The sequence below is a fragment of the Streptomyces yangpuensis genome, assembly GCF_024666385.1.
Taxonomy (GTDB): domain Bacteria; phylum Actinomycetota; class Actinomycetes; order Streptomycetales; family Streptomycetaceae; genus Streptomyces; species Streptomyces yangpuensis.
This window is the reverse complement of the sequence record NZ_CP102514.1, coordinates 4280135-4734033: the sequence shown is the minus strand read 5'-3', so window position 1 is coordinate 4734033 and position 453899 is coordinate 4280135. Positions and strand designations below refer to the sequence as shown.

Sequence of the window (453899 nt, the reverse complement as noted above, 5' to 3'; positions counted from 1 at the left end):
CGAGGTCAGGACCGGGCGAAGAGGGTGGGCCTGCAAAAGGGTGCTGATCTGGGCTTCCAGTGCCCGGCGCTGGTCGTGGACCGCGGCGAGCGAGGCGGCCAGTGACGGGATCACGATGTCGAGGGTGCCTGTGCCGGGAACGATGACGGTCTGCTCGTCGAGGGCGTCGAAGACGTCGTCGATCAGCCGGGCCGCCATGCGCGGGGCCTTGGGTCGGATCAGCTCGACGAGCCTGCGTCGGCCGGCCTTGCGCAGTGCAGCCGGGGATCCGTAGCGCTCGAGGAGCCAGGTGACGGCCGGGTGGTCCAGCCGGGGCCCCAGCACACGCTCCAGCGACGGGTGGAACTGGGTCAGCAGGCCGCGTATCCGGTTGCTGGTGCGGGTCGCCTCGGCCGCGAGGTCCTGGTCGAAGCCGGTCAGCACCGTGAGCTCGGCAGTGATCTCGTCGGTCAGCTCCAGCGAACGCAGTGTGTGGGGCATCATCCGGGCCGCGTCCGCGATCACCGCTGCGTCCTTCGCGTCGGTTTTCGCCTCTCCCGGGTAGAGGTCGGCGATCCGCCGCATCGCGAGTCCGGGCAGGTAGGCGACCTCGCAGCCCGCGTCGCGGGCGACGGTCAGGGGCAGGGCGCCGATCGAGGCGGGTTGGTCCACGATCACCAGGACGGTGCCGAACTTGGCCTTGAGCTTGTCGAACACGGCCCGCAGCTTCGGCTCGCTGTTGGGCATCGGCTTGTCGAAGACCTTCTTCCCGGCCGGAGTCAGCCCGTGGCCGTGGTGAGCGGTCTTGCCGACGTCCATCCCGAGGAAGACGCCTATACCTTCGGTGTCTAACATCGCACCCTTCCACAGGTCTTGACCGTGCCGGCCTCGGCGGTGGCACCGTGCTCGCGCATCCACGTTATGCAGACCTGCCGCCCGCGAACTGTCCGGCATTGCACCGGACCGGGCGGTGGCCGGGTCTCTCATCAGCGTCTCCGACGGCACCTGCGGACCCGGCGACACCACCCCCCAGGTCATCCGTTCGACAGAGGGGACACAGTCATACCGGGCCCGGAGGCCAGCGGCCCCATTGCAGGACCGCGAAAAACATAACGGGGGGCACGCCAGGGCGGGCCCCGGGGGCACGCCAAGGCCGGCGGGAGCGCGGAGTGCAGCGGGGGCAGGCCAGGGCCGCGAGGGCAGGCCGGAGCCGCGGGGGGGCACGCCGGGGCCGCGGAGGCGCCAAGGCAAGCGGGAGCGCGAGGTGCAGGGGCGCCCGAGGCCAGGGCCACGAGGGCAGGCCAGGGCCCCGGGGGCACGCCGGCGCCGCGGAGGCGCCAAGGCAAGCGGGAGCGCGAGGTGCAGGGGCGCCCGAGGCCAGGGCCACGAGGGCAGGCCAGGGCCGCGGAGGCACGCCAGGGCCGGGGGGCACGCCAGGGCCCCGGGGGCACGCCAGGGCCCCGGGGGCACGCCAGGGCCCCGGGGGCACGCCAGGGCCCCGGGGGCACGCCAGGGCCCCGGGGGCACGCCAGGGCCCTGGGGGCACGCCAGGGCGGCGAGGGCAGGCCAGGCCGCAGGGGCAGGCCGGGGCACCGGGGCAGGCCGGGGTCCGGGAGGCGCCTGGGCATGCGGGAGCCCGGGGCTTGGGGGGCGGGAGGGGTGCGGGTTGGGGTGCGACACTGCGTGGGAGCCTGACGGGGTGTCGGTGGGGCCGGATAGCCTGCGCACATGGGTCTGAATACGTCGGCCGAGGCGCCGTTGCCGGTGGGCCAGGTGTCCCGGCTCATCGGGGGCTGGATCGAGCGGCTCGGCCAGGTGTGGGTGGAGGGTCAGATCACGCAGCTCTCGCGGCGGCCGGGGGCGGGGGTGGTCTTCCTGACGCTGCGCGACCCGTCGCACGACATCTCGGTGAGCGTGACCTGCTTCCGCCAGGTCTACGACGAGGTCGCGGACGTCGTCTCCGAGGGCGCGCGGGTCGTCCTGCTGGCCAAGCCCGAGTGGTACGCCCCGCGCGGGCAGCTGTCCCTGAGGGCGACGGAGATACGGCCGGTCGGCATCGGCGAGCTGCTGGCCCGGCTGGAGCGGCTCAAGCGGTCCCTGGCGGCCGAGGGGCTCTTCGCCCTGGAGCGCAAGAAGCCGCTGCCCTTCCTGCCGCAGCTGGTCGGGGTGGTGGTCGGGCGGGCGTCGGCGGCCGAGCGCGACGTCCTGGAGAACGCCCGGCGCCGCTGGCCGGCGGTCCGCTTCGAGGTGCGCAACGTCGCCGTGCAGGGCGTGCACGCCGTGCCGCAGGTGGTCCGGGCGGTCAAGGAGCTCGACGCCATGGACGAGGTCGACGTGATCATCGTGGCGCGCGGCGGCGGCAGCGTCGAGGACCTGCTGCCCTTCTCCGACGAGGAGGTCGTACGGGCCGTCGCCGCGGCCCGCACCCCGGTGGTGTCGGCGATCGGCCACGAGCCGGACTCGCCGCTGCTGGACCTCGTCGCGGACCTGCGGGCGTCCACGCCCACGGACGCGGCGAAGAAGGTGGTCCCGGACGTCGGTGAGGAGCTGGAGCGGGTACGCCAGCTGCAGGGCCGGGGACTGCGCGCGGTGAGCTCCTTGCTCGACCGGGAGGAGCGGGGGCTCGCGCACGCCCTGGCCCGGCCGGTCTTCGTCCATCCGCAGCGCATGGTGGAGCTGCGGGAGGACGAGGTGGAGGCGCTGCTGGCGCGCAGCAGGCGCACGCTGGGGCACCTGCTGGACCGGGCCGACTCGGAACTCGCCCACACGCTGGCCCGGGTGGTGGCGCTGTCACCGGCGGCGACGCTGGAGCGCGGGTACGCCGTACTGCAGCGGGCCGACGGCCACGTGGTGCGCTCGCCGCGGGAGGTGGCGGCGGGTGAGGTGCTGCGCGCGCGGGTGGCGGAGGGCACGTTCTCCGTCGAGGTCTCTCCGACCGACGCGCCGGAGGTGCCGTACCCCGCAGAGGCGGCGGACGCGGCCGGGACTTCGCAGTAGCGCCATACGGCCGCAATCACGTGGTCGCACAACACACACAGGATGGACGAGGCAATGGCAGAGGCGGATACGGCGCTGGGGTACGAGCAGGCCCGCGACGAGCTCATCGAGGTGGTCCGCAAGCTGGAGGCCGGGGGGACCTCACTGGAGGAGTCCCTCGCGCTCTGGGAGCGCGGCGAGGAGCTGGCGAAGGTGTGCCGGCACTGGCTGGAGGGGGCCCGGGCCCGGCTGGACTCGGCGCTGGCGGCGCGCGAGGCCGCCGAGGGGGAGTGATCCCGGGCGTTCCCGGGCGTTCCGGCGCGTTCCCGGGTGATCCCAGGTGATCCCGGGTGATCCCGGTCACGACCGCGCCGGTTTAGTTGAAAATTCATCTACCTCGGTCGTAGAGTCATGGACATCGCTTCACCTCTGTTCGGAAGAAGGCTTTCCTGATGTCTCTCGTACTTGACTCCGCCGCGCAGGACCTGCTGTTCCGCGAGGCCCGCACCGCCAACTCGTTCTCCGACGAGCCGGTGACCGAGGAGCAGGTCCAGGCGATCTACGACCTGGTGAAGTTCGGCCCGACCGCCTTCAACCAGACCCCCCTGCGCATCACCCTGGTCCGCTCCCCCGAGGCCCGTGAGCGCCTCGTGAAGCACATGGCCCCGGGCAACGACGCCAAGACCGCGACCGCCCCGCTGGTCGCGATCCTCTCGGCGGACAACGAGTTCCACGAGGAGCTCCCGCAGCTGCTGCCGCACTTCCCGCAGGCCAAGGACGCGTTCTTCTCCGAGCGCCCGGTCCGCGAGCAGTCCGCGCTGCTGAACTCCGCGCTGCAGGCCGCGTACTTCATCATCGGCATCCGCGCCGCCGGTCTGGCCGCGGGCCCGATGACCGGCGCCGACTTCGGCGGCATCCAGAAGGAGTTCCTGGACGCCGACCACACGCCGATCATGGTCATCAACATCGGCAAGCCGGCCGCCGAGGGTGCCTGGTTCGACCGCTCCCCGCGCCTGGCCTTCGACGAGGTCATCACCACCGTCTGAGCGCCGCCGCAGGTACGCCAGGTACGCCAGAAGGGCCGTGGCCCCCGGATCACCGGGGCCGCGGCCCTTCTGGCGTAGGCGGCCCGCCGGGTGCCCGTGGGCCGTACCGGCGGATCCTGGGCGGCGACGGGCGTGGGACGGCCCCGGCCGGCGGGATTGCTGCCACCCTCGTGGTCCATGGACGTCAGCACCTTCTACGCCCTGTTCTCCGCCACCTGCTTCACCCTGGTCGGCCTGTGGTGGAACGTCGTCCAGAGCCACCACGACTGGATGCGCGAACCGGCCCTGCGGCGCGTCGTGGGCGGGATCTACCTGTCGTTCCTGCTGCCCGCCCTGATGGGCCTCTTCGCCCAGATCGGCGGCACCCAGCAGCCGAAGGTCTGGCGGGCGGCCTTCATCGTCCTCTCGGCGGTCGGCTGCGTCTGCACGCTGCGGCTGCTGGCCCGGGCGCGCGGCGACCGCTTCCTGATCTGGCAGCAGGCCGCGGCCGGGCTCCTCTACGCCCTGATCGCGGTGGTCGGCGCCTTCCCGGAGCTCGCCGAGCCCCTGGGGCTGCGGCCCATCCAGGCCGAGGCGCTGATGCTGATCGGCCTGATCGTGCTGGGACACGCCCTGGTCTGGCGGTTCATGGCCGGCGAGGGCCGGGCCGCCGAGGACACCCCCTAGCGGCCCTGCTTGAACTCCAGTGCCGCCGCGAGCCTGCCGAGCTGCTCGAAGGAGGCCGTGCCGGTCACCACCGTGACGTAGCCCTGCTCCTTCCGCACGAGGGCGTCGTACTTCTCGCCCTCCCAGCGCTCCCAGGACGTCTCGCCGACCTGCTGCGTCCGGCCGGAGGCCGTGGCGCTCCGGGTGACCCGCTCCAGGTACTTGACGGAGGTGTCGGTGGACTGCTCCACCGCCGCGTACTGCTGCTCCGGGTCGAGGAAGCCCAGGTGCCAGGCGTCGTCCTTCTTGCGCTCGTACGTCACCGAGGTCGCCCGCCACTGCTCCGGGAGGCCCACGGGGGCGGCCACCGGGTACGGGGCCGCGCGCCGGGCCGTGATGGTCTCCACCCGGTAGTCGACCGTACGGGTGGGATCGGCCTTGTCGTCATGCGGGACGAAGAGGTAGATCCCGGCGACGACGACACCGATCACCGCCAGCGACCGGACCATGTCCCAGATCGTCTGCTTGCCTTTCATACCTGCCACGGCACCATCGTCCCGTATCACCGGGGGGCGATCACCGCCGGGGTCGCGCGGGCGCGCCGGGCGGCGCACCCTTGAGTCGCCCGCCCCACGCCCCGCCGGGCTCCCCGCCCGGTCGGGGCACGCCACGCAAGGCGTCCGCTCAGGACAATCGAATGACCGATATTCCGCTCATACGTGACCCGCCCTGCTCAATATGTCGACGTACCGATAGAGTTCCAGCACCCTCACTTCCCGGCCGTCGCCGTACAGAAAGGTGCGCTCCGATGACCGAGCACAACCTGCCGCCCCAGCTCGAAGTCTCCCCGGAGGCCCCCGACCGCAACCTCGCGCTCGAACTCGTACGGGTCACCGAGGCGGCCGCCATGGCCGCCGGCCGGTGGGTCGGCCGAGGCGACAAGATCGGCGCGGACGGCGCCGCGGTCAACGCGATGAGGACCCTGATCTCCACCGTCTCGATGAACGGCGTCGTCGTCATCGGCGAGGGCGAGAAGGACGAAGCCCCGATGCTCTTCAACGGGGAGCAGGTCGGCGACGGCACCGGTGCCGAGGTCGACATCGCCGTCGACCCGATCGACGGCACCACCCTGAACGCCAAGGGCATGCCGAACGCCATCGCCGTCCTGGCGGCCGCCGACCGCGGCACGATGTTCGACCCGTCCGCCGTGTTCTACATGGACAAGCTGGTCACCGGCCCGGAGGCCGCCGACTTCGTCGACATCAACGCCCCGGTCTCGGTCAACATCCGCCGGGTCGCCAAGGCCAAGGGCATGCACGCCGAGGACGTCACGGTCGTCATCCTGGACCGCCCCCGCCACGAGGGCATCGTCCGGGAGATCCGCGAGACCGGCGCGCGCATCAAGTTCATCTCCGACGGCGACGTCGCCGGCTCCATCATGGCCGCCCGCGAGGGCACCGGCGTGGACCTGCTCCTGGGCATCGGCGGCACCCCCGAGGGCATCATCTCGGCCTGCGCCATCAAGTGCCTGGGCGGCGTGATCCAGGGCAAGCTGTGGCCCAAGGACGACGCCGAGCGCCAGAAGGCCATCGACGCCGGCCACGACCTGGACCGCGTGCTCACCACCACCGACCTGGTCTCGGGCGACAACGTCTTCTTCGTCGCCACCGGCATCACCGACGGCGAGCTGCTGCGCGGCGTCCACTACCGCTCCCAGACCGCGACGACGTCCTCGCTGGTCATGCGCTCCAAGTCCGGCACCATCCGGAAGATCGACTCCACGCACCGCCTGTCGAAGCTGCGCGCCTACAGCGCGATCGACTTCGACCGCGCCCAGTAGGAGGCGGGGGCACCACACGAGAGGGGCGGTCACCCTGTGCGGGGGTGGCCGCCCCTCTCGCGTGTCCGCGTACGAGGTGTGGGGGACGCACGGGGCGCCCGCGCGGTACGTACGTACATCCGCACGTACATCAGCACGTACGACATCCGCACGCGCCCGGGACGCGGACCACGGCCGGCGGCGGCAACGGCGCCGACGCCCCGGCCGGCCCGCCCGGCACCAGCGCCGACGGCGGTGGCGGGGGCGGGGGCGGGGGCGGGCTCAGCCCGCCGCGGCTATCGACCCCGCCCCGGGGGCCTGCCGCAGCTCGGCGGACCTGCGCCGCATCCGCGCCAGCACCACCCGGCGCTCGGCCGCGGTGAGCCCGCCCCAGACCCCGTACGGCTCGGGCTGGAGCAGCGCGTGCTCACGGCAGGCGACCATCACCGGGCAGCGGGCACAGACGCGCTTGGCGGCCTCCTCGCGGGAGAGCCGGGCGGCCGTCGGCTCCTTGGACGGCGCGAAGAACAGCCCCGCCTCGTCCCGGCGGCACACCGCCTCCGCGTGCCATGGGCCGTCCTCCGCCGCCCTGGCCGGCACCCGCGGCTCCGGCACGGCCGACGGGCGCGCCCCAGGACCCTGAAAGCTCTTCACGGCGGCTACCTGCAGGGACTGATGCGGCGGATGCGGCACGGTCTACTCCTGACGACGTATACGTGAGCGAGAGACGACGCACCTGTCCCTACCCGCTGTACGCCCCCCTATGCACTGTGTGCCACGGGGCGCCCGGGGTTCGTCCGAAACGAGACCCTCCGCATCCGGATCCGGATACGGCCACCACCGCCCGGACCGGCCGCCGGGCCGGCCCTCGCATCAGCCGTCGAGGTTTTTGCGCAGCTTGCGCGCCAGGTCGACCAGGCGGGCACCCATCTTGGGCCGCGCCTCGATGTTGCCGAGGAGGGAGAAGCCCCGGACGATCACCACCGGCGCCTGCGGGTCGGTCTCCCCGCGGCTCTCCCCGCGCACGTCGAAGTTGCCGAGGACCCCGCTGCCGTAGCCGCGCAGGGTGACGTTCTCCGGGACCAGGATCTCCACGTTTCCGAGGACGGAGGTCACGTTGATCTCGGTGACCTGCTGCTCGAAGACCGCCTGGGTGAGGTCGATGGTGATGTCGCCCATGACCGAGACCGCGCGGGTGTGCGCGCCCGGCCGCCAGCGGCCCTTGCGGCTGGAGCTGCTGCACACGGCGACGATGCTCTCGGCGGCCGGACCGGCCACGGCTCCGGCGTACGAGGGTGCGGACACCGACGGTGACGCGGCATGGGCACCACCGGGCGCGGGCAGATCCCGTACGAGTACTTCCAGCTCGCCGACCGTCTTGACGGCGTACAGCGTGTCGAGGCGCTCGGAGTGCTCCTCGGCGGTCAGCCTGCCCTCGGCGAGGGCATCGCCGAGGATCTGGGCGATCCGGTCCCGGTCGGCGTCGGAGGCGCGCAGCCCGACAGGGGCGGGGGCCGGAGCGGGCGCGGGGGCGGCGGGGTGCTTTTCCAGGTCCACGACGCCAGCATAGCGAGACACGATAGATCGCGATACTACCGAGCGACCCCGACCGGACCCGGACCCGACCCCGAGCGGACCCGGACCGACCCCGACCGGACCCCGACCCGACCCCGAGCGGTCTCCGACCGCTCCCCCGCAGGCCCCGAGTGAGCCTTACCTCACAAACACACGCCGGGCGGGAGGTTCTACGCTGGTGGACTGCGCTGCCAATTTGGTCGTCAGTGCTGTCTGCCGAGTGAGGAATGGCCCCAATGCCGGAGTTCGCGTACACCGACCTGCTGCCCCTGGGCGAGGACACCACCCCCTACCGGCTGGTGACCGCCGAGGGCGTGTCCACCTTCGAGGCGGACGGCCGTACGTTCCTCAAGGTCGAGCCGGAGGCGCTGCGCAAGCTCGCCGAAGAGGCCATCCACGACATCCAGCACTTCCTGCGCCCCGCGCACCTCGCGCAGCTGCGCCGCATCATCGACGACCCCGAGGCCTCCTCGAACGACAAGTTCGTCGCCCTGGACCTCCTGAAGAACGCCAACATCGCGGCGGCCGGCGTGCTGCCGATGTGCCAGGACACGGGCACGGCGATCGTCATGGGCAAGCGCGGCCAGAACGTCCTCACCGAGGGCGGCGACGAGGCGGCCCTCTCGCGCGGCATCTACGACGCCTACACCCGCCTGAACCTGCGCTACTCGCAGATGGCGCCCCTCACCATGTGGGAGGAGAAGAACACCGGCTCGAACCTGCCCGCGCAGATCGAGCTGTACGCGACCGACGGCGGCGCGTACAAGTTCCTCTTCATGGCCAAGGGCGGCGGCTCCGCCAACAAGTCCTTCCTCTACCAGGAGACCAAGGCGGTCCTCAACGAGGCCTCCATGATGAAGTTCCTGGAGGAGAAGATCCGCTCGCTCGGCACCGCGGCCTGCCCGCCGTACCACCTGGCGATCGTGGTCGGCGGCACCTCCGCCGAGCACGCGCTGAAGACCGCGAAGTACGCCTCCGCGCACTACCTGGACGAGCTGCCGCGCGAGGGTTCCCCGCTGGGCCACGGCTTCCGCGACGAGGCCCTGGAGCAGCAGGTCTTCGAGCTCACCCAGAAGATCGGCATCGGCGCGCAGTTCGGCGGCAAGTACTTCTGCCACGACGTCCGCGTCGTGCGCCTGCCCCGCCACGGCGCCTCGCTGCCCGTCGCGATCGCCGTCTCCTGCTCGGCGGACCGCCAGGCCACCGCGAAGATCACCGCCGAGGGCGTCTTCCTGGAGCAGCTGGAGCGCGACCCGGCCCGCTTCCTGCCCGACACCACGGACGAGCACCTCTCCGAGGCCTCGGACGTCGTCTCCATCGACCTGAACCAGCCGATGGACGACATCCTCGCGACCCTGACCAAGCACCCGGTCAAGACCCGCCTGTCGCTGACCGGCCCGCTGGTCGTGGCGCGCGACATCGCGCACGCCAAGATCAAGGAGCTGCTGGACTCGGGCGCCGACATGCCGCAGTACCTGAAGGACCACCCGGTCTACTACGCCGGCCCCGCGAAGACCCCCGAGGGCTACGCCTCGGGCTCCTTCGGCCCGACCACGGCCGGCCGTATGGACTCCTACGTCGAGCAGTTCCAGGCGGCGGGCGGCTCCAAGGTCATGCTGGCCAAGGGCAACCGCTCCCAGCAGGTGACGGACGCGTGCGCCGCGCACGGCGGCTTCTACCTGGGCTCGATCGGCGGCCCCGCGGCGCGCCTGGCCCAGGACTGCATCAAGAAGGTCGAGGTCCTGGAGTACGAGGAGCTCGGCATGGAGGCCGTCTGGAAGATCGAGGTCGAGGACTTCCCGGCCTTCATCGTGGTCGACGACAAGGGCAACGACTTCTTCCAGAACCCGGCTCCCGAGCCGACGTTCACGCACATCCCGGTGCGCGGTCCCGGCCTGTAGTACGCGCTGGTCGTGAGGGGCCCTCTGCCGATCGGCAGAGGGCCCCTCGGCTGTTTCCGCCGATCGGCAGATGGAGTCGCAGGGCGTGGGCGGCGAGGCTTTTCCCGTAACCGGCATGCTTGTGGAACACGGGAGTTGACGATGAAGAACCGTATGCGCGCCCTGGCCGTCGCCGGAGCCGCCGCTCTGCTGGGCACCCTGGTGGCGGCCGCGCCCGCCCCGGCGGCGCCGGCCGCGCCGAAGGTCGCCTCGGTGCACGGGGGCGGCACCGTGCACTACCCGTACGCGCCCGCCTCGCACGACATCCGCTTCACGGTCGACGCCGAGTCGGTGCCCTGGAGCAAGCCCCGGAAGGCCGAGAACATGGAGCAGGGCCTGCCGACGGACGCACGGGGCCGGGTGACCATCTACCACGCGATACCGGACCAGGGCTTCACGGCCGTCGCCGAGGCCGAGGTGGACTGCATGGTGACGGGCGGCAGGACCGCCACGGTCACCGCGGTGGTCACGAGCTCGAACGTCGGCGGGGAGGGCAAGCGGATCGGCCTGAGCGTCCAGGACGGCGAGCGCGGGGCGCCCGACCGCGTCGGCTTCTCGTGGGGGATCGTGAACGTCGACGTGAAGCCCGACGGGTCGGTCGCCGAGGCGACGGTCGGCACCTGCATGGCCCCGGCGCCCTTCACCGAGGTCACCAAGGGCGGCTTCAAGGTCACCCCGGCCCCGCTGGCCCCGCGGCCGGAGCCCCTGCCGCAGCCGTAGCCGTAGCCGCAGCCGTGGTCACGGCGTCGGCGCCATCAGGTACCGGGCCTCGACGGGGGTGGCCCGGTACCCCTGCTCCCGCGCGGCCACGACCTCGGCGATGCTCAGCCCGTACACCCGGCGCAGCAGCGCGATCGGCACCCCGCCGGGCCCACCGACCGGCAGGTGGACGGCGCCCTCCCGGGCGAGGATGCGCTCCCGGACCCACGGCGGGGGTACGCCCCGGCCCCGGTCGCACGCCTGGACCAGGCAGCGCGGGCAGTACTCGTACGCCTCCCAGCGCAGCGTGCCGTCCCGGATGGACTGCCATTCCTCCCGGACGCACTCCTCGCAGGGCTCGCAGTGCGTGACCCCGTACATCTGCTGTTCCGCCATCCGCGCAGCATGCGGTACCGGGGCGTCCCGCGCATGCGGATAACGTCGGGGCATGACGCACACGCAGCTCCGTACCGACCGCGCCGTCCGGGTCGTCGCCCATCGCGGGGCCTCCCACGAGCACCCCGAGCACACCCTCGCCGCCTACCGGCAGGCCATCGCGGACGGTGCCGACGCTCTCGAATGCGACGTACGGCTCACCGCCGACCACAAGCTGGTCTGTGTGCACGACCGGCGTGTGGAGCGGACCTCGGACGGGCGCGGGGTGGTGTCGGAGATGACGTACGAGGAGTTGTGCGCCCTCGACTTCGGCCGTTGGAAGGGTGCGGAGCACCGGGGGGCGCAGGTGCTGCTCTTCGAGGACCTGCTGAAGGAGGCGCTGGCCGCCGGCCGGCCCGTCGGGCTGGCCGTGGAGACCAAGCACCCCACCCGTGCGGGCGGCCGGCTGGAGGCCGAGCTGGTGCGGGTCCTGAAGGAGCACGGGCTGGCCGACGGCCGGGCGGGGCTGGTCGAGGTGATGAGCTTCTCGCGCAACGCTCTGATCAGGCTCAACCGGCTCGCACCGGGCCTGCCGGCGGTCTACCTGATCGAGCGGCGGCTGCGGCCGGTCCGGCCGCCGTTCGCGGGGCATGCCGGCCCGGGCATCGATCTGGTGCGCCGGGACCCGGGGCTGGTGGGGCGTCTGAAGGCGAAGGGGCTGGCGGTACGGGTGTGGACGGTGGACGAGCCGGCGGACGTGGAGCTGTGCCTGCGGCTCGGCGTGGACACCCTGATCACCAACCGGCCGCGCGAGGTGCGGGAGCAGCTGGAGGCGGCCCGCTGAGTCGGGCCCGGGCCCGGCCCGGATCCGCCGGTACGGAGCCGGGGCTCTCGCGCGCCTGGCCCCTCCCCCGCTCAGATCGCGTGGGGGCGGGTGGTGCGACGGCCGCCGAATCGCAGGTACGGGTACGGGTACGGGAACACCCGGCCGGGGTGCGCCGGCCGGGCGTGGGGGGATCGGGTGGGGGCGGGGGATCGGGTGGGAACGAGGGGATCGGGTGGGTGGAGCCGGCGGTCAGTGCGGAGCGCCGGTCATGCGAAGCGCTGGTTCGCGGTTCCGTTGCAGGGCTGGAGGCGCAGCGGTTCGTGGGCGGCGGCCACGGTCAGGCACATGGCCGGGGCGGCGGCGGGCCGGAGGGTGGCTCCGTCGCGGAGGAACTGCTGGTTGGCTCCGCCATGGCAGTTCCAGATGATCAGGCCGGTGCCGGAGCCGTAGTTCGCGCCGGGGGCGTCGAGGCAGCGGTCCTGGGTCAGCTCGATGTGGACGGACCTGCGGGCGGTGTCGTACCACCAGCCCTGGTTGCGGCCGCCGTGGCAGTCCCAGCCCACGGCCTTCGTCCCGTTGGCGCTGGAGCCGCCGAAGGAGTCGAGGCAGTTGCCGGTGGCCTCGTTCCGCAGGGGTGCGAACTTGTCGTCCCAGGCCCCGGCCTGGAGGACGGGCCTGCCGGTGCTCGCGGGGTCGGCGCAGGAGGCCTCGCGCAGGCCCGAGTCGTAGAGCTGGGTCAGGCAGGACGCGAAGGCGCCGTGTCCGCGGTAGTTGGGGTGGAAGGACTGGCGGGTGGTGTTCTCGTCCCAGGGGAAGTGGTCCGCGAGGTCCAGGTAGAGGCCGCGGGCCCAGGTGTCCTCCATGCACACCTCGTGGCCGTGGAAGAGGCGGGAGTTGTCGAGGTAGATCGCGCCGGAGGCCAGGGCCGCCGCGCGCATGCCCTTCTCGAAGGTGGGCACCGCGTAGTTGCGGCCCCAGGTGGCGTCCGAGTCGTAGCCGGCGCAGCCGCCGGGCAGTTTCCCGGGGAAGTTCGGGTTGTCGTGGAAGTCGGGGCCGATGGGGCTGGGGTAGCCCATCACGACGAGTTTGTAGTCGGCGTCCGCGTAGCCGGCGTCGCGCATGACCGTCCTGAGGTCGGCGACCGTGGCTTCCACCTTGGGCCGGAGGCCGTCGACGCGGGCCTGCCAGCCGGGTGCGTACGTGGGCTCGCAGGTGCCCCGGCTGAGCACCCAGCGGGTCACGCAGTCGGTCATGACCGGGCCGAACTGCAGGTCGTCGTTGGCGCCTGCAACCAGCAGGACCATCTTGATCCTGGTGTTGCGGGCCTTGATGGCGAGACTGTCGCTCTGCACCAGCTCGTCGGCGTACTGCTTGCTGCCGCCGATCCTGATGTTGCCGGTGTAGCCGCCGGAGCAGGCGACGTTGAAGGTCAGGTCGGCCGGGATGCCGGTGCGGTGGATCGCCGCGTCGGGCGAGCGGTGGCACTGGTTGGTGGGGGTGTTGGTCGCCGGGTCGTAGGTGCCGACGCCCTCGCCGGATATCTCGCTGTCGCCCAGCGAGATCAGGCCGGTCCTGCGGTCGGCCGGTGGGCGCACGGCCGGGTCGCCGTAGATCGTGACGGCTTCGGCCGCGCGGATCGCCTCCAGCTCGGGCGGGAGGGGTTTGACGACCCCGGTGGTGGTGGCCGCCTGGGCCATGGGGGTGACGGCGGTGACGCCCCCCAGGGCGGCCGCGAACGCCGCGACGGCGGCGAAGGTAGATCTGAGCGTGGATCTCGTGCGGGAACGTGCCATGGACGCCTCCCCGGATATCGGTGTCACCCCCGGTATTTACTGGTCAGTAGGGGAGTTGGGAACACTTCCAACAAGAGAATTGCTCACCTTTTTCGAGGAGGCAGCAGACATGACAGACGATCAGCAGGCCGGGGAGTTCCGGACGGAGCACGACTCCATGGGCGACGTACGGGTGCCCCTGCACGCCAAGTGGCGGGCGCAGACCCAGCGCGCCGTGGAGAACTTCCCCGTCTCCGGGCAGCGGCTGGAGCGGGCCCACATCGAGGCCCTCGCCCGGATCAAGGCCGCGGCGGCGCTGGTGAACGCCCGCCTCGGCGTGGTGGACCAGGACGTGGCCGACGCGATCCGGTCCGCGGCCGCCGAGGTCGCGGAGGGCCGCTGGGACGAGCACTTCCCCGTGGACGTCTTCCAGACCGGCTCCGGGACCTCGTCCAACATGAACACCAACGAGGTGATCGCCACCCTGGCCACCGAGCGCCTCGGCCGGGACGTGCACCCCAACGACCACGTCAACGCCTCGCAGAGCTCGAACGACGTCTTCCCGTCGTCCATCCACATCGCCGCCACCGCCGCCGTCGCGAACGACCTGGTACCGGCCCTGGAGCGGCTCGCCGCCGCGCTGGAGCGCAAGGCGGCCGAGTTCGAGCACGTGGTCAAGGCCGGCCGGACCCACCTGATGGACGCCACCCCGGTCACCCTCGGCCAGGAGTTCGGCGGCTACGCGGCCCAGATCCGCTACGGCGTCGAGCGGCTGCGCTCGTCCCTGCCCCGGCTCGCCGAACTCCCCCTGGGCGGAACCGCGGTGGGCACCGGCATCAACACCCCGCCCGGCTTCTCCGCCGCCGTGATCGCCGAGGTCGCGGTCGCGACCGGACTGCCGCTGACCGAGGCCCGCGACCACTTCGAGGCCCAGGGAGCGCGGGACGCGCTGGTGGAGACCTCGGGCATGCTCCGTACGGTCGCCGTCTCGCTCACCAAGATCTGCAACGATCTGCGCTGGATGGCCTCGGGCCCGCGGACCGGATTGGCCGAAATCAGTCTCCCGGACCTCCAGCCCGGCTCCTCGATCATGCCCGGGAAGGTCAATCCGGTGGTCCCGGAGGCCGTCCTGATGGTCGCCGCACAGGTCATGGGGAACGACGCCACCGTCGCGGTGGCGGGGGCCTCCGGCAACTTCGAGCTCAATGTGATGCTCCCGGTGATGGCCAGGAACCTCCTCGAATCGATCCGGCTGCTGGCCGCCGCGAGCCGCCTGCTGGCGGACCGCACGGTCGACGGGATCACCGCCGACGAGGCCCGGGCCAGGGAGTACGCCGAGTCCTCGCCCTCCGTGGTCACCCCGCTCAACCGCTACATCGGCTACGAGGAGGCCGCGAAGGTGGCCAAGCGGTCCCTCGCCGAGCGCCGGACGATCAGGGAGATCGTGCTGGAGTCCGGCTACGTGGAGCGCGGTGCCCTCACCCTGGAACAGCTCGACGAGGCCCTGGACGTCCTGCGCATGACACGTCCCTGACCGGCCGTCCGCACCCCCCGGGCGGGGGCCGGATCCGGTCGTTCACCGTCCCCGAACCGCTCGGTGACCTGCACCGCAGCGGGCGCACGGGCCCCCGCCCTAAGATCTGCGCATGACAGGTACCTTCGAGTCCGGGGGCGGCCGGACGCCGGGCACGCCGACCGGCCCCGCACGTGGCACGCGCTGGGCACCCGGGGACCGGATCCTCTGGCGCTACCGCGACCACGTCCCGGGACCGCCGGGCGCGGTGCACATCTGCCGCCCGGTGACCGTGGTGCAGGACACCGACGAGCTGCTCGCCGTCTGGATGGCCCCCGGCACCGAATGCGTCAAACCGGTCCTCGCCGACGGCACGTCCGTCCACGAGGAACCGCTCGCCACCCGCTACACCGCGCCGCGCACCACCGTGCGCTCGCGCTGGTTCGGCGGCGGTGTCCTGAAACTGGCCCGCCCCGGGGACCCCTGGTCGGTCTGGCTGTTCTGGGGACCGGGCTGGCAGTTCAAGAACTGGTACGTGAACCTGGAGGAGCCGCGCTCCAGATGGGCCGCAGGAGTGGATTCCGTGGACCACTTCCTGGACATCGCCGTCTACCCCGACCGCAGCTGGAAGTGGCTGGACGAGGACGAGTTCGCCCAGGCCCAGCGCTCCGGTCTGATGGGCCGTGAGCAGGCGCTGCGGGTACGGGAAGCCGGTCGCGCGGCGGTCGCGGCGATCGAGGAATGGGCCGCTCCGTTCTCGGCCGGCTGGGAGGACTGGCGGCCGGATCCGGCCTGGCGGATTCCGGCCCTGCCCGACGACTGGGACCGCACCCCGGCGCATATGACCTCATGAGACCCTTGATGCGCCCCCGGGGTTCAAACGTAGGATCGTCCTCCGCGAGGTCACGCGCTCGAGGCGGTGCGGTCGGGCCGCACATCGGCAAGTGGTCTTCCGCACACGGGATCTGACCGGAGGTCGACACACGAGGAGAGGCGACGAGGGGGCGGGTTCCGCCCGGGGCGCTCCCGGCCGTGGGGCCGGGGGGAGAAGTTCGAGCGAGGTACCTCTGGGCGATGGTGCCCGGGCCGCTGAGCGGGTATACCGCGACTGACCGAGTTGAGTGCAGCGCACATCGAGCGCAAACGGACGGAATTCCACGCGTGACGGAGTACCCCACCTCCCAGGAGGGCCCGCAGCCCGTCGCCTCCGGCGGAGGTACGGACGAGGCCGGCCACGGCAAGGCGCCCATCGCCGCCACCGAGGCCGTACGCACGCATGCCCCGGGCGCCGGCACCGGCCCCGCGGCCGAGCCGGGCGCGGCGGCCGCCGCGGCGGCTTCCGACGTGCGGGCCGCGCGCTCGGCGGCGGGCCCGGCCGCGGGGCTGCCCCGGCCGCGCGGAGCGGCGTCGGCGGAGGTCCCCGCCGGTGCGGGCGCCGGCCCGGGCCAGAATCACGACAACGCCCGTCCCCGGGACACCGCGGACACCCCCGAGGCCCACGAGGCCGCCGCGCGCGCCACGGGGGCCGGTCCGCCCCCGGCGGCCGCCGGGGGCGGCGCTGCGGGCCTCCAGGGGGCCGGCGGGCCCGGCACACCGGCAGGGGGCGCCCCGGACGCGACCGCGGCGCGCCGCGAGGGGGACCGGCTGCGCTTCGTCGGCGCCGCCACCCGGCGGATCGCCCGCGGCATCGACCTCGACGAGATCGTCCTCGGCCTGTGCCGGGCCACCGTCCCGACCTTCTCCGACGCCATCCTCGTCTACCTGCGCGATCCGCTCCCGGTCGGCGACGAACGGCCCGTCGGCCCGGTCGTTTTAAGGCTGCGCCGCACCGACCGGCTGCGGCCGATCGACGACCTCACCGACATCAGCAGCACCATCGGCGCGGGGATGGACCTCGCCGGGGCCGCGGGGGCCACCGGCGAGCTCGACTTCAGCCAGCTGCCGCTGGTCGGCCCGCAGGGTGACCTGCCCGCGGCGGAGCTGTGCGAGATCCGGCCCGGCGGCGCGCTCGCCGAGGTGCTGCGCGGCGTACGGCCCGTCTTCGGGTGCTCCGCCGCCGCAGGTACGGCCCTGCCCGAGCTGCTCGGGCTGGACCATCCGCTGCCGCGCGGCAACCGGGCGGTCCTGGCGCCCCTGCGGGGCCGCCGCCGGGTGATCGGCGCCGCGGTCTTCCTGCGCAGCCCCGAACGTCCGGCCTTCGAGCAGAACGACCTGCTGGTCGCCGCCCAGCTGGCCACCCACACCGCGCTCGGCATCGACAAGGCGGTCCTCTACGGCCGCGAGGCGTACATCGCCGACGAACTGCAGCGCACCATGCTGCCTGACAGCCTGCCGCAGCCCACCGGGGTGCGGCTGGCCTCCCGCTACCTGCCCGCGGCCGAGACGGCCCGGGTCGGCGGCGACTGGTACGACGCCATACCGCTGCCCGGCAGCCGGGTGGCGCTCGTCGTCGGCGACGTCATGGGCCACTCCATGACCTCCGCCGCGATCATGGGCCAGCTCCGCACCACCGCCCAGACCCTCGCGCAGCTGGACCTGCCGCCCGCCGAGGTGCTGCACCACCTGGACGAGCAGGCGCAGCGCCTGGGCACGGACCGCATGGCCACCTGCATGTACGCCGTCTACGACCCGGTCGCGCACCGGATCACCATCGCCAACGCGGGCCATCCGCCGCCGGTGCTGCTGCACCTGGGCGGCCGGGCCGAGGTGCTGCGTGTACCGCCCGGCGCCCCCATCGGCGTCGGCGGCGTGGACTTCGAGGCGGTGGAGCTGGACGCGCCCGCCGGAGCCACGCTGCTGCTCTACACGGACGGCCTGGTCGAGTCGCGGCTGCGGGACGTGTGGACCGGCATCGAGCAGTTGCGCGAGCGCCTGGCCACCACCGCCCAGCTGACCGGCCTGGACCACCCGCCGCCGCTGGAGGCCCTCTGCGACGACGTCCTGGACATGCTGGGCCCGGGCGACCGGGACGACGACATCGCGCTGCTCGCGGCCCGGTTCGACGGCATCGCGCCCAGTGACGTCGCGTACTGGTTCCTGGACCCGGAGGAGACCGCTCCGGGACGGGCCCGGCGGTTCGCCCGCCGCGCCCTGACCCGGTGGGGCCTGGAGGAGCTGAGCGACTCGCTGGAGCTGCTGGTGAGCGAGGTGGTCACCAATGCCGTCCGGTACGCGGAGCGGCCCGTGACGCTGCGTCTGCTGCGGACGGACGTACTGCGCTGCGAGGTCGGCGACGACTCCCCGCAGCTGCCGCGCCAGCGCCGGGCGCGGGACACCGACGAGGGCGGCCGCGGCCTGTTCCTGGTCAACCGGCTGGCCCGCCGCTGGGGCGCGACCCGGCTCAGCAGCGGAAAGGTCGTCTGGTTCGAGCTGCCGCTGCCGCTGTCGGCCGCGGGCGAACGCCGCTGACCGTAGGCGGGTGAACGAAAGAGCGCCGCCCCGCAGCCTGCTGGCTGCGGGGCGGCGCTGTGTCAGTTGCCGCCGCCCTGGTGTTCACCCAGGACCGGCGGGTCCGGCGGCTTGGGGCCGTTGGTCTTGGTGGGCGTGGCCGTCGGGGACGTCGTCCCGCTGGGCGTCGGTCCCGTCTTGGTCGCGGTGGGAGTCGGCGACGTCTGTGTCGGGGACTGCGTCGGGCTGGTGGTGACCGTCGTCGGGGTGGGGGACGGACTCGTCGAGGCGGTCGGCGAGGTGCTGCGGGACGGCGTCTGCACGGCGCCCATGTCGGCCTCGGTCAGCTGGAACTTGCCGGTGCTGCCGCCCTTGAGGGCGGCGAGGGTGTACGCCTTCCAGATCGAGGCGGGGAAGCTGGAACCGCCCGCGCGGCCCAGGCCGGCGGTGCCGGTCAGGGTCACCTGGCTGTGGCTGTTGGGGTCCTCGCCGAACATGGCGACGACCGTGACCAGTTCCGGCGTGTAGCCGGTGAACCAGGCCGCGACGTTGGACTCGGTGGTGCCGGTCTTGCCGCCCGCCTCGTAGGCGCTGCTGCGGACCTTGTTGCCGGAACCGCCCTCGTCCTCCACGACGCCCTGGAGCACCTTGGTGACGGTGTCGGCGGTCTTGCGGCTGATGGCCTGGCTGCCCACCGCCTCCTGGGGGGTGAACTCGCGGTCCTTGTGCTCGGCCTTCTTGATGATGGTCGGCGTGACCTTCTTGCCGTGGTTGTCGAAGGTGGCGTAGACGCCGGCCATTTCGACGGTGTTCGCGCTCATGGTGCCCAGGGCCATGGCCGGCTTGTCCTCGGGCCAGCCCTCGCGGTCCTGCATGCCCAGTTCCAGGGCCGTCTTCTTCGCGTTGGGCGGCTTGACGTCCACGATCATCTGCGCGTAGACGGAGTTCACCGAGAAGTTGGTCGCTTCCTGGACCGTCATCATCGGGGTGCCGTAGTTGGTGTTGTCCTGGTTCTGCGGGTTGAACGGGATCTTGCTGCCGACGACCGGGCGCTTGCTCGTGCCGTCGTAGAGCGCGTTCGGGGTGATCGGCTTGCCGTCCTGGGTGTTGGAACCGTTCTCCAGGGCGGAGGCGAGCACGATCGGCTTGAAGGTCGAGCCCGGCTGGTAGTCCGTGCGCAGCGCGTTGCTCGCGGACTTCTCCTCCAGGCCCACGCCGCCGTACATGGCGACGATGGCGCCGGTCTTGGGGTCCACGGAGGTGGCGCCGGCCTGGACGCTCTGGTCCTGCGGGCGGTTCTTGGTGTCCTTGCGGTCGAGCTTGGACTCCAGCTCGTCGTGGACCGCCTTCTCCAGTGCGCTCTGCTTGTTCTTGTCGACGTTGAGCGTGATGTTCCAGCCGCCCGCCGTGATCATGGCGTCGGTGATGTTCTGCTTGTTCAGCTCGTCGTTGGCGGCCTGGACCAGGTAGCCCTTCTGCCCGTCCATGCCCGGGCGGGGCTTGGGCTTGATGGGCTCGGGAAGCGTCATGGTCTTGCGCTTGGCCTCGTCCAGCTTGCCCATCTCGACCATGTTGTCGAGAACGGCGTTGAAGCGGATGTTGACCAGCCGCTTGCCGTTCGGGCCGGCGGTCGCGAGGTCGTACTGGCTGGGCGCCTGGATGACGGAGGCGAGGTAGGCGCCCTGTTCCAGCGTCAGCTTGTCCGCGTCGACACCGTAGAAGGCCTGGGCCGCCGCCTGGATGCCGTAGGCGTTGCGGCCGTAGAAGTTGGTGTTCAGGTACCCGGCGAGGATGTCGTCCTTCTCCATGCGCTCGTCGACCTTGAGAGCGATCACCAGCTCCCTGAGCTTGCGGACGGCCGACTGGTCCTGCGTCAGGTAGTAGTTCTTGACGTACTGCTGGGTGATCGTGGAGCCGCCGGCCGTGCCCTTGCCGCGGACCGTGTTGAACAGGCCTCGGGCCACGCCCATCACGTCGATGCCGCGGTCCTGGTAGAAGGACTTGTTCTCGATGGCGATGAAGGCGGTGCGGACATCGACCGGGATCTTGTCGAGGGTGACGTTCTCGCGGTTCATCTTGCCGGTGTTGGCCATGATCGAGCCGTCGGACCACCGGTAGGTGTTGCTCTGAAGCGTCGCCTGCTTGTTCGGGTCGGTGGGCTCGTCCACCGAGTAGTAGAGGACGACCGCCGCAGCCATGAGCAGCAGGCTGACTCCCAGGAACGTGCCCAGGATCGTCTTCCAGTTGAAGAAGCGGCGTATGCCCGTGCGCTTCCCGGCGCCCCCGCCTTCCTTGGCGCCCTTCGCGCGTCCGCTCGGCGCCCGCCGCGCACCGCGCTGCTGCTGCGCCTTACGCGCTTCTGCTCGGCCCATCGCTCCCGCTCCGCTCGATTACCCCCCGACGTCAACTCAGAAAGCTAACACCGCAGGCTGTGACAAAGTTTGGCCAATCCGGACTAATTCCGGTCATTTCGGACGTGAGAATCAGCACCCACATCACAGGAACCGACGCTCAGATAAGCGGATGGGTTGCCATTGCGCAAAAAAGTGATATCACTTTGCTAAGCGGCCCGACCGGCCGTGCGCAGAGAAACGGGGCGAACCATGACGAATCACATAGCCAACCCTGACGGAGTACGGGAGTTCACCGCGCGCAGCGTCGGCGGCGGGCTGGCGCTGCTGCTCGGACTGGCCGGTCTGCTCGCGGGCGCGGGTCTGGTCGTGGCCGGCGCGGTGGCGTCGGTGACCGGGGCCAAGGTGGCCCTGATCGCGACCGGCGTGCTCCTGGGTCTCGCCTCCGTGATCGCGATGAGCGGCCTCAACACGGTGGCGCCCGGCGAGGCCCGGGTCGTCCAGCTCTTCGGCCGCTACCGCGGCACCATCCGCACCGACGGGCTGCGCTGGGTCAATCCGCTGACCTCGCGCGAGAAGATCTCCACCCGGGTGCGCAACCACGAGACGGCCGTGCTGAAGGTCAACGACGCCTACGGCAACCCGATCGAGCTGGCGGCGGTCGTGGTGTGGCGGGTCGAGGACACCGCGCGGGCCGTCTTCGAGGTGGAGGACTTCACCGAGTTCGTGGAGACGCAGACGGAGGCCGCGGTCCGGCACATCGCGATCGAGTACCCGTACGACGCCCACGAGGAGGGCGGCCTGTCGCTGCGCGGGAACGCCGAGGAGATCACCGAGAAGCTCGCGGCCGAACTGCACGCCCGGGTGGAGGCCGCCGGTGTGCAGATCATCGAGTCGCGGTTCACGCATCTCGCGTACGCTCCTGAGATCGCCTCCGCGATGCTCCAGCGCCAGCAGGCCGGCGCCGTCGTGGCGGCCCGCAAGCAGATCGTGGAGGGCGCGGTGGGCATGGTCGAGCTCGCCCTGACCCGGCTGGCGGAGGAGGAGATCGTGGACCTCGACTCGGAACGCAAGGCGGCCATGGTCTCGAACCTGATGGTCGTCCTGTGCGGCGACCGCGCCGCACAGCCGGTGCTCAACACGGGCACCCTCTACCAGTGACCCCCTCCGGCGAGGAGAAGCCCGCGGGCCGGCAGGCACGCAAGCAGGTGCTCCTGCGACTCGACCCGCAGGTGTACGACGCGCTGGCCCGCTGGGCGGGCGAGGAGCTGCGCAGCGCCAACGCGCAGATCGAGTTCCTGCTCCGCCGGGCCCTCGCCGACGCCGGCCGGCTCCCCTCCGCCCCGGGCCCCATCCCCCGCCGGGGCCGGCCACCGAAGCCCACGAACTGACCCGTCCGACCGCCGCTCCCGTGCCGTGCACGGGGGCGGCTTTCGCATTTCCGCAGGCCGGACCTCTATACACTCAACGTATACACACGATGTATAGTCGGCGCCATGTCCATCGGTCACACCCTCCTGGGCCTCCTCGAGGCCGGCCCGCGCCACGGCTACGACCTGAAGCGGGCCTTCGACGAGAAGTTCGGCCACGACCGCCCCCTCGCCTACGGGCAGGTCTACTCGACCATGTCCCGGCTGCTGAAGAACGGCCTCGTCGAGGTCGACGGCATCGAGAGCGGCGGCGGCCCCGACCGCAAGCGGTACGCCATCACCGACGCCGGCATCACCGACGTCGAGACCTGGCTCTCCCAGCCCGAGAAGCCCGATCCGTACCTCCATTCGACCCTCTACACGAAGGTTGTCCTCGCGCTGCTCACCGGCCGCCGCGCCGACGAACTGCTGGACACCCAGCGGGCCGAGCACCTGCGCCTCATGCGCGTGCTGACCACCCGCAAGCGCAAGGGCGACCTCGCCGACCAGCTGGTCTGCGACCACGCCCTGTTCCACCTCGAAGCGGACCTGCGGTGGCTGGAGCTCACCGCCGCCCGCCTCGGCCGGCTCGCCGAGGAGGTACGCCGATGACCGCCGCCCCGGCCGGCTCCCTCCTCGCCGCCACCGGCCTGCGCAAGGCGTACGGGAGCACCGACGCCCTCGACGGCGCCGATTTCTCCATCCACCCCGGCGAGGTCGTCGCCGTCATGGGCCCCTCCGGCTCCGGCAAGTCCACCCTGCTGCACTGCCTCGCCGGGATCGTCCCGCCCGACTCCGGCTCCATCGTCTACGCGGGCCGCGAGCTCACCTCCATGAACGACGCCGAACGCAGCGCCCTGCGCCGCACCGAGTTCGGCTTCGTCTTCCAGTTCGGTCACCTGGTGCCGGAACTGACCTGCGTGGAGAACGTCGCCCTCCCGCTGCGCCTGACCGGCGTGAAGCGCAAGGAGGCCGAGCGCACCGCGCTGCACTGGATGGAGCAGCTCCAGGTGGAGGACCTCGGCGCCCAGCGGCCGGGCGAGATATCCGGCGGCCAGGGGCAGCGCGTGGCCGTCGCCCGCGCCCTCGTCACCGGCCCCCGGGTGATCTTCGCCGACGAGCCCACCGGAGCCCTCGACTCCCTCAACGGCGAACTCGTCATGCAACTGCTCACCGAGGCCGCCCGGTCCGCGAACGCCGCCGTCGTGCTGGTCACGCACGAGACACGCGTGGCCGCGTACTCCGACCGCGAGATCGTCGTGCGCGACGGCAGGTCCCGCGACATGGAGCGGATCGTATGAGCCGGCCGCGGGTATGGAGCCGCGACCTCGGCATGGGCGCCCGCTTCGCCCTCGGCAGCGGCCGCGAGGGGTGGATCCGCACCCTGCTCACCGGGGTCGGCGTCGGTCTCGGCGTCGCCCTGCTGCTGATCAGCACGGCCATCCCCGGAGCCCTCACCGCTCGGTACGAGCGGGGTGACGCACGGTCGACGATGCACTCCGACACGGCCGACGCCCCCGGGCCCGACACCCTCCTGTACGCCCGGATCGGGCAGACGTACCAGCACAAGGACATCGAGGGACACGTCCTGCGGGCGGAGGGCCCGGACGCCCCGCTGCCGCCGGGCCTGAAGAAGATCCCGGGCCCGGGCGAGCTGGCCCTCTCCCCCGCCCTGGACCGGCTGCTGAAGTCCTCCGAGGGCGCCCTGCTGCGCGAACGGCTCGACGGGCCGGTCAGCGAGATCGTGGGGGACCAGGGCCTGGTCGGCCCCGGCGAACTGCTCTTCTACCTGGGCAGCGACACCCTCACCAAGAACGGCCCCGACGACCACCGCGTCGAGCGCATCACCAGCTTCGGCTACGAGGCGGACCGCGACACCCTCGACCCCGTCCTCATGCTGATGGTCGTCCTGACGTTCGTCGCCCTGCTGATGCCCGTCGCCGTGTTCATCGCGACCGCCGTCCGCTTCGGCGGGGAGCGGCGCGACCGCAGGCTCGCCGCGCTGCGGCTGGTCGGCGCGGACAGCATGATGGTGCGCCGCATCGCGGCCGGTGAGGCACTGGCCGGCTCCCTGGCCGGACTGGTCCTGGGCACCGGCTTCTTCGCCGTCGGCCGCTCCCTGGTCGGCAGCGTCAGCCTCCAGCAGCGCAGCGTCTTCCCCGCCGACCTCGACCCGGCGCCCTGGCTGGCGGCCCTGGTCGCCGTCGCGGTGCCCGCGGCAGCCGTGGCCGTGACCCTGTTCGCGCTGCGCGGTGTGGTCATCGAGCCGCTGGGCGTCGTCCGCACGGCCAGGCCCTCCCGTCGCCGCATCTGGTGGCGGCTGCTGCTGCCGCTGGTCGGGCTCGGTCTGCTCGTGCCCATGGACGGCCGCGGCAACGACCACGGCCGGTTCAACCAGTGGCAGGTCAGCGGCGGCGTGGTGCTGCTGCTCGTCGGGATCACGGTGCTGCTGCCCTGGCTGCTGGAGCGCTTCGTCGGCAGGATGTCCGCAGGGCCGGTCTCCTGGCAGCTGGCCGTACGCCGGCTCCAGGTCGGCAGTGGCAGCGCCGCCCGCCCGGTCAACGGCATCGCCGTGGCCGTCGCCGGCGCCATCGCCCTCCAGATGCTCTTCGCGGGCGTCGAGGGCGACTACACCAGGGCGACCGGCCAGGACCCCTCCCGGGCCGCCGTCGCCGTCCTGGTCAACCGCACGTCGTCGGACCGGCCGATCGGCGAGCTCGCGCAGCGGATCGCCTCCGTACCGGGCGTCACCCGCGCGGTCCCGCTGACCTCCGCGCAGGCCGCCCACCGGATGCCCGCGGAGCAGGACACCGTCCAGGTGACCGTCGGCACCTGCGCCGCGCTCGCGGAGGTCGCCACGCTCGACTCCTGCAAGGAGGGCGACGCCTTCGCCCTGACCGGCCCCTCCTCCGAGGGGGCCTACGGGGGCACGGCCGAGCCCGGTGACGAGCTGTTCGTCGGCAACGTCCATCGCTACGAGTCCGCGCCGGACGACCGGCCCGCTCCGGTGAAGTGGCAGGTCCCGGCGGGCGCCCGTACGGTCCCCGCCCGGCAGGACCCCTCGGGGCTGCTGCGCACCGGCCTGCTGGTGACCCCGTCGGTCGCGCCGCAGGAGCTGGGCGACTTCCCGGACGCGCGGATCTTCGTAGAGGTCGACGAGTCCGGCCCGGACGCCCTGGACCGGGCGCGCAACGCCGTCTTCAAGGCGGACCCGTTCGTCACGGCGATGACGCTCCGCCACACCGAGCAGGCGGCCGGCTTCTCCTCGATCCGCACGGGGCTGTTCTTCGGCGCCGCCGCCGTGCTGGTCCTGATCGGCGCCAGTCTGTTCGTCTCCCAGCTGGAGCAGCTGCGCGAGCGGCGTCGGCTGCTGTCCTCGCTGGTCGCCTTCGGCACCAGGCGCTCCACCCTGAGCCTGTCGGTGCTGTGGCAGACGGCCGTACCGATCGTGCTGGGCCTGGTGCTGGCGGCCGCGGTGGGCACCGCCCTGGGCGCCGTCCTGATGGGCATGGCCGCCCAGCCGGTCCGGATCGACTGGCCGTCGGTGCTCGGGATGACTGGGGTCGGCGCGGGCGTGGTGGCCGCGGTGACCCTGCTCAGCCTGCCGCCGCTGCTGCGGATGATGCGCCCGGACGGCCTGCGTACGGAGTGACGCCCGTACGCCCCTGAACCCGTACGCCCCTGAACCCGTAAGCCCTTGAACCCGTACGCCCGCTCCCCGCGGTCCGGCGACACGACACCTCTAGTCGGTGGGCCAGACCGGGAGCGGGCGTACGGCTTCGCGCAGGGCGGCGGCGATCGCGGCGAACTCCTCCTGGCGGGCGGTCCCCGTGCGCATGGCCAGGGCGATCCGCCGGGAGGGCGCGGGCTCGGCGAAGCAGCCGGTGGACAGGTACTCGTTGCGGGCGGTCTCCAGCCGCAGCGCGGTCCGCGGCAACAGCGTCACCCCCAGTCCCCCGGCGACCAGTTGTACGAGCGTGGACAGTCCGGCAGCGGTCGTGGTGACATCGGCCCCGGTGGTCCGCCCGGCCTCCCGGCAGATGTCCAGGGCCTGGTCCCGCAGGCAGTGCCCCTCGTCCAGCAACAGCAGCTGCAGGTCGCGCAGTTCGTCGAGCGGGATGTCCCGGCGTCCGGCCAGCGGGTGGTCGCGCGGGGCGAGCAGGACGAAGTCCTCGTCGAAGAGGGGCAGTTCGCTCACGCCGGGTACGCCGAGCGGCACCGCCAGCAGGAGCAGGTCCAGGCGGCCGGCGGCCAGCCCCTCCAGCAGCGAGCCGGTCTGCTCCTCGTGCACCTGCAGGTCCACCCGCGGGTAGCGCCGGTGGAACAGCCCGAGCACCGTCGGCAGCAGGTAGGGCGCCACGGTGGGGATCACCCCGAGCCGCAGGACCCCGGTGAAGGGGGCCCGTACCGCCTCCGCCTCCTCCAGCAGCCCACCGACGGCGTCGAGCACCACCTGCGCCCGGACGGCGATCCGCTCGCCCGCCGGGGAGAGCAGCACCTTGCGGGTGGTGCGCTCCAGCAGCTGCACACCGAGGGCCTCCTCCAGCGCGGAGACGGCGCCGGAGAGCGCCGGCTGGCTCATCCCGATGGCCGCGGCCGCGTCACGGAAGTGCAGGTGCTCGGCGACCGCCGCGAAGGCGCGCAACTGAGCGAGGGTGGGTTGCTTCGCTCCCCTATTACCGACAGCCACTGATAGGTACCTCCGATCACCCACAGCAAGACTAGCTATTTCCATAATCAATGCAGGCTGTGCCAGCATGTGAGACACGTCCAACCCCCTCGGAAAGCCCCCAAAAGGGGTCCTTTTCCATTGATCAAGGAGAGCGCGTGCTCACTGTTGGTGACAAGTTCCCCGCCTTCGACCTGACCGCCTGTGTCTCGCTCGAGGCCGGTTCCGAGTTCGCGCAGATCGACCACAAGACCTATGAGGGCAAGTGGAAGGTCGTCTTCGCGTGGCCGCTCGACTTCACCTTCGTGTGCCCGACCGAGATCGCCGCCTTCGGCAAGCTGAACGACGAGTTCGCCGACCGTGACGCGCAGGTCCTCGGCTTCTCCCTCGACTCCGAGTACGTGCACCACGCCTGGCGCAAGGACCACGCCGACCTGCGTGACCTGCCCTTCCCGATGATGTCGGACATCAAGCGTGAGCTCTCCGCCGAGCTGGGCATCCTCGGCGAGGACGGCCTGCCGATGCGCGCCGTCTTCATCGTCGACCCGAACAACGAGATCCAGTTCTCGATGGTGACCGCCGGTTCCGTGGGCCGTAACCCCAAGGAGGTCCTGCGGGTCCTCGACGCCCTGCAGACCGACGAGCTGTGCCCCTGCAACTGGAACAAGGGCGACGCCACGATCGACGCCGGCGCGCTGCTGGCCGGTGAGTGACGGATGTCCCTCGACTCCCTGAAGGCGTCCGTCCCGGACTTCGCCAAGGACCTGAAGCTGAACCTCGGTTCGGTCATAGGCAACAGCGACCTCCCGCAGCAGCAGCTGTGGGGCACGGTCCTGTCCTGCGCGATCGCCGCCCGCTCCCCGCGCGTCCTGCGTGAGCTGGAGCCGGAGGCGAAGGCGAACCTCTCGCCGGAGGCGTACACCGCCGCCAAGTCCGCCGCCGCGGTCATGGCGATGAACAACGTCTTCTACCGCACGCGGCACCTGCTCTCCGACCCGGAGTACAACACGCTGCGCGCGGGCCTGCGGATGAACGTCATCGGCAACCCGGGCGTGGAGAAGGTCGACTTCGAGCTGTGGTCCCTCGCGGTCTCCGCGATCAACGGCTGCGGCCAGTGCCTGGACTCGCACGAGCAGGTCCTGCGCAAGGCCGGCGTCGACCGCGAGACGATCCAGGAGGCCTTCAAGATCGCCTCGGTGATCCAGGCCGTCGCGGTCACCCTCGACGCCGAGGCCGCCATCGCCGGCGAGTAACGGCATCCCGTACGACGCAGGGGCCCGCGACCGTTTCCGGTCGCGGGCCCCTGCTGCACTGTCAGTCCTTGCGCAGTACGGCCATCAGCGCCCGCACGTCCTCGACGGCCGCCGCCGTCAGAGCATCCTGGTCGGGCCGGGCCGGCGGGGTCGCCCCCGCGTCGGTCTCCTCGTCGCGCGAACCGAAGAACCCCAGCTCGACGGTGAACACCGCGCCGCCGTCGCGGACGCGCAGCTGGAGGCCGTCACCGGCCCCGGAGGCGCGGACCAGCGCCTGTTCCCCCAGGCCGGGCACCTCCTCCCAGGGGACGTCGGCCTCGAAGAGCCGCTCGTAGAACGAACCCAGTGCGAACTCGGGCGCCGGATCGCTCTTCTTGTGCAGCTCGACCAGGAACAGGGCGGAGAACCCGTCCGAACCGCCCGAGCCGCCACCGTCGTAGCTGCACGACGCCCAGTCCATGGCCGGATGCCGGCCGGTCCTGTTCGGGCTGGAGGCCGCGAAGCCGCCCATGGCCCGCCCGAGAGCCGGTGCCTCGAACTGCTTGCACAGGTTGTCCGTGACCGCGTACCGGACCTCCGGTTCCGCCGGCCGCAGCCGGTCGGCGAAGGCGTACAACCCGCCCGCCCACAGCGCGGACGTGACCACGACGGCCGTCGCGACCCACCGCCACGGCCGCCCCGCCCGCCGCGCGGGCACGGCGTCGTCCTGGACATCGTCCTGGGCGGCCTCCGGCGGGCGCGCCGGCTCCCACGCCCCGTCGAGCTCGGGCTCACTGATCATCCCGCCCCCTGCTCCTTCAATGCCGTCATCAGCTCGCGGGCGTCCTCGACCATCGCCGCCCGGAGCGCGGCGGTGTCGGCCGGGGTCTTCGGCTCGCTGCCGGTGCCGATGACCACGACGGTGAACACCGCACCGCCGCGCAGCACTCTGAGCTCGACCGTCCCGTCCCTGAGGCCCGAGGAGAGCAGGGCTCGCTCACCGAGTCCCCGGACCTCCTGCGTGCGCACCGCATCCGGTTCCGCGAAGAACAGGTCCGACGGCACGTCGAACTCCGGTCCGGGATCGGTCTTCCGGTGCAGGTCGACCTGCACCCGCACGGTGAGTGTGGACACGCTCTCACCGTTCTGCAAGCTGCAGATCGCCCGGTGCACGGCAGGGTGGTCGTCCTGCCGGTTCTGCGGCCGGTAGCGGTGCAGGCCTCCCGCGATCCTGCTCAGCGCCCGGGCCTCGAAGTCCTGGCACAGGTTCTCCGTCGCCCGGTACGAGACCTGCGGCGCGGCGAGCCGGTCCCCCCGGGCGTACAGTCCGCCCGCCCACACCGCCGAGGCGAGCGCGGCCCCGCCCAGTGCCCACAGCCATGGCCGTCGCGCCTCCGCCCCGTCGGCCTCCCGTCCGCGCGGTGGCGGCTCCTGCGTCCGCTCCGCCGGCTGCGCGGGGCGGGTCTCCCCCGTCCCGTCGAGCTCCGGATCGCTGATCATGCGTGTCCCCCCGGTCGTTGCCGCTTCCCGGGCACCGCAGGCGGCGCCCGCACGCCTTCGATCATGGCAGCCCGGACCGCCGAAACGTTCGGGTCCGGTGGCCCGCGATTCGGCCGCACACGGCCCGGCCGGGCCGGGCCTACGGCCGGGGGTACTCCTCGTCGTCACGTGCCACACCCAGCGCCGTCGAACCGTGCGGCGCCGGGCCGACCATCCCCGCCCCGAGGTGGTGCTGGTCGCGCGAGTACGCCTTCAGGTAACCCACCACCGTGTTGGTGACAGCCACCAGCGGTACGGCGACGACCGCCCCGCCGATGCCCGCGATCATTCCGCCGGCGGCCACCGCGAGCACCACCGCGAGCGGGTGGACCCGTACCGCCCGGCCGAGGATGAAGGGCTGGAGCACGTGGCCCTCGATCTGCTGCACCGCCAGGACCACCAGCAGCGCCATCAGAGCGGTGAACACCCCCTGGGTCACGAGCGCCACGACAACGGCGAGAGCGCCCGAGATGACCGCGCCGACCAGCGGGATGAAGGCGAACAGGAAGATGAAGACGGCCAGCGGCACCGCCATCGGCACGTCCAGGAAGTACAGCCCGAGGCCGATGAAGATGGCGTCGATGAGGGCGACGATGACCGTGCCGCGGACGTACGCGGTCAGCGTGCGCCAGGCGCGCGGACCGGCGCCGGCGACTCCGGCGCGGGCGGCGGCGGGGACCAGGCCGAGCGCCCAGTTCCAGATGCGCTTGCCGTCGTAGAGCAGGAAGAGCGTCGAGAACATCGCGAGCAGCATGCCGGTGAGGATCTCGACGAGCACCGTCACGCCCTGGAGACCGGCGGAGGTGATCTGCTCGGTGTTGGTGCCGATGGTCTCGCTGAGGTTCTTCGCGATGTCGTTGATCTGCTTCTCGGTCACGTGGAACGGACTGTCCAGCGCCCAGAGTTTGAGTTCGTTGATGCCGTCGCGGACCCGGTCGGAGAGGTCGTCGAGGTTCTCCATGACCTGCCAGACCACGAACCAGCCGACGAGCCCGATGACGACGAAGCCGAGGACCGCGGTGACGGCGGTGGCGAGACCGCGCGGCATGCCGAGCCGGCGCAGCCGGACGACGAAGGGCTGGAGCATCGCGGTGACGAGCATGGCGGCCGCGAACGCGAGGACGACCAGGCGGACTTCGCTGATCACCTTCATCAGCACCCAGAGCATCCCGGCGAGCAGCAGCAGCCGCCAGCTGGCCTCGGCGGCGACGCGCATCCCCCACGGGACCACGCTCGCCGGGTCGGGCCGCTCCGGGCGCCGGTAGCGCTCCGCCGCGACCGGGGCGGCCGTGGCGACCGTGTGCGTCTGCGCCGGGGCGCCGGCCCGCTCGGGAGCCTTCGCAGCCGCGTCCGGGCGCGGCCGCTCGGGCAGATCGCCGCCGCTCTCGGCCTCGACCTCGGCGCGCCGCTCGTTGAGCCGGGCCTCCATCGCGGTCAGCCTGCTGCCCAGCCGGCCGAGCCAGCCTTCCCTCTTCGCCATGTCGCTTCCTTCCCCCGCCCCCCGTCTACGGGCACCCCGATGACCGTACACGCGAGGAGCCCCGCACCGTACGACGGTGCGGGGCTACCCGGGTCGAGCTGTGCCGCCGCGGTGCGGCGGAGGCCGTCAGTACCAGCCGTTGGCCTGGTGGAAGGTCCACGCGGCGCACGGGCTGCCGTAGCGGTCCTCCATGTAGTTCAGGCCCCACTTGATCTGGGTGGCGGGGTTGGTGCGCCAGTCCGCGCCGGCCGAGGCCATCTTCGAACCGGGGAGCGCCTGGACCAGACCGTACGCCCCGGAGGACTTGTTCACGGCCAGGTAGTTCCAGGTGGATTCCTGGTTGATGATGTTCGAGAAGCACTGGAACTGGCCGGCCGGGACCATCTGCTGGGCGATGGCCTTGACCTGAGCGACCGTGTAGGAGCTCTGGACGGCGAAGTCACCGGCGTCGCGGGCGGCGGAGCGGCTGGCGACTTCCTTCGCCTCGCGTTCCCTCTTCGCCTTCTCGTCGGCGGCCTTCTGCGCCTCCGCCTTCTTGGACTTGGCGTCCTCGGCGGCCTGGAGGCGGGCGGCCTCCTCGGCGGAGCGCTTGGCGTCGGCATCGGCGGCGTGCGCGATGGTGTCGGCCTGCTGCGTCAGGGACGCGCTCTGGACCTCCGCCTGGTCGCCGACGGGGATGTCTGCGAGGAGGGTCGCCCCGGACGCGGTCGTCTCGAGATCGTTCGTGGGGTCGCCGGTGGCAACGCCCACGACTGCGCCGACGGTGGTGACCGCGGTGGCCGAAGCCACTGCGAACCCCCGGACCGAGATCCGGCTCACACGGTGTCCTTCCAGCAGCGTCCGCAGTGACCGCGCGGAGCAAGAGTGCCCTCGACTCTGGCCTCCGTGGTGCGACGGTCACTGGAGGCGCGGGCCCGTGGGCAACTCCCCTACGGGGGCTGCCGCGTGGAACTGCGGGCGGCATACGGCCATCGGCTGTGGAGTTGTGGTGCTGCGCGTACCTCACGGGAGATACAGGTGTGCCGTATGCGGGGCCTGACGGAAACCAGACTCTGCCGGACCTCGACACCGCAAGGCAATTCTCCGTTGCGTGGGAAAGGTCACACCTGGCATGTCGCCGTCTCTTTCGACAAAGGGCTGTGCAGCACGACGCCGCCCGGCTAGGCTCTGTGGCCTTTGCCGGACGGCGCCAACTCACCTTCCCGCTATGGGGTTTTTGACCGGTTCTGCTGCCGGCCGGGCAGGGTCACCGGACCCACCCGGATCAGAGGCTCTCCAGCATCTCGGTGACCAGGGCGGCGATCGGGGACCGCTCGGATCGCGTCAGCGTGACGTGCGCGAAGAGCGGATGCCCCTTCAGCTTCTCGACCACGGCGACCACTCCGTCGTACCGGCCGACCCGCAGGTTGTCCCGCTGGGCCACGTCGTGGGTCAGAACGACCCGCGAATTGGCCCCGATCCGGGACAGAACGGTCAGCAGGACGTTCCGCTCCAGCGACTGCGCCTCGTCCACGATCACGAAGGCGTCGTGGAGCGAGCGGCCCCGGATGTGCGTGAGCGGCAGGACCTCCAGCATCCCGCGGTTCAGCACCTCCTCGATGACCTCACGGCCGGCGACCGACGAGAGCGTGTCGAAGACCGCCTGCGCCCAGGGGCTCATCTTCTCGGAGGCGTCACCCGGCAGGTAGCCGAGGTCCTGGCCGCCGACGGCGTACAGCGGCCGGAAGACCATCACCTTCTGGTGCTGCCTGCGTTCCAGGACCGCCTCCAGGCCGGCGCAGAGCGCCAGCGCGGACTTGCCCGTGCCGGCCCGGCCGCCCATCGAGATGATCCCGATCTCGGGGTCGAGGAGGAGATCCAGCGCGATGCGCTGCTCGGCGCTGCGCCCGTGCAGCCCGAAAGCGTCGCGGTCGCCCCGTACGAGCCTGACGTTGCCGTCCGCGGTGACCCGGCCCAGGGCCTTGCCCCGCTCGGACTGCAGGACCAGCCCCGTGTGCACGGGCAGTTCCGCCGCCTCCGGTACGTAGAGCCGCTCCTCCGAGTAGAGGAGGTCGACCTGCTCCCCGGAGAGGCCGATCTCGCTCATGCCGGTCCAGCCGCCGTCGGTGATCGCGAGCTCGGCGCGGTACTCCTCCGCGATCAGCCCCACGGAGGAGGCCTTGATGCGCAGGGGGAGGTCCTTCGACACGACGGTGACGTCGTAGCCCTCGGCCTGGAGATTGCGTGCGACCGCGAGGATCCGGGAGTCGTTGTCCCCCAGCCGGAAGCCGGCGGGCAGGACGCCGGGGTCTGAGTGGTTGAGTTCGACGCGCAGGGTGCCGCCCAGATCGCCCAGCGGGATGGGTGCGTCCAGGCGACCGTTGCGAACCCGGAAGTCGTCGAGCAGGCGCAGGGCCTGCCGCGCGAAGTAGCCGAGTTCGGGATGGTGCCTCTTCGCCTCCAGCTCGGTGATCACCACGATCGGGAGCACGACCTCGTGCTCGTCGAAGCGGGAGATCGCGTTGGGGTCTGCCAGCAGGACGCTGGTGTCGAGGACGTAGGTCCGCCTGTCGGGCAGGCGGCGCTTTGTGCTGGTCACCACGGAAGGACGTACCCCCTCGGAAGAGGTCGGGCCATGAAGACCGGACCGGTCATCGGCACCCATGCCAGGGCCGATTTCCGGCCCTCCACTGCGTCCGTGCGAACCGCACGTGCGTCCTGGTGCAAAGGGCCTCCCGGGCGGACGACCCCATGCCGTCCGCTGAGACTCGACACCCGTGGATCGGGCATCGACCTGAAAGGGATATTCCCCGATCAGGCCAGGCCATGCCATGGCATATGACGGACGCTCGGTGAATCCCTGGTGAAGGCTTCGAGGGGAGGGAAGGACGGGACCGGGGGGCGCCGGATGGCCGGAACCCGAAGGGGGCGTCCCGCGAGCCGGGCGGACCTCGCGGGCCCGGCCGGCAGGAGACCCCCTACCCGCCGTCAGGTGCCGTAGCGCCGGTGGCGGGCTGCGTAGTCGCGCAGGGCCCGCAGGAAGTCGACCTTGCGGAAGGCCGGCCAGAAGACCTCGCAGAAGTAGTACTCGGAGTGCGCGCTCTGCCACAGCATGAACCCGGACAGCCGCTGCTCGCCGCTGGTGCGGATCACGAGGTCGGGGTCGGGCTGGCCGCGCGTGTAGAGGTGCTCGGCGATGTGGTCGATGTCGAGGATCTCGGCGAGCTCCTCGAAGGAGGTGCCCTTCCGCGCGTGTTCCAGCAGCAGCGAACGCACCGCGTCGGCGATCTCCTGGCGGCCGCCGTAGCCGACGGCCACGTTGACGAGTATCCCGTCGATGTCGTGGGTGGCCTGCTCGGCCTCCTTGAGGACCGTCTGCGTCCCGGCGGGCAGGATGTCCAGGTTTCCGACGTGGTGGACGCGCCAGCGGCCGTCCGCGGCCAGGCCCCGCACGGTGTTCTCGATGATGTTGAGCAGCGGGCGGAGTTCGACCTCGGGCCGGTCCAGGTTGTCCGTGGAGAGCATCCACAGGGTGACGACCTCGACGTCCGTCTCCGTGCACCAGCCGAGCATCTCGGAGATCTTGTCGGCTCCGGCCTGGTGGCCCTGCTCCGTCGTACCACCGGACGCCTTCGCCCAGCGACGGTTCCCGTCCAGGATGACGCCGATGTGCTTGGGCGCCGCGTCATGGTCGAGGCGGCCTTCCACCCGGCGTGCATAAAGCCTGTACACCAGGTCGCGCAGCTTCACGATCTTCCAGCCCCTCCGTGCGATGCCCCCGTGCGAATTGCGGTCCCCCCGAGTGCGCCACATTACTGCGCGGCGGGATGGGGTACCCAACTCGGTCTGTCACAACTCCGTGATAGGGAGGACAACGTGACTGATACCAATCCCTATCGGGCAGAGCCCTCGCGCTACGACTCCATGGAGTACCGGCGCACCGGCCACAGCGGCCTCAAGCTCCCCGCCATCTCGCTCGGCCTCTGGCACAACTTCGGTGACGACCGCTCCCTGGAATCCCAGCGGGCGATCCTGCGCCGCGCCTTCGACCTCGGCGTCACCCACTTCGACCTCGCGAACAACTACGGACCGCCGCCCGGATCGGCCGAGCTGAACTTCGGCAAGATCTTTGCGCAGGACTTCGCGTCCTACCGCGACGAGCTGATCCTGTCGACCAAGGCCGGCTATCTGATGCACCCCGGGCCGTACGGCGAGTGGGGCAGCCGCAAGTACCTGCTCAGCTCGCTCGACGCCTCGCTGAAGCGGATGGGTGTGGACTACGTCGACATCTTCTACTCGCACCGCTTCGACCCCCAGACCCCGCTGGAGGAGACCATGGGCGCCCTCGCGTCCGCGGTCCAGCAGGGCAAGGCGCTCTACGTCGGCGTCTCCTCGTACACGGCCGAGCAGACGGCGGAGGCCGTGCGGATCCTGCGCGGCATGGGCGTGCGTCCGCTCATCCACCAGCCCTCCTACTCCATGATCAACCGCTGGACGGAGGAGGACGGCCTGCTGGACGCCCTGGAGGACGCCGGCATGGGGTGCATCTCCTTCGCGCCGCTCGCGCAGGGCCTGCTGACCGACAAGTACCTCAAGGGCATCCCGGCCGACTCGCGCGCCGCCCAGGGCAAGTCGCTGAGCCCCGACCTGCTCTCGGACGACGTGCTGCGCCGGCTGACCGGGCTGAACGAGATCGCCTCCCGTCGCGGCCAGTCCCTCGCCCAGCTCGCGCTCACCTGGGTGCTGCGCGACGAGCGGATGACCTCGGCCCTGATCGGTGCGTCGAGCGTGCGGCAGCTGGAGCAGAACGTGGCCGCCCTGGCCGGTGCGCCGCTGTCCGAGGAGGAGCTGAAGGAGATCGACTCCTTCGCTGTGTCCACTCCCGGCACCAACATCTGGGCCCAGCACGGCTGACCTGCGTTTTCGCCCCAACGCCCGCGCGGCGGACGGGTGAACGAAAAACGGGCCGGTCCGTGGGGGGGATACGGACCGGCCCGAGGGGGGGGTTCCACCATAACCCTTCGTAAAGCATGCTGCGTGCATCGGCGCGACATGATTACGCTCCGAAACCACCCAGCAGCACTCCGGTGAGTGCTCCGGCCGCCATGAAGGGGCCGAAGGCGAAGCCCTGGTCACGGGTGACGGAGCCGCGCAGGAGCAGGGTCAGGCCGTAGAGCGAGCCGTAGAGGAGGCCCAGGAAGGCCCCCGAGGCCCATACCCCCCACCCGTACCACCCAAGAGCGACCCCCAGCGAGAGCGCCAGCTTGACGTCGCCGAGGCCCATGCCGGCGGGGTTGATCAGGTGGAGCACCAGGTACGCCGCCCCGAGCGCGCCGCCGCCGAGCAGGGCGAGCCGCCAGGACCCGGCCGCGCCGGGCAGCAGGGCGGCGATCCCGAGCAGGGCGGCCGCCCCGGCCGCGAGCGGCAGGGTCAGTACGTCGGGCAGCCGGTGCACGGCCCGGTCGACCAGGGCGAGCAGGACCAGGAGCGGGGCCAGTCCCGCGTACGCCGCCGCCTCGGGCCGCACCCCGACGGCCGCCGCGACCAGGGCGCAGACCGCCGCGGTCAGGACGGCCGGGAGCACGGCGCGCGGCCCGTACGCGTGCGCCGCCCCGGAGCCGTCCGGCACGGAGCCGTCGGGGAGGGAGCCGTCGGGGACGGAGCCGTCCGGCACGGAGCCCGCCGGCCCGGAGCCGTCCGACCCGGGCGGGCGGCAGCGGGCCGGGCCGAGCCAGCCGCGCAGCGGGTGCCCCTGCGGGCAGTGCTCCCGCCACGGCTCCCCCGGCTCCACGGACAGCCGGTAGGCCGCGCGCGGCAGCAGCAGCCCGGCGGCCACGCCGTACCCGGCGGCGACAACGATCACGAACACACCCATGGGGGCGAAGGTAGACACCCCTTAAGGTGACCGCCATGGCGCACTGGTACGACGGTCCCGCCGCGTTGCGGGTCGGCACGGACCCGAGGCGGATCCCGCTGGAGGTCGCCGCCTCCTACCGGGCGAGGACGCGGGGGCTGCTCGGCCGGGACGGGATCGACGGGGCGATGCTGCTGACCCCCGCGGCGAGCGTGCACACCTTCCGGATGCGGTTCGCGATCGACGTGGCGTACCTGGACCGGAACCTGCGGGTGCTCGACGTGGTCACCATGGCCCCGGGCCGGCTCGGGCTCCCCCGGCTGCGCGCCCGGCACGTCCTGGAGGCGGCGGCCGGCGCCATGGCCGGCTGGGGCCTGACGGCCGGGACCACGCTGGAGGTGGACACCCCCTAGGTGGAGCCCGGCGCCGGCAGTAGGTTGGGGCGGTTGAGCTGGGGCAGCAGGGGAGCGGCATGACGGAGAACGCGCGGATCAAGGCGCTGGAGCAGATCATGCCGGCGACGCACGGCGCCGACGAGGACATCGACTGGCGTGCGGCCGAGGCGGTGTGGGGGACCCGGTTCCCGGCGGACTTCGTCGCGTTCATGGGCCGGTTCGGCGCCGGCTCGATCAACGGCGAGGCCAGCATCCTGCTGCCTCTGCCCAAGCCCGGACTCCAGTGGGATCCGGCCGGGATGGCCGAGGAGACGGACAACGCCCGGCAGGTGTGGGAGGCGGAGGGCGGCCGTTCGGCCTTCGACGTGGACCCGGAGTCGATCATCGCCTGGGGTGTCACCGGCGGCTCGGACATCCTGTGCTGGCTGACGTCCGACCCCGATCCGGACCGCTGGCCGGTCCTGGTGTGCGGCCGGCACACCGCCGACTCCTTCGCCGTCTACCCGTACGGCATGGCCGAGTTCCTCTACCGGCTGTGCTCCGACGAGTTCGACGTGAGCCCGGTCGGCATCACGTTCTGGGACGGCGGCCGCCTGAGCTTCGTGCACTGGCGCAAGGCGCAGCGGCGCTGGCAGGAGGGCCGCAACCCGGAGACGGGTGAGCCGGACCCGTACGCGGGCGAATTCGCCGACTGACCCCGGCGGTCCCCCGCCACCCCACCGAAAAGCCCGTTTCCCGGCCGGAAACGGGCTTTTCGGCATGTCTACGCGCGTCCGCTTCGCCGACCGTATATCGGAAAACACCATCACGAAAAGCGCCGCTTGGAGCATTGACCACAAGTAAGGCCCCCATGGAAACAACCGTCCCTCCCTCGGGAGAGAATTCCGGCCAACGGGCCATCGAGGGATCACCCTGCCCGGAGCAACCCATAAGTAATAACGAGACACAAAAGAAATTCAGGGGAATACACCCGTGCGACGGAGAATTTTCGGCACGACCGCGACCGCGTCCGTGCTCGGCCTGTTGATACCACTGGCCGGATGCGGCGGTTCCGGAGACGGCGCAGGTGGCGAGGGCACGCTGCAGCTGGTGGCCGCCGAATACGGCGACAGCCCGGCCACCAGTTCCCAGCCGTTCTGGGACAAGGTGACGGCTGATTTCACCGAGGAGAACCCGGGAATCAAGGTCGAGGTAAAGCTCCTGCCGTGGGCCGACATCGACCGCGAAGTTTCCCGCATGGTCAAGGCCGGCAAGGCGCCCGACATCGCGCTCATGGGCTCTTACTCGGACTTCGCCGCCCGGGGCGAGCTCTACCCCGCGGACGAACTCCTCTCGGTCACCGCCGAGGCGAATTTCCTCCAGCCGCTGGCCGACGCCGGCTCGGTGGGCAGCACCCTCTACGGCCTGCCGTTCGTGGCGAGCAGCCGCCTGCTCTTCTACAACGAGGCGCTGTTCGCCAAGGCCGGCGTCAAGGAGGCCCCCAAGACCTGGTCCGACCTGAAGGCCGCCGCCAAGGCCCTCAAGGACAAGGGCGTGAAGTACCCCTACGCGCTGCCGCTCGGACCGGAGGAGGCGCACGCCGAGGCGCTGATCTGGGAGCTGAGCAACGGCGGCGGTTACGCCGACAGCAGCGGCAACTACAGCCTGGCCTCCGACCAGAACATCAAGACCTGGGAATGGGTCAAGGAGAACATGGTCGCGACCGGGTACACGGGCGCCACGGCCCCCTCCCAGCTGAACCGGGCCGACGCCTTCGCCGCCTTCACGCGCGGCGAGGTCGGCATGCTCAACGGCTACCCCGCGCTCGCCCACGAGGCGCGCGCCAAGGGCATCAACGTCGTCACCACCACCATGCCCGTGTCGGACGATCTCGGCCCCGGGGAGACCCCGCCGACCGTCGGCGTGGCCGACTGGATGATGGCCTTCAAGCAGAACGGCAAGGGCGCGGAGATCGGCAAGTTCCTGGACTTCGTCTACCAGGACAGGAACCTCGCGGACTTCGCGGGCCGCTACCACCTGCTGCCGTCCACCGTGACCGCCTCGCGCACCCCGGCGGGCGGCGGGCTCGACAAGAACGACCAGCAGTTCCTGAACGCGCTGCGCGGCGCCCAGCTCTACCCGGTCAACGACCCGTCCTGGGTGACGGTCAGCGACACCATCAAGCGCAACATCGGACGCGCCGTGGAGCCGACCGGTAACCCCAAGGGCGTCCTGGAGGACATCGCCGCGCAGGCCGCCGAGGCCTCCAAGAAGCACTGAAGTCCCCCACGACACGTGACCTTCCACCCGGGCCGCAGACCACCCAGTGCGGCACCATGGCCACTACGGCACTTGATCCAAGGCCGCGGCCCGGTCGCCCGCCGAGCACTCACGAGGTGCGCGGGGCGACAGGCCCCCGACGGGGAGCCTCAGCGCTGTTTCCCGTGGTCCTGGGAGAACGCCGTCCGGTACTGCTCGCAGCTGGAGTTCCAGCGCAGGGAGCCGTGGAGCGTCCCGTAGCCCGAGCGCGTCACCGACCACTCCACCGTGTACTCACCGGTGTCACAGGCGATCCGCTTGTTCCCCGCGACCTTCTCCCGCCCCGTCGCCGGCTTCCCGGTCAGTTCCTTGCGCACCTGCGCCACCTCGGACCGGTCCGCGCGGCGCAGCACGGCGTGCACGACGATCGGGTGCTCGCCCTCCTTGACCGTCAGCGCCTTCTTCACCACCGTCGAGTCCGACACCGACCAGGCGAACTCGTACGAGGGTTCCCATGCCAGCGTCCTCGGGTCGCCGACCCTCCGCTCGTGGTCCGGTGCGGCCGGGTGCCCGGGGCGGGCGACCGTCTTGTAGCGCACCCCGGGGTGGAAGCGGAACTGTCCCTCCACCTTGTGCATTTCGTCCTCGGTCCACATCGACTTCATGGTCTTCTCGCCGCCCGCCGGGTCCTGGAGGTACGCCCCCTCCGCGGCGGTGGCCTGTGGCAGGAGGGCGGGGGCGAGGGCCGCGGCGGCGGTGGCGAGGGCGAGAGCGGCGGTACGGGTGCGCTTCATGCCCGGCCCAACGGGGCCCCTGCCCGGGCCGGAACGACGTCGCCCGGCCTTTCACCCGTACGGGAGTCGGGCCGGCCGGGCCGGGTCAGGCCTGGCCGGTCTCGAAGCGGCTGATGCGGCCGCCGCCGGGGGCGATGGTGAAGCGCCAGGCGGTGCGCATCTCGCCCCAGGTGTCATTGCGGTAGTTGACGACGAGGGCGCGGCCCCCGTCGGACTCGGACTGGACGTCCATGTGGCCGCTGGAGTCAAAGATCTCCCGGTCGATCCACTCGTGGAGGTCGCGGTCCGAGCCGTCGTCGGACATGGTCGCGTCGGCGGTCAGCAGTTTCAGGAAGGCGTCCTTGTCGTGCGCGTTGACGGCGGCGACGAGGGCGCCGACCACGGGGTCGGACAGTTTGCCGGGGGCGATGGCCACAGGAGCCTCCTGGTCGGGCGTACGTTCGTCGGTGCCCGACCAGGTAACAACGCGGGCGGGGCCGCTCCGGCGACCCTCACCCGTTCGCGCGCCGGACGGCGTGTCAGGAGCGGCTCACGGGGCGTCGGGGCGGGCGGGCCGCGGGGCGCGGCTCACGGGGCGTCGGGGGCGGTGCGGACCGGGAAGCCGGTCGGCCGGCCCTGGTCCCGGAGCCAGGCCAGTACCTGGTCGAGGGCTTCGACGGTCTGCGCGCGGTTGCCGCCGCCGTCGTGGAAGAGGACCGTCGGGCCGTTGCCGATCTCGCGCTTGACGGCGTCGACTATGGCGGCCGTGCCCGGCTTCTGGAAGTCCTTGGTGTCGACGTTCCAGCCGAGCGGGCGCATCCCGTTCGCCGCGGCGATACGACGGCTGTCGGGGGTGAACGCGCCGCCGGGGGCCCGGTAGTACTCGACCTTCGCGCCGTTGCCCGCGGCCTCCTCTATGAGCTTCTTCGCGTCCAGGATCTGCCGTTCCTGGTAGTCGACCGGCTTCTTGTCCATGGTCGTGTCGTGGTCCATGGTGTGGTCGCAGAGCCGGTGGCCGGCCGCGACCACCTTCCTGACGAGGTCGGGGTGGGCCTTGGCGTGGGGTCCGACCATGCAGAAGGTCGCTTTGACGTCGTACTTGTGCAGTACGTCGAGCACTTGCGGGGTCCAGCGGGGGTCGGGGCCGTCGTCGATGGTGATGTTGACGGTGTTGCCGCCGCTCTCCGAGGAGTGGGCTATGCCCTCGGGTATGCCCTGGCCGGGGCCCGGCCGGCCGGCCCCGCCGCCGCCCGAGGTGTCGGCCCCGTTCGGCCCGGACACGCTCTGGCGGGAGGCCGCGCCGGCGCTTCCCGGTTCCACGAGGGTCGCGACTCCCCAGGCGGCCGCCGCCACGGCGACGGCGGACGCGACGACGGCCGCACCGGCCCGGACGCCTTTCCTGTTCGTGTACGAGGAACTCATGAACCGTCCCCTCCCCATCCGCTGTGCGAGCGTTCTGTGCATCAGGACGTTGGCCGCCACAGAGGAGTTCCAGTCAAATCGGCCATAAATTCCCCGTAATGGGACTGACAGGACCGATGGGGCTGATGGGACTTTGGCCTTTGATCGCCCACCGTTCCTTCCCGGACGGGCGTGGCGGAAAACGAGCGGCCCCGGCGGACACGTGGTCCACCGGGGCCGGGCTCGTACGCCGCGGGGTCAGTGCGCGAGGGATTCCTGCGCCGCGGGAGCGGACTTGGGGTCGGCGAGGGCGGACTTGGGGTCGGCCGGGGCGGACTCGGGGTCGGCCGGGACGGACTCGGCATCGGTGAGGGCCGGGCCGGCGCCCCGGAGCGGGACCTCCTTGACGAACCAGGCCGCCAGGAAGCCCAGTACGCCGACGGCCGCGCCGAGCAGGAACGCGGAGTGCGTGCCGGCGGCCACCGCGTGCTGGTAGGCCTCGCGCACGGCCTCCGGCAGCTTGGCCAGGCTCGCCGCGTCCAACTGCGCCGAGCCCGCGGCCCCGGCGGCCTCCGGGCCCAGGCGCTCGGACATGGTGTCCGTGACCCGGGAGGCGAAGAGGGAGCCCATCAGGGCCACGCCGAAGGAACCGCCGAGCGTACGGAAGAGGGTGGCCGAGGAGGACGCGACCCCCATGTCCTTCATCTCCACGCTGTTCTGCGCGACGAGCATGGTGATCTGCATCAGGAAGCCGAGCCCGGCGCCGAGGACGGCCATGTAGAGGCCGGACACGAGGCGGGTGGTGCCGGTGTCCATGGTGGCGAGCAGGAACATGCCGACGACCATGAGGCCGCCGCCGACGATCGGGAAGATCTTGTACTTGCCGCTGTTGGTGGTGACGCGTCCGGCGACGAGCGAGACGGCCATCATCGAGAGCAGCATGGGCAGGAGCAGCAGGCCCGAGTTGGTGGCGGAGGCGCCCTGGACCGACTGCTGGAACAGCGGGAGGTAGAGCACGCCGCCGAACATGGCGAAGCCGACCAGGAAGCCGATCACCGACATGAGGGTGAAGTTGCGGCTGCGGAAGATGTGCAGCGGCATGACCGGCTCGGCCGCCCTGGTCTCCACGTAGAGGAACGCGGCGGTCGTCAGCACGCCGACCGCGATCAGGCCGATGATCTCGGCGGAGCCCCAGGCGTACTCGGTACCGCCCCACGTGGTGACGAGCACGGTGGAGGTGATCGCGACGGTGAGCAGTGCCGCACCGAGGTAGTCGATCTTCGGGCGCTGCCGTTCGGCCGGCTTGGGCAGGTGCAGTACGGCGGTGACCATGGCCAGGGCCACGGCGCCGAGGGGGAGGTTGATGTAGAAGGACCAGCGCCAGCCCATGTGGTCGGTGATGGTGCCGCCGACGAGGGGGCCGCCGATCATGGCGAGGGCCATCACGCCGGCCATCATGCCCTGGTACTTGCCGCGCTCCCGGGGCGGGATCAGGTCACCGATGATCGCCATGACACCGACCATCAGACCGCCGGCGCCGAGGCCCTGGACCGCGCGGAAGCCGATGAGCTGGCCCATGTCCTGGGCCATGCCGCTGAGGGCGGAGCCGATCAGGAAGATGACGATCGAGGTGAGGAAGGAGCCCTTCCGGCCGTACATGTCGCCGATCTTGCCCCAGATGGGGGTGGAGGCGGCCGTGGCCAGGGTGTACGCGGTCACCACCCAGGACAGGTGCTCCAGGCCGCCGAGCTCGCCGACGATGGTGGGCATCGCCGTCCCGATGATCATGTTGTCGAGCATCGCCAGCAACATTGCGATCATGAGGGCCATGAGGACGACCCGCACGCTGCGTGGCTTCACCTCCTGCGAGGTCTCCGCCGCGGGCTTGCTTGTCTCCACCATTTCCTGTCCACTCCCCTGGGCACTACCTGCCGGAACGGCACTTACTTGCCGCCCGGCTAGTTCACTACACTGGGGACGGTAGACCCGTAACTTGCCGGGCGTCAAGTAAGTAGATCGAGGAGAGTCATGTCCAGCAGCAGTCCGCAGCGCCGTCGTGGCGACACGCGCCAGCGCATCCAGGACATCGCACTGGAGCTCTTCGTCGAGCAGGGGTACGAGAAGACGTCGCTGCGCGAGATCGCGGAGCGGCTGGAGGTCACGAAGGCGGCGCTGTACTACCACTTCAAGACCAAGGAAGACATCATCATCAGCCTCTTCGAGGACGTCACACGTCCCATCGACGAGCTGATCAAGTGGGCGGAGCAGCAGCCGCGCACCCTGGAGACCAAGCGCGAGGTGCTGCGCCGCTACAGCGAGGCGATGGCGGCGGGCGCCGCGCTGTACCGCTTCATGCAGGAGAACCAGGCGACGACGCGCGAGCTGAGCATCGGCGACACGGTGAAGAAGCGGCTCTACCGCCTGGTGGAGCTGCTGCGCACGGACGACGGCCCGCTGACGGACCAGGTGCGCTGCGTCAGCGCCCTGTTCACGCTGCACGCCGGGATGATGTTCCTCCAGCACGTCGAGGGCGACCCGGAGGAAACCCGGCTGGCCGCCCTGGAGGTCGCCACGGACCTCATCACGCAGGCCCACCACGAGGAGGAGTCGTGAGCCAGGGCCGGTCCCGCCCGTAGGGCGACGCCCGACCGGGGTCCGGGACCGGCCTGTGCAGGGCGGCGGCCGGCCCCGGAGAGGACACCTGTCAGGGCGGGGCCCGTCCCCGTCGTCCGCACGGACGGCCAACCCGCTCACAGGAACGGGCACGGGGGGTTCAGCCACCCGCCCATTCCTGCAGGGCGTCGAGCGAGGGCGCGTCACGGATCTCGGCATCGGCCCCCGACGGTCCGGACTCCGACCGTGCCGCCGCCGCGAGGGCGTCGAGTGCGGCCGACCCGGCTCGACGCGCCTCGGCGAAAGCCAGGAGCAGGGGTACACCGGCGGTGAAGGCGATCTCCCCGGCCGCGGGGCGCGGCTCGTATCCCGCGCTGCCGTCCTTGCCCGCCCAGAGCACGCCCACGGTGCCACCGCTCCGGCGAACCTCGATGTACTGGACCCGGCCCTCGGTGAACGCCTCGTAGGACTGTTCCTGGTATCCCTTCGGCAGGAGGCGCAGCATGCGCCGCCATCTGGCCGGTACGGCGAAAGTGTTCCAGGGGTCGGTGTAGTCGGCGCCCTCCTCCGAGAGGTCCTCGAAACCGGAGGCCGTGGGCCTGCCGTAGTAGGTGGGATCCCCGGGATCGACCTCGGCTCCCAGCAGCTCGGAAACGCCGCTCAACAGGGATGCCAGACGCGGCGCGTTCGCCGCGGCGACCTCGGGCTGCGGGCGCTCCCTCAGGTCCAGGGTCATCCAGGCGTCGGAGTACGCCGCCAGCGACACGACGGTGTGCCCGCCGGGCCAGAGCAGCAGCCGCAGTGCGAAGAGACGCTCGGAGCGGTGCGCCCCGCCGTCGGAGTCCAGCCATGTGCCGGGCAGCACGCTCCACAGGTGCAGCGTCGCGTCATGGTCGAACCACGCCCGGCTCTCCTCCACCGCGCCGTCGAGGCGGCCGTTGCCCTCCCACGCGTACCGCGTCTCCCGCGGCGCCTGCAGCGTGACGACCTTGACTCCCCCGTGTCCCCAGCCGTCGACGAGACCGAGGCCGGAACCGAGGGAATGGATCCGGTCGAAGAGACGGAGCGCCCGGTCCGCACCCTGCTGCCCGGAAACGGCGGTCGTCGTCTCCCAGAACCATTCGCCCACAGGATCGGTGGTGATCACAGCATGTCCTTCGGATCGGTCTTTGAGCCCGGGGGAACGACCAGCGTTCCGTCGTCGAGCCGGATGACGAAGGTCCCGCCCCTTGGCGCGAGGCGCCGGAACTGCCCTTCACCGTGTCACGGCCGCCTTCTTCCAGGTCACCCCCGCGCGGCCCGGGTCCCGGCTATCGGGACGCCCGGCCCACCGCGTCGCCGATGAGTTCGGCCGCAGCGATCTCGTCCAGCGGGACCAGGCCTGCGCCCTTGACGGCCTCTTCCCTCTCCGGGAGCCGCTCCGTCGGCTCCCAGCGCAGGTCCGGGCCGAACACCTCATCATGACGCTCGCCCCGCACGACGCGGCGGCGCATGACGGGAGCCCGGCCCCCGTCGGCGGCGTAGTACGAGACACGGCCCTTGGTGTCCAGAGCGTCGAGCACCGTCTCGCCGACCGCCAGGAAGGGCGGAGTGCGCAGGTTCCCCTGCGGGGTTCCCGGACGGAAGGACACCCCGGTCAGGTCGAGGCCGCCTGCGTTGTCCCGTACGAACTCCCCGCCCCGCTCGTAGAACAGGACCACCGGTTCGTAGAGGTCCGGCAGGTCGGGCAACGCGGCCGGGTGCCGCTCGCGCATGTCCGCCAGGCGCACGGCGCCCGCACAGGTCTCCCTGATCTCCGAACCCGGCACGCGGCTCAGGAACGCCTGGAGCTCAGCCGCCGTTCCGGGGGAAGGACGGAACTCCGGGTCGACGTACTGCGTGACGTCGAAGAAGGGCCAAGCGCTGTCGGCCGCATACTCCTGCGCCCACAGGGCGGCGCGCCTCAGATACTCGCGCATGAGAATGCGCCGGGACCTGACACGCGCGAGCACGTGGTCCCAGCCACCGACCCACTCCACCGCACGGAGCCGGTTCAGCATGACGTATGCGGCCGGTTCGGTCACTTGAGCCCGCTTCCCTTCGATCACAGCTCCTGGAAGAGGGCTGCCATCACCTCGTCGATGTCGGAGAGGCCCGGCGTCGGCGCCCGCTCGAACGCACTCGCAGGACTGCGGATTTCAGGTCGACAGAGCCACGCGGCGGAAGCGGCGGCGCCGGTGGTCAGGCGTCCACCTCGCCCACCCAGCCGAACTGCAGAAGTTCCTGCGGCAGGTACGCGGACTCGACCTCGATCGGCATGCCGGCATCACGGGCCATGCAGGCGATGGCGAGCGGCCCGAGGGCTACCAGGCCCTCGCCGCTCCGTGCCCGGCCCTCGTTCGCTGTCCAGTACTCCTTGTGCCAGTTCAATGCGTCGACCAGGGCTTCGTTGAACAGGTCGTTCTCGCGCGTGACGTAGCGGTGGAAGAGATTGATCGGCGGATAAAGGATCTTCAGCATGAGCTCCGCGCCGGCGATCCGCGCATTCGCAGGATCTGTGCCGTCGACGGCACGGACGAGGGTGTCCCAGGTCTCCTGCCGGCCGTGCCAGTGGTGCTGGATGGTCTCGATCCACGCATAGATGTATTCGTCAAAGTCCGCATCAGAAGCACGCAGAAGGGACTGCGGAACTTGCGCGAGCCGGTGCACGCGGCTGTTCTCGCGGCAGACCGCGGCCAGGTAGAACGAGGTGAGCCAGTTCCCGGCGTGCAGATACTCCCGCGGTCCGGTCGCCGGCAACTCTCGCTGCTCGCCGTTCACGCCGATCCGACAGGTCACGGTGCCCTCGGTGGCCTGCCCTGCGGCGAACAGCGCCGACCCGGTTTGCATGGCGAGGATCCACGCCTTCCACGTCGTGAACCGGTCCGCGACGGGATCCTCGAGGCAGTGCCACTTCGCTGCCGCGAGCGTCAGCGTGAGCGCGTCGTATCGGTCGAACTCTGACCTCGCGAGCCCCGCCAGGGCCTCCTCTGCTCCCTCGAGCACCGGCGCCATGGTCTCGCTCACGTTGACCGTGGCGAAGCCGTGTCGAGCAATGTGCGTGACCATACACCTCATCTCATCAGTCGATCTTCACACGTGTTACGTCGGGAACTCGCCCACCCAGTCGCCAGTGAGGAGATGGCGGGGAAGGTATCCCGACTCCACGTTGATGGGAATTCCGGCGTCGTGTGCGTGGCAGGCGAGGGCCAGAGGGGCCAGAGCGAGGTGTCCGTCGGGCTTCTCCGCTCGCTTTTCGTCGACGGTCCAGTAGGCCTGGTGGAGTTCGAGTGACTGTACGAGGAACTCGCTGAAGCCGTCGGGGTTGTTGGTAATCAGCAGGTAGAAGAGGTTGATGGGCGGTGCCAGCACGGTCTGGAGCAGGCCGTGCGGGGTGAGGGTGGCGGCTTCGGGCTGTGACATCTCGACGGCGAGGGTGAGTTTCTCCACCAAGTCGGGGCCCTGAAGCCAGTAGGTCTGGAGAGCGTCCACCCAATGCCAGACGAAGATGTCGTAGCCGCTGGATGCGATGCGGTTGAGTGGAACCTCCGCAAGTGCGTTCAGCCGTTCCCGATCGCGGCACACCATGGCGATCCAGAAGGTGGTCAGCCACGTGCCGAGGTCGGCGAAGCTTGCCGGGCCTTCGGCCGACAGTGTGCGCATCTCACGGTTGATCCGACACTCCACGGTGCCTTCGTCCGCGCACACGGTGGCGAATACGGCCGACCCGAGCTGCAGCGTGTTGACCAGGGCCTCCCATGTCTCCAGCCGCTCCGCGCTCGGATCCACGGTGCAGCGCGCCCCGAGGTGCAGGAGCGCGTCGTTGAACACCATGGGGAGTGAATTCGGGTACTCCTCCAGCTCGTCGATGTCCCGAGCCAGACTCGCCCAGAGACGCTCCGCCCACTCCTCTTCTATGGCACCTGGCGTGAAATGCCGACTCACGGTGACGGTCACGGGAGGCTCCTCTTACTGAGGTCGAATCGCTGGTAGCGCTGCCAGCGAGGCGTTCAGCTCCTTCGCGATCCCGTCCGCACACAGCTTGAACGAGTCGAACGCGACCTTGCCCTGCCCCTGGAACTCGCCCTCCAGCGGCTGCGCTATCAGCCGTCAGTATGACCACTGCAGTCAACATACATCGCATCAGCAACGCATGGAGGAACGGGCCTGGTGTGACCTACCCATGACAAACCGCCAGGTGCGTTCACGTGCCGGAACTCGTGGCACGCATCCGGTGGACGGCCGGTCAGGAGCGGTCTGCGGAGGCCGTCGAGGCGAGGAAGGCGAGGAGGTTGTCGGCGTAGCGCTGCGGGGCCGTGAGGTGGGGGACGTGGCCCTCGCCGTGCAGGGTCCGCGCCTGTGCGCCGGGCAGCACGTGTGCGATCCGGTCGACGATCGCGCCGAACCACGCCGGGCTGTCGGTGCCCTTGCTCAGCATGGCCGGGCCGGTGTAGCCGGCCAGCCGGGCGAGGTCCACGGTGTCCCAGTCCGGGTCTCCCTGTTCGTCGGCGGCGGTGGGGGCGTTGGTGACGAACGTCCGGCGGGCCGCGTCCGGCATCCCGTCCCACGCACCCGGCCCGAACACCACCTCCTCGACGAACCGGCGCGCGCCGCCCTCGGAGTCGCCCGCGCGCACGTCCGCCATGACGGCGTCGATGGGCGCCTGCGCGGCCCGCATCAGCCGGTCGAGCTCCGGATCGCCGGCGACGACGGCGGTCAGGGGCGGCTCGTGCACGGCGAGGCTGCGCAGCAGTTCGGGGCGGCGGGCGGCGAGGCCGAGCGCGACCGAGGCGCCGAAGGAGCTCGCGGCCACGTGGACGGGAGCGCCGAGCATCTCGATGAGCGCGGCGAGGTCGTCCTCGTCCTGGGTCCGCGTGCCCTGGCCCGGCGGGCGCTCGCTCCGGCTGTGGCCGCGGCGGTCGTAGACGAGCACGCGGTGGGCGCGGGTGAGGTGCGGCAGGACGGCGTGCCAGCTGTGGTGGTCGGTCCAGGAACCGTGGACCAGGACGAGCGGCTCCCCGTCGCCCTGGATCTCGTAGAAGAGCTCGACGCCGTTCACCTGAGCCCGTGCCATGCCTGGTCCCCCTTGCCCGAGATGCCCTGCCGGCCTCCCCCGCAGAGCCTTGATCATCCTCTCAGACGCGGGTCACTGCTGGGCGGGCGTAGTGGCCGACCAGAACTCGTCCCGCTCGTCGGGGCGCTGGGGGAACGGCCCCTTGCGCTGCGGGGTGTTCGGCTTGGTGGCGGGCTCCATGACGTCCGTGTCGCGTAGGCAGGGGGTGGCCGCCTGCAGAAAGACCTGGCCTTCGCCGCCCACCTCGACCGAGAGGCTGTAGCCGTCCGGGGTGCTCGCGTGGATGCGGGGGACCTTCCGGCTCTTGTTCGCATGGGTGAATGTGTAGCCGCGGTCTTTCCACGCCTGCTCGATCATCCCCAGGAGGGAGTCGCGACGCTGCTCGGAGACGATCGTCATGATCGTGATGATCCGGTCGGCGGCACCGGTGCCGGTGGCGGCGCCTGCCAGTCCCTTCGTGCAGCCGGCGCTGCCACCGGGGCCGTGGTTCCACTTCAGCTCCGGCCGTACGGCCCCCAGGGTCTCCTGAAGGATGGCATCGGCGCGCTCGGCGCCCTGCTGCAGATGCATGGCCTTGCCCCCCTTGGCCGATCCGCCGTCGGCGCCCGGGCCGCAGCCCGCGACGAGAGCTGCCAGGACGAACAGCGCGGCTACGGCGCGCGGTGGCTTCATCGGGTTCCTCGGTGCTGTGTCCTGGGCATGGGCCGCGAACGAGGCCTGCTCCAGGGGCGGGCGGCGCCTCCCCGGCGCCGCCTCCTCGCCCTACGCAACAGCAGGCCTCACGGCGAACACAAGTTCACGAGGCACTCCTGCGGAAATCGGACGGGCTCGCCGTATCAGCCGGTCGGGGCGGCCGCCAGGCGCGGGCGTACTCAGACACGGGTTCGCGGCTGAGTGCCCGCGCCCAGGGGGCCCTCAGAGGATCCGTCGGTCCGCCGCGGCGATCGGGACGTCGTTGATGCTGGCCTCGCGGCGGCGCATCAGGCCGTCGTCGTCGAACTCCCACTGCTCGTTGCCGTGGCTGCGCCACCACTGGCCGGAGGCGTCGTGCCACTCGTACTCGAAGCGGACGGAGATGCGGTTGCCGGTGTAGGCCCACAGCTCCTTGCGCAGCCGGTAGTCGAGCTCGCGCTCCCACTTGTCGGCGAGGAAGGCGCGGATCTCGTCGCGGCCGGTCAGGAAGCGGTCGCGGTTGCGCCAGACGGAGTCCTCGGTGTAGGCGAGGGCGACGCGCTCGGGGTCGCGGCTGTTCCAGGCGTCCTCGGCGGCCTGGACCTTGGCGCGGGCGGAGGCGTCGGTGAAGGGCGGGAGGGGCGGACGGGTCATGGTGCGTTGCGTCCTTCCGGAAGGGGAGGTCGGAGAACGGTCGTTCTCCGACCCTCCGCCCAGCTTAGGAGAACGGGCGTTCTCACCGCAAGCGATATCGGGTTACCCTGCCCTCATGGACGACGAAGAGGCACGGACCCGGCTGCTCGACGCGGCGGAGGAGCTGTTCTACTGCCACGGCATCCAGGCGGTGGGCATGGACCGCATCCGCACCGCGTCCGGCGTCCCCCTCAAGCGTCTGTACCGGCTCTACCCGGCGAAGGATGCCCTGGTCACGGCATATCTGGAGCGCCGCGACCGGCGCTGGACGGCGAGCCTGCGCGAGGCGGTGGCGGCGTCCGCGCAGCCCCCGGTCCTGGCCGTCTTCGACTGGCTGGCGCGGTGGTTCTCGGAGCCGGACTTCCGCGGCTGCGCGTTCCTCAACGCGTACGGGGAACTCGGCTCGGCCGCGCCGGAGGTCGTCCGCGTCCACAAGGCCGAGCTCCATGCCCTCCTGGCCGGACTCGTCCCGGACGCGGCCCCGCCCGCGCTCGCCGACCAGCTGCTGATCCTGGTCGAGGGCGCGACGACGGTGGCCGCTCTGAGCCCCGGCCCGGAACCGGCCCTCAGGGCGCGCGAGGTCGCGGAGGTCCTTCTGCGGCAGTGACGCAAGGCACTCGCGGGTGCCGCGTCCGGCGGTCACCTCCGTGCCACGGCTCCGTCAGTGCCGTGCCTGGTCTCGGCCTGGCGCGAGGCGAAGGTGTCCATGTCCACCGACGCCGAGCGGGCGGCCCCGGAGGTGACAGAGCGGGGCACGCGCATCGCCGACGCGGCGGGCGGGGTCACGGAGGAGGCGTGCGCGAGGCGTGGGCCGGGCGTGGGCGGGGTCACGGACGAGGCGTGGGCGAACGCCGGCATCCGCAACGCCCCCGTGCCCCACCTCAAGCCGTCACCCGTTCAGCGGCCGGTGGGGCAGCGTCGCCCACGCGCGGGTCCCGCCGCCAGGCTCCCGGGACGGCCCGAGGCCCCAGTCTCCGCCGTGGTCGCGCACCAGTGCCGAGAACACCCGGAGGGTGGAGCGGCGGCGGGCCTCGCAGAACGCGGCAAGCCGGGGGTGGGTGTGGGTGGGGTGCGCGTCGTAGACGATGACGCGCAGCTCGTCGTCGCGGTAGCGGACGGACAGGTACAGCTCGCCGTACGGGTCCATCCGCCAGGCTGAGCCGAGGAGTTCCGAGGCGGCCTGTACGGCTGTCGGTTCCAGGGGGTCGAGGGCGTAGGCGCGCAGGGCTGCCCGTACGGCCTGTCGGGCGATCCCGGCCGAGCGGGGCGAGGCGGGCAGGGTCATGCTGCACGACAGCCCCTCCGCGAGGACCGCCTGACCGGCGGTCCCGGGGTCCGGGGCGACGGGGCAGGCGGATGCGGCGGTGTACGAGTGGGTGTACGGGGTGAGCAACTTCGGCTCCCAAGTCGTCGATGGGCAAAGACGTTTGGCTTCGGAAGCTCGACGCGCACAGGGGCTCACGAGGACCGTTCACAGGCGGCATGGGCGGCGGGTGTGGCTCGTCCCCCGGGCAGGGCCGGGCGATGCACTTCAACTCGCCGTACGTAAGCGGTGCGTCACCCACAGTAGGGCATCAAAATGGTGCCTGCACCACAAAATTCATGAGGTCTGCTCCTGAAATGGACCGCATGCGGGCCGGAGTGCAGACTTCCCACATGCCACCGAGGACGCTGCCGTCATATCGCCGGGCCCGACTGGGAGCAGAGCTGCGCCGGATGCGCTTGAACGCGGGCGTGTCCGCCGAACTCGCGGCCTCACTCGTCGGCATGGACCGAGGAAAGATCCCCAGCATCGAGGCGGGCGCCCGGACCTTGAGCGCCGAGCGATTGCGCACCCTGGTCGCCAACTACGGCTGTACCGACGAGCCCTACATCGACGCGCTGCTCGGCATGGCCCAGCGTCGCCGACGAGGGTGGTGGGATCAGTACCGCGAGAGGCTCGCACCGGGCTTCCTGGACATCGCAGAGCTGGAGTGGCATGCCACGCGGATGCACACGGTGCAAGCCGTTCACGTACCCGGACTGCTTCAGACCGAGGAATACTCCAGAGCCATCTTCAACGCCGTGCTGCCGCAGCTGTCCCGCTTGGACGTGGAGCTGCGCGTGGCCCACCGCCAAGAGCGACAGATCGTCCTTGACCGCCGAGATCCGGTTCAGTACACCGGTTATGTGCACGAGGCAGCACTGCGTATGCAGTTCGGCGGCCGACAGGTGTCGAAGCGTCAGCTCGATCGGATCTGCGAGCGGAGCACGGCGGAACACATCACCATCAGGGTCATCCCCGTCACTCAAGGAGCCTTCCCGGGAGCGGGACACCCTCTGTTCTACGCCGAGGAATCGGTCCCACAGCTCGACACGGCGCAACTCGACTCGGCCCACGGCCCGGAGTTCCTGCACGGTGCGGAGCAACTGGCCAAGTATCGAAGCCATCTGGACTGGATGGCCGATCACACACTCAACCCCGAGGCTTCGCGTGATCTCATCCGAGCCATCAGCAAGGAACTGTGAGAGGGGCCGCCATGCCTGACATCCAGTGGGAAGCGCCGTACTGCGGAGAGGGAAACGCCTGCTACCGGATAGGGGTGGACGGGGACGGCAACAGTTACATAGCGGTGGCCGGCCAGGAGGACCGGCCGCTGACCGACAGCAGAGCGGCCCTCCAGGCCCTGATCCGGGACATCAAGGCGGGTCGGGCCGACCACCTGCTGGACTAACTCGCGCCGCGCGGGAAGGTGATCTCCACGCGGCGGTTCTTCTTGCGGCCCTCCTCCGTGCTGTTGTCGGCGATCGGGTAGTCCTCGCTGTACCCGCGGACGTCGAAGACGACGCCGGGGTTCGTCACGGTCTTGCTCAGCTCGGCGTGCACGGCGTCGGCCCGCTGCTTGGACAGCTCCTTGCCGTGCTCGTAGCTGCCCTGATCGTCGGTGAAACCGAAGACCCGGATGCGGGTCGCCTTGGACTGGTTGATCTCGTTGCCGATGGCCTGGATCCGGGCGGCCGCCTGCGCGTTGAAGACGGCGCTGTCCTCGGGGAACAGCACCTCGGACTGCAGCGCCATCATGACGGTCTCGTTGGTCTCCTGCCGCCGCTGCTCGCCACCGAGGTCTTCGACGACCTCGGCGATGTCCAGCACCTTGACCGGTGCCAGGGTCCCGCCCTGCGGGATCTTCAGCCCGGGGGCGTTGGAGTCGATCGCCACGGGCGCGGCGGCGGACGGCTCCGTGCCGGGGGGCACGGAGGGCTTCACGTCATCGGCGTGTGCGGAGCCGGCCCCGGCTGTGTGGATGCCGGCGAGAAGGAGCCCGATTACGCCTGTTGCAGCGGAGATGCGGTGGCGATTGGTCATGGGGTCACCCGGAGAGTTTGACGGTCGCCGTGGCGAAAGTAGGGAGGCTGAGGTCCACCTCTGCGGTACTGCTCGGCGGTGCCGGGAACTGCGCGAAGAACGGCATCGTCTGATTGGCTTCGATGATGTTCAAACCGGTTGTGCAGAGACACCGGCCATCAGTATCGCGGAGCACGTAGTACCTCTTCTTGCCGGCCTTGTCCACCAGGGTCACTCCTGCCACGGAAACGCCACTGGCGTTCAGCTCGTTTCCCCGCCAGGGCGCTGTGTTCACATACGGAGCGGTGCCGTTGTTCTTCAGCTGTCCTTCGATTGTCAGAAACCCCCCGGCATCCCGGGCAGCTTTGTTGATTGTCAACACCATCCCCGATTCGCCGTTCACCGTGGCGAGGACCTGAGTCGGGGCAGTCTCGCTCTTCCCTGCTCCAGACGGAGACGCCTCACCACCGGCCTGCGGCTTTGCCGAGGTCGATGCCCCAGGCTTGTCAGACTTCCCTTCGCCCCCGCACCCGGTGAGGGCGAGGGTGAGGATCGCCATCATCCCCACAGCCAGATTCCCACGACCCGCGTGCCGAACAATCATGTACTGGGCTTCCTTGTCTCTCGGTCATCAGTCGGTCAGGCGGACATCGAACAGGGCCCCTGCCAGCGAACGCCACGGGCGCGATTGCGCGGGGTTATAGGCGACAACGCTCCCTCCTGCGCACTCGAATTCGATCAGAACAGGCGGTGTGGGCTCCGGGACGGTACCGCCGCCGCTCCCGGGCCCCCCGGTCTTGAGGTGGCATCGAGGAATGATCTCAGCGGTGGCCTCGGCTTCACCATGACGTCCGCTCACCCCAGGAACGACCGAATCGCCCACGGTTCCATTCGTCACCGACCTGACGGTGAACCTGGGACCTACCCGACTGCACGTTGCCGTTGATTCATTCCTTGCAGCGAAGTCCCGCGCCGCGCCGCAGGCACCGGCACCGTCGAAGCGGTTGCCCTTCAGAATTTGCTCCCAGGCCTCCGGCGAGAGAGTGGCGAGGTCCACGCCGGGCGCCAGAGTGTCTCTGGCCTCTCGAGCCGCGGCAAGTGCGGCGGCGTCCGCAGCTCCCTGAGCATCGCTCCGGACGATCGCCGCCTTACCGACGGTGAAAAATGCCAAAGCAGCGAAGAGTAGCGCCGCTACCACGACGACATAGATGGGGAAGGCCTGACCGCAGTCCCCGTCGACGGATCTGCGCCAGGTCACTTGCCTGCAGTGATACTTGCCACGGCAGCCGTAATCTTTGTCGTGATGGCCTGCCCGATGCCAGTGCCGATGATCGCCCCGATGATCACTACGACCACCAGGATGATGCCCAGGTACTCGAAGGCCGTCTGGCCGCGGTCCTGTTGGGCGTGGCGGTTGCGGAGCCTTGTCACGGCCGTGTCCGCCCATCCGTTCACCCTGATCCGCGCCTCCACGGCGGCCTTCAGCAGCGTGTTCTGTGACATGGGGGTTCCCTCCCGGGCCGGTACCGGTGTCGATCTGCGGACGGTACGGCGAGTCACCAGTCGTGACCAAGGGTCCCGGGACCCAATTACGGACCCACTGCGCACTCTGTCTACCCATGACCGGTCACTCCTGGACGGGCGGTTCCCAGCCAGCGGGCTATCGCCTCGCTGCGCGTGGCGCTGCGGAGCTTCGCGAAGATGCGGTTGATGTGGTTCTTGACGGTCTTCTCGCTGATGAAGCAGGTGGCGGCGATCTGCTGATTGCTCATTCCGGACGCGATCAGATCCATGATCTCCACCTCCCGGGAACTCAGCCCGAAGACAACAGAGTTGTGCATCCGCTCCGACGACTGTGCCACATCTCGTTGCGGATGCGAAGAGGTCCTGAGTTCCGTCAGCAGGGCGCTCGCCGCCGTCGGGGTGAAGTGGGGGCGGCCCAGCGGTGCGTCGTGCACGGCCCTGAGCAGCTCGTCCGCCGTGAACTCGCCGTGCACCAGGTAGCCGCCGGCGCCCAACAGCAGTGCCTCCCGGACGATTTCGGCTTCCCTGCTGTACGTGACCATCAGTACGGGCGCCAGCATCACCAGGTGGGGCAGGGCCGAGATCCCGTCCACCCCCGGCATCCGGACGTCCAGCAGGACCACGTCCGGCGCGTGCCGGCGGGTCAGGCTCAGTGCCTCGCGGCCGTCCGCGGCCTGGGCCGTCACCTCGATGTCCGCGGCCGCGCCCAGGATGGCCGCGAGGCCCGCCCTGATGACCGGGTTCCCGTCGGCGATGAGCACGCTCAGCCGCGCCATCGCTCAGCCACCCCCGAACAGCGCACCGAAGTCGACGTTCGCGCCGTAGACGAAGCCGCACACCAGGAGGATGAGCGTGCCGGGCAGCATGAACATCGTCACCGCGAACGTCGCTTTCGGCACGGCCCGGGCCGCCCGCCGCCGGGCGTTCTGGGCGTCCGTACGGCGCATGTCCTCGGCGATCGCGATCAGCGTGTCGACGATCGGGGAGCCCAGCTCCTCGCCCTGCTGGAGGGCCGTCACGAACTGCGCGACCTGTTCGCTGTCGTTGCGCCGCCGCAGCTCGTCGAAGGCCTGCCGGCGGCTGACGCCCATGTCCATCTGCTGGAGCGTGATGCGGATCTCGTCCGCCCACGGCCCCTCGTACTTGCCCGCCACCCGGTCCAGCGCCTGCCGGAAGCCCAGCCCCGCGCTCACCACCACGGCGAGGACGTCCAGGAAGTCCGGCAGCGTCCGCTCGATGTGGTCGCGGCGGACCCGGATGGCCGACCACAGGCCGGCCTCGATCCAGAACAGGCCGAAGGCCACCATCAGCAGAGCCGCGACCAGCTGGCCGTTGACCAGCATCGAGAAGGCGCCGACGGTGCCCAGGGCGCCGTACACCGCACGCCGCGCCGCGTACCGGTCGATCGTCAGACCGGCCGGATTGCCCGCCATGTCGATCTGCCGGCGCTTGCGCGCCACCCGGTTCGCGCCCATCGCGCGCAGGACCAGCGGGGCCCAGCGGATGCCGATGCGGTCGACCAGCGAGCCGACGGCCGTCGTACGGGTCGCGCCGACCTCCAGGGCCAGGGCCAGGTCGGTGGGGAGCTTCACGTCCGCCCGGTAGAGGCGGATGCCGTGGAAGGCGCCGAACACCGAGAGGGCCACGGCGAGAGCGAGGAGAAGTGCCGTCATCGTCCCGTTCGCCCCCTCACACGTCGATCTTCGACAGGCGGCGGATGAGGACGAAGCCCAGCGCGAAGAGGCCGAGCGCCACGAGGACCGCCGTCTGCCCGAAGAACGCGCCCGTCATCCGGTCCAGCGCGCCCGGCATCATCATGTCGACGAGGAGCAGCGAGCCGAGCCCGATCGCCGGCACCAGGTAGGCCGTCACCGTGACCTGGGACAGCTGGGTGCGGATCTCGCGACGCGTCTCCTTGCGCTGCTCCAGCGTCACCGTCAGGTTGCGCAGGCTGTCCACGATCGCGCCGCCGGCCCGCGCCGACAGGACGAGGGTGGAGACGAGGACGACGAGTTCGCGCGACGGCAGGCGTTCGGTGAGCTCCCCCAGGGACTCCTCGATGGAGTGGCCCACGGCGAGCCGGTCGGCGACCCGCGCGAGCTCCTCACCCGCCGGTGCCTCCAGCTCCTCCGCCGCGATGCCGATGGCGGTACGCAGGGCCAGCCCGGCCTGGGTGGCGTTGGCGAGGATGCGGGCCAGGTCGGGGAGCTGGTTGATGAAGCGCTCCGTACGCCGTGCCCGCTGCCAGGCCAGGAACGCGTTCGCCGCCCAGACGCCGATCAGGCCGGCCACCGGCCCGAAGAACGGCGCGAGGAGGGACGACGCGACGAGCCAGACGCCCGCGATCGAACCGAGCATGTAGACGAAGAACTCGCCGGGCGTGAGGTCCAGGCCGGTGGTCGCGAGCTTCTGCTCGATCCGGCGGCCGAGCCGCGTCTTGCGCAGCCGGCGGTCGATCGTGCGGAAGCGGCGCACCCGGCCGAGCGGGGCGGGCGCGCCGCTCGCCGAGAGGCGTTCGACGAGGGCGGCGTGCTGGGCGCGCCCGGCCGCGTACGCCTGGAGGCCGACGACCGCGAGGACGCAGGCCAGCAGCGTGACGCCGAGGGTGAGGAGGATCAGTGGGTTCACAGGGCGGTCCGTGTGATGTGCGGGGTGGTGAGGGGGTCGTCCGGCAGTGCGACGCCGAAGGCCTGCGGGATGGGCTGGTTGTTCATGTAGAGGCGTTCGGCGATGCGGCGCGGCAGCGGGTAGTACTCGAAGAAGCCGTGGACGCGGCCGTCGGGCCCCATGGGCTGGGCGACGAACCGGCAGACCGTGGTGATCCGGAAGGGTTCACGGCCGTGGGATTCGAGGATGGAGATCTCCGTGATGCGGCGGGAGCCGTCACCGAAGCGCGTCAGCTGGACGATGACGTTGACGGCGCTGTTGATCTGGTCCTGGAGCGCCTCGAAGGGGATCTCGACCTCCGACATGGACGCCAGCGTCTGCAGGCGCGTGAGGGCGTCGGAGGAGCTGTTGGCGTGGACGGTGGCCAGCGAGCCGTCGTGGCCGGTGGACATGGCCTGCAGCATGTCGAGGGTCTCACCGCCGCGGACCTCGCCGACGATGATGCGGTCGGGGCGCATGCGCAGGGAGTTGCGTACGAGGTCGCGGATGGTGATCTGGCCCTTGCCCTCCACGTTCGCCGGGCGTGATTCCAGACGGATGACGTGGGCCTGCTGGAGCTGGAGTTCGGCGGAGTCCTCGATGGTGATGATGCGCTCGCCCTCCGGGATCAGGCCGGAGAGGGCGTTGAGGAGGGTGGTCTTGCCGGTGCCGGTGGCGCCGGAGACGATCACGTTCATCTTCGCCTGGACCAGCCCCGACAGCAGCAGGAGCATCTGCTCGTCGAGGGAGCCGAGGGCGATCATCTCGTGCAGGGTGAAGGCGCGCGGGAAGCGGCGGATGGTGAGGGTGGCGCCGGTCAGGGAGAGCGGCGGGATGATGACGTTGACGCGCTCGCCGCTCGGCAGGCGCGCGTCGACCATCGGATTCGCCTCGTCGACACGGCGGTTGACGGTCGAGACGATGCGCTCGATGGTCTGCATGAGCTGCTCGTGCGAGGCGAAGCGGAGGGGGAGCTGCTCCACCCGGCCGGCCCGCTCGACGAAGATCTGGTCGGGGCCGTTGACCATGATCTCGGAGATGGAGGCGTCTTCGAGGAGCGGTTCGAGCACGCCGAGCCCGAGGGCCTCGTCGACGACGCGGCGGATGAGCTGCGCCCGCTCGACGGTGGAGAGGACGGGTCCCTCGCGGCTGATGATGTGCCCGAGTACGCGTTCCAGGCGCGCCCGGCGCTCGGCGGGCGCGAGCGCGGACATCTCGGCGAGGTCGATCTCCTCCAGCAGCTTGGCGCGGTAGGAGGAGACCAGCCGGCCGTCCTCGCGCGGGCTGTGGCGGTCGTCAGGGGTGCCGACCCGGGAACGCAGGCTCATGGTCCGGTCACCTCGGGGTCGTCGTTGGGCATGACGGCTGTGGCTTTGGCATCGGCCGGGTTCAGCCCGGGGATGATCGAGTTGACGGGGATGGTGACGACGGCCGTGACGGCGTCGGCCGTCGTCCTCACGACGACGCGCGCGCCGAGACCCTCCCGGACGGCCGCCACCCCCGCCGCCTCTCCCCTGCCCCGGTGCTGCGCCTCCACACGCGCCGCCGTACGGGCGGCCGTGTCCGCCTGCTCGTGGACGTACGCGACCCAGCCCAGCTGGATCGCGCACAGGGCCACGAACAGCAGGATCGGGACGAAGCCGATGTACTCCAGGGCCACTTGGCCCCGGTCGGAGCGGATGCGTCGCCGCCTCATGTCAGTCCGCCTCCTTCTCCAGCGCCGCGCCGCCGGTGCCGTCGATCTCGCCGAAGTCGAGCCCGGGGAAGAAGACCGGGATGCCGAGGGTGACCTTCGCCCGCATGATGTCGCCGGACTGCTCACAGTGCGCCTTGGGGCCCCACGCCTCCCCGATGTGTTCCTTCGCCGCCGCCTCGCAGAACTCGGGCCCGTGCACCGCCCCCGCGCGGGCCGCCTCGTCCGCCGCGTTGCCCGCCAGGGAGAAGGCGTAGCCGATCAGGACGCACTCCCACACCGCCGCCACCAGGAGCAGGATCAGCGGTACCGTGCCGACGAACTCGATCGCCACCTGGCCCCGGTCGCCCCGGCTCCGGGTGTCGCCGGCCCCTCTCCGGGCGGGGGTGCGCATCCGTCAGCCCTCCCGGCCGCGGCGCAGGCGGGAGACCGTGCCCGCGGCGCGCAGGGTCAGGGCGCCGCCCGGGGGCGCGGGGGTCGCCGGGGTGTCCGGGGCGGCCAGCAGGCCGAGTTCGCCGGCCAGGGTCCACAGGGCCTGCTTCACCGTCGAACGGTTGTCGAGGTCCTGGACGCGGCCCGCGTCCACCACGGCCTGGAGTTCCTTGAAGGCGGCCGGGACCGGGGTGCGGGTGGCTCGGGTCTTGGTGATCTTCTCGATCAGGGCGGGCTGGATCTCGGTGTGCTTGCTCCAGCGGTTGACGACCACCGCGGTGTCCTCGGCCTTGCGGACCTGGAGCCGCTCCCACAGGCGGACCATGCGCTTGGCGGCCCGTACGGCGATCACGTCCGGGGTGGTGACCAGGACGGCGACGTCCGCCATCTCGACCACGGCGGCGTTGGCGCCGGTCACCTGGGTGCCGCAGTCGACGACGACGAGTTCGTAGCGGCTGCGCAGGGCGCCGACGATGTGGCGGGCGGCCCGGTCGTCGACCTCCTCGCCGCGTTCGCCGTCGGCCGGGGCCAGCAGCAGCGCGAGGCCGGTGCGGTCCTCGTAGACGGCGTCCTGGAGGACCCGCGGCGAGATGTCCTGGATCCCGGCGAGGTCGGCGATGGACCGTCGGAACTGCACGTCGAGGTACGAGCCCACGTCGCCGGCCTGGAGGTCCATGTCGACCAGTGCGGTGCGCCGCCCCGAGGCGGCCGCGGCCAGGGCGAACTGGACGGCGGTGAAGGTCGTGCCCACGCCGCCCTTGGCGCCGGTGACCGTGACCACGCGTCCGCCCGGCCCGGTGAAGGTGTCGGCCGCGCCCCTGCCCAGGTGGCGGCGGACGCCCACGGACCACTGGGCGGCGGCCTGGACGCGGGCGGCGAGTTCCTCGTAGGACAGCGGCAGGCCGACCAGTCCGCGGGCGCCGGAGTCCATCGCGGCGGAGAAGAGCGCCGGGCCGGCGTCCGAGGAGACCAGGACGACCCCCACCGCCGGGAAGCGGAGGGCCACTTCCCGGATGAGTTCCAGGGCGGGCACCGGGCCGATCCGCTCGTGGACGAGGACCACCTCGGGCAGCTCGTCGACGGAGTCGGCGGCGAGCCGGGCGAGGGTGTCCAGCAGGGTGGTCGAGTCCGGGACGGGCGTGGCGGGCTCCGCCGACGGGAGCTGGCTGAGCAGAGTGGAGAAGATGCGGGCGGCGTCCGGGTCGCCGACCGCGGGGAGGATTCGGGTGGTCATCCGGGCCTCACTTGTCCCCGTCGAGGGTGTACGTACGGTCGCCGGCGGCGGGCGCGGAGTCGGTGCCGGGGGCGACGAGGGCCAGGCGCACGTGCTCCGCGAAGGACTCGGCGTACGCGACGCGCTGGGTGTCCTTGGTGCTGAGGGCGAAGGTGATCGGGACGGCCTCGGCGGGGCCCTTGCGGTCGCTGTCCTTCTCCAGGGCGGTGAGCCTGCCGACGTTCAGGACCCGGGCGTTGGCGACGATGATCACCGAGCGGGAGGGTTCGGTGTCCTTGGCGCCCTTGAAGGTGGCGATGATGTTGACCTTGGCGCCTGAGGTGATCTTCCCGGCCACGCCGGTCGCCGCGTCGATCATGATGGCGATCTCCTGCTCGCCGGGCTGGAGCTGCGGCCGGTCGACGAACATGTCCGCCTGCAGCAGCGAGCCCTTCTTCAGGGTGGTGAGCGCGATCTTGTCCTTGAGTGCGCCGAGGTCGGTGACGGCGGTGGCGGACAGCCACCGCTCGGGGATCCTGACCTCCTCGAACTGGCCGGCCCCCAGGGGGCTGTACGGCGCTATGTCGGCCTTGGCGCGGTAGGCGACGACCTCGGAGCCGACCTTGGAGTTGACGTCGCCGATCACCACGAGGACTCCGGCGAAGGCCCCCAGGGCGCAGAGGACCGACAGGAGCAGCAGAATGACGCCGCGGCGCTGGCGTGAGTTCATAGGCCGTACTACCTCGCCGTTCTTTCTTCATCCGTACGTTCGGTCGTCGGTCAGGGTCTGGAGCGGCCGGTGCCCGCCGGCGCCGCCGCGGGCGGCGGTGGGGCGGCGAGCGGGGCGGCGCAGAAGCCGCAGCGGTCGCCGATGAGTTCGAGGCCGCACCAGCGGCACTGCTCGCGGCGGACCGAGGCGACCAGTTGGTAGAGCACGGACAGGTCGGGGATGCCGGCGGCGAACTCCACCAGCTTGGGGGTGCCCCACCAGGCGGGTGAGGCGGCCGGCAGCGGGTTCTCCATGACGCCCTGCACCTGCCAGGCGGGGGCGAGTTCGGCGGCGACCCAGTCGGAGGTGAGCTGGCCGCGCGCGAACGTGAGGTGCGTGGCGAAGTCGGGGCCGGCGGGCATGACCGCCGCCGACGCCGCGTCCTGCGCACCGCCCGGGGAGCCGCCCCGGCTGCCGTGGCCCCCGCCGTGCGCCCCGCCCCGCGTACCGCGCCCGCCGCGCCCGGCGCCGGTGGATCCCAGCCGGGCGAGGTGCGGTGCCGGGTGGGCGAGTACGGCGAACTGTGCGCCCGGCGACCAGGACCGGGCGTGCGCCCCGAGCCCGACGGGGACGCGGACCCGGTCGAGTTTGGCGACCGAGCCCAGCAGGGCGCCGGCGTAGATGTAGTGGGACAGCAGCCGGGCCGCGGAGGCGATGATTCCGGGGCTGAAGTCGCAGACGCTGAGCTGGCGCAGCTGACGGGCCAGCAGGGCCGTTCCCAGCGGGGGCAGATCGATGTCGAGCAGCGCGATCCGGTCGGTTTCCAGGATGGCCCGGACGGTGTGCAGCCGCTGGACGGTGGGGCGCGGGAGCCAGGGCGGTACGAGGGCCACGAGGTGACCGTGCCGTTCCAGCAGGGCGCCGGCGGCGGCGAGGGCGGCCTCCAGGTCGTGCTGTTCGGGCGGGTGCAGCAGGGCGGCCCCGGGTGTGTGCCGGTCAGGGGCCGGAAGCACCAGATCGGCGCTGGTGACAGCGATGGCGGTCGGCACGCGAATTCCCCCGTTCCCCCACGTTTCCCCGTACGCCCGGACTTTCGCGCGCTCGACGGGGACGCGTCGCAGCCGCGTCGCGTGCGCGCATCGGTGCGCGACCGCGGACGGCCGTCGTCCATCCCCCCTTGCCCCAGCACCATAACCGCGTCACCCCTGGCAGGTCAGGGGCTTGGTGATTCCCGTGTGTAAGGCAGCGGTCACAGGTGACGGGAAACCCGGACAACAGGGATCGCGCATTGAGCCATTTCAAGCCACTTTGCGAAGACTCTTGACACAGGGATTGGTCTGGACCAACTTGGCAGCGCACGCCGTGAGCCGGCCCCACCCCACACGGCCCGGCTCTCCCCTCACCACCCCACCTCCCCCCCACGGAGCCCACGTGAACCGCATACGCTCCCTCTCCCTGCCGCTCGCCGCCGCCGTCGCCGCCGGGGCGCTCACGGCCCTCGCCACCGGCACCGCACAGGCAGCGGACGTCAACGTCGCCCGCAACGGCGGCTTCGAGTCGGGTCTCGCCAACTGGTCCTGCTCCGGCGGCAGCGGCGCCGCCGTCTCCTCCCCCGTGTACGCCGGAGCCGGCGCCCTGAAGGCCACACCGGCCGGTTCCGACAACGCCCGCTGCAGCCAGACCGTCACGGTCAGGCCGAACTCGACATACACGCTGAGCACACAGGTGCAGGGCAGCTACGTCTACCTCGGCGCGACCGGGACCGGCACGCAGGACGTCTCCACCTGGACCCCCGGCTCGGGCGGCGGCTGGCAGAAGCTGTCCACCACCTTCACCACCGGCCCCTCCACCACCCAGGTCACCGTCTACACCCACGGCTGGTACGGCCAGCCGGGCTACGTCGTGGACGAGTTCAGCGTCTTCGGCCCGGACGGCGGCGGGGGCACCGACCCCGGTCCGGGCATCCCGGGCGCACCGGCCGGGACCGCCGTTTCCGGCCAGAGCGCGAACGGCCTCACCCTTTCGTGGAACGCCGTCGGCGGAGCGGCCGGATACCACGTCTACCAGGACGGCGCCCGTGTTCAGACCCTGACCGGGACCTCCACCTCCCTCACCGGGCTGACGCCCGCCACCTCGTACTCCTTCCAGGTGAGCGCGTACAACGCGACGGGCGAGGGCCCGAGGTCCGCACCGGTGACCGGGACCACGACCGGCGGCGGGAACCCGGGCAACCCGGCCGTCCCCAGGCACGCCCTGACCGGCTACTGGCAGAACTTCAACAACGGCGCGACCGTCCAGAAGATCTCCGACGTCTCCGCGCAGTACGACATCATCGCCGTCTCCTTCGCCGACGCCACCGCCACACCCGGCGCCATCACCTTCAACCTCGACTCGGCCGGCCTCGGCGGCTACACGGTGGCCCAGTTCAAGGCCGACATCGCCGCGAAGAAGGCGGCCGGGAAGTCGGTCATCCTCTCCATCGGCGGCGAGAAGGGGACCATCACGGTCAACGACTCGGCCTCGGCGACCAACCTGGCGAATTCCGCGTACGCCCTGATGCAGGAGTACGGCTTCACCGGCATCGACATCGACCTGGAGAACGGCCTCAACCCCACCTACATGACGCAGGCGCTGCGCGCCCTGTCCGCGAAGGCGGGCCCCTCGCTCGTCATCACCATGGCCCCGCAGACGATCGACATGCAGTCCACGCAGGGCGGCTACTTCAAGACGGCGCTCAACATCAAGGACATCCTCACCGTCGTCAACATGCAGTACTACAACAGCGGCTCGATGAACGGCTGCGACGGCAAGGTCTACTCCCAGGGCTCGGTGGACTTCCTCACCGCGCTGGCCTGCATCCAGCTGGAGGGCGGCCTCGACGCCTCCCAGGTGGGGATCGGCGTCCCGGCCTCCCCCAGCGGCGCGGGCAGCGGCTACGTCTCCCCGACCGTCGTGAACAACGCCCTGGACTGCCTGACCCGCGGCACGAACTGCGGATCCTTCAAGCCGTCGAAGACCTACCCGGGACTGCGCGGCGCGATGACCTGGTCCACCAACTGGGACGCCAAGGCGGGTAGTGCTTGGTCGAACTCGGTGGGTCCCAAGGTCCACGGGCTGCCGTAGGCGGTACACGTGTGGGGGTGGCCGGAACGGTTCGGCCGACGCCCGAGGTCCTTGACCGGGACATGCCACGAGAGGACGCTGAGCGCGTCCGCACGGCTACCCCCACACTCCCCACCCAGGAGAACGCATGCGGCTCCATACCCGCCGGAGGGCCGGCCTGACGGCGGCCCTGCTGGCGCTCGCGCTCGGCGCACCCGCCTACGGCATGAGCGCGACGGCATCGCCACCACCCAGCCCCTCCACCGCCACCCAGGACGAGGCCATCGTCCAGTACCGGATCCACGGCCCCTCCACCGTCGCCGACCGCACCGCCCTGCTCGGCACCGGTGTCTCGATCGACGAGGTGGACGACCACACCGTCGTGGTCAGCGCCGACACCATGCAGGCCAAGAAGCTGAGGGAGCTCGGCTACAAGCTGACCGCCCTCCCCGGTCCGCCGGAACGCTCGATGCCCGGCATCGCTGCCAGCCCGATGGACTTCCCCTCGGCGGACTCCAAGTACCACAACTACGCCGAGGCGACGGCCGAGATCAACCAGCTCGTCGCGCAGTATCCGGCGATCGCGTCCAAGCGGGTGATCGGGAAGTCGTACCAGGGCCGGGACCTCCTCGCCATCAAGATCAGCGACAACGTCGGCACGGACGAGTCCGAGCCCGAGGTGCTCTTCACCGCGCACCAGCACGCCCGCGAGCACCTGACCGTCGAGATGGCGCTGTACCTGCTCAAGGAGTTCACCTCCAAGTACGGCACCGACTCCCGGGTGGCCAACGCCGTCAACGGCCGCGAGATCTGGATCGTCCCGGACCTCAACCCGGACGGCGGCGAGTACGACATCGCCACCGGCTCCTACCGCTCCTGGCGCAAGAACCGGCAGCCGAACTCCGGATCCTCCTACGTCGGCACCGACGAGAACCGGAACTGGAACTACAAGTGGGGCTGCTGCGGCGGCTCCAGCGGCAGCAGGAGCTCCGAGACCTACCGGGGCCCGGCCGCCGAGTCGGCGCCCGAGGTGAAGGCCGTCTCGGACTTCGTGCGCAGCCGGGTGGTCGGCGGCAAGCAGCAGATCAAGGCCGCGATCGACTTCCACACCTACAGCGAGCTCGTGCTGTGGCCCTTCGGCTACACCTACAACGACACCGCCCCGGGCCTGACCGCCGACGACCTCGCCGTCTACAAGAAGATCGGCACGAGCATGGCGGCCAGCAACGGCTACACGCCGGAGCAGGCCAGCGACCTGTACATCACGGACGGGACGATCGACGACTGGCTGTGGGGCAACCAGAAGATCTTCTCCTACACCTTCGAGATGTACCCGGAGAGCGGCGGCGGCGGCTTCTACCCGCCGGACGAGGTGATCGACCGCGAGACCGCCCGCAACAAGGACGCGGTGCTCCAGCTGCTGGAGAACGCGGACTGCATGTACCGCTCGATCGGCAAGGAGGCCCAGTACTGCTCGTAGGGGCCGAGCCGGGCACCTGAAGCGGGGGCGCCCCGCCGCCAGGAAGGGGGGCGTCCCCTTCCCCTGCGGCGGGGCGTCCCGCACGTGGTGACGCGTCTGCCGGAGCGTCAGCCCAGGACGGCGAGGGCGTCGATCTCGACGAGCAGCCCGTCCGGCAGGCCCACGTACACGGTGGTGCGGGCGGCCGGGGCCTCCTTCAGGCCCTGCTCCTCGAAGTAGGCGTTGTAGATGCCGTTCATCTCGGCGAAGTGCGCCGTGTCCGTGAGGTAGACACGGATCATCATGACGTCGTCCCAGCCCGCGCCGCCGGCCTCCAGGACCGAGCGGACGTTCTCCAGCGTCTGCAGGGTCTGCTCGCGCAGCGTCGGCCCCGCCGGGGTCGGCGGCCGGCCGTCGACGTGCGGGAGGAAGCCGACCTGGCCGGCGACCTGCAGGATGTTCCCCTTGCGCACGCCGTGCGAGAACTTCGCGGGCGGAACGGTGTGGGTGGCAGGGGTGATGGCGGTCTTCTCGGTCACGCTGTCTCCTGTACTCCTGAACAGTCCTGGCTGATGGCACTGGCGGTGCGCAGTACCTGCGGCAGCAGTTCGAGCAGCCCCTCCGCCGTGACGACCACGCCGGGCGCGGAGACGGACAGCGCGGCGACGACCCGCCCGTCGGGACCGCGCACGGGCGCGCCCAGGCAGTTGATCGACTCCTCGTGACCGCCGAGGTCGGTGGCCCAGCCCTGCTCGCGCACGAGGTCCAGTTCGCGCAGGAAGGCCTCGGCGTCCGGGGTGGAGCGGGCGGTGTAGCGGGGGTAGTCGATGCGGTGGGCGAGCGCCCGGCGTTCGGCCTCGGGAAGGTCGGCGAGGAGCAGCTTGGCGACGGCGGCGACGGTGAGCGGCACGGGCCTGCCGATGCGGGAGTACATGCGCACCGGGTAGCGGCTGTCGACCTTGTCGACGTACACGACCTCGTCGTCCTGGTGCAGGGCGAGGTGGACGGTGTGCCCGGTGGCCTGGTTCAGCTCGGCCAGGTGGGGGCGGGCGACCTCGCGGACGTCGAGGTTCTCGATGGCCTCGGCGGCGAGCGCGAAGAGCCGTGCGCCCAGGCGGTAGCGGCCGTCGGGGCATCGGTAGACGAACCCGTGCTCGTTCAGGGTGCGCAGGAGGCGCAGCGCGGTGCTCTTGTGGACGCCGAGCTCGTCGGCGACCGCCCCGAGGCCGGCGGGCCCCTGCGCGAGCAGCGGCAGAATGCCGAGTGCCCTTTCGACCGACTGGCTCATCCGCCGTCCTTACGTTGACCCACCGTCACCGGGGATGTTAGACAGCATGCAGTGGTACACGCAACGACCGTTGCAGCCGACGCAACACACCCGGGAGGCATCCGCATGGCCACCGCCAGCGACCCCGTCAAGGACCTCGCCGACGAGCCGGTGGACCACCGGTTCAAGGGACTCCCCCCGGACGCCCAGGCCGACGGCCTCACCGTCGGGCAGCTCGCCGCCCAGCGCCGGGACCTGCACACCGGCGGGTTCACCACCCCCGTCCTGACCCTCGACGCGGACGCGCTGGAACACAACCTCACCGCCCTCGGCACCTACGCCGCCCGCCACGGCCTCGCCTTCGCCCCGCACGGCAAGACCTGCATGGCACCGCAGCTCTTCCGCCGCCAGCTGGACCACGGCGCGTGGGGCATCACCGTCGCCATGCCCCACCAGGCCCGCGTCTGCCGTGCCTTCGGCATCCGGACGATCTTCCTGGCCAACGAGCTGGTCGACGCACCCGCCCTGCGCTGGGTCGCCGACGAGCTCGCCGCCGACCCCGGCTTCCGGTTCGTCTGCTACGTCGACTCCGTCCGCGGGGTCGAGCTGATGGACGCCGCCCTGCGGGGCCACGACGCCACCCTCGACGTCGTCCTGGAGCTCGGCGCCGGCGCCGAGGGACGCACGGGGATCCGTACCGACGCCGAATGCCAGGCCGTCGCCGAGGCCGTCGCCGCGTCCCCCGCCCTGCGCCTGGCGGGTGTGGCCGGCTACGAGGCCACCATGCCCGGCGCCGACGCCGACACCGTCCGCGCCTGGCTGCGCCGCCTCACCGCGCTCGCCGCCGATCTCGACAAGCAGGGCCTGTTCACCGGCACCGGCCTGGACGAGGTCATCGTCAGCGCCGGCGGCAGCGAATGGTTCGACGCCGTCGCCGAGGTCTTCGCCGAGATCCCGCAGCTGTCGCTGCCCGTCCTGCCGCTGCTGCGCTCCGGCGCGTACGTCTCCCACGACCACGGGTGGTACTCGGGCCTGACCCCCTTCAACCGGGTCCCCGAGGAGGGCGGCCTGCTCCCCGCCTTCCGGCTGTGGACCCAGGTGGTCTCCCGCCCCACGCCCGGCCAGGCCTTCGTCAACGCCGGCAAGCGCGACATCGCCTACGACCTCGGCCTGCCCGAGGTGCTCGCCGTACGCAGCGCCCGCGACGGCGTCGAGCGCACCGCGGCCGGCATCCGGGTGACCAAGCTGTCCGACCAGCACGCCTGGATCGAGACGGACGCCGATGCCACCCCGCTGGAGGTCGGCGACCAGGTCTCCCTCGGCATGGCCCACCCCTGCACCATCTTCGAGAAGTGGCCGCTGATCCCGGTCGTGGAGGACGACGGCACCGTCACCGACTACGTCCGCACCTTCTTCTAGACCCGGCCGTGGACCTGGTCCTGCGGGGCGCCCGTGTCGTCGACGGCACGGGCGGCCCCTCGTACACCGCCGACGTCGGCGTCCACGAGGGCCGGATCGCCGCCGTCGGCAGGCTGTCCGGGGGCCGCGAGACCGTCGACGCGCACGGTCTCGCCCTGGCCCCCGGTTTCGTGGACATGCACGCCCACAGCGACCTTGCCCTGCTCCGGGACCCGGACCACAGCGCGAAGGCCGCGCAGGGCGTGACCCTCGAAGTCCTCGGCCAGGACGGCCTGTCGTACGCGCCCGTCGACGACCGCACCCTCGACGCGGTACGCGCCGCGATCACCGGCTGGAACGGCCCCGGCGACGACATCGATTTCGACTGGCGCACGGTCGGCGAGTACCTCGACCGGCTGGACCGCGGCTTCGGCGGCGAGGGCGTGGCCGTCAACGCCGCCTACCTCGTCCCGCAGGGCACCGTCCGCGCCCACGTCGTCGGCTGGGACGACCGCCCGGCGACCGCCGCCGAGCTGGACCGGATGCGGCGGCTCGTCGCCGACGGCCTCGCCCAGGGCGCCGTCGGCATGTCCTCCGGACTCACCTACACCCCCGGCATGTACGCCTCCGGGGCCGAACTGACCGAACTGTGCCGGGTGGTGGCCCACTACGGCGGCTACTACTGCCCCCACCACCGCAGTTACGGCCGCGGCGCGGCGGCCGCCTACGCCGAGATGGTGGACGTGGCCCGGCGGGCCGGCTGCGCCCTGCACCTCGCGCACGCCACCATGAACTTCGGGGAGAACGAAGGCCGGGCGGGCGAACTGCTCGCCCTCCTCGACGCGACCCTGGCCGCGGGCGCGGACATCACCCTGGACAGTTATCCGTACACCCCCGGCTGCACCACCCTCGTCGCGCTGCTGCCGAGCTGGGCGAACGAGGGCGGCCCGGAGGCGGTCCTCGCCCGGCTGCGCGACGACGACCAGGCCCGGCGGATCCGCCACGTCCTGGAGCAGGAGGGGGCCGACGGCTGCCACGGCGTCCCCGTCGACTGGTCGGCGATCGAGATCTCGGGCGTCGCCGATCCCGCGTACGCCGCCCACGTCGGCACCCGCCTGGACGGCTGGGACACCGCCCGCCGGCTCCTGATCGGCGACCGGCTCGCACCGACGGTCCTCCAGCACGTCGGTCACGAGGAGAACGTCCGGGCGATCATGCGCCACCGCGCCCACACCGGCGGCTCCGACGGCATCCTGCAGGGCGCGAAACCTCACCCTCGGGCCTACGGCACCTTCCCGCACTACCTCGGCCACTACGTCCGCGAACTCGGCCTGCTCTCCCTGGAGGAGTGCGTCGCCCACCTGTCCGGCCGGCCCGCGGCCCGGCTGCGGCTGCCCGACCGGGGCCTGGTCCGCGTGGGACACCGCGCCGACCTCGTCCTCTTCGACCCGGACACGGTCGCGGCCGGCTCCACGTACGAACGGCCCCGCACACCGCCCGCCGGGATCCCGCACGTCCTGATCGACGGACGGTTCGTGATGCGCGACGGCCGCCGGACCCAGGTGCTGGCCGGACGGTCGGTACGCCGAACCGAGCGCGGTCCACGGTGAATCCGGCACCTACGATGGCGCCATGGTCGCCTTCGCCCTCGCCGCCCTGCTCTTCCTCGCGTTCTGCATAAGCGTCCGGCAGGACCGGCGCCGCTTCAGCAATGCCGTGCTCCTGGGACTGACCTTCCTCACCGCCTTCTCGGCCCTCTTCCTCCAAGTGGCCAAGCTGCCCTTCTGGGCCGCGGTCACGGTCGCCGTACTCGCCTTCGCCTCACCCGCGTTCGCCATCCTGGCGCTGGGCGTCTTCCTCGTCCGCAACGGCATGACCATGATCCGCAAGGAGGGCTTCCGCCCGGCCAACCTGCTGTCGATGCTGGCGGGCCTCGCGATCTTCGCCCTGATCGCCCTGCTGATCCTGGTCGCCGTGGTCGGCTCCCCCGTCCTGGGCGGCATCGCCGGCACCCTCACCGTCGTCGCCGGCTACATCTCCTTCGTGTTCTTCTGCTTCCTCGGCTACGCCTTCCTCTACGGCCGGATCACGGTGCGCGGCGACGTCCACCACGTGGTCATGCTGGGCTCGGGCCTGATCGGCGGGGACCGCGTACCGCCGCTGCTGGCGTCGCGCCTGCGCAAGGGACAGCAGATCTACGAGGTCCAGCTGGCCCGCAGCGGCCGGCCGCCGGTGCTGCTCGTCTCGGGCGGCAAGGGCTCGGACGAGAAGGTCGCGGAGGCCCGCGCGATGGCGGACTGGCTGATCGCGGAGGGCGTCCCGGCGGAGCACATCGTGCTGGAGGACCGGTCCACGACGACCGAGGAGAACATGCGCTTCAGCCGGCAGATCATGGAGGCGCACGATCCGGCCTACCGGTGCGTGGTGGTCACCAACAACTTCCACGCCTTCCGGGCCGCGATGCTGGCGCGCAAGACCGGCGTCAACGGGCAGGTGGTGGGCTCCCCCACCGCGAAGTACTACTGGCCGAGCGCCACCATCCGGGAGTTCGTCGCGGTCTTCTGGGAGCACCGCACGGTGAACCTCGCGATCTGCGGCCTGCTGGCCGTCTTCGGTGCGCTCGGCACCCTGGCCGCGGTCCTCGTCTGACGCATCGCGGCGGACGCAGGGCGACGGACGCACGGCGACGGACGCGGAAGGTGCCGTGACTCCCCCCTTGGCAGTCACGGCACCGGTCAGCGCAGGAATCAGACCCGCTGCCAGAGCGCGGGGACGTTCGGCGGCTCCCAGCCCGCCTGCGCCTGGTGCCCCTGGAGGCAGCGGTAGGTCGAACCGCCGTACGTGACGGTGGCACCGGCCGCGTAGACGGTTCCCGCCTTCCAGGTGCCGCCCGGCTCGGGCTCACCGGGACCGGGGCCGGGGCCCGGGTCGGATCCCGTGACCTTCAGCGTCAGCCCGTACGCCGACAGGATCGGGTTCAGCGGCTGGAAGAAGGTGGTCCCGCCGCTGGAGCAGTTGCCGGAGCCGCCCGAGGTCACGCCCTGGGCCTGGCTCCCGGAGATGTAGGAGCCGCCGGAGTCGCCCGGTTCGGCGCAGACCGTCGTACGGGTCACGCCGGAGATGGTGCCCTCGGGGTAGGTGACGCTGGTGTTGTGCTGCTGGATCGTGCCGCAGTGCCATCCGGTGGTCGAGCCGGACCGGCACACCGAGGCCCCGACCGGCTGCAGCACCGAGCCGGCGACCTGCACGTTCGCGCCCCCGCCGCCCTTCACGTACGGGGTCGAGACCCAGCTGGTGTTCGCCGCGACCCAGGCCATGTCGTTCCCGGGGAAGACGGACGCCTGGAAGGAGCCCTGGGCGACCCGGTTGAACCCGGTGGTGGTGGTCCCGGCGCGCCCGCAGTGCCCGGCGGTGGCGAAGCCGTTCACGGTCCCCTTGGTCACGGGGAAACCGACCGAGCAGCGGCCGCTGCCGTTCATGTAATAGGCGTCGCCGCCGCGCAGGTCGTAGAGCGGACGCGGGGCCTCGGCCGTACGGATCACCGTGACCAGCGCCGCGTCGGTGCCGGTCGCGGAGAGCAGCCGGGCGGCCGCGCCCGCCTCGGTCTCCTCGACGACGAGGGTGTTGGAGCGCGGGTCGACGTAGCGGACGGGGGTCGCGGGGCCGGCGGCCCGGTCCAGCGCGGCCTTGGCGCCGTCGAGGTCGGCGAGGCTGCGGGTGACCAGCTTCGCGCGGGCGCCGGTGGCCCGTATCGCGGCGGTGTCGGCGGCCCGGGTGGTCGCCACGGTGAGCACGGCGGCGTCGGCCCCGTCCACCCAGGCCCCGGCGAAGGCGGCGCCGAGCCGGTCCCGGAGGCGGGCGGCGGTGGCACCGGCCTCGGCCTCGTGTGCGAGACGGGCCTTGGCCTGCGTGGGGGTCAGGCCGAGGTCGCGCTGCATGGCGGCGAGCAGCTCGGGGGACGCGTCGGAGGTACGGAGGGTGGCTGCCGCCGAGGGCACCGCGGGGGCGGGAACGGGGTCGGCGACGGCGCCTGCCGTCCCGGCCAGCAGCAGCCCGGCGGCGGCCAGGGCGGTACACGCCGCGCGGGCGTGTCGCTTGAGCATGGGGGATCTCCTCGGTTTCCGGTGGGGGGTCTGCGGAAACCGTAGAAATCCGAACCAGCGCGCGGGAGCTGCCGGTTGGCCCCTCCCCCGGTGTTATGCCCGCGGCCGTGCGGCGGCCGACATGCGTTCATGGGGCGGGGGCCGGAGTATGGGGCGAGGGGACGACGTAGGAGGTACGCGATGGTCAGTGAACCCGACGAGCAGCCCACGCGGTCGGACCGGCTCTTCACGGGCGGGGAACGACCGTACGACCCCGAGGACCTCGTGATGGCGACAGGCCACGACCCGACTCCGGAGCGGGTCGAGAAGGCCCGCAAGCTGATCGAGAAGGAGGGCCCGCAGGTCATCGAGCGCTACCTGCCGTAGCCGCGGCAGTCAGCCCGAAGGCTGCACCCCGCCCCCGGCCCCGCCGGGGGCACACCCACGCCCAGCCGCACCACTCCACCCCCGCCGCACCATCCCACCCCCGCCGCACCATCCCAGCCCCGCCGGCGTTTGAGGCGCGGGGTGCGGGGCGGAGCCCCGATCCTTCAGCCGCAGCGCAGCTGAGCCGCAGGCGCCCGCACCGCCGCCGCCCGCAGGGCCCCCGCTCCGGCAGCCGACGCCGACCTCCCCAGCGCCTCCTCATGCGCGGCCCGCGCATGGCTCAGCACCCCCGCCGCCCGCGCAGCGACCCGCGCGGCGGGATGCCACCCCAGCACGTGCCGCCACACCAGCGGGGTCCCGGCGAGCGGCCGGGTGACCAGCCCCGGGGTCGCCGGGAAGGTGGCCCGGCACAGCCCCACGGCCCGCCCCACCTGCACCAGGTGCACGCAGGACGCGGTGTCGGTCTCGTAGACACAGGCGGGCGCGAACCCCGCCCGCACGCACGCCGCGGCGAAGCAGTCGCCGAAACACCCGTCGCCGGGGACGTCCGTCCACGCCTCGGCGGCCAGCTCGGCCAGCTCGATCTCCTCGCGCGGGGTTCGGGCCAGCGCCAGCGGGTGGTCCTCGGCGAGCATCACGTGCACCGGGTCCCGGGCCACCTCCATCCAGGCGAGCCGCCCCGGTTCGGGCGGCGCGCTCTCCCCGCAGACCCCGACCAGCGCGAAGTCCAGGCGGCCGTCGGCGACACCCCCCGCGACCTCCTTCTCCGACCAGGACGTGTAGGTCGTCACCGGCACCCCCGGCTCCTCGCGGGCGAGCCGGTCCACGAGCCCGCCGAGCAGCGGACCGTGCGTCCCACCGAGCCGGTAGCCGTGCGCCCCCTGCCGGGCGAACCGCTGAGCCTCCTCCTGGAGCTCGCACACCGCGGGCAGCAGCACTCTCGCCCGTTCCAGCACCAGTTCCCCGAGCGCGGTGGCCCGTACGCCCTCCCGCCCGCGCACGAACAGCGTGCCGCCCAGCGCCCGCTCGACCCGCTTCAGCTGCGCACTGAGCGCGGGCTGCGCCAGTCCGAGCGCGGTGGCGGCCCGGGTCAGGCTCCCGGCGTCGGCGACGGCCTTGACGATCTTGAGATGCCTCAGCTCCAGATCCATACGAAGAGCTTGGTCCAGACCTACAGACGTGCGCTACGGGTCGTACGCATCCAGAATCGTTAATGCTCGTTAGCCGCCAGGGGGCCACAACCCTAAGGACAGGTAAATGCACACACTCGAAGTCGACTGGGACCACCCCACGGACCCGCGACCCGGCCCACGGCTCGACCACGTCCGCGCCTACGTGAGCACCGCCGGCGCCGACGGGCACCTCTGGCACGGAGTCCCCACGCTGCTGCTCACCACGCTCGACCGCACCACCGGCAACACGGTACGCACTCCGCTGATCTACGGCGAGGACGCCGGCAGGTTCCTCGTCGTGGCTTCCGCCGACGGCGCCCCGGACCACCCCCGCTGGTACCGCAACCTCACCGCCCACCCGGAGGTCCGCCTCCAGGTCGGCGCCGCCACCGTCGAGGCGACGGCGCACACGGCGACCGCGACGGAACGGGAGGTGTACTGGGAGATGATGACCGCCCTGTGGCCGTCCTTCGAGGACGACCAGGCGGCCGCCCGCCCCCGCGAAATCCCCCTGGTGATCCTGGAACGCCTCCCCGGTCACTGAGCCGGCCGGTCGGCCCGCCCCGCCCGCCCTGCCCGTCCGGCCCGCGCCGGGGCGGGCAGGCGGCGGCTCACCCCCGGTCGTAAACGGTCACGTCCACGCCGCGCTCGTCCCACCCGAAACTACGCCACCCCACCGACAGCGCCCGGACGCTCAAAGGCCATGGCCCGCCCTCCCCGGCCGTCCGGGTCAGTCCAGCGGGAGAGCCTGATGCGCCGCGACGATGGCATCGATGCGATGCGCCAGATCGAAGTCCGCAGCGGTGATCCGGTGCCCGGCGTCATGGGTGGTGATCGACGCACGCAGGTGGTCGATGCGGAGATCGAGATCCGCGTGGTGTTGGATCCGTCGTGAGCGGTCCGCAATGGTCACGATCGCAGCCACCGCGGCGTGATACCGGATCTCGTAGGTCCGTGTGATCGCATGGCCTGCGCGCTCCCAGCCGGGCAGGCCCGCGAGATGGTCCGTGATCTCCTCCTCGGACAACGCTTTCGGTACGCCCATGTCAGCTCCCCTCGGTCACAGGCGCCAGGATTTCAGCAAGGTCCCGGCCTACCGGGGCATCGTGCCACGGCCCCATGGCCCGCTCCAGAGCGCTGAGTTCACGAAGCATGCGGGCGGAACGGGTCTCCCCCGCGATCTCGACGACCGAGCGGGCGATCTCGACGGCGTGGTCCGGCTGCCGGGACTCGGCCGCCACGGTCGCCCGTCGGGCGAGGTACACACCCCGGTCCCGGCGAGCGGTCGACGGGACACCGTCGAGGACCTGTGCCCACAGAGCTTCGGCCTCCCGTCCGAGCCCGAGTCTGCCGTAGCAGGTCGCGCGCTGGACCTCCAGATATCCCGGTGTCCTACGACAGGCGTTGCCCCACGGCAGGTCGTCGTCGACACGGGAGAGGAGCCCGGCCGCAGTGTCGATGAGCTGATCGACCGACGTCCGGTCGCCCATGAGGCTGGCCCCGTGGGCCTGCTGCTGCATCGCCATGATCCGCACCTTGGGAAAGAGCCGGTCCGATCCGTCGAGAACGGCTTCACAGAGATCGATGACTCCATGCCCATCACCGAGATCCGTACGGACGTGTGCCTGGTTCACCAGGCTGTAGCCGATCAGGTGAGGATCACGCGATCGGACCGCGATCTCCTGCGTCACCCCTCGCCAGAACGTGGCAGCCGCCAGATCGCCCGCGTCCTGGTACAACCACCCGACCAGCGCGGCATAGGCGGCCCCGGCTCGGAGCAGACCGCGCCGTACCTCGCCCCTCGCGGAGCGGACCAGCTTGTCGATCAGCTGATACTGCGCGCTCACCGTGCCGATCAGATCGTGGGGCCCCAGGAACATGTCGGCCCGATAATGCCCTTCGAGTTGCTGCTCGAAGTAGTCGATGAGGGCGGGATCGACGTGCTGACTCGAGGTCGGCCCCGTGACGAGTGCCGCAGCGGTGGCGGATACGAACTGTCTACGGTTCACGTCGTCCTCGTGCAGCGCCTCGGTGCGGATCCAGCCTGCCGGCACGGTGAACCCGAGTTCCTCGGGCCAGCGCCCGAGCGCATGGTGGAGCACCATGGCGGTTTCTCCCGGCGGCCAACCGGGGCGCTCGCCCTCCCACCTCCGCCAAGTCCGCGGCGACACCTCGAAGTGCCGGTCGTCGAGAAGCCGTTTCCCACACTCGGAGAGGCTCCTGGCGGCTTGGTCCACCGTCCGCCAGCCGGCCCGGAGCCTCGCCGCTCGGAGTGCGTCGTTTCGGGCGCCCATGGCCCCAGCATGAGGCGTCATCACGCCTGTTCCCAGCCGTGGCCACACCCTGGCCACAGGTGGCCGCGCGATGGCCTATCCGTCCGTCTTCGCGGCAGCCCATCATCGCGGCATGACGATGAAGAGCGCAGGCGACCGCCCCCAGGAGGGCCCCAGCCCCGAACTGCTCGCCCGCGCAGACGCGGGGTGGGAGCGTTTCCTCCGCGCAGCACACGGGCAGGCGGCGCCCTCCGATGGCTGATCGCTACGAGTACGTACCGCACCCACTGCTGCGGCAGCGCGTGCGCGATGTGGCGAGTGGCGTCGAGGGCGAGCTGATGGCCGTGATCAACGAGGACGTCTCGAACTCGGCCCACCCCCACTGGATGGAGCTGGCCTACATCCGCGGCCCTTCCGGCCGTGAGTTCTCCACGTCGGTCGCCAACATCCAGTCGACCGAATTCCACCCGAGCCAATACACCTGACCAGCTCAGACGAGCCACAGACACCCCGACGGGCACGGAACGGAAGGCGCGGCGGTGGTGTCGCGGGGCGGGAGTGGGAAGCGCGGGGATGGTGTGGGGGAGCGGGAGCCGGCGGGGCCTTGGTCAGTGACGCGTATGGGGGTTTTCCGTCAGTCCCATCGTCTCTCCGTGTCGTGCCGGTCCGTCAAGGGCGCTCCTTCGTCGCGTCGCTTCGCGATGTCGCTGCGCTCCACCCTTGACCGACCGTCCCGCCCCGGAAATCCGAAAGACTGCCGGGAAACCCCCAAAGGAACGGGCCGGGAGCAGAAAGACACAGACGAGGCGGTGCGCCGCGCGGGCGAAGCCCGGAGCGCCCCCAATCGCTACGCGCTCCTCTCGAAAGGCGTCTGCGAGCCTCTTGGGCTGGGCATAAGCCGCCCACATTCGCTACGCGCTCCTGCCTGACGGCGTCTGCGAGTCCCTGTGGCTGGTCATAGGCCGCCATCGATCGCTACGCGCTTCTCGATCACGCGTCCGCAGACCGTCTGGGGCCGGTCATAGGCCGCAGAGGCCGGAATCGCCTCCCAGGGACGGCCCGTGGAGGCTGTCGCGGGGAGGAAAGGCGCCGGATGACGGCTGAGACGAACCCAATCCGGGCCTGGGAGGGCGGGCGCCTCAAGGAGGCGTCAATATGCCCTAATTGTACCCATCTGGGCGTGTGGATGGGATCTCACGGTGGCCCTGACGGGGATTGAGTTCGGCTGAGCCGATGGATCGGCGTTTCGGACCTCTCATTCGCCCCGATCAACCCCCGCCGGGGGCGGACGCCGTCTCGGAGGAGCGTGTGACGCTCGATGGCGGCCCATGACCGACCACAGAGACTCGCAGTCGCGCGATCGAGAAGCGCGTAGCGAATGTGGGCGGCTTATGACCAGCCCCAAGGGACCGCAGACGCCGTCTCCGTGAAGCGCGTAGCGAATGTGGGCGGCCTATGACCAGCCACAGGGACTCGCAGACGCCTCCCGGCAGGAGCCCGTAGCGATTTGTGGCGGCCTACGACCAGCCACAGGGACTCGCACTCGCCGTCTCCGAGGAGCGCGTAGCGAATTTGGGCGGCCTATGTCCAGCCCAAGGGGCTCGCAGACGCCGTCGGGCGGGAGCGCGTAGCGATTGGGGGCGTACCGGGCTTCGCCCGCGCAGGGCACCGCCCTTAGGTGTCTTGCTCCCCCGGCCCGTCCTTTTGGGGGTTTCCCGGCAGTCTTTCGGATTTCCGGGGCGGGACGGTCGGTCAAGGGGGGCCGAAGGCCCTCGCGAAGCGACGCGACGAAGGAGCGCCCTTGACGGACCGGCACGACACGGAGAGACGATGGGACTGACGGAAAACCCCCATACCGTCACTGACCAAGGCCCCACCGGCTCCCGCTCCCCCACACCGCCCCCGCGCTTCCCGCTCCTGCCCCGCGACACCACCGCCCCCACACCACCGCCGCCCCTTCCGCCCCCGCCCCGCCGCGCCTTTCGCCCCGCCCCACCGCCGCGCCTTCCGCCCCCGCCCCGCCGCGCCTGCCGCCCCCACACCACCGCCGCGCCTTCAGGCTCCGTCCCGCCGTCCCACCCCGCCCGCAGCCACCGCCCCGGAGGGCGGGGCCGCGGGGGTGGGGCGCCGCCCGAGGAGACCCCCGTACTCCTCAGAGGTATTCGCGGGCGAACTCCACCGCCCACTCGATCGCGGCCACCGGGACGCTGCCCGCCGCGGGGTCGATGGTCAGGCGGGCGTCCTCCCAGCCCTGGCCGTGCTCACGGAAGATCGCGAAGTGGCCCTCCTCCAGGGTCCCCTCCGGCCTGACCAGGAACTCGATCGCCCGGTCGTCGCCATCCGTGCCGACCGTGGTGATCGCCATGTCACCGACTACGAACTCCACTGCCCCGCGCTCCTTGGTTGCCGCCGTTCAGGCATCACTCGCCCTGGTTCAGGACTCCAGCCTCCCCCGCGGACCGGGCGGCCGCATGAGTGCGCGTACTCAGCCCGGGTACTCAGCCCGCGTACTCAGCCCGGGTACCCGGTCACCCCGCGTCCCCCGCGACCCTCCTCAAGGTGACGAGGGCAACACGCAGCAGTTCGGCGCCGTCGGGCTCACCCATTCCGCAGGCCGGAGCGCGGCCGCGGCCCAGGATTCCAAGGGAAGAGCGCACCCCCACCCACCCATCCCGCCAAACGGGACAAAACCACCTTCGAGTCTCCCTGCGAAAACGCCGGTCGACCCCGCACCCGGGCCCGTAAGCTCCCGTCATGCAGGTGATCCAGTCAACGAAACTCGCCAATGTCTGTTACGAGATCCGCGGCCCCGTGCTCGAAGAGGCCATGCGACTCGAAGCAGCAGGTCATCGCATCCTCAAGCTCAACACGGGCAACCCCGCGGCCTTCGGCTTCGAGTGCCCGCCGGAGATCCTCGAGGACATGCTCCGCAACCTGGGCTCCGCCCACGGATACGGCGACGCGAAGGGCCTGCTGTCCGCGCGCCGCGCGGTCATGCAGCACTACCAGACCAAGGGCATCGACCTGGACGTCGAGGACATCTACCTCGGCAACGGCGTCTCCGAGCTGATCACGATGTCGATGCAGGCGCTGCTCGACGACGGCGACGAGGTCCTGGTCCCGGCGCCGGACTACCCGCTGTGGACGGCCTCCGTCTCCCTGGCCGGCGGCACGGCCGTGCACTACCGCTGCGACGAGCAGTCCGACTGGATGCCGGATCTCGCCGACATCGAGCGCAAGATCACCGACCGCACCAAGGCGATCGTGATCATCAACCCGAACAACCCGACCGGCGCCGTCTACGACGAGGAGATGCTGCGCGGTCTGACGGACATCGCGCGCCGTCACAACCTGATGGTCTGCTCGGACGAGATCTACGACCGGATCCTCTACGACGGCACCAAGCACTACAACACCGCCGCCATCGCCCCGGACGTCCTGACGCTGACCTTCAACGGCCTGTCGAAGAACTACCGGGTCGCCGGCTACCGGGCCGGCTGGATGGCGGTGTGCGGCCCCAAGAGCCACGCCACCGACTACATCGAGGGCCTCACGATCCTCGCGAACATGCGCCTGTGCGCGAACATGCCCTCGCAGCACGCGGTGGCCACCGCGCTCGGCGGCCGGCAGTCCATCGAGGACCTGGTCCTGCCCGGCGGGCGGATCCTGGAACAGCGCAACGTCGCCCACGATCTGCTGACCCAGATCCCGGGCGTCACCTGCGTGAAGCCGAAGGGCGCGCTGTACGCCTTCCCGAGGCTGGATCCGGCCGTCTACAAGATCAAGGACGACCGTCAGATGGTCCTGGACCTGCTGCGGGCCGAGAAGATCATGGTCGTGCACGGTACGGGCTTCAACTGGCCCGAGCCCGACCACTTCCGGATCGTGACCCTGCCCAACGCCAAGGACCTGGCCGACGCCGTGACCCGGATCGGGAACTTCCTGGACGGCTACAGCCAGGCCTGAGGCGGTTCCGGACGAGGTCCGGGCCGTCGGCCGAGCGAACATACTCGGCCAACAACAGGATCGAACTCAAAATTAGAACCAATCCAATGTAGGATGGTCTCCTGACCATGCAGGAGGCCATCTCATGTACGAGCCGATCCGCACCAAGCCGGTCGTCCAGCGGATGGGCGGCACCACGGTCGACTACCCCCACAGCAGCCGGGGCGAAGCGCTGGACATCCAGCTCGCAGGCCACCTCGCGGCCCTGCTCGCCGTCACCGACGAACTCGGGCTCGACGAGGCCGCCGCCGGGATCGCCGCCCAGGTCGCCCGGCTGCGCGGGGCCCAGCCCGCCCGGGCGCCCCAGGGTCCCGCGGGGGACGCCGCCGCGCTGCACCGGCGCGCACACGACCTCGCGGCCCGCGCACTCCTCGTCGCCGCGTCCCGCGCCGACACCACCGTCGCGATCCTCGCCGCCGAGCGCATGGACGCGCACGCCGCCGCCCTGGAGTCCCTGGACCTGGCCGGCGCCCTCTAGACGGCCCCGGTCCGGGGCCGCGGAGGCTCCGGACCGGGCGCCATACCCCCCGACGACCCTGCGGACTACCCCGCGGACGACCTGCGGACGACCCCTCCGGGGCCCCTCCGGGGCCGCTCCGCCGCTCGCCGTGCGGCCAATGAATTGGACAGATCCCGGCGCTCCGAACACGATGTTGGCTGAAACATCGCGGCAGCACGGGGGAGGCCGCTCGAATGACCATCTCCTCCACTCCGCTTCGTCCCCGATCGAGCACCCTGGAGAGATGCGCCCATGAGCTTCGGCGATCCGAACAACCCCTACGGCCAGCAGCCCCCGCAGGGCCAGCCCGGCTACGGCCAGCAGGCCCCGCAGGGCGTCCCCCCGCAGTACGGCTACCCGCAGCAGCCGGCGCCGGGCGCGGCCCCGCAGTACGGCTACCCGCAGCAGACCCCGCCGCCGGCGCAGTACGGCGCGTACCCGCCCCCGGGCATGCCCGGGATGCCCGCCGGGATGCCGCCGCTGGCCCACTGGGGCCTGCGCGTCGGCGCGTACCTGCTCGACATGCTGATCATCGCCGGCCCGATGTACGCGCTGATCGGCCTCGGCGCGGCGTTCGCCGGCGACGAGACGGGCGACTCGATCGCCGGTGTCTTCGGCCTGATCGGCATGCTGTACGCCTTCGGCATGGCCATCTTCCAGCTGTACAAGGAAGGCACCACCGGCCAGACCATCGGCAAGAAGATCGTCGGCATCAGCCTGCACCGTGAGGCCGACGGCGCGACGCTCGGCTTCGGCATGGCCTTCGTCCGCAAGCTGGCGCACGCCCTGGACAGCCTCTCCTGCTACCTCGGCTGGCTGTGGCCGCTGTGGGACGCCAAGAAGCAGACCTTCGCCGACAAGGTGTGCAGCACCGTGGTCGTCAAGGTGAACAGCAACGGCTGACGGGCACCCGCCCCTTCGGCTACGGAAGCCCCGGTGCCGGGGTCGGCTGCGTGAACTCCGCGCCGGCGACCCCGCACCAGGGCACCGTGGCCACCGGCCACACCGGGCCGACCGCCTCCCCGTACTCGGTCGCGCCCGGGGCCACGCCCGGGATCCGCACCAGCGCCTGGGCGGCCCGCCGCCCGGGATCGGCCTCGGCCCGGTCGCGGAACTCCACCGTCACGACGTACGCGCCGATCCCCTCGGCCCGCCCGGTCGCCTCGACCGCGGCCACCACCCGCCGACTGGCCGGATCGACACGGCAACCGGTGACCCGTACGTCCTCCGCCGCCGCCCGCGGCGGCGCCTGCTGCGGTTCACCGCCGCTCGCCCACACGTAAAGGCCCAGCGGGGCGAACACCAGCAGTCCGGCGACCGTCACCAGACCGACCAGCCAGCCCTGCCACTTCAACGCGCTCACGCCCATGCCCCCGATCCTCCCGGGCGGCCGCCCCGCCCACCAGCACCCGCGAACTCACACAGCATTTCGAAGTGGGACCGCCTGGACACCTGACGTTCACTCAAGAGGGCGCGGAATGTGGGTTTCCGTGAGCACGCTGCACCCGTGAGACGCATCCTGGGAATCGCCCTGGGCCTCCTCCTGATCGGCGGCGTGCTCTACGTCGCACTGCAGGGGCAGAATCGCCCGGAATCCACGGCAACGAAGACCGTGCGCGGCGTCATCGGTTCGGAGAAGTCCGAATTCTTCCGCGACCCTGACGTCGTCAAGGCCCTTGCAGACAAGGGCTACATCGTGAAGACGGAGACCTCGGGCTCCTGGGCGATGGACCAACTCGCCCTCAAGGAATTCGACTTCGCCTTCCCCGGCAGCAGTGAACCCGCCAAGGAGGTCGCGGCGGCCGCCGGGCTCAAGGGAGCCCAGGAGACCAGGCCCTTCTACTCCCCGCTCGTCGTGATCGCCCGCCCGGGCGCCGCGCAGGTACTGGCCGCCGGCGGCCTGGCCACCATGACCGGCAAGAACTCCGGGACCCTGCTGATGGGCCCCTTCCTCAAGGCCGCCGCCGAGGACCGCACCTGGCAGCAGCTGGCCGGCTCCTCCGCGCACGCCGAGCTGACCGGCACCGTGTTCGTCAAGACCACCGACCCGGCCTCCTCCAACTCCGGCGCGCTCTTCCTCGCCGCCACCTCCAACGTCGTGAACGGCAACACCGTCGTCGCCGACGACGCCGGCATCGAGCGCACCGCGCCCCTGATGCGCAAGCTGATCTCGGTCCAGGGCGCCCTGGAGACCAGCACCGAAGACCCCTTCCGGGCCTTCATCAGCGGCAGCGGCGAACCGCTGATCCTGGTGTACGAGTCCCAGGTCGCCTCGCTGCTGCTGCAGAAGCAGGACCCGGGCGAGATGGTGGTGCTCTACCCGGACACCACCGTGAACACGGCGCACACCTTCGTGCCGCTCAGCGAGGACGCGCGGGAGCTGGGAACGCTCCTCGCCACCGATCCGAAGCTGCGTGAGCTGGCCGTGCTTCGCGGGTTCCGCCCGCAGGACGGCGTGGCCGAGTTCACCGCCGCGACCGCCCCGCACGCCGGCTACCTCAACCCGGGGCTGGCCGGTATCCGCCAGGTCGGCACACCCACCGTCAAGATCCTCACGGCGCTCGCCCAGCGCGCCAAGGGCTAGGGGACGACAGACATGACACTGACACCACCCGAGGACGCCCCGCTCGTCCTCAGCGCTCCCGAGCCCGTGCCCGCCGTCCGCAAGGAGCAGGCCGCCGGACTGGTACCGCTCCAGGACGGCGTCCGCGAGGAGATGGCCCGCCGGGCCGGGGAGTACGTCGGTTCGCTCGCCGGGATCGACGCCCGCTCCCCCGAGTTCGCGCAGCGCATCGGCGAGATCACCGCACTCGGCTCGGCCGACGTCCGCAGCGCCGCCCAGCAGTCCAACCGGATGCTGGAGCGGGCCGTGCGTTCCCTCGGCTCCGACGGCGGCGGCGACGCCCAGGCGCGGGTCGCCGGCTCCCTGGTCGAACTGCGGCGCACGGTCGAGGACCTCGACCCGCGGGACGCTCCCGCCAAGGGGGCCCGCAGGCTGCTCGCGAAGCTGCCGGGCGGCAACCGGTTCCGCGACCACGTGGCGAAGTACGCCTCCTCGCAGACGGCCCTCAACCGGATCGTGGGGGCGCTGCGCAGCGGCCAGGACGAGCTGCGCCGCGACAACGCCGCCCTGCACACCGAGCGTTCCCGGCTGTGGGAGACCATGGGCAGGCTCCAGGAGTACGCCGTCCTCACCGAGGCCCTGGACACCGCCGTCGGGCAGCGGGTCGCCGAGACCGGGCGGACGGACCCGCAGGAGGCCGACGCGCTGCGCGCGGACGTGCTCTTCCCGGTCCGGCAGAAGCACCAGGATCTGCTGACGCAGCTGGCCGTGTGCGCCCAGGGGTATCTGGCGATGGACGTGGTCCGGCGCAACAACGACGAGCTGATCAAGGGTGTCGACCGGGCGGCCACGACCACCGTGTCGGCGCTGCGGGTCGCGGTGATGCTGGCGTCGGCCCTGGACAGCCAGCGGAAGGTGACCGAGCAGGTCAACGCGTTGAAGGGGACCACCGAGGAGCTGATCCGGGGCAACGCGGACATGCTGGCCACGCAGAGCGGCGAGATCCAGCGGATCGCGGCCGATCCGGCGGTGGGCGCGGAGACCCTGCGGACGGCCTTCGGCCAGATCTACCGGACGCTGGACGCGATCGACACCTTCAAGGTGCAGGCGGCGCAGAACATGGCGGCGACGGTGGAGTCCCTCGCCGGTGAGCTGCAGAACGCGTCGGCGTACCTGGCGCGGACGCGGACCGCCGGTGCGTCCGAGGGTGGTGCCCTGTGAGCGCGGCCGGGCGGGCAGGGGCGGCGGCGCAGGCTCAGCGGCGCGTCGGGGCGGCGGCGCAGGCTGCGCCCCGGCCCCCGCGGCCGCGGCGCCGGCGGGTACGGGCGGCCCTGGTGCTCGGCCTCGCCGTGCTCACGGCAGCGACGGCCTGCACCTCCGGCGAGCCCGCCGGGCCCGCGGAGACGGCCTACAAGGAGGGCACGCTGCGGGTGCTGGCCTCCAGTGAGCTCACGGACATGGAGCCGGTCCTGGAGCAGGCCCGCAAGGCGACCGGCGTCACCGTGAAGCTGACGTGGTCGGGGACGCTGGACGCCGCCGAGCAGGTCGCCTCGGGGCAGGCCGACGGCCGGTACGACGCGATCTGGCTGTCCTCCAACGACTACCTGCGGCTGCGGCCCGAGGCCGCCGGGAAGCTCTCCAGCGAGACCCCGGTGATGTCCTCGCCGGTGGCCCTCGGTGTGAAGCCGGAGGCGCTGGCCCGGCTCGGCTGGAAGTCCGGTGAGGTGACCTGGCCGGCGGTGCACGAGGCGGTCTCGGCCGGGCGGCTGACGTACGGGATGACCGACCCGGTGCGCTCGAACTCCGGTTTCTCAGCGCTGGTCTCGGTGGCCTCGGGGCTGTCGGGGGCGCAGGCGGCGCTGAGCGACGCGGACGTGAAGGCCGCCACGCCGCGGCTGAAGGAGTTCTTCGCCGGGCAGAAGCTGACGTCGGGTTCCTCGGGCTGGCTGGCGACCGCGTACGGCAGGCGCGGGGACGTGGACGCGCTGGTGAACTACGAGTCGGTGCTGCTGTCCATGAACCGTGACGCGAAGGACGGCCGGGCGCCGCTGACGGTGGTCCGGCCGCGCGACGGCGTGGTGACGGCCCACTACCCGCTGACCCTGCTGGCCTCGGCGCCGGCCGGGGCGCGTGACGCGGGCCGGGCGCTGACGGACTGGCTGCGCGGCCCGGAGGCGCAGCGGGCGATCACCGGGCAGACGTTCCGCCGGCCGGTCGCGGCCGGGGTGGCGCCGGCCGCCGGGCTGGACCAGGAGAAGCGGCGCGAGCTGCCGTTCCCCGGTTCGCGTGTCGTCGCCGACGGGCTGCTGGCCAGTTACGAGAACGAGCTGCGCCGGCCCTCGAGGACGGTGTACGTGCTGGACACCTCGGGTTCGATGAGCGACGAGGACCGCATCGGGCGGCTGAGGTCGGCGCTCACCGATCTGACGGGTACCGGGACTTCGGGCACCGGGCGGCGTTTCCGGGACCGTGAGGAGGTGACGCTCCTGCCCTTCGGGTCGAAGGTGAAGGAGGTGAACACGCACGTGGTGGAGCCCGGCAATCCGGGGCCGGCGCTGGACGCCATCCGCCGGGACGTGAAGTCGCTGGAGCCGGACGGGGGTACGGCGATCTACGGCAGCCTGGAGGCGGCGTACGAGCAGCTCGGCAAGGGCGGCACGGATACCTTCACCTCGATCGTGCTGATGACGGACGGCGAGAACACCGAGGGCGTGGGGGCGAAGCACTTCGACTCCTTCTACGCGAAGCTGCCCGAGGCGCAGAAGCGGACGCCGGTCTTCGCCGTGCTGTTCGGCGATTCGGACCGCAAGGAACTCACCCACATCACCGAGCTGACCGGCGGGCGGCTCTTCGATGCCACCGGCGGGAACAGCTCGCTGGCCGGAGCCTTCGAGGAGATCCGTGGCTACCAGTAGGGCGACCGGGGTCCTGAGGTACCTGGAGTCGCGGAAGAACCTGGCCGGCTCCGCCTGCGGCATGGCCGGGCTGGCCCTCACCCTGGCCGGGGTGGCCGGTGCGTACTGGCCGGTGGTGGTCGCCGGGCTGTACGGGGCGGGTGCGCTGATCGCCCCGCCGGAGCGGACGGCGCCGCCGCCCTTCGATCCGCGGGAGGAGCTCGGCGTGCTGCGCGAGGACTTCGGGCGGCTGCGGGGGTATGCCGACGGGGTGGAGCTGCCGTCGGGGGCCGGGGAGGTGCTGGCGGAACTGCTGGAGCTGTACGGGGCGCTGCTGGAGCCGGGGTGGGTGGCCGAGGTGCTGGCCGCCGACCCGGAGGCGGTGCACGTGGTGTCGCGTGGGGTCCGCCGGGACGTGCCGGAGAGCGTGGACGCGTACAACCGGACGCGCTGGTGGAGCCGGATGGCGCCGGGCGGGGAGTCTCCGGAGCGGCATCTGGAGCGGCAGCTGGGGCTGCTGCGCGAGGAGGCGCGACGCGTAACGGCGGGCCTCCACGAGGTGGAGGCCCGCCGTCAGCAGACGCACACGACCTACCTGGAGGAGCGCGAACGCTCCTGACCGGGCAGGTCGGTGCTGCGGTGGGCGCCGCTTGGTCGGGGGCTCCCACAGCGGTGGGACGCCGCTTGGTCGGGGGCTCCCACGTTCATCGGCCCTTGTTCAGGGCGTGCCCTTCTTCAGGGCGTGTCCCGGCTCAGCCCAGGCGCTCCACGAGGGCGTGGTACTGGTCCCACAGCTCCTTGGGGGTGTGGTCGCCGTAGGTGCCCAGGTGCTCGGGGACCAGGGCAGCCTCCTCGCGCCAGACCTCCTTGTCGACGGTGAGGAGGAAGTCGAGGTCCTCGGCCGGGAGGTCGAGGCCGTCGAGGTCGAGGGAGTCCTTGGTCGGCAGGATGCCGATGGGGGTCTCGACGCCCTCGGCGGTGCCGTCGAGGCGGCCGACGATCCACTTCAGGACGCGGCTGTTCTCGCCGAAGCCGGGCCACACGAACTTGCCCGCGTCGTTCTTGCGGAACCAGTTCACGTAGTAGATCTTCGGGAGCTTGGCGGCGTCCGCGGAGGCGCCGACCTTGACCCAGTGGGCCATGTAGTCGCCCATGTTGTAGCCGCAGAACGGCAGCATGGCGAAGGGGTCGCGGCGCAGCTCGCCGACCTTGCCCTCGGCGGCGGCGGTCTTCTCGGAGGCGATGTTCGAGCCGATGAAGACGCCGTGGTTCCAGTCGAAGGACTCGGTGACCAGCGGCACGGCGGAGGCGCGGCGGCCGCCGAAGAGGATCGCGGAGATCGGGACGCCCTTGGGGTCCTCCCACTCGGGGGCGATCGTCGGGCACTGGGAGGCCGGGACGGCGAAGCGGGCGTTGGGGTGGGCGGCCGGGGTCTCGGACTCCGGGGTCCAGTCGTTGCCCTTCCAGTCGGTCAGGTGGGCGGGCGCCTCTTCGGTCATGCCCTCCCACCAGACGTCGCCGTCGTCGGTGAGCGCGACGTTGGTGAAGACGGTGTTGGCGTACATGGTCTTCATGGCGTTGGCGTTGGTGTGCTCGCCGGTGCCGGGGGCGACGCCGAAGAAGCCGGCCTCGGGGTTGATCGCGTAGAGGCGGCCGTCCTCGCCGAAGCGCATCCAGGCGATGTCGTCGCCGATGGTCTCGACCGTCCAGCCGGGGATCGTGGGCTCCAGCATGGCGAGGTTGGTCTTGCCACAGGCGGACGGGAACGCGGCGGCGACGTAGCGGGCCTCGCCCTGCGGCGGGGTGAGCTTGAGGATCAGCATGTGCTCGGCGAGCCAGCCCTCGTCCCGGGCCATGACGGACGCGATCCGCAGGGCGTAGCACTTCTTGCCGAGGAGGGCGTTGCCGCCGTAGCCGGATCCGTAGGACCAGATCTCACGGGTCTCGGGGAAGTGCGAGATGTACTTGGTGGTGTTGCAGGGCCACGGCACGTCGGCCTCGCCCTCGGCGAGCGGAGCGCCGAGGGTGTGGACGGCCTTGACGAAGAATCCGTCGGTGCCGAGCTCGTCGAGGACGGGCTTGCCCATGCGGGTCATGGTGCGCATGGCGACGGCGACGTAGGCGGAGTCGGTGATCTCGACGCCGATCGCGGAGAGCTCGGAGCCGAGGGGGCCCATGCAGAACGGGACGACGTACATCGTCCGGCCCTTCATGGAGCCGCGGAAGATGCCCTTCTCGCCGGCGAAGATGTCCTTCATCTCGGCCGGGGCCTTCCAGTGGTTGGTCGGGCCCGCGTCCTCCTCCTTCTCGGAGCAGATGTAGGTCCGGTCCTCGACGCGCGCGACGTCGGAGGGGTCGGAGGCGGCGTAGTAGGAGTTCGGGCGCTTCGTCTCGTCGAGCTTCTTGAACGTTCCCTTGGCGACGAGCTCCTCGCACAGGCGCTCGTACTCGCCCTCGGAGCCGTCGCACCAGACGACGCGGTCCGGCTGGGTGAGGGCTGCGATCTCGTCCACCCAGGAGATCAGCTCCTGGTGGGTCGTCGGGACGGTGGGAGCCGCGTTGTCGCGCGCCACGATTGCTCCTTGTTGAGGGGTGTGTTTGGTGTTGGCCCCGTGGGGGCTGCGACCCGGACGCTTCGCGCTCCGCTCATCCGGTGTCGACCGCACTCATCTGATCATCCGGTGGATGTGCGCATATGTCCAGAGGGCCTCTCACGTGAGCATTGCCACGTCCGTCAATCTTCCGTAAAGACGATGGCAAGACGATGCCCGGAAACCTACGGACCCGTAGGTAGCATGGCGCGCATGACTTCCGACGCCGCCGCCGTCCCCACCGCCGAGGCCGCAGCGGCCTCCGAGGCCTCCTTGGTCATCGAGGCCGCAGAGGCCGTCGAGTCCGCGATCGAGACCAAACCGCTGCTGCGCGGCTGGCTCCATCTCGGCATGTTCCCCGCCGTGATCGTCGCCGGCCTCGCGCTGATGGCCTTCACCGACTCGACCCGGGCACGCGTCGCCTGCGGGATCTACATCCTCACCGCCTGCCTGCTCTTCGGCGTCAGCGCGGTCTACCACCGCGGGACCTGGGGCCCGCGCGGCGAAGCCATCCTGCGACGGCTCGACCACGCCAACATCTTCCTGATCATCGCGGGCACCTACACCCCGCTGACCGTCCTGCTGCTCCCGCCCTCCACCGGCCGGACCCTGCTGTGGGCGGTGTGGATCGCGGCCGCGGCCGGCATCGCCTTCCGTGTCTTCTGGGTCGGCGCCCCGCGCTGGCTCTACACCCCCTGCTACATCGCCATGGGCTGGGCAGCCGTCTTCTTCCTCCCCGACTTCATGCGCACCGGCGGCATCGCCGTCCTGGTCCTCGTGATCGTCGGCGGCCTCCTCTACAGCGCCGGCGGCGTCATCTACGGCATGAAGCGGCCCAACCCCTCGCCCCGCTTCTTCGGCTTCCACGAGGTCTTCCACTCCCTGACCCTCGCCGCCTTCATCGCCCACTACGTCGGCATCTCGCTGGCCGCCTACCAGCACTGATCCGGGCAGCGCCGGCGCCGACGCCGCCGGAAGGGGCCCGGCCGCACGCTCGCGGCCGGGCCCCTTCTCCGTTCTCCGGTTCTCCGGTTCTCCGGCTCTCCGTTTGCCGGCGCGTTCAGCAGGCGTATCCGTCGCCGTCCGGGTCCAGCCGCAGCGGATCACTGCCGTTGACCTTCAGGCGCTTCGGATAGTGGTGGGAGGCCAGCCATTCGCAGCGGGCCTTCGTCGTGGCCTTCACCTCGGCCGGGAACCGGGTCGGCACGCACACGTTGGCCGTGCCGTAGTGCCGGTCGCAGCCCGCCACGCTGGGCGCGACCGGGACCGAGTCCCGCTTCGCCGGATTCTTCTTCGCCGGCCCCAGCGCGTCCGCGAAGGTGTGCTCGTGCGCGGACGGCTGCTCCTGGGCGGCCGCCAGGGCCGGCGCACCGCCCAGGTGCACCCACGTCGCGATCGACGGGACACCGTTCGCGTCGACCGCGAAGAGCATGTACCAGCCGGGCGGCGCCAGGTTGGGGTTGCTCGTGACGTTCAGGTCGATGGTGGTGCCGTCCACCGTCATCGGCAGGTCCACGAACCGCTGGTTCGGGTCCGAGGAGTGCGTCACCGCCGCCGGGCGGATCAGTTCCGCCTTGGCGACCGGCCGGTCGACGGTGATCCGCTGCGTGTCCCCATACACCCACTGCGTGTCGATCACCGAGGTGATCCGCGGGCGGGCGCCCTTGAACAGGTACGGCGGCGAGTAGATCGACACGTTGTGGTTGTAGGTGCCGTTGCCCGGGTTGTCGCCCACCGACATGACCCGGCCGTCGGGCATCAGGAACGATGCCGAGTGGTACGTCCTCGGGACCGGGTCGGTGGCCAGACCCGCCTGGTAGCTGTTGGTCGCCGGGTCGAAGAACGAGGCCTCGAAGACCGGGTCGGCCCGGTCGTGCAGCCCGCCGCCGGTCTCCAGCACCTTGCCGTCCGGCAGCAGCACCGCCGACACGTACATCTTGCCCTCGGCGCCGGTCTGCGGCCGCTTCCCGGTGCCGGTGTCCACCAGGCCCTGGGGCAGGTCCGGGCCGGCCGTGTAGGCGGGGCTCGGCTGCTTCAGGTCGATGATGTCGGTGATCCGGTTCGCCGCCGGGTTGCGCTCGTTGTTGCCACCGCCGATGGTCAGGACCCGCTGGTCCTGGGCCGGGGGCAGCAGCACGCTCGCCGACTCGTCCCGCTCGTCCTTGTTGCGCAGGCCCGGCACGTCGGTGATGGTGTTGGCGTCGTAGTCGTAGATCGAGGCGCCCGTGCCCGGGGTGCCGTTGCCGAAGGTGTGGCTGCCCGAGTAGAAGAGCCGCCCGTCCTGCATCAGGATCATCGACGGGTACAGGCCCCAGTACGACCAGGTCTGGTTGACCTCGTTCATCGGCAGCCACTTGTTCTGCGCCGCCGAGAACTTCTCCGCGGTCACATTGCCCGTCGAGTCCTCCTTCAGCCCGCCGAAGGAGATCACGTCACCGTTGCCGAGGATCGTCGCCGACGGGTACCAGTGCCCGCCGTTCATGTCGTTGGTCCTCGTGTACGTCTCGGTGACCGGGTCGAAGGTGTACGAGTCCTTCAGCCCCTGGTAGCCGATCTTCCCGTCGGCCGACGGATAGCCCTTGTTCCCGCTCATCACCAGCACCCGGCCGTCCGACAGCTGCACATGGCCCGCGCAGAACATGTCGACCGGCGTCGGGATCGTCCTGAACGACCCGTTCGCCGGATCGTAGACGGCGGAGGTGAAGGTGCCCGCGTTGAACTGCGCGATGTCGTTGCCCGAGCCCGCGATCAGCAGGACCTTGCCGTTCTTCAGGACGACCGCGTGCATCGAACGCACCGGGTTCTGCGCCGGGATCACCTGCCACCTGCCCTTGGCGCACTCCTCCGCCGTGCCCGAACAGGCCGGCTGCGGCGGGGCCGCACCCACCTCCTCCAGCGCGTAGTCGTCCGTGGTGAGCGTGCCCACCCCGTACACCGACAGACCCCAGGCGATCTTGTCCGTGTTGGGCGGAACCACCGGGGTACGGACCTCCGTACGCGCCCACCCGGCACTGACGGGCGGGTTCTGCAGGTCGGTCCAGTACTGCCAGCCCGACGTCGTGTCGCGGCGGAACACCGTCACCGACACGTCCGGGGTGTTGGACTTGTACCAGGCCGACAGGTCGTACTGCCGGCCCGGCGTGACCGTCGGCGCGCACGTGGTGTTCTCGGTGACCAGCGCCTTGCGGTCACCGTCCACCCGACGGGTCAGGGACACCCGCATCGCCTTCGTGCCGCTGTGCGCGTCGGACACGGTCGCGAAGGTGAAGTCGTTGTCGCCCCAGCCGGACTTCGACCAGCAGGACGGCATGTCGGAGCCGGCGGTGCCGGCGGTCTCGAAACCGGGATTGGACAGCAGATTGGGCGGACCGGCCGTCGCCTGCTGCGGTGCGGTGAGCAGCAGACCCGTGGTCATCGCCCCGACGGCGAGCAGTGCGGCACGCCGCCCCGCCCTCCGCCGGAAGGTCGGACGCATGGAAAGGTTCCTTTCTGTGCGGCTCGATCTGTGGTGCGGCTCAACTCCTGGTACGGCTCAACTCAGGGGCGGCTCAACTCCTGGTGTGGCGCCCCGGCTCGGCCGGGGACGTACGGCGCGGCAGATAGACCAGGGCCTCGGTGGCGGCGAACCGCAGCACGAAGGTGGTCACCAGCGCGAGTGCGGTGGCGGGCAGCACCCCCATGCCCAGCTGGGCGACGAACACCGCGATCAGCGGGATCCGCAGCAGCAGATCGGCGTTGGCGAGCAGCGCGAACCGGCCCACCCGGTCCGCCCAGTGCCGGTGTCTGCGCCGCTCACGGAAGAGCAGGACCTCGATGAGGACGAAGTTCCACAGCACCCCGGCCTGGTTCGCGACGATCTCCGCCGGCAGGTAGTGCATCCCCGCGCCGGTGAGCAGCCACAGCGCCAACAGGTTCGGCACGAAGCCGGTGAGACCGATCAGCCCGAAGCCGATCATGCGCGCGAGCGGGGCCGCGGACCGCAGCGAGGCGAGGTGCGCCAGGAACCGCAGGCCCTCACGGGCCGTGGACTTCGATTCCCCCGCGAAGCGCTCCTGGAAGACGAACGGCACCTCCGCCACCGGGGCCGGACGGCAGCGCACCGCCAGCTCCAGCAGGATCTTGTAGCCGAGCGGCCTCAGTGCCCCGTCGGTCACCGCCGAGCGGCGCATCGCGAAGAACCCGCTCATCGGATCGCTGATCCCGCGCAGCGCACGCGGGAAGAGCCCCTTGGCCAGCCACGTCGCGGCGCGCGACACCGCGACGCGGTAGCTCCCGGCGAGCCCGGCCCGGCTGCCGCCGCTGACGTAGCGGGAGGCGACCACGAGATCGGCGCCGGTGCGCTCGCCCTCGCCGACGAGCTCCGGAACCAGGTGCGGCGGATGCTGCAGGTCGGCGTCCATCACGACGATCCAGTCGCTGCCCGCCCGCCGGATCCCCTCGACGACCGCCCCGCCGAGGCCGCCCTCGGCCACTTCCCGGTGCAGCACCGACACCGGGAAGGGGTGGTCGGCGGCGGCCTTCTCGACGACGGCGGGGGTGTCGTCCGTGGAGTCGTCCACGAACAGCACCTCGCACGGCAGGTCACCGGGGATTGCCCGGCCGAGCCTGCGCAGCAACTCGGCCACGTTCCCGGCCTCGTTGAAAGTCGGGATGATCAGGGTGACGCTGCCGGCCGCACCGTGCGGAGCGCCTCGCTCCGCACCGACCGGGGCCACCGGGGCGCCGGGGGACCACACGTCCTCGCTCATGGCGGCTCAGCTCCCACTCTCGCGGTCGGTGCGGCGTATCTCTATGCGGTCCTCACCCGAACCGAAGACGGCCACCACGGTCGAATGCTCCAGCGCCGCCTTCACCGTGGGCAGGTCCACCGCGTCACGGCGCACCGTGGGCGAGGACACCACGTAGTCGATGTCCCGCCAGCCGCCCGGCAGGGTCCTGGTGACGGCAGGGTCCAGGTCGGCCTTGTAGAACCAGATGGCGCCCGGCCCCGGCTCGAAGCCGTGGTGCACGGCGTCCAGCCAGAGCGCGTCGTCGAGCAGCACCCGCGTGCCCGCCGGATCGGCGACCTCACGGCCGAGCCACGCCGCGGCCTGCCGGTACGGGGCGTTCGCGTCGACCGTGAGCGCGGTGCGGTTCCCCTCGTACCAGCGCGGCAGCACGTACACCGCGGCCGACACGGCCAGTACGCCGAGCACCGCCCGGCGCACCCACAGCCCCGGCCCGCGCCCGCCCGCGGCGCGGCGGCGGCGCAGCACGGCGTGCGTGACGCTGGCCGCGCCGCCCGCCAGGACCAGGGCGAGGAACGGCAGCGCCTGGATCACGTACATCGCCGGCAGGTAGCCGGAGGGCCGCAGCGCGACGACGGCGAGGAGGACGGCGGCGAGCGCCGGGCCGGCCAGCGCGCGGGCGGTGACCGACCGGCGGACGGTGACGATCAGCAGGACGGCGCCGGCCAGGCCGCCGAGCGGGAGGACGGTGTCGTAGTACAGCCAGGACCGGAACACGCCGTTCGAGCCGGAGCCCGGCGTGAGGATGAAGCCGGACCCCTCGCGGCCCATCTGGTAGGTGATGGCGTCGATGAGCGAGACATGGCCGGAGCCGGGCAGCAGCTCGCCGTTGAGCAGGGCGTAGAGCGGGTACGACAGGCCGATCAGCGCACAGGCGGTCACGGCACCGGTGACGGCGAACTTCCGGGTGTCGCGGTGGCTGTGTCGCCACATCGTCACCAGCAGCGCCGGGAGCACCACCAGCATCGTCTCCTTGGTGAGGACGGCGGTGGCGGCGGCCAGCCCGGAGGCGAAGTGGTGCCACAGGTGGCGCCTGGGCGACGCGGCGAGGCAGAACGCCAGCAGCATCCACATCACCGCGATGTTGTCGAGGAAGATCTCCCGCTGCAGGACCACGGACAGCGGCGAGAGCCCGAACAGCGCCATCGCGAGCCCGGCCGCCCAGCGCGGCAGCCACAGCCGGCGCGCCAGCACGTACAGCAGCACCGAGGAGGAGGCGGACACCACGAGCATCGAGAACCGCATCGGTGCGACGGTCATCCACTCCGGGACGAGCAGCGATGGCAGGTACGTCAGGGCCGCCACCTGGATCCAGCCGAGCGGCGGATGGTCGTACCAGTACGTGTAGTGGGCCAGGCCCTCGCCCTGCTGGACCGCCCACGCCTGGGCCAGATAGGTGCCCTCGTCGTCGCTCAGGGTCGGGAAGTTGGTGATGTTCCAGCCCTGGACGGCGACGATCACGAGCAGCAGGGCCCCGCACAGCAGCAGGTCGGGGCGGGAGGAGCGGAAGCGCACGAGCGGGCGGACGGGCGGGGCCGGGCGGCGGCCGAGCCCGCCGGCCGGGGTGAGCCGGGCGGGGCCGGCCGGGGTCTCGGTCCCGGGTCCGGGTCCGGGTCCGGGTCCGGGTCCGGTGCCGGTCTCGGTCCCGGGTCCGGTGCCGGTCTCGGTCCCGGGTCCGGTGCCGGTCTCGGTCCCGGGTCCGGTGCCGGTCTCGGTCCCGGGTCCGGTTTCGGTCCCGGTGCCGGGCCCGGGTCCGGTTCCGGGGGCAGTGGCCGTGGGCAGGGTGGCGGTCACGGGCGGCTGTCCTCTCGGATCGCGGCATCGGTGGAGGAGGCGGAAGAGGCAGATGCGGAGACGGCCGGGACGGTTGTCAGATGGGCGCCGGTGTGGCTGGTCAGCTCCCACTCGTTGCGGCCGCGCTGCTCGCGCCAGACGGCACGGATCGCGGCGCCCGCGAGCATCACTTGGTAGAACGGGCCGCCGAGGACGAGCTTGACGTAGTGCACGAAGCGCACGCGCAGGCCGTACTGCCGGCCGAAGTCGTGCAGGCCGACGATCTCGAAGACGAAGGTCACCATCGCCGTGATCATGGGCAGGAAGGTGATGATCGCGATGCCCACCGGTACGTCGAGGAAGACCGCGACGGCGAAGTTGACCGGGATGATCACACCCGAGGCGGCCTGCATGAACGGCGTCATCAGCGTGTAGCGGGCGAGCCAGCGCTGGCCCCGGCCGGGCAGCTGCCGCCAGTCCTTCTTCCGGTACACCTGGAGGAACCCCTGGTTCCAGCGGGTGCGCTGCTTGAGCAGGCTCACCAGCGAGCCGGGCGTCTCCTCACGGGTCACCATGTCGGAGTCGTAGGCGACGACGACCTTCTTGCCGACCGACGACAGCCGCACCCCGAGGTCGCAGTCCTCGGCCAGGCAGTTCTGGTCCCAGCCGCCCGCCTCGCGCAGCACCTCGGTGCGGACGAAGACGGTGTTTCCGCCCAGCGGGATGAAGCCCTTCTCGGCATGCAGGTGCAGCCGGGAGCGGAACCAGAAGAAGTACTCCAGGCAGTTGCGCAGGCTGTACCAGCTGGAGTGGAAGTTGATCAGCTGCACCCCGCCCTGGACCACGTCGGCTCCGGTGGCACGGAAGGCATGGTCGACATGGGCCAGCAGCTCGGGATGGACCTGGTCCTCGGCGTCGAAGACCCCGACGATGTCACCGCGGCAGGACGGCAGGGCCGTGTTGAGGGCCTTCGGCTTGTTCTTCGTCTCGTGGTGGTCGACGACCACCCGCACCCGGGCCGGCTCGCGGGCCGCTGCCCGCTCGGCGACGGCCGTGGTCTCGGGGTCGTCGTGCCCGACGATCACGATGATCTCGTAGTCGGTGTGACTCGATTCCAGCAGCCGGTCGATGGTGTGCTCCAGCACCGCCTGCTCGTGGCGGGCCGGCAACAGCAGCGAGAAGGCCAGGCGCCCCTCCCCGTCGGGACGGTCGAAGCGCGTGGAGGCCAGCGTCTCGGGGGTCCGCCACGCGTGCATCTGCCACCAGAGCGTGAACGCGGCCATCCAGAAGAGCGCCAGTGAAATCGCAGCAATGAACACAGACGTGTACAAAAGGCCCCCCACAGACCCGCCGCCCCCCAGGCGGCGATCAGAAAACCCCCCGGAGACTCGCGGCAGGCCCCCCGGCCCGCCGCCGCCCCGCTTCCCCACTTCCCCCCGGACGCACCCCCCAGCGCGCCGTCTCGGTGGATCCCGAAGACATGAGACTAGGCAGTGAACATGACTTCCAGCCTCAGTGTCGATGAAGTGCGTGTTTCAGAATCGACATATCCACAAACGGAATTGGCGGCACTCCAGGCACTTCAGGGACGAACCGCACCCAACTGCTCCCCCAGCTCGACCGGGTCCGTCGTAGGCCGCGCGCAGACGAAATGTCGACACACATACGCCGTCGGAAGGTCGCGCACGAGTGTGCGCTCGGCCAGAAGCGGGAACTCCCCCTCGCCCCCGCCCTCCGCCGGCTGCGGCAGACCGACCGCCACCACCGCACCGGGAGCCGTCCCCAGCAACGCCGCCCGGTGGAGCGCCGCCCGCGCCGGATCCTCCGGATGCCCGACCACCGCCACCTCACGCGGCCCGTCCAGCAGCGCCTCGGCGACCGACAGCCCGTGCCCGATGAAACGCGGCACGCGCGGACCCAGCGCCGCCACCACCCCCAGCGCCCGCTCCGCCGCCGTACGGTGCGCCTCGGACCCGGTGTGCGCCGCGTACGAGAGCAACGCGCCCGCGGCGGCCGTCCACCCGGAGGGCGCGGCCGTGTCGGTCGGATCCTGGGGCCGCCGGATCAGCTTCTCCGCATCGTGCGCCGTGTCGTACAGCGACCCGTCCTCGGCGGTGAACCGGTCCAGGACCAGGTCCACCAGGAACCCGGCGAACTCCAGCCAGACCCCCTCACCGGTCACCGACGCCAGCGCGAGGAAGCCCTCCGCGACATCGCCGTAGTCCTCCAGCACGCCGGCGTTGGCGCCGACATGGCCGTCCTTGCTGGTCCGCGCGAGCCGCGGGGCCCGGCCGGCGGCCGCGTCGAAGTGCACCCGTACCAGCAGATCGGCGGCCTCGGTCGCCCGCTCCACCAGGTCGGGCCGCTCGAAGTACGCCCCGCACTCGGCCAGCGCGGCGATCGCCAGACCGTTCCACGCGGCGACGACCTTGTCGTCCCTGCCGGGCGCCGGGCGCTCCGCCCGCGCGGCCAGCAGCCGCGCCCTGATCCCGGCGATCCGCTCCGCGTCCACCGCCGGCCCGTCCTGCGGCAGCTGGAGCACCGACGCGCCGTGCTCGAAGGTCCCCTCCTGCGTCACCCCGAAGTACCCGGCGGCGAGCTCCCCGTCGCCCTCCCCCAGCACCTCCCGCAGCTGCGCGGGCGTCCAGGCGTAGTACGCGCCCTCCGCGTGCTTCCCGGTCAGCGGATCCTCGCTGTCGGCGTCGAGGGCCGAGGCGAAGCCGCCCTCGGCGGTCCGCAGCTCCCGGACCATGAAGTCGGCGGTCTCCAGCGCGACCCGCCGCGCCAGCTCCGAACCGGTGGCCCGCCACAGGTGGGCGTAGACCCGGCAGAGCAGGGCGTTGTCGTAGAGCATCTTCTCGAAGTGCGGCACCACCCACTCCCGGTCCACGGAGTACCGCGCGAACCCGCCCCCGAGCTGGTCGTAGATCCCGCCGCGGGCCATCGCCTCACAGGTGTCGGCGGCCATCTGCAGCGCGCCCTCGGACCCGGTGCGCGCATGGTGGCGCAGCAGGAACTCCAGCACCATGGACGGCGGGAACTTCGGCGCCCCGCCGAACCCGCCGCGCGTGGCGTCGTACTCGCGGGTCAGCCCGAGCAGCGCCTGCGCGAGCTCCTCCGGCCCCGGGGTCCCGGCCTTCCCGTAGTCCAGCTGCCGCCCGGCGAGGTCCCGCACGATCTTCTGCGCGACCTCGGCCACCTCCTCGGGCCGCCCCACCCAGGCGGCCCGCACGCCTTCGAGCACCTGCATGAAGGAGGGCATCCCGTGCCGCGGCTCGGGCGGGAAGTAGGTCCCGAAGTAGAACGGCTCCGCGTCCGCGGTGAGGAAGACGGTCATGGGCCACCCACCCTGCCCGGTGGCGGCCTGCACGGCCTCCATATAGACGGCGTCGACATCGGGCCGCTCTTCCCGGTCCACCTTGATGTTGACGAAGTGTTCGTTCATGTAGCCGGCGGTCAGCTCGTCCTCGAACGACTCATGCGCCATCACATGGCACCAGTGGCACGCCGAGTAACCGACCGACAACAGAACGGGCACATTGCGCCGTCGGGCTTCCTCGAACGCCTCGGGCTCCCACGGCCACCAGTCGACCGGATTGTCCGCGTGCTGAAGCAGATAAGGCGAGGTCATACCAGCCAACCGGTTCATACGACCCAGCCTCTCACGCCGACACGGCCCTGCCGGTTCGGCCCGCAAGCCCTCGCCCTACTTGGCCGATTTGCACTCATGCGCCATCACGCGGTCAATGCGGATCACCCCTTTGCCCCCTGGTCGCCCTGCGGACGCTGAAGGTTCTGCCCCGACCCAAAGCCGGTGCCCGCCTGGAAGCGGGCAGTACGCTGAGTCCAGCAGCACCGCATCCTCGAAGGAGGTACCCCATGACCGCCGAGATGGTGGCGCCCGCGTGGATGCACTCGCAGATCAGCGCGGAGCAGTACGACTCCTGGTCCGAGGAGCAGTGCGCCGGCATCGAGATCGTGGACGGGATGGTCGTCGTGACCCCGAGCGCCTCCAAGCGGCACAACCGGCTGGCTCGGCTCCTGGCCAACGCCCTGGACGCCGCCGCGGGCCCGGACTGGAACGCTGACACAGACTTCGACGTCCGCTTGCAGGACGTGCCGCTCACCAACCGCCGACCGGACGTCACCGTCTACCGGGCGGAGACCATCGACCTCACGCCCACCCGTCCCGAGCACGTGCTCCTGGTCGTCGAGGTCGTGTCCCCGGGGTCAGAGACCACCGACCGGATCGTGAAGGTGGACCAATACGCCAAAGCCGGCATCCCCTTCTACTGGCGCATCGAGCAGTCCGCCACCGGCGTTCCGATCGTCTACACCTACGTCCTCGACCCAGCCAACAGGGCCTACCGGGACGGCGAGGTGTTCACCGGCACCGTGAAGGCCACCGCGCCCTTCCCTGTCACGGTCGACCTTGGGTCCCTGTGAGCAGCGAGGAATCGTCCGCGCCCTCGGCGCCTCCGGCGTCCTGTCGGCGAAGACATGTCCGCAACCGGGGGCCTCTGGGCATCGACCCGCAGCTCGGCCCGGACCCGTCGTAGGCGGTCCGGAGGGAAGTTTCCCCTTCGCCCACCGTTCATCGGTCCGTTCGGCGATGAGTGCCTTGATCTTGAACCATTCGCCCGGCGTCACAACCCCCTGCCGCGCATGACGACTTCACCTTTCTCGTTGCGCAGGAGCTCGCCGTACCCCTCCCACCCGCCCAAGGGATTGCCGTGCTCGTCCGTCTTACGCCGCCGGATGGGGACCATGCCCGCGAAGGGGACCGTGACGCTCAGGGCCGGTCGGCCCCAGGCGTACCGTGCCTGCGGAGCGCTCCGAGGTACACCCCCATCAGGATCAGGGGGGCGCCGAGCAGCAGGGAGGCCGTGAGGGGTTCGTCGTCGAGCCAGGCCGACAGCATGATCGTCACGATCGGGGTGATGACGAACATGTACGCGGCCCTGGACGCGCCCCAGCGGCCGACCACGAACAGATAGAGGACGAAGGTCAGTACGGAGCCTCCCACGACGAGATAGCCGAGGGCCCACCAGGTCGCCGGGCGGTCCGGCAGCCGCCAGGTGTCGCCGGCCGCGAGGGAGCCCGCGAAGAGCAGGACGGCGGCGGCGGTCATGCCCACCGCGTTCATCGTCACCGGATGCACCTTCGGCAGCCGCCGCACCAGTACGAGGGACTGGGCGAACGCCAGCACGCTCCCCAGGATCGCGAGAAAGGACAGCAGGGGCATGGAGCCCTGGAGCGGCGCCCTGGAGATGACGGCGACCCCGGCCGTGGCGAGGACGGTGCCGACCGCCGCCATCCATCGGAACGGCTCCACGCGCTGGGCCACTGCCAGCAGCAGGGTCGCCAGCGGGACCAGGGACAGAATGGTCTGGCCGAGTCCGGCGTGGATACGGACCAGCGCGTAGTAGGCGAGTGCGAAGGTGACGCCGAAGTTGAGTACGCCGAAAAGCACGGCCCCGGCCAGCGCCCTGCCGCGCGGAAACGCCAGCCTCCGTAGCACCATGATGGCCAGCAGCACCAGTGCGGCGGCGCCGAAGCGCACGGCCGCGCCCCACAGCGGATCGAGTTCGCGGTTGCTGAAACGGACGCCGACCGCGTTGCCACCCGCCAGAACCGCGGTAGCGGCGAAGGCGGCAGGGGTCAGGCGGTCCGGGGTGCGCTGCACCGGATCACCGTAGCCGCGGCGGACCCGGGCCTGCGGTGGTACACACCCTGCCCCGGCGCCAGACCACTCCGCCGGCGCGTCAGTTCTGTTGCCGTACGGCCGTGGCGAAGGCTGGGCCCGGCCGCCGTGCCCCCAGCTGCTCGCGACCATGCCCCCGCTGCGTACCTTGACGGGCCCGCGGCGGCGCCGCGGGCGCCGAGCCATCAGCCCGGCTGGACGGTGATGGTGCAGAGGCGCTTGGTCGCCCGGGTCAGGGCAACGTACAGGTCCCTTTCCCCACCTGGGCGGGTCGTGATGATTTCCTCGGGGTTCACGACGACGACTCCGTCGAATTCGAGGCCCCGTGCTTCGGACGCCGGCACGATGCGTGCGTGGTCGGCGATGCCCTGGGCGGTCAGCTCGCCGACCCTGGTGTCCGCGCAGACCACTCCCAGCAGCTCGCCCGGGTGTGCGGTGCTCTGGGCACGCAGTTCCCGCACGACGGCAGTGACCAACTCGTCCGGATGTGTGGTCACGGTGCGGGGGCTCTCACCGCTTCGCAGTGACCGTGTGGGCTTCTGGTCCGGGTCGATCCGCGTGAGCAGGTCCCGGACGCTCTCCAGGATCTCCTGCGTCGTGCGATAGCTGACGGTCAGGTTGTGCAGCTTGAACCGCGCTCCGACGTGGGGGCTCAGCGCTTCCTTCCAGTCGCGTGCCGTCGCGACCGGGCCCGCCTGGGCGAAGTCGCCCACCAGCGTCATCGCCCTCGACGGGCAGCGGCGGACGATCATCCGCCACTGCATGGCGGTCAGTTCCTGCGCCTCGTCGACGACGACGTGCCCGTACGTCCGCTCGGGCGGGCCGTCGACCAGGCTCGCCGCCTCGTCCAGCAACGGCACGTCGGCATCGGTCCACGGGTCGTCCGGACCGCGCAGCAGAAGCGGCCGCTCCTGCGCGGTCAGGCGGGGCAGGTGCTCGGCGAGAGCGTCGGCATTCGTCAGGAGCGCCTTCACGAGGTCACCGGGTAACAGCCGGGGCCACAACGTCTCGACCGCTGCGTCGACGCCGGCGTCGTCGAGCAGACCGGCTCGCAGGGCGTCCAGGTCCAGCTCGTGGGCCGGGCCCGGGTCGGCCGCCCCTTCGACACGGCGCTGGGCGGCTCCCGTGAACCGGTCGAGGTCGAGGCCCGTCATCCTTTCGGCATCAGCGTCGATCTGCTCCAGCAGGTCGCCCATGTCTCGTTGCATCGTGTCGGTGACGGCGTCGACCAGGAGGTCTTTGAACACCTGGCGCGCGGGGTTGTGCCCCGCAACGGCTGCCACGGCGGCGTCGCGCGCCATGGCGACTTCCTCGCCGGAGAGGTGAACCAGTTCCCGTCCGACCCGCACGGTGAAGTCACCGGCGGGGGCCTGGTGGACGCGCAGCAGGCCGGCCAGGGCGTCGGCGAGGCCGGAACTGCCCTTGAGGCGGGCCGTGTCGAACGGACCCACCGTGTCCACGGACACTCCGGTCAGTTCCCGGCAGGTGGTCAGAACGACGTCGTTCTCTCCGAGCGAAGGAAGGACCTGGGAGATGTAGTCGATGAACCGGGAGTTCGGGCCCACCACCAGGACGCCCTGCTCCGCGGCGCGCGGGAACGCGTACAGGACGTAGGCCGCCCGGTGCAGGGCGACCACCGTCTTGCCGGTGCCGGGTCCGCCCTGCACCACGGTCACCCCTCGGTGGGCGGAGCGGACGATCTCGTCCTGCTCGGCCTGCAGCGTCGCGACGGCCGCGTGCATCCTGCCCGTACGCCGTGCCGACAGAGCCTCGGTCAACGGGCCGTCCCCCACGACGTCTTCGTCGGTCGGGGCGGTCCCGTCCAGCAGTTCGTCGCTGACCGAGACGACGGTGCGGTCCTCCAGGCGCAGGTGTCGGCGCCGCCGCAGGTCCATCGGATGGACCGGTGTCGCCTCGTAGAAGGGCCGTGCCGCGTCGGCGCGCCAGTCCACGAGCAGGGGCAGGTCCGCCTCTTCCGTGTGCAGTCCGATCCGCCCGATGCGCAGGGCCGTGCCGTCCGTCCGGTCGATGCGCCCGAAGACCAGGCCCTGTTCGGCGCCCTCCAGCCGGCCGATCTCCTTGGCCAGACGTTCGGCGGCGAATTCCCTCTCGTATGCCTCACGGGCGCTGTCCGCCGGGGTCTTCAGCACGCTCGCTCGATGTGCTCGCGCCTCGGAAATTCGCTCGGCGAGCAGTGCGTACAAGGAGGAAACGTAGTCGCGCTCCAATTCGAGCGCAGACACTGCCTGGACTTTCGGTAACGCAGGAGGCATGGCCAAAACACCTTCGGATATCGCACAACCGGAACTCGACCGACTGGAATATAGGCAGGCCCCACAACACTGTCAAGCTCCCATTTTTCCCGCAAAAGCCATTGCGGACGAACACATTGCATGCCTCTACCGGATTTGCGGACCGCGAATTTTTATGTCCCTGACGAATGTGCGGACCGGGCGGTTTCATGCCTCCGCACTCGGCCTCCCGGAGCCGCGCGGCCCGGCGCTCTGCGGCGGCACCTCCCCTGCGCGCAGCGCCTGCACCGGAACCCTCGTAGCGTCATACCGCCTCGCACACAAGGGAGTTGTCGGTTTCGGCACACCTGCACGAAGGAGTGGCCGCTTCCCTCTGAACTAGCTCAGATTCCCTCGCGCGCGGTGGAGTCGCGCAGGACACTTGTGGCACGTTGCCGGAGCTCTCTGAGGGGATGCCGATGCGGGACAGCCATCGCGGTGAAGCCGAGCGCTTGTTGGAGCGGGCTGTGGACGAGGCGGTCCGGCGGGGGGCGGGCTCGGCGGATGCCGTGGGCGGGGCGGTGGACAGGGCTGCGCTGCTGGCGCGCGGTACGGAGGCCCTGGACGCGCTCGCCGCGAGTGCGGCTCCCGAGTACGAGGCGTACGTACGGGCGTTGGACGAGGCGGCGGCCGGGGAGCAGTCGCTGGGTGAGGCGTTCCGGCGGGGTGATACGTCGACGGCGGTGCTGGTGACCGCGGTCGCGGCAGCGGCGGCCGTCGGGGCGGATCTGTCGCTGGGTGTCGCGGCGGGTACGGCGCTGACGGCGGGCGCTGTCGTGGGGATCGCGGGGGCGGTGGCGACCGTGGCGAAGGTGACGGCGCTGCACGTGCCGGCTGCGAACCGGCGGGCCGGGGAGCGGGGGCGGCCCGGCGGGGCGGAGCAGTTGAGGCTGCAGTGGCTGTCGGCGCTGGAGGTGCGCGGGATACGTCCGTTCCTGGAGCAGCAGCGTGCGGTGGCCGCGGCGGCGCGGGCGCCGCGGGCGCCGCGGCCGGTCGCGTTGTCGTCGGCGCGGACCTCCGGGCCGGCGTTGCGCGGGGTGGATCGCAGTGCGGAGGCGCGGCGGCGCAGTGCGCTGGAGCATTCGTTCGGGCAGTTGCCGGATGTGGCGGACCGGTTCGCGGGGCGGCGGGCGGAGCTGACGCGGATCGCGCAGTGGGTGCAGGCGGCGCGGGCGAGTACGGAGACCCGCCCGGTAGTGGTGGTGCTGCACGGGGAACCGGGGGTGGGGCGGACGGCGCTGGCGCTGCGGGCGGCACACGCGTTGCGGGACCAGTTCCGCGGTGCGTGTGTGGTGGACATGCGGGGTGGCTCGACGGGTGGTGAGCCGGGTGAGGCGCCGCTGTCGATGCGGGAGGCGTTGCTGCATCTGATGAACCGGCTGGGTGCGCCGCGGGAGCAGTTGTTGTTCCGGGAGGGGGCGTCGGCGGAGCAGCAGGTGAGGCGGCTGGGCGAGTTGTACCACCAGCATCTGCGGGGGTTGCCGGTGACGGTGCTGCTCGACGACGCGGTGGATGCGGCGCAGGTGCGGATGCTGGTGCCGGAGCGTTCGGAGAGTCTGGTGCTGGTGACGGCGAGGGAGCCGCTGGAATTGCCGGGGGATCTGGCGGCGTGGGTGCATCAGCTGCCGGTGGAGAGGCTGGGCGGGGACGAGTCGGCGGAGTTGGTGCGGGCGGTGGCGCCGGAGGCGGCGGCCGCGGGGTCCGCTGCCGGGGTGGCCTCGGTGGTGGAGGTGAGCGGCGGGCTGCCGCTCGCGTTGCGGATGCTGGCTCCGCTGGTACGGGACGGGGTGGCCGTTGCGGGCGGAGCCGGGGCGGTGGCCTCCGGCGGCGGTGACCGGACCGGGGCGGATTCCTCCGGTGGCGATGACCGGGCCGGGGCGGATGCCTCGGGCGGCGATGGCGGCACCGGGGCGGATGCCTCCGGTCGCGGTGACGGCACCGGGGCGGATGCTTCGGGTCGCGATGACCGGACCGGGGCAGGGGCCAGGACCGGTGTGCACCCCGTGGAGGCGGCGTTGCGGGTGGCCGTTGCGCGGTTGGCCGAGCCGGCGCGGCTGCTGCTGCGGCGGTTGCCGCTGGCGGGGCGGGCCTCGCTCGGGGGTGCGGCGGCGGCCGCGCTGGCCGACGTACCGGAGCAGGCGGCGCTGCGGACGCTGGAGGAGCTGTGGGAGGCCGGCCTGATCGAGCGGGTGCGGGGTCAGCGGTTCCGGATGCATGACGCGGTGCGCGCGTACGCGGCGGCCCGGCTCGCGGCGGATGAGGACCGGGCGGAGGCCGTGGCGGCGCACGAGCGGCTGATCCGGAACTACGCGCAGCTCGCGGACTCGGTGATCCGGATGGTCGACGGGAAGATGTCGACGCGGGCGAACCAGTTCGGGGGCCACGGCTTCGTCTCGCTGGACGCGGCGCTGCGGTGGCTGGACGACGAGTCGAGTTTCATCACGGCGGCGTTGCGGCACTCGGAGGGGGTGGACCAGCAGGCGGTGCTGGACCTGCTGGGTGCGCTGTGCGACTTCTGTCTGTTGCGCGGGGACCTGTACCGGCTGGGTGAGATCGACGAGCTGACGCAGGCGGTGGCGGCGGGTCGGCAGGATCAGGCGGGGCCGCAGGGGCGGCTGGTGCGGTCGGTGCAGTGGCGTACGGGTATCGCGGCGCGGCAGCTGGGTGAGCTGGACAAGGCGCGGACCACGCTGACGTCGGTGGTGGACCAGTACATGGAGGCCCATCAGGAGGCGGGGGCGGCGATGGCGCTGGTTTCGCTCGGCATCACGCTGCACCACCAGGGGAATCTGCCGGAGGCGGCGGTACGCATCCGTGAGGCGCTGGCGTTGCAGGAGCCCGCGGAGCTGGCGGGTGACCGGGCGTGGGGGCTGCACGCGCTGGCGGCGGTGGAACGGGATCTGGCGCACCTGGCGGAGGCGACGCGGCTGCTGGAGACGTCGCTGGAGCTGCACCGGGAGAGCGAGAGCGTGCACGGGGAGGCGTGGGCGCACTTCCAGCTGGGGCAGGTGCACCTGCGGTTCGGTGAGGTGGAGCGGGCGGAGAAGGAGCTGGACCTGGCGTTGCAGTTGTACGGGCGGACCCGGGACGACCGTGGTGAGGCCTGGGCGTTGACGCAGTTGGGCCGGGCGCGGGTGGTGGACGGGGATCCGGGGCCGGCGGTGGAGCGGCTGCGGGAGGCGCTCGCGCGGCACCGGGAGGCGGAGGACGCGCGCGGGGAGGCGTGGACGCAGTACTACCTGGGGCAGGCGCTGGAGGTGAGCGGGGAGCGGGACCAGGCGGTGCGGGAGCTGGAGCGGGCGCGGACCATGTTCTCGCGGATGCGGGACGTGTACGGGCTGGCGCATGCGCGCCATCATTCGGGCCGGGTGACGCGGGACCAGCGGGCGGCGCAGACGGGGAACCTGAAGAACTCGGGTTTCGCCCGGCAGCTGCTGGTGGATGCGCGGGCGGATTTCCAGCGGATCGGGCTGGCGCACGGGGAGGCGTGGACGTGCCTGGAGCTGGCGGTGGTCGACGCGGGCAACGGGCGGCTGTCGCAGGCGCTCGGCCTGTGCGAGGAGGCGGTCCGGCTGTTCATCTCGTACGGGGACCGGCGCGGGGAGGACTGGGCGCGGTTCCTGCGGTGCACGCTGCTGCCGTACGTGGGGCTGGCGGGGCCGGGGGTGCCGGAGGAGGCGCGGGCGGAGCTGGCGCGGCTGGCTCAGGCGCCGCATCCGGCGCGTGACGGCCGGCTGGAGGAGTGCCTGGAGACGTACGGGGTGATCCTGGGCCGGGGCGTGGACCCGGCCGAGGGCTGGCAGGCGTGGCGTCTGGGCCTGGTACCGAACCTCCACTCACGGGAGGTCATGGGCGTACCCCGCTCCTGACCCCGCTCCCGCCCCCGGCCCTGACCGGCGCCCGCCCCAGTCCGCCGCCGGCCGCGAGGCGCCGCGGCCCCGGCGCCCGCCCACGGCGGCGGCCGGCGGGCAGGCCGGGATTGCCGACCCGCCGCCCTGCGACGGGTCGGCAACGGCCGGACGGGCTAGCTGGTCGGCTTCGCCGTGGGGGTGGCGGGGGCGACCGGGTCCGGGGCTTCTTCGAAGTCGACCCGGCCCATGTGCCGGTTCATGGACTTCATCAGGGCCCACACGCCGAGTGCGAGGGCCGCGAACACGAGGAAGCCCAGGATGCCGGGGGTCACCTTGTTCTTGTCGAAGGTGTCACCCGCCAGGGGGAGGAGCTGGGTCAGTGCTGCCTGCGTAGCGCTCATGGCTAGGCATTCTCCCGGATGCCCGCGAAGAGGTCGGACTCGGGGAGGGAGGTGTCGACGAGCGACTTGGCGAGCTCGTACTCCTCGGTGGGCCAGACCTCCTTCTGGACCTCCATGGGAACGCGGAACCAGCCGCCGTCCGGGTCGATCTGCGTGGCGTGCGCGATGAGCGCCTTGTCACGGATCTCGAAGAAGTCCGCGCAGGGGACGTGGGTGGTCAGGGTCCGCTCCTTGCGCTCGAACTCCTTCCACCGCTCCAGCCACTCTCCGTAGGGGGACTCCAGGCCGCGGGAGAGCATCGCCTCGTGCAGGGCGATGGTGCGCGGCTTGTTGAAGCCCTGGTTGTAGTAGAGCTTCTGCGGCTGGTGGGCGGGGCCGTACTCGGCCTCGGGGTACTTCTCGGTGTCCCCCGCGCCGTCGAAGGCCACCATGGAGATCTTGTGGGTCATGATGTGGTCGGGGTGCGGGTAGCCGCCGTTCTCGTCGTACGTGGTGACGACCTGCGGCTTGAACGCACGGATCTTCTTGACCAGCTCGCCCGCGGCCTCGTCGACGTCCGCGAGGGCGAAGCAGCCGTCGGGGAGCGGGGGCAGCGGGTCGCCCTCGGGCAGGCCGGAGTCGACGTAGCCGAGCCACTCCTGCTGGACGCCGAGGATCTGGCGGGCCTCCTCCATCTCCTTGGCGCGCACCTCGTGGATGTTCTCCTCGATGTACTTGTCGCCCTGGAGCTTGGGGTTCAGTACGGAGCCCCGCTCGCCGCCCGTGCAGGTCACGACCATCACGGGGACCCCCTCGGACACGTACTTGGCCATCGTGGCCGCGCCCTTGCTCGACTCGTCGTCGGGGTGGGCGTGGACGGCCATCAGTCGAAGCTGCTCGGTCAAAACAGGATCCTCTGCGATTCGGCGCGACACTCGGCTTCTATAGTGACCGAACTGGGGGACGGAAAATTCCAGGGGCGGCCCGGTGACCCACCCTCCCCAGCGAGAGGAAAAGATCATGAGCGCGGTGCGCGAGGGACTGCCCGAGGGCCGGTACGGCCGGTCGGCGGACGAGCGTACGGACCGGAAGCTCAAGATCATCGGCGCTGCGCTGGGTGCCGTGCTGCTGGGCGTGATCGGCTGGATCGGCTGGGACTACGTCGCGGGGCGGAGCGTGAGCGCCGAGGTGATCAAGTTCCAGGTGATTTCGGACACCGAGGTGAAGGTGCACCTGGAGGTCCGCAAGGACGCTTCGGTCACCGGCGTCTGCACCATGGTCTCGCAGGACGAGCAGCACGCCGAGGTGGGTCGTGCCGACTTCACCTTCGCCCAGCGGGAGTCGCGGGTGGACGAGGTCGTCTCCGTGAAGACCACCGGCCGGGCCACCATGATCGAGCTGGTGGGGTGCCAGCCGGCGGCGTCCGCCGACTGAGGCTGCTCCGAGGCTTGGGAGCACGGCCGACGGGGCAATGCCCCTCTGGGGTCCTCCCCCTTTTCTTCCCGAATTGTTAGGCTCGTGGTTTCGCCCGCCGCTGGCGGGCGTGTAGTCCCCTGTACCGACGAGGAGCACCCGTGACCCAGACGAGCGAGAGCGTCACCTGGCTGACCCAGGCGGCGTACGACCAGCTGAAGGCGGAGCTGGACTACCTCTCTGGTCCCGCCCGCACGGAGATCGCCGCGAAGATCGCCGCCGCCCGCGAGGAGGGTGACCTCCGCGAGAACGGCGGATACCACGCGGCCAAGGAGGAGCAGGGCAAGCAGGAGCTCCGGGTCCGCCAGCTCACGCAGCTCCTGGAGAACGCGAAGGTCGGCACGGCCCCCGCCTCCGACGGCGTGGTGGCGCCGGGCACCCTCGTGAAGATCGCCTTCGACGGCGACGAGGACGACACGATGGAGTTCCTGCTGGCGTCGCGCGAGTACGCGTCCGGGGACTTCGAGACGTACTCCCCGCAGTCCCCGCTGGGCACCGGCGTCATGGGCAAGTCGATCGGCGAGGACGCCGAGTACGAGCTGCCGAACGGCAAGAAGGCCTCGGTCAGGATCCTAGACGTCAAGCCCTTCACCGGCTGATCACCCCCGATCACTGTTGGTTCATGCGTGATGCCCGGCCGGTTCTCCGGCCGGGCATCACGCGTACGGGGCACGCGTACGGGGCGACGCGTACGGGGCCTCGCGTACGGCCGCCGGGGGCCCGCAGGAAGGGCCCGCCCCTAGGCCATCACCTTGTACCCGGCGCCGTGCAGGGTCCGCGCGACCTCCGCGCAGTGCTCCGGCCCCTTCGTCTCCAGCTGCAGCTCCACCTCCACCTCCGTGAGGCCCAGCCGCGGGTCGGTCCGTACGTGGCTGACGTCCAGCACGTTCGCGTCGACCACCGACAGCACCCCCAGGAGTCCGGCGAGCGCGCCGGGCCGGTCGGCCACGCGCAGCCGCAGCGACAGGTAGCGGCCGGCCGCCGCCATGCCGTGCCGCAGGATGCGCTGGAGCAGGAGCGGGTCGACGTTCCCACCGGACAGTACGGCCACCACCGGGCCGGCGCCGTACAGTTCGGGCTCGCTGAGCAGGGCGGCGACCGTGCTGCATCCGGCCGGCTCGACGACGAGCTTCGCCCGTTCCAGGCACAGCAGCAGGGCGCTGGAGAGGGCGTCCTCGGACACCGTGCGCACGTCGTCGAGGAGCTCGCCGATGATGCGGAAGGGGACGTCGCCGGGGCGGCCCACCTTGATGCCGTCGGCCATGGTGTTCGGGTGGTCGATCGAGACGGGGTGGCCGGCCTTGAGGGAGGGCGGGTACGCGGCCGCGCCGGCCGCCTGCACCCCGACGACCCGCACGTCGGGCCGCAGCGCCTTCACCGCGACGGCCACACCGGCGGCGAGCCCGCCGCCGCCGACCCCGACCAGGACGGTGCGTACTTCCGGGCACTGCTCCAGGATCTCCAGGCCGACCGTGCCCTGGCCGGCGATAATGTCGCGGTGGTCGAAGGGGTGGATGAACACCGCTCCGGTGCGGTCGGCGTACTCCTGGGCCGCGGCGAGGGTCTCGTCGACGACCTGGCCGTGCATGCGTACGTCGGCCCCGTACTCCTGGGTCGCCGCGACCTTCGGCAGCGGTGCCCCGACCGGCATGAACACGGTGGAGCGGACCCCGAGGAGGGAGGAGGCGAGCGCCACGCCCTGGGCGTGGTTGCCGGCGCTGGCGGCCACGACGCCGGCGGCGCGCTGCTCGGGGCGCAGGCCCGCGATGCGTACGTACGCGCCGCGGAGCTTGAAGGAGCCGGTGCGCTGGAGGTTCTCGCACTTGAAGTGGACCGGCGAGCCGGTGAGGGCGGAGAGGTGCCTGCTGCCTTCCATCGGCGTGACCCGGGAGACGCCGGACAGCATCTTCTGGGCCCCCCGGACGTCGTCGAGGATGACCTGGGGGACGGGCTGGGGCACGCGGTAGTTCATGCGGTCAGTCTCGCAGCCCGGGAGCGGCCGGGCCGGGAGCGTCCACGGGAGCCCCGGCAGGGGCCGGGGGGCTCTGCGGCGGGGGTCGGGGTGGGTTGGGGGCGCGGGGGCGAAATCTCGCCATCCGGAACGGCCGTGGGACGGGTGCCCCGGCGGGTCGTACCAGTTCTCGAACGAGGCGTACGAGCCGCCGCAGGGCCGCGTACGCTGTCCCCCATCCTTGTCGGACCCACGCGAAGAGAGCCCACGGCCATGCCTTCCTCCCCGGCCAATTCCGATCTGCCCGTGCAGGCCGAAGCGCCCGCCGGAGCCGGTCTCCTCGACGCGCTCCAGCACCAGGTGGCGGTTTTCGCCCGCCGCGCCGAGCAGACCCGTCTGGGCGGCGTGGGCCAGGCCCGCAACTCGATGGACCGCGCCGCCTACCTGCTGCTCAACCGGCTCGACCTGGAAGGCCCGATGGGCGTCAAGGCGCTCGCCGGTGGCATGGGGATCGACTCGTCCACGGTGACCCGGCAGGTCGCACCGCTGGTCGACGGGGGCCTGGTCAAGCGGACCTCGCACCCGGAGGACGGGCGGGCCGTGGTCCTCGCGCTGTCCCCGCGGGGGCTGGCGCGGCTGGAGGAGGTGCGGTCCTCGCGGCGCGAGCTCATGGCGCGGGTCACGGAGGGCTGGAGCGAGGACGAGCGCGAGTCCTTCACCGGGCTGCTGACGCGCTTCAACCTGTCGCTGTCGGAGCTGATGGCGGCCGTGACCGAAGCCGGTCCGGCCTCCTGAGCGGAGTATGTCCGTCCTCTTGACCTGACCGGTCCCACCGGCCGCACTATGTGAGCATGCGGGCGGTTGATCAACAGTCCGGCTCCTACGGGGAGTTCGAAGCCTTCGTCGCGGGTGCGGCAGGGCGGCTGCTGCATGTCGCGGTGCTGCTGACCGGTGAACCGGAGCCGGCCCGCCGGCTGCTCGCGGGCGCGCTGGCCCGTACGTACGCGCACTGGCGGCGGCTGCGCGCGGACGACCCGTACGACTTCACCCGCCACGAGCTGTGCACGGCCTTCGCCCGGACCGCCTGGCGCCACCACGGCGGGACGGGCGTGCTGGCGCGGCTGAGCCCGCAGGAGCGGCTCGTGCTGGTCCTGCGGCTCTACGAGGGGCTCGCGGAGGAGGTCACGGCGGCGCAGCTCGGGATGCCGGTGGAGCGGGTGCGCGTGCTGTGCAACCGGGCGGTGTCCCTGCTACGGGCCCGGGAGGCGGCGTGAGCGGGATTCCCGACCGGAAGGAGGCCCAGGTCAGGCGGCTCCTGGAGGGCCCGTACCCGGTGGTCCCGACGGGCCTGGCCGCGGGCGCGGCGGCCCGCGGGGACCGGCTGCTGCGGCGGCGTCGGACGTTGCGCCGGGTCGGGTGGGCGGTGCTGTTCGCTGCCGCCGTGGCTTTCGTGGTCTGGGCGTCCCTGACCCGTCCCTGGTCGGGCCCGCCGAGCGGCATCTCCCCACCCTTGGAGGGCTGGTAACCCCACCCCTCGGCTGCGCCGGGCCCACCCCCGCCCTGGCCGGGGCCATCCCAGCCGCGCCGCCACTTCGGCTTCGCCGGGGTCATCCCAGCCTCGCCGGGCAAAACTCAGCCCCGCCGGCCCACTTCGGCCTCGGCCGGGCCGCACCCGGCCTCGCCGAGCCAAACCCGGCCCCGCCGGCGTTCGAGGCGCGGGGTCTGGGGCAGCGCCCCGGGAAACCCGGCTCCCCCGGCCACCGCTGGGAGGTGCCCCCGCTCATACACCGGCGAGACCGAGATGGTGCCCCGCCGGGGCCGGGGGTGGGCCCGGCGCCCGCGGGGCAGGCGGTCAGCCCAGGGCCTGGGTGAGGTCCGCGATCAGGTCGTCGGCGTTCTCGATGCCCACCGAGACGCGGATCAGGTCCGCCGGAACCTCCAGCGCCGAGCCGGCGACCGACGCGTGCGTCATGCGGCCCGGGTGCTCGATGAGCGACTCGACGCCGCCCAGGGATTCGGCCAGCGTGAAGATCTTGGTGCGGCCGCAGACCGCGACGGCCTCCTCCTCGCCACCGGCGACCTGGAAGGAAACCATGCCGCCGAAGTTGCGCATCTGCTTGGCGGCGATCTCGTGGCCCGGGTGCTCGGGCAGGCCCGGGTAGAGGACCTTGGTGACCTTCGGGTGGCGCTGGAGCACCTCGACGATCCTGGCCGCGTTCTCCGCGTGCCGGTCCATGCGGACGGCCAGGGTCTTGATGCCCCGCAGCACGACCCACGAGTCGAACGGCCCGGCCACCGCACCCATCGCGTTCTGGTGGTAGGCCAGTTCCTCGCCGAGCGCCTCGTCCGCGGTGACCAGCGCGCCGCCGACGACGTCGGAGTGCCCGCCCATGTACTTGGTCAGCGAGTGCACGACCACGTCCGCGCCCAGCGCCAGCGGCTGCTGGAGGTAGGGCGAGGCGAAGGTGTTGTCCACGACCAGCTTGGCGCCGGCGGTCCGCGCGATGTCGGCGACGACGGCGATGTCGGTGATGCCGAGCAGCGGGTTGGAGGGGGTCTCGACCCAGATGACCTTCGTCTTCGGGGTGAGGGCGGCGCGGACGGAATCGGCGTCGGAGGTGTCGGCCACCGACCATTCCACTCCCCAGCGGGAGACGACCTTCGCGAAGAGGCGGAAGGTTCCGCCGTAGGCGTCGTTGGGGATGACCACGTGGTCGCCCGGGGAGAGCAGCGTGCGCAGCAGGCAGTCCTCGGCGGCCAGTCCGGACGCGAAGGCGAGGCCGCGGCGGCCGCCCTCCAGTGCCGCGAGGTTCTCCTCCAGCGCGGTGCGGGTCGGGTTGGCGCTGCGGCTGTACTCGTAGCCGCCGCGCAGTCCGCCGACGCCGTCCTGCTTGTAGGTGGACACCTGGTAGATCGGGGGCACGACCGCGCCGGTCTGCGGGTCGGCGGTGTTGCCCGCGTGGATCGCGCGGGTCTCGAAGCTCTGGTGCTCGTGGCTGTCGTCGCTCATGGTCCGATGCTATGCCCCGGCCCGGCGTACACCCCCCTGTTCGCCTCCCGCCCCCTCGGTCTGGTTCGCTGAAGGCATGGAGATTCTGTGGTTGCTGTTCGCGGTGCTCATGATCGTGTTCATCGTCGGACCGTACGTCCGGCGCCGGCGCGGCGGCGTCCGCCTGGTCGCGCCGGGCAGCCCTGACGCGGCCGACCCGGCGAACTACGGATTCGACCGGCAGGAGGACCTCGACATCCGCCTCCCCGGACCCGACCAGGACCTGATCGACGCGCTCGACAACGTGCGGCGCACCGGGCAGTGGCAGGCGGCCTCGCAGCTGCTCGCCGGGACCCCGCGGGAGGGTGAGGTGCGCTGGCAGCGCGTCCAGGCCTTCGGCGGCTCGGCGGCGCTGGAGCTGGTGGCGCAGCCCGGGGTGGGCGCGCAGTGGCTGAAGGCGTGGCGGCTGGAGGCGGACAAGGACGCCGGTGGCGCGCAGGTGCACGCGGAGCTGCTGGTGCAGCAGGCGTGGCGGCATTCGGGCGGTGTCGGGGCGGAGGACCACCGGATCATCCTGGAGGAGGCCCGGGAGGCGTGCCGCAAGGCCGCGCTGCTGGCTCCGGGGGACCCGGTCCCCTACATCACGGAGCTGTCGATCGCCCGGGGTCTGGCGTACCCGGAGGCGGAGTTCGACGAGCTGTGGGCGAAGGTCATCGACCGGGCGCCGGAGCACATGGGCGCGCACCTGGCGGCGCTGCACTACTGGTGCGCGAAGTGGCACGGCTCGCGGGAGAAGGCCGACGCCTTCTCGCACGCGGCGGCGGCGCGTGCCCCGCAGGGCTCGCTGCTGGCGGCGCTGCCGCTGTTCGCGCTGTACGAAAACCTGCCGGACGTGATCCTGAGCGGCGGCTTCTACCGGAGCGAGGCCGTGACGCGGGCGGTGGGCGGCGCGCTGTACGCGGTGCACACGGCCCGCCCGGACGACCCGATGCTGGCGCACGTACGGCACCTGCTGCTGCTGTTCCTGGTCAACATGGAGCGGTGGGCGGAGGCGATGGAGCAGGTCCGGCACGTGGACGGCTATGTCGGCGCCCTGCCGTGGTCGGCGGCCGAGGACCCGGCGGCGCAGTACGCGGTGTACCGGGCGCTGGCGGTGGCGGGCTACGAGGCCAACGGCGGCTCCCCGGCGACACTGCCGCAGTAACGGTCACCCTCCCGGCACCGTGCCGGTGGCCCCGGCGGGTGGCACTCCACCCCTGCCGGGACCACCGGCAATCCACCGGGAATCCGCCGGCCCGCCCGCCGCGCACGCGCGCCGGAAGAGCGGTGCGGCCACCAGGCCCTACCCGCGGGTACCCCCACGACCAGCGGCGACGAGCGGTGAATAAGGTTGCCGTAAACAATCTCTGAGCCGCATCATGCGGCGTGGCGGCCATCGACCCCCGCCACGCGTCTCAGCACCGAAACACCGCTCTTCTTCATCCCGTGGGGGGATCTGTCCAATATGGGCGCTTCTTTGCGCGCCGTGCGCGCGCTCGTCCTGCTCGCAGGCTTCTACCTGCTCGGCGTCATCCTGCTCGCCGCCCTCGTCGGCATCGACTTCGCCGTCGTCACCAAGCTGCACGGCCCGGTCGCCTTTAAGATCATCATCGTGTCGGTCGTCCTCGCCGTCCCGATCGTCCGTGGCCTGTTCATGCTTCGCACCCCCAAGGGCGAGCCGCCGGCCGGGGTCACCGTCACCGAGGCGCAGGAGCCCGTGCTGTGGCAGACCGTGCGCGAGGTCGCGCAGCAGGTCGGCACCCGCGCCCCCGACGAGATCGTGCTGATCGACGAGGTGAACGCGGCCGTCGCCGAGGACGCCCGGCTGCTGGGCCTGCGGCCCGGGACCCGCCGCCTCTACCTCGGCCTGCCCCTGATGACGGGCCTGGACGAGATGCAGCTGCGCGCCGTGCTCGCCCACGAGATGGGCCACTACGCCAACTTCGACACCCGGCTCACCCCGCTGATCGCCCGCGGCCGCGCCCAGCTGATCCGGACGATCGGCCACTTCCACGAGCGCGCCGACAACAAGGTCGCCAAGGAGCGGGCCCGCCAGGAGAAGCGGGACGAGAAGCGGCTCGCCAAGGGCAAGGACGCCAAGGGCGTCGACACCGCGGGCCAGGGCGCGACGTACCGCGCCATGGCCAAGATCTACATGGCGTACGGCAACTTCTACATGCGGGCCACGCACACCGCCGGCCGCCGTCAGGAACTCGCCGCCGACCTCGCCTCGGTACGCGTCGCCGGCCGCGACTCCGCCGCCTCGGCGCTGCGCGAGCTGAACGCCCTCGACTCCGCGCACGGCTTCTACATGAGCTCCTACGCCACCCTCGGCGTCGGCGCCGGTCTGCTGCCCCGCCCCGGCGAGGTCTTCGGCGGCCTGCGCAAGCTGCTCGACGCCCGTGCGGAGGAGCTGGACGGGCTGCGCCGGGACCTGTCGACCGAGCCCGTCTCCCCGTACGACTCGCACCCCCCGCTCGCCGAGCGAGTCGCCCGTATCGAGGCTCTGCCCGACGACGGCCGCGCCGGGCAGAGCGCCCGCCCCGCCCTGGAGCTGCTGACCGACGCGGGTGCCGCGCTGGCCGCGCTGGAGCAGGCCGTCCTCACCCCGGAGGCCCTGGGCCTGCGGCGGATGGACTGGGAGGACCTGGTCCACGAGTCGATGACGCGGTACGTCGGCCAGGGCGCGGAGGAGATCCGTGAGACCTTCGCCGCCGAGGGCGCCGGCCCCGGGTTGCCCGCCCTCCTCGACGCGGTCGACGCCGACCCGGCGGTGCGCTGGCGCATCGCCGACCGCTTCCCGAAGTCGGAGGAGGCCGCGGCCGCCACGGGCCGCACGGCCCGCGAGTTCGCCCGCCCGGTGGTCCGGCGCGCCCTGAACCAGCTGGTCACCGTGGAGCTGACCGGCCGGGGCCAGGCCCGCTGGCAGCTGTCGTGGTCCGACTCGGCCGCCCTGCACTACCCGTCCGAGGGCTTCGAGGAGCAGCTCCGTCTGGCCCTGGACGCGGTCGTCGCCGACGTGCCCGACACCGAACCCCTGCGAAAGCTGGTGCTGGCCCCGTGATCGGTCTGTACATCCTCGGCGCCATGCTGCTGTTCGGCGCGTTCAAGGTGCTGCGCGGCGTCTACTACATCCGCAAGGCGAAGCGGCTGGAGGCGGAGGTGGCCGCCCTGGAGGGCCGCACCGTGGCCTCCGACGGCCGCACCGCCGCCGCCAAGGCCGAGCAGAAGGCGCAGCAGGCCGCCGCGGTCGTCGCGCTGGGCTTCGTGGCCGAGGAGGACCTCGACACCGACAACGCCCTGCCCGTCCCGCCCGAGCGCAAGGCCGCGCTCGACGCGGTCCGCGCCGGCGACTGGGAGGCGGGAGCCGCGTACGTCGAGGCGTGCGGGACGGACTGGGAGGAGCGCTGGCAGCGCGTCCGCGCCCTGGCCGAGGTGGCGGCCGAGGACGACGCCTGGCTGCTGGCCTGGCGCGCGGCCCGGCCGGCCGACCCGTCCGCGGCCCTGGTGAACGCCGACACGGGCGTCCTGGTGGCCTGGAACGTACGGGGCTCCGCGCGGGCCAGCCACACCACCCAGGAGCAGTTCCGGATCTTCCACGAGCTGTTGGCCAAGGCGCAGGAGCAGGCGTGGGAGGCCCAGCGGCTGGCGGACCCCGCGGACCCGGTTCCGTACATGGTGGAGCAGTCCGTCAGCCTGGGCCTCGGGTACCCGCACGAGCAGTACCGGCGGCTGTGGTCACAGATCACGAAGCGTGACCCGAAGAACCTGTCGGCCCACACCAACGCCATGCAGTACTGGAGCCAGAAGTGGCGCGGCTCGCACGAGCGGGCGCTCGCCTTCGCCCGCGAGTGCGCCGCCGGGGCCGAGCCGGGTGAGCTGCTGTCCGCGCTGCCGCTCATCGCCTACGTCGAGCAGGAACTGCACGAGTCGGACCTCGAGCCGGAGACCTTCTTCAAGGAGCCGGAGGTCGCCGCGGCGGTCGATGCGGCCCTCGTGGACCTGGCGGCGGCCGATCCGGACGACTGGCGGACGGTCCGGCTGCGCCACCTGCTCGCCTGGTTCCTGTTCTGGCAGGACCGGGACGCGGAGGCGGTCGAGCAGTTCCGCCACATCGACGGACACATCGGGGCGATGCCCTGGTACTACTGGCCGAAGTCCCGCTACGTGCACGCACGGGACTGGGCGGTGCGCGTGGTCACGCCCGGTATGGAACCGTGACCACGCGCGGAGGGCGGGCCGGGGAATCCCCGCCCGCCCTCCGCGCGTTGTCCCTCCCACAAGGAGGGAATCCATGTTCTCGTACCGCCGTACGCCCGAGCTCCCCACCCGCGAGGAGGCCCTGACGGGCCGCGCGGAGCCGCTGTTCGCCCTTCCCGAGAAGCACACCGTGCTCGGCAACCCGCTGGCCGGCCCCTATCCGGCGCACCTGGAGGTCGCCGACTTCGGGCTGGGCTGTTTCTGGGGCGCGGAGCGCAAGTTCTGGCAGACCCCAGGGGTGTGGACCACGCTGGCCGGCTACCAGGGCGGCTTCACGGAGAATCCGACGTACGAGGAGGTGTGCTCGGGCCTGACCGGCCACACCGAGGTCGTCCGCGTGGTCTTCGACCCCGCACAGGTCTCCTACGCGGCCCTGCTCAAGCTGTTCTGGGAGTCCCACGACCCCACGCAGGGCTTCCGCCAGGGCAATGACGTCGGCACCCAGTACCGCTCGGCGGTCTACACGCACTCCCCCGCCCAGCAGGCGACGGCGGAGGCCTCCCGTACCGCCTACCAGCAGGTCCTGGGCTCCTCGGGCTACGGGCAGATCACCACGGCGGTGCTGCCGGCGGCCGAGCGCCCCTTCTGGCCTGCGGAAGCGGCCCACCAGCAGTACCTGGACAAGAACCCGGGCGGCTACTGCGGCATCGGCGGCACGGGCGTCTCCTGCCCGATCGGTGTGGCCGCGGCCCCCGGGGAATGAGACACCCGCTCCCGGACCCGGCGGGCCCACCGGCCTGCCGGGCCGGCCGGTGGGCGGACGCCCTCAGATCGTCGAGGTGTCGATCACGAAGCGGTAGCGGACGTCACTGGACAGGACGCGTGCGTAGGCCTCGTTGATCCGGTCGGCGTCGATGAGTTCGATCTCCGCGCCCAGGCCGTGCTCAGCGCAGAAGTCCAGCATCTCCTGGGTCTCGGCGATCCCGCCGATCATCGATCCGGCGAGGGTCTTGCGGCCGCCGATGACGGAGAAGAGGTTCAGGGAGACGGGCTCCTCCGGGGCGCCCACGTTCACCAGCGCGCCGTCGACCTTCAGCAGGCCCAGGTAGGCGTCCAGGCCGAGCGGGGCCGAGACGGTGGACAGGACCAGGTCGAAGCTCCCGGCGAGCTCCTCGAAGACGGCCTCGTCCGCGGTGGCGTGGAAGTGGGTGGCGCCCAGCCGCCGGCCGTCGGCCTCCTTGCGGAGGGTCTGCGACAGTACGGTGACCTCCGCGCCCAGCGCGTGCGCCAGCTTCACGCCCATGTGGCCGAGGCCCCCGAGGCCGACGACCGCGACCTTCTTGCCCGGGCCCGCCTGCCAGTGCTTCAGCGGCGAGTAGAGGGTGATGCCGGCGCACAGCAGCGGGGCGGCCTCGGCGAGGCCGAGGCCGTCGGGGATGCGGACGGCGTAGTTCTCGTCGACGACGAGCCGGGTCGAGTAGCCGCCGTAGGTGGGCTCGCCGTTCCGGTCGAGGGCGTTGTAGGTGCCGGTCGCGCCCTGCACGCAGTGCTGCTCGCGGCCGCTGCGGCAGTACTCGCACTCGCGGCAGGAGTCAACCAGGCAGCCGACGCCCACCCGGTCCCCGACGGTGAACCGGGTGACGTCCGCGCCGACTTCGGCGACGACCCCGGCGATCTCGTGGCCGGGGACCATGGGGTAGATGCCCTCGCCCCATCCGTCGCGCGCCTGGTGGATGTCGGAGTGGCAGATCCCGGCGTACTTGATGTCGATGAGGACGTCGTGGGGGCCGACGGGGCGGCGCGGGACGGTGGTGCGCTCCAGCGGGGCTCCCGGCGCGGGCGCGGCGTACGCAGCGACCCGGGCGTACGGGGTGGCGGTGGCCTCGGTGGCGGTGGCGGTGGCGGACATGGGGTGCGTACTCCTCGAAGCCGTGGTCTCTGCGGTACGCCCCACACTGCCGGTCTCCCGCGCCGGCACCCATCCCCCTGTGCTTCCTAGGACTGGCGAACCTACTACTGGCGGGGTCAGGCTGACGCCCCCCGGGCGGCGTCCGGCCCGGCGATACTGGGCGGCATGGACCAGCTTGATCAGCGAGCGTGCCTGGGCGAGTTCCTCCGCTCCCGCCGCGCACGGCTGCGCCCGGAGGACGTGGGGCTGACGGACTACGGGCGCCGCCGGCGCGTACCGGGGCTGCGCCGTGAGGAACTGGCACAGCTGGCGGGGGTGTCGGTCGCTTACTACACGCGGCTGGAGCAGCGCGACGGGCACAACGTGTCGGCGGAGGTGCTGGACGCCATCGCGCGGGCCCTGCGGCTGGACGGCACCGAGCGGGCGCACCTGATGGATCTGGCGCGGCCGAAGGCGCGCAGGCGCCGCCAGAGCCGGCGGCCCCAGCAGGTCCGGCCCGCACTGCGCACGCTGATGGACGCGATGGACGGCGTACCGGCGTACCTGGTGGGGCACCGGCAGGACGTCATCGGCTGGAACCGGCTGGCGGCTGCGCTCTTCGGGGACTTCGGAGCGCTCCCCGCGGCGGAACGCAACCTGGTCCGGCTGATGTTCCTGGACCCGGCCACCGCCGAGCTGTACGGGGAGTGGGAGTGCCAGGCCTGCTGGGTCGTCAGCAACCTGCGGCTGTACGCGGGCCAGCACCCGGACGACGAGCAGTTGTCGGCGCTGGTCGGGGAGCTGTCGGTGAAGAACGAGGAGTTCCGGCGGCTGTGGGCGGCGCACACCGTGGCGGACAAGACGCACGGGGTGAAGCTGCTGAGGCATCCGCTCGTCGGCGAGATGCGCCTGTCCTTCGAGACGCTGACGCTCCCCGACGACCCGACGCAGGCCCTGGTCACCTTCCACGCGGAGCCGGGCTCGGCCTCCGAGGACGCCCTGCGCCTGCTGGCGTCCTGGGACGCGCAGCGGGCCGCCGAGCAGGCCGCCGGGGCGGCTGCCGGGCCCGCGGCCGGGCAGGAGGCCGTCCCGGCAGTCGCGGAGGACGCCGAGCGGGACGCGGCTACAGCTTGATCTGGTAGATGCCCACACCGCGCTCCCGCCGGTATCCGAGCGCCTCGTTGACCGCCCGCATGGGGCCGTTCTCGTCGGCCACCGTGGTGGCGATGCGGCGCAGCCTCGGGTGGCGCGCGGCGGCCTGCGCGGCCATGTGCGCCTTCACGGCCTGTCCGAGGCCGTGGCCGCGGTGGGCGGGTACGACCACGGTGTCGTACTGGACGGCGCTCGTGCCCTCGGGATCCGGCAGGACGATCTCCGTGTACGCCGCCACCTCGCCCCCGGGGGTGACCGCCGCGACCGTGATCATCTCGCCGCCCCGGTCGAGGACCAGCTGCTGGAGGGTGTGCAGCCGCTCGGGAGTCCAGGTCTGGATCCGCTCGTCCATGTCGCCGGTCGGCGCGTCCTCCATGGCCGCGTGGGCGGCGGCCGCGGCCGGCGCCCACGCGTCCGGGACGAGGCCGTGCCAGGTGTGGAACGCGTAGCCGGGCGGGGCCTGGGCCGGTACGGGCACGGCGGCCGGGATCTCCTGTGCGTACCAGGCCATCGGCAGGACGTTCGCGAGGCCCATCGCCTCCGCGAAGGCCTGGCCGGGGCCGCCGAGGTCGAGCATGACCGCGACCGAGGTCCGGCCGTCCGCGAGGAGTTCCTCGCGGACCCGCTCCCACAGGGCGGTGCCGACGCCCCGGCGCCGGGCCTCGGGGCGCACGGTCAGCACGTCCAGGAACGCGGTGTGTGTGTTGCCCTCCTCCGTGAACAGGAGCAGGGCGGCCACGCCGTCGCTGCCGCCCTCGCCGGCCGTCCACAGCACGGGCCGGCCGCGCGCCGGCGTCACGCGCAGCCGTCCGGCGACCTCCACCCGGGAGGGCGGGGGCAGGTGGGGCAGGTCGGCGGCCGCGGCCTCGGTGAGGACCGCCAGCCAGGCGTCCACCTCGGTGTCGGACGGGGGCTGGGCGAGGGGGGTGATCATCATGGCCCCGACCTTAGGGATCGCTCCGGCGCGCCGCCCAGGGGTTTTCGGCCGTCGTGCGGCCGTCGTGCGGTGCTCGTGGAGCCGTCGTTCGGTCCTCGTGCGGTCCTCGTGCGGTCCTCGTGCGGTCCTCGTGCGGAGCGGCCGGGACGACGAACGGCGGGGAACCCGTGGAGTTCCCCGCCGTTCGTGGTGGTACAGGCCCGCGGCCCGGCGTGCCGGGTGTCAGGCGGCCGAGCCGGCCTTCCAGTCGGCCCAGTTCATGTTCCAGCCGTTGAGGCCGTTGTCCGGCTTGATGGTCTTGTCCGGGGAGTTGATCACCGTGACGACGTCGCCGATGAGCGAGTTGTCGTAGAACCACGCGGCCGGCTGGTTGGGGTCGCCCGCGCCCTTGACGTCGTTCAGGCCCACGCAGCCGTGGCTGGTGTTGGCGGTACCGAAGATCGAGTCCGCACCCCAGTAGTTGCCGTGGAGGAAGGTCCCGGAGTTCGACAGGCGCATGGCGTGCGGTACGTCCTTGATGTCGTACTCGCCCTTGCCGTCGGCGTCCGTGAAGCCCACGGTGGCGCCGTTCATGCGGGTCTCCTTGAACTTCTCGGAGATCACCATCTGACCGTTGTAGGTCGGGTTGGCCGGGGCGCCCGCGGAGATCGGGATGGTCTTGATGACCGCGCCGTCCCGGGTGACCGTCATCTTCTTCGTCTTCGCGTCGACCGTGGAGACCTGGCTGCGGCCGATCTTGAAGGTGACGGTCTTGCTCTGGACGCCCTGGACGCCGGGAGCGCCCTGGACGCCCTCCAGCGCCAGCTTCAGCGTGACGGTGGAGCCCGCCTGCCAGTACTGCTCGGGGCGGAAGTCCAGGCGCTGGGCGCTGAACCAGTGCCCGACGACCTCCTGGCCGCTGCTGGAGGAGACCGTGATGCCCGCCTGGACGGCCTTCTTGTCCTTGATCGCCTTGTTGAAGGTGATCGAGACCGGCATGCCGACGCCGACGGTCTGGCCCTCCTCCGGCACGAAGGAGGCCACGAAGCTGTTCTCCGGGGAGACGGTCGTGAAGGAGGCGTTCTCGTGCGCCTCCTTGCCGTCCGCGTCCTTGGCAGTCGCCGACAGGGCGTACTTGGTCGAGCGCTTCAGCGCACCCTTGGGCTTCCAGCTCTTGCCGTCGGCGGCTATGTCGCCGGCCACGGCCGCGCCCTCGCTCGTCTTCAGCTCGACCTTGGTCAGCGTGCCGTCGGTGACGGCGACGTTGGCCGCGTCGTTGAGGCCGACATTGGTCGCGCCGTCCTTCGGGGCTATGGTGATCTTGGCCTTCGAGGTGTCCTTGGCCGCTGCCGCGTCCACGTCCGCCTGGGACTTGCTGGCCTCCCCGTTGCCCTTCGGGTCCCCGCCGCCCTCGTCGCCGCTGCACGCCGAGAGCACCAGTACGCCGCCGAGCACGACGGATATGGCCGCCAGGGACCTTCTCCGCCGCTTGCTGTCCGTCCTCACACGCCACTCCATCGTTGCCGGAAACCCCGAGACCGCCGTCTCGGGGTTGGCCCGCCGGGGGACGCAGCCCCCGCCTGGTCCTGACAACGCGTTAACGGCGCCGGCCGGTTCCACATTCCGTTGGGATGTGGGCAACCACACGGTCAGGCGTTGTCGGGTTCTTCGTCGAAGTCCCCATCTTCCTCGTCGAGGTCCCACTCCATCGACTCGGGGTCGTATTCGACGGGCTCGCTGCTCCAGGATGCCTGTGCGAGTTCCACCCCGGGGATGTCCAGGACCAGGTCGGTGGGGTCGACGAGGTAGGCCAGCGCCTCCGATTCGTCCTCCCGGACGGCGGCTTCCGCATGGCTGCGTTCCTCGTCCGGCATGAACTCGTCGGCCTTGATGTGGTCGAGTGCCGCACCCGTGAGTGCCTGGGCGTCCGGCACTTCAAGCACCAGATCCACCCGAAGTCGTACATATCGTGATGTCTCAGAAGGGTTCATAGGACGGAGAGTAAGCCCGGAGAAGCCCTGACTTTCCCACGACCCGCCCCTTTCCGTAGCATCACCGCACACGGCCAATTCGCTGCTGCCACAAGGGGGATCGCACCGTGTCCGCACGCCGACCGCTGCTCACCGCTCTCGGAGCGACCACCCTCCTCGCCGCCCTGTGGTTCGTGCCCTCGGCGGGCGCGACCGCCCCGGAAGCGGCGGAGGGGACCTCCGCCGTACCCGCGGGCGCGAACGCCGCGGAGGCGGCCGACGGGGCGGCTCCCACCGGGACGATCACGGGCTCGGCGCCTTCCGCTTCGGGCGCGCGGGCGCAGTCCCTCTCGCTCGCGGACACCGGTTCCGTCGACACCGCCCCCTATCTCCTGGGCGGCACCTTCTGCCTGGGCGTCGGGGCCGCCTTCGTGGCCTTCTCGGTACGCCGCTCCCCCGGCGCGTAGAGCGCCCCGTACGACCGCGGAGGCAACGCGAAGGCACCCCTACAACGGCGAAGGGCCGCCCCGGGATCTCTCCCGGGGCGGCCCTTCGGCCGTGCGGCGCGGGCGCTCGTCGTCAGGCGAGCGGACCCGTCACCGGCTCCACCGCGGCGAGCAGCCCGCCCGTACGGACGAACGCGTCGGCGGCGGCCAGGTCGGGGGCGAGGAAACGGTCCGGCCCGGGGCCCTGCACGCCCGCCTCGCGGGCGGCGGCGATCGCGGCCAGGCTGGCCGGGGCGGCCGTCAGGCCGTGGCGCAGCTCGATGGCGCGGGTGGCCGCGTACAGCTCGATGGCGATGATCCGCGTCAGGTTGTCGACGGCGGTACGCAGCTTGCGCGCGGCCGACCAGCCCATCGAGACGTGGTCCTCCTGCATGGCGGAGGAGGGGATCGAGTCGGCCGAGGCCGGCACCGCGAGCCGCTTCATCTCGCTGACCAGGGCGGCCTGCGTGTACTGGGCGATCATCAGACCGGAGTCGACGCCGGCGTCGTCCGCGAGGAACGGCGGCAGGCCGTGGCTGCGGTTCTTGTCGAGCAGCCGGTCGGTGCGCCGCTCGGCGATGGAGCCGAGGTCGGCCGCGGCGATGGCGAGGAAGTCCAGGACGTAGGCGACCGGGGCGCCGTGGAAGTTGCCGTTGGACTCCACCCGGCCGTCGGGCAGCACCACCGGGTTGTCCACGGCGGAGGCCAGCTCGCGCGAGGCGACCAGGGCGGCGTGCGCCATGGTGTCGCGGCCGGCGCCGGCGACCTGCGGGGCGCAGCGCACGGAGTACGCGTCCTGCACGCGCGGCGCGGACTCCTCCTGGAAGTGTCCGGTCAGGCCGGAGCCCTTCAGCACGGCGGCCATGTTGGCGGCGGAGGCGCCCTGGCCGGGGTGCGGGCGGATGGCGTGCAGCTCGGGCTGGAGGACCTTGTCGGTGCCGAGCAGCGCCTCCAGGGTGAGGGCGGCGGTGATGTCGGCGGACTTGTAGAGCCGGTCGAGGTCGGCGAGGGCCATGACCAGCATGCCGAGCATGCCGTCGGTGCCGTTGAGGAGGGCGAGGCCCTCCTTCTCGCGGAGTTCGACGGGCTCGATGCCGTGCTCGGCGAGCAGCTCGCCGGCGGGGCGGACGGTGCCGTCGGGGCCCTCGGCGTCGCCCTCGCCCATCAGCGCGAGTGCGCAGTGGGACAGCGGCGCCAGGTCGCCGGAGCAGCCCAGGGAGCCGTACTCGTGGACGACCGGGGTGATCCCGGCGTTGAGCACGTCGGCCATGGTCTGCGCCACGGAGGGGCGCACCCCGGTGTGGCCGGAGGCGACGGTCTTCAGGCGGAGGAACATCAGCGCGCGGACCACCTCGCGCTCGACGCGCGGGCCCATGCCGGCGGCGTGCGAGCGGACGATGTTGCGCTGGAGCTGGGCGCGCAGCTCGGGACTGATGTGCCGGGAGGCGAGGGCGCCGAACCCGGTGGACACCCCGTAGACGGGTTCGGGCTTGGCGGCCAGCGCGTCGACGATCTCGCGGGCGCGGGCGAGTGCGTCGAGCGCCTCGCCGGACAGCTCGACCCGTGCGTTGCCGCGGGCAACGGCGATGACGTCCTCGGCGGTGGTACCGGACGTCCCCACCACGACAGTGTGCATATCCATATTCAGCACCCTACGGATTGAATCGCTGTATGTCACTAGCTGGAACTGTCACGATCGGGCAGCCGCTGTACCCCTTACGGATCGACGCGTCGGGCATCCGGGCGCACGGTCACTGGCGGCCGCGGAAGCGCCGCCGCTCCCCCGGAGCCTCCTGGGCGGCGGCGTCCGCCAGCCGGACCACTGCCGTGTCCCGGCCCGCCACCACCGGACCGGCCGAACGGGCGGCCTTGGCCTTGTACTGGGCGGCGTCCGCGAGCCGGAAGAGCCGCCTGGAGGACTTCACCGGCCCGATCGGGTCCCCGGTGGAGGCCACCCCGCAGGCCACGCCCTCGCCCAGTTCCAGCTCGGCGGCGCGCGCGCACAGCTCCTCGCCGACCCGGACGACGTCGTCCGCCGACGGCCCGACCCCGACCAGGCAGAACTCGTCACCGCCCAGGCGCGCCACCAGCGCGCCCGGCAGTATGGCCCCGCACAGGCTCAGCACCGACCCGAACCGCTCCAGCAGCCGGTCGCCCATGGCGTGCCCGAGGGTGTCGTTGACCTTCTTCAGGCCGTTCAGGTCACAGACGACGAGGCTGACGACGACGCCGGTCCGCCGGTGCTCCTCCAGGGCCTCGTCCAGGCGCATGTCGACCGCCCGGCGGTTGGCGAGCCCGGTCAGCGGATCGGTGAAGGCGAGCCTGCGCGCCTCCTCCAGTCGCTCGTTCTGCGCGAGGCCGGCCGCGACCACGGCGGCGAGCACGGTGGCGAACTCCGCGTCGTCGCCGTCGAAGTCGGGCAGCCCCTCGTCCCGGGCGACGTACAGCTCGCCCCAGGCCCGGCCGCTGAGCACGACGGGCGCGACCACGCACGTACCGCGGCCGCGGCGGCGCAGGGCCTCGCCGCGCCGCCCCGGCCGGTCCCCGACGGCACTCTCGACCCAGGCGTGCGGGCCGCCGCCGCCCACCCACCGCTCGTGCAGGAATTCGGTGATCTCGGGGAAGTCGTGCACCGGGTAGGACTCGTCCTCGGGGAACTCCTCCTCGCCCGCCCGCCGCTCGCCCTCGTTGACGAGCACCCGCAGGCACCCCCGCTCCCGCTCCCACGCGGAGATCGCGGCGAACGAGCCGTCCATCGCCAGGCGCGCACCCCGCGCGGCCGCACGCACACTGTCGCGCGGCGTGCTCGCCGCGGCCATCGCCTGGGCGAGGCCCACCACGGCTCGCAGCCGCCCGTCAGCTCCCATCACCCCAGGTTAGGGAGTTTTGTAGGATTTTGAGATAAATGGCGCGAGTTTCGACGCACTCAAGCTCGCCGCAGGCCGACCCGAGGCGCCGCCCCGGCCGGCCGGGCCGGGCGCGAAGCCCGGCCCGGCCCGGCGCCTACTCCCCCGGCCAGTTCGGCGTGCGCTTCTCGTTGAAGGCCGCCACGCCCTCCGCACGGTCACCGGAGAAGGCGACCGTCCGCCAGGCGGCGTCCTCGATCTCCAGCCCGGCCGCCAGGTCCATCCCGTGCCCCAGCCGCAGCGCGCGCTTGGCGGCCCGCAGGCCCACCGGCGAGTTCGCGGCCATCCGCGACGCCAGGGCCAGCGCCTCGGCCCTGTCCTCGCCCGCCGGCACCACGGAGTCCACCAGCCCCAGGGAGAGCGCCTCGGCGGCCTCCACCCGGCGCGCGGTGAAGATGAGCTCGGCGGCCCGCGCCGCGCCCACCCGGCGCGGCAGCAGCTGCGTACCGCCGCCGCCGGGGATCACACCCACCGAGACCTCGGGCAGGCCGACCACCGCGGTCTCGTCGGCGACGATCACGTCGCAGGCCAGGGCCAGCTCGAAGCCGCCGCCCAGCGCGAACCCGTGCACGGCCGCGACCGTCGGCATCGGCAGCTCCAGCACGCCGCCGTAGGCGCCGCGCGTGGTGGGCCGCTGCCGCACCAGCTCGGCGTCCGACAGCGAGTTTCGCTCCTTGAGGTCGGCCCCGACGCAGAAGGCCCGCTCCGCGGCGGAGGAGAGCACGACCACCCGCACCGACCGGTCCGCGGCCAGCGCGGCGCAGGCCGCGCCGATGGCGCGGGCCATGTCGGTCGACACCGCGTTCATGGCCTTGGGGCGGTCCAGGACCAGCTCCGCGACCCCGCCCTCGTGGCGGCGCACCACCACGAACTCCGACTCGAACTCGGACGCCATAGAACCCTCCCGGTTAACGAACGTTACGTCGGGATAGTAGGCGGGCCGCCCCGCCGTCCGCGACGCCCGGCGGCTCCCGAGCCGGACCTCGGGGGGCCCACGACTCCGACCGCACCCCGGCCGCACCTTTCGACCCCGCCGGGGCCGGGTGCGTGCCGGGGCGATCCCCGCAGGGCGCCGAACGCACCGCTGCCGCGCTGTCCGGCCCCGGGAACCGTTCGGCGCCCGAGGAGACGCCCCGGCGGGCGCCCGGTCCCACCGGAGCCGGGGCCCGCGTCCCCGTCCCGGACCGGCCGGCCACGCGTACGGGCGTCCCGACCGCACCGCAATGTGCGGGCGGTGTCAGCGGCGCTTGCGGCGCGTCAGCGACCAGGGCTCGACGACGCCCAGGCCGCGCACCGGCCGCTGCCACATCGGCTGGAGGGCGAACCGGTAGGCCGCGCCCTCGTCGGGCTCCGCCTCCGCCTCCTTCTCCGACACCGGCGCCGCGCCGGTCCGGGACAGCTCCTCCGCCATCGCCCCGTCCACCAGCACGGCGTCCTTGGGGGCTATGGACGTCAGCCGGCTCGCGAGGTTCACCGTGGTCCCGAAGACGTCGCCCATCCGGGTCGTCACCGTGCCGAAGGCGATCCCGACCCGCAGCTCGGGCATCTGCGCGTCGGCCTCCATCGTCTCGATGAGCCGCAGCGCGATCTCCGCCGCCGTCGCCGCGTCGTCGGCGACGTACAGCACCTCGTCGCCGAGCGTCTTGATCAGCCGGCCGCCGTACGCGGCCACCAGGTCCGCCGCGGTCGTCTCGAAGGACTCGACCAGCTCGCCGAGCTCCTCCTCCTCCAGGCGGCGGGTCAGGCGGGTGAAGCCCACCAGGTCGGCGAAGCCCACCGCGAGCCGCCGGTCGACCATCTCCTCGTCGTCCGCGACCTGCACCACGCGTCCGGTGGCCGCCGCCAGCTGGCGCCGCCACACGTAGACGAGGAACTCCTCCAGCTCCGGCAGCAGCAGCTCGACCAGGGGGTACGTGACCTCCGTACGGGTCATCCCCGGCTCCGGCGGCTCCGTGAGCCCCTCCAGGAACGAGTCGATCTGCCACTCCGCCAGCCGCGCCGTGGTCTGCCCCGTGGACCGCGCCACCTGCACCGCCATCGGCTCCGACAGCAGCCCTGCCTCCACCAGACCGGCGAGCCGGCGCAGGGCCAGTACGTCGGCCTCCGTCAGCGCCCTGGCCTGGCCGATGTCGGCGAAGCCCATGGCCCGCCAGAAGCGGGAGGCCAGCTCCATCGACACCCCGGCGCTGCGGGCGGCCTGGAAGGGCGTGTAGCGGCGCTCGGCGCCGAGGATCAGCTGCTCCAGGCGGATCGCGAGGGGATCCGCCGTCGGCTGCACGGTGTGGTCGACCTCGTGGTGGGGAGTGTGCTGGTCGCGCCCGATCGGGGTGCCCGGACCGCTGGGCCCGGGGGCGGACGCGCCGGAGGCAGAGTCGTCGACGGTCAAGGGCCGCCTCCTGTCCATTCCGTGCGCACTGCCCTGCCGAACCGGTTGATCACCACGAGCAGCGGGATCGCCTAAACCATACGGCAGGTGTGCCGTAGCTCACTCCCCCTCCCCGGGGCGGATCCGGGCCGGGCCCGGGCTCCGCGCGGCGGCGCATGAGGCCGTACGCACCCGAAACGCGGCATTCCACGCATTCCGCCGTACGTCCGGCCTCGCCCGCGTCAGTGCACGGATCGCAGGTGGACGACGTCACCCGCCCCCACGGCCTCGTGGGTCCCTTCGGCCGTACGGATCACCAGGCGGCCATCGGTGTCGACGGCTTCGGCCGTTCCGGTGAGGGTGCGCCCGCCGGGGAGCTCCGCGCGCACATGCCGGCCGAGGGTGGCGCAGCCCGCCGCGTAGGTCTCCTGGAGGCCGCTGGCGGCCGGGTCGCCACCGGCGGCGCGCCAGTTCCCGTACCACTCCTCCAGGGAGCGCAGTACGGCCTTCAGCAGCGGCTCGCGGTCGGTGACGGTGGCCTTGGCCAGCAGCAGCGACCCGGCGGCGGGCACCGGGAGCTCCTCCTCGGTGAGGGTGACGTTGAGGCCGATCCCGACGACGATGCCGTCCGCGGTGCGCTCGGCGAGGATGCCGCCGGCCTTGCGCTCCTCGCCCTCGACGGTGACCAGCAGGTCGTTGGGCCACTTGAGCGCGGTGTCCACGCCGGCGGCCCGGGAGAGCCCGGTCGCGGTGGCCACGCCCGCCAGGAGGGTCAGCCACCCCCACTGCTCCTGCGGCACCGCGTCGCCCGGCTTGAACAGCACGGAGAAGAACAGCCCGGAGCGGGCCGGAGCGACCCAGCTCCGGTCGAGCCGGCCCCGGCCGGCGTTCTGCTCCTCGGCGACGAGCACGGCCCCCTCGGGCAGCCCGGCCGCCCGCGTGGCAAGGTCGGTATTGGTGGACCCGGTGGAGGCGACCACCTCCACGGAGGTCCACAGCCCGTCCCCGGTGACGAGGGCCCGCCGCAGCGCTGCGGCATTGAGCGGCGGCCGGTCCAGGCTCGACCAACGACCTGCGGAGGCTCCGGCTGATGCATCTGATGACATGGTCGGATTCCTTACGTCGCCGTGTGTGATCCTCTGACCCGGGCTTGTATTCGGATCTTGACTGACCCTAGCTTCCCCGCTGTGGGGAATTCTGCGGTAAAGCGGGCATTCAAGTTCCGTTTCTACCCCGACGACGCGCAGGCAACAGAGCTGTCCAAGACTTTCGGCTGCGTGCGGAAGGTCTACAACCTGGCCCTCGCGGCCCGTGCCGAAGCCCGGGACAGCCGGCAGCGCGTGGAATACGCACAGACATCGGCCATGTTGACCGCGTGGAAACGGTCCCCCGAACTGGCCTACCTGAACGAAGTGTCCTGCGTCCCCCTCCAGCAGGCACTGCGGCACCTGCAGCGGGCGTTCGTCGCGTTCCGGGACGGAAGGTCGCGCCATCCCCGGTTCAAGTCGAAGCGGAAGTCCAGGACGAGTGCCGAGTACACCCGGTCCGCCTTCCGTTTCCGGGACGGCCGGCTGACTCTCGCTAAAATGGCGCGCGCTCTGCCGATCGTGTGGTCGCGCCCACTGCCGCCCGGCGCGGTGCCGACGACCGTGACCGTGTCCCGGGACCCGGCCGGCCGCTGGTTCGTCTCCCTGCTCTTCGAGGACGATCCCGACCCGTTCCCCCGGTCCGCACAAGCAGTCGGGATCGATGCAGGGCTGACTGCACTGGTCACCCTGTCGACCGGGGAAAAGATCACCAATCCGAAGTTCGAGCGCAGGGACCGAGCACGCCTCGCTCGGGTTCAGCGGGCCCTGGCGCGCAAGGAGAAGGGCAGCAGGAACCGGGCGAAGGCGCGTACCCGAGTGGCGAGGGTCCATGCTCGGATCGCCGACCGCCGCCGGGACCACCTCCACAAGCTGACGACTCGACTCGTGCGCGAAAACCAAACGCTCGTGATCGAAGACCTCGCCGTCCGCAACATGCAGCAGAACCCGAGGCTCGCCCGCGCCATCTCCGATGCGGCCTGGCGCGAGCTGCGGAGCATGCTGGAGTACAAGACAGCCTGGTACGGGCGCGAGCTGATCACCATTGACCGGTGGCATCCCAGCTCGATGTGCGGCGCCCTCACCCGGGACGTGCCCCTGAACATCCGCGTGTGGACGTGCGCGGACTGCGGGACGGAGCACGACCGTGACGAGAACGCGGCAATCAACCTTCTGGCCGCCGGGCTGGCGGTGTCGGCCTGTGGAGCGGGCGTAGGACCCCGGCGGGCGTCAGCCACGCCGGGGCGGCGCGCGATGAAGCAGGAAAGCCCGTCCGTGAGGGCGGGAAGACTTCCCCTTAGGGAAGGCGACGAGGCCAAGCAACCCAATGTAGGTGTGTCAAACGCCGCACTGCCGAGCGCCATGCCCGCCGATACGCTACGCACCAGTAGCCAGCAGTAGTCAATCAATTGACCAGGCAGTTGACACCATGCAGGGAGCCGCGACCCCGATGTCACATCCGTCAGAGCCGATCGACATGCACACCACCGCGGGCAAGATCGCGGATCTGCAGCGCCGCATCGACGAAGCCACCCACGCCGGTTCCGCCCGCGCCGTGGAGAAGCAGCACGCCAAGGGCAAGCTGACGGCGCGTGAGCGGGTTGCCCTACTGCTGGACGAGGGTTCCTTCGTCGAGCTGGACGAGTTCGCCCGGCACCGTTCCACGAACTTCGGGCTGGAGAAGACCCGCCCCTACGGCGACGGCGTCGTCACCGGCTACGGCACGGTCGACGGCCGCCCCGTCGCCGTGTTCTCGCAGGACTTCACCGTCTTCGGCGGAGCCCTCGGCGAGACCTTCGGCCAGAAGATCATGAAGGTCATGGACTTCGCGCTGAAGACCGGCTGCCCGCTGGTCGGGATCAACGACTCCGGCGGCGCCCGCATCCAGGAGGGCGTCAGCGCGCTCGGGATGTACGGCGAGATCTTCCGCCGCAACGTCCACGCATCCGGCGTGATCCCGCAGATCAGCCTGGTCGTCGGGCCCTGCGCGGGCGGCGCCGTGTACTCGCCCGCGATCACCGACTTCACGGTGATGGTCGACCAGACCTCGCACATGTTCATCACCGGCCCGGACGTCATCAAGACGGTCACCGGCGAGGACGTCGGCTTCGAGGAGCTGGGCGGGGCCCGTACGCACAACAGCACGTCCGGCGTCGCCCACCACATGGCGGGCGACGAGAAGGACGCCATCGAGTACGTGAAGTCGCTCCTGTCGTACCTCCCGTCGAACAACCTCTCCGAGCCGCCCGCCTTCCCGGAGGAGGCCGACACCGAGGTCAGCGACACGGACCGCGAGCTCGACGTGCTGATCCCGGACAGCGCGAACCAGCCGTACGACATGCACACCGTGATCGAGCACGTGCTCGACGACGCGGAGTTCCTGGAGACGCAGTCGCTCTTCGCGCCGAACATCCTGACCGGGTTCGGCCGGGTCGAGGGCCACCCCGTCGGCATCGTCGCCAACCAGCCGATGCAGTTCGCCGGCTGCCTGGACATCGACGCCTCCGAGAAGGCGGCCCGCTTCGTGCGGACCTGCGACGCCTTCAACATCCCGGTGCTGACGTTCGTGGACGTACCGGGCTTCCTCCCGGGCACGGACCAGGAGTACAACGGAATCATCCGGCGCGGCGCCAAGCTGATCTACGCGTACGCCGAGGCAACCGTCCCCCTGATCACCGTCATCACCCGCAAGGCCTTCGGCGGCGCCTACGACGTCATGGGCTCCAAGCACCTCGGCGCCGACCTGAACCTGGCCTGGCCGACCGCGCAGATCGCCGTCATGGGCGCGCAGGGCGCGGTGAACATCCTGCACCGCCGGACCCTCGCCGAGGCCGCTCCCGAGGAGGTGGAGGCGACCCGGACCCGGCTCATCGCCGAGTACGAGGACGCGCTGCTCAACCCGTACACGGCTGCCGAGCGCGGCTACATCGACGCGGTGACCATGCCGTCCGAGACCCGCGCGCACGTGGTGAAGGGGCTGCGGCAGCTGCGTACCAAGCGGGAGTCCCTGCCGCCGAAGAAGCACGGCAACATCCCCCTCTAGTCCCTCCAGGAGGTCACCGTGGTGATCAAGGTCGTCAAGGGCAATCCGACCCCTGAGGAGCTGGCCGCCGCACTGGCGGTGGTCCAGGCGCGCGCGGCGCTGCTGGCTTCGGCGGCACCGTCGGGCGCCCCGCACGTCGCGGACGAGTGGTCGACGCCGGCCCGGGTGGCCCGGCGCAGGCTGCCGCAGCCGGGGCCGCGGGCCTGGGGCCGGACGTACTGGCCCGGATAGAGCCGGCATGTGGTGAACGCGGGGCGGCGCTTGAGTACCCGTACTCAGGCGCCGCACCGGTCCGCGGGGTCAGGATCGGAACATGCTCTGGTCCGACCCGAAGAACGAGCCGCCCAAGGACATGCGCGACGCGCAGGCGATGATCCGGCGGCTCACCGTGGTGCTCGCTCTCGCCATGCTCGTGGTGGTCTACGTCCTCGGCGTGAGCCACTTCTGAGCCGCCCGCACCCGCATCTACGATGGCGGGCATGACTGCCACACCCCGGCCCGCGAGCGTGCGCAAGCTCGTCCTCGCCTCCGCCTCCCCCGCCCGGCTGAACCTGCTGCGGCAGGCCGGTCTCGCCCCGCACGTGATCGTCAGCGGCTTCGACGAGGACACCCTCGACCACGACGAGCCGGCCGAGCTGGCGCTGGCGCTGGCCGAGGCGAAGGCGGCCGTCGTCGCGGCCCTGGACGAGGCCTCGGGCGCCCTGGTGATCGGCTGCGACTCGGTGCTGGAGCTGGACGGCGAGGCGCTCGGCAAGCCCGCGGACGCCGAGGAGGCCACCGCGCGCTGGAAGGCGATGCGCGGCCGGGCCGGCGTGCTGCGCACCGGGCACTGCGTGATCGACACGGCGACGGGGCGGCAGGTCTCGGCCACGGCGTCGACGACGGTCCGCTTCGGCGAACCGACGGACGCGGAGGTCGCGGCGTACGTGGCGAGCGGCGAGCCGCTGCACGTGGCGGGGGCGTTCACCCTGGACGGGCTGTCGGCGCCGTTCATCGACGGCATCGACGGGGATCACGGCAACGTGATCGGCCTCTCGATGCCGCTGCTGCGCTCCCTGCTGGGCGAACTGGACGTGTCCATCACGGACTTGTGGGCTTGAGCTCCCCGAACGGCGGCGGTGGCGGGGCGTCCTCGGCCGGGCCCTCCCCGTCCGTCTCCCGGGCGGTTGCGGGGTAGAGCGTCAGGATCAGTACGAGCAGGCAGAGGATCAGCATCAGCGCCGCGAAGGCCGCCCAGCCGACCAGGCCGACGGCGAGCATGCCGAGCACGGCGTGGGTGACGGCGGCGGCGACGAGCACGACCCGGGCGAACCGGCCCGGCGGGCGGTCGCGCAGCGCGGCGAGGGCGCAGAGCACGGCACACAGCAGGAGGAAGGCGCCCATGCCCGCCCCCATCGCGTAGGTGGCCTTGGACATCACGTCCGGGTCGCTGCCCGCGATGGACATCGACTGGTTGGCCGTGGTCCGGCCCAGCACGATGTGGACGAGCACCAGCACGGCGGCTTCCGCGACCAGCACGATCGCGGCCAGTCCGGCCACGAGTCTTCGCACCATGTGCACCCACCCCCCAAGCGCCATACGCCCGTTCGACGCCTGGAGGCTACTAACGGGTAGCCCGGCGGGCAAGACATGTACCCGCATCGCCCGTCCGGAGTACACGCCCGGCGCGCTGCGGCCCGCAGGGACCCCGGTCGGGCACCTCGCTGTGGGTACGGTGTTGTCCCGGTTCGCCCTGCGGAGCGACGGAGCTACCAATCAGTAAACAAGGGGACAACTCCTCGGCCGACCGCAAAGAAAATGTGGGCCGTTCGTAGGGACTCGACAAAGAATCACCCGGGGCCGCTGACCCGGGGGACAGAGACCTTGGATACATGACGGGGTTACTGTGCAGTCGGGGATCCCCCTGACCTGGGGCGCCACAAGGGTTCCCCGGCGGAGCGGGCCTCGCATCACACTCTGTGTGGGCAAGGTCACCACCGGGGAAGGGTCGAAAGGCCGTGTGGGCTGTCCCTAAACTCAGCTTGTTTCAAGGAGGGAGCCATCGTGCGCAAGGTGCTCATCGCCAACCGTGGCGAAATCGCTGTCCGCGTTGCTCGGGCCTGCCGGGACGCCGGGATCGCGAGCGTAGCCGTCTACGCCGATCCGGACCGGGACGCTCTGCACGTCCGCGCGGCCGACGAAGCTTTCGCGTTGGGCGGTGACACCCCGGCCGCCAGCTACCTGGACATCTCCAAGGTCCTCCAGGCCGCCGCCGACTCGGGTGCGGATGCCATCCACCCCGGATACGGCTTCCTGTCCGAGAACGCCGACTTCGCCCAGGCCGTGCTCGACGCCGGCCTGACCTGGATCGGCCCGCCGCCGCAGGCCATCCGTGACCTCGGCGACAAGGTGGCCGCCCGTCACATCGCCCAGCGCGCCGGCGCGCCGCTGGTCGCCGGTACGCCGGACCCGGTCTCCGGGGCCGAGGAGGTCGTCGCCTTCGCCAAGGAGCACGGCCTGCCGATCGCCATCAAGGCGGCCTTCGGCGGTGGCGGCCGCGGCCTGAAGGTCGCCCGCACCCTCGAAGAGGTTCCGGAGCTCTACGAATCCGCCGTCCGCGAGGCCGTCGCCGCCTTCGGCCGCGGCGAGTGCTTCGTCGAGCGCTACCTCGACAAGCCGCGCCACGTCGAGACGCAGTGCCTGGCCGACTCGCACGGCAACGTCGTCGTCGTCTCGACCCGTGACTGCTCCCTCCAGCGCCGCCACCAGAAGCTGGTGGAGGAGGCCCCCGCACCGTTCCTGACGGAGGCCCAGAACGCGGAGCTGTACGCCGCTTCCAAGGCCATCCTGAAGGAGGCCGGCTACGTCGGCGCCGGCACCGTGGAGTTCCTGGTCTCCGCCGACGGCCTGATCTCCTTCCTGGAGGTCAACACCCGCCTTCAGGTCGAGCACCCGGTCACCGAAGAGGTCTCCGGCATCGACCTGGTCCGTGAGATGTTCCGCATCGCCGACGGCGAGGAGCTCGGCTACGGCGACCCGGTCCTGCGCGGTCACTCCATCGAGTTCCGCATCAACGGCGAGGACCCGGGCCGCGGCTTCCTCCCGGCGCCCGGCACGGTGACGAAGTTCGTCGCGCCGACCGGCCCGGGCGTGCGCCTCGACGCGGGCGTCGAGTCCGGTTCCGTCATCGGCCCGGCCTGGGACTCCCTGCTGGCCAAGCTGATCGTCACCGGCGCCACCCGCGAGCAGGCACTGCAGCGCGCCGCCCGCGCGCTCGCCGAGTTCGAGGTCGAAGGCATGGCCACCGCCATCCCCTTCCACCGTGCGGTCGTCGCCGACCCGGCGTTCGCGCCCACCGACGGCAGCCCCTTCACGGTCTACACGCGCTGGATCGAGACGGAGTTCGTCAACGAGATCCCCGCGTTCACGGCTCCGGCCGCGGAGGAGACCGAGGACGAGCCGGGCCGCGAGACGGTCGTCGTCGAGGTCGGCGGCAAGCGCCTGGAGGTCTCGCTCCCCTCGTCCCTGGGCATGACCCTGGCCCGTACGGCCGCCGCGGGCGGCGCGAAGCCGAAGCGCCGCGCGGCCAAGAAGTCCGGCCCGGCCGCCTCCGGCGACACCCTCGCCTCCCCGATGCAGGGCACGATCGTCAAGGTCGCGGTCGAAGAGGGCCAGCAGGTCACCGAGGGTGAGCTGATCGTCGTACTGGAAGCGATGAAGATGGAGCAGCCGCTCAACGCGCACCGCTCCGGCACCGTCGTGGGCCTCACCGCCGAGGTCGGCGCCTCGGTCACCTCGGGCGCCACCATCTGCGAGATCAAGGACTGATCCCGCCCCCGCGGAACGCCCGGCCCCCAGGACCCGAACGGGTCCTGGGGGCCGGTGTCATGTCAGCTGCGGTCAGCCGCCGGGCACGCCGCAACGGCTCCACCGGATCCCGTTCCGGTGGAGCCGTTCGGCCATGCCACGACCGGGGCGGAGCATCGGCAGGGCGGGGACTACCGGCGCCGCATGTCCGCCACGCGGGCCCGGTCGCGGTCGGCCGGGTCCGACAGGGGGGATGCGCTGCGGAGTTGGGCCGTCGGGCCGCCGCGACGCTGGACCGGGAGGGGGGAGTCGCGGCGGGGGCGGCGGCCGCCCAGCCCGTCCAGGCCGCCGGAGGCCGCGGCCTGGCCGCCCGCCACCGTGATCTGGACGCCCTGGTCCGCCAGGGCCTGGAGCTCGGTGGCGGCGCGGTCGTCGTGCGGCGGGGGCTCGTCCGTGACCAGGCGGGTCATCACGTCCGTCGGCACCGTCTGGAACATCGTGTCCGTGCCGAGCTTGGTGTGGTCCGCGAGGACCACCACCTCCGCGGCCGCCTGCACCAGCGCCCGGTCCACGCTCGCGCTGAGCATGTTGGACGTGGACAGGCCGCGCTCCGCCGTCAGACCGCTGCCCGACAGGAAGGCCCGGGAGACCCGCAGGCCCTGGAGGGACTGCTCGGCCCCGCTGCCCACGAGGGCGTAGTTGGACCCCCGCAGGGTGCCGCCCGTCATGACGACTTCGACCCGGTTGGCGTGGGCGAGCGCCTGGGCGACCAGGAGGGAGTTGGTCACGACGGTCAGGCCGGGCACCCGGGCGAGCCGGCGGGCCAGCTCCTGGGTCGTGGTGCCCGCGCCGACGACGACGGCCTCGCCCTCTTCGACGAGGCCGGCCGCGACATCGGCGATGGCGGTCTTCTCCGCCGTCGCGAGATGGGACTTTTGCGGAAAGCCGGACTCCCGCGTGAAACCGCCCGGCAAGACCGCACCGCCGTGTCGGCGGTCGAGGAGTCCTTCGGCCTCCAGCGCCCGCACGTCCCGCCGTACGGTCACTTCGGAGGTCTGGACGACACGGGCGAGCTCCCGGAGCGAAACCGCTCCGTTGGCCCGCACCATTTCGAGGATCAATTGGCGACGTTCTGCAGCGAACACGAAACTGACAGTAACCCCAACGACCGTCTGGTTTCAGCTCTTTGCGCCGGAATACCGAAGTTGTCCATATGGCAGGGCGACTAGTGGTATACGCGGCCCGAGGTCCGGGTGAACACCCGGCCACGCGGCCGCGCACCGCCCCAACGCCCTTGGGGCGTGGGGCGGTTGGGGAGGGTTACGCCTCCCCGCCGGCCTTGCGGGTGTGCAGCTGGCGGGCCACTTCGGCGATCGACCCGGACAGCGAGGGGTACACGGTGAACGCGTTTGCGATCTGCTCGACCGTCAGATTGTTGTCGACGGCGATCGAGATCGGGTGGATGAGCTCGCTCGCACGCGGGGAGACGACCACGCCGCCGACCACGATGCCGGTGCCCGGGCGGCAGAACATCTTCACGAAGCCGTCCCTGATGCCCTGCATCTTGGCGCGCGGGTTGCGCAGCAGCGGCAGCTTCACCACACGGGCGTCGATCTTGCCGGCGTCCACGTCCGCCTGGGTGTAACCGACGGTGGCGATCTCGGGGTCGGTGAAGACGTTGGAGGACACCGTCTTCAGGTTCAGCGGGGCCACCGCGTCGCCGAGGAAGTGGTACATCGCGATGCGCCCCTGCATGGCGGCGACGGAGGCGAGCGCGAAGACGCCCGTGACGTCACCGGCGGCATAGACGCCCGGCGCCGAGGTGCGCGAGACCTTGTCGGTCCAGATGTGCCCGGAGTCCTTGAGGCGGACGCCGGACTCCTCCAGGTTCATGTTCCGCGTGTTCGGGATCGCGCCGACCGCCATCAGGCAGTGGGTGCCGGTCAGCACCCGGCCGTCGGAGAGGGTGACCTCGACCCGGTCGCCGACCCGCTTGGCGGATTCGGCGCGCGAGCGCCCGACGACGTTCATGCCGCGGCGCCGGAAGACGTCCTCCAGGACGGCGGCCGCGTCGGGGTCCTCACCCGGCAGCACGCGGTCGCGGGAGGACACCAGGGTGACCCGGGAGCCGAGCGCCTGGTACGCGCCGGCGAACTCGGCACCGGTCACACCGGAACCGACCACGATGAGCTCCTCGGGGAGCTCGTCCAGGTCGTAGACCTGCGTCCAGTTCAGGATGCGCTCGCCGTCGGGCTGGGCGTCGGGGATCTCGCGCGGGGTGCCGCCGGTGGCGATGAGGACGGCGTCCGCCGTCAGGATCGTCTCGGTGCCGTCCGCGGCGGTGACGATGACGTCCCGGGTGCCGTCGATGCCCTGCGGGCCGCCGAGCTTGCCGCGGCCGCGCATGACCTTGGCGCCGGCCCGGGTGACGGAGGCGGTGATGTCGTGCGACTGGGCGAGCGCGAGGCGCTTGACACGCCGGTTCACCTTGCCGAGGTCCACGCCCACGACACGCGCGGCCTGCTCGATGTGCGGGGTGTCGTCCGCGACGATGATCCCCAGCTCCTCGTAGGAGGAGTCGAAGGTGGTCATCACCTCTGCGGTCGCGATCAGAGTCTTGGAAGGTACGCAGTCGGTCAGGACCGAGGCCCCGCCCAGACCGTCGCAGTCCACGACGGTCACCTCCGCGCCGAGCTGGGCGCCGACCAGCGCCGCCTCATACCCGCCGGGTCCGCCGCCGATGATCACGATCCGGGTCACGAAAAGTCCGCCTCACGTCTACCCGGCCGGCTGCCGCCCCGGCCGGTGTTCCGGGGGTTCTCCCCGGGGGATGCATTCCGTGCTCCATTGTCCCGCACGCTTCAAGGTGCTTCGCGCCCGGTCCCGCCCCGGGACTCCGTCCGGGGTACGCCCGGCCGGGCACACCTCCACGGCCACCCCTCCCGTACCCTCGACCTCATGTCGCTCTACGCCGCGTACGCCGGCAACCTCGACCCGCGGCTGATGACGCGCCGCGCTCCGCATTCGCCGCTGCGCGGCACGGGCTGGATCAACGACTGGCGGCTGACCTTCGGCGGCGAGCAGATGGGCTGGGAGGGTTCCCTCGCCACGATCGTCGAGGCCCCCCGCCACCAGGTCTTCGTCGCCCTGTACGACATCGCCCCGCTGGACGAGGACTCGATGGACCGCTGGGAGGGCGTCGGGCTCGACATCTACCGGCGCATGCGGATCCGGGTGCACACGCTGGACGGCGAGGAAGCCGCCTGGTGCTACGTGCTCAACGGCTACGAGGGCGGCCTGCCCTCGGCGCGCTACCTGGGCGAGATCGCGGACGCGGCGGAGTCCGCGGGCGCCCCGCACGACTACGTGATGGAGCTGCGCAAGCGCCCCTGCTGATTCCCCCACGGCCCCGCCCGGGCGCCGTTCCGGGCGGTCACCACCGGTCACGCCGGGTCACGGCGGACATTTGGTCGGAAACGACAAGACAACGATCCGAGCATGGTGAGCTGTGCCATCTACGCGCGTAGGCAATGAGCGGCTACGCTCGTCTGCGTGAACGCATCTGTTACCGATCCCACCGCCGCCGCCGACGCCGCAGCCGCCCGCCTGCGGGAGCTCACCGGCGCCGAGACCCACGATGTCGCCCTCGTCATGGGCTCCGGCTGGGCCCCCGCCGCCGAGGCCCTGGGCGCCCCCGAGGCCGAGTTCCTCGTCACCGAGCTGCCCGGGTTCCCCCCGGCCGCCGTCGAAGGACACGGCGGCAAGGTCCGCTCGTACAAGATCGGCGACAAGCGTGCGCTGGTCTTCCTCGGCCGCACCCACTACTACGAGGGCCGCGGCGTCGCCGCCGTTGCCCACGGTGTCCGCACCGCCGTCGCCGCGGGCTGCAAGACCGTCGTGCTGACCAACGGCTGCGGCGGCCTGCGCGAGGGCATGCAGCCCGGCCAGCCGGTCCTGATCAGCGACCACATCAACATGACGGCCACCTCGCCGATCATCGGCGCGAACTTCGTGGACCTGACGAACCTGTACTCGCCCGGGCTGCGCGCGCTGTGCAAGGAGATCGACCCCTCCCTGGAGGAGGGCGTCTACGTCCAGTTCCCCGGCCCGCACTACGAGACCCCGGCCGAGATCAACATGATCCGCGTGATGGGCGCCGACCTCGTCGGCATGTCCACCGTGCTGGAGGCCATCGCCGCCCGTGAGGCCGGCGCGGAGGTGCTCGGCATCTCCCTGGTCACGAACCTGGCGGCGGGCATCTCCGGCGAGCCGCTGAACCACGAAGAGGTCCTCCAGGCCGGCCGCGACTCGGCCGCGCGCATGGGCAAGCTGCTGACCCAGGTCCTCGCCCGCATCTGAGGCTCCGGGACCGTACGAGAGGTAAGGCGGAAGTAGTGCAGGAACAGGACGACCTGATCACCCGGGCCCGGGCCTGGCTGGCGGAGGACCCCGACCCGGAGACGGCGGCCGAGCTGGCCGCCCTCGTCGAGGCGGGCGACACGGCGGAGCTCGCCGACCGGTTCTCCGGCACCCTCCAGTTCGGCACCGCCGGACTGCGCGGTGAGATCGGCGCGGGACCGATGCGGATGAACCGCAGCGTGGTCATCCGGGCCGCGGCGGGCCTCGCGGCCTACCTGAAGGCCCAGGGCCACGCCGGCGGCCTGGTCGTCGTCGGCTACGACGCCCGCTACAAGTCGGCGGACTTCGCCCGCGACACCGCGGCCGTCATGACCGGCGCCGGGCTGCGCGCGGCCGTCCTGCCCCGCCCGCTGCCCACGCCCGTCCTCGCGTACGCCATAAGGCACCTGGGCGCCGTGGCCGGTGTCGAGGTGACCGCGAGCCACAACCCGCCCCGGGACAACGGCTACAAGGTCTACCTCGGCGACGGCTCGCAGATCGTGTCCCCGGCGGACACGGAGATCGCGGCGGAGATCGCCCGCGTCGGCACGCTCGCCTCGGTCCCCCGTCCGGAGTCCGGCTGGGAGGACCTCGGCGACGAGGTCCTGGAGGCCTACCTCGCCCGTACGGACGCCGTCCTGACCCCCGGCTCCCCCCGGGGCGTGCGGACGGTCTACACGGCGATGCACGGCGTCGGCAAGGACGTCGTCATGGCGGCCTTCGCCCGCCACGGTTTCCCGGAGCCGGTCCTGGTCGCCGAGCAGGCCGAACCGGACCCGGCCTTCCCGACGGTCGCGTTCCCCAACCCGGAGGAGCCGGGCGCGATGGACCTGGCCTTCGCCCGGGCCGCCGAGGTCCAGCCGGACATCGTGATCGCGAACGACCCCGACGCGGACCGTTGCGCGGTGGCCGTCCCCACCGCGGAGGGCTGGCGGATGCTGCGCGGCGACGAGGTCGGCGCGCTGCTCGCGGAGCACCTGGTCCACAAGGGCGCGACCGGCGTCTTCGCGGAGTCCATCGTCTCCTCCAGCCTGCTGGGCCGGATCGCGGAGGCCGCGGGCGTCGGCTACGAGGAGACCCTCACGGGCTTCAAGTGGATCGCCCGCGTCGAGGGCCTGCGCTACGGCTACGAGGAGGCGCTCGGCTACTGCGTGGACCCCGAGGGCGTCCGCGACAAGGACGGCGTGACCGCTGCCCTGCTGGTGGCCGAACTGGCCTCGGAGCTGAAGGAGCAGGGCCGCACCCTGACCGACCTGCTGGACGACCTGGCGATGGCCCACGGCCTGCACGCCACCGACCAGCTCTCGCTCCGCGTGTCGGACCTGTCGGTCATCGCGAACGCCATGGCGCGGCTGCGTGCGGAGCCGCCGGTCTCGCTGGCGGGCCTGCGGGTCGTCTCGGCGGAGGACCTGACGAAGGGCACGGAGTCGCTGCCGCCCACGGACGGCCTGCGGTACTACCTCGACGGCGCGTACAAGGCCCGGGTGATCTGCCGCCCGTCGGGCACCGAGCCCAAGCTGAAGTGCTACCTGGAGGTCGTCGTGCCGGTGGCCGAGGCCTCCGACCTGGCGTCGGCGCGCGTGACCGGCCAGGAAGTCCTGGACGCGATCAAGAAGGACCTCGCAGCGGCGATGGGCGTCTGATTCCTTCGGCGCCGCTTGCGGGGCTCCGGCCCCGCATCCGGCCAGGTTCCCGTCCCGTCCGGCGGGGGCCTGGCCACCCGCTTCCCCCCGGCCCCCCGGCCCTCGGCTCGGGGGGCCGTCGGCGTGTCCGGGGCCGCTTCAGCGGGGCCTTCTCCCCGCTGAAAGACAGCCCCGCCGGCGTTCGAGGCGCGGGGGTCCGGGGGCGGAGCCCCCGCAACGGCGGCGCCCCGGACCCGGATCCCGGCGCCGCCACGGGCAGGACCGGCTCGGGGCCTCAGCCTGTCGGGGACGCGGTCGCGGTCGCCGTCGCGGTCGCCGTCGGGCGGACGATTTCGCCGAGTGTCGGGACGGACTCCGGCCGGGAGCGGACCGCGTCCGTGCACTCCCACGCCCGCGGCGGATCGGCGTCCGGTCCGCCCAGGACCACCGGTCCCGGCCCGGCCGACACCGTCTCGCTGCCGGCCAGCGTGCACACGATCTGCGACAGCGCCACCGGCGGCAGATCCTCCGGCTTGCGGCTGAGCCGCACCGTGCCCGCCGGGTCGCCCGGCTTCGGCGCGCCCGCCGTCAGCCCGGCCGGGACCCCGGTCGTGAAACCGGCGTCGCGCTCCTCCGCGCTCGGCGTCCGCTCCAGCGCCTCCAGCAGTGCCTGCGCGGCCTGCACGACAGGGTCCCGTACGGTGCCCTTCTCGGGCCGCTCGGGCTTCTCGGGCATCGGAACGATCCGCTCCACGCCCACCAGCTGCGATCCGCAGACCAGCTCCACCGTGGCCGGGAAGCCCGGCACGCCGCTCTGACCGCCCGGCTGCGCCGGGGTGTCGCACGAGACGCGCGAGGGCGCCGGGCCCACGTCCACGGGCACGGTCGTCGCCCGGATCCCGCAGCCCGCCGTGGCGAGGAGCGCGATCCCGACGAGCGGGACCAGTACGGCCGGCAGCGCCGGCAGGGCCCTACGCATCCACGTCACCAGTGATCGCCTTTCCCACGTCCACCGGCAGCCGCAGGGTGAACAGCGCCCCCGCGCCCGGCACGTTGGCCGCGGTGATGTCGCCGCCGTGGATGTGTGCGTTCTCCACGGCGATCGACAGTCCCAGCCCGCTCCCGTCCGACTTCGGCCGCGAGGCGCTCGCCTTGTAGAAGCGGTCGAAGACGTGCGGCAGGACCTCCTCGGGGATGCCCGGCCCGTTGTCCTGGACCGCGATCACCAGCCAGTCGTCCTCCACGGTCACCGACACCCGCACCGGCGAGCCGCCGTGCTTGAGCGCGTTGCCGATCAGGTTGGCCAGGATGACGTCGAGGCGGCGCGGGTCGAGCCGCGCCATGATGTCCCGCGCGGCGTCGAGTTCGACGGCGTCGAGCCAGGCCCGGGCGTCGATGCAGGCCGTGACCTGGTCGGCGACGTTGACGTCGTCCAGGACCAGCTTGGCCGTACCGGCGTCGAAGCGGGTGACCTCCATCAGGTTCTCGACCAGGATGTTGAGCCGACGGGTCTCGCTGACGACCAGGCCGACCGCCGGTGCGATCATCGGATCGAGGTCCTCGACCTCCTCCTCCAGCACCTCGGCGACCGCCGTCAGCGCCGTCAGCGGGGTGCGCAGCTCGTGCGACATGTCCGCGACGAAGCGCCGGCTGGCCTCCTCCCGCGCGCTCATGTCGGCGACTTTCTTCTCCAGCGCCTCGGCCGTCTTGTTGAAGGTGTGCGACAGGTCGGCGAGTTCGTCGGTGCCGGACACCTCGAGCCGGTGGTCGAGTTCGCCCTCGCCGAGCCGTCGTGCCGCGTCGCCGAGCCGCTGCACGGGCTTGAGCACGGTGCGGGCGGCGGCCTGCGCGAGCAGCGCGGAGCCGAGCAGCGCGAGGATCGTCGCGATGGTCAGGGACCAGCCGAGCGCGTTGAGGTCGTCCCGTTCCTGGGCGAGCGACTTGTACATGTAGCCGGTGGGTCCGCCGCCCACGATCCGGGTGCCGCCGACGAGGTACGGATTGCCGCGCGGCTTCGTCCGCTGCCAGTACACGTGGTACTCGGCGTCGTTGGCCGCGGTCGTCTTCTGCCGGTCGTTCACCGCGTTCTGCAGCGACTTCGGCACGTCGGCGAGCCGGAAGTTGTCGGGCCCGGCCGCCCCGTACATCTGCCGGTTGTCCTTGCCCTCCTGCACGAGCAGCACGCTGTAGCCGGGGCTGCTGCCCGCCATCAGCTCGGCGGTGCGCTGCAGTTCCTCGGGCGTCGGGTCGGCGGGCAGGGCCGCGGCGCGGTTCTGCATCTCCTGCCGGAAGTCACCGAGGGCGGCCTCCTGGACACGGGTCAGCACGGCTTCGCGGTTGAGCCAGTAGGCGATCCCGGACGCGGACACGGCGGCCGTCAGGGCGACCAGGGCGAAGACGACGAGGAGCCGCAGCCGCAGGCTGGTCCAGCGCCGGCCGGCGAGCAACGAGCGGATCACTGCGGGGAGTCCAGGCGGTAGCCGACGCCCCGGACGGTACGGATCAGGGTGGGCGAGGAGGGCACGTCCTCGACCTTGGCGCGCAGCCGCTGGACGCAGGCGTCGACGAGCCGCGAGTCGCCGAGGTAGTCGTGCTCCCAGACCAGCCGCAGCAGTTGCTGGCGGGACAGGGCCTGCCCGGGCCGGCGGCTCAGTTCGAGGAGCAGCCGCAGCTCGGTCGGGGTGAGCTGGAGGTCCTCGCCGTTCTTGGTCACCGTCATGGCTGCCCGGTCGATGACGAGGGAGCCGAAGCTCGCCGAGTCGCTCGACTCGCGTTCGCCGCGGCGCAGTACGGCCCGGATGCGGGCGTCGAGGACCCGCCCCTGGACCGGCTTGACGACGTAGTCGTCGGCGCCGGACTCCAGGCCGACGACCACGTCGATGTCATCGCTGCGCGCGGTGAGCAGGATGATCGGCAGTTGGTCGGTGCGGCGGATGCGCCGGCACACCTCGAAACCGTCGATCCCGGGCAGCATCACGTCCAGCACGATCAGATCCGGCCGCTGCTCGCGCAGCAGTTTCAGGCCGTCCTCGCCCGTCGCCGCGGTGGCCACACGGTGGCCCTGGCGTGACAGGGAGAGTTCGAGGGCCGTGCGGATGGCGTCGTCGTCCTCGATCAGCAACAGGAAAGGCACGGGCTCATTCTGTCTCATGGGCCGTCGGGAGTTCGACCGTCAGGGGGGCCGGATCCTGCGGGAGTCCGCCGGGGTCCTCCCGGCGGTCGCTGTGACAGTGCTGTGACAGTCGACGGACACCCCGGTTAAGTCGGCCCGGCAGTCTTCTTGTCAACGCACAGCTCAACGCACAGCGATCCGAAGCAAAGACACTCCACGACGGGGGGCGCGAGATGAACACGCTGCACAGCACCAGCACCAGCGCGGTTGTCACGCGGCTGCACGATGTGAACCGCCGGACGGCTGTCCGTACGGTGGCGGTCGCCCGGCCCCGGCCGGCCCACGTCGTAGCCATTGACGCAAACCAGTACCAGGCGGTTCCCGCCCAGCAGCCGGCCCCGTCCTCGACCTCCGAGGCGGAGTTCACGGCGTACGTCCAGGAGCGGCGCGCCGCCCTGTACGCGACGGCCTTCCACCTCACCGGTGACCGTTACGAGGCCGAGGACCTGCTGCAGAGCGCGCTGTTCTCCACGTACCGCGCCTGGGACCGGATCAGCGACAAGGCTGCGGTCGGCGGCTACCTGCGCCGCACGATGACGAACCTGCACATCAGCGCGTGGCGTCGGCGGAAGCTGAACGAGTACCCGACGGAGGAGCTGCCGGAGACGGCCTCCGACACGGACGCGATGCGCGGTACGGAGCTGCGCGCGGTGCTGTGGCAGGCGCTGACGCGGATCCCGGAGCCGCAGCGCACGATGCTGGTGCTGCGCTACTACGAGGGCCGCACGGACCCGGAGATCGCCGAGATCCTGGGGATCAGCGTCGGCACGGTGAAGTCGAGCATCTGGCGCTCGCTGCGGCGCCTGCGCGAGGACGAGTCGCTGAGCTTCGGCCGCGACGAGGCGGAGTCCTTCGAGGAGCTGGTCGCGTAACGCGGCCCACGAAGACCATCGGGCCGGGGGCCCGTCCTACGGGGGTGGGACGGGGGCCGTTGGGGGGGAAGGAAAAGGCGGGATCGAGCGGCCGGGGGTCCGCTCGGTCCCGCCTTTTCGCATGCGCGGCGTCGGCGGTCGACGGGGTTGCCGGGTGCGGCTCAGGCCGGGGTCGTCGTGCGGTGGCGGCCCGCAGCGGCGGCGGCCAGGCGGCCGAGGGCTTCGTCGCGGGCGCAGGCGTGCGCGCCGAGGGCGACGTGGCGGGCCACGATGCCCCGCTCCGCACGCATCAGGCGCAGGCCCCGGCGGAGCAGGAACGGCACGGACTTGCGGCCCTCGCGCAGGTCGCGGGCGAGCCGGCGGCGGAAGGTCGTCGAGGGGCGGCCGCGCAGGCAGATGGCGTCGGCGAGGAGGCCGAGTTCCCGGCAGCGGGCGGCGACGTCCGCGGCGAAGATGCCCTCCGCGATGAACAGCGGGGTGCGGGCGATGTCGAGGGTGTCCCAGCCGGTGCGGGAGCTGGTGGAGATGTCGTACACCGGCACGTCCGTACGTCCCGAGGCGCACAGCTCGGCGATCGCGGCGACGGCGGTGTCGGCGTCCCAGGAGAGCGGGGAGTCCCAGTCGATGTCGGAGCTGCCGTCCACGAGCGGGAGGGTGGGGTCGTCGGCTTCCTTGTAGAAGTCGTCGAGGCGCAGCACGGGCAGCCCTGAGCGGGCGGCCAGCGAGGATTTTCCGGAGCCGGACGGACCGGTCAGGAGGACGACTCGGGTCGGCGAGGGGGAGGAAGAGCTCACGGGACACCAGTCTGAACCATTCCCCCGGGTAGGGGATCCTCCCGGTGACCGGTTGGTGTCCAGGAACACACCTCGACTACGCTGCGTGCGCACGCGACTACGACCACAGGCGGGATCCTCATGGCACGTCACGCAGCCCCTTCGGCACCGAACCGGCTCCGCAGCGCGGGTCTGACCCTCTCGATGGCCGGCGCCGCGCTGGCGATGGCGGCGGGGGGTGCGCAGGCCGGTGAACTGGACGTTCCGGCGGCCCTGGCGGGGGTCACGGACCCGATCGCGAACCTCAAGGTGAACCCGCTGGCCCACACCGGCGTGGATCCGCTGGACAACGGGGTCGCCACGAAGGTGGCGGACTTCCCGGCGGTGGGCACGACGGCGGTCACGGGGATCCTCACCCAGGGCCCGTCGGTCGGCGAACTCCCCACGGCGGCGGTCTCGTCCCTCCTGGGCCCCCTGGCCCCCCGCTGACCCCTCCGCCCCGCCGGCCTCCCTGCCCCCTGCCTCCCGGCGAGTGAGCCGAAGGCGGCGCGTCGGCGAAGGCGGGCGAGCGCCCGGAGGAACCGTGAGGAACGAGCGGTTTCGAGGACGTACGCCCGCCTGGAGCCGGCAAAAGCGCCGCCGGAGGCGAACCGAGCCCCCAAAACAAGCAGCCCCGGCAGCGCGGGGGACGCTGCCGGGGCCGGTCTTGTGGGGGCAGGGCTCAGTAGGACGAACCGCCCGCGCCCAGCGACCCGGTGGGGTGCCAGACGGTCTTGGTTTCCAGGAACGCCGTCATGCGCGTCGTGCCCGGGTCCGCGTTCCAGTCGTCCACAGGCTGTGGACGCAGGACGCGCTTGAGGTTGTCGGCGGCCGCGATCTCCAGCTCCTTGGCGAGTGCCGCATCGGCCCCGGCCAGGTCGATCGCGTTGACGTCCTGGTGGGACGCCAGGTGCGGGCCCATCTCGCCGGCCTTGCCGGACAGGATGTTGACGACGCCGCCGGGCAGGTCGGAGGTGGCGAGCACCTCGCCCAGGGAAAGGGCGGGGAGCGGCGCCTTCTCCGAGGCGATGACGACGACCGTGTTGCCGGTGGCGATCACCGGGGCGATCACGGAGACCAGGCCCAGGAAGGACGAGTCCTGCGGGGCGATCACGGTGACGACGCCGGTGGGCTCGGGGGTGGAGAGGTTGAAGAACGGGCCGGCGACGGGGTTGGCCCCGCCCACGATCTGGCCGATCTTGTCGGTCCAGCCCGCGTACCAGACCCAGCGGTCGATGGCCGCGTCGACGACGACGGCCGCCTTCGACTTGGACAGGCCTTCGGCCTCGCCGACCTCGCGGACGAACTGCTCGCGGCGGCCCTCGAGCATCTCGGCGATGCGGTAGAGGATCTGCCCGCGGTTGTAGGCGGTCGCGCCCGCCCAGCCGCCGAAGGCCTTGCGTGCGGCGACGACCGCGTCACGCGCGTCCTTGCGGGACGACAGCGGGGCGTTGGCCAGCCACTTGCCCTTGGAGTCCGTCACCTCGTACACCCGGCCGCTCTCGGAGCGGGGGAACTTGCCCCCGACGTACAGCTTGTAGGTCTTGAAGACGTTCAAGCGGGTCACAGAAGACTCAACGGTTCCCATTTAGCGCTCACCCTTCGGGTGCGACGGGGCGAGGTAGCCCTCCAGGCCGTGGCGACCGCCCTCGCGGCCGAAGCCCGACTCCTTGTAGCCGCCGAAGGGCGAGGTCGGGTCGAACTTGTTGAACGTGTTGGCCCACACCACTCCGGCGCGGAGCTGGTTCGCGACCGCGAGGATGCGCGAGCCCTTCTCCGTCCAGATGCCGGCGGACAGGCCGTACTGGCTGTTGTTGGCCTTGGCGACGGCCTCGTCGGGCGTGCGGAAGGTCAGCACGGACAGCACCGGGCCGAAGATCTCGTCGCGGGCGACGGTGTGCGCCTGGGTCACGTTGCTGAAGAGCGTCGGGGCGAACCAGTAGCCGGCGGAGGGCAGCTCGCAGGCCGGGGACCAGCGCTCGGCGCCCTCGGCCTCGCCGGTGTCCGCGAGCGCGGTGATCCGGGCGAGCTGCTCGGCGGAGTTGATCGCGCCGATGTCGGTGTTCTTGTCGAGCGGGTCGCCGAGGCGCAGGGTGGACAGGCGGCGCTTGAGGGAGTCCAGCAGCTCGTCGTGGATCGACTCCTGGACGAGGAGGCGGGAGCCCGCGCAGCAGACCTGGCCCTGGTTGAAGAAGATGCCGTTGACGATGCCTTCGACGGCCTGGTCGATGGGGGCGTCGTCGAAGACGATGTTGGCGCCCTTGCCGCCCAGTTCCAGGGTGACCTTCTTGTCGGTGCCGGCGATCGAGCGGGCGATGGCCTTGCCGACGGCGGTCGAGCCGGTGAAGGCGACCTTGTTGACGTCGGGGTGCTCGACGAGGGCCGCGCCCGCGTCGCCGTATCCGGTGAGGATGTTGACGACGCCCTTGGGCAGGCCCGCCTGGCGGCAGATGTCGGCGAAGAAGAGCGCGGAGAGCGGGGTGGTCTCGGCGGGCTTGAGGACGACCGTGTTGCCGGTGGCGAGCGCCGGGGCGATCTTCCACGCGAGCATCAGCAGCGGGAAGTTCCACGGGATGACCTGGCCGGCGACGCCGAGCGGGCGCGGGTTCGGTCCGTAGCCGGCGTGGTCGAGCTTGTCGGCCCAGCCGGCGTAGTAGAAGAAGTGCGCGGCGACGAGGGGGAGGTCCGCGTCGCGGGTCTCCTTGATCGGCTTGCCGTTGTCCAGGGTTTCCAGGACGGCGAGCTCGCGGCTGCGCTCCTGGATGATCCGGGCGATGCGGAAGAGGTACTTGGCGCGCTCGGAGCCGGGCAGCGCGGACCACTTCTCGAAGGCCTTGCGGGCGGCCTTGACGGCGCGGTCCACGTCGGCGGCGCCGGCCTGGGCGACCTCGGAGAGGACTTCCTCGCTGCTGGGCGAGACGGTCTTGAAGACCTTGCCGTCGGCGGCGTCGGTGAACTCGCCGTCGATGAAGAGCCCGTAGGAGGGGGCGATGTCGACGACCGAGCGGGACTCGGGAGCCGGTGCGTACTCGAAGAGGGATGCCATGGTGATCAGTCCACCGTCACGTAGTCGGGACCGGAGTAACGGCCGGTGCTCAGCTTCTGGCGCTGCATCAGCAGGTCGTTGAGCAGGCTGGAGGCGCCGAAGCGGAACCAGGTGTTGCTCAGCCAGTCCTCGCCCACGGTCTCGTTGACCAGGACCAGGAACTTGATCGCGTCCTTGGTGGTGCGGATGCCGCCGGCCGGCTTCACGCCGATCTGGATTCCAGTCTGCGCCTTGAAGTCGCGGACGGCTTCGAGCATGAGCAGGGTGTTGGCGGGGGTGGCGTTGACGCCCACCTTGCCGGTCGACGTCTTGATGAAGTCGGCGCCGGCGAGCATGCCGATCCAGGAGGCGCGGCGGATGTTGTCGTACGTGGACAGCTCACCGGTCTCGAAGATGACCTTCAGGCGGGCGGCGCTGCCGTCGGGGCGGACGCATGCCTCCTTGACGGCCTTGATCAGCTCGTACGTCTCCAGGTAGCGGCCCGCGAGGAAGGCGCCACGGTCGATGACCATGTCGATCTCGTCGGCGCCGGCGGCGACGGCGTCACGGGTGTCCGCGAGCTTGACGGGCAGTGCGGCGCGGCCGGCCGGGAAGGCGGTGGCGACGGAGGCGACCTTGACGTCGGCGCCGTTCAGCGCGGCCTTGGCGGTGGCCACCATGTCGGGGTAGACGCAGACGGCGGCCGTCATGGGGGTCGTACGGTCGGTCGGATCGGGGTTGACGGCCTTGGCGGAGAGCGCCCGGACCTTGCCCGGGGTGTCCGCGCCTTCCAGCGTCGTCAGGTCGATCATCGAGATGGCCAGGTCGATGGCGTACGCCTTGGCCGTCGTCTTGATCGAACGGGTGCCGAGGGAGGCCGCGCGGGCCTCCAGGCCGACAGCGTCGACGCCGGGCAGCCCGTGCAGGAAGCGGCGCAGCGCACTGTCGGACGTCGTCACGTCAGCGAATGCGGTGAGGGTGGTGGGCATGGTCACCAGATGAGCATATCTACGCGCGTAGCGACCTGTCACCCCCCTCACCCGATTCCGGCCGATCCGCTACGGAATTGACACCTCCGCTCTCCGTTACCGGCCCATGACAGGAGAGCGATCAACCGCACGCACAAGATCAATACATTGCTGCCCAGCAGCCCGTCAGAAGCTCACCGGACGAAAACCGGACAGAGAAAGCGCGGCATGCGGCTCTCCTCCACGTCCCGAACCCCGCTTCCAGGAGTCGTTGTGCGAACCGCCCTCCGTACCTGCCTCGCCACCGCAGTCCTCGCCGGTGCGCTCCTCGCCCCCGCCGCGGGCACCGCGTACGCCGCCACCACCGCCGGGCAGGCTGCGGCCGTCGCCCAGGGGTCCCCCGCCGACCGGTTCTCCGGCACCCCGGTGCACATCGGGGAGGGCCTGGTGGCGGTGGTGCGCCACGAGGCGGAGGGACCGGAGGCCTGGATCCGCGCCGTCGGGCCGGACTGGAAGCCGGGCGACAACTACATGTACCGCGTGCTGACCGTGCTGGACCGGATGAACCCCGTCGACTCCGCGAACGGCCTGCGGCTGGAGATCACCCGGCCGAACTCCGCCGCGCCCCTTCTCACGGTCACGAAGGCAGGCGTCGCCACGTCCTTCCCGATGCCGCTGTCCGAGGCGGGCCGGACCCACGGCGCCGAGTGCGTCTCCGCGACGAAGCGGCTCGCTCTGCACGGGACGCTGGTCGCCGACCTGGCGACGACGCCCGACGGGCCGCAGGTGCAGCTGGTGGACGGGGTCACCAAGCAGCCCTACAACAGGCTGACGCGCACCGGCCCGGCCCTGGCGAAGGGCGACCGGACCGTCGCCCGCATCGTGAACCCGGGCGCGGCCCGGCCGTCGTTCGAGTACGAGACGCCCGGGCAGGCGGACCCCTTCGGGACCGCGCTCTTCCCGGAGCTCCCCGCGGGCTGCGCGTTCACCTACGCGTTCCAGGGCGAAGCCCCCGCCGCGAAACCGGAGGCCACGCCGACCGCGAAGCCGTCCGCCACGGCCTCCTCCTCCGCCGCCGCCGCCGACGCCCCGACGGCCCGGACCGTCGGCCAGACGTCCGTCGTGCCCGCGGGCGGTGTCGGCGCCGGGGCCGAGATCGCCGCCGAGGACACCGACGACTCCACGACCGCCTACGCCGGCGCCGGCCTCGCCGCCATCGGCGCCGGCCTCGGCGCGGCCTTCGTCGCCCGCCGCCGCGCCCGCACCCGGCGCTGACGCACCCCTCGTACCGCTCCGTCCCTCCCTCCGGCGGGCCACCTTCACGGTGGCCCGCCGCGCACGCGTCCCGCCGTGCTGGGCTGATAGGCCCACGCGGGACCGTGGGGCAGAATCGACCCCATGAGCAGCCAGCAGCCGACCGATGAACCGGTCTACGAAGACCGGGTCTACCGCTCCACCATGGGCGTCGTCTCGGGGGTGCTGCTGCTCGCGCTGACCGCGTGGCTCTGCGGGGACGCCGTCCTGCGCGGCTCCGGGAACACCCCGTGGATCGCGCTGGCGGTGGCGCTGTGCGCGGTACCGCTGATCGTGGCGTTCACGATCCGCCCGGCCGTCTTCGCCAACGACGACCGGATGCGCGTGCGCAACCCGTTCCGGATCATCGAGTTGCCGTGGGCCGCCGTGGACGCCGTGCGCGCCGGGTACTCGGCGGAGGTGCTGGCCGAGGGATCCAAGTACCAGCTGTGGTCCGTGCCCGTGTCGCTGCGCGAGCGGAAGAAGGCCAACCGCCAGCGCCTGCGCCACGAGGGGCTCCGCGACCGGGAGCAGCGGTCCCCCGGCGAGAAGGTCCGGGTCCCGGCCGAGCCGATGCGGGCCAGTGCGGACCGGATCGTCGACGAGCTCCAGCGGCTGGCCGAGCGCGGGGCGGAGCGGGCCGGCGCCCAGGGCGGTGTGCGCGTGCAGTGGTCGTACGAGATCATCGCGCCCGCCGTGGCCGGCGCGCTGCTGCTGATCGTCCTGCTCGCCGTCCGCTGACCCGGCCGACGGCCGACGGCAGGCTGTTCGTGGCCGACGGCAGGCTGCCGGGGACCGACCACCGGGCCGGTCCGTGCCCGCCGCCACACCCGCCGGGCGGAACCGGGGCCACCACGTGGTGCGTCCTCGCAGGTGTGCAGCGTATTGAGGCCGACGGCAGTCCCGCCGGCGCCACCGCGATCCCCCTCCGTCTGCGACTCCTGGCCGGGGTCCTGCTCGCCGCCCATCTCCTGGCCGTCGGCTGGCTGACCCTGCGCCCCCTCGACGTCCCCTGGGCCGCCGCCGGCAATCTGTCCCCGCTGGAGGGGATCAGGGCCGACCTCGCCCTGGGGCCGCTGGAGGCCACCCGGCGGATCGGGGAGGGGCTCGCGCTGCTGGCCCCGCTCGGAGTGCTGGTACCGCTGGTCAGCGGGCGGCTCCGGCTGTCGCGGCTGGCCCAGTGGTCCTCGCTGGCGCGGACCACCGCCGCGGGCGCGCTGGTCTCGATGAGCATCGAGATGCTCCAGAGCGGGGTCCCGGGCCGGGTCGTCGACGTGGACTCGGTGCTGCTCAACACCCTCGGCGTGCTGCTGGCGCACGCTGCCGTCGTACCGGCTCTGCGGGCGCGGATGCGCCGCTCACAGGCCGTTTATCAGGGGGACACCCCGAGGATTTCCAGGGTCGGGCTCGGCCCGTGGACCGACGTTCTGTCCGCGGTCCAGCGGGAGTATTGAGGCATCGCAAGAAAGCGGTCCCGACGAAGGAGAACCTCATGAGCGCCCTGGTCCGCCCCCGTGACGGCCGTTGGATCGGCGGAGTCTGCGCCGGACTCGCACGGCGTTTCGGAATGTCCGCGAACACGATGCGCGCCATCTTCGCGGTGTCGTGCCTGCTGCCCGGCCCGCAGTTCCTGATCTACATCGCGCTGTGGGTGCTGCTGCCGAACGAGAAGTCCACCTCGGCCGCCTGGTAGTGGCGCCGCCGCTCAGCCGGCCTTTCCGACCTTCTCCAGCTGCTTGTCGGTCACTTCCTGCGGCACCTGGACCTTCTGCTGACCGCCCGCCACGTTGAGGGCCATCAGCCGTACGACGGTGTCGCCCTCGCGTACGACGACGAGGTGGACCTGCGCCGAGACGCCCTGGGCGGCCGCGGTCGTGGTCCAGCTGACGCTCTCGTCACCGGCCGTGCGGTAGTCGGTGGCGCGGACCTCGCGGTAGCTGCCGGTCTGCTTGTCGACCGTGGCGGAGAAGCCCGTACCGCACGCGGCGACGGCCGCCTTGAGCCGGGCCATCAGCGCCTTGGCGTCGCTCTCGGAGTAGGAGCTGACGGAGGCGGAGACCGCGAGACCCGCCTGCTTCTGGGATCCGATGCCCCGGTTGACGGTCTCGCGCGCGGCGGGGTCCGGCTTGTCTCCCATGATGTCGGCGAGCGGCTGGCAGGCCTTCTTGTCGGCCTGCGGCTGCCCGTCCGGGGCGTTGGGGTTCTTGCCCTGGGCGGAGATCTGGTAGCCGGGCAGGTCGCCCTGGGCGAGCGCGGACCGCTCCAGCTTGGTGCCGCCGGTCTTCGGCGGGGCCGATCCGCCCGGGGCCGGGGACGCGGCGGGGGCGCCGGGCGCGCCGCCGGTGCCTGCCTCGGACCCCTTGGGGTCGGGGGACCTGCCCGTCGCGGGGGCCTGCGTGCTGCTGCACCCCACTGCGGCGAACAGCAGGGCGGGGACCAGCGCGACCAACGTCGCCCGTGCCTTGACTCGTGCCTTCATGCGCATGACCGAGAACCTCATACCCCGTGCGTCGGCGGGCAGTTGGTGGTGATCGTGGCACACCGCACGGCGGCACACACACCTCGTCGAAGGAGCGTGCGACCGCCGTGCGCGCGTTCGCCGTTTCGGTTCGATGTCAGCCGTTGAGGGCGCCGGTGACCGGACCCAGCAGGCCGGTGACCGCGGCGGTGGGGTCGCTCGGCTGCCCCTCTTCGGCCTTCATCTGCTGCTGGCTGGTGACGCCCTCGAGCGCGCCGGTGGCGGTGCCCAGCGCGTCGGTGATGCCGATGGCGGGAACGGCGGCGGAGGCGGTACCGGCGGCGACGGCGGCGAGGGCGGCACCGACGGCGGCGGCACCGAGGAACTTGGCAGCTGACTGCTTCATGAAAGGTATTCCTTGCGACGGGGAATTGAGCGGCTCCGCAAACTAGTCACTTCAAACCCCCGCCCGCAAACATCCGCTGATATGAGAAAGCGCCCGGAAATTGCCTCTCCCGGGCGCTTTCAGTACGTCATGCCATGGCCTATGCCGAGACAGAACCGCTGATGGAGGCGGTCTGACGGAACAGCCACTCCGACTTCAGCTCCGCATAGCCGGGCTTGATGACCTCGTTGATCATGGCCAGTCGTTCATCGAAAGGAATGAACGCGGACTTCATCGCATTGACGGTGAACCACTGCATGTCGTCCAGCGTGTAGCCGAAGGTGTCCACGAGGTGCTCGAACTCGCGGCTCATGCTGGTGCCGCTCATCAGGCGGTTGTCGGTGTTGACCGTGAGCCTGAAGTGCAGCTTGCGCAGCAGACCGATGGGGTGCTCTGCGTACGAGGCGGCCGCGGCCGTCTGCAGGTTCGAGGTCGGGCACATCTCCAGGGGGATGCGCTTGTCCCGGACGTAGCTGGCCAGGCGGCCGAGCTTGACCGAGCCGTCCTCGGCGACCTCGATGTCGTCGATGATCTTCACACCGTGGCCGAGGCGGTCGGCGCCGCACCACTGCAGTGCCTGCCAGATCGACGGCAGGCCGAAGGCCTCGCCCGCGTGGATCGTGAAGTGGTTGTTCTCGCGCTTGAGGTACTCGAAGGCGTCGAGGTGGCGGGTGGGAGGGAACCCGGCCTCGGCGCCGGCGATGTCGAAGCCGACGACGCCGTTGTCGCGGTAGCGGTTGGCCAGCTCCGCGATCTCCAGCGCGCGGGCCGCGTGGCGCATCGCCGTCAGCAGGGCGCCGACGCGGATGCGGTGGCCGTTGGCCTTGGCGCGGCGCTCGCCCTCGCGGAAGCCGTCGTTCACGGCCTCGACCACCTCTTCGAGGGTCAGGCCGGCTTCCAGGTGCTGCTCGGGGGCGTAGCGGATCTCGGCGTAGACGACGCCGTCCTCGGCCAGGTCCTCGGCGCACTCGGCGGCGACGCGGTAGAGGGCCGCCTTCGTCTGCATGACCGCGCAGGTGTGCGCGAAGGTCTCCAGGTAACGCGGCAGGGAGCCGGAGTCGGCGGCCTCGCGGAACCAGATGCCGAGCTTGTCGGCGTCGGTCTCGGGGAGGTTCTCGTAGCCGACCTCGCGGGCCAGCTCGATGATGGTCCCGGGACGCAGTCCACCGTCGAGGTGATCGTGCAGGAGCACCTTGGGAGAACGACGGATCTGATCCGGGGTCGGCAGGTTGGGGGTCTCGCTCGTCATCTGCGCACTCTACTCCTACGCGCGTAGAGCGGAGTGTCCCCTGCGGGCGTCGATATGTAACAGAGACCGCGCGGACGGATGGCGTACACCCGAAGGTCTGAGACTGTTCCGCCATGGCACAGCATGCGCCGCCGGCGCGCGGGGCCCGCCTGGGGCGGGCGGCCGGCGCGAGAACCGGCTCGGATCCGACGCGAAGCCCGGTCAACGGGGTGGTGCTCCTGCTTCCCGGGGCGTCCAGATTCTCCCCCGGTCCCCTGCGCCCGCTCGCGCGGGCGCTGGCCCGTGCGGGCGGTACGGACGGCCTGGTCACGCACGCCGTCGTCCACGGCGGGGAGTCCCCGCGGGAGGAGCAGGCACGGTGGGCGGCGGACGAGGTGGTGCGGCGCTACGGGGACGTGCCGGTGTGCCTGGCCGGCTACGACGCGGGGGGCCTGGCCGCGCTGCGGGCGGCGGGCCACGAAGCCGTCAACTCGGTTCTGGCACTGGCCCCCTGCCTGGCGGAAGGGATGCCTGCCGGCTCCCCTGAACCGGTGAAACAGCTCTCGGGGCGGCAGGTGCTGATCGTGCACGGCACGAACGACGCGCGCAGCGACCCGGAGATCTCCTTCCGGCTCGCGGAGCGGGCGAAGAAGGCGAACCGGTCGACGTGCCGGTTCGAGGTGCACTCGGACGGCCACAACCTGCGCGAGCACCAGGCGGAAGTGGTCGCGCTGGGCGTGGACTTCGTCCTGGGCGCGGTCTTCTCGGGGCGGTACTCGCGCCCCGTCACGGACGCCCTGGCCGCGCCGCCGCCGCTGGGTCTGAGGATGCCGCTGGCCTCGGGGTTCGGGAGGTCGCTGCGGGGGTGAGGCGGGCGGAGGCGGGTGGTGAGGCGCGGGCCCGCCCGTACGCATGTCGCACCGCGGGCCCGCGGCGTACCGTGAGAAGTGGACTCGGGGTGTACGCACCACTCCCGGAGGCGATCCGCCATGGCTGCGATCGACCGCAGGACCTTCGACGAGCCGGACGAGACGAGGCCGTTCGCCGGCGGCATGGGCCGACTGGATCTCGTGGACACGGGGGACGGCGCCGTGGGACGGGCCGTCTTCGAGCCGGGCTGGAAGTGGTCGGAGCACATCAAGCCGCTGGCCGGTACGGACAGCTGCCGGGCCGACCACACCGGGTACGTCGTGAGCGGCCGTATGAAGGTCGTCATGGACGGCGGGGAGAGCGCCGAGTTCGGTCCCGGCGACTACATGCGGGTGCACCCCGGGCACGACGCCTGGGTGGTGGGCGACGAGCCGTGCGTGGCGCTGGACTGGACCGGTTTCGCCGACTACGCGAAGCCCACCGGCTGACGGGTCCGCCGCCGGCCGCGCCGCGCCCCGTACGCGCGCCGGTCCGTCCGTGCCCGCCGTTCCGCCCCCTCTCGGTCGGATGGCACGGATGGACCGGCGCGACCGCGTTCCCCCTTCACGCCGTGTGACCACTGTGCCTCGCCGGCCTGTGCCGAATGGGTCCTCTCAGGCGTCGTCTTGCCGCCTTGCGGGAACACGAGGGGTTTACGAACCGGTCCGGACCGGGACGAATACGCACATGCCAGCCGAGGAGACCGGATCCTCCGGGACGCCGTCCGGCGCGACGCCCCGGGCGGCCGGTGTGTCCGGGGAGCTGTCCCCCGCCGCCCGGCGCCTGTACGCGTACGCCGTCGAGCGGCACGCCTTTGACGCCGACGAGGCCACGCGGGCCCTCGGCGTGCGCGCGGCCGCCGCGATCACCGAGCTGGCCGCGGCGCACCTGCTCCAGCGGGCGCCGGGCGGCGGGCCGGACCGGTGGAGCGCGGTGGCGCCGCGGGCGGCGGCGGCCCGGGCCCTGGCCCCGCTGGCCCTGCTCGTACGGGAGACCCACGACGAGATGGACCGGCTACGGGGCCGACTGGAGGCGCTCGTGCCCGCGTACGAGGCGGGGACCGCGCACCGGGACCTCAGCGGGGCGGGACGCCTGGAGCTGGTCACGGACCTCGGCGCCGTACGGGGGCTGATCGCGGAGCTGGCCGCGGCGTGCGAGCGGGAGCTGCTGACCTCGCAGCCGGGGGGCGGCCGTCCGCCGGAGACCCTGGAGGAGTCGATCGGACGGGACGAGTCGCTGCTGACCCGCGGGGTCCGGATGCGGACCATCTACCAGCACACCGCCCGGTACTCGCGGCCCACGGCGGCGTACGTGGAGCGGGTGACGGCGCTGGGCGCGCAGGTGCGGACGCTCGGCGACGGGCTGATGCGGATGCTCGTGTTCGACGGACGTACGGGCCTGATGTCGGTGCCGGACCGCAGCGGGGCGGCGCTGGTGGTGCGCGAGCCGAGCGTCGTGCACTTCATGACCTCGGCCTTCGAGCGGTCGTGGCTGGGGGCGGAGCCCTTCCCCACGTCGGTGAGCCCGGAGGCGGCGCGGTCGATCTCGGACGAGCTGCGGCAGACGATCGTCCGGCTGCTGTCGGAGGGCCTGGAGGACAAGGTGATCGCGCGCCGCCTGGGCATGTCGGAGCGCACCTGCCAGCGCCACATCGCGGAGATCATGCGAGCGGTCGGCGCCAAGTCCCGCTTCCAGGCCGGCTACCTGCTGTCGCCGCACCCCGCCCCGGCTCCCGCCCCGCCGGGCTGGTACGGCCCCGGTCCGCCGTAGCGGTCGCAGGAGGCGCGCAGCTCCGGGCGGCGGAGGGCGGGGAGGCGGGGGCCGTCAGCTCCGTACCGCACCCGGCGCACACGAACACGTCCGAACAGATTCCCCCAGCCCCCGGGCAACCCCGTTGGTTCTGCTGGCCGGAGGCGGGGACGGCCCTCAGTCTTCGGGGTGGCGGCCCTCCTGCGCCGCGGGCTGTTCCAGTTCGGGGATGAGGCGGCCGCGGCGGGAGAGGAGGAAGCGCTTGAACTCGGCGACCGGCGGGGTGTCGGGGTGGCCGTCGAGCCAGGCGACGCCGATCTCGCGGACGGCGCGCGGGGCGGTGACGTTCAGCTCGACCACCCCGGGGCGGGCCACGGCCGGCGGTGGCAGCAGGGCCACGCCGAGGCCGGCAGCGACCAGGCCGCGCAGGGTCTCGGCCTCCTCGCCCTCGAAGGCGACGCGGGGCGTGAAGCCGGCTTCCGCGCACAGGTCGTCGGTGATGCGGCGCAGGCCGTAGCCGGCCTCCAGGGTGACGAAGGTTTCCTCCGCCGCCTCGGCGAGGCGGATGCGCTTGCGGCCGGCGAGGCGGTGGTCGTCGGGGACGACCAGCCGCAGCCGCTGTTCGTCGAGGCGGCGGGCGACGAGGTCGGGGGCGTCCGGCAGCGGCGAGGTGAGGCAGAGGTCGAGCTCGCCGGCGCGCAGCTTCTCCAGCATGGCCTCGCCGTAGTTCTGGACGAGGGAGAAGCGCACGCGCGGGTGGTCGGCGCGGAAGGCGCGGATGAGGCCGGGTACGGTCTCGGGGCCGAGGGTGTGCAGGAAGCCGAAGGCGACCTTGCCGTAGGCCGGGTCGGCGTCCTGCTGGACGGACTCGGCGGCGTGGGCGATGCCGTCCAGGGCCTGTTCGGCGGAGGCAAGGAAGGTGCGGCCCGCCGTGGTGAGGGCGACGGTGCGGCCCTTGCGGGCGAACAGGGAAACACCCAGGTCCTGTTCGAGGCGGACCATGGCCCGGGACAGGGTGGACTGCGGTACGCCCAGTTCCTGGGCGGCGCGGGTGACGTGCTCGTGCCGGGCGACCGCCACGAAATACGCCAGCCGGGGCGCCAGCGATGTTGTCACCGCCATGTCTTCTACGTAACGGTTCGTCGACATCCACACCCCTGACCTCTACTGATGCACCAGTGGATCGATTATGGCGATTCTGTGCATTGGACGCATGAAAAACCCGGGCCTACCGTCGAAGGCATGCCTCCCGTTCATACCGGGGCACCTGTCATCCCGGGTGCCTCCACCGCGTCGTCCCCCGCACCGGAACCCCACTCCCCCGGCCGCCCCGGCTACCGCCGGATGAGCCTCGCGCTCTTCGCCGCCGGACTGGCGACCTTCGCCCTCCTCTACTCCACCCAGGCGCTGCTGCCCGCGATCTCCGACGACCTCGGGGTGACGGCGGGTCAGGCCAGCTGGACGGTGTCCGCGGCCACCGGCGCCCTCGCGCTGTTCGTGCTCCCGCTCAGCGCGCTCTCCGAGCGGTTCGGCCGCACCCGGATGATGACCTGGTCGATGGCGGTCGCCGTCGGCGTGGCGCTCCTCGTCCCCTTCGCGCCGAACCTGGAGTGGCTGGTGGTGCTGCGCGCCGTGCAGGGTGCGGCGATCGCCGGCATTCCCGCCTCCGCCATGGCGTACCTGGCGGAGGAGGTCCGGCCCCGGGCGCTGGTGGCCGCGATCGGCCTGTTCGTGGCGGGCAACTCCATCGGCGGCATGAGCGGTCGCCTGGTCACCGGCTGGGCGGCGCAGCTGGGAGGCTGGCGGGCGGGTCTGGCGGCCGTCGCCGTGATGGCGCTGGTGTGCGCGGTGACCTTCCTGGTGATGCTGCCGCGGGCGCGGTTCTTCCGCCCGGCGTCGCTGAACCCGCGCGCGGTGGGCCGTACCGTCGCCGGTCATCTGCGCGATCCGCTGCTGCTGCGGCTGTACGGGATCGGCGCGCTGTTCATGACGGTCTTCGGCGCGGTCTACACGGTGATCGGCTACCGGCTGGTGGACGAGCCGTTCTCGCTCGGCCAGGGCGTGATCGGGTCGATCTTCCTCATCTACCTGGTCGGTACGGTCTCCTCCGCGGCCGCCGGCAAGCTGGTGGCGCGTACGGGGCGGCGCGGCGCGCTGTACCTGGCCGTGACCACCACGGCGCTGGGACTGCTGCTGTCGCTGTCGGACTCCCTGGTGACGGTGGTGCTGGGGCTGGTGCTGATCACGGCGGGCTTCTTCGCCGGGCACGCGGTGGCCTCGGCCGCGGTGAGCCGGACGGCGAAGACGGGGCGTGCGCAGGCCTCCGCGCTCTACCAGTCGGCGTACTACCTCGGATCGAGCGCGGGCGGCACCCTCGGCGCCCTCGCCTACCACGAGGCCGGCTGGGCGGCCACGGTCGGCATCGCGCTGCTCGCGGTGCTCGGCGTCGTGTCGATCACCCTGTACGGGACGCACGCGGCCCGTGCGCAGCGGCGCATACCGGCTTCCGCGGTGGGCGCGCGCTGACGGGAACTTCGCTTCCGCCGAAGGCAACCCCTGCTCGTTTTCCGGGCATTCAACACGGAGAACGAAGTGCGGTGAGCAGGGGAGGACCGGATGGGGACGCGGAGGGCGCGCGGACGAGCGGGACGGCGCGCGGCGGTATGGGGCGGGGCGGTGGCGCTGGCGCTGCCGTTGGCGGTGGCCGCGGGAGGCGGTACGGCAGAGGCCGCCTCCTGCAACCCGTCCGCCGGGCCGTACCAGCGCCAGGTGGAGAAGTTCCTGGGACGGCCCGTGGACGGGAGGCAGTCGGCGGCCGACTGCACGGCCGTCCGGGCGTTCCAGAGAAGCCATGGGATCAGCCCGGCCCAGGGCTACGCCGGGCCGCTGACCTGGCAGGTGATGAGCACGATGCTGGCCCAGCGGGCGGCGGGCACCACCCCGAACAGGGCGGGTGACTGCCCGGTGAACCGGGGGCGGATCGCCTGCGTGGACCTGACGCGGCAGCTCAGCTGGATCCAGGACGGCTCCGCCTTGAAGTACGGCCCCGTCCCCGTCCGCACCGGCAAGGACGGCACGGAGACGCGGACCGGCGCGCGGAAGATCTACCTCCGCAGCATCGACCACTGGTCGACGCTCTACAACGTGTCCATGCCGTACGCCCAGTTCTTCGACCGTGGCATCGCCTTCCACTCGACCACCAAGAGCATGTGGAACCCGCCCGGTTCGGGCGGCTGCGTGAACATGCGGCCCGCCGACGCGAAGGCGTACTGGAACCTGCTCGGGAAGGGCGAGGACGTCTACGTGTACGGCCGCAAGCCGGGTACGTAGCCTCAGGCGGCCGCGGGTGCGGGGTCGGCGGAGGGGGCTGACAGCGCTTCCAACCGGCGCAGGCCGGCGCGGCGTTGGACGAGCGACAGGCCCGCCACCGCCGTGCCGAGGGCCAGCCAGCCCGCCGGGCCCGCGGCCATCACCACGCCCGTCAGCAGCAGCGGTCCGGCGGTCTTCTGGACGGACTGGGCCATGCCGGCCACTCCGAGGTACGAGCCGCGCGCCTCCCGGGGCGCGAGGGAGACGGCGAGCTCCCAGGAGCTCACCGAGCGCATCAGCTCCGCCGCGGTGGCCAGCACCGCCGCGGCGAGCAGGGCGGCGGAGGCGGCCCAGGCCCCGCCGCCGGCCGCGGCGGCCAGCAGGCCGCAGCACAGGAACATGGTCAGGCCGTAGAGGGCGACCGCTCCCGTCGCCCCGCGGGCGTCGCGGACCTTGGCCGACACGCGCAGCTGGAGGACGACGACGAGCACGGTGTTGATGACCAGGAAGGCCGGGATCAGCTCGTGCGGCGCGGTGGTGCGGCTCACCAGCCAGAGCGGGATGCCGATGCCCAGGATCGAGTCGTCGAGGTTCATCGGGATGTCCAGCAGGACGAAGCGGAGGTAGCCGCGGTCCCGCCAGGGACTCCGTCCCGCGGCCGGGGCCGGGGCCTCGGCGGCGGCGGCGGTCTCAGCGGCGGCGGTCTCGGCGGCTGCGTCGGGTACGGGTACGGGTGCGGCTGACGGTGCGGCCACGAGCCCACGGCCGCGCGGTTCCCGGGTGCGCCACACCAGGGCGGCGGCCACGAGGAAGGACAGCGCGTCGGCCAGGATGAGCACGTGGTAGGCGCCGCGGGTGCCGACGGCGAGGCCGATGGCGGCGAGGCCCGCGCCGAGCGCGTAGCCGGCGTTCGCCGAACTGCGCGACAGTGCCTGGTAGGTGACGCGCCGCTCGCCGGCGACCCGGGTGGCGAACAGCATCTCCAGGGTCTTGGCCGCCCGGTCCCCCAGGTGGGTCACGGCCACGACGCACAGCAGGAGCGCGAAGTCGGTGACGATGAGCAGCAGGCAGAGGGTGACCAGGCGCAGCAGGTGGGCGCCGATCAGCAGGGAGCGTACGGGGAAGCGGTCGGCGAGGTGGCCCGCCAGGGGCGAGCCGGCGATGCCCGCCACCCCGGACGCGCCGAGCAGCAGCCCGACCTGTCCGGCGTCGAGGCCGATGACGAAGGTGAAGTAGAGCACGCAGGCCGCGGCCCAGACGCCGGTTCCGGCGCGGTCCAAAAGCTGGGCGAGGAGCATGATCCGCGCGTCGCGGCCGCCGGGCGGCCGCCGCAGCTGGGCCACCAGGCCGGGTTCCCGCTCTTCCCGCCGTACCTTCCGGATCTCCCCGCCGCGCCGCATCCCGGCCCCTCCCCGTCCGCCGTCCGGACATCCCGGTATCCCGGTATCTCGATATCGAGATACCGGGGGAAGCCTGCCCCACAATAATCTTGACGTCAAGATACTTGATGTCGATAGATCTCGGATCCGGGCGGCTCCGCGCTTCCGGCTGCCGTTGTCGGTGCCCTCGGGTAGGTTCCGAAGGAGCCACGTACGTCAGGGGGACGGACCGCCATGAGTGACCTCGCCACCACCACCAGCGACCTCGACGCGGCGATGGACCGCTACCGGGTCGAACTCACCGGCTACTGCTACCGGATGCTCGGTTCCGCCTTCGACGCCGAGGACGCGGTGCAGGACACCTACATCCGCGCCTGGCGCAGCCACGAGAAGTTCGAGGGCCGGTCCTCGCTGCGGTCGTGGCTCTACCGGATCGCCACCAACGTCTGCCTGGACCTGCTGAACGCGGGGAACAAGCGGGCCCGTCCCATGGACCTGACCGCCCCGCAGCACCAGTCCTCCGCCGTGCTCAACCAGCGGCCCGAGGTGACCTGGCTGGAGCCCGTCCCGGACGGCCGGGTGCTGCCGCAGACCGCGGACCCGGCGGAGATGGCGCTCGCGAAGGAATCCGTACGGCTCGCCTTCGTCGCGGCGCTCCAGCACCTGCCGGCCAAGCAGCGCGCGGTGCTCATCCTGCGCGAGGTGCTGGCCTGGAAGGCGGACGAGGTCGCGCAGTTGCTGGACACCACGGTGGCGTCCGTGAACAGCGCGCTCCAGCGGGCGCGGGCCACGCTCGCCGGACAGCGGGTGCGCCCGAGCGAGTCGGCCGACCCGCTGGACGCCGAGCAGGCGCAGCTGCTGGAGCAGTACCTCGCCGCCTTCGAGTCGTACGACATCTCGCGCCTGACGACGCTCCTGCACGAGGACGCGGTCCTGTCCATGCCGCCGTTCGACCTGTGGCTGCAGGGCAAGGCGGACATCGCGGCATGGCACCTGGGCCAGGGCATCGGCTGCAAGGGCTCCCGCCTGATCCCGACGACCGCGAACGGCATGCCGGCCTTCGGGCAGTACCGGCCGCGTGAGGACGGCCTGCCCGGGCACACCCCGTGGGCGCTGCAGGTCCTGGAGGTCTCAGACGGCCGGATCGTCGGCCTCAACGCCTTCCTCGACACGGCCCGGTGGTTCCCGCTCTTCGGCCTCCCCGAGCAGCTCGACGAGTCCTACGAGGTCCAGCAGCGCGCGTAGGGCGGGCGCGGCACCGGTCACCCGCAGCGGCCGCCCCCGCGCGGTCAGCCGCAGCCGGGCCAGCACCTCCACCGCGCCCAGGCCCGGCGCGGTGACGGCCCGCGCGTCGCACTCCACCGCGCGGGCCCCGTCCTCGTACAGGCGGGCCAGGCGCGCACACAGCGTTGCGGCGTCACGCGCGGTCGGGGCGGGTCCGGTCAGCACGAGTCGGGTGGTCTCCACGAGGGGATGACTCCTCCGCCCACCGGATTTCATCGGTACGACCGGACACTGGCCTGATGCCCCCGCCCGGCCGAGGCCCTGCCTCGGCTCGAAGGTCAGGGGCGCGGGAAGCGGGAGGTGTCGATCGCCACGCCGAAGGGCTCCGGCAGCTTGACGGTCTCGCCGAACTTGCCCGACCAGAGCAGGCGGTATGTGCCGTTCGCGGGCTCGCCGTACAGGTGGATCGCGGGCTCTCCCGTCGCGTGCGGGTCGATGAGCAGATACAGCGGGATACCCGCGGCGGCGTAACCGTGGAGCTTGGCGACGCGGTCGTTGACCGCGTTCGACTTCGAGGTGATCTCGACGACGAGTTCGGCGGCGGCCCCCGGGACGTACTTGGCGTCCTCCAGGACCACCTCGTCGGGTGCCACTACCAGGTCCGGGATGAACAGCCCGCTACGGGACGGAACTGCCACGTTGAGGGTGTGGTAGATCTCGCAGTCCGGCGGCAGCACGGGCGTCAGAGCCCGCTGCACCTTGACGGCGATGTAGTTGTGGTGGTTGCCGGGCGGTGGTGCCACGGTGATGATCCCCTCGATGATCTCCACCCTGCAGCCCTCGGGCCAGTCCGTCTCCTCCCAGAGGCGGACGAGGCCCTCCCAGCTGTCGCCGCCCCGCGGCTCCTGCTGGACGGTGAGTGCGCTCATGGTGTGCTCCTCAATCGGTTCGTCACCGATCCCAGCATGCCGAACGGGACCGGCGGGGGTCCACCGGTCCCGTTCACCCGAAAGGGAAGCCGCAGGTCAGGCGATGCGGTCCAGGACGATCGGCGTGGCGGAGAAGGACGTTCCCGCCGCGGCGATGTCGAAGGAGCCGTCCAGCGCCGCCAGGGCGTAGTCGAACTTCTCCGGGGTGTCCGTGTGCAGGGTCATCAGCGGCTGGCCGGCCGTGACGGTGTCGCCCGGCTTCGCGTGCAGCTCGATGCCGGCGCCCGCCTGCACCGGGTCCTCCTTGCGGGCGCGGCCCGCGCCGAGGCGCCATGCGCCGACGCCGACACCGTACGCGTCCAGGCGGGTCAGCACACCCGACTCCGGGGCGGTGACGACGTGCTGCTCGCGGGCGACCGGGAGGGCCGCGTCCGGGTCGCCGCCCTGGGCCGCGATCATCCGGCGCCAGTGGTCCATGGCGGAGCCGTCGGCCAGGGCCTTCGCCGGGTCGGCGTCCTTGATGCCCGCCGCGTCCAGCATCTCCTTGGCCAGCGCGATGGTCAGCTCGACGACGTCGGCGGGGCCGCCGCCCGCGAGGACCTCGACCGACTCGCGGACTTCGAGGGCGTTGCCGGCGGTCAGGCCGAGCGGGGTGGACATGTCGGTGAGGAGCGCGACGGTCTTGACGCCCGAGTCGGTGCCGAGGCCGACCATGGTGCGGGCCAGCTCGCGCGCGTCCTCGATGTTCTTCATGAAGGCGCCGGAGCCGACCTTCACGTCCAGGACGAGCGAGCCCGTGCCCTCGGCGATCTTCTTCGACATGATCGAGGAGGCGATCAGCGGGATGGCCTCGACGGTGCCGGTGACGTCGCGCAGCGCATAGAGCTTCTTGTCGGCCGGGGCGAGCCCGTCGCCGGCCGCGCAGATGACCGCGCCGGTGGTGTCGAGGACGTGCATCATCTCCTCGTTGGAGAGCAGCGCGCGCCAGCCGGGGATGGACTCCAGCTTGTCGAGGGTGCCACCGGTGTGGCCGAGGCCGCGGCCCGACAGCTGCGGAACGGCCGCGCCGCACGCGGCGACGAGCGGGGCCAGCGGGAGGGTGATCTTGTCACCGACGCCGCCGGTGGAGTGCTTGTCGGCGGTCGGACGGGAGAGGGCGTCGAAGTTCATGCGCTCGCCGGAGGCGATCATCGCCGCGGTCCAGCGGGCGATCTCGGTCCGGTTCATGCCGTTCAGCAGGATGGCCATGGCCAGTGCGGACATCTGCTCGTCGGCCACGACGCCGCGGGTGTAGGCGTCGATGACCCAGTCGATCTGCTCGGGGCTCAGCTCACCGCGGTCCCGCTTGGTCCGGATGACGGAGATGACGTCCATGAGGTGCTTCCTTCTACGCGCATAGAGAGAGGGAGAGAGGGGATCAGGGAACAGCAAGTGCGACGGCCCTCCGCCCGGCAGGGGCGAAGGGCCGTCGGCACGGCTATCTCAGGTGGTCGGGCCCGAAGGCCTGCGGCAGCATCGCCGCGAGCGGCAGGACCCCGTCCGGGGTCTCCACCAGCAGCTCGTCGCCGCCGAACTCGTACAGCAGCTGTCGGCAGCGCCCGCACGGGACGAGGATCTCGCCCTTGCCGTCCACGCACGTGAAGTGCGTGAGGCGGCCGCCGCCCGTCGCATGGAGGGAGGAGACCAGGCCGCATTCGGCACACAGCCCCAGCCCGTAGCTCGCGTTCTCGACGTTGCAGCCGGTCACGACGCGGCCGTCGTCCACGAGAGCGGCGACCCCGACCGGGAAGCCCGAGTAGGGGGCGTACGCCCGCGTCATCGCTTCCCGGGCGTGCGTCCGCAGGGCTTCCCAGTCCACCGCGTGCTCCTCGGCCGCGTGCTCCTCGGTCACTTGCCCTGACCCTTGCGGTACGGCATGCCGTCCGCCTTGGGCATCCGCAGGCGCTGCGCCGACAGGGCGAGCACGAGCAGCGTGGTCAGGTACGGCGCCGCGTCGACGAACTGGCTCGGCACCTGGTCGGTCGTCGCGTACCAGACGAACAGCAGGGCGGCGAAGGCCACCGAGATGCCGGCCTGGATGTACTTCTTCTTGTAGAGCTGCCAGACGCAGACGATGACCAGCAGGATCGCGATCAGCAGCAGCATCGCGTGGACGTTCTCGGCACCGCCGCGCAGCTTGAGGCTGTCGATGAAGCCGAACAGGCCCGCGCCCAGCGCCATGCCGCCCGGCATCCAGTTACCGAAGATCATCGCGGCGAGACCGATGTAGCCGCGGCCGCCGGTCTGGCCCTCCTGGTAGATGGGGCTGGCGACCTCGGACAGGTACACGCCGCCGAGGCCGGCGAGGGCGCCGGAGACGATCACGGCGATGTACTTGTACTTGTAGACGTTGACGCCGAGGGACTCGGCGGCGATCGGGTTCTCACCACAGGAACGCAGGCGCAGACCGAAGGAGGTCCGCCACAGCACCCACCAGGTGGCGGGGATCAGCAGCAGGGCCACGATGGTCAGCAGCGAGATCTCGGTGATCAGGCCGCCGATGACGCCGGCGAGGTCCGAGACGAAGAACCAGTGCTTGGCCTGGAGGTCGGCCATCCAGTCCGAGAGACCCGGAATGGTGATCTTGGCGATGGGCTCCACCTGCGGGGACTGCTTGGAGGACCCGCCCGGCGCCTCGGCGAACGTGAAGTTCGACAGGTACTGGGTGAAGCCGAGCGCCAGGATGTTGATGGCCACACCGGAGACGATGTGGTTGACGTTGAAGGTGACCGTGATGATCGCGTGCAGCAGGCCGCCGACGGCGCCGCCGGCGATGCCGACGAGGACACCGGTCCAGGGGCCCCACTGGTAGCCGGCCCAGGCACCGAACCAGGTGCCGAGGATCATCATGCCTTCGAGGCCGATGTTGACGACGCCCGCGCGCTCGGCCCACAGACCACCGAGACCGGCGAGGCCGATCGGCACGGCGAGGGAGAGGGCGCCGGAGACCTGGCCGATGGAGGTGAGGTCGTTGGCCCCGGAGATCAGGCGGACCATCGAGACCAGCGCGAGGCCGCCCGCGATGATCAGCAGGATCCAGGGAAGGGTGAGCTTCTTGCGGGCGCCCGGCGCGGGTGCCGCCTTCTTCGTGGAAACGGTGCTGGCGCTCACGCCGCGACCTCCTTCTCGGTCTTCATGGCGTGGCCCGCAGCCAGCTCCTCGCCGACCTTCTGCTGCTGACGGCGGATGCCGTAGCGGCGGATCAGCTCGTAGGAGACGACCACCGCGATCACGATCAGGCCCTTCATGATCGTGCCGATCTCCTTGGCATAGCCGGCCGTGTCAAGGCCGGCGGACGCCTTGTCGATGAAGGCCATCAGGAGGGCGGCGAAGAAGATGCCGATGGGGCTGTTGCGGCCGAGCAGGGCGATGGTGATGCCGGTGAAGCCGACGCCCACGGGGAAGACGAGGGTGTACGTGTGGCTCTCGCCGAGCAGCACGGGCATGCCGGACAGGCCGGCGACGGCGCCGGAGATGAGCATCGCGGTGATGATCATCTTCTTGGAGTCGACACCGGAGGCCGCGGCGGCGGACTCGCTGGCGCCGCTGGCGCGCAGGTCGAAGCCGAAGCGGGTGCGGTTGAGCACGAACCAGTAGACGACGCCGAGGGCGAAGGCGATGAAGGTGAAGCCGTAGATCTCGCCCGAGTCGCCCAGGGAGAGGGCCGGGAACCAGCCGGACTGGGCGATCTCACCGGTGGTGAGGTCGTTGGAGCCCTCCACCTGCACGCCGAGGTTCTTCGGCAGGATCAGCCAGGCGATGAGGCTGGTGGCGATGGCGTTCAGCATGATCGTCGAGACGACCTCGCTCACGCCGCGCTTGGCCTTGAGGACACCCGCGATACCGGCCCAGAAGGCACCGGTGAGCATCGCGACGAGGACGATCAGCAGGATGTGCAGCGGGCCGGGCAGCGCGATGGCGCCACCGACCACGGCGGAGATCATCGCGGCGAGGCGGTACTGGCCGTCGACGCCGATGTTGAAGAGGTTCATCCGGAAGCCGATGGCGACGGCCAGGGCTGCCAGGTAGTACGTACCGGCCTGGTTGACGATGAGGACCTGGATGTCCTCGTAGCCGCCGTTCTCCACCATGATGCTCAGCGGCTCGATCGGGTTGATACCCGTCGCCGCCAGCACGATCATGGTCAGTACGAAGGCGCTGACCAGCGCGAGCAGGGGCCCGGCGATGGCGAGCATCAGCCGGTCCTTGTCGAATGTCTTCATCGGGCCTCGTCCTCCGTCGTGTCACCGTCGGCAGCGGCGGAGTGGTTGTCGGTTGCTTCCAGGTGCCCCGAGGCGGCGCCCGTCATGGCGGTGCCGAGTTCCTCGGGGGTGACGGTGGCGGGGTCGGCGTCCGCGACCAGGCGACCGCGGTAGATCACGCGCAGGGTGTCGGACAGGCCGATGAGCTCGTCCAGGTCGGCGGAGATCAGCAGCACGGCCAGGCCCTCGCGACGGGCCTCGCGGATCGCGTCCCAGATCTGCGCCTGCGCGCCGACGTCCACACCGCGGGTGGGGTGGGCGGCGATGAGGAACTTCGGGTTGTGGCTCATCTCGCGGCCGACGATCAGCTTCTGCTGGTTGCCGCCGGAGAGCGAGGCCGCGGTGACGTCGATGCCGGGCGTGCGCACGTCGTACTCGCGCACGATCCGCTCGGTGTCCTTGCGGGCCGCCTTCGGGTCGAGGATGCCCTTCTTGGAGTTGGGCGCCTCGGTGACGTGACCGAGGATGCGGTTCTCCCAGAGCGGGGACTCCAGCAGCAGGCCGTGGCGGTGGCGGTCCTCGGGGATGTAGCCGATGCCGCCCTCGCGGCGCTTGCGCACCGACATCCTGGTGATGTCCGCGCCGTCGAGGGTGATGACGCCCGCGTCGGGGGCCATCATGCCCATGAGGGCCTCGATCAGCTCCGTCTGGCCGTTGCCCTCGACACCCGCGATGCCGAGGATCTCGCCCTTGTGGATGGTGAGGTTGACGTCGTCCAGGAGGAGACGGCCGGCCTCGGCCTTCTCCAGGGTCGCGGAGTCCGGGGCGCCCGCGGGGACCAGGACCTCCGGCTCGGCGACGACGGCGTCGGAGGCGGCGACGGTCAGGCCCGAAACCTGCAGCATCGGGGTCGTGGTGACCGTGGACTCACGGGTCTCGGGCGACGGCAGCTCCGCACCGACCATCAGCTCGGCGAGCTGCTTGGGGGTGGCGGTCCTCGGGTCGGCGGTGCCGACCGTGGTGCCGCGCCGGATGACGGTGATGTCGTCGGCGACCTTCAGGACCTCGCCCAGCTTGTGCGAGATGAAGATGACGGTCAGGCCCTCGGACTTGAGCTCGCGCAGGTTGTCGAAGAGCGCGTCCACCTCCTGCGGCACGAGCACGGCGGTCGGCTCGTCGAGGATGAGGATCTTCGCGCCGCGGTAGAGGACCTTGAGGATCTCCACACGCTGGCGGTCGGCGACGCCGAGGTCCTCGACGAGGGCGTCGGGGCGCACGCCGAGGCCGTACGCGTCCGAGATCTCCATGATCTTCTTGCGGGCCTTGGCGCCGATGCCGTACAGCTTCTCGCCGCCGAGAACGACGTTCTCCAGGACGGTGAGGTTGTCGGCGAGCATGAAGTGCTGGTGCACCATGCCGATGCCGCGGGCGATGGCATCGCCGGGTGTGCTGAAGGCGACCTGCTCCCCGTCGATGGCGATGGTGCCCTCGTCCGGCTTCTGCATGCCGTAGAGGATCTTCATCAGGGTCGACTTGCCGGCGCCGTTCTCACCGATCAGGGCATGGACCGTGCCCTTGCGGACGGTGATCGCGATGTCCTTGTTGGCGACGACGCCGGGGAAGCGCTTGGTGATGCCGTGCAGTTCTACGGCGGGGGGCGGGCTGGACGCGTTGATGACGCACTCTCCTTGGCGCGAAAGGAGCGGAAGGCAGGGAGGACAGGGCGGGGAGTGAAAGTATCGCGTCCACGATGCTTCTACGCGCGTAGCACTGTCGGAAGTGAAAACTCGCGGCCACAAAGGCTGCTTGGTCACAGACTAGTGATCACAGAATGAGGCTCGGGGCCCGGGAGCGACATCGGTCGCTTCCCGGACCCCGGAGACCCAGGACTACATGTCAGGAACTGCCTTACGGGGCGGTCTTGACGGTGATCTTCTTGGCGATGATGTCGGCCTTGGCCTTCTCCACCGCGGCGATGAGGTCGGTCATCTCCTTGTACTTCGGGTTGGAGTCGGCCAGGCCGACGCCGTCCTTGTCCAGACCGTAGCGGATCTCACCGGTGGTGGGCTTGCCGTCCTCGACCGACTTGATCAGGTTGAAGACGGAGTCCGAGACGTCCTTGGTGACCGAGGTCAGGATGGAGTCCTTGTACTTCGCCAGACCGGCCTGGTTGTACTGGTCGGAGTCGACGCCGATGGCCCACTTGCCCTTGGCGGACGCGGCCTCGATGGCACCGGAACCGGCCAGACCGGCGGCGGCGTAGATCACGTCGGCGCCCGCGTCGAGCTGGCCCTGCGCGGCGGCCTTGCCGAGGTCGGGCTTGGCGAAGCCGTCGAAGTTCGGCGGCTGGGTCAGGTACGCGGAGAGCACCTTGGCGTTCGGGTTGGTGTCCTTGACGCCCTGGGCGAAGCCCGCCTCGAACTTCTTGATCAGCGGAACCTCGACACCGCCGATGAAGCCGACCGTGCCGGTCTTGGACGCCTTGGCGGCGGCGACGCCGGCCAGGTAGGAGCCCTGCTCCTCGTTGAAGACCATGTTGGCGACGTTCGGGCCGGTCACCGAGGTGTCGTCGATGATGCCGAACGTGGTGTTCGGGAACTTCGGCGCGACCTTCTTGATGGCCGGGGCGTAGGCGAAGCCGACGCCGATGACCGGGTTGTTGCCCTTGCGGGCCAGCTCGGTGAGGCGCTGGACCTTGTCGGCCTCGCCCTCGCCGTCGGTGGGCTCCGCCTCGGCGCCCTTGATCTTGAGGTCCGTCTCGGCCTTCTTCAGACCGGCGTAGGCGGCGTCGTTGAACGACTGGTCGCCGCGGCCACCGATGTCGTACGCGATGGCTGCGGACTTCTGGCCACCCGACTCCGAGGGGGAGGCGGCAGCGTCAGAGGACTTCTTACCGCCACAGGCGGTGGCCGAGAGGGCCAGCGCCGCGGACGCGATGCCCACGGTGGCGATCCTGGTGATCCGGCGCAAGGGGAGGCTCCTTAAAAACCTGACCGAAGCGCCACGACCGGCGCTGGTTTCGCGGCGATCGTAACGCGCGTAGATGTCAGTTAAAGGCCCGTTCATGAGTCGTTATCGGATCGTCGCGAACCGGACAGTGACCGATCGGTAACTGCCAACGCGTCCAGCCCTTGTGTACCAAGGGCCGGACGCGTCCGACGGAAGGCTCGCCGATGCTGTAAGGAGCGGGACCCGATCGCTACCGGGAAGGCAGCGTACGGCGGCCGTCGATCAAGGCGGCGGCCGTGAAGAACTCGACGCCGACGGCGATCGCGTCCTCGTCCACGTCGAAGTCCCCGCGGTGCAGATCACGCTTGGCGGAGTCGCCCGGGGCCCGCACGCCCAGGCGGGCCATGGCCCCCGGGACGTGCTCCAGGTACCAGGAGAAGTCCTCCCCGCCCAGGCTCTGCTCGGTGTCCTCGACCGACTCGGCCCCGCATCGGGCCCCCATCGCCTCGCGCAGCAGCTCGGTGATCACCGGATCGTTGACCACCGGCGGCACGCCGCGCACGTGGTTGATCTCGAACTTGGCCCCGTGCATCGTCGCGATCTCGTCGATCGCCGCGTGGATCATGTCCGGCGCCTCGTGCCAGGCCGCCAGGTCCAGGCACCGAACGGTTCCGGACAGCTCGGCGTGCATCGGGATCACGTTGCAGGCGTGCCCGGCCTCGATCCGGCCCCAGGTGACGGACATGCCCGAGCGGGCGTCCATCCGGCGGGCGAGCAGGGCGGGGGCGTCGACGGCCACCCGGGCGGCGGCGGTCACCAGGTCGGTGGTGAGGTGCGGCCGCGCCGTGTGCCCGCCGGAGCCGGTGAGGGTGACCTCCAGCCGGTCGCAGGCGGAGGTGATGGGGCCGGGCCGCAGTCCGATCCGGCCGGCGTCGACCCGCGGGTCGCAGTGCACGGCGACGATCCGGCCCACGCCGTCCAGCACCCCGGACTCGATCGCGTCGGTGGCACCACCGGGGAGCACCTCCTCGGCGGGCTGGAAGAGCAGCCGCACGGGCCGCGGCAGGAGACCCTGCCGGTCGAGCTCGGCGAGGACGAGGCCGGCGCCGAGGACGACGGCGGTGTGCACGTCGTGGCCGCAGGCGTGGGCGCGGTCCGGGAAGGTCGAGCGGTACGCGACGTGCGTCTTGGTGTCGGGAATGGGCAGGGCGTCGATGTCCGCGCGCAGGGCCAGCATCGGCCGGCCCCCGTCCCAGGTACCCACGTCACAGATCAGGCCCGTACCGGACTTCAGGACCCGTGGTCGGAGGCCGGCTTTCTCGAGCCTGGCCTTGATCGCCGCGGTGGTGCGGAATTCCTGGTGCCCGAGCTCGGGGTGCATGTGCAAGTCCCGGCGGAAGGCGATCAGTTCGGTGCGCAGGTGGTCCGGAAGTTTGCCGGGCAGCTCGGGCCGGTCGGACGCGACGGGCTGGAGGGTCTGGGACTCGCGGGACATCAACTGGTTCACCCGTTGAAGGGTAGGCGCACGGATGGGTCAACTGGACGGGGATCACGAAAAGTTCATGCCGTTAGGGGAAAGAAACCCAGCCTCTGGACGCATGACCGGGTGAGCCCGGGGGTAAACTCGCGCGCTCATCCGGCCCCGGGCGCCGCCTGGGCAGGCAGTCTGTGCACATCACGGGCGGTGTCGGTGACCCCCGCGAGGAAGCTGCGGGCGCGCGGGGGCGCGGAGCCGGTGAGCCAGGCCGGGTCCACATCGCATACGGCGACCGTGACACCTGTACCGGTCAGGGCGTACGGCAGGGTGTGGACGACCGTGGACGGAAAGCTGAGGATCGTCCGGCCGACGGGACCCCGACGGGCGATCAGTTCCAGTGGCAGGTCCGGGCGTACGATCTCCAGCCCGGTCGCCCGGCTCAGCGCGCGCAGCTTCTCCGGGGACTCGCGGCGGTGGGCGAAGTAGCGGGTGGCGCCGTGCTCCAGGGCGAGGGAGCGGACCGCGTCCAGGTAGCGGTCGGGGTCCACCACGCCGGTCTCCACGAGCGAGGATCCGACGAGGTCGGTGCCCCTGGTCAGCCGGGGCGGGCCGAAGCGGGCGCGGGTCCAGGCGAACTCGTTGGCCCGCAGGGTCATCCCGCCGCACGGGGCGACCGGCATCGAGGTGAACAGCTCGACGCGGCGCTCCGCCCCGCGGCCGGCGGCGCGGTCCGGGACGAAGTGGCGCCGGGCGGCCGCCGAGACGGGCGCGTACGCCAGCTCGCGGACACGGCCGGGCAGTCCTCCGCCGCCGACCCGGTGCCAGCGGACGAGGCGTTCGCCGCGGGCGGTCTGCGCGACGAACTCCATCGTGGCGGTGCCGTCGTCGACCACGACGAGTTCCTCGGAGCGCACCAGGGTGAGCAGGAGCTGGACGTAGCGCGAGAAGGGGTCGCCGATGACGACGGTGCGCGCCGCGCGGACGTCGCCCGCCAGGGCGGCGAGCGCCCGCAGCGGTGCGAGGCGGCTGCCGCGCGCCTCCTGCCACTGCACGTCGCACCCCTCGTCCCGGGCCAGTGCCGCCATCCGGCGCAGCTGGCCGCGGGACATGGGGTCGGTGGGCGGCAGGACGACGATCCGCAACGGTGCGAGCGTGCCGGCCGGGCGGGGGCCGGGCTCCGCCGCCCGTCCGGCGGCGCGGCGCCCGCGCTGGCTCGGTACGCCGTCCAGCGGTCTGTCGGCGGTGGTGCCGCGCGCGTACGCCCATTCCAGCGTGTTGAGGAGTTGGACCGGACTCTCGACGAACGCCAGGGTGGAGGCGGAGGTGCTCACACGTACTCCTTCGCGTGGGGCGGTACCGGTGCGCCGGACGACGGCCGGGGGGTGTCCGGTGCCGTGGAATGCAAGGCGGAGGAGGGAGCCCACGCGGAGCGTCGGCGACCGACGACAACGCGGCAGGCCGCGGTGCCGGGCGGCCCGGGCCCGGCCCTGATCCGCCGGGCACCCCCTAGACCGAGGCCAGCTCGCCGCGGACGCGGCGGAGCTTCTTCATGGGGCCGAGCTCGGAGTCGTAGACCCGCTTGATGCCGTCGCCGAGGGCGGTCTCGATGGTGCGGATGTCGCGGACCAGGCGGGCCAGGCCGCCGGGCTCGACGGAGGCGGCCTGGTCGGAGCCCCACATCGCGCGGTCGAGGGTGATGTGACGCTCGACGAAGGTGGCGCCGAGGGCGACGGCGGCGAGGGTGGTCTGCAGGCCCGTCTCGTGGCCGGAGTAGCCGATCGGGACGTTGGGGTACTCCTCGCGCAGGGTGTCGATGACCCGCAGGTTGAGCTCCTCGGCCTTGGCCGGGTACGTCGAAGTGGCGTGGCAGAGGAGGATGTTGGCGCTGCCGAGGACCTCGACCGCGTGGCGGATCTGCTGCGGGGTGGACATGCCGGTGGACAGGACGACGGTCCGGCCGGTGGCGCGCACGGCGCGCAGCAGTTCGTCGTCGGTGAGGGAGGCGGAGGCCACCTTGTGGGCGGGGACGTCGAACTTCTCCAGGAAGGCGACGGCCTCGGTGTCCCACGGGGAGGCGAACCAGTCGATGCCGCGCTTGGCGCAGTGCTCGTCGATGGCGCGGTACTCGTCCTCGCCGAACTCGACCCGGTGGCGGTAGTCGATGTAGGTCATCCGGCCCCAGGGGGTGTCGCGCTCGATGTCCCACTGGTCGCGCGGGGTGCAGATCTCCGGGGTGCGCTTCTGGAACTTCACGGCGTCGCATCCGGCCTCGGCGGCGGCGTCGATGAGGGCGAAGGCGTTGCCGAGGTCGCCGTTGTGGTTGATGCCGATCTCGCCGACGACGTAGACGGGGTGGCCGGGGCCGGCGGTGCGCGCTCCGAAGGGACGCAGGCGCGGGTCGGGGAGGGAGGTCGTCATGGCAGGGGGCGTCCTTCGGTGCGGGGGTGTACGGGGGGCGTGGGGTGTGGGCCGGGGGTCGGCGGGGGCGCCGGGGCGCGGGTCGAGCAGCGGGGCGAGGAGCCGGGCGCGGGCCAGGTCGTGCGGGTCGTCGACCTCCAGGACCCGGGCGGGGTCGGTGGGGACGGGCACGGTGCGGCCGAAGAAGCGGTGGCGGGCGGTGCGGAAGCCGGCGGCGTCCATGGCGTAGGCGGCGCCGGTCTCCAGCAGGTCCTGCGGCCGGTCCTGGCGGCGGGGCCGGTACGCGGGGTCGTGGTTGACGCCGGTGCCGGAGCCGTCGGGGTCGTCCCGCCAGAGGAAGCCGTGGAAGGGGGCCACGGTCAGGGCCGAGTCGGCCGCCCCGGAGGCGACGGCCAAGGCGACCGACTCGACGTCGGAGGTCGTGAGGAAGGGGCTGGTGCACTGGACGAGGAGGACCACGTCCACGGTGAGCGAGTGCAGTTCCTCGAAGGCCGAGAGTGCGTGCAGGACGGCGGCCTCGCTGCTGGCGGTGTCGCCGGAGATCGCGGTGGGGCGGGTGATCACGTCGGCGCCCGCGGCGCGGGCGGCCCCGGCGATGGCCTCGGAGTCGGTGGAGACCACCACGTCGGTGACGGTGGGCGCGGCCCGGCAGGCCAGGACGGCGCGGGCGACGAGGGGGGTGCCGGCGACCTCGGCGAGGTTCTTGCCGGGGACCCCCTTGGAGCCGCCGCGGGCGGGGACGACGGCGAGGACCCTCACAGCTCCCCCAGCCTGCGGATCACCGGGGCGACGCGCTGCACCCCGTGGCGGTACACCCCGCGGGCGGCCTCGCGCAGGTGGGTGCGGAGCCGGCGGCGCAGCCGGGACTCCCCCGCCTCGGGCCGTGCGGCGCCGGGCCGGGGGGTGCCGTCGGGGGCGAGGCGGTGCCGGGCGAGGATGCCGGGCAGGTATCCGGGGGCGGTGGTGAGCGTGTAGTAGGGGGCGGGCGCGGGCAGCCGGGCGGCGGCCAGCAGCCCGGCGACCTTGGCGCGGGCGAGGGCGTAGGGGTCGTGGGTACGGGGGTCGTGGGCGTCGGAGCCGTGGGAGGCGGCGTCCTCGCCCGCGGCGGGCCCGGCGCTCGCTGCGGCCGCCGGGCGGACGCCCTGGGCGGCGAGCCAGACCGGGTCGCCCTCCGGGAGGAGTCCCGCGTCGAGCTGGTCCCACGAGGCCAGGCAGCCGGAGCCCAGGAAGTGGTGGTTGCCGAGGGCCTCGCGGATGCCGAGGTCGGTGAGGACGGCCGTCGGGATGGAACGGTGCAGGGCTTCCAGGGCTGCCGTGGAGGAGACGGTGACCAGCAGGTCGGCGCCGTCCAGTACCTCGCCCATGTTCCCGTAGACCAGGCGGCAGTTGGCGGGCAGTCCGCCGCGGACGCGCTCGGCGAGCCGCTGGTAGGGCTGCTCCTCCAGGTGCGTGGTGTGTTCCCCGGGCTTGCTGCGCAGCTTGATCAGCACCTCCCGGCCGGGGTGCTTGCGGGCGTGGCCGACGGCCCGTTCCAGCAGGTAGGCGCGGTCGACGCGGCTGTCGGGCACGGAGGGCTGCACGGCGAAGACCACCGTGTGGGCCCGGCTCCCGGCCGGCTCGTACGGCGCCCCGCCCAGGAAGGGCAGCGCGGTCTCGGTGACGGCGCCGGCGTCCGCGCCGACCCCCTCGTACACGGCGCGGAAGCGCTCCGCGTCGTGGCGGGAGTTGGCGAGGACGAGGTCGGCGCCGTGCCGCAGCAGCAGCCCGTCGGCGAGCTTCTCGTACACGACCCCGACGTATCCGGTGACGAGTACGGGGCGCCGGGCGGGGGCGGGCCACAGGGCGCGGGCCCCGTGCAGGACGGCCTGGACGGCCCCGCCGACGAGCGCGAGGACGACCACGTCGTAGCGCTCGCGTTCGATCTCGGCGAGGAACTCGGCGCAGGTCACCTCGGCCGGCCGGGCGGCCCCCACTCCCACCTCGCCGAGCTGGCGCGCGGTGGGCGTGGCCCGGCCGCGCAGCAGGTATCCGGTGAGCTGGTGGTCGGGCACGAGACGGCGGGCGGTGGTGGCGCCCCATTTCCATCTCGTGTCGGAATCGGCGAGTACGGCGACGCGTTTGCGTTCTGGCACGCGGCAGAAGCTATTCCGCGTTTTCGGTGATCGGCCCAACGAACGCACAACAGCGGGTTAACAAAGCGTCGACTGAATGCGAAAGCGTACGGGTTAACCCGCCCGCCCCGCGCCGTTCACATGAAATCCGTGTCCGGGCCACGGTGAATGCCGGGCGGCGTCCTAATGTCTCGCGGGTGCCCAAGCTCTCTGTTGTCGTGCCGTTCTACAACGTCCGGACCTACGCGCCGGACGCCCTGCGGAGTCTCGAACTGAACGCCCGGGAGGACTTCGAGTTCCTGCTCGTCGACGACTGCTCGACGGACGGGACGGCGGACCTGCTGGAACGGGCGGCGGGCGAGCTGCCCGGGGCGGTGCACCTCAGACACGCGAGCAACGGCGGCCTCGCCACCGCGCGCAACACCGGACTGGACGCGGCCCGCGGCGAGTACCTCGCCTTCCTGGACGGGGACGACTGGCTGGCCCCCGGCCACCTGGCCCGGATGCTGGCCGCCATGGAGGCGCTGGGCTGCGATTTCATCCGTACCGACCATGTGCGCTGCACGGGCCGGACGCGGAGCGTGCAGCGGGTCCCCTTCGGTCCGCAGTCGGTCGTCGCCGATCCGCGCGGCGCGATCCTGCCCGCCGACCGGGCGACCTCGGTGGACTATCCGTACGCCTGGGCGGGCATGTACCACCGGCGGCTGCTGGAGCGCGGCCTGCTGCACTTCACCGACGGGCTGCGCACGGCGGAGGACCGGCCGTGGATCTGGCGGCTGCACCGGGAGGCCGATTCCTTCGCGGCGGTCGGGCTGCCCGGTGTCTTCTACCGGCGCGGTGTTTCCACGTCATTGACGCAGATCAGGGACGAACGGCAGCTCGATTTCATCCGGGCATTCGATCAGGTTCTCGCCGAGGTCGCCGCCGATCCGGAATCCGAACTCCTCCTGCCGAAATCCGTACGAACGTACTGCGCAATTATCGCGCACCATTTCGGATCCATCGAAAGGTACGAACCGGCCGTGGCAAAAAAACTCCGCCTGATGAGCGCGGCCGCGCTCGGCCGCATGCCCCAGGACGTGCTCGACCGGGTCCTGGACTCGATGGACGCCGAGCGCTCCACGCTCCTGCGCCGCCTGCGCGGCGGCCGCCGCACCCCGTCGGGGGCGACCGCCTGATGCTCACCCAGATCTTCCTGGCCTCCACCCTCTACGGCGCGGCCACGCTCGCGGCGGGCGTCGACGCGGGCTGCTTCCCGGCCGCGGGCCGCCGGATCCTGCTGACCAGCAATCACGCCGTCACCGCCGAGGTGGCCCCGGGCCTCGTCGGCGCGCCGGGTTTCGCCGCCCTGCGCACCCGGTTCGACGAGGTGCTCGACTGGAACGCCGTGATCGAGCCGCAGCACCCGAGCACCTGGGCCCCGCGCGCCGAGGACGTACCGATCTGGGAGCGGCACCTGCGGGCGCTGTGGGGCCTGGGCGAGGACCGGGTCGAGCTGGTCGTGGAGTCCCTCCAGGTACCGCCGGCCCAGTCCCTGTGCCGGCTCTTCCCCGGCGCCGCGGTCGACGTCTACGCCGACGGGCTGATGAGCTACGGCCCCACCCGCTTCCGCCTCGACCCGCAGCTCGGGATGCGGGTGCGCCGGGTGCTCCACCTGGACCTGGTCCCCGGCCTGCAGCCGCTGCTGCTGACGGAGTTCGGGGCGCGGCCGGAGCTGGTGCCCGCGGAGGCCTTCCTGAAGGTCCTCGCGGAGCTGCCCCCGCACGGTCCGGACCTGGACGGCGCCGGGGAGTCCCCGGCCCTGCTGCTGGGCCAGTACCTGTCGGCGCTCGACCTGATGACCCCGGACGAGGAGGAGGAGCTGCACGCCTCGATGGTCCGGGGCGCCTTCGCGCTCGGCCACCGGGAGCTGGTCTTCAAGCCGCACCCCGGCGCGCCGGCCGATTACGCCCGCCGGGCCGTGGCGGAGGCCGAACGGCTCGGCGCCCGGCTCACCGTGACGAGCAGCCCGGTCCTGGCCGAGACCCTCTACCGGCTGCTGCGGCCGGCGCTGGTCGTCGGCTGCTTCTCCACGGGCCTGCTGACCGCCGCCACGCTGTACGGGCTGCCCGTCGCGCGCACCGGTACCGGGGCCGTACTGGCCCGCCTGGACCCGTACCCGAACAGCAACCGGGTACCGCTGGTGCTGGTGGACGCGCTGCTGCCGGACCTGGCGGACCCGGAGGCGGTCCACGCCTGGACGCCCGCGACGCTGGAGCGGGCCGGAGCGGAACGGGCCGGGCTGCTGACCGCCGTCGGGTTCACCATGCAGCCGCAGATCCTGGCGGCGCGGCGGGGCGCGGCCGAGGCGTACCTGGCCGCGCACCTGACCCCGGGCACCTGGCGGTACTTCACACGGCGCCGGCTGACGGCGCTGGGGCTGCCCGGCGGGATCCCCGCCCAGCTGTCGTTCCTGCCGCGCAGCCGGACCGTGCGGCGCGTGGCCCGGACCCTGCGCCGGGTCCTGAACTGACGGCCCAGGGCGCTCGGCCGGCTCAGCCGACCGCGAGCTTGGCCGCGAACCCCAGGAACAGCACGCCCGCCGCCGAGGTCGCCCCGGCCGACAGCCGCTTGCGGCGGCGGAAGGCCTCCGAGAGGCGGGTGCCGCCGAATATCAGCAGCGTCAGGTAGAGGAAGCTGCCGGTCTGCAGCAGCCCGCCCAGGACGAGGAACGACAGCGCCGGGTAGGCGTAGGACGGGTCCACGAACTGCACGAAGAAGGACATCAGGAAGAGGATGGCCTTCGGGTTGAGGAGGCTGATCAGCAGGGCCCGCCGGTAGGGCCGCTCGGTCTCCGCGGGGTCGGCGGGGGCATCGGCCCGCGTCTCGTCCTCGTCCCGGCGCATGCGCCACAGCGCCCAGGCACCCCGCATCATTCCCACGGCGAGCCAGGCCAGGTACCCGGCGCCGAGGAACTTCACCACGGTGAACACCAGCGGGCTCGCGCGGAGCAGGGCCCCGGCGCCCAGGGCGGTCAGCGCCATCAGTACGGCGTCGCCGGTGAACACCCCGGCGGCGGCCTTGTAGCCCGTGCGCACACCGCGGCGGGCGGCGACGGACAGCACGTAGAGCGAGTTCGGTCCCGGCAGGAGAATGATCAGGACAAGGCCGGCGAGGTACGTCGGCAGATCGATGACACCCAGCATGTGCAGGAGTGTCCCATGAGGACACACCTGACAGTCCACCGTGTTTCAGCATGTGGAACCGGTGGGCTCGTACGTCCCCCACACCTCCCGCAGCGCCCCGCACACCTCCCCCACCGTGGCCCGCGCGCGCAGCGCCTCCTTCATCGGGTACAGCACGTTCGCGGTGCCCGCCGCCGCCTCCCGCAGGGCCGCGAGCGCCGCCGTCACCGCCGCCCCGTCGCGCTCCGCCCGCAGCCGTGCCAGCGCCGCGCACTGCCGCTCCTCGATCGCCGGGTCCACGCGCAGCGGCTCGTACGGTTCCTCACGCTCCAGCGCGAAGCGGTTGACCCCGACCACCACCCGTTCGCCGCTGTCGGTCTCCCGCGCGATGCGATAGGCGTTCCGCTCGATCTCCGCCTTCTGGAAGCCGGCCTCGATGGCGGCCACCGCTCCGCCCCGCTCCTCGACACGCCGCATCAGCCCGAGGGCCGCGGCCTCCAGTTCGTCCGTCATCCGCTCCACCGCGTACGACCCGGCGAAGGGGTCCACGGTGTGGGTGACGTCCGTTTCGTGCGCGAGGACCTGCTGGGTGCGCAGGGCGAGGCGGGCCGACTTCTCCGTCGGGAGCGCGATCGCCTCGTCGAAGGAATTGGTGTGCAGCGACTGGGTGCCGCCCAGCACCGCGGCCAGCGCCTGCACGGCGACGCGTACGAGGTTCAGCTCGGGCTGCTGTGCGGTGAGCTGGACACCGGCGGTCTGGGTGTGGAAGCGCAGCATCATCGACTTGGGGTCCCGCGCCCCGAACTCCTCCCGCATGACGCGGGCCCAGATCCGCCGGGCGGCGCGGAACTTCGCGACCTCCTCCAGCAGGGTGGTGCGGGCGACGAAGAAGAAGGAGAGCCGCGGCGCGAACTCGTCGACCGCCATCCCGGCGGCGAGGGCGGTACGGACGTAGGCGATGCCGTCGGCGAGGGTGAAGGCCACCTCCTGCGCGGGTGAGGCGCCGGCTTCGGCCATGTGGTAGCCGGAGATGGAGATGGTGTTCCACCGGGGGATCTCGGCCCGGCAGTAGCGGAAGGTGTCGGCGGTCAGCCGCAGCGAGGGCCCGGGCGGGAAGATGTACGTCCCCCGGGCGATGTACTCCTTCAGGACGTCGTTCTGGATCGTCCCCGTCAGCTGCGCGCCCGTGATGCCCTGTTCCTCCGCGACCAGCTGGTAGAGCAGCAGGAGGAGCGCGGCGGGCGCGTTGATCGTCATCGAGGTGGAGACGCGGTCGAGGGGGATGCCGTCGAACAGGGTCCGCATGTCGTCGAGCGAGTCGACGGCCACCCCGACCTTGCCGACCTCGCCGTGGGCGAGGGGCGCGTCGGAGTCGTGGCCCATCTGGGTGGGCAGGTCGAAGGCGACGGACAGCCCGGTGCCGCCGCCCGCGATGAGCTGCCGGTAGCGGGCGTTGGACTCGGTGGCCGTGCCGAAGCCGGCGTACTGCCGCATGGTCCAGGGCCGACCGGTGTACATGTTCGGATAAATCCCTCGGGTGTAGGGGAAGTCCCCAGGTACACCCAATTGGACCTGTGGGTCCCATTCCGTCAGATCGCCCGGTCCGTAGACCGGTTCGACCGGGATTCCGCTCTCCGTGCTGGCCATGTGACGAAGTCCTCCGTAGAGCAACCGGGCCCGGGGCTGATACAACCTTGCCCGCGCGTCGCTTCGTAAGGCTGCGGACGGTTGCTGGTCACAATGGCGCAACATCCCGGGACCCTGTGCAACTCTCCACGCGCGCCAGGCATCACCTAGATACACGACGTAGAAACCGGGGGACTGCAATGCAGCGCCAGAGAGCCATAATCCGCACGATCGGGGTCGCCACCGCCGTCGCGCTCGCCGCGACCGCCTGCGGTCCGCAGAAGACGGAGTCCGCCGGCTCCTCCTCCGCGGCGCCGTCCTCGCCCACGGCGGGCGCCACCCCCGAAGCCTCCCCGACCGCCGACAACAAGCCCGGTGAGGCCTCGCCGTCGGCCTCGGCGTCCGCCTCCGCCTCCCCGTCGGCCTCGCCTTCGCCCTCGGTGAAGCAGATCATGGCCAACGGCGACGAGAGCGAGCAGGTCCGCGAGCTCCAGGCCCGCCTGAAGCAGCTCAAGCTGATGACGGTCGCGCCGACCGGTTTCTACGGCTCCAAGACCACGGCCGCGGTGAAGTCCTTCCAGTCGAAGAACGGCCTGGACGCGACCGGCGGGGTCGACGACAAGACCTGGAAGAAGATCCAGAGCTCCAGCAAGAAGCCCAGCGCCGACGAGCTGCGCCCGCCGACCACCAACGAGGTCGCCGCGCCGGACCCGCGCTGCATGACGGGCCGCGTCATGTGCATCAGCAAGGAGAGCCGCACCCTCGCCTGGATGATCGACGGCAAGGTCGTCTCGACGATGGACGTCCGCTTCGGCTCGGAGAACACCCCGACCCGCGAGGGCGTGTTCAACGTGGGCTGGAAGGCCAAGGACTGGACGTCGACGATCTACCACACGCCGATGCCCTACGCGATGTTCTTCAGCGGCGGCCAGGCCGTGCACTACTCCGCGGACTTCGCCGCCCGCGGCTACAACGGCGCCTCGCACGGCTGCGTGAACGTCCGCGACAAGGGCAAGCTGTCGAAGCTCTTCGACGACGTGCAGGTCGGCGACAAGGTCGTCGTCTACTGGTGACCCCGCGGAGGGTCACGCCGGGGGCCCGGATGCCGGGCCCCGACCACGGAGCCGGCCGCGAGCCGGTGGAACGCATCAGGCCGTCCCTTGCGCCGCCCGCCGATACCGGCGGACCGCGCAAGGGACGGCCTGTCGCGTTGAACGGGTCGAAGTAAAGGGCGCGGGCAGGGCCGGGGGAACGTGCCCCGCCCGCGCCGGTTGCGCAGAGCCCAGGGGTACGGGGGGAACCCCGGCTCATGCGCGGCCGATGACCAGTCGGCTCGATTAGTACTGCGTCACCGGTTCGAAAAGTGTTACAGGCAGGTCAGCACATGTGTCAGCGGCCCGCGCGCAGGGGCGTGGAGCCCTGCGGGACCGCGGGCGACAGGGTCGGCGCCCTGAGCGTCCCGCCCAGCGGGGCGTCGCGGGGCCCGGTGCCGCCGGAGTCCCCGTCCAGCACCGAGGCGCAGTAGGCGGGGATCCGCAGGAGCCCGTCGGCCAGCCGTGAAAGCCGCTCGCGCCGGTCGTCGTTGAGCCGGCCCTTGCGGTACTCCTGGCAGAGGTCGACCTTGAGCCTGTTCTCCTGCTCGCGCTGCCGGTCCTTGGCCAGCTCGCCGGTGCCCAGGGTGTCGGGGCTCGCCTCCCGGTCGCCCGGACCGCTCTGGTCGTCCTTGCCGCCCCGGCCCGAACCGCCGGACGCGGAACTGCCCGGGAAGGAGTCGGGGACCGTTCCGGCGCCGGGTGTCGCCCGCCCGCCCGCGGTGGGCGACGGCGAGACGGGGGCGAACCCCGGGTTCGAGCCTTCCGGGAGCGGGGTGGGCAGCAGCTTCGGGGTGACGGGCGGGGCGCTGCCGCCGACGTCCGGGACCGGGCTCTCCCCGGCGCTGACCGACATCGCCGGTCCGGGTCCCGCGGTGTCCTGGCGGGACCGGTCCAGCAGCCCCGCGCCCGCCGCGGCGGCCAGACCGCCCGCGGCGACGCTCGCGAGGGCGGCGGCCAGACCGAAGCTCACGGTCCGGGCGCGCCGGCGGGCCGGTACGGGGGCGGGATGGACGCGGCCGAGGGCGACCAGGGGCTCACGGGAGGCGTCGGCCGCGGACGGCACGGTGGCGCGGCCCGCGGTGGCGCGGCCCGCGGTGGCGGGACGCGCGGCGGCGCGCGCCGCGCGGAAGGCCTTCACCGCCGGCTCCTCGCCGGGCAGTTCCGTACCCCTGGGTGCGGCCGCCATCGCGGCCAGGGCGTCCAGGGCGGCCCGCAGCCGGGCGGCCTCCATCGCGGCACGCGGGTCGGCGGCGGGCCCCACAGGTTCCGTCGGTCCGCCGCGCAGGAATGCTTCCGCCGCGGCCTCGTCCAGCCACCTGTCGCGCTCGTCGGCCATCACATGTCCTTCTGCGTCCGCCAACGTGAATGCGTCACACCGGTTTGTTCCGCGTAACTTCCGCCCCGGCCACGCTGTGCGGGTACGGCGTCGAGATCCCTCCCGCCCCCGCCGTCCCACGCATGGCCACCGGCATTATGGCCGACCGCGGCGCCCGCCCTGGACCCGGTGCCCGGCCCTGCCTCGAAGCCGCTGTCCGCGCCCTGCGCGGCCAGCAGTTCCGCCAGCTTCTTCAGACCGCGGTGCGCGGCGGTGCGTACGGCGCCGGGCCGCTTGCCCAGGGTCTCGGCCGCGCTCTTGGCGTCCAGGCCGACCACGACCCGCAGGACGACGGCCTCGGCCTGGTCCTGGGGCAGCTGGGCTATGAGCGCCATGGTGCGCCCGGTGTCGAGGGACTCCATCGCCGCGCCGGCCGTGTCGCACTCGGCGGCCCAGCCGCTGAGCTCGGTGTCGTCGCCGCCGATCGCGGGGCGGCGGCCGCGCATGCGTATGTGGTCGAGTGCCCGGTTCCGGGCGATGCGGGCGGCCCAGCCGCGGAAGCGGTCGGCGTCGCCGGTGAAGGAGTCGAGGTCGCGGGCTATCTGCAACCAGGCCTCCGAGGTCACGTCCTCGGCATCGCCGTCTCCGACGAGCGTGCGTACGTAACCGAGCAGGCGTGGATGCACGGCACGGTACACAGCACGGAACGCGTTCTCGTCGCCGTCCTGTGCCGCGAGCACCGCGGCGGTCAGCTCCGCGTCGTCCCCCAGCAAAGTCCCCAACCTGTCCTGTACGTGTGGCGCAAATCAGCACGTTACGGCTTTCAAGCACCTCTCGTCCACGAGTGATACAACGTGCAACCAATCCTGCGCGGAGCGAGGTGTGACACAAAACGCACCCCCGGCGCTGACAGGGGTACGGGCTTGTCGCACGAGCCCGTGACGGATGGCGGCCGGGGCCTCTCCTGTGGGGGGTGGCGGCCTCGGTCGCCCTCCCCCTTTCGGGCATCCCACCATGCCTGCCCGGCGCGCCCACGTCATCCTTTCGGCTCACTTCCGGGTGAAATCCCCGCACGGGTACGACACACCATGCCCTGCGTCGATAGCGTTGCGGCACATCCCCGCCACGCCCCGAGGAGCCCCCGCTGTCCAGCCACCTTCCGGCACAGGCCCGCGGCTGCCCCGACCCCTCCCACGGCCCCGGACTGACGCGGTTCAACACCCTGTCCCCCGAGGCCGCCCGGGCGGTCCTCCTGCACTGCTGCGGCAGCCGCCGCTGGGCGCACCGGGTGGCGGCGCACCGCCCGTACCCGGACGCGGGCACCCTGCTCGCCGCCGCGGACGAGGCCTCGTACGACCTGTCGCAGGCCGACCTGACCGAGGCGCTGGCCGCGGAGCACTCGGCCGAACTGGACCACGGGGCGCCGTACGCCGCGCTGCTGGCCCTCGACGCGGCCCACGCGGAATACGAACGGAAGTTCGGCCACGCTTTCGTGATCTGCCTGGACGGCCACGCGCCGGAGGAGCAGGCCGACCAGCTCCTGGGGGCCATCCGGCGGCGGATGGGGCACGAGGTGGACGAGGAACGCTCGATCTCCGCGGACGAGCTGCGGCGTGTCGCGCAGTCCCGGCTGCTGGACCTGACGCGCCGGCTGACCCGCTCCGAGGGGGCATCTGTGGCCGAAACCGGGCTATTCGCCCCTGTGGGATAGCCCGTACGTGCCTGTTTGATCACACAGCCGGACCCCGGGCGAGGGAACCGACAACTCGTCGCTACGATGTCCGGGGCCGGTGGACCGTACCCGGCCGGGCCCGACCGACAAAGAAGCCGGCTGGCCCCCGCCCCGCTTCCGGAGGGTTTTCCGTGCCGGCTGGAACGTTGTACCGCGGCCGGGAAGGAATGTGGTCCTGGGTGGCTCATCGAGTCACCGGCGTCCTCATCTTCTTCTTCCTGTTCGTACACGTCCTCGACACCGCTCTCGTCCGCGTCTCCCCCGAGGCGTACGACGATGTCGTGGCCACCTATAAGACTCCGATCGTCGCGCTGCTGGAGTACGGCCTCGTCGCCGCCATCCTGTTCCACGCGCTCAACGGTCTCCGTGTCATCGCCGTGGACTTCTGGTCCAAGGGCCCGCGCCACCAGAAGACGATGCTCTGGTGGGTCGTGGGCATCTGGGTCGTGCTGATGGTCGGGGCCCTCTACCCCGTGCTCGGCCACGCCTACCTCGAACTGTTCGGGAAGTGACGCGCATGTCCTCTGACACTTCTTCCGCCAAGGTCATCGGCGACGTGGAGGGCGTTTCCCTCTACGACGTCGACAACCCCGCGCCGTACATCGAGGCCCCGCGCAAGCGCACGGCCAAGACGCCCCGCTCGACCCGCGGCAACTTCGAGATGGTCGCGTGGCTCTTCATGCGCCTCTCGGGCATCGTGCTCGTCGTCCTCGTCATCGGCCACCTGCTGATCCAGCTGGTGCTCGACGGCGGCGTCTCCAAGATCGGCTTCGCCTTCGTGGCCGGCCGCTGGGCGTCCCCGTTCTGGCAGGTCTGGGACCTGCTGATGCTGTGGCTGGCCATGCTGCACGGCGCCAACGGCCTGCGTACCGTCATCAACGACTACGCGGAGCGTGCCAACACGCGGCTGTGGCTGAAGGGCCTGCTCTACACCGCCACGGTGTTCACCATCCTTCTGGGCACGCTGGTGATCTTCACCTTCGACCCGAACATCCGCTAGGCAACGGGGCTGAGGCGAAACCAATGAAGATCCACAAGTACGACACCGTCATCGTCGGCGCCGGTGGCGCCGGCATGCGCGCCGCCATCGAGTCGACGAAGCGCAGCCGCACCGCGGTGCTGACGAAGCTCTACCCCACCCGTTCCCACACGGGCGCGGCGCAGGGCGGCATGGCCGCCGCGCTGGCGAACGTGGAGGAGGACAACTGGGAGTGGCACACCTTCGACACGGTCAAGGGCGGTGACTACCTGGTCGACCAGGACGCCGCCGAGATCCTGGCGAAGGAGGCCATCGACGCGGTCCTCGACCTGGAGAAGATGGGCCTGCCGTTCAACCGCACCCCGGACGGCACCATCGACCAGCGCCGCTTCGGCGGTCACTCCCGCAACCACGGCGAGGCGCCGGTCCGCCGGTCCTGCTACGCCGCGGACCGCACCGGTCACATGATCCTCCAGACGCTGTACCAGAACTGCGTCAAGGAGGGCGTGGAGTTCTTCAACGAGTTCTACGTCCTGGACCAGCTCCTGGTCGAGGAGGACGGCGTCAAGAAGTCGGCCGGTGTGGTCGCGTACGAGCTCGCCACCGGCGAGATCCACGTGTTCCAGGCCAAGGCCGTCATCTACGCCTCCGGCGGCACCGGCAAGTTCTTCAAGGTGACCTCCAACGCGCACACCCTCACGGGTGACGGCCAGGCGGCCTGCTACCGCCGCGGCCTGCCGCTGGAGGACATGGAGTTCTTCCAGTTCCACCCGACGGGCATCTGGCGCATGGGCATCCTGCTGACGGAGGGCGCCCGCGGTGAGGGCGGCATCCTCCGCAACAAGGACGGCGAGCGCTTCATGGAGAAGTACGCGCCGGTCATGAAGGACCTCGCGTCCCGTGACGTCGTCTCGCGCTCCATCTACACCGAGATCCGTGAGGGCCGCGGCTGCGGTCCGGCCGGTGACCACGTGTACCTGGACCTCACCCACCTGCCGCCGGAGCAGCTCGACGCGAAGCTCCCGGACATCACCGAGTTCGCGCGCACCTACCTGGGCATCGAGCCGTACACGGACCCGATCCCGATCCAGCCCACCGCGCACTACGCCATGGGCGGCATCCCGACCAACGTCGAGGGTGAGGTCCTGTCGGACAACACCACCGTCGTCCCGGGCCTGTACGCGGCCGGCGAGGTCGCCTGCGTGTCGGTGCACGGCGCGAACCGCCTGGGCACCAACTCGCTGCTGGACATCAACGTCTTCGGCAAGCGCTCCGGCATCGCCGCGGCCAAGTACTCGCAGGAGAACGACTTCGTCGAGCTCCCCGAGAACCCGGCGCAGCAGGTGTCGGACCTCGTCGAGCGCCTGCGCAACTCCACGGGCAAGGAGCGGGTCGCCGACCTGCGTCTGGAGCTCCAGGAGACGATGGACGCGAACGTGATGGTCTTCCGTACGGAGCAGACCATCAAGACCGCGGTCGAGAAGATCGCGGAGCTGCGCGAGCGCTACAAGAACGTGTCCGTCCAGGACAAGGGCAAGCGCTTCAACACGGACCTGCTGGAGGCCATCGAGCTGGGCAACCTGCTCGACCTGGCCGAGGTCATGGCCGTGTCCGCCCTGGCGCGCAAGGAGTCCCGCGGTGGTCACTACCGCGAGGACTACCCCAACCGCGACGACGTCAACTTCATGCGCCACACCATGGCGTACCGCGAGGTCGGAGCCGACGGCTCGGACTCGGTCCGGCTCGACTACAAGCCGGTCGTGACGACCCGCTACCAGCCGATGGAGCGTAAGTACTGATGGCTACCCCCACCCTGGACAAGATGGAAGAGGCGGCCGCGGCCTCCCCGTACATCACGGTCACCTTCCGGATCCGCCGCTTCAACCCCGAGATCTCGGACGAGGCGCAGTGGCAGGACTTCCAGATCGAGATCGACCCCAAGGAGCGCGTGCTCGACGGTCTCCACAAGATCAAGTGGGACCTGGACGGCACGCTCACCTTCCGCCGCTCGTGCGCGCACGGCATCTGCGGCTCGGACGCGATGCGGATCAACGGCAAGAACAGGCTCGCCTGCAAGACGCTGATCAAGGACATCAACCCCGAGAAGCCGATCACCGTCGAGGCCATCAAGGGCCTCACGGTGATGAAGGACCTCGTGGTCGACATGGAGCCCTTCTTCCAGGCGTACCGGGACGTCATGCCGTTCCTGGTCACCAAGGGCAACGAGCCGACGCGCGAGCGCCTGCAGTCCGCCGAGGACCGCGAGCGCTTCGACGACACCACCAAGTGCATCCTGTGCGCCGCGTGCACGTCCTCGTGCCCGGTGTTCTGGAACGACGGCCAGTACTTCGGCCCGGCGGCGATCGTCAACGCGCACCGCTTCATCTTCGACTCGCGTGACGAGGCCGGCGAGCAGCGGCTGGAGATCCTGAACGACAAGGACGGCGTGTGGCGCTGCCGCACGACCTTCAACTGCACCGACGCGTGCCCGCGTGGCATCGAGGTCACCAAGGCGATCCAGGAAGTCAAGCGTGCGCTGATCACGCGCCGCTTCTGACCTCCCGGTCCCTGCCTGTACGAGGGCCCCGTCCCCGGTTCACCCCGGGGGCGGGGCCCTCGTGCGTCACCGGCGGTTCAGCTGGCTGGTGATCGTCGGGTCGGTGATCTCCGTGTCCTTCGCGAGGAGCATCGCCTTGGAGAGGATGACGGCCAGGGTCCGGTCCCCCTCGAAGGGCAGGTAGCCGGGGTCGGCGGCGCCGGCCGCGCCCGCGCCGCCGGGCACGATGCACAGGTACTGGTCGTTCGGCGACATCAGGATGTTCCCCGAGGCGAGGTGGATCTTGTACGTGTGCAGCTCGCCGCGGACATGGAGGAAGCGGCCCTCCACCGTGCAGCGGTCCGCGACGGCCAGCCGCGGCACCAGCCGCTCCAGCAGGGCCCGCCGGGTCTCGGCGCTGGCGCCCAGCTCGCCGAAGCCGTAGGAGGTCCAGTAGTCCCGGAAGCGGCCCTCGGGCCCGCCGTCGGACCAGGTCGGGTCGTTGCCGACGCTGGCCACGCCCACGAAGAGGTCCACGTCGCGCATGACCTCGCTCAGCACCAGCTCGGGTATCTGCGTGAGCGGCAGCGGATCGACGGCTCCCTGTGCGTCGCTCGGCCACGTCGTGTATCCGCCGCCGTAGGTGCTCGCCCAGTTCTGCGGGGCGTCGATCGGATAGAAGCGCACCTGGTCGGTGCGCAGCCGCAGGTAGGTCCCCGACTCGGTGGTGTCGACCCCGTACTCGTGGCCCTCGCCCTCGATCCAGTACTCGGCCCGCAGCCCCCACCGGGGCAGCTCACGGGTGGCGGGCGGAAGGGAGTCGTCGACGCACAGACGGAGCCTGTTGTGCCATCCGCGCGCCGAGGTGAGCGAGTTGAACTGGTGCTGGCGCAGGACGTGCGCGGCGAACCGGTTGGAGTACGTACGGGTCCTGCGTTCGGCGTCGGTCAGCAGGTACACCTCGCGGTGGGCCTGCTTGAAGGGCTGGGTCACGGTGTGCCGCTCCAGCCACTCCCGCCAGGCCAGCACCTCGGCGGGCTCCCGGCCGACGGGGTGCCACAGCTCGACGGCGGCGCCCTCGGTGACGGTGGCGCCCGCCAGGGTGCGCAGTGCCCCGTCGGCGAAGCAGACGGGCGTCCCGTCCACGGTCCAGATCAGCCGCCGGGCCAGGGTGCCGACCAGCGGATGGTCGAGGTACCGGGCGCGCCACTGCCCGTACGCCCAGCGGCGGCGGGCGAGGAACTGCCGGTCCAGCCGCTCCGCCTGCGCCGACAGGGACTTCTCGATGTCCTTGACCAGGCCCTTGAGCTCCTTGAGCTCCTCGGGGTGGTCCCGCCGCACGGTGGCGGGCACGGTCTTGACCTGCTTCCCGGCGGCGTTGCGCCAGAGCAGGGCGGCCCGGTTCCCGGACACCGTGAGCTCCGCGGCTGCCTCCCCGAAGCCGAAGGCGGCCTTCCCGACCTCCGTGAGCCCGTACGCGGGGACGGCCAGCTCCTCGATCTCCTCGCGGCTCAGCCCGAGCGCGCCGGCCCGGTCCTCCAAGGCCGCGTCGATGAGCTTGAGGGTGCCCTTGTACGTGACCCGGGTGCCGAGCCGGGCCAGTTCGGCGAGGGCGGCCTCCCCGTCGGACCGGGCCAGGGCGCCCACCGCGGCGTTGGCGACCTTGGGGTTGCGCGGGCCCAGTCCGGCGGCCTTGCGCAGCGAGGTCTCCACGAGCGCACCCAGGGCGCGCGCCGTGTCGGGGTGCGCCGGGACCAGGGCCAGCAGCCAGACCAGGCCGCGCAGGGCGTTGGCGTTGTAAGGGTCGAAGGCGGCGTTGACGTCCGGCTCGTACGCGGCCCGCTCCAGCTCGAAGGTGCGGGGCCGTCCGACGAGGGCGAGCAGCGGCAGCAGGGCCTCGCGCACGGCCTCGGCGCCGAGGTCCTCGATGAGCGCCCGGCCGCGCTTCTCCCAGGCGGCGGAGGGCTTGGCGGCCTTGGCGGTCACCGCGTGGGCGAGCAGTTCCCGCAGCCGTCCGTGTTCCATGGCCCGCTCCGCCCACGCCTCGCCGACGTTGAGCACGGGTTCGGCGAAGCCCGCGGCGAACCGGACGAGTTCCTGGTCGCTGTACGTACTGACGGCGGTGCGGCGGACGGTGGCGATGACGGCGGGGGAGATCGCGCGGCCGGCCGCGGCCTCGGCCCTCACGAGGGACTCGCAGCGGTCGACGTACCAGAAGGAGTGGGCGCGGCCGAGGATGTCAAGCTGTGCGGCCCGCTCCTCGGCCAGCGGCAGGCCGTCCAGGCCGTGTCCGACGAGCGCGGTCAGGGTGAGCAGCCTGACGCGGACCGGGGGTGTGTCGCCGCCGTGCCGGTGGCGGTCGGCGAACGCCTCGACCACGCGGCGGCGGTCCTCGGGCGGCAGCTCCTGCATCTCGGCGAGCCGTGCCTTGACCGACGGGTGGTGGAGGGAGGAGGCGGCCACCTTGCGGACCAGCCGGTCCGCCATGACCTTGATCTTGATGTCGTCCATCGTCAGCCTCCCACCAGCGCGACGAGCTTGAGGAAGGTGACCTCGACGCCGAGCGGGAGGGAGATCTCCTCGTCCAGCTCGGTGATCTGGTGGTCCCCCACCAGGACCAGGAAGCCGTTGCGTTCGAAGGCCCGCAGCGCCAGCTCGGTCTGCTTCTCCGGGTCGATGCGGCGCGGCGTCCGCAGCGCGTATCCGTTGAGGGTGCGCTCGGCGCCCTCCGGCCGCACCAGCCCCTGGAACACCTCGGGCCGCTTCGCGTGGTACTCCGCGACCTCCTGGAACACCCTGCGCCGGATCAGCTCGCGCAACGCGAGCCGCTCCTCGGCGATCTCGAGTCCCCAGCCGTCGCCACGGCTTCCGGCGGTCGTCTCGTCGACGAAGGTCACCATTCCCATGCCCTGAACCGTAGGGGCGGGCACTGACAACGGCCCCGGGCCGCCCTCGGGGATGCGTCAGGGCCGGGTGAGGGGCTTCCCCCATGGCCGGTGGATCTTCCGCAGCACAGACTTACGGGCATGACGAACTCCGCGAACTCCTCTGCACGCAAGGCCCGTTGGACCACCGTGGCCGTCGCCGGCGCGGCTGTGGCGGCGCTCGCCGCCGGTGCCTTGCCGGCCTCGGCCCAGCCGGTGCGGCCGCCGGGGACGGCCGGCGCCGCGGATCAGCGGATCGACACCGGGAAGCTGGCCGCGCTGATGGCTCCCGGCGACAGCGCGAGCGGGACCATGGTCCGGGTGGGCGGCACGGGGATCCGGTGGACCGCGGCCACGGGACCCCTCTCCCGGGACCCCGCCGCGAACTTCCGCATCGGCAGCATCACCAAGCTGTTCACCTCCACGGTGGTGCTCCAGCTGGTCGGCGAGGGCCGTTTCGGCCTGGACACCCCGGTCCAGGACCTCCTCCCCGGGACCCTCCCGGCCCGGTGGGAGCCGATCACGGTGGGGCAGCTGCTGAGCCACACCAGCGGCCTCGGGCTGCCCTGCGTCGAGTTCGCGGAGGGCGGGGCCCCCACGCCGGAGCAGGTCGTCTCCCACTGGACCGACCCCGCGTGCGCCGCGCCGCAGTACCCGGTGCTCGCGCAGCAGTACAACGGCGTCAACTACTTCCTCCTCGGCATGGTGATCGAGAGGACCACCGACCGCTCCTACGCCGAGGAGGTCCAGCGGCGCATCGCCCGCCCGCTCGGCCTGCGCCACACGTACTCCCCGCGGCCCGGGGACCGGTCCGTCCCCGGGCCGGTGCTGGCGGACGCCCGGGAGATCGAGCCGTGGGCCTGGGCGGAGGGCGGCATGATCTCCAACGCCCCCGACCTGGAGCGGTACATGACGAGCCTGATGCGCGGCCACCTGCTGAGGCCCGCCCAGCAGCGGCAGCTGTTCACGATGCCCCCGCTCTCCGAGGGCGCCAGGGACCGTTTCAGCATGGGCGGGCTGATGCGCGCCGAGGTGGACGGCACCGTCGTGTGGGGCAAGACCGGCTCCATGGGCGCCTGCACGAGTGGGGTGTTCGCCACCGAGGGCGGCCGCCGGACCGTCGTCCACTCCCTTCTCCCGGCCGTCAAGGACCGGGAGTTGATGCGGACGCACATCGAACAGCTGCTGGCCGCCTCCCTCTGAGCGGGGATTCCCGGCTGCGGCACCCGTGATACAGGGCAGGGGTGCCTGTGGAAGGATCGGCCGCATGAGCGAGCAGCAGCCGAACCCGTACGCGAGCGACCCCGCCGGTCAGGGCGGCCAGGCCGGTGCCCCCGGCCAGGGTGATTACAAGTGGGGGCCGGGCGAGGCCAGTTACGGATACCCCCAGCCGTACCCGGCGGCTCCGGCCTACCAGCCGACCATCGGCGCGGGCATGCCGTCACCCGCCGGATACTCCGCGGCCCCGGCCGGCGGCGCCGGCTTCGCCCTGGGCGACATCACCGTCGTCGGCGACCAGATCATCACCCCGTCGGGCACGATGCCGCTGAGGGGCGCGATGTGGAACGCGACCGACTTCTCGCGCACCGAGGAGAAGATCCCGCCCCACGCGATCGTGCTGGCGATCGTCTTCTTCCTCTTCTGCCTGCTCGGCCTGCTCTTCCTCCTGATGAAGGAGAAGACCACCACCGGCTACATCCAGGTCACGGTGACCAGCGGCGGCCGTCACCACTCCACGATGATCCCGGCGGTGGACGCGAACACCTTCCACTGGGTGATGTCGCAGCTGGGCCACGCGCGGGCGCTCAGCATGTGAGCCCCCGGTACGACGTGTGCGGGCCCCGGCCGTTCGGCCGGGGCCCGCGTGCGTTTCCGGGTCGGCGAGCACACGCGTCCGTTCGCTTGAACTTGTTCAAAAAAGGTTCTAGAGTCATCGACGTCAGAGCATTTGAACACGTTCAAAGGGGCTGGGGCAATGGACCTCACCGTGGTCACGTACGTCATCTACCTGCTCATCAGCATCGCCCTCACGGTCTGGGTGGCCCGTACGCTCAGCCGCAACGGCCGCGTCTTCATCGGGGACGTCCTCCACGGCAACGAGAAGCTCGCCGACGCCGTCAACCAGCTCCTCGTGGTCGGCTTCTACCTGGTCAACATCGGCTTCGTGACCCTCTATCTCCGCTCGACCGATGAGATCGACAGCGCCCGCGCCCTCTTCGAGGCGCTCTCGGTCAAGCTCGGCGTCGTCCTGCTGGTCCTGGGCGTCATGCACCTCGGCAACGTGTGGGCGCTGAACAGGATGCGCCGCCGCGGGATCATGGAGCGCCAGCAGACCCCGCCCGTCCCCCCGCAGGGGTGGACCGCGCCGGTCGGAGCCTGAGCCATGGCGCCCACCGCGGCCGTACGGCACCTGACCGTCCTCTACGACGCCGACTGCCCGCTCTGCGTGCACATCCGGCACTGGCTGCTGGCGCAGCGGCTGCTCCTCCCGATCGCCCTGGTCCCCGCCGCGTCCTGGGAGGCGCGGCGGCGGTTCCCCCGGCTCGACCACGCCTCGACGCTCCGTGAGATCACCGTCGTCGGGGACTCCGGCCAGGTGTGGACCGGGACCGACGCCTTCATCGTCTGCCTGTGGGCCCTGGCCGAACACCGGCCGAGGGCGAACTGGCTGGCGACACCGGCCGGCCGCCCGTTCGCCCGGGCCGCCATGTTCACGGCCTCCGCGTGGCGGCAGGCCGTGCGCACCGAGGGGCCGCCCGAGGACGCCGAGGGACCGGCCTGTGACGACCAGTGCTCCGTCCCCCGATAGGCTCGTGCACCGTGACTGAACAGAAGGCTCCCAAGAGCGAGCAGACCCGCACGCTCATCCTCGAAACCGCGCTCCGCCTCTTCCAGGAGCGCGGCTTCGACAAGACGACCATGCGGGGCATCGCGAAGGAAGCCGGGGTCTCGGTCGGCAACGCCTACTACTACTTCGAGTCGAAGGAACACCTGGTCCAGGGCTTCTACGACCGGATCAGCGCCGCCCACCAGGCGGCGGTCCGGCCCATCCTGGACAACGAGACCGATCTGCAGAAGCGGCTCGCGGGTGTACTGACGAGCTGGCTGGACATCGGCGCCCCGTACCACGAGTTCGCCTCGCAGTTCTTCAAGAACGCGGCGGACCCCGAGAGCCCCCTCAGCCCCTTCTCACCGGAGTCGGAACCGGCGCGCAAGGCCGCGATCGACATCCACCGCGAGGTGCTGGCGGGCGCGAAGACCAAGGTGCCGGCCGAGCTGGCCGACGTACTGCCGGAGCTGATGTGGCTCTCGCAGATGGGCCTGGTCCTCTACTGGGTCTTCGACCGCTCCCCGGACAGCGAGAAGTCGCGCCGGCTCGCCGAGCGCGGCGCGCAGCTCACCACGCGGGGCATCGTGCTGGCCCGCTTCCGCGTGCTGCGGCCGCTGGTGCGCGAGGTCCACGAGCTGTTCGCGGACTTCCTGCCGGGCATGGCCCAGACGGCCGCGGGCCGGCGCAAGGCCTCCGACCCGTACCCGGAGCCGGACAAGGGCTAGAGGCCTGGAGGTCTAGAGCCAGTTGAGTTCCCACAGACGCCAGACACCGGTGCCGTCGGAGAGGTACTGACCACCGGTGACGGCCTCGCGGGACATCACGTAGTCCTTCTTCTGCCAGATCGGCACCATCGGGGCCTGCTGGGCGACCGCCTTCTGCAGGTCGCGGAAGGCGGCGGCGGCGTCGGAGCGTTCCGAGTGGGACTGGGTGCGGGTGATCAGCTCGTCGACGCGCTTGTCGGAGAAGCCGTTGTTCATGGAGGAGTCGGCGCCGACGAGCGGGGCGATGAAGTTGTCCGCGTCCGGGAAGTCCGCGATCCATCCGATCGTGTAGGCGTCGAACTCGCCCGCCGCGTAGGCCTTCTGGAAGTCGTTCCACTCCTCGACCGGCTTGAGGGTCACCTGGAAGAGCCCGGTGGCCTCCAGCTGCCGCTTGATCTCCTCGGCCTCGGGCATGTTCGCGCCGCGCACGTTCACGCCGAGCCTGAGCTGCACCGGGCCGTTGATCCCGGCCTCCTTGAAGAGCTTCTTGGCAGTGGCCCCGTTGGGCGCGGGATAGGTGTCGAAGAACGGCGTGCTGTGGCCGGCGATGCCCGCCGGGACCAGGGAGTACAGCGGGGTGACGGTGCCCCGGTAGACGTCGCCGGCGACCTTGGCGCGGTCCAGGACGGCGGCGACGGCCTGGCGGACGGCGAGCGGGGCGGCGGCGGAGCCGGGGCGGACGTTGAAGACGACGGAACGGATCTCACTGCCGCCGGAGGCCTGGTAGCGGGTGTCCTTCATGCCCGGGTTGAGGCCGGCGAGCACCTCCGGGGGCATCTCCCGGTGCGCGACCTCGACCTGGCGGCCGTTCCAGGCCCGGTCGAGCTGGACGGAGCCCTTGAAGTACTTGACGGTGACGGCCGCGCGGGCGGGCCTGGCCTGCCCCTTGTACGAGGTGTTGGGCTTGAGCTCGGCGCTCGTACCGGCCTTGTACGCGCTCAGCGTGTACGGGCCGGAGCCGTCGGCCTTGCCGTCCTCGCGCAGGGACGTGGCCGGATATCGGTCCTTGTCGACGATCGAGCCGGCACCCGTCGCGATCTTGAAGGGGAAGGTGGCGTCACCGGCGGACAGGTGGAAGGTGACCGTGCGGCCCTCGGCCTCGACCGACTCCAGGGTGTTGAGGAGCGGGGCCGGCCCCTGGTCGGAATTGATCGCCTTGATGCGGTCGAAGGAGTGCTTGACGTCCTCGGCGGTGATCGCGCGCCCCCCGGCGAACTTCACGTCGGGGCGCAGCTCGCACCGGTAGGTGGTGAGCTTCTGGCCGACGAACCCGCAGGAGGCGGCGGCGTCCGGCACGGGGGCGTCGGAGCCGGGCTTGACGGTCAGCAGCGACTGGTAGACGTTGCTGAACAGGGCCCAGGAGCCGGCGTCGTACGCCCCGGCGGGGTCGAGGGAGGACACCACGTCACTGGTCCCGACGCGGATGGCGCCGCGGCTCCCGCCGTCGTCGGGCAGCAGCTGCCAGGTCCCGACGCCGGCCACGCCGAGGACCAGCCCGGCCGCGATGATCTTCCAGCGGACAGACCGCATCCCGTGAACCCCACCCCTTGTCCCGGAGACAGCGACCCGCTGTCCGATTACCGGATATCCCATCACGGAATATCGGCCACCGGAAGATCGGTTCGCAGAGCGGGAGTTGACGGTCGGGGCGGGTCAGGCCCGGTATGAGGCGAGTTCGACGACCGTGATGTCGGACGGCGCGCCCACCCGGACCGGCGGGCCCCAGGCCCCCGCCCCGCGGGACACGTACAGCTGGGTGTCGCCGTAGCGCTCCAGGCCCGCGACGGTGGGGTTGGCGAGCTCGGCGAGGTACTCGCCCGGCCAGAGCTGGCCGCCGTGGGTGTGGCCGGAGAGCTGCAGGTCGACGCCGTGCTTGACGGCGTCGTGGATGACCACCGGCTGGTGGGCGAGGAGCACGGCGGCCCGCGTCCGGTCGCGGTCGCCGAGGGCGGCCCGGAAGTCGGGTCCGCTCCCCTCCCGCTCGCCCTGGATGTCGTTGACACCGGCCAGGTCGAAGTGCGGCAGGGCGCGCCGGGCGTTCTCCAGCGGGGTCAGACCGAGCTCGCGCACGTGCTCGACCCACTGCTCGGCGCCGGAGAAGTACTCGTGGTTGCCGGTGACGAAGAAGGAGCCGTGGCGGGCGGTCAGCCCGCGCAGCGGCTCCGCGGCCGGCCCGAGGTCGGGGACGCTGCCGTCGACGAGGTCGCCGACGATGGCGATGAGGTCGGGCTGGGTGCGGTTGACGGTGTCGACGATGCGCTGGGCGTGGGCGCGGCCGAGCACCGGTCCGAGGTGGACGTCGCTGACGACGGCGATCCGGAAGCCGTGCGCCGCGCGCGGCAGTTTGGCCAGGGGGACCTGGACGCGCCGCACGCTCGGGCCGCGCAGGACTCCGTACGTGCCGCCCGCGACGGTGCCGACGGCGACGGCGGCGGCCGCCCCGCCCACCGCGCGCGCGACGAAGGTGCGGCGGGTGAGACCGCCGCCCGGCGCCGGGGCGGCCGGTTCCGTGACGGCCGGTTCCACGGGTGCGCCGTCCGCGGCGAGCAGCGCGCCGGGCTCCGCCCCCGCCCCCGTCGCCGCCGCGGCGGCTGCGGCCCTGGCCGGGCCGGCCCCGGGGGCGGACTGCTCCGCGGGAGGCGCGGCTGTCGCCCCGGAGGGGGCGCGGTGGGCCAGACGGCGGAGCAACAGCGCGCGGATCGGCTCCGCGACCAGCATCGTCAGGGTCAGGTACAGGAGCACCGCGAGCCACAGGTACCCCGGCCAGGACACCGTCTGCTGCAGCCAGAAGGGGGCCCCGGCGCGGCCCGCGGTCAGGGCGGCCACGGACAGGAGGGGCAGGGCGATGGTCAACGCGGTGCCGATGCGGCGGGGCAGGCCGCCGGCGGCGGTGGTGTCACGGACCAGGCGGACCCACAGCCAGCGGTGCACCCCGACGAGCAGGGCGCAGACCACCAGTGCGACCAGCGCAGCGATCAGGACCGTCATGCCGCACCGTCCTCGGCGCCCGGGCGTGACGCACGTCGCAGGGCCAGGACCCCGCGCAACCCGATCACACCGACCGCCGTCCCCAGGAGAAAGGACGTCACGGCGAGCGTCAGGTGGACCCAGAAGTAGGCAGTGGGGTCGCCCGCCGTGTCGAAGGCCAGGCCACTGCCGTTCTTCCACAGGTTCCGGACGAAAGACACCCAGATGAACCAGGTCCACACGCCGAAGGCGAGCAGGAACCAGGAGGCGGCACGGCTGAGTTTCATGCCCTCAGTATCGGTTTCCTCCCCGGGACGGACGCGCCGGGGTGGGCTGTCCCGGGGTTGGTTGCCACGAAATGGCCGGTCCGCGACGCCATACAGCTCATCGGGATGTACTTTCACCTGCGTGTCTGCCAAGACGACCGCTCTGACGGTCCTTACCGCCGCGCTGCTGGCGCCCACCCTGCTGGTGGCGCCCGCACACGCCGCGCCGACCCCGCCGGCCGACGGGAAGGGCGGGCCCGCCAAGGCCCCGGCGGCCCCCGCGCCACCCGCGTCGATGTCCACGGTCGGCGGATCCCTGCTCGGCCAGCCGGGTACGCAGGTGAACCTGCTGCCGGGCGCGCCCGCCCTGCCGGCGAACCTCACCGGCCGGTCGTGGATCGTGGCGGACGCCGAGTCCGGCGAGGTCCTGGCGGCCTACAACGCGCACTGGCGGCTGCCGCCGGCCTCCACGATGAAGATGCTCTTCGCGGACACCCTGCTGCCGGCCCTGCCGAAGGAGCAGGTGCACAAGGTCACCGACGCGGACATGGACGGCGTGGGCCCGGGCAGCAGCCTGGTCGGGGTCAAGGAGGACCACGAGTACTCCGTGCACGACCTGTGGCTCGGGGTGTTCCTGCGGTCGGGGAACGACGCCGTACACGTGCTTTCGGCCATGAACGGCGGCGTCGAGAAGACCGTCAAGGACATGCAGGCGCACGCGGAGGAGCTCCAGGCGCTGGACACCCATGTGGTGTCGCCCGACGGGTACGACGCCCCGGAGCAGGTGTCGAGCGCGTACGACCTCACGCTGATCGCCCGCTCCGGACTGCAGAAGCAGGACTTCCGCGAGTACTGCGGCACGGCGAGCGCGAAGTTCCCCGGCCTGCAGGAGCCCGGGAAGCCGCGGGACTACTTCGAGATCCAGAACACCAACCGGCTGATGACGGGCGCGGGCGGGCTCTCCCCGTACAAGGGCATCGCCGGGGTGAAGAACGGCACCACGACCATGGCCGGCTCCACCTTCACGGGGGCGGCGCAGCAGGGATCCCGGAAGCTGCTGGTGACCGTGATGAACCCGGGCGCGGGCGGCGCGAACTCGGTCTACGAGGAGACCGCCGCGCTCTTCGACTGGGGCTTCGCCGCGGCCGGGAAGGTCAAGCCGGTGGGTGAGCTGGTGCCGCCGAAGAGCGCGGACACCTCACCGCACGGCTCGCCGGCCCAGTCGCACGAGAACAACCCTTCGGCGAACGGCATCGTCCCGGGCGGCGGTCTGGGCACCGCCCTGGGCGTCGCGGGCGGTGCGCTCGCCGTTCTGGCGGGCGGCGCGTACGTGGTCAACCGCCGCTGGCCGCGCGGCCGCCGGAGCCGGGGCCGCGACGAGGAACTCGTGTAGTCCGCGTCTTCCGACACGCGGACCCCGCGCCGGCGGGGTCCGCGATGCGGACGTCAGAAGGTGCGGTCCGTGCGCCAGGTCGCCTGGCTGGACGGGTTGGTCAGGTCGAACGTGGTTCCGGAAAGACGTCCGTCGGGGCCGCGGACGCCGGTGTAGCGTCCGACGGGCCCGTGGTTCCAGCCGACGATGAAGTAGATGTTGTTCCCGTCCACGGAGCCTTCCCGCAGGGTCCCCACGGTGTTGCCGGAGGACACCGTTCCGAAGAGGCGGCCCGCGCCGTCCTGGGTCAGGTCCACCCGGACGGTGGCGTTGGTCTGGAAGAGGTACCAGACTCCGCCGGCGTTGAAGGCGGGCGCCCGGATCTCCCGCACGGCGGCCGGGGCGGCGGTGGTGGCTCCGCCGGCGGCGGTGGCGAGGCCGGGCCCGGCCACGGACAGGAGCAGGGCGGCGGCGGTCGTGGTCAGGAGCGTGCGCGTACGGCGGGAGACGGACATGTGCCCTCCAGGGGCGGTCAGGCCGATCGGTCCCGTGCATCGTGCACGGAACCTCGCGGACGGCCTACCCACCCTTCATGCGGCCGAGCCATGAATTCACCCGAACGGATCCCACCCACTTCCACCTGGGGTTTCGCCGGCCTCACCGCCCGTCGGCCGGCTCCTGGCCCTGGCCCTGGCCCTGCGCCTGGACCTGGCCCTGCTCGGCCGCCGGGGGCTCCCCCTCGCCGTCGGCGCGGGTGGCCGTCCAGGCGGAGACGTACAGCAGCAGCTTGGCCATGAAGTTGATCCAGAGCAGCAGGGCGATCGGTACACCGAAGGCCCCGTACATGCTCTTGGAGGCGACCTCCCGCATGTAGCCGCTGAGCAGCAGCTTCAGCAGCTCGAATCCGGCCGCGCCGATCAGCGCGGCCTGGATCAGGCGGCCCCGCGGCGGCTCGACCCCCGGGAGCAGGGTCAGGAGGTAGAGCAGTACCAGGAAGGCGGCCACCACGCCGATCAGGAAGGCGAAGGCGCGCAGCAGCACGCCGCCGGCTCCCTCGCCGGGGATGCCGATCCAGTCGGCCGCCTTGCCGACCGCGCTCGACCCGAGGATCGAGGCCGCCGCGGAGAGCAGGCCCACCGCGCCGAGGCCGAGCAGGACCAGCCCGTCCTTGCCCTTGCGGACGACCGGGTTCCCGTCGTCCTCGTCGTCCTTGTCCCACACCGCGCGCAGGCAGTCCCGCATCGAGCCCACCCAGCCGATGCCGGTGAAGAGGAGGAGGGCGCCGGCGACGAGGCCGATCGTGGCCGCGTTCGCGACGAGTCCCCCGATGTTGAGCTGGTCGGAGATGCCGGGGACCTGTTCGGAGAGGGTCTTCTCCAGCTTGTCCAGCTGCTGCTCGCTGAGCAGTGCCGCGCCGACCGCCGCGGCCACGGCGATCAGAGGGAAGAGCGCGAGGAAACTGATGAAGGTGATCGCGGCGGCGAGCCGCGTCCAGTGCACGCGGTCGAGGCGTTCGTACGAGCGCCACGCATGGGTCCGCATCAGACGGCCCGCCAGCGGCCCGATCACCGGGAGTTTCGTCAGCCAGTCCATGGGGTCACCGTAAAGGAGGCGCCGGAAATAGCCGGGATTGCCGCTTTCAGGGACTACGGTCGTCGATTGTGACTTTTCGCCCAGCGCCCTCGACGGGGCGTCCGTTCCACACCCTGGTCCTGCGAAGGCTGAGATTCCGCGCCCGGCGCACTGCCCGGCTGACCCTGCGCCCGCTCCGTCAGGAAGGCCGTACGGTCGCCCCGGCCGCCTCGGCCGTCTGGTCGGCCGGCGAGCCCGGCTGCGCCGGAACGCCTATGGGCCCGCTCCCGAAAGGGTATTCACGCAGCTTGCGCCAGACCCCGTCGGAGCCCTGCTCGTAGAGCGCGAAGCCGTCGCAGACCCATTCGGCCACATAGTCGGCCAGCGTCGTGTACGCCAGGTCCATCGCCTCGTCGGAGATCCCGTGGGCGACGGTGACGTGGGGGTGGTACGGGAAGGCCAGCTCGCGGCTGAGCGGCCCGGACGGGTCGCGGACCTCGCCCTGCAGCCGGGTGCAGCCCGCGACGCCCTCGGCGATCCGGACGAAGACGACCGGCGAGACGGGCCGGAAGGTTCCCGTCCCGCTGAGCCGCATCGGGAAGGCGGTGAAGGCGGCGGCGACCTCGGTGAGGTGGGCCCGGATCGCGGGGAGCCGGTCCGCCTCCACCTCGGTCGGCGGCACGAGCGTGACATGCGTGGGGATGCCGTGCGCGGCGGCGTCCCCGAAGCCCGCGCGCAGCTCCTGGAGCTGGCTGCCGTACGGCTCCGGGACCGCGATCGAAACGCCGAGCGTTACGGTCCCCACGTATCTCTCCTCCGCTTGTCCTTGTGGACCCTGCCGCCCCAGTGTGGGGCCACGACCCCACTTCGTGCCAGAGCGGTCTTTCCGTAGTTGCGTTCGTCAGTGCTTGGCGGGCAGCAGACCCAGGCGGTCGTACGCCTGCGCCAGCGTCTCCGCGGCGACCGCACGGGCCTTCTCCGCGCCCTTGGCCAGCAGGGAGTCCAGGGTCTCCGGGTCGTCCAGGTACTCCTGGGTGCGCTGCTTGAACGGTGTGACGAAATCGACCATCACACCGGCCAGGTCCGTCTTCAGCGCGCCGTAGCCCTTGCCCACGTACCTCTCCTCCAGGGCGGGGATCGACTCGCCCGTGAGGGTGGAGTAGATCGTGAGCAGATTGCTGACGCCGGGCTTCTTCTCGGTGTCGAAGCGGATCTCGGCCTCGGTGTCGGTGACCGCGCTCTTGATCTTCTTCTCGGTGACCTTGGGCTCGTCGAGGAGGTTGATCAGGCCCTTGGGGGACGACGCCGACTTCGACATCTTGATCGCCGGGTCCTGGAGGTCGTAGATCTTCGCGACCTCCTTGACGATGTGCGCGGCGGGCAGCGTGAAGGTCTGGCCGAAGCGGCTGTTGAAGCGCTCGGCGAGGTCGCGGGTCAGCTCGATGTGCTGGCGCTGGTCCTCGCCGACCGGGACGGCGTTCGCCTGGTAGAGCAGGATGTCGGCGACCTGGAGGATCGGGTACGTGAAGAGGCCGACGCTGGCGCTGTTGACACCGCCCTTGGCGGACTTGTCCTTGAACTGCGTCATCCGGCTGGCCTCGCCGAAACCGGTGATGCAGTTCATCACCCAGCCGAGCTGCGCGTGCTCGGGGACGTGGCTCTGGACGAAGAGCGTGCAGCGCTCCGGGTCCAGGCCGGCGGCGAGCAGCTGCGCGGCGGAGAGGCGGGTGTTCGCGCGCAGGTCCTTCGGATCCTGGGGCATGGTGATCGCGTGCAGGTCGACGACCATGTAGAACGCGTCGTGCGTCTCCTGGAGGGCGACGTACTGGCGGATGGCTCCGAGGTAGTTCCCGAGGTGGAACGAGCCGGAGGTGGGCTGGATGCCGGAGAGCGCGCGAGGACGATCAGAAGCCATGGCCCCATTCTCTCAGGTGCGGGGCGGGGCTCGTGCCCGCGCCTCGATCGCCGGCGAGGCTGAAAACCAGTCTCGCCGGCGATCGAGGCGCCAGGGTGCGGGGGCGGAGCCCCCGGCGGCGCGGCCGCAGGACTACGACACCGGCAGGCCCGGGGCCGGGAAGGCAGCCATCAGGTCGGCGACCTCGGAACGGATCACCTTCAGCGCGGTCTCGTCGCCCTTCGCGGCGGCGTCGACCGCGCGCGCGATCCAGTCCGCCACCACCGGCATGTGCTCGGTCGACAGCCCGCGGGACGTCAGCGACGGCGTGCCGATCCGGATGCCCGACGGGTCGAACGGCTTGCGCGGGTCGAACGGGACCGTGTTGTAGTTCACGACGATCCCCGCCCGGTCCAGGGCCTTGGCCGCGACCTTGCCCGGCACCTCCTTGCCCGTGAGGTCGATCAGGATCAGGTGGTTGTCCGTACCGCCGGAGACCAGGTCGAAGCCCCGCTCCAGCAGCGCCGCCGCCAGTGCCTTGGCGTTGGCGACGACCGCGTGCGCGTACCGGACGAAGGACGGCTGCGCCGCCTCGTGCAGCGCCACCGCGATGCCGGCCGTGGTCTGGTTGTGCGGACCGCCCTGCAGGCCCGGGAAGACGGCCTTGTCGATCGCCTTCGCGTGCTCCTCGCGGCACATCAGCATCGCGCCGCGCGGGCCGCGCAGCGTCTTGTGGGTCGTGGTGGAGATGACGTCCACGTGCCCGGCCGGGGAGGGGTGCGCGCCGCCCGCGATCAGGCCGGCGATGTGGGCGACGTCCGCGACGAGGACCGAGCCCGCCTCGCGCGCGATCTCCGCGAAGGCGGCGAAGTCGATGGTCCGCGGCAGGGCGGTGCCCCCGCAGAAGATCAGCTTGGGCCGCTCGGCGAGGGCCAGCTCGCGCACCGCGTCGTAGTCGATCCGGCCATTCGTTTCAGGATCCGCGGTGGCGCGGACGCCGTACTGCACGCCGCGGAACCACGAGCCCGTCGCCGAGACGCCCCAGCCGTGCGTGAGGTGGCCGCCCATCGGCAGGGCCATGCCCATGACCGTGTCGCCGGGCTGTGCGAAGGCCAGGTAGACGGCCAGGTTGGCCGGGGAGCCGGAGTACGGCTGCACGTTGGCGTGGTCCACGCCGAACAGGCCCTTGGCGCGCTCGATCGCCAGGGCCTCGACCCGGTCGATGTTCTGCTGGCCCTCGTAGTAGCGGCGGCCGGGGTAGCCCTCGCTGTACTTGTTCTGCAGCACGGTGCCGGAGGCTTCGAGGACGGCCGAGGACACGTAGTTCTCACTGGGGATCAGGCGCAGGGTCTCCGCCTGGAGGACTTCCTCCGCGGCGATGTGGGACGCCAGTTCGGGGTCGGTCGCGGACAGGGCGGGATGGCGGCTCGCGGACACGGCGGGCTCCTCCGGGGTCGATGTGATCGGTACCCCGCGAGGCCCAGGCGAGCGGCCCTGTATGCGGTCGAGCGCGCACGACTCCCCCGGAGTTGGTTCCCCGTACGCCAGTCGCCGTGCGTACCGGACACCCTAGATGAGCGAGTCCGCGGTGTCGCCTGCGGGGAGGTTTCTGCGTCCGGGATACGAGCGACGATAAGAAGGTGACGCCACCCTCGTCACCGCTTCACCGGCCAGACGGACGATCGGAGATCCCGTGTCGACAACTGCTGATGCCATCCGCTCCGCCGACGCGCACAGCGCGCACAACTACCACCCGCTGCCCGTCGTCGTCGCGTCCGCGGACGGCGCGTGGATGACCGACGTGGAGGGCCGCAGATACCTCGACATGCTCGCCGGGTACTCCGCGCTCAACTTCGGTCACGGCAACCGCCGTCTGATCGACGCCGCGCGGGCCCAGCTGGAGCGGGTGACCCTCACCTCGCGCGCCTTCCACCACGACCGCTTCGCCGACTTCTGCACCGAACTCGCCGCGCTGTGCGGCAAGGAGATGGTGCTGCCCATGAACACCGGTGCGGAGGCCGTGGAGACGGCCGTGAAAACGGCCCGCAAGTGGGGTTACGAGGTCAAGGGCGTCCCCGACGGGCACGCCAAGATCGTGGTGGCCGCCGACAACTTCCACGGCCGGACCACGACCGTCGTCTCCTTCTCGACGGACCACGACGCCCGCGACCACTTCGGCCCGTACACGCCCGGTTTCGAGATCGTCCCGTACGGGGACCTCACCGCGCTGTCGCACGCCGTCACGGAAAACACCGTGGCCGTGCTGCTGGAGCCGATCCAGGGCGAGGCCGGGGTGCTGGTGCCGCCCGCCGGGTACCTCAGCGGTGTACGGGAGCTGACCCGCGAGCGGAACGTGCTCTTCATGGCCGACGAGATCCAGTCGGGGCTCGGCCGGACCGGCCGGACCTTCGCCTGCGAGCACGAGGGGGTCGTCCCGGACGTCTACATCCTCGGCAAGGCGCTCGGCGGCGGTGTCGTACCGGTGTCGGCGGTGGTCGCCGACCGGGACGTGCTGGGGGTGTTCGGGCCCGGCCAGCACGGGTCGACCTTCGGCGGGAACCCGCTCGCGTGCGCCGTCGCGCTGGAGGTGATCGCGATGCTGCGGACGGGCGAGTTCCAGCAGCGGGCCACCGAACTGGGCGAGCACCTCCACCGCGAGCTGGGCATGCTCGTCGGCGGGGGCGCGGTGACCGCCGTACGCGGCCGCGGGCTGTGGGCGGGCGTCGACATCGACCCCTCCCGCGGTACGGGCCGGGAGATCTCCGAGAAGATGATGGAGCGCCGCGTGCTCGTGAAGGACACCCACGGGTCGACCATCCGCATCGCCCCGCCGCTGGTGATCACCAAGGAGGACCTGGACTGGGGGCTGGAGCAGCTCCGGTCGGTGCTGTCGGTGTAGCAGCCCCCGGCGGATCCTCAGAGGATGACGTGGGGCAGGAAGCGGGCGTACTCGTCCGTGACCGGCCCCGCCGATTCGCGGATGCCGAGCCCTGCCGCCTCGTCCTCGACGACCCATGCGCCGAGCACCACCCGGTTGCCGTCGAAGTCGGGCAGCGGGGCCAGGCCCTGGAAGCAGTACCGCTCCCCCGGCTCCGGTACGAACGGCACGCCGTCCGGGCCGGGCTCGTGCAGGGTGACGCCCGCGCCCTCGCGGCCGAGGAGCGGCTTGGCCACGAAGCCGGCCGATCCGGGCTCCGCGAGCTCGCGCGGGCCGTCGAGGTAGGCCGGCAGCAGGTTCGGGTGCTCCGGGAAGAGCTCCCACAGGATCGCGAGCAGGGCCTTGTTGGAGAGCAGCATCTTCCACAGCGGCTCGATCCAGCAGGTGGTGCCGGAGCCGCCGCCGTGGTCGTAGGTGCCGAGGACCTGCGGGCCGAACTCGTCCGTGGCCAGCCACTCCCACGGGTAGAGCTTGAAGCAGCTGCGGATGAAGCGCAGCTTCTCGTCCACGAACCGGCCGGACAGGCTGTCCCAGCCGATCTGCTCCACGGACAGGGCGTGGGTCTCCAGGCCGGCCTGGTCGGCGGTCTCCTGCAAGTAGGCGACCGTCATCAGGTCCTCGCCGAGCTCGTCGGTCTCGGAGTGCGCGAAGTGCAGCGGACCGGGCGCCAGCAGTTCCGCCTGGCGGCGCCAGGCGTCGACGAGGCGCTCGTGGAGGGAGTTCCACTGGTCGGCGCCGGGGAACCGCTCCTCCATCCAGAACCACTGCGGGCTGGCCGCCTCCACCAGGGAGGTGGGCGTGTCGGCGTTGTACTCCAGCATCTTGGCCGGGCTGCCGCTGCCGTCGTAGCGCAGGTCGAAACGGCCGTACAGGGAGGGCTGTTCGGCACGGCGGCGCCAGGACTCGGCGATGAGCGCCGCGAGCTTGGGGTCGGTGATGCCGAGGTCGGCGAACCGGTCCTGCTCGACGATGTGCGCGGCCGCGGCCAGGCACATGGCGTGCAGTTCCTCGACGACGTTCTCCAGTGCCTCGACCTCGGGCAGGGAGAAGGAGTAGTACGCGCTCTCGTCCCAGTAGGGGCGCAGCGAGTCGTCGGGGTAACGGGTGAGGGGGTAGATCAGCCCCTGCTCCTCGACCGTCTTCTGCCAGCCCGGCCGGGGCTCGATGGTGTGCCGCTGCATCGTGCGGTCAGCCGCCGCTGGAGCTGGAGTGGCCGCCGATGCCGCCGCGGGTGACGGCCGACTTGTCGAAGCTGCCGCCGCTGACCTTGCCGTTGCTGACGTGACCGCCGTAGTAGTACGCGCCGGTTCCGCCGGTCTTGCACTCCTTGCTGTTCAGGTGGTCCAGCGTGGAGCGCGACGCGCAGCGCCGGTCCGGTTCGTCGCTGCTGCCGCAGGCCACGAGGGTGGCCGCGAGCAGGCCCATCCCTCCGAGAGCGACCGCGCCGGAGCGCATACGGCGCTGATTGATGCTGCTGCTGTCCATGTCTGCTGTCCCCCTGGGGCCTGGCGTGCTCCCGACAGACTAGAACGGTGCCCCCGGCCGATGGAATCCGGCCGTCGTGAGATCCGTGACCTAGAGTCATTTCGTGCTGATTGGGATGATTTGCTCGCTGGGTGCGGCGCTCTGCTTCGGTACGGCGTCCGTCCTGCAGGCCGTCGCGACGCGGGCGGTGGAGCCCGGCAGCGGGTCCGGGGTGGACGCGGCCCTGTTCCTGCGGGCCGCCCGGCAGTGGCGCTATCTGCTCGGCCTCGGCCTGGACGGGGCCGGATTCGTCCTGCAGATCATCGCGCTGCGTCATGTGCCGATCTACGTGGTCGGGGCCGCGCTGGCCGCCAGTCTCGCCGTGACGGCGGTGGTCGCGTCGCGGCTCATGGCGGTGCGGTTGTCCCCGGCGGAGTGGTGCGCGGTGGGCGTGGTGTGCCTGGGGCTGCTGATGCTGGGGCTCTCCGCGGGGGAGGAGGGCAGCGGGACGGGCTCCCTCGCGCTGAAGCTGGGGCTGCTGGCGGTGGCGGCGCTGGTGCTGCTGGTCGGCGCGGTCGCGGGCGGGCTGCCGGACGGGCCGCGGGCCCTGGTCCTCGGCCTGGGCTCGGGCACGGGCTTCGGCGTGGTGGAGGTCTCGGTGCGGCTCGTCGACTCGCCGTGGGACTTCGCGAACCCCGCCCTGTACGCGCTCCTGCTGGGCGGGGCGGCCGGGTTCCTGCTGCTCACCTCGGCGCTGGCGCGCGGCTCGGTGACGGTCGCGACGGCCGGGCTGGTGCTCGGCGAGACGATCGGCCCGGCGGTGGTGGGCGTGGTCTGGCTCGGCGACCGCACCCGGGAGGGCCTGACGTGGCTGGCGGTGACCGGCTTCGCCGTGGCGGTGGCCGGCTCGCTGGCCCTGTCCCGCTTCGGCGAACCGGAGCCGCCGTCGGCCCCGGCCGCACCACTCGGCTGAGCGGGCCGGGTTTCCCGCCTGAGGCGCCGTCTTGCCGTGATCCCGTGCATGGCCGGGTGCCGCGCCGTTGCGGGGGCGCTGCCCCCGAGCCCCGCGCCTCAAACGCCGGCGAGGCTGGATTTTCCAGCCGGCACCGCAGGGTCACGGCAGGGAGGCGGCGAGCGCCGCAAGGGTCGGGGACCAGGCGCTGTCCGACGGGGTCCCGTAGCCGACGACCAGCGCGTCCCGCGGGGCGAACCCGGCCTGCGGGTGCCGGAAGGCGGAGAGGCCGTGCAGGGCCAGGTCCTGCCAGGCCGCCGACTGCAGCACCGACCGCTCCGTGCCCGCCGGGAGGTCCAGCACCGCGTGGAGGCCCGCCGCGATCCCCGAGACCCCCGCCACCCGGCCGGCCACGGCCGCCACCAGCTCGTCCCGCCGCCGCCGGTAGCGCAGCCGCATGCCGCGCACGTGCCGGTCGTACGCCCCGGACGCGATGAACTCCGCGAGCGTCAGCTGGTCCAGCGTGCTGGAGGTCCAGTCCGTGTACCCCTTCGCCGCGGTCACCTCCTCCAGCAGCCCCGTCGGGAGCACCATCCAGCCGATCCGCAGCCCCGGGGCGAGGGACTTGCTGGCCGTGCCGAGGTACACCACCCGGTCCGGATCCAGGCCCTGGAGGGCGCCCACCGGCTGCCGGTCGTAACGGAACTCCCCGTCGTAGTCGTCCTCCAGGATCAGCCCGCCCGTGGTCCGGGCCCAGTCGACCGCGGCGGCCCGGCGGGCCGGGGTCAGGGCCGCGCCCGTCGGGAACTGGTGGGCCGGGGTCAGCAGCACCGCGCCGGACGCGGCCGTCAGCTCCCCCGTACGGGCGCCCTCGCCGTCCACCCCGAGCGGCCGGGTCCGCAGCCCCGCCCGCACCAGCTCGTCCCGGTGGAAGTCCAGGCCGTACCCCTCGACCGCGACCTCCCGCACCCGCCGTGCCCGCAGCACCGCCGCGAGCAGCTTCAGCCCGTGCAGGAACCCCGCGCACAGCACGATGCGGTCCGGGTCCGCGTACACGCCGCGCGCCCGCGCCAGGTAGCCCGCCAGAGCCCGGCGCAGCTCGACGCGTCCGCGCCCGTCGGTCGCGTAGCCGAAGGCCTCGTTCGGGGCGGCGGTGAGCGCCCGCCGGGCCGCCGACAGCCAGCCGGCGCGCGGGAAGCCGCCCAGGTCCGGGGTGCCGGGGACCAGGCTGTACGCGGGCCCCCGCCGGGCGGGGCGCCGTACGGGTGCCGCTGCCGCGGGCCGGCGCGGGCGCGCCCGTTCGGCGACCCGGGTGCCGGAGCCCTGCCGGGCCGTCAGCCAGCCCTCGGCGACGAGTTCGGCGTACGCCTCGGCGACCGTGTTGCGGGCGATGCCCAGGTCGGCGGCGAGGGTGCGGGAGGACGGCAGCCGGGTGCCGGGGGCCAGCCGCCCGCTGCGCGCGGCCTCGCGCAGCGCCTCGGTCAGGCCGGCCCGCAGACCGTGCCCGGCGGAGAGGTCCAGATGGAGGTCGGCGCCGAAAGTGGCCCAAGGTTCCGTCATGGATATGGACCATATCTCCGGGCCGCTCTGCTCCTAGGGTGAATCGCATGACGACCACCGCGGAGAACCGGCAGACCCCCTCACCCACCCCCACCCACACCCACACCCACGACCACGACCACGCGCCCGAGCACACCCCGCGCATGCACATGGCGAAGCTCGCCCCCGAGGTCTATAAGGCCGTCCTGGCCCTGGAGATCGCCTCCCGGAAGGGCCTGGAGCCGTCCCTCGTCGAGCTCGTCAAGATCCGGGCCTCCCAGATCAACCACTGCGCCTTCTGTCTGGACATGCACACCAAGGACGCGATCGCCGCGGGCGAGAGCGTCGAGCGGATCGTGCTGCTGGGCGCCTGGGAGGAGTCACGGCACTTCTACACCGAGAAGGAGCTCGCCGCGATCGAGTTCACCGAGGCCGTCACCGTCCTGACCGACGGCTTCGTGCCCGACGAGGTGTACGAGAAGGCCGCGGCGCACTTCGAGGAGCGGGAACTGGCCCAGCTGATCGCCGTCATCGCGACGATCAACGTGTGGAACCGCATCGGCGTGACCACCCGCATGGTGCCGGGTCACTACAAGCCGGGCATGTACAAGGCCTGACCGGCTCCGGGGCCGGGGCCGGGCCCTGGAACCCGGCCCCGGGCCCGCTCCGGCGTCAGCCGGCGGGCCGGAACGCCGCCAGCGCCGCCGCGTGGTGGTCCTGCGTGACCTGCCACTCGGCGGCCGGGCCGGCGGTGAGCACCGCCCATTTGCCGCCGTCCGCCGCGACGAAGACCCGTTCGACCCCGCGCCGCACCCCGCGCGACTCCTCGCTGTCGTACTGGTAGACCAGCTCCGCCGCGCCGGAGGAGCCGGAGACCGGGCCGACGCTGATCTCCTCGTACCCGCGGGTGCCGGCCCTGAGGTGGGTGGAGGCCTGCCTGACCGCGGCGAGCGGGCTCAGCTCCGGTTCCGACACCCGGAACACCTGGATCAGCGCGGTCCGGTCGGGCGAGCGGTAGAAGACCCCTTCCTTGAGCTCCTCCCGCACCCAGCCCGTCGGCACGGCGATGGTGAAGCCCGCCGTGTCCTGCCGGGTCTCATGGGCTCCGCCGCCGGCTCCGGTGCCGGTCGGTCCGGGGGTGGGCGTGCGGGTGGGCCCGGTGCCCCCGGTCGGGGATCCGGTGGACGCGGACGGGGACGGGGAGCCGCCGGACCCCGTCGGCGTGCCCGAGGTCACCGTCCCGTTCTTCTCACCCGCGCGGTCGGCGTCGCCCGTGTCCCGGGCCACGAACCACACGGCGGCCGCGCCGATCGCGACGGAGGCGACGGCGATGCCCGCCGTCGCCGGAGTCAGCCACCGGCCGCGCACCGGGCCGGAGGGCCCGGTCGGCGGTCCGGGCGGCCCGGACGGCCCGGACGGCCCGGACGGCCCGGACGGCCCGGGCGGTGCCTCGTACGGGGGTGGAGGCGGCGCCTGGGCGCCCGGTCCGAGCGGGTCGTACGCCGGCGGCGCGGTCGGCGGCTGCGGCGGGAGCGGCGGCAGGCCCGCGGCGGCGCCCGGTGCGGGCCCGGCCGGGGCCGGGTCCACCACCCAGCGCTGTGCCTGCGCGTCCCAGCGGCGCGGTCCGGACGGCGGCTGCGGCGGAGCCACGGATCAGCCCCCCAGCGCGCCGAGCAGGCTGCCCAGGGCGGCGGCCGCGCTCACCGTCTCGATCAGCGGGGCCCACCGCTCCAGCGCCGCGCGGAGCCGGCCGACGAGGCCGGGCCTGATCGTCTCCGAGCCTTCCAGCTGCTCGGCGACCCCGTCCAGTTCGGCGTCGAGCGCCGTCCTGTCGGCGCCCCGGGGCGCCTCCCGTACGAGGGCCTCGCGCAGGGCGAGCACCGCGTCCAGCAGCTCCGCCGCGCCGGGTGCGGCCGCTCCCGTACCGCCCTGGTGGACGGTGTTGGTGTTGTGGGAGCCGCCGATGCTGACCGCGCTGCCGTGGATGTCGCCGAACCGCACGGTGGGCTCCTGCGCTCCCCGTGCTCCCCCGTCACCCGTTGCCATGACTCCCCCTGTGTGTGCTGTTGTGGTTGCCGCGGCCGCCGAGGCTGATCGCGCTGTTGGTCACGTCCCCGAAGTGTGCGTTGATCTGGACGTCGGCCCGGCGCGCGAAGGCCTCGGTGTACCAGCCGTTCTCGTCCAGGACGACGGTAATGCCGGCGACGATCCGGTCCTGAACGGTTTTCAGATACCGGTCGAGGTCCATGAGGTGGAACAGCGAGCCGTTGTCCTGTGCGGCGAGTTCGCGCACCGAGGCGCGCGGCCCCTCCGGGCGGGCGCCGCCGTGGCCGCCGGAGGCGATCCGCCACCAGCTCGCGATGCCGCGGCCCAGGGTGACCAGGGACGCCGTGAAGGAGCCGGGTGTGTGCCGCAGGGCCCAGACCGCCTTCCCGAAGCGGCTGTTGTTCAGGTAGCGGTGTGCGTCCGCGTCCGCGTTGTGGAAGGTGACGTGGACGGGCAGCAGCACGTGCGGCGCCACCTCCACCATCATCATCCCGCCCTGGGTGTGGACCCGTACGAACACGGTGACGACCAGGTTCTCGTCCCAGCCGCCGACGCGGACGCGCAGGAAGTACCGTCGGCGTTCGCCGCCCTCCTCGACGGCGGCCGCCCGGTGCGCCTCGAAGTCGGCCCGCAGGAGCGGGCCTTCGTCGCGGTGGTCCAGGCCGCCGCCCGGCAGGAACACGCAGCTGTCGACGACCAGTTCGCGCAGGCGGTCCATCACGGCGGCCTCGGCCTGCGGGGACCCGTGCTGCGAGGGCACCCGCAGCCGCTCCAGCAGCGGCAGGATCCCCGCGATGATGCGGTCGTTGGTGAGCGGCTGCGGTGCGCGGCCGGGTTCGAGGTCCTCGCGGGGGCGCAGCTCGAAGGACACCTGCCAGGGGCGGTAGGGCTCGCCGGCCCCGACGAACGGGTCGTTGATGTCGTACAGGACCATCGGCGAGTGCTGCTCGTGCAGGATGCGCTGCCGTACGCGGGCGAACCGTACGCCCTGGTCCGCCTCCGCGGGGTCGGACGCGCGGTGGGCGTACCGGTCCCGGCTCAGGTCTCCGGCGATGGTCCGGGCGACGTGGCCGCGCTGGAGTCCGACCAGGGTGACGACGCCGGCGAAGACGGCGGGCACCCAGCCGAGGACGAACCCGGCCGCCGGGCCGCCGATGCCGCCGGAGAAGAGCAGCCCGCCCAGAGCGAACGGGCCGTCGTCCCCGTCGCCGAAGGCGCCGAGCAGGGCCAGCCAGATCCCGAGGACGAGGAGCACGATGACGGCCAGGTTCCACCAGGCGTAGATCCGCACGGCGAGGGCCAGCAGGCGCGGCAGCAGCCCGGACCTGGCCCGGAGCCAGCCCGCGAGGCTCAGCAGCAGGAACGGGACGAGCACCACGGCGAGGGCGCCCCCGGTGAGGAGGGACCCCGCGAACCAGGCGCCCAGGATGCCCAGGGCCCAGCCGAGTTCGCCGCGGCGGGCGCGGAGGGCGTGGGCGAGGACACGCGAGGCGTCGAAGCCGTAGGAGGGCGCGACGATGCGCTCCTCGTGGACGTACAGCTCCTCGATGACCCGGTCGCGGTACCCGGCGTCGAGGTAAGTGCCGGCGCACAGGAAGCGGCCGGCCTCGCTGACCGCCGGGTCGACGGGCGGACGGCCGCCCGGGGGGTCGTGCTGCGGATCGACTGCGGGCTGACGGGGAATCGGGCTCTCGGTCACCGCCCGACTTTAGATTTCCCCTACACCGTCCGACAGGCGGAATCACGCCAAAGCGCCCCGGCCCGTCGGGGCAGGGGCGCTTCGGTCCGTCCCGCTTGCCGAGGTCGCGGAGGTGTCCGCGGGTCCCGGCGAGCGGTGACGGATCAGATCAGGCCGAGCTCGCGGACCGCGTCGCGCTCCTCCGACAGCTCCTGGACGGAGGCGTCGATGCGGGTGCGGGAGAACTCGTTGATGTCCAGGCCCTGGACGATCTCGTACTTGCCGTCCTTGCAGGTGACGGGGAAGGAGGAGATCAGACCGGCCGGGACGCCGTAGGAGCCGTCCGACGGGATGCCCATGGAGGTCCAGTCGCCCTCGGCGGTGCCGTTGACCCAGGTGTGGACGTGGTCGATGGCGGCGTTGGCGGCCGAGGCGGCGGAGGAGGCGCCACGGGCGTCGATGATCGCGGCGCCGCGCTTGGCGACGGTCGGGATGAAGGTGTCGGCGAGCCACGCCTGGTCGCTGACGACCTCGGCGGCGTTCTTGCCGGCGATCTCCGCGTGGAAGATGTCCGGGTACTGGGTCGCCGAGTGGTTGCCCCAGATGGTCAGGCGCTTGATGTCGGTGACGTCGGCGCCGGTCTTCTTGGCGAGCTGCGAGATCGCGCGGTTGTGGTCCAGGCGGGTCATCGCGGTGAAGCGCTCGGCCGGTACGTCCGGGGCGGAGGCCTGCGCGATGAGCGCGTTGGTGTTGGCCGGGTTGCCCACGACGAGGACCTTGATGTCGTCCGCGGCGTGCGCGTTGATGGCCTGGCCCTGCGGCTTGAAGATGCCGCCGTTGGCGGCGAGCAGGTCGCCGCGCTCCATGCCCGCGGTGCGCGGACGGGCGCCCACGAGGAGCGCGACGTTGGCGCCCTCGAAGCCCTTGTTCGGGTCGTCGAAGATGTCGATGCCCTTGAGCAGCGGGAAGGCGCAGTCGTCGAGCTCCATGGCGGTGCCCTCGGCGGCCTTCATGCCCTGGGGGATCTCCAGGAGGCGGAGCTTGACCGGCACGTCGGCGCCGAGCAGGTGACCGGACGCGATACGGAAGAGCAGCGCGTAGCCGATCTGGCCGGCGGCGCCGGTGACGGTGACATTCACAGGAGTGCGGGTCATGGCCTTCTCCGTTAGACAGCTGGCGGTGGGGCGTCCCTGCCCCATGTGCTGGAGGACGCCGCTCCCCTGTAAATCTTGACGTGAAGAGACATCCGCGGTCAGGCTATCCGACCCGGGCGCGGCCCAACCCCCGGGTCCCTGTGGTGCGTGGCACACGGACCACAGGGTTCGAAGGCGCATCCGGCTCCCGGCCCCCTGTTCGGCACGCGTGATCCGCCCGGTCCTGCGGTCCGCGACCGACCTGCCGGCGCCCTCGCCGCACTCAGCGCACGGTGAAGCGGACCGCGCTCTCCAGGAACGGGACCTCCAGCCACGGCTGGGGTTCCATCACCAGCGCGAGCAGCGTGATCGCCACGCCCAGCACCCCGTAGGTGATCATGTCGGTGAAGCGGGAGCGCACGGCGAGCATCCCCACCGAGGGCAGCACGCGCCGCAGCACCGACGCCGCGATCAGGGCCACGCCGATCACCAGGCAGCCGACCCGGGCCTGCCCGAGCGCCGTGGTCAGCAGGCCCACCGCGGTCGCGGCGAGCACGCTGAGCATCGGCCACTGACGGGCGGGCGTGGACACGGCCCCGGGCACGGCGCGGCCGCTCCCCTCGGGGCGGGCCGTGTCCCGCGTGACCGACGGGAAGCGGCGGGACCTGGCCGTGCCGCTCCCGTTCACCCGCTCGGCGCCCGGCTCAGTTCGCACTGCCGGTCCGCTCCGCCGCCTCGACGACGTTGACGAGCAGCTGGGCGCGGGTCATCGGGCCGACACCGCCCGGGTTCGGCGAGATCCACCCGGCCACCTCGGCGACGCCGGGGTGCACATCGCCGACGATCTTGCCGGCCTCGTCGCGGCTGACGCCCACGTCGAGCACGGCCGCGCCGGGCTTCACGTCCTCGGGCTTGACCAGGTGCGGGACACCGGCCGCGGCGACGATGATGTCGGCCTGGCGCAGCAGCCCGGAGAGGTCGCGCGTACCGGTGTGGCACAGCGTCACGGTGGCGTTCTCGGACTTGCGGGTCAGCAGCAGGCCGATGGACCGGCCGACGGTGATCCCGCGGCCGAGGACCACGACGTGCGCGCCGTTGATCTCGACGTCGTGGTGGCGCAGCAGCTCCACGATCCCGTACGGGGTGCAGGGCAGCGGGCCCGGCTCGTTCAGCACGAGCCGGCCCAGGGAGGTGGGGTGCAGGCCGTCGGCGTCCTTCAGCGGGTCCATCAGCTCCAGGACCCGGTTGGTGTCGATGCCCTTGGGCAGCGGGAGTTGGACGATGTATCCCGTGCACTGCGGGTTGGCGTTGAGCTCCCGCACGACCTCCTCGATGTCCTCCTGGGAGGCCGTCCCGGGCAGTTCGCGCTGGATGGAGGCGATACCGACCTCGGCGCAGTCCTTGTGCTTGCCGTTGACGTACCAGCGGCTGCCCGGATCGTCGCCGACCAGCAGGGTGCCGAGGCCGGGGGTGATGCCCCGGGCCTTCAGGGCCGCCACACGGGCGGTCAGTTCGGACTTGATCGCGGCCGCGGTGGCCTTGCCATCGAGAATCTGGGCGGTCATGACCCCATCCTCCCGGATGAGGTGGCCATGGTTCCAGTCAAGGCGCTCGCAGGACCGCAGGACCATTGCACTTGCACAACAAGTGACCGGCTGTATGCCAACCGGCTGGACAAGGCATCACCGCTCGGACCACGATGAAACGACTGAAGTACCGCGGGCAGTGCCGGGGGGCGGACCGCACCGTGCAGGATTCCTCCGTGCTCATGGCCGTGCGTCCCCGCACTTCCACGGAGGAACACCCCAGATGAGTTTCGGCGACCCGCACAATCCGTACGGACAGCAGCCGCAGGGCCAGCCCGGCTACGGCTACCCGCAGCAGGCCCCCCAGGGCGTCCCGCCGCAGGGCGGCTACGCGTACCCGCAGCAGGCCCCGCAGGCCTACCCCGGCGGCCCCGCCGGCTACCCGGGCGGCCCGGGCGGCTACCCCGGCCCCCACATGGAGATGCCCGGCGGCGCGAAGGCGGCCCGCGTCATCCTCTGGATCCTGGGCATCCTGCAGCTGCTGGGCGGCCTCTTCGTCATCATCGGCGGCGCGCTGCTCGGCGCTGTGCTCTCCGACTCCGGCAGCTCCTCCGCGAACGAGGCCGGGGCCGCGGCCGGCACCGTGGGTGTGGTGGTCGGCGTCCTGGTCATCGGCCTGTCGCTGTGGCCGATCCTGACCGCGGCGAAGATGGCCAAGGGCGGCAGCGGCGTCCGTGTCTCGGGCATCATCTACGGCTCCGTCCAGAGCCTGTTCGCCGTCCTCGGCGTGCTCGTCAACCTGATGGCGCTCGGCGCGAGCGAGAACTCCGAGGCCGGCCTCACGGCCATCAGTGTCATCCCGTCGCTGATCTCGCTGGCCCTGGGCATCACGATCGTCGTCGGCCTGGCGAAGGCCGGCGCCTGGTTCAACCGTCCGCGCTACTGAGCGGGCCCGCCGGAGCCCCGGACACGGCGAAGGCCGCGACCCGCTGCTGCGGGTCGCGGCCTTCGCCGTGTCGGGCCGGACTCAGTGGAAGAAGTGCCGGGTCCCGGTGAAGTACATCGTCACGCCCGCCTTCTGCGCGGCCTCGACGACCTGCTCGTCACGGACCGAACCACCCGGCTGGACCACGGCCTTGATGCCCGCGGCCGTCAGGATCTCCAGCCCGTCCGGGAAGGGGAAGAAGGCGTCGGACGCGGCGTAGGCACCCTGCGCGCGCTCGGCGCCGGCCCGCTCGACGGCGAGCTTCGCCGAGTCGACACGGTTGACCTGGCCCATGCCGACGCCGACCGAGGCGCCGTCCTTGGCGAGGAGGATCGCGTTCGACTTGACGGCCCGGCAGGCCCGCCAGGCGAAGGCCAGCTCGGCGAGCTCCGCCGGGGGCAGGGCCTCGCCGGTGGCGAGGGTCCAGTTGGCCGGGTCGTCGCCCTCGGCCTGGAAGAGGTCGCTCTGCTGGAGCAGCGCGCCGCCGCTGACGGGCTTCAGGTCACCCGGCTGGTGCGGGGTGCCGTCGACCTTCAGGACGCGGATGTTCTTCTTCCTGGCCAGGATCTCGACCGCGCCGTCCTCGTAGCCGGGGGCGGCGATGACCTCGGTGAAGATCTCCGCGACCTGCTCGGCGAGCTCGACGGTCACCGGGCGGTTGACGGCGATGACACCGCCGAAGGCCGACAGCGGGTCGCAGGCGTGCGCCTTGCGGTGGGCGGCGGCCACGTCCGCGCCGACGGCGATGCCGCACGGGTTGGCGTGCTTGATGATCGCCACGCACGGCTCTTCGTGGTCGTAGGCGGCGCGGCGCGCGGCCTCGGTGTCCACGTAGTTGTTGAAGGACATCTCCTTGCCGTGCAGCTGCTCGGCGTTGGCGAGCCCGCCCGGCCGGCCGTCCGTGTAGAGGGCGGCGGCCTGGTGCGGGTTCTCGCCGTAGCGCAGGGTGGCCTTGCGCTCCCATGCGCCGGCGAGGAACTCGGGCAGCGCGCCCTCCTCGCCCTCCGGGGCGTACACGTTCGTGAACCAGGAGGCCACGGCCACGTCGTAGGCGGCGGTGTGCTGGAAGGCCTCGGCCGCCAGCCGCTTGCGCGCGGTGAGGTCGAAACCGCCGCCCTGGGCGGCGGCGATGACGTCGGCGTACCGCTCGGGGCTGGTGACCACGGCGACCGACGGGTGGTTCTTGGCGGCGGCGCGGACCATCGACGGGCCGCCGATGTCGATCTGCTCGACGCACTCGTCCTCGGTGGCACCCGACTGGACGGTGGCCAGGAACGGGTAGAGGTTGACGACGACGAGGTCGAAGGGCTCCACGCCCAGCTCGGCGAGCTGGTTGCGGTGGTCCTCCAGGCGCAGGTCGGCGAGGATGCCGGCGTGCACGCGCGGGTGCAGGGTCTTGACCCGGCCGTCCAGGCACTCGGGGAAGCCGGTCAGCTCCTCCACCTTGGTGACGGGCACCCCGGCGGCGGCGATCCTGGAGGCGGTGGAGCCGGTGGAGACGAGCGCGACGCCCGCCCCGTGCAGGCCGCGGGCCAGCTCTTCCAGTCCCGTCTTGTCGTAGACGCTGATGAGCGCACGCCGGATCGGCCGCCGGGTCGTGGTCGGGTCGTTGCTCGCTGCGGTGTCTGCGGCGGTCACTGGATTGTTACCTTTCGTCCCTCAATGCGGTAGCCGTGCCGGGCCAGGCGCCCCACGACATCGACGAGCAGCTGTCGCTCGACTTCCTTGATGCGCTCGTGCAGAGCGGCTTCGTCGTCCTCGTCCCGGACCTCGACCACACCCTGGGCGATGATCGGACCGGTGTCCACGCCGCTGTCCACGAAGTGGACCGTGCAGCCGGTGACCTTCGCGCCGTAGGCGAGCGCGTCCCGTACGCCGTGCGCGCCGGGGAAGGCGGGGAGGAGGGCGGGGTGGGTGTTGATGAACCGGCCGCCGAAGCGGTCGATGAACTCCTTGCCCACGATCTTCATGAAACCGGCCGACACGACGAGGTCGGGCGCGTGCGCGTCGGTCGCCGCGGTGAGGGCGGCGTCCCACTCGACACGGCTCCCGTAGTCCTTCACCGGGCAGACGAAGGTGGGGATCCCGGCCTTCTCCGCCCGCTCCAGGCCGGCGATGTTCGCGCGGTCGGCCCCCACGGCGACGACTTCGGCGCCGAAGCCCTCGGATCCGCCGGGATGGGCGTCGATGGCGTCGAGCAGGGCCTGGAGGTTGGTGCCGGAACCGGAGACCAGCACGACCAGGCGGGAGGCGGCCATGGGAGGCCCTTTCTCGCGGAATTGCGGTGTTCGTCTTTGTGTGGTCATACGAATCTTCGGGGTACCGATATACGGGGAACCATACGAAGCCGCCGACCGCCTGCAACGATACCGGCACACCGGACAGCCCCCGAGGGACGGGGGGACGGGCGGGCGGTAGCGTCTGGCGTACAAGCCGCAAACTGGCCTCACCTCGCCTCGACGTCCTCGTGACGTCCATGACACAGGGGAAGTAACACACCCGATGCCGGACCGCCGTCAGCCCGACTCCCCCACCGACGACAACCCCTTCGCGGCCCCGCCCGAGGGCCGGCCCGACCAGCCGTGGCAGCCGCGCAGCGGTGGCGACGGCGGGAACGGCGACGGGAACGGCCCGGGGGACTCGGGCGGGCAGCGGGGTCCGGCGCGCTGGGACCCGACGGACCCGGTCCAGCGTCGCGCCCGGTACGCGCTGCTGGCGGGCATGTGGGGCTTCTTCTTCGGGATCTTCGGGATCCCGTCGGTCGGCCTGCTGCTGGGCGCGCTCGCCCTGTACTGGGGGATCAGCGCGCTGCGCGGCAAGCCGGCGGCGACGACCGGTGAGCCGGGCGCCCCGAAGGGCCTGGACGCCCTCGGCCCGGCGGCCCGCCCCCAGCGCACGGCGGCGGTGAGCGGCCTGGTGACGGCCTCGCTGGCGATCCTGCTGGCCATGAGCTCGTACGCCCTGCAGCTCGCGTACAAGGACTTCTACGTGTGCCGCGACGACGCCCTCACCAAGTCGGCGGAACTCCGGTGCAACACCCTCCTCCCGGACAACGTCATCGGCAAAGTCCTGAAGGTCCCCCAGTAGCCGTCCCAGCCCCGCCCCACCATCCCAGCCCCGCCGCACCATCCAGCCCCGCCGGCGTTTGAGGCGCGGGGGCTCGGGGGCGGCGCCCCCGCAACGGCGCCGCACCCGGCAACGGACCGCACGGTCTAGGCAGGCGGCTTCCGCCGAGCAAGCACCCGCACCCCGATCGCCGGCGGAACCGGCGGAGCCAGAGGCGGAACCGGCGGAGCCAGAGGCGGAACCGGCGGAGCCACCGGCGGAGCCACCGGCGGAGCCACCGCCCCCAGGTCCAGCCCGGACACCACGGTCACCGCCCGCCGCGCCCGCCCCGCAGGTGCCGCAGCCGCAGCCGCAGCCGCAACCACCGGAGCCGCCACAACCGGCGGAGCCACTGGCTCGGCCACCATCTCCGGCACCAGCGCCCCCGACGCCCTCCGCATCGCCTCCCAGCGGAGCTCCCGCACCCCGCTGTCGTGCCATCCGTCGTCCACCGGGGTGTCCGCGTCCACCGCGACCGGCCCCTCGGCCGGGCGGTAGCGCCACGCGTGCACGCCCACCGCCAACGGCACGGCCAGTGCCAGCGTCCACGCGAAGGCCGCCGCACCCGTGGCCCACCACACCGGCCCGAACTCGGCCAGCCTCCGCGAGCCCAGCGGCCCCGCCGAGGCCGCGGCCAGCCCGGCCGTCACCAAGGCGCACACCAGCGCGCCGAGGGCCGCCGTGAGCGCGGTCTCCCCGTACGACACCTCGCGGGCCCGGCGTACCGCGAACCAGCCCACCGCCAGCCCCGCGACCACCGGCACTCCGGCGGCGGCCCAGGTCAGCGGAGTGCCCGGCCCCGCGGCCGGGAGCGCCTCCAGCAGCGGGAAGCGGGGCAGCGCGGGCGCGCCCGCGAAGCCGAGCGGAGTGGCCGTCACCTCGCCGCCGAGGGCGAAGCCGGGACCGAGGGCGTAGGCCGCCCCCCAGACCATGGCGTTCGGGATCAGCGCGATCGCGAGCAGCAGGACCGCGAACCGGCCCGACCACACCCCGGTCAGCGACAGGAACGACGCCTGGACCTGCGCACCGTGCCAGGCGAGCGAGGCACCGACGAGCAGCGCCCCACCGCCCAGGAGCACCAGGGCCCCACCCGCGCCCGCCCGCAGCGCCAGCGCGTACCGAGGGCGTACGAACCCTCGTCGCAAGCCCCCCGGCAGCCAGTTCGGCAGCGGTCCGAGCGGCCTGCCCTTGGCCCCCCACACGCCACCGGCCGCGGCCGGCACGGCGACCAGCGGTACATGCCAGGCGGCGCTGATCGGGTCGGCGGGCATCGGGCCCCCGGCGGCGTACACCGTGGCGAGGGCTCCGACGGCGAGGTATCCGCAGAGCACGGCCGAGAACACGGCCGTCGCGGGCAGCACCTCCTCGTCCTCCTCGTCGGAGGCGCCGCCCAGCCGGGCGGCCCGCCGCAGGAGCAGGACGGGCAGTGCGACGAGCAGCAGGGGTGTCACTCCGACGGGTGCCGGGACGCCCGAAAGGGTCTCGTACCGCAGCAGTTCGGTCCCGTGGGCGAGCAGCCACAGCCCGGCGGCGAGGTGCAGGGCCCCGCCGGGACCGCTGTCGGGATAGGGGGAACTGATCCACAGGACGATGACGAGCACGGCGAGGAAACCGAGCCCGAGCCCGGCGGCGACGGCGCCGCCCACCACACATGCGGCTGCGGCCGGCGAACGCCGTCGCACGCCGGCTCGCGGGGCCCCCGGCAACCGGGTCCCGCGTTCGGTCACTTGGGTCACCCCGCCATGGTGCCTTCGACACGCGCTATGGGCGGGTAACAGGCGAATGTCCGTGGTGTCGCCCAATATACGTTTATGTACTTTTTCGCTCAGGGCTGCCGGGTCGCGGGGAGTGCGGCATGACACGAAGCGTCGAGGGCCTGCCCGCCCCGAACGAGCGCCGAAGACTGCGCGAAGCTGCGGAACTGACACTCGATGAGGTCGCGGAGGCGATGGGCGTCGCCGCGGCGACGGTCCGTGCCTGGGAGTCCGGACGCACCACCCCGCGCGGGCGCAAGCGCGACGCGTACGCGCGCTTCCTCGCCGGGCTGCCCGAGTCGGCGGTGACCGCGGACGCGACCGGGCGGCCGGGCCGGGACGGCCGGACCGACGAGGCCGAACCGCCGGTCCTGGTGGCGGTCACGGCCGCGGTCACGCCGGGGACCGGAACCGAGACCGGGACCGCTGCCGGCACCTGGGCCGAGGGTGTGCCGGCGGCTCCGGACGGGCCCGCCGGCACCCCCGGCACCGGCATCTCCGACACCGGCGGCGGCGCCGGGACCGCGACCGCGACCGCGACCGCCGCCCGGCTTGCCGCACGTTCCGCCACCGGACCGGCCGAGGCCTTCGACACCCTCTACGACCGGGCCGCGCCCGCCCTCGCCCGGCAGACCTACCTGCTCACCGGCCGCCGCGCCCTCGCCCTGGAGGCGGTGGACCGTGCCTTCACGCGGGCCTGGGACCAGTGGCCCGAAGTGGCCACCGACCCGGACCCGGTGGGCTGGGTGCGGGCGATCGCGTACGAGTACGCGCTCTCCCCCTGGCACCGTCTCCGGCGCGCCCACCGCCGGCCCGACCGGCCCCCGGCCGATCCCGCGGACCGGATCCTGCTCGACGCCCTGCTCGCGCTGCCCAGGATCCACCGCCGGGTCGTCCTGCTCTACGACGGCGTGGGCCTCGACCTGCCCGACACCGCCGCCGAGACGGAGGCCACCACCCCGGCCGCGGGCAACCGCATCCTGCACGCGCACGCCGATCTCGCCGCCCGGATCCCCGAACTGGCCGACGTACCGGCCGAGAAGCAGTCCGCGGCGCTGCGGGAGCGGCTCGGCGCGCTGCGGCCGCCCTTCCCGCTCGACCCGCGCCCGGCGGCCGCGGTGCGCGGCGGCGGCGAGCGGCGCGTCCGGCAGTGGAACCGGGCGACCCTCGGGCTGACCGCGATGATCACGGCCGCCACCGCCTACACGGCGGCGACCGCGCCCACCCGGTACGACCCGCCGCTCGCGCCCGGCGCGAGCGTGTCCGGCGTGCCTCCGCTCAGCGGCCCGCAGCAGCTCACCGAACGGAGCAGGCAACTGCACGACAAGCTGCGCGCGGACCCGGAGGCGGGTCCGGCGCGCATCGCCCCGAGGATCGACTGAGGCCCCGTCGCGCAACAGGGCGTGGCCCGCACCCTTCGAGGGGTGCGGGCCACGCCCGTTCAGCCGTACGGCCGCTGCTTACTGAGCGGCGTTCAGGATCGCGCGAGCGAGCTCGGCGGTCTCGGTCGGCGTCTTGCCGACCTTGACGCCGGCGGCCTCGAGGGCCTCCTTCTTGGCCTGCGCGGTGCCGGAGGAGCCGGAGACGATGGCGCCGGCGTGGCCCATGGTCTTGCCCTCGGGGGCGGTGAAGCCCGCGACGTAACCGACGACCGGCTTGGTGACGTTCTTCGCGATGAAGTCCGCCGCGCGCTCCTCGGCGTCGCCGCCGATCTCACCGATCATGACGATCAGCTCGGTCTCCGGGTCGGCCTCGAAGGCCTCCAGGGCGTCGATGTGCGTGGTGCCGATGACCGGGTCGCCACCGATGCCGACGGCGGAGGTGAAGCCGATGTCGCGCAGCTCGTACATCATCTGGTAGGTCAGCGTGCCGGACTTGGACACGAGACCGATCTTGCCGGGCTTGGTGATGTCGCCCGGGATGATGCCGGCGTTGGACTGGCCGGGGGTGATCAGACCCGGGCAGTTCGGGCCGATGATGCGGGTCTTGTTGCCCTTGGCGGTCGCGTACGCCCAGAAGGCGGCGGAGTCGTGCACCGCGATGCCCTCGGTGATGACGACGGCCAGCGGGATCTCGGCGTCGATGGCCTCGACGACGGCGGCCTTGGCGAAGGCCGGCGGGACGAAGAGGACGGAGACGTTGGCGCCCGTCTTCTCCATCGCCTCGGCGACGGAACCGAAGACCGGGACCTCGGTGCCGTCGAAGTCGACGGTGGTGCCGGCCTTGCGCGGGTTCACGCCGCCGACGATGTTGGTGCCGTCAGCCAGCATCAGCTTGGTGTGCTTCATGCCCGTGGCACCGGTCATGCCCTGGACGATGACCTTGCTGTCCTTGTTGAGGAAGATAGCCATGTGAGTCTGTGACCTCTGCCCTTACTTCGCAGCCGCGAGCTCGGCGGCCTTGTCGGCCGCGCCGTCCATGGTGTCCACGCGCTGCACCAGCGGGTGGTTGGCGTCCGAGAGGATCTTGCGACCCAGCTCGGCGTTGTTGCCGTCGAGACGAACGACGAGCGGCTTGGTGACCGCCTCGCCCTTCTCCTCCAGCAGGGCCAGCGCCTGCACGATGCCGTTGGCGACCTCGTCGCACGCGGTGATGCCACCGAAGACGTTGACGAAGACGGACTTGACGTCCGGGTCCCCGAGGATGATCTCGAGACCGTTGGCCATGACGGCGGCGGAGGCGCCACCGCCGATGTCCAGGAAGTTGGCGGGCTTGACGCCACCGTGGTTCTCGCCGGCGTAGGCGACGACGTCCAGGGTGCTCATGACGAGACCCGCGCCGTTGCCGATGATGCCGACCTCACCGTCGAGCTTGACGTAGTTGAGGTTCTTCGCCTTGGCGGCGGCCTCGAGCGGGTTCGCGGCGGCGTGGTCCACGAACTCCTCGTGACCCGGCTGGCGGAACTCGGCGTTCTCGTCGAGGGAGACCTTGCCGTCGAGGGCGATGACCTCGCCGGAGGCGACCTTCGCGAGCGGGTTGACCTCGACGAGGAGCGCGTCCTCGGCGATGAAGGTGTCCCACAGGGTCACGAGGACGGCGGCGACCTTCTCGGCGACCTCGGCCGGGAACTGCGCCAGCTCGACGATCTCGCGGGCCTTCTCGATGGTCACGCCCTCGTTGGCGTTCACCGGGACCTTGGCGAGCTTCTCCGGGGTCTCCTCGGCGACCTGCTCGATGTCCATGCCGCCCGCGACCGAGGCCATGGCCAGGAAGGTGCGGTTGGTGCGGTCGAGGAGGTACGAGACGTAGTACTCCTCGAGGATCTCGGGCGCGGTCTCCGCGATCATCACCTTGTGGACCGTGTGGCCCTTGATGTCCATGCCCAGGATGTCCGTCGCGCGGGCGACGGCCTCGTCCGGGGTGCCGGCCAGCTTCACGCCGCCGGCCTTGCCGCGGCCGCCGACCTTCACCTGCGCCTTGACGACCGACTTGCCGCCCAGCCGCTCGGTGGCCTCGCGAGCCGCCTCAGGCGTGTCGATGACTTCACCGGCCAGCACCGGTACACCGTGCTTGGCGAAGAGGTCCCTCGCCTGGTACTCGAACAGGTCCACGCGCGTCCGTCCCTTGTCTTTTTAAAGATTCGCAGTGATTCGCGGTTGTCTGCTATCTGCGTGGGCGTGCCGCGGAGGGCAACGTGACGGCGCTGTCACTAGGAAGGCGCACACGGTGACCGTGGACGCGGCATGTCCGTCCGGCAGGTTATCCCCGTGGGGCGTGCGGCCCTAAATCGCAGATCACACCTGAGCGGTGATACCTGTCACAGAACGCCTTACGGTTGAACTGGAAATTCGTGTGATCCGCCGATTCACACCGGGTGCCGGGACGGGCGTGTCGGAGGAATCTCAGGGGGCCGGCAGGGGCCTCTTCTCCAGCGCCGCTGCCATGACCTCCGGGAACAGGTCGGGTGTGCAGGCGAAGGCCGGAGCGCCGAGCGCGGCGAGGGCCGCGGCGTGCTCGCGGTCGTAGGCCGGGGCTCCCTCGTCGGACAGGGCCAGCAGGGTCACGAACTCGACGCCCGCCCCCTTCATCGCGGCGACACGTCCCAGCATCTCGTTGCGTATGCCGCCCTCGTAGAGATCACTGATGAGGACGACGACGGTGTCGGCGGGCCTGGTGATCTTCGACTGGCAGTAGGCGAGGGCGCGGTTGATGTCGGTGCCGCCGCCCAGCTGGGTGCCGAAGAGGACGTCGACCGGGTCGTCGAGCTGGTCGGTCAGGTCGACGACGGCGGTGTCGAAGACGACCAGACGGGTGGCGATCGAGCGCATGGAGGCGAGGACCGCGCCGAAGACGGAGGCGTAGACGACGGAGGCCGCCATCGAACCCGACTGGTCGATGCAGAGGATCACCTCCTTCTTCACCGACTGCGCCGCCCGGCCGTACCCGATCAGCCGTTCGGGGACGACGGTGCCGTATTCGGGCAGGTAGTTCTTGAGGTTGGCCCGGATCGTGCGGTCCCAGTCGATGTCGCGGTGGCGGGGGCGGCTGATCCGGGCGGAGCGGTCGAGCGCGCCGGTGAGGGTGGCCCGGGTGCGGGTCGCGAGCCGCTTCTCCAGCTGCTCGACCACCTTGCGGACCACGGCCCGCGCGGTCTCCTTCGTCGTCTCGGGCATCGCCTTGTTCAGCGAGAGCAGGGTGCCCACCAGGTGGACGTCGGGTTCGACGGCCTCCAGCATCTCCGGCTCCAGGAGCAGGGCGGACAGGCCGAGCCGCTCGATCGCGTCGCGCTGCATCACCTGGACCACCGAGCTGGGGAAGTACGTCCGGATGTCCCCGAGCCAGCGGGCCACGTTCGGCGCGGAGCCGCCGAGTCCGGCCGACCGCGCCGTCCCTGTGGCCCGGCGCGCCCCCGCCTCGCCGCCTCCGCCGTACAGCGCGCCGAGCGCGGCGTCCATCGCCGCGTCCCGCCCGGTCAGCGCGTGCCCGGTCCCGTCGGCGTCTGCCCCGCCCAGCACCATCCGCCACCGCCGCAGCCGCTCGCCCCCGGCGCTGCCCGCGGTGTCCGCGGTGTCCTGGGCCGCCGCCACGCTCGTCTCCGTACCGCTCATCCGTCCGTCCCCCTGCACTCGTCGTAGTCGTCGCTCGATCAGCCCCGCCGGCATGTGAGGCGCGGGGGTCCGGGGGCGGCGCCCCCGCAACGGCGCCGCGCCCTCGGCACGGCAGCACCTCAGGGGGCCGCGACCCCGTCGGGAGCCGCCAGCAGCATCCGGACCAGCTCCGTCACCGCGTCCGCCCGCTCCCGGTCCAGCTCGGGGGCGAAGCCCTCGGGGGCCTCGCCCGCCGGATGCGCCGCCGCCGGGCCACCGGGGCCGCGCCGGACCAGCTCGCCCAGGGCCCGCCTGACCCCCGGCTCGTACGCCCCGAACGTCCGCCTCAGCAGCGGGAGCACATCGGTGAAGGCCCGCTCGGGCACTCCCACCAGCCAGGTGTCGATCAGCCCCAGCAGCCGGTCGTCGTGGACCAGCAGGGTGCCGCCGCCCGAACTCCCGCCCGCGAAACCCTCGATCCAGCCCGCCGCGTCGGCGGGCGGGGCGGCCGGGGACAGCGCGAGCCCCATCAGCCGGGCCGTCTCCTCGGCCTCCAGTCGCCCGTCGTCGAGGAGCAGCCGGGCCGCCCTGCCCCGGATGACGCCCGGCACGGTGTCCCGGTCCGCCAGCTTCCGCAGCACCGCGGACCAGCGCCTCCGCAGCCCGTCGTCGGCTTCGGCGTCGGCGTCGGCGTCGGCCAGCAGGCCCACCGCCGTGTGCACCCCGTCGATGTGGCCGCGCAGCTCCGCCGCGGCGTCGGCGTCCAGGCCGGCCGCGCAGGCCGGGGGCAGCGCGACGCATATCCGCTCGGCGAGCCCGGCCGCGACCGCACCGAGCGCGGTGGCGTCGGTGCCCCGTACGTCGCCGTACCGCAGTGAACGGGCCAGCGCCGGCAGGGCCTTCGCCAGCCGGGCGACGTCCGTGTCCAGCGCGGCGCGGTCCGCGAGGGCCCGCAGTACGGCCGGCAGTGCCTCGGACAGTCCGGCCAGGAGGCACTGCTCGGCGAGCGCCGTCACCTCGCCCAGTTCCCCGGCGGCCGCGGCGTCGGCCTCCGCCCGGGCGGTGGCGGCCGCGAGGACGGTGGTGCCCCAGATCCCGGCCTCGGCCACCCGCACGGACAGTTCCGGCTGCCAGCGCAGCCGCCAGGTCTCGCGGAAGGTGCCGGTGCTGCTGCGGGAGGCGGCCGGGCTGCCCCAGTCGATGCCGAGCAGCCGCAGCCGGTGCAGCAGCAGGGACTTGGCCGCGTCGGTGTCCTTGCGCAGGTCGAGTTCGAGCTCGCGTTCCTGTGCCTCCGCCTTGAGCCGCAGCGACCGCTGCTGCCGCGTCAGGTCCCGCTGGAGCGGTACGACAGGTGCCGCGTCCGGGACCTCGCCGAGCACATCGCCGACGACGAGGCGGTCCTCGATGAGCGCGAGCGGTATGTCGGAGCCGTCGCACATCACCGCCCGGACCGCTTCCAGGGTCTCCGTCAGGCCGGGCAAGGGCCTGCCCCGCATCGCGGCCAGGGTCTCGGCCAGCCGTACCGCTTCGATGACGTGGGCCGAGGAGACCTGCCGGTCCTCCTCGCGCAGCAGGCCGGCGACCTTGGTCAGCCACCGCTCGACGGGCCGGTCCCGGGCCGCGAAGAGGTGTGCGTACCAGCCGGGCGAGGTGATCCCCGCGCCGTACCCGCCGGCCCGGGCGAGCCTCCGGTGGGTCCACGGCACCCAGGTGGTCTCCACCTTGACCTTGGGCAGCCCGGTCAGCAGCGCCCTGTCCGCGGCGACGGTGGTCCTCGTCCGCAGCGCCGGGACGTGCCAGGCCCCGCACACCACGGCGTACCCGTCGCCGAACTCCCGGCGGGCGGCGCGCATCCGCTGACGCATGTACGCCTCGCGCACCAGGTCGCGGCGGTGACCGCCGTCGCCGTACGCCTCGCGCAGGGCCTCCATGGCCTCCCCGAGGGCTTCGAACGCGCCGAGGGCCTCCTCCCCCGCGCCGCCGGTGCCGCGGTGCTCGACCACGTCCTCCCACCAGCGCTCGGGGTCGTCGTACCCGGCGGTCCCGGCGAGCACCGCGAGGGGGTCCACCCGGACCGCGTCGGGCTCGGCTTCGTCGGCCTCCCCGGTGGCGGCCAGCGAGTGCGCGGCGGGCAGGTCCATGAACCGGACCGGTACGCCCGACTCCTGGGCCCAGCGGATCGCCACCCACTCCGGGGAGAAGTCGGCCAGCGGCCAGAACGCCGCCCGGCCGGGGTCGTCCGCGGCGTGCGCGAGCAGCGCCACGGGCGGCCGCATGCCGGGGTCGGCGGCCAGCGCGATCAGGGCGTCTCCCTCGGGCGGCCCCTCGATCAGCACGGCCGCCGGGCGGGCCGCCTCCAGGGCGGCCCGGACCGCGCGGGCCGATCCGGGCCCGTGGTGGCGCACGCCGAGGAGCAGCGGGCCCTGCCGGGCGGTGCTCATGCCGTCACCTCCCGGCAGGCCCGGTAGAAGTCCTTCCAGCCGTCGCGCTCGCGGACCACGGTCTCCAGGTACTCCTGCCAGACCACCTTGTCGGCGGCCGGGTCGCGGACGACGGCGCCGAGGATCCCCGCGGCCACGTCGGAGGGGCGCAGGACGCCGTCCCCGAAGTGGGCGGCCAGGGCGAGGCCGCCCGTGACGACGGAGATGGCCTCGGCGGTGGAGAGGGTGCCGCTGGGCGACTTCACCTTCGTCCGGCCGTCGTCGGTGACCCCGTCGCGCAGCTCCCGGAAGACGGTGACGACGCGGCGGATCTCCTCCAGTCCCTCGGGGACGGCCGGCAGGTCGAGGGCGCGGCCCATCTGGTCGACGCGGCGGGCCACGATGTCGACCTCGGCGTCCGCGGTGGCGGGCAGCGGGAGGACGACGGTGTTGAAGCGGCGGCGCAGTGCGCTGGAGAGTTCGTTGACCCCGCGGTCGCGGTCGTTGGCGGTGGCGATGAGGTTGAAACCGCGCACCGCCTGGACCTCCTCGCCGAGCTCCGGTATCGGCAGGGTCTTCTCGGACAGGACGGTGATGAGGGTGTCCTGGACGTCGGCGGGGATGCGGGTGAGCTCCTCGACGCGGGCAGTCATTCCCTCGGCCATGGCCCGCATGACGGGGCTGGGGACGAGGGCCTCGCGGCTGGGGCCGTGGGCGAGGAGCCGCGCGTAGTTCCAGCCGTAGCGGATGGCTTCCTCCGGGGTGCCGGCGGTGCCCTGGACGAGGAGGGTGGAGTCGCCGCTGACGGCGGCCGCGAGGTGCTCGGACACCCAGGTCTTGGCGGTGCCGGGAACGCCGAGCAGGAGCAGGGCGCGGTCGGTGGCCAGGGTGGTGACCGCGACCTCGACGATGCGGCGCGGTCCCACGTACTTGGGCGTGATCACCGTGCCGTCGTCGAGCGTGCCGCCGAGCAGGTAGGTGGCGACGGCCCACGGGGAGAGCTTCCAGCGGGTCGGGCGGGGCCGGTCGTCGGCGGCCGCCAGGGCTTTCAGTTCGTGCGCGAAGGCGTCTTCGGCGTGCGGTCGCAGCGCCTCGGCGCCGATGCCGTTCTCGGGCTTGCTCATGGTCCCCCTCCAATGCTCGGCAGCCGCTCCCGACTGCTGTTCCAACGGTGCACCACGCCACTGACAACGCCCCCTGTTCTGCACGTCGTTGCAGGTCAGGGCGATTGTCAGAGGGGGTCTCTACGGTGGTTGTCATGACTGAGCAGGGGGTCCGCTGGACGGCGGAACAGGTACTGGCTCTGGCTCCTGACGATGCTTCACGCAAGGCAGGTGGCAGACTCGGCGGGGCGGGGCCGTGGTCACAGATCGGAGGTTCCGCTTCCGGTTCTGTGTGGGGGCTGTGCAAGGGCAGCGGCAGCAATCCGTACCGGACGGTCGTCGACCTGACGGGACCGGCCTACAAGTGCTCCTGCCCGAGCCGGAAGTTCCCGTGCAAGCACGCGCTGGGGCTGCTCCTGCTCTGGTCCGCCGAGGGGGTCGGCGAGCCCGGGGAGGCGCCCGACTGGGCCGCGCAGTGGCTGGCGGACCGGGCGGCCAGGGCCGCCCGTCCGGCGGCCGGTCCGGTGGACGAGGAGGCGGCCCGGCGCCGGGCCGAGCGGCGGGCGGCGCGCGTGGGGGCGGGCGTCACCGAGCTGGAGCAGCGGCTGGCCGACCTGCTGCGCGGCGGACTCGCGGGCCAGGAGCACGCCGGTTACGCGGCGTGGGAGGAGACCGCCGCCCGGATGGTGGACGCCCAGGCGCCCGGACTTGCCGGGCGCGTGAGGGAGTTGGGGACGATACCCAGTTGCGGCCCCGGCTGGCCCGCCCGGATGCTGGAGGAGGCGGCGCTGCTGCACCTGCTGGACCGGGCCTGGATGGGGGTGACGGGACTTCCGGACCAGTTGGCGGCGACCGTCCGCAGCCGGGTGGGACTGCCGGCCTCCGGGGAGGGGGAGGCCGTACGGGACCGCTGGCTGGTGCTCGCCCAGTACGACTCGGTGTCGCCGGACGGCCGGCTCACCACCCGCCGGATATGGCTGCGCGGGCTGGCGGGGGGCCGGCCCGCGCTGGTGCTGGACTTCGGGCCGCCCGGGCGGCCACCGGGGCTGGCGCTGCCGGTGGGGCTGGTGCTGGAGGCGGAGCTGCGCTTCCGGCCCGGGTCGGCGGGGCTGCGGGCGGACCTCGGGGAGAGGTCCGCGGCGGCCGCGCCGTGCACGGAGGTTCCGGCCGGGGTGAGCACGCAGGCGGCCCTGGAGGCTTACGGGGCCGCGCTGCGTGAGGACCCGTGGCTGGAGTCCTGGCCGGTGGTGCTCGGCCCGGTGATCCCGATACCGGGAGAGCTCGGCTGGCAGCTGGCGGACGCGGAGGGCACCTCCGCCCTGCCGGTGCCCCTCACCGGGGCGGGCAGCCGCACCCGCGGGGGGCTGTGGCAGCTGGCCGCGTTGTCGGGCGGGGGCCCGGTGACGGTCTTCGGCGAGTGCGGCCACCGCGGGTTCACCCCGCTGACGGCATGGCAGCCGGGCTCGTCCGAGCCGGTCGCCCTGTCCTGAGCGGGGCGGGACCGGACCACCACATCGCAGGGGGCCTGGGGGGTCCTGTGCCGTCGTACGAGGACGGCGGGGAGTTGTGCGGCGCCGGGGGGCGCCGTACGAGGAACGACGAGAAGCCGGGGGGCTTTCATGAACGACAACCACGCCAGTTGAGCGGACCCGTACGGGACATCGACAGCCCCGGTCCCGTGGAGGGGGCGGGACCGGGGCACCGGACACGACCGAGGACGAGCAGCGAGGGAGGGGCACCGATGAGCGAGGGTGACGAGGGGTACGGGGAGTGGCAGGAGCTGGTCGGTGCCGCGCTGCTGGGCACCGACCGGCGCCGGGGCACAGGCCCGGCCGGTTCGCCCGGGGCACTGCTGGACGCGGCCGCCGTGCACACCGTCCGCCGCCGCGCGGGGCTGCGGCCGGCCACGGCGCGGCCGCGGCCGGAGCCCGCGCCCCACGACGTCCGGCCGGCACCGCCGGAGGCGGCGGCGCGCCGGCTCGCGCAACTGCTGGCGGGCCGTACCGGCGCCGGCAGCGGGGGCGGCGGCGGGCGTCGTGGCTCGGCCCCGGATCTGACGGAGCTGCTCCCGCAGTGGCTGGCCGCGGCCGGACGGCACGGCTACCGCGCACCCGCCGCGCTCGTACCGGCGCTGCTGGACGCCGCCCGGGCCCGTACGGACCTGCGCCCGCAGGCCCTGGCCCTGGCCGGGGCGCGGGGGCTGTGGCTGGCGCGGATGAATCCGGAGTGGCGCTTCGCCCTGCGCGGCGGGGCGGGCGGCGGGGAACTGCCGGACGTGAGGGACCCGTCCGCGGTGGAACGGCTGTGGGAGGAAGGGCTGTTCGCGGAGCGGGTGGCCCTGCTCGGCGCGGTACGGGCCCACGAGCCGGCGGCGGCGCCGCGGCTGCTGGCGACGACCTGGGCGAGCGAACGGGCCGAGGACCGGCTGATGTTCCTCGACTCGCTGCGGGTGGGGCTGTCGCTGGAGGACGAGTCCTTCCTGGAGGCGGCGCTCGGCGACCGCAGCCGCAACGTCCGGGCGACGGCCGCCGAACTTCTGTCGGCACTGCCGCAGTCGGCGCTGGCGGGCCGGATGGCCGGGCGGGCACTGGCCTGTGTGGGGCCGGAGGGGGTGACGCCGCCGGCCGAGTGCGATGCGGGGATGCTCCGCGACGGGGTGGTCAAGCGGCCGCCGGCCGGGCGCGGGGAGCGGGCGTGGTGGCTCGGGCAGTTGGTCGAGGCGGCGCCGTTGTCGTGCTGGCGGGAGCGGTTCGGGGGGCTGGGCCCGGCGGAGATCGTGGCGCTGCCGGTGGCTTCCGCCGAGGGCTGGGCGGAGGAACTGCACGCGGCGTGGTGCCGGGCCGCGGTGCGCCAGCGGGACCCGCAGTGGTCGCGGGCCCTGCTCGGCCCGGCGTCGGCGCCGCCCGCGGCGGGCCCCGGCACGGCCTCCCTCGCGGAGCGGGCCAAACTGCTGGAGACCCTCCCCGACGGGGAACGCGCCGAGTGGGTGGCGGAGTTCGTCCGGGCGCACGGGCTGTCGGAGGCCTTCCAGCTGCTCGGGGTGTGCGTGGTGCCGTGGGCGGGCGCGCTGGGGCGGGCCGTGGTGGACGCCCTCGACATCGCCCGGGAGGCGGGCAGCTACCCGTGGAGCTTCAGCGGGGTGATGGGTCTCGCCGAGCGCTGCCTCGACCCGGCCGAGGCGGGCCGGCTGGAGGCCCTGACCGCGGCCGCGGAGGACCCGCCGGACGCGTCCCCGGGCGCGGCGGCGTACTGGGCGGAAGCCTTCCAGCGCCTGGTGGCCACCCTCCGCCTCCGCGCAGCGATGCTGTCGGAGCTCACCCCACCGTGACCCCTGCGGGGAGCTCGGCCGACCCCCGGGCCGTCCCGTCCCGGGACCGGACCGGCCGCTCACGCGGCGGCACTGTCGCAGTTCGCACCGGCCCGCGCCTTGTGGGGCGCGGCCCGGCAGCCGGCCGGGCCGGCGCCGCGGCCGGGCTTCGGCGCCGAGGCCGGGCCGGGCCGGGATTCACCTTCCCGTCGCCCCGGGCGGGGGTCCTCACCGGGCGCGGCGCGCACCTGGGGGAGACGTCCGGCTGTGCCGGGATCGCCCGGCGGGGCGGCCGGCGCACGCCCGCCCTGCGCGGGGCGGGCCCGGCAGGGCGCGCCCCGCGCATCCTGCCGCGCTGGTGAACCGCCGGGGGCTACTGGCGGACGTGGGCGTTGACCCACTCCACGATCGATGTCGTCGTCGCGCCCGGGGTGAAGATCTCCGCCACGCCCTTTTCCTTGAGGGGGGCGATGTCGTCCTCTGGGATGATGCCGCCGCCGAAGACTTTGATGTCCTCCGCGTCGCGCTCCTTCAGGAGCTCCAGCACGCGCGCGAAGAGCGTGTTGTGCGCGCCCGAGAGGATCGACAGGCCGATCGCGTCGGCGTCCTCCTGGATCGCGGTGTCCACGATCTGCTCGGGGGTCTGGTGGAGGCCGGTGTAGATGACCTCCATACCCGCGTCCCGCAGCGCCCGCGCGATCACCTTGGCCCCGCGGTCGTGGCCGTCGAGACCCGGCTTGGCCACCACCACACGGATCGGACCGGTCACACCCATCGCACTGCCTCCCGAGTGAACGAACGTTAAGTACAGCATCGCGCACGCCGCCGTTTCGCGGTCAAGCACGAGGGGGAAATCACACGTGGGACGGCATTGCGCCACCGTGCCGCCAGCCGCACGGCACGGTGGCGCGGCGGCCGCCGCCCCCGGAGGACCACAGGAGGCCGTCGATGGGTCTGTCCTTACCCGTATCCGTCCCCGTCCCCTTCTCCGGTGCCGCACTGCGGGCCGGCGCACTCGAGGTCGTCGTGCTCGGCGGGCACCTCCTGCTGTACCCCACCGGGGTGTGCCAGGAGAAAATCGTCCGCGTCCCCGCCACGACACGCCCGCCCGTCCTGCTCCTCCACGGTTTCACCGACAACCGGTCCGTCTTCGTCCTGCTGCGCCGCGCCCTCGGCGCCGGCGGCCTGCGGCACGTGGAGGCGTACAACTACTCACCCCTCGCCCTCGACCTGCGCGTCATCGCCGACCAGCTCGCCCGGCGGGTCGAGGAGCTGTGCGAACGCACCGGGCAGGAGCGGGTGGACCTCGTCGGGCACAGCCTGGGCGGCCTGGTCGGGCGGTACTACGTGCAGCGACTCGGCGGCGACACGCGCGTACGCACCCTGGTCACGCTCGGCACCCCGCATTCCGGCACCCGGGTCGCCCCGTTCATGGACGCGCACCCCCTGGTGCGGCAGATGCGCCCGGGCTCCGAGGTGCTGGCCGAGCTGGCGGCGCCCTCGCCGGGCTGCTCCACGCGCTGCGTGGCGTTCTGGAGCGAATACGACACGCTCATGACCCCGGTCGGGAGCGCCCGGATCGAACACCCGGACCTGCGGGTGGAAAATGTGCAGGTCACGGGTATAGGCCATCTCGCGCTGCCGGCGCACCCGGCGGTCATCGCTGCGGTCGGGCGCGCCCTCGACGGCCCCGCTCCGGCCCTGGTGACGGGCCCGGACACCGCCTCCGTCGCCTGACCTTCCGACGACCGGGAGTCGAACACATTTCGAACTCAAGGCCAAGGCTGCGTCTTTCGGCGACCGAAAGACGGCCGAATGCCCGGTTCCGCTGATCTGGGGACCCGGCGAAGATTGTCGTTGCGAGTAACCGCCGGGTACAGTCACGCCACTGCTCTCCTCCGGTGAACTTCGAGTTCCCGGCCACCCAGGCCCCCACTGCCGAGGCGAAAGAGAAGTTGGTGAACGACCGCCCCTCGTCGGGCCAGTACCCGGATGCCGGGTATGACGGCCTTTCCACCACCGCTTTCGCTGGTGACTCGGCCTACGTTTCCTACGAAACGCAGGGCCAAGGGGTCAACTACGCTGCCTACGGCTCCTACGAGACCGGCGCGTACGACACCACCGCGTGGACCTCGCAGGACCCCTACCTGTCCACGGTCCCCTCGCAGTCCGCCCCCGAGGACACCACCGGGAGCTGGGACGCGAACGCCTGGAACGCGGCGGACACGGGCATGGGCGCGGCCACCGGCACGGACCACTCCGGCTACACCGCCCACCCGATGGCCTCCTTCGGCTACGACACCTCCGCCGAGCAGACCGGCCACTGGGCGATGCCCGGCTTCGGCACCACCGGCACCGATACCGGCGCCTACGACGCGACCGCCTGGAACACCGTCACGCAGACCCCGGCACAGCCCGAGGCCGAATACGCGTACGACTACGACTACCAGCCCGCGCAGCAGGACTACGCGTACGGCACGACCACCCTCGGCACGGTCGGCTACACCCACGAGGTCCAGGCCGCCGCACCCGACGCGGAGACCGGTACCGACCCCGCGGCCGTCGCCTACAGCGAGACCGCCGTTTTCGAGGTGCTCTCCGACGAGGCGCCCGCCACCGCAGAAACGTTCGAGTCGACCGAGTCGTACGAGCTGCCCGAGGTCCACGAACTGCACGGCGTCCACGACATGCCCACCCAGGCCATGCCGGTGACCTCCGCTCCGCGTTCCGCGCGCCGGACCGCGGCCAAGGGGAACGCCAAGGGCAGCGCCAAGGCGTCGGGTACCAAGGCGTCCGGCGCCAAGGCCGCCGGCGGGCGTCGGCGCACCCCGGCGAAGCGTTCCGCCCTGCTCACCGTCGCCGTCCCCTCCGCCTGCGTGATGGGCGTCGCCGGTGTCGCGGCCGCCTCCGTGAGCGGGCTCACCGGCACGGACAAGCCCGGCGAGGACACCACCACCATGGCCGCGCCCGACCCGGCCTCGGTGAAGCCGGTCGCGGCGAACACCAAGCTCGACACCCAGCTGGTCGCGCTCAGCGCCGACGCGGGCGACTTCGCGGACCGTGCGAGCCGCACGCAGGAGCGCATCGACCTGCGCGAACGCCAGGAAGAGGAAAAGAAGAAGAAGGCCGAGGAGGCCGCGGCCAAGGAGGCCGCCCGCCCCAAGTTCGCGGTCCCGGTCGCGCAGCACGGCCTCAGCGCCAGCTTCGGCCAGGCCGGCGGCATGTGGATGTCGGTGCACACCGGCATCGACTTCCCCGTGTCCTACGGGACCCCGGTCATGGCGGCCACCGACGGCACCGTGCGCACGCAGTACAACAGCGCCTACGGGAACATGGCCATCGTGACCGCGCCCGACGGCACGGAGACCTGGTACTGCCACCTCAGCTCCACCAAGATCCGCGGCGGCAAGGTCAAGGCCGGCGACGTCATCGCCTACTCCGGCAACTCCGGCAACTCCACCGGCCCGCACCTCCACTTCGAGGTCCGGCCCGGCGGCGGCTCCGCGATCGACCCCCTCGCCTGGCTGCGCAGCAAGGGCCTGGACCCGAGGTAGTCACCGGCTTCACCGAGTTCATGGAAGTGCCCGGCAGCGTTCTCGCTGCCGGGCACTTGCGTGTGCGGGCCGGTACGGCCCGCTCTCAGAGCTTCTGCACCGGCGCGTAGCGCAGCAGCAGCCGCTTCGGCTTGTCGTCGCCGAAGTCGATGGTGGCCTGCGCGTCCGCGCCCGCTCCCTTGACCTCCATGACGGTGCCGAGCCCGAACTGGTCGTGCGTGACCCGGTCCCCGACCGCCAGGGCGATGACGGGCTTGTCCGCGGCCCGGCGCGTCGCGAACCCGGACGGGCCCGACTTCGTGCGCGACGAGGACAGGAAGGCCTCGGGTGAGGTGCCGAAGGAGGACCGTCCGCCGCCCGAGCCCGAACCGTAGCCCGAACTGCGCATCGGGCCGGCCGGCTTCTGGGCCGCCCCCGTGCGCTTCCACCGCAGGTACTGGTCCGGGATCTCCTCCAGGAACCGCGACGGCGGGTTGTACGAGGGGGTGCCCCACGCGCTGCGCATGCTGGACCGGGTCAGGTACAGCCGCTCGCGCGCCCGCGTGATGCCCACGTAGGCGAGGCGGCGCTCCTCCTCCAGTTCCTTGGTCTGGCCCAGCGCGCGCATGTGGGGGAAGACCCCGTCCTCCATGCCCGTCAGGAAGACCACCGGGAACTCCAGGCCCTTGGCGGTGTGCAGGGTCATGAGGGTGATGACGCCGGAGCCGTCCTCGTCCTCGTCGGGGATCTGGTCGGAGTCGGCGACGAGGGCGACCTGCTCCAGGAACTCGGCGAGCGTGCCGGGGCCGGCGGGCGCGGCGCCCTCCGGCGCCTCGGCGGCCGCGGCCTCCCGCGCCTGCTCGAACTCAAGCGCCACGGCCGCCAGTTCCTGGAGGTTCTCGATCCGCGTCTCGTCCTGCGGGTCGGTCGACGCCTGGAGTTCGGCGAGGTAGCCGGTGCGCTCCAGGACCGCCTCCAGCACCACCGCCGGGCCGGCGCCCGAGTCGGCGATCGTGCGGAGCTCCTCCATCAGCGCGTTGAACCGCTTGACCGCGTTGGTGGAGCGGGCCGCCATGCCGAAGGCCTCGTCGACGCGCCGCAGCGCCTGCGGGAAGGTGATCTTCTCGCGCAGCGCGAGTGCGTCGATCATCGCCTCGGCGCGCTCGCCGATGCCGCGCTTGGGGACGTTCAGGATGCGGCGCAGCGGGACGTTGTCCTCCGGGTTCGCGAGGACGCGCAGGTACGCGAGGACGTCGCGGACCTCCTTGCGCTCGTAGAAGCGGACGCCGCCGACGACCTTGTACGGCAGGCCGACCCGGATGAAGATCTCCTCGAACACGCGGGACTGGGCGTTGGTCCGGTAGAAGATCGCGACGTCGCCGGCCTTGGCGTCGCCGGCGTCGGTGAGCCGGTCGATCTCGTCGGCGACGAACTGCGCCTCGTCGTGCTCGGTGTCCGCGACGTAGCCGGTGATGACCGCGCCGCTGCCGGCCTCGGTCCACAGGTTCTTGGCGCGGCGGTTCTCGTTGCGCTCGATGACGGCGTTGGCGGCGGAGAGGATCGTCTGCGTGGAGCGGTAGTTCTGCTCGAGCAGGATCGTCGTCGCGTCCTTGTAGTCCTCCTCGAACTGGAGGATGTTGCGGATCGTCGCGCCCCGGAAGGCGTAGATCGACTGGTCGGCGTCACCCACCACGCACAGCTCGGCCGGGGGCAGGTCCGGGTAGCCGGTGCCGACCAGCTCGCGCACGAGCGTGTACTGCGCGTGGTTGGTGTCCTGGTACTCGTCGACCAGGACGTGCCGGAAGCGGCGCCGGTAGTGCTCGGCGACGTCCGGGAAGGCCTGGAGCAGGTGCACCGTGGTCATGATGATGTCGTCGAAGTCGAGGGCGTTGGCCTCGCGCAGCCGCGCCTGGTACATCACGTACGCCTGGGCGAGCGTCTTCTCGAACCCGTCGGCGGCCTGGTCGGCGAAGGCCTCTTCGTCGATCAGCTCGTTCTTCAGGTTCGAGATCTTGGCGTTGAAGGACTTCGGCGGGAACTTCTTCGGGTCCAGGTCGAGGTCCCGGCAGACGAGCGCCATCAGGCGCTTCGAGTCGGCCGCGTCGTAGATCGAGAAGGAGGACGTGAAACCGAGCCGCTTGGACTCGCGGCGCAGTATGCGCACGCACGCGCTGTGGAAGGTGGAGACCCACATGGCGTTCGCGCGCGGGCCGACGAGGCCCTCGACGCGCTCCTTCATCTCGCCGGCGGCCTTGTTGGTGAAGGTGATCGCCAGGATCTGGCCCGGGTGGACGTTCCGGGCGGCCAGCAGGTGGCCGATGCGGTGCGTGAGCACCCTGGTCTTGCCGGAGCCGGCGCCGGCCACGATGAGCAGCGGGGAGCCCGCGTGCACCACGGCCGCGGCCTGCTGCTCGTTCAGGCCGTCGAGGAGCGTCGCCGGGTCGATGACGGGCCTGGGGGCGCCGTCCCGGTAGTACGCGTCGCCGGTCATGGGCACGTCGAAGTGCCCGCCGAAGAGGTCGTCGGCGCCCGCCTCCGGGGCCGGGTACTCCTCGGGCGGCGGCGGGACCTCGTCGGAGGGGGTGAGGTCCGCCAGGAAGCTGTCGTCAAAGAGGCTGCTCATCGCATTCCGAGTCTAGGGGGCGGGACCGACAGGCCAGCACGAGTTCCAGCAGCCCGGGGAAGCGGAGCTCCAGGTCGTCGCGGCGCAGCGCGAGGTAGAGCTTGCGGCCCTGGGGTCGCCGGCGGATGATCCCGCTCTCGCGCAGCGTCCTGAGGTGGTGCGTGACGCTCGACCGGGGCAGGTCGGGCACGACCTCACCGCAGAAGGCCTCCTCGCCGGAGGCGAGCCTGCGGACGATCTCCAGCCGGACGGGGTGCCCGAGCGCCGCCAGGACGTCGGCGAGCTCGATGCGGTCGACGGCGGGGTGGATCGGGTCGTCGGCGGCAGGCATGCCCTCCACTGTACGCAGCTCTCGTACGGACACCGACCCGCTTCCGGCGCCGCCCGCGGGCCCCCGTACGCTCGCTGCCATGGACGTACTCATCAGTGTCTTCGTCGGTCTGCACATCATCGGGATCGCGGCCCTTCTCGGCGGCTTCCTGACCCAGATGAAGGCGATGAGCGCGGGCACCGCCCGCTTCACGCCCGCCATGCTGCACGGTGCGCTCACCATGCTCGTCACCGGCGTGCTCCTCGTCGGCTTCAACGAGATGGACGGCACGCCCGTCAACAACATCAAGGTCGGCGTGAAGCTCGCCCTCCTCTTCGTAATCCTCGCCCTCGTCTACGTCAAGCGCGACGAGGAGCGCGTGGACAAGCCGCTGTTCGCCGCGGTCGGCGGGCTGACCGTGATCAACATCTTCATCGCCCTTCTCTGGCACTGACCCACACCGGAACGATCCGCTCCGGTCCTGTGCGGCCAGCTCCGGTCGCATCGGGGCACTTACGGTCATCACGTCATCCGCCCGTTACCTCGGGGTCTAGCGTCCTCCTCCTAGCACCGGCAGAGGAAGGACGTGAGGCCCTGGTGGCCAGTCATCGAAAGCCCAGGCAGCGCCCGCTCTCCGGCGGCTCGGTACGGACCGCCGCCACCATCGCCCTCGCGGGCGCTGCCACCGCCACCGCCTTCGAAGGCACCTCCCAGGCCGCCCCCCGGCCCACCCCCGCCCAGGTCAAGACCGAGGTGGACCGGCTCTACGAGGAGGCCGAGGCGGCGAGCGAGCGGTACAACGGGGCGAAGGAGCAGGCCGACGAGGCCGAACGGTCACTGACCGGCCTGCGGGACGAGGCCGCCCGCAAGACCGACCAGCTCAACACCGCCCGGAGCGCGCTCGGGTCGCTCGCCGCCTCCCAGTACCGCAGCGGCTCCCTGGGCACCGCCGCACAGCTCGCCCTCGCGGACGACCCGCAGGAGTACCTCACCCAGGCCTCCTTCATCTCCCGCGCCGGCCACCGCAACGCCGCCGGGATCGCCACGGTCCGCCGCAAGCTGGACGAGCTCGCGAAGCTGCGGGAGCGCGCCTCGGGGCGGCTCACCGACCTCCGTACCCGGCGGGACGAACTCGCCGCCCACAAGACCGAGGCCGAGGAGAAGCTCGCCGCCGCCAAGCGGCTGCTGGACAGGCTGACCGCCGAGGAGCGCGCCGCCTACGAGGCCCAGTCGTCCGGCGGGGCACCCTCCGCGGCCGCACCCTCCGGGGCCGCGTCCGCCGGGTCCGTCACCGCCGCGCCCCCGCCGCCCGCCGACGGCTCCCGGGCGGCCCGCGCCGTGGCCTTCGCGTACGGGGCGATCGGCAAGCCCTACGTCTGGGGGGCGACGGGGCCCGGCTCCTTCGACTGCTCGGGACTGACCCAGGCGGCCTGGCGCTCGGCCGGGGTCTCGCTGCCGCGCACGACCTACACCCAGATCAACGCCGGCCGGCGCGTGTCCCGCGACCAGCTGGCCCCCGGCGACCTGGTGTTCTTCTACTCCGGGATCACGCATGTCGGCCTCTACGTCGGCAACGGCCAGATGATCCACGCCCCGCGCCCGGGATCGACGGTCCGGCTCGCGCCGATCGACTCGATGCCCTGGGCCGGCGCCTCCCGCCCGGCCTGAGCCCCCGGCCCGGTGTGCGGCCCCGCCCGGACCGGCAGGGCCCGCCCGCGATCGGCAGACCCCCTACGGGGCCTTGACCACGCCGCTCAGCCAGCCGAAGGTCTGCGGCAGCTGCTTGGACCACGAGTCGAGGTTGTGGCCGCCGGTGACCTTCTCCGCGTGCACGACGGTCGGCTGCTGCGCGAGCGCCTTGAGGTCCATGCCGGACAGGTAGCCGTCCTGCTCGGCCCCCGACAGCCACAGCGAGACCGCCGGCGGCGCCGGCTGCGCCTTGAGGACGTTCTTCAGGTTGTGCGTGACGCGCAGCTGCGGGTCCTGGGCGACCAGCGAGGAGGGTTCCTGGCCGGGGTCGTTGTAGCCGGACAGGGAGACGGCGGCGCTGTAGCGGTCGGGGTGGGCGATCGCCAGCTTCGCGGCGCAGTAGGCGCCGGCCGAGTAGCCGGCCACGCCCCAGGTGCGGGCCTCGTCCGAGGCCCGGAAGTTGTCGACGACCATCTTGCGGACGTCGACGCTGAACCAGCTGTCCGCGTTGACCTTGCCGGGGAGGTTGGCGCAGCCGGTGTCGCCGTTGCCGACGAGCATGGCGCGCGGCGAGACGAGGATGAACGGCTGCACCTTGCCGCTCTTCATCAGCGGCTCCAGCACCTCGTGCGCCTTGAGCCCCTGGAACCAGGACTTGCCCGTTCCCGGGATGCCCGGGATCAGCTCGACCACCGGGAACTTCTTGTCCTTGAAGGCCGGGTCGTCGTACTGCGGCGGCAGCCACACCAGGACGTCGCCCTTGACCCCGGATATCTTGCCGTCGAGCTCGGTCTTCTGGACGCGGCCGCCGAGGCCCTCGACCGGCTGGAACGCCTGCTTGACCTTCGGGGCCTCTTCGACCTTCTTGCCGCCGAGGCCGTCCGGACCGAGGTCGGGGGCGGCGGTGACGTACTTGCCGGTGCCGAGCAGATCGCCCCACGAGTTGTAGAAGTGCTCGGCCCGGTTGACGGCCACGAACACCACGGCGACGGCTGTGACCTGGGCGAACACCACCATCAGGGTGCGCAGGGCAGCGCGCACGACGGCAGGGCCGCGCACCTTGCTCCACAAGGCCAGGGGAAGGACGACGGCGATCACGGTCAGTGCGATCACCGATACGAAGAAGGATGTACCGGTCAAGCTCATCACGCCAGCCTAGAGTGCGGCCGGCGCGGCGCCGGTTGCCCATCCCACCTGCGGTGTGGGTCACACCGCAGGCGGGGCGCCGTCCGGCGTCACACCAGGCGGCGGGCCGTCGCCCAGCGGGTCAGCTCGTGCCGGTTGGAGAGCTGCAGTTTGCGCAGGACCGCCGAGACGTGCGACTCCACCGTCTTGACCGAGATGAAGAGCTGCTTGGCGATCTCCTTGTACGCGTACCCGCGCGCGATCAGCCGCAGCACCTCCCGCTCGCGCTGCGTGAGCCGGTCCAGGTCCTCGTCCACCGGCGGCGCGTCCGTCGAGGCGAACGCGTCCAGCACGAAGCCCGCCAGCCGCGGCGAGAACACCGCGTCCCCGTCCTGCACGCGGAAGACCGAGTCCACCAGGTCGGTGCCGGTGATGGTCTTGGTGACATAGCCGCGCGCACCGCCGCGGATCACGCCGATGACGTCCTCGGCGGCGTCGGAGACCGACAGCGCCAGGAACCGCACCGGGTTCTCGGCGGCCGCCATCAGCGGGGCGCAGCGCCGCAGCACCTCGACGCCGCCGCCACCGGGCAGGTGCACGTCGAGGAGGACCACCTCGGGCCGGGTGGCCGTGATGACGGTGACGGCCTGGTCGACATCGGCGGCCTCACCGACGACCTCCACCCCGGTCCGGTCGGTCTCGCCGATCTCGGCCTGCACGCCCGTGCGGAACATCCTGTGGTCGTCCACGAGGACCACCCGGACCCTCCTGGTCGCCGCCACACCTGCGTTCTCTCCGGCCTCGGTCATGCCGTGTTCGCCGCCCTCTCCATCTCCAGCTCGACTTCCGTGCCGCCGTCGGGCGCGGACCGCAGTCGCGCGGTCCCGCCGTTGCGCTGCATCCGGCCGATGATCGATTCTCGTACGCCCATGCGGTCGTCGGGTACCGCGTCGATGTCGAAGCCCGGCCCGCGATCCCGTACGGACACGAACACCGTCTGCCCCTCCACCTCCGCGTACACCTGCACCGGCCCGCCCTCGCCACCGTACTTGGCGGCGTTGACCATCGCCTCGCGCGCGGCCTGGATCTGTGCGCCCAGCTTCTCGTCGAGCGGGCAGTCGCCGACCACGACGACCTCGATGGGCACGCCGTGGTGGTCCTCGACCTCGGCCGCGGTCTTCTTCACGGCCTCGGCCAGGGTGGCCGGCTCCTCGGCCTCGTCCTTGCCGGTGCCCTCGGGCTTGTAGAGCCAGTTGCGCAGCTCGCGTTCCTGGGCCCGCGCGAGCCGGCGCACCTCGCCCACGTCCTCCGCGTTGCGCTGGATCAGGGTGAGGGTGTGCAGCACCGAGTCGTGCACGTGGGCGGCGACCTCGGCGCGCTCCTGCGCGCGGATGCGCATCAGCCGCTCCTCGGAGAGGTCCTGGGTCATCCGGATCAGCCAGGGGCCGGCGAGCAGGGCGACGCCGACGAGGACGGCGAGGGTGGCGGTGAGGACGTTTCCGAGCTGCGCGGCGGAGCCCCGTACGACGATGAAGACGGTGAGGCCCACGCCGACCAGGGCGACCCCGGCGAGCGCGCGGGCCGCCTGGAAGAGGCGCCCGTGCCGCCCGGCGGCGGTGGTCCAGTGGGCGCGGCGGGCGTTGTCGGCCTGCCGCCACACCAGGACCACACCGGCCCCGACCAGCAGGGTCGGCCAGACGTAGCGGCCCGACTCGCCGCCGACCTGGACCTTGGAGATGAAGATGCCCGCGCCGATGAGCAGGGCGATCACTGCCGTGATCTGCCCGCGGTCGGGTTTGCGCAGGCGGCGGCTGCCGTCGGGGAGGGTTTCGAAGAAGGAGCGGTGCCCCGCGCGCCCGCCGACGCCGAGCGGTACGAACACCCAGAACGCGGCGTACAGCAGCACGCCCAGTCCGTCGCCCCACATGAAGAGGAGGAGGAACGCGAGGCGCACCCAGCCGACGGGCAGCCCGAGGTGCCCGGCCAGACCGCGCGCGACACCGCCGAGCATCCGGCCGTCGGCGCTGCGGTAGAGCTTGCGCTGCGGCGGATCGTCGGCGTCCGGGACGTGCGGGGGGCGGGTGGCGGCGGCTACGGGCATGTCACCAAGGGTCACACGGCGGACCGGGGCCGGGCATCAGGGCATCCCCCCACTTCTGCCCGGGGGATATCAGGGTTGCGCCAGGGTAGGGCCGGATTCCGGGCGCCCCCGCCGGCCGTCACCATGGACGCATGACCGAAGTACACGATGCCCCGGCGGCGGACCCCGGGGCGCTCCGGACGGCCGAGACGCGGCCGCCCCTGCGCCGCAGCAAGCGCGACAAGGTCCTCGCGGGTGTGTGCGGCGGCCTGGGCCGGTACTTCGGCCTGGACCCGGTCGTCTTCCGGATCGTCCTCGGCGTCCTCGCGGTCACCGGGGGCGTCGGCCTCATCTTCTACGGCTTCGCGTGGCTGCTGCTGCCGCAGGAGGGCGAGGAGGACAGCGAGGCGAAGAAGCTGCTGACGGGCCGGGTCGAAGGAGCGACGCTGGCGGCGGTGTTCACCGCGCTGGTGGGCTGCGCGCTGTTCCTGTCGATGCTGGACAACGGCGCGCTGGCGGTGTTCTCGGTCCTGGTCGTCCTGGCGCTCGGCGGGGCCTCCTACTGGTCGCAGCGGCGGCGGCAGGCCGTCGCCCCCGAGACGGAGGCGCCCGCCCCGGGCGGGTCCGCCCCGCGCACCGCGCACTCCCCGGCGGCCCCGCCGGAGACGAAGGCGCCGCCCGCGCCCGGTGCCCCGTCCTGGTGGCGGGACCCGCTGGTCAAGGACGGCACCACCGGACCCGTCGGTTCGACGGGCTACCTGTGGGGGCCCGACGACGCCGCCGGCCCGGCGGAGTCCGGCGCCGTCGGCGCCGCGGCCGCCCGCCCGACCGCGGGCGCGGCCCCGGTTCGGCGGCGCGGTGGCATCGGCGGCCGGGTCTTCCTGATCGCCCTGCTGGCCGGGGCCGTCGGTACCGCGGCGGACTGGGAGGGCAGCCCGCTGGGTGAGGCCCTGCAGACCGGACTCGCCTGCGCGCTGATCGTCTTCGGTCTCGGCCTCGCGGTCAGCTCCCTGCTGGGCCGCACCGGCTTCGGCACGGTCGTCCTGGCGGTGTTCACCTCCCTCCTGCTGGCGGGCGCTGCGGCGCTGCCGCGCGACATCGGCACCGACTGGGGGACATTCGAGTGGCGGCCGGTCGCGGTGACCGACCTACGGCCCGAGTACGAGGCGGGCACGGGGCTGGCCGTACTGGACCTGAGCCGCCTGGACGTGCCCAAGGGCACCACCGTGGCCGTCAGGGCCTCCATCGACGTGGGCCGGCTCCAGGTGGTGCTGCCGCGGGAGGCCACCGTCCGCACGGACGTCACGGTCCGGCGTCTGGGCGACATCCAGATGCCGGACGACTACGAGGGCCGGATCGAGCGGGTCGGACCCGGGCAGCAGAACCGGACCGCGACCTTCGCCCCGGCCGCCGGCGCAGAGACCGGCGGAACGATCGAGCTGGATCTCAGTGCGGGTATCGGACAGGTGGAGGTGGAGCGTGCGGCGTCATGAGTTCCAGCCGGGACGGCTGATCGCGGGACTGGTCCTGCTGCTGGCGGGCGTGCTCTACCTGGTAGAGACCACCGGGGAGGCCGATGTGCCGTGGTACGCGGTCATCCCGATGACCGCGGGCGGGCTGACGCTGGCCGCACTGGTGGGGCTGGTCACCTATGCCGTACGCCGGGACCGGCGCGACCGGATCTCCGAGTCCAACGACAGGTAGGGCGCACCGGCGAGGATCAGCGGGGTCCAGGCCATCAGGTAGATCAGATCGTTGCCGTAGTAGTACGGGGACACCGCCCACGAGACCGTGAGCCACAGGCTGAGCGAGATCAGGGCCCCGCCGACGGCCGCGGCCCGCGACAGCAGGCCGGCCAGGGTGCCGAGGCCCACCAGGATCTCGGCGACGGCGAGGAACACGGCGAAACCCACGGGCGACTGCAGGGACAGATCCACGAGGGCGGGGACCGCGGAGGTGTCGCGCACCCCGCGCATCAGGTCGCCGATGGAGCCGTCGCCGGAGGCGGAGAGGAACGCGGGATCGGTGAGCTTGTCCACACCCGCGTAGACGAAGGTCACGCCGAGGAACAGCCGCAGGGGCAGCAGGTGGTACCGGGCAGCCTGGTCACGCAGCCCGCGCGGTACGTCGGTCCGGGGAGGTGCTTCGGTTCTGGTCACGCGACATGTCTACCCCGATCACTCGGCCACGTCGATGGTGCAGCGGTTGGATTCCACTCCGGCGGCCGTGACCACCTGGATCTCGGTGCGCCCCGGCTCCACTTCCGCCGGGACCGGCACCGTCAGCACCGTGTCGGAAGGGTTGGTGAAGCCGCCCGGCACCGGTACCAGCGGTACGTGCACGTGGACCGCCCCGATCCGCACCACCAGCCGGGCGAGCATCTCCGGGGTCTGCGCCCCGGGCGGCACGAAGCCCACACCGCGGATCTCGATGTCGTCCCCGGTGCGGACGGCGGCGTCCAGGTCCCCGGGCTCGCGTCTGCGGACCACCGACAGCACGAGCGGGCGGCTGCCCTCCGCGTACTTCGCCGCCAGGTACACCGCGGCCGACAGCGCCATCAGCAGGGCCAGCGCCCAGGGCAGCTGGGGCAGCCGGTCCGGGAAGCGGGCGAGCGAGGCCGCCGCGTAGGCCAGTACGGCCGTCGAGACGAGTACGTACTGCGCGTCGGGGAAGCTCCCGCGGCCCGCGTCGTCCGTGAGCAGGTCCGCTCCGCGCGGCCGGTCGGCCGGCAGCTTCTGCAGCCGCTGGCTCATGATCCGTACGCAGACCACCCGGCGCACCAGTACCGCCACCCCGGAGGTCAGCACGACCACCGACAGCAGCGGCAGCGCCCGGTCCAGAGCGAGGCCCGCGTACAGCGCCTGCCGCTCCGGGCCGGGGGCCGACGCGGCCAGCCGCAGCGCGGGCAGCAGCGTCGCGAACGACGTCAGCACCACCCAGGCGCTGGGCACCGCCTTCGAGGTGGACAGCCGGTTGTCCTCGCCGACCAGCGGGGCCAGCAGCCCGCCGCGCAGCGACTGGGCGCGGGCCGCGACCGTCAGCAGCCCGGCCAGCAGGAGGGCGGCGAGGAGTCCGGCGGTGCGGGCCGTGGACCAGCCGGTGCCGAGCGCGGCGGCCACCTGGACCAGCAGCAGGACACCGGCGGCGATCCAGACGGCGAGGACGGCCCGCCGGGAGAACACGTACAGCCAGGAGTTGCCGGCCTCCCGGCCGCGGTCGGCGACGTTGCGGGCCGACAGGGCCAGCTCGTCGGAGACCCACTGCCGGGAGGCGCCGAGGGAGTGGGCGACGGCGGCCGGCACGCCCTGCCCGGCGGCGAACTCGTCGCGCTTCTCCAGGAACGCGGCGACCGCTCGGCGGTGCCCTTCCCGTGCGCACTCCTCGCAGGCGCAGGCAGTGGTATGGGTGCCGCGGGACATCTCTTGGACAGCCACGTACGTGCCGCCTCTCTGAACTACGGGGCAATGCCAGCGAATTGTGCACCACTGCGGCAGTGCTCCGGATTGCGCACGATGTCAGAGCAGGTGATTAACGGTTCATGATGTTGACGCCAGGTCCGCGACCGTCATGTCCGCGACGGTCTGCCACAGCGGCTGGTAGCTCACCCAGGCGGCGAGGTCCCCGCCGAACCGCTCGCGGATGGCGACGGCGCTGTGGTGGTCGATGAGCACCGGCTTCCCGGCGGCCCGCGCGATCAGCTGCACCTGCGCCGCCCGTTCCGCCGCGACGAACCACCAGGCGGCGGCGTCCACGGAGCCGCCGACCGTCAGCAGCCCGTGGTTGCGCAGGACGAGCGCCTTGTACGGGCCGAGCGCCCGGCCGATCCGCGCGCCGTCGTCCGGGCCGGCGTACTCGTCGAGGAGCGCGTGGTCCTCGTAGAAGGCACAGGCCTCGTGGGTGATCGGGGCGAGGAGTTCCCCCAGGGCCGCGAGGGCCCGGCCGTACGGGGCCGGCACGCGGACGACGGCCACCGCCTCGGGGCGCGCCCGGTGCACGGCGGCGTGCACGGCGAAGGCCAGCTGGTTGACCCGCCGCTCCCCCTGGACGACCCGCCCGTCCCCGTCGACGAGCAGCAGGTCCTCGGGGCCGAGGGCGGCGAAGGCGCGGCCGAAGGGGTTCACCCAGTAGCAGTCGTCGAACTCCGGGTCCCGCGCGGTGACGTGTCCGGCGACCCCGTCCTCGTACCCGAGGCGTGCGAACAGCCGCAGCGTGCCCGCGAGCCGCTCCTTGCGGTGCGCGCGTTCGCCGGCCGGGTCGGTGTGCGCGGGCGGCATCTCGAAGGCCAGCCGGTCCACCGGCACCGGGCCGGGCCGCGTGCCCGGTGTCCACGTCTCCTCGGACATCGCCCGCCCTCCGTCGGTCCGTATGCGCCGCCGGTCCCCGTCTGCGCCGCCGTCGGCGCAAGGTACTGGCCCGCGCGCGAGGAGAACAGAGCCGCGCACCGGCGAAACCGCGCCGGCGCCGCCGCTCAGCCTGGCTGAGCGGCGGCGCCGTCGTGCGGGGCGGGGCCCCTTACTCCCACTCGATGGTGCCCGGGGGCTTGCTCGTGCAGTCCAGGACCACACGGTTCACCTCCGGCACCTCGTTGGTGATGCGGGTGGAGATCCGGGCGAGCACCTCGTACGGCATGCGCGTCCAGTCCGCGGTCATCGCGTCCTCGGAGGAGACGGGGCGCAGCACGATGGGGTGGCCGTAGGTGCGGCCGTCGCCCTGGACGCCGACGCTGCGGACGTCCGCGAGCAGGACGACCGGGCACTGCCAGATCTCGCGGTCCAGGCCGGCCGCGGTGAGCTCGTGGCGGGCGATGGCGTCGGCCTCGCGCAGCAGGTCCAGGCGCTCCTTGGTGACCTCGCCGACGATGCGGATGCCGAGGCCGGGGCCGGGGAAGGGCTGGCGCTGGACGATCTCGTCGGGCAGGCCGAGCTCCTGGCCGACCATGCGGACCTCGTCCTTGAACAGCTGGCGCAGCGGCTCGACGAGCTCGAACTCGATGTCGTCGGGGAGGCCGCCCACGTTGTGGTGCGACTTGATGTTCGCGGTGCCGGTGCCGCCGCCGGACTCGACGACGTCCGGGTAGAGGGTGCCCTGGACGAGGAAGGCGACCGCGGGGCCGTCCTCCTGGAGGATCTCCAGCTGGGCCTGCTCGAAGACGCGGATGAACTCGCGGCCGATGATCTTCCGCTTGGTCTCCGGGTCGGAGACGCCGGCGAGCGCGTTCAGGAAGCGCTCCTGCGCGTCGACGACCTTCAGCTGCACGCCGGTGGCGGCGACGAAGTCCTTCTCGACCTGCTCGGTCTCGCCCTTGCGCATCAGGCCGTGGTCGACGTAGACGCAGGTCAGCTGGGAGCCGATGGCCTTCTGCACGAGGGCCGCGGCGACCGCGGAGTCCACGCCGCCGGACAGGCCGCAGATGGCGCGCTTGTCGCCGACCTGCGCGCGGATGGCCGCGACCTGCTCCTCGACGATGTTGCCGGTGGTCCAGGTGGGGGCCAGGCCGGCGCCGCGGTAGAGGAAGTGCTCCAGGATCTGCTGGCCGTGCGTGGAGTGCATCACCTCGGGGTGGTACTGCACGCCGTACAGCTTCTTCTCGTCGTTCTCGAAGGCCGCCACGGGGACGACGTTCGTCGACGCGGTGACGGTGAAGCCCTCGGGGGCGGCGGAGCAGGCGTCGCCGTGCGACATCCACACCGACTGGTTCTCCGGGGTGCCCTCGAAGAGGGTGGAGCCGGCCTTGGAGACGGCCAGCGGGGTGCGGCCGTACTCGCGGGCGCCGGTGTTGTCGACGGTGCCGCCGAGCGTGGTCGCCATCAGCTGGAAGCCGTAGCACATGCCGAAGACGGGGACCCCGGCCTCGAAGAGGGCGCGGTCGAGCTGCGGGGCGCCTTCCTCGTAGACGGAGGACGGGCCGCCGGAGAGGATGATCGCCTTGGGGTTCTTGGCCAGCATCTCGTCGACGGGCATCGAGCTCGGCACGATCTCGCTGTAGACCCGTGCCTCGCGGACGCGGCGGGCGATGAGCTGGGCGTACTGGGCGCCGAAGTCGACGACGAGAACCGTGTCCGGGGCGCTGTCGTGGGCGGCGGAGGGTGCTTCTGGCACGGGGCGGCCTTCCGGCGGAAGAGGTGGCTGTTTTGTCGATTCTAACGGGGGAGACCGGGGCCCCTTCGTCTCACCATCCGAAGCGGCTTGGCACGCGCGGGCAGGGAGGGACATAATCCTTCCGTGCGCAAGCAGCTGAGCTTCCTCTTTACCTATGGCACCGGCCGGTCCGGTCGCCATGGGTCATCGTGATGCTCGCTTGAGCCGCTGACTTCCCAGAGCGCCCCGGTCCGACAGGACCGGGGCGCTCTGCGCTTTCCGGACCTGCGGGCCCCACCCGACAGGAGAGAAGACCATGACCACGATCGCCACCGCCCCCGAGCAGCTGATCGCCGAGTCCCGTACCCGCATCGACGCCATCGACGACCGCATCATCGGCCTGATCCAGGAGCGGATGGCCGTCTCGACGGTCATCCAGGACGCCCGGATCGCCTCCGGCGGGCGCCGGGTGCACCTGTCCCGCGAGATGGAGGTGCTGTCCCATTGGAGCGACGCCCTGGGCAAGCCCGGCACCGCCCTCGCGATGACCCTGCTGGAGCTGTGCCGGGGCCGGGTGTGACGGCTGTTCGTCACCCGTCCGGAGCGTGACCGCCCCCGGGAGGCTTCGTTGGTGAGGTTGTCCGCGTCAGCCAGCCGCGGAACCGCAACACCACGCGTGGCTCCGCAGGAGCGATGAGACGTACGCCCCGTGGTGCGTGCGTCGTGGGACCTCGCTCCCGCGCGTGACCGGACGGCAGGGGACAGCAGCCCGGTCACCCCGTGAAGGACGGCCGGCCCGGGGGACGCCCCGGGCCGGCCGTTCTGTGTGTGTGGCGGACGCCCCCTAGGCGTGCGTGCCGGTCTTGCGGCGGAAGGCCAGGACCAGGCCGCCGCCCGCGGCCACGAGCACCGCGCCGCCGAGGGCGAGCGGGCCGGCGGAGCTGCCGGTGGCGGCGAGGCCGCCGTTCGGCGTGATGCCGGAGGTGCTGGTGGTGCTCGTGGGCGTGGCCGAGGAGCTCGCCGTGGCGGTCGGCGAGGCGGTGGCCGAGGCGGTCGCCGTCGGGCTCGGCGAGGCGCCGCCGTCCTTCGTGCCGATCACGACGGACGCCTTGTCGTTGGCGTGGCTCGGGTCCCACGGCTGGCCCTTGGTGCCCTGCGGCGTCCCCTGGCCGACCGAGACGGAGCCCGCCGCGTTCGCCACGACCTGCTCGATCTTCAGCTCGAACGGGTAGCTGTACTTCTCCCGCTCGCCCACGACGTGGCCGGTGGAGCAGAAGTAGCGCGGCGCGCCCAGCGCCTGCTCACGGGCGGTGCCGTCGGCGTTGACGCCCTCGCACTCGGCCGGGACCCTGGTCGCCTTCGTACCGGCCGGGAGCACGATGTCCGTGCGGGCGACGCTCTCGCGGGAGCGCAGGTTCGCCACCCAGGCGGGCCCGTTGTTGCGGAAGCCGAAGTCGGCCCTGACCGTCTCGCCGGCCGCTCCGGCCACGGCGACGGGCCAGGCCACGAGGTCGGCGCTGTTCTTCGTCCTGAAGTCGAACTCCTGGAGGTTGTTCCAGGGGTCGAGGTCCACCGACTGCGCGGAGGCCCCGGCGGCGGCGCGCTTGTGCACGGCCAGCTTCTTGCCGCCGGCCGGCTTCTTCGACGCCGCGCCGGCCTTCGGCTGGTGGCCGTCCGCGTACACGGCGTAGGTGACGATGTCGGAGAAGGCGTGCGGGGCGGCCTTCAGCGTCAGCGAGCCGTCGACCCCGTAGACGCTGCCCGGCTCGTACTCGCCCTCCAGCAGGCACTGCACGGTGCTCCAGCCCGTGTTCAGGGGCCGGCCCGCGCCGGTGTCCTCGGAGTAGGTGCAGTTGTCGTACTGCTCCAGCAGGTCGATTCCGTGGGTGGTGCGCATCTCCAGGACGACGCCCCGGACGGACTCCGTGCCCTGGTTCGCGAAGACGATCGACAGGTTCTGCCGGTCGCCCGGCTTCTGCTCCTCCTTGAGCGCTGCCCGCTCCAGCACGAGGTCGGGGCCACCGACCCGGACCTTGGTGGTGGCCGCCTTGAAGGTGGCCCCCTCGGCCCTGCCGGTCACGGTGAGGTCCGCGGTGGCGCCGGCCCTGCTGCTCTGGGCGGCGCGCAGGTCCAGGCCGACGACGGTGGTCTCGCCCTTCCACAGCCCGGGGCGCTTGCAGGTGACGGCCGCCTCGGTGAGCGTGCAGTCCGAGCCCTGCTGCTTCGCGAGCGCGACGTCGGCGATCCCCTTGAGGCCGCCCAGGTCGATCGTGAAGGTGCTCTGGCGGTCGAACGCCGCGGCCGTGTCGTTGACGAGCCGGAACTCGACCGAGGTCTTCTGCGGTGCGCCGCCGTTCTGCCCGGGGTGCGGACGCAGGCCGATCTCGGCCGGTCCGGCCAGGGTGAAGGCGGGGTCCGCGGCGTGGGCGGGAGCGGCTGCGAGCCCCAGGGCGGCGACGCCGCAGGCAGCCAGCAAGGAGATGCGCTTTCTCATGCTGCCGTTGACGGCCGAACGCGAGCCGCAGTTGCCTCCTTGGTGGTGTGATCGACGCCACAGCCCGGCTCGGCGGATTCCGGTACAACCATCAAGGCTGAACATCTGTCACGTATGTACCGCGGTGGGTACCGCGCTCGGAGGGGGAGCGCGGTACCCACCGCCGTCATCCGGCAGGTTCCGGATCGCGCGGGGGAATTTCCGGGACCGCCAGGAACGGCAGCCGCAGCGCGCCGAACGCGTCCTTGGGGACGGCCGGCCGGACCGGTTCCACCGCGGCCAGGCGGACGTACGCCGCGCCCTGCTCGGGCCGCGGGTCCCGCTCGCCCTTGTTCGGCCAGTACGACATCGCCCGCTCCGCCTGCGCGGTGATCGTCAGCGACGGGTTGACCCCCAGGTTCGCGGAGACCGCCGAGCCGTCCACCACCGAGATGCCCGGGTGCCCGTGGAGCCGGTGGTACGGGTCCACCACGCCCTCCTCCGCCGACGCCCCGATCGGGCAGCCGCCCAGGAAGTGCGCGGTCAGCGGGGTCCCCATCAGCTCGCCGATGTTGGAGCCCGGGAAGCCGTTGATCTCCTCGGCCAGCAGGGTCGCGGCCTGCGTGGCCTCCTCGATCTGCACCGGGTTCGGGGCTCCGTGCCCCTGGCGGGCCGTGAGCAGGCCCTTCCCGATCCCACCCGGCTTGCGGTAGGTGGTCAGCGAGTTGTCCAGGGACTGCATGACCAGGCCGATGATGGTCCGCTCCGACCAGCGCCGGTTGGACAGCGACCGGGCCAGCTGGAGGGGATGCCGCGCGGTCCTGGCCAGCCAGCCGCGGACCCGGTGGGCGCTGTAGGGGACCTGCAGGACGGTCATGAACCCCATCGCGTTGGAACCCTTGCCGTAGCGGACCGGCTCGATGTGGGTGTCGGCGTTGGGGTGCACGGATGAGGTGATCGCCACGCCCCGGGTGAAGTCGGCCCGCTGCGCCCCGCCGGGGCCCGTGCCGTGCCGCCTGCGGTAGCGGCGGTCGTCGGTCTGCGCGCCGACCAGGCCCTCGGAGTTGGTACGGGTCAGCTCCCCGAGCCGCTGCGACAGCCGCGGCAGCTCACCACGGTCCTTCATGGTGTGCAGCAGGGTCTGCGTGCCGTACGTGCCGGCCGCGACGACCACGTACCGGCAGCGCAGCACCTTCGCCTTCCCGCGGCGGCGGCCGTCGGTGGGCACCGTACGGACGCGGTGACCGCCGGCCGGGTGCTCCGACAGTGCGGTGACCGTCGTCATGGGGTGGATGACGGCGCCGGCGCGCTCGGCGAGGTGCAGGTAGTTCTCGTTCAGGGTGTTCTTCGCGCCGTGCCGGCACCCGGTCATGCACTCGCCGCATTCGGTGCAGGCCCTGCGGGCGGGTCCGACGCCGCCGAAGTACGGGTCGGCGGTCTCCTCGCCGGGCCGGACCCGGGGCCCGTCCGCGGCGTCCTCGCCGTCGCCGAAGAAGACGCCGACGGGGGCCATGTGGAAGGTGTCCGCCACGCCCATCTTCTCGGCGGCCGCCCTGAGGTGGACATCGGAAGGTGTCATGGTCGGGTTGAGGCGCACCCCGAGCATCCGCTTGGCCTGGTCGTAGTACGGGGCGAGTTCGTCCCGCCAGTCGGTGATGGACGCCCACTGGCGGTCCTCGAAGAAGGCCCGCGGCGGCACGTAGAGGGTGTTGGCGTAGTTGAGCGAGCCGCCGCCCACACCGGCGCCCGCGAGCACCATGACGTTGCCGAGCAGGTGGATCCGCTGGATCCCGTACAGCCCGAGGGCCGGGGCCCACAGGTAGTTGCGCAGGTCCCAGCTGTTCTTCGGCAGGCTCTCACGGGTGAAGCGGCGCCCGGCCTCCAGGACGCCGACCCGGTACCCCTTCTCGGTGAGGCGCAGGGCCGAGACCGACCCCCCGAAGCCCGATCCGATGACGATGACGTCGTAGTCGTAGGCGTCGTCGGGTGCGCCGCCGGATGCGTTGTCGGGTGCGCCGTCGGATGCGTCGTCGGGTGCACCGCCGGATGCGTTGTCGTGCGACACGGATACCTCCTCAGCGCAGTCGGAGAGCCTTCATGACCTTGAGGCTGCGGGTCATGAACGCCGCGTACTTCTCGTCGTCCATGCCCAGCGAGGGCGCCATCGGGACCAGCCGCTGGTGGGCGACGGTCTGGGCCTCGGTGTACTTGAGGATGCCCTCGGAGCCGTGGCGGCGGCCGAGACCGGAGTCCTTCATGCCGCCCATGGGCGCCTGGGCGCTGCCGTAGGCGGGGGCGTAGCCCTCGTTGATGTTGACGGTGCCGGTGCGCAGGCGGGCGGCGACGGAGTGGCCGCGGCGGGCGTCCTTGGTCCAGACGCTGGAGTTGAGGCCGTAGGCGGTGGCGTTGGCCTCCGCGATCGCCTGCTCCTCGTCGGTGAAGCGGTAGATCGAGACGACCGGGCCGAAGGTCTCCTCGCCGCAGACCGCCATGGGGGCCTCGACGCCGTCGAGGATGGTGGGCTCGTAGAAGAGCGGGCCGATGTCGGGGCGGGCGGTGCCGCCGGCGACGAGCGTGGCCCCCTTGGCGACGGCCTCGTCCACGTGCCGCTGTACGGTCTCCAGCTGGCGCTCGCCGACCAGCGAGCCCATGTCGGCGCCGTAGGCGAGGGAGTTGCCCAGGCGCATGGCCCGGGTGCGGGCGGCGAATCGCTCGACGAAGGCGTCGGCGATCGAGGCGTGGACGTAGAGCCGCTCGATGGAGATGCACAGCTGGCCGGCGGAGGAGAAGCAGGCGCGGACGGCGCCCGCGGCGGCCTTCTCGACGTCGGCGTCGTGCAGGACGAGCATGGCGTTCTTGCCGCCGAGTTCGAGGGAGACCCCGACGAGCCGGTCGGCCGCGCCCCGGGCGACCTCGCGGCCGGTGCGGGTGGAGCCGGTGAAGGAGACGTAGTCGGCGTGGCGGACCACCTCGGGGCCCACGACGGGGCCCTCGCCGAGGACGATCTGGAAGACCTCGGCCGGCAGCCCCGCCTCGATCAGCAGGTCACGGGCCCACAGGGCGGTCAGCGCGGTCTCGGTGTCGGGCTTCATCACGAGGGCGTTGCCCGCGACGAAGGCCGGGAGGGCGTCGCCGACCGACAGTTCGAGGGGGTAGTTCCAGGGGGCGATCTGGCCGACGACCCCGCGCGGCTGGCGCAGCTCGGTGACCTTGGTGAGGGTGGGCATCGCGCCGGTGTGGCCCTTGGGGCGCAGGTACGAGGGTGCCTTGCGGCCGTAGTGGCGGGCCGAGACGGCGACGGCCTGGACCTCCTCATGGGCGTGCAGGCGGGCCTTGCCGGTCTCCAGCTGGATCAGGTCGAGGATCTCGGCCTGCCGGGCGAGGACCAGGTCGTGGAAGCGCAGCAGGACCGCCGCCCGCTTGCGTACGGGGACCGCGGCCCAGGCGGGCTGGGCGGCGCGGGCGCGGGCGAAGGCCTCGGCCACGTCCTCGGGGGTGGCCTCGGGGAGCTCCGCCAGCCGGTCCCCGGTGAAGGGGGTGTGGTTGGCGGTGCGGCCGGAGCCGATCACTCCGCGGGTCAGCCGTGCGACCAGGTCGGGCGTCACCACGTCGGCCGCGGTGCGGGCGCCGGCCGGGGCCGGGGCGACCGGGTTGGTGGGCTGCGGTGCGGTCCGCAGGGGGGCGGCGGGGGCCAGCGAGTCCGTCATGCCGGTGAGCGTATTGCGCCCGGCAGCCTTTGGGTACCCGCCGGTAACCGGATTTTGCCTTTTCCGCCAGCGATCGCTGGCAGGATGCCGGTGTCCGGGCCGATCAGGGCTTCTTGGCCGGTGGCTCCCAGCCGCTGAGCACGACGTCGAACTGCTGCTCGGTGGTGGCCCAGGTGGCGACCGGGCTGGACATGTAGATGGCGTACTCCGTGCCGTCCGGCGCCACGTACATCTGCTCCTTGGCCCGCCGCGGACCGGGGTGGTTCTGCTTCTCCGTCCAGGTGAAGTCCCAGAGCGCGGCCCGCGTGCTGTCCCGGAAGGTGTTCTGGTTCAGCCGCACCTTCTTGTAGTCGGTCCGCTTCGCCACCTGCTTCTCCAGGTCGAGCAGGTGCGCGTACGGATCCTGGTAGTCCGGGGTGGAGTCGGCGGCGATCCGGATGAAGTGCTTCCCGTCGTCCGGGGTGTAGTCGATCTGGTCGCCGTTCGCCTTGCGCGTCCAGCCCTCCGGGACGAACAGGGTGAAGCCGGCGAGGGGGTCGACGACCTTCGTGTAGCCGGCCGGCGGGGCCGCCGCCTGCGGCTTGCCGTCGTCGCCCGACGGGCCGCCCGTCGAGCTCGCGACACGGTCCGGGCCACCGTCCGACCCGGAGCCCCCGGTGTACTTGAGCACCCCGAACACCCCGCCGCCGCCGAGCAGCGCGGCCACCAGGGCCACCACCGCGGCGCGCTTGAGCCAGCCGCCGTCCCGGTCGGCCGGGGCGGACGCGGCCGCCGCCCCCGAGACCGCCGGTTCCGGCAGCGGGGCCGTCGGCGCGACCTCCGCCTGCGGGGCGGACTCCTCGGGCCGCTCCTGCGCCGCCGGGGCGAGCTCCTCGGACGTGACCGCGCGCGTCGGCACGTACGCGTGCGCCGCCTTCGGCTCGCGGCCCTCCATCGCCTCCAGCAGCATCCGCTCGGCCTCCTCCGCCGAGGGCCGCTCCGTGGGGTCCTTGCGCAGCAGGGCCGTGATCACCGGACCCAGTACGCCGGCTTGGCGCAGCGCCGGCGGCTCGTCGTTCACCACGGCCTGCAGGCTGGAGATGGGCGAGGTACGGCGGAACGGGGAGCGGGCCTCCACCGCCGTGTACAGGGTGGCGCCCAGCGACCACAGGTCCGAGGACGGGTCGGGGATCCCACCGGTGACCCGCTCGGGCGCCAGGTAGTCGATCGAGCCCACGATCTCGCCGGTGCGCGTGATGGACGAGTCGCCCTCGATCGCCGCGATCCCGAAGTCCGTGAGCAGCACCCGGCCGTCCTTGGCGAGCAGCACGTTGCCCGGCTTCACGTCCCGGTGCAGCACACCGACCGCGTGCGCGGCGCGCAGCGCGCCCAGCACGTGCAGCCCGATCCGGGCCGCCTCGCGCGGCTCGATCCGCCCGGCCGCCTTGGCCGCGTCCGCGAGGGAGGGGCCGTCGATGTACTCCATGACGATCCACGGCCGGTCGTCGTGCTCCAGCACGTCGTGGACGGTGACCACCGCCGGGTGCTGGATCCGGGCCGCGGCCCGCGCCTCCTTCTGCGTCCGGGCGTGCATGACGTCCCGGTCCGCCTGGGCCACGTACAGACCCGCCGTCAGTTCCTTGACCGCGACAGTCCGGTGGAGCAGCTCGTCATGCGCGCGCCACACCTTTCCCATACCGCCCCGGCCGATCGGCTCGACGAGCCTGTACCGGCCCGCCAGCACGGCGCCCCCACCTGTCTGCTGTTCCACGAATTCCCGCCGCTCTCTGCACTTCAGGCCAGATTACGGAGCCCACGGGGGCTGTCGGAACCGCCCGGGCGCCGAAAGACGGCACTGTGACGCAATCGCCGTACTGATCAGTCGTCAATATCCGCTCATCCGCCCGCCTTGTAACTCGCCGTGGCCTTCTCGAAGACCTCGGTGACCCTGGTCTGTTCGTCCTCCGGACCGGTGACCAGGACGACGTGGTAGCTGCCCGCCAGCGCGACGACGAAATTGCGCGCGAACACGTTGCGGCCGGTCCCGTCGATCCACGTGTAGCGGCCGGTGGCGCGCAGTTGCTGGCCGACCCTGGTGGTCTTCACGTCCCCGACGGTCGACCAGGTGGAGGTCCGGTACGGCGTCAGCTCCGGCTCCTTGTCCTTCTGGTACGCCGCCGGGTCCGGATTGCCCTCGACCTTGTCCCGGCCGGGGACCACGGTCAGCACGAACGACCCGTCGGTGTAGCGCACCTGGCCCGCCTCGTTGATCCCGCGGCGCTCCCAGCCCTCGGGGACGGCGATCTCGAAGTGCTCCGGGTCCTGTTGGGTGGTGTAGCCGGGCGGGGCCGGAGCGGGTGCGGCCTGCGAGGCGGCGGGCCCGGTGGTCTGGGGCGCCGGCTTGGACTCGGGCGTTCCGGTGGGCACCTGGGAGGGGCCGGGCCTCGACGACGCGTGCGCGGTGGTCTCCCCGGGGCCGTCCTGCTCCTGCGGCACGCCGGCCCGCGGCATGAACAGCATCGCGTACGCGACGGCCCCGGCGAGGAGGACCAGGATGCCGACGAGCAGGGTCCGGCCGAGCGCCCGCGGCTTGCGCGCGGCCGTGGGATTGCGGTGCCGCCCGTGGACCTCGCCGCGGCGGCGTACGACGGGCAGCCGCGCGGGATCCGGCTCGGGCATCGGGAGCACGCCGAGCCCCGCGTCCGGCTCGGGCGCGGACCGTACGAGCGAGCGCAGCCAGCCGCGCAGTTCCTCGAAGTCCGGCCGCTCGGTGGGGTCCTGGCGCAGCAGGGACTCCACGACCGGGCGGAGGGCGCCGCATTCCTCGGCGAAGGCGGGGGGTTCGCCGCAGACCATCTCGACGAGCTCGGCGACGCTGTCCTCCGGGTAGGGGGCGTGGCCCTGCACGGCGCGGTAGAGCAGCGCGCCGAGCGCCCAGAGGTCGGTGGCGGGCCCGACGGGCGCCGCCAGCTGCCAGTGGCCGTGCACGGGGCCGGCCTGTTCGGGGGCCCACCGCTCGGTGATCGCGCCGACCAGGGCCATGCGTGTGTGCCGTGCCCGCTCGGCGTCGAGCCCGGTCCACGGGGCGGCCTGCGGGGCCCGTTCCGGGGCGGGCGCCGGGGTCCCCGGGGTCTCGGCCTGGTGGTAGCCCTGCGGCAGGGCGAGCTGTGCGGGCAGGCCGGGCACGGCCGGCGGCTCGGTCCGGCTCCAGGCGGGCGGCGCCGGGACGGGCCGGGCCTCGGGCTCGGGTCCGGCTTCGGGTTCCGGTCCGGCTTCGGGTTCCGGGGAGGCTTCGGGTGCGGCCTGCGGCAGGGCGGGGCGGCGCGGGGTCGCGCCGTGCCAGGCGCCGGCCTCGGTCCCGGTGCCGGCTGCGGTGCCGGTGCCGGTGCCGGTCCCGGTCTGCGGTCCTCGGCCGTAGGGGTACGAGTACCCCTGCGGGAGGGTCGATCCCTCGGGCCTGCGCTCGGGCGTCGCCTCGGTGGCGGTGGCTGCCTCGATGGCCGCTTCGGCCCTGCGCTGCTCCGTGACCCGGGCGGCGGCCCGCGCGCCCGCACGGTAGGCGGCGACCACCCCGGCGCGCGCGGCGGCCTGCGGGTCGGCCCGGTCCTGCGGACGGCCGGGGGCGATGTGGTCGTTGTACCGCGGCCCGGTGTCGTACCCGGGGGCCACGAGCGGCGCGTACCCGGGCGCTTCGGACGGAGGCGGAGGTGCCGGGGCCGGGATCGGGGCCGGCAGGGTCGGCGGGGTCGGTGCGGGAACAGGTAACGGGGCGGGGGCGGGGGCGGGGCCCGGACCCCAGCGCTCGTCGGGAGCGGAGTCGGCGCCGCGGGGGACGGGGTCGTAGCCGCACAGGGCCTCCTCCGCGGCGCCGGCCGCCAGGCCGGTCAGCACGACCCTGCCGTCCTCGCACACCAACACCGTGCGGACCGTGATGTTCCGGTGGGTCCAGCCGTGCGCGTGCAGCACCCGCAGCGCGGTGAGCACGTCCGACGCCACCTCGGCCGCCCGGTAGGGGCTGAGGGGTGCGTCGGCGAGCAGCGCGGCCAGCGGCCTGGCCGGGACGAGTTCGCTCACTATCCACAGCGACTCGCCCTCGGCGAACACGTCGAAGACCTGGTCCAGCCGCGGATGGTCGGGAATCGCGGCCGCGGCCTGCGCCGCCTCGATCGCGCGGCGGACGGCCGGCAGGTCGGCGGGAGCGCGGCGGGCCGCCGGAACGGCCGACGGCCCGTCCACCAGTTCGGCGTCCACGACCTCCGGCAACGGCAGCTGCCGCACCAGGACTTCCTGTCCGCTGCGCGTGTCGAAGGCCCGGGTCTCGACGAGCTCGTACGCGTCGGACGGCGGCAACGGCAGGCGGTAGCGGCCGGCCAGGATCCGGCCCGCGTACTCCTCCACATCGCCTCCCCCGAGTGCGGCGGGCCCTCAGGGCCCCGCTGACACGATACGTCGACAGGGGCGCCTGCGTCCCGGGGTCAGCCGAGAGGCTGGAAGGTCTGGAAGGCGACCTCGCGCATCTGGGTGCACTCGGGGCCGTCCCACTGGTCTGCGGGGCAGCTGATCATGATGGCGTAGCCGTGCGTGGCGTCGGTCTTGAAGCCGCGGTTGAGGACGCGCATCTTGACCCCGCCGTGCTCCCGCTCGAACTCCCAGTCCGCGACGGTCGGGTAGCCCCGGTACTCCGTCTTGTCTATGCGGATCTGCCGGTAGCCCTTGCTGCTGCCACCCACCGCGGGGGCCAGCTTGATCCAGGCGAGGGCCGCGTCGTCGCCCGGCTTGCCGGTGAAGTCGACCTGGATCCGCGGGAATCCGCCGTCGCGGCTGAATATCCCGCCGGAGTTCTCCCCGGCGGTGCCCGTCCGCTTGAACCCCTCGGGCATCGCCATCGAGAAGTGGAAGCCGGGCTCCGTCACCATCACGAAGCCGGCGGGAAGCGCGCCGCCCGCTCCCCCGGTCGTGGCGCCCTGACCCTGGCCCTGACCCTGGCCCTGTCCGGCGGTCTGCTGGCCCTGGCCCTGGCCCTGAGCGGCGGCGCCCGCGTCGGTACCGGCGCCGGCGGTACCGCCCGCGCCCGTCTCACCGGTGTTCCCCGACGGCTTCGGCGAACCCTGCTCGGCGCCGCCCGAGGTCTGCGGGGCGGACGCGGCCGGGGTGGGCTGACCGCCCTTGCCCTGGTTCTTCTTGTCCTGGTCGTCGCCGCTGACGGCGTAGACGATCAGCGAGCCGACCACCACGAGGACGGCGACCACGGCGGCCACCGCGAGCGCGATGGTGCGCCGCGGCATGACGTCCGTGAGCGGCGCGACGACGGCGGCGGGGCGGCCCTTCGGCGCCTCCGCGGCCGAGACCGCGACGGCCGGGGCGGCCGTCGCCGCCTTGCGGGCGGCCTTCAGCGCGGCGCGGGCGCGCTCGCGCTGCTCCCGCTCCCGGCGCTCCCGTTCCTTCTTCGCGGCCTTCGCGGCGGCCTTCTCCGCGGTGGCCTTCTCGGCGGCCTGCTGGGCGTCCGCCAGCGATATCTGCCGGGTCTCCTCGGCGACCGCGGGCACCGCGGGGGCGGGCACCGGCTCGGGCGCGGCGAGGACGGACGTGAGCATCTCCCGGGCGCGCTCCTCGTTCAAGCGGCGGGCCGGGTCCTTGGCGAGCAGACCGTAGATGACCTCGGTGAGCGGGCCGGCGTTCTTCGGCGGGTCGACCGGCTCGGTCATGACGGCGGTGAGCGTGGCGAGCGCGGACCCCTTGTCGTACGGGGGCACGCCCTCGACGGAGGCGTACAGCAGGCCGCCGAGCGACCACATGTCGGCGGGCGGGCCGGGCTTCTGGCCGCGGGCGCGCTCGGGCGAGATGTAGGAGGGCGCGCCGACGAGCATGCCGGTGGAGGTGACGGAGGGGTCGCCCTCGACCTGGGCGATGCCGAAGTCGGTGAGGACGACGCGGCCGTTGCCGGCGATGAGCACGTTGGAGGGCTTGACGTCCCGGTGCAGGATGCCCTGTCCGTGCGCGGCGCGCAGGACTTCGAGCACGGCGAGGCCGACCTCGGCGGCGCGGTGCGGGGTGAGGGGGCCGTTCTCCCGGATGAAATCGGCGAGCGAGGGCCCCTCGATGAGTTCCATGACGATCCACGGCCGGGCGTCCTCGTCGACGACGTCGTAGACGGTGACAGCGCCGCCGCTGCGGATCCGGGCGATGGCCTTGGCCTCGCGGAGGGTGCGGGTGATGAGGCGGCGCTTCTCGTCGTCGTCGACCCCGCTGCTGAAGCGGAGTTCCTTGACGGCGACGGTACGGCCCAGGGTCTCGTCCTGGGCCCGCCAGACGGTGCCCATGCCGCCCTTGCCGAGCACGGCTCCCAGCCGGTACCGGCCGGCCAGCAGCCGCCCTTCGTGCTGCCCGTCCCCGGCCGCCTTGGCCGCGGCGGCCTTGACGGCCGCCGCCATCGCGTCGGCCTTCTCAACGACGGGGTTCCCCCCGGTCGCCCCCACCGCAGGCGCGGCCTTGCCCAGGCTCGGCTTCGCCGCCGCGGGCTCCGCCGCAGGCGCGGCCTTGCTCAGGCTCGGCACGTCGGCGGACTTCGCGTCACCATCCGGCTCCGCCGCGGGAACGGACTTCGCCCCGCCCGGCTCAGCGCCGGCCCGCGCCGCAGGCGCGACCTTGCCCAAGCTCGGCTTCGCCGCCGCCGGCTCCGCACCGGCGTCCGGCTCCGCCGCAGGCGCGGCCTCGGCCGGTCCCGGCTTCGCGGCCGCAGGCGCGGCCTTGCCCGGCTTCGGCTCGGCAGCCGCAGCGGAACCCCCGGGCTTCGGCCCATCAGCCTCCGCGTCAGCGGCAGACCTTGCCGCGGGCACGGAAACATCCTCGGGCTTCGCCGCAGGCGACCCGGCAGGCGACCCCGCAGAGGCGCCGTCGTCAAGCTCCGCCGCAGGCGCCCCGGCAGGTGACTCGGTGTGCTCCGGCTTCGACATGCGTCCCCTCTGCGATCGTGCCGCTGCTCCGCCCGCCCCAGCGGCTGAGCGACCCGGCGGCCGGGGCCCACGGTAACCCGCCCCGGCAGAGCCATCATTGTTCCTCACTCCGCAACGGACGGACCCCCCGGGTCTGCGGTTCCGCCTTCCGGATCCCGGAGTTACAACGGAACGATGTCGGGCGCCCCCAGCCGCGCCGCGTCCGCCGTCTGGTCGTCCGGCTGCCGCTGCGATTCCCGTTCCGCCTGGACCCGCTTCTCGTAGTGCTCCACTTCCTTCTCGATCTGCTGCTTGTCCCACCCCAGCACCGGAGCCATCAACTCCGCGCATTCCCGCGCCGACCGCGTCCCCCGGTCGAAGGTCTCGATCGAGATCCGCGTCCGCCGCGTCAGTACGTCGTCCAGGTGCCGCGCCCCCTCGTGCGAGGCCGCGTACACGATCTCCGCACGCAGGTAGTCGTCCGCCCCCGTCACCGCCTTGCCCAGTTCCGGGTCGTCGGCGACCAGACCGAGCAGCTCCTCCGTCAGCGTCCCGTACCGGTTCAACAGGTGTTCCACCCGCACCACATGAAGGCCCGTCCGGGCCGCCATCCGCGCCCGCCCGTTCCACAGGGCCTTGTACCCCTCGGCCCCCACCAGCGGCACGTCCTCCGTCACGCACGGCGCCACCCGCTGGTCCAGCCCGTGCACCGCCTCGTCGACGGCGTCCTTCGCCATGACCCGGTACGTCGTGTACTTGCCGCCCGCGACCACCACCAGCCCCGGCACCGGATGCGCCACCGTGTGCTCGCGCGACAGCTTGCTCGTCGCGTCCGACTCGCCGGCCAGCAGCGGCCGCAGGCCCGCGTACACGCCCTGGACGTCGTCGCGCGTCAGCGGCACCGCCAGCACCGAGTTCACGTGCTCCAGGATGTAGTCGATGTCCGCGCTGGATGCCGCCGGGTGCGCCTTGTCCAGGTCCCAGTCGGTGTCCGTGGTGCCCACGATCCAGTGCCGCCCCCACGGGATGACGAACAGCACCGACTTCTCGGTGCGCAGGATCAGCCCGGTGGTCGAATGGATGCGGTCCTTCGGCACGACCAGGTGGATGCCCTTCGAGGCCCGTACGTGGAACTGCCCGCGCTCCCCGATCAGCGCCTGGGTGTCGTCCGTCCACACCCCGGTGGCGTTGACGACCTGCTTGGCGCGGATCTCGTACTCGACGCCGCCCTCCACGTCCCGCACGCGGGCACCGACGACCCGTTCACCCTCGCGCAGGAATCCGATGACCCTCGCCCGGTTGGCGCAGTGCGCCCCGTACGCCGCGGCCGTCCGCACGAGCGTGGTGACGTACCGCGCGTCGTCCATCTGGGCGTCGTAGTACTGGAGGGCGCCCACCAGGGCGTCCTTGCGCAGCGCCGGTGCCACCCGCAGGGCCCGGGAGCGCGACAGGTGCCGGTGCACCGGCAGGCCGCGGCCGTGACCGCTGGAGACCGACATGGCGTCGTACATCGCGACGCCCGCGCCGGCATAGAGCCGCTCCCAGCCCTTGTGCTGCAGGGGGTACAGGAAGGGCACCGGCTTCACCAGGTGCGGGGCGAGGCGCTCCAGCAGCAGACCGCGCTCCTTCAGCGCCTCCCGCACGAGGGCGAAGTCGAGCATCTCCAGATACCGCAGACCGCCGTGGATCAGCTTGCTCGACCGGCTGGAGGTGCCCGAGGCCCAGTCCCGCGCCTCCACCAGACCGGTGGACAGGCCTCTCGTCACGGCATCGAGCGCAGTGCCGGCGCCGACCACGCCCGCACCCACGACCAGCACGTCCAGTTCCCGCTCGGCCATCCGGGTGAAGGCCACGGCTCGCTGCCCCGGCCCCAGTGTCGCTGTCCTCACGGCTGCCTCCCGTCGGTGCGGATGAGATCCCGCTCACATGCCCCCGTTTCATGATTCTGACGTCCCGCACTCACATCAGCCACCGCCTGTGGACAACACAACGGTGGCGTTCACCCCGGAATGCGACATATCTGTCATATATAAGCCTAGTCTGACATTGCGCCAGCTCCCTGACCTCGGGAGGACTTGCGCGGCACCCCCTCACGCCAGGGAAGGGACGGCATCCCCATGCCCGCAGACCTCGCCGTCATCGGACTCGGCCACCTCGGCCTTCCGCTCGCCCAGGCGGCCGTCGCCGCCGGGATCGAGACGGTCGGCTACGAAAGCGGCCCGGTCACCGACTCCACTCTCTCCGCCGCCGAGATCCGCCGCATGTCGGCGGCCGGCTTCCGGGTCACCACCGACCCCGCCGAGCTCGGCCGGGTCCGCACGGCCGTCATCTGCGCGCCCACCCGGCTGGGCGCCGACCGCGCGCTGGACCTCTCCGCCGTGGGCGGCGCGGGCCGCGCCCTCGCCGCACGCCTGCGCCCCCACACCACGGTGATCCTCGAATCCGCCGCCCACCCCGGCGTCACCGAGGACTACCTGCGGCCGATCCTGGAAGAGGGATCCGGACTCCGCGCGGGCCGGGACTTCCACCTGGCCTACTCCCCCAGCCGCCTCGACCCCGGCAACCGGACGCACGGCATCGCCAACACCCCCAAGGTGATCGGCGGCCTCACCCCCGCCTGCACCGAGTCCGCGCACGCCTTCTACGCCCGCCTCACCGAGAAGGTCGTCCGCGCCCGCGGCCTGCGCGAGGCCGAGACCGTTCAGCTCCTCGAAACCAACTACCGCCACGTCAACATCGCCCTGATGAACGAGATGGCCGTGCTCTGCCACGACCTCGGCGTCGACCTGTGGGACGTCATCCGCTGCGCCGAGACCAAGCCGTACGGCTTCCAGGCCTTCCGCCCCGGCCCCGGCGTCGGCGGCCACGGCGTCCCCCTCGACCCGAACTACCTCCCCCACACCACCCGCACCCCCGGCCACCCACTGCGCATGGTCGGCCTGGCGCAGGAGATCAACGACCGGATGCCGCAGTACGTCATCCAGCGCTCCGCCACCCTGCTGAACGAGCACGGCAAGTCCGCCCGCGGGGCCCGCGTCCTGCTGCTCGGCGTCACGTACAAGCCCGACCTCGCCGACCAGGAGGGCTCCCCGGCCGGCGAGATCGCCAGCCGCCTCATCGACCTCGGGGCACTGATCAGCTACCACGACCCGTACATCACGGGCTGGCGGGTCAGGGACCGGCCGGTCCCCCGCGCCGAGTCCCTCTACGAGGCCGCGGCCAACGCCGACCTGACGATCCTGCTCCAGCACCACCGCACCTACGACATGCAGGCCCTGGCGGTGAAGGCCCAGCTCCTCCTGGACACCCGCGGCGCCGGCCCGGCAGGCGCCGCCCACCGCCTCTGAGTACCGGGATCACCCGGACAGGCCGACTGTGCAACATTCGTTGCACAGATGTTGCACCGGGAGTAGCCTGGACGCATGGCGACGACCATAGGGTTCAGGCCCACCGAAGAGGACGAGCGGATCATCGCGGCGGCCATGCGCGACGGCGAGCGGACCAGTGACGTGATCAGACGGGCCCTGCGGCTGCTGGAGCGGGAGGCGTGGCTCGAACAAGCACGCGTCGCGGCAGAGCGGCTGGCGGACGAGGACCTGAACGCCGAACCGGACGCCTGGTGATCCGCGGCGCCGTCTACCGCGTGGACCTGGGCGACGCCAAGCGCGGGCACGAGCAGCGGGGCAAGCGCTTCGGCCTCGTCCTGAGCCCGAGCGGCATGGCCTGGAGCGTGGTGACCATCGTCCCCATGTCGACCAGCGCCCAGGCATCCCCCTTCCGTCCCGAGCTGGAGATCGGCGGAAGGCTCACGCGGTTGCTGGTCGACCAGATCCGCACGATCGACGTGTCGTTCGTGCACGGCGACCCTGTGCACTATCTGGACCGGTACGAGCTCGCCCAGGTCGAACACGCCGTCACGCTGTACCTCGGTCTGTGACCCGACGCCGGAGGGCCGGCACCCGAGCGGGGTGCCGGCCCTCCGGCTTACGCGGTGGGAACCGTCAGCGGCGGTGCTGGGAGTCCGCGACCGTGACCTCGACCCGCTGGAACTCCTTGAGCTCGCTGTAGCCCGTGGTGGCCATCGAACGGCGCAGCGCGCCGAAGATGTTCATCGAGCCGTCCGGGCTGTGCGAGGGACCGGTGAGGATCTCCTCGGTGGTGCCGACGGTGCCGAGGTCGACCTTCTTGCCGCGCGGCACGTCCTCGTGGACGGCCTCCATGCCCCAGTGGTTGCCCTTGCCGGGCGCGTCGGTGGCGCGGGCCAGCGGGGAGCCCATCATCACCGCGTCGGCGCCGCAGGCCACGGCCTTCGGGATGTCGCCCGACCAGCCCACACCGCCGTCGGCGATGACGTGCACGTAGCGGCCGCCGGACTCGTCCATGTAGTCGCGGCGGGCCGCGGCCACGTCCGCGACGGCGGTCGCCATCGGGACCTGGATGCCGAGGACGTTGCGCGTGGTGTGCGCCGCGCCGCCGCCGAAGCCGACCAGCACGCCCGCGGCGCCGGTGCGCATCAGGTGCAGGGCCGCGGTGTAGGTGGCGCAGCCGCCGACGATGACCGGGACGTCGAGCTCGTAGATGAACTGCTTGAGGTTCAGCGGCTCGGCCGCGCCGGAGACGTGCTCGGCGGAGACGGTGGTGCCGCGGATGACGAAGATGTCCACGCCCGCGTCGACGACGGCCTTGGAGAACTCGGCGGTGCGCTGCGGGGAGAGCGCGGCGGCGGTGACGACGCCCGAGTCGCGCACCTCCTTGATGCGCTGCCGGATCAGGTCGGCCTGGATCGGCGCGGAGTAGATCTCCTGGAGGCGGCGGGTGGCGGCCTCCTCGTCCAGCTCCGTGATCTCGTCGAGCAGCGGCTGCGGGTCCTCGTAGCGGGTCCACAGGCCTTCGAGGTTCAGCACGCCGAGGCCGCCGAGCTCACCGATGCGGATGGCGGTCTGCGGGGAGACGACCGAGTCCATGGGGGCGGCCAGGAAGGGGAGCTCGAAGCGGTACGCGTCGATCTGCCAGGCGATCGAGACCTCCTTCGGGTCCCGGGTACGCCGGCTCGGGACGATGGCGATGTCGTCGAACGCGTACGCCCTGCGGCCGCGCTTGCCGCGCCCGATCTCGATCTCAGTCACGTGTGGTGGCCTTTCCTCTGGGTCTGCCCGTCCAGTATCCCCGAACCCCGGCGGGCCGCGTTCCGGTGACCGCTGTACGGACGTCATGCCAGAGGGGCGGACCCGGTGACCCGGGTCCGCCCCTCAGTGTCGCGGCTGCTCAGCCCTTGCGGCTGTAGTTCGGGGCCTCGACGGTCATCTGGATGTCGTGCGGGTGGCTCTCCTTGAGGCCCGCCGAGGTGATGCGCACGAAGCGGCCGTTGTCCTGGAGCTCGGGCACGGTGCGCCCGCCCACGTAGAACATCGACTGGCGCAGGCCGCCGACGAGCTGGTGGACGACCGCGGCCAGCGGGCCGCGGTAGGGCACCTGGCCCTCGATGCCCTCGGGGATGAGCTTGTCGTCGCCGCCCACGCCCTCCTGGAAGTAGCGGTCCTTGGAGAAGGAGCGCTGGTCGCCGCGGGACTGCATCGCGCCGAGCGAGCCCATGCCGCGGTAGGACTTGAACTGCTTGCCGTTGATGAAGAGCAGCTCGCCCGGGGACTCCTCGCAGCCCGCGAGCAGCGAGCCGAGCATCACCGTGTCGGCGCCCGCGACCAGGGCCTTGGCGATGTCGCCGGAGTACTGCAGGCCGCCGTCGCCGATGACCGGGACGCCGGCCGCCTTGGCGGCGAGCGCGGCCTCGTAGATCGCGGTGACCTGCGGGACGCCGATGCCGGCGACGACGCGGGTGGTGCAGATGGAGCCGGGGCCGACGCCGACCTTGATGCCGTCGCATCCGGCGTCGATCAGCGACTGGGCGCCGTCGCGGGTCGCGACGTTGCCGCCGATGACGTCCACGGAGGAGTTCGACTTGATCTTGGCGACCATGTCGCCGACCAGCCGGGAGTGGCCGTGGGCGGTGTCGACGACGATGAAGTCGGCACCCGCCTCGATCAGGGCCTGGGCGCGGTCGTACGCGTCACCGGCGACGCCGACGGCGGCGCCGACCAGGAGGCGGCCGTCCTTGTCCTTGGCGGCGTTCGGGTACTTCTCGGCCTTGACGAAGTCCTTGACCGTGATGAGGCCCTTGAGGATGCCCGCGTCGTCGACCAGCGGAAGCTTCTCGATCTTGTGGCGGCGCAGCAGCTCCATGGCGTCCACGCCCGAGATGCCGACCTTGCCCGTGACCAGCGGCATCGGGGTCATGACCTCGCGCACCTGGCGGCTGCGGTCCGACTCGAAGGCCATGTCGCGGTTGGTGACGATGCCGAGGAGCCGGCCCGCGGGGTCGGTGACCGGGACACCGGAGATGCGGAACTTCGCGCAGAGCTCGTCGGCCTCGCGCAGGGTCGCGTCCGGGTGCACCGTGATCGGGTCGGAGACCATGCCGGACTCGGAACGCTTCACGAGGTCGACCTGGTTGGCCTGGTCCGCGATGGAGAGGTTGCGGTGCAGCACGCCGACGCCGCCCTGGCGGGCCATCGCGATGGCCATGCGGGCCTCGGTGACCTTGTCCATGGCCGCGGACAGCAGCGGGATGTTCACGCGCACGTTGCGGGAGATGAGGGAAGAGGTGTCGATGTCGTCCGGTGCCATGTCCGACGCGCCCGGCAGCAGCAGCACGTCGTCGTAGGTCAGTCCGAGCGTGGCGAATTTGTCGGGCACTCCGTCGGCGGTCATGACACCTTCCCAAATGGTCTTGCTCAGCGCGGATGTCCATGCTAACGGGATCGGGACGCGTCTCATTCCACGACCAAGGTCAACCAGAAGATTCGTAGTTTCCTACGTTTCCTACGCGCAGGCCTACTGCTCGGCGAGCGCGCGGAGCCGACTGAGCGCCCGGTGCTGGGCCACGCGCACGGCTCCTGGGGACATCCCGAGCATCTGACCGGTCTCCTCCGCGGTCAGCCCGACGGCCACCCGCAGGACGAGGAGTTCGCGCTGGTTCTCCGGCAGGTTCTCCAGCAGCTTCTTGGCCCATGCGGCGTCACTGCTGAGCAGCGCGCGCTCCTCCGGGCCCAGCGAGTCGTCCGGCCGTTCCGGCATCTCGTCCGACGGCACGGCCGTGCTGCCCGGGTGCCTCATGGCGGCCCGCTGCAGGTCGGCGACCTTGTGCGCGGCGATGGCGAAGACGAATGCCTCGAAGGGGCGGCCGGTGTCCCGGTAGCGCGGCAGCGCCATCAGGACGGCGACGCAGACCTCCTGCGCCAGGTCCTCCACGAAGTGGCGAGCGTCACCCGGGAGCCGTGACAGCCGGGTGCGGCAGTAGCGGATGGCCAGGGGGTGCACGAAGGCAAGCAGGTCGTGCGTGGCCTGCTCGTCACCCTCCACCGCGCGGCGTACGAGCGCGCTGGCGCCCCCGGCACTGCCGCCGACGGCGGCGCCGGTGGGGCCTGTGGCCGCAGGGGACCCCAGGGCCTCGTCGTCGCGCATCCGTCCATGGTGCCTTGGCGCCGGAGCATCCGCGGCACCGTGGCCCTTGTTGTGCGTCGAAGCGTTATGAGCGGGTGCGCCGGAACTCTTCATCTGCGCCCTCCCCTCCCGCTCGGCCGAATAGTCCCCGAGAGACTCCACACCCTCAAGGATGCGGCATCGCGCACGAAGCGAGACGTCCCCCGGATTGTGCCCCGCCAACCCCCGGGTGCGCACCGGGTACGGCGGGACGGGGCTGCCGCGACGAGAAGAGGCGCCGGGAGGCACCGGGCGACGGCAAGAGCGGCGCGCCGCCCCGTCCACCGGTGGCGGACGGGACCGCTCTCGACGATCCGCGGTCTGCGGCGGTCCGGGCCGGGCCCGGCCGCGGCCGGGTCAGCGGACGAGACCCCAGCGGAAGCCGAGCGCCACGGCGTGCGCGCGGTCCGAGGCGCCGAGCTTCTTGAACAGCCGGCGCGCGTGCGTCTTGACCGTGTCCTCCGAGAGGAAGAGCTCGCGCCCGATCTCCGCGTTGGACCGGCCGTGGCTCATGCCCTCCAGCACCTGGATCTCGCGCGCGGTGAGGGTGGGCGCGGCGCCCATCTCGGCGGAGCGGAGCCGGCGGGGGGCCAGTCGCCAGGTCGGGTCGGCGAGGGCCTGGGTGACCGTGGCCCGCAGTTCGGCGCGCGAGGCGTCCTTGTGCAGGTATCCGCGGGCGCCGGCGGCGACCGCGAGGGCCACGCCGTCCAGGTCCTCGGCGACCGTCAGCATGATGATGCGGGCGCCGGGGTCGGCCGAGAGGAGGCGGCGGACCGTCTCCACACCGCCGAGCCCGGGCATCCGTACATCCATCAGGATGAGGTCGGAGCGGTCGGCGCCCCAGCGGCGGAGGACTTCCTCGCCGTTGGCAGCCGTCGTCACACGCTCGACGCCGGGCACGGTGGCAACCGCGCGACGGAGCGCCTCTCGGGCAAGCGGGGAGTCGTCGCAGACGAGGACGGATGTCATGACCGCCCTCCGCAGCTGCTGATGCGCGTCACCTTGAGCCTCCAGGCTGGTACGTATCGTCACCTGTGCGGTCGATGCCCCCGGACATCTGTCCGAGAACTCATTGGTTCAACCGCCTTCGCACTCTCAACGATGGTCACTCGAAAGAGTTACGGGTCGGACGGACACCTTCGGCACTCTACGTGAGGAAGCGATCACAACCGTGGAGGCGCACCCAGCCTGTCCTCCATCTGGAGCTATGCCCTATTTGGCGGCTTTCCTTCCGTTTGGCACGTGTCTGAGGCTAGATTCCCAATGAGTCATATTTACATCTACTCCGACAGTAGGTGTGGAGACCCTTGGAGACATGGACCCGTATCCGCCTCAGTACCGGCACCAAGAGGACTACCAATGGCAGATTTCTCCCGCCTCCCCGGACCGAACGCCGACCTCTGGGACTGGCAGCTGCTAGCCGCCTGCCGCGGGGTCGACAGCTCCCTCTTCTTCCACCCGGAAGGCGAGCGGGGCGCGGCCAGGAGCGCGCGCGAGGCCTCGGCTAAAGAGGTCTGCATGCGATGCCCGGTTCGTTCGGAATGCGCCGCGCACGCACTCGCCGTCCGTGAGCCCTACGGGGTGTGGGGCGGCCTCACCGAGGACGAACGCGAGGAACTGATGGGCCGCGCCCGGCATCGACTCATCCCCGCGTCGAGTGCGATCGGACCGATCGCGCCGCACTGAGAGCCGACGAAACGACGGAAGGAACGTTTCCTCCGCACCACTGGCAGGCCCGGGCGTGTAGCGGCCCGGTTTCACGCGTTCGGCCGTACGCGCACCCCGCGCGTACGGTCAGCGCGCGGCCGCCCGCTCCAGCTCGGCCAGGGTCGCGGCCACGGCCGGTACCCGGGCCAGGTCGGGCAGGGTCAGCGCCACGACCTCCCGCTCGACGGCCGGTTCCACGACGAGCGTGCTGACGCCCTTGGCCCGTACGGACTCCACCGCGAGCTCCGGCAGCACCGCGACGCCCAGCCCGGCGCCCACCAGGCCGACCACCGCCGGGTAGTCGTCGGTGGCGAAGTCGATGCGCGGGGTGAAGCCCGCGTCCTCGCACACCTCCACCAGATGGCGGCGGCAGCGGGGGCAGCCCGCGATCCAGGGCTCGTCCGCCAGCTCCGCCATGCCCACGCGCTCCGCCCCGGCCAGCGCGTGCCCCTCGGGGACCAGCCCCACGAGCCGGTCGGTCAGCAGCGGCCGCACCACGAGGTCCTCCCACTCGGCCGCGGACCCGGCCGCCCCGCCGTAGCGGAAGGCCAGCGCCAGATCGCAATCGCCCTCGCGCAGCATCTCCACCGATCGCGGCGGCTCGGCCTCGACCAGCGAGATACGGGTGCCCGGGTGCCCGGCACGCATCGCCGCGAGCGCGGTCGGCACCAGGGTGGAGCTGCCGCTGGGGAAGGACACGAGCCGCACCCGGCCCGCGCGCAGTCCGGCGATGGCCGCGACCTCCTCCTCGGCGGCCGTCAGCCCGGCCAGGATCCCGGCGGCGTGCCGCACCAGGGCCTCGCCCGCCTGCGTCAGCCGCATCTCGCGGCCGGTGCGGATGAGCAGCGGGGTGCCGGCCGACTGTTCCAGCGCCTTCATCTGCTGGGAGACGGCGGGCTGGGTGCAGCCGAGTTCGCGCGCGGCGGCGGAGAAGGACCCGGTCCCGGCGACGGCGCGCAGTACCCGGAGATGACGTGCCTCGATCACCCTTCGAGCATAAGGCCCTCTTTCATCGCCGCGCGAATACCCCCGTGACGCTTTGGGGCCGCGCGGTTAGCCTGTGGGCATGGGCCCCATGCATCTGATCTCCGTGAACGTCGGCACCGCCACGCCTTCCGAGCACACCGACGCGGAGAGCGGGGTGACGGGCATCGGCAAGCGTCCCGTCCCCGGGCCGGTCCGCGTCTTCGCTCCCGGCGACAAGGCCACCGGCCTGGGCAGCGGCCTGGACGGCGACGCCATCTGCAACCGCCGCCACCACGGCGGCGACCACCAGGCCGTCTACGCGTACGCCCGCGAGGACCTCGACCTGTGGGAGCGGGAGCTGGGCCGCGAGCTGCCCGGCGGGCTCTTCGGCGAGAACTTCACGACCTCCGGCATCGACCTGAACACCGCACGGCTCGGCGACCGCTGGCGGGTCGGCGCGGACCTGGTCCTGGAAGTGGCCTCGGCCCGCATCCCGTGCCGCACGTTCCAGGGGGCGCTGGGCGAGGCGGGCTGGGTGAAGCGGTTCACCCGGGAGGCCCGGCCGGGCGCGTACCTGCGGGTGATCCAGGAGGGCTCGGTCTCCCCCGGCGACCCCATCGAGATCATCCACCGGCCGGACCACGACGTGACGGTGCAGCTGTGGTTCCGCGCCTTCACCACCGAGCGCGCCCTGCTGCCGCGCACCCTCGCCGCGGGCGCGGCGATGGAGCCGAAGGCACACGAGACCGTGCGCCAGTACGTGGAGAAGTACGGGGCCGGGGCCGGGGCGCGTTAGCGCTGTCGTCCGGGGCGGCTAGGTTGCGCCTATGACGACTGCGCTGATTACGGGATCCACGGCGGGCATCGGCGCCGCCTTCGCACGCAAACTCGCCGCCGAGGGACACAACCTGGTGCTGGTCGCGCGCGACACGAAGCGGCTCGGCGAGCAGGCCACCGAGCTGCACGACCGGCACGGCATCGAGGCCGAGGTGCTGGCCGCCGACCTCGCCACCGAGGCGGGCATCGCGGCGGTCGAGAAGCGTCTCGGTGACCGTACGCACCCCGTGGACCTGCTGGTCAACAACGCCGGCTTCGGCAACAAGGGCCGCTACCTCGAGGTCTCCATGGCCGACGAGCTGACCATGCTGAAGGTGCACGTCGAGGCGGTGCTGCGGCTGACCTCGGCGGCCTCGGAGTCGATGCGCTCGCGCGGCCGCGGCGGCGTGATCAACGTGGCCTCGGTGGCCGCCTTCGTACCCCGGGGTACGTACGGGGCCAGCAAGGCCTGGGTCGTGCAGTTCACCCAGGGCGCGGCGCGGGACATGGCCGGGTCCGGGGTCCGGCTGATGGCGCTGTGCCCGGGCTTCGTCCGGACGGAGTTCCACCAGCGCGCCGGCATGGGCACGGACAACATCCCCGGCTGGATGTGGCTGGACGCCGACAAGCTGGTGGCGGCGGCCCTGGCCGACCTGGCCCGCGGGAAGACGGTGTCGATCCCGGACCCGCGGTACAAGGCCCTGATGGGCGTGGTGAAGCTGACGCCGCGCGGGCTGCTGGGCGGGGTGTCCTCGCGCACGGGCCGCAAGTACGGGCCGCAGTAGCGTTCGTGACCCGCCGGTAAGGCCCTGTCGACACCCACCGAAGCCGCCAAATATTACCAATCTCCCTAAACTGGACATGTCCCATCTCCAGCGGGAGGCGACGCGATGACATTCGTACAAGTGATCGATTATGAAACCACGCGGTTCGATGAGATGAACGCGCTCATAGACCGATGGGCGGAACAGAGCAGCGGCAGGCGCACCGCCACGCACACGATGATCGGCCAGGACCGCGAGGCCCGGAACCACTACGTGGACATGGTGGAATTCGCCTCGTACGAGGAGGCGATGAAGAACTCTCAGCTCCCCGAGACGGACCGGATGTTCCAGGAGATGGTGGCCCTCTGCGAGGGAATGCCGACCTTCATGAACCTCGACGTGGTCCGCGACGAGCACCTCAACAAGCAGCTCTGCAACCGGGTGTTCCAGGAAGCCGCGATGGCCGGCGACATGAGCGTCCTCGACGAGTGCTTCGCGACGAACTACATCGACCACGACGTCAGCAAGGAGGAGGCCACCGTCATCGGACGCGAGAGCATGCGCTCCGACATGGAGATGTGGCGCGCGGGCTTCGACATGACCTTCGAGCCGGTGGCCCAGGTGGCCGAGGGCGACATGGTCACGACGGTGTGGAACTGGCGCGGCACCCACAAGGGAGAGTTCATGGGGGTCGCACCGACCGGGAAGACGTACGAGATGTCCGGGACCACGACCTTCCGGTGCACGAACGGAGAGATCGTCGAGGGCTGGTGGCACTACAACCCCGCAGCCCTGCAACGTCAGATGGGCGGAACCGGAACGCCCTACGGAACCTGAGACCCGAACACGGGGAAGGCCCCGCTCCGCGACTGCGGAACGGGGCCTTCGACGTGGAACGCGATCAGTGGCTGTGGCCGTGACCGTGGCCGTGACCGGCGTCGCCCTCGTCCTCCGCCGGCTTCTCGACGACCAGGGTCTCGGTCGTGAGCAGCAGGGAGGCGATGGAGGCGGCGTTCTCCAGCGCGGAACGGGTGACCTTCACCGGGTCGATGACGCCGGCCTTGACCAGGTCGCCGTACTCGCCGGTGGCGGCGTTGAAGCCCTGGCCCTTGTCGAGCTCGGAGACCTTCGAGGTGATGACGTAGCCCTCGAGGCCGGCGTTCTCGGCGATCCAGCGCAGCGGCTCGACGGCGGCGCGGCGCACGACCGAGACACCGGTGGCCTCGTCGCCCGACAGGCCGAGGTTGCCCTCGAGGACCTTGACGGCGTGGACGAGCGCGGAGCCACCGCCGGAGACGATGCCCTCCTCGACCGCGGCGCGGGTCGCGGAGATGGCGTCCTCGAGACGGTGCTTCTTCTCCTTGAGCTCCACCTCGGTGGCGGCGCCGACCTTGATGACGCAGACGCCGCCGGCGAGCTTCGCCAAGCGCTCCTGCAGCTTCTCGCGGTCCCAGTCCGAGTCCGTGGCCTCGATCTCGGCCTTGATCTGGTTCACGCGGCCGAGGACCTCGTCGGAGCTGCCCGCACCGTCGACGATGGTGGTGTCGTCCTTGGAGATGGTGACGCGGCGGGCGGAGCCCAGTACGTCCAGACCGGCCTGGTCGAGCTTGAGGCCGACCTCCTCGGCGATGACGGTGGCACCGGTGAGGGTGGCCATGTCCTGCAGCATCGCCTTGCGGCGGTCACCGAAGCCCGGGGCCTTGACGGCCACCGCGTTGAAGGTGCCGCGGATCTTGTTGACGACGAGGGTGGAGAGCGCCTCGCCCTCGACGTCCTCGGCGATGATCAGCAGCGGCTTGGAGCCACCGGCCTGGATGACCTTCTCCAGCAGCGGCAGGAGGTCCTGGATCGAGGAGATCTTGCCCTGGTTGATCAGGATGTACGGGTCGTCGAGGACGGCCTCCATACGCTCCTGGTCGGAGACCATGTACGGCGAGAGGTAGCCCTTGTCGAAGGCCATGCCCTCGGTGAACTCCAGCTCCAGGCCGAAGGTGTTGGACTCCTCGACGGTGATGACACCGTCCTTGCCGACCTTGTCCATCGCCTCGGCGATGAGCTCGCCGACCTGGGCGTCCTGCGCGGAGAGCGCGGCCACGGCGGCGATGTCGGACTTGTCCTCGATCGGGCGGGCGGTCGCGAGGAGGTCCTCGGACACGGCCTTGACCGCGGCGTCGATGCCCTTCTTCAGGGCGGCCGGGGAAGCGCCGGCGGCGACGTTGCGCAGACCCTCGCGGACCAGCGCCTGGGCCAGCACGGTGGCGGTGGTGGTGCCGTCACCCGCGATGTCGTTGGTCTTGGTCGCCACCTCCTTCACGAGCTGCGCGCCCAGGTTCTCGTACGGGTCGTCCAGCTCGACCTCGCGGGCGATGGTGACACCGTCGTTGGTGATGGTGGGGGCGCCGAACTTCTTGTCGATGACGACGTTGCGGCCCTTGGGGCCGATCGTCACCTTGACCGTGTCGGCAAGCTTGTTGACGCCGCGCTCGAGGGCGCGACGGGCGTCCTCGTCGAACTTCAGGATCTTCGCCATGGGAGCGGTTCAGCCCTCTCGAAAACTCGGTTTAACGGGCTGCGCCCCTCGCCGCCCGGCAATCAGCGGGGTGACCAGGGGCGCAGCTCAAAGCAGTGCTGTGAAGCGAAATTACTTCTCGACGATCGCGAGCACGTCGCGAGCCGAGAGGACGAGGTACTCCTCGCCGCTGTACTTCACTTCGGTGCCGCCGTACTTGCTGTACAGCACGATGTCGCCGACGGTGACGTCCAGCGGGAGACGCTGGCCGTCCTCGAAGCGACCCGGGCCGACCGCGAGGACGACGCCCTCCTGGGGCTTCTCCTTCGCGGTGTCCGGGATGACCAGGCCGGAGGCCGTGGTCTGCTCGGCGTCGAGCGGCTGGACCACAATGCGGTCCTCAAGCGGCTTGATGGCAACCTTGGAGCTGGCGGTCGTCACTGTCCGACCTCCCCCTTCGGAGATCCGGGGTTAACTGTCTGAGGTGGCGACCAGGTCGATCCGTCGTCGCGGGTGCCGGACCTGCCTGTCGCTGTGTTGGCACTCACCTGGGGTGAGTGCCAGGTGCGAGACTATTCCGGCGATTAGCACTCGGTCAAGCGGAGTGCCAATTCCCGGCCGCCGGGCGTTGCGCGGACGCGCGGATCCGGCCACGGAAATCCCGCACGCACGCCGGCTCGGGATCACTACTGTCCCGGACATGACCAGGACAAACTCCGGCGTGCGGTGGATACACGCCATCCCGATCGCGATCGGCCTCGCCGTCGGGATCTTCATGTGGCACGCGGCCGTGCCGCGGCTCATCACGCAGCTGACGGGCGTGGACGGCGCGTTCACCGCGGAGCGGTGCGTGTGGGGGGAGCCCGGCTCCGCGGGGGACCGCACACTGACGTGCGCGGGGTCCTTCACCGCCGCCGACGGATCGTTCACCCTTCCCGGCATCGGGATCTACGGCGACTTCGACGACCGCCCGGCGGCGCCGGTGGCGGCCCGCGTCAGCGGGCCGGGGGCCGACCACGCGGTGCAGATGAGCCTGCTCACCTCCCTGGCGCCGATCGGCCTGGGGCTGACCGCGTTCGCCTTCCCGGCCTGGGCGCTGACCGCGGCCACCCGCGACGCCCTGACCCGCCGCCGCACGGGGCGGCCGACGTAACGGTTCCCCGGCGGGGCTGCGCCGCCCGGCTCCCCGTACCGCCGGAGGGGGACGGAACCTCGGGGAGGACATCAACGTCGTAGATGATATGAAGATAAAGCGCCTCATTGCAGAGCAGATCGGACCCAAGGCTTCCGCAAGCCCCGGCGCGCCGAGCGCCTCGGCCGGTGCGGCCGGCGCTGCGCCGGGGGCGCGTGAGGCGTCACCCCCGCCCTCTTCCCCGCCCTCTTCCCCGCCCTCTTCCCCGCCCTCCCCGCCCTCCCCGTCCACCCCCCAGGACGGCGGCGGCATCCCGTGCGTGGACTGAGGCCCCTGACGACGGCGGGCGCCCGCCGTCGCACCGAGGCGCTGCTCCTCGCCTTCGTCATCGCCATCGCCGTCTTCGGGCACGCCGCCGCGGGCCTCGCCATGAACGGCGTGCTCCCGCCCAACCTCGCCTACTTCACCATCAGCATGACGCTGCTGTCACTGGTGGGGCACCTGGGCGTGCGCCGCTTCGCCGCCTACGCGGACCCGCTGGTCTTCCCGCTGGCCATGCTGCTGACCGGGCTGGGGCTCGTACTGATCCACCGGCTCGACCAGGGCTACATCGAGCGGTGGAACTCGGACGCGAACGCCCCGGGCCAGCTGCTGTGGACGGTGGTCGGCGTCGCCGCCTGCATCGCGGTACTGGCCCTGCTGCGCGACCACCGGCTGCTCCAGCGGTTCATCTACATCACGATGGCGGTCGCGCTGGTGCTGCTGATCGCGCCGGCGTTCTTCGGCGCGGACACGTACGGGGCCAAGCGGTGGATCATCCTCTTCGGGTTCTCGATCCAGCCCGGCGAGTTCGTGAAGATCATGATCGCGATCTTCTTCGCCGGCTACCTGGTCGTCCACCGGGACTCCCTCGCCCTGACGGGCCGGAAGTTCCTCGGCATGCGGCTGCCCCCGATGCGCCAGCTCGGACCCATCATCACGGTGTGGATCCTCTCGATGCTGGTGCTGGTCTTCGAGCGCGACCTGGGCACGTCGCTGATCTTCTTCGGCGTCTTCGTGGTGATGCTGTACGTCGCCACCGAGCGCACCAGCTGGATCGTGTGCGGCGTCCTCATGGCCGCGGCGGGCGCGTTCGTGGTCGGCTCGACGGAACCGCACGTCAAGGCGCGCGTGGCGGCCTGGCTGAACCCGCTCTCCGTCTACTGGGACACCCCTCCCCCGGGCATCACCTCGGACCAGTCGGCGCAGGCGCTGTTCAGCTTCGGGACGGGCGGCATGTCCGGGACCGGCCTCGGGCAGGGACACCCCGAGCTGATCAAGTTCGCCGGGCGCAGCGACTTCATCCTCACGACGGTGGGCGAGGAGCTCGGCCTGGCCGGGGTGATGGCCGTACTGATCCTCTACGCGCTGCTCGTGCAGCGCGGGCTGCGGATGGCGCTCGGCGCCCGCGACCCCTTCGGCAAGCTGCTGGCGGTGGGCCTGGCCTCGGCGCTGGCGCTCCAGGTCTTCGTGGTCGCCGGAGGCGTCACGGGCCTGATCCCCCTGACGGGCAAGGCCCTGCCCTTCCTGGCGAAGGGCGGCTCGTCCCTCCTGGCCAACTGGATCATGATCGCCCTCCTCCTCCGCATCAGCGACAGCGCGGAACGCCAACGCGAGGCGGACACCAGAGGCCCGGCAGAAACGACGATCACGCCGGCGGTACGGGCGTAGGGGGCGGGGCGGGGCCGGGGCCGGGGGCGCGTACGGGGGCGAGGCTGGGGGCGAGGCCGCGTACGGGGGCCACGCTCGGGCGGCGCCTCCACCCCCGGGACCCGGCCCTCCGGGTGCAGCGCGGTCGGGGCGTGGCGGGAGCCGACGGGGTGGTGTGGGGACGGGATCCCCTCGGGCGGCATCAGAGCCGCGTATGGGGGTTTCCCGGCAGTCCCATCGTCTCTCCGTGTCGTGCCGGCCCGTCAAGGGCGCTCCTTCGTCGCGTCGCTTCGCGATGTCGCTGCGCTCCACCCTTGACCGACCGTCCCGCCCCGGAAATCCGAAAGACCGCCGGGAAACCCCCAAAAGGACGGGCCGGGGGGAGTAAACACACAGACGAGGCGGTGCCCTGCCCGGGCGAAGCCCGGAGCGCCCCCAATCGCTACGCGCTCCTGCCGGAAGGCGTCTGCAAGCCTCTTGGGCTGGGAATAGGCCGCCACAGATCGCTACGCGCTTCCCGATCACGCGTCCGCAGACCGTCCGGGGCCGGTCATAGGCCGCAGGGCCGGGTGTACTTCACGTGGACGGCACCCGAGGGCTGACAGGGGGAGGGAAAGCGACGGATGGCGGCTGTAACTAGGCTGACCGCATGACGATTCGCGCTGTGGTTTTCGACGTCGGCGAGTGCCTCGTGGACGAAACCAGGGAATACGGCACATGGGCCGACTGGCTGGGAGTCCCCCGTCATACCTTCGCAGCCATGTTCGGCGCCGTCATCGCGCAAGGACGCGACTACCGCGAAGTGTTCCAGCCCTTCAAGCCCGGCTTCGATCTGACAGTCGAGCGCGAGGCCCGCGCCGCGGCAGGTCAGCCCGAACACTTCGACGAGGGCGATCTCTATCCGGACGTCAGGCCGGCCCTCGCGGCGCTCCGCGAGGCAGGCCTCTGGCTGGGTATCGCGGGTAACCAGACGGTGCGTGCCGGTGGGATCCTCCGCTCGGTGTTCGCCGAGGACGTCGATCTCATCGGGACGTCCGACGACTGGGGCGCCAGCAAGCCGGATCCCGAGTTCTTCATCCGCGTGGCGAAGGTCGTTCCGTTCGCCCCGGAAGAGATCCTCTACGTGGGTGATCGCGTCGACAATGATCTCCGTCCAGGCTCCGCCGCAGGCATGCACACCGCCCTCATCCGCCGTGGCCCGTGGGCAACGATCCAGTGGAACAGCCCTGAGGCGCTGGAACTGCCGACGTTCCGGGTCGAATCGCTCGAAGAACTGCCGACCCGGATCGCACACTTCAATTCGTCAGAGCACTGACCACCGAGCCCCATGCGTAGAGACGGTCGTCGAGTTCGCGGACGCACCGCTCCTGCTGCCAGGGTACGAGCGCGCGCCTGACCTCACGGACGCGTTCCAGTCCGGTCGCGTACCAGTGCACTTCGAGCAGCTCCAGTGCGCGGATCGCGAACTCTGCGGCAGCCTCCGGCTTGCCTGCGGCAGCTTCGACCGCGCCCAGGTCACCGAGGATCACGGTTCGCTGCTTGTCAGAATCGGCAGGCAGCTCTGCCAGGGCATGGAGCAGTGTTTCCCGGGCTTGCGGCAGCCGCCCGGCCTTGAGCTCGGTATTGCCCTTGAACGCGGCCAGTCTCACGGCGGAGAACCAGTCCATCCACTCCGGGCTCGCATGCTCGCCTCCGTCAGCGAGCACGCCCTCGCCGTGGGCGATCAGGTTGAGCGCGGTTCGCGTGTTGCCGCAGCGGGTCTCGGACGAGCCCCACCCCTCGTGGCGTCTGGAGTCTCGACCGCCCAGACAGTCCGAGCATCGGCTTCGCCGCAGTGCACCAGCCCAGCGCCGAACTTCTGGCTCGCGCGCAGGCGGGCTTCGAGCGCTTCACCTCTGCCGGCGAGGTCGAGAGCGATGAGTGAGCCGTACGAATACGTTCCGCATCGGCTCCTGCGCCGCCGTGTCCGCGACATCGCTTCCGGCGTCGAGGGTGAACTGATGGCCGTGATCAACGAGAACGTCTCGGACACTGGAGTCGAACGCTGGGTGGAGCTGGCCTACATCCGTGGTGCGTCCGGGCGGGAGTTCACCACCTCGGCCGCCAACGTTGAGCCCGCACACTGATGGGCATTAACCCCTATCCCCCACTGGCGCCGAGCGCCAGCACCGTGAGGGAGAGTCCCGCGTAGATGACACCGACCAGCACCACTCCTTTGAGACCCGAGGCGAGGTCGATCCCGAACGACGCCCCGGCCGGCACCACCCGCTCGGGACATTCCGGCAGATACCGCACGGGCACGATGTCACCGACGGCATAGGGCACATGAGCCACCATCTCGGTGCGCACCTCTCGTCCCTCCGGCGTCCGAAATCCCAGGATCAGCCGCCGCTGGCTGGTGGTGTAACCGTCCGAGGAGCGGTTGTGCACCACATATGCCTCCAGACAACGGGCCTCCGCCAGGGCCCCCTCCCTCATGGTTCTTCGGTTCACCAGTGCCGCGCGCACCATGGAGACCAGTCCCACAACCCCCACAGCGGCAACCAGCAGCCCGAGCAGCACCGAGCCCGGTCCGTACGTCGCACCCAGAGCAAGCATCCGCATCCCTCACTGAAGTCCCAACCCGCACCTCTGTGCACGGGAACGGCCCCAGTGAAGATGCACCGTCAAGATCAGAGGTTCCACGCCCGTCCATTGGTAGCCGCGCGCGATCCTGCACGGAGCCACAAGGCGCAGCCCAAAAGGCGCGCTACGCGCTCCTCCGAAAACGCGTCCGCCCCCAGTTGGGGCCGATCGGGGCAATCCATCGGCTCAGCCGAACTCAATCCCCGTCAGGGTCACTGTGAGATCCAATCCGCACGCCCAGACAGGGGCAATTGGGGCGAATTGGCCGCTCTTTGAGGCGCCTACCCTCCCAGCCCCGGATCGACTTCGCCTCAGCCGTCATCTGACGGATTTCCCACCCGACACCCCGCAGGCGCCCTCCGCGATGGATGAAGGAAGGTATCTGCGGCTTCTGGCCAGCCCCGGGTGGTCTGCGGGCGCGTGATCGAGAAGCGCGTAGCGATCGATGGCGGCCTATTCCCAGCCCAAGAGGGTGGCAGACGCCGTCGGGCAGGAGCGCGTAGCGAATTTGGGCGCTCTATGACCAGCCCAAGAGGCCCGCAGACGCCGTCCGACAGGAGCGCGTAGCGATTTGGGGCGTACCGGGCTTCGCCCGCGCAGGGCACCGCCCCTTAGGTGTCTTGCTCCCCCCGGCCCGTCCTTTTGGGGGTTTCCCGGCAGTCTTTCGGATTTCCGGGGCGGGACGGTCGGTCAAGGGGGGCCGAAGGCCCTCGCGAAGCGACGCGACGAAGGAGCGCCCTTGACGGACCGGCACGACACGGAGAGACGATGGGACTGACGGAAAACCCCCATACGCGGCTCTGATGCCGCCCGAGCAGCTCCCGCCCCCATACCACCGCCCCGCCGCCCCTACAGGTAGTCCTCCAGGCGGCCGATCTTGTAGCCCTGCTCCTGGATGCGCTGGAGCATGCGGGTCGTCATCTGGACTTCCGTCGCGCCCTTGAGTTCGGACGGGCCGCGGAAGTGGGCCAGGATGATGTCGCCGGGCTGGAGGGCGGAGCCCTGGGCGTACTGGAAGTTGTTGATCTGCATCGACACCTTCCACAGCAGGATGGACGAGACTCCGCACTCCGAGGCGGCCCGGAGGGTGTCGTCGTTGTAGTTGCCGAAGGGTGGGCGGAAGAGCGGCGGGCGCTGGCCGAAGCGCTTCTCCAGTTTGTCCTGCTGGCCGCATATCTCCTTCTTCTGCGCCTCGAAGGAGAGGGTCCTCAGGTTCGGGTGGGTCAGCGTGTGGTTGTTCACCGTGCTCGCCGAGCCGTTGTCGCGGAGCCTCTCGAAGTGCCCGTAATCCGACGAGGCCACGCTGTCCGTCAGGAACATGCTGATCGGCAGCTTGAGGTCGGCCGCCATCTTCAGGAACTCGGGGTCCTTCTCCGCGCCGTCGTCGAAGGTCAGGAAGACTATTTTCTCCCCGGCCGGCACGGGTATTCGGTCTATCACCGGGACCTTGCCCGGGGACGCCTTCGGGATCTGCGGCTTCTGCGTGGGCTTCGGCGCGTACTGGACCGGGGCCGTCAGGCCCCATTTCTTGTACGCCTCGTCCGACGCGCCCCCCTGCGCGGGCGCCGGCGAGGACCCGGGCGCGGCCGATGACCCAGACGCCGACCCAGACGCCGACCCAGGCGGCGATGCGGACGCCGACGGCGTCTGCGACGGCTCGTGCGTCGTCCTGCGGCCCAGTCGTTCGATGGGCTCCACGCTCTCCCCGCACCCCGTCAGGGAGAGCGCGAGCGCGCCGGCCGCCAGCGTTCCGGCTACCAACCGGCGCGCATACCTCACAAGTAGTCCTCCAGGCGGGCCACGGCATACCCCTTGTCCGTGACGGTCTTCATGACATGACGGATCATGTCAGGCATCGTGCCCTTCCAGTCCTCCTTACCCCGGAAGTGCGTGAGGATGATGTCACCGGGGTGCAGGTCGCGGTCCCACTCGCGGTAGTCCATGCGGTTCGTGAACGCCTCCGCGTTCCACAGCGGAACGGCCTTGATGCCGCAGGACTTCGCCGCCTTGAGGGTGTCGTCGTTGTAGTTGCCGTACGGCGGCCGGAAGAGGGTCGGACGCTTGCCGAAGGTCTTCTGGATGGTGTCCTGCTGGCCGCAGATCTCCTCGCGCTGCTGCTCGTAGGACAGCCCGGGCATGTAGCGGTGGTTGAGGGTGTGGTTGTTCAGGGTGACGCCCGCGGCCTGCATCTGCTTGAAGTACGGGTAGTTGTCCTTCACCAGGTAGTCGCTGAGGAAGGCCGTGTACGGGATCTTCAGCTCCTGCATCATCTTCAGGAACTCGGGATCCTTCTCCGAGCCGTCGTCGATGGTCAGGAAGACGACCTTGTCCTCGGTCGGGACGGTGGTGAAGACCGGGGGGAGTTCGTCCTCCTCGTGGTTCCACACCTCGAAGCCGTCGCGCGTCTCGATCGCCGGCTTCTCCTTCGGCGCCGGGGGCGCGGCGAGCGGGACCTTGCGCAGTCCCCACTTCTTCGCCGCGGCGACGCGCGCCTGCTGCAGCGCCTTCGCCTTCTCGGCCGCACTGAGCGCGCCAGGAGCGCCTGCCTCCGCGCCCTTGCCGGCCTTCGTCTTCTCGCCCTTGTCCGGGGCGCCCGACTGCCCCGAGCCGCACGCCGTGCCGAGGGCGGCTACCAGCAGGGCGGCCGCGGCCACCCCGAACCGGCCGCGCGGACCCGCCGCGCGCCGGTGACCCAGTTGCGTCTTATCTTCCCTTTGTCCGACTAGCTGCATAGCAGCGCATCCTGGCACCCGACACGCGGGCTTCCGGGACGACACCGCGCACCGGGGTGCGACGTTCCTCCGGCCGGCCCACACGACCGGCCCGCACACCCCGTCCGCACCCCGTCGCCGACAATGGAGGTGTGACCCCCGAAGACTTCGCCGCCCTCCTCACCCCCGAGGGCAGCGCCCTCCTCGACTCGCTCCGCGACTACGACCCCGCCCAGGAGCTGGCCGTCGCCACCCGGCTGCGCCGCGAGCACCCCGCAGGGCTGGTCTCGGCGGCCCTCGGGCAGGCCCGGCTGCGGCAGCGCGCGGTGGCGAAGTTCGGGGCCGAGGACGCCTTCCGGATGTACTTCACCCCCGGCGGCGGCGAGATGGCCACCCGCGCGTCCGTGGCCTCGTACCGGGCCGAACGGCTCGCGGCCCTCGGCGTACGCAGCGTCGCGGACCTGTGCTGCGGCATCGGCGGCGACGCCCTCGCCCTGGCCCGCCTCGGCATCCGGGTGCTCGCGGTGGACCACGACCCGCTGACGGCGGCCGTCGCGCGCGCCAACGCCGAGGCGCTGGGGCTGGCGGATCTGATCGAGGTCCGGGAGGCCGACGTGACGGAGGTGGACACCTCCGGCCACGATGCGGTCTTCATCGACCCGGCCCGGCGCGGGGGCCGCGGACGGATCTTCGATCCGGAGTCCTACTCACCGCCGCTGTCGTGGGCCGTGGAGAGGGCCCGTGCGGCGCGGTACGCCGCCATCAAGATCGCCCCCGGGATCCCGCACGAGGCGGTCCCGGCGGAGGCCGAGGCCGAGTGGATCTCCGATCAGGGGGACGTCAAGGAGGCCGTGCTCTGGTTCGGCACGGCCCCCGGGACCGTGCGCGCCACCCTGCTCCCCGGGCCGCGCGGGCTGCACACCGCCGATCCGCTGCCCGACCCGGAGGCCGGGCCGGTGGGCCGCTGGCTGTACGAGCCCGACGGCGCCGTGATCCGCGCCCATCTGGTCGCCGATGTCGCCGAGCGGCTGGACGGCCGGCTCATCGATCCGACCATCGCCTACATCACCGCGGACGAGCTGCGGGAGACGCCGTACGCGACGGCGTACGAGATCACCGACGTGCTGCCCTTCGGCCTGAAGAAGCTGAAGGCGCTGCTGCGCGAGCGCGGGGTCGGGATCCTGACCGTGAAGAAGCGCGGCTCGGCCATCGAGCCCGAGGAGCTGCGCAAGAAGGTCAAGCCGCAGGGCCCGAACTCGGCGACCGTGTTCCTGACCCGGGTGGCGGGCTCCCCCTCGATGCTGATCGGTGCCCCGGCCGTGCCGCCTGCCGGGCCGCCCGAGGCGACGCCCGGGCAGTGACGGGCCGCCTGCCGGGCCGCCCGAGGCGACACCCGGGCAGTGACGGGCCCCGCCGGGAGGCCGTCCGCCCGGCTGATCCCCGCCGACGGCGCGCCGCCGGCTACGCCCCGTCCGTCTCCACCGACTCGAACCGCCAGCGGTGCACCGCGCGCGTGATCAGGTCGGCGGCCGGTTCGGGCAGTTCGGGCAGGTCCGCCGCGATGCCCTCGGCCGCCTCCCACCAGGTGATGACGAGTACCCGGTCCTGTGGGGCCCGCAGCACCTCGCGGCGCACCGGTTCCCGGGCCAGGATCTGGGCCCGGGCCCACTCCAGCAGTTCGTTGCCCCGGCCGTCGGCGGCCCGGGCCTCCCACATCAGCGCGACGGTGCTCACGAGTACAGGTTGTCCTTGCTCAGCTCGTGCACGTGGTCGTGGTCGTGCCCGTGACCGTGCTCCTGACCGGCACCGTGCGAGTGACCGTGCTCCTGACCGGCACCGTGCGCGTGGCCGTGGCCCTCACCGTGCTCGTGCGACGTGCCCGGCACGTGCGGGTCCGTGACCGGCAGCGAGGAGTCCGCCGACAGGTCCCAGTCCGAGGCCGGACGGTTCCGCCTGACCATCTCCGCGCCGAGGGCCGCCACCATCGCGCCGTTGTCCGTGCACAGCTTCGGCCGCGGCACGCGCAGGGTGATCCCCGCGGCGTCGCAGCGCTCCTGGGCGAGCGAACGCAGCCGGGAGTTGGCCGCGACACCGCCGCCGATCATGAGGTGGTCGACGCCCTCGTCCTTGCACGCGCGGATCGCCTTGCGCGTCAGCACGTCCACGACGGCCTCCTGGAAGGACGCCGCCACGTCGCGCACCGGCACCTCCTCGCCCGCGTTCCGCTTCGCCTCGATCCAGCGGGCGACGGCCGTCTTCAGCCCGGAGAAGGAGAAGTCGTACGCGGGGTCGCGCGAGCCCGTCAGGCCGCGCGGGAAGTTGATCGCCTTCGGGTCGCCCTCCTTCGCGAGCCGGTCGATGACCGGGCCGCCGGGGAAGCCCAGCTGCAGCACGCGCGCGATCTTGTCGAAGGCCTCGCCCGCGGCGTCGTCGATGGTCGCGCCGAGCGGCCGTACGTCGGAGGTGATGTCGGGGGCCAGCAGCAGCGAGGAGTGGCCGCCGGACACCAGGAGCGCCATGGTCGGCTCGGGTAGCGGCCCGTGCTCCAGCTGGTCCACGCAGATGTGCGAGGCCAGGTGGTTGACGCCGTACAGGGGCTTGCCCAGTGCGTAGGCGTAGGCCTTGGCGGCGGAGGTGCCCACCAGCAGCGCCCCGGCGAGGCCGGGTCCGGCCGTGACGGCGATGCCGTCGAGGTCGCGGGCGCTGACGCCGGCCTCCTTCAGGGCGCGTTCGATGGTGGGGACCATCGCCTCCAGGTGGGCCCGCGAGGCCACCTCGGGCACGACGCCGCCGAAGCGGGCGTGCTCGTCGACGCTCGACGCGATGGCGTCCGCGAGGAGGGTGGTGCCGCGGACGACGCCGACGCCGGTCTCGTCGCAGGACGTCTCGATGCCGAGGACGAGCGGTTCGTCAGCCATTGCTCTCACTGCTCTCAGTTCGTGCTTGTGCGGGGTCGGTCAGGCGCATGACGAGCGCGTCGACGTTGCCCGGCTGGTAGTAGCCGCGCCGGAAGCCGATGGGCTCGAAGCCGAAGCGCTCGTAGAGCTTCTGGGCGCGGGTGTTGTCCACGCGCACCTCCAGCAGCACCTCGGCGCACTCGAACGCGGTGGCGGCGCGCAGCAGGTCGGTCAGGAGCCGGGCGCCGAGCCCGGTCCCCCACTGGTCGCGGGCGGCCGCGATGGTCTGTACGTCGGCCAGGTCACCGGCGGCGGCCAGCCCGGCGTAGCCGACGAGGCGGCCGTCGGCCGTCTCGGCGACGACGTAGCGGCGGGTGGCCTGCGGGCCGCGCGCGTGGGCCAGTTCGGACCAGAACATCCCGGCGGACCAGGCGTCCTCGGGGAAGAGGTCGTGTTCCAGTTCCAGCACGGGTGCGATGTCCCACCAGCGCATCTCGCGCAGAACCGTCTCGGCCGTGGTCACTGCGGGGTGACCACCTTGTAGTTCTTGGGGACCTGCGCGTCGGGGCGGCGCAGGTAGAGGGGGGTCGGCGGGAGGAACTCCGCGCCCGCGGCGAGTCGTTCCGCCGCGAGGGAGGCCAGTGCGGCGGCCGACTGGTGCTCGGGGGCCCGGGCGTCGGGGAACACCTCGGGGTAGAGGAGCGCGCCCTGGCCGACCGCGGGCAGGCCGGCGACCTGTTCGGCGATCTCCGCCGGGCGGTCCACGGCGGGCTCGCCGACGCGGGTGCGCGGGTCCTCGTAGCGGGCCCAGTAGACCTCCTTGCGCCGCGCGTCGGTGGCGACGGTGAAGGGGCCTTCGATCCCGGCGGTGCCCGCGGCGTAGGCGAGGCCGTCGAGCGTGCACAGGCCGTGGACGGGCACGCCCAGCACGGCGGCGAAGGTGGAGGCGGTGACGAGCCCGACGCGCAGTCCGGTGTAGGGGCCGGGGCCGACGCCGACGACGATGCCGGTGACGGCGTCGAGCTTCAGCCCGGCCTCGGCGAGGACGCGGTCCACGGAGGGGATGAGCAGCTCCCCGTGGCGGCGGGCGTCGACCTGGCCGGACTCGGCGAGGACGGCCTCGCCGTCGTGCAGGGCGACGGTGACGGCGGGCGTGGCGGTATCTACAGCGAGCAAGAGCACGCGAACAGCCTACGACTCCGGCGGCCGCACCCCTTGCGCCCGGTCGTGGAGCGGGGCGGCTGCTACCTTTCGACGGAGAGATCACGAGGGATCACGTCAGCGCGGAGAGGTGGAGCAAGGTGGCACGCAGCAGCTCGGGAATCGTGGCCGGGCTCACCGCCGCGGCGATCGCCGCCGTCGGTTTCCTCGGCTACCAGGCATCCGCGACGGCGCCGGCGCATCCCCCGAAGGCGGCCGCGCAGGAGCCGGCTCCGGCGGCGAGCCCGGCGGCCGCGGGCAAGCAGGACCCGGCGAAGCCGGTGCCCGTTCCGGAGGGTTCCGGCACGGGTGTGCGCGTCGTGTACTCGGTGGGCCAGAAGCGGGTGTGGCTGGTGGGGGACGCCGCGCAGCAGCCGCAGCAGCAGCAGCCGAAGTCGTTCCCGGTGGTGCCGAGCACGGTGCACCCGAAGCCGGGCACCTACGTCGTCGGTTCGCGTTCGGGCTCGGTGACGGGCTCGGACGGGGTGCCGATCGAGCACGTGGTCCGGTTCGCCACCCAGGAGGGCGTGGCGGTCGGTTTCAGTGCCCGGGTGGACGGCACGACCCCGGAGCCCGACCCGAACAAGAAGACCGGAGGCATCCGGATGACGCGCGCGGACGGCGATGCGATGTGGGCCTTCGCGACGATCAGTTCCAAGGTCGTCGTCATTCCCTGACGGGACGCCCTTGCTTCACCCGTACGGGCGACCGGCCGAGGCCGGACGTGCGACGGGGGCCTTCAGGCCGCTTCGGATTCCGGAGCGGCCTGTTCGCGTACGGCCCCGTCGGGCTCGCCCTCGCGCGGTGTGCGCTGTTCGCGCGAGGGCGGCGTGGAGACGGCGTTGGCGGCGATGCCGGCGGCCAGCAGTGCGTGCATGGAGACGGCGGACGGGCGGGGGTGGCGCTGTGCTCCTGCTGGTGCCGACATGGCTGCCTCCTGGACCCCGGGACGCCGTACTTAGGCATGCCTAAGAAACTCTCGGTACCATGTCATCACGAGGGCCGCCGCCAACGCAATATCTTGCCGACGAGTTGTCGGCACGTTTACTGCGAGACCGCTCCGGCCAGGGCGTCCAGCCCCGCCCCGGCGTTCCAGCGCGCTCCCACGCCGTGCACCGAGACCTCGCGCACGTCGTCCAGGACCTCCTCGTGGCCGACGGCCCGCGCGATCACCACGTGCAGCCTGTCGTCGGACAGCTCCTCGACCTTGCCGTCGCCCCACTCGACGACGACCACCGACTCGGGCAGCGAGACGTCGAGGTCCAGGTCCTCCATCTCCTCCAGCCCGCCGCCCAGGCGGTACGCGTCCACGTGCACCAGCGCCGGACCGCCGGTCAGGGAGGGGTGCACCCGGGCGATCACGAAGGTCGGGGAGGTCACGGCCCCGCGCACGCCCAGGCCCTCGCCCAGGCCGCGGGTCAGCGTGGTCTTGCCCGCGCCCAGTTCGCCGGTCAGCAGGACGAGGTCGCCGGGGCGGAGCAGGCCGGCGATCCGGCGGCCCAGCTCCTGCATCGCCTGGGGGGAGTCAACGGTGATCCGGGTCTGCGTGCCGTGCCCGGACTCAGCTGCCGGTGCCTGGCTGCGCTGTGCTTCCAGCGGTACTTCTTCCATGCACGCCAACGTTAGTCGCTACCGGGACCGCCACCGCTCCGGTGCGGGCCAGCAGCTCGGTGAGCAGCCGGGTCACGGTCTCGGGGCGCTCCAGCATCATCAGGTGCCCGGTGGACTCCAGGACGGCGAGCTCGGCGGCGGGCAGCAGGTCCTTGATGGCCTCGCTGTGCCCGGGCGGGGTGATCATGTCCTTGTCCCCGGCGACCACGGTGACCGGGATGCCGGCGAACTGCTGGAGCGCGGCGCTCTTGTCGTGGGTCTGGAAGGCCGGGTAGAACTCGGCGACGACGTCGATCGGGGTGGCCTCGATGAGCCGTTCCGCGAAGCGGGCGACGCCCGGGTCCACGTCCCGCGAGCCGAACGAGTACATCTTGATCATGCCGGCGAAGAGGTCCGCGGTGGCCCGGCGGCCCTTCTCGACCAGCTCCACCTGCGATCCGAGCGCCTTCAGCACGCCCGGCAGGATCCTGCGCACGGCGCCCATGCCGACTGCGGGGAGCCCGTACGTCACCTCGGCGAGCCGGCCGCTGGAGGTGCCGACCAGGGCGACGCCGACGACGCGGTCGCGCACGAGGTCGGGGTACTGCTCGGCGAATCCCATGATGGTCATTCCGCCCATCGAGTGACCCACCAGGATCAGCGGGCCTTCGGGCGCGGCCGCGTCGATGACGGCCTTGAGGTCCCGGCCGAGCTGCTCGATGGTCAGCGGTTCGCCGTCCGCCTGGGCCAGGCCGCGCGCGCTGCGGCCGTGGCTGCGCTGGTCCCAGTAGACGGCGCGGACCACCCCGCGCAGGGCCGCCCGCTGGAAGTGCCAGGAGTCCTGGGACAGGCAGTAGCCGTGGCAGAAGACGACGGTGGCCCGGGGTTCGGGCTTGCGAAGCAGCCGGCGCCGCTTGCCGTCCTCGGGGAGTTCGTCGACCTCGTAGTGGAGCTCGGTGGCGTCCTCGGCCCGGCAGGTCCCCTCGGTGCCGCGCAGGGAGCCGTAGTCCCCGGCGGCGTCGAGGGCCAGGCGGGCCTTCCTGCGCATGCCGCGCCCGACGGTGATCCGCTCGACCGCGACACCGGCCGCCGCGCCCGCGGCTATCACGCCGATGGCGGCGCCGGCCCAGCCGGCCCTGCGCCAGTTCTCGCTCACGCCGCCGCCCTCACTCCGCTCAGCCGCCCAGGTACACCCGGGGCACACGTCCACCGATACGGGTGACGATCTCATACGCGATCGTGTGCGCGGCCTGTGCCCAGTCCTCGGCGGAGGGTTCACCGCGCTCCGGGTCCCCGAAGATGACGACCTCGTCGCCGACGCGGGCCGGGTCTCCCTCCAGGTCGACCACGAACTGGTCCATGGCGACGCGTCCGGCGACGTGGCGCACCGTGCCGCCGACGAGCACCGGGCCTGCGCCCGACGCGTGGCGCGGGATGCCGTCGGCGTAGCCGGCCGGGACCAGCGCGAGGGTGGTCTCGCCGCCGGTGACGTAGTGGTGGCCGTAGCTGACGCCGTGTCCGGCGGGGACGGTCTTGACCAGTGCGAGGGACGCCTTGAGGGTCATGGCGGGCCGCAGGCCGAGCTGGGCGGGGGTGCCGAGCTCGGGGGCGGGCGAGACGCCGTAGACGGCGAGGCCGGGGCGCACCAGGTCGAAGTGCGACTCGGGGAGGGTGAGGGTGGCGGGCGAGTTGGCCATGTGCCGGACCTCGGGGTCGATCCCCTCCTTCTCCGCGTGGGCGAGCATCTCCCGGAAGGCGTCGAGCTGGAGCCGGATCGAGGGGTGGCCGGGCTCGTCGGCGCAGGCGAAGTGCGACCAGACGCCGGTGACCTTGACGGTGCCCTCGGCCTGGGCGGCGACGGCCGCGCCGACGAGGGCCTCCCAGTCGGCGGGCTGACAGCCGTTGCGGCCGAGGCCGGTGTCGGCCTTGAGCTGGATACGTGCGGTGCGGCCGGCCGCGCGTGCGGCCTCGCGCACCTCGTCCAGGGCCCACATCCCGCTGACGGAGACGTCCAGGTCGGCCTCGACGGCCTCCCGCCAGGGCCCGCCGGGGGTCCAGAGCCAGCACAGGATGCGGCCTTCGATGCCGGCGGCGCGCAGCGCGAGGGCCTCGTCGGGGGTGGCGGTGCCGAGCCAGGCGGCGCCGGCCTCCCGGGCGGCCCTGGCGCACTCCACTGCCCCGTGCCCGTAGGCGTTCGCCTTGACGACGGCCATCAGCTCGGACCGGGGCGCCCGCTCGCGCAGTGCGCGCACGTTCTCCCGGACGGCGTCAAGATCGATCTCGGCGTACACGCGCGTCGGTGTCTCGTTCATCGCCCACAGTCTCTCAGAACCCCCGCCGGTCCCTGGTGCGGGCGCCCGAAGAGGCGGACCTTTCTCCGTTTCCCCGGGTCCGCACGGACCCGCAGGTCAGGGGTGGGTGGTGTCCCGCCAGGCGGCGGGGAGGGCCTCGGCGACCTGGTGGGCCAGCAGAGGGCCGCCGGTGCGGCGGGCCGCCAGGCCGTGCAGGTACGCGCCCACCGAGCCGGCGTCCGCCCCGGACAGCCCGCCCGCCAGCAGGGACCCGGCCAGCCCGGACAGCACGTCCCCGCTGCCCGCGGTCGCCAGCCACGGCGTGCCCGTCGGGTTCACGCGGACCGCGCGGACGCCGCCCGAGGCGACCAGCGTCGTCGACCCCTTCAGCAGCACCGCGGCCCCGTACCGCTCCGCCAGCCGCCGTACGGCCGCCAGCCGGCCCGCCTCCACCGACTCCCGCGACACCCCGAGCAGCGCCGCCGCCTCGCCCGCGTGCGGGGTCAGCAGGGTGGGGGCGGTGCGTGCGCGCAGCACCGCCGGGTCCAGGCCGCGCAGCCCGTCCGCGTCGACCAGGACCGCCGCGTCGCCCGCCAGGACGTCGGCGACCTCACCGGCACGCCCCTCCCCCAACCCCGGGCCGATCACCCACGCCTGGACCCGGCCGGGCCCGATCAGCGTCTCGGGGTAGCGCGCCAGGACGGAGTCCGCGGCCGGGCCGACGTAGCGGACCGCGCCCGCGCCGCCGCGGAGGGCCCCGGCGACGGCCAGCACGGCCGCTCCCGGGTACTGCGCCGATCCGGCGACGATCCCGACGACGCCGCGCCGGTACTTGTCGCTCGACGCCGTCGGCTCCGGCAGCAGCCCCGCCACGTCCGCGTGCTGGAGGGCCTCCACCTCGGGCTCCGGCAGTTCCAGCCCGATGTCCACGAGGTGCACCGCGCCCGCCCGGGAGGCGCCGGGGTCGATCAGCAGACCCGGTTTGTACGCGCCGAAGGTCACCGTCACGTCGGCGGTGACGGCCGGGCCCGCCACCTCCCCGGTGTCGGCGTCCACACCGCTGGGCAGGTCCACGGCGACCACGGGGACGCCCGGCGGGATCCGCTCCGCGAGCGCGGCGCCCGCGGGCCGCAGCCCGCCCCGCCCGCCGATCCCGAGCAGGCCGTCCACCACCAGGTCCGCCCGCTGGGGTACGGCCTGCGCCACCCGCCCGCCGGCGGCCCGCAGCGCCGCCAGCCCGCCCGCGTGCATCCGTTCGGGGTCCATCGGCACGGCCGTCACCCCCGCCCCGCGGCGGGCCAGCCGCGCGCCGGCGTACAGGGCGTCGCCGCCGTTGTCGCCGGGGCCGACGAGCAGCACGACCCGGGACCCGTAGACCCGGCCGCGCCGCCGTGCGAGCAGGCCGGCGCACACGGCGGCCAGACCGGCCGCTGCCCGCAGCATCAGGGCGCCCTCCGGCAGCCGGGCCATCAGCTCCCGCTCGGCGGCCCGTACGGTCTCCACGCTGTAAGCAGTACGCATGGGTCAACCCTCCGCGATCACCACCGCGGAGGCCACACCGGCGTCGTGGCTCAGCGAGATGTGCCAGGACTTCACGCCCAGTTCCAGCGCCCGTGCCTGCACCGTCCCCGACACGCGCAGCCGCGGCTGCCCGGTGTCCTCCACGTAGACCTCGGCGTCGGTCCACAGCAGACCGGCGGGCGCGCCGAGCGCCTTGGCCAGTGCCTCCTTGGCGGCGAACCGGGCGGCGAGCGAGGCGACACCGCGCCGCTCGCCGCTCGGCAGTGTCAGCTCGGCCTCGACGAACAGCCGTCCGGCGAGGTTCGGCGTGCGCTCCAGCGCCGCGCCGAACCGCTCGATCTCCGCCACATCGATCCCGACGCCGACAATCACAAGGACTTCCCCACTACCCGGCTACTCCACGGTCACGGACTTTGCGAGGTTACGCGGCTGGTCCACCTCGTTGCCGCGGGCCGTGGCCAGCTCGCAGGCGAACACCTGCAACGGCACCGTCGCCACCAGCGGCTGGAGCAGCGTCGGCGTCGCCGGGATGCGGATCAGGTGGTCGGCGTACGGCACGACCGCCTCGTCGCCCTCCTCGGCGATCACGATGGTCCGCGCCCCGCGGGCCCTGATCTCCTGGATGTTCGACACGATCTTGTCGTGGAGCACGGAGCGGCCGCGCGGCGAGGGGACGACCACGACCACCGGCAGGTCCTTCTCGATGAGGGCGATCGGCCCGTGCTTGAGCTCGCCCGCCGCGAAGCCCTCGGCGTGCATGTACGCCAGCTCCTTGAGCTTGAGCGCGCCCTCCAGGGCCACCGGGTAGCCGACGTGCCGGCCGAGGAAGAGCACGGTGTTCTTGTCGGCCAGGGACCGGGCGAGCTCCCGTACCGGCTCCATGGTCTCCAGGACGGTGTCGACGGCGGCGGCGATGTCGGACAGCTCGCGGACCACCGCCTCGATCTCGTCGCCCCACTTGGTGCCGCGGACCTGCCCGAGGTACAGCGCGACGAGGTAGCAGGCCACCAGCTGGGTCAGGAAGGCCTTGGTCGAGGCGACGGCGACCTCGGGGCCGGCGTGCGTGTAGAGCACGGCGTCCGATTCGCGCGGGATCGTCGAGCCGTTCGTGTTGCAGATGGCCAGCACCCTGGCGCCCTGCTCGCGCGCGTGGCGCAGCGCCATCAGGGTGTCCATGGTCTCGCCGGACTGCGAGATCGCGACCACCAACGTCCGCTGGTCCAGGATCGGGTCGCGGTAGCGGAACTCGCTCGCCAGTTCCGTCTCGCAGGGGATGCGGGTCCAGTGTTCGATGGCCAGCTTCGCGATCATGCCGGCGTGGTAGGCCGTACCGCATGCCACGATGACGACCTTGTCGACCTCCCTGAGCACCGAGGCGGGGATGCGCACCTCGTCCAGGGTCAGCGAGCCGCTCGCGTCGATCCTGCCCAGGAGGGTGTCGGCGACGGCCTTCGGCTGCTCGGCGATCTCCTTGAGCATGAAGTAGTCGTATCCCCCCTTCTCGGCCGCGGAGGCGTCCCAGTCCACGTGGTAGGCGCGGACGGAGGCGACCGAACCGTCGAAGTTGGTCACGGTGACGCCTTCGCGGCGGAGTTCGACGACCTGGTCCTGGCCCAGCTCGATCGCGGACCGCGTGTGGGCGATGAAGGCGGCCACGTCCGAGGCGAGGAAGTTCTCCCCTTCGCCGACGCCCACCACCAGGGGGGAGTTGCGGCGCGCGCCGACCACCACGTCCGGTTCGTCGGCGTGCGCGGCGACGAGGGTGAACGCGCCTTCGAGGCGGCGGCACACCTGCCGCATGGCCTCGGCGAGGTCGCCGGTGGCCGAGAACTGCTCGGCCAGCAGGTGTGCGACGACCTCGGTGTCGGTCTCGGACTCCAGGCGGTGTCCCCGCTCGGCGAGTTCGGTCCGGAGCGCGGCGAAGTTCTCGATGATGCCGTTGTGCACGACGGCCACGCGGCCCGCGTTGTCGAGGTGCGGGTGGGCGTTGGTGTCGGTGGGCCCGCCGTGGGTCGCCCACCGGGTGTGCCCGAGTCCCGTGGAACCGGCCGGCAGCGGGTGCGCGACCAGTTCCTTCTCCAGATTGACGAGCTTGCCGGCCTTCTTGGCGGCGGCCAGGCTGCCGTCCGCGAGTACGGCGACCCCTGCCGAGTCGTAGCCGCGGTACTCCAGTCGCTTGAGTCCGGCGATGACCACATCGAGCGCAGACTGCGCTCCCACGTAACCCACAATTCCGCACATAGGGCGCAGCGTACGCCGTAGTCGGCCGTCTGCCCCGTACCTGAACACGCCGAAAACCCCGCCCCGGCGCATCGGCCGGAACGGGGTTGACGGTGCGTCGGACGGTGCCTCAGCCGAGCTTCTTGGCCTGCGCCTCGACGAGGACCTTCGGCTGCTCGGCGGTGCCCGCCAGGCTCAGGGAGGAGAAGGTCGCGACGGTGTTGCCCTTGCGCACGAGGACCAGCTGGGTCGTCAGCTTCTTGCCGTCGGCGTCGAGCTCGACGGTCAGCGGCAGGCTCTCGTCACCACCGGTGACGGCGGCACCGGGCGTGACCTTGGTGATCTTGGTGGTCTCGCCGTCCTGGGTGGCCGCGTAGCCGCCGGCACACTTCGTGCTCGCGGTCTTCACGGCGGCGAACGCCTCCTCGGCGCCCTTCGCCTCGTACGAGGCGAGGGTCACGGTGGTGGCCGTGGAGCCGAGGGCGCCAGCGACCGCCTTCGCCGCTTCCTCCGGCGAGGTGCCGGCGGCGGGCTTCGGGGTCGCGATCGCCTTGGTGCGGGCGGTCCCGGAGGGGGTGCCGGCCGGGACGAAGGCCTGCGCCTGGACCAGCACCTTGCACTCGGGCTTGTCGCTGGTGGCGGTGGCGCCGGCGGCGGCCTCGGCCGGCGTGGACTCCTTGAAGGTGTGGTCCGCGAGGTCGGCCTGGGTCACCAGGAGCTTGGCCAGCTCCGCGTCGGTCTTGCCCTTGGCGGCCGGGGCGGCCGACGTCGCGGCGGCCTCGGACGGCTTGGCGTCGGCCTTGGTGTCGGACTTGTCGGAGCCGCACGCGGTGGCCAGCAGAACCATGGACACCGCGGACGCGGTCATGACAGAACGACGGACGAAAGCGTTACGCACGAGAAGACTCCCCCACAGGCAATGACGACAACGGCACGCAGGAGCGGCGCCCGCGAGGCGGGCGCTGCTCGAAACTGCTGTAGGGGCAATCTACCGAGGCAAACGATCAGCATCTTGCGAATTCGCACAGCCGAACCACATCGTGATCGTCGCGAGACCGTTCCGGCCCCGGCTCTCACAGCCGGGGCCGCCACGGCCGACGGCGTTCTCAGCCGAGCTTCTTGACCTGCGCGTCGATGAACGCCTGCGCCGAGGGGGGCTTGGCGTCGAACCGGATCGTGTGAACGACGACGAGGTTGTTGCCCTTGCGGAAGGCGACCATCTGGCTGTTCAGGGCCTCGCCCTCGTCCTCGGTGGCGATCGTCCACGCGGCGGCCTCGTCGCCGGCGGTCACGGCCGACGGCGTGACCGACTTGACCGTGGTCTTCTCGCCCTTCGCCGTCGTCGTGAATCCGCCGCCGCACGCCTGTCCGGCGGCCTTCAGCGAGGCGAGCGCCTCCTCGGCACCCTTGCCGTCGTAGGAGGCGAGCTGCACGGACGTCGCGGAGACGCTCATCGGATCGGCCGGGTCGGACGGCTTGCCGACGCCGATGCGCTCCGTGGTGGTGACAGCCGCGCCGACCGGGGCCAGGCCGCCCGCCTGGGCGAGCGCCGTGCACTCCGGCTTGTCGGTCGTGACCTCGGCCGCCTTGGCGACGTCGTCCGCACCGGCCTTCGCGATCTTGACGTCGCGGACGTCGCCGTCGGCCAGCGTGAGCTTCTCCAGCTCGGCGGCGGTGAGCGCCTTGGCCTCGGGCGTGGGCGAGGGGGACGGGGCGGCCGCGGAGGGCTTGGCGTCCTGCTCTGCGCCGGCCCCGTCCGAGGGGCCGCAGGCGGTGGCCAGCAGGGCCAGGGACGCGCCGGAAGCGGTCAGGAGGGCACGACGGACGAGGGCGGTACGCACGGAGGACTCCCGGGAGCGAGGTGGCATCAGGGCAGCACGAAAAAGCCCCCGGCCGAGGGGGACGATCAAGTGGAATGCATCGCTCCGCACTCTACGGCCGGCCCAGATGCCCACGACCGGCGTACGGGACTCCCCGCACGGATCGTGACCAGGGCGAAACCGCGATCGTCCCGGATCGAGACCGCGCGACCCCCGAATCGAGACGCTTGCCGCCGCCCGTCCCTTTGGTCACGTGACCGACCCCACCACCCACAACCGCCCCCGAGCCCCGACAATGGCGGTGTGATCACTTCGCCGCCACGAAGCAACACGCCCGGGGGTGCAACGGAGCACACCGGCCGGGAGGGGCAGCCCCCGCGCACCGCGCACCGCCGCGGCCCCGAGGTCTCGCCGTACGTCGACCTCACCCGCGCCGAATGGAGCGCCCTGCGCGAGCGGACGCCGCTGCCGCTGACCGCCGACGAGGTGGAGCGCCTGCGCGGCCTCGGCGACGTCATCGACCTCGACGAGGTCCGCGACGTGTACCTGCCGCTCTCGCGCCTGCTGAACCTCTACGTCGGCGCCACCAGCCAGCTCCGCGGCAGCCTGAACACCTTCCTCGGCGACGCCGGCAACGGCCACGGCGCGCAGTCCGGCACCCCCTTCGTCATAGGGGTCGCCGGATCGGTCGCCGTCGGCAAGTCCACCGTGGCCCGCCTGCTCCAGGCCCTGCTCGCCCGCTGGCCCGAGCACCCGCGCGTGGAGCTGGTGACCACCGACGGCTTCCTGTACCCGATGAAGGAGCTCCAGCGGCGCGGGCTCACCTCCCGCAAGGGCTTCCCCGAGTCCTACGACCGCCGCGCGCTGACCCGCTTCGTCGCCGACATCAAGGCCGGCAAGGACGAGGTGCGGGCCCCGGTCTACTCGCACCTGATCTACGACATCGTGCCGGGCGAGGAGCTCGTCGTCCGCCGCCCGGACATCCTCATCGTCGAGGGCCTCAACGTGCTCCAGCCGGCGCTCCCCGGCACCGACGGCCGCACCCGCGTCGCCCTCGCCGACTACTTCGACTTCAGCGTGTACGTGGACGCGCGCCCGGAGGACATCGAGCGCTGGTACCTCAGCCGCTTCCGGAAGCTGCGCGAGACCGCCTTCCAGAACCCCTTCTCGTACTTCCGCAAGTACACGCAGGTCTCCGAGGAGGAGGCCATGGAGTACGCGCAGACGATGTGGCGGACGATCAACCGGCCCAACCTGCTGGAGAACGTGGCGCCCACCCGGGGCCGGGCCACCCTCGTCGTGCGCAAGGGACCGGACCACAAGGTCCAGAAGCTGAGCCTGCGCAAGCTGTAGTGGTTAGGGTGCGGGGATGCTGCATCTGCGGATGATCACCCCGCACCACCTCACCGAGCGCGTGGTGGAGCTGATCGACCGGACGGTCGGCACCACCCATCTGGTGGTCCTCACCGGCGCCGCGCGTGACCCGGCGGGCGACCTGGTGCTGTGCGACGTCGCCCGCGAGTCGGCCGACGAGCTGCTCCAGGAGATGCGCGGTCTCGGCATCGACCGGACCGGCTCGATCGCGGTGGAGAACATCGACCTGTCGATCTCCCGGCGCGCCGACGAGGCGGAGGAGGAGGCACCGGGCGAGGCCGCCGACGCGGTGCTCTGGGAGCAGCTCGCCGAGTCGACGCACGAGGAGTCCACCCTCACCATCACCTACGCCGCCTTCATGATCCTGGCGACGATGATCGCGGCGTGCGGTGTCGTCCTCGACAACGCCGTGCTGATCGTGGGCGCGATGGCGGTCGGCCCCGAGTTCGGCCCGCTCGCCGGCATCTGCACCGGTCTGGTGCAGCGCAGACCCCGGCTCGCCGGGCGCTCGTTCATCGCGCTGACGGTCGGCTTCACGGCGGCGATCGTGGCCACCACGGTCTTCAGCCTGGCCATGGACGCGCTGGGCCTCTTCCACGCGCACCTGCTGGAGAACGACCGTCCGAACACCAGCTTCATCTGGCAGCCCGACCCGTTCTCGTTCGTCGTGGCGCTGCTGGCCGGGGTCGCCGGCATGCTCTCGCTGACGTCGGCGAAGGCCGGCGCCCTGGTCGGCGTGGCGATCTCCGTCACGACCGTCCCGGCGGCCGCCAACGCCGCCGTGGCCCTCAGCTACGGCGACCTCGCCCAGATGTGGGGCTCCGGCATCCAGCTGGCGCTCAACCTGGGCGGCATCATCCTCTCGGGCACCCTCACCCTCCTGGCCTGGAAACTGCTGTGGCGCACCCAGCAGAACCGGATGATCCGGAAACCGGGTGCGCCACGCAGGCCTGGCGGAGGCGCCCTCTAGGTGTGCTGTCCCGACCGGCCCGCGGCGCCCGGCGCCGCGGGCCTGACCGGCGCTGCTTCGACGCCTAGCCGAGCGCCGACTTCACGGCGTCCGCGAGCCGGCCGGCGACCGCGCGGGCCTGCTCGATGTCGGCGGCCTCGACCATCACCCGTACGAGCGGCTCCGTGCCGGAGGGACGCAGCAGGACCCGGCCGGTGGTGCCCAGCTCGTGCTCGGCGTCGGACACGGCCGCAGCCAGCTCGGCCGAGGTGGCGACCCGGGACTTGTCCACGTCGGGGACGTTGATCAGGACCTGCGGCAGCCGCTGCATGACGCCCGCCAGCTCGGCGAGGGACCTGCCGGTGGCGGCGACGCGGGCCGCGAGCAGCAGGCCGGTCAGGGTGCCGTCGCCGGTCGTCGCGTGGTCGAGGATGATCACGTGGCCGGACTGCTCGCCGCCGAGCGCGTAGCCGTGCTCCTTCATCGACTCCAGCACGTAGCGGTCGCCGACGCCGGTCTGCACGACCTGGATGCCCTCGGTCTCCATGGCCAGCTTGAAGCCCAGGTTCGACATCACGGTGCCGACGACGGTGTTCTCACGCAGCTGGCCGGCCTCGCGCATGGCCAGCGCCAGCACCGCGAGGATCTGGTCGCCGTCGACCTCCGCGCCGCTGCCGTCCACGGCCAGGCAGCGGTCGGCGTCGCCGTCGTGCGCGATGCCGAAGTCGGCGCCGTGCTCGACCACGGCCGCCTTCAGCAGGCCGAGGTGGGTGGAGCCGCAGCCGTCGTTGATGTTCAGGCCGTCCGGCTCGGCGCCGATCGTGACGATCTCCGCGCCGGCCCGGGCGAACGCCTCGGGCGAGACGTAGGCGGCGGCGCCGTGCGCCTCGTCGAGGACGATCTTCAGGCCGTCGAGACGGTTGGGAAGGACACCGATGAGGTGGGAGACGTACTTCTCGAAGCCCTCGGTGTAGTCCGAGACGCGGCCGACGCCGGCCCCGGTGGGCCGGTCCCAGGGGGCACCGGTGCGGTGCTCCTCGTAGACGGACTCGATGCGGTCCTCCAGCTCGTCGGCGAGCTTGTGGCCGCCGCGGGCGAAGAACTTGATGCCGTTGTCGGGCATGGCGTTGTGGCTGGCGGAGAGCATCACGCCGAGGTCGGCACCCAGCGCACCGGTGAGATACGCCACCGCCGGGGTGGGCAGCACACCGACGCGCAGGACGTCCACGCCCGCGCTCGCGAGGCCGGCCACGACCGCGGCCTCGAGGAATTCACCGGAGGCCCGGGGGTCCCGGCCGACCACGGCGGTCGCCCGGTGGCCCTCGAAGGTGCCCGCTTCGGCGAGTACGTGGGCAGCCGCCACGGAGAGGCCGAGCGCGAGCTCCGCCGTCAGATCCGCGTTGGCGACGCCGCGTACACCGTCCGTCCCGAAGAGTCGTCCCACTGTTGTCCTCCCGAGTTTGCGCTTCGCGTATGACCGCTTGTGTCAGGTATTTGCCGCTTGTGGCGGTAAACGAACCGCCCCGACAGCACAGAGAGTGCTGCCGGGGCGGTTTCGTTGCAGAACAGCAGGCGCAGATTAACGCTTGCTGTACTGCGGAGCCTTACGGGCCTTCTTGAGACCGGCCTTCTTGCGCTCGACCGCACGGTCGTCGCGGGAGAGGAAGCCGGCCTTCTTCAGCGCCGGGCGGTTGTTGTCCACGTCCGCCTCGTTCAGCGCACGAGCCACGCCGAGGCGCAGGGCGCCGGCCTGGCCGGAGACGCCGCCACCCGAGATGCGGGCGATGACGTCGTAGCGGCCGTCGAGCTCGAGGAGCTTGAAGGGCTCGTTGACTTCCTGCTGGTGCACCTTGTTGGGGAAGTAGTCCTCAAGGGTGCGACCGTTGATCTTCCACTTGCCGGTGCCCGGAACGATCCGGACGCGGGCGATGGCGTTCTTGCGACGGCCCAGGCCGGCGGCCGGCTGGGGGTCACCGAAGCGACCGGCAAGGGACTCGGAGGTGTAGTCGCCCTCGACGACGACCTCGGACTCGGTGGTGTACTCCTCGACGCCCTCGAACTCGTCGACGGGGGTCTCGGCGGTGGTCTCGGCCACGATGCTCCTCAGAATTCTCTGTGTCTTAGGGGGTGGCCGGAACTACTGCGCGACCTGGGTGATCTCGAACGGCACCGGCTGCTGGGCAGCGTGCGGGTGCTGGTCGCCCGAGTAGACCTTCAGCTTCGAGAGCATCTGACGGCCCAGGGAGTTCTTCGGGAGCATGCCCTTGACGGCCTTCTCGACGGCCTTCTCCGGGTTGTTCGCCAGCAGGTCGTCGTAACGCACGGAGCGCAGACCGCCCGGGAAACCGGAGTGGCGGTAGGCCATCTTCTGGGAGGCCTTGTTGCCGGACAGGTGCACCTTGTCGGCGTTGATGATGACGACGAAGTCACCCATGTCCATGTGGGGGGCGTAGGTCGGCTTGTGCTTGCCCTTCAGGAGGGCAGCGGCCTGGGTCGCCAGACGGCCGAGGACGACGTCCTGGGCGTCGATGACGAGCCACTGGCGCGAGATGTCGCCGGGCTTGGGGCTGAACGTACGCACGCGTATGCCTTCGCTTCTTCAGTGGTGGTATCCCACGGGCGCAAGCCCAGCGGGAAGGTCCTGACAGGGTCACCACGGACGATCACGACAGCCCACGTTCACATCAGGGACGCAACCCGAGTGAACGGCCAACTGCTGGTCATCGGTCCGGTGGACCGGCGTAAGGCCCTTTCACGTGAGAATGAGAAAGCCAATACGCATAACAAACCAGCAGGATACCCAAGCAGACCCGTACGGGTCAAAACGCGGTCCGCGATGCCGATTCTGCTGGCGTCGCGGCGCACTCCGGTTCGGTCCTGGGTGGGGACCCCGCAGTTGTTACGGGCTCCAGAATAACCCGCCCGGAGCGCAGTGCACGACGCGCCAGCAGAAACGCGAGCCCGCACAGGGTGGCGCAGTCCTTGAAGGCGCGCCGTTTGTGGGCCAGCTCCGAGGGCCACGGGACCAGGGCCAGCTGGGGCGTCAACGCCAGCCAGAACCAGGGCGAGCGGGGCATCGAGCCCGGCCGCACCGCCGAGGCCAGCAGCAGCGGAAGCACCACGAGCAGGTAGTGGTCGAAGGACGGCCGCGACACCAGGAATGCGGCGAGCATCACCATGCAGGCCGTCTCCACGAGACGCAGCTCACCGCCGTCGGCGTCCTGCCCGGTACGCCGCCACCTCGCCCAGGCCGCCCACAGCCCGGCCGCGGCCCCCGCGAAGGCCACCAGCACCGCCAGCGCCTGCGGCACCCCCAGCCGCGGCAGCACCGCAATCGGCGAGGCGTCCCAGGGCAGCGCGTACGCGTCCTGCCCCTGGAGCAGGAACGGCAGGGTCTTGGTGAAGAACAGCGTGGGGCTCGGCATCAGCAGCGCCCCCGCCAGCGAGATCGCCAGCGGCACCAGCACCGCCGCGGCCAGCCCCCGCCACCGGCGGGCGAACAGGAAGAGCAGCCCGATCGGCACCAGCATCGGCTTGCAGGCGATGGCCAGCCCGACCACCAGCCCGGCCCTCCCCCACGCGCCCCGGTGCGCGAGCAGCAGCGCCACGGGCAGCGCGGCCGCCGAGACGGCCGTCCAGTTGCCGATCAGCACCAGGTTCACCCACGGCTTGTAGGCGAGGGCGAACACGGTGAGGACGCCGACCGCGAAGCGCGAGCGCAGCGGCACCGAGAACAGCCGCAGCGCGGCCAGCCACCCGATGCCCAGCAGGCCGGACATCCCGACCGGCAGGATCCAGCGCAGCACCCCCCGCGGCACCAGCGCCTCCGGCACCGCCATGAGCACGGCGCTGGGCAGGTACAGGAAGCGCTTGTCCTCGTACGGCGACCCGCCCTCCAGCAGGGTCTGCGCGGCCTTGACGACGAAGGCGTTGTCCGAGCCCCAGTTCGCCCGCAGGCTCGTGGAGACGCAGATCCCGAGGAGCACCGCCAGGGAGACCACCCGCCAGGACCGCGGGGCCGGCCGCAGCAGCCAGCCGACCAGCCGGTCCCCCGGGGCCATGGCCTCCCACCTCATGAGCCAGATGCCAGGCCTCAGGCCCACGACGCCCCTCCCTCACCGCCGAGCCACCGCTCAGCGCTTGCGTTCGACCCTGCGTTCGTCCCAGACGGGCTCCTGAGTCTCCCGCACAACACCGTCCGAACCGAAGACCAGGTAACGGTCAAATGTGCGCGCGAACCAGCGGTCGTGCGTCACGCACAGCACCGTCCCGTCGTAGGACTCCAGGCCGTCCTGGAGGGCCTCGGCGGACTCCAGGTCCAGGTTGTCCGTGGGCTCGTCCAGCAGCAGCGCCGTGGTGCCCGCGAGCTCCAGCAGCAGGATCTGGAAACGCGCCTGCTGGCCGCCCGAGAGCTTCTCGAAGGGCTGCTCGGCCTGACGCTCCAGCTCGTAGCGGCGCAGGGCCCCCATCGCCTGCCCCAGGGGCTTGGCCGCCTCGGTCCACAGGATCTCCACGAGGGTGCGGCCGAACAGCTCCGGGTGGGCGTGGGTCTGCGCGAAATGGCCGGGAACCACCCGTGCGCCCAGCTTCCAGTCACCGGTGTGCCCCACGTCCTCGCCCGCCAGCAGCCGCAGGAAGTGCGACTTGCCGGAGCCGTTCGAGCCGAGCACCGCCACCCGCTCCCCGTAGAAGACCTCCAGGGAGAACGGCTTCATCAGCCCGGTGAGCTCCAGGTTCTCCACGGTCAGCGCGCGCACGCCGGTCCGGCCGCCCTTGAGCCGCATCTTGATGTCCTGCTCGCGCGGCGGCTCCGGCGGCGGGCCGGCCTCCTCGAACTTCTGGAAACGGGTCTGCATCGCCCGGTAGCGCGAGGCCATGTCGGGGCTGCTCGCGGCCTGGTTGCGCAGCCGCAGCACCAGGGCCTTGAGGCGGGCGTGCTCCTCGTCCCAGCGCCGCTTGAGCTCCTCGAAGCGGGCGAAACGCTCCTTGCGGGCCTCGTGGTACGTGCCGAAGCCCGCGCCGTGCACCCACACGTCGGAGCCCGTCGGGCTCGCCTCCAGGCTGATGATCTTCTCGGCGGCCTGGGTCAGCAGCTCCCGGTCGTGGGAGACGAACAGCACCGTCTTGCGGGTCGCCCGCAGCTGCTCCTCCAGCCACCGCTTGCCCGGGACGTCGAGGTAGTTGTCCGGCTCGTCGAGCAGCAGCACCTCGTCCGGCCCGCGCAGCAGCGCCTCCAGCACGAGCCGCTTCTGCTCACCGCCGGAGAGCGTGCGCACCTCGCGGAACTGCGCGGAGTCGTACGGGATGGCCAGCGCGGCCATCGTGCAGACGTCCCACAGGGTCTCCGCCTCGTAGCCCTGCACGTCGGCCCAGTCGCTGAGGGCCTGGGCGTAGGCCATCTGCGCGGCCTCGTCGTCCACCGTCATGATCAGGTGTTCGGCGCGGTCGACGGCCTTCGCGGCCTCGCGGATCCGCGGCTGGGCCACCGAGACCAGCAGGTCCCGTACGGTCGTCTCGTCGCGCACGGAACCGACGAACTGGGACATCACACCGAGGCCCCCGCTGATGGAGACGCCGCCGCCGTGCGGCTGGAGCTCCCCGGAGATCAGCTTCAGCAGGGTGGTCTTGCCCGCGCCGTTCGCCCCGACCAGGGCGGCCACCGCACCCTCCCCCACGCGGAAGGAGACGTCGGGGAGCAGTACCCGCCCGTCGGGAAGGTAGTACTCCAGATGGCTGGCTTCGAGATGTCCCATGCCGGGCATTGTCCCGGTCGGCCCGCGATCCGCCCAAACGATTTGGCGGCGGCTCAGCAGCAGCCGGCGCCCGGCAGGGTCCGCATGTTGCGCGCCTGACTGCTGCGGGCGGCCAGCAGCTCGTCGGCCGGGTAGCCGACCTCCTCCAGGGTCAGCCCGTGGGGCTTGACCACGTGCACCGAGGAGTCCCGTACGCCGGCGGCCAGCACCTTGCCGGGCCAGTCGGTGGGCCGGTGGCCGTCCCCGACGTGGAGCAGGGCTCCCACCAGGGAGCGGACCATGTTGTGGCAGAAGGCGTCGGCGCGGACGGTCGCGGTGATGATGCCGTCCTCGGCGCGCTCCCAGCCGAGCTGCTGGAGGGTACGGATGGTCGTGGCGCCCTCGCGCTTCTTGCAGTACGCGGCGAAGTCGTGCTCGCCCAGCAGCGCGGCGGAGGCCTCGTTCATGGCGTCGACGTCGAGGGGCCACTGGTGCCACAGGACGTGGCCGCGGCGCAGCGGGTCCACCCCGCCCTGGTGGTCGCCCACGCGGTAGGCGTAGCGGCGCCAGACGGCCGAGAAGCGCGCGTTGAAGCCCTCGGGGGCCTCGGCGACCTTCCACACCCGTACGTCGTGCGGCAGCCGGCCGGCGAGGCGCCGCAGCAGCTTGTCGTGGTGCTCGGCCCACACCTCCTCGGCGAGGTCGAACTGCGCGACCTGTCCCCGGGCGTGCACGCCGGCGTCCGTCCGGCCGGCGACCGTCAGCTCGACCGGCTCCCGCAGCCGCATCACGGTCTGCAGGGCGCTCTCCAGCTCGCCCTGGACGGTCCGCAGCGTGCGCTGCTTCGCCCAGCCGGAGAAGTCCTTGCCGTCGTAGCTCAGGTCCAGCCGCACCCGGACGTGCCCGGGCTCCACCTCGTCACTCACGTGACCGATCCTCTCAGAATCACCCATATGCAGAACGGGCCCGCCCCGGGAGGGGCGGGCCCGTTCAGAGCCGATCAAGCAAGCTCGATCCCGTAGCGGGATCAGGCCTCCTTGGTCTCCTCGGCGGGGGTCTCGACAGCCTCCGCCTCCTTGACCGCGCGCTTGGTGGCGGCCTCGGCCTCACCGGTGGCCTGCTGGGCGACCGTGAGGGCCTCGACCAGCTCGATCACGGCCATCGGGGCGTTGTCGCCACGACGGTTGCCGATCTTGGTGATGCGCGTGTAACCACCGGGGCGGTTCTCGTAGCGCGGGGCGATCTCGGTGAACAGCGTGTGCACGATGCTCTTGTCCGTGATCGTCTGCAGCACCAGGCGACGGTTGTGGATGTCGCCCTTCTTGGCCTTGGTGACCAGACGCTCGGCGTAGGGACGCAGGCGGCGGGCCTTGGCCTCGGTGGTGGTGATGCGGCCGTGCTCGAAGAGCGCCTTCGCGAGGTTCGCGAGCAGGTGCTTCTCGTGCGCGGCGGAGCCGCCCAGGCGGGCACCCTTTGCGGGACGCGGCATTGTTACTCCTTCATATCTGCACCGGCCGTGTCAGGTACCGGTGTCAGTTCCCTCAAGCGGTCGCAAGAGGGTGGGTGCGGGGGGCGCGAGCCCCCCGCAAGCTTTCTCAGTACTGCTCGGTCTCGACGAAACCGGCGTCCGCGTCGTCGTCGGCGCCGAAGGCGTCGGCAGCGGCGGTCGGGTCGAATCCGGGCGGGCTGTCCTTGAGGGCCAGGCCCATGCCGGCCAGCTTCGCCTTGACCTCGTCGATCGACTTCGCACCGAAGTTGCGGATGTCGAGCAGGTCGGCCTCGGAGCGGGCGACGAGCTCACCCACGGAGTGGATGCCCTCGCGCTTGAGGCAGTTGTACGACCGAACGGTGAGCTCCAGCTCCTCGATCGGCAGCGCCAGGTCGGCGGCCAGGGCGGCGTCCGTCGGGGACGGGCCCATGTCGATGCCCTCGGCGTCGATGTTGAGCTCGCGGGCCAGACCGAACAACTCGACCAGGGTCTTACCGGCGGACGCCATGGCGTCGCGCGGGCGCATGGCCTGCTTGGTCTCGACGTCGACGATCAGCTTGTCGAAGTCGGTGCGCTGCTCGACTCGGGTCGCCTCGACCTTGTAGGTGACCTTGAGGACCGGGCTGTAGATGGAGTCGACCGGGATGCGGCCGATCTCCTGGCCCAGCTGCTTGTTCTGGACGGCGGAGACGTAGCCGCGACCGCGCTCGACGGTCAGCTCCATCTCCAGCTTGCCCTTGCCGTTGAGCGTGGCGAGGACGAGGTCCGGGTTGTGCACCTCGACACCGGCCGGGGGCGCGATGTCGGCAGCGGTGACCAGGCCGGGGCCCTGCTTGCGCAGGTACATCACGACCGGCTCGTCGTGCTCCGAGGAGACGACCAGCTGCTTGATGTTGAGGATGATGTCCGTGACGTCTTCCTTGACGCCCGGCACGGTGGTGAACTCGTGCAGGACGCCGTCCACGCGGATGCTGGTGACAGCGGCACCCGGGATGGAGGACAGGAGGGTACGGCGCAGGGAGTTGCCGAGGGTGTAGCCGAAGCCCGGCTCCAGCGGCTCGATCACGAACCGCGAGCGGTACTCGTCAACGACCTCTTCGGTCAGCGACGGACGCTGAGCGATAAGCATGTCTGTGTTCCTTCATTCGTGGACGCCCACTATTTGACGCCCGACGGGAGGCCGTACCGGGGGTACGGCTACTGCAAGGGTACGGGCGGTACGTCCCCAGAAGGGGTCGTACCGCCCGGACACTCGAAGACGCAACGGTGCGTCCGCTGCGTCAGACGCGGCGGCGCTTCGGCGGGCGGCAGCCGTTGTGCGGGGTGGGGGTGACGTCCTGGATCGAGCCGACCTCGAGGCCGGTGGCCTGGAGGGAGCGGATCGCGGTCTCACGGCCGGAGCCGGGACCCTTGACGAAGACGTCGACCTTGCGCATGCCGTGCTCCTGCGCGCGGCGGGCGGCCGACTCGGCGGCCATCTGCGCGGCGAAGGGGGTGGACTTGCGCGAGCCCTTGAAGCCGACGTGGCCGGCGGAGGCCCAGGAGATCACGTTGCCGGACGGGTCCGTGATCGAAACGATGGTGTTGTTGAACGTGCTCTTGATGTGGGCGTGCCCGTGAGCGACGTTCTTCTTTTCCTTGCGGCGCACCTTCTTGGCAGCGCCCTGACGACCCTTGGGGGGCATCTAAATCTCCTACGGGAGGTGGTCGGTCCTACAGCGCAAGACCGCTGAACAGGACTACTTCTTGCCCGGCTTCTTCTTACCGGCGATCGCGCGACGCGGGCCCTTGCGGGTACGCGCGTTCGTGCTGGTGCGCTGACCGTGCACCGGGAGGCCGCGACGGTGGCGGATACCCTGGTAGCACTGGATCTCGATCTTGCGGCGGATGTCGCCCTGGATCTCGCGGCGGAGGTCACCCTCGGTACGGAGGTTGGCGTCCACGTACTCGCGGATCTTGACGAGGTCCTCTTCGGCCAGGTCACGAACGCGGGTGTTCGGGTTCACGCCGGTGGAGGCGAGGATCTCCTTGGACCGGGTGCGCCCGATACCGAAGACGTAGGTGAGTGCGATCTCCACACGCTTTTCGCGCGGGATGTCAACACCGGAAACGCGTGCCATTCAATGGCTCCTGTGTGTTCGGGGGTCTTCCACAGAACCGATCCCGACCGCCGACCGCCCGAGTGGGCGATGGTACGTCCGGGTCCCCGGCCCCCGCCGGAGGTGCCGCCGGCCCTTTGCGGGGCTGGGCGGGTTCTGCGTATGTACGTTTTCTTACGTCGCGCGAAGAACTGCGTTAAGGCAGGTCGGTCGGCGTGCGTCAGCCCTGGCGCTGCTTGTGGCGCAGGTTGTCGCAGATGACCATGACCCGGCCGTGACGGCGGATCACCTTGCACTTGTCGCAGATCTTCTTGACGCTCGGCTTGACCTTCATGTTGGTGAGGTTCTCCGGGTCAGTGCCACCACCCGCACCGGGACGGACGCCCAGGCAGGAGTGAGAGCAAGATCTACTTGTATCGGTAGACGATCCGGCCACGCGTCAGGTCGTAGGGAGAGAGCTCCACGACGACCCGGTCATCGGGCAGGATGCGGATGTAGTGCATGCGCATCTTCCCGCTGATGTGCGCGAGGACCTTGTGACCGTTCTGGAGCTCCACCTTGAACATCGCGTTCGGGAGGGACTCGATCACGGTGCCCTCGATTTCGATGGCACCTTGCTTCTTGGCCACGCTTCGCCTTTCGAATCGGCTACCTTGATCGGCCTCGCGCGCCATGCGGACATGGGAGTGCACGAGAGCCGACGAGTCAGTCTACGTCAGGGCACCCAGAAAGACGAATCCGGAAAGTTTGCCCCAGAGTCTAGATCATTAACCGAGCGGGTCCGGGGCCGTCGTGACCCCGTACTCCGCCAGCTTCGCCCTGCCGCAGTCCGGGCTGGTCAGGACGATCGGACCGGCCTCCGTCAGCGCGATGGAGTGCTCCCAGTGCGAGGACCAGGTGCCGTCCGTGGTGATGACCGTCCAGTCGTCCGAAAGGACCTCCGTCTGGGCGGTGCCCAGGGAGACCATCGGCTCGATCGCCAGGCAGACGCCCGGGACCAGCTTGATCCCCTTGCCCCGCTTGCGCGAGACGTAGTTCAGCAGGTGGGGGTCCATGTGCATCTCGGACCCGATGCCGTGGCCGCCGTAGTCCTCGATGATGCCGAACTTGCCGCGGCTGTGCTCACCGGTGGCGGGGCGGGGCTGGCGCTTGATGTACGTCTCGATCGCCTTGGAGATGTCCACGAGGCGGTTGCCCAGCTTCATGGCGGCGATACCGGCCCACATCGACTCCTCCGTCACCCGGGAGAGCTCCACGAGCTCGGGCGCGTGGTTGGTGCCGACGAAGGCGGTGTACGCCGCGTCGCCGTGCCAGCCGTCGACGATCGCGCCGGCGTCGATCGAGATGATGTCGCCGTCCTTGAGGACGGTCTTGTCGTCCGGGATGCCGTGGACGACGACCTCGTTCACCGAGGTGCAGATCGTCGCGGGGAAGCCGCCGTAGCCGAGAAAGTTCGACTTGGCCCCGGCGTCCGCGATGACCTTGCGGGCCACCATGTCCAGATCCCGCGTCGTGGCGCCCGGCACGGCCGCCTCACGGGTCGCCGCATGGATCGCGGCGACGACCAGCCCCGCCTCGCGCATCTTCGCGATCTGCTCGGGGGTCTTGATCTGGACCATAGGGGCGTGCCTTCCGTTCTTGCGGCTGAACCGCCGCCGCTCTCGCGGACGTGGTCGCTGTCCGCCGTGGTTGCTCAATTATCGGCTGATGTCGTGCCGCAGCGCGTCATGCAGACGGCCGCGGTGCCCCGAGGGGACACCGCGGCCGTACCTGTACTGCTCGGGGACTACTTCTTCAGAGCGTCCATGGCGCGCTGGGTGATCTCGTGCACCTCGCCGAGGGCGGAGATGGTGACCAGCAGGCCCTGCTCCTTGTAGTAGTCGATGATCGGCTCGGTCTGCGTGTGGTAGACCTCCAGCCGGTTGCGCACCGTGGCCTCGGAGTCGTCACCGCGCTGGTAGAGCTCGCCACCGCAGTGGTCGCAGACACCCTCGGTCTTCGGGGCGGCGTACTCGACGTGGAAGACGTGCGCGGACTCGTTGCGGCAGACGCGGCGGCCGGCGATGCGCTTGACGACCTCGTCCTCCTCGACCTCCAGGTCGAGGACGGCGTCGAGCTTCATGCCCGACTCCTCGAGCATGACGTCGAGGGCCTCGGCCTGGGAGACGTTGCGCGGGAAGCCGTCGAGCAGGAAGCCGCCCGCGGCGTCGGGCTGCTCCATCCGGTCCTTGGCCATACCGATGGTGATCTCGTCCGGGACGAGGTCGCCGGCGTCCATGAACGCCTTGGCGCGCCGGCCCAGCTCGGTGCCCTGACTGATGTTGGCCCGGAACAGGTCGCCCGTGGAGATGTGCGGGATCGACAGGTTCTTGGCAAGGAACGCGGCCTGCGTTCCCTTGCCCGCACCGGGCGGTCCGACGAGGACGATTCGCATCAGCGGAGGAACCCTTCGTAGTTACGCTGCTGGAGCTGGCTCTCGATCTGCTTCACGGTTTCCAGACCCACACCCACGATGATCAGGATGCTCGTCCCGCCGAACGGGAAGTTCTGGTTCGCTCCGAAGCCGGCCAACGCCATCGTCGGCACAAGAGCGATGAGACCCAGGTACAGCGACCCCGGCCAGGTGATCCGGTTGAGCACATAGCTCAGGTACTCGGCGGTGGGTCGACCGGCGCGGATACCCGGGATGAACCCACCATACTTCTTCATGTTGTCTGCAACTTCCTCGGGGTTGAACGAGATCGCCACGTAGAAGAACGCGAAGAAGACGATCAGGAGGAAGTAGACCGCGATGTAGTACGGGTGGTCGCCCTTGACGAAGTGCTTCTGGATCCAGGTGGCCCAGCCCGCGGTGGACCCGCTGAACTGCACGACCAGCGCCGGGATGTAGAGCAGCGACGAGGCGAAGATGACGGGGATGATGCCCGCCTGGTTCACCTTGAGCGGGATGTAGGTGGAGGTCCCGCCGTAGGCACGGCGGCCGATCATGCGCTTCGCGTACTGGACCGGGATCCGGCGCTGCGCCTGCTCGACGAAGACCACCAGGCCGACCATCGCGAGGCCGACCAGCATGACGACGCCGAACTCGACCCAGCCGTCGGCGATCTTGCCCTGGAGCTTGATCTGCCACAGGGCGCCGATGAAGCCGGCGGCGATCGAGATGAACATGAGGATCGACATGCCGTTGCCGATGCCGCGGTCGGTGATGAGCTCACCGAGCCACATGACGACGCAGGTACCGGCGGTCATGGTGATCACCATCACGACCGTGGTGAAGATCGACCGGTCGGGAACGATCTGGCTGGCGACCTGGCAGCCCTGGAAGAGGGCGCCGGTACGGGCGGTGGCGACGAGGCCGGTGCCCTGGAGGATCGCGAGCGCGACCGTCAGATAGCGCGTGTACTGAGTGATCTTCGCCGTGCCGGACTGGCCCTCTTTCTTGAGGGTCTCCAGCTTCGGGATGACCACGGTCAGCAGCTGCAGAATGATGCTCGCCGTGATGTACGGCATGATGCCGAGCGCAAAGATCGTGATCTGCAGCAGGGCGCCGCCGCTGAACATGTTGACGAGGCCGAACAGACCATTGCTGCTTCCGGCCTGTTCGACGCAGATCTGTACGTTCTTGTAGCTCACGCCGGGAACGGGGACATGCGACCCGAGCCGGAACAGCACGATGATGCCGAGCGTGAAGAGCAGCTTCTTGCGCAGGTCGGGCGTCTTGAACGCCCGGGCGAACGCGGTGAGCACGGTGCCTCCTGCGACCCCCGCGCTACTGCGTCAGAGGTGACGGTCTGAGAGGGATCGACGTATACGACTAAGCAATGGTGCACGCCACCTTACCGGCGAGTGTGCCCCCCGTGGAACGACCAACCGGGGATGCCCCATATGTGAGGCATCCCCGGTCGGGTTTTGAGCTATTCAGCCACTGAAATCGTCTTAGACGAGCTCGGTGACGGTGCCGCCGGCAGCGGCAATCTTCTCCTTGGCGGAGGCGGAAACGGCGTCAACCGAAACCTGCAGCGCCACGGAGAGCTCGCCCTGGCCCAGGACCTTGACGAGGCTGTTCTTGCGAACCGCGCCCTTGGCGACCAGGTCGGCCACCGTGACTTCTCCACCCTCGGGGTAGAGAGCACCGAGCTTGTCCAGGTTGACAACCTGGAACTCGGTACGGAACGGGTTCTTGAAGCCCTTGAGCTTCGGCAGGCGCATGTGGAGGGGCATCTGCCCACCCTCGAAGCGCTGCGGGATCTGGTAACGGGCCTTCTGGCCCTTCGTACCACGACCGGCCGTCTTACCCTTCGACGCCTCACCACGACCGACACGGGTCTTCGCGGTCTTGGCACCGGGGGCGGGACGGAGGTTGTGGGCCTTCAGCGGGCTGTTCTCAGCCATGATTAGTCAACCTCCTCAACCGTCACGAGGTGGCGGACGGTGTGCACCATTCCGCGGAACTCGGGGCGGTCCTCCTTGACGACGACGTCGTTCAGGCGCTTGAGCCCGAGCGAACGCAGCGTGTCGCGGTGGTTCTGCTTGCTGCCGATGTACGACTTCGTCTGCGTGATCTTGAGGCGGGCCATCAGACACCCGCCCCGGCACGTGCACGAAGGAGAGCCGCGGGGGCGACGTCCTCGAGCGGCAGACCACGGCGAGCCGCGATCTCCTCGGGACGCTGCAGACCCTTGAGGGCCTCCACGGTCGCGTGCACGATGTTGATCGCGTTGTCGGAGCCGAGCGACTTCGACAGGATGTCGTGAACGCCGGCGCACTCCAGAACGGCGCGCACCGGGCCACCGGCGATAACACCGGTACCGGGGGAAGCAGGCTTCAGCAGGACAACGCCGGCCGCCTTCTCGCCCTGGATCGGGTGCGGGATGGTGCCCTGGATGCGGGGAACCTTGAAGAAGTTCTTCTTGGCTTCCTCGACGCCCTTGGCGATGGCCGCGGGAACTTCCTTGGCCTTGCCGTAACCGACACCTACGGTGCCGTCACCGTCACCCACCACGACGAGCGCGGTGAAGCTGAAGCGACGACCACCCTTGACAACCTTGGCGACACGGTTGATCGCGACAACGCGCTCAACGTAAGCGGTCTTCTCGGCGGCAGCGCCACCGTCGCGACCCTTCCGGTCCCGCCGCTCGCCGCCACCGGCACCGCTTCCGCGGCGCTGGGGTCCAGCCATTGGATTACCTCTCTCTGTTACGTCCGTGAGTCCCGGAACCGGGGCTTAGAACTTCAGCCCGGCTTCGCGGGCGGCGTCAGCCAGAGCGGCAATGCGCCCGGCGTATCGGTTGCCACCGCGGTCAAAGACGACGGTCTCGACACCCGCGGCCTTGGCACGCTCGGCGACGAGCGCGCCGACGGCCTGGGCCTGGGCGCTCTTGTCGCCTTCGCCACCGCGGATCGAAGCGTCCAGGGTCGACGCCGACGCCAGGGTGTGGCCCTGGAGGTCGTCGATGACCTGAGCAACGATGTTGCGGTTGGAACGCGTCACGACGAGGCGCGGACGCTCCGCCGTACCCGAGACGTTCTTGCGGATGCGGATGTGGCGGCGAGCCTTGGCAGCGCGCTTGTACGCGTCGCCCTTGGCGATCTTCACACCGTATGCCATGGCTACTTACCAGCCTTTCCGACCTTGCGGCGGATGACCTCGCCGGCGTACTTGACACCCTTGGCCTTGTACGGGTCGGGCTTCCGCAGCTTGCGGATGTTGGCGGCGACCTCGCCGACCTTCTGCTTGTCGATGCCCTCGACCGAGAACTTGGTCGGCGACTCGACCTTGAAGGAGATGCCCTCGGGCGCCTCCACCAGGATCGGGTGGCTGTAGCCGAGCTGGAACTCCAGGTCGGAGCCCTTCGCGGCCACGCGGTAACCGACACCGCTGATCTCGAGAGCCTTGACGTATCCCGTGGTCACACCGGTGATCATGTTCGCCACCAGCGTGCGGGACAGGCCGTGCAGGGCCTTGTTCTGACGCTCGTCGTTCGGACGGGTGACGTTCAGAACGCCGTCCTCGTCCTTGACAACTGCGATGGGCGCCTTAACGGTGTGCGCGAGGGAACCCTTGGGGCCCTTCACGTTGACCGTCTGGCCATCGATGGTGACGTCCACACCGGCGGGAACCTGGATGGGGAGCTTGCCGATTCGCGACATTGCTTTTCCTCCGTTCCCGACTACCAGACGTAGGCGAGGACTTCCCCACCTACGCCCTTCTTGCCTGCCTGCTGGCCGGTCAGGAGACCGTGGGACGTGGAGATGATCGCCACGCCCAGGCCGCCGAGGACCTTCGGCAGGTTGGTGGACTTCGCGTACACGCGCAGACCGGGCTTCGAGATCCGCTTGATGCCCGCGATGGAGCGCTCACGGTTCGGCCCGAACTTCAGCTCGAGGACGAGGTTCTTGCCGACCTCGGCGTCCTCGACCTTCCAGCCGGTGATGAAACCCTCCTGCTTGAGGATCTCCGCGATGTGCGACTTGATCTTGCTGTGCGGCATCACGACGGTGTCGTGGTACGCCGAGTTAGCGTTACGCAGACGCGTGAGCATGTCTGCGATGGGGTCAGTCATGGTCATGAAGTGGCCTTCGGCCTCTCTCGCCGGGGTTTCCTGTATGCGCCATCCCTCTCCCCGCTCAGTGGCGGGACGGGTGCGGCACGGGGACCTACGGCGTAGTAAGTCGATAGGGCGGCGGACGCCCAACCACACAAGCCTAAGGCATGCGCGGCCGGGCACCCACCGTCCAGATGCTTACCGAGAGTGCCTGGAAACGCCCAAGTCCTTGCGGACGAGGGTGATTACCAGGAGCTCTTGGTCACGCCCGGCAGCTCGCCACGGTGAGCCATCTCACGGAGGCACACGCGGCACAGGCCGAACTTGCGGTACACGGAGTGGGGGCGACCGCAGCGCTGGCAGCGGGTGTACGCACGCACACCGAACTTGGGCTTACGGGCAGCCTTCGCGATGAGAGCCTTCTTCGCCATCTCGCTTACGCCTCCTTGAAGGGGAAGCCGAGGTGACGAAGGAGCGCGCGGCCCTCAGCGTCGTTGGTCGCCGTGGTGACCACGGTGATGTCCATACCCCGGGTACGGTCGATCTTGTCCTGGTCGATCTCGTGGAACATGACCTGCTCCGTGAGACCGAAGGTGTAGTTGCCACGGCCGTCGAACTGCTTCGGCGACAGACCACGGAAGTCACGGATACGCGGCAGCGCGAGCGACAGCGTACGGTCCAGGAACTCCCACATACGGTCACCACGGAGGGTGACGTGGCAGCCGATCGGCTGACCCTCGCGCAGCTTGAACTGCGCGATGGACTTGCGGGCCTTCGTGACGGCCGGCTTCTGACCGGTGATCGTCGTCAGGTCGCGGATGGCACCGTCGATCAGCTTCGAGTCACGGGCGGCGTCGCCGACACCCATGTTCACGACGATCTTGACGAGGCCGGGGATCTGCATGACGTTCTCGTAGGAGAACTCCTCACGCAGCTTGCCCGCGATCTCCTCGCGGTACTTCGTCTTCAGACGCGGAGTGGTAGCCATCAGATGTCCTCACCCGTGCGCTTGGCAACGCGGATCTTGTTGCCCTCGTCGTCGAAGCGGTAACCGACGCGGGTGACGACCTTCTTGCCGTCCTTCTCCACGACCAGCTGGACGTTGGACACGTGGACCGGAGCCTCGGTGATCACGATGCCACCGGCCTGGTTCTGGCCAGCCTTGGTGTGCTTCTTGACCCGGTTGACACCCTCGACCAGGACGCGGTTCTCGGCGGGGAAGGCGACGATGACCTTGCCCTGCTTGCCCTTGTCCTTACCGGTGATGACCTGTACCAGGTCGCCCTTCTTGATCTTCATGCTTACAGCACCTCCGGCGCGAGCGAGATGATCTTCATGAACTTCTTCTCGCGCAGCTCACGGCCGACGGGGCCGAAGATACGGGTGCCGCGAGGGTCGCCGTCGTTCTTCAGAATGACGGCGGCGTTCTCGTCGAAGCGGATGTACGAGCCGTCCTGGCGGCGGCGCTCCTTGACGGTGCGAACGATGACCGCCTTGACGACGTCACCCTTCTTCACGTTGCCACCGGGGATCGCGTCCTTGACGGTGGCGACGATGACGTCACCGATGCCCGCGTAGCGGCGACCGGAGCCACCGAGAACACGGATGCAAAGGATCTCCTTGGCACCAGTGTTGTCGGCGACACGCAGTCGCGACTCCTGCTGGATCACGTCTATCTCCTGTTTGTCTGCCGGTTCCCGGCCGGGGCTTCACTGCTGTGAGCGGAGCCCCGACCGAGCCTGGCGGAACGAACCCGAGGGAAACCCCTCAGGCCTTGACTATTGGAATTCGCTTGCGCGAATTTCCTTACTTGGCCTTCTCGAGGATCTCGACGATGCGCCAGCGCTTGCTCGCCGACAGCGGACGCGTCTCCATGATGAGGACGCGGTCGCCGACGCCGGCAGCGTTCTGCTCGTCGTGAGCCTTGAGCTTGTTCGTACGGCGGATGACCTTGCCGTACAGCGCGTGCTTGACGCGGTCCTCGACGGCGACGACGACGGTCTTGTCCATCTTGTCGCTGACGACCAGACCCTCACGGGTCTTACGGAAGCCGCGCTCGGTCTTCTCAGTCACGTTGTTCTCGCTCATCAGGCGTTCTCCACCGTCTCGATACCGAGCTCACGCTCGTGCATCAGGGTGTAGATGCGAGCGATGTCCTTACGGACGGACTTGAGCCGGCCGTTGTTCTCCAGCTGGCCGGTGGCCGCCTGGAAACGGAGCTTGAACAGCTCCTCCTTGGCCTCGCGCAGCTTGGCAACGAGCTCCTCGTTGCCGAGCTCGCGGAGCTCGGACGCCTTGGTTCCCGTCGCCATCACGACTCACCTGCCTCGCGCTTGACGATCCGGCACTTCATCGGCAGCTTGTGGGCCGCACGAGTGAGGGCCTCACGCGCAATCTTTTCGTTCGGGTAGGACAGCTCGAACATGACCCGGCCCGGGTGCACGTTCGCGATCCACCACTCCGGGGAACCCTTACCGGAACCCATGCGGGTCTCGGCAGGCTTCTTCGTCAGCGGACGGTCCGGGTAGATGTTGATCCAGACCTTGCCGCCACGCTTGATGTGGCGGGTCATCGCGATACGAGCCGCCTCGATCTGGCGGTTCGTCACGTAGGCGGGGGTGAGCGCCTGGATGCCGTACTCGCCGAACGAGACCTCAGTACCGCCCTTGGCCATACCGCGGCGCTTCGGGTGGTGCTGCTTGCGGTGCTTGACCCTACGAGGGATCAGCATGTCGGTCAGGCCTCCGTTCCGGTGCTCTCGGCCGGAGCGGCGGCGGGAGCGTCGGCCTTGGGGGCCTCGGCACCAGCAGCCTGCTGCGGCTTGCGGCCACCACGGCCGCCGCGCTCGCCACCACGGCCACCACGGCCGGCGGGACGGTCGCCAGCGCCGGCACCACGGGCCGGGCGGTTACCCGCACGGGCCGCAGCGTTCTCGGCGCGAACCTCGGCGATGTTCTTGACGTCGCCCTTGTAGATCCAGACCTTCACGCCGATCCGGCCGAAGGTGGTCTTGGCCTCGAAGAAGCCGTAGTCCACGTTCGCGCGCAGCGTGTGCAGCGGCACACGACCCTCGCGGTAGAACTCGGAGCGGGACATCTCGGCGCCGCCGAGACGGCCGCCGCACTGGATCTTGATGCCCTTGGCGCCGGCCTTCATCGTGCCCTGCATGCTCTTGCGCATGGCACGACGGAAGGAGACGCGGGAGGAGAGCTGCTCGGCAACGGCCTGGGCAACCAGCTGAGCGTCGAGCTCGGGGTTCTTGACCTCGAGGATGTTCAGCTGGACCTGCTTGCCCGTGAGCTTCTCGAGGTCACCGCGGATGCGGTCGGCCTCGGCGCCACGGCGGCCGATGACGATGCCCGGACGAGCGGTGTGGATGTCCACACGCACGCGGTCACGGGTGCGCTCGATCTCAACCTTCGAGATGCCGGCGCGCTCCATGCCGGACGTCATCATCCGACGGATGGCGACGTCTTCCTTGACGTAGTCCTTGTACAGCTTGTCGGCGTACCAACGGGACTTGAAGTCCGTGGTGATGCCGAGTCGGAACCCGTGCGGGTTTACCTTCTGGCCCATTACCGGGAACCTTCCTTGCTGCTGACGACCACGGTGATGTGGCTGGTCCGCTTGCGGATCCGGTAGGCACGGCCCTGGGCACGCGGACGGAACCGCTTCAGGGTCGGGCCCTCGTCCACGTACGCCTCGCTGATGACCAGCGTGGAGGCGTCCGGGTGGTTGTAGTTGTGCGCGGCGTTGGCGATGGCGCTGTCCAGCACCTTGCCGACCGGCACGCTCGCGGCCTGCGGGGCGAAACGCAGGACCGCCTGAGCCTCCGTGGCATCCATGCCACGGATAAGGTCCACCACGCGGCGGGCCTTCATGGGCGTGACGCGGATGTACCGCGCCTGGGCCCTGGCTTCCATGGTTGTCCCTTCGGTGTAAGTCATAGTCGTAACCACCCCGCCTTTAGCGGCGCTTCGACTTCCGGTCGTCCTTGACGTGGCCGCGGAAGGTGCGAGTCGGCGAGAACTCGCCGAGCTTGTGGCCGACCATCGACTCGGTGACGAACACCGGGACGTGGGTCTTGCCGTTGTGCACCGCGATGGTGTGACCCAGCATGCTGGGGATGATCATCGAGCGACGGGACCAGGTCTTGATGACGTTCTTGGTGCCGGCTTCGTTCTGGGCGTCCACCTTCTTTACGAGGTGGTCGTCGACGAAGGGCCCCTTCTTGAGACTGCGCGGCATCTAAACCCGCTCCTAGCGCTTCTTGTTCGTCTTGCGGCGGCGGACGATGTACTTGTTCGAAGCCTTCTTCGGCGAACGAGTACGACCCTCCTTCTGACCCCACGGGGAGACCGGGTGGCGACCACCACTGGTCTTGCCCTCACCACCACCGTGCGGGTGGTCAACCGGGTTCATCGCGACACCGCGGACGGACGGGCGAACGCCCTTCCAGCGCATACGGCCGGCCTTGCCCCAGTTGATGTTCGACTGCTCGGCGTTGCCGACCTCGCCGACCGTGGCGCGGCAGCGCGCGTCGACGAGACGGATCTCACCGGACGGCATACGAAGGTGGGCCATCACGCCCTCCTTCGCCAGCAGCTGCACGGAGGCACCAGCGGAACGCGCGAACTTGGCGCCGCCACCGGGGCGGAGCTCGATCGCGTGGATCGTGGTACCGACCGGGATGTTGCGGAGCGCGAGGTTGTTGCCCGGCTTGATGTCGGCCGTGGGGCCGTTCTCGATCCGGTCACCCTGCTGCAGACCGCGCGGCGCGATGATGTAGCGCTTCTCGCCGTCGGCGTAGTGCAGCAGCGCGATGCGCGCGGTGCGGTTGGGGTCGTACTCGATGTGCGCGACCTTGGCCGGCACGCCGTCCTTGTCGTGACGACGGAAGTCGATCACGCGGTAGGCGCGCTTGTGGCCACCACCCTGGTGGCGAACGGTCACACGACCGGTGTTGTTACGGCCGCCCTTGCTGTGCAGGGGGCGGACCAGCGACTTCTCCGGCGTGGACCGCGTGATCTCGACAAAGTCGGCGACGCTGGAGCCACGACGGCCCGGGGTCGTCGGCTTGTACTTGCGGATACCCATTTCTCAGTCCTCGTCCGATTCCGGACGACTAGACCTCCGTTAGGAGGCCTGGCCGCCGAAGATGTCGATACGGTTGCCCTCGGCAAGGGTCACGATGGCGCGCTTGGTGTTGGCGCGCTTGCCGAAACCGGTCTTGGTGCGCTTGCGCTTACCCTGACGGTTGATCGTGTTGACCCCGGTGACCTTGACCGAGAAGACCGCCTCGACGGCCTGCTTGATCTGGGTCTTGTTGGCGCCGGGCGCGACGATGAACGTGTACTTGTTCTCGTCCAGCAGCGCGTAGCTCTTCTCCGAGACGACCGGCTTGATCAGCAGGTCGCGCGGGTCGGTGAAGGTCTTGCTGGTAACGGTCGCCTCAGACATCAGGCGTCGCTCCCTTCGGTCTCATCGGCCTTGGGGCCAGACACGAAGGACTCGAGCGCGGCCTGGGTGAAGACCACGTCGTCAGAGACGATCACGTCGTACGTGTTCAGCTGGCCCGGCTCCAGGATGTGAACCTGGGGCAGGTTGCGGGCGGACAGCCACGCCAGCTCGTCAGAGCGCTCGGCGACCAGGAGCAGGTTCTTGCGCTCCGAGATCTTGCCGAACAGCGTCTTGGCGGCCTTGGTGGAGGCGGCACCCTCGACCACGCCGGTGACGACGTGGATGCGGGAGTGACGCGCGCGGTCCGAGAGGGCACCGCGGAGGGCGGCGGCCTTCATCTTCTTCGGGGTCCGCTGCGAGTAGTCACGCGGCTGCGGGCCGTGGACGACGCCACCGCCGGCGAACTGCGGAGCGCGGGTCGAACCCTGACGGGCGCGGCCGGTGCCCTTCTGGCGGTAAGGCTTCTTGCCACCACCACGGACTTCGCCGCGGGTCTTGGTCTTGTGCGTGCCCTGACGGGCAGCGGCCAGCTGCGCGACGACGACCTGGTGGATCAGCGGAACGCTGGTCTTCGCGTCGAAGATCTCCGCGGGGAGCTCGACGGTACCGGCCTTGTCGCCTGCCGGCGAAAGGATGTCAATGGTGCTCATTAACCTCAAGCCCCCTTGGCCGCGGTACGGACCAGGACGAGGCCGCCGTTCGGACCGGGGACTGCGCCCTTGATGAGGAGCAGACCCTTCTCCGCGTCTACCGCGTGGATGGTCAGGTTCTGGGTGGTGACGCGCTCGTTACCCATGCGACCGGCCATGCGCATGCCCTTGAAGACACGCCCAGGGGTGGCGCAGCCACCGATCGAACCGGGGGAGCGGTGCTTGCGCTGCACACCGTGACCGGCGCCGAGGCCCCGGAAGTTGTGCCGCTTCATGACACCGGCGAAGCCCTTGCCCTTGCTGTTGCCCGTGACGTCAACCTTGACGCCGGACTCGAACACCTCAGCAGTGATCTCCTGGCCGAGCGTGTACTCGCTGGCGTCGGAGGTGCGGAGCTCCACCAGGTGGCGGCGGGGGGTCACGTCGGCCTTGGCGAAGTGGCCCTTGAGGGGCTTGTTCACCTTGCGCGGGTCGATCTCGCCGAAGGCGATCTGGACCGACTCGTAGCCGTCGATGTCGTTCGTACGGACCTGGGTAACGACGCAGGGTCCGGCCTTGACCACGGTCACCGGGACGACACGGTTGTTCTCGTCCCAGACCTGGGTCATGCCGAGCTTCTCGCCCAGGACGCCCTTGATCTGCTTTGCCATCTTCTCGACGCCTCTCAGAGCTTGATCTCGATGTCGACGCCGGCCGGAAGGTCCAGGCGCATCAGCGAGTCAACGGTCTTGGGCGTCGGGTCGAGGATGTCGATCAGGCGCTTGTGCGTGCGCATCTCGAAGTGCTCGCGCGAGTCCTTGTACTTGTGCGGCGACTTGATGACGCAGTACACGTTCTTCTCAGTGGGCAGCGGCACCGGGCCCGCGACCGACGCACCAGTGCGGGTCACCGTCTCGACGATCTTCTTCGCCGAGGAGTCGATGACCTCGTGGTCGTAGGCCTTGAGCCGGATGCGGATCTTCTGTCCCGCCATGGCTACTCCGTAGTCCTGTCTCTGTGTGGAAACGCTCTGGCTCCCGGTCGGCTGCGGGACGGGGTCCCACGGCCTCTCCTCCGACCCACGCGGTCGGGCGTGTCGCACTCCCTCCACAGAAAATTCCCATACGGAAATTCCCTCGTCCAAGGGGGTGCGGTCCCATGACCGCGATTCGGGGGAGAAACACCCACCGGGTGCCTGGTGGGCACCGTGCTGACACTTCCCAGAAGATTCCCGTACGTCCGTCCCCATTGCTGCCCCGAGGGGCAGATTAAGGACGACGAGTACTGTGGGACTCGCTTCCGGTCCTCCCGGCGGGAGGCGCGCAGCATCGGCACTCAGCCGAGCAACTTGAGTAGTCTGCCATACGAGAGACGTACCTGGCCAATCGGGCCCAAGAGAATACCCCGCCACGCTGAGTGGTCAAACCGCGCCGCGCCTTGCGAGGCGGGGTCTCCCCCGGTCAGGAGCGGGTCACCGTCCCGCACGCCTTCTCGTCCTTGATCTCCCTGCTGCGGTCGTACGGATCCACCGCCGGCCCGGTGGGCTGACCTCCCGCGGCCAGGTCCGCCGTGAACTGCGGGTGGAGGAATCCGTCGGCCGCCTCGCACTCCACGTTCGACCACTCCGAGTGGTACGCCCGCAGCTGGAGACGGCCCCGGGTGGTCTCCCAGCGGGCCGGGTCGAGCAGGGCGAAGGTGGTCTGCCGCCGCACGATGATGCGCTGCACGTCCGGGCCCCCGGTCGCCGGCGTCACGGGGTGGACGAAGGTGTAGTCCGCCACCACGAGCAGCTCGCCGGGCTCCCCCTGCTCCGCGCGCATGCTGCCGCGCACCTTGACGACGTCCCCGACCGGCTTGACCCGGTTGGGGTCGAAGCGGGTGAAGAGCAGGACGGGCGTGTCCTGCGCGGTGGGCGCCTTCAGGTACTGCTCCACGTCCTTCAGCAGGTCGGGCTGGCGGGGGTCGAGGAGGGCGATCGCGGAGGCGGGCCGTTCCCCCCGCAGGGTCGCCGGGTCCAGGTTGGACGCGACCAGGAACTGCCGGGCCTTCTGGAGCGCGTCCGCGACCGTCTCGGCGGACATCCCGGCCACGGGCGTCGCCGCGGGGAGCTCGATGCCGGCGGCGCCGTCCGCCCACTGCAGGGCCGGGGAGCCGCGGAAGGGCTCCTGCAGGGTCGGCCGGTCGGGCGGCAGCGACGGGGGCGCGGCGGTCGGGCGTACGGACTCCGCGGGCAGCGGGGCCGCCTTCGCGGCGTCCTCGCGGGCCTCGGTCCTGCCGGTGATCCGGTCGATCACCAGCTCGGGCCGTACGGCGATCAGCGCGAGCGCCGCGATGGCCACGACGGCCGCGGCGGCCTTCAGCCGGGTCGGCCGGCGGCGTTCGCGCGGCGCGGGGCCGGTGCGCCAGCCGGGCGGCTCCTGGCCCTGTGCGGCGCGCAGTCGCGCGGTGACCATCCGCGCCCGTGCGGACGGCTCCCTCGGCGCGTCCCCCGCCCCCTGCGCGGCCTGCTCGGTGAAGCGGGCCCACTCCTCGTCGGAGACGCCGGGTGTGCCGTTGTCGTTGTTCCCCATGTCTGTCCTCCCCTTGGTCCCTGGGTCCGCCCGGACATGCGCGAGGGGCTCCGCACCGGGTGGTGCGGAGCCCCTCAGCCACGCAGAGACGTTTCTTCCGTCAGCGGAAGTATCCGGTGATGTCCGCGATGAGATCCACGGAGCCCGAGTTGTTGTAGAAGCTGACCTTGCCGTCCACCACGGGCACGACCACCAGGTTGGGGATCGTGAGACCGGGGGTGAAGTTCAGGTTCGACGCGCTGGAGCGGGTCGTGCCGCTGGGGAAGACCGACACGAAGCTGGCCTCGGTCGGGTTCGTCGCGGTCACGTTCAGCACCACGGCCTTGATCCCGGTGTCCGGGACGCCGCCGACGCCCGCCACGGGCAGGGTGACGACGCCGCCGCCGGTGACCGGGCCCTTGCGGACGCCGGTGCCGGTACGGGTGTCCATCAGGCGCTTCGGGCCGAAGTTGGCGTGCGTGGCGCCCGTGTCGCTGTCCGAGAAGTAGCCGGTGATGTCCGCGATCAGGTCGACGGTGCCCTGGTTGTTGAAGAAGCTGACCTTGCCGTCCACGACGGGCACGACCACCAGGTTGGGGATGGTCTGGCCCGGGGTGAAGTTCAGGTTCGACGCGCTGGAACGGGTCGTGCCGCTCGGGTACACCGACACGAAGCTCGGCTGCGTCGGGTTCGTCGCCGTCACGTTCAGGACGACGGCCTTGACGCCGGTGGCCGGGATCCCGTCGACGCCCGCCACGGGCAGGGTGACCACGCCGCCGGTGCCGACCGGGGCGGCCGGGACTCCGGTGCCGTTGCGGGTGTCCATCAGGCGCTTCGGGCCGAAGTTGGTCTGCGTGGCGCCGTCAGCGGTCGAGGTGAAGTAGCCGGTGATGTCCGCGATCAGGTCGACGGTGCCCTGGTTGTTGTAGAAGCTGACACTCCCGTTGACGACCGGCACGACCACCAGGTTGGGGATCGTCCTGCCCGGGGTGAAGTTCAGGTTCGACGCGCTGGAACGGGTCGTGCCGCTCGGGTACACCGACACGAAGCTCGGCTGCGTCGGGTTCGTCGCCGTCACGTTCAGCACCACCGCGGTGGGCGTGCCGCCGGTCGCGGCGGCCACCGGCAGGGTGACCACTTCGCCGCTGCCGACCGGGCCCCTGCGGACGCCGAGACCCTCACGGGTGTCCATCAGGCGCTTCGGGGAGACCGGGACGAACTTGGCGCCCTTGACCTCGGCCTCGACGGTGACCGGCAGGCTCGTGGAGACCTTGCCGTTCGCGGCGGTCGCCCGGACCCGGACCTCGTGCTTGCCGTCGGTCACGACGGCGGTCGCCTTGCGGGCGGCGCCGTCGGTGACCGCGGTGGCCTCGCCGTCCACGAGCAGCTCGAACTTGGCCAGTCGGCCGGTGGCCGTGCTGGTGGTCCAGTCGACCGTGAGGGCGGCGCCGCTCGGGAGGGTGGCGCCCGGCGTGGCCGTCGCCCCGTTCACGGAGGCGATCTTCAGCTGGGCGGCGGGGCCCGTCTGGCGGAGCGCTTCGAGCTGCGGGTAGAGCGAGTTGCCCGGGCACTGGGTGTTGAAGCCGTCGCGGTGACCCGAGAGCGACTTGAACTCGTACTGCTGGCCGGCGGTGAAGCTCTTGCCGGAGAAGTTCGTCTGGGTGGCGCCCGCGGTCAGCGTGGCGGTGCCGTTCATGTCGCCGTCGTACTGGCCGAGCTTGTACGCCGTGACCTTGGATATGCCGTCGAGCGCGGCGGCCGAGGCGCCGGCGCTCGTGTAGTCGCCGAGGACGGAGACGCTCGTCGACTCGGCGTTCCAGCCGTAGGTGTGGGCGCCCTGGACGGGCTGGTCCACACCGCCCTGGCGGCCCTCGAAGACCGTTCCGCACTTGTCGACGAGGAAGTTGTAGCCGAGGTCGCGCCAGCCGTTGCCCTTGACGTGGTAGACGTGCAGGCTGCGGACGATCGCCGCGGACTCGGAGCACTCGTACGGCGTGGTGGACGCGGTGTGGTGGACGAAGACCGCCTTGATCTTCCCGCCGGGCAGGTAGACCGGGCCCTCGTTGTTCAGGGACTCGTCGGCGCCCCACTGCACGCGCGAGACCACGTCCGGCCGCGGGGCGGTCGATTCCGGTCCCGGCGTCGTCGGCGCGGGGTCCACGGCGGGGAGGGCGAAGGCGGCCGGGGCCAGGCCCAGGTCGCTCTTCTTCTTCGCCTTCGCGGCGCCGGCACCCGGGTCCACCAGGTTCAGTTCCATGCCGGCGGGCAGCGTGCCGCCGCCGGTCACCCGTACCTCGGCGCCGTCGGACGGGCCGACCCAGACGGGTTCGGTGGCACCGCGCAGGCCCGGGCGCTTGCCGTCGAGGCCGGACTCGGCCTGCTCCAGCACGACCCACTTCGACCACTTGCCGCTGTCGGCGTCGCGGGTGCGGGCCTCGATCCTGCCCTTCACCTCGGCCTCGGGGTCGGTCCAGGAGACGCCGAGGAGCCCGAACGGCTCGGTTTCCTGCTGGGAGAGGACGGCCTCTCCCCTGCCCTTGGGCTTGAGGGCGAGCTTGTGCAGCTCTCCCGCGACCGGGCCCTTCTCACGGGCACGGGCGCTGTAGGGCGACACCTCGCCCTCGTCGGAATCGCCCGTGCCGCTTGCGACACCCTGGATGCCCAGGACCGCGACGACGCCGAGCGCGGCGGCCAGAGCCGTCCCGCGCGCACGACCTATCTTCAAGTTGTCCCCAACCCCTGTAAGGATCCTGCCAGGTGACAGCACTGGCCGACCGGATCCTACTGGCCGCCGTGACGGCCGATCAGAGCGGGACGGGGGCTACGCACGTGATGCGCGTCGCAGTCGGGTCGTACGCGAGTGCTATTCCACCGACTTGTCCTTGAATGGCGCCTTCCGGCCGCAGATCGCGGGCCAGTCCTTCGCCACGATGTTCGCGCACCAGATCTCGCCGTCGTCCTTGAACTGCTTCCACAGCTTGACGTCGAGGTCCTCGCAGTCCTTGTTCGGCGCGAAGCGCGGGCACTTGCCGTTCGGCAGCTTGATGTTGTGCGCGCGCCAGGCGTCGAGGCCCATCAGGTCGGTGTCCTCGTGCGTCGGCATGTACCGGTTGACCGACCAGGAGGCGCCCATGGTGGCGAACAGCGCGACCGCGCACACCATGCCCGCCGAGAGCTGACGGACCGTCCGCCGCGGGATGACCCGCGCCGAGGGCGCGGCGGAGGCCGGCCGCAGGGTCCGCTCCGTCCATCCCGAGCCCCGCTGGACCGCCGCCATCACACCGAGGACGGCCAGGATCATCAGCGAGTACATGATGATCCAGGTGGTCCGCGGGAAGAGCTGGACCGCCTTGTCGTGCGCCATGTGCGAGGCGAACCAGAAGCGGGCCAGCCAGGCACCCGCGAGGACCGCCGCGGCGGTACGGACCATGACGTGCCGCAGGCCGAGGCCGACACCGAGGCCCACGCCCAGGATCAGCAGCAGCGCGAACCCGGTCTGGCCGGCCATCTCTCCCGGAACCGGCCACTGGTTGTACTTGATGAAGCCCGTCCGGTCGGAGATCCAGCCCAGGACGTACCCGGGGTCCGCGTACACACCGAGGTAGGCGTACCGGTCCGGGGTCTGCGAGCCCAGCCGTGCCATCTGGTAGAGCAGCGGGGCGCCGATGACGCCGGCCGTGACCAGCACGGCCCCGACGTACAGCGCCGCCCGCTTCACCGCGGGGGCGCCGGCCCGCCACGGGAAGAGGAAGAAGAAGAGCACGGCGGCGCCGGGCGCGGCCCAGACGAACCAGCCCGAGTACCAGAGGAAGAGCCCGCCGAAGACCGCGCCGAGGCCCGCGCCCCGCAGCACCAGGGACTTCGGGGTGCGGCCGGCCGACCGGCGCAGCTCGCGGAAGAGGTACCCGAGGAGCGGCAGCAGCACGATCATCACGACGTGGCTGTACGGGCGGACCGGGTCGAGGAAGAGCACGGCCGCCGGGACCGCGATCAGCAGCGCCCAGAAGGGACGGAGCAGCAGGCGCCACGACAGGTACGCCATCGGGCCGACCAGGGCGCTGCAGACGATCTGGAGGTCGTGCAGGGCGAAGCCCGAGCTGCCGAGTCCGTCGTAGCGGACCTTGGCCCACAGCGCGATCAGCGCCGGGAACGCGGGCGGGTAGATGCCGGACATGCCCTCGCCCGACAGGAACGAGTTGGCCATCTCCACCAGGACGCTCGGGTCGCCCTCCTGGCCGCCGAGCGGGTGCGGGGTGCCGCGCAGCGCGACGACGATCCCGCCGGCCACCACGCCGGTGGCCAGCCCGGCCAGGGCCCCGCAGACCAGCCGCTTGACGAGCGCGTGCCGCCGGGCCGAGCCCCGGTAGGCCGTGTAGAGCAGCAGTCCGAGCAGCGGGAGTCCGAGTACGGCCACGTGCAGCTGGAGCCTGGCGAGCCCACTGACCTGGCCGAGACGGTTCATCGGGTTGACGCCGATGTGCCGGCTCAGCAGCGTGAACCCGAGGGCTGCCACCACGCTGACGACCACCTCGGCCAGGATCTGCACCCACCGACGGGACAGCCACCCCCCGCTCCGCGACGGGGAGGGGCGGCTCTCGCTCTGCGCCGGTTCGCCAGGACGCTGGGCCGGGGCGCCGGCGTCGCCGACCGCCTCGGGGGCCAGGTGTGTCATCTCGGTCCGTTTCGTGGTGGGCGGAGTCTGATCAGTTCTGGCCGGAGGTGAAGGCGTGCTTCGCCAGGGTGCGGGCGCCCGCCTTGTTGCCGCTGCGCAGGGCCCCGGGGAGCATCGTCAGCGCGTGCAGCCGGGAGGCGCTGTGGAAGCGCGCCGCGCGCGCCGCCTTCGGCCAGCCGCGGGCGTCCATACGGGCGGCCACCGCGGAGAAGTAGCGCTCGGCCTCGGCGAAGCGGGTGCCGGAGAAGGCCTGGACCGACGACTCGCTAACGGCGTGCCGGCGGTACTGGAAGACGGTCGTCGAGTTGTCGATGACCATCTGCTCCCCGCCTTCGAGCAGATCGACCACGAGCGCGAGGTCCTGGATGACGGAGTAGTCGTCCCGGAAGTTCACCTTGCGCAGCACCTCGCCGCGCCAGGCGATCGACGGGAAGTAGAGCCAGTTGCCGCGCAGCACGCTGGCGGCCAGCTCCTCCCCGCCCATCAGGCGGCGGCCCTTGACCTGCGGGGCGTACAGCCGCTTCTTGGTGGTGTCGGCGAGGCCGCCCTGGCTGACCTGGCCGGTGCCGTCGATGACCTCGACGCCCGGCTGGACCATGCCGATGCCCGGGTGGGCCTCGACGATCGCGCGGACGGTCTCCAGGTAGTGCGGGTGCAGCACGTCGTCGCAGCCCATGATGACCACGTGGTCGGCCTCGGACAGCTGCACGCACTTCTGGAAGTTCTTGGTGATGCCGAGGTTCTGCTCGTTGCGCGTGTAGTGCACGCGGTCGTCGCCGAGCGCGGCGAACCAGCCCGGTACGTCGGGCTCCTTGCCGTCGTCGATGACGACGAGGCGGAAGTCCCGGTCCGTCTGGGCGAGGACGCTGCGGACGGCGTCCTGCATCAGCTGCACGTCCCCGTAGTAGGGGAGCATGAAGTCGAAGGTCACCATGGAGCTTCAGGCCTTCACGGAGTCGGAGTCGGCGTCCGCCGTGACGGCCGCCTCGGCGCCGGGCTCGGCGCTCAGACGCTCGTCGTTGTGCCGCATGCCCTCGTTGATGGCCACGGTCCGGGCGAGGTCGGTGATCTTCTTCTCCAGCGAGCGGAACCGCAGGAAGGTGTTGAGCGTGAGGAAGCCCATCGCGAGGACCATCACGTAGAGCACCAGGTCGGTGCCGCGGCCGACGCCGAGCTGGTGCGCGAGCCAGGTGACGTCCGTCGGGCGGAGCACCGCGTACACGTTGACGACGACGAACAGCGAGAACGCGATGCGCTTCCAGGCCCGGTTCTTCGCCTGGCTCCACGTGCGGATGAACACCAGGGCCATCGACACGGAGCCGACGATCAGGACGAGCTGGATCCAGAAGTACTTCATCGACGCCCACGCTCCCGCAGCGAAATGTCAAAGATGATGTTCACGCCGTTGATGAGGGACTGGCCCTTGGAGCGCGAGTATTCGGTGTAGAGGATGTCCACCGGGACCTCGGTGACCCGCAGGTCGGAGCCCGCCAGGAAACCGACGAGCTCGGACGCGTGCGCCATGCCGTTCATCGTGATGTTCAGCTGCTCGGCGGCCTTGCGGCTCAGCACCCGCAGACCGTTGTGCGCGTCGGTGAGCTTGAGCTTGCGGGCGGTCGGGCTGACGGCGGCGGCCGTGCGCAGCACGACCTGCTTGATCCACGGCACCTGGCCGTTCTGCTCGATGAAGCGGGAACCGAGCACGACGTCGGCCTCGTCGCGCCGCAGCACGCCGACCATCGTCTCGACGTCCTTGGTCTGGTGCTGGCCGTCGGCGTCGAAGGTCGCGAAGTAGCGGGCGCCGGGCTGGGCGAGCGCGTACTTCAGACCGGTCTGGAGGGCCGCGCCCTGGCCGAGGTTGACCGGGTGGCGGACCAGGTGGGCGCCCGTGGTGGCTATGTGCTCGGCCGAGTCGTCGGTGCTGCCGTCGTCGACGACGACGATGTTGGGGAACGTCTTGCGGGCCCCCTCGACCACGTCGGCGATCACCTGGCCCTCGTTATAGGCCGGTATGACCAGCCAGACATCGTCGTATTGGGACACGGTAGCTCCAGCGGAAAGTGGCACGTACGAGTGCTCGGTGATCGGTGTGACGTCGTGGGCCGGCATGGTCATCTCCCGACCGCGCCCACGCCCGGGGCGCCGGTCTCGGCCGTCTGCCGGGGGGCTTCACCGGCTGCGGCCGCGGCTCCGGAGAAGCTCAGCCTGAGAGCTGTCAGCATAGCGAGCACGGTGGCCGTCGAGCCCAGGGCATAGGCGACGATCACGCGCATCGACACCTCGCCGGGGATCAGGGTGATGCCCGCCAGGACCGCCGTGCCGACGGCCCAGGAGAGCAACTGCAGGTTGTGCCGCTTGAATACCATGAGTGCCTGTCCCAGAACCATCGCGAACATGTACGCGGCAGTGCCTGCGGACAGCAGGAAGAAGTCGAAGCGTCCCAGCACCGGGTCCTGGATGCCGAACAGCACCTCGATGAGCCAGGGGCCGAGGATCGTGGCGGGCACTCCGCCGAGCAGACCGAGCGCCGCGACGACCAGGGCGATCCGGCGCAGCATCGCCCAGAAAGCCACGCGGTCGCCGGCGGTGAAGGCGGCGGTCAGGCCGCTGAGCAGCGAGGCCTGGAGCGAGCCGAAGACGAAGAGCGGCACGCGCGCGAGGACGGTCGCGCTCATCAGCGCCGCGATCAGCGCGCTGTCGGACGGCGCCAGCAGCTTGGTGCTCATGACGGCCGCGTTCACGACGAGTTGGGACAGCAGGGTCGCGCAGACGAGCAGGCCGAGGCCGGCCGTCAGCTCGCGCCATGCGATCTGCTCGCCCGGGCCGACGGCGCGCAGCAGCGCGGGCAGCGTCACCAGCGTGGCGACGACGGGCGCGACGGCCAGGATGAGGCTGAAGGCCAGTGCCGAGTGCAGCCCGAGGAGGGCGCAGCCGAGGGCGAGCACGATCCGCAGGCCGCCGTCGACGGCGAGCTGGGTGCCGTACGCGCCGAAGCGGCCGAGCCCGGCCAGCACACCGCGGGTGAGGTAGCAGACGGCCATGCCGGCGAAGGCCCCGCCGAGCGCCGCCACCAGGGCGCGGTCCCCGTGGAACAGCAGGTCGGCGAGGGGGCCGGCGCCGAGGCCGAGGACGAGCAGGGTCGCGCCGAGGATGCCCGCGGTGAGCAGGCCGGCCCGGCGCAGCACCGGGGCCGCGCCCTGGCCGAGGACCACGCGGGCGGAGACGATCCGGGTGAGCTCCTGCTCCAGGGGGAAGAAGACGCCGATGCCGAGGGACATCACGATCGTCCACAGCACCGAGACGTCGGCGTAGCCCGCGTCGGACAGGCTGTGTCCGGCCACGCCGAGGTGGGCGTAGGACGCGGCGCCGAGCACGACGGTGCCGCCGGCCACCGCGACGGTGCCCGGCGGCAGCGCCGCGCTCAACTTGTTCAGCAGGGTTCTCATCCCGCGCGGCCGTCCCGGGCCGCCTTCGCGAGGGCGGCGAAGCCGGGGGTGGCGAGCGCCTGGGTCAGCTGTTCGCGCCAGTCGGGGAGCGGCTCCAGGCCGGCCTCCTCCTTCCAGGCGTCGTGCGCGAGCACGCTGAAGGCGGGGCGGGCGGCGGGGCGGACGAACGCCTCGGAGGTGGTCGGCCGGATCCGCTCGGGGTCCAGACCGCTCAGCCGGTAGGTCTCGCGGGCGAGCCCCATCCAGGTGGTCCGGCCGCTCGCGGTGCCGTGGTAGATCCCGCCCATGGCCCAGCCCTTGAGGGCGGCCAGGCCGAGCTCGACCAGGTGGCGGGCCAGCGCGTAGGACCACGTGGGCTGGCCGTGCTGGTCGTCGACCACGTCGAGGGTGTCGCGCTGGGCGGCCAGTTTCAGCATGGTGGCGACGAAGTTCGGGCCGTGCTCGCCGTACAGCCAGGCCGTCCGTACGACGTATCCGTCCTGCGGCAGCAGTTCGGTGACGGCCTGCTCGCCGACCAGCTTGGAACGCCCGTAGGCGTTGACCGGGCCGGTCTCGGCGTCCTCGCGGTACGGCTCCGAGGCGTCGCCGGGCAGCACGTAGTCGGTGGAGACGTGGATCAGGCGCACGTGGGCGTCGGCGCAGGCCTCGGCGAGGACGCGCACGGCGGTGCCGTTGACGGCGGTCGCGGCCTCCTCGGCGGTCTCGGCGCCGTCGACGTCGGTCCAGGCGGCGCAGTTGACGACCACGGTGACGCCCTCGACCGCGGCCCGGACCGCGGCCGGGTCGGTGATGTCGAGGTCGGCGCGGCCGAGGCCCACGGCCTCGATCCCGGCCCGCTTCAGGACGGTCAGGACGTCCTGGCCGAGCATCCCGCCGGCGCCGGTGACGAGCCAGCGGCCGGCCGGTGAGTTGGTGCTCACTTCTGCAGGGCCGCCTTCGCCTTCAGCGGCTCCCACCAGGCGCGGTTCTCGCGGTACCAGTCGATGGTGGCCTTGATGCCGTCCTCGAAGGTGACCTGCGGGGCGTAGCCCAGCTCGGCGCCGATCTTGCTGATGTCGATGGAGTAGCGCAGGTCGTGGCCCTTGCGGTCCTCGACGTGCTCGACCATGTCCCAGCCCAGGCCCGCGGCCTCCAGCAGGACACCGGTGAGCTCCTTGTTGGTGAGCTCGGTGCCGCCGCCGATGTTGTAGACCTCGCCGGCCCGGCCCTTGCGCATGGCCAGGTCGATGCCGCGGCAGTGGTCGGAGACGTGCAGCCAGTCGCGGACGTTGCCGCCGTTGCCGTACAGCGGGACCTTCTTGCCGTCCATCAGGTTCGAGACGAACAGCGGGATGACCTTCTCCGGGAACTGGTAGTGCCCGTAGTTGTTGGAGCAGCGGGTCACCACCACGTCCATGCCGTGCGTGCGCGCGTAGGCCAGCGCCAGCAGGTCGGAGGAGGCCTTGGAGGCGGAGTACGGGGAGTTGGGCACCAGCGGCCACTCCTCGGTCCAGGAACCCTCGGTGATGGAGCCGTAGACCTCGTCGGTGGAGATGTGAACGAAGCGGCCGACGCCGTGCTTGCGGGCGGCGTCCAGCAGCACCTGGGTGCCGACGACGTTCGTCATGACGAAGGGGCCCGCACCGGCGATCGACCGGTCCACGTGGGACTCGGCGGCGAAGTGCACGACCACGTCGTGGCCGGCCATCACCTGGTCGACGGCCTCGGCGTCGCAGATGTCGCCCTTGACGAAGCGGTATCCGGAGTGGTCCGCGACCGGGGCGAGGTTGGCCTCGACGCCCGAGTAGGTCAGCTTGTCGAAGACGGTGATCTGCGCCGTGGCGTCTGCACCGAGCTGCTGGCGGACGAATTCTGAACCGATGAAGCCGGCGCCGCCGGTCACGAGGATGCGCATAATACGAAGAGTCTAGCCGCCTGCCGAACGTCACACGCCGGACGGTCGGAGCGCCCCGGCCCTCTCGCATAGGGTTCACCCATGCGTGGAATCCTTTTGGCCGGTGGCACCGGATCGCGACTCTGGCCGCTGACTCGGGCCGTCTCGAAGCAGCTGCTGCCCGTCTTCGACAAGCCGATGATCTACTACCCGCTCTCCACCCTGGTGATGGCGGGTATCAGCGAAATCCTGATCATCACCACCCCTGAAGACCGCGACCAGTTCGAGCGGCTGCTCGGCGACGGTTCGCAGTTCGGCCTGCGGCTGGAGTACGCCGTCCAGGAGCGCCCGGAGGGCATCGCCCAGGCGTTCGTGCTCGGCGCCGACTTCATCGGCGACGAGTCCGTCGCGCTGATCCTCGGCGACAACATCTTCCACGGCAGCGGCCTCGGCACCCGCCTCGCCCAGCACACGGACGCCAAGGGCGGCCGCGTGTTCGCGTACCCGGTGGCGGACCCGACCGCCTACGGCGTCGTGGAGTTCGACGAGAAGGGCCAGGCCATCTCCATCGAGGAGAAGCCGGCCAAGCCCAAGTCCCGCTACGCGGTGCCGGGTCTGTACTTCTACGACAACCAGGTCGTGGAGATAGCCAAGGGCCTCAAGCCCAGCGCCCGCGGCGAGCTGGAGATCACCGCCGTCAACGACGCGTACCTCCAGGCCGGCGAACTGAACGTCACCATCCTGGACCGCGGTACCGCCTGGCTCGACACCGGCACCTTCGTCTCGATGGTCCAGGCCTCCGAGTTCGTCCGCGTGATCGAGGAGCGTCAGGGCTTCAAGATCGGCTGCATCGAGGAGGCGGCCTGGCGGGCCGGCCTCATCGACTCCGCCCAGCTGCGCGCGCTCGCCGAACCGCTGACCAAGAGCGGCTACGGCACCTACCTCCTGGCCCTGCTCGACGAGGCGGAGGGCAAGTGAAGTTCCGCGAACTCTCCATCGCGGGCGCCTTCGAGGTGACCCCGCAGCTGCACGGCGACCCGCGCGGCCTGTTCACCGAGTGGTACCGCTTCGACCGCCTCGCGGAGGTCGTCGGCCACCCGCTGAACCTGGCCCAGGCGAACCTCTCCGTCTCCGCCGCCGGCGTGGTCCGCGGCATCCACTTCGCCGATGTCCCTCGCGGCCAGGCCAAGTACGTGACCTGCGTGCGCGGCGCCGTACTCGACGTCATCGTCGACCTCCGGGCGGGCTCCCCCACCTTCGGCCGGTGGGAGGGCGTCCGCCTCGACGACGTCGACCGCCGCGCCGTCTACATCCCCGAGGGCCTCGGCCACGGCTTCTGCGCCCTGACCGACGACGCGACCCTGTCGTACCTGTGCTCGGAGACGTACAACCCGACGGGCGAGCACTCGGTGCACCCCCTCGACCCGGACCTGGGCATCGAGTGGCCGGCCGAGGTCCCGCAGCTGTCGGCGCGCGACGAGGCCGCCCCGTCGCTGGCCGAGGCCATCTCGACCGGGCTGCTGCCCGACCACGCCGCCTGCATCGAGTTCACCGAGTCCCTGCGCGTGAACTGACGCACCGCCGCTCCGTACGAGAAGGGCCGCACCCCACGCGGGGTGCGGCCCTTCTCGCGTACCAGCACCCGTCCGTCGCGTACCCGTACCCGCGTACGTCCGTCGCACCCGCCCGGCAACGCCGAAGGGCCCCGCCCCACCGCCGAGGCGGTGGGCCGGGGCCCTCCAGTGCAACTTGGTGCCCGGTCAACGGGCTACCAGGTCAGAACACGAATTACTTCGTGATCTTGGTGACCTGGCCGGCGCCCACGGTACGACCACCCTCACGGATGGCGAACTTCAGGCCCTCCTCCATGGCGACCGGCTGGATCAGCGCGACCGACATCTCGGTGTTGTCGCCCGGCATGACCATCTCCGTGCCGGCCGGCAGGGTGACGACACCCGTGACGTCCGTGGTACGGAAGTAGAACTGCGGACGGTAGTTGTTGAAGAACGGGGTGTGACGACCACCCTCGTCCTTCGACAGGATGTAGGCCTGGGCCTCGAACTCGGTGTGCGGGGTGACCGAACCCGGCTTGATGATGACCTGGCCGCGCTCGACGTCCTCGCGCTTGATGCCACGGAGGAGCAGACCGACGTTCTCACCGGCCTGGCCCTCGTCGAGCAGCTTGCGGAACATCTCGATACCGGTGACCGTGGTGGTGGTCTTCTCTTCCTTGATACCGATGATGTCGACGGTCTCGTTGACCTTCAGGACACCACGCTCGATACGGCCGGTGACGACCGTACCGCGACCGGTGATCGTGAAGACGTCCTCGACGGGCATGAGGAACGGCTTCTCGGTGTCACGCGGCGGGGTCGGGATGGCCTCGTCGACGGCGGACATGAGGCCGAGGAGCTTCTCGCCCCACTCCTTGTCGCCCTCGAGCGCCTTCAGCGCGGAGACGCGGACGACCGGCAGGTCGTCGCCCGGGAACTCGTACTCGGAGAGGAGCTCACGGACCTCGAGCTCGACGAGCTCCAGGATCTCCTCGTCGTCCACCATGTCGGCCTTGTTCAGGGCGACGACGATGTACGGAACGCCGACCTGGCGGGCCAGGAGCACGTGCTCCTTGGTCTGCGGCATCGGGCCGTCGGTGGCGGCGACCACGAGGATCGCGCCGTCCATCTGCGCGGCACCGGTGATCATGTTCTTGATGTAGTCCGCGTGACCCGGGCAGTCGACGTGGGCGTAGTGACGCGCCTCGGTCTGGTACTCGACGTGCGCGATGGAGATGGTGATACCGCGCTGGCGCTCCTCAGGAGCCTTGTCGATCTGGTCGAAGGCCGAGGCCTCGTTCAGGTCCGGGTACGCGTCGTGCAGCACCTTGGTAATGGCGGCCGTGAGGGTCGTCTTACCGTGGTCAATGTGACCGATGGTGCCGATGTTGACGTGCGGCTTAGTCCGCTCGAACTTCGCCTTCGCCACGGGGGTCCTCCTGGAGAGTGGTTCTGTACGCCTTACAGATCGGCGCCAGGTGATCTTTGCTGGAAAGCCGGTCGGTCCCCGGGGCAACGGGAGTGGCTCCTGTTGCCCCAGAGGCTGCCGGTGACAAGCCTAAAGCGTGTACTCCGAAGAGTTACTCGCCCTTGGCCTTCGCGATGATCTCCTCGGCGACGTTCCGGGGAACCTCGGCGTAGGAGTCGAACTGCATCGAGTAGCTGGCGCGACCCGAGGTCTTGCTGCGGAGGTCGCCGACGTAGCCGAACATCTCCGACAGGGGCACGAGGCCCTTGACGATCTTGGCTCCGTGACGGTCCTCCATGGCCTGGATCTGGCCACGGCGGGAGTTGATGTCACCGATGACATCACCCATGGACTCCTCGGGCGTGGTGACCTCAACGGCCATCATCGGCTCGAGCAGAACGGGCGACGCCTTGCGCGCGGCCTCCTTGAAGGCCTGCGAACCGGCGATCTTGAAGGCGAGCTCGGAGGAGTCGACCTCGTGGTAGCCACCGTCGAGAAGCGTGACGCGGACGCCCGTCATCTCGTAGCCGGCCAGGATGCCGAACTGCATGGCCTCCTGCGCACCCGCGTCCACCGAAGGGATGTACTCCTTCGGCACACGACCGCCGGTGACCTTGTTCACGAACTCGTACGCCGGGCCGTCGGCCTCGGTGATGGGCTCGATCGCGATCTGCACCTTGGCGAACTGACCGGTACCACCGGTCTGCTTCTTGTGGGTGTAGTCGTGACGCTCGACGGCCTTGCGGATCGTCTCGCGGTACGCGACCTGCGGCTTGCCGACGTTGGCCTCGACCTTGAACTCGCGCTTCATACGGTCGACCAGCACCTCGAGGTGCAGCTCGCCCATACCGCCGAGGATGGTCTGGCCCGTCTCCTCGTCCGAGTGAACGTGGAAGGAGGGGTCCTCCTCCGCGAGACGCTGGATGGCGACACCCAGCTTCTCCTGGTCACCCTTGGACTTGGGCTCGATGGCGACCTGGATGACCGGAGCCGGGAAGTCCATGGACTCCAGGATCACGGGCTGCTTGTCGTCGCACAGCGTCTCACCGGTGGTGGTCTGCTTCAGGCCCATGACGGCGACGATGTCGCCGGCGCCCACCGAGTCGATCTCCTCACGCTTGTTCGCGTGCATGCGGTAGATCTTGCCGATGCGCTCCTTCTTGCCCTTGACGGAGTTCAGCACCGCAGTGCCGGCCTCCAGGCGGCCCGAGTAAACCCGGACGAAGGTGAGCTTACCGAGGTGCGGGTCGCTCATGATCTTGAACGCGAGCGCGGCGAGGGGCTCCTCGTCGGACGGCTTGCGCTTCACGACCGTCTCGGCGTCGCGGACGTCGTGGCCCTCGATGGCCTCGATGTCCAGCGGCGACGGGAGGTAGCGGACGACGGCGTCGAGCAGGGGCTGAACACCCTTGTTCTTGAACGCCGTGCCACAGAACACCGCGGTGATCGTGGGCTCGCCCTTGCCCTTGCCGGAGCCGAGGATGATGCGACGGACAGCGGCGTGCAGCTGCTCCTCGGTGGGCTCGATGCCCTCGAGGAAGAGCTCCATCATCTCTTCGTCGTTCTCGGCGACGGTCTCGACGAGCTTGCCGCGCCACTCTTCAGCGGCCTCGGTGTGGCTGGCCGGGATGTCGACGACGTCGTACATCTCGCCCTTGGTCGCCTCGGCGGACCAGACGAGCGCCTTCATGCGGACGAGGTCGACGACACCCTGGAAGTCGGCCTCGGCACCGATGGGGAGCTGCATGACGATCGGGACGGCGCCGAGGCGGTCCGTGATCATGTCGACGCAGCGGTGGAACTCGGCGCCGGTGCGGTCGAGCTTGTTGACGAAGCAGATGCGCGGGACGCCGTAGCGGTCCGCCTGACGCCAAACGGTCTCGGACTGCGGCTCGACGCCCGCCACACCGTCGAAGACGGTGACGGCGCCGTCGAGGACGCGGAGCGAACGCTCCACCTCGACGGTGAAGTCGACGTGACCCGGGGTGTCGATGATGTTGATGGTGTGGTCAACATCCTCGAGCGGCCAGTGACAGGTGGTGGCGGCAGACGTGATGGTGATACCACGCTCCTGCTCCTGCTCCATCCAGTCCATCGTGGCGGCGCCGTCGTGGACCTCACCGATCTTGTAAGACACACCGGTGTAGAACAGGATGCGCTCGGTGGTGGTCGTCTTGCCCGCGTCGATGTGGGCCATGATGCCGATGTTGCGCACCTTGGCCAGGTCAAGCGAAGTGGTAGCCATAAGGCTTCGGTCTTCTCTCGGTCTCGATGTGGGTTGCGACTACCAGCGGTAGTGCGCGAAGGCCTTGTTGGACTCGGCCATCTTGTGCGTGTCCTCGCGCTTCTTGACGGCAGCGCCAAGACCGTTGGAGGCGTCGAGCAGCTCGTTCATGAGGCGCTCGGTCATGGTCTTCTCACGGCGGGCGCGGGAGTAACCCACGAGCCAGCGGAGGGCCAGGGTCGACTGGCGACCCGGCTTGACCTCGACGGGGACCTGGTAGGTCGCGCCACCGACACGGCGGGACTTGACCTCGAGGGACGGCTTGACGTTCTCCAGCGCGCGCTTCAGCGTGATGACCGGGTCGTTGCCGGTCTTCTCGCGGAGGCCTTCCATGGCGCCGTAGACGATGCGCTCGGCGGTGGAGCGCTTGCCGTTCAGGAGGATCTTGTTGATGAGCGACGTCACCAGAGGAGATGCGTAGACCGGGTCGATGATGACCGGGCGCTTCGGGGCGGGGCCCTTACGAGGCATTCTTACTTCTCCTTCTTGGCGCCGTAGCGGCTGCGGGCCTGCTTGCGGTTCTTGACAGCCTGGGTGTCAAGCGCACCGCGGATGATCTTGTAACGAACACCCGGCAGGTCCTTCACACGGCCACCACGCACGAGCACGATCGAGTGCTCCTGCAGGTTGTGTCCCTCACCCGGAATGTAAGCGGTGACCTCGATGCCGGAGGTCAGACGCACACGCGCGACCTTACGGAGCGCCGAGTTCGGCTTCTTCGGGGTGGTCGTGAACACACGCGTGCAGACGCCGCGACGCTGGGGCGAGGCCTCGAGCGCGGGAGTCTTTGTCTTCTCGACCTTGTCCTGCCGGCCCTTACGGACCAGCTGCTGGATCGTAGGCACTACTTCTCCGGTTTCTGTGTGCCGTGTAGTGAAGCTAACCTGGAACTTTGCCGACCCACGCGGTCGGGTGTGTCGGACCCTGCACACTTCCACCGAGGTGAGAGAGGCGCGGATCGCGGTGTGGTCTTCTCGGCTCACCGCGGGTCTTAAGCGCACGCGGGAGCCCAGGGCACACCCCAGGCACAAGGTCAGAGCGTACCTACCTCACAGAGGTAGGTCAAAACAAATGCCCAGCACGAAAACCCGCCGCGCGCAAGCGGTACGGGGCCGTTCGGCCCGGCGGCCCGCCCCGGCGCCCTAAACTGACGGCTTGCCCGGGCGCTGGGCGCCCGCGAGTCGATCAGCAGGGAGCAGCACATTGGGGACCGTGGCACCCGAGCCGACCACAGTCGACGCCCGGCTCCCCGCCCCGGACCGCCCCTCGGCCGTCCGCCGGTCCCTCGGCCGGTCCGTCCGCCGCTCGGCCCGCCTGCGCGGTCCCGTGCTGGCCTTCCTGCTGACCGTGACCGCCTTCTGCGCGGCCTGGGCGGCGCGCGGCACCTTCCCCTTCGGCAACACCGGGCGGGCCGTCAACGACCAGGCCAACCAGTACGTGCCCTTCCACCGGGCGCTGTGGGACCTGGTCCACGGCCAGGCCGCCGGCGACCTGCTCTTCACCTGGCGCGGCGGATTCGGACAGCAGTTCCTGTCCGACTACCACACCTACCTCGGCAACCCGTTCTCCTGGCTGGCCGTCCTCGTCCCGCGCGACCACGTCGACCTCGCCGTCTTCGCGGTCACCCCGGTCACGATGGGCACCGCCGCCGCGGTGATGACCGTGTACCTCGGCAAGCTGCACGCCGGCCCGTGGTGGCAGCGGGGCGTGCTCGGAGCGACGTACGGCCTGTGCGGCTGGGCGCTCAGCGACGCCTCGTACATCCCGATGTGGCTCTGGGGCCTGGTCGCCCTCCCGATGCTCGGCATCGCCGTCGAGTGGTGCCTGGAGGGCCGCCGCTGGCCGGGTGCGGCCCTGCTGGTCGCGCTCGCCTGGTTCGGGAACTTCTACACGGCGATGATGGCCACGATGGCCGCCTGCGTCCTGCTGGCGATCCGCCTGGCCACCCGGGACACGTCCGGCCGTGAGCGGCTGCTCGCCCTGTGGCGGGCCGCGACGGCCGCCGGTACCGGCATCCTGCTCACGCTCCCGCTCTTACTGCCGTCGTTCCTCTCCAGCGGCGCCGCGCAGCCCACCAGGGCCGCCGCCTTCGACCCCGTACGGATCGAGGTCTTCTTCGCGGGCATGCTGCCGGCCACGCACCTGTGGGGCGGCCGCCCCCGGCTCTACGTGGCCTCGCTCGGCCTGATCCTGGCCGGCTCGTTCCTCCTCAACACCTCGATCGCACGCCGCACCCGCCTGGTGTGGGGGGCCGCGACCGCGCTGGTACTGGCCTCCTTCCAGTTCCCGCCCACGCAGTACGTGTGGCACGGGCTGGCGGTGCCGAACGGCAACCCGTACCGCGAGACCTTCGTCTTCAGCGGGATGGTGGTGGTCCTGGCCTGGCTGTCACTGGCGGGCAAGCCGCGCCCGCGGCACCTGGCCCTGACGGCCGGCCTGCTGGTCGCGGCCGCCTTCGTACTGCGCCGCACCGACGACTTCGGCGGCTGGACCTGGCCGGCGGTGCTCGGCGGCGGGGGCGTCTCCCTGCTGGCGCTGGTCCTGCTGCGGCTCGGCGACAAGCGGCGCTTCCTCGTCCCGGTGGCCGCCGTGCTGATGATCGGCGTCGTCCTCGCCGAGTCCACCGCGGCCGCGGCCGGCGCCGACGCCCGCCGGGCCCGCGAGCGCTGGGCGAAGCCGGTCCCCACCTCGAACCGGTCGATCGCCGGGCACTTCGACGCCGTCCGCGGCGTCGAGGACTGGCCCGCCCACCGGACCGACTCCGGCGCCCCGCAGACCGCCTACAACGACGCCCTGGCCCTCCGCGCGGAGGGACCGCAGTACTACAGCAGCTACCTCCCCGAGGCCACCTACAAGGCCCTGGAGCCCCTCGGGTACGGCTTCAAGAACGACGGCCGGACCTTCTTCGGCGCCGACAACCCGGTGCTCGACGCGATCTTCTCGATCGGTGCGCGGGTCCGCCCGGGAACCGCCCCGGACAGCTGGACGGCCGAGCGGTTCCCGGCGCCGCCACTGGTCACCGTCCGCACCGGTCCGTACGCCTCGCCGAACCCGGCGGAGAGCGTCTACGCCCGGCAGGAGACCGTCCTGGGCGCCACCGTCTACGAGGTCCCGCAGGTCACCCGCGGCGGGGACCCCGAGAACCGGACGTACACGGCCCGGTGCCGGCCGGGCTCCGAGGCCTTCTGGTACTCCCCGGCCCTGTACGGCAGCCTCCACGCCGGCGCCACGGGGAAGCCGCTGGAGAACGAGATGACCGGGGTGACTCCGCTCGGCCCCGTCCCCGCCTCCGGCACGGTGGACGTCACCGTGCGGACCCGTACGCGGGGCGCCGACGCGGGCGCCCACCCGCTGGGCTGCCTGGACCGCTCCGCCCTCACCGCGGCCGTCGACCGCCTGAAGGCCACCGGGGCCACCGCGGTCGAGGTCGGCGGCCACTCGATCGGGGCCACCCTCCCGGCGGACACCCGGGGCACGGCGGTCGTCGCCACCACGGCCGTCCCCGGCTGGAGCTGCTCCGCCCCGGTCAGGCCGTTCCACGGCCTGCTGGCCGTGGACCTCCCCCCGGGCACGACCGCGTTCTCCTGCACCTTCACCCCGAAGGGCCTGTACCCCGGCCTGGCCGCCGCCGCCCTGGCCCTCCTGACCCTCACCGCAGCAGCGGCGACACCCCGCCTCCGCCGCCGTCGCTGAGCCACGGTGGCTCCGGCGGCCGGTCCGGCCGCCGGGGGCACACCCGACCGCCACCCGCCCGTGGGAACGAAAAGGCCCCCCGCCGCTCCTCTCGGAGCGGCGGGGGGCTTCTTCATACGAGCTCTCAGCCGTTGTACGGGCCGTAGTCGTAGTCCTCCAGCGGGACAGCCTGGCCGGAGCCGGTGCCGAAGGGCGAGTAGTCGATGTCGTCGTAGCCGACGGCCGAGTACATCGCGGCCTTCGCCTCCTCGGTGGGCTCCACCCGGATGTTGCGGTAGCGGGCGAGGCCCGTACCGGCCGGGATGAGCTTACCGATGATGACGTTCTCCTTGAGGCCGATCAGGGAGTCGGACTTGGCGTTGATCGCCGCGTCCGTCAGGACCCTGGTCGTCTCCTGGAAGGACGCCGCCGACAGCCACGACTCGGTCGCGAGCGAGGCCTTGGTGATACCCATCAGCTGCGGACGGCCGGAGGCGGGGTGACCGCCCTCGGTGACCACACGACGGTTCTCGGTCTCGAACTTCGACCGCTCGACCAGCTCGCCCGGCAGGAGCTCCGCGTCGCCGGACTCGATGATCGTCACGCGGCGCAGCATCTGCCGGATGATGATCTCGATGTGCTTGTCGTGGATCGACACGCCCTGCGAGTTGTAGACCTTCTGGACCTCGCCGACCAGGTGGACCTGGACGGCACGCTGACCGAGGATGCGCAGCACGTCGTGCGGGTTGGTGGCACCCATGGTGAGCTTCTGGCCCACCTCGACGTGGTCGCCCTCGTGCACGATGACCTTGGCGCGCTTCGAGATCGGGAACGCCGTCTCGTCGCTGCCGTCGTCGGGCGTGATGACGATCTTCTTCGTCTTCTCGGTCTCCTCGATCCGCACGCGGCCGGCGGCCTCGGAGATCGGGGCGACACCCTTCGGGGTACGGGCCTCGAAGAGCTCGACGACACGCGGCAGACCCTGCGTGATGTCGTCACCGGCCACACCACCGGTGTGGAAGGTACGCATCGTCAGCTGGGTACCGGGCTCACCGATGGACTGGGCGGCGATGATGCCGACCGCCTCACCGATGTCGACTAGCTTGCCGGTGGCCAGCGAGCGTCCGTAGCAGAAGGCACAGGTGCCGACCGCGGACTCACAGGTCAGGACCGAGCGGGTCTTGACCTCCTCGACGCCGTTGGCGACCAGGGCGTCGATGAGGACGTCACCGAGGTCGACGTTGGCCGGCGCGATGACCTTGCCGTCGATGACGACGTCCTCGGCCAGCATGCGGGCGTAGATCGAGGTCTCGACGTCGTCGGCCTTGCGCAGCACGCCGTCCTCGCCGCGGACGGCGATCTTCAGCTTCAGGCCGCGCTCGGTGCCGCAGTCCTCCTCGCGGATGATCACGTCCTGCGAGACGTCCACCAGACGACGGGTCAGGTAACCCGAGTCGGCGGTACGCAGGGCGGTGTCCGCCAGACCCTTACGGGCACCGTGCGTGGAGATGAAGTACTCCAGAACGGTGAGGCCCTCACGGAAGGACGCCTTGATCGGACGCGGGATGGTCTCGTTCTTCGCGTTCGACACCAGACCACGCATACCGGCGATCTGTCGCATCTGCATCATGTTTCCTCGGGCACCCGAGTCAACCATCATGAAGATGGGGTTCGTCTTGGGGAAGTTCGCGTTCATCGCCTCGGCAACCTCGTTGGTCGCCTTGGTCCAGATCGCGATGAGTTCCTGCGTGCGCTCGTCCTTGGTGATCAGACCGCGCTCGTACTGCTTCTGGACCTTCTCGTCCTGCGCCTCGTAGCCCGCGACGATGGCCTTCTTGGCCTCGGGCACGACGACGTCGGAGATGGCCACGGTGACACCGGAACGGGTCGCCCAGTGGAAGCCGGCCGCCTTCAGGTTGTCGAGCGTCGCCGCCACGATGACCTTGGGGTAGCGCTCCGCCAGGTCGTTGACGATCTCGGAGAGCTGCTTCTTGCCCACCGAGTAGTCGACGAACGGGTAGTCCTCGGGCAGCAGCTCGTTGAAGAGCGCGCGGCCCAGGGTGGTGCGCAGGCGGAAGCTGTCGCCCGGCTGGAACTCCTGCTCGCCCTCTTCGGCGACCGGCGGCACCCAGCCGCGCGGCGGGATGGTGCCCACCGGGAAGCGGATGTCGACGGACGACTGCAGCGCGAGCTCGCCGGCGTCGAACGCCATGGTCGCCTCGGCCGTGGAGCCGAACGCGCGGCCCTCGCCCTTGGTGTCACGGAGCTCACCGTCGGTGGTCAGGAAGAACAGACCGAGGACCATGTCCTGGGTCGGCATCGTGACCGGACGGCCGTCGGCCGGCTTGAGGATGTTGTTCGAGGACAGCATCAGGATGCGGGCCTCGGCCTGCGCCTCCGCGGAGAGCGGCAGGTGCACGGCCATCTGGTCACCGTCGAAGTCCGCGTTGAACGCGGTGCAGACGAGCGGGTGGATCTGGATGGCCTTGCCTTCGACCAGCTGGGGCTCGAAGGCCTGGATGCCGAGACGGTGCAGCGTGGGCGCACGGTTCAGCAGCACCGGGTGCTCGGCGATGACCTCTTCGAGCACGTCGTACACGACCGTGCGGCCGCGCTCGACCATGCGCTTCGCGCTCTTGATGTTCTGCGCGTGGTTCAGGTCGACCAGGCGCTTCATCACGAACGGCTTGAAGAGCTCCAGCGCCATGGCCTTGGGCAGACCGCACTGGTGCAGCTTGAGCTGCGGGCCGACGACGATCACGGAACGCGCGGAGTAGTCCACACGCTTACCGAGAAGGTTCTGACGGAATCGACCCTGCTTGCCCTTCAGCATGTCGCTGAGGGACTTCAGCGGGCGGTTGCCGGGGCCCGTCACCGGGCGGCCGCGACGACCGTTGTCGAAGAGGGCGTCCACGGCCTCCTGGAGCATGCGCTTCTCGTTGTTCACGATGATCTCGGGGGCACCGAGGTCGAGAAGGCGCTTCAGGCGGTTGTTGCGGTTGATCACGCGGCGGTACAGGTCGTTCAGGTCGGAGGTCGCGAAGCGGCCACCGTCCAGCTGCACCATCGGACGGAGGTCCGGCGGGATCACCGGGACGCAGTCCAGAACCATGCCCTTGGGCTTGTTGCTGGTCTGCAGGAACGCGGAGACGACCTTGAGGCGCTTGAGCGCACGGGTCTTCTTCTGGCCCTTGCCGGTACGGATGATCTCGCGGAGGCGCTCGGCCTCCTCCTCGAGGTCGAAGGACTCCAGGCGCTTCTGCAGCGCGGCGGCGCCCATGCAGCCGTCGAAGTACGTGCCGAAGCGGTCACGCAGCTCGCGGTAGAGCAGCTCGTCGCCCTCGAGGTCCTGGACCTTGAGGTTCTTGAAGCGGGCCCACACCTCGTCGAGGCGGTCGATCTCGCGCTGGGCGCGGTCACGGAGCTGCTTCATCTCGCGCTCGGCGCCCTCGCGCACCTTGCGGCGCACGTCGGCCTTGGCACCCTCGGCCTCGAGCTCGGCCAGGTCGGACTCGAGCTTCTTGGCACGGCCTTCGAGGTCGGCGTCGCGGCGGTTCTCGATCTGCTGGCGCTCGACGGAGACGTGGGCCTCCAGCGACGGCAGGTCGCGCTGACGGCGCTCGTCGTCGACGAACGTGATCATGTACGCGGCGAAGTAGATGACCTTCTCGAGGTCCTTCGGCGCGAGGTCCAGCAGGTAGCCCAGGCGCGACGGGACGCCCTTGAAGTACCAGATGTGGGTGACGGGAGCGGCAAGCTCGATGTGGCCCATGCGCTCACGGCGCACCTTGGCGCGCGTGACCTCGACGCCACAGCGCTCACAGATGATGCCCTTGAAGCGGACACGCTTGTACTTGCCGCAGTAGCACTCCCAGTCCCGGGTCGGACCGAAGATCTTCTCGCAGAAGAGTCCGTCCTTCTCGGGCTTCAGGGTGCGGTAGTTGATGGTCTCCGGCTTCTTGACCTCGCCGTGCGACCAGGTTCGGATGTCGTCCGCGGTGGCAAGGCCGATCCGCAGCTCGTCGAAGAAGTTGACGTCGAGCACTGTGCGTCAATCCCTCTTTCGGGGTCGTGTCTCTTGATCAGTGGTCTGAACGGTCCCGGGGATGACGGGGGGCTCAGGGTGTGAGCCCCCCGTCAGGCCCGTCAGACCTCTTCGACGCTGCTCGGCTCGCGCCGGGACAGGTCGATACCGAGCTCCTCCGCCGCGCGGAAGACGTCCTCGTCGGTGTCGCGCATCTCGATGGACATGCCGTCCGAGGACAGCACCTCCACGTTGAGGCAGAGCGACTGCATTTCCTTGATGAGCACCTTGAAGGACTCGGGAATGCCCGGCTCGGGGATGTTCTCGCCCTTGACGATGGCCTCGTAGACCTTCACGCGGCCGGTGACGTCGTCGGACTTGATGGTCAGCAGCTCCTGGAGGGCGTAGGCGGCGCCGTAAGCCTCGAGCGCCCACACCTCCATCTCACCGAATCGCTGGCCACCGAACTGTGCCTTACCACCCAGCGGCTGCTGCGTGATCATCGAGTACGGACCGGTCGAACGGGCGTGGAGCTTGTCGTCGACCAGGTGGTGGAGCTTGAGGATGTACATGTACCCGACCGAGATCGGGTCCGGGAACGGCTCGCCGGAGCGGCCGTCGAACAGGCGCGCCTTGCCGGACGGGAGGACCAGGCGGTCACCGTCGCGGTTCGGGATGGTGTGCTCGAACAGGCCGGCGAGCTCGTCCTCGCGGGCGCCGTCGAACACGGGGGTGGCGACGTTGGTGCCGGGCTCGACGCGGTCGGCGCCGATGGCCTTCAGTCGCTCGGCCCACTCCTCACCCAGACCGGAGACGTCCCAGCCGCGGCTGGCGAGCCAGCCGAGGTGGATCTCCAGGACCTGTCCCGGGTTCATTCGGGACGGGACACCCAGCGGGTTCAGGATGATGTCGACCGGGGTGCCGTCCTCGAGGAACGGCATGTCCTCGATCGGGAGGATCTTGGAGATGACACCCTTGTTGCCGTGACGGCCGGCGAGCTTGTCACCGTCGGTGATCTTGCGCTTCTGGGCGACGTAGACGCGAACCAGCTGGTTCACGCCCGGAGGAAGCTCGTCGCCCTCCTCGCGGTCGAAGACGCGGACGCCGATGACCTTGCCGATCTCACCGTGGGGGACCTTCAGCGAGGTGTCACGCACCTCGCGGGCCTTCTCACCGAAGATCGCGCGGAGCAGACGCTCCTCCGGGGTCAGCTCGGTCTCACCCTTGGGCGTGACCTTGCCGACCAGGATGTCGCCGGCGACGACGTCCGCACCGATGCGGATGATTCCGCGCTCGTCGAGGTCCGCGAGGACCTCCTCGGAGACGTTCGGGATGTCCCGGGTGATCTCCTCGGGGCCGAGCTTGGTGTCACGGGCGTCGACCTCGTGCTCCTCGATGTGGATCGAGGAGAGGACGTCGTCCTGCACGAGGCGCTGCGACAGGATGATCGCGTCCTCGTAGTTGTGGCCTTCCCACGGCATGAACGCGACGAGCAGGTTCTTGCCGAGGGCCATCTCGCCCTCTTCGGTCGCCGGTCCGTCGGCGAGGACCTGGGACTCCACGATCCGGTCACCCTCGTTGACGATGACCTTCTGGTTGACCGAGGTGCCCTGGTTCGACCGGGAGAACTTGGCGACGCGGTACGTGGTGTACGTGCCGTCGTCGTTGGCGACGGTGATGTAGTCGGCCGAGACCTCCTGGACCACACCGTCCTTCTCCGCGCGGATCGAGTCACCGGCGTCGACCGCACAGCGGTACTCCATGCCGGTGCCGACGAGCGGGGCCTCCGCCTTGATGAGCGGAACGGCCTGGCGCATCATGTTCGCGCCCATGAGGGCACGGTTGGCGTCGTCGTGCTCGAGGAAGGGGATCATCGCGGTCGCGACGGACACCATCTGGCGCGGGGAGACGTCCATGTAGTCGACGTCGCCGCCGGCGATGTAGTCGATCTCGCCGCCACGACGGCGGACCAGGACGCGGTTCTCGGTGAAGCGCATGTCCTCGGACAGGGCCGCGTTGGCCTGCGCGATGACGAAGCGGTCTTCCTCGTCGGCCGTCAGGTAGTCGACCTCGTCGGTGACGACACCGTCGATGACCTTGCGGTACGGGGTCTCGACGAAACCGAACGCGTTGACGCGGCCGTAGGACGCGAGCGAGCCGATCAGACCGATGTTCGGGCCTTCGGGGGTCTCGATCGGGCACATGCGGCCGTAGTGCGACGGGTGCACGTCACGGACCTCGAAGCCGGCCCGCTCACGGGACAGACCGCCGGGGCCCAGCGCCGACAGGCGGCGCTTGTGGGTCAGGCCCGAGAGCGGGTTGTTCTGGTCCATGAACTGCGACAGCTGGCTGGTGCCGAAGAACTCCTTGATGGAGGCGACGACCGGCCGGATGTTGATCAGGGTCTGCGGCGTGATCGCCTCGACGTCCTGGGTGGTCATGCGCTCGCGCACGACGCGCTCCATACGAGCCAGACCCGTGCGGACCTGGTTCTGGATGAGCTCGCCGACGTTGCGCAGACGACGGTTGCCGAAGTGGTCGATGTCGTCGGTCTCGACGACGATCGAACGGCCGGACTCGCCGATCGTCTCGGTCTCGCCGGCGTGCAGCTTGACCAGGTACTTGATCGTGGCGATGACGTCGTCGGTGGTGAGCACACCGGCGTCGAGCGGCTCGTCGGCGCCGAGCTTCTTGTTCACCTTGTAGCGGCCGACCTTGGCGAGGTCGTAGCGCTTGGGGTTGAAGTAGAGGTTCTCGAGCAGCGTCTGAGCGGCCTCACGGGTCGGCGGCTCGCCCGGGCGCAGCTTGCGGTAGATGTCGAGCAGCGCGTCGTCCTGACCCTGGGTGTGGTCCTTCTCCAGGGTGGCGCGCATGGACTCGTACTCGCCGAACTCCTCGAGGATCTGCTCGGTGGTCCAGCCGAGAGCCTTCAGGAGGACGGTGACGGACTGCTTGCGCTTGCGGTCGATGCGGACGCCGACCATGTCGCGCTTGTCGATCTCCATCTCCAGCCAGGCACCCCGGGACGGGATGATCTTGGCGGAGAAGATGTCCTTGTCGGACGTCTTGTCGATGGAGGAGTCGAAGTAGACACCGGGGGAACGGACGAGCTGCGACACCACGACACGCTCGGTGCCGTTGATGACGAAGGTGCCCTTGTTGGTCATGAGCGGGAAGTCGCCCATGAAGACCGTCTGAGACTTGATCTCTCCGGTCTCGTTGTTCGTGAACTCGGCCGTGACGAACAGCGGAGCCGCGTACGTGAAGTCGCGCTCCTTGCACTCGTCGACGGAGTTCTTCGCCGGCTCGAAACGGTGGTCGCGGAAGGTCAGCGACATCGACCCGGAGAAGTCCTCGATCGGCGAGATCTCCTCGAAGATCTCTTCCAGACCGGACTTGGTGGGGACGTCCTGTCCACTCTCAAGCGCCGACTCGACGCGAGACTTCCAGGCGGCATTGCCGAGCAGCCAGTCAAAGCTCTCGGTCTGCAGCGCCAGGAGGTTCGGAACCTCGAGGGGCTCCTTGATCTTTGCAAAGGAGATGCGCAGCGGGGCGGTGCTGGCACCGTTGTTCGTATTGGTCGAGGCGTTGCGCGAGGCGGCCAAGAGGGGGTCCTTCCGAGGGCTCGGACTCACTACGCGCGTACCGGTCCCAGCAGACACAGAAGACGAGGCCCCCCGATTCCGGCCAAAACACCAGGTCAGGGTGGATCAATCAAGTGTGCTCAAGCGTGGGCATGTCCCTGGCGACGGGCAGGGGACAGCTAACAGGCAGCGCAAAGGGTCAGTGTAGCCACTCGGCTCACTGATGTCCAGACCGCGTTTCCGGAAACCGGCAACAGGCCTTCCCCATGTCGTTCAACCCTGCGTCCAACGCTGCGGCTCTCGTGTACAGAGCGCGTATCAGTACTGCCCTCTTCGTAGTCGATCCATGCCTCGGATCTCGGATCGAGGCGGGCCGACCTCCCGACGGGTCTGAGAATTGCGCGCCGCGACCCGTTCGTCAAGGCCCCCTGCTCCGAGCGGATCATCTCCGGACCCTGCGTCGGGGCAACGATGATCACCCTACTCCCCAACGAGACCAGGGCAAGTCAGGCACCGCGAATACGCCAAAGGGCGACCACCCTTACGGGTGATCGCCCCTCGGAGAGGCCGTCAGGCGGCCTCAGAGGTGTTACTTGACCTCGACGGAGGCACCGGCACCCTTGAGGGCCTCGGCGGCCTTGTCAGCGGCCTCCTTGTTGACCTTCTCGAGGACGGGCTTCGGCGCACCGTCGACGAGGTCCTTGGCCTCCTTCAGGCCCAGGGAGGTCAGCTCACGCACGACCTTGATGACCTGGATCTTCTTGTCGCCGGCGCCCGCGAGGATGACGTCGAACTCGTCCTTCTCCTCGACGGCCTCGGCAACGGCGCCCGGGCCGGCCGGACCGGCAACGGCGACGGCCGCGGCGGCGGTGACGTCGAACTTCTCCTCGAAGGCCTTCACGAACTCGGAGAGCTCGATGAGGGTCATCTCCTCGAACTGGGCGAGGAGGTCGTCCTGAGAGAGCTTCGCCATGATGGGCGATCCTTCCACTAATTCGGCAGGTGCCGATGTGTCTATAGAGGCGGGCGTAACGGCCCGCTACGACCCGCGCACTAGGCGGCGCGGATCAATGCGCGAGCCGAATTACTCGGCACCGCCCTGCTCGGCGAGCTTGACGCGAAGCGCTTCCGCGGTGCGGACGAACTTCGACGGCAGCGCCTGGAAGAGCGAGGCAGCCTGGGACTGCTTGCCCTTGAACGCGCCGGCCAGCTTGCTGAGCAGAACCTCGCGGGACTCGAGGTCCGCAAGCTTCTTGATGTCGTCGGCGGAGAGAGCCTTACCGTCAAGGACACCGGCCTTGATGATGAGGTTCGGGTTCTCCTTGGCGAAGTCACGCAGAGCCTTCGCCGACTCCACCGGGTCACCGGTGATGAAGGCGACCGCGGTCGGACCAGCGAAGTGCTCGTCCAGCGCGGTGATCCCGGCCTGGTTGGCCGCAATCTTGGTCAGCGTGTTCTTCACCACGGCGTACTGGGCGTTCTCACCGAGGGAGCGACGCAGCGTCTTGAGCTGCGCGACGGTGAGACCCCGGTACTCGGTCAGCACGGCGGCGTTCGAGCTCTGGAACGCGTCCGTGAGCTCGGCCACCGATGCAGCCTTGTTGGGCGTCGGCATGGTGCGTTCGCCTCCTTCCGGGTGATGAGGACCGCTCAGAAGGGGCTGACATACAAAACGCCCCGGCGCAGGCGCCAGGGCGTAGCTCGACCGGACGAATCCGGGAGCATTCCACAGTCACCTGCGCGGGTCGTCCGCAGTAAGCGGATCCTTCGGCCACCGCACCCTGTCGGGCACAGCAACGACCAGCGGTCTTTGGCTTCCGGGGAAGACTACGTGAAGGGTTCCGGTCGAGGCAAATCGGTCAGCTGCGCAGCCCCGGGAACCCGGCTTCGCGGAGCTTCCTGTCGGCTTCCTCCAGGTCCTTGTCGGCCTGGTCGAGGTCCTTGTCGACCTGTTCGAGGTCGGCGTCGACGCCCTTCATGACGTCGTCGAAGGCGACGACCTGGTCCGCCGGCGGGGGCTGCACGGGGGCCGGCTTGCCGAAGCCGGAGAACTTCCCCGTGGTCTTCGTCGTGCCCTTGTCGTCCGTGCTGGAGCTGTCGACACGGACCGGGTAGCCGTCGGCGCCGATCCACAGGTCCAGCTCGAGGGCGGTGATGTGTTTCACGGCCTCGCGGAGGTACTGGCGGTCCTTCTCCTCCATGACCTTGGTGGACTCGTCCGCCCGGAGCAGGTCCGCGCCGGTGAGGCCGGCTCTGTAGCGCTGGGCTTCGACACCGTCGGTCTTCTCGGCCCCGACGTACGTGAGCTTCTCCTGGCCGAGCAGCATCGCCAGGAACTCCGCCGGGTCCTGGTTCAGCCGGACCCCCGGCTTGCCGTCCTTGGACAGGTTCATCTGCATCCAGGTCTTGCCCTTGAGGGGCTTGTCCAGCCGGCTGTAGACGGTGTCGCCCATCATGATCGAGCGGGTGTCGGGCTTGCCCTCGCCGCGGTCCTTCAGGACCACGTCCTGGGCGGACGGGTACCAGGCCTTCGTACCGGTCTCGTGGACGGTCCTGCCGTCGCTCCCGGTGGTGGCCATCTCCGCCGTGGCGGACTTGGCGGCCACGGTCTTCAGGTAGGACGCCTTCACCGCCGCCGCGGGGTCGTGCGCCTTCTTCCCGGCCCCACCCCCACAGGCCGCGAGTGCCCCCACGAGAAGCCCGCCCCCGGCGACCACGGCAGCGCCCCGCATCCGTATCCGGACAGCCTCGTTCATCAGTTCTCCCCCTGCGTGGTTCTGCTGCGCGTCGCGCCGCTGCGGTGGAGCAGCGGCGCGACGGTACTGCGGTGCTGTGGTCGGTACGGCGGTCAGGCGGAGCCCTCGCCGGCGCCCTTCATCATCTCGGCGAGGTCGAGGACCTGCTCGGCCGGCGGTGCGGCGACCTCGACGGGCTTGTTGACGTCCAGGAACTTGACGGTGACGTCCAGCGGGCCGGAGGTGCCGGTACCGCGGGTGCGCACCTGCTTGGTCTGGTCGTTCTCGTCGATCCAGAGGTCCATGGTCAGGGTCTTGATGCCCTGGGCCTCCAGCGCCGCCAGGTTCTTCTCCTGGCGCTCCTTGGCCTCCGGCGCGGAGGCGGCGCTGCGGGACCGCAGCTCGTCGACCGAGACGGTGCCGGTCAGGTGCGTGGTCTTCTGGCCGTCGATGGTCTCGTCGCCGACCTTCTTGAGGTCCTTGGCGGCGCTCAGGCTGTCGGCCGTGTCGGCCGGGTTCTGGCCCTGCTGCGCCGAACCGAGCGCGTCCAGCTGCTTGGCCTGCTCCGGAGCCAGGGCCTTGAGGTCGAACTTCAGCCACTTGCCCTCGGTGCCCATGTACATGGCGCCGTCGAGGAGGCGGATCTGCACCTTCTCGCCCGGCTTCCGGGGCGAGTCCATCGTCATCGACATGGCGACGGTGGGCTTGATGCGCATGGCGGCCTCACCGGTGATCTTCTGGCCCGCCGCGTCGCCCGAGATGGAGTACCGGAGGGAGGTGATCTCCTCGGACTTCTTCTTCGTCTTCTCCAGGTACGCGGCCGGCGTCACCTCGGCCGGCTTTTCCGGGGCCTTGGCCGGTGCGGGCGCCCCCGTGTCCTTCTTCGCGTCGTTCCCGTTCTCGCAGGCCGTGGCGCCACCTGCGAGCAGGAGCGCGGCCAGGACGGCTGCGACGGTCTTCTTGCGGTATGCCTTCATGTGTTCCCCACCCCGTGTCCTCGTGGCAGCGCGTGGTCTCCGGCGTTTCCGCCTGCGACGCTGCCCGTACGACTGTACGACTCGGCGCCCGGAGTCATCACACAGGGTTCGCACGGGGAAACGGAAAACGGGCCCCTCGCCGCCCGGTGAAGGGGGCGAGGGGCCCGTTCAGTCACTCACTCGGCGAGCCGTGGGGCTCGGCCGGGTCAGACCGCGGCCGGGTCTTCCTCGACGAGGAGGTTCCGGGTGCGGTTCGGGTCCAGCTGGATGCCGGGGCCCATGGTGGTGCTGAGGGCGGCCTTCTTCAGGTAGCGGCCCTTGGCGGCGGACGGCTTCAGACGAAGGATCTCGTCCAGGGCCGCGCCGTAGTTCTCGACGAGCTGCTCATCGGAGAAGGAGACCTTGCCGATGATGAAGTGCAGGTTCGAGTGCTTGTCGACGCGGAACTCGATCTTGCCACCCTTGATCTCGGTGACAGCCTTCGCGACGTCCATCGTGACGGTGCCGGTCTTCGGGTTCGGCATGAGGCCACGGGGACCGAGCACGCGGCCGAGGCGGCCGACCTTGCCCATGAGGTCCGGGGTGGACACAACGGCGTCGAACTCGTTCAGGCGGTTGCCCTTGGCGATCTCGTTGATCAGCTCGTCGTCGCCGACGATGTCGGCGCCGGCGGCTTCCGCGGCCGCAGCACGGTCACCGGTCGCGAAGACCAGGACCCGGGCGGTCTTGCCGGTGCCGTGCGGGAGGTTCACGGTGCCGCGGACCATCTGGTCGGCCTTGCGCGGGTCGACACCCAGGCGGAAGGCGACCTCGACGGTGCTGTCGAACTTGGTCGAGGAGATCTCCTTGGCGAGACGGACGGCCTCGAGCGGGGCGTACTGCTTCTCCCGGTCGATCTTGGCGTCCGCAGCGCGGAGAGTCTTGCTGCGCTTCACTTCAGCTCCTGTATTTCGGATTCAGGCATGGAGTCGTGGTGCGGACCAGCGCTTGGCCCTACCACTGGTGGTGCTGGGGGTGGCTGGATCAGCCCTCGACCGTGACACCCATCGAGCGCGCGGTGCCGGAAATGATCTTCACGGCGGCGTCGATGTCGTTCGCGTTCAGGTCGGGCATCTTCAGCTCGGCGATCTCGCGGACCTGGGCAGCCGTGAGCTTGGCGACCTTGGTCTTGTGGGGCTCGCCGGAGCCCTTCTCGATGCCCGCGTGCTTCAGGATGAGGCGCGCAGCCGGCGGCGTCTTGGTGATGAAGGTGAAGGTGCGGTCCTCGTAGACCGTGATCTCCACCGGCACGACCATGCCACGCTGCGACTCGGTCGCGGCGTTGTAGGCCTTGCAGAACTCCATGATGTTGACGCCGTGCTGACCGAGCGCGGGGCCGACCGGCGGAGCCGGGTTGGCCGCACCGGCCTTGATCTGGAGCTTGATAAGCCCCGTGACCTTCTTCTTCTTGGGAGGCATTGCTCTCTCCGGGTCCTAGTGAGAGTTTTCAGCCGCCGATCCGGTCATCCGGATGGAGGCATACCGCACCACGATAACGGGTATGAGTGCGGGGCTAAAAACCGAGCAGGTCAGACCACCCGTGAGGGCGGTCTGACCTGTCCGGAAGCTGTGGCTCAGAAGCCGTGATCCACGCGGTGCGGATCAGTTCTTCTGGATCTGGTCGAAGCTGAGCTCGACCGGGGTCTCGCGACCGAAGATCTCGACGAGGCCCTTGACCTTCTTCGAGTCGGGGTTGATCTCGTTGATGGTCGCCTGGAGCGTGGCGAACGGACCGTCGGTGACGGTGACCGAGTCGCCGACCTCGAAGTCCAGGACCTCGATGGTGCGCTTGACCGCGGGGGCCGGCAGACCGGCTTCCTCGGCGGCCTGCTTGGCGGCCTTCTCCTGCGCCTCCGGGGCGAGCATCTTGACGATCTCGTCCAGGGTCAGCGGGTACGGGTCGTACGCGTTGCCCACGAAGCCGGTGACGCCGGGGGTGTTGCGGACGACGCCCCAGGACTCGTTCGTCAGATCCATGCGGACGAGAACGTAACCGGGCAGCTTGTTCTGCCGGACGTTCTTGCGCTCGCCGTTCTTGATCTGGACGATCTCTTCCTCGGGCACCTCGGCCTGGTAGATGAACTCCTCGACGTTCAGCGAGACGGCGCGCTGCTCCAGGTTGGCCTTCACGCGCTTCTCGTAGCCGGCGTAGGTGTGGATCACGTACCACTCGCCGGGGAGGAGGCGCAGCTCCTCGCGCAGGGCCTGGATCGGGTCGACCGGCTCGGCGGGCTCGGCCTCTTCGGCCTCCTCCGCGATCTCGGTGTCGGCGTCGGCCTCCTCCGCGATCTCGGCGTCGTCGGCGGCCTCTTCGAGCTCGGTGTCGGCCTCGGTCTCGTCCGCCTCGTCGTCGGAGACGTGCAGCGCGGCCTCCTCGGCGGCTTCACCCGCCTCGACGTCGGCGAGCTCGGCCTCGTCGGGGTCCACAGCGTCTGCCGCCTCGACGATGTCGAGCTCGTCCTCGACGGACTCGACGGAGTCGTGGCTCGCGTTCAGGTTCGGGTCAGACACGGTGGCTGCTTCTTCCTGGAAAAAGTGGTGGAACATGCGAAAAGGGGCGGCACCCATCAAGGCGCCGCCCTCCGCGGGGATCAGCCGAAGACGAACTTGATGGCTTCCTGGAACCCATAGTCAATCACGGTCACCAGAGCGATCATGATGACCACGAAGACAATCACCACGGTGGTGTACGTCGTGAGCTGATTGCGAGTGGGCCAGACAACCTTGCGGAGTTCCGCGACGATCTGGCGGTAGAACAGCGCGAGACGGCCCAGAGGACCCTTCTTACCGCGCTTGCCGCCCTTGCGGGCCTTCTTCTCGCGCGTCTCGTCCTCGGCGTCAGGCTTGTCGATGGAGCCCAGGGCGTCCGTCACTTCTCTCACCTGAATCCGGGTCGTGGCCGTACCGCGCCCGGTTGCGCCGCACGGCGTTGCATCTAAGTACGTACCTGCGCACACACGTCCGAGAAGGAGTGTGGAGCAGGGCCGGAGGGACTCGAACCCCCAACCGCTGGTTTTGGAGACCAGTGCTCTACCAATTGAGCTACGACCCTTTGCGTCCCCCAACCTACCGCATCCGGGCGAGTGCACGGAGTGCTCACGCTTTGCAGCGGCTGGCGAGGTCCAACGACAGGTGAGTGTACGTGAACTGCGCCGTGACGTCGAACAGCACCCGGCCTGACATGCTCCGGTCCGTTGACTGAAACGGTGTGCCGCGCTTCGGCGCGGTCTGGGACGATTGCCCGTATGACCTCTGCAACGCCTTCCTCCGAGCGCCGGGTGTCCGCCCGTATCGGCGCCATTTCCGAGTCCGCCACCCTCGCCGTGGACGCCAAGGCCAAGGCCCTCAAGGCCGCCGGACGCCCGGTGATCGGCTTCGGCGCGGGCGAGCCCGACTTCCCGACCCCGGACTACATCGTCGAGGCCGCGGTCGAGGCCTGCCGCAACCCCAAGTACCACCGCTACACGCCGGCCGGCGGGCTGCCGGAGCTCAAGGCCGCCATCGCCGCCAAGACGCTGCGCGACTCCGGCTACGAGGTCGAGGCGTCGCAGGTCCTGGTGACCAACGGCGGCAAGCAGGCGATCTACGAGGCCTTCGCGGCCGTCCTGGACCCGGGTGACGAGGTCATCGTCCCGGCCCCCTACTGGACCACCTACCCGGAGTCGATCCGTCTCGCCGGCGGTGTCCCGGTCGAGGTCGTCGCCGACGAGACCACCGGTTACCGGGTCTCCGTCGAGCAGCTGGAGGCCGCGCGCACCGAGCGCACCAAGGTCGTCCTGTTCGTCTCCCCCTCCAACCCGACCGGCGCGGTCTACAGCGAGGCCGACGCGAAGGCGATCGGCGAGTGGGCGGCCGAGCACGGTCTGTGGGTTCTCACGGACGAGATCTACGAGCACCTGGTCTACGGCGACGCGAAGTTCACCTCGCTGCCGGTCCTGGTCCCGGCCCTGCGCGACAAGTGCATCATCGTGAACGGCGTCGCCAAGACGTACGCGATGACCGGCTGGCGCGTGGGCTGGGTCATCGCCCCGCAGGACGTCATCAAGGCGGCGACCAACCTGCAGTCGCACGCCACCTCCAACGTCTCCAACGTGGCCCAGGTCGCCGCGCTGGCCGCCGTCTCGGGCGACCTGGACGCGGTCGCCGAGATGCGCAGGGCCTTCGACCGCCGCCGCCAGACGATGGTCCGGATGCTGAACGAGATCGACGGCGTCCTCTGCCCGACCCCCGAGGGCGCGTTCTACGCGTACCCGTCGGTCAAGGAACTCCTCGGCAAGGAGATCCGCGGCAAGCGCCCGCAGACCTCCGTCGAGCTGGCCGCCCTGATCCTGGACGAGGCCGAGGTCGCGGTCGTCCCCGGCGAGGCCTTCGGCACCCCCGGCTACCTGCGCCTCTCGTACGCCCTGGGCGACGAGGACCTGGTCGAGGGCGTGTCCCGCATCCAGAAGCTCCTGGCCGAGGCCAAGGCCTGACGCGGCCCGCGGTGCGACCTGGGCGGCGGTACCCCTGAGGGTGCCGCCGCCCAGGCGTTTTCCGGCCCCGCGCCGGGCCACATCCGACCCCGCCGGCCCCATCAGCCCGCGCCGGCGATGGAGGCGCGGGGTCCGGGGCGGAGCCCCGATCTTCAGCCCCGCCGGCGTTTGAGTCGCGGGCCCGGGCAGCGTCCGGAAGGCCCCCGCGCAGCGGATCCGCACCCGCTCACCCGTTCGCGCAAGCCCCCGATCGGTAAAACCCCCTCCCGCCGAGCGCAGCGGTACGGCAGGATCACCAGATGGAGCACGTACGCGATCTCACGCTTCTGCCGAAGGCCCACCTCCACCTCCACTTCACCGGGTCGATGCGACCATCGACCCTCCTGGAGCTCGCCGACAAGTACGGCGTGCGCCTCCCCGACGCGCTGACCGCCGGGGAGCCGCCCAAGCTGCGCGCCACCGACGAACGCGGCTGGTTCCGCTTCCAGCGGCTCTACGACGCCGCCCGCTCCTGCCTGCGTGAGCCCGAGGACATCCAGCGCCTGGTCCGCGAGGCCGCGGAGGAGGACGTACGGGACGGCAGCGGCTGGCTGGAGATCCAGGTGGATCCCACCTCCTACGCCCCGCTGCTGGGCGGGATGATCCCGGCCGTCGAGATCATCCTCGACGCCGTCGACGCGGCCTCCCGCGAGACCGGCCTCGGGATGCGGGTCCTGATCGCCGCCAACCGTATGAAGCACCCGCTCGACGCCCGCACCCTGGCCCGGCTCGCGGTGCGCTACGCCGACCGGGGCGTGGTCGGTTTCGGCCTGTCCAACGACGAGCGCCGGGGCATGGCCCGCGATTTCGACCGGGCCTTCGCCATCGCCCGTGACGGCGGCCTCCTGGCGGCCCCGCACGGCGGGGAGCTCACGGGTCCGTCCTCGGTGCGCGACTGCCTCGACGATCTGCACGCGGCCCGCATCGGGCACGGCGTACGGGCCGCGGAGGACCCCCGGCTGCTGAAGCGGCTGGCCGACCGGCAGATCACCTGCGAGGTCTGCCCGGCGTCGAATGTCGCACTGGGGGTGTACGAGCGCCCGGAGGACGTCCCGCTGCGCACGCTGTTCGAGGCCGGGGTGCCGATGGCGCTGGGCGCGGACGACCCGCTGCTGTTCGGGTCCCGGCTGGCGGCGCAGTACGAGATCGCCCGCCGCCACCACGGTTTCACGGACGCCGAGCTCGCCGAGCTGGCCCGCCAGTCGGTGCGCGGCAGCGCCGCGCCGGACGACGTACAGGCCAAGCTGCTGGCCGGGATCGACCACTGGCTCACCGGGTGAGCCGCAGGTCTCCCTCGTGGCAGTCGGCGCGCACCCGGCGGCCGTCGGGGAAGCCGATCTCCAGGTGGGTGCGGCCCTGCTCGGGCAGGGCGAACTCGGCGACGGAGGACACGGTCTCGCCGAGGTGCCGCAGGAAGGGGTGGTCGCCGAGGTCCTCGCCGACCTCGATGCGGCCCCACTCCCCCATGTCGTAGGGCGCGTGGGGCGAGGCGGACTCGACGATGAGGCACTGGTCGGAGCCGGTGGTGATGCGGATGGAGTCGCCGACGCTGTCGATCAGCCAGACGTCGAGGGGGGACTCGGAGCGTTCGCCGTCACTGACGTGCCAGGACGCGACGACCCTGCTGAGCGTGCGACCCACGAGCCGAGTGGGGTCCGTACCGGCCCCGTGACGGGGACAGAGCATGGGCGGCCGGCGCTCCTCAGATGCTGACGCCGACCGTCACCGGCTCGTTGACGAGGGTGACGCCGAAGGCGGCGTGGACGCCTGCGACGACCTCGCGGGCCAGGGTGAGGAGGTCCTCGGTGGTGGCCTCGCCGCGGTTGGTGAGGGCGAGGGTGTGCTTGGTGGAGATGCGCGCGGGGCCGGTGCCGTAGCCCTTGGTGAAGCCGGCCTTGTCGATCAGCCAGGCGGCGCTGGTCTTCGTACGGCCCTCGCCGGCGGGGTAGGCGGGCGGGGCGGTGTCGGGGCCGAGGCGGTCCTGGACGCGGGCGAGGAAGGCGGCGTAGGCCTCGTCGGTCAGGATCGGGTTGTGGAAGAAGGAGCCGGCCGACCAGGTGTCGTGGTCGGCGGGGTCGAGGACCATGCCCTTGCCGGCGCGCAGCCGCAGTACGGTCTCGCGGGCGGTGGCGGCGGGGACGCGGTCGCCGGCGCCGACGCCGAGGGCCCGGGCGGTCTCGGGGTACTTGATCGGCGCCGAGAGCCCGCCGGCGTCCTCCAGGGCGAAGCGGACGCGCAGGACGACGTAGCGGTCGGGCTGGTCCTTGAAGGTGCTGTTGCGGTACCGGAAGGCGCACTCCGCGGCGGTCAGGGTGACCGTTTCGCCGGTGGTGCGGTCGTAGGCGACGACCTCGGTGATGGTGTCGCAGACCTCCTGGCCGTACGCGCCGACGTTCTGGATCGGGGTGGCGCCGGCGGAGCCGGGGATGCCGGCGAGGCATTCGATGCCGGCGAGGCCGGCCTCGACGGTGCGGGCGACGGCGTCGCTCCAGTTCTCGCCGGCGGCGAGTTCCAGCCGGGTGCCGTCCAGGTCGAAGCCGGTGGTGGCGATGCGCAGGGCGGTGCCGTCGAAGCCCCGGTCGCCGATGACCAGGTTGCTGCCGCCGCCGATGACCAGGAGCGGGGTGCCGCTCTCGTCCGCGGCGCGGACGGCGGCGATCACCTCGGCGTCGGTGGTCGCGGTGACCAGGCGGGCGGCGGGACCACCGAGGCGGAAGGTGGTCAGCGGGGCGAGGGGGGCGTCGTGGAGTTCCTGCACGTGGACAAGAGTACGGTCCGTGCCCCTCGCATCCCTGCGGGGCCACGGACCGTACTCGCTCGTCCCCCGTGCCGGCCGGGTCAGCGGTCCGCCTGCTGCTGTTCGGCGAGGCGGCGCTCGGCCTCGTCCCAGCCGAGGGGCAGCTCGGTGGCCGGCACGGTCCACTCGGTGAGGACGGATTCCTTCATGTACGCGGCGGCGGCGCGGGCACTGGAGCGGTGGGGCTCGCTGCGGGCGAAGCGGTACAGCGCGTCGCGGTCCTCCCATGCGGAGAGGGTGAGGAAGGTGCGGCGCAGGACGCGGGCCCGGAGGGCGACGCCGTGGGCGCCGGGGGCCTTGCGCATCTGGCGGATGATGCCGGGTGACTTGAGGAAGAACCGGACGGCGCCGGTGAGGGTGGCGGTCTCGAAGCGGGAGGCCATGACGTGGACCTCGGCGCCGGGTGCGGCCGGTGTGGGCGTGGACCAGGGGATGTCGGGCATGACGTGCTCTCCTTCCGTGGCGCGGCCGCGGGAGCCGCGGGGCCTGATCTTGTGTGCGGGTGCTGCGTCTGCGTTCGTTCCGGTCACCGGGCTGGTCGCCCGAGGGGTCACCCGACGGCCGTGACCTTGTCCGCGGCCCCGGAGCGGGGCGTGGGGACGGTGGACGGGGGTGCGGTGGAGGTGGGTGCGGTGGGCGTGGGGGCGGGCGCGTTCCCGGGCTTGCGGGGCACCAGGAGGGCCAGCGCGGCGGCGAGGGCGACGGCCGCGGCGCCGATCCACAGGGCGGGGACGGTCCCGTCGGTGAAGGCCTGCGGGGTTTCGTAGCCGCCCTGGGCGGAGAAGACCGAGGCCAGGACGGCGACGCCGAGGGCTCCGCCGACCTCGCGCAGGGCGTTGTTCGTGCCGGAGGCCTTGCCCTGGTCGGCGGGGGTCACGGTGGACATCAGGACGTTGGCCGCGGGGGCGAAGTAGAGGGCCATGCCGATCCCGCTGAGGATCAGCGGCGGCAGCTGGGCCGCGTACGAGACGTCCGTGCTCAGGATCGCGGCGAACCAGCCGAGGCCGAGTGCCTGGAACGCCAGGCCGGCGGCGACGACCGGGCGGCCGCCGATGCGGTCGGACAGGATCCCGGCCAGCGGGGCGACGATCATCGGCATGCCGGTCCAGGGCAGCATGCGCAGACCGGCTTCGGTGGGCGAGTAGCCGGCGACGCCCTGCAGGAACTGGCTGAGCAGGAAGATCGAACCGAACATGCCGAGGAACATCAGCAGGCTGGCCAGGTTGATCCCCAGGAAGCCGCGGTCACGGAAGAGCCGCATGGGGAGCATGGGGTTGGCGTTCGTGAAGCCGTGGTGGACGAATCCCGCGACGAGGGCGGTGCCGAGGATCAGGCCGGTGAGGATGGGGGTGCTGGTCCAGCCCTCGGAGTTGGCGTTGACCAGGCCGTAGACGATGCCGAAGAGGCCGCCGCTGATGAGCAGGGTGCCGGGGATGTCGAGGCGGGCGCCGGGGGCGGTGGACTCGGCGAGGCGCAGCCGGGCGAGCGGGATCAGGGCCAGGCCCAGGGGCACGTTGAGCCAGAAGATCCACTGCCAGGAGATGTGTTCGGTGAGGCTGCCGCCGATGAGGGGGCCGCTGGCGACGGCGAGGCCGGTGACGGCGCCGTAGATGCCGAGGGCCGTGCCGCGCCGGGCGGCGGGGACGGCGGCGGTGAGGAGGGTGAGGGTGAGCGGCATCATGACGGCGGCACCCACGCCCTGCACGGCGCGGGCGGCGATGAGCGCGTCGATCCCGGGCGAGAGAGCGGCCGCGGCGGAGGCGCCGGTGAAGACGGCGAGGCCGGCGATGAACAGCCGGCGGCGGCCGAAGCGGTCGCCCAGGGCGGCGCCGAACATGAGGAGGACGGCGAAGGTGAGCGTGTAGGCGTTCACCGTCCATTCCAGGTCCTCCAGCCCGCCGCCGAGGTCCGCGCGGATGGCGGGGAGGGCGGTGGTCACGACCAGGTTGTCGAGTGCCGCCATGAAGCCGGCCACGCCGGTGAGGACGAGGGCCCAGACGGCGGGTCCGCGGAGCCTGGTGTCGACGTCTTGCGCGTGCACGATTCCCCCTGTGAGTCGATTTGTTAGTTATTGCTGACTAACTTCTCTGACCATGCGGATGCGCGCACGGTGGCGCGCATCTTTCACCTCTCCAGGCGGCCGGTGGTGCGGGCCGACGGGTAGAACCCCTCCCACACCCGATGCCCGGGCGGGAACCCCATCGCGGCCAGCGTGTTGATCAGCATTCCGTAGGCCATGAAGGTCGTCGTCTCCCGCGGGTCCGCACCCAGCGGCAGGTGGACGGTGTCCCAGAGCTCCATCCAGCCCTGGCGGACCAGCTCGCCGAGCTCGTGATCGCCGGCCGCCTCGGCGGCGGCGACGGTGACGTACATCTGGAGCTGCATCTGGAGCTTGTCGGGATCCTCCGTGATCAGCCGGGTGTAGGCGTTGGCCATGGCACGCTCGGCCTCTTCGCCGCTCAGTCCCTCGACGGCGGCGGCGAACACCTCACGCGTGTCCCGCAGGCAGCGCTCCGACGCGGCCAGGAAGATCGCCTGCTTGTTGGGGAAGAGCCGGAAGAGGTACGGCTGTGAGACTCCCACCCGCTTGGCGATCGTCTCGGTGGAGGTCCCGTAGTACCCGCCCCGGGCGAACTCGTGCATCGCCGCCCGGATGACGCTCTCGCGCCGCTCCTCTGCGCTCATCCTTGCCATACAACGAAGTTAGTACTCAATCACTAACTTGGTCAAGGGGTGCTGTGACGGCTCCCGGGCGGTGAGGGGGCGGCGCGAGGGGACGGGCGGTGGGGGCGCGACGGCGAGGGGACGGGCGGTGAGGGGGCGGGCGGCCCGCCCCCTCGTACACGCAGGTGCCGGCCGCGCTCAGGCCAGCGCGACCACCGCTCGGGACATGCCGAGGACCTTCTGGCCCGCGCTCATGGCCGTCAGGTCGACCCGTACGCGGTTGTCGTCCAGCTTCACCGCGACCTTGGCGGTGACCTCGATCAGCCCGCCCTGGTCGTCGTTCGGGACGACGACCGGCTTGGTGAAGCGCACGCCGTACTCGACCACCGCGCCCGGGTCGCCGACCCAGTCGGTGACCACGCGGATCGCCTCGGCCATGGTGAACATGCCGTGCGCGATCACGTCCGGCAGCCCGACCTCCTTGGCGAACTTCTCGTTCCAGTGGATCGGGTTGAAGTCGCCCGAGGCGCCTGCGTACTGGACGAGCGTGGCGCGCGTCACCGGGAAGGACGCCGCGGGCAGCTCCGTGCCGACCTCGACGTCGGCGTACTTGATCTGCGCTGCCATGTCAGGCCTCCTCGGGGGCGCGGGAGACGAGCTTCGTCCAGGCCGTCACCACGTGCTCGCCGGTCTCGTCGTGGACCTCGCCGCGGATGTCGATGATGTCGTTGCCCGCGAGCGACTTCACGGCCTCGATGGTGGAGGTCACCGACAGGCGGTCACCGGCACGCACCGGGCGGGAGTACGCGAACTTCTGGTCGCCGTGCACGACACGGCTGTAGTCCAGGCCCAGCTGCGGGTCCGCGACGACCTGGCCGGCCGCCTTGAAAGTGATCGCGAACACGAAAGTCGGCGGGGCGATCACATCGGAGTGACCGTAGGCCTTGGCCGCTTCGGGGTCGGTGTAGACGGGATTGGTGTCACCCACCGCGTCCGCGAATTCGCGGATCTTCTCCCGGCCGACCTCGTACGGATCGGTGGGCGGGTAGCTCCGCCCCACGAAGGACTGGTCGAGAGCCATGACTCACTACCTCCTGTTGAAGGGACACGAAACACACAGGGACAAAGACAGGAACGGGCACGGAAACGACACAAGGCCGCCCCCAATGAAGGGGACGACCTCATGACGGTGCCTGTATTCGAGACTTCGCTGGGGTCAGCGGGTCTCGCGGTGCGCGGTGTGCGAGTTGCAGCGCGGGCAGTGCTTCTTCATCTCCATGCGGTCCGGGTTGTTACGCCGGTTCTTCTTGGTGATGTAGTTCCGCTCCTTGCACTCCACGCAGGCCAGCGTGATCTTCGGGCGGACGTCGGTGGCAGCCACGTGAGTGCTCCTTGACGGACTATGGGACGGATGAACGCATAAAAGAGTAGCCGATCGGGAGACCGACCCCGCAATCGGCTACTGTGGGTAGCGGCGACCGGACTTGAACCGGTGACACAGCGATTATGAGCCGCTTGCTCTACCGACTGAGCTACGCCGCTTTGATGTGATCGGCTCCCCACCCGAGGGTGGGGAACCTCTCTCACCAGAGCCCCAATGCGGAATCGAACCGCAGACCTTCTCCTTACCATGGAGACGCTCTACCGACTGAGCTATTGGGGCGAGCGATGAAGACATTACACGGTTGCCCGCCGATCGCCCAAATCCTTTGCGGGAACAGGGCTCGGAGGGGGTCCGGCAGCCTCTCCCGATCAACTCGCAGGCCACTCCCGCCCCACTTCTCCTGCGGTTTGTGCGCGGGCTCACACCTGACGGGCCGGCGCAAGCCCCGGTGCGGGGGCGACGGGGCACGGAGGACACGAGGGGCGCGAGGACACGAGGGCGCGGCGGAGCGAGGGCACCACACCGGTACGACTATTGCCCTCTTCTGCCCTCTTCCGTGAAGCGGAGTGCGCCGCGCCCTAGGCTCTGAGCACGCTGCGTGATCTTGGGCGCAGGCCGCAGGCCGCAGGCCGCGGCCACGGCCCCGGGGACCGCCCGAGCCACCGCAGGAGCGCGATGTCCGACAGCCAGCCGCAGCAGCCGCCCCACGCCCCCCGCAGCGGCAACGGCGGCGGCCACGGCAACGCGGCCGCCGCCGACGCCAGCACCCTGCTGCTCGCCGGGGCCCGCCTCACGGACGGCCGCACCGTCGACGTCCGCCTCGGCGCCGGCCGGATCCAGGCCGTGGGGACCACGGGCAGCCTCTCCTCCCCCGTGCTGTCCCGGGTGGACCTCAGCGGCTACCTGCTGCTCCCCGCCCCGGCCGAGCCGCACGCCCACGGGGACACCGCGCTGACCGCCGACGGCGACGGGCCCGTCTCCTACGCCCCCGACGAGGTGCAGCGCCGCGCCACCGAGGCGGCCCTGCTCCAGCTCGGCCACGGCGCGACCGCCCTGCGCTCCCATGTACGCATCGGTGACATGCACGGTCTCGGCCCCATGGAGGCCGTGCTCCAGGCCCGGCGCTCGCTGCGCGGGCTCGCCGACCTGACCGCGGTGGCCGTCCCCCGGCTGCTGACCGGGGTGGCGGGGGCCGACGGGCTCGCCATGCTGCGGGACGCGGTCAAGATGGGCGCCTCGGTGATCGGCGGCTGCCCCGACCTGGACCCGGACCCGACCGGCTTCCTCGAGGCCGTCCTGGGGCTCGCCGACGAGCACGGCTGCCCCGTGGACCTGCACACCGACGGTGACGACCCGGCCCGGCTCGCCCGGCTCGCGGCCATGGCCGGCGGACTGCGCCCCGGGGTGACCGTCGGCCCGTGCGGCGGGCTGTCCCGGCTCCCGCTGGACGCGGCCGCCCGCGCCGCCGACCAGCTGGCCGCGGCCGGCGTCCGGGTGACCTGCCTGCCCCAGGGTGACTGCGCGGCCCTGGAACGCCGCGGCCTGCGCACCGCCCCCGTACGACTCCTGCGGGCCGCCGGCGTACGGGTCGCGGCCGGCAGCGGGGCCCTGCGGGACGCCGGGAACCCGGTCGGCCGCGGCGACCCGCTGGAGGCCGCGTACCTGCTCGCCTCCCAGGGCGGGCTGCGCGCCGGCGAGGCCTACGAGTCCGTCAGCGCCTGCGCCCGCGAGGCCATGGGCCTGCCGGAGGTGCGGGTGGAGGCGGGATTCCCCGCGGAGCTGCTCGCCGTACGCGGCGACCGGATCGCGGGCGTGCTGTCGCTCGCGTACAGCCGGATCGTGATCCACCGCGGACGGGTGGTGGCCCGTACGAGCGCCGTACGGGAGTACTGCGACTCCGCCGTCGCGGTGGCCCTGGACCTGCCCCGGCAGGGCCGCACGGAGCCGGGCCCCTGAGTGGGTGTCTTCCCGGGCGGGGGCGCCCGGCTCGTCGTACCGTCGGGGCATGCGCATCGTCATCGCGGGTGGACACGGTCGGATCGCGCTGCGGCTGGAGCGCCTGCTCGCCGCGCGCGGGTACGAGGTCGCGGGCATCATCCGCGACCTCGAACAGGGCGACGACCTCAGGGAGGCGGGCGCCGAACCGGTGCTGTGCGACCTGGAGTCGGCCACGGTGGAGCACGTGGCGGGGATTCTGCAGGGCGCGGACGTGGCGGTGTTCGCGGCGGGCGCCGGCCCCGGCAGCGGCGCCGGGCGCAAGGACACGGTGGACCGGGGCGCGGCGGTGCTGTTCGCCGACGCGGCCGAACGGGCGCGTGTACGGCGCTTCCTGATGGTCTCTTCGATGGGTGCGGACGCCCATCACGAGGGCGACGAGGTCTTCGACGTCTACCTGCGGGCGAAGGGCGAGGCCGACGACCACGTACGGACCCGGCTGGGTCTGGAGTGGACCGTCCTGCGTCCCGGCTCGCTGCTCGACGACGCCGGGAAGGGGCAGGTCCGCCTGGAGGCGCGGACGGGCCGGGGAGCCGTGCCGCGCGACGACGTGGCGGCGGTGCTGGCCGAGCTGGTGGAGACGCCCGCGACGGCGGGCCTGACCCTGGAGCTGATCTCCGGCTCGACGCCGGTCGAGGTGGCCGTGAAGGACGTGGCGGGCAACTGACGGCCCGCGGGGAGGCCGGCCTGCCGGGAGTCCGGCCTGCTGGGAGTCCGGCCTGCTGGGAGGCATGCCCGCGGGAGGCCGGCTCCGGTCCGGCCCGGCTCCCCGCCGACGGCTCAGAACGCCGCGTCCACCTTGTCGTCGGAGCGCCCGACGGAGTCCTGCCGGTAGCGGCTCTCGTAGGCGTCACGGATCCGCTCGATGCGCACGCTGCGGTCGTCGGCGTCCTTCTCCGGGTACAGCAGGACCACCTCGTAGGAGGCCTCGCGGACGATCCTGCCGTTCTCGCCGCGCCACTGGCCGTACCCGTCGTGGACGGTCAGCCCCTCGGGGAAGGCGGGGGTGATCTCCTGGTCCAGGAACCGCGTGAACTCCCGCTCCGCGACCGGCCCCCCGCCGTCCGTCCGTTCGGTGCCGAAGTACAGCCGGGTCTCCCGGTAGGGCTCCCCCACCTCCGTGTGCAGGGCGGCTCCCACGAGAGCCGGGATCCCCGCGCCGAGCAGGGCCACGAGCACCCCGCCGCCGACCTTCCCCCGCGTGTCAGATGTCCACTTCACCCCCGGTGAACGACGGGCGGCCCCCGACGATGCGGCCGCCACCCGTCACGCCCCGTCCAGGCGTACGAAAGAACCCCCGTCCACTGCGTTTCCGCAGATGAACGGGGGTTCCACTCGTGTGGCGGCGCCAGGATTCGAACCTGGGTAGGCTAAGCCGACGGATTTACAGTCCGCTCCCATTGGCCACTCGGGCACACCGCCATGGGATGTCACCTTCGATCACCGCTTGTCCGCGGTTCTCCCTGGCAACGACGTAAACGATACCTGATGACCGGGGGTGCTTCGCCACCGGATTGATCAGCGCCGCGGGTGGGTGTGGTGGCTAGGCTTTGCCGAGCGGTCCGGGGTTGTCCGGCCGCGCCCTCCGGGGCGATCGCAATCGACTTCAAGGAGCCACAGCACATGGCCGACTCCAGTTTCGACATCGTCTCGAAGGTCGAGCGGCAGGAGGTCGACAACGCCCTCAACCAGGCCGCCAAGGAGCTCTCGCAGCGCTACGACTTCAAGGGCACCGGCGCCACCATCGCCTGGTCCGGCGAGAAGATCCTGATGGAGGCGAACTCCGAGGAGCGCGTCAAGGCCGTCCTGGACGTCTTCGAGACCAAGCTGGTCAAGCGCGGGATCTCGCTCAAGGCGCTGGACGCCGGCGAGCCGCAGCTGTCCGGCAAGGAGTACAAGATCTTCGCCACGATCGAGGAGGGCATCTCCCAGGAGAACGCCAAGAAGGTCGCGAAGATCATCCGTGACGAGGGTCCGAAGGGCGTCAAGGCCCAGGTCCAGGGCGACGAGCTGCGCGTCAGCTCCAAGAGCCGCGACGACCTCCAGGCCGTCCAGGCCCTCCTCAAGGGCAAGGACCTGGACTTCGCGATCCAGTTCGTGAACTACCGCTGACCCGAGGTCCGCGACCTGTCACCACGCCGGCCCGGCGGTCCTCACCGACCGCCGGGCCGCGGTGGTTTGCGGGGTGCGTGGGGTGCGTGTGCCGGGCGCGTGCGGCGCGCGCGCTGCCGCGGGCTTCCGTGGGCACTTGGGGGGTGGTGAGTGCGCCCGGCACGGTGGTGGCATCACATCACCGCGTGGCAGGGGGTTCTCGCATGCCTGGGGCCGGCACGTTTCGCGAAGACTTCGCGGCGTCCGTCGTCGTCGCACTGGTCGCCGTCCCCCTGTGCGTGGGAGTGGCGGTCGCCTCCGGAGTGCAGGCCGAGCTGGGCATCGTCACCGGGGTGGTCGGGGGGCTGGTCACCGGCTGGTTCCGCGGGAGCTCGCTGCAGGTGAGCGGGCCCGCGGCCGGACTGACCGTGCTCGTCTACGAGGCGCTGCAGACGCACGGCGCGGCCGCCCTCGGGGTGCTGGTGCTGGCCGCCGGCGCACTGCAGCTGGGCATGGGGGTGCTGCGGCTCGGGCGGTGGTTCCGGGCGATCTCCGTGGCCGTCGTGCACGGGATGCTGGCCGGCATCGGGCTCGTACTGATCTCCGGGCAGCTCTACGCCCTGGGCGACGCGGACGCTCCCGGGCAGACCCTGGCGAAGCTGGGCGGGGTGCACGGCCTCGCGGCCCGGGCCGACTGGGCTGCGGTGCTGCTCGGGGTCGGGACCATCGCCGTCATGGTCGTCTGGCGCCGGGTGCCCGCCCGCCTGCGGCTGCTGCCGGGCGCCCTGGTCGGGGTGGCCGCCGCCGCCACCGTGGCCGGTCTGCTGCGGCTGCCCGTGGAGAAGGTGCGGGTGACGGGGGTTCTGGAGGCCGTTTCGCCGCCCACCTGGGGCGAGTTCGGGGTGCTGGCCTCCTTCGGCGCGGCCGGCACGGTGATCGCGCTGGCACTGATCGCCTCCGCCGAGACCCTCTTCAGCGCGGCCGCCGTGGATCGGATGCACGACGGGCCCAGGACGGAGTACGACCGGGAACTGATCGCGCAGGGCGTCGGCAACGGCGTCTGCGGGCTGCTCGGGGCGCTCCCGATGACCGCAGTGATCGTCCGCAGCGCCGCCAACGTGGAGGCCGGGGCGCGCACCCGTGCGGCCCGGGTGATGCACGGCGCCTGGCTGCTGCTCTTCGCCGTGGCCTTCCCGCGGGTGCTGGAGGCCGTTCCGCTGGCCGCCCTGGCCGGGGTGCTGCTGTACGCGGGATGGAAGCTGCTGCCGGTCAGGGCGGTGGCGGCGCTCTGGCGCACGCACCGGGGCGAGGCGGTGGTGCTGGTCACCACGGCCTGCGCGATCGTCGTCACCAACCTGTTCGAGGGGGTGCTGATCGGGCTGGGGCTGGCCATCGCCAAGGCGGCCTGGGAGACCTCCCACGTGCACATCGAGGAGGTGTGGGAGGGCGAGGAGCTGTGCGTGCGGGTCCTGGGGAACGCCAGCTTCCTGCGGCTGCCCAAACTGCTCGACGCACTGGACGCGCTGCCGCACGACCGGCCGGTGCGGCTCGACCTGAGCGGGCTGCGCCACCTCGACCACGCCTGCCTGACGGCCCTGGAGGGATGGGAGCGCACCAGGACGCCACTGCCCGGCCGGGAGGGCGTCATCTAGCCCGGTTACCCTCCGCCCGTGGAGAACGAGCTGAAACGCACTCTGGGGGTTTTCGACGCGGTCGTCGTCGGGCTCGGCGCGATGGTCGGCGCCGGGGTCTTCGCGGCCTTCGCCCCGGCCGCCCGGGCCGCGGGCGGGGCACTGCTCGCCGCCCTCGCCGTGGCGGCCGTGGTGGCCTACTGCAACGCGCACTCCTCGGCGCGGCTGGCCGCCCGCCATCCGGCCTCCGGCGGCACCTACGTGTATGGGCGGGAGCGGCTCGGGCCCTTCTGGGGCTTTCTGGCCGGCTGGGGGTTCGTGATCGGCAAGACCGCGTCCTGCGCGGCGATGGCACTGACGGTGGGTGCCTATGTATGGCCCGGGCGGGAGCACGCCGTGGCCGTGGCGGCGGTGGTGGCGATCACCGCCGCGAGCTACGGCGGTGTGCAGAAGTCCGCCCGGATCGCCCGGCTGATCGTGGCGGCGGTCCTCGCGGTCCTGGCCGCGGTGGTCGTGGTGTGCCTGTCCTCGGGGACGGCGCGACCGGAGCCTCCGGGCGCGTCGGACTGGACTGTCTTCGGGCTGCTGCAGGGCGCCGGCCTGCTGTTCTTCGCCTTCGCGGGCTATGCGCGGATCACCACCCTGGGCGAGGAGGTGCGTGATCCGCAACGGACGATCCCGCGGGCGGTGCCGCTCGCGCTGGGGATCGCCCTGCTGGTGTACACCGCGGTGGGTGTGGCGGTGCTGTCGGTGCTCGGTGTGGAGGCGCTGGCGGGGTCGTCGGCCCCGCTGGCCGACGCGGTCCGGGCGGCGGGGGCGCCGCAACTGGCGCCGGTGGTGCGGGTGGGTGCGGCCCTGGCCGCACTGGGCTCGCTGCTGGCGCTCGTGCTCGGGGTGTCGCGGACCGCGCTGGCGATGGCCCGGGACGGCCATCTCCCGCGCGCGCTGGCTGCCGTACATCCCCGGCATCAGGTGCCGCACCATGCCGAGCTCGCGGTGGGCGCGGTCGTGGCGGTGCTCGCGGCCACCGCCGATCTGCGGGGCGCGATCGGTTTCTCCTCCTTCGGAGTGCTCGCCTACTACGCGATCGCGAACGCTTCCGCGTGGACTCTCGATTCAGCTGTCAAGGGGCGGGCCGTGGCGGCGGTCGGGCTGTCCGGCTGTGTGGTGCTGGCGTGTGCGCTGCCTCTCGCGTCGGCGGTCGCGGGTGCCGCGGTGCTGGCGGTGGGCGTGGTGGCCTACGGGGTGCGGAGCCGGTTCAGATCCGGGATCTGAACTCCGCCCAGGGCGCCAGTTCCAGGTCGTAGGTGTCCCCCGCATCCGACTCCTCGCAGAACCAGGCGGTTCCGTCGAGCCAGCCGCGCAGCCAGTCCGCCAGGCCGGCGGTGTCGACGGACCAGGCGAGGTCCGGTTCGCCCGGGTTGGGGTCGAACAGCAGGACCTGGGCGGTGCCGGATCTGCAGTCGACGCAGGCGTACATGGCGCAGCCGAAGTCGGCGACGGGCAGGACCCCCTCGGGCCAGCGCCACCCGGACCCGCGCTGGGCCCGGTAGGCCCCGACGGCCTCGCGCAGCGGCAACAGGCCCTGCTCCGGGCCGAATCCGCCGTCCCCCACGCGCGTGTAGAGCAGGGCGAGCAGGGGCGGCAGCGGGAAGCCCAGTATGCCCTCGGCTCGGGCGATCTCCCCGGCGCCCAGCGGCGCCGGCAGGGGCTTTCCACGTCCGCGTGCGGAGTTGCGCGCGCGGCGTGCGACTTGCTGCAGCAACTGCTCGGTCTCGTTCATGCATTCATGGTGACGCACACCACTGACAGCCCGCCGGCCCTGTGGACAACTGCGCCGCGGACGGGCCTGGCCCGTCCGCGGCGCGGTGTCGAAGTGGGATGTCCGGTGCTGTCAGCGGGAGGCGAACGGGGCGTCCGTCGGGACGATTTCGCGGCCGAGCGGCAGCAGGGAGAGGGGGACCATCTTGAAGTTGGCGATGCCGAACGGGATGCCGATGATCGTGACGCAGAGGGCGATGCCCGTGACGATGTGGCCGAGGGCCAGCCACCAGCCCGCCAGCACCAGCCACAGGACGTTGCCGATGCAGGACGGGGCGCCCGCGTCGTGGCGCTCGACGGTGGTGTAGCCGAACGGCCAGAGGGCGTAGACGGCGATCCGGAAGGCGGCGATGCCGAACGGGATGCCGATGATGGTGATGCAGAGGAGCACACCGGCCAGCAGGTACCCCAGGAACAGCCAGATGCCGCTGAGGATGAGCCAGATGACGTTCAGGATTGTCTTCATTGGCGGCGGCCTGCCATCTGTTCGAGCCGGGCGATGCGCTCGGCCATCGGAGGGTGGGTGGAGAACATCTTGGTGAGGCCCGCACCTGGCCGGAACGGGTTGGCGATCATCATATGGCTCGCCGTTTCCAGGCGTGGTTCCGGCGGCAGCGGGAGCTGCTTGGTCCCCGCGTCCAGCTTGCGCAGGGCGCTGGCCAGGGCGAGCGGGTCACCGGTGAGCTGGGCTCCGGAGGCGTCGGCCTCGTACTCGCGGGAGCGGCTGATGGCCAGCTGGATCACCGAGGCCGCCAGCGGGCCCAGGATCATGATCAGCAGCATGCCGAGCAGACCGGGGCCCTCGTCGTCGTCCGACCGGCCGACGGGGATGAGCCAGGCGAAGTTCACCAGGAACATGATCACCGAGGCGAGGGCGCCGGCCACCGACGAGATGAGGATGTCGCGGTTGTAGACGTGGCTGAGCTCGTGGCCGATGACCCCGCGCAGTTCCCGCTCGTCGAGGATGCGCAGGATGCCCTCGGTGCAGCAGACCGCGGCGTTGCGCGGGTTACGGCCGGTGGCGAAGGCGTTCGGGGCCTCGGTGGGCGAGATGTAGAGGCGTGGCATGGGCTGGCGCGCGGACGTGGAGAGCTCGCGCACCATGCGGTAGAGCTGGGGAGCCTCGAATTCGCTGACGGGGCGGGCGCGCATCGCGCGTAGAGCCAGCTTGTCGCTGTTCCAGTACGCGTAGGCGTTCGTCCCGAGTGCGACGATGACGGCCACGATCAGGCCGGTCCGTCCGAAGAAGCTGCCGATGAGGATGATGAGTGCGGACAGCCCGCCGAGGAGTACGGCGGTCTTGAGCCCGTTGTGCCGGCGGTGCACGGTACGCCCTCCAAGTGGTGCGGCAGGGAAGCCCGTCATGGATCTGAGGGTCTACGGTCCAGTGGACCCTCCCTTCCTGGTCAACGCGAGGTGAGGGCGTCTGGTTCCCAGGGCGTGCCGGAGCGGCGGCCCGCCGCCGCCCCCTCGGCGGGGGCGGCGGGGCCGCTGCGGGCGTTGCTCCGGACGGGCGAGCGCCCGGTACGGGCTACTGCGTGAAGAGGCTCCCCGACGCGACGCGCAGGACGAGCTGCGGGGCGCCGGAGAGGACGAGCGCGGTGACCGCGGTCGCCACGATGGCCGCCGCGACCGGCCAGGGGGCCTTCGTACGGGCCTGGGCGGCCGGTGCGCCCTCGGGCGTGCGGAAGAGCAGCGCCGTCCACCGCAGGTAGTAGTAGAGGGCGATGACGACGTTGATCGCCATGAGCACGGCCAGCCAGCCCAGGCCCGCGTCGACGGCGGACTGGAAGACGGTGACCTTGGCGAAGAGCCCGATGATGCCCGGCGGCAGACCGGCCAGGCAGAGCAGGAAGAAGGCCAGGGACAGCGCGGCGAGCGGGCGCTCGGCGTACAGGCCGCGGTAGTCGCCGATGCGGTGGAGCGGCTTCGTGCGGGCGACGAGGGCGGCCACGGCGAAGGCGCCGAGGTTCACGGCGGCGTACATGAGGGCGTAGGCGAGGGTGGAGCCGATCTGGTCGCGCTCGGTGTACGCGGCCGCGGCGATCGGGACCAGGAGGTAGCCGGCCTGGCCGACCGAGGACCAGGCGAGCAGCCGTACGGCGCTGTTCGGGCGGTCGGCGGACTGCCGTACGGCGGCGGCGTTGCCGAGGGTCATGGTGAGCGCGGCGAGGAGGGCGACGGCCGGGCCCCAGACCTGCGAGTACGCCGGGAAGGCGATCACCGTGACGAGGATGAGGCCGGTGAAGCCGACGGCCTTGCCGATCACGGAGAGGTAGCCGGCGATGGGCAGGGGGGCTCCGACGTAGGTGTCGGGGACCCAGAAGTGGAAGGGGACGGCCGCGGTCTTGAAGGCGAAGCCGACGAGGGTGAGCGCGACACCGGCCATGGCGAGCGTGTCGAACTGCCCGGAGACGTCCTCCAGGCGGTCCGCGACCTGGGTGAGGTGCATCGATCCGGTGACGGCGTAGACGAAGCTGACGCCCATCAGCGACACGGCGGTCGCGGTGACGGAGGACAGGAAGAACTTCAGGGCGGCCTCGGAGGAGAGCCGGTCGCCGCGGCGCATGCCCACGAGCGCGAAGGCGGGCAGGGAGGCGACCTCCAGCGCGACGATCAGGGTGGCGAGGTCGCGGGAGGCGGGCAGCAGGGCGGCGCCGGCGGCGGAGGAGAGCAGCAGGAACCAGTACTCGCCGGCGGGCATCCGGGTGTCACGGACGGCGGTGACCGACAGGAGCGCGGTGAGCAGGGCGCCGGCCAGCACCAGGAACTGGACGACCACGGTGAAGTGGTCGGCGACGTAGCTGCAGGCCTCCGGGTCGGCGGTGAGGCAGAAGGTGGAACGGTCGCCGGAGCGCAGCGGCAGCAGGGTGGCGGTCGCGGCGGCGAGGCCGGCCACGGAGATCCAGCCGAGGGCGGGCTTGTGGCGCTCGGCGACGAAGAGGTCGGCGACGAGGACGGCCAGGCCGACGACGGCGGTGATCACCACGGGTGCGATGGCGAGCCAGTCGACGGACTGGACCAGGCTGGGGGTGTCGGCCGCGAGGACCGTCAGGGCCGTCATGAGGTGCCTCCTGCGAGGAGCTGCTGGACGGCCGGGTCGGTGAGGCCGAGGAGGAGCGCGGGCCACAGGCCGGCGAGGACGGTGAGGGCGACGAGCGGGGTCCAGGCGGCGAACTCGTAGCGGTGGACGTCCGCGACGGTGAGCTCGGGGCCGGCCTTCGGGTCGCCCATGCAGACGCGCCGTACGACGACCAGCAGGTAGGCGGCGGTGAGCAGGGTGCCGAACGCGCCGACGGCCGTGTACGTGAGGAACGCGGGGCGGGGCAGGCCGCCTGCCGGGTCGAACGCGCCGAAGAGGGCCAGCATCTCGCCCCAGAAGCCGGCCAGGCCGGGCAGGCCCAGGGAGGCGACGGCGGCGAAGGCGAGGAGGGCGCCGAAGCGGGGGGCGCGGCCGTAGAGGGCGGCGCCGGTGGCTCCGGCGAGGGTGTCGAGGTCGGCGGTGCCGTAGCGGTCCTTGAGAGCGCCGACCAGGAAGAAGAGGAGGCCGGTGATCAGGCCGTGGGCGATGTTGGCGAAGAGGGCGCCGTTGACGCCGGTGGGGGTCATGGAGGCGATGCCGAGGAGGACGAAGCCCATGTGGCCGACGGAGGAGTAGGCGATGAGGCGCTTGAGGTCGCCCTTGTTCCCCTTGCGGGCCAGCGCGAGGCAGGCGAGCGATCCGTAGACGATGCCGACGACGGCGAAGGCGCCCAGGTAGGGGGCGAAGGCGGCCATCCCGTCGGGGGTGACGGGGAGCAGGATGCGGACGAACCCGTACGTGCCCATCTTGAGCAGGACGCCGGCCAGCAGGACGGATCCGACGGTGGGGGCGGCGGTGTGGGCGTCGGGCAGCCAGGTGTGCAGGGGCCACATCGGGGTCTTCACGGCGAGGCCGAGGCCGATGGCCAGGACGGCCAGGAGCTGCGTGGTGCGGGACAGCTCGCGGCCGTTGTCAGTGGCGAGTGCCACCATGTCGAATGTGTCCGCCGTCACACCGATGAGGAGGAGGCCGAGCAGCATGACGACGGAGCCGAGCAGCGTGTAGAGGATGAACTTCCAGGCGGCGGCCTGCCGCTGGGCACCGCCCCAGCGGGCGATGAGGAAGTACATCGGGATGAGGACCATCTCGAAGGCCAGGAAGAAGAGCAGCAGGTCGAGGACGGCGAAGGTCGCGAGGGTGCCGGACTCGAGTACGAGGAGCAGTGCGACGAAGGCCTTCGGGGAAGGGCCCGCGGGGAGCTTGAAGTAGCTGTAGAGCGCGCAGAGGAAGAACAGCAGCGCGGTCATCACGAGGAGGGGGAGCGAGATGCCGTCGACACCGAGGTGGATCCGGACGTCAAGCGCCGGGATCCAGCTGATGTCCGTCGTCGCCTGGAAGCGGGCGGGGGCGTCGTGGTCGAAGCCGAGGGCGAGGGCGACCGCCGCGGCGAGGATCACGCCGGTCACGGTCACGCCGTGCCGGAGCACGGCCTGCTCGGGGCTGCGGCCCTTGAGGCCGGGCGGGGCCGGCAGGAGGGCCGCGACGGCGCCGAGGAGCGGTGCGGCCACGAGGAACGCCAGAAGGAACTGCATCACGGACGGGCTGATATCAATCACGGCTGACTCACGGCTCACGATCCGGCGTTGACGTTGGCGAGGACGGCGGTGGCGATCGCCAGGACCACGGCGCCGGCGAGCAGGGCGCTCAGGTAGCTCTGCACGTTGCCGGTCTGGGCGCGGCGTACGAGGCCGCCGAGCAGCCGGGTGCCGCTGCCCGCGCCGCGGACGTAGGTGTCCACGACCTCGCGGTCGAGGAAGCCGACGAGGCGGGCGGCGGCGCGGACGGGGCGCACGAAGAGCCGGTCGTAGACGGCGTCCAGGTGGAATCCGTCGGCGGCGTGGCGGTGCAGCGGGCCCAGGAGGGCCCGGCCGGGGTCGGCGGCGGGACCCGCCGGGACGGCGGGGTGCTCGTGGGTGACCTCCGCGACCTCGGGCGTCTCGGCCGCGGACTCGGCTGCCGCGGTGGCCGCGGACACCGTGGCGGCCACGGCGGCGGGCTGCTCGGCGGCGGTGACACGGCGGGCGGGTCCGGCCGCGGGGGCCGTGGCGGCCCTGGCTGTGGCGCGCTGCCAGAGGGCGTAGGTGAGCATCGCGCCGATGACGGCGGCGCCCGTGCCGAGGACCGATGTGGCCACGGTCGGGGTGAGGGCCCTGCCGTCGAACCAGTCGGCGAGGGAGCCCGCGGCGAGGCCGAAGGCGACCGACGGGACGGCGAGCAGCCACAGCACGCCGGTCATGGCGAGGGGCTCCTTGCCGTGGTCGGGGGCGGGGGTGCCCCGGCCGCGGAAGGCCATCAGCCACAGGCGGGCGGCGTAGGCGGCGGTGAGCAGGGCGGTGAGCACGCCGGAGATCAGCACCAGCCAGCCGGCGGCGCTGGGAGCGAGGTCCGAGTGGCCGGTGGCGGTCTGCTCGGCGGCGACGAGGACGGCTTCCTTGGAGAAGAAGCCGGCGAAGGGCGGGATGGCGGCGAGCGCGAGCAGCGCGATCGTCATCGTCCAGAAGGCGTCGGGAATGCGCTTGGCCAGGCCGTCCATCCGGGACATGGCGGCCAGGGAGTTCGTACCGGCGGCGTGGATGATCACGCCCGCGCCCAGGAAGAGGAGCGCCTTGAAGGCGCCGTGGGACAGGAGGTGGAAGACGGCGGCGCCGCGGTCGGCGACGGCCAGGGCGCCGGTCATGTAGGCGAGCTGGCCGATCGTGGAGTAGGCGAGGACCCGCTTGATGTCGTCCTGGGCGAGGGCGGCGAGGGCGGAGCCGACCATCGTGACGGCCGCCATGGCGGCCATGACGACCAGTGCGGCGGCGGAGGCGGCGAAGACGGGCAGGAGGCGGGCGATGAAGTAGACACCGGCGGCGACCATCGTCGCGGCGTGGATCAGTGCCGAGACGGGGGTGGGGCCGGCCATCGCGTCGGGGAGCCAGGTGTGCAGCGGGAACTGCGCGGACTTGCCCGCGACGCCGGCGAGCAGGAGCAGTGCGATCAGCGTCGGGTGGTCGAGTCCGCCGCTGGCGACGGTCCCGAGGATCTTCGTGATCCGGAAGGAGCTGGCGTCGGTGGCGAGCGCGAACAGGCCGATCAGGAAGGGGACGTCGCCGAGCTTGGTGACGAGGAAGGCCTTCAGGGAGGCGGAGCGGGCCGCTTCGGTCTCCCAGTAGTGGCCGACGAGGAAGTAGGAGCAGATGCCCATGACTTCCCAGCCGACCAGCAGCACCATCAGGTCGCCCGAGTAGACGACGAGCAGCATGGCGGAGGTGAACAGGGAGACGAGAGCGGCGTACGACGGGTAGCGCGGGTCCTCACGGAGGTACGCCGTGGAGTAGAGCTGTACGCAGGTGGCGACGACCCCGACCAGGACGGCGACCAGTGCGGCGAAGCCGTCGATGTAGAGCGAGAGATCGATCGGCACCGAGCCGGTCGGGGTCAGCTCGGTCGCGGTGCTGATCGGCTGTCCGCCGCCCTGGCGGACGGCGACGGTCACGGCCAGGACGGCGGCGGCGAGCGTCGGCAGGATCGCGAGGGGGCGGACGAATCCGGGGGCGGTGCGGCCGAGCAGCAGGCCCGCCACCGCACCCAGGAAGGGGAGCAGCGGGACGAGGACGGCGAGGGTCGTGGTGCTCACGCGGCGACCTCCGGCCGGGCGGTGCTGGTGGGGCCTGCGGTGCTGTCGCCGGTGGCATTCGGGTCGGGCTCGTGGCCCTCGGCGGTGTCGCGCAGGCGGTCGACGTCCGAGGTGCCGCGGTTGCGGTAGACCATCAGCACGATCGCGAGGCCGATGCCGATCTCGGCGGCGGCGATGGCGATGGTGAAGAGGGTGAGGGCCTGGCCGGCGTGCAGGGTGTCGCGCAGCCAGACGTCGAAGGCCACCAGGTTGAGGTTGACGGCGTTGAGCATCAGCTCGACGGACATCAGGACCAGGATGGCGTTGCGGCGGGCGAGCACTCCGTACAGGCCCGTGCAGAAGAGGAGCGCCGCGAGCACGGCGGGGTAGGCGAGGTGCATCAGCGCTTCCCCTTGTCACGGGCGTCGGCGTCACGGGTGTCGGCGTCACGGGCGTCGGCGGGGTCGTTGCGGCGGGACAGCACGATGGCGCCGACCAGGGCGGCGAGGAGGAGGACGGAGAGCGCCTCGAAGGGCAGCACCCAGTGCTGGAAGAGGATCTCGCCGGAGACCTTGGTGGAGCCCTGTACCGGCCCGTCGAGGTCGATCCAGGTGGTGCGGAAGGCGTCGACGACCACCCAGACGAGGGCGGCGGCGGCGACGACGGCGACGCCGAGGGCGATCGGGCGGTTGCCGGAGTCGGCGTCCGGGGAGCGGCCGATGGGGGCCTTGGTGAGCATCAGCCCGAACAGGAGGAGGACGATCACGGAACCGAGGTAGATCAGGACCTGGACCCAGGCGATGAACTCGGCGGTCAGCAGCAGGTACTCGACGGCGATGCCGCCGAGTGCGACGACCAGCCAGAGGGCGGCGTGCACCAGCTGCTTGGTGGTGACCGTGACGAGGGCCGCGCCGAAGGTGGCGAGGCCCACGAGGAGGAAGGCGATCTCGACGCCGGTCGGGGACAGGAAACCGGGCCCGGTGGTGGCGGCTGCGGCCAGGGTGGCGGCGGGGGTCACGCGTCTCCCTCCGGGGTCGGGGTGGCCGGCGGTTCGTTCTCGGCCGCCCGGGCGGCGGCTTCGGCTGCTGCGGTCGCCTCGGCCGCCGCCGCGGCGGCGGCTGCCGCTTCGGCCTTCTCCACCGCCTTGCGGGCGGCGGCGATCTCCTTGGGCTCCTCGGCGGCCGGGTCCAGGGCGGGCGGGGCCGGGACGGTCCACATCCACTCGCGGAGTTTGTCCCGCTCGTGGGTCAGCTCGTGGATGTCGGTCTCCGCGTACTCGAACTCCGGCGACCAGAAGAGCGCGTCGAAGGGGCACACCTCGATGCAGATACCGCAGTACATGCAGAGGGAGAAGTCGATGGCGAAGCGGTCGAGCACGTTGCGGCTGCGCTCACGGCCACCGGGGGTGGAGGCGGGGACCGTCTCCTTGTGGGAGTCGATGTAGATGCACCAGTCGGGGCACTCACGGGCGCAGAGCATGCAGACCGTGCAGTTCTCCTCGAACAGGCCGATGACCCCGCGGGAGCGGGGCGGGAGTTCGGGCTGGACGTCGGGGTACTGGGCCGTGTGCGAGCGCTTCGTCATCGTGCGCAGGGTGACGGCCAGGCCCTTGGCGAGGCCGGATCCGGGGATGGGCATTACTGGATCGCCACCTTCACGATGCCGGTGAGCGCGATCTGGGCGAGCGCGAGCGGGATGAGTGTGGTCCAGGCGAGCTTCTGGAGCTGGTCCTCGCGCAGGCGCGGGTAGCTCACGCGCAGCCAGATCACGACGAAGGCGAGGACTGCGGTCTTGAGCAGGGTCCAGACCCAGCCGAGGTCCTCGGCGCCGAAGGGGCCGTGCCAGCCGCCGAGGAAGAGGACGGTGGTGAGGAAGCAGAGGACGACGATGCCGGCGTACTCGGCGAGCAGGAAGAGCGCGAAGCGCAGGCCGGTGTACTCGGTGTACGCGCCGAAGATGATCTCGGAGTCGGCGACGGGCATGTCGAAGGGGGGTCGCTGCAGTTCGGCGAGGCCCGCGGTGAAGAAGACGAGCGCGCCGACGATCTGCCAGGGCAGCCACCACCACTCGAAGGCCTCCACGATCCCGGGGAGGGAGACCGTCCCGGCGGCCATCGCCACGGAGGCGGCGGCGAGCAGCATGGGGAGTTCGTAGGCGAGCAGCTGCGCGGCGGTGCGGAGGCCGCCGAGCAGGGAGAACTTGTTCGCGGAGGCCCAGCCGGCCATGAGGGAGCCGAGGACTCCGACGCCCATGACGGCGAGAACGAAGAACACTCCGGCGTCGATGACCTGGCCGACCGCGCCCTCGCCCGGGCCGATGGGGATGGCGAGGAGGACGAGGAGGTACGGCAGCAGGGCGACGGCGGGGGCCAGCTGGAAGATCCGGCGGTCGGCGCCCGCGGGGACGACGTCTTCCTTCTGCGCGAACTTCACGCCGTCGGCGACGAGCTGGGCCCAGCCGTGGAAGCCGCCGGCGTACATGGGGCCGAGGCGGCCCTGCATGTGGGCCATCACCTTGTGCTCGGTCTGCCCGACGACGAGCGGGAGCACGAGGAAGACGGCGAAGACGACGATCAGCCGCAGGGCGACGTCGAGGACGTCGTTCACGCGTCGCCTCCGGTGTCGGTGGTGGGGTGGTCGGTCTCGGGGGACGGGGATTTCCCGGGCCCGGCCTTCGGGGCCGGGTCGGGGGCCGGCTCGTCGAAGGCGGGCTTCGGGTCGTGCCAGGGGGCGTCGGAGCTGCGGGGTGCCGTGCGGCGCGGGGCGCGCGGCGCGGGCTCCGCGGCCGGAGCCGCCTCGGTGGCCCGGCTCGCGGAACCGTCCGCTGCCGAGCGGGTACGGCGCGGCGCGCGCGGCGCGGCTTCGGGAGCCTCCGTGCCAGGGGCGGCCTCGGTGGCCTGGCTCGCCGAGCCGTCGGCCGCCGAGCGGGAGCGGCGCGGCGGGCCGGCCGGGGCGTCGGCGTCCGGGTCGGTCTCCGCGGCCTGGCTCGCGGAGCCGTCGGCCGCCGAGCGGGAGCGGCGCGGCGGGCCGGCCGGGGCGTCGGCGTCCGGGGCGGCCTCCGCGGCCTGGCTCGCGGAGCCGTCGGCTGCCGAGCGAGTGCGGCGCGGCGGGTGGGCCGGGGTGTCCGTGCTCGGAGCAGCATCGTCCGCGGCAGCGGCGTCGGCCGCCTGGCTCGCGGAGCCGTCGGCCGCGGAGCGGGTGCGGCGCGGCGGGTGGGCCGGGGTGTCCGTGCTCGGGGCGGTCTCCGCGGCCTGGCTTGCCGAGCCGTCGGCGGCGGAGCGGGTACGGCGGGCCGGGCGGGCCGCGGGCTCAGTGGCCGGAACGGCGGTCTCCGGCGCCTGGCTTGCCGAGCCGTCCGCTGCCGAGCGGGCACGGCGGGCCGGAGCGTCCGCCTGCGGGGCGGCCTCGGCCGCCTGGGTTGCCGAGCCTTCGGCCACCGAACGGGTGCGGCGGACGGGGGCGCCCTCGCGCGGCGCACGGGCGGCGGCGCCGGCCGCTCCCGCGGCGCGCGGGGTACGGGCCGGGCGGGCCGGGGCGGGCGGGAGCTGGCCCTTCATCGGGCCCCAGTCGTTGGGGTCCGGCACGCCGGGCGGCAGCATCTGACGGCGCTTCGGGGCGTCCGGGTCGTGGGCCTCGCCCGGCTCCTTCGCACCCGGCCAGGCCTTCGCGACGCGTGCGGCCAGCACGAAGTCCTTGCGCAGCGGGTGCCCCTCGAAGTTCTCCGGGAGGAGGAGGTGCACCAGGTTCGGGTGGTCGGTGAAAGTGATCCCGAACATTTCGAACGTCTCGCGCTCGTGCCACTCCGCCCCCGCGTAGACGGCGACGGCCGACGGCAGCGAGGCGGCGCCGTGCGGAACGGTCGTGCGCAGCAGCAGCCTGCGCACCCGCTGGTTCTCCAGCGAGGCGACGTGCGCGCAGATCCGGAAGCCGGTGCCGGGCTCGTCCACGGCGCTCAGCCAGTCGAAGTACGTGCAGCCCAGCTTGTCCCGGGCGATCTCCAGCGAGGAGATCCAGCTGCCGACGGGCACGTCCACCGTGAGGACGTCGTACGAGAGCTCGGCGGTGGCCTCGGCTCCGAAGACGGTCGGCGCGGCGTCGGGAAGGGAGTCGTAGAGGTTCACGCGCCGGCCCCCCGGGCGGGCGCGGGCGGGGGCGTGACCAGGCCGCTGGTGAGCTGGGAGACGGACGGGCCCGCGGCGTACCGCTCGGCCAGCGACTCGCGTGCGATCTTCTCCTGGAGCTTGAGGATGCCCTGGAGGAGCGCCTCCGGCCGGGGCGGGCAGCCGGGCACGTAGACGTCGACGGGGATGATCTGGTCGACGCCCTTCGTCACCGAGTACGAGTCCCAGTACGGGCCGCCGCAGTTGGAGCAGGCGCCGAAGGAGATGACGTACTTCGGCTCCGGCATCTGCTCGTAGAGCCGCTTGACGGCGGGGGCCATCTTGTCCGTGACGGTGCCCGAGACGATCATCAGGTCGGCCTGGCGCGGACCCGGCGCGAAGGGGATGACCCCGAGGCGGATGAAGTCGTGCCGGGCCATCGACGCGGCGATGAACTCGATCGCGCAGCAGGCGAGGCCGAAGTTGAAGACCCACAGGCTGTACCGGCGGCCCCAGTTCAGGACCACCTTCATCGGTTCCGGGGCCAGACGGGAGAGGACTCCGAGGCGCTTGGGCTCCGGGAGCAGCTCCGGCTGAGGTGTCACGTCCATTCGAGGACGCCCTTCTTGTACGCATAGAGCAGGCCGACGGCCAGGAAGCCCAGGAAGATGAACATCTCGACCAGGGTCGTGGCGCCGTAGCCGGCGGCGGCGAACACCGTCGCCCACGGGAACAGGAAGATCGAGTCGACGGCGAAGATGACGTAGAGGAAGGCGTAGACGTAGTAGCGGACCTGGGTGTGCGCCCAGCCCTCGCCGACGGGGTCCACGCCGCACTCGTAGGTCAGCAGCTTCTCGGGGGTCGGGACGACGGGCCGCAGCAGGCGGCCCGCGCCGAAGGCGACGGCCACGAAGAGCACGCCGAGGGCGGCCAGCAGACCGACGACCGAATAACTCCGGAAGTAGTCCGCCGCGAGCACGGTTACGGTCGATACCGTTGGTTCGGGCACGTCCGTTCCTCGCTCCTCGGTCACTGTCGACGATCTGGTACGGACGGGAGTCTAGGGCCTGCCTCACACGGGGTGGGGTTATCCCCCGTTCACAGCACCCCGGCCACCCCATGGCATCAGCGAGCCGCGCTTGACAGGCTGTGGCGCATGACGACGAGCCTTGCCATCGCCGACAACGACGCGCCTCCCCGCGTACGGCCCGTATTCAGCGCGGCCACGTGGAAGGAAATCGCCCATCTGGTGACCAATCTGCCGGAGGCGATCCTCGGTTTCGTTTACGCGGTTGTCATGGTTTTCACCGCGGGCGGTCTTTCCGTGACCGCGATCGGACTTCCTCTGCTTGCGGTCGGTCTCTTTTTGTCTCGTCAATTGGGACGGCTGGAGCGGGCCCGCGCACGGCTGCTGCTGGGCGTCCGGGTGGAGGAGCCGACCCCGATCCCCGGGCCGCGGCGGTCCGGCGGATTCTTCCCCTGGTTGTGGACGAGCATCAAGGATCCGGTCGGCTGGCGGACCGTGCTGTACCAGCTGATCCGGCTGCCCTGGGGGGTGCTCACCTTCACGGTAGTCCTGACCGGGCTGTTCGTGCTGTGGCCGGTGCTGCCGTATGTGGTGCGGCTGCTGGCGAACGCGGACCGCGCGATGGTACGCGGGCTGCTGTCGCCCTCCGACGACCTGGAGCGGCGGATCGCGGAGCTGGAGTCCGACCGGGGCGTGGTGGTCGACACCGCGGCGGCGGACCTGCGGCGCATCGAACGGGACCTGCACGACGGGGCGCAGGCGCGGCTGGTGGCGCTGGCGATGGGGCTGGGCCTGGCGAAGGAGAAGCTGCTGGAGGACCCGGAGGGCGCGGCGGCGATGGTCGACGAGGCCCACGGGGAGGTGAAGCTGGCACTGCAGGAGCTGCGGGACCTGGCGCGGGGGATCCATCCGGCCGTGCTGACCGACCGGGGGCTGGACGCGGCGCTGTCGTCGGTGGCGGCGCGGTGCGTGGTGCCGGTGAAGGTGGTCGTGGACCTGCCGTCGGGGCAGGAAGCGCGGCCGGCGGAGGCGATCGAGGGGATCGCGTACTTCGTGGTGTCCGAGCTGCTGCAGAACGTGAGCAAGCATGCGGGGCCGGGGGCGCGCGGCGCGACCGTGGAGGTGTGGCGGGCGGGTGCCCGGCTGATGCTGCGGGTGTCCGACGACGGGCGGGGCGGGGCGGACACGTCGTCCGGCGGGACCGGGCTGGCGGGGCTGGCGGAGCGGCTGGACGCGGTGGACGGGGTGCTGGTGGTGGACTCCCCCGAGGGGGAGGGGACGGTGGTGACGGCGGAGCTGCCGTGGCGTGACCGGGGGCCCGGCCGGGGCTGAGGCCTTGGCCGTGGCCTTGGCCGTGGCCTTGGCCGGGGCCGTGGCCGTGGTTCGTTGACGCGGGACTCCCGTCCGGGGTGGCGGGGGTCCCGTTCGTCTGTCCGGGGCCACGCCGCATCCCGGGGCGCCGCCCGGGGCCCCGCGCCTCGAACGCCGGCGGGGCTGGATGTGCCGGCGCGGCTCTGGAGATCCCGCCGTGGCGCAGCCCATATCGGGGCGGCCCCGACGGGCCGGGGCTGCGGACGCCGGTGGGGTGGGGATCGCGTTCGTCTGCCCGGCGCGGCGCCGCCCGGGGCCCCGCGCCTCGAACGCCGGCGGGGCTGGATGTGCCGACGCGCGCGGATCCGGCCCTCGCTGAGCCGGGTACCGGGCGGCCCTGACGGCCCGGGGCTGCGGAGGCCGGTGGGGCGGGCCCGTTCGTCTGCCCGGCGCGGGGCCGCCCGGGGTTCCGCGCCTCAAACGCCGGCGGGGCTGGATATGCCGGCGCGCGCGGCTCTGGAGGATCCCGCCGTGGCGCAGCCGGTACCGGGGCGGCCCCGACGGGCCGGGGCTGCGGAGGCCGGTGGGGCGGGCCCGTTCGTCTGCCCGGCGCGGGGCCGCCCGGGGTTCCGCGCCTCAAACGGACGCGGCTCTGGAGGATCCGGTCCTGCTGAGCCGGGTACCCCGACGGCCCGGCCTGCGGACGTCGGCGCGGCCGGATTCGGGGGTGGGGATAACCCCCGGGGGGAGAGGCCCACCTGCTGGATGGTCCGGGGGTGGTGGTGCGGCGGAGGGTTGGGGTGTGGTCGAGGAGCGGAAGGGCGGGTCGGAGATGGACGACGGCAAGGGCGGGCGGCGGGGCGGTGTCGGCGCGGTGCTGTGGGCCCCGGTGGCGGGGCGGACCTGGCGGGAGTTCGCGTACCTGCTCATCGGGCTGCCGCTGAGCACGGTGTACTTCTCGCTCGTCATCACCGGTTTGAGCCTCGGCGCGGGGCTGCTGGTGACCTTCCTCGGCGTACCGGTCCTGGCGGGCACCCTGGCCATGTGCCGCGGGTTCGGGCGGCTGGAGCGGGCCCGGGTACGCGCGCTGCTCGGGGCGGACATCGCCGAGCCCGCGCCGGTCCGGGCGAAGCGGAGCGGGCCCCTCGCCGCACTGGGCGCGGTGCTCCGCAGCGGGAGCGCCTGGCGGCACGTGCTGTACTCCGTGATCCACTTCCCGTGGGCGGTGTTCGGTTTCTGCCTGGCACTGACGTTCTGGGCGGCGGGTTGGGCATACCTGCTGTACCCGGTGTGGTTCTGGGTCTTCCCGGCCTACACCGACCAGCCTGGTCTGCAGCTCTTCCAGAACGACGACTACAGCCTCTACCTCGACTCCCCCGCGGAGATCGCCCTCACCTGCCTCGTCGGGCTGGCCTTCACGCTCGCCACCCCGTGGGTGATCCGGGCCCTGACCACCGTCGACCGGGTCATGGTCGGCGGCCTGCTCGGAGCGTCCCGGCTGGACCACCGGGTCACCGAGCTGGAGTCCGACCGCGGGGTCGTCGTGGACACCGCCGCCGCCGACCTGCGGCGCATCGAACGGGATCTGCACGACGGCGCGCAGGCCCGGCTCGTGGCGCTCGCGATGGACCTGGGGATGGCGAAGGAGAAGCTCGGCGAGGACCCGCGGGCCGCGGCCCGCATGGTGGACGAGGCGCACGGCGAGGTGAAGATCGCGCTGCAGGAGTTGCGGGACCTGGCCAGGGGGATCCACCCGGCGGTGCTGACGGACCGCGGGCTGGATGCGGCGCTGTCCTCGGTGGCGTCGCGGTGCGCCGTGCCGGTCCGGGTGGCCGTGGACCTCCCGGCCCGGCCGGCCGCGGCCATCGAGGGGATCGCGTACTTCACGGTCTCGGAACTGCTGCAGAACATCAGCAAGCACTCGGCGGCCCGGTCGGCGTCGGTGGACGTGTGGAAGTCCGGGGGGCGGCTGCTGATCCAGGTCGCCGACGACGGGCGGGGCGGTGCGGATGCGGGCCGGGGCGGCGGGGGCGGGCTGGCGGGGCTCACCGAGCGGCTGGACGCGGTGGACGGGGTGCTGGTCGTCGACTCCCCCGAGGGGGGCGGGACGACGGTGACCGCCGAGCTGCCGTGGCGGGCGTAGGCCCACCGGTCCGGCGTGACGCCGGTGCCCAGCGGTGGGGCTCCCGTCCAGGTGGGCGGGGGCCCCTCCCGCACACCCGGCTCGGCGGCGCCGCGTGGCGGGACTCGCCCCGGCCGCCGGCCCGGCTGAAGGCGGCGCCCCGGGCCCTGCGCCTCGACGCCCCGTCCTCCCTCCCGGCCCGCGGAAGGTCCCCCGGCCGGGCAGAGCGCCCCGCACGGTCCGGGCCCCGATGTGCCACCCGGACCACCCGGCCCGACTGAAAGCAACGACCCCGGCTCCCGGCCCGCGGAAGGCGCCCCGGACCGGGCAGAGCGCCCCGGCGGGCCCCACAGGGTCCGGGCCCTGACGTGCCACCCGGACCACCCGGCCCGACTGAACGCAACGGCCCCGGCTCCCGGCCCGCGGAAGGCGCCCCGGACCGGGCAGAGCGTCCCGGCGGGCCGCCGCAGGACCCAGGCCGCGATGCACCGCCCAGAACCCCCGGTCCGGCTGAAGGCGGCCCCCCGTGCCCTGCGCCTCGACGCCTCGACCTCCCTCCCAGCCCACGGAAGGTGTCCCGGGCCGGGCCGAGCGCCGCGGCGGGCCGCGCAGGAGACGGGCTCCGCCTCCGGGCCGGCTGAAAGCAGCGGCCGCTGCTCCCCGGCGCCGCCCCGGGTCCGGCGCCCCCGACCGACGCCGGGAGGCCCCGGGCCGGGCGTCTCGGCGGGCTCCCGCAGGAGTGGGCCCCCGGGCCTCGACGGCCGGGCCGTCTGTCCGGGTGCGGGCTTCCGGGGAGCGGCACTGCGGCTCCGGCCGGGCGGTGAAAGGAGCGGGCACAGCGGCTCCTGCGCACGGAGCGGGCACAGCGGCTCCGGCCGGACTGCGCACGTCGCGGGCACAGCGGCTTCGGCCGGGCCGCGCACGGAGCGGGTGCGGCGGCAGCCACCCGGCTGGTAGGCGGCCGTGGCGGCTACGGGTGTCCGGACCGCACGGGGCCCCGGAGCGGGATGGAGGGCTCCGGATGCGAAGACTGGCCGCGTACGCCCACGGGTTGTTCCGGCTCTGCCTTCAGCGGGACCCGGGGCTGGGATGCTTGGCTGAGTCGGGCGGTACGGGAACGAGTGGACGCGGGAGCTGCTGAGTCGTGGAAGACAGGGTGCGGGTGGTCATCGCCGAGGATTCAGTGCTGCTGCGCGAGGGCCTGACCCGGTTGCTGACCGACCGGGGGCATGACGTCGTGGCGGGCGTCGGGGACGCGGAAGCCCTGATCAAGACGGTGGCGGAGCTGGCTGCCGAGGACGCGCTGCCGGACGTGGTGGTGGCGGACGTGCGGATGCCGCCGACGCACACCGACGAGGGCGTGCGGGCCGCCGTGCGGCTGCGGCGCGATCACCCCGGGATAGGCGTGCTCGTGCTGTCGCAGTACGTGGAGGAGCAGTACGCCACCGAGCTCCTGGCCGGTTCCAGTACCGGCGTGGGGTATCTGCTCAAGGACCGGGTGGCCGAGGTCCGGGAGTTCCTGGACGCGGTGGTCCGGGTGGCCCGGGGCGGCACCGCCCTGGACCCCGAGGTCGTCGCCCAGCTGCTCGGGCGCAGCCGGAAGCAGGACGTGCTGGCCGGCCTGACGCCGCGCGAGCGCGAGGTGCTCGGGCTGATGGCCGAAGGTCGCACCAATTCCGCCGTGGCGAAGCAGCTGGTCGTGAGCGACGGAGCGGTGGAGAAGCACGTCAGCAACATCTTCATGAAATTGGGCCTGTCGCCGAGTGACGGGGATCACCGGCGCGTACTGGCCGTTCTCACCTACCTGAAATCTTGATCGACTGACACTCTGTCAGATACGGCATACCGGTCGGGCCGTCTCGAAGGGCGGTCCTACGGTCCAGAATGTGGTCGCTCCTGGGGGCCTGATCCCTACCGTCGTAGGGTGGGTTATGGGGGTGCTCACGCCTCGAAGGAGGTCCAGTTCAGTGACCAGCCAGGTCAGCAGCCCAGCCGAACAGGCCGACGGGGCCGGGGGTGCGGTTGTCGGTGGACAGCGCGCTCCGGGGACTCCGGACGGCAAGGAAGTACGACGTCTCGATCGGGTGATCATCCGGTTCGCGGGTGACTCCGGTGACGGTATGCAGCTCACCGGTGACCGGTTCACCTCGGAGACCGCGTCGTTCGGGAACGACCTGTCGACGCTGCCGAACTTCCCGGCCGAGATCCGCGCCCCCGCCGGCACCCTGCCGGGCGTGTCCTCCTTCCAGCTCCACTTCGCCGACCACGACATCCTCACGCCGGGCGACGCCCCGAACGTGCTGGTGGCCATGAATCCCGCGGCGCTGAAGGCGAACATCGCCGACGTGCCGCGCGGCGCGGAGATCATCGTCAACACGGACGAGTTCACCAAGCGCCCCATGGCCAAGGTCGGGTACGAGACCTCGCCGCTGGAGGACGGCTCGCTGGCCGCCTACAACCTGCACCCGGTGCCGCTGACCACTCTGACGGTGGAAGCGCTGAAGGACTTCGGCCTCTCCCGCAAGGAGGCCGAGCGCAGCAAGAACATGTTCGCGCTGGGCCTGCTGTCGTGGATGTACCACCGGCCCACCGAGGCCACGGAGAGTTTCCTGCGGCAGAAGTTCGCGAAGAAGCCGGAGATCGCCGAGGCGAACATCGTGGCCTTCCGGGCCGGTTGGAACTTCGGGGAGACGACGGAGGACTTCGCGGTCTCCTACGAGGTGGCGCCCGCGACCCAGGCCTTCCCCACCGGCACCTACCGCAACATCTCCGGGAACCTCGCCCTCTCCTACGGTCTGATCGCCGCCAGCCAGCAGGCCGATCTGCCCCTCTACCTGGGCTCCTACCCCATCACCCCGGCCTCGGACATCCTCCACGAGCTGTCGAAGCACAAGAACTTCGGCGTGCGGACCTTCCAGGCCGAGGACGAGATCGCCGGTATCGGGGCGGCACTCGGCGCGGCCTTCGGCGGGGCGCTCGGGGTCACCACCACCTCCGGCCCGGGGGTGGCGCTGAAGTCCGAGACCATCGGGCTGGCGGTGTCGCTGGAACTCCCGCTGCTGATCGTGGACATCCAGCGCGGCGGCCCCTCCACCGGCCTGCCGACCAAGACGGAGCAGGCGGACCTGCTGCAGGCCATGTACGGCCGCAACGGCGAGGCGCCCGTCCCGATCGTGGCGCCGCGGACCCCGGCGGACTGCTTCGACGCCGCCCTCGACGCCGCCCGCATCGCCCTGACCTACCGGACGCCGGTTTTCCTGCTCTCCGACGGCTATCTCGCCAACGGCTCGGAGCCGTGGCGGATCCCTGACGTCGCGGACCTGCCCGACCTGAAGGTCAAGTTCGCCACGGACGCGAACCACACGCTCGCCGACGGCACCGAGGTCTTCTGGCCGTACAAGCGGGATCCGGAGACCCTGGCCCGGCCCTGGGCGGTCCCCGGCACCCCCGGCCTGGAGCACCGCATCGGCGGCATCGAGAAGCAGGACGGCACGGGCAACATCTCCTACGACCCGGCCAACCACGACCTCATGGTCCGCACCCGGCAGGCCAAGATCGACGGCATCGAGGTGCCCGACGTCGCCGCCGACGACCCGGACGGCGCCTCCACCCTGGTCCTCGGCTGGGGCTCCACCTACGGCCCGATCACCGCGGCGGTCCGCCGCCTCCGGGCCGCCGGAAGCCCCGTCGCGCAGGCGCATCTGCGCCATCTCAACCCGTTCCCGAGGAATCTCGGGGAGGTCCTGCGGCGTTACGAGAAGGTAGTGGTGCCGGAGATGAACCTCGGGCAGCTCGCCACCCTGATCCGGGCGAAATACCTGGTGGACGCCCGGTCGTACAACCAGGTCAACGGAATGCCGTTCAAGGCCGAGCAGCTCGCCAAGGTTCTCAAGGAGGCCATCGATGACTGAGGTGACGGAGGCGACCGACGGGGCGCGGACCCTGCTCTCGCTGGTACCCAAGGCCGAGAGCAAGCAGTCGATGAAGGACTTCAAGTCGGACCAGGAGGTCCGCTGGTGCCCGGGCTGCGGCGACTACGCCGTGCTCGCCGCCGTGCAGGGCTTCATGCCGGAGCTCGGACTGGCGAAGGAGAACATCGTCTTCGTCTCCGGCATCGGATGCTCCTCCCGTTTCCCGTACTACATGAACACCTACGGGATGCACTCGATCCACGGGCGGGCCCCCGCCATCGCGACGGGCCTGGCCACCTCCCGCCGTGACCTGTCGGTGTGGGTCGTCACGGGTGACGGGGACGCCCTGTCCATCGGCGGCAACCACCTCATCCACGCCCTGCGCCGCAACGTCAACCTGAAGATCCTGCTCTTCAACAACCGGATCTACGGGCTGACCAAGGGCCAGTACTCCCCCACCTCCGAGCTCGGCAAGATCACCAAGTCGACGCCGATGGGGTCGCTCGACGCGCCCTTCAACCCGGTGTCGCTGGCGATCGGCGCGGAGGCCTCCTTCGTCGCCCGCACCGTCGACTCCGACCGCAAGCACCTCACCGAGGTGCTCCGCCGGGCGGCCGACCACCCGGGCACGGCGCTCGTCGAGATCTACCAGAACTGCAACATCTTCAACGACGGCGCCTTCGAGGTCCTCAAGGACAAGGACCAGGCCCGCGAGGCGGTGATCAGGCTGGAGCACGGCCGGCCGATCCGGTTCGGCGCGGACGACGAGAAGGGCGTCGTGCGCAACGAGGTCACCGGGGACCTGGAGGTCGTCGACGTGACCCCCGCCAACGAGGGCCGGGTTCTCGTTCACGACGCCCGGGCCGCCAGCCCCACCACGGCGTTCGCGCTCTCGCGCCTCGCCGACCCGGACACCCTCCACCGGACCCCGATCGGCGTCTTCCGCAGCGTCGAACGGCCGGTCTACGACACGCTCATGGCCGACCAGCTCGACGCGGCCATCGACCGCAGCGGCAAGGGCGACCTCGGCGCGCTGCTGAACGGCAACGACACCTGGACCGTCGTCGGCTGAGCCGCACCTGCGCCACGGCCGCCGGAAGCCCGGGCCCCGCACGTGGGGCCCGGGCTTCGGCATGCAGCCACTCAGCACCCCACGGCCGCCGCCGCCCGGCACACCCACTCCACCACAGCGCTTTCGAAAAGTTAGCGCTTACCGTAGGCTGGCGCTATCGACCAATGAGGGAGAAGCAGCCATGAGCATCGTCGTCACCGCGGCCACCGGAGCACTCGGCCGTCTCGTCGTGGAGGAACTGCTGGAGCGGGTCCCCGCCGGCCGCGTCGCCGTCGTCGTCCGCGACGCGCGGAAGGCCGCCGACCTCGCCGCCCGCGGGATCGAGGTGCGCGTCGCCGACTACGACGACCCGGCGGCCCTGAAGGACGCCTTCCGGCCCGGCGACCGGGTGCTGCTGATCTCCGGCAACGAGATCGGGCGGCGCGTCGCACAGCACACCGCCGTGATCGACGCGGCGAAGGCGGCGGGCGTGGCGCAGCTCGCCTACACCGGCGTCCTCGGCGGCCCGGAGGCGGACTTTCAGCTGGCCGCCGAGCACACCGCCACCGAGCGGGCCGTCCTCGCCTCCGGGCTCCCGTACACCTTCCTGCGCAACGGCTGGTACCACGAGAACTACACCCGCGAGCTGCCGGCCGTCCTCGGGCACGGGGCGGTCGTGGGCAGCGCGGGCGAGGGCCGGATCGCCTCCGCGGCGCGCGCCGACTACGCGGCCGCGGCGGCGGAGGTGCTGACCGGCGAGGGCCACCTGAACCGGGTCTACGAGCTCTCCGGCGACACCGCGTGGAGCCTCGCGGAGTACGCGGCCGAGGTGTCCGCGCAGAGCGGCAAGGAGATCGCGTACACCGAGGTGCCGGCCGGGGAACACCTGCGGATCCTGACGGGCGCCGGGGTGCCCGAGGACTTCGCGGCGATCATCGTCGACGTGGACGCGGCGATCGCGCGCGGCCGGCTGGCGGGCACCGGCGGGGACCTGGCCCGGCTGATCGGGCGGCCGACGACCCCGGTCGCGGTGGCGATCGGCGCCGCGCTGGCCTGACGGCGCCGCCTCCGGCCCCGGGCGGCCGGACGGCCGGAGGGCCGGAGGGCCGGACGGCCTGACGGCCACACGGACCCCGAAGATGTCATGAGTATCTCGTAATGACGGGCATGACATCCGGACCGCGCGGCGATACCGTCGTGAAGTTGGCTGGAAGTCGCACAGGAGGCCCCGTGAAGGCACAGAACGAGCAGCGCGCGGGTTTGCTCTACGGATTCGGCGCCTACGGGATCTGGGGGCTGGTCCCCCTCTTCTGGCCACTCCTGATGCCGGCCGGAGCCGTCGAGATCCTGGCCCACCGCATGACGTGGTCCCTGGCCGTGGTCGGGCTGGCCCTGCTCGCCGTCCGCCGCTGGGGCTGGATACGGGAGCTGCTGCGCCGCCCGCGCAAGCTGGGCCTGACCGCACTGGCCGCGTCGGTGATCAGCGTGAACTGGGGCCTGTACATCTGGTCGGTCAACAACGGCCACGTCGTCGAGTCGAGCCTCGGATACTTCATCAACCCGCTGGTCAGCATCGCGATGGGCGTGCTCGTGCTGGGCGAGCGGCTGCGGCGCGCGCAGTGGGTGGCCGTCGGCCTCAGCTTCCTCGCCGTCCTCGTGCTCGCCGTCGGCTACGGACGGCCGCCGTGGATCTCGCTGGTCCTGGCCTGCTCCTTCGCCACGTACGGGCTGATCAAGAAGAAGCTCAACATGGGCGGGCTGGAGTCGCTGGCCGCCGAGACGGCCATGCTGTTCCTGCCGGCCCTCGGCTACCTGCTGTGGCTGGGCGCGCAGGGCCGGTCCTCCTTCGCCTCGCAGGGCGTCGGTCACGCCCTGCTGCTGGCCGCGACCGGCCTGGTCACGGCCATACCGCTGGTGTTCTTCGGGGCGGCCGCCATCCGGGTCCCGCTGTCCACCCTCGGGCTGCTCCAGTACATGGCCCCGGTGTTCCAGTTCGGACTCGGCGTCCTGTACTTCCACGAGGCCATGCCGCCCGAGCGCTGGGCCGGCTTCTCCCTGGTCTGGGCCGCCCTGGCGATCCTGACCTGGGACGCCCTGCGGACGGCTCGGCGCTCCCGCGCGCGGCTGGAGGCGGCCCCGGTGGCCGCCTCCCCGGCACCGGCCCGCGAACCCGCGTAACGACCGCCCCGCGGGGCGCGCACCAGCAAACGCCCCGAACCCCACGATCCCCGGTACGGACCCTCCGTACCGGGGATCGTCCGTTTTCCGAACGCCCTTGACCGGATTATGGTCTTGACGGACAGTCATATCCTCACTGACCATCAGGCTCGCACTGACGCACTAACGCTCACCAGCTCTCTCTCGCTCGTTCCGTCATATCCCCAGCGGAATCCCGGAGCCCCCACATGAGCCTGTCCGTCTCCCGGCGCCTCGCTGCCGTGACCGCGTTCGCGGTCGCCGGCCTGTTCGCCTCCGCCGCCCCCGCCGCACTCGCCGCCCCCACGGCGGTCGCCGCGGCACCGACCCCGCCCGACATCCCGCTGGCCAACGTCAAGGCCCACCTGTCGCAGTTCTCGACGATCGCCGCCAACAACGGCGGCAACCGCGCCCACGGCCGGGCCGGCTACAAGGCGTCGATCGACTACGTGAAGGCCAAGCTCGACGCGGCGGGCTTCACCACGACGCTGCAGACCTTCACCACCAGCGGCGCCACCGGCTACAACCTGATCGCCGACTGGCCGGGCGGCGACCCGAACTCGGTCCTGATGGCCGGCGCACACCTGGACTCCGTCAGCTCGGGTGCGGGCATCAACGACAACGGCTCCGGCAGCGCGGCCGTCCTGGAGACCGCCCTCGCCGTCTCCCGGGCCGGGCTGCAGCCCACCAAGCACCTGCGCTTCGGCTGGTGGGGCGCGGAGGAGCTGGGCCTGATCGGATCGAAGTACTACGTCAACAACCTGCCCACGGCCGAGCGGGCCAAGTTCGCCGGATACCTGAACTTCGACATGATCGGCTCGCCGAACCCGGGCTACTTCGTCTACGACGACGACCCGACGATCGAGCAGACCTTCAAGAACTACTTCTCGGGCATCGGCGTCCCGACCGAGATCGAGACCGAGGGCGACGGCCGCTCCGACCACGCCTCCTTCAAGAACGTGGGCATACCGGTCGGCGGCCTGTTCACCGGCGCCAGCAACACCAAGACCTCGGCGCAGGCGCAGAAGTGGGGCGGTACCGCCGGCCAGTCCTTCGACCGCTGCTACCACTCCTCCTGCGACAACACCGCGAACATCAGCGACACCGCCCTGGACCGCAACACGGACGCCGCCGCCTACGCGATCTGGACCCTGGGCGCGTCCACCCCGGTCCCGCCCGGTCCGTCCTTCGAGAACACGGCGGACGTGAACATCCCGGACTCCCCCGCCGCCGCGGTCAGCTCGCCGATCACGGTCTCGGGCGTCGCGGGCAACGCGCCGGCCACCACCAAGGTGGACGTGAACATCGTCCACACCTACCGCGGTGACCTGGTGGTCGACCTGGTCGCCCCGGACGGCACGGTCTACAACCTGCACAACCGCTCCGGCGGCAGTGCCGACAACATCGTGGGGTCGTACACCGTGAACGCCTCCAGCGAGGTCGCGAACGGTGTCTGGAACCTCCGGGTCAGGGACACGGCCGCGCAGGACGTCGGCTACATCAACAGCTGGAAGATCACCTTCTAGGCGACGGCGGTCCCGCTCCCAGCCCAGGGCCCCGGCACGCTTCCTCCGGGATGGTGCCGGGGCTCAGCCGTGCGCCGGCCCTCCGGCCCGCGCAGGCTCAGCCGTCCTCGGCCCTCCGGCTCGCGCAGGCTCAGCCGTCCTCGGCGCGGCCCTGGGACGAGGTCTCCAGCGGCTCCCTCATCCGGGCCCGCAGTTCCTCGGCCACGGCCGCGACGTCCGCGAGGCCCAGCTTCGCCGCCTCGACCAGATCGCCGAGCTCCTCCGGCGAGGGCAGCTTCGCGGCCCCGGCCACGCGCAGGTACGAGCGGGTCGCGGCGGCCGCGTAGAACTCGTTCATCGGTGATTCCAGGGCCGGGCAGACCGCGAGGGTGTGCAGAAACGCGGCGGCCCGCCACGCGGTGTCCGGGGCGGGCTGTTCTGGCACCAGAACCAGGTCGTTCTGGTGACGGGCGACCGCGGCGGCCACCCCGGAGGGATCCCACACCGCGGGATCCGAAGGGAGATGGTGGGCCAGAGCGGTCCAGGCCCACTCCATGGTGATCTTCAATTGCCGAACCGCTCCTGGAAGTAGCCCCAGTGATCGGCGAACTCCTCGATGCCGGAGAGGAAGTTCTTCCGGTCCTCGTCGAGTTCGCGCTCCGTGACCTCTGTGATCAGCGCGGTGACCGTGGTCCCCAGTGCCGCCGCGCGCGCCTTGAGGCGCTCGTGGAACTCTTCGTCCAGGCGGATGGTGACGTGTCTCGACATGCCCAACACCGTACAGCGGACGCGCTGTACAGGCAGCGGTAACGCCGCAAGGGTGGGCAGGGACACACTCCCCGCCCACCCGTGCGGCACCCGCGAGCGCCGTGACTACTTGTTGGCGTCGGCCGCCTTCACCAGCGCGTCCTTGGTGACGGCACCGGCGTAGACCTTGCCGTCATCGGTGACCAGGACGTTGAACAGGCGGGTCGACATGACCCGGCCCTCGCCGAAACCGCCCTTGACCTTGTCCCCGAGGGAGTCGAGGAACTGCTTGGCCTCCTTCGGCGCGTTCTTGTCGTTCTCCAGTTCCTTGAGGCCCTTGCCCGCGCCCGAGTCGATCCGCGCGATCGTGGTCCAGCCCTCGCCGAGCACCTTCACATCGCCCTTGCCGCCCGGACCGCCGGCCAGTGCGTCCAGGCCCGGGAAGGACTCCAGCGCCTTGAACGCGCCGTCCTTGTCGCCCTTCCCGTGCCCGTCCGCGCCCTCGGTCACCTTGGCGCCCTTGGGCGGGGTGAAGGCGAAGGTGTCGGCGGCCGGCTTGGCGAAGTCCACCTTGGTGAAGCCGGCGTCCACGATCGGCTTGCCGCCCTGGGCCGAGAGCAGCTGCACGCGCAGCGGCACGCCGTTCTTGGCGTCCACCGCGATCTGCACCGATCCGACGGTGGAACCGGCCTGCTTGGGCTTGAGCACCAGCTGGTAGGCGTCGCGCCCGGCCACCTGCGCGGTCTCGCCGACGCTGACGTCCGTGGTGGGACCGGCGGCCGCGAGGACCTCCTCGGCCAGCTTCTGGGGGGAGGCGTTCAGCCGGTCGCCGGTCTTGTGCTCCTTGCCCGCGCCCTTGCCGGCCGCCTTCTCCGACGGGGTCGCCTTCTCGTGGAAGACCTCGTTCGACTTGGAGTCGTAGCCCCACACCTCGTCGCCGTTGTGGATCAGGCTGTACTCGTCCTTGCCGTCCAGGAAGGTGACCTTCTGGCGGTCCTCGCCGTCGGCCGCGACCCGGAGGGTGTGCGTGCCGTTCGCGAGCTGTGCGACCTTGTCCTCCGGGTCGGCGGAGCCGCCCGTGACCCCACCGCCGCCGAGCAGACCGGACGCGATCTTCGGCAGGCCCAGGTCGGTGCTGATCTTCGCCGTGCCCGACAGCTGCTCCACGTCCGAGGCGGCGATCTTCTCGATCAGCTGCTGCGCCGTCACCTTGGGCAGGTCCGGCCCGCCGGCGTTGGCGAAGGCCGGGACCATCGCCACGGTCGCCGCGGCAACACCCGCCACCGCCACCGGTACGGCGTACCGTGCGACCTTGCGAGAAGTCTTCGTGTTCGCTGCCATGTCAGTGCCCTGCCCTCTGTGTCGACTGCGGCGATCCGCGTGTCGCCGCGCTCACCCGATCCGGTGGGGTTGATGACTCCATCTGACCAAATCGGCGGCGCACGGGCGTCAGTCCCCGGAAGCAACTGGACGTACGACCGTGGGATGACACGGAAGCGGGCCCCCCACCCCGACCCGTAGGGGTCGGCGGGTGGGGGGCCCGTCCGGTGCCGTCGGGCGCGGCGGCCCGAGGGGAACGTCAGCCGGCGCGGTGCACCACCGCGTCGCACAGCTCCTCCAGAGCCGCCTTCGCGAAGCACTCCGGGAGCGGCGCGAGCATGGCCCGCGCGTCCTCCGCGTACCGGATGGTGTCGCGGCGGGCCTGCTCCAGGGCGGGGTGCGCCCGCAGCCGGGTGAGCACCTCGGCGTGGCGGACGTCGTCCGTCAGGTCGCCGTCCAGCAGCGCGACCAGCTCCAGGTCCTCCGGACGCCCGTCCCGCGCGGCCATCTCGCGCAGCCGCAGCACGGGCAGCGTCGGGATGCCCTCGCGCAGGTCGGTGCCCGGGGTCTTGCCGGACTCGTGCGCGTCGGAGGCGATGTCGAGGACGTCGTCGGCGAGCTGGAAGGCGGTGCCGAGCCGCTCCCCGTACTGGGTCAGGATGTCGACGACGGACTCGTCGGCGCCCGACATCAGCGCGCCGAAGCGGCCGGAGACCGCGATCAGCGAGCCGGTCTTGCCGGCGATCACGTCGAGGTAGTGGGCGACGGGGTCGCGGCCGTCGCGCGGACCGGCCGTCTCCAGGATCTGGCCCGTCACGAGCCGCTCGAAGGCCTCCGCCTGGATGCGTACGGCCTCGGGTCCGAGGTCGGCCAGGATGTGCGAGGCACGGGCGAAGAGGAAGTCACCCGTGAGGACGGCCACCGAGTTGCCCCAGCGGGCGTTGGCGCTCTCCACGCCCCGGCGCACGTCCGCCTCGTCCATGACGTCGTCGTGGTAGAGGGTCGCCAGGTGGGTGAGCTCGACCACCACGGCGGACGGGACGATCCCGGGCGCGTAGGGGTCGCCGAACCGGGACGCGAGCATGACCAGCAGCGGCCGGAACCGCTTGCCGCCGGCCCGGACCAGATGCTGTGCGGCCTCGGTGATGAAGGGGACTTCGCTCTTGGTGGCTTCCAGCAGACCCGCCTCGACGGCGGCCAGTCCGGCCTGGACATCGGTCTCAAGAGCCTGGTCCCGCACGCTCAGTCCGAACGGCCCGACGACGGTCACGAGGGGTACTCCTGTCTGCTGACGATCACGCTGACGATCACATGGATTGTCGATGTGTCGCTGCCATCACTCAAGCCAGCGTATCGGGTCTGTTTTCGATCACCGAGAGGGCCTTCCCGGCCACCCTCCCCACACTGCCCGATAAGCCCCGGTATGTTCGGGAGGAGCAGAAACAACCGGAGAGTATGTTTTGCCCAGAACTGCGACCGAGAGGAACGAGCCCCCGGATCCGGCGGACGGCGGCCCGGGCATGTCCGCGGGCACCGCGGACTCCGTCGCGGCCGCGGCGCCCGCCACTCTTCCGGCGGTCGTCGGCCGGTTGACGACGGACCGTTTCGCCGGCCTGCTCCCCCTCGCCCCGGTCGTCTGCTTCGCGCTGGTGTTCCGCAGCCCCCGAGGCGATTGGTGGCAGAACCGATGATCATCCGCACCGAGTTCCCGTACGGATCCACCCATGAGGATGTCCGGATCCCGCTCCCCGACGGAGTGGAGCTGTACGCGCGGATCTGGCGGCCCGTGACCGACGAGCCCGTCCCGGCCCTGCTGGAGTACCTCCCGTACCGGCTCACCGACTGGACCGCGCCGCGTGACTGGCAGCGCCACCCCTGGTACGCCGGGCACGGCTACGCCTCCGTACGGGTGGACGTGCGCGGGCACGGGTGCAGCGGCGGCCGGCCCGGCGACGAGTACGACGCCCGCGAGCTCGCCGACGGCGTCGCGGTGGTGGAGTGGCTGGCGGCGCAGGAGTGGTGCACGGGATCGGTGGGGATGTTCGGGATCTCCTGGGGCGGATGCAACTCCCTCCAGATCGCCGCCCTCGCCCCCGAACCGCTGAAGGCCGTCGTCACCGTCTGCTCCACGGACGACCGCTACGACAACGACGTCCACTACATGGGCGGCTCGGTGCTCGCCGTGGACATGCACGCCTGGGCGGCGACCATGCTGGCCTTCGCCTCCCGGCCGCCGGACCCGCGGTACGCCGGCGACGGCTGGCGCGCCCAGTGGCTGGACCGGCTGGAGGCGGTGGAACCGCCGATCCACACCTGGCTCTCGCACCAGACCCGCGACGCCTACTGGCGCCACGGCAGCGTCTGCGAGGACTACGGGGCGATCGGCGCGGCCGTGCTCGCCGTCGGCGGCTGGCACGACCCGTACCGGGACACCGTGCTGCGGCTGGTCGAGCACCTGCCGAAGGCCCGCGTACGCGGCCTGATCGGCCCCTGGTCGCACCAGTACCCGGACCGCGGGCTGCCGCCGGGACCCGCGATCGGCTTCCTCCAGGAGACCCTGCGCTGGTGGGACCACTGGCTGAAGGGCGCCGACAACGGGGTGATGGACGAGCCGCTGCTCCGCGCCTGGATCAGCGAGGCGCATCCGCCGGCGACCGTGTACGAGGAGCTGCCGGGCCGCTGGGTCGGCGAGAGGGCCTGGCCGTCGCCGTCCGTGATCCCCGTCCCGTACGTGTTCCGGGGCGCTCCGGTGGCCGTCGCCTCCCCGCAGCACACCGGGCTGGACGCGGGCCGTTTCTTCCCCTTCGGCAACGAGGCCGACCTGCCGCCCGACCAGCGGGAGGAGGACGCGAAGTCGGCCTGCTTCGAGTTTCCGGTGGCCGGCGGGGAACCGGTGGAGATCCTGGGCCGGCCGTCGGTGACCCTGCGGCTGCGGCTGGACGTGCCGTACGGGCAGGTCGTGGCCCGGCTGTGCGACGTCGCCCCGGACGGGTCCTCGACGCTGGTCACGCGGGGCGCGCTGAACCTCTCCGCCCGCCAGGGGCGCGACCGGGCCGTCCCGTGGCCGGTGGGTTCCTACGAGGACGTCACCTTCGAGCTGAACGGCATCGGCCACGCCTTCCCGCCGGGGCACCGGATCCGCCTCGCGGTGTCCTCCGCGTACTGGCCGTGGATCTGGCCGCGGGCCGGATCGGAGGCCGGCTGGACGCTGGACCCGGCGGGCAGCTCGGTGACCCTGCCGGTGCGGGCGGCCTCCCCGGCCGGGGACGACGGGATCTTCTTCGAGGAGCCGGAGCAGTCGGAGCCGCTCGGCGTCTCCCACCCGGCCACCCTGGACGAGCCGCGCCCGGAGCGGCTCGTCGTCCGGGACGTCGCGCGGGGGACCTGGCGGCTGGAGGTGGACCCTCGCTACGGCGGCACCCGCGTGTACCCGGACGGCCTGGAGTACGGCGAGGACGCGACGGAGGTGTACGAGATCCAGGACGGGGACCCCTTGTCGGCCCGGACCCGCTCGCAGTGGCGGATCCGGCTCCACCGGCCGGAACTGGGGTGGGACGTGGGGGTGGAGACGCGCTCGGAGATCACCTGCGACGAGGGCGGCTTCATGACGTCGAACGAGGTGGTGTGCCGGGAGGGCGACGAGGTGGTCTTCCACCGCACGTGGGAGCGCCGCCTCCCGCGCGGGGCGGGCTGATCGCACCGCACCGCCCCGGACCGGCGGACAGGCCCGGGGAGCCGGACGGCTCCGGGGAAGCACCCCGCGCCCCGGACCGGCGCACACGCCCGGGGAGCCGGACGGCTCCGGGGAAGCACCCCGCGCCCCGGACCGGCGGACAGGCCCCGGGAACCGGACGGCTCCGAGGAAACGCCCTCCGGGGCGGCGGACGGGCCGGGGAACCGGACGGCTTCGGGGAGGCGCCCCAGCGGTCTGCGGTCAGCCGAACAGCCGCTCCAGGACCACCGCGACGCCGTCCGCCGCGTTGGACAGCGTCACCTCGTCGGCCACCGCGACCAGCTCAGGGTGGGAGTTGGCCATGGCCACCCCGTGGGCGGCCCACGCGAACATCGGGATGTCGTTCGGCATGTCGCCGAAGGCGATCGTCGCGGCCGGGGACGCGCCCAGTACGGCCGCGGCCCGGGCGAGGCCGTAGGCCTTGTCGACCCCCAGCGGCTGCAGCTCCACGGTGTACTCGCCCGCCATCGTGACGTTCACCAGGTCGCCGACCACCGACCGCGCCACCCGCGTCAGCTCGTCGTCGTCCAGCTCCGGGTGCTGCAGCAGCACCTTGCTGATCGGCGCCGACCACAGGCCCGACCGCCGGGCCACCCGCACCGTCGGCAGGTGCGGGTGCCACATCCGGTAGCCCGGCCCCATCAGCATCTCCGCGTCCGGGCCCTCCTGGTTGACCGCCGCGTAGACCTCGCCGACCTCCGCCTCGATCTTGCCGAGGGCGACCTCCGCCAGCTCCCGGTCCATGGAGACGGAGTGCAGCAGCCGGCCGTGCGCCGCGTCGTACACCTGCGCGCCCTGCGCGCACACCGCGAGCCCCGTGTAACCCAGTCCGGCCAGGACGTGCCGGACCTGTGGGACGGGGCGGCCGGTGACGATGATGTGCCGGGCGCCGGCCGCGCGGGCCGCCGCGAGCGCCGCAGTGGAACGGGCTGAGACGCTGTCCCCGGAACTCAGCAGAGTCCCGTCCAGGTCTGTGGCGATCAAGGCATAGGGGAGGGCCGGAAGCGGCGCGGAAGTCACGGCGCCAAGGATACGGACCCCAGTGGACAAGTCCTACAAATAGAGCGCGAATCCGGCCTCCCACACGCCCCTTCAGCCACTTGACGCGCTGCCGAGTCGACGACCCGACATTCCGAGCACGGCAGGCCGCCGCCTCGGTGGCTTCCTGCTTCAACGCGCGGTGCCGGGACTTCCGTCCCGGCCTTACCCGCGCTCCGCAAGGCGTTTGACCTGTCCGCCCGTCCGGCGGCCAGGATGTTGATCGCCGCGTTCTCGTCGCGGTCGTGAACGGCTCCGCACTCCCCGCACGTCCATCGCCGGATATGGAGCGGCTTCGGTCCGTCTCTGTGTCCGCATATGGAGCAAACCTGGGACGTCGGTTCGAACCGGTTGATCATCCCGAAGTGCCGACCGTACCGCGCGGCCTTGTACTGCAGCATGTCCACGAACTGGGCCCATCCGGCGTCGTGGACGGACTTGGCCAGGCGACCGCGCGCAAGGCCGGACACCGCCAGGTCTTCCACGAACACCGCTTGGTTTTCGCGGATGATCTGCGTGGACACCTTGTGATGCCAGTCCCTGCGCTGGTCGGCCACGCGCGCATGCTGCCTGGCCAGCTTGATCCGGGCCTTGGCCCGGTTCTTCGAACCCTTCACCTTCCGGGACAGATCCCTTTGCAGCCGCCTGAGCTTCTTCTCCGCCCGACGGAACCATCTGGGCGACGCGATCTTGGTGCCGTCCGACAGAACGGCGAACACCGTGAGTCCGAGATCGATCCCCACCTCCGCGCCGGACTCGGGCAGGGGTGTGGGCGTCACGGCCACGACAAAGCTCGCAAAGTACCGGCCGGAGGCATCCCTGACCACGGTCAACGACGTCGGGTCCGCAGGGAGCCGACGCGACCACTTCACATGGAGATCGCCTACCTTCGCCACGTACAGACGGCCGTTCTCCCGGATCACGAATGCATTCGTGTTCAGGCGAATCGACTGCTTGGGATCCTTCCTCGACTTGAATCGCGGCGGCCCGACCCGGGGGCCCGCACGCTTGCCCGACACCGAGTCGAAGAAGGCCTTGAACGCACCGTCGAGGTCACGGAGGGATTGCTGTAACGCCACAGCAGACACTTCCGACAGCCATTCGCGCTCCGGGGTGCGCTTCGCCTGCGTGATGCACACCTTCGACAACTCGGCCGAGGACACGTACGGCAATCCCGCCTCACGAGCGTCCCGGCGAGCTCGCAGACCGTCGTTCCAGACGACCCGCACACAACCGAATGCTCGCGCCAGAGCCCTGCGCTGAGCGGCATCCGGATACATCCGGTAGTTGTATCGAAGCTGCACGGCCCCGACCGTACGGCCTGAAAGCAACAACACATGCCCAAAGATCAGATAGACCCATAATTGGCCATATCTGCCTGTTCTGGTCCTCCCATGTGTGTTTCATATCCGACTGAGGGCCCGAGCTTTCACGCAGGATCCTGGGTAGCGTGTCCCGCACTGTGTTTCCCGGGACACCCCCGGACCGCGTCGAAAGCGAGGCAGTACCCCATGCCCCAGCAGAGCCCCCTCGATGTCCCCGAGGGCGACCCGTTCGGGCCGCACAACCTCCCCTACGGCGTCTTCTCGACCGCCGGCGAGGAACGCCGCCGGATCGGCGTGCGCATCGGCGGGCACGTGCTGGACGCCGGGGCGGCCGCGCTCGCCCTCGGCTCCCCGTACGCCGGGCTGCTCGGCCGGTCCTCCCTCAACCCGCTGCTTGCCGCCGGGCGCACCACCTGGCGCGACGTGCGCCGTGCGCTGACCGCCTGGGTGACCGACCCGGGCCACCGCCCCACGGTCGAGCCGCACCTGCTGCCGCTGGACGAGGTCACACTGCACCTGCCGTACGAGGTCGCCGACTACGTCGACTTCTACGCGAGCGAGCACCACGCCACCAACGTGGGCCGGATGTTCCGCCCGGACGGTGACGCGCTGACGCCCAACTGGAAGCATCTGCCGATCGGTTACCACGGCCGTTCCGGCACGATCGTGGTCTCCGGGACCGATGTCGTACGCCCCTCCGGGCAGCGCAAGGCGCCCACCGACCCGGCGCCCGTCTTCGGCCCGTCCGTCAAACTCGACATCGAGGCCGAGGTCGGCTTCGTCGTCGGCGCCCCGTCCGAGCTGGGCCGCCCGGTGCCGCTGGGCGCGTTCGAGGACCACGTCTTCGGGCTGTTCCTGCTCAACGACTGGTCGGCGCGGGACATCCAGGCGTGGGAGTACGTCCCGCTCGGCCCCTTCCTCGGCAAGTCCTTCGCGACCTCCGTCTCGGCCTGGGTCACCCCCCTGGAGGCTCTGGACGCCGCCCGCGTCACCCCGCCCGCCCGGGACTTCCCGCTCCTGCCCTACCTGGACGACGCGGCCGTCGACCGCCCCGGCGGCTTCGACCTGCACATCACCGTCTCCATCAACGGCCAGGAGGTGGCGCAGCCGCCGTTCTCGACGATGTACTGGACGGCCGCCCAGCAGCTCGCGCACATGACCGTCAACGGAGCCTCCCTGCGCACCGGCGACGTCTTCGGCTCGGGCACCGTCAGCGGCCCCGAGGTGGGCCAGCGCGGCTCGCTGCTGGAGCTCACCTGGAACGGCCGCGACGCCATCGAGCTCGCCGACGGCAAGCGCACCTTCCTGGAGGACGGGGACACCGTCACCCTCACCGCCTGGGCCCCGGGCCCGGACGGCACGCGCGTCGGCCTCGGCGAGGTCGTCGGCCGCATCACGGGCGCCGCGTAGCGGCCCTCGGAACACCTCGCGCCTCCGGACGGGCCCGACCCCCGTTCGGAGGCGCGCCGCGTGCGGCGCGCGGGGCGGGCCGGGATGGTGGACGGACGACCGGGTTCCGGGAACCCGTACCCCGTACCCCCCTCGCGAGGAGCCGCCGCCATGACCCTACGCAGCCTGAAGTCCGTCGTCACCTGCGCGGCCGCCGTGACCCTCGGCCTGACCGCCGTGGTCCCGGCCCACGGGGTCGAGGGGCCCGCGCCCGACCCGCGCAACACGAAGGCCATGCGGGACATGGCGACGGCGATCGCGGCGACAGCCAAGTACGCGGACGAGCGGGTGGCCATCCGGGACGGGTACGTCCCGAAGGGCGAGGACTGCATGACGAACCCGTTCGGGGTGGGCGCCATGAACTACCACTACGTCAAGCAGGCCAACTGGGGTTCGAAGGACCCGGCGAGGCCGACGGCGCTCCTCTACAGCCGGGAGAAGGACAAGAACGGCCTGCGCAGGCTGGAGACCGTGGAGTGGATGTCCACCGACCGGGACCAGGACCTGAAGACCGCCGACGACCGGCCGAGCATGTTCGGCGTGCCCTTCGACGGCCCCATGCCGGGCCACTGGGCGGGCATGCCCAAGCACTACGACCTGCACATGTGGGCGTACAGGAAGAACCCGGCCGGCCGCTTCCACAACTGGAACCCGGCCCTGACCTGCCCGAGGAAGGCCCCCACCCCGGGCAAGCCGCCCACCGCGCCGCACGCGCACGGCCACTAGGGGAACGGCACCCGGATCAGGTTCCGGGGAGGATACGGCGCGTTTCGTAGGCCCACATCGCGATCTCGACCCGGTTGCGGGCGCAGAGTTTGGCCATGAGGCTGGCCAGATGCGTCTTCACCGTGCTGAGGCTGATGTGCAGTGCGTCGGCGATCTCGGTGTTGGTCAGCCCGCGAGCGACGGCGAGGAGCACCTGCTCCTCGCGGGCGGTGACGGGGGAGACCGGCTGGGCCACCTGCCGGCCGGCCGGCAGGTCCGCGAAGGCCTGGAGCAGACGGACGGTGACGCTCGGCGCGATGAGCGCCTCACCGTCGGACGCCGACCGAACGGCCTGCGCCAGAAGGTCCGGTCCCGTGTCCTTGAGGAGGAATCCGCGGGCGCCGGCGCGCAGCGCGCCGTAGACGTACTCGTCGAGGTCGAACGTGGTGATGACGACCACGGCCAGCGGGTCGGCGACGCCCGGGCCGGCGACCAGCCGGGTGGCCTCGAGCCCGTCGAGTACGGGCATGCGGATGTCGAACAGGCAGACGTCGGGGCGCAGTTCGCCGGCCATGCGTACCGCTTCCCGCCCGTCGGCGGCCTCGCCGACCACCTCGATGCCGGGCTGGGCGTTCAGTATGATCCGCAACCCGGTGCGGATGATCGTCTGGTCGTCAGCGACGAGGACGCGAATGGACACCGCTCTCGCTCCTCGCTCTCGGCAGTTCGGCGTCGACATGCCAGCCCCGGTCGGTACCCGGGCCGGCTCGTAGTGTGCCGCCGAGCAGCGTCGCGCGCTCGCGCAATCCGGTAAGTCCGTATCCGTCGCGACCCCGGCCGGTGCGCCGGCCGTTGTCGCGCACGCTCACCCGTACCGTGTGCCGTTCCGCGGCGACCCGGACGACGAGTTCGGTCGCGTCGACCGCATGGCGCAGCGCGTTGGTCACCGACTCCTGCACGATCCGGTAGACGGCCGCGTCCACGGCCGGGGGCAGCGCCTCCAGTTCGCCGTCGAGCCCCAGGTCGACCCTGAGGCGACCACCCGGGGTGCGCACCAGTCGCTCCAGATCCGCGACTCCGGCAGGGGGCGCCAGCTCGGCGCCGACCCCGCGGTCGCGCAACGTGGCGACCATGGCGCGCATTTCCTCCAGCGTGCGCGCCCCTTCCTCCTCGACGCCCTCCAGCGCCTCGACGGCGGCGGACGGGTCGGTTCCCGCGAGCACCCGGCCCGCCTGGGCGATGATCACCATCGCCGAGACGTGGTGGGCCACCGTGTCGTGCAGTTCGCGGGCGAGCTGCTCGCGCTCGCGGGAGCGCACCTGGTCCAACTGCCGCTCGCGAGCGGTCACCCGGAACCTCACAGCGGCCCCGACCACGCCGGGCAGCAGCAGGAAGGCGAAGCCCACGACGTTCTCGACGACCGGGGTCTCGTCCATGACGGAACACACACCGCCGACCGCGAGGATCACCGCGCCTCCCAGCACGATCTCGCGTCCCGATCCCCACCGCGGCAGCGCGTACACCAGCACGAGCACAACCGCGCCGGTGTACAGGCCGACGGGCTCGCGCGGCGCGGCGACGAGCGAGGCCACCGGAAGCAGGACCACCGAGCCGAACGCCAGCGTCACCGTCGCCAGCGGGCGGGTCCGGCGCCACAGGGTCAGCAGGCACAGCCATACGGCGAACACCACCGCCACCGGCCGCCACACGACGTTCTCGCGCAGGATGGCCTCCAGCGCCACACCGGCGAGGCCTGCGGCGAGCAGCGCCCAGTCCCGCCGCACCCGGGCGGGCGCGTCGGGCGGCCGGGGTTCGGTCCACAGGGTTCTCAGGTCGTCTCGGAGCACGGTTCTCAGCCTAGGGACCGCGGCGCGCGGCGCATCGGCCGAAAGGACGGGTCGTCGCTCCGCCCCGGGGCCGACGGATCCGCGGCCCGCGGGCCGATGCCGTGGAGCGCCGTGGCGACGAGCCTTACGCATCGGCGGCCGTACAAGGACGGCCGACGACGTGGTTGGAGGACCCGATGCTCTCGAAAGCCCTGTTGCGCGTGGGCGCAAGCGCCGCCCGCCATCCCTGGCGGGTGATCGCGGCATGGCTGATCATCGCCACGCTCGCCGTCCTCGCCGCCGTCGCCTTCGGCGGGCGGACCGCGGACTCGATGACCGCTCCGGGACTGGACTCCCAGCGGGCCGCGGAGCTGATCGAGCGGGCCGGCACCGGCCAGGAGGGGATGACCGCCCAAGTGGTCGTCACCCCCGTCGACGACGCGACGTTCTTCGACGACGGCGCGCGCACCGCTCTGACTCGGCTGCAGACCGAGGTGAAGCGGCTGCCGCACGTGCTCGGCACGAGCGACCCGGCGGGGGCGCTCCACGCGGGCGGGGACACCGCGGTGCGCGGCGGCCTCGTCTCGGCCGACGGGCGGATCGCGGTCGTCCGGGTGCAGTACCCCGACCAGAGCCGGCTGTCGGCCGAGGACCTCGACGCCCTCGTCGAACTCGGCGACCGGCTGCGTGCCGAACTGCCCCTGCGCGTCGAGATGGGCGGGAGCCTCTTCTACGCCTTCTCCGACCCCGACGGCGGCGTGAGCGAGCTGATCGGCCTGCTCGCCGCGGCCGCGATCCTGTTCCTGGCGTTCGGTTCGCTCGTCGCCGCCGCGCTGCCGATCGGCATGGCGGTCTTCGGGCTGACCGTCGGGGTCGCCACGATGACGGTACTGGCGGGGGTGACGGACGTCCCCGCCTTCGCGCCGGTCCTGGGCAGCATGGTCGGGCTCGGAGTGGGCATCGACTACGCGCTGTTCGTGCTCGCCAGGCACCGGGAGTACCTCGCGTGCGGGCTCGATCCGCAGGCGGCGGCCGGACGAGCGGTGGCAACGGCGGGGCGGCCGGTGGTCTTCGCCGGCGGCATCGTCGTCGTGTCGATCCTCGGCCTGGCGGTCGCGGACGTGCCGTTCATGACGGTGGGCGGGGTTGCCGTCTCGGTCGTCGTCCTGACGATGGTGCTCGCGTCGGTGACATTGCTGCCGGCCTTCCTCGGCGTGGCGGGCCCGCGCCTGGCCCGGCCCGGCCGGATCAGCCGGATCGGCCGGGCTCTGCAGAGCAGGAAGCCGGGCCGGCTCGCACGGCGGCGGGACCCGGCGGCGGGCGCCGCCCACGCCGCCGGGTGGCGTCGCTGGATCGGGCACGTCGGCCGGCACCCGGTGCCGTACGCGGTCGGCGCGGCGGGGCTGCTGCTGACCGCGACGCTGCCCGTGCTCGGCCTGCGTGTCGGCCTGCCCGACGACGGCTCACTGCCCCACAGCCGTACCGAGCGCCGGGCCTACGACCTCGTCGCCGAGGGGTTCGGCCCGGGCACCAACGGCCCCCTGGTCATCGCCGCGGACCCCACCGGTGATCCGGGAGTGCTGGACCGACTCGTCGGGGCGGTCGCGGCGGATCCGGGTATCGCATCCGTCACGCCGACGCACATCGACCGGGCCACCGGGATCGCGACCCTCGTGGTGTTCCCGACCACCAGCCCTCAGGACAAGGCCACGGCCGACACCATCGCCCGGCTGCGGACCGACGTGCTGCCCACGGCGGTCGGGGACGGCCCGGCCAGGGCCCATGTCGGCGGCGCCGCCGCGAGCCTGTCCGATGTGGGCCGGCGCACCAGCCAACGCCTGCCGGTGTTCGTCGCCGCCGTGCTGGCGATGTCGTTCCTGCTGCTGATGCTGGTCTTCCGCTCGGTACTCGTACCGCTCAAGGCGGTACTGCTGAATCTGCTGAGCATCGGCGCGTCCTACGGCATCATGGTCGCGGTCTTCCAGTGGGGCTGGGGAGGCGCACTCATCGGGCTGGAAGCGACGGTTCCGATCGTGTCGTTCATCCCGATGTTCCTCTTCGCCATCCTGTTCGGGCTGTCGATGGACTACGAGGTGTTCCTCCTCTCCCACGTACGCGAGGAGTACCTGCGCACCGGCGACAACGGCACGGCGATCGTCGAGGGCATCTCGCGCACCGCCCGGATCATCACCTCGGCCGCCCTCATCATGGTGGCGGTCTTCCTGTCCTTCGCCGTCGCCGACGACCCCTCCGCCAAGATGTTCGGGCTCGGCCTGGCCACCGCGATCTTCATCGACGCCACTGTCGTACGCATGGTGCTGGTACCGGCGACCATGACGCTCCTCGGCCGGACCAACTGGTGGCTGCCGAAGTGGCTGGACCGGATGCTTCCCCGCGGCCCGGTCGGCACCGACCACCCGCCCGCGCGGTCAAGTGCCGTGCGCATATGACTCACCCGTAAGGACGGTGCTCCCCGGATCCCCGGCGCTAGGCTGGTCGCACTCGCGAGACTCCGTGGCATGGGAGCACTACCGATGAGCGTCGATCCCGAGACCCCTGAGCAGGAGCCCGCTCCGCACTGGCCCGTCCCGCCGGCGGGCGGGTGGACGGCCGACGACCTTGACCGGCTTCCCAACCTGCCTCCGCACACGGAGCTGATCGACGGGAGCCTGATTTTCGTGAGTCCGCAAACCCGTTTCCATATGCGAGCCCTGCGATTCTTCGAATGGCAACTCGAATCACTGGTTCCGGACGGACTCGAAGTGATGAGAGAGTTCACCGTCGACATCGACCGGCGGAACCGGCCCGAGCCGGACGTCCTCGTCGTCGATGAGGAACTGGCCCGGGGCACCGAGCAACAGACGAGGGTCCCCGCCGCGTCCGTCCGGCTGGCCATCGAGGTCGTCTCTCCTGATTCGATCGAAAGGGACCGCGCAACCAAGCCGGCCACATACGCCCGGGCGGGAATCCCCCACTACTGGCGGGTCGAGAACAAGAACGACCGGGCAGTGGTCTACGTGTTCGAACTCGAACCGGCCACACGCGCCTATGTCGCAACGGGCATCTTCCACGACCGGCTGAAGGTCTCCGTGCCCTTCCCCATCGACCTGGACCTCACCACCATGAAACCGAAGGGGCTGCCGGAGTAGCACCGCACACGCGAAAGGGCCCGGCTCCCCCGAGGGGAGCCGGGCCCTTCGTCCGGGCCGAAAGCGGTCAGCGGACGAACGTGCTCGCCTGGCCCGCCAGGTCCAGGAAGTACTGCGGCGCCAGGCCCAGGACCAGGGTGACCGCGACGCCCACCGCGATGGTCGTCATCGTCAGCGGCGAGGGGACGGCCACCGTCGGGCCGTCGGCCTTCGGCTCGCTGAAGAACATCAGGACGATCACCCGGATGTAGAAGAACGCGGCGATCGCGGACGACAGGACACCGATCACGACCAGCACCCCGGCACCGCCCTGCGCCGCCGCGCTGAACACCGCGAACTTGCCCGTGAAGCCCGACGTCAGCGGGATGCCCGCGAAGGCCAGCAGGAACACCGCGAAGACGGCCGCGGTCAGCGGTGAACGCCGGCCCAGGCCCGCCCACTTGGACAGGTGCGTCGCCTCCCCGCCCGCGTCGCGCACCAGCGTGACGACCGCGAACGCGCCGATCGTCACGAAGGAGTAGGCGGCCAGGTAGAAGAGGACGGACTGCACACCCTCCGCCGACGTCGCGATCACACCGGCCAGGATGAAGCCGGCATGCGCGACGGAGGAGTACGCCAGGAGCCGCTTGACGTCCGTCTGGGTCACGGCGATCACCGCACCCGCCAGCATCGTGACGATGGCCACCGCCCACATCACCGGGCGCCAGTCCCAGCGCAGCCCCGGCAGGACCACGTACAGCAGCCGCAGCAGGGCGCCGAACGCGGCCACCTTGGTCGCCGCCGCCATGAAGCCGGTGACCGGGGTCGGGGCGCCCTGGTAGACGTCCGGGGTCCACATGTGGAAGGGGACCGCACCGACCTTGAACAGCAGGCCCGTCAGGATCAGCGCACCGCCCATGAGCAGCAGCACGTCGTTGCCCATGGTGCCGGCCAGCGCCGGGTCGATCTTCGTGATCGTGCCGTCGACCACGTCGGCGATCACCGCGTACGACACCGAGCCCGCGTAGCCGTAGAGCAGCGCGATGCCGAAGAGGAGGAAGGCCGAGGAGAAGGCACCCAGCAGGAAGTACTTCACCGCGGCCTCCTGCGACATCAGCCGCTGGCGGCGGGCGACGGCGCAGAGCAGGTACAGCGGGAGGGAGAAGACCTCCAGGGCGACGAACAGGGTCAGCAGGTCGTTGGCCGCCGGGAAGATCAGCATGCCGGCGATCGCGAACAGGGCCAGCGGGAACACCTCGGTGGTGGTGAACCCGGCCTTGACGGCGGCCTTCTCGCTGTCGCTGCCCGGTACCGAGGCCGCCTGGGCGGCGAAGGAGTCCACCCGGTTGCCGTGCGCGGCCGGGTCCAGGCGCCGCTCGGCGAAGGTGAAGACCGCGACGACCGAGGCCAGCAGGATGGTGCCCTGCAGGAACAGCGCGGGGCCGTCCACGGCGATGGCGCCCATCGCGGCGATGTGGGCCTTGGTCGAGCCGTACCCGCCGGCGGCGAGGCCGACCACCGCGGCGAAGGCCGAGGCCAGCGCCGCGAAGGCGAGGAACACCTGTACGTAGTACCGGGACCTGCGGGGCACGAAGGCCTCCACGAGGATCCCGACGATCGCCGCGCCCACCACGATCAGGGTGGGAGCGAGCTGTGCGTACTCGATGACCGGCGCCGGGATCCGGTCGGCCGGCGTGTCGGCCGCCAGTGTCCACAGGCTGTGGGCGGAAGTCAGTGTGCTCACTTCGCCTCCTCCCCGTTCTTGGCTTCGACGGCGACCTCGGGCTTCGGGTCCGTCTGCTTCACGTCCGACATGGTGTGTTCCACCGCCGGATTGACGATGTCGGTGAGGACCTTCGGGTAGACGCCCAGCCCGATCAGCAGCGCGATCAGCGGGGCGACCACGAGCACCTCGCGCAGGCGCAGGTCCGGCATGGTGCGGACCTCCTCCTTCACGGGGCCGGTCATCGTGCGCTGGTAGAGGACGAGCGTGTAGAGCGCGGCCAGCACGATGCCGATGGTGGCGATGATCCCGACGACCGGGTAGCGGGCGAAGGTGCCGACCAGGACCAGGAACTCACTGACGAAGGGCGCGAGGCCCGGCAGCGAGAGTGTGGCGAGGCCGCCGATGAGGAAGGTCCCGGCGAGGACCGGGGCCACCTTCTGGACACCGCCGTAGTCCGCGATGAGCCGCGAGCCGCGCCGCGAGATCAGGAAGCCGGCCACCAGCATCAGCGCCGCCGTCGACAGGCCGTGGTTGACCATGTAGAGGGTGGCGCCGGACTGGCCCTGGGAGGTCATCGCGAAGATGCCCAGGATGATGAAGCCGAAGTGCGAGATGGAGGCGTAGGCCACCAGCCGCTTGATGTCCCGCTGGCCGACGGCCACCAGCGCCCCGTAGACGATGGAGATCAGCGCCAGTACGAGGATCACCGGCGTGGCCCACTTGCTGGCGTCGGGGAAGAGGCCGAGACAGAAACGGAGCATCGCGAAGGTGCCGACCTTGTCGACGACCGCGGTGATCAGTACGGCGACCGGGGCGGTGGACTCGCCCATCGCGTTCGGCAGCCAGGTGTGCAGCGGCCACAGCGGGGCCTTCACCGCGAAGGCGAAGAAGAAGCCGAGGAACAGCAGCCGCTCGGTGTTGGTCGCCATGTCGAGGGTGCCCGCGGCCCGGGCGGCGGTGATCTCCTGGAGCGAGAAGTTCCCGGCCACCACGTACAGGCCGATGACGGCGGCCAGCATGATCAGGCCGCCGACCAGGTTGTAGAGGAGGAACTTGACCGCCGCGTAGCTGCGCTGCGCGGCCGCGTTCTCGTCGCTGCCCGAGTGCGCCCGGTCGCCGAAGCCGCCGATGAGGAAGTACATCGGGATGAGCATGGCTTCGAAGAAGATGTAGAAGAGGAAGACGTCGGTGGCCTCGAAGGAGATGATCACCATCGCCTCGACCATCAGGATCAGGGCGAAGAAGCCCTGGGTCGGGCGCCAGCGCTTGGAGCTCGTCTCCAGCGGGTCGGCGTCGTGCCAGCCGGCCGCGATCACGAAGGGGATCAGGAGCGCGGTGAGCCCGATGAGGACCACGCCGATCCCGTCCACGCCCAGTTCGTAGCGGACGCCGAAGTCGGCGATCCAGGAACGGGATTCGGTGAGCTGGTAGCGGTCGCCACCGGGTTCGAAGCGGACGGCGATCAGCACGGCCAGGGCCAGTGTCGCCAGGGAGAAGAGCAGCGCGAGCCACTTGGCGGCGGTCCGGCGGGCGGCCGGGACGGCCGCCGTGAGGATCGCGCCGACCGCGGGCACCGCGGCCGTGACCGTCAGAAGCGGGAAGTTCATGTCACACCGCCCTCATCAGCAGGGTCGCGGCGATCAGGATCGCCGTGCCCCCGAACATCGAGACCGCGTAGCTGCGGGCGTAGCCGTTCTGCAGCTTGCGCAGCCGGCCCGAGAGGCCGCCGACCGAGGCGGCCGTCCCGTTGACCACGCCGTCGACCAGGCTGTGGTCGACGTACACGAGGGAGCGGGTCAGGTGCTCCCCGCCGCGCACCAGCACGACGTGGTTGAAGTCGTCCTGGTAGAGGTCGCGGCGGGCGGCCCGGGTGAGGAAGGAGCCGCGCGGGGCGAGGACCGGTACGGGCCTGCGTCCGTACATCCCCCAGGCGATGCCGACGCCGGTGAGGAGCATCACCATGGTGGCCGCGGTGACCGTCATGGCACTGACCGGCGGGTTGCCGTGCTCGTAGCCGGTGACGGGCTCCAGCCAGGTCAGGAAGCGCTCGCCGATCTCGAAGAAGGCGCCGGCGAAGACCGAGCCGAAGGCCAGGATGACCATCGGGATCGTCATGGACTTCGGGGACTCGTGCGGGTGCGGCTCGTGGCCTTGCGCGTCAGGCTGCCAGCGCTTCTCGCCGAAGAAGGTGAGGAGCATGACGCGGGTCATGTAGAAGGCGGTGATGCCGGCGCCCAGCAGGGTGACCCCGCCGAGGATCCAGCCCTCCGTGCCGCCCTTCGCGAACGCCGCCTCGATGATCATGTCCTTGGAGAAGAAGCCGGACAGACCCGGGAAGCCGATGATCGCCAGGTAGCCGAGGCCGAAGGTGACGAAGGTGACCGGCATGTACTTCCGCAGGCCCCCGTACTTGCGCATGTCGACCTCGTCGTTCATCCCGTGCATCACGGAACCCGCGCCGAGGAAGAGACCGGCCTTGAAGAAGCCGTGCGTCACCAGGTGCATGATCGCGAAGACGTAGCCGATCGGGCCGAGGCCCGCGGCGAGGATCATGTAGCCGATCTGCGACATCGTCGAGCCCGCCAGGGCCTTCTTGATGTCGTCCTTGGCACAACCGACGATCGCACCGAAGAGCAGCGTCACCGCGCCCACGACGACCACGACCAGCTGGGCGTCGGGCGCCGCGTTGAAGACGGCGCCGGAGCGGACGATCAGGTAGACACCGGCGGTCACCATCGTCGCCGCGTGGATCAGGGCCGAGACCGGGGTCGGGCCCTCCATCGCGTCCCCGAGCCAGGACTGCAGCGGCACCTGTGCGGACTTGCCGCAGGCCGCCAGCAGCAGCATCAGGCCGATGGCGGTGAGCATGCCCTCGGAGGCCTCCCCCACCGCGCCGAACACCGGCCCGAAGGCGAAGGTCCCGAACGTGGTGAACATCAGCATGATCGCGATCGACAGGCCCATGTCGCCGACCCGGTTGACCAGGAAGGCCTTCTTCGCGGCCGTGGCCGCGCTGGGCTTGTGCTGCCAGAAGCCGATCAGCAGGTACGAGGCGAGGCCCACGCCCTCCCAGCCGAAGTACAGCAGCAGGAAGTTGTCGGCGAGGACCAGCAGCAGCATGGCCGCGACGAACAGGTTCAGATAGCCGAAGAAACGGCGGCGGCGCTCGTCGTGCTCCATGTACCCGATCGAGTACACGTGGATGAGCGTGCCCACGCCGGAGATCAGCAGGACGAAGGTCATGGACAGCTGGTCCAGCTGGAAGGCCATGTCCGCCTGGAAGCCCTCGACGGGGATCCAGGTGTACAGGTTCTGCGTCAGCGTCCGGTCGTCGGCGCTGCGCCCCAGCATGTCGGCGAACAGTGCGACGCCGATACCGAACGAGACGGCCGCGAGCAGCGTCCCGATCCAGTGGCCGGTCCGGTCGAGCCGGCGGCCGCCGCAGAGCAGCACCACCGCTCCGAGCAGGGGCGCCGCGATCAGCAGCGCAATCAGGTTCTCCACAGCGACCCCTTACAGCTTCATCAGGCTGGCGTCGTCGACCGAGGCCGAGTGGCGGGTACGGAACAGCGACACGATGATCGCCAGGCCGACCACGACCTCCGCGGCGGCGACGACCATCGTGAAGAAGGCGATGATCTGGCCGTCGAGGTTGCCGTGCATCCGGGAGAACGCGACGAAGGCGAGGTTGCAGGCGTTGAGCATCAGCTCGATGCACATGAACAGCACGATCGCGTTCTTGCGGATGAGTACGCCGACGGCACCGATGGTGAACAGCAGGGCCGCCAGGTACAGGTAGTTGACCGGATTCACTTCGAGGCCTCCTCACGGCCGAGGCGCTCCGCGGAACGCTGCTCCAGCGCCTTGAGGTCGTCGAGCGCCTCGCCGGAGACGTCGCGGATCTGGCCGCGGGCGCGCAGCGTCTTGCTGACCGTCAGCTCGGACGGGGTGCCGTCCGGCAGCAGGCCGGGGACGTCCACCGCGTTGTGCCGGGCGTAGACGCCGGGCGCGGGCAGCGGCGGGAGCTGCACGCCCTCGCGTACGCGGCGCTCGGCCAGCTCCCGCTGGGTCGCGGCCCGTTCGGTGCGCTCCCGGTGGGTGAGCACCATCGCGCCCACGGCCGCGGTGATCAGCAGCGCACCGGTGATCTCGAAGGCGAAGACGTACTTGGTGAAGATCAGCTGCGCCAGGCCCTCGACGTGGCCGCCGGAGTTGATCCGGCCGAGCCCGTTGAAGTGGTTCAGCCCGGCGTGGCCGATGCCGGTGAAGAGCAGGATCCCGAAGCCGAGCCCGCACAGGAGGGCCATCCAGCGCTGCCCCTTGATGGTCTCCTTCAAGGAGTCCGCGGCAGTGACGCCGACGAGCATGACCACGAACAGGAAGAGCATCATGATCGCGCCGGTGTAGACGATGACCTGGACGACGCCCAGGAAGTACGCCCCGTTGGCGAGGTAGAAGACGGCCAGGATGATCATCGTCCCGGCGAGGCTGAGTGCGCTGTGCACGGCCTTCTTCATGAGGATCGTGGCCAGCGCGCCGATGACGGCGACGGTGCCGAGGATCCAGAACTGCACGGCCTCACCGCTGGAGGTGACGGTCGCGGCGACGGTGCTCATGCCCCCACCTCCGCCGCGCTGCCGCCGGCGGCGTCGGCCGGCTCCTCGCCCTTGGAGACCGCCACCTGCCGGACGGTGCCCGGGGCGGCGCCCGTCACCAGCCCGCGGTAGTAGTCCTGCTCGTCGGTGCCGGGGAAGATCGAGTGCGGGGCCTCGACCATGCCCTCGCTCAGGCCCGCGAGCAGCTGCTCCTTGGTGTAGATGAGCGACTCGCGGCTGGCGTCGGCCAGTTCGAACTCGTTCGTCATCGTCAGTGCGCGCGTCGGGCACGCCTCGACGCACAGTCCGCACAGGATGCAGCGGGCGTAGTTGATCTGGTAGACGCGGCCGTAGCGCTCGCCCGGGGAGTAGCGCTCCTCCTCGGTGTTGTCCGCGCCCTCCACGTAGATGGCGTCGGCGGGACAGGCCCAGGCGCACAGCTCGCACCCGATGCACTTCTCCAGACCGTCGGGATGCCGGTTGAGCTGGTGCCGTCCGTGGAAGCGCGGGGCGGTCGTCTTCTGCTGCTCCGGGTACTGCTCGGTGAGGCGCTTCTTGAACATGGCCTTGAAGGTCACGCCGAAGCCGGCCACCGGGTTCTGCCACTTCTCGTCAGACATTTCTCAAGCCTCCTCTCGGTCACTGTCGGTGTTCGCCCCGCCACTGGCGATCAGCTCCCGCTCGCTGCGGGACCGCCTGCGCGGTACGGGTGCCAGGTGCTGGCCGGGCTTGGGCGGTACGGGGAAGCCGCCCGCCAGCGGATCGAAGGGCGCGGTGTCCTTGGCCGCGTCCGCGGCCGCCGCCTTCTCGCGCTTGTCGCGGAAGATGTCGGCGACGAAGGAGAGCAGCAGGATCGCCACGACGGCGCCGCCGACGTAGAGCGCGATGTCCGCGATCTCGTACGCCTCGTTGCGCAGGGCGCGGACGGTGGCGACCATCATCAGCCAGACCACGGAGACCGGGATCAGGACCTTCCAGCCGAGCTTCATCAGCTGGTCGTAGCGCACGCGCGGCAGTGTGCCGCGCAGCCAGATGAAGAAGAAGAGGAGCAGCTGGACCTTCAGGACGAACCAGAGCAGCGGCCACCAGCCGTGGTTCGCGCCTTCCCAGAAGGAGCTGATCGGGTACGGGGCCCGCCAGCCGCCCAGGAAGAGGGTGACCGAGACCGCCGAGACGGTGACCATGTTGACGTACTCGGCCAGCATGAACAGCGCGAACTTGATGGACGAGTACTCGGTGTTGAAGCCGCCGACGAGGTCGCCCTCGGACTCCGGCATGTCGAAGGGGGCGCGGTTCGTCTCGCCGACCATCGTGACGACGTAGATGATGAAGGACACCGGCAGCAGCACGATGAACCAGCGGTCCTGCTGGGCCTCCACGATCGCCGAGGTCGACATCGAGCCGGAGTAGAGGAAGACCGAGGCGAAGGCCGCGCCCATCGCGATCTCGTAGGAGATCATCTGCGCGCAGGAGCGCAGACCGCCGAGGAGCGGGTAGGTGGAGCCGGAGGACCAGCCCGCCAGGACGATGCCGTAGATGCCGACCGAGGCCACCGCGAGGATGTAGAGCATCGCGATAGGCAGGTCGGTCAGCTGCATCGAGGTGCGCTGGCCGAAGATGGAGACCTCGTTGCCGGCCGGTCCGAACGGGATCACCGCGATGGCCATGAAGGCCGGGACCGCCGCGATGATCGGGGCCAGGACGTAGACGACCTTGTCGGCCCGCTTGACGATGATGTCTTCCTTGAGCATCAGCTTCACGCCGTCGGCCAGCGACTGGAGCATGCCCCAGGGGCCGTGCCGGTTGGGGCCGATGCGCAGCTGCATCCAGGCGACGACCTTGCGCTCCCACACGATGGAGAAGAGCACCGTCACCATCAGGAAGGCGAAGCAGAACACCGCCTTGATGACGACGAGCCACCAGACGTCCCCTCCGAAGAGGGACAGGTCCTCGGCAGCGAGTTGAACGGTGTTCACGCGCCCACCTCCGCAGTGGTGTCGCCTGCGCCGGCCGGGGTCGCCGGGCCGATCCGTACGAGGGTGCCCGGGCGGGCTCCGGCGTCGGCGAGGACGCCGGAGCCGGTGGAGTTCAGCGGGAGCCAGACGACGCGGTCGGGCATCTCGGTGATCCGCAGCGGGAGTTCCACGGTGCCGGTGGGGCCGGTGACCGCGAGGACGTCGCCGTCCTTGACGCCGGTCTCGGCGGCCGTGGCGGCCGACAGCCGGGCGCTCGCCTCGTGGCGGGTGCCGGCCAGGGCCTCGTCGCCCTCCTGCAGCCGGCCCTGGTCGAGGAGGAGCCGGTGGCCCGCGAGGACCGCCTCGCCGACGCCGGGGCGGGGCAGCGGCACCGGATCGGTGGACTGCTCGGCGGCGAGTCCGCCCTCCCAGGGGCCGAGCCGCTCCAGCTCCCGGCGTACGGCGTGCACGTCGGGCAGGGCGATCGGCCGGTCGGCGGCGTCGGCCAGCATGTGCAGCACGCGGGCGTCGGCCGGGGCGAGCCGGCGGGTCATCTGGTCGGGCTTGAGCGCGGCCTCGAACGGCCGGACCCGGCCCTCCCAGTTGATGAACGCGCCCGCCTTCTCGGCAACTGCGGCGACCGGCAGGACCACGTCCGCGTGGTCGGTGACCTCGGAGGGCCGCAGCTCCAGGGAGACCACGAAGGCCTCCTGCAGGGCGGTCCGCGCGCGGGCCGGGTCCGGCAGGTCGGTGACCTCGACGCCGGCGACCAGCAGCGCGGACAGTTCCCGGGTGGCCGCGGCCTCGACGATCTGGCCGGTGTCGCGGCCGTAGCGGTGCGGGAGTTCGTCCAGGCCCCAGGCGGCGGCGACCTCGTCGCGGGCCCGCGGGTCGGTGGCCGGACGGCCGCCCGGCAGCAGGGACGGCAGCGCGCCGGCCTCGACGGCCGCCCGCTCCCCGGCCCGGCGCGGGATCCACACCAGCTTCGCCCCGGTCGCGGCGGCCGCCCGGACAGCGGCGGTCAGCGCGCCGGGCACGCCGGCGAGGCGCTCCCCGACGACGATGACGGCGCCCGGCGCGCGCAGCGCCTCGGCGGCTTCGGCGCCGCCGGTCTCCAGGCCGGTACGCGAGGACAGGGCGTCGAGCCAGTCGGGCTCGGTGCCGGGGGCGGCCGCGAGCAGGGTGCCGCCGGCCTTCTCCAGCCCGCGGGTGGCGAAGGGGGCGAGGGCGAAGGTCCGCTGCTTGAACCTGCGGTGTGCCTTGCGCAGCCGCAGGAAGACGCCGGGAGCCTCCTCCTCGGCCTCGATGCCGGCGAGCAGCACCGCGGGCGCCGCCTCCAGCGAGGTGTAGGTGACACCGTCGCCGTCGAGGTCCTTGCCGGTGCCGGCGACGGTGGCGGCCAGGAAGTCGGCCTCCTCGGCGCTGTGCACGCGGGCCCGGAAGTCGATGTCGTTGGTGTCGAGCACGACCCGGGCGAACTTGGCGTACGCGTAGGCGTCCTCGACGGTGAGCCGCCCGCCGGTGAGCACCCCGGCCCGGCCGCGCGCGGCGGCGAGCCCGTTCGCCGCGGCCTCCAGGGCCTCGGGCCAGCTCGCCGGTTCCAGGACCCCGGCGGCGCTGCGCACCAGCGGGGTGGTCAGCCGGTCCGGGCGCTGCGCGTAGCGGAAGGCGAAGCGGCCCTTGTCGCAGACCCACTCCTCGTTGACCTCGGGGTCCTCCGCGGCGAGGCGCCGCAGCACCTTGCCTCGGCGGTGGTCGGTACGGGTCGCGCAGCCGCCCGCGCAGTGCTCGCACACGCTCGGGGAGGAGACGAGGTCGAAGGGGCGGGAGCGGAACCGGTACGCGGCCGAGGTGAGGGCGCCGACCGGGCAGATCTGGATGGTGTTGCCGGAGAAGTACGACTCGAAGGGGTCGTCCTCGCCGGTGCCGACCTGCTGGAGCGCACCGCGTTCCAGCAGCTCGATCATCGGGTCACCGGCGATCTCGTTGGAGAAGCGGGTGCAGCGGGCGCACAGCACGCACCGCTCCCGGTCCAGCAGGACCTGGGTGGAGATCGGGACGGGCTTCTCGTAGGTCCGCTTGCGGCCCTCGAAGCGGGATTCGGCGTTGCCGTGCGACATCGCCTGGTTCTGCAGCGGGCATTCGCCGCCCTTGTCGCAGACGGGGCAGTCCAGCGGGTGGTTGATGAGCAGCAGCTCCATCACCCCGCGCTGGGCCTTGTCGGCGGCCTCGGAGGTCAGCTGGGTCTTGACGACCATGCCGTCGGTGCAGGTGATGGTGCAGGAGGCCATCGGCTTGCGCTGGCCCTCGACCTCGACGATGCACTGGCGGCAGGCGCCGGCCGGGGGCAGGAGGGGGTGGTCGCAGAACCGGGGGATCTCGATGCCGAGCTGTTCGGCGGCGCGGATGACGAGGGTGCCCTTGGGCACCGAGAGCTCGACCCCGTCGATGGTCAGCGAGACCAGGTCCTCCGGCGGGACGGCCGCTCCTCCCCCGGAGGCGGCCGTAGTGGTGACGGTCATGCGTTCACCTCCGTGTCGGCCCAGAGGGTCGACTTCCTGGGGTCGAAGGGGCAGCCCTTGCCCGTGATGTGCTGCTCGTACTCCTCGCGGAAGTACGTGAGCGAGGAGAAGATCGGGCTGGCCGCGCCGTCGCCGAGCGCGCAGAAGGACTTGCCGTTGATGTTGTCGGCGATGTCGTTCAGCTTGTCGAGGTCGGACATGACGCCCTTGCCGGCCTCGATGTCGCGCAGCAGCTGGACCAGCCAGTAGGTGCCCTCGCGGCAGGGGGTGCACTTGCCGCAGGACTCGTGGGCGTAGAACTCGGTCCACCGGGTGACGGCCCGCACCACGCAGGTGGTCTCGTCGAAGCACTGGAGGGCCTTGGTGCCGAGCATCGAGCCGGCGGCGCCCACGCCCTCGTAGTCCAGGGGGACGTCGAGGTGCTCGTCGGTGAACATCGGGGTGGAGGAGCCGCCGGGGGTCCAGAACTTCAGCCGGTGTCCGGGCCGCATGCCGCCGCTCATGTCGAGGAGCTGGCGCAGGGTGATGCCGAGCGGGGCCTCGTACTGGCCGGGTCCGGCGACGTGCCCGGAGAGCGAGTAGAGCGTGAAGCCGGGGGACTTCTCGGTGCCCATCGCCTTGAACCAGTCCTTGCCCTTGTTCAGGATCGCGGGAACCGAGGCGATGGACTCGACGTTGTTGACGACAGTGGGGCACGCGTAGAGCCCCTCGACGGCAGGGAAGGGGGGACGCAGCCGGGGCTGGCCGCGCCGGCCTTCGAGGGAGTCGAGCAGCGCCGTCTCCTCGCCGCAGATGTACGCGCCCGCGCCCGCGTGCACCGTGATGTCGAGGTTGCGCCCGGTGCCGTCGATGTCCTTGCCGAGGTATCCGGCCGCGTACGCCTCGCGCACCGCCTCGTGCAGGCGCCGCAGGACCGGTACGACCTCGCCGCGCAGGTAGATGAAGGCGTGCTGCGAGCGGATCGCGTAGCAGGCGATGATCATTCCCTCGATGAGGGAGTGCGGGTTGGCGAAGAGGAGGGGGATGTCCTTGCAGGTTCCCGGTTCCGACTCGTCCGCGTTCACGACGAGGTAGTGCGGCTTTCCGTCGCCCTGCGGGATGAACTGCCACTTCATGCCGGTGGGGAAGCCCGCGCCGCCCCGTCCGCGCAGCCCGGAGTCCTTCACGTAGGCGATCAATTCATCCGGCGTCATCGCCAGGGCCTTGCGCAGGCCCTCGTAGCCTCCGTGGCGCCGGTAGGTCTCCAGCGTCCACGATGCGGGTTCGTCCCAGAAGGCCGACAGGACGGGTGCGAGGAGCTTCTCCGGGCTGGTCCCGTTCTTGCTCAGCTCAGTCGACACGGACATCACTCCCCTCCCTCGGTGGTGCTCTCGCCGCGCGGGTGGACGATCGGGGTGTGCGGGGGCTCGCCGCGGGCGATGCGCAGACCGATCAGGGAGGCGGGTCCGGCGCCGCCGGTGGCCTCGACCGCGCCCGCGCGCTCGTCCGGGAAACCGGCCAGGATCCGGGCGGTCTCCTTGTACGTGCACAGCGGCGCGCCCCGGGTCGGCGAGACCTCGCGGCCGGCCAGCAGGTCGTCGACCATGGCCTTGGCGGACTCGGGGGTCTGGTTGTCGAAGAACTCCCAGTTGACCATCACCACGGGGGCGTAGTCGCAGGCCGCGTTGCACTCGATGTGCTCCAGCGTGACCTTGCCGTCGGGGGTGGTCTCGTTGTTGCCGACCCCGAGGTGCTCCTTGAGCTCCTCGAAGATGGCGTCGCCGCCCATGACCGCGCACAGGGTGTTGGTGCAGACGCCGACCTGGTAGTCGCCCGAGGGCCGCCGCCGGTACATCGTGTAGAAGGTGGCGACGGCGGTGACCTCGGCGGTGGTCAGCCCGAGCGTCTCGGCGCAGAAGCGGATGCCGGTCTTGGAGACGTAACCCTCCTCCGACTGGCACAGGTGCAGCAGCGGGAGCAGCGCGGAGCGGCTGTCGGGGTAGCGGGCGACGACTTCCGCGGCGTCCGCGTCGAGGCGTGCCCGTACCTCCGCCGGGAAGTCCGGGGCGGGGAGCTGGGGCATGCCCAGTTGGACCCCTCGGTTCTGAGGACTGGCGGTCATCGGTCGACGCCTCCCATCACGGGGTCGATGGAGGCGACGGCGACGATGACGTCGGCGACCTGGCCGCCCTCGCACATCGCGGCCATGGCCTGCAGGTTGGTGAAGGACGGATCGCGGAAGTGGACCCGGTAGGGGCGGGTTCCGCCGTCGGAGACGACGTGGACGCCGAGCTCGCCCTTGGGCGACTCGACCGCCGCGTACGCCTGCCCGGCCGGCACCCGGAAGCCCTCGGTCACCAGCTTGAAGTGGTGGATGAGGGCCTCCATGGAGGTGCCCATGATGTTCCTGATGTGGTCGAGGGAGTTGCCGAGGCCGTCGGGGCCCATGGCCAGCTGCGCCGGCCAGGCGATCTTCTTGTCGGCGACCATGACCGGGCCGGGCTCCAGCCGTTCCAGGCACTGCTCGACGATCCGCAGCGACTGGCGCATCTCCTCCAGGCGGATCAGGAACCGCCCGTAGGAGTCGCAGGTCTCGGTGGTCGGTACGTCGAACTCGTAGTTCTCGTAGCCGCAGTACGGGTCCGACTTGCGCAGGTCGTGCGGCAGGCCGGCGGAGCGCAGGATCGGGCCGGTGGCGCCGAGCGCCATGCAGCCGGCGAGGTCGAGGTAGCCGACGTCCTGCATGCGGGCCTTGAAGATGGGGTTGCCGGTGGCGAGCTTGTCGTATTCCGGCAGGTTCTTCTTCATGGTCTTCACGAACTCGCGCAGCTGGTCGACCGCGCCCGGGGGCAGGTCCTGCGCGAGGCCGCCGGGGCGGATGAACGCGTGGTTCATGCGCAGGCCGGTGATCAGCTCGAAGATGTCGAGGATCAGCTCGCGGTCGCGGAAGCCGTAGATCATGATCGTGGTCGCGCCCAGCTCCATGCCGCCGGTGGCGATGCACACCAGGTGGGAGGAGAGCCGGTTCAGCTCCATCAGCAGGACGCGCAGGACGGTGGCGCGGTCCGGGATCTGGTCGGTGATGCCGAGCAGCTTCTCGACGCCGAGGCAGTACGCCGTCTCGTTGAAGAACGGCGTCAGGTAGTCCATGCGCGTGACGAAGGTGGTGCCCTGCGTCCAGTTGCGGAATTCGAGGTTCTTCTCGATTCCGGTGTGGAGGTAGCCGATGCCGCAGCGGGCCTCGGTGACCGTCTCGCCGTCGATCTCCAGGATCAGCCGGAGCACTCCGTGGGTGGAGGGGTGCTGGGGACCCATGTTGACGACGATCCGCTCGTCGTCGGCCTTGGCCGCCGACTGGACGATCTCGTCCCAGTCGCCGCCGGTGACGGTGTAGACGGTGCCCTCGGTCGTCTCGCGGGCGGAGGAGTGGTTGTCTGCTTCATTCGTGATGGGGGACATCAGCTGTACGACCTCCGCTGGTCGGGAGCCGGGATCTGGGCGCCCTTGTACTCGACGGGGATGCCGCCGAGCGGGTAGTCCTTGCGCTGCGGGAAGCCCTGCCAGTCGTCCGGCATCATGATCCGGGTGAGGGCCGGGTGCCCGTCGAAGACCAGGCCGAAGAAGTCGTACGTCTCGCGCTCGTGCCAGTCGTTGGTCGGGTAGACGGAGACGAGCGAGGGGACGTGCGGGTCGGCGTCCGGGACGGACACCTCCAGGCGCAGGATCCGGCCGTGGGTGAGCGAGCGCAGGTGGTAGACGGCGTGCAGCTCGCGGCCCTTGTCCCCGGGGAAGTGGACCCCGGAGACCCCGGTGCAGAGCTCGAAGCGCAGGGCGGGGTCGTCGCGCAGGGTGCGTGCGACCCGTACCAGGTGCTCGCGGGCGATGTGGAAGGTGAGCTCGCCCCGGTCGACCACCGTCTTCTCGATGGCGTTCCCGGGGACGAGGTCCTGTTCCTCCAGGGCGCCTTCGAGTTCGTCGGCCACCTCGTCGAAGTACGAACCGTACGGGCGGGCGGTCGCGCCCGGCAGGGCCACGGTGCGGACGAGCCCGCCGTAGCCGCTGGTGTCGCCGCCCTCGGCGGCGCCGAACATGCCCTTGCGGACGCCGATGACCTCGGGACCCTGGGCGCGCGGCGCGGGCAGGCCGCCGCCCGCGTCGGTTCCGTCGCCGTGGCCGTTGCCGGGCTCTTGGGTCTCGCTCACCGGAGCAGCCCCTTCATCTCGATGGTGGGGAGCGCCTTGAGGGCCGCCGCCTCCGCCTCGCGGGCCGCTTCCTCCCGGTTCACGCCGAGCTTTCCGCCCTGGATCTTCTGGTGGAGCTTGAGGATGGCGTCCATCAGCATCTCGGGGCGGGGCGGGCAGCCGGGGAGGTAGATGTCCACCGGGACGATGTGGTCGACGCCCTGGACGATCGCGTAGTTGTTGAACATTCCGCCCGAAGATGCACAGACCCCCATGGAGATGACCCATTTGGGAGCGGGCATCTGGTCGTACACCTGGCGCAGCACCGGCGCCATCTTCTGGCTGACCCGGCCGGCCACGATCATCAGGTCGGCCTGGCGCGGGGAGCCGCGGAAGACCTCCATGCCGAAGCGGGCCAGGTCGTACCGGCCCGCTCCGGTCGTCATCATCTCGATGGCGCAGCAGGCGAGGCCGAAGGTCGCCGGGAAGACGGACGACTTGCGCACCCACCCCGCGGCCTGTTCGACGGTGGTCAGCAGAAAGCCGCTCGGCAGCTTCTCTTCCAGTCCCATGGGAAATTCAGCCCCTCAGTCCCATTCCAGGCCGCCGCGGCGCCAGACGTAGGCGTAGGCGACGAAGACGGTGAGCACGAAGAGCAGCATCTCGACGAGCCCGAAGATCCCCAGGGAGTCGAAGGTGACGGCCCAGGGGTAGAGGAAGACAACCTCGATGTCGAAGACGATGAAGAGCATCGCCGTCAGGTAGTACTTGATGGGGAAGCGGCCGCCGCCGGCCGGCATCGGTGTCGGCTCGATGCCGCACTCGTAGGCTTCGAGCTTCGCCCGGTTGTACCGTTTTGGACCGATCAGCGTGGCCATGACCACGGAGAAGATCGCAAACCCTGCGCCGAGGGCGCCGAGCACGAGGATGGGCGCGTACGCATTCACGCTCCTCGCTCCTTCCAGTCGTCCTTGACCGTTGGACCGCCGCCGGCCGGAGCCCCTCCCAGTGGGAGCGGGGGGCGTGCCCCGCCTCGCGAAGATCGTGCACATGTGAGGCAGTTCACAAGCCGGACTGCTGCGCATCTTATGCCTGCTCGTCTGTGATCTGCGACACGGGTAACAACACCGAGTTTGTGATCTCCACCACCTGACGAACGATCATGAAGTCCGATGAGTGGTGATCTTCATACGCGAAGCATCCGCTTGATCACCAAAGGTGACATTCGAGCCCGTTCCCGCAGATGAACGGCGCGCCGCCCTATCAAACGTTGGCGGTTGCAGGCAAATTGGCCTGGGAGCGGTGGTGATGGTAAGGGGATCCGTGTCGCCCGGTCGGGGGGCCCGCGTGTACGGAGGTGGACGCGGGGCATACGAGGGCAGGGCGGGGCGCCGAGTGCGTGCATCCGTTCACGAACTTCCCGGCGGTGCGCGAGGGCCCGCTTCACAGGAAGGTCACGGACCGGCCACAGCGTCCGCATGGCGTGATCCTTCTGTGACCTGCGCCACTCTGAATCAGGCGTTCCGAAAGCGGGCTTGGCCATCTGTGCGGAGGGATGGTAGTCCGCGGATCAATTCGGACTTAATTCTGAAACCCCATGATCACAGCCTTGTGGAGGCGTGTCCGTTTCGCCCGTTACGGCGTCAATAAAGAGCGTGACGCGCCCGGTTCGCGCCCTTCACGCACAACTGTGGCGCACCCCACGTTTCTTGAAGGGACCCCTGGCGCCCTGATAGCGGTTGTTCTCATGTCCCACACCGCTCACATACCCAGCCACCGGAAGCCCCGCCGCAGCGCCTCGAAGCTCGCGGTCCGCGCCGGAGTTGCCGGTGGCGTCCTCAGCACCCTGGCCATGGCCGGCACGGCGAGCGCGTCCCCGTCCGAGCCCGTGGCCGAGACGACGCTCGAAATGCCGGTCCTGAACCTGGACCTGGCCGCCGAGGTCTCCTCCGCGGTCACCACGGCCGCCGAGAACACCCGTCTGGCCGCCGTGGAAGGCGAACTGACCGCCCAGGAGGAGAGCGCCCGCACCGGCGCCGCCGCCGAGGCGAAGCAGGCCAAGGAGACGGCCCAGAAGGCCGCGGAGAAGAAGGCGAAGGAGGAGGCCGACCGCAAGGCCGAGGCCGAGCGCGCCACCCGCGACTCCGAGCGCACCTCGCTGAAGAGCACCTCCACCGCCGCCAAGGCCCCCCAGGGCACCGGCACCGTGACGGCCCCGGCCACCGGCTCCGCCGCCGCCATCGTCAACTTCGCCCGCGCGCAGGTCGGCAAGGCCTACGTGATGGGTGGCACCGGCCCGTCCTCCTTCGACTGCTCCGGCCTCGTCCAGGCCGCCTACCGCCAGGCCGGCATCAGCCTGCCGCGCATGTCCCAGGCGCAGTCCACGGCCGGTACGTCCGTCTCCCTGAACGCCCTTCAGCCGGGCGACATCCTCTACTGGGGCTCCAAGGGCAGCGCGTACCACGTCGCCATCTACGTCGGCGGCGGCAAGTTCGTCGGCGCGCAGAACCCCAGCACGGGCATCGTCGAGCGCAGCCTGAGCTACGACAAGCCGACGGGCGCCGTCCGCGTCCTCTGAGCCCGCTCCTGAGCCCCGCTCAGGCCACGGCAGCAGACACGGCCGTAGGGCCGGTACTCCCCCGCTCGGGGGCGGAGTACCGGCCCTACGGCCGTTGTCGTGGGCGCCGGTACGCGGCGTTCCGGTCCCTGCGAAGATAGCGGGGCAGGCCCCGAGCACAGACCCTGGAGGTGGTGGTCCCGTGGGCACACAGCCGCACGAGCACCACGAGGCCGGCGACCCCACCGCGGTCCGGGCCGCCCTCGGCCTCGGGCTCCTCGCCGTCGGGGGCCTGCTGCTGAACACCACCCGCCCCTGGCAGAAGCCGGGACACCCCCTCCTCCTCGCGGCCGGCTGGACCGTCTCGGGCACCCTGCTGGTGTGCGGCCTGGTCCTGCTGGCCCGGTGCGTGCGCACCGTGCACGGCGGCCCCGGCCCCGAACACCCGGGGACCGGGGACCGCCGCCCTTCGTGAACGCCCTTTGCCGGCCTCAGGCCTTCGGGGCCACCTTCGAGAGGCCGTTGATGATGCGGTCCATCGCGTCGCCGCCCGCCGGGTCGGTCAGGTTGGCCAGCATCTTCAGCGTGAACTTCATCAGCAGCGGGTGCGTGAGACCGCGCTGCGTGGCGACCTTCATGACCTTCGGGTTGCCGATCAGCTTCACGAAGGCGCGGCCCAGCGTGTAGTAGCCGCCGTAGGTCTCCTTGAGCACCTTCGGGTAGTTGTGCAGCGCCAGCTCGCGCTGCGCCGGGGTGGACCGGGCCTGCGCCTGCACGATGACGTCGGCCGCGATCTGGCCCGACTCCATGGCGTAGGCGATGCCCTCGCCGTTGAACGGGTTGACGAGGCCGCCCGCGTCACCGACCAGCAGCAGGCCCTTGGTGTAGTGCGGCTGCCGGTTGAAGGCCATCGGCAGCGCCGCACCGCGGATCGGCTGCGTCATGTTCTCCGGGGTGTAGCCCCAGTCCTCCGGCATCGAGGCGCACCAGGCCTTGAGGACCTCGCGCCAGTCCAGCTCCTTGAAGGCGGAGGAGGAGTTGAGGATGCCGAGGCCGACGTTGGACGTGCCGTCGCCCATGCCGAAGATCCAGCCGTAGCCGGGCAGCAGCCGGTCCTGCGGACCGCGCCGGTCCCACAGCTCCAGCCAGGACTCCAGGTAGTCGTCGTCGTGCCGCGGCGAGGTGAAGTACGTACGCACCGCGACGCCCATCGGGCGGTCCTCCCGCCGGTGCAGGCCCATGGCCAGGGACAGCCGGGAGGAGTTGCCGTCGGCCGCGACGACCAGCGGGGCGTGGAAGGTGACCGGGGTCTTCTCCTCGCCCAGCTTCGCCTGCACGCCGGTGATCCGGCCGGTACGGGCGTCACGGACCGGCTCGCCGACGTTGCAGCGCTCGTACAGCCGGGCGCCGGCCTTCTGGGCCTGGCGGGCCAGGGTCTCGTCGAAGTCGTCGCGCTTGCGGACGAGTCCGTAGTCCGGGTAGGAGGCGAGTTCCGGCCAGTCCAGCTGGAGCCGCTGTCCGCCGCCGATGATCCTCAGGCCCTTGTTACGGAGCCAGCCGGCCTCTTCGGAGATGTCGATGCCCATCGCCACCAGCTGCTTGGTGGCGCGCGGAGTCAGGCCGTCGCCGCACACCTTCTCGCGCGGGAACGCCGTCTTCTCCAGCAGCAGGACGTCCAATCCGGCCTTGGCGAGGTAGTAGGCGGTGGTCGAGCCGGCGGGCCCGGCCCCGACGACGATCACGTCCGCGGAGTGTTCGGAGAGGAGCTCGGTCACTGCGGGGTCTCCCGAAGGCTCGATAAAGGGTGCCCAACGGCACCGGACACGTGCAGTCTATGCAGCGAGAGTGATCGCGATCCGAAGGGCTGCCCCGATGACGACTTCGCCGACCCGGCCGCCGCTCCCCGCGGTGCGGCTGCGCGTGCCCACCGACGAGGACGCGCACGCCTGGCACCGCGTCTTCAACGACGCCGATGTCATGGAGTTCCTCGGAGGCCCCGCCGAGCTGTCGGAGTACGAGGAGTTCACCGCGCGCCAGCGCATGCACGACGCACAGCTCGGCCTCTGCCTGTGGACGCTGCTGGACGGCGACGGCGAGGTGATCGGCTTCACCGGGGCGCAGCCGTGGCCGGCGGACAAGGCGTGGGGCCCGGTCGGGGAGATCGAGATCGGCTGGCGGCTCGGGCGGGCGGCCTGGGGCCGCGGCTACGCGTACGCCGCGGCACTGGCCACCCTGGAGCGGGTCCGCGAGGCCGGGATCCCGCGGGTGGTGGCGATGATCCACGCCGGCAACGCCCGTTCCGTGGCCGTGGCGGAGCGACTGGGGATGACCCTGGCCGAGGAGTTCACCACCCCGGGCGGCAACCCGGCCCGCCGCTACGCGCTGGCCCTCCGGGACGCGTCCGCAGGGTGATCCGCGGGTGATCAGAACACGGACAGGCCCGTCAGGGTCGTGAAGCGGTCCAGCGCCGCGACGCCCGCGACCGAGTTCCCGCGGGCGTCCAGGCCCGGACTCCACACCGCGAGCGTGCACCGGCCCGGGACGACGGCGACGATCCCGCCGCCCACCCCGCTCTTGCCGGGCAGCCCGACGCGGTAGGCGAACTCGCCCGCCGCGTCGTACGTCCCGCAGGTCATCATCACCGCGTTGACCTGCTTGGCCTCGCTGCGCGTCAGCAGCCGCGAGCCGTCGGCGCGCAGCCCGTGCCGGGCCAGGAACCGTCCGGCGCGCGCCAGGTCGGCGCAGCTCATCTCGATGGAGCACTGCCAGAAGTAGTGCTCCAGCAGCGCCGGCACCGGGTTGTCGATGTTCCCGTACGAGGCCATGAAGTGGGCCAGGGCCGCGTTGCGGTCCCCGTGGCCCTGCTCGGAGGCGGCCACCTCGGCGTCGAACCCTATGTCCGGGTTCTGGCTCTCCTGTCGCAGGAACTCCAGCACTTCGCTGCTCGCGTCACCCGTCAGTGTCTGGAGCCGGTCGGTGACCACGAGGGCGCCCGCGTTGATGAACGGATTGCGCGGAATGCCGTTCTCGTACTCCAGCTGCACGAGCGAGTTGAACGGGTTGCCCGACGGCTCCCGGCCGACCCGCTCCCACAGGCTGTCGCCCCCCTCGGCCAGGGCCAGCGCCAGCGCGAAGACCTTGGTGATCGACTGGGCGGAGAAGGGCACCTGCCAGTCCCCCACCCCGAAGACGTTGCCGTCGAGATCGGCGATCGCCATGCCGAACTGCCCCGGGTCCACGGCGGCGAGGGCCGGAATGTACTCCGCGGGCGTGCCACTGCCCAGCAGCGGGGCGATGTCGGCGGCGATCCGCTCCAGCAGGGGCTTGTAGTCCGTGGACACGGCGTCGGGCGGCAGGGCGTCGGGCACGGCGGTCAGTCCTTGGTGCCTCTGTGCAGCGCGACGATGCCGCCGCTGAGGTTGCGCCAGGCGACCCTGGACCAGCCGGCCTTCTGCAGCAGGGCGGCCAGCGCCGGCTGGTCGGGCCATTCCCGGATCGACTCGGCCAGGTACACGTACGCGTCGGGGTTGGACGACACGGCGCGGGCGACGGGCGGCAGCGCCCGCATCAGGTACTCGGTGTAGACGGTACGGAAGGGCGCCCACGTGGGCTGCGAGAACTCGCAGATCACGACCTGCCCGCCGGGCTTGGTCACCCGGTACAGCTCGCGCAGCGCCGCGTCGGTGTCCTGGACGTTGCGCAGACCGAAGGAGATCGTCACCGTGTCGAAGACGTCGTCCTTGAACGGCAGCTTCGTCGCGTCGCCCGCGGTCAGCGGAAGCCAGGCGTTGCGCTTCTTGCCCTCCATGAGCATGCCCAGGGAGAAGTCGCACGGGACCACATACGCGCCCGTCGCCGCGAAGGGCAGCGAGGACGTCGCCGTACCTGCGGCCAGGTCGAGGACCTTCTGTCCGGGGCGCGCGTCGACCGCCCTGGCGACCTCCTTGCGCCACACCCGGTCCTGGCCGAGCGAGAGGACATCGTTGGTCAGGTCGTAGTTCGCCGCGACCCTGTCGAACATGGAGGCGACTTCGTGCGGCTGCTTGTCCAGGGATGCCCTTGTCACTGGCGTTCGCCCCTCGTGTTGCGATGCGGATCGGCGGGTACGTCCCCATCCTCTCAGGCCGCACCCGCCCGGGCGGCGCGGGCTCCGCCGTACCGCGCCGTGCTGGTCCCGTACCCGACCGTAGAACTGGTCCGAAGGACAGTTACGCTGCTACGTCGCATGCGCGTTGACTGCCAGGGTGCGGCCCGGTGAGGGTCACCCACCGGATCAGAACCGCAACCGTGGGCGGGTCCGGCAGTGGCCGCCACGAACAGGAAGCTTCACGATGCCGGCAGGCCATTCCACCGGTCGTTCCCGCCGTGACGGCCCGCGCGCCAGGCGCCGGGCCGAGCGGCGCAGGCGGCTGCGGCGCACGATCCTCATCGGCTCGGCGGCCCTGGTAGCCGTCTCGGCGACCGCCTTCGCGCTGCTCCCCGAGGACGAGAGCACCACGGCCGCCAAGGGCCGCACCGCCTCCCGGAGCGACGCACCGGACGGGGAGGGCACCGACGCCGCGGGGAACCCGCTCCCGCAGGGCGGCGCGAAGTCCCCCGAGGCCAAGCCGTCCCCCGCCGCGCCCTCGCCGCAGCCCGCCTCGCCCTCGCCGTCCACCGGCGCCCCCGCGACGCCGGGCAAGCCCGGCACCTTCGCCGGCTCGACCGCCTCCGGCGGCGTGCAGGGCAAGGGGACGACCCGGCGCTGGCGGCTGGAGGTCGAGGACGGCAGCGGGGTCGACCCGGAGGCGGCCGCCCGTTCCGTGGAGGCGATCCTCGGCGATCCCCGCGGCTGGACCAAGGACCCGCGGTACGGCTTCCAGCTCGTGGGAGCGGGCCAGCCGGTGGACTTCACCGTCAAGATCGCCTCGCCCAGGACCACCGACCTGCTGTGCGACGTGGTCACGCCGGAGCTCATCGGCGAGACCAACTGCCGGGTCGGCCACACCGTGGTGGTGAACCTCAAGCGCTGGAAGGAGGGTTCGCCGCAGTTCCGCGGTTCCGTGGAGGAGTACCGGGCGCTGATCGTCAACCACGAGGTCGGGCACGAGATCGGCCGCGGCCACGAGGGCTGCCCGGGCCCCGGAAAGCCCGCCCCGGCGATGATGCAGCAGATCAAGGGCCTGGACGGATGCACGTCCAATGCCTGGCCGTTCGACGCGAACGGAACCTATCTGTCGGGTCCGTCCGTCCTCTAGGGAAAGGACGGCCGACGGAGGGGCCGCCCGGGGGGATCGAGGAGTGGAACCGTGCGCGTCGTCAGCTTCAGCGTCCCATCGTGGTTCCCCTCGTACGAGGAGCCGGACGGGCCGCCGGCGCAGCACGGGGACCGGTCCTTCGAAGCGCTGCTGACCGAGCAGGAGTCCGCGGTGTTCCTGTGCCTGGCCACCGGCGCCTCCAACCGGGAACTGGCCGGGGAGCTCCAACTGTCCGTCAGCACGGTCAAGTTCCACGTCGTGAACATACGGGCCAAGCTCGGCGGGATCAGCCGTCTCCAGGCCTGTCTGCTGGCCGCCCTCGCCCGGGAGGGCAGCAGACCGGCCGACCTCCCGCCCCGCGAGCAGGCACCCGCCGACGGGCCCTGCGCCGACCGGCTCAGCGGCGGCGGTGCAGCAGCCGTCCCCCGATGACCGTGGCCACGCACGTGGTCGCGCCCCGCGCCGGCAGCTCGGTCTCGTCCGCCACCGCGAACACCGCGAAGCGCGCCGCCGCCCCCGGCTCCAGCACCCCGTGGAAGGCCTCCGCCGCCGATGCCCGGCCCGCGAACGGATCGAGGGTTGGCCGCCCCTCGTAGGGCGCCGGCGGCAGGATCGTCAGGCCCGAGCGGGACAGCGCCGTGCGCACCGCCGCGACCGTGAAGCGGCCGCACACCGCCACCACCCCGCGGGCCAGCAGCCGCTGTGTGCCGCGCCGTGCGCTGTTGCCCCACCGTGCCTCGGTCATCTTCAGGGCGTCCAGCGCCTCCGCGCCGCTGATCGGGTCCGCACCCAGCTCCGTGACCTCGTACGGGTCGTCCGGGTAGTACGTCCGCTCCAGCAGCTCGTCCGCCCCGCGCACCAGCAGCCCCGGGGTGAGCACCCCGGGCCAGCGGCGGACCCGGGCGTGCGAATGGGCCGCGCCGAGCTCCTCGTACGGACCCACCCGGGCGATCCGGTCCCCCTCGACGAGGACCGCACCGCCTTCCAGCGGCGCGGATCCCGGTCCGGTGACGAGGAGTTCGGCGGCGTGCAGCGTCAGCATCGTGTCGGACGCGTCAGTTCGCGGAGATGAGCTTCAGCTCGGGGTGCGCGGTGCCGCCCTCGATGGCGGTGGAGGAGATGTGCGAGACGACGCGGTCGTCGGCCGGGTCGTTCGCCGGGTCGTCGTGCACCAGGAGGTGCTCGTACGTCGTCGCGCGCTGCGCCGGCGTACGGCCCGCCTTGCGGATCAGGTCGATGATCTCCTGGCGGTTGGAGCGGTGCTTGGCGCCGGCCGAGGAGACGACGTTCTCCTCCAGCATGATCGAGCCGAGGTCGTCCGCGCCGTAGTGCAGCGAGAGCTGGCCCGCCTCCTTGCCGACGGTCAGCCAGGAGCCCTGGATGTGGGCGATGTTGTCGAGGAACAGGCGCGCGATCGCGATCATGCGCAGGTACTCGAAGATCGTCGCCTGGGTCCGGCCCTTGAGGTGGTTGTTCTCGGGCTGGTAGGTGTACGGGATGAAGGCGCGGAAGCCGCCCGTGCGGTCCTGCGTGTCCCGGATCATCGCGATGTGCTCGATGCGCTCGGCGTTGGTCTCGCCGGTGCCCATCAGCATGGTGGAGGTGGACTCCACACCCAGCTTGTGGGCGATCTCCATGATCTCCAGCCAGCGCTCGCCGGACTCCTTGAGCGGGGCGATCGCCTTGCGCGGCCGGGCCGGCAGCAGCTCGGCGCCGGCGCCCGCGAAGGAGTCGAGGCCGGCGGCGTGGATCCGCTGGATGGCCTCCTCGGCGGAGACGCCGGAGATCCGGGCCATGTGCTCGACCTCGGACGCGCCGAGGGAGTGGATGACCAGCTGCGGGAAGTCCTTCTTGATGGCGGAGAAGTGGTGCTCGTAGTACTCGACGCCGTAGTCCGGGTGGTGCCCGCCCTGGAACATGATCTGCGTGCCGCCGAGCTCGACGGTCTCCGCACAGCGGCGCAGGATGTCGTCGAGGTCGCGGGACCAGCCCTTCTTCGTGTCCTTGGGGGCCGCGTAGAAGGCGCAGAACTTGCACGCCGTGACGCACACGTTCGTGTAGTTGATGTTCCGCTCGATGATGTACGTCGCGATGTGCTCGGTACCGGCGTAGCGGCGGCGGCGCACCGCGTCGGCGGCCTGGCCGAGCGCGTGCAGCGGCGCGTGGCGGTAGAGGTCGAGCGCCTCTTCCTTGGTGATCCGGCCCCCCGCGGCGGCGCGGTCGAGGACAGACTGGAGAACGGCCTGGTCGGTCACCGGGAGTCACCTTTCGGCGGTGTGTCTGTGTTCAAGGTCCGGACCGATCCAGCCTACGCCAGGGCCCCGCGGCGGATTTCAGGGGCTGCGGGTGAGGTCGCCTTCGGGGTTTCCGGCCGGGGCGTCACCCGACTTGTAGTGCAGGGTCCCGTTCTCGTTGAGGGTGAAGCGCTCGTTGGTGGAACCGTTGGAGCACAGGCCGGGCGCCGGGTTGGGGCCGGCGGAGGTGTCCAGGACCAGGGTGCGGTCGGTCGCCGAGGCGAGCCTCCAGTCCCCGCCGCAGTCGGTGCCCAGGACGGGGATGATCGACTTGTCGCGGCCGACGACCTCGCCGACCCGGCCCGCCTTGATGGTGATCTCGAACTCGGTGGTCAGGCGCGCGTTGGTGGTGACGGTGCCCTTCCACGTGCCGATGAGCCCCTTGGGGACGTCGGTACGGGTCCCGGCCGGGGGCGAGGCGGGGCTCGCCTTCGGCTCCGGGTCCGAGGGGACCGAGGCGCCCGGGGCCGGCGAGGAGGCGGAGGGGCGCGCGCCGGCGCCGGCCGTGTCCCGCCGCTCGCCGCCCTGCCCGGGCAGCAGGTCCAGGAAGTAGATCCCGCCGGACAGCACCGCCAGGACGGCCGCGGCGGCCAGCACGACGGTGCAGCTGAACCGGCGCCCGGCGGCGCTGACGCTGACCTGCCGCCCGTCGGCCGCGGTCCGCTGCGGCGGCACCGCGCCCGCCCCGGGGGCCGCGCCGGCGGTCTCGGTGGGGCTGCCGTACGGGCCCGCGGCCGGGAGGGCGTACGGGGAGCCCGTGCCCTGGCCCCCGTACGAGGGGTCCGGCGCCCCGAAGCCGACGCCAGGCCCCGCGGGGGTGTACGTCCCGGCGGTGAACGGCACCGGGCCGGAGGCGGCCTCCGGGACGGCGGCTGCGGCTCCGGCCGGGGCCCCGGCCGGGGCCGGGCCGGCGTCCGCGGCGTCCTCGGAGGCGTCGGAGGGGTCGGCGTCCAGGTCGAGCAGGGCCACCGCGGCCCGGCTGGCCGCCTCGACCAGCGGGGCGGGGAGCCAGCCGGGAGCACCGAGAGCCCCGCCGAGGGCGTCGGCGACCGCCTCGGGGGCGGGCCGGTCGGCGGCCGTCTTGGCCAGGCAGGCCTCGATCAGGTCGCGGAGGTCACCGGCCGGGAGTTCGCCGAGCTCGGGCGGCTCGTGGACCACCTTGTAGAGGAGAGTGGCCGAGTTGTCCCCGCTGAAGGGCGGCCGGCCGGTCGCCGCGAAGGCCAGCACCGCGCCGAGCGAGAACACGTCCGCCGCCCCGGTGATCCCCTTGCCGAGGATCTGCTCGGGCGACATGTAGCCGGGCGAGCCGACGGAGACGCCGGTGGAGGTCAGCGAGGCGGTGCCGTCCGTGGCCCGGGCGATCCCGAAGTCGATCAGCCGCGGCCCGTCGAGGGTGAGCATCACGTTCGACGGCTTCACGTCCCGGTGGACCAGGCCCAGGCCGTGCACGGCCACCAGGGCCCGTGCCAGCCCCGCGCCGATGGCCCGTACCGAGGGCTCGGGGAGCGGCCCGTGCGCGGCCAGCGCGCGGTCCAGGGAGGGGCCCGCCACGTATCCGGTGGCCACCCACGGGACCGGGGCCTCCGGGTCCGCGTCCAGCACCGGGGCGGTCCACTCGCCACCGACCCGCCGGGCCGCCTCGACCTCGCGGCGGAAGCGGGTCCGGAACTCCTCGTCGGAGGCGAAGTGCGGGTGCACGATCTTGACGGCGACGGTCCTGCCGCCCGCACTGCGGCCCAGGTAGACACGGCCCATGCCGCCCGCGCCGAGCCGGCCGAGCAACCGGTACGCGCCGATGGTGCGCGGCTCACCGGCTTCGAGCGGATGCATCCCGTCCCCCAATTCCCCGTGATCCCGGGCGCCTTGTGACACCCCGGCCGAGCAGCAGCCTAGGGGGTGTCCTGCCGATCATGCCGGGGAGAGCGGCGGGGCGTCACTCTTTTGCATTTCCCCGTGCCGGTGGAGGAATGCGGAAAGGACGGGAATTCCCGGGAAACCGGGCATTCACCCGCCGGGCACTTTGGATCAACCGGCGGTAAAGCCGGTCAGCACTCCTGGACCATCGCACTCAGCAGCTCCACGGACACATCCGCGGGATACCCCGTCGTCGGTCCGGTTCGGCGGGCGAATTCCCGTACGCCGGCGAGCTGATCGGGTCCGAAGCGGAAGTCGAGCGTCGTGAAGTACCGCTCCAGCAGCTCCGCGTCGAAGGCCTCCCAGCGGGCCGCCTGTTCGGCGACCTTGGCGACCTCTTCGAGGGACAGGTCGCGGGAGGCGAGGAAGGCCTCGTGGACCTTCTGCACGACGGCGGGCTCCCGGGCGAGGTAGTCCTTGCGGGCCGCCCAGACGGCGAAGACGAACGGCAGTCCGGTCCACTCCTTCCACATGTGCCCCAGGTCGTGGACGGTCAGTCCGAGCCGGGGCGCGTCGTGGAGGGAGGCCCGCAGCGCGGCGTCGCCGATCAGCACGGCGGCGTCCGCCTCCTGCATCATCACGCCCAGGTCGGGCGGGCAGGTGTAGTAGTCGGGGCGTACGCCGTACTGCTCGGAAAGCAGCAGCTGGGCCAGGCGTACGGACGTACGGGAGGTCGATCCGAGGGCGACGCGGGCTCCGTCGAGCTGCTCCAGCGGGACCTGCGAGACGATCACGCAGGACATCACGGGACCGTCGCAGCCGACCGCGAGATCGGGGAAGGCGACGAGCCGGTCGGCGTTGCGGAGGAATTCGACGAGGGTGATCGGGGCGATGTCCAGCTCCCCCTCGACGAGCCGCTGGCTGAGCTTCTCGGGGGTGTCCTTGGTCAGCTCCAGGTCCAGCAGCGTGCCGGTTCTGGCGAGCCCCCAGTAGAGGGGCAGGCAGTTCAGGAACTGAATGTGGCCGACGCGGGGCCGGCTGCGGTAGACGTCCACATCGCGAGACTAGTCCCACGGTCTGCGTCAGCCTTGCGGCGGGTCTCAAACGTCCGGGTGACGTGATCTTTCCCTCTGGTCTCCGCCGCAGGGTGCGTGCTAGGCTCGACGCAAGTTGCAGTTTGGTTTCCCTTGCAGTACGAGGCCTGCGGAGAATGTGACCCGCAGGCTTTTGTAGTTTTCAGACTTCTTAGCAGGTTCTGGAGCAGGGCGACCCTTTGGCCCATAGGAGGGCTCATGGCTACCGGAACCGTGAAGTGGTTCAACGCTGAAAAGGGCTTCGGCTTCATCGCCCAGGACGGCGGCGGCCCGGATGTCTTCGTCCACTACTCCGCGATCAACGCCTCTGGCTTCCGCTCCCTCGAGGAGAACCAGACGGTGAACTTCGACGTCACGCAGGGTCCGAAGGGCCCGCAGGCGGAGAACGTCACCCCGGCCTAGTCGCCTGGGCCAACCTCAATCGCGGGTTGGAAAAGCAGTACCCAAGGAGCCCCGTCACCTCTGCGCGAGCAGAGCGGCGGGGCTCCTGCCTTTCCCCTCCCGGGGTGGGGGTCCGTAACGCCTCCGGGCCCGCACCGTGTGCACGGTGCGGGCCCGGAGGCGTAGTACGGCCGGGGTTACTTCGGGGTGGCGGCCGGGGCCGGGGCGGTGATCTCGATGTCGATGACCAGGGTCACGTCGTCCGGGGTGACCAGGCGGAGCTGGTAGGTGCCCGGGGCGAGGTCCGCGTCCGTGTGAAGCTCCGGCAGGACGATCCGGCCGTCGGCGGCGGTCGCCGCCAGGGTGAGGCTGAAGACCTTCTTGCCGGCCGCGTCCTTGAAGTACGGACCCTTCGCGGTCGCCGGGTCGGCCGGCACCCACGTGCCGTCCTTCTCCTGGCCGAAGCCCGCGACGACACCGGACACCGCGACGGCCTTGCCCTTGGCCGTGGCCAGGACCTCGACGCCCTTGATGCTCGTGCCGGCGACCGCCGCCAGGGGCTTCGAGCCCGTGGGGCGGGCGAGCAGGTCGGCGGCCGGGGCCGTGACCTTGCCCGCGAAGTTCACCGTGAGCCGGCTCGTGGTGTCGTAGGCCGAGGCGCGCAGGGTGAAGGTGCCCGCCGCGGCGCCCGCCTTCAGGCCGGGGGCGGCGGCGATGCCGTCGGCGCCCGTCTTGACCACCAGGGACTTCGCCGTCCCGAAGAGGGTGCCGGGGGTACCGGTGGCGTCCTCCTCCACCGCGAAGATCACTTCCCGGCCGGCGGCGGGCTTGCCGTCGCTGAGGAGCAGCTTGACCCGCGGGACCACGGTGAAGGCCGTACCCGCCTCGGCGGTGAGACCGGGACCGTCGAGCACCGTCAGGTCCTGCAGGTGCGGGGCCGGCTTCTCCGGGGTCGGAGTCGGGGTCGGGGTGGGCGTGGGCGTCGGGGTGGGGGTGGGCTTGGGCGTCGGCGTCGGCTTGGGGGTCGGCGTCGACGTGGCCGGGTTCTGCGACGGGCGCGGCGTGGGCAGGGTGCCCGGCTGTGCGGGCGGGTAGTTCCCGACCGGCGGGTTGGCCACCTCGGTGGCGCCCTGCTGGTACTGGCGCATGTAGCCGAGCACGGTGTTCACGTACTCGCGGGAGTTGTTGTAGCTGAGGATCGCCTTGTCGAGCTCGGCGGCCACGGAGAGGTTCCGGTCACCGCCGCACAGGTAGAGGCCGGCGCCCAGCGCGGCGTCGTAGATGTTGTTCGGGTCCCGCTTGGCGTCGCCGTTGCCGTCGGCGCCCCAGGTGGCCCAGGTCGAGGGGATGAACTGCATGGGGCCGACGGCGCGGTCGTAGACCACGTCGGCGTCGAACTCGCCCCGGTCGGTGTCGCGGATCTCGGCGAAGCCGTTGCCGTCGAGGCGCGGGCCGCGGATCGGCTTCTCGGTGGAGCCGTCGGCCTTGAGGCCGTAGCCGGAGGCGTGGACCGACTCGACCCGGCCGATGCCCGCGAGCAGCTGCCAGGGCAGCTTGCAGTTGGGCAGCGCGGCGGCCACGGACACTTCGGCGCGGTGGTAGGCGTCGAGGGCGGTCGCGGGTATACCGCTGGCGCCCTCCTGCGTGCCCGTTCCCGTCCCCGCGGCGGGCGGCGGGTCGGCGACGATGTCCGGCAGGTCGAGCCGGGCGTCACCGCGGTCGGTGGCCTGCGGGCTGTCCGGGGTCGGTTCGGACTCTCCCGCGTCCGCGGTCGACGGAGTGGACACGACCGCGGCAGTGGTCAGGCTGGCCGCGAGCGCGGCCGTGCACAGGACCTTGCGCGAGGTGTTGACGATGTGGCGGTGAAGCGGCTTCACAGTGCGGCGATCCCCCCAAGGAGCCGTTCAAGGGTATGCGGCCGGTCCGGCCGTGAATATCCACTGTCTATCAGGTATTCCGACCCGACTCGCCGTCCGCCCGGCAGATGTGACGCACCATTCGTCTCGACTTCACCGGGGTCCGACGACAGAACGGACAACGGTGTCAACTCTCCGTCCGAAATGGTCCGAAGACAACCTGATTCCAGCCAGATCCAGCACCTTCAGGACAACCGAACGCGAGGGCGGTCACGCTCGCCACCGCTGCCGACCACGGCCCGTCGGCCCACCCCGCCGAAATGTGACCCGGATCACTCAAGAAGAACCGGCGGGACCGATGCATTTCGCCGGGCCCGCCGGTCTTAGCTGCGTACACACCGACCAACGAACCGAGCAACCAACCGATCGACCGACCGACCCGGACAGCAGAGGAGCGCACCCCATGCGCATCGTCATCACCGAATTCATCAGCCTCGACGGCATCGTGCAGGCCCCGGGCGGCCAGGGCGAGGACAGCGACGGCGGCTTCGCCCACGGCGGCTGGACCCACCCCTTCTTCGACCCGGAGGTCGTCGGCGGCTCCTTCACCGAGGCGCTGGAGAAGGCCGACGCACTGCTGTACGGGCGCCGCACCTGGCAGAACATGGCCGCGGCCTGGCCCGAGCGGGCCGGCGACCCGTTCGCCGACCGGATGAACGCCCTCCCGAAGTACGTCGTGTCCGACACCCTCGGCGACGACGAACTGACCTGGAACAACACCACGCGCATCGACGGCGGCAAGGCCGTCGCCCGTATCCGCGAGCTGCGCGACGGCGACGGCGGCGACCTGGTGGTCATGGGGAGCCCCACCCTCGTACGCACCCTGCTGAGCGAGGGCCTCGTCGACGAACTCCGGCTGATGATCATGCCGGTGCTGCTGGGCGGCGGAAAGTCGATCTTCCCGGAGGACGGCGGCCTGCACACCCTCGAACTGACCGCCACGGCCATCAGCCCGGCGGGCGTGCACGTGTGCACCTACCGCCCGGCCGCCAAGGACTGACCGGAGCCGAAGCCGAAGCCCGCGGGCGGGGCCGCGGGGCGGGCCGGTCGGCGGGACCGTCGGCAGGCCTGTCGGCAGGTCAGTCGGCGGACCCGGCCGTGTGGCCCGTCCCCACAGGGGGTGGTGCGCTCGGTCAGAACACGGCGGTCCCGATCCCGACCAGGAGGCCGGCCCCCGCCGCCAGCACGATGGCGGCGAGCAGGCCGGCCAGGGACGCGAGAAAGTACCCGTCGCCGTTCGCCACGGTGCCGGTGCGCGCACAGGCGAACAGCCAGGCCGCGAGCGTCAGGAACGGTACGAGCAGCAGACCGGCGGCCGCGCCGAAGTTGAACACGGCGCTCCCCGACAGCTCGTACGCCCGGCCCCTCGCCGTCCGCACCTCCACCCGGGCGCCGCGCCGGTACTCCTCGGCGGCCGTGGCCAGCACGATCTCGCGCGCCGCCTCACCGGACCGGCGCGGGGTGTACCAGCCGGTGCAGTCGGTACCGGTCGTGTAGCCCTCCGCGTCGGTGGCCTCGTAGCAGCGATGGACCCTGAAGACCCCGTCGACGGGCCCGAAACCGAGCACCGCCCCCATCTGCGGCCCGGGCAGCACCCACATCAGCCACCCGGCCGCCACCAACGTGACGACCACCCCGACCCCGGCCACACCCCG

The 453899-nt window shown here is 71.4% G+C and carries 431 protein-coding genes, 4 tRNA genes, 3 pseudogenes and 1 riboswitch (2 of these 439 running past the window's edge); of the genes and pseudogenes, 153 read left to right on the top strand and 285 right to left on the bottom strand.

Features of this window, described 5'->3' with window-relative positions; genetic code table 11:
• On the bottom strand, nt 1-834 hold the 5' portion of the coding sequence (locus tag NRK68_RS21805) for an IS110 family RNA-guided transposase (RefSeq protein WP_257854401.1). It extends 381 nt beyond the left edge of the window; only the first 834 of its 1215 coding nucleotides appear in the window; it begins with the start codon at nt 832-834; the stop codon falls past the left edge of the window.
• An 873-nt stretch (nt 835-1707) separates the two neighbouring features.
• Here NRK68_RS21805 and xseA point away from each other — a divergent pair.
• The 4 genes from xseA to NRK68_RS21785 all read left to right on the top strand — a co-directional run bounded on the left by xseA (nt 1708) and on the right by NRK68_RS21785 (nt 4667).
• Nucleotides 1708-2976 carry an exodeoxyribonuclease VII large subunit gene (gene xseA, locus NRK68_RS21800; protein WP_257856484.1) on the top strand — a complete coding sequence of 423 codons (1269 nt, stop codon included), beginning with the start codon at nt 1708-1710 and terminating at the stop codon, nt 2974-2976.
• 54 nt (nt 2977-3030) lie between these two features.
• Nucleotides 3031-3249 carry an exodeoxyribonuclease VII small subunit gene (locus NRK68_RS21795; protein WP_183069758.1) on the top strand — a complete coding sequence of 73 codons (219 nt, stop codon included), beginning with the start codon at nt 3031-3033 and terminating at the stop codon, nt 3247-3249.
• A 158-nt stretch (nt 3250-3407) separates the two neighbouring features.
• Entirely contained in the window at nt 3408-4001 is a 594-nt protein-coding gene (locus NRK68_RS21790) for a malonic semialdehyde reductase (protein WP_257856483.1), read from the top strand.
• A 177-nt stretch (nt 4002-4178) separates the two neighbouring features.
• Nucleotides 4179-4667 (top strand): hypothetical protein, encoded by a 489-nt coding sequence (locus tag NRK68_RS21785; protein ID WP_257856482.1) that lies wholly within the window; start codon nt 4179-4181, stop codon nt 4665-4667.
• Here NRK68_RS21785 and NRK68_RS21780 read toward each other — a convergent pair.
• Entirely contained in the window at nt 4664-5182 is a 519-nt protein-coding gene (locus NRK68_RS21780; protein WP_257857901.1) for a DUF4245 domain-containing protein, read from the bottom strand. The genes NRK68_RS21785 and NRK68_RS21780 overlap by 4 nt on opposite strands.
• Before the next feature lie 272 nt (nt 5183-5454).
• Between NRK68_RS21780 and glpX the strand changes: the two genes are divergently transcribed.
• A complete protein-coding gene (gene glpX, locus NRK68_RS21775) occupies nt 5455-6486 on the top strand; it encodes a class II fructose-bisphosphatase (RefSeq protein ID WP_030658724.1) in 1032 nt (343 codons plus the stop codon).
• Nucleotides 6487-6747: 261 nt separating this feature from the next.
• Here glpX and NRK68_RS21770 read toward each other — a convergent pair whose 3' ends face one another.
• Together NRK68_RS21770 and NRK68_RS21765 are read right to left on the bottom strand one after the other, a co-directional pair.
• On the bottom strand, nt 6748-7158 hold the full coding sequence (locus NRK68_RS21770) for a WhiB family transcriptional regulator (RefSeq protein ID WP_373023629.1): 411 nt from the start codon (nt 7156-7158) through the stop codon (nt 6748-6750).
• 180 nt (nt 7159-7338) lie between these two features.
• On the bottom strand, nt 7339-8022 hold the full coding sequence (locus tag NRK68_RS21765; protein ID WP_183069761.1) for a DUF1707 SHOCT-like domain-containing protein: 684 nt from the start codon (nt 8020-8022) through the stop codon (nt 7339-7341).
• Between the two features lie 254 nt (nt 8023-8276).
• Here NRK68_RS21765 and NRK68_RS21760 point away from each other — a divergent pair, with 254 nt between their 5' ends.
• Nucleotides 8277-9941, top strand: a complete 1665-nt coding sequence (locus tag NRK68_RS21760) for a fumarate hydratase (protein WP_257856480.1) — start codon at nt 8277-8279, stop codon at nt 9939-9941.
• Nucleotides 9942-10082: 141 nt separating this feature from the next.
• Nucleotides 10083-10700 carry a hypothetical protein gene (locus NRK68_RS21755; RefSeq protein ID WP_257856479.1) on the top strand — a complete coding sequence of 206 codons (618 nt, stop codon included), beginning with the start codon at nt 10083-10085 and terminating at the stop codon, nt 10698-10700.
• An 18-nt stretch (nt 10701-10718) separates the two neighbouring features.
• Here the strand turns inward: NRK68_RS21755 and NRK68_RS21750 are convergent, their stop codons facing one another.
• Nucleotides 10719-11075 carry a hypothetical protein gene (locus NRK68_RS21750; protein ID WP_183069763.1) on the bottom strand — a complete coding sequence of 119 codons (357 nt, stop codon included), beginning with the start codon at nt 11073-11075 and terminating at the stop codon, nt 10719-10721.
• Nucleotides 11076-11127: 52 nt separating this feature from the next.
• Between NRK68_RS21750 and NRK68_RS21745 the strand changes: the two genes are divergently transcribed.
• The gene (locus NRK68_RS21745; RefSeq protein ID WP_183069764.1) at nt 11128-11898 is read left to right on the top strand and encodes a glycerophosphodiester phosphodiesterase; all 771 of its coding nucleotides are present in this window, start codon (nt 11128-11130) and stop codon (nt 11896-11898) included.
• A 248-nt stretch (nt 11899-12146) separates the two neighbouring features.
• Here NRK68_RS21745 and NRK68_RS21740 read toward each other — a convergent pair whose 3' ends face one another.
• Entirely contained in the window at nt 12147-13673 is a 1527-nt protein-coding gene (locus tag NRK68_RS21740; RefSeq protein ID WP_257856478.1) for a ricin-type beta-trefoil lectin domain protein, read from the bottom strand.
• A 109-nt stretch (nt 13674-13782) separates the two neighbouring features.
• Here NRK68_RS21740 and NRK68_RS21735 point away from each other — a divergent pair, with 109 nt between their 5' ends.
• The 3 genes from NRK68_RS21735 to NRK68_RS21725 all read left to right on the top strand — a co-directional run bounded on the left by NRK68_RS21735 (nt 13783) and on the right by NRK68_RS21725 (nt 18573).
• Nucleotides 13783-15186, top strand: a complete 1404-nt coding sequence (locus tag NRK68_RS21735; protein WP_183069766.1) for a class II fumarate hydratase — start codon at nt 13783-13785, stop codon at nt 15184-15186.
• 112 nt (nt 15187-15298) lie between these two features.
• A complete protein-coding gene (gene fomD / locus NRK68_RS21730) occupies nt 15299-16018 on the top strand; it encodes a cytidylyl-2-hydroxypropylphosphonate hydrolase (RefSeq protein ID WP_183069767.1) in 720 nt (239 codons plus the stop codon).
• Nucleotides 16019-16326: 308 nt separating this feature from the next.
• Nucleotides 16327-18573 carry an ATP-binding SpoIIE family protein phosphatase gene (locus NRK68_RS21725; protein WP_257856477.1) on the top strand — a complete coding sequence of 749 codons (2247 nt, stop codon included), beginning with the start codon at nt 16327-16329 and terminating at the stop codon, nt 18571-18573.
• A 62-nt stretch (nt 18574-18635) separates the two neighbouring features.
• On the opposite strand, the gene NRK68_RS21720 is transcribed toward NRK68_RS21725, so the two are convergent.
• On the bottom strand, nt 18636-20924 hold the full coding sequence (locus NRK68_RS21720) for a transglycosylase domain-containing protein (RefSeq protein ID WP_183069769.1): 2289 nt from the start codon (nt 20922-20924) through the stop codon (nt 18636-18638).
• 231 nt (nt 20925-21155) lie between these two features.
• On the opposite strand from NRK68_RS21720, the gene NRK68_RS21715 reads away from it, so the two are divergent.
• The 5 genes from NRK68_RS21715 to NRK68_RS21695 all read left to right on the top strand — a co-directional run bounded on the left by NRK68_RS21715 (nt 21156) and on the right by NRK68_RS21695 (nt 25964).
• On the top strand, nt 21156-22064 hold the full coding sequence (locus NRK68_RS21715; RefSeq protein ID WP_257856476.1) for an SPFH domain-containing protein: 909 nt from the start codon (nt 21156-21158) through the stop codon (nt 22062-22064).
• On the top strand, nt 22061-22294 hold the full coding sequence (locus tag NRK68_RS21710) for a type II toxin-antitoxin system antitoxin (protein ID WP_183069771.1): 234 nt from the start codon (nt 22061-22063) through the stop codon (nt 22292-22294). The genes NRK68_RS21715 and NRK68_RS21710 overlap by 4 nt, the downstream gene beginning before the upstream one ends.
• Nucleotides 22295-22399: 105 nt before the next feature.
• Entirely contained in the window at nt 22400-22924 is a 525-nt protein-coding gene (locus NRK68_RS21705) for a PadR family transcriptional regulator (protein WP_046775921.1), read from the top strand.
• Nucleotides 22921-23613: an ABC transporter ATP-binding protein gene (locus NRK68_RS21700; RefSeq protein WP_183069772.1), complete on the top strand. Its 693-nt coding sequence runs from the start codon at nt 22921-22923 to the stop codon at nt 23611-23613. The genes NRK68_RS21705 and NRK68_RS21700 overlap by 4 nt, the downstream gene beginning before the upstream one ends.
• Nucleotides 23610-25964 (top strand): FtsX-like permease family protein, encoded by a 2355-nt coding sequence (locus NRK68_RS21695; protein ID WP_257856475.1) that lies wholly within the window; start codon nt 23610-23612, stop codon nt 25962-25964. Before NRK68_RS21700 ends, NRK68_RS21695 begins: the two co-directional genes overlap by 4 nt.
• Before the next feature lie 90 nt (nt 25965-26054).
• Here the strand turns inward: NRK68_RS21695 and NRK68_RS21690 are convergent, their stop codons facing one another.
• Nucleotides 26055-27047 carry a hydrogen peroxide-inducible genes activator gene (locus NRK68_RS21690; RefSeq protein WP_259656653.1) on the bottom strand — a complete coding sequence of 331 codons (993 nt, stop codon included), beginning with the start codon at nt 27045-27047 and terminating at the stop codon, nt 26055-26057.
• A gap of 92 nt (nt 27048-27139) precedes the next feature.
• On the opposite strand from NRK68_RS21690, the gene NRK68_RS21685 reads away from it, so the two are divergent.
• Nucleotides 27140-27694 (top strand): peroxiredoxin, encoded by a 555-nt coding sequence (locus NRK68_RS21685; protein ID WP_030774574.1) that lies wholly within the window; start codon nt 27140-27142, stop codon nt 27692-27694.
• Nucleotides 27695-27697: 3 nt separating this feature from the next.
• Nucleotides 27698-28234 (top strand): alkyl hydroperoxide reductase, encoded by a 537-nt coding sequence (locus tag NRK68_RS21680; protein ID WP_183066731.1) that lies wholly within the window; start codon nt 27698-27700, stop codon nt 28232-28234.
• Nucleotides 28235-28295: 61 nt separating this feature from the next.
• On the opposite strand, the gene NRK68_RS21675 is transcribed toward NRK68_RS21680, so the two are convergent.
• From NRK68_RS21675 to NRK68_RS21650, 6 genes are all read right to left on the bottom strand, one after another.
• The gene (locus NRK68_RS21675) at nt 28296-29015 is read right to left on the bottom strand and encodes a hypothetical protein (protein ID WP_183066732.1); all 720 of its coding nucleotides are present in this window, start codon (nt 29013-29015) and stop codon (nt 28296-28298) included.
• On the bottom strand, nt 29012-29713 hold the full coding sequence (locus tag NRK68_RS21670; RefSeq protein ID WP_257856474.1) for a hypothetical protein: 702 nt from the start codon (nt 29711-29713) through the stop codon (nt 29012-29014). Before NRK68_RS21670 ends, NRK68_RS21675 begins: the two co-directional genes overlap by 4 nt.
• Before the next feature lie 139 nt (nt 29714-29852).
• Nucleotides 29853-31232 (bottom strand): AI-2E family transporter, encoded by a 1380-nt coding sequence (locus tag NRK68_RS21665; protein WP_183066734.1) that lies wholly within the window; start codon nt 31230-31232, stop codon nt 29853-29855.
• A 126-nt stretch (nt 31233-31358) separates the two neighbouring features.
• A complete protein-coding gene (locus tag NRK68_RS21660; RefSeq protein ID WP_183066735.1) occupies nt 31359-32051 on the bottom strand; it encodes an aggregation-promoting factor C-terminal-like domain-containing protein in 693 nt (230 codons plus the stop codon).
• Nucleotides 32052-32496: 445 nt separating this feature from the next.
• Nucleotides 32497-33813, bottom strand: coding sequence for an RNA 5'-3' helicase PhoH2 (phoH2, locus tag NRK68_RS21655; RefSeq protein ID WP_030850454.1), 1317 nt, complete (start codon nt 33811-33813; stop codon nt 32497-32499).
• Nucleotides 33814-34199: 386 nt separating this feature from the next.
• Complete coding sequence (locus tag NRK68_RS21650; RefSeq protein WP_037919372.1) at nt 34200-34961, bottom strand: isoprenyl transferase; 762 nt, start codon at nt 34959-34961, stop codon at nt 34200-34202.
• A gap of 126 nt (nt 34962-35087) precedes the next feature.
• Between NRK68_RS21650 and mgrA the strand changes: the two genes are divergently transcribed.
• Nucleotides 35088-36125, top strand: coding sequence for an L-glyceraldehyde 3-phosphate reductase (gene mgrA / locus NRK68_RS21645; protein WP_183066736.1), 1038 nt, complete (start codon nt 35088-35090; stop codon nt 36123-36125).
• A 142-nt stretch (nt 36126-36267) separates the two neighbouring features.
• Here mgrA and NRK68_RS21640 read toward each other — a convergent pair whose 3' ends face one another.
• A complete protein-coding gene (locus NRK68_RS21640) occupies nt 36268-37086 on the bottom strand; it encodes a prepilin peptidase (RefSeq protein WP_183066737.1) in 819 nt (272 codons plus the stop codon).
• 35 nt (nt 37087-37121) lie between these two features.
• Between NRK68_RS21640 and NRK68_RS21635 the strand changes: the two genes are divergently transcribed.
• The 3 genes from NRK68_RS21635 to NRK68_RS21625 all read left to right on the top strand — a co-directional run bounded on the left by NRK68_RS21635 (nt 37122) and on the right by NRK68_RS21625 (nt 39719).
• Nucleotides 37122-37478 (top strand): DUF192 domain-containing protein, encoded by a 357-nt coding sequence (locus tag NRK68_RS21635; protein WP_183066738.1) that lies wholly within the window; start codon nt 37122-37124, stop codon nt 37476-37478.
• A 59-nt stretch (nt 37479-37537) separates the two neighbouring features.
• A complete protein-coding gene (locus NRK68_RS21630) occupies nt 37538-38155 on the top strand; it encodes an SMI1/KNR4 family protein (RefSeq protein ID WP_183066739.1) in 618 nt (205 codons plus the stop codon).
• A gap of 277 nt (nt 38156-38432) precedes the next feature.
• Entirely contained in the window at nt 38433-39719 is a 1287-nt protein-coding gene (locus NRK68_RS21625) for an extracellular solute-binding protein (protein WP_257856472.1), read from the top strand.
• 149 nt (nt 39720-39868) lie between these two features.
• Here NRK68_RS21625 and NRK68_RS21620 read toward each other — a convergent pair whose 3' ends face one another.
• The 4 genes from NRK68_RS21620 to NRK68_RS21605 all read right to left on the bottom strand — a co-directional run bounded on the left by NRK68_RS21620 (nt 39869) and on the right by NRK68_RS21605 (nt 43774).
• Nucleotides 39869-40492, bottom strand: coding sequence for a hypothetical protein (locus NRK68_RS21620; protein WP_183066740.1), 624 nt, complete (start codon nt 40490-40492; stop codon nt 39869-39871).
• An 85-nt stretch (nt 40493-40577) separates the two neighbouring features.
• Nucleotides 40578-40907: a nuclear transport factor 2-like protein gene (locus NRK68_RS21615; protein ID WP_183066741.1), complete on the bottom strand. Its 330-nt coding sequence runs from the start codon at nt 40905-40907 to the stop codon at nt 40578-40580.
• A 152-nt stretch (nt 40908-41059) separates the two neighbouring features.
• A complete protein-coding gene (locus NRK68_RS21610; protein WP_183066742.1) occupies nt 41060-41893 on the bottom strand; it encodes a polysaccharide deacetylase family protein in 834 nt (277 codons plus the stop codon).
• A 237-nt stretch (nt 41894-42130) separates the two neighbouring features.
• On the bottom strand, nt 42131-43774 hold the full coding sequence (locus tag NRK68_RS21605; RefSeq protein WP_257856470.1) for an MDR family MFS transporter: 1644 nt from the start codon (nt 43772-43774) through the stop codon (nt 42131-42133).
• A gap of 126 nt (nt 43775-43900) precedes the next feature.
• Here NRK68_RS21605 and NRK68_RS21600 point away from each other — a divergent pair, with 126 nt between their 5' ends.
• Entirely contained in the window at nt 43901-44485 is a 585-nt protein-coding gene (locus NRK68_RS21600) for a TetR/AcrR family transcriptional regulator (protein ID WP_183066744.1), read from the top strand.
• Between the two features lie 160 nt (nt 44486-44645).
• On the opposite strand, the gene NRK68_RS21595 is transcribed toward NRK68_RS21600, so the two are convergent.
• The 7 genes from NRK68_RS21595 to NRK68_RS21565 all read right to left on the bottom strand — a co-directional run bounded on the left by NRK68_RS21595 (nt 44646) and on the right by NRK68_RS21565 (nt 50903).
• Nucleotides 44646-45632 (bottom strand): hypothetical protein, encoded by a 987-nt coding sequence (locus tag NRK68_RS21595; RefSeq protein WP_257856469.1) that lies wholly within the window; start codon nt 45630-45632, stop codon nt 44646-44648.
• Nucleotides 45633-45795: 163 nt separating this feature from the next.
• Nucleotides 45796-46548 (bottom strand): hypothetical protein, encoded by a 753-nt coding sequence (locus NRK68_RS21590; RefSeq protein ID WP_257856468.1) that lies wholly within the window; start codon nt 46546-46548, stop codon nt 45796-45798.
• A 157-nt stretch (nt 46549-46705) separates the two neighbouring features.
• On the bottom strand, nt 46706-47572 hold the full coding sequence (locus NRK68_RS21585; protein ID WP_257856467.1) for an immunity 49 family protein: 867 nt from the start codon (nt 47570-47572) through the stop codon (nt 46706-46708).
• Nucleotides 47573-47605: 33 nt separating this feature from the next.
• Entirely contained in the window at nt 47606-48460 is an 855-nt protein-coding gene (locus tag NRK68_RS21580; protein ID WP_257856466.1) for an immunity 49 family protein, read from the bottom strand.
• 289 nt (nt 48461-48749) lie between these two features.
• Entirely contained in the window at nt 48750-49577 is an 828-nt protein-coding gene (locus NRK68_RS21575) for an alpha/beta fold hydrolase (RefSeq protein WP_257856465.1), read from the bottom strand.
• Nucleotides 49578-49649: 72 nt separating this feature from the next.
• Entirely contained in the window at nt 49650-50249 is a 600-nt protein-coding gene (locus NRK68_RS21570; protein WP_183066751.1) for a hypothetical protein, read from the bottom strand.
• A gap of 243 nt (nt 50250-50492) precedes the next feature.
• Nucleotides 50493-50903, bottom strand: coding sequence for a nuclear transport factor 2 family protein (locus NRK68_RS21565; protein WP_257856463.1), 411 nt, complete (start codon nt 50901-50903; stop codon nt 50493-50495).
• Nucleotides 50904-51018: 115 nt separating this feature from the next.
• Between NRK68_RS21565 and NRK68_RS21560 the strand changes: the two genes are divergently transcribed.
• A complete protein-coding gene (locus NRK68_RS21560) occupies nt 51019-51549 on the top strand; it encodes a TetR/AcrR family transcriptional regulator (RefSeq protein WP_257856462.1) in 531 nt (176 codons plus the stop codon).
• Nucleotides 51550-51615: 66 nt separating this feature from the next.
• Nucleotides 51616-51795 (top strand): annotated as a pseudogene (locus tag NRK68_RS36950) (hypothetical protein); the annotation flags it as partial.
• A 36-nt stretch (nt 51796-51831) separates the two neighbouring features.
• On the opposite strand, the gene NRK68_RS21550 reads toward NRK68_RS36950, so the two are convergent.
• The gene (locus NRK68_RS21550; RefSeq protein WP_257856461.1) at nt 51832-52335 is read right to left on the bottom strand and encodes an ATP-binding protein; all 504 of its coding nucleotides are present in this window, start codon (nt 52333-52335) and stop codon (nt 51832-51834) included.
• Nucleotides 52336-52544: 209 nt separating this feature from the next.
• Between NRK68_RS21550 and NRK68_RS21545 the strand changes: the two genes are divergently transcribed.
• Together NRK68_RS21545 and NRK68_RS21540 are read left to right on the top strand one after the other, a co-directional pair.
• Nucleotides 52545-53450, top strand: a complete 906-nt coding sequence (locus tag NRK68_RS21545) for a helix-turn-helix domain-containing protein (protein WP_308296241.1) — start codon at nt 52545-52547, stop codon at nt 53448-53450.
• 11 nt (nt 53451-53461) lie between these two features.
• The gene (locus NRK68_RS21540; RefSeq protein WP_046779072.1) at nt 53462-53656 is read left to right on the top strand and encodes a hypothetical protein; all 195 of its coding nucleotides are present in this window, start codon (nt 53462-53464) and stop codon (nt 53654-53656) included.
• On the opposite strand, the gene NRK68_RS21535 is transcribed toward NRK68_RS21540, so the two are convergent.
• The 13 genes from NRK68_RS21535 to NRK68_RS21475 form a co-directional block, all read right to left on the bottom strand.
• On the bottom strand, nt 53653-54288 hold the full coding sequence (locus NRK68_RS21535) for an OmpA family protein (protein ID WP_257856460.1): 636 nt from the start codon (nt 54286-54288) through the stop codon (nt 53653-53655). The genes NRK68_RS21540 and NRK68_RS21535 overlap by 4 nt on opposite strands.
• A gap of 4 nt (nt 54289-54292) precedes the next feature.
• Nucleotides 54293-54871, bottom strand: coding sequence for a hypothetical protein (locus NRK68_RS21530; RefSeq protein ID WP_257856459.1), 579 nt, complete (start codon nt 54869-54871; stop codon nt 54293-54295).
• A 27-nt stretch (nt 54872-54898) separates the two neighbouring features.
• Nucleotides 54899-55525, bottom strand: a complete 627-nt coding sequence (locus NRK68_RS21525; protein WP_257856458.1) for a pilus assembly protein TadG-related protein — start codon at nt 55523-55525, stop codon at nt 54899-54901.
• The gene (locus NRK68_RS21520) at nt 55522-55770 is read right to left on the bottom strand and encodes a hypothetical protein (RefSeq protein ID WP_257856457.1); all 249 of its coding nucleotides are present in this window, start codon (nt 55768-55770) and stop codon (nt 55522-55524) included. Before NRK68_RS21520 ends, NRK68_RS21525 begins: the two co-directional genes overlap by 4 nt.
• A gap of 110 nt (nt 55771-55880) precedes the next feature.
• Nucleotides 55881-56567, bottom strand: coding sequence for a response regulator (locus NRK68_RS21515; protein WP_183066760.1), 687 nt, complete (start codon nt 56565-56567; stop codon nt 55881-55883).
• Nucleotides 56568-56570: 3 nt separating this feature from the next.
• Nucleotides 56571-57464 carry a DUF5936 domain-containing protein gene (locus NRK68_RS21510; RefSeq protein ID WP_183066761.1) on the bottom strand — a complete coding sequence of 298 codons (894 nt, stop codon included), beginning with the start codon at nt 57462-57464 and terminating at the stop codon, nt 56571-56573.
• Nucleotides 57465-57480: 16 nt separating this feature from the next.
• Nucleotides 57481-58419 (bottom strand): type II secretion system F family protein, encoded by a 939-nt coding sequence (locus NRK68_RS21505; protein ID WP_257856456.1) that lies wholly within the window; start codon nt 58417-58419, stop codon nt 57481-57483.
• Nucleotides 58416-59765 carry a TadA family conjugal transfer-associated ATPase gene (locus NRK68_RS21500; RefSeq protein ID WP_183066763.1) on the bottom strand — a complete coding sequence of 450 codons (1350 nt, stop codon included), beginning with the start codon at nt 59763-59765 and terminating at the stop codon, nt 58416-58418. Before NRK68_RS21500 ends, NRK68_RS21505 begins: the two co-directional genes overlap by 4 nt.
• Nucleotides 59762-60133, bottom strand: coding sequence for a TadE/TadG family type IV pilus assembly protein (locus NRK68_RS21495; RefSeq protein ID WP_183066764.1), 372 nt, complete (start codon nt 60131-60133; stop codon nt 59762-59764). The genes NRK68_RS21500 and NRK68_RS21495 overlap by 4 nt, the downstream gene beginning before the upstream one ends.
• Nucleotide 60134: 1 nt before the next feature.
• Complete coding sequence (locus NRK68_RS21490; RefSeq protein ID WP_257856455.1) at nt 60135-60524, bottom strand: TadE/TadG family type IV pilus assembly protein; 390 nt, start codon at nt 60522-60524, stop codon at nt 60135-60137.
• A 3-nt stretch (nt 60525-60527) separates the two neighbouring features.
• Nucleotides 60528-61796 carry a CpaE/TadZ family protein gene (locus NRK68_RS21485; RefSeq protein WP_257856454.1) on the bottom strand — a complete coding sequence of 423 codons (1269 nt, stop codon included), beginning with the start codon at nt 61794-61796 and terminating at the stop codon, nt 60528-60530.
• A 7-nt stretch (nt 61797-61803) separates the two neighbouring features.
• Nucleotides 61804-62505, bottom strand: a complete 702-nt coding sequence (gene cpaB, locus NRK68_RS21480) for a Flp pilus assembly protein CpaB (RefSeq protein WP_183066767.1) — start codon at nt 62503-62505, stop codon at nt 61804-61806.
• A 50-nt stretch (nt 62506-62555) separates the two neighbouring features.
• Nucleotides 62556-63533, bottom strand: coding sequence for a hypothetical protein (locus NRK68_RS21475; protein ID WP_183066768.1), 978 nt, complete (start codon nt 63531-63533; stop codon nt 62556-62558).
• Nucleotides 63534-63915: 382 nt separating this feature from the next.
• On the opposite strand from NRK68_RS21475, the gene NRK68_RS21470 reads away from it, so the two are divergent.
• Nucleotides 63916-65607 (top strand): chitinase, encoded by a 1692-nt coding sequence (locus tag NRK68_RS21470; protein ID WP_257856453.1) that lies wholly within the window; start codon nt 63916-63918, stop codon nt 65605-65607.
• Between the two features lie 127 nt (nt 65608-65734).
• Nucleotides 65735-67066 carry a M14 family metallopeptidase gene (locus NRK68_RS21465; protein ID WP_183066770.1) on the top strand — a complete coding sequence of 444 codons (1332 nt, stop codon included), beginning with the start codon at nt 65735-65737 and terminating at the stop codon, nt 67064-67066.
• Nucleotides 67067-67173: 107 nt separating this feature from the next.
• Here the strand turns inward: NRK68_RS21465 and NRK68_RS21460 are convergent, their stop codons facing one another.
• A complete protein-coding gene (locus NRK68_RS21460) occupies nt 67174-67584 on the bottom strand; it encodes a RidA family protein (protein ID WP_183066771.1) in 411 nt (136 codons plus the stop codon).
• Nucleotides 67581-68333, bottom strand: a complete 753-nt coding sequence (locus NRK68_RS21455) for an IclR family transcriptional regulator (protein ID WP_183066772.1) — start codon at nt 68331-68333, stop codon at nt 67581-67583. Before NRK68_RS21455 ends, NRK68_RS21460 begins: the two co-directional genes overlap by 4 nt.
• A 105-nt stretch (nt 68334-68438) precedes the next feature.
• On the opposite strand from NRK68_RS21455, the gene NRK68_RS21450 reads away from it, so the two are divergent.
• Genes NRK68_RS21450 through NRK68_RS21440 form a run of 3 tightly spaced genes read left to right on the top strand, consistent with a single transcriptional unit; the run spans nt 68439 to nt 72359 of the window.
• Nucleotides 68439-69731: an amino acid deaminase gene (locus NRK68_RS21450; RefSeq protein WP_257856452.1), complete on the top strand. Its 1293-nt coding sequence runs from the start codon at nt 68439-68441 to the stop codon at nt 69729-69731.
• A gap of 8 nt (nt 69732-69739) precedes the next feature.
• Nucleotides 69740-71320 (top strand): N-acyl-D-amino-acid deacylase family protein, encoded by a 1581-nt coding sequence (locus NRK68_RS21445; RefSeq protein WP_257856451.1) that lies wholly within the window; start codon nt 69740-69742, stop codon nt 71318-71320.
• A gap of 22 nt (nt 71321-71342) precedes the next feature.
• Nucleotides 71343-72359, top strand: a complete 1017-nt coding sequence (locus NRK68_RS21440; protein WP_183066775.1) for a YdcF family protein — start codon at nt 71343-71345, stop codon at nt 72357-72359.
• 98 nt (nt 72360-72457) lie between these two features.
• On the opposite strand, the gene NRK68_RS21435 is transcribed toward NRK68_RS21440, so the two are convergent.
• Entirely contained in the window at nt 72458-73813 is a 1356-nt protein-coding gene (locus NRK68_RS21435; protein ID WP_183066776.1) for a carbohydrate-binding protein, read from the bottom strand.
• A 180-nt stretch (nt 73814-73993) separates the two neighbouring features.
• On the opposite strand from NRK68_RS21435, the gene NRK68_RS21430 reads away from it, so the two are divergent.
• Entirely contained in the window at nt 73994-74179 is a 186-nt protein-coding gene (locus tag NRK68_RS21430) for a hypothetical protein (protein WP_030034983.1), read from the top strand.
• Between the two features lie 164 nt (nt 74180-74343).
• On the opposite strand, the gene NRK68_RS21425 is transcribed toward NRK68_RS21430, so the two are convergent.
• Nucleotides 74344-75330 (bottom strand): LysR family transcriptional regulator, encoded by a 987-nt coding sequence (locus NRK68_RS21425; RefSeq protein ID WP_257856450.1) that lies wholly within the window; start codon nt 75328-75330, stop codon nt 74344-74346.
• A 106-nt stretch (nt 75331-75436) separates the two neighbouring features.
• Here NRK68_RS21425 and NRK68_RS21420 point away from each other — a divergent pair, with 106 nt between their 5' ends.
• Nucleotides 75437-75895: a nitroreductase/quinone reductase family protein gene (locus tag NRK68_RS21420; RefSeq protein ID WP_257856449.1), complete on the top strand. Its 459-nt coding sequence runs from the start codon at nt 75437-75439 to the stop codon at nt 75893-75895.
• A 186-nt stretch (nt 75896-76081) separates the two neighbouring features.
• Here the strand turns inward: NRK68_RS21420 and NRK68_RS21415 are convergent, their stop codons facing one another.
• The gene (locus tag NRK68_RS21415; RefSeq protein ID WP_183066779.1) at nt 76082-76396 is read right to left on the bottom strand and encodes a 4a-hydroxytetrahydrobiopterin dehydratase; all 315 of its coding nucleotides are present in this window, start codon (nt 76394-76396) and stop codon (nt 76082-76084) included.
• Between the two features lies 1 nt (nt 76397).
• Nucleotides 76398-77645, bottom strand: coding sequence for an NsdA family TPR-like regulatory protein (locus tag NRK68_RS21410; protein ID WP_505514229.1), 1248 nt, complete (start codon nt 77643-77645; stop codon nt 76398-76400).
• A 112-nt stretch (nt 77646-77757) separates the two neighbouring features.
• Between NRK68_RS21410 and NRK68_RS21405 the strand changes: the two genes are divergently transcribed.
• On the top strand, nt 77758-77886 hold the full coding sequence (locus NRK68_RS21405; protein WP_257856447.1) for a hypothetical protein: 129 nt from the start codon (nt 77758-77760) through the stop codon (nt 77884-77886).
• Complete coding sequence (locus NRK68_RS21400; protein WP_183066781.1) at nt 77879-78109, top strand: hypothetical protein; 231 nt, start codon at nt 77879-77881, stop codon at nt 78107-78109. Before NRK68_RS21405 ends, NRK68_RS21400 begins: the two co-directional genes overlap by 8 nt.
• A gap of 1667 nt (nt 78110-79776) precedes the next feature.
• Here NRK68_RS21400 and NRK68_RS21395 read toward each other — a convergent pair.
• A complete protein-coding gene (locus NRK68_RS21395; protein WP_046779095.1) occupies nt 79777-80010 on the bottom strand; it encodes a hypothetical protein in 234 nt (77 codons plus the stop codon).
• A gap of 368 nt (nt 80011-80378) precedes the next feature.
• Here NRK68_RS21395 and NRK68_RS21390 point away from each other — a divergent pair, with 368 nt between their 5' ends.
• The 3 genes from NRK68_RS21390 (at nt 80379) to NRK68_RS21380 (ending at nt 83031) form a co-directional block, all read left to right on the top strand.
• On the top strand, nt 80379-81590 hold the full coding sequence (locus NRK68_RS21390) for a pyridoxal phosphate-dependent aminotransferase (RefSeq protein WP_183066782.1): 1212 nt from the start codon (nt 80379-80381) through the stop codon (nt 81588-81590).
• A gap of 124 nt (nt 81591-81714) precedes the next feature.
• Nucleotides 81715-82107 carry an SCO4983 family protein gene (locus NRK68_RS21385; RefSeq protein WP_183066783.1) on the top strand — a complete coding sequence of 131 codons (393 nt, stop codon included), beginning with the start codon at nt 81715-81717 and terminating at the stop codon, nt 82105-82107.
• A 273-nt stretch (nt 82108-82380) separates the two neighbouring features.
• Nucleotides 82381-83031 carry an RDD family protein gene (locus tag NRK68_RS21380; RefSeq protein ID WP_183066784.1) on the top strand — a complete coding sequence of 217 codons (651 nt, stop codon included), beginning with the start codon at nt 82381-82383 and terminating at the stop codon, nt 83029-83031.
• Between the two features lie 19 nt (nt 83032-83050).
• Here NRK68_RS21380 and NRK68_RS21375 read toward each other — a convergent pair whose 3' ends face one another.
• Nucleotides 83051-83491 (bottom strand): hypothetical protein, encoded by a 441-nt coding sequence (locus NRK68_RS21375; RefSeq protein ID WP_183066785.1) that lies wholly within the window; start codon nt 83489-83491, stop codon nt 83051-83053.
• Nucleotides 83492-83635: 144 nt separating this feature from the next.
• On the opposite strand from NRK68_RS21375, the gene NRK68_RS21370 reads away from it, so the two are divergent.
• The 4 genes from NRK68_RS21370 to NRK68_RS21355 all read left to right on the top strand — a co-directional run bounded on the left by NRK68_RS21370 (nt 83636) and on the right by NRK68_RS21355 (nt 88204).
• Nucleotides 83636-84712, top strand: a complete 1077-nt coding sequence (locus NRK68_RS21370; protein ID WP_257856446.1) for a substrate-binding domain-containing protein — start codon at nt 83636-83638, stop codon at nt 84710-84712.
• 12 nt (nt 84713-84724) lie between these two features.
• On the top strand, nt 84725-85912 hold the full coding sequence (locus NRK68_RS21365) for a toxic anion resistance protein (protein ID WP_257856445.1): 1188 nt from the start codon (nt 84725-84727) through the stop codon (nt 85910-85912).
• 110 nt (nt 85913-86022) lie between these two features.
• The gene (locus tag NRK68_RS21360) at nt 86023-87606 is read left to right on the top strand and encodes a substrate-binding and vWA domain-containing protein (RefSeq protein ID WP_257857900.1); all 1584 of its coding nucleotides are present in this window, start codon (nt 86023-86025) and stop codon (nt 87604-87606) included.
• Nucleotides 87593-88204: a hypothetical protein gene (locus tag NRK68_RS21355; protein ID WP_183066788.1), complete on the top strand. Its 612-nt coding sequence runs from the start codon at nt 87593-87595 to the stop codon at nt 88202-88204. Before NRK68_RS21360 ends, NRK68_RS21355 begins: the two co-directional genes overlap by 14 nt.
• Before the next feature lie 133 nt (nt 88205-88337).
• On the opposite strand, the gene NRK68_RS21350 is transcribed toward NRK68_RS21355, so the two are convergent.
• Nucleotides 88338-90158: a phosphoenolpyruvate carboxykinase (GTP) gene (locus NRK68_RS21350; RefSeq protein ID WP_183066789.1), complete on the bottom strand. Its 1821-nt coding sequence runs from the start codon at nt 90156-90158 to the stop codon at nt 88338-88340.
• A gap of 231 nt (nt 90159-90389) precedes the next feature.
• On the opposite strand from NRK68_RS21350, the gene trhA reads away from it, so the two are divergent.
• Entirely contained in the window at nt 90390-91121 is a 732-nt protein-coding gene (trhA, locus tag NRK68_RS21345; protein ID WP_373023628.1) for a PAQR family membrane homeostasis protein TrhA, read from the top strand.
• A gap of 115 nt (nt 91122-91236) precedes the next feature.
• Here trhA and NRK68_RS21340 read toward each other — a convergent pair whose 3' ends face one another.
• The 5 genes from NRK68_RS21340 to NRK68_RS21320 form a co-directional block, all read right to left on the bottom strand.
• The gene (locus NRK68_RS21340) at nt 91237-93651 is read right to left on the bottom strand and encodes a galactose oxidase family protein (RefSeq protein WP_257856443.1); all 2415 of its coding nucleotides are present in this window, start codon (nt 93649-93651) and stop codon (nt 91237-91239) included.
• Between the two features lie 73 nt (nt 93652-93724).
• The gene (locus NRK68_RS21335) at nt 93725-94924 is read right to left on the bottom strand and encodes a glycosyltransferase (RefSeq protein ID WP_183066790.1); all 1200 of its coding nucleotides are present in this window, start codon (nt 94922-94924) and stop codon (nt 93725-93727) included.
• A gap of 6 nt (nt 94925-94930) precedes the next feature.
• Complete coding sequence (locus NRK68_RS21330; protein ID WP_257857899.1) at nt 94931-96478, bottom strand: ArnT family glycosyltransferase; 1548 nt, start codon at nt 96476-96478, stop codon at nt 94931-94933.
• 275 nt (nt 96479-96753) lie between these two features.
• A complete protein-coding gene (locus tag NRK68_RS21325) occupies nt 96754-98067 on the bottom strand; it encodes a glycosyltransferase (protein ID WP_183066791.1) in 1314 nt (437 codons plus the stop codon).
• 251 nt (nt 98068-98318) lie between these two features.
• Nucleotides 98319-100385: a thioredoxin domain-containing protein gene (locus NRK68_RS21320; protein ID WP_257856442.1), complete on the bottom strand. Its 2067-nt coding sequence runs from the start codon at nt 100383-100385 to the stop codon at nt 98319-98321.
• 230 nt (nt 100386-100615) lie between these two features.
• Between NRK68_RS21320 and NRK68_RS21315 the strand changes: the two genes are divergently transcribed.
• Entirely contained in the window at nt 100616-101182 is a 567-nt protein-coding gene (locus tag NRK68_RS21315; protein WP_257856441.1) for a Uma2 family endonuclease, read from the top strand.
• A gap of 346 nt (nt 101183-101528) precedes the next feature.
• On the opposite strand, the gene NRK68_RS21310 is transcribed toward NRK68_RS21315, so the two are convergent.
• Both NRK68_RS21310 and NRK68_RS21305 read right to left on the bottom strand, forming a co-directional pair.
• On the bottom strand, nt 101529-102422 hold the full coding sequence (locus NRK68_RS21310) for a DMT family transporter (RefSeq protein ID WP_257856440.1): 894 nt from the start codon (nt 102420-102422) through the stop codon (nt 101529-101531).
• Between the two features lie 203 nt (nt 102423-102625).
• Nucleotides 102626-104713, bottom strand: coding sequence for a HelD family protein (locus tag NRK68_RS21305; RefSeq protein ID WP_257856439.1), 2088 nt, complete (start codon nt 104711-104713; stop codon nt 102626-102628).
• 437 nt (nt 104714-105150) lie between these two features.
• Here NRK68_RS21305 and NRK68_RS21300 point away from each other — a divergent pair, with 437 nt between their 5' ends.
• A complete protein-coding gene (locus NRK68_RS21300) occupies nt 105151-108600 on the top strand; it encodes a tetratricopeptide repeat protein (RefSeq protein WP_257856438.1) in 3450 nt (1149 codons plus the stop codon).
• Between the two features lie 155 nt (nt 108601-108755).
• On the opposite strand, the gene NRK68_RS21295 is transcribed toward NRK68_RS21300, so the two are convergent.
• Nucleotides 108756-108983, bottom strand: a complete 228-nt coding sequence (locus NRK68_RS21295; RefSeq protein ID WP_046779111.1) for a hypothetical protein — start codon at nt 108981-108983, stop codon at nt 108756-108758.
• A 2-nt stretch (nt 108984-108985) separates the two neighbouring features.
• Nucleotides 108986-109867, bottom strand: coding sequence for a mycothiol conjugate amidase Mca (gene mca, locus NRK68_RS21290; RefSeq protein WP_183066796.1), 882 nt, complete (start codon nt 109865-109867; stop codon nt 108986-108988).
• 115 nt (nt 109868-109982) lie between these two features.
• Between mca and NRK68_RS21285 the strand changes: the two genes are divergently transcribed.
• Both NRK68_RS21285 and greA read left to right on the top strand, forming a co-directional pair.
• Nucleotides 109983-110396 (top strand): DUF4307 domain-containing protein, encoded by a 414-nt coding sequence (locus NRK68_RS21285; RefSeq protein ID WP_183066797.1) that lies wholly within the window; start codon nt 109983-109985, stop codon nt 110394-110396.
• 140 nt (nt 110397-110536) lie between these two features.
• Nucleotides 110537-111034 carry a transcription elongation factor GreA gene (gene greA, locus NRK68_RS21280; RefSeq protein WP_030964565.1) on the top strand — a complete coding sequence of 166 codons (498 nt, stop codon included), beginning with the start codon at nt 110537-110539 and terminating at the stop codon, nt 111032-111034.
• A 140-nt stretch (nt 111035-111174) separates the two neighbouring features.
• On the opposite strand, the gene ilvA is transcribed toward greA, so the two are convergent.
• Nucleotides 111175-112407: a threonine ammonia-lyase gene (gene ilvA / locus NRK68_RS21275; protein WP_257856437.1), complete on the bottom strand. Its 1233-nt coding sequence runs from the start codon at nt 112405-112407 to the stop codon at nt 111175-111177.
• Between the two features lie 252 nt (nt 112408-112659).
• On the opposite strand from ilvA, the gene NRK68_RS21270 reads away from it, so the two are divergent.
• From NRK68_RS21270 to NRK68_RS21260, 3 genes are read left to right on the top strand one after another with little or no spacing between them, the layout of a single operon-like run.
• On the top strand, nt 112660-113181 hold the full coding sequence (locus NRK68_RS21270) for a MarR family winged helix-turn-helix transcriptional regulator (RefSeq protein ID WP_183066799.1): 522 nt from the start codon (nt 112660-112662) through the stop codon (nt 113179-113181).
• 56 nt (nt 113182-113237) lie between these two features.
• On the top strand, nt 113238-113660 hold the full coding sequence (locus tag NRK68_RS21265; protein ID WP_183066800.1) for a sigma factor-like helix-turn-helix DNA-binding protein: 423 nt from the start codon (nt 113238-113240) through the stop codon (nt 113658-113660).
• Nucleotides 113657-113911 carry a hypothetical protein gene (locus tag NRK68_RS21260; protein ID WP_257856436.1) on the top strand — a complete coding sequence of 85 codons (255 nt, stop codon included), beginning with the start codon at nt 113657-113659 and terminating at the stop codon, nt 113909-113911. The genes NRK68_RS21265 and NRK68_RS21260 overlap by 4 nt, the downstream gene beginning before the upstream one ends.
• Before the next feature lie 327 nt (nt 113912-114238).
• Here the strand turns inward: NRK68_RS21260 and NRK68_RS21255 are convergent, their stop codons facing one another.
• Entirely contained in the window at nt 114239-115396 is a 1158-nt protein-coding gene (locus NRK68_RS21255; RefSeq protein WP_183066802.1) for a cystathionine gamma-synthase, read from the bottom strand.
• Nucleotides 115397-115472: 76 nt separating this feature from the next.
• On the opposite strand from NRK68_RS21255, the gene NRK68_RS21250 reads away from it, so the two are divergent.
• From NRK68_RS21250 to msrA, 4 genes are all read left to right on the top strand, one after another.
• Nucleotides 115473-116579, top strand: coding sequence for a hypothetical protein (locus NRK68_RS21250; RefSeq protein WP_183066803.1), 1107 nt, complete (start codon nt 115473-115475; stop codon nt 116577-116579).
• A 300-nt stretch (nt 116580-116879) separates the two neighbouring features.
• On the top strand, nt 116880-118478 hold the full coding sequence (locus NRK68_RS21245; RefSeq protein WP_257856435.1) for a M48 family metallopeptidase: 1599 nt from the start codon (nt 116880-116882) through the stop codon (nt 118476-118478).
• Nucleotides 118475-119635 carry a hypothetical protein gene (locus NRK68_RS21240; protein ID WP_257856434.1) on the top strand — a complete coding sequence of 387 codons (1161 nt, stop codon included), beginning with the start codon at nt 118475-118477 and terminating at the stop codon, nt 119633-119635. The genes NRK68_RS21245 and NRK68_RS21240 overlap by 4 nt, the downstream gene beginning before the upstream one ends.
• Nucleotides 119636-119708: 73 nt before the next feature.
• Nucleotides 119709-120377 carry a peptide-methionine (S)-S-oxide reductase MsrA gene (gene msrA, locus NRK68_RS21235; protein ID WP_183066806.1) on the top strand — a complete coding sequence of 223 codons (669 nt, stop codon included), beginning with the start codon at nt 119709-119711 and terminating at the stop codon, nt 120375-120377.
• 63 nt (nt 120378-120440) lie between these two features.
• Here msrA and NRK68_RS21230 read toward each other — a convergent pair whose 3' ends face one another.
• Complete coding sequence (locus tag NRK68_RS21230) at nt 120441-121523, bottom strand: NAD(P)-dependent alcohol dehydrogenase (RefSeq protein ID WP_183066807.1); 1083 nt, start codon at nt 121521-121523, stop codon at nt 120441-120443.
• A 165-nt stretch (nt 121524-121688) separates the two neighbouring features.
• Between NRK68_RS21230 and NRK68_RS21225 the strand changes: the two genes are divergently transcribed.
• Entirely contained in the window at nt 121689-122636 is a 948-nt protein-coding gene (locus NRK68_RS21225; RefSeq protein WP_183066808.1) for a helix-turn-helix transcriptional regulator, read from the top strand.
• Here the strand turns inward: NRK68_RS21225 and NRK68_RS21220 are convergent.
• The 3 genes from NRK68_RS21220 to NRK68_RS21210 form a co-directional block, all read right to left on the bottom strand.
• The gene (locus tag NRK68_RS21220) at nt 122626-123591 is read right to left on the bottom strand and encodes a GNAT family N-acetyltransferase (RefSeq protein WP_257856433.1); all 966 of its coding nucleotides are present in this window, start codon (nt 123589-123591) and stop codon (nt 122626-122628) included. The two genes, NRK68_RS21225 and NRK68_RS21220, sit on opposite strands and share 11 nt — an antisense overlap.
• Nucleotides 123592-123813: 222 nt before the next feature.
• Nucleotides 123814-125088, bottom strand: coding sequence for a L,D-transpeptidase (locus NRK68_RS21215; RefSeq protein ID WP_183066810.1), 1275 nt, complete (start codon nt 125086-125088; stop codon nt 123814-123816).
• A gap of 131 nt (nt 125089-125219) precedes the next feature.
• The gene (locus tag NRK68_RS21210; protein WP_030855423.1) at nt 125220-125513 is read right to left on the bottom strand and encodes a hypothetical protein; all 294 of its coding nucleotides are present in this window, start codon (nt 125511-125513) and stop codon (nt 125220-125222) included.
• 155 nt (nt 125514-125668) lie between these two features.
• Between NRK68_RS21210 and NRK68_RS21205 the strand changes: the two genes are divergently transcribed.
• A complete protein-coding gene (locus NRK68_RS21205; protein WP_183066812.1) occupies nt 125669-126007 on the top strand; it encodes a hypothetical protein in 339 nt (112 codons plus the stop codon).
• A gap of 112 nt (nt 126008-126119) precedes the next feature.
• On the opposite strand, the gene hutH is transcribed toward NRK68_RS21205, so the two are convergent.
• From hutH to NRK68_RS21180, 5 genes are all read right to left on the bottom strand, one after another.
• Entirely contained in the window at nt 126120-127661 is a 1542-nt protein-coding gene (gene hutH / locus NRK68_RS21200; RefSeq protein WP_183067095.1) for a histidine ammonia-lyase, read from the bottom strand.
• Nucleotides 127662-127776: 115 nt separating this feature from the next.
• On the bottom strand, nt 127777-128892 hold the full coding sequence (locus NRK68_RS21195; protein ID WP_183066813.1) for a GGDEF domain-containing protein: 1116 nt from the start codon (nt 128890-128892) through the stop codon (nt 127777-127779).
• A gap of 136 nt (nt 128893-129028) precedes the next feature.
• Nucleotides 129029-129826: an enoyl-CoA hydratase/isomerase family protein gene (locus NRK68_RS21190; protein ID WP_183066814.1), complete on the bottom strand. Its 798-nt coding sequence runs from the start codon at nt 129824-129826 to the stop codon at nt 129029-129031.
• A gap of 342 nt (nt 129827-130168) precedes the next feature.
• Nucleotides 130169-131317, bottom strand: coding sequence for an adenylate/guanylate cyclase domain-containing protein (locus tag NRK68_RS21185; RefSeq protein WP_183066815.1), 1149 nt, complete (start codon nt 131315-131317; stop codon nt 130169-130171).
• A gap of 221 nt (nt 131318-131538) precedes the next feature.
• Nucleotides 131539-132402: a biotin--[acetyl-CoA-carboxylase] ligase gene (locus tag NRK68_RS21180; protein ID WP_183066816.1), complete on the bottom strand. Its 864-nt coding sequence runs from the start codon at nt 132400-132402 to the stop codon at nt 131539-131541.
• Between the two features lie 81 nt (nt 132403-132483).
• On the opposite strand from NRK68_RS21180, the gene NRK68_RS21175 reads away from it, so the two are divergent.
• The 5 genes from NRK68_RS21175 (at nt 132484) to NRK68_RS21155 (ending at nt 136524) form a co-directional block, all read left to right on the top strand.
• The gene (locus NRK68_RS21175) at nt 132484-133782 is read left to right on the top strand and encodes an RNA-guided endonuclease InsQ/TnpB family protein (RefSeq protein ID WP_257856431.1); all 1299 of its coding nucleotides are present in this window, start codon (nt 132484-132486) and stop codon (nt 133780-133782) included.
• A gap of 49 nt (nt 133783-133831) precedes the next feature.
• On the top strand, nt 133832-135424 hold the full coding sequence (locus NRK68_RS21170) for an acyl-CoA carboxylase subunit beta (protein WP_183066817.1): 1593 nt from the start codon (nt 133832-133834) through the stop codon (nt 135422-135424).
• A gap of 18 nt (nt 135425-135442) precedes the next feature.
• The gene (locus tag NRK68_RS21165) at nt 135443-135655 is read left to right on the top strand and encodes an acyl-CoA carboxylase epsilon subunit (protein ID WP_183066818.1); all 213 of its coding nucleotides are present in this window, start codon (nt 135443-135445) and stop codon (nt 135653-135655) included.
• A gap of 82 nt (nt 135656-135737) precedes the next feature.
• Nucleotides 135738-135872: a morphogenic membrane protein MmpB gene (gene mmpB, locus NRK68_RS21160; RefSeq protein WP_257856429.1), complete on the top strand. Its 135-nt coding sequence runs from the start codon at nt 135738-135740 to the stop codon at nt 135870-135872.
• A 31-nt stretch (nt 135873-135903) separates the two neighbouring features.
• Nucleotides 135904-136524, top strand: a complete 621-nt coding sequence (locus NRK68_RS21155; RefSeq protein ID WP_183066819.1) for a Maf family protein — start codon at nt 135904-135906, stop codon at nt 136522-136524.
• Here the strand turns inward: NRK68_RS21155 and NRK68_RS21150 are convergent.
• Nucleotides 136505-136978 (bottom strand): hypothetical protein, encoded by a 474-nt coding sequence (locus tag NRK68_RS21150; protein WP_257856426.1) that lies wholly within the window; start codon nt 136976-136978, stop codon nt 136505-136507. The two genes, NRK68_RS21155 and NRK68_RS21150, sit on opposite strands and share 20 nt — an antisense overlap.
• Before the next feature lie 489 nt (nt 136979-137467).
• On the opposite strand from NRK68_RS21150, the gene NRK68_RS21145 reads away from it, so the two are divergent.
• Nucleotides 137468-139231 (top strand): acetyl/propionyl/methylcrotonyl-CoA carboxylase subunit alpha, encoded by a 1764-nt coding sequence (locus NRK68_RS21145; RefSeq protein WP_183066820.1) that lies wholly within the window; start codon nt 137468-137470, stop codon nt 139229-139231.
• A 170-nt stretch (nt 139232-139401) separates the two neighbouring features.
• Here NRK68_RS21145 and NRK68_RS21140 read toward each other — a convergent pair whose 3' ends face one another.
• Together NRK68_RS21140 and NRK68_RS21135 are read right to left on the bottom strand one after the other, a co-directional pair.
• Entirely contained in the window at nt 139402-140355 is a 954-nt protein-coding gene (locus NRK68_RS21140; protein ID WP_183066821.1) for a DeoR/GlpR family DNA-binding transcription regulator, read from the bottom strand.
• A gap of 175 nt (nt 140356-140530) precedes the next feature.
• Nucleotides 140531-141970, bottom strand: a complete 1440-nt coding sequence (locus tag NRK68_RS21135; RefSeq protein ID WP_183066822.1) for an NAD(P)H-quinone dehydrogenase — start codon at nt 141968-141970, stop codon at nt 140531-140533.
• Between the two features lie 198 nt (nt 141971-142168).
• On the opposite strand from NRK68_RS21135, the gene NRK68_RS21130 reads away from it, so the two are divergent.
• The 3 genes from NRK68_RS21130 (at nt 142169) to NRK68_RS21120 (ending at nt 145251) form a co-directional block, all read left to right on the top strand.
• Nucleotides 142169-142606, top strand: coding sequence for a gamma-glutamylcyclotransferase family protein (locus NRK68_RS21130; RefSeq protein WP_030822886.1), 438 nt, complete (start codon nt 142169-142171; stop codon nt 142604-142606).
• Between the two features lie 156 nt (nt 142607-142762).
• Nucleotides 142763-143569, top strand: coding sequence for a purine-nucleoside phosphorylase (locus NRK68_RS21125; RefSeq protein WP_045321862.1), 807 nt, complete (start codon nt 142763-142765; stop codon nt 143567-143569).
• A gap of 35 nt (nt 143570-143604) precedes the next feature.
• Nucleotides 143605-145251, top strand: coding sequence for a phospho-sugar mutase (locus NRK68_RS21120; protein WP_257856424.1), 1647 nt, complete (start codon nt 143605-143607; stop codon nt 145249-145251).
• 274 nt (nt 145252-145525) lie between these two features.
• On the opposite strand, the gene NRK68_RS21115 is transcribed toward NRK68_RS21120, so the two are convergent.
• Genes NRK68_RS21115 through afsQ1 form a run of 3 tightly spaced genes read right to left on the bottom strand, consistent with a single transcriptional unit; the run spans nt 145526 to nt 148363 of the window.
• A complete protein-coding gene (locus NRK68_RS21115; RefSeq protein ID WP_183067096.1) occupies nt 145526-146209 on the bottom strand; it encodes a hypothetical protein in 684 nt (227 codons plus the stop codon).
• Entirely contained in the window at nt 146202-147788 is a 1587-nt protein-coding gene (locus tag NRK68_RS21110) for a sensor histidine kinase (RefSeq protein ID WP_373024490.1), read from the bottom strand. Before NRK68_RS21110 ends, NRK68_RS21115 begins: the two co-directional genes overlap by 8 nt.
• Nucleotides 147686-148363, bottom strand: a complete 678-nt coding sequence (gene afsQ1 / locus NRK68_RS21105) for a two-component system response regulator AfsQ1 (protein WP_063754818.1) — start codon at nt 148361-148363, stop codon at nt 147686-147688. Before afsQ1 ends, NRK68_RS21110 begins: the two co-directional genes overlap by 103 nt.
• A 212-nt stretch (nt 148364-148575) precedes the next feature.
• On the opposite strand from afsQ1, the gene NRK68_RS21100 reads away from it, so the two are divergent.
• Nucleotides 148576-149274 carry a SigE family RNA polymerase sigma factor gene (locus NRK68_RS21100; RefSeq protein ID WP_183066825.1) on the top strand — a complete coding sequence of 233 codons (699 nt, stop codon included), beginning with the start codon at nt 148576-148578 and terminating at the stop codon, nt 149272-149274.
• A 161-nt stretch (nt 149275-149435) separates the two neighbouring features.
• Here the strand turns inward: NRK68_RS21100 and NRK68_RS21095 are convergent, their stop codons facing one another.
• On the bottom strand, nt 149436-150137 hold the full coding sequence (locus NRK68_RS21095; protein WP_257856423.1) for a uridine kinase family protein: 702 nt from the start codon (nt 150135-150137) through the stop codon (nt 149436-149438).
• Between the two features lie 51 nt (nt 150138-150188).
• On the opposite strand from NRK68_RS21095, the gene NRK68_RS21090 reads away from it, so the two are divergent.
• Nucleotides 150189-150536 (top strand): hypothetical protein, encoded by a 348-nt coding sequence (locus NRK68_RS21090; RefSeq protein ID WP_030822874.1) that lies wholly within the window; start codon nt 150189-150191, stop codon nt 150534-150536.
• 232 nt (nt 150537-150768) lie between these two features.
• Here the strand turns inward: NRK68_RS21090 and NRK68_RS21085 are convergent, their stop codons facing one another.
• The 3 genes from NRK68_RS21085 to deoC are packed head-to-tail and all read right to left on the bottom strand — an operon-like array spanning nt 150769 to nt 154100.
• Nucleotides 150769-151674 carry an aldehyde dehydrogenase family protein gene (locus tag NRK68_RS21085; protein WP_257856421.1) on the bottom strand — a complete coding sequence of 302 codons (906 nt, stop codon included), beginning with the start codon at nt 151672-151674 and terminating at the stop codon, nt 150769-150771.
• The gene (locus NRK68_RS21080; RefSeq protein WP_257856420.1) at nt 151675-153132 is read right to left on the bottom strand and encodes an aldehyde dehydrogenase family protein; all 1458 of its coding nucleotides are present in this window, start codon (nt 153130-153132) and stop codon (nt 151675-151677) included.
• Nucleotides 153133-153137: 5 nt separating this feature from the next.
• On the bottom strand, nt 153138-154100 hold the full coding sequence (gene deoC / locus NRK68_RS21075) for a deoxyribose-phosphate aldolase (protein ID WP_030896165.1): 963 nt from the start codon (nt 154098-154100) through the stop codon (nt 153138-153140).
• 252 nt (nt 154101-154352) lie between these two features.
• Here deoC and NRK68_RS21070 point away from each other — a divergent pair, with 252 nt between their 5' ends.
• The 4 genes from NRK68_RS21070 to NRK68_RS21055 all read left to right on the top strand — a co-directional run bounded on the left by NRK68_RS21070 (nt 154353) and on the right by NRK68_RS21055 (nt 157065).
• Complete coding sequence (locus tag NRK68_RS21070; RefSeq protein ID WP_257856419.1) at nt 154353-155354, top strand: hypothetical protein; 1002 nt, start codon at nt 154353-154355, stop codon at nt 155352-155354.
• A 123-nt stretch (nt 155355-155477) separates the two neighbouring features.
• Nucleotides 155478-156113 (top strand): PH domain-containing protein, encoded by a 636-nt coding sequence (locus NRK68_RS21065; protein WP_257856418.1) that lies wholly within the window; start codon nt 155478-155480, stop codon nt 156111-156113.
• Between the two features lie 143 nt (nt 156114-156256).
• Nucleotides 156257-156826 (top strand): VanZ family protein, encoded by a 570-nt coding sequence (locus NRK68_RS21060; RefSeq protein WP_046779425.1) that lies wholly within the window; start codon nt 156257-156259, stop codon nt 156824-156826.
• Nucleotides 156827-156864: 38 nt separating this feature from the next.
• The gene (locus tag NRK68_RS21055; RefSeq protein WP_030964393.1) at nt 156865-157065 is read left to right on the top strand and encodes a PspC domain-containing protein; all 201 of its coding nucleotides are present in this window, start codon (nt 156865-156867) and stop codon (nt 157063-157065) included.
• A 12-nt stretch (nt 157066-157077) separates the two neighbouring features.
• On the opposite strand, the gene NRK68_RS21050 is transcribed toward NRK68_RS21055, so the two are convergent.
• From NRK68_RS21050 to NRK68_RS21040, 3 genes are all read right to left on the bottom strand, one after another.
• Nucleotides 157078-157851 carry a hypothetical protein gene (locus NRK68_RS21050; protein ID WP_257856417.1) on the bottom strand — a complete coding sequence of 258 codons (774 nt, stop codon included), beginning with the start codon at nt 157849-157851 and terminating at the stop codon, nt 157078-157080.
• 136 nt (nt 157852-157987) lie between these two features.
• Nucleotides 157988-158236, bottom strand: a complete 249-nt coding sequence (locus NRK68_RS21045) for a hypothetical protein (protein WP_030964396.1) — start codon at nt 158234-158236, stop codon at nt 157988-157990.
• A gap of 139 nt (nt 158237-158375) precedes the next feature.
• Nucleotides 158376-159524 carry an adenosine deaminase gene (locus NRK68_RS21040; RefSeq protein WP_257856416.1) on the bottom strand — a complete coding sequence of 383 codons (1149 nt, stop codon included), beginning with the start codon at nt 159522-159524 and terminating at the stop codon, nt 158376-158378.
• Between the two features lie 113 nt (nt 159525-159637).
• On the opposite strand from NRK68_RS21040, the gene NRK68_RS21035 reads away from it, so the two are divergent.
• The 3 genes from NRK68_RS21035 to NRK68_RS21025 all read left to right on the top strand — a co-directional run bounded on the left by NRK68_RS21035 (nt 159638) and on the right by NRK68_RS21025 (nt 162182).
• Complete coding sequence (locus NRK68_RS21035) at nt 159638-160372, top strand: alpha/beta hydrolase (RefSeq protein ID WP_257856415.1); 735 nt, start codon at nt 159638-159640, stop codon at nt 160370-160372.
• A gap of 120 nt (nt 160373-160492) precedes the next feature.
• Entirely contained in the window at nt 160493-160861 is a 369-nt protein-coding gene (locus tag NRK68_RS21030; protein WP_183066833.1) for a cupin domain-containing protein, read from the top strand.
• Between the two features lie 238 nt (nt 160862-161099).
• Complete coding sequence (locus tag NRK68_RS21025) at nt 161100-162182, top strand: helix-turn-helix transcriptional regulator (RefSeq protein ID WP_257856413.1); 1083 nt, start codon at nt 161100-161102, stop codon at nt 162180-162182.
• Nucleotides 162183-162338: 156 nt separating this feature from the next.
• Here NRK68_RS21025 and NRK68_RS21020 read toward each other — a convergent pair whose 3' ends face one another.
• The gene (locus NRK68_RS21020) at nt 162339-163310 is read right to left on the bottom strand and encodes a LysR family transcriptional regulator (RefSeq protein ID WP_257856412.1); all 972 of its coding nucleotides are present in this window, start codon (nt 163308-163310) and stop codon (nt 162339-162341) included.
• Between the two features lie 93 nt (nt 163311-163403).
• On the opposite strand from NRK68_RS21020, the gene NRK68_RS21015 reads away from it, so the two are divergent.
• A complete protein-coding gene (locus tag NRK68_RS21015) occupies nt 163404-164687 on the top strand; it encodes an MFS transporter (RefSeq protein WP_183066835.1) in 1284 nt (427 codons plus the stop codon).
• Between the two features lie 90 nt (nt 164688-164777).
• Nucleotides 164778-165491, top strand: a complete 714-nt coding sequence (locus NRK68_RS21010; RefSeq protein WP_183066836.1) for a L,D-transpeptidase family protein — start codon at nt 164778-164780, stop codon at nt 165489-165491.
• Nucleotides 165492-165493: 2 nt separating this feature from the next.
• Here the strand turns inward: NRK68_RS21010 and NRK68_RS21005 are convergent, their stop codons facing one another.
• Nucleotides 165494-166870, bottom strand: coding sequence for an MFS transporter (locus NRK68_RS21005; protein ID WP_257856411.1), 1377 nt, complete (start codon nt 166868-166870; stop codon nt 165494-165496).
• A gap of 213 nt (nt 166871-167083) precedes the next feature.
• Here NRK68_RS21005 and NRK68_RS21000 point away from each other — a divergent pair, with 213 nt between their 5' ends.
• A complete protein-coding gene (locus NRK68_RS21000) occupies nt 167084-168094 on the top strand; it encodes a sigma-70 family RNA polymerase sigma factor (protein ID WP_183066837.1) in 1011 nt (336 codons plus the stop codon).
• Here NRK68_RS21000 and NRK68_RS20995 read toward each other — a convergent pair.
• The 13 genes and pseudogenes from NRK68_RS20995 to NRK68_RS20935 form a co-directional block, all read right to left on the bottom strand.
• A complete protein-coding gene (locus NRK68_RS20995; RefSeq protein ID WP_308296236.1) occupies nt 167981-168316 on the bottom strand; it encodes an STAS domain-containing protein in 336 nt (111 codons plus the stop codon). The two genes, NRK68_RS21000 and NRK68_RS20995, sit on opposite strands and share 114 nt — an antisense overlap.
• A 95-nt stretch (nt 168317-168411) precedes the next feature.
• Nucleotides 168412-169002 carry a Uma2 family endonuclease gene (locus tag NRK68_RS20990; RefSeq protein WP_183066839.1) on the bottom strand — a complete coding sequence of 197 codons (591 nt, stop codon included), beginning with the start codon at nt 169000-169002 and terminating at the stop codon, nt 168412-168414.
• Between the two features lie 96 nt (nt 169003-169098).
• Nucleotides 169099-170376 (bottom strand): thymidine phosphorylase, encoded by a 1278-nt coding sequence (locus tag NRK68_RS20985; RefSeq protein ID WP_183066840.1) that lies wholly within the window; start codon nt 170374-170376, stop codon nt 169099-169101.
• Between the two features lie 103 nt (nt 170377-170479).
• The gene (locus NRK68_RS20980) at nt 170480-170893 is read right to left on the bottom strand and encodes a cytidine deaminase (protein WP_183066841.1); all 414 of its coding nucleotides are present in this window, start codon (nt 170891-170893) and stop codon (nt 170480-170482) included.
• Entirely contained in the window at nt 170890-172152 is a 1263-nt protein-coding gene (locus NRK68_RS20975) for an ABC transporter permease (protein WP_257856409.1), read from the bottom strand. The genes NRK68_RS20980 and NRK68_RS20975 overlap by 4 nt, the downstream gene beginning before the upstream one ends.
• A complete protein-coding gene (locus tag NRK68_RS20970) occupies nt 172149-173264 on the bottom strand; it encodes an ABC transporter permease (protein WP_183066843.1) in 1116 nt (371 codons plus the stop codon). Before NRK68_RS20970 ends, NRK68_RS20975 begins: the two co-directional genes overlap by 4 nt.
• Nucleotides 173261-174919, bottom strand: a complete 1659-nt coding sequence (locus NRK68_RS20965; protein ID WP_183067099.1) for an ABC transporter ATP-binding protein — start codon at nt 174917-174919, stop codon at nt 173261-173263. Before NRK68_RS20965 ends, NRK68_RS20970 begins: the two co-directional genes overlap by 4 nt.
• Nucleotides 174920-175151: 232 nt before the next feature.
• A complete protein-coding gene (locus NRK68_RS20960; protein WP_183066844.1) occupies nt 175152-176213 on the bottom strand; it encodes a BMP family lipoprotein in 1062 nt (353 codons plus the stop codon).
• Nucleotides 176214-176442: 229 nt separating this feature from the next.
• Nucleotides 176443-177687, bottom strand: a complete 1245-nt coding sequence (locus tag NRK68_RS20955) for an amidohydrolase (RefSeq protein WP_257857898.1) — start codon at nt 177685-177687, stop codon at nt 176443-176445.
• A 137-nt stretch (nt 177688-177824) separates the two neighbouring features.
• Nucleotides 177825-179000 (bottom strand): hypothetical protein, encoded by a 1176-nt coding sequence (locus NRK68_RS20950; RefSeq protein ID WP_257856408.1) that lies wholly within the window; start codon nt 178998-179000, stop codon nt 177825-177827.
• Between the two features lie 175 nt (nt 179001-179175).
• Entirely contained in the window at nt 179176-180087 is a 912-nt protein-coding gene (locus NRK68_RS20945; protein ID WP_257857897.1) for an N-acetylneuraminate synthase family protein, read from the bottom strand.
• A 390-nt stretch (nt 180088-180477) separates the two neighbouring features.
• Nucleotides 180478-180846 (bottom strand): annotated as a pseudogene (locus NRK68_RS20940) (acylneuraminate cytidylyltransferase family protein); the annotation flags it as partial.
• Nucleotides 180843-182219 carry a DUF6716 putative glycosyltransferase gene (locus NRK68_RS20935; protein ID WP_183066847.1) on the bottom strand — a complete coding sequence of 459 codons (1377 nt, stop codon included), beginning with the start codon at nt 182217-182219 and terminating at the stop codon, nt 180843-180845. The pseudogene NRK68_RS20940 and the gene NRK68_RS20935, both read right to left, overlap by 4 nt.
• A 176-nt stretch (nt 182220-182395) precedes the next feature.
• On the opposite strand from NRK68_RS20935, the gene NRK68_RS20930 reads away from it, so the two are divergent.
• Nucleotides 182396-183376 carry a glycosyltransferase family 2 protein gene (locus NRK68_RS20930; protein WP_257856407.1) on the top strand — a complete coding sequence of 327 codons (981 nt, stop codon included), beginning with the start codon at nt 182396-182398 and terminating at the stop codon, nt 183374-183376.
• Entirely contained in the window at nt 183376-184710 is a 1335-nt protein-coding gene (locus NRK68_RS20925) for a polysialyltransferase family glycosyltransferase (protein ID WP_183066849.1), read from the top strand. The genes NRK68_RS20930 and NRK68_RS20925 overlap by 1 nt, the downstream gene beginning before the upstream one ends.
• 22 nt (nt 184711-184732) lie before the next feature.
• On the opposite strand, the gene leuE is transcribed toward NRK68_RS20925, so the two are convergent.
• Nucleotides 184733-185383: a leucine efflux protein LeuE gene (gene leuE / locus NRK68_RS20920; protein ID WP_183066850.1), complete on the bottom strand. Its 651-nt coding sequence runs from the start codon at nt 185381-185383 to the stop codon at nt 184733-184735.
• Between the two features lie 45 nt (nt 185384-185428).
• On the bottom strand, nt 185429-187009 hold the full coding sequence (locus tag NRK68_RS20915) for an acyl-CoA mutase large subunit family protein (RefSeq protein WP_257856406.1): 1581 nt from the start codon (nt 187007-187009) through the stop codon (nt 185429-185431).
• Between the two features lie 179 nt (nt 187010-187188).
• Here NRK68_RS20915 and NRK68_RS20910 point away from each other — a divergent pair, with 179 nt between their 5' ends.
• Complete coding sequence (locus NRK68_RS20910; protein ID WP_183066852.1) at nt 187189-188061, top strand: L,D-transpeptidase family protein; 873 nt, start codon at nt 187189-187191, stop codon at nt 188059-188061.
• Nucleotides 188062-188377: 316 nt separating this feature from the next.
• Here the strand turns inward: NRK68_RS20910 and NRK68_RS20905 are convergent, their stop codons facing one another.
• Together NRK68_RS20905 and NRK68_RS20900 are read right to left on the bottom strand one after the other, a co-directional pair.
• Entirely contained in the window at nt 188378-189418 is a 1041-nt protein-coding gene (locus tag NRK68_RS20905) for a hypothetical protein (protein ID WP_183066853.1), read from the bottom strand.
• Nucleotides 189418-190170 (bottom strand): RNA polymerase sigma factor, encoded by a 753-nt coding sequence (locus NRK68_RS20900; protein ID WP_183066854.1) that lies wholly within the window; start codon nt 190168-190170, stop codon nt 189418-189420. Before NRK68_RS20900 ends, NRK68_RS20905 begins: the two co-directional genes overlap by 1 nt.
• Before the next feature lie 371 nt (nt 190171-190541).
• Between NRK68_RS20900 and NRK68_RS20895 the strand changes: the two genes are divergently transcribed.
• The 5 genes from NRK68_RS20895 (at nt 190542) to NRK68_RS20875 (ending at nt 194665) form a co-directional block, all read left to right on the top strand.
• Entirely contained in the window at nt 190542-191108 is a 567-nt protein-coding gene (locus NRK68_RS20895) for a 2-oxo-4-hydroxy-4-carboxy-5-ureidoimidazoline decarboxylase (protein WP_257857896.1), read from the top strand.
• 152 nt (nt 191109-191260) lie between these two features.
• A complete protein-coding gene (gene sdhC, locus NRK68_RS20890; protein ID WP_075970878.1) occupies nt 191261-191641 on the top strand; it encodes a succinate dehydrogenase, cytochrome b556 subunit in 381 nt (126 codons plus the stop codon).
• Between the two features lie 5 nt (nt 191642-191646).
• The gene (locus tag NRK68_RS20885; RefSeq protein ID WP_183066855.1) at nt 191647-192129 is read left to right on the top strand and encodes a succinate dehydrogenase hydrophobic membrane anchor subunit; all 483 of its coding nucleotides are present in this window, start codon (nt 191647-191649) and stop codon (nt 192127-192129) included.
• Between the two features lie 23 nt (nt 192130-192152).
• Nucleotides 192153-193907 (top strand): succinate dehydrogenase flavoprotein subunit, encoded by a 1755-nt coding sequence (gene sdhA, locus NRK68_RS20880; protein ID WP_183066856.1) that lies wholly within the window; start codon nt 192153-192155, stop codon nt 193905-193907.
• Nucleotides 193907-194665, top strand: a complete 759-nt coding sequence (locus NRK68_RS20875; protein ID WP_030764336.1) for a succinate dehydrogenase iron-sulfur subunit — start codon at nt 193907-193909, stop codon at nt 194663-194665. Before sdhA ends, NRK68_RS20875 begins: the two co-directional genes overlap by 1 nt.
• Nucleotides 194666-194731: 66 nt before the next feature.
• Here the strand turns inward: NRK68_RS20875 and NRK68_RS20870 are convergent, their stop codons facing one another.
• The gene (locus NRK68_RS20870) at nt 194732-197155 is read right to left on the bottom strand and encodes a DUF4132 domain-containing protein (RefSeq protein ID WP_257856404.1); all 2424 of its coding nucleotides are present in this window, start codon (nt 197153-197155) and stop codon (nt 194732-194734) included.
• Between the two features lie 2 nt (nt 197156-197157).
• Complete coding sequence (locus NRK68_RS20865) at nt 197158-197550, bottom strand: hypothetical protein (protein ID WP_183066858.1); 393 nt, start codon at nt 197548-197550, stop codon at nt 197158-197160.
• Nucleotides 197551-197670: 120 nt separating this feature from the next.
• On the opposite strand from NRK68_RS20865, the gene NRK68_RS20860 reads away from it, so the two are divergent.
• The 5 genes from NRK68_RS20860 to NRK68_RS20840 all read left to right on the top strand — a co-directional run bounded on the left by NRK68_RS20860 (nt 197671) and on the right by NRK68_RS20840 (nt 201123).
• Entirely contained in the window at nt 197671-198771 is a 1101-nt protein-coding gene (locus tag NRK68_RS20860; protein ID WP_257856403.1) for a serine hydrolase domain-containing protein, read from the top strand.
• Between the two features lie 64 nt (nt 198772-198835).
• Complete coding sequence (locus tag NRK68_RS20855) at nt 198836-199384, top strand: hypothetical protein (protein WP_257856402.1); 549 nt, start codon at nt 198836-198838, stop codon at nt 199382-199384.
• Nucleotides 199385-199543: 159 nt separating this feature from the next.
• Nucleotides 199544-199948, top strand: a complete 405-nt coding sequence (locus tag NRK68_RS20850) for a hypothetical protein (protein WP_183066861.1) — start codon at nt 199544-199546, stop codon at nt 199946-199948.
• Nucleotides 199949-199951: 3 nt separating this feature from the next.
• Nucleotides 199952-200377, top strand: coding sequence for a thiol-disulfide oxidoreductase DCC family protein (locus NRK68_RS20845; RefSeq protein WP_183066862.1), 426 nt, complete (start codon nt 199952-199954; stop codon nt 200375-200377).
• An 11-nt stretch (nt 200378-200388) separates the two neighbouring features.
• Nucleotides 200389-201123: a TetR/AcrR family transcriptional regulator gene (locus NRK68_RS20840; RefSeq protein WP_183066863.1), complete on the top strand. Its 735-nt coding sequence runs from the start codon at nt 200389-200391 to the stop codon at nt 201121-201123.
• Nucleotides 201124-201135: 12 nt separating this feature from the next.
• Here NRK68_RS20840 and NRK68_RS20835 read toward each other — a convergent pair whose 3' ends face one another.
• The 3 genes from NRK68_RS20835 to NRK68_RS20825 all read right to left on the bottom strand — a co-directional run bounded on the left by NRK68_RS20835 (nt 201136) and on the right by NRK68_RS20825 (nt 204416).
• The gene (locus NRK68_RS20835; protein WP_257856401.1) at nt 201136-202692 is read right to left on the bottom strand and encodes an ABC transporter substrate-binding protein; all 1557 of its coding nucleotides are present in this window, start codon (nt 202690-202692) and stop codon (nt 201136-201138) included.
• Between the two features lie 123 nt (nt 202693-202815).
• The gene (locus NRK68_RS20830; RefSeq protein ID WP_257856400.1) at nt 202816-204150 is read right to left on the bottom strand and encodes a metallophosphoesterase; all 1335 of its coding nucleotides are present in this window, start codon (nt 204148-204150) and stop codon (nt 202816-202818) included.
• Nucleotides 204147-204416, bottom strand: a complete 270-nt coding sequence (locus tag NRK68_RS20825; RefSeq protein WP_030961055.1) for an SCO4848 family membrane protein — start codon at nt 204414-204416, stop codon at nt 204147-204149. Before NRK68_RS20825 ends, NRK68_RS20830 begins: the two co-directional genes overlap by 4 nt.
• Before the next feature lie 121 nt (nt 204417-204537).
• Between NRK68_RS20825 and NRK68_RS20820 the strand changes: the two genes are divergently transcribed.
• Nucleotides 204538-205788 carry a D-alanyl-D-alanine carboxypeptidase family protein gene (locus tag NRK68_RS20820; RefSeq protein ID WP_257856399.1) on the top strand — a complete coding sequence of 417 codons (1251 nt, stop codon included), beginning with the start codon at nt 204538-204540 and terminating at the stop codon, nt 205786-205788.
• Between the two features lie 53 nt (nt 205789-205841).
• Here NRK68_RS20820 and NRK68_RS20815 read toward each other — a convergent pair whose 3' ends face one another.
• The 5 genes from NRK68_RS20815 to glyA all read right to left on the bottom strand — a co-directional run bounded on the left by NRK68_RS20815 (nt 205842) and on the right by glyA (nt 210670).
• Nucleotides 205842-206282, bottom strand: a complete 441-nt coding sequence (locus NRK68_RS20815) for a hypothetical protein (RefSeq protein WP_183066867.1) — start codon at nt 206280-206282, stop codon at nt 205842-205844.
• A gap of 142 nt (nt 206283-206424) precedes the next feature.
• Complete coding sequence (locus tag NRK68_RS20810) at nt 206425-207360, bottom strand: YihY/virulence factor BrkB family protein (protein ID WP_183066868.1); 936 nt, start codon at nt 207358-207360, stop codon at nt 206425-206427.
• Nucleotides 207361-207538: 178 nt separating this feature from the next.
• Nucleotides 207539-208144 (bottom strand): 2'-5' RNA ligase family protein, encoded by a 606-nt coding sequence (locus tag NRK68_RS20805; protein WP_183066869.1) that lies wholly within the window; start codon nt 208142-208144, stop codon nt 207539-207541.
• 96 nt (nt 208145-208240) lie between these two features.
• On the bottom strand, nt 208241-209254 hold the full coding sequence (gene trpS, locus NRK68_RS20800) for a tryptophan--tRNA ligase (protein WP_183066870.1): 1014 nt from the start codon (nt 209252-209254) through the stop codon (nt 208241-208243).
• Between the two features lie 132 nt (nt 209255-209386).
• Entirely contained in the window at nt 209387-210670 is a 1284-nt protein-coding gene (gene glyA, locus NRK68_RS20795; RefSeq protein ID WP_257856398.1) for a serine hydroxymethyltransferase, read from the bottom strand.
• 34 nt (nt 210671-210704) lie between these two features.
• Nucleotides 210705-210795, bottom strand: a riboswitch (ZMP/ZTP riboswitch).
• Between the two features lie 131 nt (nt 210796-210926).
• Here glyA and rocD point away from each other — a divergent pair.
• Entirely contained in the window at nt 210927-212132 is a 1206-nt protein-coding gene (rocD, locus tag NRK68_RS20790) for an ornithine--oxo-acid transaminase (protein WP_183066872.1), read from the top strand.
• Between the two features lie 17 nt (nt 212133-212149).
• On the opposite strand, the gene NRK68_RS20785 is transcribed toward rocD, so the two are convergent.
• Together NRK68_RS20785 and NRK68_RS20780 are read right to left on the bottom strand one after the other, a co-directional pair.
• Nucleotides 212150-213352 carry a glutathionylspermidine synthase family protein gene (locus NRK68_RS20785; protein WP_183066873.1) on the bottom strand — a complete coding sequence of 401 codons (1203 nt, stop codon included), beginning with the start codon at nt 213350-213352 and terminating at the stop codon, nt 212150-212152.
• A gap of 7 nt (nt 213353-213359) precedes the next feature.
• Nucleotides 213360-213656 (bottom strand): hypothetical protein, encoded by a 297-nt coding sequence (locus NRK68_RS20780; RefSeq protein WP_183066874.1) that lies wholly within the window; start codon nt 213654-213656, stop codon nt 213360-213362.
• A 103-nt stretch (nt 213657-213759) separates the two neighbouring features.
• Here NRK68_RS20780 and NRK68_RS20775 point away from each other — a divergent pair, with 103 nt between their 5' ends.
• Nucleotides 213760-214608 carry a hypothetical protein gene (locus tag NRK68_RS20775; RefSeq protein ID WP_183066875.1) on the top strand — a complete coding sequence of 283 codons (849 nt, stop codon included), beginning with the start codon at nt 213760-213762 and terminating at the stop codon, nt 214606-214608.
• 141 nt (nt 214609-214749) lie between these two features.
• Here the strand turns inward: NRK68_RS20775 and pdxR are convergent, their stop codons facing one another.
• Nucleotides 214750-216147, bottom strand: coding sequence for a MocR-like pyridoxine biosynthesis transcription factor PdxR (gene pdxR, locus NRK68_RS20770; protein ID WP_183066876.1), 1398 nt, complete (start codon nt 216145-216147; stop codon nt 214750-214752).
• 143 nt (nt 216148-216290) lie between these two features.
• Here pdxR and NRK68_RS20765 point away from each other — a divergent pair, with 143 nt between their 5' ends.
• Nucleotides 216291-216743 (top strand): carboxymuconolactone decarboxylase family protein, encoded by a 453-nt coding sequence (locus NRK68_RS20765; protein WP_257857895.1) that lies wholly within the window; start codon nt 216291-216293, stop codon nt 216741-216743.
• 55 nt (nt 216744-216798) lie between these two features.
• On the opposite strand, the gene NRK68_RS20760 is transcribed toward NRK68_RS20765, so the two are convergent.
• The 6 genes from NRK68_RS20760 to NRK68_RS20735 all read right to left on the bottom strand — a co-directional run bounded on the left by NRK68_RS20760 (nt 216799) and on the right by NRK68_RS20735 (nt 222548).
• Nucleotides 216799-217776: a serine/threonine kinase C-terminal domain-containing protein gene (locus NRK68_RS20760; protein ID WP_257856397.1), complete on the bottom strand. Its 978-nt coding sequence runs from the start codon at nt 217774-217776 to the stop codon at nt 216799-216801.
• Between the two features lie 3 nt (nt 217777-217779).
• Nucleotides 217780-218127, bottom strand: coding sequence for a hypothetical protein (locus NRK68_RS20755; RefSeq protein WP_183066879.1), 348 nt, complete (start codon nt 218125-218127; stop codon nt 217780-217782).
• A 31-nt stretch (nt 218128-218158) separates the two neighbouring features.
• Complete coding sequence (locus tag NRK68_RS20750) at nt 218159-219871, bottom strand: AbeC-like domain-containing protein (protein ID WP_183066880.1); 1713 nt, start codon at nt 219869-219871, stop codon at nt 218159-218161.
• A gap of 143 nt (nt 219872-220014) precedes the next feature.
• Nucleotides 220015-221004 (bottom strand): malate dehydrogenase, encoded by a 990-nt coding sequence (locus NRK68_RS20745; RefSeq protein WP_183066881.1) that lies wholly within the window; start codon nt 221002-221004, stop codon nt 220015-220017.
• A 262-nt stretch (nt 221005-221266) separates the two neighbouring features.
• Nucleotides 221267-221698, bottom strand: coding sequence for a DUF3017 domain-containing protein (locus NRK68_RS20740; RefSeq protein WP_183066882.1), 432 nt, complete (start codon nt 221696-221698; stop codon nt 221267-221269).
• Nucleotides 221688-222548: a bifunctional methylenetetrahydrofolate dehydrogenase/methenyltetrahydrofolate cyclohydrolase gene (locus NRK68_RS20735; RefSeq protein WP_183066883.1), complete on the bottom strand. Its 861-nt coding sequence runs from the start codon at nt 222546-222548 to the stop codon at nt 221688-221690. Before NRK68_RS20735 ends, NRK68_RS20740 begins: the two co-directional genes overlap by 11 nt.
• Before the next feature lie 244 nt (nt 222549-222792).
• Here NRK68_RS20735 and NRK68_RS20730 point away from each other — a divergent pair, with 244 nt between their 5' ends.
• Entirely contained in the window at nt 222793-223455 is a 663-nt protein-coding gene (locus NRK68_RS20730) for a hypothetical protein (protein WP_257856395.1), read from the top strand.
• Nucleotides 223456-223536: 81 nt separating this feature from the next.
• Here the strand turns inward: NRK68_RS20730 and purH are convergent, their stop codons facing one another.
• Together purH and purN are read right to left on the bottom strand one after the other, a co-directional pair.
• Complete coding sequence (gene purH, locus NRK68_RS20725; protein ID WP_183066885.1) at nt 223537-225132, bottom strand: bifunctional phosphoribosylaminoimidazolecarboxamide formyltransferase/IMP cyclohydrolase; 1596 nt, start codon at nt 225130-225132, stop codon at nt 223537-223539.
• Nucleotides 225129-225752 carry a phosphoribosylglycinamide formyltransferase gene (gene purN, locus NRK68_RS20720; protein WP_030961027.1) on the bottom strand — a complete coding sequence of 208 codons (624 nt, stop codon included), beginning with the start codon at nt 225750-225752 and terminating at the stop codon, nt 225129-225131. Before purN ends, purH begins: the two co-directional genes overlap by 4 nt.
• A gap of 244 nt (nt 225753-225996) precedes the next feature.
• Between purN and NRK68_RS20715 the strand changes: the two genes are divergently transcribed.
• The gene (locus tag NRK68_RS20715; RefSeq protein ID WP_183066886.1) at nt 225997-226581 is read left to right on the top strand and encodes a hypothetical protein; all 585 of its coding nucleotides are present in this window, start codon (nt 225997-225999) and stop codon (nt 226579-226581) included.
• A gap of 125 nt (nt 226582-226706) precedes the next feature.
• On the opposite strand, the gene NRK68_RS20710 is transcribed toward NRK68_RS20715, so the two are convergent.
• Nucleotides 226707-228335, bottom strand: coding sequence for a cell division protein PerM (locus NRK68_RS20710; RefSeq protein WP_257856394.1), 1629 nt, complete (start codon nt 228333-228335; stop codon nt 226707-226709).
• Nucleotides 228336-228454: 119 nt separating this feature from the next.
• On the opposite strand from NRK68_RS20710, the gene NRK68_RS20705 reads away from it, so the two are divergent.
• A complete protein-coding gene (locus NRK68_RS20705; RefSeq protein ID WP_257856393.1) occupies nt 228455-229735 on the top strand; it encodes a helix-turn-helix domain-containing protein in 1281 nt (426 codons plus the stop codon).
• A gap of 78 nt (nt 229736-229813) precedes the next feature.
• On the opposite strand, the gene sucD is transcribed toward NRK68_RS20705, so the two are convergent.
• The 5 genes from sucD to NRK68_RS20680 all read right to left on the bottom strand — a co-directional run bounded on the left by sucD (nt 229814) and on the right by NRK68_RS20680 (nt 236924).
• A complete protein-coding gene (gene sucD / locus NRK68_RS20700; RefSeq protein WP_030764277.1) occupies nt 229814-230704 on the bottom strand; it encodes a succinate--CoA ligase subunit alpha in 891 nt (296 codons plus the stop codon).
• A gap of 21 nt (nt 230705-230725) precedes the next feature.
• Nucleotides 230726-231904 (bottom strand): ADP-forming succinate--CoA ligase subunit beta, encoded by a 1179-nt coding sequence (sucC, locus tag NRK68_RS20695; RefSeq protein ID WP_183066888.1) that lies wholly within the window; start codon nt 231902-231904, stop codon nt 230726-230728.
• A gap of 291 nt (nt 231905-232195) precedes the next feature.
• The gene (locus NRK68_RS20690) at nt 232196-233311 is read right to left on the bottom strand and encodes a VWA domain-containing protein (protein ID WP_257857894.1); all 1116 of its coding nucleotides are present in this window, start codon (nt 233309-233311) and stop codon (nt 232196-232198) included.
• A 209-nt stretch (nt 233312-233520) separates the two neighbouring features.
• The gene (locus NRK68_RS20685; RefSeq protein ID WP_257856392.1) at nt 233521-235821 is read right to left on the bottom strand and encodes a DUF5682 family protein; all 2301 of its coding nucleotides are present in this window, start codon (nt 235819-235821) and stop codon (nt 233521-233523) included.
• Complete coding sequence (locus NRK68_RS20680; RefSeq protein WP_257856391.1) at nt 235818-236924, bottom strand: ATP-binding protein; 1107 nt, start codon at nt 236922-236924, stop codon at nt 235818-235820. The genes NRK68_RS20685 and NRK68_RS20680 overlap by 4 nt, the downstream gene beginning before the upstream one ends.
• Nucleotides 236925-237058: 134 nt before the next feature.
• Between NRK68_RS20680 and NRK68_RS20675 the strand changes: the two genes are divergently transcribed.
• Both NRK68_RS20675 and NRK68_RS20670 read left to right on the top strand, forming a co-directional pair.
• On the top strand, nt 237059-238393 hold the full coding sequence (locus tag NRK68_RS20675; RefSeq protein WP_183066892.1) for an SWIM zinc finger family protein: 1335 nt from the start codon (nt 237059-237061) through the stop codon (nt 238391-238393).
• A 251-nt stretch (nt 238394-238644) separates the two neighbouring features.
• Complete coding sequence (locus NRK68_RS20670) at nt 238645-240231, top strand: DUF5691 domain-containing protein (protein ID WP_257856390.1); 1587 nt, start codon at nt 238645-238647, stop codon at nt 240229-240231.
• A 352-nt stretch (nt 240232-240583) separates the two neighbouring features.
• On the opposite strand, the gene icmB is transcribed toward NRK68_RS20670, so the two are convergent.
• Nucleotides 240584-240985 carry a coenzyme B12-dependent isobutyryl CoA mutase small subunit gene (gene icmB, locus NRK68_RS20665; RefSeq protein WP_030961008.1) on the bottom strand — a complete coding sequence of 134 codons (402 nt, stop codon included), beginning with the start codon at nt 240983-240985 and terminating at the stop codon, nt 240584-240586.
• A gap of 173 nt (nt 240986-241158) precedes the next feature.
• On the opposite strand from icmB, the gene NRK68_RS20660 reads away from it, so the two are divergent.
• Both NRK68_RS20660 and NRK68_RS20655 read left to right on the top strand, forming a co-directional pair.
• Nucleotides 241159-241947 (top strand): esterase/lipase family protein, encoded by a 789-nt coding sequence (locus NRK68_RS20660; RefSeq protein ID WP_183066894.1) that lies wholly within the window; start codon nt 241159-241161, stop codon nt 241945-241947.
• A 164-nt stretch (nt 241948-242111) separates the two neighbouring features.
• Nucleotides 242112-243764: a M23 family metallopeptidase gene (locus NRK68_RS20655; protein ID WP_373023627.1), complete on the top strand. Its 1653-nt coding sequence runs from the start codon at nt 242112-242114 to the stop codon at nt 243762-243764.
• 85 nt (nt 243765-243849) lie between these two features.
• Here NRK68_RS20655 and pcrA read toward each other — a convergent pair whose 3' ends face one another.
• Both pcrA and NRK68_RS20645 read right to left on the bottom strand, forming a co-directional pair.
• A complete protein-coding gene (gene pcrA / locus NRK68_RS20650; RefSeq protein ID WP_183066895.1) occupies nt 243850-246366 on the bottom strand; it encodes a DNA helicase PcrA in 2517 nt (838 codons plus the stop codon).
• Nucleotides 246350-246697: an ArsR/SmtB family transcription factor gene (locus NRK68_RS20645; RefSeq protein ID WP_183066896.1), complete on the bottom strand. Its 348-nt coding sequence runs from the start codon at nt 246695-246697 to the stop codon at nt 246350-246352. The genes pcrA and NRK68_RS20645 overlap by 17 nt, the downstream gene beginning before the upstream one ends.
• A gap of 79 nt (nt 246698-246776) precedes the next feature.
• Between NRK68_RS20645 and NRK68_RS20640 the strand changes: the two genes are divergently transcribed.
• Nucleotides 246777-247130, top strand: coding sequence for a hypothetical protein (locus NRK68_RS20640; RefSeq protein WP_183066897.1), 354 nt, complete (start codon nt 246777-246779; stop codon nt 247128-247130).
• 143 nt (nt 247131-247273) lie between these two features.
• Nucleotides 247274-248344, top strand: a complete 1071-nt coding sequence (locus NRK68_RS20635; RefSeq protein WP_183066898.1) for a C40 family peptidase — start codon at nt 247274-247276, stop codon at nt 248342-248344.
• A gap of 63 nt (nt 248345-248407) precedes the next feature.
• On the opposite strand, the gene NRK68_RS20630 is transcribed toward NRK68_RS20635, so the two are convergent.
• From NRK68_RS20630 to NRK68_RS20620, 3 genes are all read right to left on the bottom strand, one after another.
• Nucleotides 248408-249511, bottom strand: a complete 1104-nt coding sequence (locus NRK68_RS20630; protein ID WP_183066899.1) for an alpha/beta hydrolase — start codon at nt 249509-249511, stop codon at nt 248408-248410.
• An 89-nt stretch (nt 249512-249600) separates the two neighbouring features.
• Complete coding sequence (locus tag NRK68_RS20625; protein ID WP_183066900.1) at nt 249601-250299, bottom strand: LuxR C-terminal-related transcriptional regulator; 699 nt, start codon at nt 250297-250299, stop codon at nt 249601-249603.
• Nucleotides 250296-251591 carry an ATP-binding protein gene (locus NRK68_RS20620; RefSeq protein WP_257856389.1) on the bottom strand — a complete coding sequence of 432 codons (1296 nt, stop codon included), beginning with the start codon at nt 251589-251591 and terminating at the stop codon, nt 250296-250298. Before NRK68_RS20620 ends, NRK68_RS20625 begins: the two co-directional genes overlap by 4 nt.
• A gap of 131 nt (nt 251592-251722) precedes the next feature.
• Here NRK68_RS20620 and NRK68_RS20615 point away from each other — a divergent pair, with 131 nt between their 5' ends.
• The gene (locus tag NRK68_RS20615; RefSeq protein WP_257856388.1) at nt 251723-253063 is read left to right on the top strand and encodes a PspC domain-containing protein; all 1341 of its coding nucleotides are present in this window, start codon (nt 251723-251725) and stop codon (nt 253061-253063) included.
• Nucleotides 253050-253274, top strand: coding sequence for a hypothetical protein (locus NRK68_RS20610; protein ID WP_257856387.1), 225 nt, complete (start codon nt 253050-253052; stop codon nt 253272-253274). The genes NRK68_RS20615 and NRK68_RS20610 overlap by 14 nt, the downstream gene beginning before the upstream one ends.
• Here the strand turns inward: NRK68_RS20610 and NRK68_RS20605 are convergent.
• The 4 genes from NRK68_RS20605 to guaA form a co-directional block, all read right to left on the bottom strand.
• Nucleotides 253220-253729, bottom strand: a complete 510-nt coding sequence (locus NRK68_RS20605) for a DoxX family membrane protein (RefSeq protein WP_183066904.1) — start codon at nt 253727-253729, stop codon at nt 253220-253222. The genes NRK68_RS20610 and NRK68_RS20605 overlap by 55 nt on opposite strands.
• 18 nt (nt 253730-253747) lie before the next feature.
• Entirely contained in the window at nt 253748-255004 is a 1257-nt protein-coding gene (locus NRK68_RS20600; RefSeq protein WP_183066905.1) for a hypothetical protein, read from the bottom strand.
• Nucleotides 255005-255106: 102 nt separating this feature from the next.
• Nucleotides 255107-255913, bottom strand: a complete 807-nt coding sequence (locus NRK68_RS20595; protein WP_183066906.1) for a class II aldolase/adducin family protein — start codon at nt 255911-255913, stop codon at nt 255107-255109.
• Between the two features lie 169 nt (nt 255914-256082).
• Nucleotides 256083-257669 (bottom strand): glutamine-hydrolyzing GMP synthase, encoded by a 1587-nt coding sequence (guaA, locus tag NRK68_RS20590; RefSeq protein WP_183066907.1) that lies wholly within the window; start codon nt 257667-257669, stop codon nt 256083-256085.
• A 295-nt stretch (nt 257670-257964) separates the two neighbouring features.
• On the opposite strand from guaA, the gene NRK68_RS20585 reads away from it, so the two are divergent.
• On the top strand, nt 257965-258228 hold the full coding sequence (locus NRK68_RS20585; protein ID WP_037919013.1) for a chorismate mutase: 264 nt from the start codon (nt 257965-257967) through the stop codon (nt 258226-258228).
• A gap of 264 nt (nt 258229-258492) precedes the next feature.
• Here the strand turns inward: NRK68_RS20585 and NRK68_RS20580 are convergent, their stop codons facing one another.
• From NRK68_RS20580 to NRK68_RS20550, 7 genes are all read right to left on the bottom strand, one after another.
• Entirely contained in the window at nt 258493-260142 is a 1650-nt protein-coding gene (locus NRK68_RS20580; RefSeq protein WP_257856386.1) for a peptidase, read from the bottom strand.
• Between the two features lie 166 nt (nt 260143-260308).
• Nucleotides 260309-262081, bottom strand: a complete 1773-nt coding sequence (locus tag NRK68_RS20575) for a GMC oxidoreductase (protein ID WP_183067103.1) — start codon at nt 262079-262081, stop codon at nt 260309-260311.
• 115 nt (nt 262082-262196) lie between these two features.
• Nucleotides 262197-263828 (bottom strand): succinic semialdehyde dehydrogenase, encoded by a 1632-nt coding sequence (locus NRK68_RS20570; protein ID WP_183066909.1) that lies wholly within the window; start codon nt 263826-263828, stop codon nt 262197-262199.
• Nucleotides 263829-263931: 103 nt separating this feature from the next.
• Entirely contained in the window at nt 263932-265578 is a 1647-nt protein-coding gene (locus NRK68_RS20565; protein WP_183066910.1) for a serine/threonine-protein kinase, read from the bottom strand.
• 125 nt (nt 265579-265703) lie between these two features.
• Nucleotides 265704-268205 carry a serine/threonine kinase C-terminal domain-containing protein gene (locus NRK68_RS20560; RefSeq protein ID WP_257856385.1) on the bottom strand — a complete coding sequence of 834 codons (2502 nt, stop codon included), beginning with the start codon at nt 268203-268205 and terminating at the stop codon, nt 265704-265706.
• A gap of 77 nt (nt 268206-268282) precedes the next feature.
• Nucleotides 268283-270238, bottom strand: coding sequence for a serine/threonine-protein kinase (locus NRK68_RS20555; protein WP_220819043.1), 1956 nt, complete (start codon nt 270236-270238; stop codon nt 268283-268285).
• Between the two features lie 683 nt (nt 270239-270921).
• Nucleotides 270922-272628, bottom strand: coding sequence for a glycerol-3-phosphate dehydrogenase/oxidase (locus NRK68_RS20550; RefSeq protein ID WP_183066913.1), 1707 nt, complete (start codon nt 272626-272628; stop codon nt 270922-270924).
• A gap of 228 nt (nt 272629-272856) precedes the next feature.
• On the opposite strand from NRK68_RS20550, the gene NRK68_RS20545 reads away from it, so the two are divergent.
• The 3 genes from NRK68_RS20545 to NRK68_RS20535 all read left to right on the top strand — a co-directional run bounded on the left by NRK68_RS20545 (nt 272857) and on the right by NRK68_RS20535 (nt 274676).
• Nucleotides 272857-274086, top strand: coding sequence for a nucleotide sugar dehydrogenase (locus NRK68_RS20545; protein WP_183066914.1), 1230 nt, complete (start codon nt 272857-272859; stop codon nt 274084-274086).
• Nucleotides 274087-274161: 75 nt separating this feature from the next.
• A complete protein-coding gene (locus tag NRK68_RS20540; RefSeq protein ID WP_046779220.1) occupies nt 274162-274362 on the top strand; it encodes a hypothetical protein in 201 nt (66 codons plus the stop codon).
• Nucleotides 274359-274676, top strand: a complete 318-nt coding sequence (locus tag NRK68_RS20535) for a type II toxin-antitoxin system PemK/MazF family toxin (RefSeq protein ID WP_308296230.1) — start codon at nt 274359-274361, stop codon at nt 274674-274676. The genes NRK68_RS20540 and NRK68_RS20535 overlap by 4 nt, the downstream gene beginning before the upstream one ends.
• A 64-nt stretch (nt 274677-274740) precedes the next feature.
• On the opposite strand, the gene NRK68_RS20530 is transcribed toward NRK68_RS20535, so the two are convergent.
• From NRK68_RS20530 to NRK68_RS20515, 4 genes are all read right to left on the bottom strand, one after another.
• Nucleotides 274741-275865 carry a GuaB3 family IMP dehydrogenase-related protein gene (locus tag NRK68_RS20530; RefSeq protein ID WP_030659524.1) on the bottom strand — a complete coding sequence of 375 codons (1125 nt, stop codon included), beginning with the start codon at nt 275863-275865 and terminating at the stop codon, nt 274741-274743.
• Nucleotides 275866-276004: 139 nt separating this feature from the next.
• Nucleotides 276005-277504 carry an IMP dehydrogenase gene (gene guaB / locus NRK68_RS20525; protein WP_183066916.1) on the bottom strand — a complete coding sequence of 500 codons (1500 nt, stop codon included), beginning with the start codon at nt 277502-277504 and terminating at the stop codon, nt 276005-276007.
• A gap of 123 nt (nt 277505-277627) precedes the next feature.
• On the bottom strand, nt 277628-278257 hold the full coding sequence (locus NRK68_RS20520) for a sigma-70 family RNA polymerase sigma factor (RefSeq protein ID WP_183066917.1): 630 nt from the start codon (nt 278255-278257) through the stop codon (nt 277628-277630).
• 375 nt (nt 278258-278632) lie between these two features.
• Nucleotides 278633-279244: a response regulator transcription factor gene (locus NRK68_RS20515; RefSeq protein WP_003948568.1), complete on the bottom strand. Its 612-nt coding sequence runs from the start codon at nt 279242-279244 to the stop codon at nt 278633-278635.
• A 390-nt stretch (nt 279245-279634) separates the two neighbouring features.
• Here NRK68_RS20515 and NRK68_RS20510 point away from each other — a divergent pair, with 390 nt between their 5' ends.
• Nucleotides 279635-279961 carry a WhiB family transcriptional regulator gene (locus tag NRK68_RS20510; RefSeq protein ID WP_030027725.1) on the top strand — a complete coding sequence of 109 codons (327 nt, stop codon included), beginning with the start codon at nt 279635-279637 and terminating at the stop codon, nt 279959-279961.
• A gap of 108 nt (nt 279962-280069) precedes the next feature.
• Here the strand turns inward: NRK68_RS20510 and NRK68_RS20505 are convergent, their stop codons facing one another.
• Nucleotides 280070-280969 carry a LysR family transcriptional regulator gene (locus NRK68_RS20505; RefSeq protein ID WP_183066918.1) on the bottom strand — a complete coding sequence of 300 codons (900 nt, stop codon included), beginning with the start codon at nt 280967-280969 and terminating at the stop codon, nt 280070-280072.
• Nucleotides 280970-281057: 88 nt separating this feature from the next.
• Between NRK68_RS20505 and NRK68_RS20500 the strand changes: the two genes are divergently transcribed.
• The 3 genes from NRK68_RS20500 (at nt 281058) to NRK68_RS20490 (ending at nt 283365) form a co-directional block, all read left to right on the top strand.
• Nucleotides 281058-281744, top strand: a complete 687-nt coding sequence (locus tag NRK68_RS20500) for an MOSC domain-containing protein (RefSeq protein WP_257857891.1) — start codon at nt 281058-281060, stop codon at nt 281742-281744.
• Nucleotides 281745-281775: 31 nt separating this feature from the next.
• Nucleotides 281776-282549, top strand: coding sequence for an SDR family NAD(P)-dependent oxidoreductase (locus NRK68_RS20495; RefSeq protein WP_183066919.1), 774 nt, complete (start codon nt 281776-281778; stop codon nt 282547-282549).
• Between the two features lie 120 nt (nt 282550-282669).
• Nucleotides 282670-283365, top strand: a complete 696-nt coding sequence (locus NRK68_RS20490) for an ester cyclase (protein ID WP_373023626.1) — start codon at nt 282670-282672, stop codon at nt 283363-283365.
• Between the two features lie 64 nt (nt 283366-283429).
• On the opposite strand, the gene groL is transcribed toward NRK68_RS20490, so the two are convergent.
• Both groL and groES read right to left on the bottom strand, forming a co-directional pair.
• Complete coding sequence (gene groL / locus NRK68_RS20485; protein ID WP_183066921.1) at nt 283430-285058, bottom strand: chaperonin GroEL; 1629 nt, start codon at nt 285056-285058, stop codon at nt 283430-283432.
• 111 nt (nt 285059-285169) lie between these two features.
• A complete protein-coding gene (gene groES, locus NRK68_RS20480; protein WP_030011064.1) occupies nt 285170-285478 on the bottom strand; it encodes a co-chaperone GroES in 309 nt (102 codons plus the stop codon).
• A gap of 259 nt (nt 285479-285737) precedes the next feature.
• On the opposite strand from groES, the gene NRK68_RS20475 reads away from it, so the two are divergent.
• The 3 genes from NRK68_RS20475 (at nt 285738) to NRK68_RS20465 (ending at nt 289173) form a co-directional block, all read left to right on the top strand.
• Entirely contained in the window at nt 285738-286190 is a 453-nt protein-coding gene (locus tag NRK68_RS20475) for a hypothetical protein (RefSeq protein ID WP_183066922.1), read from the top strand.
• Nucleotides 286191-286484: 294 nt separating this feature from the next.
• Nucleotides 286485-287879 carry an FtsW/RodA/SpoVE family cell cycle protein gene (locus tag NRK68_RS20470; protein ID WP_183066923.1) on the top strand — a complete coding sequence of 465 codons (1395 nt, stop codon included), beginning with the start codon at nt 286485-286487 and terminating at the stop codon, nt 287877-287879.
• Between the two features lie 628 nt (nt 287880-288507).
• Nucleotides 288508-289173, top strand: coding sequence for an HAD family hydrolase (locus NRK68_RS20465; protein WP_257856381.1), 666 nt, complete (start codon nt 288508-288510; stop codon nt 289171-289173).
• On the opposite strand, the pseudogene NRK68_RS20460 reads toward NRK68_RS20465, so the two are convergent.
• Nucleotides 289154-289621: pseudogene (locus NRK68_RS20460) on the bottom strand (NsdA family TPR-like regulatory protein); the annotation flags it as partial. The gene NRK68_RS20465 and the pseudogene NRK68_RS20460 sit on opposite strands and share 20 nt — an antisense overlap.
• Before the next feature lie 153 nt (nt 289622-289774).
• Between NRK68_RS20460 and NRK68_RS20455 the strand changes: the two are divergent.
• Nucleotides 289775-289984 carry a hypothetical protein gene (locus NRK68_RS20455; protein WP_257856380.1) on the top strand — a complete coding sequence of 70 codons (210 nt, stop codon included), beginning with the start codon at nt 289775-289777 and terminating at the stop codon, nt 289982-289984.
• Between the two features lie 13 nt (nt 289985-289997).
• Here NRK68_RS20455 and NRK68_RS20450 read toward each other — a convergent pair whose 3' ends face one another.
• The 3 genes from NRK68_RS20450 to NRK68_RS20440 all read right to left on the bottom strand — a co-directional run bounded on the left by NRK68_RS20450 (nt 289998) and on the right by NRK68_RS20440 (nt 293215).
• On the bottom strand, nt 289998-290456 hold the full coding sequence (locus tag NRK68_RS20450; protein WP_257856379.1) for a DUF3592 domain-containing protein: 459 nt from the start codon (nt 290454-290456) through the stop codon (nt 289998-290000).
• Nucleotides 290457-291332: 876 nt separating this feature from the next.
• Complete coding sequence (locus NRK68_RS20445) at nt 291333-291923, bottom strand: polysaccharide deacetylase family protein (protein ID WP_257856377.1); 591 nt, start codon at nt 291921-291923, stop codon at nt 291333-291335.
• Nucleotides 291924-292258: 335 nt separating this feature from the next.
• Nucleotides 292259-293215 (bottom strand): polysaccharide deacetylase family protein, encoded by a 957-nt coding sequence (locus NRK68_RS20440; protein WP_373023625.1) that lies wholly within the window; start codon nt 293213-293215, stop codon nt 292259-292261.
• Between the two features lie 131 nt (nt 293216-293346).
• Between NRK68_RS20440 and NRK68_RS20435 the strand changes: the two genes are divergently transcribed.
• A complete protein-coding gene (locus NRK68_RS20435) occupies nt 293347-294555 on the top strand; it encodes a class I SAM-dependent methyltransferase (protein WP_257856376.1) in 1209 nt (402 codons plus the stop codon).
• Nucleotides 294556-294655: 100 nt separating this feature from the next.
• On the opposite strand, the gene NRK68_RS20430 is transcribed toward NRK68_RS20435, so the two are convergent.
• Genes NRK68_RS20430 through tsaB form a run of 4 tightly spaced genes read right to left on the bottom strand, consistent with a single transcriptional unit; the run spans nt 294656 to nt 297273 of the window.
• Nucleotides 294656-294928: a hypothetical protein gene (locus tag NRK68_RS20430; RefSeq protein WP_257856375.1), complete on the bottom strand. Its 273-nt coding sequence runs from the start codon at nt 294926-294928 to the stop codon at nt 294656-294658.
• Nucleotides 294925-296112: a tRNA (adenosine(37)-N6)-threonylcarbamoyltransferase complex transferase subunit TsaD gene (gene tsaD, locus NRK68_RS20425; protein ID WP_257856374.1), complete on the bottom strand. Its 1188-nt coding sequence runs from the start codon at nt 296110-296112 to the stop codon at nt 294925-294927. Before tsaD ends, NRK68_RS20430 begins: the two co-directional genes overlap by 4 nt.
• Nucleotides 296105-296584, bottom strand: coding sequence for a ribosomal protein S18-alanine N-acetyltransferase (gene rimI / locus NRK68_RS20420; RefSeq protein ID WP_030653711.1), 480 nt, complete (start codon nt 296582-296584; stop codon nt 296105-296107). The genes tsaD and rimI overlap by 8 nt, the downstream gene beginning before the upstream one ends.
• Nucleotides 296585-296610: 26 nt before the next feature.
• A complete protein-coding gene (tsaB, locus tag NRK68_RS20415) occupies nt 296611-297273 on the bottom strand; it encodes a tRNA (adenosine(37)-N6)-threonylcarbamoyltransferase complex dimerization subunit type 1 TsaB (RefSeq protein WP_046779231.1) in 663 nt (220 codons plus the stop codon).
• 119 nt (nt 297274-297392) lie between these two features.
• On the opposite strand from tsaB, the gene NRK68_RS20410 reads away from it, so the two are divergent.
• A complete protein-coding gene (locus NRK68_RS20410; protein ID WP_257856373.1) occupies nt 297393-297968 on the top strand; it encodes a hypothetical protein in 576 nt (191 codons plus the stop codon).
• Between the two features lie 62 nt (nt 297969-298030).
• Here the strand turns inward: NRK68_RS20410 and NRK68_RS20405 are convergent, their stop codons facing one another.
• From NRK68_RS20405 to NRK68_RS20365, 9 genes are all read right to left on the bottom strand, one after another.
• Complete coding sequence (locus NRK68_RS20405) at nt 298031-298219, bottom strand: hypothetical protein (RefSeq protein ID WP_183066930.1); 189 nt, start codon at nt 298217-298219, stop codon at nt 298031-298033.
• Between the two features lie 116 nt (nt 298220-298335).
• Nucleotides 298336-298902, bottom strand: a complete 567-nt coding sequence (gene tsaE, locus NRK68_RS20400) for a tRNA (adenosine(37)-N6)-threonylcarbamoyltransferase complex ATPase subunit type 1 TsaE (RefSeq protein ID WP_257856372.1) — start codon at nt 298900-298902, stop codon at nt 298336-298338.
• Nucleotides 298853-300112 carry an alpha/beta fold hydrolase gene (locus tag NRK68_RS20395; protein ID WP_183066931.1) on the bottom strand — a complete coding sequence of 420 codons (1260 nt, stop codon included), beginning with the start codon at nt 300110-300112 and terminating at the stop codon, nt 298853-298855. The genes tsaE and NRK68_RS20395 overlap by 50 nt, the downstream gene beginning before the upstream one ends.
• A complete protein-coding gene (gene alr / locus NRK68_RS20390; RefSeq protein WP_257856370.1) occupies nt 300057-301193 on the bottom strand; it encodes an alanine racemase in 1137 nt (378 codons plus the stop codon). The genes NRK68_RS20395 and alr overlap by 56 nt, the downstream gene beginning before the upstream one ends.
• Nucleotides 301194-301289: 96 nt before the next feature.
• On the bottom strand, nt 301290-302693 hold the full coding sequence (locus tag NRK68_RS20385; RefSeq protein WP_257856368.1) for an NAD(P)H-hydrate epimerase: 1404 nt from the start codon (nt 302691-302693) through the stop codon (nt 301290-301292).
• A gap of 3 nt (nt 302694-302696) precedes the next feature.
• On the bottom strand, nt 302697-303065 hold the full coding sequence (locus NRK68_RS20380; RefSeq protein ID WP_030959046.1) for a holo-ACP synthase: 369 nt from the start codon (nt 303063-303065) through the stop codon (nt 302697-302699).
• Between the two features lie 21 nt (nt 303066-303086).
• Nucleotides 303087-304934, bottom strand: coding sequence for a glutamine--fructose-6-phosphate transaminase (isomerizing) (gene glmS, locus NRK68_RS20375; RefSeq protein ID WP_183066934.1), 1848 nt, complete (start codon nt 304932-304934; stop codon nt 303087-303089).
• A 109-nt stretch (nt 304935-305043) separates the two neighbouring features.
• Nucleotides 305044-305781: a hypothetical protein gene (locus tag NRK68_RS20370; RefSeq protein ID WP_183066935.1), complete on the bottom strand. Its 738-nt coding sequence runs from the start codon at nt 305779-305781 to the stop codon at nt 305044-305046.
• Between the two features lie 238 nt (nt 305782-306019).
• On the bottom strand, nt 306020-306754 hold the full coding sequence (locus NRK68_RS20365; protein WP_257856367.1) for a sensor domain-containing protein: 735 nt from the start codon (nt 306752-306754) through the stop codon (nt 306020-306022).
• Between the two features lie 282 nt (nt 306755-307036).
• Here NRK68_RS20365 and coaA point away from each other — a divergent pair, with 282 nt between their 5' ends.
• A complete protein-coding gene (coaA, locus tag NRK68_RS20360; protein ID WP_183066937.1) occupies nt 307037-308086 on the top strand; it encodes a type I pantothenate kinase in 1050 nt (349 codons plus the stop codon).
• Nucleotides 308087-308102: 16 nt separating this feature from the next.
• Nucleotides 308103-309077 (top strand): DUF389 domain-containing protein, encoded by a 975-nt coding sequence (locus tag NRK68_RS20355; RefSeq protein ID WP_257856366.1) that lies wholly within the window; start codon nt 308103-308105, stop codon nt 309075-309077.
• 64 nt (nt 309078-309141) lie between these two features.
• On the opposite strand, the gene glmM is transcribed toward NRK68_RS20355, so the two are convergent.
• The 45 genes from glmM to rfbB form a co-directional block, all read right to left on the bottom strand.
• Nucleotides 309142-310500, bottom strand: coding sequence for a phosphoglucosamine mutase (gene glmM, locus NRK68_RS20350; RefSeq protein WP_183066939.1), 1359 nt, complete (start codon nt 310498-310500; stop codon nt 309142-309144).
• Between the two features lie 135 nt (nt 310501-310635).
• Nucleotides 310636-311151 (bottom strand): 30S ribosomal protein S9, encoded by a 516-nt coding sequence (rpsI, locus tag NRK68_RS20345; RefSeq protein WP_030773858.1) that lies wholly within the window; start codon nt 311149-311151, stop codon nt 310636-310638.
• A gap of 42 nt (nt 311152-311193) precedes the next feature.
• Nucleotides 311194-311637, bottom strand: coding sequence for a 50S ribosomal protein L13 (gene rplM / locus NRK68_RS20340; protein ID WP_030959034.1), 444 nt, complete (start codon nt 311635-311637; stop codon nt 311194-311196).
• 238 nt (nt 311638-311875) lie between these two features.
• On the bottom strand, nt 311876-313159 hold the full coding sequence (locus tag NRK68_RS20335; RefSeq protein WP_257856365.1) for a glycosyltransferase family 87 protein: 1284 nt from the start codon (nt 313157-313159) through the stop codon (nt 311876-311878).
• Nucleotides 313160-313189: 30 nt separating this feature from the next.
• On the bottom strand, nt 313190-314818 hold the full coding sequence (locus tag NRK68_RS20330) for an ABC-F family ATP-binding cassette domain-containing protein (protein ID WP_046779239.1): 1629 nt from the start codon (nt 314816-314818) through the stop codon (nt 313190-313192).
• Nucleotides 314819-314862: 44 nt separating this feature from the next.
• Nucleotides 314863-315714, bottom strand: coding sequence for a tRNA pseudouridine(38-40) synthase TruA (truA, locus tag NRK68_RS20325; RefSeq protein WP_183066940.1), 852 nt, complete (start codon nt 315712-315714; stop codon nt 314863-314865).
• 101 nt (nt 315715-315815) lie between these two features.
• Nucleotides 315816-316277 (bottom strand): 50S ribosomal protein L17, encoded by a 462-nt coding sequence (rplQ, locus tag NRK68_RS20320; protein ID WP_030154710.1) that lies wholly within the window; start codon nt 316275-316277, stop codon nt 315816-315818.
• Nucleotides 316278-316383: 106 nt separating this feature from the next.
• Nucleotides 316384-317406, bottom strand: coding sequence for a DNA-directed RNA polymerase subunit alpha (locus NRK68_RS20315; RefSeq protein WP_007265920.1), 1023 nt, complete (start codon nt 317404-317406; stop codon nt 316384-316386).
• Between the two features lie 151 nt (nt 317407-317557).
• On the bottom strand, nt 317558-317962 hold the full coding sequence (gene rpsK / locus NRK68_RS20310; RefSeq protein WP_003956432.1) for a 30S ribosomal protein S11: 405 nt from the start codon (nt 317960-317962) through the stop codon (nt 317558-317560).
• Nucleotides 317963-318016: 54 nt separating this feature from the next.
• Complete coding sequence (gene rpsM, locus NRK68_RS20305; protein WP_007265919.1) at nt 318017-318397, bottom strand: 30S ribosomal protein S13; 381 nt, start codon at nt 318395-318397, stop codon at nt 318017-318019.
• A gap of 199 nt (nt 318398-318596) precedes the next feature.
• Complete coding sequence (rpmJ, locus tag NRK68_RS20300; protein ID WP_003956441.1) at nt 318597-318710, bottom strand: 50S ribosomal protein L36; 114 nt, start codon at nt 318708-318710, stop codon at nt 318597-318599.
• 73 nt (nt 318711-318783) lie between these two features.
• Nucleotides 318784-319005, bottom strand: a complete 222-nt coding sequence (gene infA / locus NRK68_RS20295; protein ID WP_003956442.1) for a translation initiation factor IF-1 — start codon at nt 319003-319005, stop codon at nt 318784-318786.
• A gap of 138 nt (nt 319006-319143) precedes the next feature.
• Nucleotides 319144-319995 carry a type I methionyl aminopeptidase gene (map, locus tag NRK68_RS20290; protein WP_183066941.1) on the bottom strand — a complete coding sequence of 284 codons (852 nt, stop codon included), beginning with the start codon at nt 319993-319995 and terminating at the stop codon, nt 319144-319146.
• A 167-nt stretch (nt 319996-320162) separates the two neighbouring features.
• Nucleotides 320163-320810 carry an adenylate kinase gene (locus NRK68_RS20285; RefSeq protein ID WP_183066942.1) on the bottom strand — a complete coding sequence of 216 codons (648 nt, stop codon included), beginning with the start codon at nt 320808-320810 and terminating at the stop codon, nt 320163-320165.
• The gene (gene secY, locus NRK68_RS20280) at nt 320810-322123 is read right to left on the bottom strand and encodes a preprotein translocase subunit SecY (RefSeq protein ID WP_136229681.1); all 1314 of its coding nucleotides are present in this window, start codon (nt 322121-322123) and stop codon (nt 320810-320812) included. Before secY ends, NRK68_RS20285 begins: the two co-directional genes overlap by 1 nt.
• Nucleotides 322124-322312: 189 nt before the next feature.
• Nucleotides 322313-322768 carry a 50S ribosomal protein L15 gene (gene rplO, locus NRK68_RS20275; protein ID WP_008739693.1) on the bottom strand — a complete coding sequence of 152 codons (456 nt, stop codon included), beginning with the start codon at nt 322766-322768 and terminating at the stop codon, nt 322313-322315.
• A gap of 2 nt (nt 322769-322770) precedes the next feature.
• Nucleotides 322771-322953 (bottom strand): 50S ribosomal protein L30, encoded by a 183-nt coding sequence (rpmD, locus tag NRK68_RS20270; RefSeq protein WP_005313525.1) that lies wholly within the window; start codon nt 322951-322953, stop codon nt 322771-322773.
• On the bottom strand, nt 322953-323555 hold the full coding sequence (rpsE, locus tag NRK68_RS20265; RefSeq protein ID WP_007265914.1) for a 30S ribosomal protein S5: 603 nt from the start codon (nt 323553-323555) through the stop codon (nt 322953-322955). The genes rpmD and rpsE overlap by 1 nt, the downstream gene beginning before the upstream one ends.
• 45 nt (nt 323556-323600) lie before the next feature.
• On the bottom strand, nt 323601-323984 hold the full coding sequence (gene rplR, locus NRK68_RS20260) for a 50S ribosomal protein L18 (protein WP_030026334.1): 384 nt from the start codon (nt 323982-323984) through the stop codon (nt 323601-323603).
• Between the two features lie 2 nt (nt 323985-323986).
• Nucleotides 323987-324526, bottom strand: a complete 540-nt coding sequence (gene rplF / locus NRK68_RS20255) for a 50S ribosomal protein L6 (RefSeq protein ID WP_030773832.1) — start codon at nt 324524-324526, stop codon at nt 323987-323989.
• A 20-nt stretch (nt 324527-324546) separates the two neighbouring features.
• On the bottom strand, nt 324547-324945 hold the full coding sequence (rpsH, locus tag NRK68_RS20250) for a 30S ribosomal protein S8 (protein WP_007265911.1): 399 nt from the start codon (nt 324943-324945) through the stop codon (nt 324547-324549).
• Nucleotides 324946-325166: 221 nt separating this feature from the next.
• Entirely contained in the window at nt 325167-325352 is a 186-nt protein-coding gene (locus NRK68_RS20245) for a type Z 30S ribosomal protein S14 (RefSeq protein WP_003956452.1), read from the bottom strand.
• A 5-nt stretch (nt 325353-325357) separates the two neighbouring features.
• Nucleotides 325358-325909, bottom strand: a complete 552-nt coding sequence (gene rplE / locus NRK68_RS20240; RefSeq protein ID WP_030026331.1) for a 50S ribosomal protein L5 — start codon at nt 325907-325909, stop codon at nt 325358-325360.
• Nucleotides 325909-326220 carry a 50S ribosomal protein L24 gene (gene rplX / locus NRK68_RS20235; protein ID WP_030026329.1) on the bottom strand — a complete coding sequence of 104 codons (312 nt, stop codon included), beginning with the start codon at nt 326218-326220 and terminating at the stop codon, nt 325909-325911. The genes rplE and rplX overlap by 1 nt, the downstream gene beginning before the upstream one ends.
• Nucleotides 326221-326222: 2 nt before the next feature.
• Nucleotides 326223-326591, bottom strand: coding sequence for a 50S ribosomal protein L14 (gene rplN / locus NRK68_RS20230; RefSeq protein ID WP_003956455.1), 369 nt, complete (start codon nt 326589-326591; stop codon nt 326223-326225).
• 136 nt (nt 326592-326727) lie between these two features.
• Nucleotides 326728-327009, bottom strand: coding sequence for a 30S ribosomal protein S17 (rpsQ, locus tag NRK68_RS20225; protein ID WP_030008467.1), 282 nt, complete (start codon nt 327007-327009; stop codon nt 326728-326730).
• Nucleotides 327009-327233 carry a 50S ribosomal protein L29 gene (gene rpmC, locus NRK68_RS20220; protein ID WP_007265907.1) on the bottom strand — a complete coding sequence of 75 codons (225 nt, stop codon included), beginning with the start codon at nt 327231-327233 and terminating at the stop codon, nt 327009-327011. Before rpmC ends, rpsQ begins: the two co-directional genes overlap by 1 nt.
• Nucleotides 327233-327652 carry a 50S ribosomal protein L16 gene (gene rplP / locus NRK68_RS20215; RefSeq protein ID WP_030653642.1) on the bottom strand — a complete coding sequence of 140 codons (420 nt, stop codon included), beginning with the start codon at nt 327650-327652 and terminating at the stop codon, nt 327233-327235. The genes rpmC and rplP overlap by 1 nt, the downstream gene beginning before the upstream one ends.
• A gap of 5 nt (nt 327653-327657) precedes the next feature.
• Complete coding sequence (gene rpsC, locus NRK68_RS20210; protein WP_007265905.1) at nt 327658-328497, bottom strand: 30S ribosomal protein S3; 840 nt, start codon at nt 328495-328497, stop codon at nt 327658-327660.
• The gene (gene rplV, locus NRK68_RS20205; protein ID WP_007265904.1) at nt 328497-328844 is read right to left on the bottom strand and encodes a 50S ribosomal protein L22; all 348 of its coding nucleotides are present in this window, start codon (nt 328842-328844) and stop codon (nt 328497-328499) included. Before rplV ends, rpsC begins: the two co-directional genes overlap by 1 nt.
• Before the next feature lie 43 nt (nt 328845-328887).
• Nucleotides 328888-329169: a 30S ribosomal protein S19 gene (rpsS, locus tag NRK68_RS20200; protein ID WP_007265903.1), complete on the bottom strand. Its 282-nt coding sequence runs from the start codon at nt 329167-329169 to the stop codon at nt 328888-328890.
• Nucleotides 329170-329181: 12 nt separating this feature from the next.
• Nucleotides 329182-330018 (bottom strand): 50S ribosomal protein L2, encoded by an 837-nt coding sequence (gene rplB, locus NRK68_RS20195; RefSeq protein ID WP_030026325.1) that lies wholly within the window; start codon nt 330016-330018, stop codon nt 329182-329184.
• A 39-nt stretch (nt 330019-330057) separates the two neighbouring features.
• On the bottom strand, nt 330058-330381 hold the full coding sequence (gene rplW / locus NRK68_RS20190; RefSeq protein WP_007265901.1) for a 50S ribosomal protein L23: 324 nt from the start codon (nt 330379-330381) through the stop codon (nt 330058-330060).
• Nucleotides 330381-331031: a 50S ribosomal protein L4 gene (rplD, locus tag NRK68_RS20185; RefSeq protein ID WP_183066943.1), complete on the bottom strand. Its 651-nt coding sequence runs from the start codon at nt 331029-331031 to the stop codon at nt 330381-330383. The genes rplW and rplD overlap by 1 nt, the downstream gene beginning before the upstream one ends.
• A gap of 5 nt (nt 331032-331036) precedes the next feature.
• Nucleotides 331037-331681 (bottom strand): 50S ribosomal protein L3, encoded by a 645-nt coding sequence (gene rplC / locus NRK68_RS20180; RefSeq protein WP_007265899.1) that lies wholly within the window; start codon nt 331679-331681, stop codon nt 331037-331039.
• A gap of 14 nt (nt 331682-331695) precedes the next feature.
• A complete protein-coding gene (rpsJ, locus tag NRK68_RS20175) occupies nt 331696-332004 on the bottom strand; it encodes a 30S ribosomal protein S10 (protein ID WP_003948644.1) in 309 nt (102 codons plus the stop codon).
• A gap of 466 nt (nt 332005-332470) precedes the next feature.
• The gene (locus NRK68_RS20170) at nt 332471-333580 is read right to left on the bottom strand and encodes a hypothetical protein (RefSeq protein WP_183066944.1); all 1110 of its coding nucleotides are present in this window, start codon (nt 333578-333580) and stop codon (nt 332471-332473) included.
• Between the two features lie 100 nt (nt 333581-333680).
• Nucleotides 333681-336284, bottom strand: coding sequence for a peptidoglycan recognition protein family protein (locus NRK68_RS20165; RefSeq protein ID WP_257856364.1), 2604 nt, complete (start codon nt 336282-336284; stop codon nt 333681-333683).
• Nucleotides 336285-336422: 138 nt separating this feature from the next.
• Nucleotides 336423-338231, bottom strand: a complete 1809-nt coding sequence (locus NRK68_RS20160; RefSeq protein WP_183066946.1) for a chromate transporter — start codon at nt 338229-338231, stop codon at nt 336423-336425.
• Between the two features lie 31 nt (nt 338232-338262).
• A complete protein-coding gene (locus NRK68_RS20155; protein ID WP_257856363.1) occupies nt 338263-339165 on the bottom strand; it encodes a glycosyltransferase family 2 protein in 903 nt (300 codons plus the stop codon).
• 6 nt (nt 339166-339171) lie between these two features.
• On the bottom strand, nt 339172-339588 hold the full coding sequence (locus tag NRK68_RS20150; RefSeq protein ID WP_183066948.1) for a DUF2304 domain-containing protein: 417 nt from the start codon (nt 339586-339588) through the stop codon (nt 339172-339174).
• The gene (locus NRK68_RS20145) at nt 339585-340274 is read right to left on the bottom strand and encodes a glycosyltransferase family 2 protein (RefSeq protein WP_052757985.1); all 690 of its coding nucleotides are present in this window, start codon (nt 340272-340274) and stop codon (nt 339585-339587) included. Before NRK68_RS20145 ends, NRK68_RS20150 begins: the two co-directional genes overlap by 4 nt.
• Nucleotides 340275-340342: 68 nt before the next feature.
• Nucleotides 340343-341677, bottom strand: a complete 1335-nt coding sequence (locus NRK68_RS20140) for a lipopolysaccharide biosynthesis protein (RefSeq protein ID WP_183066950.1) — start codon at nt 341675-341677, stop codon at nt 340343-340345.
• A complete protein-coding gene (gene rfbD / locus NRK68_RS20135) occupies nt 341674-342546 on the bottom strand; it encodes a dTDP-4-dehydrorhamnose reductase (protein ID WP_183067109.1) in 873 nt (290 codons plus the stop codon). Before rfbD ends, NRK68_RS20140 begins: the two co-directional genes overlap by 4 nt.
• Nucleotides 342547-342593: 47 nt before the next feature.
• Nucleotides 342594-343571, bottom strand: a complete 978-nt coding sequence (gene rfbB, locus NRK68_RS20130; RefSeq protein ID WP_030900351.1) for a dTDP-glucose 4,6-dehydratase — start codon at nt 343569-343571, stop codon at nt 342594-342596.
• Between the two features lie 81 nt (nt 343572-343652).
• Between rfbB and rfbA the strand changes: the two genes are divergently transcribed.
• Nucleotides 343653-344528, top strand: coding sequence for a glucose-1-phosphate thymidylyltransferase RfbA (gene rfbA, locus NRK68_RS20125; RefSeq protein WP_030959008.1), 876 nt, complete (start codon nt 343653-343655; stop codon nt 344526-344528).
• Nucleotides 344525-345124 (top strand): dTDP-4-dehydrorhamnose 3,5-epimerase, encoded by a 600-nt coding sequence (gene rfbC, locus NRK68_RS20120; protein ID WP_257856362.1) that lies wholly within the window; start codon nt 344525-344527, stop codon nt 345122-345124. The genes rfbA and rfbC overlap by 4 nt, the downstream gene beginning before the upstream one ends.
• A gap of 214 nt (nt 345125-345338) precedes the next feature.
• On the opposite strand, the gene tuf is transcribed toward rfbC, so the two are convergent.
• The 4 genes from tuf to rpsL all read right to left on the bottom strand — a co-directional run bounded on the left by tuf (nt 345339) and on the right by rpsL (nt 349700).
• Complete coding sequence (tuf, locus tag NRK68_RS20115; protein ID WP_030653602.1) at nt 345339-346532, bottom strand: elongation factor Tu; 1194 nt, start codon at nt 346530-346532, stop codon at nt 345339-345341.
• Nucleotides 346533-346683: 151 nt separating this feature from the next.
• Complete coding sequence (gene fusA, locus NRK68_RS20110) at nt 346684-348816, bottom strand: elongation factor G (protein ID WP_030959006.1); 2133 nt, start codon at nt 348814-348816, stop codon at nt 346684-346686.
• A gap of 39 nt (nt 348817-348855) precedes the next feature.
• A complete protein-coding gene (gene rpsG / locus NRK68_RS20105; protein ID WP_007265894.1) occupies nt 348856-349326 on the bottom strand; it encodes a 30S ribosomal protein S7 in 471 nt (156 codons plus the stop codon).
• Between the two features lie 2 nt (nt 349327-349328).
• Nucleotides 349329-349700 (bottom strand): 30S ribosomal protein S12, encoded by a 372-nt coding sequence (rpsL, locus tag NRK68_RS20100; protein ID WP_007265893.1) that lies wholly within the window; start codon nt 349698-349700, stop codon nt 349329-349331.
• A 367-nt stretch (nt 349701-350067) separates the two neighbouring features.
• Here rpsL and NRK68_RS20095 point away from each other — a divergent pair, with 367 nt between their 5' ends.
• Nucleotides 350068-352548, top strand: coding sequence for a YfhO family protein (locus NRK68_RS20095; protein ID WP_257856361.1), 2481 nt, complete (start codon nt 350068-350070; stop codon nt 352546-352548).
• Nucleotides 352549-352672: 124 nt separating this feature from the next.
• Here the strand turns inward: NRK68_RS20095 and NRK68_RS20090 are convergent, their stop codons facing one another.
• From NRK68_RS20090 to NRK68_RS20040, 11 genes are all read right to left on the bottom strand, one after another.
• Nucleotides 352673-356572, bottom strand: a complete 3900-nt coding sequence (locus tag NRK68_RS20090) for a DNA-directed RNA polymerase subunit beta' (RefSeq protein WP_030653599.1) — start codon at nt 356570-356572, stop codon at nt 352673-352675.
• Between the two features lie 101 nt (nt 356573-356673).
• Nucleotides 356674-360156: a DNA-directed RNA polymerase subunit beta gene (rpoB, locus tag NRK68_RS20085; protein WP_030026653.1), complete on the bottom strand. Its 3483-nt coding sequence runs from the start codon at nt 360154-360156 to the stop codon at nt 356674-356676.
• A gap of 568 nt (nt 360157-360724) precedes the next feature.
• On the bottom strand, nt 360725-361108 hold the full coding sequence (gene rplL, locus NRK68_RS20080; protein WP_257856359.1) for a 50S ribosomal protein L7/L12: 384 nt from the start codon (nt 361106-361108) through the stop codon (nt 360725-360727).
• Between the two features lie 111 nt (nt 361109-361219).
• On the bottom strand, nt 361220-361750 hold the full coding sequence (rplJ, locus tag NRK68_RS20075; RefSeq protein WP_030026650.1) for a 50S ribosomal protein L10: 531 nt from the start codon (nt 361748-361750) through the stop codon (nt 361220-361222).
• 244 nt (nt 361751-361994) lie between these two features.
• Complete coding sequence (locus NRK68_RS20070; RefSeq protein WP_257856358.1) at nt 361995-362891, bottom strand: SCO4651 family lipoprotein; 897 nt, start codon at nt 362889-362891, stop codon at nt 361995-361997.
• A 92-nt stretch (nt 362892-362983) separates the two neighbouring features.
• Nucleotides 362984-363847 carry an SCO4651 family lipoprotein gene (locus NRK68_RS20065; protein WP_257856357.1) on the bottom strand — a complete coding sequence of 288 codons (864 nt, stop codon included), beginning with the start codon at nt 363845-363847 and terminating at the stop codon, nt 362984-362986.
• Between the two features lie 206 nt (nt 363848-364053).
• A complete protein-coding gene (rplA, locus tag NRK68_RS20060) occupies nt 364054-364782 on the bottom strand; it encodes a 50S ribosomal protein L1 (protein ID WP_030773774.1) in 729 nt (242 codons plus the stop codon).
• Between the two features lie 88 nt (nt 364783-364870).
• Nucleotides 364871-365305 (bottom strand): 50S ribosomal protein L11, encoded by a 435-nt coding sequence (rplK, locus tag NRK68_RS20055; RefSeq protein ID WP_030773771.1) that lies wholly within the window; start codon nt 365303-365305, stop codon nt 364871-364873.
• A gap of 183 nt (nt 365306-365488) precedes the next feature.
• On the bottom strand, nt 365489-366397 hold the full coding sequence (nusG, locus tag NRK68_RS20050; RefSeq protein WP_183066954.1) for a transcription termination/antitermination protein NusG: 909 nt from the start codon (nt 366395-366397) through the stop codon (nt 365489-365491).
• Between the two features lie 80 nt (nt 366398-366477).
• A complete protein-coding gene (gene secE / locus NRK68_RS20045; protein ID WP_030773766.1) occupies nt 366478-366759 on the bottom strand; it encodes a preprotein translocase subunit SecE in 282 nt (93 codons plus the stop codon).
• A 106-nt stretch (nt 366760-366865) separates the two neighbouring features.
• Nucleotides 366866-366938 (bottom strand) — tRNA-Trp (locus NRK68_RS20040).
• Nucleotides 366939-367131: 193 nt separating this feature from the next.
• Here NRK68_RS20040 and NRK68_RS20035 point away from each other — a divergent pair.
• Nucleotides 367132-368358 carry a pyridoxal phosphate-dependent aminotransferase gene (locus NRK68_RS20035; RefSeq protein ID WP_183066955.1) on the top strand — a complete coding sequence of 409 codons (1227 nt, stop codon included), beginning with the start codon at nt 367132-367134 and terminating at the stop codon, nt 368356-368358.
• A 299-nt stretch (nt 368359-368657) separates the two neighbouring features.
• Entirely contained in the window at nt 368658-369677 is a 1020-nt protein-coding gene (locus NRK68_RS20030; protein ID WP_183066956.1) for an adenosine deaminase, read from the top strand.
• Here the strand turns inward: NRK68_RS20030 and NRK68_RS20025 are convergent.
• From NRK68_RS20025 to NRK68_RS19980, 10 genes are all read right to left on the bottom strand, one after another.
• Complete coding sequence (locus tag NRK68_RS20025; protein ID WP_235439221.1) at nt 369667-370038, bottom strand: hypothetical protein; 372 nt, start codon at nt 370036-370038, stop codon at nt 369667-369669. The genes NRK68_RS20030 and NRK68_RS20025 overlap by 11 nt on opposite strands.
• 61 nt (nt 370039-370099) lie before the next feature.
• A complete protein-coding gene (locus NRK68_RS20020; RefSeq protein ID WP_257857889.1) occupies nt 370100-371239 on the bottom strand; it encodes a UDP-N-acetylmuramate dehydrogenase in 1140 nt (379 codons plus the stop codon).
• A complete protein-coding gene (locus NRK68_RS20015; RefSeq protein ID WP_183066958.1) occupies nt 371236-371637 on the bottom strand; it encodes a DUF3291 domain-containing protein in 402 nt (133 codons plus the stop codon). Before NRK68_RS20015 ends, NRK68_RS20020 begins: the two co-directional genes overlap by 4 nt.
• 107 nt (nt 371638-371744) lie before the next feature.
• Nucleotides 371745-373235: an MFS transporter gene (locus NRK68_RS20010; protein ID WP_257856356.1), complete on the bottom strand. Its 1491-nt coding sequence runs from the start codon at nt 373233-373235 to the stop codon at nt 371745-371747.
• Nucleotides 373236-373318: 83 nt separating this feature from the next.
• Entirely contained in the window at nt 373319-373888 is a 570-nt protein-coding gene (locus NRK68_RS20005; protein WP_183066959.1) for a TetR/AcrR family transcriptional regulator, read from the bottom strand.
• Between the two features lie 168 nt (nt 373889-374056).
• Nucleotides 374057-374485 (bottom strand): MaoC family dehydratase, encoded by a 429-nt coding sequence (locus NRK68_RS20000; RefSeq protein ID WP_257856355.1) that lies wholly within the window; start codon nt 374483-374485, stop codon nt 374057-374059.
• A gap of 1 nt (nt 374486) precedes the next feature.
• A complete protein-coding gene (locus tag NRK68_RS19995; RefSeq protein ID WP_046779263.1) occupies nt 374487-374939 on the bottom strand; it encodes a MaoC family dehydratase N-terminal domain-containing protein in 453 nt (150 codons plus the stop codon).
• 135 nt (nt 374940-375074) lie between these two features.
• The gene (gene rpmG, locus NRK68_RS19990) at nt 375075-375239 is read right to left on the bottom strand and encodes a 50S ribosomal protein L33 (protein WP_007265873.1); all 165 of its coding nucleotides are present in this window, start codon (nt 375237-375239) and stop codon (nt 375075-375077) included.
• Nucleotides 375240-375327: 88 nt separating this feature from the next.
• A tRNA-Met gene (locus NRK68_RS19985) sits at nt 375328-375400 on the bottom strand.
• A gap of 48 nt (nt 375401-375448) precedes the next feature.
• Nucleotides 375449-375521, bottom strand: a tRNA-Thr gene (locus NRK68_RS19980).
• Nucleotides 375522-375917: 396 nt separating this feature from the next.
• Here NRK68_RS19980 and NRK68_RS19975 point away from each other — a divergent pair.
• Both NRK68_RS19975 and NRK68_RS19970 read left to right on the top strand, forming a co-directional pair.
• Nucleotides 375918-377198: an amidohydrolase family protein gene (locus NRK68_RS19975; protein WP_183066961.1), complete on the top strand. Its 1281-nt coding sequence runs from the start codon at nt 375918-375920 to the stop codon at nt 377196-377198.
• A gap of 49 nt (nt 377199-377247) precedes the next feature.
• Entirely contained in the window at nt 377248-377904 is a 657-nt protein-coding gene (locus tag NRK68_RS19970) for an SDR family oxidoreductase (RefSeq protein WP_183066962.1), read from the top strand.
• A 113-nt stretch (nt 377905-378017) separates the two neighbouring features.
• Here the strand turns inward: NRK68_RS19970 and NRK68_RS19965 are convergent, their stop codons facing one another.
• A complete protein-coding gene (locus NRK68_RS19965; protein ID WP_257856354.1) occupies nt 378018-378458 on the bottom strand; it encodes a DUF3574 domain-containing protein in 441 nt (146 codons plus the stop codon).
• Between the two features lie 119 nt (nt 378459-378577).
• Nucleotides 378578-378659: transfer RNA gene (locus NRK68_RS19960), tRNA-Tyr, on the bottom strand.
• Nucleotides 378660-378860: 201 nt separating this feature from the next.
• On the opposite strand from NRK68_RS19960, the gene NRK68_RS19955 reads away from it, so the two are divergent.
• From NRK68_RS19955 to NRK68_RS19945, 3 genes are all read left to right on the top strand, one after another.
• Complete coding sequence (locus NRK68_RS19955; RefSeq protein ID WP_030030284.1) at nt 378861-379349, top strand: YajQ family cyclic di-GMP-binding protein; 489 nt, start codon at nt 378861-378863, stop codon at nt 379347-379349.
• 203 nt (nt 379350-379552) lie between these two features.
• Nucleotides 379553-380980: a SulP family inorganic anion transporter gene (locus tag NRK68_RS19950; RefSeq protein ID WP_257856353.1), complete on the top strand. Its 1428-nt coding sequence runs from the start codon at nt 379553-379555 to the stop codon at nt 380978-380980.
• An 18-nt stretch (nt 380981-380998) separates the two neighbouring features.
• Nucleotides 380999-382234 (top strand): APC family permease, encoded by a 1236-nt coding sequence (locus NRK68_RS19945; protein ID WP_257856352.1) that lies wholly within the window; start codon nt 380999-381001, stop codon nt 382232-382234.
• Here the strand turns inward: NRK68_RS19945 and NRK68_RS19940 are convergent.
• The 13 genes from NRK68_RS19940 to NRK68_RS19880 all read right to left on the bottom strand — a co-directional run bounded on the left by NRK68_RS19940 (nt 382218) and on the right by NRK68_RS19880 (nt 394568).
• Entirely contained in the window at nt 382218-382742 is a 525-nt protein-coding gene (locus tag NRK68_RS19940; RefSeq protein WP_183066966.1) for an SMI1/KNR4 family protein, read from the bottom strand. The two genes, NRK68_RS19945 and NRK68_RS19940, sit on opposite strands and share 17 nt — an antisense overlap.
• A gap of 111 nt (nt 382743-382853) precedes the next feature.
• Nucleotides 382854-383246, bottom strand: coding sequence for a YccF domain-containing protein (locus NRK68_RS19935; RefSeq protein WP_030842592.1), 393 nt, complete (start codon nt 383244-383246; stop codon nt 382854-382856).
• Complete coding sequence (htpX, locus tag NRK68_RS19930) at nt 383243-384106, bottom strand: zinc metalloprotease HtpX (RefSeq protein ID WP_257856351.1); 864 nt, start codon at nt 384104-384106, stop codon at nt 383243-383245. Before htpX ends, NRK68_RS19935 begins: the two co-directional genes overlap by 4 nt.
• Nucleotides 384107-384311: 205 nt before the next feature.
• A complete protein-coding gene (locus NRK68_RS19925; RefSeq protein WP_183066968.1) occupies nt 384312-385844 on the bottom strand; it encodes an NADH-quinone oxidoreductase subunit N in 1533 nt (510 codons plus the stop codon).
• Nucleotides 385841-387394 carry a complex I subunit 4 family protein gene (locus NRK68_RS19920; RefSeq protein WP_257857888.1) on the bottom strand — a complete coding sequence of 518 codons (1554 nt, stop codon included), beginning with the start codon at nt 387392-387394 and terminating at the stop codon, nt 385841-385843. The genes NRK68_RS19925 and NRK68_RS19920 overlap by 4 nt, the downstream gene beginning before the upstream one ends.
• A gap of 38 nt (nt 387395-387432) precedes the next feature.
• Nucleotides 387433-389481: an NADH-quinone oxidoreductase subunit 5 family protein gene (locus NRK68_RS19915; RefSeq protein ID WP_257856350.1), complete on the bottom strand. Its 2049-nt coding sequence runs from the start codon at nt 389479-389481 to the stop codon at nt 387433-387435.
• Nucleotides 389478-389861, bottom strand: coding sequence for an NADH-quinone oxidoreductase subunit NuoK (gene nuoK, locus NRK68_RS19910; protein ID WP_183066971.1), 384 nt, complete (start codon nt 389859-389861; stop codon nt 389478-389480). Before nuoK (NRK68_RS19910) ends, NRK68_RS19915 begins: the two co-directional genes overlap by 4 nt.
• Entirely contained in the window at nt 389861-390478 is a 618-nt protein-coding gene (locus NRK68_RS19905; protein WP_373023624.1) for an NADH-quinone oxidoreductase subunit J family protein, read from the bottom strand. Before NRK68_RS19905 ends, nuoK (NRK68_RS19910) begins: the two co-directional genes overlap by 1 nt.
• A complete protein-coding gene (locus NRK68_RS19900; protein ID WP_183066972.1) occupies nt 390475-391098 on the bottom strand; it encodes a NuoI/complex I 23 kDa subunit family protein in 624 nt (207 codons plus the stop codon). Before NRK68_RS19900 ends, NRK68_RS19905 begins: the two co-directional genes overlap by 4 nt.
• Nucleotides 391098-392066: a complex I subunit 1/NuoH family protein gene (locus NRK68_RS19895; RefSeq protein ID WP_046779276.1), complete on the bottom strand. Its 969-nt coding sequence runs from the start codon at nt 392064-392066 to the stop codon at nt 391098-391100. Before NRK68_RS19895 ends, NRK68_RS19900 begins: the two co-directional genes overlap by 1 nt.
• Nucleotides 392063-393580, bottom strand: a complete 1518-nt coding sequence (locus tag NRK68_RS19890; RefSeq protein WP_257856349.1) for an NADH-quinone oxidoreductase subunit C — start codon at nt 393578-393580, stop codon at nt 392063-392065. Before NRK68_RS19890 ends, NRK68_RS19895 begins: the two co-directional genes overlap by 4 nt.
• The gene (locus NRK68_RS19885; RefSeq protein WP_183066974.1) at nt 393577-394170 is read right to left on the bottom strand and encodes an NADH-quinone oxidoreductase subunit B; all 594 of its coding nucleotides are present in this window, start codon (nt 394168-394170) and stop codon (nt 393577-393579) included. The genes NRK68_RS19890 and NRK68_RS19885 overlap by 4 nt, the downstream gene beginning before the upstream one ends.
• On the bottom strand, nt 394161-394568 hold the full coding sequence (locus NRK68_RS19880) for an NADH-quinone oxidoreductase subunit A (protein ID WP_030012240.1): 408 nt from the start codon (nt 394566-394568) through the stop codon (nt 394161-394163). Before NRK68_RS19880 ends, NRK68_RS19885 begins: the two co-directional genes overlap by 10 nt.
• A 147-nt stretch (nt 394569-394715) precedes the next feature.
• Between NRK68_RS19880 and NRK68_RS19875 the strand changes: the two genes are divergently transcribed.
• The 8 genes from NRK68_RS19875 (at nt 394716) to NRK68_RS19840 (ending at nt 406703) form a co-directional block, all read left to right on the top strand.
• The gene (locus NRK68_RS19875) at nt 394716-395918 is read left to right on the top strand and encodes a sensor histidine kinase (protein WP_257856348.1); all 1203 of its coding nucleotides are present in this window, start codon (nt 394716-394718) and stop codon (nt 395916-395918) included.
• A gap of 811 nt (nt 395919-396729) precedes the next feature.
• Entirely contained in the window at nt 396730-398040 is a 1311-nt protein-coding gene (locus NRK68_RS19870) for a sensor histidine kinase (RefSeq protein WP_257857886.1), read from the top strand.
• A gap of 1135 nt (nt 398041-399175) precedes the next feature.
• Nucleotides 399176-399835 carry a response regulator transcription factor gene (locus NRK68_RS19865; protein ID WP_030026962.1) on the top strand — a complete coding sequence of 220 codons (660 nt, stop codon included), beginning with the start codon at nt 399176-399178 and terminating at the stop codon, nt 399833-399835.
• 151 nt (nt 399836-399986) lie between these two features.
• Nucleotides 399987-401930: a 2-oxoacid:acceptor oxidoreductase subunit alpha gene (locus NRK68_RS19860; protein WP_183066976.1), complete on the top strand. Its 1944-nt coding sequence runs from the start codon at nt 399987-399989 to the stop codon at nt 401928-401930.
• Nucleotides 401923-403002 (top strand): 2-oxoacid:ferredoxin oxidoreductase subunit beta, encoded by a 1080-nt coding sequence (locus tag NRK68_RS19855; RefSeq protein WP_183066977.1) that lies wholly within the window; start codon nt 401923-401925, stop codon nt 403000-403002. Before NRK68_RS19860 ends, NRK68_RS19855 begins: the two co-directional genes overlap by 8 nt.
• Before the next feature lie 181 nt (nt 403003-403183).
• The gene (locus NRK68_RS19850) at nt 403184-404038 is read left to right on the top strand and encodes an SDR family oxidoreductase (RefSeq protein WP_257856347.1); all 855 of its coding nucleotides are present in this window, start codon (nt 403184-403186) and stop codon (nt 404036-404038) included.
• 173 nt (nt 404039-404211) lie between these two features.
• Nucleotides 404212-405159, top strand: coding sequence for an EamA family transporter RarD (gene rarD / locus NRK68_RS19845; RefSeq protein WP_183066979.1), 948 nt, complete (start codon nt 404212-404214; stop codon nt 405157-405159).
• A gap of 227 nt (nt 405160-405386) precedes the next feature.
• Nucleotides 405387-406703, top strand: coding sequence for a M28 family metallopeptidase (locus NRK68_RS19840; RefSeq protein WP_183066980.1), 1317 nt, complete (start codon nt 405387-405389; stop codon nt 406701-406703).
• Nucleotides 406704-406833: 130 nt separating this feature from the next.
• Here the strand turns inward: NRK68_RS19840 and NRK68_RS19835 are convergent, their stop codons facing one another.
• The 4 genes from NRK68_RS19835 to NRK68_RS19820 all read right to left on the bottom strand — a co-directional run bounded on the left by NRK68_RS19835 (nt 406834) and on the right by NRK68_RS19820 (nt 410019).
• On the bottom strand, nt 406834-407250 hold the full coding sequence (locus NRK68_RS19835; RefSeq protein WP_235439222.1) for a translin family protein: 417 nt from the start codon (nt 407248-407250) through the stop codon (nt 406834-406836).
• Nucleotides 407247-407450: a ribbon-helix-helix domain-containing protein gene (locus NRK68_RS19830; RefSeq protein ID WP_225884906.1), complete on the bottom strand. Its 204-nt coding sequence runs from the start codon at nt 407448-407450 to the stop codon at nt 407247-407249. Before NRK68_RS19830 ends, NRK68_RS19835 begins: the two co-directional genes overlap by 4 nt.
• Before the next feature lie 105 nt (nt 407451-407555).
• A complete protein-coding gene (locus NRK68_RS19825; protein ID WP_183066981.1) occupies nt 407556-408770 on the bottom strand; it encodes a LolA family protein in 1215 nt (404 codons plus the stop codon).
• A gap of 238 nt (nt 408771-409008) precedes the next feature.
• Nucleotides 409009-410019, bottom strand: a complete 1011-nt coding sequence (locus NRK68_RS19820; protein WP_183066982.1) for a polyprenyl synthetase family protein — start codon at nt 410017-410019, stop codon at nt 409009-409011.
• A 250-nt stretch (nt 410020-410269) separates the two neighbouring features.
• Here NRK68_RS19820 and NRK68_RS19815 point away from each other — a divergent pair, with 250 nt between their 5' ends.
• Nucleotides 410270-410440, top strand: coding sequence for a hypothetical protein (locus NRK68_RS19815; RefSeq protein WP_257856346.1), 171 nt, complete (start codon nt 410270-410272; stop codon nt 410438-410440).
• Nucleotides 410437-412443: a CocE/NonD family hydrolase gene (locus NRK68_RS19810; protein WP_183066984.1), complete on the top strand. Its 2007-nt coding sequence runs from the start codon at nt 410437-410439 to the stop codon at nt 412441-412443. Before NRK68_RS19815 ends, NRK68_RS19810 begins: the two co-directional genes overlap by 4 nt.
• A gap of 240 nt (nt 412444-412683) precedes the next feature.
• Here NRK68_RS19810 and NRK68_RS19805 read toward each other — a convergent pair whose 3' ends face one another.
• Nucleotides 412684-413502: an HAD family hydrolase gene (locus tag NRK68_RS19805; protein WP_183066985.1), complete on the bottom strand. Its 819-nt coding sequence runs from the start codon at nt 413500-413502 to the stop codon at nt 412684-412686.
• Nucleotides 413499-414824, bottom strand: a complete 1326-nt coding sequence (locus NRK68_RS19800; RefSeq protein ID WP_257856345.1) for an RNA-guided endonuclease InsQ/TnpB family protein — start codon at nt 414822-414824, stop codon at nt 413499-413501. The genes NRK68_RS19805 and NRK68_RS19800 overlap by 4 nt, the downstream gene beginning before the upstream one ends.
• A gap of 207 nt (nt 414825-415031) precedes the next feature.
• On the opposite strand from NRK68_RS19800, the gene fahA reads away from it, so the two are divergent.
• Nucleotides 415032-416255: a fumarylacetoacetase gene (gene fahA, locus NRK68_RS19795; protein ID WP_183066986.1), complete on the top strand. Its 1224-nt coding sequence runs from the start codon at nt 415032-415034 to the stop codon at nt 416253-416255.
• Nucleotides 416256-416405: 150 nt separating this feature from the next.
• Nucleotides 416406-417020, top strand: coding sequence for a hypothetical protein (locus NRK68_RS19790; protein ID WP_257856344.1), 615 nt, complete (start codon nt 416406-416408; stop codon nt 417018-417020).
• A 16-nt stretch (nt 417021-417036) separates the two neighbouring features.
• On the opposite strand, the gene NRK68_RS19785 is transcribed toward NRK68_RS19790, so the two are convergent.
• Nucleotides 417037-417699, bottom strand: a complete 663-nt coding sequence (locus tag NRK68_RS19785) for a response regulator (RefSeq protein WP_257856343.1) — start codon at nt 417697-417699, stop codon at nt 417037-417039.
• Entirely contained in the window at nt 417674-418846 is a 1173-nt protein-coding gene (locus NRK68_RS19780) for a sensor histidine kinase (protein ID WP_183066989.1), read from the bottom strand. Before NRK68_RS19780 ends, NRK68_RS19785 begins: the two co-directional genes overlap by 26 nt.
• Before the next feature lie 176 nt (nt 418847-419022).
• Here NRK68_RS19780 and NRK68_RS19775 point away from each other — a divergent pair, with 176 nt between their 5' ends.
• Both NRK68_RS19775 and NRK68_RS19770 read left to right on the top strand, forming a co-directional pair.
• The gene (locus tag NRK68_RS19775; RefSeq protein WP_183066990.1) at nt 419023-421275 is read left to right on the top strand and encodes an MMPL family transporter; all 2253 of its coding nucleotides are present in this window, start codon (nt 419023-419025) and stop codon (nt 421273-421275) included.
• An 84-nt stretch (nt 421276-421359) separates the two neighbouring features.
• On the top strand, nt 421360-421974 hold the full coding sequence (locus tag NRK68_RS19770) for a Uma2 family endonuclease (RefSeq protein WP_183066991.1): 615 nt from the start codon (nt 421360-421362) through the stop codon (nt 421972-421974).
• Between the two features lie 67 nt (nt 421975-422041).
• On the opposite strand, the gene nuoN is transcribed toward NRK68_RS19770, so the two are convergent.
• From nuoN to NRK68_RS19700, 14 genes are read right to left on the bottom strand one after another with little or no spacing between them, the layout of a single operon-like run.
• On the bottom strand, nt 422042-423688 hold the full coding sequence (nuoN, locus tag NRK68_RS19765; protein ID WP_259656668.1) for an NADH-quinone oxidoreductase subunit NuoN: 1647 nt from the start codon (nt 423686-423688) through the stop codon (nt 422042-422044).
• 5 nt (nt 423689-423693) lie between these two features.
• Nucleotides 423694-425286 (bottom strand): NADH-quinone oxidoreductase subunit M, encoded by a 1593-nt coding sequence (locus tag NRK68_RS19760; RefSeq protein ID WP_183066993.1) that lies wholly within the window; start codon nt 425284-425286, stop codon nt 423694-423696.
• A 1-nt stretch (nt 425287) separates the two neighbouring features.
• Nucleotides 425288-427183 (bottom strand): NADH-quinone oxidoreductase subunit L, encoded by a 1896-nt coding sequence (nuoL, locus tag NRK68_RS19755; RefSeq protein ID WP_183066994.1) that lies wholly within the window; start codon nt 427181-427183, stop codon nt 425288-425290.
• Between the two features lie 9 nt (nt 427184-427192).
• A complete protein-coding gene (nuoK, locus tag NRK68_RS19750; protein ID WP_030958925.1) occupies nt 427193-427492 on the bottom strand; it encodes an NADH-quinone oxidoreductase subunit NuoK in 300 nt (99 codons plus the stop codon).
• On the bottom strand, nt 427489-428295 hold the full coding sequence (locus NRK68_RS19745) for an NADH-quinone oxidoreductase subunit J (RefSeq protein WP_183066995.1): 807 nt from the start codon (nt 428293-428295) through the stop codon (nt 427489-427491). Before NRK68_RS19745 ends, nuoK (NRK68_RS19750) begins: the two co-directional genes overlap by 4 nt.
• Nucleotides 428292-428894 carry an NADH-quinone oxidoreductase subunit NuoI gene (gene nuoI, locus NRK68_RS19740; RefSeq protein ID WP_030958922.1) on the bottom strand — a complete coding sequence of 201 codons (603 nt, stop codon included), beginning with the start codon at nt 428892-428894 and terminating at the stop codon, nt 428292-428294. Before nuoI ends, NRK68_RS19745 begins: the two co-directional genes overlap by 4 nt.
• Nucleotides 428895-428897: 3 nt before the next feature.
• Nucleotides 428898-430250, bottom strand: coding sequence for an NADH-quinone oxidoreductase subunit NuoH (gene nuoH / locus NRK68_RS19735; protein WP_257856342.1), 1353 nt, complete (start codon nt 430248-430250; stop codon nt 428898-428900).
• Nucleotides 430247-432751, bottom strand: a complete 2505-nt coding sequence (locus tag NRK68_RS19730; protein ID WP_183066997.1) for an NADH-quinone oxidoreductase subunit G — start codon at nt 432749-432751, stop codon at nt 430247-430249. The genes nuoH and NRK68_RS19730 overlap by 4 nt, the downstream gene beginning before the upstream one ends.
• Nucleotides 432748-434097, bottom strand: a complete 1350-nt coding sequence (gene nuoF, locus NRK68_RS19725) for an NADH-quinone oxidoreductase subunit NuoF (protein ID WP_183066998.1) — start codon at nt 434095-434097, stop codon at nt 432748-432750. Before nuoF ends, NRK68_RS19730 begins: the two co-directional genes overlap by 4 nt.
• On the bottom strand, nt 434097-434852 hold the full coding sequence (gene nuoE, locus NRK68_RS19720) for an NADH-quinone oxidoreductase subunit NuoE (RefSeq protein ID WP_183066999.1): 756 nt from the start codon (nt 434850-434852) through the stop codon (nt 434097-434099). The genes nuoF and nuoE overlap by 1 nt, the downstream gene beginning before the upstream one ends.
• Nucleotides 434849-436189, bottom strand: coding sequence for an NADH-quinone oxidoreductase subunit D (locus NRK68_RS19715; protein ID WP_046779305.1), 1341 nt, complete (start codon nt 436187-436189; stop codon nt 434849-434851). Before NRK68_RS19715 ends, nuoE begins: the two co-directional genes overlap by 4 nt.
• Nucleotides 436189-436932, bottom strand: a complete 744-nt coding sequence (locus NRK68_RS19710; RefSeq protein ID WP_257856341.1) for an NADH-quinone oxidoreductase subunit C — start codon at nt 436930-436932, stop codon at nt 436189-436191. Before NRK68_RS19710 ends, NRK68_RS19715 begins: the two co-directional genes overlap by 1 nt.
• Complete coding sequence (locus NRK68_RS19705; protein ID WP_030028258.1) at nt 436929-437483, bottom strand: NuoB/complex I 20 kDa subunit family protein; 555 nt, start codon at nt 437481-437483, stop codon at nt 436929-436931. The genes NRK68_RS19710 and NRK68_RS19705 overlap by 4 nt, the downstream gene beginning before the upstream one ends.
• A 15-nt stretch (nt 437484-437498) precedes the next feature.
• Nucleotides 437499-437858 (bottom strand): NADH-quinone oxidoreductase subunit A, encoded by a 360-nt coding sequence (locus NRK68_RS19700; RefSeq protein WP_030010013.1) that lies wholly within the window; start codon nt 437856-437858, stop codon nt 437499-437501.
• An 800-nt stretch (nt 437859-438658) separates the two neighbouring features.
• Between NRK68_RS19700 and NRK68_RS19695 the strand changes: the two genes are divergently transcribed.
• Together NRK68_RS19695 and NRK68_RS19690 are read left to right on the top strand one after the other, a co-directional pair.
• The gene (locus NRK68_RS19695; RefSeq protein ID WP_183067001.1) at nt 438659-439489 is read left to right on the top strand and encodes a C40 family peptidase; all 831 of its coding nucleotides are present in this window, start codon (nt 438659-438661) and stop codon (nt 439487-439489) included.
• A 181-nt stretch (nt 439490-439670) separates the two neighbouring features.
• Nucleotides 439671-439943, top strand: a complete 273-nt coding sequence (locus tag NRK68_RS19690) for a hypothetical protein (RefSeq protein WP_183067002.1) — start codon at nt 439671-439673, stop codon at nt 439941-439943.
• A 16-nt stretch (nt 439944-439959) separates the two neighbouring features.
• Here the strand turns inward: NRK68_RS19690 and NRK68_RS19685 are convergent, their stop codons facing one another.
• A complete protein-coding gene (locus NRK68_RS19685; protein WP_183067003.1) occupies nt 439960-441243 on the bottom strand; it encodes a geranylgeranyl reductase family protein in 1284 nt (427 codons plus the stop codon).
• 97 nt (nt 441244-441340) lie between these two features.
• Here NRK68_RS19685 and NRK68_RS19680 point away from each other — a divergent pair, with 97 nt between their 5' ends.
• On the top strand, nt 441341-441880 hold the full coding sequence (locus tag NRK68_RS19680) for a GNAT family N-acetyltransferase (protein ID WP_183067004.1): 540 nt from the start codon (nt 441341-441343) through the stop codon (nt 441878-441880).
• A gap of 11 nt (nt 441881-441891) precedes the next feature.
• Here NRK68_RS19680 and NRK68_RS19675 read toward each other — a convergent pair whose 3' ends face one another.
• A complete protein-coding gene (locus NRK68_RS19675; protein WP_079025972.1) occupies nt 441892-442809 on the bottom strand; it encodes a glutaminase in 918 nt (305 codons plus the stop codon).
• A 32-nt stretch (nt 442810-442841) separates the two neighbouring features.
• Nucleotides 442842-443534, bottom strand: coding sequence for a demethylmenaquinone methyltransferase (locus NRK68_RS19670; RefSeq protein WP_183067005.1), 693 nt, complete (start codon nt 443532-443534; stop codon nt 442842-442844).
• A gap of 265 nt (nt 443535-443799) precedes the next feature.
• Here NRK68_RS19670 and NRK68_RS19665 point away from each other — a divergent pair, with 265 nt between their 5' ends.
• A complete protein-coding gene (locus NRK68_RS19665) occupies nt 443800-444705 on the top strand; it encodes a DUF3152 domain-containing protein (protein ID WP_257856338.1) in 906 nt (301 codons plus the stop codon).
• Between the two features lie 51 nt (nt 444706-444756).
• The gene (locus NRK68_RS19660) at nt 444757-445137 is read left to right on the top strand and encodes a response regulator transcription factor (RefSeq protein WP_183067007.1); all 381 of its coding nucleotides are present in this window, start codon (nt 444757-444759) and stop codon (nt 445135-445137) included.
• Here NRK68_RS19660 and NRK68_RS19655 read toward each other — a convergent pair.
• From NRK68_RS19655 to NRK68_RS19640, 4 genes are all read right to left on the bottom strand, one after another.
• On the bottom strand, nt 445103-445747 hold the full coding sequence (locus tag NRK68_RS19655) for an imidazolonepropionase-like domain-containing protein (RefSeq protein WP_183067008.1): 645 nt from the start codon (nt 445745-445747) through the stop codon (nt 445103-445105). The two genes, NRK68_RS19660 and NRK68_RS19655, sit on opposite strands and share 35 nt — an antisense overlap.
• Before the next feature lie 13 nt (nt 445748-445760).
• Nucleotides 445761-446960 carry a cyclic dehypoxanthinyl futalosine synthase gene (gene mqnC, locus NRK68_RS19650; RefSeq protein ID WP_257856337.1) on the bottom strand — a complete coding sequence of 400 codons (1200 nt, stop codon included), beginning with the start codon at nt 446958-446960 and terminating at the stop codon, nt 445761-445763.
• Between the two features lie 78 nt (nt 446961-447038).
• Nucleotides 447039-448829 carry a serine/threonine-protein kinase gene (locus NRK68_RS19645; RefSeq protein WP_257856336.1) on the bottom strand — a complete coding sequence of 597 codons (1791 nt, stop codon included), beginning with the start codon at nt 448827-448829 and terminating at the stop codon, nt 447039-447041.
• Nucleotides 448830-449044: 215 nt separating this feature from the next.
• Complete coding sequence (locus NRK68_RS19640; RefSeq protein ID WP_183067011.1) at nt 449045-449908, bottom strand: menaquinone biosynthetic enzyme MqnA/MqnD family protein; 864 nt, start codon at nt 449906-449908, stop codon at nt 449045-449047.
• 237 nt (nt 449909-450145) lie between these two features.
• Between NRK68_RS19640 and NRK68_RS19635 the strand changes: the two genes are divergently transcribed.
• Nucleotides 450146-450349, top strand: coding sequence for a cold-shock protein (locus tag NRK68_RS19635; RefSeq protein WP_030012116.1), 204 nt, complete (start codon nt 450146-450148; stop codon nt 450347-450349).
• A 176-nt stretch (nt 450350-450525) separates the two neighbouring features.
• Here the strand turns inward: NRK68_RS19635 and NRK68_RS19630 are convergent, their stop codons facing one another.
• Nucleotides 450526-452205 (bottom strand): lytic transglycosylase domain-containing protein, encoded by a 1680-nt coding sequence (locus tag NRK68_RS19630; RefSeq protein WP_257856335.1) that lies wholly within the window; start codon nt 452203-452205, stop codon nt 450526-450528.
• 442 nt (nt 452206-452647) lie between these two features.
• Here NRK68_RS19630 and NRK68_RS19625 point away from each other — a divergent pair, with 442 nt between their 5' ends.
• Nucleotides 452648-453244: a dihydrofolate reductase family protein gene (locus NRK68_RS19625; RefSeq protein ID WP_183067012.1), complete on the top strand. Its 597-nt coding sequence runs from the start codon at nt 452648-452650 to the stop codon at nt 453242-453244.
• Nucleotides 453245-453377: 133 nt separating this feature from the next.
• Here the strand turns inward: NRK68_RS19625 and NRK68_RS19620 are convergent, their stop codons facing one another.
• A protein-coding gene (locus tag NRK68_RS19620; protein WP_183067013.1) for a hypothetical protein crosses the window boundary here: on the bottom strand, nt 453378-453899 show its 3' portion. The gene runs 27 nt beyond the window's last position; 522 of the gene's 549 nt are visible here — the last part of the coding sequence; its start codon lies beyond the right edge, outside the window — the gene reads right to left on this strand; its stop codon occupies nt 453378-453380.

Coding starts and splice junctions, on each gene's coding strand:
- xseA (WP_257856484.1), top strand. CDS start 1,708: ATGGGTCTGAATACGTCGGCCGAGGCGCCGTTGCCGGTGGGCCAGGTG.
- NRK68_RS21795 (WP_183069758.1), top strand. CDS start 3,031: ATGGCAGAGGCGGATACGGCGCTGGGGTACGAGCAGGCCCGCGACGAG.
- NRK68_RS21790 (WP_257856483.1), top strand. CDS start 3,408: ATGTCTCTCGTACTTGACTCCGCCGCGCAGGACCTGCTGTTCCGCGAG.
- NRK68_RS21785 (WP_257856482.1), top strand. CDS start 4,179: ATGGACGTCAGCACCTTCTACGCCCTGTTCTCCGCCACCTGCTTCACC.
- NRK68_RS21780 (WP_257857901.1), bottom strand. CDS start 5,182: ATGAAAGGCAAGCAGACGATCTGGGACATGGTCCGGTCGCTGGCGGTG.
- glpX (WP_030658724.1), top strand. CDS start 5,455: ATGACCGAGCACAACCTGCCGCCCCAGCTCGAAGTCTCCCCGGAGGCC.
- NRK68_RS21760 (WP_257856480.1), top strand. CDS start 8,277: ATGCCGGAGTTCGCGTACACCGACCTGCTGCCCCTGGGCGAGGACACC.
- NRK68_RS21755 (WP_257856479.1), top strand. CDS start 10,083: ATGAAGAACCGTATGCGCGCCCTGGCCGTCGCCGGAGCCGCCGCTCTG.
- NRK68_RS21750 (WP_183069763.1), bottom strand. CDS start 11,075: ATGGCGGAACAGCAGATGTACGGGGTCACGCACTGCGAGCCCTGCGAG.
- NRK68_RS21745 (WP_183069764.1), top strand. CDS start 11,128: ATGACGCACACGCAGCTCCGTACCGACCGCGCCGTCCGGGTCGTCGCC.
- NRK68_RS21740 (WP_257856478.1), bottom strand. CDS start 13,673: ATGGCACGTTCCCGCACGAGATCCACGCTCAGATCTACCTTCGCCGCC.
- NRK68_RS21735 (WP_183069766.1), top strand. CDS start 13,783: ATGACAGACGATCAGCAGGCCGGGGAGTTCCGGACGGAGCACGACTCC.
- fomD (WP_183069767.1), top strand. CDS start 15,299: ATGACAGGTACCTTCGAGTCCGGGGGCGGCCGGACGCCGGGCACGCCG.
- NRK68_RS21720 (WP_183069769.1), bottom strand. CDS start 20,924: ATGGGCCGAGCAGAAGCGCGTAAGGCGCAGCAGCAGCGCGGTGCGCGG.
- NRK68_RS21715 (WP_257856476.1), top strand. CDS start 21,156: ATGACGAATCACATAGCCAACCCTGACGGAGTACGGGAGTTCACCGCG.
- NRK68_RS21705 (WP_046775921.1), top strand. CDS start 22,400: ATGTCCATCGGTCACACCCTCCTGGGCCTCCTCGAGGCCGGCCCGCGC.
- NRK68_RS21700 (WP_183069772.1), top strand. CDS start 22,921: ATGACCGCCGCCCCGGCCGGCTCCCTCCTCGCCGCCACCGGCCTGCGC.
- NRK68_RS21695 (WP_257856475.1), top strand. CDS start 23,610: ATGAGCCGGCCGCGGGTATGGAGCCGCGACCTCGGCATGGGCGCCCGC.
- NRK68_RS21690 (WP_259656653.1), bottom strand. CDS start 27,047: ATGGAAATAGCTAGTCTTGCTGTGGGTGATCGGAGGTACCTATCAGTG.
- NRK68_RS21680 (WP_183066731.1), top strand. CDS start 27,698: ATGTCCCTCGACTCCCTGAAGGCGTCCGTCCCGGACTTCGCCAAGGAC.
- NRK68_RS21675 (WP_183066732.1), bottom strand. CDS start 29,015: ATGATCAGTGAGCCCGAGCTCGACGGGGCGTGGGAGCCGGCGCGCCCG.
- NRK68_RS21670 (WP_257856474.1), bottom strand. CDS start 29,713: ATGATCAGCGATCCGGAGCTCGACGGGACGGGGGAGACCCGCCCCGCG.
- NRK68_RS21665 (WP_183066734.1), bottom strand. CDS start 31,232: ATGGCGAAGAGGGAAGGCTGGCTCGGCCGGCTGGGCAGCAGGCTGACC.
- NRK68_RS21640 (WP_183066737.1), bottom strand. CDS start 37,086: ATGGGTGTGTTCGTGATCGTTGTCGCCGCCGGGTACGGCGTGGCCGCC.
- NRK68_RS21635 (WP_183066738.1), top strand. CDS start 37,122: ATGGCGCACTGGTACGACGGTCCCGCCGCGTTGCGGGTCGGCACGGAC.
- NRK68_RS21630 (WP_183066739.1), top strand. CDS start 37,538: ATGACGGAGAACGCGCGGATCAAGGCGCTGGAGCAGATCATGCCGGCG.
- NRK68_RS21620 (WP_183066740.1), bottom strand. CDS start 40,492: ATGAAGCGCACCCGTACCGCCGCTCTCGCCCTCGCCACCGCCGCCGCG.
- NRK68_RS21610 (WP_183066742.1), bottom strand. CDS start 41,893: ATGAGTTCCTCGTACACGAACAGGAAAGGCGTCCGGGCCGGTGCGGCC.
- NRK68_RS21605 (WP_257856470.1), bottom strand. CDS start 43,774: ATGGTGGAGACAAGCAAGCCCGCGGCGGAGACCTCGCAGGAGGTGAAG.
- NRK68_RS21600 (WP_183066744.1), top strand. CDS start 43,901: ATGTCCAGCAGCAGTCCGCAGCGCCGTCGTGGCGACACGCGCCAGCGC.
- NRK68_RS21585 (WP_257856467.1), bottom strand. CDS start 47,572: ATGGTCACGCACATTGCTCGACACGGCTTCGCCACGGTCAACGTGAGC.
- NRK68_RS21575 (WP_257856465.1), bottom strand. CDS start 49,577: ATGGCACGGGCTCAGGTGAACGGCGTCGAGCTCTTCTACGAGATCCAG.
- NRK68_RS21570 (WP_183066751.1), bottom strand. CDS start 50,249: ATGAAGCCACCGCGCGCCGTAGCCGCGCTGTTCGTCCTGGCAGCTCTC.
- NRK68_RS21565 (WP_257856463.1), bottom strand. CDS start 50,903: ATGACCCGTCCGCCCCTCCCGCCCTTCACCGACGCCTCCGCCCGCGCC.
- NRK68_RS21560 (WP_257856462.1), top strand. CDS start 51,019: ATGGACGACGAAGAGGCACGGACCCGGCTGCTCGACGCGGCGGAGGAG.
- NRK68_RS21545 (WP_308296241.1), top strand. CDS start 52,545: ATGAGGTCTGCTCCTGAAATGGACCGCATGCGGGCCGGAGTGCAGACT.
- NRK68_RS21540 (WP_046779072.1), top strand. CDS start 53,462: ATGCCTGACATCCAGTGGGAAGCGCCGTACTGCGGAGAGGGAAACGCC.
- NRK68_RS21535 (WP_257856460.1), bottom strand. CDS start 54,288: ATGACCAATCGCCACCGCATCTCCGCTGCAACAGGCGTAATCGGGCTC.
- NRK68_RS21530 (WP_257856459.1), bottom strand. CDS start 54,871: ATGATTGTTCGGCACGCGGGTCGTGGGAATCTGGCTGTGGGGATGATG.
- NRK68_RS21520 (WP_257856457.1), bottom strand. CDS start 55,770: ATGTCACAGAACACGCTGCTGAAGGCCGCCGTGGAGGCGCGGATCAGG.
- NRK68_RS21515 (WP_183066760.1), bottom strand. CDS start 56,567: ATGGCGCGGCTGAGCGTGCTCATCGCCGACGGGAACCCGGTCATCAGG.
- NRK68_RS21510 (WP_183066761.1), bottom strand. CDS start 57,464: ATGACGGCACTTCTCCTCGCTCTCGCCGTGGCCCTCTCGGTGTTCGGC.
- NRK68_RS21500 (WP_183066763.1), bottom strand. CDS start 59,765: ATGAGCCTGCGTTCCCGGGTCGGCACCCCTGACGACCGCCACAGCCCG.
- NRK68_RS21495 (WP_183066764.1), bottom strand. CDS start 60,133: ATGAGGCGGCGACGCATCCGCTCCGACCGGGGCCAAGTGGCCCTGGAG.
- NRK68_RS21490 (WP_257856455.1), bottom strand. CDS start 60,524: ATGCGCACCCCCGCCCGGAGAGGGGCCGGCGACACCCGGAGCCGGGGC.
- NRK68_RS21485 (WP_257856454.1), bottom strand. CDS start 61,796: ATGACCACCCGAATCCTCCCCGCGGTCGGCGACCCGGACGCCGCCCGC.
- cpaB (WP_183066767.1), bottom strand. CDS start 62,505: ATGAACTCACGCCAGCGCCGCGGCGTCATTCTGCTGCTCCTGTCGGTC.
- NRK68_RS21465 (WP_183066770.1), top strand. CDS start 65,735: ATGCGGCTCCATACCCGCCGGAGGGCCGGCCTGACGGCGGCCCTGCTG.
- NRK68_RS21455 (WP_183066772.1), bottom strand. CDS start 68,333: ATGAGCCAGTCGGTCGAAAGGGCACTCGGCATTCTGCCGCTGCTCGCG.
- NRK68_RS21450 (WP_257856452.1), top strand. CDS start 68,439: ATGGCCACCGCCAGCGACCCCGTCAAGGACCTCGCCGACGAGCCGGTG.
- NRK68_RS21440 (WP_183066775.1), top strand. CDS start 71,343: ATGGTCGCCTTCGCCCTCGCCGCCCTGCTCTTCCTCGCGTTCTGCATA.
- NRK68_RS21435 (WP_183066776.1), bottom strand. CDS start 73,813: ATGCTCAAGCGACACGCCCGCGCGGCGTGTACCGCCCTGGCCGCCGCC.
- NRK68_RS21430 (WP_030034983.1), top strand. CDS start 73,994: ATGGTCAGTGAACCCGACGAGCAGCCCACGCGGTCGGACCGGCTCTTC.
- NRK68_RS21425 (WP_257856450.1), bottom strand. CDS start 75,330: ATGGATCTGGAGCTGAGGCATCTCAAGATCGTCAAGGCCGTCGCCGAC.
- NRK68_RS21420 (WP_257856449.1), top strand. CDS start 75,437: ATGCACACACTCGAAGTCGACTGGGACCACCCCACGGACCCGCGACCC.
- NRK68_RS21415 (WP_183066779.1), bottom strand. CDS start 76,396: ATGGGCGTACCGAAAGCGTTGTCCGAGGAGGAGATCACGGACCATCTC.
- NRK68_RS21410 (WP_505514229.1), bottom strand. CDS start 77,645: ATGGGCGCCCGAAACGACGCACTCCGAGCGGCGAGGCTCCGGGCCGGC.
- NRK68_RS21405 (WP_257856447.1), top strand. CDS start 77,758: ATGACGATGAAGAGCGCAGGCGACCGCCCCCAGGAGGGCCCCAGCCCC.
- NRK68_RS21400 (WP_183066781.1), top strand. CDS start 77,879: ATGGCTGATCGCTACGAGTACGTACCGCACCCACTGCTGCGGCAGCGC.
- NRK68_RS21390 (WP_183066782.1), top strand. CDS start 80,379: ATGCAGGTGATCCAGTCAACGAAACTCGCCAATGTCTGTTACGAGATC.
- NRK68_RS21385 (WP_183066783.1), top strand. CDS start 81,715: ATGTACGAGCCGATCCGCACCAAGCCGGTCGTCCAGCGGATGGGCGGC.
- NRK68_RS21380 (WP_183066784.1), top strand. CDS start 82,381: ATGAGCTTCGGCGATCCGAACAACCCCTACGGCCAGCAGCCCCCGCAG.
- NRK68_RS21365 (WP_257856445.1), top strand. CDS start 84,725: ATGACACTGACACCACCCGAGGACGCCCCGCTCGTCCTCAGCGCTCCC.
- trhA (WP_373023628.1), top strand. CDS start 90,390: ATGACTTCCGACGCCGCCGCCGTCCCCACCGCCGAGGCCGCAGCGGCC.
- NRK68_RS21340 (WP_257856443.1), bottom strand. CDS start 93,651: ATGCGTCCGACCTTCCGGCGGAGGGCGGGGCGGCGTGCCGCACTGCTC.
- NRK68_RS21335 (WP_183066790.1), bottom strand. CDS start 94,924: ATGAGCGAGGACGTGTGGTCCCCCGGCGCCCCGGTGGCCCCGGTCGGT.
- NRK68_RS21320 (WP_257856442.1), bottom strand. CDS start 100,385: ATGAACCGGTTGGCTGGTATGACCTCGCCTTATCTGCTTCAGCACGCG.
- NRK68_RS21315 (WP_257856441.1), top strand. CDS start 100,616: ATGACCGCCGAGATGGTGGCGCCCGCGTGGATGCACTCGCAGATCAGC.
- NRK68_RS21305 (WP_257856439.1), bottom strand. CDS start 104,713: ATGCCTCCTGCGTTACCGAAAGTCCAGGCAGTGTCTGCGCTCGAATTG.
- NRK68_RS21300 (WP_257856438.1), top strand. CDS start 105,151: ATGCGGGACAGCCATCGCGGTGAAGCCGAGCGCTTGTTGGAGCGGGCT.
- NRK68_RS21295 (WP_046779111.1), bottom strand. CDS start 108,983: ATGAGCGCTACGCAGGCAGCACTGACCCAGCTCCTCCCCCTGGCGGGT.
- NRK68_RS21285 (WP_183066797.1), top strand. CDS start 109,983: ATGAGCGCGGTGCGCGAGGGACTGCCCGAGGGCCGGTACGGCCGGTCG.
- ilvA (WP_257856437.1), bottom strand. CDS start 112,407: ATGAACTACCGCGTGCCCCAGCCCGTCCCCCAGGTCATCCTCGACGAC.
- NRK68_RS21270 (WP_183066799.1), top strand. CDS start 112,660: ATGCCTTCCTCCCCGGCCAATTCCGATCTGCCCGTGCAGGCCGAAGCG.
- NRK68_RS21265 (WP_183066800.1), top strand. CDS start 113,238: ATGCGGGCGGTTGATCAACAGTCCGGCTCCTACGGGGAGTTCGAAGCC.
- NRK68_RS21255 (WP_183066802.1), bottom strand. CDS start 115,396: ATGAGCGACGACAGCCACGAGCACCAGAGCTTCGAGACCCGCGCGATC.
- NRK68_RS21250 (WP_183066803.1), top strand. CDS start 115,473: ATGGAGATTCTGTGGTTGCTGTTCGCGGTGCTCATGATCGTGTTCATC.
- NRK68_RS21245 (WP_257856435.1), top strand. CDS start 116,880: ATGGGCGCTTCTTTGCGCGCCGTGCGCGCGCTCGTCCTGCTCGCAGGC.
- msrA (WP_183066806.1), top strand. CDS start 119,709: ATGTTCTCGTACCGCCGTACGCCCGAGCTCCCCACCCGCGAGGAGGCC.
- NRK68_RS21230 (WP_183066807.1), bottom strand. CDS start 121,523: ATGTCCGCCACCGCCACCGCCACCGAGGCCACCGCCACCCCGTACGCC.
- NRK68_RS21225 (WP_183066808.1), top strand. CDS start 121,689: ATGGACCAGCTTGATCAGCGAGCGTGCCTGGGCGAGTTCCTCCGCTCC.
- NRK68_RS21220 (WP_257856433.1), bottom strand. CDS start 123,591: ATGATGATCACCCCCCTCGCCCAGCCCCCGTCCGACACCGAGGTGGAC.
- NRK68_RS21215 (WP_183066810.1), bottom strand. CDS start 125,088: ATGGAGTGGCGTGTGAGGACGGACAGCAAGCGGCGGAGAAGGTCCCTG.
- hutH (WP_183067095.1), bottom strand. CDS start 127,661: ATGCACACTGTCGTGGTGGGGACGTCCGGTACCACCGCCGAGGACGTC.
- NRK68_RS21195 (WP_183066813.1), bottom strand. CDS start 128,892: ATGGGAGCTGACGGGCGGCTGCGAGCCGTGGTGGGCCTCGCCCAGGCG.
- NRK68_RS21190 (WP_183066814.1), bottom strand. CDS start 129,826: ATGGCGTCCGAGTTCGAGTCGGAGTTCGTGGTGGTGCGCCGCCACGAG.
- NRK68_RS21180 (WP_183066816.1), bottom strand. CDS start 132,402: ATGTCATCAGATGCATCAGCCGGAGCCTCCGCAGGTCGTTGGTCGAGC.
- NRK68_RS21170 (WP_183066817.1), top strand. CDS start 133,832: ATGTCACATCCGTCAGAGCCGATCGACATGCACACCACCGCGGGCAAG.
- mmpB (WP_257856429.1), top strand. CDS start 135,738: ATGCTCTGGTCCGACCCGAAGAACGAGCCGCCCAAGGACATGCGCGAC.
- NRK68_RS21155 (WP_183066819.1), top strand. CDS start 135,904: ATGACTGCCACACCCCGGCCCGCGAGCGTGCGCAAGCTCGTCCTCGCC.
- NRK68_RS21150 (WP_257856426.1), bottom strand. CDS start 136,978: ATGGTGCGAAGACTCGTGGCCGGACTGGCCGCGATCGTGCTGGTCGCG.
- NRK68_RS21130 (WP_030822886.1), top strand. CDS start 142,169: ATGTCGCTCTACGCCGCGTACGCCGGCAACCTCGACCCGCGGCTGATG.
- NRK68_RS21115 (WP_183067096.1), bottom strand. CDS start 146,209: ATGCGTAGGGCCCTGCCGGCGCTGCCGGCCGTACTGGTCCCGCTCGTC.
- NRK68_RS21100 (WP_183066825.1), top strand. CDS start 148,576: ATGAACACGCTGCACAGCACCAGCACCAGCGCGGTTGTCACGCGGCTG.
- NRK68_RS21090 (WP_030822874.1), top strand. CDS start 150,189: ATGGCACGTCACGCAGCCCCTTCGGCACCGAACCGGCTCCGCAGCGCG.
- NRK68_RS21085 (WP_257856421.1), bottom strand. CDS start 151,674: ATGGGAACCGTTGAGTCTTCTGTGACCCGCTTGAACGTCTTCAAGACC.
- NRK68_RS21080 (WP_257856420.1), bottom strand. CDS start 153,132: ATGGCATCCCTCTTCGAGTACGCACCGGCTCCCGAGTCCCGCTCGGTC.
- deoC (WP_030896165.1), bottom strand. CDS start 154,100: ATGCCCACCACCCTCACCGCATTCGCTGACGTGACGACGTCCGACAGT.
- NRK68_RS21065 (WP_257856418.1), top strand. CDS start 155,478: ATGAGCAGCCAGCAGCCGACCGATGAACCGGTCTACGAAGACCGGGTC.
- NRK68_RS21055 (WP_030964393.1), top strand. CDS start 156,865: ATGAGCGCCCTGGTCCGCCCCCGTGACGGCCGTTGGATCGGCGGAGTC.
- NRK68_RS21050 (WP_257856417.1), bottom strand. CDS start 157,851: ATGAAGGCACGAGTCAAGGCACGGGCGACGTTGGTCGCGCTGGTCCCC.
- NRK68_RS21045 (WP_030964396.1), bottom strand. CDS start 158,236: ATGAAGCAGTCAGCTGCCAAGTTCCTCGGTGCCGCCGCCGTCGGTGCC.
- NRK68_RS21040 (WP_257856416.1), bottom strand. CDS start 159,524: ATGACGAGCGAGACCCCCAACCTGCCGACCCCGGATCAGATCCGTCGT.
- NRK68_RS21035 (WP_257856415.1), top strand. CDS start 159,638: ATGGCACAGCATGCGCCGCCGGCGCGCGGGGCCCGCCTGGGGCGGGCG.
- NRK68_RS21030 (WP_183066833.1), top strand. CDS start 160,493: ATGGCTGCGATCGACCGCAGGACCTTCGACGAGCCGGACGAGACGAGG.
- NRK68_RS21025 (WP_257856413.1), top strand. CDS start 161,100: ATGCCAGCCGAGGAGACCGGATCCTCCGGGACGCCGTCCGGCGCGACG.
- NRK68_RS21020 (WP_257856412.1), bottom strand. CDS start 163,310: ATGTCGACGAACCGTTACGTAGAAGACATGGCGGTGACAACATCGCTG.
- NRK68_RS21015 (WP_183066835.1), top strand. CDS start 163,404: ATGCCTCCCGTTCATACCGGGGCACCTGTCATCCCGGGTGCCTCCACC.
- NRK68_RS21010 (WP_183066836.1), top strand. CDS start 164,778: ATGGGGACGCGGAGGGCGCGCGGACGAGCGGGACGGCGCGCGGCGGTA.
- NRK68_RS21005 (WP_257856411.1), bottom strand. CDS start 166,870: ATGCGGCGCGGCGGGGAGATCCGGAAGGTACGGCGGGAAGAGCGGGAA.
- NRK68_RS21000 (WP_183066837.1), top strand. CDS start 167,084: ATGAGTGACCTCGCCACCACCACCAGCGACCTCGACGCGGCGATGGAC.
- NRK68_RS20990 (WP_183066839.1), bottom strand. CDS start 169,002: ATGAGCGCACTCACCGTCCAGCAGGAGCCGCGGGGCGGCGACAGCTGG.
- NRK68_RS20985 (WP_183066840.1), bottom strand. CDS start 170,376: ATGGACGTCATCTCCGTCATCCGGACCAAGCGGGACCGCGGTGAGCTG.
- NRK68_RS20970 (WP_183066843.1), bottom strand. CDS start 173,264: ATGAAGACATTCGACAAGGACCGGCTGATGCTCGCCATCGCCGGGCCC.
- NRK68_RS20955 (WP_257857898.1), bottom strand. CDS start 177,687: ATGTCCCGCGAGTCCCAGACCCTCCAGCCCGTCGCGTCCGACCGGCCC.
- NRK68_RS20945 (WP_257857897.1), bottom strand. CDS start 180,087: ATGACGACCTCCCTCCCCGACCCGCGCCTGCGTCCCTTCGGAGCGCGC.
- NRK68_RS20925 (WP_183066849.1), top strand. CDS start 183,376: ATGCTCACCCAGATCTTCCTGGCCTCCACCCTCTACGGCGCGGCCACG.
- leuE (WP_183066850.1), bottom strand. CDS start 185,383: ATGCTGGGTGTCATCGATCTGCCGACGTACCTCGCCGGCCTTGTCCTG.
- NRK68_RS20915 (WP_257856406.1), bottom strand. CDS start 187,009: ATGGCCAGCACGGAGAGCGGAATCCCGGTCGAACCGGTCTACGGACCG.
- NRK68_RS20910 (WP_183066852.1), top strand. CDS start 187,189: ATGCAGCGCCAGAGAGCCATAATCCGCACGATCGGGGTCGCCACCGCC.
- NRK68_RS20905 (WP_183066853.1), bottom strand. CDS start 189,418: ATGGCCGACGAGCGCGACAGGTGGCTGGACGAGGCCGCGGCGGAAGCA.
- NRK68_RS20885 (WP_183066855.1), top strand. CDS start 191,647: ATGTCCTCTGACACTTCTTCCGCCAAGGTCATCGGCGACGTGGAGGGC.
- sdhA (WP_183066856.1), top strand. CDS start 192,153: ATGAAGATCCACAAGTACGACACCGTCATCGTCGGCGCCGGTGGCGCC.
- NRK68_RS20875 (WP_030764336.1), top strand. CDS start 193,907: ATGGCTACCCCCACCCTGGACAAGATGGAAGAGGCGGCCGCGGCCTCC.
- NRK68_RS20870 (WP_257856404.1), bottom strand. CDS start 197,155: ATGGACGACATCAAGATCAAGGTCATGGCGGACCGGCTGGTCCGCAAG.
- NRK68_RS20865 (WP_183066858.1), bottom strand. CDS start 197,550: ATGGGAATGGTGACCTTCGTCGACGAGACGACCGCCGGAAGCCGTGGC.
- NRK68_RS20860 (WP_257856403.1), top strand. CDS start 197,671: ATGACGAACTCCGCGAACTCCTCTGCACGCAAGGCCCGTTGGACCACC.
- NRK68_RS20855 (WP_257856402.1), top strand. CDS start 198,836: ATGAGCGAGCAGCAGCCGAACCCGTACGCGAGCGACCCCGCCGGTCAG.
- NRK68_RS20850 (WP_183066861.1), top strand. CDS start 199,544: ATGGACCTCACCGTGGTCACGTACGTCATCTACCTGCTCATCAGCATC.
- NRK68_RS20845 (WP_183066862.1), top strand. CDS start 199,952: ATGGCGCCCACCGCGGCCGTACGGCACCTGACCGTCCTCTACGACGCC.
- NRK68_RS20835 (WP_257856401.1), bottom strand. CDS start 202,692: ATGCGGTCTGTCCGCTGGAAGATCATCGCGGCCGGGCTGGTCCTCGGC.
- NRK68_RS20830 (WP_257856400.1), bottom strand. CDS start 204,150: ATGACGGTCCTGATCGCTGCGCTGGTCGCACTGGTGGTCTGCGCCCTG.
- NRK68_RS20825 (WP_030961055.1), bottom strand. CDS start 204,416: ATGAAACTCAGCCGTGCCGCCTCCTGGTTCCTGCTCGCCTTCGGCGTG.
- NRK68_RS20815 (WP_183066867.1), bottom strand. CDS start 206,282: ATGTCCGTCTCCCGCCGTACGCGCACGCTCCTGACCACGACCGCCGCC.
- NRK68_RS20810 (WP_183066868.1), bottom strand. CDS start 207,360: ATGGACTGGCTGACGAAACTCCCGGTGATCGGGCCGCTGGCGGGCCGT.
- trpS (WP_183066870.1), bottom strand. CDS start 209,254: ATGGCTTCTGATCGTCCTCGCGCGCTCTCCGGCATCCAGCCCACCTCC.
- NRK68_RS20785 (WP_183066873.1), bottom strand. CDS start 213,352: ATGCAGCGGCACACCATCGAGCCCCGGCCGGGCTGGCAGAAGACGGTC.
- NRK68_RS20780 (WP_183066874.1), bottom strand. CDS start 213,656: ATGGACAGCAGCAGCATCAATCAGCGCCGTATGCGCTCCGGCGCGGTC.
- pdxR (WP_183066876.1), bottom strand. CDS start 216,147: ATGACGGAACCTTGGGCCACTTTCGGCGCCGACCTCCATCTGGACCTC.
- NRK68_RS20765 (WP_257857895.1), top strand. CDS start 216,291: ATGCACATGGCGAAGCTCGCCCCCGAGGTCTATAAGGCCGTCCTGGCC.
- NRK68_RS20745 (WP_183066881.1), bottom strand. CDS start 221,004: ATGACCCGCACTCCTGTGAATGTCACCGTCACCGGCGCCGCCGGCCAG.
- NRK68_RS20735 (WP_183066883.1), bottom strand. CDS start 222,548: ATGACCGCCCAGATTCTCGATGGCAAGGCCACCGCGGCCGCGATCAAG.
- NRK68_RS20730 (WP_257856395.1), top strand. CDS start 222,793: ATGAGTTTCGGCGACCCGCACAATCCGTACGGACAGCAGCCGCAGGGC.
- purN (WP_030961027.1), bottom strand. CDS start 225,752: ATGGCCGCCTCCCGCCTGGTCGTGCTGGTCTCCGGTTCCGGCACCAAC.
- NRK68_RS20715 (WP_183066886.1), top strand. CDS start 225,997: ATGCCGGACCGCCGTCAGCCCGACTCCCCCACCGACGACAACCCCTTC.
- NRK68_RS20705 (WP_257856393.1), top strand. CDS start 228,455: ATGACACGAAGCGTCGAGGGCCTGCCCGCCCCGAACGAGCGCCGAAGA.
- sucD (WP_030764277.1), bottom strand. CDS start 230,704: ATGGCTATCTTCCTCAACAAGGACAGCAAGGTCATCGTCCAGGGCATG.
- NRK68_RS20690 (WP_257857894.1), bottom strand. CDS start 233,311: ATGGTGCTGGGCGGGGCAGACGCCGACGGGACCGGGCACGCGCTGACC.
- NRK68_RS20685 (WP_257856392.1), bottom strand. CDS start 235,821: ATGAGCACCGCCCGGCAGGGCCCGCTGCTCCTCGGCGTGCGCCACCAC.
- NRK68_RS20680 (WP_257856391.1), bottom strand. CDS start 236,924: ATGAGCAAGCCCGAGAACGGCATCGGCGCCGAGGCGCTGCGACCGCAC.
- NRK68_RS20675 (WP_183066892.1), top strand. CDS start 237,059: ATGACTGAGCAGGGGGTCCGCTGGACGGCGGAACAGGTACTGGCTCTG.
- NRK68_RS20670 (WP_257856390.1), top strand. CDS start 238,645: ATGAGCGAGGGTGACGAGGGGTACGGGGAGTGGCAGGAGCTGGTCGGT.
- icmB (WP_030961008.1), bottom strand. CDS start 240,985: ATGGGTGTGACCGGTCCGATCCGTGTGGTGGTGGCCAAGCCGGGTCTC.
- NRK68_RS20660 (WP_183066894.1), top strand. CDS start 241,159: ATGGGTCTGTCCTTACCCGTATCCGTCCCCGTCCCCTTCTCCGGTGCC.
- pcrA (WP_183066895.1), bottom strand. CDS start 246,366: ATGAGCAGCCTCTTTGACGACAGCTTCCTGGCGGACCTCACCCCCTCC.
- NRK68_RS20645 (WP_183066896.1), bottom strand. CDS start 246,697: ATGCCTGCCGCCGACGACCCGATCCACCCCGCCGTCGACCGCATCGAG.
- NRK68_RS20640 (WP_183066897.1), top strand. CDS start 246,777: ATGGACGTACTCATCAGTGTCTTCGTCGGTCTGCACATCATCGGGATC.
- NRK68_RS20630 (WP_183066899.1), bottom strand. CDS start 249,511: ATGAGCTTGACCGGTACATCCTTCTTCGTATCGGTGATCGCACTGACC.
- NRK68_RS20625 (WP_183066900.1), bottom strand. CDS start 250,299: ATGACCGAGGCCGGAGAGAACGCAGGTGTGGCGGCGACCAGGAGGGTC.
- NRK68_RS20620 (WP_257856389.1), bottom strand. CDS start 251,591: ATGCCCGTAGCCGCCGCCACCCGCCCCCCGCACGTCCCGGACGCCGAC.
- NRK68_RS20615 (WP_257856388.1), top strand. CDS start 251,723: ATGACCGAAGTACACGATGCCCCGGCGGCGGACCCCGGGGCGCTCCGG.
- NRK68_RS20595 (WP_183066906.1), bottom strand. CDS start 255,913: ATGTCCGAGGAGACGTGGACACCGGGCACGCGGCCCGGCCCGGTGCCG.
- NRK68_RS20585 (WP_037919013.1), top strand. CDS start 257,965: ATGACCACGATCGCCACCGCCCCCGAGCAGCTGATCGCCGAGTCCCGT.
- NRK68_RS20580 (WP_257856386.1), bottom strand. CDS start 260,142: ATGAGAAAGCGCATCTCCTTGCTGGCTGCCTGCGGCGTCGCCGCCCTG.
- NRK68_RS20570 (WP_183066909.1), bottom strand. CDS start 263,828: ATGACGGACTCGCTGGCCCCCGCCGCCCCCCTGCGGACCGCACCGCAG.
- NRK68_RS20555 (WP_220819043.1), bottom strand. CDS start 270,238: ATGGCGGCGGCCGTCAAGGCCGCCGCGGCCAAGGCGGCCGGGGACGGG.
- NRK68_RS20545 (WP_183066914.1), top strand. CDS start 272,857: ATGCCCGCAGACCTCGCCGTCATCGGACTCGGCCACCTCGGCCTTCCG.
- NRK68_RS20540 (WP_046779220.1), top strand. CDS start 274,162: ATGGCGACGACCATAGGGTTCAGGCCCACCGAAGAGGACGAGCGGATC.
- guaB (WP_183066916.1), bottom strand. CDS start 277,504: ATGACCGCCGACGGAGTGCCCGACAAATTCGCCACGCTCGGACTGACC.
- NRK68_RS20520 (WP_183066917.1), bottom strand. CDS start 278,257: ATGCGCGACGACGAGGCCCTGGGGTCCCCTGCGGCCACAGGCCCCACC.
- NRK68_RS20515 (WP_003948568.1), bottom strand. CDS start 279,244: ATGACATCCGTCCTCGTCTGCGACGACTCCCCGCTTGCCCGAGAGGCG.
- NRK68_RS20510 (WP_030027725.1), top strand. CDS start 279,635: ATGGCAGATTTCTCCCGCCTCCCCGGACCGAACGCCGACCTCTGGGAC.
- NRK68_RS20500 (WP_257857891.1), top strand. CDS start 281,058: ATGCATCTGATCTCCGTGAACGTCGGCACCGCCACGCCTTCCGAGCAC.
- NRK68_RS20495 (WP_183066919.1), top strand. CDS start 281,776: ATGACGACTGCGCTGATTACGGGATCCACGGCGGGCATCGGCGCCGCC.
- groL (WP_183066921.1), bottom strand. CDS start 285,058: ATGGCGAAGATCCTGAAGTTCGACGAGGACGCCCGTCGCGCCCTCGAG.
- NRK68_RS20475 (WP_183066922.1), top strand. CDS start 285,738: ATGACCAGGACAAACTCCGGCGTGCGGTGGATACACGCCATCCCGATC.
- NRK68_RS20465 (WP_257856381.1), top strand. CDS start 288,508: ATGACGATTCGCGCTGTGGTTTTCGACGTCGGCGAGTGCCTCGTGGAC.
- NRK68_RS20455 (WP_257856380.1), top strand. CDS start 289,775: ATGAGTGAGCCGTACGAATACGTTCCGCATCGGCTCCTGCGCCGCCGT.
- NRK68_RS20450 (WP_257856379.1), bottom strand. CDS start 290,456: ATGCTTGCTCTGGGTGCGACGTACGGACCGGGCTCGGTGCTGCTCGGG.
- NRK68_RS20440 (WP_373023625.1), bottom strand. CDS start 293,215: ATGCAGCTAGTCGGACAAAGGGAAGATAAGACGCAACTGGGTCACCGG.
- tsaD (WP_257856374.1), bottom strand. CDS start 296,112: ATGGCTGACGAACCGCTCGTCCTCGGCATCGAGACGTCCTGCGACGAG.
- rimI (WP_030653711.1), bottom strand. CDS start 296,584: ATGCGCTGGTGGGACATCGCACCCGTGCTGGAACTGGAACACGACCTC.
- NRK68_RS20405 (WP_183066930.1), bottom strand. CDS start 298,219: ATGTCGGCACCAGCAGGAGCACAGCGCCACCCCCGCCCGTCCGCCGTC.
- tsaE (WP_257856372.1), bottom strand. CDS start 298,902: ATGGAAGAAGTACCGCTGGAAGCACAGCGCAGCCAGGCACCGGCAGCT.
- NRK68_RS20395 (WP_183066931.1), bottom strand. CDS start 300,112: ATGAGATCGTCACCCGTATCGGTGGACGTGTGCCCCGGGTGTACCTGG.
- alr (WP_257856370.1), bottom strand. CDS start 301,193: ATGAACGAGACACCGACGCGCGTGTACGCCGAGATCGATCTTGACGCC.
- NRK68_RS20385 (WP_257856368.1), bottom strand. CDS start 302,693: ATGCGTACTGCTTACAGCGTGGAGACCGTACGGGCCGCCGAGCGGGAG.
- glmS (WP_183066934.1), bottom strand. CDS start 304,934: ATGTGCGGAATTGTGGGTTACGTGGGAGCGCAGTCTGCGCTCGATGTG.
- NRK68_RS20370 (WP_183066935.1), bottom strand. CDS start 305,781: ATGACCGCGTCCGCGGTGTCCATGGTTCTGCTGGCCACCGCGTGCGGC.
- NRK68_RS20355 (WP_257856366.1), top strand. CDS start 308,103: ATGCTGCATCTGCGGATGATCACCCCGCACCACCTCACCGAGCGCGTG.
- NRK68_RS20330 (WP_046779239.1), bottom strand. CDS start 314,818: ATGCCCGGCATGGGACATCTCGAAGCCAGCCATCTGGAGTACTACCTT.
- rplQ (WP_030154710.1), bottom strand. CDS start 316,277: ATGCCGCGTCCCGCAAAGGGTGCCCGCCTGGGCGGCTCCGCCGCGCAC.
- NRK68_RS20315 (WP_007265920.1), bottom strand. CDS start 317,406: ATGCTTATCGCTCAGCGTCCGTCGCTGACCGAAGAGGTCGTTGACGAG.
- rpsK (WP_003956432.1), bottom strand. CDS start 317,962: ATGCCCCCCAAGGGTCGTCAGGGCGCTGCCAAGAAGGTGCGCCGCAAG.
- rpsM (WP_007265919.1), bottom strand. CDS start 318,397: ATGGCACGCGTTTCCGGTGTTGACATCCCGCGCGAAAAGCGTGTGGAG.
- rpmJ (WP_003956441.1), bottom strand. CDS start 318,710: ATGAAGGTCAAGCCGAGCGTCAAGAAGATCTGCGACAAGTGCAAGGTG.
- map (WP_183066941.1), bottom strand. CDS start 319,995: ATGGTCCAGATCAAGACCCCCGAGCAGATCGCGAAGATGCGCGAGGCG.
- NRK68_RS20285 (WP_183066942.1), bottom strand. CDS start 320,810: ATGCGAATCGTCCTCGTCGGACCGCCCGGTGCGGGCAAGGGAACGCAG.
- rplO (WP_008739693.1), bottom strand. CDS start 322,768: ATGGCTGAGAACAGCCCGCTGAAGGCCCACAACCTCCGTCCCGCCCCC.
- rpmD (WP_005313525.1), bottom strand. CDS start 322,953: ATGGCCCGCCTCAAGATCACGCAGACGAAGTCGTACATCGGCAGCAAG.
- rpsE (WP_007265914.1), bottom strand. CDS start 323,555: ATGGCTGGACCCCAGCGCCGCGGAAGCGGTGCCGGTGGCGGCGAGCGG.
- rplR (WP_030026334.1), bottom strand. CDS start 323,984: ATGGCATACGGTGTGAAGATCGCCAAGGGCGACGCGTACAAGCGCGCT.
- rplF (WP_030773832.1), bottom strand. CDS start 324,526: ATGTCGCGAATCGGCAAGCTCCCCATCCAGGTTCCCGCCGGTGTGGAC.
- rpsH (WP_007265911.1), bottom strand. CDS start 324,945: ATGACCATGACTGACCCCATCGCAGACATGCTCACGCGTCTGCGTAAC.
- NRK68_RS20245 (WP_003956452.1), bottom strand. CDS start 325,352: ATGGCGAAGAAGGCTCTCATCGCGAAGGCTGCCCGTAAGCCCAAGTTC.
- rplE (WP_030026331.1), bottom strand. CDS start 325,909: ATGGCTACCACTCCGCGTCTGAAGACGAAGTACCGCGAGGAGATCGCG.
- rplX (WP_030026329.1), bottom strand. CDS start 326,220: ATGAAGATCAAGAAGGGCGACCTGGTACAGGTCATCACCGGTAAGGAC.
- rpsQ (WP_030008467.1), bottom strand. CDS start 327,009: ATGAGCGAGAACAACGTGACTGAGAAGACCGAGCGCGGCTTCCGTAAG.
- rpmC (WP_007265907.1), bottom strand. CDS start 327,233: ATGGCGACGGGAACCAAGGCGTCCGAGCTCCGCGAGCTCGGCAACGAG.
- rplP (WP_030653642.1), bottom strand. CDS start 327,652: ATGCTGATCCCTCGTAGGGTCAAGCACCGCAAGCAGCACCACCCGAAG.
- rpsC (WP_007265905.1), bottom strand. CDS start 328,497: ATGGGCCAGAAGGTAAACCCGCACGGGTTCCGACTCGGCATCACCACG.
- rplV (WP_007265904.1), bottom strand. CDS start 328,844: ATGGAAGCCAGGGCCCAGGCGCGGTACATCCGCGTCACGCCCATGAAG.
- rpsS (WP_007265903.1), bottom strand. CDS start 329,169: ATGCCGCGCAGTCTCAAGAAGGGGCCCTTCGTCGACGACCACCTCGTA.
- rplB (WP_030026325.1), bottom strand. CDS start 330,018: ATGGGTATCCGCAAGTACAAGCCGACGACCCCGGGCCGTCGTGGCTCC.
- rplW (WP_007265901.1), bottom strand. CDS start 330,381: ATGTCTGAGGCGACCGTTACCAGCAAGACCTTCACCGACCCGCGCGAC.
- rplD (WP_183066943.1), bottom strand. CDS start 331,031: ATGAGCACCATTGACATCCTTTCGCCGGCAGGCGACAAGGCCGGTACC.
- rplC (WP_007265899.1), bottom strand. CDS start 331,681: ATGGCAAAGCAGATCAAGGGCGTCCTGGGCGAGAAGCTCGGCATGACC.
- rpsJ (WP_003948644.1), bottom strand. CDS start 332,004: ATGGCGGGACAGAAGATCCGCATCCGGCTCAAGGCCTACGACCACGAG.
- NRK68_RS20170 (WP_183066944.1), bottom strand. CDS start 333,580: ATGGGGAACAACGACAACGGCACACCCGGCGTCTCCGACGAGGAGTGG.
- NRK68_RS20160 (WP_183066946.1), bottom strand. CDS start 338,231: ATGACACACCTGGCCCCCGAGGCGGTCGGCGACGCCGGCGCCCCGGCC.
- NRK68_RS20155 (WP_257856363.1), bottom strand. CDS start 339,165: ATGGTGACCTTCGACTTCATGCTCCCCTACTACGGGGACGTGCAGCTG.
- NRK68_RS20150 (WP_183066948.1), bottom strand. CDS start 339,588: ATGAAGTACTTCTGGATCCAGCTCGTCCTGATCGTCGGCTCCGTGTCG.
- NRK68_RS20140 (WP_183066950.1), bottom strand. CDS start 341,677: ATGAGAACCCTGCTGAACAAGTTGAGCGCGGCGCTGCCGCCGGGCACC.
- rfbD (WP_183067109.1), bottom strand. CDS start 342,546: ATGCTCGGCCAGGACGTCCTGACCGTCCTGAAGCGGGCCGGGATCGAG.
- rfbB (WP_030900351.1), bottom strand. CDS start 343,571: ATGCGCATCCTCGTGACCGGCGGCGCCGGCTTCATCGGTTCAGAATTC.
- rfbA (WP_030959008.1), top strand. CDS start 343,653: ATGCGTGGAATCCTTTTGGCCGGTGGCACCGGATCGCGACTCTGGCCG.
- fusA (WP_030959006.1), bottom strand. CDS start 348,816: ATGGCTACCACTTCGCTTGACCTGGCCAAGGTGCGCAACATCGGCATC.
- rpsG (WP_007265894.1), bottom strand. CDS start 349,326: ATGCCTCGTAAGGGCCCCGCCCCGAAGCGCCCGGTCATCATCGACCCG.
- rplL (WP_257856359.1), bottom strand. CDS start 361,108: ATGGCGAAGCTCTCTCAGGACGACCTCCTCGCCCAGTTCGAGGAGATG.
- rplJ (WP_030026650.1), bottom strand. CDS start 361,750: ATGCCGACGCCCAACAAGGCTGCATCGGTGGCCGAGCTCACGGACGCG.
- NRK68_RS20070 (WP_257856358.1), bottom strand. CDS start 362,891: ATGAACGAGGCTGTCCGGATACGGATGCGGGGCGCTGCCGTGGTCGCC.
- NRK68_RS20065 (WP_257856357.1), bottom strand. CDS start 363,847: ATGAAGGCATACCGCAAGAAGACCGTCGCAGCCGTCCTGGCCGCGCTC.
- rplK (WP_030773771.1), bottom strand. CDS start 365,305: ATGCCTCCCAAGAAGAAGAAGGTCACGGGGCTTATCAAGCTCCAGATC.
- NRK68_RS20035 (WP_183066955.1), top strand. CDS start 367,132: ATGACCTCTGCAACGCCTTCCTCCGAGCGCCGGGTGTCCGCCCGTATC.
- NRK68_RS20030 (WP_183066956.1), top strand. CDS start 368,658: ATGGAGCACGTACGCGATCTCACGCTTCTGCCGAAGGCCCACCTCCAC.
- NRK68_RS20015 (WP_183066958.1), bottom strand. CDS start 371,637: ATGCCCGACATCCCCTGGTCCACGCCCACACCGGCCGCACCCGGCGCC.
- NRK68_RS20005 (WP_183066959.1), bottom strand. CDS start 373,888: ATGGCAAGGATGAGCGCAGAGGAGCGGCGCGAGAGCGTCATCCGGGCG.
- NRK68_RS20000 (WP_257856355.1), bottom strand. CDS start 374,485: ATGGCAGCGCAGATCAAGTACGCCGACGTCGAGGTCGGCACGGAGCTG.
- NRK68_RS19995 (WP_046779263.1), bottom strand. CDS start 374,939: ATGGCTCTCGACCAGTCCTTCGTGGGGCGGAGCTACCCGCCCACCGAT.
- NRK68_RS19975 (WP_183066961.1), top strand. CDS start 375,918: ATGTCCGACAGCCAGCCGCAGCAGCCGCCCCACGCCCCCCGCAGCGGC.
- NRK68_RS19970 (WP_183066962.1), top strand. CDS start 377,248: ATGCGCATCGTCATCGCGGGTGGACACGGTCGGATCGCGCTGCGGCTG.
- NRK68_RS19955 (WP_030030284.1), top strand. CDS start 378,861: ATGGCCGACTCCAGTTTCGACATCGTCTCGAAGGTCGAGCGGCAGGAG.
- NRK68_RS19950 (WP_257856353.1), top strand. CDS start 379,553: ATGCCTGGGGCCGGCACGTTTCGCGAAGACTTCGCGGCGTCCGTCGTC.
- NRK68_RS19940 (WP_183066966.1), bottom strand. CDS start 382,742: ATGAACGAGACCGAGCAGTTGCTGCAGCAAGTCGCACGCCGCGCGCGC.
- NRK68_RS19935 (WP_030842592.1), bottom strand. CDS start 383,246: ATGAAGACAATCCTGAACGTCATCTGGCTCATCCTCAGCGGCATCTGG.
- NRK68_RS19925 (WP_183066968.1), bottom strand. CDS start 385,844: ATGACGGCCCTGACGGTCCTCGCGGCCGACACCCCCAGCCTGGTCCAG.
- NRK68_RS19920 (WP_257857888.1), bottom strand. CDS start 387,394: ATGCAGTTCCTTCTGGCGTTCCTCGTGGCCGCACCGCTCCTCGGCGCC.
- nuoK (WP_183066971.1), bottom strand. CDS start 389,861: ATGCACCTCGCCTACCCCGCCGTGCTCGCGGCGCTCCTCTTCTGCACG.
- NRK68_RS19900 (WP_183066972.1), bottom strand. CDS start 391,098: ATGCCCATCCCCGGATCCGGCCTCGCCAAGGGCCTGGCCGTCACCCTG.
- NRK68_RS19885 (WP_183066974.1), bottom strand. CDS start 394,170: ATGGACGTGACACCTCAGCCGGAGCTGCTCCCGGAGCCCAAGCGCCTC.
- NRK68_RS19875 (WP_257856348.1), top strand. CDS start 394,716: ATGACGACGAGCCTTGCCATCGCCGACAACGACGCGCCTCCCCGCGTA.
- NRK68_RS19870 (WP_257857886.1), top strand. CDS start 396,730: ATGGACGACGGCAAGGGCGGGCGGCGGGGCGGTGTCGGCGCGGTGCTG.
- NRK68_RS19855 (WP_183066977.1), top strand. CDS start 401,923: ATGACTGAGGTGACGGAGGCGACCGACGGGGCGCGGACCCTGCTCTCG.
- NRK68_RS19850 (WP_257856347.1), top strand. CDS start 403,184: ATGAGCATCGTCGTCACCGCGGCCACCGGAGCACTCGGCCGTCTCGTC.
- NRK68_RS19840 (WP_183066980.1), top strand. CDS start 405,387: ATGAGCCTGTCCGTCTCCCGGCGCCTCGCTGCCGTGACCGCGTTCGCG.
- NRK68_RS19830 (WP_225884906.1), bottom strand. CDS start 407,450: ATGTCGAGACACGTCACCATCCGCCTGGACGAAGAGTTCCACGAGCGC.
- NRK68_RS19825 (WP_183066981.1), bottom strand. CDS start 408,770: ATGGCAGCGAACACGAAGACTTCTCGCAAGGTCGCACGGTACGCCGTA.
- NRK68_RS19815 (WP_257856346.1), top strand. CDS start 410,270: ATGTCCGCGGGCACCGCGGACTCCGTCGCGGCCGCGGCGCCCGCCACT.
- NRK68_RS19810 (WP_183066984.1), top strand. CDS start 410,437: ATGATCATCCGCACCGAGTTCCCGTACGGATCCACCCATGAGGATGTC.
- fahA (WP_183066986.1), top strand. CDS start 415,032: ATGCCCCAGCAGAGCCCCCTCGATGTCCCCGAGGGCGACCCGTTCGGG.
- NRK68_RS19790 (WP_257856344.1), top strand. CDS start 416,406: ATGACCCTACGCAGCCTGAAGTCCGTCGTCACCTGCGCGGCCGCCGTG.
- NRK68_RS19775 (WP_183066990.1), top strand. CDS start 419,023: ATGCTCTCGAAAGCCCTGTTGCGCGTGGGCGCAAGCGCCGCCCGCCAT.
- NRK68_RS19770 (WP_183066991.1), top strand. CDS start 421,360: ATGAGCGTCGATCCCGAGACCCCTGAGCAGGAGCCCGCTCCGCACTGG.
- NRK68_RS19760 (WP_183066993.1), bottom strand. CDS start 425,286: ATGAACTTCCCGCTTCTGACGGTCACGGCCGCGGTGCCCGCGGTCGGC.
- NRK68_RS19745 (WP_183066995.1), bottom strand. CDS start 428,295: ATGAGCACCGTCGCCGCGACCGTCACCTCCAGCGGTGAGGCCGTGCAG.
- nuoI (WP_030958922.1), bottom strand. CDS start 428,894: ATGTCTGACGAGAAGTGGCAGAACCCGGTGGCCGGCTTCGGCGTGACC.
- NRK68_RS19730 (WP_183066997.1), bottom strand. CDS start 432,751: ATGACCGTCACCACTACGGCCGCCTCCGGGGGAGGAGCGGCCGTCCCG.
- nuoF (WP_183066998.1), bottom strand. CDS start 434,097: ATGTCCGTGTCGACTGAGCTGAGCAAGAACGGGACCAGCCCGGAGAAG.
- nuoE (WP_183066999.1), bottom strand. CDS start 434,852: ATGACCGCCAGTCCTCAGAACCGAGGGGTCCAACTGGGCATGCCCCAG.
- NRK68_RS19715 (WP_046779305.1), bottom strand. CDS start 436,189: ATGTCCCCCATCACGAATGAAGCAGACAACCACTCCTCCGCCCGCGAG.
- NRK68_RS19705 (WP_030028258.1), bottom strand. CDS start 437,483: ATGGGACTGGAAGAGAAGCTGCCGAGCGGCTTTCTGCTGACCACCGTC.
- NRK68_RS19695 (WP_183067001.1), top strand. CDS start 438,659: ATGTCCCACACCGCTCACATACCCAGCCACCGGAAGCCCCGCCGCAGC.
- NRK68_RS19680 (WP_183067004.1), top strand. CDS start 441,341: ATGACGACTTCGCCGACCCGGCCGCCGCTCCCCGCGGTGCGGCTGCGC.
- NRK68_RS19665 (WP_257856338.1), top strand. CDS start 443,800: ATGCCGGCAGGCCATTCCACCGGTCGTTCCCGCCGTGACGGCCCGCGC.
- NRK68_RS19655 (WP_183067008.1), bottom strand. CDS start 445,747: ATGCTGACGCTGCACGCCGCCGAACTCCTCGTCACCGGACCGGGATCC.
- NRK68_RS19645 (WP_257856336.1), bottom strand. CDS start 448,829: ATGCATCCGCTCGAAGCCGGTGAGCCGCGCACCATCGGCGCGTACCGG.
- NRK68_RS19635 (WP_030012116.1), top strand. CDS start 450,146: ATGGCTACCGGAACCGTGAAGTGGTTCAACGCTGAAAAGGGCTTCGGC.
- NRK68_RS19625 (WP_183067012.1), top strand. CDS start 452,648: ATGCGCATCGTCATCACCGAATTCATCAGCCTCGACGGCATCGTGCAG.